Source organism: Pseudomonas sp. Marseille-QA0892 (assembly GCF_054950135.1).
Genome location: NZ_CM143104.1, coordinates 973,606 through 1,427,411 on the forward strand (window position 1 = coordinate 973,606; position 453,806 = coordinate 1,427,411).

At 59.5% G+C, this 453,806-nt stretch carries 432 protein-coding genes, 7 tRNA genes and 8 pseudogenes (2 of these 447 only partly in view); 262 read left to right on the forward strand and 185 right to left on the reverse strand.

All coding sequences use genetic code 11. From position 1 onward, the window contains the following. The 3 genes in view from ACY8D3_RS04365 to ACY8D3_RS04375 are tightly spaced (at most 59 nt apart) and all read right to left on the reverse strand, a layout consistent with a single transcriptional unit that may run on beyond the window. Positions 1-461, reverse strand: partial view of a hypothetical protein gene (locus ACY8D3_RS04365; protein WP_045633490.1) — the 5' portion only. It extends 214 nt beyond the left edge of the window; the window shows 461 of its 675 coding nt (coding positions 1-461); it begins with the start codon at positions 459-461; the stop codon falls past the left edge of the window. Beyond that, on the reverse strand, positions 458-4,213 hold the full coding sequence (locus ACY8D3_RS04370; protein ID WP_045633491.1) for an ATP-binding protein: 3,756 nt from the start codon (positions 4,211-4,213) through the stop codon (positions 458-460). The genes ACY8D3_RS04365 and ACY8D3_RS04370 overlap by 4 nt, the downstream gene beginning before the upstream one ends. Before the next feature lie 59 nt (positions 4,214-4,272). Next, positions 4,273-5,343 carry a helix-turn-helix transcriptional regulator gene (locus ACY8D3_RS04375; protein WP_462381951.1) on the reverse strand — a complete coding sequence of 357 codons (1,071 nt, stop codon included), beginning with the start codon at positions 5,341-5,343 and terminating at the stop codon, positions 4,273-4,275. A gap of 535 nt (positions 5,344-5,878) precedes the next feature. Here ACY8D3_RS04375 and mads1 point away from each other — a divergent pair. The 10 genes and pseudogenes from mads1 to brxL all read left to right on the forward strand — a co-directional run bounded on the left by mads1 (position 5,879) and on the right by brxL (position 23,042). Then, positions 5,879-6,076 (forward strand): methylation-associated defense system helix-turn-helix domain-containing protein MAD1, encoded by a 198-nt coding sequence (gene mads1 / locus ACY8D3_RS04380; protein ID WP_462381953.1) that lies wholly within the window; start codon positions 5,879-5,881, stop codon positions 6,074-6,076. Further along, complete coding sequence (locus tag ACY8D3_RS04385) at positions 6,073-6,687, forward strand: DUF1819 family protein (RefSeq protein ID WP_462381955.1); 615 nt, start codon at positions 6,073-6,075, stop codon at positions 6,685-6,687. The genes mads1 and ACY8D3_RS04385 overlap by 4 nt, the downstream gene beginning before the upstream one ends. Then, a complete protein-coding gene (locus ACY8D3_RS04390; protein WP_462381957.1) occupies positions 6,684-7,340 on the forward strand; it encodes a DUF1788 domain-containing protein in 657 nt (218 codons plus the stop codon). The genes ACY8D3_RS04385 and ACY8D3_RS04390 overlap by 4 nt, the downstream gene beginning before the upstream one ends. Positions 7,341-7,351: 11 nt before the next feature. Continuing rightward, positions 7,352-10,909, forward strand: a complete 3,558-nt coding sequence (gene brxC / locus ACY8D3_RS04395) for a BREX system P-loop protein BrxC (protein WP_462381959.1) — start codon at positions 7,352-7,354, stop codon at positions 10,907-10,909. A gap of 91 nt (positions 10,910-11,000) precedes the next feature. Continuing rightward, positions 11,001-14,507 carry a BREX-1 system adenine-specific DNA-methyltransferase PglX gene (gene pglX, locus ACY8D3_RS04400; RefSeq protein ID WP_462381960.1) on the forward strand — a complete coding sequence of 1,169 codons (3,507 nt, stop codon included), beginning with the start codon at positions 11,001-11,003 and terminating at the stop codon, positions 14,505-14,507. A gap of 1 nt (position 14,508) precedes the next feature. Next, a complete protein-coding gene (locus ACY8D3_RS04405; RefSeq protein WP_462381962.1) occupies positions 14,509-16,383 on the forward strand; it encodes a DUF262 domain-containing protein in 1,875 nt (624 codons plus the stop codon). Beyond that, on the forward strand, positions 16,380-18,887 hold the full coding sequence (pglZ, locus tag ACY8D3_RS04410) for a BREX-1 system phosphatase PglZ type A (RefSeq protein ID WP_462381964.1): 2,508 nt from the start codon (positions 16,380-16,382) through the stop codon (positions 18,885-18,887). The genes ACY8D3_RS04405 and pglZ overlap by 4 nt, the downstream gene beginning before the upstream one ends. Before the next feature lie 17 nt (positions 18,888-18,904). After that, positions 18,905-19,786, forward strand: coding sequence for a hypothetical protein (locus ACY8D3_RS04415; RefSeq protein ID WP_462381966.1), 882 nt, complete (start codon positions 18,905-18,907; stop codon positions 19,784-19,786). A gap of 65 nt (positions 19,787-19,851) precedes the next feature. Continuing rightward, positions 19,852-20,866 (forward strand): annotated as a pseudogene (locus ACY8D3_RS04420) (IS30 family transposase); the annotation flags it as partial. 76 nt (positions 20,867-20,942) lie between these two features. After that, the gene (gene brxL / locus ACY8D3_RS04425) at positions 20,943-23,042 is read left to right on the forward strand and encodes a BREX system Lon protease-like protein BrxL (RefSeq protein ID WP_462381968.1); all 2,100 of its coding nucleotides are present in this window, start codon (positions 20,943-20,945) and stop codon (positions 23,040-23,042) included. A 93-nt stretch (positions 23,043-23,135) separates the two neighbouring features. Here brxL and ACY8D3_RS04430 read toward each other — a convergent pair whose 3' ends face one another. The 6 genes from ACY8D3_RS04430 to ACY8D3_RS04455 all read right to left on the reverse strand — a co-directional run bounded on the left by ACY8D3_RS04430 (position 23,136) and on the right by ACY8D3_RS04455 (position 27,231). Then, on the reverse strand, positions 23,136-23,306 hold the full coding sequence (locus ACY8D3_RS04430; RefSeq protein ID WP_170934326.1) for a hypothetical protein: 171 nt from the start codon (positions 23,304-23,306) through the stop codon (positions 23,136-23,138). A gap of 9 nt (positions 23,307-23,315) precedes the next feature. After that, positions 23,316-23,813: a RadC family protein gene (gene radC, locus ACY8D3_RS04435; protein ID WP_045633501.1), complete on the reverse strand. Its 498-nt coding sequence runs from the start codon at positions 23,811-23,813 to the stop codon at positions 23,316-23,318. Continuing rightward, on the reverse strand, positions 23,788-24,723 hold the full coding sequence (locus tag ACY8D3_RS04440; RefSeq protein ID WP_045633502.1) for a recombination directionality factor: 936 nt from the start codon (positions 24,721-24,723) through the stop codon (positions 23,788-23,790). Before ACY8D3_RS04440 ends, radC begins: the two co-directional genes overlap by 26 nt. 91 nt (positions 24,724-24,814) lie before the next feature. Then, on the reverse strand, positions 24,815-25,819 hold the full coding sequence (locus ACY8D3_RS04445) for a YqaJ viral recombinase family nuclease (protein ID WP_462381971.1): 1,005 nt from the start codon (positions 25,817-25,819) through the stop codon (positions 24,815-24,817). 74 nt (positions 25,820-25,893) lie between these two features. Further along, complete coding sequence (locus ACY8D3_RS04450; protein WP_462381973.1) at positions 25,894-26,862, reverse strand: DUF932 domain-containing protein; 969 nt, start codon at positions 26,860-26,862, stop codon at positions 25,894-25,896. 96 nt (positions 26,863-26,958) lie between these two features. Continuing rightward, on the reverse strand, positions 26,959-27,231 hold the full coding sequence (locus tag ACY8D3_RS04455) for a hypothetical protein (protein ID WP_462381975.1): 273 nt from the start codon (positions 27,229-27,231) through the stop codon (positions 26,959-26,961). A 339-nt stretch (positions 27,232-27,570) separates the two neighbouring features. On the opposite strand from ACY8D3_RS04455, the gene ACY8D3_RS04460 reads away from it, so the two are divergent. The 3 genes from ACY8D3_RS04460 (at position 27,571) to ACY8D3_RS04470 (ending at position 31,121) form a co-directional block, all read left to right on the forward strand. Then, positions 27,571-29,445 (forward strand): SUMF1/EgtB/PvdO family nonheme iron enzyme, encoded by a 1,875-nt coding sequence (locus ACY8D3_RS04460; protein ID WP_126190102.1) that lies wholly within the window; start codon positions 27,571-27,573, stop codon positions 29,443-29,445. Between the two features lie 21 nt (positions 29,446-29,466). Then, a complete protein-coding gene (locus tag ACY8D3_RS04465; RefSeq protein WP_462381977.1) occupies positions 29,467-30,402 on the forward strand; it encodes a viperin family antiviral radical SAM protein in 936 nt (311 codons plus the stop codon). 431 nt (positions 30,403-30,833) lie between these two features. Further along, on the forward strand, positions 30,834-31,121 hold the full coding sequence (locus tag ACY8D3_RS04470; protein WP_126190104.1) for a hypothetical protein: 288 nt from the start codon (positions 30,834-30,836) through the stop codon (positions 31,119-31,121). On the opposite strand, the gene ACY8D3_RS04475 is transcribed toward ACY8D3_RS04470, so the two are convergent. From ACY8D3_RS04475 to ACY8D3_RS04515, 9 genes are all read right to left on the reverse strand, one after another. Beyond that, positions 31,118-32,362, reverse strand: coding sequence for a tyrosine-type recombinase/integrase (locus ACY8D3_RS04475; RefSeq protein ID WP_312965280.1), 1,245 nt, complete (start codon positions 32,360-32,362; stop codon positions 31,118-31,120). The genes ACY8D3_RS04470 and ACY8D3_RS04475 overlap by 4 nt on opposite strands. Positions 32,363-32,551: 189 nt before the next feature. Next, positions 32,552-33,652: a redox-regulated ATPase YchF gene (gene ychF, locus ACY8D3_RS04480; protein WP_462381980.1), complete on the reverse strand. Its 1,101-nt coding sequence runs from the start codon at positions 33,650-33,652 to the stop codon at positions 32,552-32,554. Between the two features lie 26 nt (positions 33,653-33,678). Next, complete coding sequence (gene pth / locus ACY8D3_RS04485) at positions 33,679-34,263, reverse strand: aminoacyl-tRNA hydrolase (RefSeq protein ID WP_462381982.1); 585 nt, start codon at positions 34,261-34,263, stop codon at positions 33,679-33,681. Positions 34,264-34,290: 27 nt separating this feature from the next. Next, positions 34,291-34,911, reverse strand: coding sequence for a 50S ribosomal protein L25/general stress protein Ctc (locus ACY8D3_RS04490; RefSeq protein WP_462381984.1), 621 nt, complete (start codon positions 34,909-34,911; stop codon positions 34,291-34,293). A gap of 108 nt (positions 34,912-35,019) precedes the next feature. Further along, entirely contained in the window at positions 35,020-35,961 is a 942-nt protein-coding gene (locus ACY8D3_RS04495) for a ribose-phosphate pyrophosphokinase (RefSeq protein ID WP_462381985.1), read from the reverse strand. Positions 35,962-36,056: 95 nt separating this feature from the next. Then, positions 36,057-36,131, reverse strand: a tRNA-Gln gene (locus tag ACY8D3_RS04500). Then, positions 36,130-36,993 (reverse strand): 4-(cytidine 5'-diphospho)-2-C-methyl-D-erythritol kinase, encoded by an 864-nt coding sequence (gene ispE, locus ACY8D3_RS04505; RefSeq protein ID WP_462381986.1) that lies wholly within the window; start codon positions 36,991-36,993, stop codon positions 36,130-36,132. The genes ACY8D3_RS04500 and ispE overlap by 2 nt, the downstream gene beginning before the upstream one ends. Continuing rightward, the gene (gene lolB / locus ACY8D3_RS04510; RefSeq protein WP_462381988.1) at positions 36,994-37,608 is read right to left on the reverse strand and encodes a lipoprotein insertase outer membrane protein LolB; all 615 of its coding nucleotides are present in this window, start codon (positions 37,606-37,608) and stop codon (positions 36,994-36,996) included. It lies immediately after the preceding gene. A 3-nt stretch (positions 37,609-37,611) separates the two neighbouring features. After that, positions 37,612-39,327, reverse strand: coding sequence for a tetratricopeptide repeat protein (locus tag ACY8D3_RS04515; protein WP_462381990.1), 1,716 nt, complete (start codon positions 39,325-39,327; stop codon positions 37,612-37,614). A gap of 275 nt (positions 39,328-39,602) precedes the next feature. On the opposite strand from ACY8D3_RS04515, the gene hemA reads away from it, so the two are divergent. The 8 genes from hemA (at position 39,603) to ACY8D3_RS04555 (ending at position 47,539) form a co-directional block, all read left to right on the forward strand. Continuing rightward, the gene (gene hemA / locus ACY8D3_RS04520; RefSeq protein WP_462381992.1) at positions 39,603-40,868 is read left to right on the forward strand and encodes a glutamyl-tRNA reductase; all 1,266 of its coding nucleotides are present in this window, start codon (positions 39,603-39,605) and stop codon (positions 40,866-40,868) included. Beyond that, the gene (prfA, locus tag ACY8D3_RS04525; RefSeq protein ID WP_462381994.1) at positions 40,868-41,950 is read left to right on the forward strand and encodes a peptide chain release factor 1; all 1,083 of its coding nucleotides are present in this window, start codon (positions 40,868-40,870) and stop codon (positions 41,948-41,950) included. Before hemA ends, prfA begins: the two co-directional genes overlap by 1 nt. 16 nt (positions 41,951-41,966) lie before the next feature. Then, entirely contained in the window at positions 41,967-42,794 is an 828-nt protein-coding gene (prmC, locus tag ACY8D3_RS04530) for a peptide chain release factor N(5)-glutamine methyltransferase (RefSeq protein ID WP_462381995.1), read from the forward strand. Between the two features lie 14 nt (positions 42,795-42,808). Beyond that, the gene (locus tag ACY8D3_RS04535; protein ID WP_462384243.1) at positions 42,809-43,558 is read left to right on the forward strand and encodes a molybdopterin-synthase adenylyltransferase MoeB; all 750 of its coding nucleotides are present in this window, start codon (positions 42,809-42,811) and stop codon (positions 43,556-43,558) included. Further along, positions 43,548-44,333, forward strand: a complete 786-nt coding sequence (murI, locus tag ACY8D3_RS04540) for a glutamate racemase (protein WP_462381997.1) — start codon at positions 43,548-43,550, stop codon at positions 44,331-44,333. Before ACY8D3_RS04535 ends, murI begins: the two co-directional genes overlap by 11 nt. An 87-nt stretch (positions 44,334-44,420) precedes the next feature. After that, positions 44,421-44,939, forward strand: coding sequence for an acyloxyacyl hydrolase (locus tag ACY8D3_RS04545; protein WP_462381999.1), 519 nt, complete (start codon positions 44,421-44,423; stop codon positions 44,937-44,939). A 317-nt stretch (positions 44,940-45,256) separates the two neighbouring features. Next, on the forward strand, positions 45,257-45,742 hold the full coding sequence (locus tag ACY8D3_RS04550; RefSeq protein WP_462382000.1) for an FKBP-type peptidyl-prolyl cis-trans isomerase: 486 nt from the start codon (positions 45,257-45,259) through the stop codon (positions 45,740-45,742). A 192-nt stretch (positions 45,743-45,934) separates the two neighbouring features. Next, entirely contained in the window at positions 45,935-47,539 is a 1,605-nt protein-coding gene (locus ACY8D3_RS04555) for an inorganic phosphate transporter (protein WP_462382002.1), read from the forward strand. A gap of 45 nt (positions 47,540-47,584) precedes the next feature. Here the strand turns inward: ACY8D3_RS04555 and cysZ are convergent, their stop codons facing one another. Continuing rightward, a complete protein-coding gene (gene cysZ, locus ACY8D3_RS04560; protein WP_462382004.1) occupies positions 47,585-48,346 on the reverse strand; it encodes a sulfate transporter CysZ in 762 nt (253 codons plus the stop codon). 141 nt (positions 48,347-48,487) lie between these two features. Here cysZ and ACY8D3_RS04565 point away from each other — a divergent pair, with 141 nt between their 5' ends. Next, positions 48,488-49,636: a DUF1615 domain-containing protein gene (locus ACY8D3_RS04565; RefSeq protein ID WP_462382006.1), complete on the forward strand. Its 1,149-nt coding sequence runs from the start codon at positions 48,488-48,490 to the stop codon at positions 49,634-49,636. Between the two features lie 146 nt (positions 49,637-49,782). Continuing rightward, entirely contained in the window at positions 49,783-50,388 is a 606-nt protein-coding gene (locus ACY8D3_RS04570) for a cysteine hydrolase family protein (RefSeq protein ID WP_462382008.1), read from the forward strand. Positions 50,389-50,479: 91 nt separating this feature from the next. Here the strand turns inward: ACY8D3_RS04570 and ACY8D3_RS04575 are convergent, their stop codons facing one another. Together ACY8D3_RS04575 and ACY8D3_RS04580 are read right to left on the reverse strand one after the other, a co-directional pair. After that, positions 50,480-51,529: an alkene reductase gene (locus tag ACY8D3_RS04575; protein WP_462382010.1), complete on the reverse strand. Its 1,050-nt coding sequence runs from the start codon at positions 51,527-51,529 to the stop codon at positions 50,480-50,482. A gap of 20 nt (positions 51,530-51,549) precedes the next feature. Next, positions 51,550-51,918: an ArsR/SmtB family transcription factor gene (locus ACY8D3_RS04580; protein WP_462382012.1), complete on the reverse strand. Its 369-nt coding sequence runs from the start codon at positions 51,916-51,918 to the stop codon at positions 51,550-51,552. A 110-nt stretch (positions 51,919-52,028) separates the two neighbouring features. Here ACY8D3_RS04580 and ACY8D3_RS04585 point away from each other — a divergent pair, with 110 nt between their 5' ends. Beyond that, positions 52,029-52,649: an acyl carrier protein phosphodiesterase gene (locus tag ACY8D3_RS04585; RefSeq protein WP_462382014.1), complete on the forward strand. Its 621-nt coding sequence runs from the start codon at positions 52,029-52,031 to the stop codon at positions 52,647-52,649. A gap of 134 nt (positions 52,650-52,783) precedes the next feature. Beyond that, positions 52,784-53,635, forward strand: a complete 852-nt coding sequence (locus ACY8D3_RS04590; protein WP_462382016.1) for a universal stress protein — start codon at positions 52,784-52,786, stop codon at positions 53,633-53,635. A gap of 4 nt (positions 53,636-53,639) precedes the next feature. Here ACY8D3_RS04590 and ACY8D3_RS04595 read toward each other — a convergent pair whose 3' ends face one another. Together ACY8D3_RS04595 and ACY8D3_RS04600 are read right to left on the reverse strand one after the other, a co-directional pair. After that, positions 53,640-54,407 (reverse strand): lysophospholipid acyltransferase family protein, encoded by a 768-nt coding sequence (locus ACY8D3_RS04595; RefSeq protein ID WP_462382018.1) that lies wholly within the window; start codon positions 54,405-54,407, stop codon positions 53,640-53,642. A gap of 105 nt (positions 54,408-54,512) precedes the next feature. Beyond that, positions 54,513-55,271 carry a GNAT family N-acetyltransferase gene (locus ACY8D3_RS04600; RefSeq protein ID WP_462382020.1) on the reverse strand — a complete coding sequence of 253 codons (759 nt, stop codon included), beginning with the start codon at positions 55,269-55,271 and terminating at the stop codon, positions 54,513-54,515. Positions 55,272-55,506: 235 nt separating this feature from the next. On the opposite strand from ACY8D3_RS04600, the gene ACY8D3_RS04605 reads away from it, so the two are divergent. The 8 genes from ACY8D3_RS04605 to ACY8D3_RS04640 all read left to right on the forward strand — a co-directional run bounded on the left by ACY8D3_RS04605 (position 55,507) and on the right by ACY8D3_RS04640 (position 62,809). Continuing rightward, positions 55,507-56,724: a phospholipase D-like domain-containing protein gene (locus tag ACY8D3_RS04605; RefSeq protein WP_462382022.1), complete on the forward strand. Its 1,218-nt coding sequence runs from the start codon at positions 55,507-55,509 to the stop codon at positions 56,722-56,724. 118 nt (positions 56,725-56,842) lie between these two features. Further along, positions 56,843-57,442 (forward strand): NAD(P)H:quinone oxidoreductase, encoded by a 600-nt coding sequence (gene wrbA / locus ACY8D3_RS04610; protein ID WP_462382024.1) that lies wholly within the window; start codon positions 56,843-56,845, stop codon positions 57,440-57,442. A 132-nt stretch (positions 57,443-57,574) separates the two neighbouring features. Next, entirely contained in the window at positions 57,575-57,646 is a 72-nt protein-coding gene (pqqA, locus tag ACY8D3_RS04615) for a pyrroloquinoline quinone precursor peptide PqqA (RefSeq protein WP_188982961.1), read from the forward strand. A gap of 78 nt (positions 57,647-57,724) precedes the next feature. Further along, the gene (gene pqqB / locus ACY8D3_RS04620; RefSeq protein WP_462382026.1) at positions 57,725-58,636 is read left to right on the forward strand and encodes a pyrroloquinoline quinone biosynthesis protein PqqB; all 912 of its coding nucleotides are present in this window, start codon (positions 57,725-57,727) and stop codon (positions 58,634-58,636) included. Positions 58,637-58,646: 10 nt separating this feature from the next. After that, the gene (pqqC, locus tag ACY8D3_RS04625; RefSeq protein WP_462382028.1) at positions 58,647-59,399 is read left to right on the forward strand and encodes a pyrroloquinoline-quinone synthase PqqC; all 753 of its coding nucleotides are present in this window, start codon (positions 58,647-58,649) and stop codon (positions 59,397-59,399) included. Further along, positions 59,396-59,671: a pyrroloquinoline quinone biosynthesis peptide chaperone PqqD gene (pqqD, locus tag ACY8D3_RS04630; protein ID WP_462382030.1), complete on the forward strand. Its 276-nt coding sequence runs from the start codon at positions 59,396-59,398 to the stop codon at positions 59,669-59,671. The genes pqqC and pqqD overlap by 4 nt, the downstream gene beginning before the upstream one ends. An 81-nt stretch (positions 59,672-59,752) precedes the next feature. Continuing rightward, positions 59,753-60,889 carry a pyrroloquinoline quinone biosynthesis protein PqqE gene (gene pqqE, locus ACY8D3_RS04635; protein WP_462382031.1) on the forward strand — a complete coding sequence of 379 codons (1,137 nt, stop codon included), beginning with the start codon at positions 59,753-59,755 and terminating at the stop codon, positions 60,887-60,889. A 75-nt stretch (positions 60,890-60,964) separates the two neighbouring features. After that, positions 60,965-62,809, forward strand: coding sequence for a S9 family peptidase (locus ACY8D3_RS04640; protein WP_462382033.1), 1,845 nt, complete (start codon positions 60,965-60,967; stop codon positions 62,807-62,809). A gap of 67 nt (positions 62,810-62,876) precedes the next feature. On the opposite strand, the gene ACY8D3_RS04645 is transcribed toward ACY8D3_RS04640, so the two are convergent. The 3 genes from ACY8D3_RS04645 to ACY8D3_RS04655 are packed head-to-tail and all read right to left on the reverse strand — an operon-like array spanning position 62,877 to position 65,553. Continuing rightward, complete coding sequence (locus ACY8D3_RS04645; RefSeq protein WP_462382035.1) at positions 62,877-63,449, reverse strand: cysteine hydrolase family protein; 573 nt, start codon at positions 63,447-63,449, stop codon at positions 62,877-62,879. Positions 63,450-63,505: 56 nt separating this feature from the next. Next, positions 63,506-64,402 carry a PhzF family phenazine biosynthesis protein gene (locus ACY8D3_RS04650; protein WP_462382037.1) on the reverse strand — a complete coding sequence of 299 codons (897 nt, stop codon included), beginning with the start codon at positions 64,400-64,402 and terminating at the stop codon, positions 63,506-63,508. Further along, positions 64,399-65,553 carry a metallophosphoesterase gene (locus ACY8D3_RS04655; RefSeq protein WP_462382039.1) on the reverse strand — a complete coding sequence of 385 codons (1,155 nt, stop codon included), beginning with the start codon at positions 65,551-65,553 and terminating at the stop codon, positions 64,399-64,401. The genes ACY8D3_RS04650 and ACY8D3_RS04655 overlap by 4 nt, the downstream gene beginning before the upstream one ends. A 161-nt stretch (positions 65,554-65,714) precedes the next feature. Here ACY8D3_RS04655 and ACY8D3_RS04660 point away from each other — a divergent pair, with 161 nt between their 5' ends. Continuing rightward, positions 65,715-66,185, forward strand: coding sequence for a bacteriohemerythrin (locus tag ACY8D3_RS04660; protein WP_462382041.1), 471 nt, complete (start codon positions 65,715-65,717; stop codon positions 66,183-66,185). Between the two features lie 24 nt (positions 66,186-66,209). Here ACY8D3_RS04660 and rlmF read toward each other — a convergent pair whose 3' ends face one another. The 11 genes from rlmF to ACY8D3_RS04715 form a co-directional block, all read right to left on the reverse strand. After that, positions 66,210-67,190 carry a 23S rRNA (adenine(1618)-N(6))-methyltransferase RlmF gene (rlmF, locus tag ACY8D3_RS04665; RefSeq protein WP_462382043.1) on the reverse strand — a complete coding sequence of 327 codons (981 nt, stop codon included), beginning with the start codon at positions 67,188-67,190 and terminating at the stop codon, positions 66,210-66,212. Between the two features lie 62 nt (positions 67,191-67,252). Further along, on the reverse strand, positions 67,253-68,170 hold the full coding sequence (locus ACY8D3_RS04670; RefSeq protein WP_462382045.1) for an alpha/beta hydrolase: 918 nt from the start codon (positions 68,168-68,170) through the stop codon (positions 67,253-67,255). Between the two features lie 118 nt (positions 68,171-68,288). After that, positions 68,289-70,115: an SLC13 family permease gene (locus tag ACY8D3_RS04675; protein ID WP_462382047.1), complete on the reverse strand. Its 1,827-nt coding sequence runs from the start codon at positions 70,113-70,115 to the stop codon at positions 68,289-68,291. 32 nt (positions 70,116-70,147) lie between these two features. Further along, on the reverse strand, positions 70,148-70,444 hold the full coding sequence (locus tag ACY8D3_RS04680) for a winged helix-turn-helix domain-containing protein (protein ID WP_462382049.1): 297 nt from the start codon (positions 70,442-70,444) through the stop codon (positions 70,148-70,150). A gap of 58 nt (positions 70,445-70,502) precedes the next feature. Then, positions 70,503-71,297, reverse strand: a complete 795-nt coding sequence (locus ACY8D3_RS04685) for an ABC transporter ATP-binding protein (protein WP_462382051.1) — start codon at positions 71,295-71,297, stop codon at positions 70,503-70,505. Continuing rightward, complete coding sequence (locus ACY8D3_RS04690; protein WP_462382053.1) at positions 71,297-72,187, reverse strand: ABC transporter permease; 891 nt, start codon at positions 72,185-72,187, stop codon at positions 71,297-71,299. Before ACY8D3_RS04690 ends, ACY8D3_RS04685 begins: the two co-directional genes overlap by 1 nt. A gap of 132 nt (positions 72,188-72,319) precedes the next feature. Further along, a complete protein-coding gene (locus ACY8D3_RS04695; RefSeq protein ID WP_462382054.1) occupies positions 72,320-73,291 on the reverse strand; it encodes an ABC transporter substrate-binding protein in 972 nt (323 codons plus the stop codon). Between the two features lie 403 nt (positions 73,292-73,694). Further along, positions 73,695-76,541 carry a valine--tRNA ligase gene (locus ACY8D3_RS04700; protein WP_462382056.1) on the reverse strand — a complete coding sequence of 949 codons (2,847 nt, stop codon included), beginning with the start codon at positions 76,539-76,541 and terminating at the stop codon, positions 73,695-73,697. A 90-nt stretch (positions 76,542-76,631) separates the two neighbouring features. Beyond that, the gene (locus tag ACY8D3_RS04705; protein ID WP_462382058.1) at positions 76,632-77,021 is read right to left on the reverse strand and encodes a DNA polymerase III subunit chi; all 390 of its coding nucleotides are present in this window, start codon (positions 77,019-77,021) and stop codon (positions 76,632-76,634) included. A gap of 8 nt (positions 77,022-77,029) precedes the next feature. Next, positions 77,030-77,458: a DNA polymerase III subunit chi gene (locus ACY8D3_RS04710; RefSeq protein ID WP_462382060.1), complete on the reverse strand. Its 429-nt coding sequence runs from the start codon at positions 77,456-77,458 to the stop codon at positions 77,030-77,032. Positions 77,459-77,514: 56 nt separating this feature from the next. Further along, positions 77,515-78,999, reverse strand: a complete 1,485-nt coding sequence (locus tag ACY8D3_RS04715) for a leucyl aminopeptidase (protein ID WP_462382062.1) — start codon at positions 78,997-78,999, stop codon at positions 77,515-77,517. Positions 79,000-79,320: 321 nt separating this feature from the next. On the opposite strand from ACY8D3_RS04715, the gene lptF reads away from it, so the two are divergent. Then, entirely contained in the window at positions 79,321-80,439 is a 1,119-nt protein-coding gene (gene lptF, locus ACY8D3_RS04720; protein WP_462382063.1) for an LPS export ABC transporter permease LptF, read from the forward strand. Next, positions 80,432-81,493, forward strand: coding sequence for an LPS export ABC transporter permease LptG (gene lptG / locus ACY8D3_RS04725; protein WP_462382065.1), 1,062 nt, complete (start codon positions 80,432-80,434; stop codon positions 81,491-81,493). Before lptF ends, lptG begins: the two co-directional genes overlap by 8 nt. Positions 81,494-81,609: 116 nt before the next feature. Here lptG and ACY8D3_RS04730 read toward each other — a convergent pair whose 3' ends face one another. From ACY8D3_RS04730 to ACY8D3_RS04745, 4 genes are all read right to left on the reverse strand, one after another. Next, positions 81,610-81,822 carry a cold-shock protein gene (locus ACY8D3_RS04730; RefSeq protein ID WP_017937312.1) on the reverse strand — a complete coding sequence of 71 codons (213 nt, stop codon included), beginning with the start codon at positions 81,820-81,822 and terminating at the stop codon, positions 81,610-81,612. 385 nt (positions 81,823-82,207) lie between these two features. Further along, positions 82,208-82,816 carry a hypothetical protein gene (locus ACY8D3_RS04735; protein WP_462382067.1) on the reverse strand — a complete coding sequence of 203 codons (609 nt, stop codon included), beginning with the start codon at positions 82,814-82,816 and terminating at the stop codon, positions 82,208-82,210. 123 nt (positions 82,817-82,939) lie between these two features. Then, positions 82,940-84,145, reverse strand: a complete 1,206-nt coding sequence (chrA, locus tag ACY8D3_RS04740) for a chromate efflux transporter (protein ID WP_462382069.1) — start codon at positions 84,143-84,145, stop codon at positions 82,940-82,942. Positions 84,146-84,491: 346 nt separating this feature from the next. After that, on the reverse strand, positions 84,492-84,665 hold the full coding sequence (locus tag ACY8D3_RS04745; protein WP_462382071.1) for a hypothetical protein: 174 nt from the start codon (positions 84,663-84,665) through the stop codon (positions 84,492-84,494). A gap of 263 nt (positions 84,666-84,928) precedes the next feature. Between ACY8D3_RS04745 and ACY8D3_RS04750 the strand changes: the two genes are divergently transcribed. Further along, entirely contained in the window at positions 84,929-86,146 is a 1,218-nt protein-coding gene (locus ACY8D3_RS04750; protein ID WP_462382073.1) for a PrpF domain-containing protein, read from the forward strand. Between the two features lie 249 nt (positions 86,147-86,395). Here ACY8D3_RS04750 and ACY8D3_RS04755 read toward each other — a convergent pair whose 3' ends face one another. From ACY8D3_RS04755 to ACY8D3_RS04770, 4 genes are all read right to left on the reverse strand, one after another. Continuing rightward, a complete protein-coding gene (locus ACY8D3_RS04755) occupies positions 86,396-87,064 on the reverse strand; it encodes an SOS response-associated peptidase (protein ID WP_462382074.1) in 669 nt (222 codons plus the stop codon). Positions 87,065-87,397: 333 nt separating this feature from the next. Further along, positions 87,398-87,787, reverse strand: a complete 390-nt coding sequence (locus ACY8D3_RS04760) for a hypothetical protein (RefSeq protein WP_462382076.1) — start codon at positions 87,785-87,787, stop codon at positions 87,398-87,400. 41 nt (positions 87,788-87,828) lie between these two features. Then, positions 87,829-88,158 (reverse strand): hypothetical protein, encoded by a 330-nt coding sequence (locus tag ACY8D3_RS04765; protein WP_462382078.1) that lies wholly within the window; start codon positions 88,156-88,158, stop codon positions 87,829-87,831. Positions 88,159-88,421: 263 nt separating this feature from the next. Further along, positions 88,422-88,508, reverse strand: a tRNA-Leu gene (locus ACY8D3_RS04770). Positions 88,509-88,619: 111 nt separating this feature from the next. Here ACY8D3_RS04770 and queA point away from each other — a divergent pair. The 6 genes from queA to ACY8D3_RS04800 all read left to right on the forward strand — a co-directional run bounded on the left by queA (position 88,620) and on the right by ACY8D3_RS04800 (position 94,675). Continuing rightward, positions 88,620-89,663 carry a tRNA preQ1(34) S-adenosylmethionine ribosyltransferase-isomerase QueA gene (queA, locus tag ACY8D3_RS04775; protein WP_462382080.1) on the forward strand — a complete coding sequence of 348 codons (1,044 nt, stop codon included), beginning with the start codon at positions 88,620-88,622 and terminating at the stop codon, positions 89,661-89,663. Between the two features lie 20 nt (positions 89,664-89,683). After that, positions 89,684-90,802 (forward strand): tRNA guanosine(34) transglycosylase Tgt, encoded by a 1,119-nt coding sequence (tgt, locus tag ACY8D3_RS04780; RefSeq protein WP_462384246.1) that lies wholly within the window; start codon positions 89,684-89,686, stop codon positions 90,800-90,802. Between the two features lie 34 nt (positions 90,803-90,836). Continuing rightward, a complete protein-coding gene (gene yajC / locus ACY8D3_RS04785; protein WP_462382082.1) occupies positions 90,837-91,169 on the forward strand; it encodes a preprotein translocase subunit YajC in 333 nt (110 codons plus the stop codon). A 64-nt stretch (positions 91,170-91,233) separates the two neighbouring features. Further along, positions 91,234-93,096, forward strand: a complete 1,863-nt coding sequence (secD, locus tag ACY8D3_RS04790) for a protein translocase subunit SecD (protein ID WP_462382084.1) — start codon at positions 91,234-91,236, stop codon at positions 93,094-93,096. Positions 93,097-93,103: 7 nt separating this feature from the next. Beyond that, positions 93,104-94,021, forward strand: a complete 918-nt coding sequence (gene secF / locus ACY8D3_RS04795) for a protein translocase subunit SecF (protein ID WP_462382085.1) — start codon at positions 93,104-93,106, stop codon at positions 94,019-94,021. Between the two features lie 96 nt (positions 94,022-94,117). Then, on the forward strand, positions 94,118-94,675 hold the full coding sequence (locus ACY8D3_RS04800; RefSeq protein WP_462382087.1) for a glycine zipper 2TM domain-containing protein: 558 nt from the start codon (positions 94,118-94,120) through the stop codon (positions 94,673-94,675). A gap of 187 nt (positions 94,676-94,862) precedes the next feature. Here the strand turns inward: ACY8D3_RS04800 and ACY8D3_RS04805 are convergent, their stop codons facing one another. From ACY8D3_RS04805 to ACY8D3_RS04815, 3 genes are all read right to left on the reverse strand, one after another. Next, positions 94,863-95,636, reverse strand: a complete 774-nt coding sequence (locus ACY8D3_RS04805) for an OmpA family protein (protein WP_462382089.1) — start codon at positions 95,634-95,636, stop codon at positions 94,863-94,865. A gap of 43 nt (positions 95,637-95,679) precedes the next feature. Next, entirely contained in the window at positions 95,680-96,078 is a 399-nt protein-coding gene (locus ACY8D3_RS04810) for a DUF4398 domain-containing protein (protein ID WP_462382091.1), read from the reverse strand. Positions 96,079-96,252: 174 nt separating this feature from the next. After that, the gene (locus ACY8D3_RS04815; protein ID WP_462382093.1) at positions 96,253-96,588 is read right to left on the reverse strand and encodes a pilin assembly protein; all 336 of its coding nucleotides are present in this window, start codon (positions 96,586-96,588) and stop codon (positions 96,253-96,255) included. A 386-nt stretch (positions 96,589-96,974) separates the two neighbouring features. Between ACY8D3_RS04815 and adk the strand changes: the two genes are divergently transcribed. The 5 genes from adk (at position 96,975) to ACY8D3_RS04840 (ending at position 100,569) form a co-directional block, all read left to right on the forward strand. Next, complete coding sequence (adk, locus tag ACY8D3_RS04820; protein WP_462382095.1) at positions 96,975-97,622, forward strand: adenylate kinase; 648 nt, start codon at positions 96,975-96,977, stop codon at positions 97,620-97,622. Positions 97,623-97,739: 117 nt separating this feature from the next. Next, entirely contained in the window at positions 97,740-98,414 is a 675-nt protein-coding gene (gene tsaB, locus ACY8D3_RS04825) for a tRNA (adenosine(37)-N6)-threonylcarbamoyltransferase complex dimerization subunit type 1 TsaB (RefSeq protein WP_462382097.1), read from the forward strand. A gap of 154 nt (positions 98,415-98,568) precedes the next feature. Next, positions 98,569-98,925, forward strand: coding sequence for a hypothetical protein (locus ACY8D3_RS04830; protein WP_462382099.1), 357 nt, complete (start codon positions 98,569-98,571; stop codon positions 98,923-98,925). A 30-nt stretch (positions 98,926-98,955) separates the two neighbouring features. Then, positions 98,956-99,810, forward strand: coding sequence for a DUF72 domain-containing protein (locus ACY8D3_RS04835; RefSeq protein WP_462382101.1), 855 nt, complete (start codon positions 98,956-98,958; stop codon positions 99,808-99,810). Positions 99,811-99,909: 99 nt separating this feature from the next. Continuing rightward, positions 99,910-100,569, forward strand: coding sequence for an extensin-like domain-containing protein (locus tag ACY8D3_RS04840; protein ID WP_462384247.1), 660 nt, complete (start codon positions 99,910-99,912; stop codon positions 100,567-100,569). Between the two features lie 24 nt (positions 100,570-100,593). Here the strand turns inward: ACY8D3_RS04840 and ACY8D3_RS04845 are convergent, their stop codons facing one another. Continuing rightward, positions 100,594-100,986, reverse strand: coding sequence for a hypothetical protein (locus tag ACY8D3_RS04845; RefSeq protein WP_462382103.1), 393 nt, complete (start codon positions 100,984-100,986; stop codon positions 100,594-100,596). 124 nt (positions 100,987-101,110) lie between these two features. Here ACY8D3_RS04845 and ACY8D3_RS04850 point away from each other — a divergent pair, with 124 nt between their 5' ends. Further along, positions 101,111-101,896, forward strand: coding sequence for a class I SAM-dependent methyltransferase (locus ACY8D3_RS04850; protein WP_462382105.1), 786 nt, complete (start codon positions 101,111-101,113; stop codon positions 101,894-101,896). Between the two features lie 31 nt (positions 101,897-101,927). Here the strand turns inward: ACY8D3_RS04850 and plsB are convergent, their stop codons facing one another. Further along, positions 101,928-104,447, reverse strand: a complete 2,520-nt coding sequence (gene plsB, locus ACY8D3_RS04855; RefSeq protein WP_462382107.1) for a glycerol-3-phosphate 1-O-acyltransferase PlsB — start codon at positions 104,445-104,447, stop codon at positions 101,928-101,930. Between the two features lie 485 nt (positions 104,448-104,932). Here plsB and ACY8D3_RS04860 point away from each other — a divergent pair, with 485 nt between their 5' ends. After that, a complete protein-coding gene (locus tag ACY8D3_RS04860) occupies positions 104,933-105,142 on the forward strand; it encodes a cold-shock protein (protein WP_462382109.1) in 210 nt (69 codons plus the stop codon). A 50-nt stretch (positions 105,143-105,192) separates the two neighbouring features. On the opposite strand, the gene ACY8D3_RS04865 is transcribed toward ACY8D3_RS04860, so the two are convergent. The 3 genes from ACY8D3_RS04865 to dapE are packed head-to-tail and all read right to left on the reverse strand — an operon-like array spanning position 105,193 to position 107,518. Then, on the reverse strand, positions 105,193-105,561 hold the full coding sequence (locus ACY8D3_RS04865) for a hypothetical protein (RefSeq protein WP_462382111.1): 369 nt from the start codon (positions 105,559-105,561) through the stop codon (positions 105,193-105,195). Positions 105,562-105,563: 2 nt separating this feature from the next. After that, entirely contained in the window at positions 105,564-106,373 is an 810-nt protein-coding gene (locus tag ACY8D3_RS04870; RefSeq protein WP_462382113.1) for a putative RNA methyltransferase, read from the reverse strand. 5 nt (positions 106,374-106,378) lie between these two features. Continuing rightward, positions 106,379-107,518, reverse strand: a complete 1,140-nt coding sequence (gene dapE, locus ACY8D3_RS04875) for a succinyl-diaminopimelate desuccinylase (RefSeq protein WP_462382114.1) — start codon at positions 107,516-107,518, stop codon at positions 106,379-106,381. Between the two features lie 122 nt (positions 107,519-107,640). Between dapE and tcdA the strand changes: the two genes are divergently transcribed. Continuing rightward, positions 107,641-108,459: a tRNA cyclic N6-threonylcarbamoyladenosine(37) synthase TcdA gene (gene tcdA / locus ACY8D3_RS04880; RefSeq protein ID WP_462382116.1), complete on the forward strand. Its 819-nt coding sequence runs from the start codon at positions 107,641-107,643 to the stop codon at positions 108,457-108,459. A gap of 156 nt (positions 108,460-108,615) precedes the next feature. Next, positions 108,616-109,143 carry a menaquinone-dependent protoporphyrinogen IX dehydrogenase gene (gene hemG / locus ACY8D3_RS04885; protein WP_462382118.1) on the forward strand — a complete coding sequence of 176 codons (528 nt, stop codon included), beginning with the start codon at positions 108,616-108,618 and terminating at the stop codon, positions 109,141-109,143. Between the two features lie 3 nt (positions 109,144-109,146). Here the strand turns inward: hemG and ACY8D3_RS04890 are convergent, their stop codons facing one another. The 7 genes from ACY8D3_RS04890 to map all read right to left on the reverse strand — a co-directional run bounded on the left by ACY8D3_RS04890 (position 109,147) and on the right by map (position 117,042). After that, positions 109,147-109,557 carry a SufE family protein gene (locus ACY8D3_RS04890; protein ID WP_462382120.1) on the reverse strand — a complete coding sequence of 137 codons (411 nt, stop codon included), beginning with the start codon at positions 109,555-109,557 and terminating at the stop codon, positions 109,147-109,149. Beyond that, on the reverse strand, positions 109,554-110,756 hold the full coding sequence (locus ACY8D3_RS04895; protein ID WP_462382122.1) for an aminotransferase class V-fold PLP-dependent enzyme: 1,203 nt from the start codon (positions 110,754-110,756) through the stop codon (positions 109,554-109,556). The genes ACY8D3_RS04890 and ACY8D3_RS04895 overlap by 4 nt, the downstream gene beginning before the upstream one ends. Before the next feature lie 45 nt (positions 110,757-110,801). Continuing rightward, positions 110,802-111,836, reverse strand: a complete 1,035-nt coding sequence (dapD, locus tag ACY8D3_RS04900; protein ID WP_462382124.1) for a 2,3,4,5-tetrahydropyridine-2,6-dicarboxylate N-succinyltransferase — start codon at positions 111,834-111,836, stop codon at positions 110,802-110,804. Positions 111,837-111,857: 21 nt separating this feature from the next. After that, positions 111,858-112,223 carry an ArsC family reductase gene (locus tag ACY8D3_RS04905; protein ID WP_462382126.1) on the reverse strand — a complete coding sequence of 122 codons (366 nt, stop codon included), beginning with the start codon at positions 112,221-112,223 and terminating at the stop codon, positions 111,858-111,860. Positions 112,224-112,292: 69 nt separating this feature from the next. After that, complete coding sequence (dapC, locus tag ACY8D3_RS04910; RefSeq protein WP_462382128.1) at positions 112,293-113,486, reverse strand: succinyldiaminopimelate transaminase; 1,194 nt, start codon at positions 113,484-113,486, stop codon at positions 112,293-112,295. 36 nt (positions 113,487-113,522) lie between these two features. Further along, the gene (locus tag ACY8D3_RS04915) at positions 113,523-116,216 is read right to left on the reverse strand and encodes a [protein-PII] uridylyltransferase (RefSeq protein ID WP_462382130.1); all 2,694 of its coding nucleotides are present in this window, start codon (positions 116,214-116,216) and stop codon (positions 113,523-113,525) included. Between the two features lie 25 nt (positions 116,217-116,241). Beyond that, complete coding sequence (gene map, locus ACY8D3_RS04920) at positions 116,242-117,042, reverse strand: type I methionyl aminopeptidase (RefSeq protein ID WP_462382131.1); 801 nt, start codon at positions 117,040-117,042, stop codon at positions 116,242-116,244. A 281-nt stretch (positions 117,043-117,323) separates the two neighbouring features. Between map and rpsB the strand changes: the two genes are divergently transcribed. From rpsB to ispD, 24 genes are all read left to right on the forward strand, one after another. Further along, the gene (rpsB, locus tag ACY8D3_RS04925; RefSeq protein WP_462382133.1) at positions 117,324-118,064 is read left to right on the forward strand and encodes a 30S ribosomal protein S2; all 741 of its coding nucleotides are present in this window, start codon (positions 117,324-117,326) and stop codon (positions 118,062-118,064) included. Positions 118,065-118,198: 134 nt separating this feature from the next. Beyond that, positions 118,199-119,068 carry a translation elongation factor Ts gene (gene tsf / locus ACY8D3_RS04930; RefSeq protein ID WP_462382135.1) on the forward strand — a complete coding sequence of 290 codons (870 nt, stop codon included), beginning with the start codon at positions 118,199-118,201 and terminating at the stop codon, positions 119,066-119,068. A 150-nt stretch (positions 119,069-119,218) separates the two neighbouring features. Then, entirely contained in the window at positions 119,219-119,962 is a 744-nt protein-coding gene (gene pyrH / locus ACY8D3_RS04935) for a UMP kinase (protein WP_462382137.1), read from the forward strand. Continuing rightward, on the forward strand, positions 119,959-120,516 hold the full coding sequence (gene frr / locus ACY8D3_RS04940) for a ribosome recycling factor (protein ID WP_462382140.1): 558 nt from the start codon (positions 119,959-119,961) through the stop codon (positions 120,514-120,516). Before pyrH ends, frr begins: the two co-directional genes overlap by 4 nt. Before the next feature lie 18 nt (positions 120,517-120,534). After that, a complete protein-coding gene (gene uppS, locus ACY8D3_RS04945; RefSeq protein WP_462382142.1) occupies positions 120,535-121,293 on the forward strand; it encodes a polyprenyl diphosphate synthase in 759 nt (252 codons plus the stop codon). A 187-nt stretch (positions 121,294-121,480) separates the two neighbouring features. Then, complete coding sequence (locus ACY8D3_RS04950) at positions 121,481-122,296, forward strand: phosphatidate cytidylyltransferase (RefSeq protein ID WP_462382144.1); 816 nt, start codon at positions 121,481-121,483, stop codon at positions 122,294-122,296. Continuing rightward, positions 122,293-123,483, forward strand: coding sequence for a 1-deoxy-D-xylulose-5-phosphate reductoisomerase (gene ispC / locus ACY8D3_RS04955; RefSeq protein WP_462382146.1), 1,191 nt, complete (start codon positions 122,293-122,295; stop codon positions 123,481-123,483). The genes ACY8D3_RS04950 and ispC overlap by 4 nt, the downstream gene beginning before the upstream one ends. 15 nt (positions 123,484-123,498) lie before the next feature. Continuing rightward, on the forward strand, positions 123,499-124,851 hold the full coding sequence (gene rseP, locus ACY8D3_RS04960) for an RIP metalloprotease RseP (RefSeq protein ID WP_462382148.1): 1,353 nt from the start codon (positions 123,499-123,501) through the stop codon (positions 124,849-124,851). A 74-nt stretch (positions 124,852-124,925) separates the two neighbouring features. Then, the gene (bamA, locus tag ACY8D3_RS04965; RefSeq protein ID WP_462382150.1) at positions 124,926-127,283 is read left to right on the forward strand and encodes an outer membrane protein assembly factor BamA; all 2,358 of its coding nucleotides are present in this window, start codon (positions 124,926-124,928) and stop codon (positions 127,281-127,283) included. Between the two features lie 43 nt (positions 127,284-127,326). Continuing rightward, complete coding sequence (locus tag ACY8D3_RS04970) at positions 127,327-127,830, forward strand: OmpH/Skp family outer membrane protein (protein WP_462382152.1); 504 nt, start codon at positions 127,327-127,329, stop codon at positions 127,828-127,830. A 1-nt stretch (position 127,831) separates the two neighbouring features. After that, positions 127,832-128,887, forward strand: coding sequence for a UDP-3-O-(3-hydroxymyristoyl)glucosamine N-acyltransferase (gene lpxD / locus ACY8D3_RS04975; protein WP_462382154.1), 1,056 nt, complete (start codon positions 127,832-127,834; stop codon positions 128,885-128,887). A gap of 45 nt (positions 128,888-128,932) precedes the next feature. Next, positions 128,933-129,373 (forward strand): 3-hydroxyacyl-ACP dehydratase FabZ, encoded by a 441-nt coding sequence (gene fabZ / locus ACY8D3_RS04980; protein ID WP_462382156.1) that lies wholly within the window; start codon positions 128,933-128,935, stop codon positions 129,371-129,373. Then, a complete protein-coding gene (lpxA, locus tag ACY8D3_RS04985; RefSeq protein WP_462382158.1) occupies positions 129,370-130,146 on the forward strand; it encodes an acyl-ACP--UDP-N-acetylglucosamine O-acyltransferase in 777 nt (258 codons plus the stop codon). The genes fabZ and lpxA overlap by 4 nt, the downstream gene beginning before the upstream one ends. Positions 130,147-130,148: 2 nt before the next feature. Beyond that, a complete protein-coding gene (lpxB, locus tag ACY8D3_RS04990; protein WP_462382160.1) occupies positions 130,149-131,279 on the forward strand; it encodes a lipid-A-disaccharide synthase in 1,131 nt (376 codons plus the stop codon). Continuing rightward, positions 131,279-131,926, forward strand: coding sequence for a ribonuclease HII (rnhB, locus tag ACY8D3_RS04995; protein WP_462382162.1), 648 nt, complete (start codon positions 131,279-131,281; stop codon positions 131,924-131,926). Before lpxB ends, rnhB begins: the two co-directional genes overlap by 1 nt. A gap of 144 nt (positions 131,927-132,070) precedes the next feature. Next, complete coding sequence (locus ACY8D3_RS05000) at positions 132,071-133,468, forward strand: alanine/glycine:cation symporter family protein (protein ID WP_462382164.1); 1,398 nt, start codon at positions 132,071-132,073, stop codon at positions 133,466-133,468. Positions 133,469-133,547: 79 nt separating this feature from the next. Then, the gene (dnaE, locus tag ACY8D3_RS05005; protein WP_462382166.1) at positions 133,548-137,069 is read left to right on the forward strand and encodes a DNA polymerase III subunit alpha; all 3,522 of its coding nucleotides are present in this window, start codon (positions 133,548-133,550) and stop codon (positions 137,067-137,069) included. Positions 137,070-137,195: 126 nt separating this feature from the next. Continuing rightward, entirely contained in the window at positions 137,196-138,146 is a 951-nt protein-coding gene (locus ACY8D3_RS05010) for an acetyl-CoA carboxylase carboxyltransferase subunit alpha (RefSeq protein WP_462382168.1), read from the forward strand. 121 nt (positions 138,147-138,267) lie between these two features. Continuing rightward, a complete protein-coding gene (gene tilS / locus ACY8D3_RS05015) occupies positions 138,268-139,617 on the forward strand; it encodes a tRNA lysidine(34) synthetase TilS (RefSeq protein WP_462382170.1) in 1,350 nt (449 codons plus the stop codon). A 150-nt stretch (positions 139,618-139,767) separates the two neighbouring features. Further along, positions 139,768-141,399 (forward strand): CTP synthase, encoded by a 1,632-nt coding sequence (locus tag ACY8D3_RS05020; protein ID WP_462382172.1) that lies wholly within the window; start codon positions 139,768-139,770, stop codon positions 141,397-141,399. Further along, positions 141,396-142,241, forward strand: coding sequence for a 3-deoxy-8-phosphooctulonate synthase (gene kdsA / locus ACY8D3_RS05025; RefSeq protein WP_462382174.1), 846 nt, complete (start codon positions 141,396-141,398; stop codon positions 142,239-142,241). Before ACY8D3_RS05020 ends, kdsA begins: the two co-directional genes overlap by 4 nt. 143 nt (positions 142,242-142,384) lie before the next feature. Continuing rightward, the gene (gene eno, locus ACY8D3_RS05030; protein ID WP_462382176.1) at positions 142,385-143,674 is read left to right on the forward strand and encodes a phosphopyruvate hydratase; all 1,290 of its coding nucleotides are present in this window, start codon (positions 142,385-142,387) and stop codon (positions 143,672-143,674) included. Between the two features lie 61 nt (positions 143,675-143,735). Next, positions 143,736-144,017, forward strand: a complete 282-nt coding sequence (ftsB, locus tag ACY8D3_RS05035) for a cell division protein FtsB (protein WP_462382178.1) — start codon at positions 143,736-143,738, stop codon at positions 144,015-144,017. 4 nt (positions 144,018-144,021) lie between these two features. Next, positions 144,022-144,726, forward strand: a complete 705-nt coding sequence (gene ispD, locus ACY8D3_RS05040) for a 2-C-methyl-D-erythritol 4-phosphate cytidylyltransferase (RefSeq protein ID WP_462382180.1) — start codon at positions 144,022-144,024, stop codon at positions 144,724-144,726. A 42-nt stretch (positions 144,727-144,768) separates the two neighbouring features. Here ispD and ACY8D3_RS05045 read toward each other — a convergent pair whose 3' ends face one another. The 3 genes from ACY8D3_RS05045 to ACY8D3_RS05055 all read right to left on the reverse strand — a co-directional run bounded on the left by ACY8D3_RS05045 (position 144,769) and on the right by ACY8D3_RS05055 (position 147,301). After that, positions 144,769-145,929: a baeRF3 domain-containing protein gene (locus ACY8D3_RS05045; RefSeq protein WP_462382182.1), complete on the reverse strand. Its 1,161-nt coding sequence runs from the start codon at positions 145,927-145,929 to the stop codon at positions 144,769-144,771. Between the two features lie 49 nt (positions 145,930-145,978). Further along, entirely contained in the window at positions 145,979-146,293 is a 315-nt protein-coding gene (locus ACY8D3_RS05050; protein ID WP_462382184.1) for an HPF/RaiA family ribosome-associated protein, read from the reverse strand. A 105-nt stretch (positions 146,294-146,398) separates the two neighbouring features. Next, complete coding sequence (locus tag ACY8D3_RS05055) at positions 146,399-147,301, reverse strand: LysR family transcriptional regulator (protein WP_462382186.1); 903 nt, start codon at positions 147,299-147,301, stop codon at positions 146,399-146,401. 99 nt (positions 147,302-147,400) lie between these two features. Between ACY8D3_RS05055 and ACY8D3_RS05060 the strand changes: the two genes are divergently transcribed. The 9 genes from ACY8D3_RS05060 (at position 147,401) to rpoS (ending at position 155,519) form a co-directional block, all read left to right on the forward strand. After that, positions 147,401-148,513, forward strand: coding sequence for an S-(hydroxymethyl)glutathione dehydrogenase/class III alcohol dehydrogenase (locus ACY8D3_RS05060; RefSeq protein ID WP_462382188.1), 1,113 nt, complete (start codon positions 147,401-147,403; stop codon positions 148,511-148,513). A 65-nt stretch (positions 148,514-148,578) separates the two neighbouring features. After that, on the forward strand, positions 148,579-149,418 hold the full coding sequence (fghA, locus tag ACY8D3_RS05065; RefSeq protein ID WP_462382190.1) for an S-formylglutathione hydrolase: 840 nt from the start codon (positions 148,579-148,581) through the stop codon (positions 149,416-149,418). A gap of 116 nt (positions 149,419-149,534) precedes the next feature. Then, positions 149,535-150,008 carry a 2-C-methyl-D-erythritol 2,4-cyclodiphosphate synthase gene (ispF, locus tag ACY8D3_RS05070; protein ID WP_462382192.1) on the forward strand — a complete coding sequence of 158 codons (474 nt, stop codon included), beginning with the start codon at positions 149,535-149,537 and terminating at the stop codon, positions 150,006-150,008. Then, positions 150,005-151,051 (forward strand): tRNA pseudouridine(13) synthase TruD, encoded by a 1,047-nt coding sequence (gene truD / locus ACY8D3_RS05075; protein WP_462382194.1) that lies wholly within the window; start codon positions 150,005-150,007, stop codon positions 151,049-151,051. The genes ispF and truD overlap by 4 nt, the downstream gene beginning before the upstream one ends. Further along, on the forward strand, positions 151,051-151,800 hold the full coding sequence (gene surE, locus ACY8D3_RS05080; RefSeq protein WP_462382196.1) for a 5'/3'-nucleotidase SurE: 750 nt from the start codon (positions 151,051-151,053) through the stop codon (positions 151,798-151,800). Before truD ends, surE begins: the two co-directional genes overlap by 1 nt. 41 nt (positions 151,801-151,841) lie before the next feature. Further along, positions 151,842-152,477 (forward strand): protein-L-isoaspartate(D-aspartate) O-methyltransferase, encoded by a 636-nt coding sequence (locus tag ACY8D3_RS05085; RefSeq protein WP_462384249.1) that lies wholly within the window; start codon positions 151,842-151,844, stop codon positions 152,475-152,477. A 74-nt stretch (positions 152,478-152,551) separates the two neighbouring features. Beyond that, positions 152,552-153,463 (forward strand): DUF368 domain-containing protein, encoded by a 912-nt coding sequence (locus ACY8D3_RS05090; protein WP_462382198.1) that lies wholly within the window; start codon positions 152,552-152,554, stop codon positions 153,461-153,463. Positions 153,464-153,583: 120 nt separating this feature from the next. Beyond that, positions 153,584-154,432, forward strand: a complete 849-nt coding sequence (locus tag ACY8D3_RS05095; protein WP_462384251.1) for a peptidoglycan DD-metalloendopeptidase family protein — start codon at positions 153,584-153,586, stop codon at positions 154,430-154,432. 103 nt (positions 154,433-154,535) lie between these two features. After that, positions 154,536-155,519, forward strand: a complete 984-nt coding sequence (gene rpoS / locus ACY8D3_RS05100; RefSeq protein WP_462382200.1) for an RNA polymerase sigma factor RpoS — start codon at positions 154,536-154,538, stop codon at positions 155,517-155,519. A 149-nt stretch (positions 155,520-155,668) separates the two neighbouring features. Here rpoS and fdxA read toward each other — a convergent pair whose 3' ends face one another. The 10 genes from fdxA to ACY8D3_RS05150 form a co-directional block, all read right to left on the reverse strand. Then, positions 155,669-155,992, reverse strand: a complete 324-nt coding sequence (fdxA, locus tag ACY8D3_RS05105; RefSeq protein ID WP_462382202.1) for a ferredoxin FdxA — start codon at positions 155,990-155,992, stop codon at positions 155,669-155,671. 132 nt (positions 155,993-156,124) lie between these two features. Then, positions 156,125-158,710 (reverse strand): DNA mismatch repair protein MutS, encoded by a 2,586-nt coding sequence (gene mutS, locus ACY8D3_RS05110; protein ID WP_462382204.1) that lies wholly within the window; start codon positions 158,708-158,710, stop codon positions 156,125-156,127. A gap of 32 nt (positions 158,711-158,742) precedes the next feature. Continuing rightward, entirely contained in the window at positions 158,743-159,720 is a 978-nt protein-coding gene (locus tag ACY8D3_RS05115; protein ID WP_462382206.1) for a tyrosine-type recombinase/integrase, read from the reverse strand. A gap of 12 nt (positions 159,721-159,732) precedes the next feature. After that, the gene (locus ACY8D3_RS05120; RefSeq protein ID WP_462382208.1) at positions 159,733-159,933 is read right to left on the reverse strand and encodes a DUF4224 domain-containing protein; all 201 of its coding nucleotides are present in this window, start codon (positions 159,931-159,933) and stop codon (positions 159,733-159,735) included. Positions 159,934-159,994: 61 nt separating this feature from the next. Beyond that, a complete protein-coding gene (locus ACY8D3_RS05125; RefSeq protein WP_462382210.1) occupies positions 159,995-160,294 on the reverse strand; it encodes a hypothetical protein in 300 nt (99 codons plus the stop codon). Then, on the reverse strand, positions 160,287-160,718 hold the full coding sequence (locus ACY8D3_RS05130) for a hypothetical protein (protein WP_462382212.1): 432 nt from the start codon (positions 160,716-160,718) through the stop codon (positions 160,287-160,289). Before ACY8D3_RS05130 ends, ACY8D3_RS05125 begins: the two co-directional genes overlap by 8 nt. Further along, the gene (locus ACY8D3_RS05135) at positions 160,715-161,215 is read right to left on the reverse strand and encodes a hypothetical protein (RefSeq protein WP_462382214.1); all 501 of its coding nucleotides are present in this window, start codon (positions 161,213-161,215) and stop codon (positions 160,715-160,717) included. The genes ACY8D3_RS05130 and ACY8D3_RS05135 overlap by 4 nt, the downstream gene beginning before the upstream one ends. Positions 161,216-161,309: 94 nt before the next feature. Next, positions 161,310-161,486: a hypothetical protein gene (locus ACY8D3_RS05140; RefSeq protein ID WP_462382216.1), complete on the reverse strand. Its 177-nt coding sequence runs from the start codon at positions 161,484-161,486 to the stop codon at positions 161,310-161,312. A gap of 35 nt (positions 161,487-161,521) precedes the next feature. Beyond that, the gene (locus tag ACY8D3_RS05145; RefSeq protein ID WP_462384252.1) at positions 161,522-162,016 is read right to left on the reverse strand and encodes a DNA N-6-adenine-methyltransferase; all 495 of its coding nucleotides are present in this window, start codon (positions 162,014-162,016) and stop codon (positions 161,522-161,524) included. 98 nt (positions 162,017-162,114) lie between these two features. Further along, the gene (locus ACY8D3_RS05150; RefSeq protein ID WP_462382218.1) at positions 162,115-162,636 is read right to left on the reverse strand and encodes an HNH endonuclease; all 522 of its coding nucleotides are present in this window, start codon (positions 162,634-162,636) and stop codon (positions 162,115-162,117) included. Positions 162,637-162,811: 175 nt separating this feature from the next. Here ACY8D3_RS05150 and ACY8D3_RS05155 point away from each other — a divergent pair, with 175 nt between their 5' ends. Next, positions 162,812-163,006, forward strand: coding sequence for a hypothetical protein (locus ACY8D3_RS05155; RefSeq protein WP_462382220.1), 195 nt, complete (start codon positions 162,812-162,814; stop codon positions 163,004-163,006). A 187-nt stretch (positions 163,007-163,193) separates the two neighbouring features. On the opposite strand, the gene ACY8D3_RS05160 is transcribed toward ACY8D3_RS05155, so the two are convergent. From ACY8D3_RS05160 to ACY8D3_RS05225, 14 genes are all read right to left on the reverse strand, one after another. Further along, positions 163,194-163,694, reverse strand: a complete 501-nt coding sequence (locus ACY8D3_RS05160; protein ID WP_462382222.1) for a siphovirus Gp157 family protein — start codon at positions 163,692-163,694, stop codon at positions 163,194-163,196. A gap of 43 nt (positions 163,695-163,737) precedes the next feature. Next, positions 163,738-164,448: a hypothetical protein gene (locus tag ACY8D3_RS05165; protein ID WP_462382224.1), complete on the reverse strand. Its 711-nt coding sequence runs from the start codon at positions 164,446-164,448 to the stop codon at positions 163,738-163,740. Next, complete coding sequence (locus ACY8D3_RS05170) at positions 164,408-165,016, reverse strand: hypothetical protein (RefSeq protein ID WP_462382226.1); 609 nt, start codon at positions 165,014-165,016, stop codon at positions 164,408-164,410. The genes ACY8D3_RS05165 and ACY8D3_RS05170 overlap by 41 nt, the downstream gene beginning before the upstream one ends. After that, positions 165,013-165,663 carry an ATP-binding protein gene (locus tag ACY8D3_RS05175; protein WP_462382228.1) on the reverse strand — a complete coding sequence of 217 codons (651 nt, stop codon included), beginning with the start codon at positions 165,661-165,663 and terminating at the stop codon, positions 165,013-165,015. Before ACY8D3_RS05175 ends, ACY8D3_RS05170 begins: the two co-directional genes overlap by 4 nt. Before the next feature lie 6 nt (positions 165,664-165,669). Continuing rightward, positions 165,670-165,813: a hypothetical protein gene (locus ACY8D3_RS05180; RefSeq protein ID WP_462382229.1), complete on the reverse strand. Its 144-nt coding sequence runs from the start codon at positions 165,811-165,813 to the stop codon at positions 165,670-165,672. Positions 165,814-165,846: 33 nt separating this feature from the next. Then, positions 165,847-166,026, reverse strand: coding sequence for a hypothetical protein (locus ACY8D3_RS05185; protein ID WP_462382230.1), 180 nt, complete (start codon positions 166,024-166,026; stop codon positions 165,847-165,849). Further along, positions 166,014-166,331, reverse strand: coding sequence for a DUF551 domain-containing protein (locus ACY8D3_RS05190; protein WP_462382232.1), 318 nt, complete (start codon positions 166,329-166,331; stop codon positions 166,014-166,016). The genes ACY8D3_RS05185 and ACY8D3_RS05190 overlap by 13 nt, the downstream gene beginning before the upstream one ends. After that, positions 166,328-166,462, reverse strand: coding sequence for a hypothetical protein (locus ACY8D3_RS05195; protein WP_462382234.1), 135 nt, complete (start codon positions 166,460-166,462; stop codon positions 166,328-166,330). Before ACY8D3_RS05195 ends, ACY8D3_RS05190 begins: the two co-directional genes overlap by 4 nt. Before the next feature lie 178 nt (positions 166,463-166,640). Then, positions 166,641-167,009, reverse strand: coding sequence for a hypothetical protein (locus ACY8D3_RS05200; protein WP_462382236.1), 369 nt, complete (start codon positions 167,007-167,009; stop codon positions 166,641-166,643). Between the two features lie 484 nt (positions 167,010-167,493). Beyond that, positions 167,494-167,769, reverse strand: a complete 276-nt coding sequence (locus ACY8D3_RS05205; RefSeq protein WP_462382238.1) for a hypothetical protein — start codon at positions 167,767-167,769, stop codon at positions 167,494-167,496. Positions 167,770-167,774: 5 nt separating this feature from the next. Beyond that, positions 167,775-167,963: a hypothetical protein gene (locus ACY8D3_RS05210; protein WP_462382239.1), complete on the reverse strand. Its 189-nt coding sequence runs from the start codon at positions 167,961-167,963 to the stop codon at positions 167,775-167,777. 641 nt (positions 167,964-168,604) lie between these two features. Next, positions 168,605-169,363 carry a DUF1828 domain-containing protein gene (locus ACY8D3_RS05215; protein ID WP_462382241.1) on the reverse strand — a complete coding sequence of 253 codons (759 nt, stop codon included), beginning with the start codon at positions 169,361-169,363 and terminating at the stop codon, positions 168,605-168,607. After that, complete coding sequence (locus ACY8D3_RS05220; RefSeq protein WP_462382243.1) at positions 169,360-169,863, reverse strand: hypothetical protein; 504 nt, start codon at positions 169,861-169,863, stop codon at positions 169,360-169,362. Before ACY8D3_RS05220 ends, ACY8D3_RS05215 begins: the two co-directional genes overlap by 4 nt. Before the next feature lie 63 nt (positions 169,864-169,926). Continuing rightward, positions 169,927-170,640 (reverse strand): XRE family transcriptional regulator, encoded by a 714-nt coding sequence (locus ACY8D3_RS05225; protein ID WP_462382245.1) that lies wholly within the window; start codon positions 170,638-170,640, stop codon positions 169,927-169,929. Positions 170,641-170,745: 105 nt separating this feature from the next. Between ACY8D3_RS05225 and ACY8D3_RS05230 the strand changes: the two genes are divergently transcribed. Both ACY8D3_RS05230 and ACY8D3_RS05235 read left to right on the forward strand, forming a co-directional pair. Next, complete coding sequence (locus tag ACY8D3_RS05230) at positions 170,746-170,970, forward strand: YdaS family helix-turn-helix protein (protein ID WP_462382247.1); 225 nt, start codon at positions 170,746-170,748, stop codon at positions 170,968-170,970. A 15-nt stretch (positions 170,971-170,985) separates the two neighbouring features. Beyond that, entirely contained in the window at positions 170,986-171,186 is a 201-nt protein-coding gene (locus ACY8D3_RS05235; protein ID WP_462382249.1) for a hypothetical protein, read from the forward strand. Positions 171,187-171,312: 126 nt separating this feature from the next. Here ACY8D3_RS05235 and ACY8D3_RS05240 read toward each other — a convergent pair whose 3' ends face one another. Next, positions 171,313-171,510 carry a hypothetical protein gene (locus ACY8D3_RS05240; RefSeq protein WP_462382251.1) on the reverse strand — a complete coding sequence of 66 codons (198 nt, stop codon included), beginning with the start codon at positions 171,508-171,510 and terminating at the stop codon, positions 171,313-171,315. Here ACY8D3_RS05240 and ACY8D3_RS05245 point away from each other — a divergent pair. The 28 genes from ACY8D3_RS05245 (at position 171,509) to ACY8D3_RS05380 (ending at position 188,178) form a co-directional block, all read left to right on the forward strand. Continuing rightward, positions 171,509-172,228, forward strand: coding sequence for a Rha family transcriptional regulator (locus tag ACY8D3_RS05245; RefSeq protein ID WP_462382253.1), 720 nt, complete (start codon positions 171,509-171,511; stop codon positions 172,226-172,228). The genes ACY8D3_RS05240 and ACY8D3_RS05245 overlap by 2 nt on opposite strands. Beyond that, the gene (locus ACY8D3_RS05250; RefSeq protein WP_462382255.1) at positions 172,228-172,941 is read left to right on the forward strand and encodes a hypothetical protein; all 714 of its coding nucleotides are present in this window, start codon (positions 172,228-172,230) and stop codon (positions 172,939-172,941) included. Before ACY8D3_RS05245 ends, ACY8D3_RS05250 begins: the two co-directional genes overlap by 1 nt. Continuing rightward, positions 172,931-173,716, forward strand: a complete 786-nt coding sequence (locus ACY8D3_RS05255; RefSeq protein WP_462382257.1) for an ATP-binding protein — start codon at positions 172,931-172,933, stop codon at positions 173,714-173,716. Before ACY8D3_RS05250 ends, ACY8D3_RS05255 begins: the two co-directional genes overlap by 11 nt. Next, positions 173,713-173,880, forward strand: a complete 168-nt coding sequence (locus tag ACY8D3_RS05260) for a hypothetical protein (protein ID WP_462382259.1) — start codon at positions 173,713-173,715, stop codon at positions 173,878-173,880. The genes ACY8D3_RS05255 and ACY8D3_RS05260 overlap by 4 nt, the downstream gene beginning before the upstream one ends. Further along, a complete protein-coding gene (locus ACY8D3_RS05265; RefSeq protein WP_462382261.1) occupies positions 173,877-174,077 on the forward strand; it encodes a hypothetical protein in 201 nt (66 codons plus the stop codon). Before ACY8D3_RS05260 ends, ACY8D3_RS05265 begins: the two co-directional genes overlap by 4 nt. Next, positions 174,074-174,268, forward strand: a complete 195-nt coding sequence (locus ACY8D3_RS05270) for a hypothetical protein (protein ID WP_462382263.1) — start codon at positions 174,074-174,076, stop codon at positions 174,266-174,268. Before ACY8D3_RS05265 ends, ACY8D3_RS05270 begins: the two co-directional genes overlap by 4 nt. Further along, positions 174,265-174,594 (forward strand): hypothetical protein, encoded by a 330-nt coding sequence (locus ACY8D3_RS05275; protein ID WP_462382264.1) that lies wholly within the window; start codon positions 174,265-174,267, stop codon positions 174,592-174,594. Before ACY8D3_RS05270 ends, ACY8D3_RS05275 begins: the two co-directional genes overlap by 4 nt. Beyond that, positions 174,591-175,166, forward strand: a complete 576-nt coding sequence (locus ACY8D3_RS05280) for an ead/Ea22-like family protein (protein WP_462382266.1) — start codon at positions 174,591-174,593, stop codon at positions 175,164-175,166. The genes ACY8D3_RS05275 and ACY8D3_RS05280 overlap by 4 nt, the downstream gene beginning before the upstream one ends. Then, a complete protein-coding gene (locus ACY8D3_RS05285) occupies positions 175,159-175,575 on the forward strand; it encodes a recombination protein NinB (RefSeq protein WP_462382267.1) in 417 nt (138 codons plus the stop codon). The genes ACY8D3_RS05280 and ACY8D3_RS05285 overlap by 8 nt, the downstream gene beginning before the upstream one ends. Further along, on the forward strand, positions 175,575-176,156 hold the full coding sequence (locus tag ACY8D3_RS05290; RefSeq protein ID WP_462382269.1) for an NUMOD4 domain-containing protein: 582 nt from the start codon (positions 175,575-175,577) through the stop codon (positions 176,154-176,156). Before ACY8D3_RS05285 ends, ACY8D3_RS05290 begins: the two co-directional genes overlap by 1 nt. After that, positions 176,153-176,401: a hypothetical protein gene (locus ACY8D3_RS05295; RefSeq protein ID WP_462382271.1), complete on the forward strand. Its 249-nt coding sequence runs from the start codon at positions 176,153-176,155 to the stop codon at positions 176,399-176,401. The genes ACY8D3_RS05290 and ACY8D3_RS05295 overlap by 4 nt, the downstream gene beginning before the upstream one ends. Further along, positions 176,394-176,981, forward strand: coding sequence for a recombination protein NinG (locus ACY8D3_RS05300; RefSeq protein WP_462382273.1), 588 nt, complete (start codon positions 176,394-176,396; stop codon positions 176,979-176,981). The genes ACY8D3_RS05295 and ACY8D3_RS05300 overlap by 8 nt, the downstream gene beginning before the upstream one ends. After that, the gene (locus ACY8D3_RS05305; RefSeq protein WP_462382275.1) at positions 176,978-177,508 is read left to right on the forward strand and encodes a hypothetical protein; all 531 of its coding nucleotides are present in this window, start codon (positions 176,978-176,980) and stop codon (positions 177,506-177,508) included. The genes ACY8D3_RS05300 and ACY8D3_RS05305 overlap by 4 nt, the downstream gene beginning before the upstream one ends. A 172-nt stretch (positions 177,509-177,680) precedes the next feature. Next, positions 177,681-177,980, forward strand: coding sequence for a hypothetical protein (locus ACY8D3_RS05310; RefSeq protein ID WP_462382277.1), 300 nt, complete (start codon positions 177,681-177,683; stop codon positions 177,978-177,980). Continuing rightward, the gene (locus ACY8D3_RS05315; protein WP_462382279.1) at positions 177,980-178,306 is read left to right on the forward strand and encodes a hypothetical protein; all 327 of its coding nucleotides are present in this window, start codon (positions 177,980-177,982) and stop codon (positions 178,304-178,306) included. Before ACY8D3_RS05310 ends, ACY8D3_RS05315 begins: the two co-directional genes overlap by 1 nt. Then, entirely contained in the window at positions 178,299-178,553 is a 255-nt protein-coding gene (locus ACY8D3_RS05320; RefSeq protein WP_462382281.1) for a hypothetical protein, read from the forward strand. The genes ACY8D3_RS05315 and ACY8D3_RS05320 overlap by 8 nt, the downstream gene beginning before the upstream one ends. Positions 178,554-178,697: 144 nt before the next feature. Beyond that, complete coding sequence (locus ACY8D3_RS05325) at positions 178,698-179,438, forward strand: hypothetical protein (RefSeq protein WP_462382282.1); 741 nt, start codon at positions 178,698-178,700, stop codon at positions 179,436-179,438. Between the two features lie 131 nt (positions 179,439-179,569). Beyond that, the gene (locus ACY8D3_RS05330; protein WP_462382284.1) at positions 179,570-180,097 is read left to right on the forward strand and encodes a terminase small subunit; all 528 of its coding nucleotides are present in this window, start codon (positions 179,570-179,572) and stop codon (positions 180,095-180,097) included. Continuing rightward, positions 180,072-181,964 carry a phage terminase large subunit family protein gene (locus ACY8D3_RS05335; protein WP_462382285.1) on the forward strand — a complete coding sequence of 631 codons (1,893 nt, stop codon included), beginning with the start codon at positions 180,072-180,074 and terminating at the stop codon, positions 181,962-181,964. Before ACY8D3_RS05330 ends, ACY8D3_RS05335 begins: the two co-directional genes overlap by 26 nt. Positions 181,965-181,972: 8 nt before the next feature. Beyond that, the gene (locus ACY8D3_RS05340; protein WP_462382287.1) at positions 181,973-182,197 is read left to right on the forward strand and encodes a hypothetical protein; all 225 of its coding nucleotides are present in this window, start codon (positions 181,973-181,975) and stop codon (positions 182,195-182,197) included. Between the two features lies 1 nt (position 182,198). Continuing rightward, positions 182,199-183,794 carry a phage portal protein gene (locus tag ACY8D3_RS05345; RefSeq protein WP_462382289.1) on the forward strand — a complete coding sequence of 532 codons (1,596 nt, stop codon included), beginning with the start codon at positions 182,199-182,201 and terminating at the stop codon, positions 183,792-183,794. Between the two features lie 2 nt (positions 183,795-183,796). Beyond that, positions 183,797-185,023, forward strand: a complete 1,227-nt coding sequence (locus tag ACY8D3_RS05350) for a S49 family peptidase (protein WP_462382290.1) — start codon at positions 183,797-183,799, stop codon at positions 185,021-185,023. Then, entirely contained in the window at positions 185,020-185,364 is a 345-nt protein-coding gene (locus ACY8D3_RS05355) for a head decoration protein (protein WP_462382292.1), read from the forward strand. Before ACY8D3_RS05350 ends, ACY8D3_RS05355 begins: the two co-directional genes overlap by 4 nt. Before the next feature lie 61 nt (positions 185,365-185,425). After that, positions 185,426-186,430: a major capsid protein gene (locus ACY8D3_RS05360; RefSeq protein WP_462382294.1), complete on the forward strand. Its 1,005-nt coding sequence runs from the start codon at positions 185,426-185,428 to the stop codon at positions 186,428-186,430. Next, complete coding sequence (locus tag ACY8D3_RS05365; RefSeq protein WP_462382296.1) at positions 186,430-186,747, forward strand: hypothetical protein; 318 nt, start codon at positions 186,430-186,432, stop codon at positions 186,745-186,747. Before ACY8D3_RS05360 ends, ACY8D3_RS05365 begins: the two co-directional genes overlap by 1 nt. A 2-nt stretch (positions 186,748-186,749) precedes the next feature. Then, complete coding sequence (locus ACY8D3_RS05370) at positions 186,750-187,211, forward strand: hypothetical protein (protein WP_462382298.1); 462 nt, start codon at positions 186,750-186,752, stop codon at positions 187,209-187,211. Continuing rightward, the gene (locus ACY8D3_RS05375; protein WP_462382300.1) at positions 187,208-187,408 is read left to right on the forward strand and encodes a DUF7210 family protein; all 201 of its coding nucleotides are present in this window, start codon (positions 187,208-187,210) and stop codon (positions 187,406-187,408) included. Before ACY8D3_RS05370 ends, ACY8D3_RS05375 begins: the two co-directional genes overlap by 4 nt. Further along, complete coding sequence (locus tag ACY8D3_RS05380) at positions 187,408-188,178, forward strand: phage tail tube protein (protein ID WP_462382301.1); 771 nt, start codon at positions 187,408-187,410, stop codon at positions 188,176-188,178. The genes ACY8D3_RS05375 and ACY8D3_RS05380 overlap by 1 nt, the downstream gene beginning before the upstream one ends. A gap of 69 nt (positions 188,179-188,247) precedes the next feature. Here ACY8D3_RS05380 and ACY8D3_RS05385 read toward each other — a convergent pair whose 3' ends face one another. Both ACY8D3_RS05385 and ACY8D3_RS05390 read right to left on the reverse strand, forming a co-directional pair. Then, the gene (locus ACY8D3_RS05385; RefSeq protein WP_462382303.1) at positions 188,248-188,553 is read right to left on the reverse strand and encodes a helix-turn-helix domain-containing protein; all 306 of its coding nucleotides are present in this window, start codon (positions 188,551-188,553) and stop codon (positions 188,248-188,250) included. After that, on the reverse strand, positions 188,550-188,945 hold the full coding sequence (locus tag ACY8D3_RS05390) for a type II toxin-antitoxin system RelE/ParE family toxin (RefSeq protein ID WP_462382305.1): 396 nt from the start codon (positions 188,943-188,945) through the stop codon (positions 188,550-188,552). Before ACY8D3_RS05390 ends, ACY8D3_RS05385 begins: the two co-directional genes overlap by 4 nt. A 181-nt stretch (positions 188,946-189,126) precedes the next feature. Here ACY8D3_RS05390 and ACY8D3_RS05395 point away from each other — a divergent pair, with 181 nt between their 5' ends. From ACY8D3_RS05395 to ACY8D3_RS05405, 3 genes are read left to right on the forward strand one after another with little or no spacing between them, the layout of a single operon-like run. Then, complete coding sequence (locus ACY8D3_RS05395) at positions 189,127-189,663, forward strand: DUF4124 domain-containing protein (protein ID WP_462382307.1); 537 nt, start codon at positions 189,127-189,129, stop codon at positions 189,661-189,663. After that, positions 189,663-190,043, forward strand: coding sequence for a hypothetical protein (locus ACY8D3_RS05400; protein ID WP_462382309.1), 381 nt, complete (start codon positions 189,663-189,665; stop codon positions 190,041-190,043). The genes ACY8D3_RS05395 and ACY8D3_RS05400 overlap by 1 nt, the downstream gene beginning before the upstream one ends. Positions 190,044-190,097: 54 nt before the next feature. Next, positions 190,098-190,400, forward strand: a complete 303-nt coding sequence (locus ACY8D3_RS05405; protein WP_462382311.1) for a hypothetical protein — start codon at positions 190,098-190,100, stop codon at positions 190,398-190,400. Positions 190,401-190,714: 314 nt separating this feature from the next. On the opposite strand, the gene ACY8D3_RS05410 is transcribed toward ACY8D3_RS05405, so the two are convergent. After that, positions 190,715-191,017, reverse strand: coding sequence for a hypothetical protein (locus ACY8D3_RS05410; RefSeq protein ID WP_462382313.1), 303 nt, complete (start codon positions 191,015-191,017; stop codon positions 190,715-190,717). Between the two features lie 96 nt (positions 191,018-191,113). Between ACY8D3_RS05410 and ACY8D3_RS05415 the strand changes: the two genes are divergently transcribed. The 13 genes from ACY8D3_RS05415 to ACY8D3_RS05475 all read left to right on the forward strand — a co-directional run bounded on the left by ACY8D3_RS05415 (position 191,114) and on the right by ACY8D3_RS05475 (position 205,210). Next, entirely contained in the window at positions 191,114-193,600 is a 2,487-nt protein-coding gene (locus tag ACY8D3_RS05415) for a tape measure protein (protein ID WP_462382315.1), read from the forward strand. A gap of 15 nt (positions 193,601-193,615) precedes the next feature. After that, a complete protein-coding gene (locus ACY8D3_RS05420) occupies positions 193,616-194,128 on the forward strand; it encodes a hypothetical protein (RefSeq protein ID WP_462382317.1) in 513 nt (170 codons plus the stop codon). After that, the gene (locus tag ACY8D3_RS05425; RefSeq protein ID WP_462382319.1) at positions 194,128-195,939 is read left to right on the forward strand and encodes a hypothetical protein; all 1,812 of its coding nucleotides are present in this window, start codon (positions 194,128-194,130) and stop codon (positions 195,937-195,939) included. Before ACY8D3_RS05420 ends, ACY8D3_RS05425 begins: the two co-directional genes overlap by 1 nt. Beyond that, complete coding sequence (locus ACY8D3_RS05430; protein ID WP_462382321.1) at positions 195,939-196,394, forward strand: hypothetical protein; 456 nt, start codon at positions 195,939-195,941, stop codon at positions 196,392-196,394. The genes ACY8D3_RS05425 and ACY8D3_RS05430 overlap by 1 nt, the downstream gene beginning before the upstream one ends. Next, a complete protein-coding gene (locus tag ACY8D3_RS05435) occupies positions 196,391-198,004 on the forward strand; it encodes a hypothetical protein (protein WP_462382323.1) in 1,614 nt (537 codons plus the stop codon). The genes ACY8D3_RS05430 and ACY8D3_RS05435 overlap by 4 nt, the downstream gene beginning before the upstream one ends. Positions 198,005-198,013: 9 nt before the next feature. Then, positions 198,014-198,859, forward strand: coding sequence for a hypothetical protein (locus ACY8D3_RS05440; RefSeq protein WP_462382325.1), 846 nt, complete (start codon positions 198,014-198,016; stop codon positions 198,857-198,859). Continuing rightward, positions 198,856-199,437, forward strand: a complete 582-nt coding sequence (locus tag ACY8D3_RS05445) for a hypothetical protein (RefSeq protein WP_462382327.1) — start codon at positions 198,856-198,858, stop codon at positions 199,435-199,437. The genes ACY8D3_RS05440 and ACY8D3_RS05445 overlap by 4 nt, the downstream gene beginning before the upstream one ends. Then, positions 199,427-199,909 (forward strand): hypothetical protein, encoded by a 483-nt coding sequence (locus ACY8D3_RS05450; protein ID WP_462382329.1) that lies wholly within the window; start codon positions 199,427-199,429, stop codon positions 199,907-199,909. The genes ACY8D3_RS05445 and ACY8D3_RS05450 overlap by 11 nt, the downstream gene beginning before the upstream one ends. 2 nt (positions 199,910-199,911) lie before the next feature. After that, the gene (locus tag ACY8D3_RS05455) at positions 199,912-200,439 is read left to right on the forward strand and encodes a hypothetical protein (RefSeq protein ID WP_462382331.1); all 528 of its coding nucleotides are present in this window, start codon (positions 199,912-199,914) and stop codon (positions 200,437-200,439) included. Positions 200,440-200,504: 65 nt separating this feature from the next. Continuing rightward, positions 200,505-202,643, forward strand: a complete 2,139-nt coding sequence (locus tag ACY8D3_RS05460) for an SGNH/GDSL hydrolase family protein (RefSeq protein ID WP_462382333.1) — start codon at positions 200,505-200,507, stop codon at positions 202,641-202,643. 184 nt (positions 202,644-202,827) lie between these two features. After that, the gene (locus ACY8D3_RS05465) at positions 202,828-203,259 is read left to right on the forward strand and encodes a lysozyme (protein ID WP_462382335.1); all 432 of its coding nucleotides are present in this window, start codon (positions 202,828-202,830) and stop codon (positions 203,257-203,259) included. Then, on the forward strand, positions 203,256-203,780 hold the full coding sequence (locus tag ACY8D3_RS05470; protein ID WP_462382337.1) for a DUF2514 family protein: 525 nt from the start codon (positions 203,256-203,258) through the stop codon (positions 203,778-203,780). Before ACY8D3_RS05465 ends, ACY8D3_RS05470 begins: the two co-directional genes overlap by 4 nt. Then, positions 203,777-205,210: a glycoside hydrolase family 5 protein gene (locus tag ACY8D3_RS05475; protein ID WP_462382338.1), complete on the forward strand. Its 1,434-nt coding sequence runs from the start codon at positions 203,777-203,779 to the stop codon at positions 205,208-205,210. Before ACY8D3_RS05470 ends, ACY8D3_RS05475 begins: the two co-directional genes overlap by 4 nt. Here the strand turns inward: ACY8D3_RS05475 and ACY8D3_RS05480 are convergent. Then, positions 205,207-205,374: a hypothetical protein gene (locus ACY8D3_RS05480; protein ID WP_462382339.1), complete on the reverse strand. Its 168-nt coding sequence runs from the start codon at positions 205,372-205,374 to the stop codon at positions 205,207-205,209. The two genes, ACY8D3_RS05475 and ACY8D3_RS05480, sit on opposite strands and share 4 nt — an antisense overlap. Positions 205,375-205,676: 302 nt before the next feature. On the opposite strand from ACY8D3_RS05480, the gene ACY8D3_RS05485 reads away from it, so the two are divergent. The 3 genes from ACY8D3_RS05485 to recX all read left to right on the forward strand — a co-directional run bounded on the left by ACY8D3_RS05485 (position 205,677) and on the right by recX (position 207,761). Further along, complete coding sequence (locus ACY8D3_RS05485) at positions 205,677-206,177, forward strand: CinA family protein (RefSeq protein WP_462382340.1); 501 nt, start codon at positions 205,677-205,679, stop codon at positions 206,175-206,177. An 83-nt stretch (positions 206,178-206,260) separates the two neighbouring features. Continuing rightward, positions 206,261-207,298, forward strand: a complete 1,038-nt coding sequence (gene recA, locus ACY8D3_RS05490; RefSeq protein ID WP_462382342.1) for a recombinase RecA — start codon at positions 206,261-206,263, stop codon at positions 207,296-207,298. Between the two features lies 1 nt (position 207,299). After that, positions 207,300-207,761 carry a recombination regulator RecX gene (gene recX / locus ACY8D3_RS05495; RefSeq protein WP_462382344.1) on the forward strand — a complete coding sequence of 154 codons (462 nt, stop codon included), beginning with the start codon at positions 207,300-207,302 and terminating at the stop codon, positions 207,759-207,761. Between the two features lie 3 nt (positions 207,762-207,764). Here recX and ACY8D3_RS05500 read toward each other — a convergent pair whose 3' ends face one another. Both ACY8D3_RS05500 and ACY8D3_RS05505 read right to left on the reverse strand, forming a co-directional pair. Further along, positions 207,765-208,826, reverse strand: coding sequence for an LOG family protein (locus tag ACY8D3_RS05500; RefSeq protein WP_462382346.1), 1,062 nt, complete (start codon positions 208,824-208,826; stop codon positions 207,765-207,767). A 32-nt stretch (positions 208,827-208,858) separates the two neighbouring features. After that, positions 208,859-209,266, reverse strand: a complete 408-nt coding sequence (locus tag ACY8D3_RS05505; protein WP_462382348.1) for a PA3611 family quorum-sensing-regulated virulence factor — start codon at positions 209,264-209,266, stop codon at positions 208,859-208,861. A 433-nt stretch (positions 209,267-209,699) separates the two neighbouring features. On the opposite strand from ACY8D3_RS05505, the gene ACY8D3_RS05510 reads away from it, so the two are divergent. Then, positions 209,700-210,431 carry a tRNA-uridine aminocarboxypropyltransferase gene (locus ACY8D3_RS05510; protein ID WP_462382350.1) on the forward strand — a complete coding sequence of 244 codons (732 nt, stop codon included), beginning with the start codon at positions 209,700-209,702 and terminating at the stop codon, positions 210,429-210,431. Here the strand turns inward: ACY8D3_RS05510 and ACY8D3_RS05515 are convergent. Beyond that, positions 210,398-211,306: a DMT family transporter gene (locus ACY8D3_RS05515; RefSeq protein WP_462382352.1), complete on the reverse strand. Its 909-nt coding sequence runs from the start codon at positions 211,304-211,306 to the stop codon at positions 210,398-210,400. The genes ACY8D3_RS05510 and ACY8D3_RS05515 overlap by 34 nt on opposite strands. 216 nt (positions 211,307-211,522) lie before the next feature. Here ACY8D3_RS05515 and erdR point away from each other — a divergent pair, with 216 nt between their 5' ends. Next, positions 211,523-212,173 (forward strand): response regulator transcription factor ErdR, encoded by a 651-nt coding sequence (gene erdR, locus ACY8D3_RS05520; protein WP_462382354.1) that lies wholly within the window; start codon positions 211,523-211,525, stop codon positions 212,171-212,173. Here the strand turns inward: erdR and ACY8D3_RS05525 are convergent, their stop codons facing one another. Further along, a complete protein-coding gene (locus ACY8D3_RS05525) occupies positions 212,174-213,100 on the reverse strand; it encodes a LysR family transcriptional regulator (protein ID WP_462382355.1) in 927 nt (308 codons plus the stop codon). It lies immediately after the preceding gene. A gap of 163 nt (positions 213,101-213,263) precedes the next feature. Here ACY8D3_RS05525 and fpr point away from each other — a divergent pair, with 163 nt between their 5' ends. Then, entirely contained in the window at positions 213,264-214,040 is a 777-nt protein-coding gene (fpr, locus tag ACY8D3_RS05530; protein ID WP_462382357.1) for a ferredoxin-NADP reductase, read from the forward strand. A gap of 45 nt (positions 214,041-214,085) precedes the next feature. Here fpr and tsaA read toward each other — a convergent pair whose 3' ends face one another. Both tsaA and dinB read right to left on the reverse strand, forming a co-directional pair. Beyond that, a complete protein-coding gene (gene tsaA / locus ACY8D3_RS05535) occupies positions 214,086-214,778 on the reverse strand; it encodes a tRNA (N6-threonylcarbamoyladenosine(37)-N6)-methyltransferase TrmO (protein WP_462382358.1) in 693 nt (230 codons plus the stop codon). Between the two features lie 46 nt (positions 214,779-214,824). Next, complete coding sequence (gene dinB, locus ACY8D3_RS05540; RefSeq protein WP_462384254.1) at positions 214,825-215,880, reverse strand: DNA polymerase IV; 1,056 nt, start codon at positions 215,878-215,880, stop codon at positions 214,825-214,827. A 189-nt stretch (positions 215,881-216,069) separates the two neighbouring features. Between dinB and ACY8D3_RS05545 the strand changes: the two genes are divergently transcribed. Then, positions 216,070-216,146: transfer RNA gene (locus ACY8D3_RS05545), tRNA-Met, on the forward strand. A gap of 302 nt (positions 216,147-216,448) precedes the next feature. Here ACY8D3_RS05545 and ACY8D3_RS05550 read toward each other — a convergent pair. Continuing rightward, positions 216,449-217,027 (reverse strand): CGNR zinc finger domain-containing protein, encoded by a 579-nt coding sequence (locus ACY8D3_RS05550; protein WP_462382360.1) that lies wholly within the window; start codon positions 217,025-217,027, stop codon positions 216,449-216,451. Between the two features lie 97 nt (positions 217,028-217,124). Between ACY8D3_RS05550 and ACY8D3_RS05555 the strand changes: the two genes are divergently transcribed. The 5 genes from ACY8D3_RS05555 to rimO all read left to right on the forward strand — a co-directional run bounded on the left by ACY8D3_RS05555 (position 217,125) and on the right by rimO (position 224,530). Next, positions 217,125-218,042, forward strand: coding sequence for an alpha/beta fold hydrolase (locus ACY8D3_RS05555; RefSeq protein ID WP_462382362.1), 918 nt, complete (start codon positions 217,125-217,127; stop codon positions 218,040-218,042). A 629-nt stretch (positions 218,043-218,671) separates the two neighbouring features. Beyond that, complete coding sequence (gene mprF, locus ACY8D3_RS05560) at positions 218,672-221,323, forward strand: bifunctional lysylphosphatidylglycerol flippase/synthetase MprF (RefSeq protein ID WP_462382364.1); 2,652 nt, start codon at positions 218,672-218,674, stop codon at positions 221,321-221,323. 7 nt (positions 221,324-221,330) lie between these two features. Next, positions 221,331-222,587 carry a virulence factor family protein gene (locus tag ACY8D3_RS05565; protein ID WP_462382365.1) on the forward strand — a complete coding sequence of 419 codons (1,257 nt, stop codon included), beginning with the start codon at positions 221,331-221,333 and terminating at the stop codon, positions 222,585-222,587. Positions 222,588-222,759: 172 nt separating this feature from the next. Continuing rightward, complete coding sequence (locus tag ACY8D3_RS05570; protein ID WP_462382367.1) at positions 222,760-223,062, forward strand: hypothetical protein; 303 nt, start codon at positions 222,760-222,762, stop codon at positions 223,060-223,062. A 142-nt stretch (positions 223,063-223,204) separates the two neighbouring features. Continuing rightward, the gene (gene rimO, locus ACY8D3_RS05575) at positions 223,205-224,530 is read left to right on the forward strand and encodes a 30S ribosomal protein S12 methylthiotransferase RimO (protein WP_462382369.1); all 1,326 of its coding nucleotides are present in this window, start codon (positions 223,205-223,207) and stop codon (positions 224,528-224,530) included. 27 nt (positions 224,531-224,557) lie between these two features. On the opposite strand, the gene ACY8D3_RS05580 is transcribed toward rimO, so the two are convergent. Next, complete coding sequence (locus ACY8D3_RS05580) at positions 224,558-224,797, reverse strand: DUF2061 domain-containing protein (protein ID WP_462382371.1); 240 nt, start codon at positions 224,795-224,797, stop codon at positions 224,558-224,560. Positions 224,798-225,034: 237 nt separating this feature from the next. Between ACY8D3_RS05580 and ACY8D3_RS05585 the strand changes: the two genes are divergently transcribed. Together ACY8D3_RS05585 and ACY8D3_RS05590 are read left to right on the forward strand one after the other, a co-directional pair. After that, on the forward strand, positions 225,035-226,174 hold the full coding sequence (locus ACY8D3_RS05585; protein WP_462384256.1) for an MFS transporter: 1,140 nt from the start codon (positions 225,035-225,037) through the stop codon (positions 226,172-226,174). 14 nt (positions 226,175-226,188) lie between these two features. Beyond that, positions 226,189-226,521: a YnfA family protein gene (locus ACY8D3_RS05590; protein ID WP_462382373.1), complete on the forward strand. Its 333-nt coding sequence runs from the start codon at positions 226,189-226,191 to the stop codon at positions 226,519-226,521. A gap of 6 nt (positions 226,522-226,527) precedes the next feature. Here the strand turns inward: ACY8D3_RS05590 and ACY8D3_RS05595 are convergent, their stop codons facing one another. From ACY8D3_RS05595 to ACY8D3_RS05610, 4 genes are all read right to left on the reverse strand, one after another. Further along, positions 226,528-226,758, reverse strand: a complete 231-nt coding sequence (locus tag ACY8D3_RS05595; protein ID WP_462382375.1) for a YheU family protein — start codon at positions 226,756-226,758, stop codon at positions 226,528-226,530. Positions 226,759-226,870: 112 nt separating this feature from the next. Then, the gene (locus ACY8D3_RS05600) at positions 226,871-228,073 is read right to left on the reverse strand and encodes an osmoprotectant NAGGN system M42 family peptidase (protein WP_462382376.1); all 1,203 of its coding nucleotides are present in this window, start codon (positions 228,071-228,073) and stop codon (positions 226,871-226,873) included. 73 nt (positions 228,074-228,146) lie between these two features. After that, a complete protein-coding gene (gene ngg / locus ACY8D3_RS05605) occupies positions 228,147-229,889 on the reverse strand; it encodes an N-acetylglutaminylglutamine synthetase (RefSeq protein WP_462382378.1) in 1,743 nt (580 codons plus the stop codon). A gap of 175 nt (positions 229,890-230,064) precedes the next feature. Continuing rightward, the gene (locus ACY8D3_RS05610; protein WP_462382380.1) at positions 230,065-231,837 is read right to left on the reverse strand and encodes an N-acetylglutaminylglutamine amidotransferase; all 1,773 of its coding nucleotides are present in this window, start codon (positions 231,835-231,837) and stop codon (positions 230,065-230,067) included. Between the two features lie 123 nt (positions 231,838-231,960). On the opposite strand from ACY8D3_RS05610, the gene ACY8D3_RS05615 reads away from it, so the two are divergent. Together ACY8D3_RS05615 and ACY8D3_RS05620 are read left to right on the forward strand one after the other, a co-directional pair. Beyond that, entirely contained in the window at positions 231,961-232,422 is a 462-nt protein-coding gene (locus ACY8D3_RS05615; RefSeq protein WP_462382382.1) for a MarR family winged helix-turn-helix transcriptional regulator, read from the forward strand. 57 nt (positions 232,423-232,479) lie between these two features. Continuing rightward, the gene (locus ACY8D3_RS05620) at positions 232,480-232,986 is read left to right on the forward strand and encodes an N-acetyltransferase family protein (RefSeq protein WP_462382384.1); all 507 of its coding nucleotides are present in this window, start codon (positions 232,480-232,482) and stop codon (positions 232,984-232,986) included. Between the two features lie 139 nt (positions 232,987-233,125). Here the strand turns inward: ACY8D3_RS05620 and gap are convergent, their stop codons facing one another. After that, positions 233,126-234,124 carry a type I glyceraldehyde-3-phosphate dehydrogenase gene (gap, locus tag ACY8D3_RS05625; RefSeq protein ID WP_462384258.1) on the reverse strand — a complete coding sequence of 333 codons (999 nt, stop codon included), beginning with the start codon at positions 234,122-234,124 and terminating at the stop codon, positions 233,126-233,128. Between the two features lie 255 nt (positions 234,125-234,379). Next, on the reverse strand, positions 234,380-234,823 hold the full coding sequence (locus tag ACY8D3_RS05630) for a hypothetical protein (protein WP_462382385.1): 444 nt from the start codon (positions 234,821-234,823) through the stop codon (positions 234,380-234,382). A gap of 87 nt (positions 234,824-234,910) precedes the next feature. Between ACY8D3_RS05630 and dinG the strand changes: the two genes are divergently transcribed. Beyond that, complete coding sequence (gene dinG, locus ACY8D3_RS05635; protein ID WP_462382387.1) at positions 234,911-237,055, forward strand: ATP-dependent DNA helicase DinG; 2,145 nt, start codon at positions 234,911-234,913, stop codon at positions 237,053-237,055. Between the two features lie 151 nt (positions 237,056-237,206). Here the strand turns inward: dinG and ACY8D3_RS05640 are convergent. Together ACY8D3_RS05640 and mobA are read right to left on the reverse strand one after the other, a co-directional pair. Then, a tRNA-Pro gene (locus tag ACY8D3_RS05640) sits at positions 237,207-237,283 on the reverse strand. A gap of 56 nt (positions 237,284-237,339) precedes the next feature. After that, positions 237,340-237,939: a molybdenum cofactor guanylyltransferase MobA gene (gene mobA, locus ACY8D3_RS05645; RefSeq protein ID WP_462382389.1), complete on the reverse strand. Its 600-nt coding sequence runs from the start codon at positions 237,937-237,939 to the stop codon at positions 237,340-237,342. Between the two features lie 65 nt (positions 237,940-238,004). Here mobA and moaB point away from each other — a divergent pair, with 65 nt between their 5' ends. From moaB to ACY8D3_RS05670, 5 genes are all read left to right on the forward strand, one after another. After that, positions 238,005-238,544, forward strand: a complete 540-nt coding sequence (gene moaB / locus ACY8D3_RS05650; protein ID WP_462382391.1) for a molybdenum cofactor biosynthesis protein B — start codon at positions 238,005-238,007, stop codon at positions 238,542-238,544. Further along, positions 238,544-239,746: a molybdopterin molybdotransferase MoeA gene (locus tag ACY8D3_RS05655; protein ID WP_462382392.1), complete on the forward strand. Its 1,203-nt coding sequence runs from the start codon at positions 238,544-238,546 to the stop codon at positions 239,744-239,746. The genes moaB and ACY8D3_RS05655 overlap by 1 nt, the downstream gene beginning before the upstream one ends. Positions 239,747-239,908: 162 nt before the next feature. Next, positions 239,909-240,829 (forward strand): lipid kinase YegS, encoded by a 921-nt coding sequence (gene yegS / locus ACY8D3_RS05660; protein WP_462382394.1) that lies wholly within the window; start codon positions 239,909-239,911, stop codon positions 240,827-240,829. A gap of 147 nt (positions 240,830-240,976) precedes the next feature. Continuing rightward, entirely contained in the window at positions 240,977-241,900 is a 924-nt protein-coding gene (locus ACY8D3_RS05665) for a chemotaxis protein CheV (protein ID WP_462382396.1), read from the forward strand. Between the two features lie 104 nt (positions 241,901-242,004). Further along, the gene (locus tag ACY8D3_RS05670) at positions 242,005-242,760 is read left to right on the forward strand and encodes an MOSC domain-containing protein (protein WP_462384260.1); all 756 of its coding nucleotides are present in this window, start codon (positions 242,005-242,007) and stop codon (positions 242,758-242,760) included. 32 nt (positions 242,761-242,792) lie between these two features. Here ACY8D3_RS05670 and ACY8D3_RS05675 read toward each other — a convergent pair whose 3' ends face one another. Further along, positions 242,793-244,721: a transglycosylase SLT domain-containing protein gene (locus ACY8D3_RS05675; protein ID WP_462382398.1), complete on the reverse strand. Its 1,929-nt coding sequence runs from the start codon at positions 244,719-244,721 to the stop codon at positions 242,793-242,795. Positions 244,722-244,997: 276 nt separating this feature from the next. Here ACY8D3_RS05675 and ACY8D3_RS05680 point away from each other — a divergent pair, with 276 nt between their 5' ends. Next, entirely contained in the window at positions 244,998-246,902 is a 1,905-nt protein-coding gene (locus tag ACY8D3_RS05680) for an ATP-binding cassette domain-containing protein (RefSeq protein ID WP_462382399.1), read from the forward strand. Between the two features lie 65 nt (positions 246,903-246,967). On the opposite strand, the gene ACY8D3_RS05685 is transcribed toward ACY8D3_RS05680, so the two are convergent. Next, positions 246,968-247,405, reverse strand: coding sequence for a universal stress protein (locus ACY8D3_RS05685; RefSeq protein WP_462382401.1), 438 nt, complete (start codon positions 247,403-247,405; stop codon positions 246,968-246,970). Positions 247,406-247,577: 172 nt separating this feature from the next. Between ACY8D3_RS05685 and ACY8D3_RS05690 the strand changes: the two genes are divergently transcribed. The 7 genes from ACY8D3_RS05690 to ACY8D3_RS05720 all read left to right on the forward strand — a co-directional run bounded on the left by ACY8D3_RS05690 (position 247,578) and on the right by ACY8D3_RS05720 (position 256,010). Beyond that, positions 247,578-248,015, forward strand: coding sequence for a hypothetical protein (locus tag ACY8D3_RS05690; protein WP_462382403.1), 438 nt, complete (start codon positions 247,578-247,580; stop codon positions 248,013-248,015). Between the two features lie 694 nt (positions 248,016-248,709). Continuing rightward, positions 248,710-250,857 carry a fatty acid oxidation complex subunit alpha FadB gene (fadB, locus tag ACY8D3_RS05695; protein ID WP_462382405.1) on the forward strand — a complete coding sequence of 716 codons (2,148 nt, stop codon included), beginning with the start codon at positions 248,710-248,712 and terminating at the stop codon, positions 250,855-250,857. Positions 250,858-250,869: 12 nt separating this feature from the next. Next, positions 250,870-252,048, forward strand: a complete 1,179-nt coding sequence (gene fadA, locus ACY8D3_RS05700; RefSeq protein ID WP_462382406.1) for an acetyl-CoA C-acyltransferase FadA — start codon at positions 250,870-250,872, stop codon at positions 252,046-252,048. A gap of 90 nt (positions 252,049-252,138) precedes the next feature. Continuing rightward, entirely contained in the window at positions 252,139-252,375 is a 237-nt protein-coding gene (locus ACY8D3_RS05705; RefSeq protein ID WP_462382408.1) for a DUF1653 domain-containing protein, read from the forward strand. A 114-nt stretch (positions 252,376-252,489) separates the two neighbouring features. Beyond that, positions 252,490-255,096, forward strand: coding sequence for a type I DNA topoisomerase (gene topA / locus ACY8D3_RS05710; RefSeq protein WP_462382410.1), 2,607 nt, complete (start codon positions 252,490-252,492; stop codon positions 255,094-255,096). A 92-nt stretch (positions 255,097-255,188) separates the two neighbouring features. Next, positions 255,189-255,713, forward strand: a complete 525-nt coding sequence (locus tag ACY8D3_RS05715; RefSeq protein WP_462382411.1) for a DUF6586 family protein — start codon at positions 255,189-255,191, stop codon at positions 255,711-255,713. A gap of 63 nt (positions 255,714-255,776) precedes the next feature. Beyond that, positions 255,777-256,010, forward strand: a complete 234-nt coding sequence (locus tag ACY8D3_RS05720; RefSeq protein WP_462382413.1) for a hypothetical protein — start codon at positions 255,777-255,779, stop codon at positions 256,008-256,010. A gap of 217 nt (positions 256,011-256,227) precedes the next feature. Here ACY8D3_RS05720 and sulA read toward each other — a convergent pair whose 3' ends face one another. Next, positions 256,228-256,686 (reverse strand): SOS-induced cell division inhibitor SulA, encoded by a 459-nt coding sequence (sulA, locus tag ACY8D3_RS05725; protein ID WP_462382414.1) that lies wholly within the window; start codon positions 256,684-256,686, stop codon positions 256,228-256,230. Positions 256,687-256,696: 10 nt separating this feature from the next. Further along, positions 256,697-257,305, reverse strand: coding sequence for a transcriptional repressor LexA (gene lexA, locus ACY8D3_RS05730; RefSeq protein ID WP_462382416.1), 609 nt, complete (start codon positions 257,303-257,305; stop codon positions 256,697-256,699). 186 nt (positions 257,306-257,491) lie between these two features. Here lexA and ACY8D3_RS05735 point away from each other — a divergent pair, with 186 nt between their 5' ends. From ACY8D3_RS05735 to ACY8D3_RS05745, 3 genes are all read left to right on the forward strand, one after another. Further along, on the forward strand, positions 257,492-258,190 hold the full coding sequence (locus ACY8D3_RS05735) for a TetR/AcrR family transcriptional regulator (RefSeq protein ID WP_462382418.1): 699 nt from the start codon (positions 257,492-257,494) through the stop codon (positions 258,188-258,190). 101 nt (positions 258,191-258,291) lie between these two features. Continuing rightward, complete coding sequence (gene nagZ, locus ACY8D3_RS05740; RefSeq protein WP_462382420.1) at positions 258,292-259,290, forward strand: beta-N-acetylhexosaminidase; 999 nt, start codon at positions 258,292-258,294, stop codon at positions 259,288-259,290. Between the two features lie 7 nt (positions 259,291-259,297). Then, positions 259,298-260,041 (forward strand): S-methyl-5'-thioinosine phosphorylase, encoded by a 744-nt coding sequence (locus ACY8D3_RS05745; RefSeq protein ID WP_462382422.1) that lies wholly within the window; start codon positions 259,298-259,300, stop codon positions 260,039-260,041. A gap of 12 nt (positions 260,042-260,053) precedes the next feature. Here the strand turns inward: ACY8D3_RS05745 and ACY8D3_RS05750 are convergent, their stop codons facing one another. Next, positions 260,054-263,353, reverse strand: coding sequence for a DEAD/DEAH box helicase (locus tag ACY8D3_RS05750; RefSeq protein ID WP_462382424.1), 3,300 nt, complete (start codon positions 263,351-263,353; stop codon positions 260,054-260,056). A 34-nt stretch (positions 263,354-263,387) separates the two neighbouring features. Continuing rightward, complete coding sequence (gene mfd, locus ACY8D3_RS05755; protein WP_462382426.1) at positions 263,388-266,825, reverse strand: transcription-repair coupling factor; 3,438 nt, start codon at positions 266,823-266,825, stop codon at positions 263,388-263,390. Positions 266,826-266,979: 154 nt separating this feature from the next. Here mfd and ACY8D3_RS05760 point away from each other — a divergent pair, with 154 nt between their 5' ends. Beyond that, positions 266,980-268,431, forward strand: coding sequence for a glyceraldehyde-3-phosphate dehydrogenase (locus tag ACY8D3_RS05760; RefSeq protein WP_462382427.1), 1,452 nt, complete (start codon positions 266,980-266,982; stop codon positions 268,429-268,431). A 294-nt stretch (positions 268,432-268,725) separates the two neighbouring features. Continuing rightward, entirely contained in the window at positions 268,726-270,120 is a 1,395-nt protein-coding gene (gene sthA, locus ACY8D3_RS05765) for a Si-specific NAD(P)(+) transhydrogenase (protein ID WP_462382429.1), read from the forward strand. A gap of 136 nt (positions 270,121-270,256) precedes the next feature. Here the strand turns inward: sthA and ACY8D3_RS05770 are convergent, their stop codons facing one another. The 3 genes from ACY8D3_RS05770 to ACY8D3_RS05780 are packed head-to-tail and all read right to left on the reverse strand — an operon-like array spanning position 270,257 to position 271,858. Next, positions 270,257-270,979 (reverse strand): glycerophosphodiester phosphodiesterase, encoded by a 723-nt coding sequence (locus ACY8D3_RS05770; RefSeq protein WP_462382431.1) that lies wholly within the window; start codon positions 270,977-270,979, stop codon positions 270,257-270,259. Position 270,980: 1 nt separating this feature from the next. Next, a complete protein-coding gene (locus ACY8D3_RS05775) occupies positions 270,981-271,277 on the reverse strand; it encodes a phosphodiesterase (protein ID WP_462382433.1) in 297 nt (98 codons plus the stop codon). Beyond that, the gene (locus tag ACY8D3_RS05780) at positions 271,277-271,858 is read right to left on the reverse strand and encodes a PilZ domain-containing protein (protein ID WP_462384261.1); all 582 of its coding nucleotides are present in this window, start codon (positions 271,856-271,858) and stop codon (positions 271,277-271,279) included. The genes ACY8D3_RS05775 and ACY8D3_RS05780 overlap by 1 nt, the downstream gene beginning before the upstream one ends. 181 nt (positions 271,859-272,039) lie before the next feature. On the opposite strand from ACY8D3_RS05780, the gene ACY8D3_RS05785 reads away from it, so the two are divergent. The 11 genes from ACY8D3_RS05785 (at position 272,040) to murB (ending at position 282,155) form a co-directional block, all read left to right on the forward strand. Next, positions 272,040-273,293 carry a lipoprotein-releasing ABC transporter permease subunit gene (locus ACY8D3_RS05785; protein ID WP_462382435.1) on the forward strand — a complete coding sequence of 418 codons (1,254 nt, stop codon included), beginning with the start codon at positions 272,040-272,042 and terminating at the stop codon, positions 273,291-273,293. Further along, positions 273,286-273,966 (forward strand): lipoprotein-releasing ABC transporter ATP-binding protein LolD, encoded by a 681-nt coding sequence (gene lolD, locus ACY8D3_RS05790; RefSeq protein WP_462382437.1) that lies wholly within the window; start codon positions 273,286-273,288, stop codon positions 273,964-273,966. Before ACY8D3_RS05785 ends, lolD begins: the two co-directional genes overlap by 8 nt. Positions 273,967-273,971: 5 nt before the next feature. Next, positions 273,972-275,216: a lipoprotein-releasing ABC transporter permease subunit gene (locus ACY8D3_RS05795; RefSeq protein ID WP_462382439.1), complete on the forward strand. Its 1,245-nt coding sequence runs from the start codon at positions 273,972-273,974 to the stop codon at positions 275,214-275,216. Between the two features lie 144 nt (positions 275,217-275,360). After that, complete coding sequence (locus tag ACY8D3_RS05800) at positions 275,361-277,577, forward strand: DNA internalization-related competence protein ComEC/Rec2 (RefSeq protein ID WP_462382441.1); 2,217 nt, start codon at positions 275,361-275,363, stop codon at positions 277,575-277,577. A gap of 75 nt (positions 277,578-277,652) precedes the next feature. Beyond that, positions 277,653-278,285: a MotA/TolQ/ExbB proton channel family protein gene (locus tag ACY8D3_RS05805; RefSeq protein WP_462382443.1), complete on the forward strand. Its 633-nt coding sequence runs from the start codon at positions 277,653-277,655 to the stop codon at positions 278,283-278,285. Next, positions 278,282-278,704, forward strand: coding sequence for an ExbD/TolR family protein (locus tag ACY8D3_RS05810; RefSeq protein ID WP_462382445.1), 423 nt, complete (start codon positions 278,282-278,284; stop codon positions 278,702-278,704). The genes ACY8D3_RS05805 and ACY8D3_RS05810 overlap by 4 nt, the downstream gene beginning before the upstream one ends. Beyond that, positions 278,701-279,705, forward strand: coding sequence for a tetraacyldisaccharide 4'-kinase (gene lpxK / locus ACY8D3_RS05815; protein WP_462382447.1), 1,005 nt, complete (start codon positions 278,701-278,703; stop codon positions 279,703-279,705). Before ACY8D3_RS05810 ends, lpxK begins: the two co-directional genes overlap by 4 nt. Positions 279,706-279,731: 26 nt before the next feature. Next, positions 279,732-279,917, forward strand: coding sequence for a Trm112 family protein (locus ACY8D3_RS05820; RefSeq protein WP_462382448.1), 186 nt, complete (start codon positions 279,732-279,734; stop codon positions 279,915-279,917). Continuing rightward, on the forward strand, positions 279,914-280,675 hold the full coding sequence (gene kdsB / locus ACY8D3_RS05825; RefSeq protein WP_462382450.1) for a 3-deoxy-manno-octulosonate cytidylyltransferase: 762 nt from the start codon (positions 279,914-279,916) through the stop codon (positions 280,673-280,675). The genes ACY8D3_RS05820 and kdsB overlap by 4 nt, the downstream gene beginning before the upstream one ends. Further along, on the forward strand, positions 280,672-281,139 hold the full coding sequence (locus tag ACY8D3_RS05830; RefSeq protein WP_462382452.1) for a low molecular weight protein-tyrosine-phosphatase: 468 nt from the start codon (positions 280,672-280,674) through the stop codon (positions 281,137-281,139). Before kdsB ends, ACY8D3_RS05830 begins: the two co-directional genes overlap by 4 nt. Beyond that, positions 281,136-282,155, forward strand: a complete 1,020-nt coding sequence (murB, locus tag ACY8D3_RS05835; RefSeq protein ID WP_462382454.1) for a UDP-N-acetylmuramate dehydrogenase — start codon at positions 281,136-281,138, stop codon at positions 282,153-282,155. The genes ACY8D3_RS05830 and murB overlap by 4 nt, the downstream gene beginning before the upstream one ends. Positions 282,156-282,207: 52 nt before the next feature. Here the strand turns inward: murB and ACY8D3_RS05840 are convergent, their stop codons facing one another. From ACY8D3_RS05840 to purM, 3 genes are read right to left on the reverse strand one after another with little or no spacing between them, the layout of a single operon-like run. Beyond that, on the reverse strand, positions 282,208-282,924 hold the full coding sequence (locus ACY8D3_RS05840) for a DUF3108 domain-containing protein (RefSeq protein WP_462382456.1): 717 nt from the start codon (positions 282,922-282,924) through the stop codon (positions 282,208-282,210). Then, on the reverse strand, positions 282,924-283,595 hold the full coding sequence (gene purN, locus ACY8D3_RS05845) for a phosphoribosylglycinamide formyltransferase (protein ID WP_462382458.1): 672 nt from the start codon (positions 283,593-283,595) through the stop codon (positions 282,924-282,926). Before purN ends, ACY8D3_RS05840 begins: the two co-directional genes overlap by 1 nt. Continuing rightward, on the reverse strand, positions 283,595-284,650 hold the full coding sequence (purM, locus tag ACY8D3_RS05850; RefSeq protein WP_462382459.1) for a phosphoribosylformylglycinamidine cyclo-ligase: 1,056 nt from the start codon (positions 284,648-284,650) through the stop codon (positions 283,595-283,597). Before purM ends, purN begins: the two co-directional genes overlap by 1 nt. Positions 284,651-284,814: 164 nt before the next feature. On the opposite strand from purM, the gene ACY8D3_RS05855 reads away from it, so the two are divergent. Both ACY8D3_RS05855 and hda read left to right on the forward strand, forming a co-directional pair. Continuing rightward, positions 284,815-285,849 carry a DUF2066 domain-containing protein gene (locus ACY8D3_RS05855; protein WP_462382461.1) on the forward strand — a complete coding sequence of 345 codons (1,035 nt, stop codon included), beginning with the start codon at positions 284,815-284,817 and terminating at the stop codon, positions 285,847-285,849. Positions 285,850-285,946: 97 nt separating this feature from the next. After that, positions 285,947-286,651 (forward strand): DnaA regulatory inactivator Hda, encoded by a 705-nt coding sequence (hda, locus tag ACY8D3_RS05860; protein WP_462382463.1) that lies wholly within the window; start codon positions 285,947-285,949, stop codon positions 286,649-286,651. Positions 286,652-286,665: 14 nt separating this feature from the next. Here the strand turns inward: hda and wrbA (ACY8D3_RS05865) are convergent, their stop codons facing one another. From wrbA (ACY8D3_RS05865) to ACY8D3_RS05875, 3 genes are all read right to left on the reverse strand, one after another. Beyond that, complete coding sequence (gene wrbA, locus ACY8D3_RS05865; RefSeq protein ID WP_462382465.1) at positions 286,666-287,265, reverse strand: NAD(P)H:quinone oxidoreductase; 600 nt, start codon at positions 287,263-287,265, stop codon at positions 286,666-286,668. Next, positions 287,258-287,614: an arsenate reductase (glutaredoxin) gene (gene arsC, locus ACY8D3_RS05870; RefSeq protein ID WP_462382467.1), complete on the reverse strand. Its 357-nt coding sequence runs from the start codon at positions 287,612-287,614 to the stop codon at positions 287,258-287,260. The genes wrbA (ACY8D3_RS05865) and arsC overlap by 8 nt, the downstream gene beginning before the upstream one ends. An 87-nt stretch (positions 287,615-287,701) precedes the next feature. After that, complete coding sequence (locus tag ACY8D3_RS05875) at positions 287,702-288,082, reverse strand: hypothetical protein (RefSeq protein WP_462382469.1); 381 nt, start codon at positions 288,080-288,082, stop codon at positions 287,702-287,704. 146 nt (positions 288,083-288,228) lie between these two features. Here ACY8D3_RS05875 and ACY8D3_RS05880 point away from each other — a divergent pair, with 146 nt between their 5' ends. After that, a complete protein-coding gene (locus ACY8D3_RS05880; protein ID WP_462382470.1) occupies positions 288,229-288,690 on the forward strand; it encodes a TlpA family protein disulfide reductase in 462 nt (153 codons plus the stop codon). 12 nt (positions 288,691-288,702) lie between these two features. On the opposite strand, the gene ACY8D3_RS05885 is transcribed toward ACY8D3_RS05880, so the two are convergent. The 3 genes from ACY8D3_RS05885 to ACY8D3_RS05895 all read right to left on the reverse strand — a co-directional run bounded on the left by ACY8D3_RS05885 (position 288,703) and on the right by ACY8D3_RS05895 (position 292,545). Continuing rightward, entirely contained in the window at positions 288,703-289,248 is a 546-nt protein-coding gene (locus ACY8D3_RS05885) for a lytic transglycosylase domain-containing protein (RefSeq protein ID WP_462384262.1), read from the reverse strand. A gap of 147 nt (positions 289,249-289,395) precedes the next feature. Continuing rightward, the gene (locus tag ACY8D3_RS05890) at positions 289,396-291,111 is read right to left on the reverse strand and encodes a proline--tRNA ligase (protein WP_462382472.1); all 1,716 of its coding nucleotides are present in this window, start codon (positions 291,109-291,111) and stop codon (positions 289,396-289,398) included. 171 nt (positions 291,112-291,282) lie between these two features. Further along, positions 291,283-292,545 carry an OprD family porin gene (locus ACY8D3_RS05895; RefSeq protein ID WP_462382474.1) on the reverse strand — a complete coding sequence of 421 codons (1,263 nt, stop codon included), beginning with the start codon at positions 292,543-292,545 and terminating at the stop codon, positions 291,283-291,285. 450 nt (positions 292,546-292,995) lie between these two features. Between ACY8D3_RS05895 and ACY8D3_RS05900 the strand changes: the two genes are divergently transcribed. Both ACY8D3_RS05900 and ACY8D3_RS05905 read left to right on the forward strand, forming a co-directional pair. After that, positions 292,996-293,427, forward strand: a complete 432-nt coding sequence (locus ACY8D3_RS05900) for an HIT domain-containing protein (RefSeq protein WP_462382476.1) — start codon at positions 292,996-292,998, stop codon at positions 293,425-293,427. Beyond that, positions 293,424-293,633, forward strand: coding sequence for a SlyX family protein (locus ACY8D3_RS05905; RefSeq protein ID WP_462382478.1), 210 nt, complete (start codon positions 293,424-293,426; stop codon positions 293,631-293,633). The genes ACY8D3_RS05900 and ACY8D3_RS05905 overlap by 4 nt, the downstream gene beginning before the upstream one ends. Before the next feature lie 83 nt (positions 293,634-293,716). On the opposite strand, the gene ACY8D3_RS05910 is transcribed toward ACY8D3_RS05905, so the two are convergent. From ACY8D3_RS05910 to ACY8D3_RS05920, 3 genes and pseudogenes are all read right to left on the reverse strand, one after another. After that, complete coding sequence (locus ACY8D3_RS05910; protein WP_462384264.1) at positions 293,717-293,938, reverse strand: cold-shock protein; 222 nt, start codon at positions 293,936-293,938, stop codon at positions 293,717-293,719. A gap of 111 nt (positions 293,939-294,049) precedes the next feature. After that, positions 294,050-294,319, reverse strand: a pseudogene (locus tag ACY8D3_RS05915) (cold shock domain-containing protein membrane protein); the annotation flags it as partial. Positions 294,320-294,520: 201 nt separating this feature from the next. Further along, complete coding sequence (locus ACY8D3_RS05920) at positions 294,521-294,991, reverse strand: Dps family protein (RefSeq protein WP_462382480.1); 471 nt, start codon at positions 294,989-294,991, stop codon at positions 294,521-294,523. 269 nt (positions 294,992-295,260) lie between these two features. On the opposite strand from ACY8D3_RS05920, the gene aspS reads away from it, so the two are divergent. The 12 genes from aspS to ybgF all read left to right on the forward strand — a co-directional run bounded on the left by aspS (position 295,261) and on the right by ybgF (position 305,540). Next, positions 295,261-297,036, forward strand: a complete 1,776-nt coding sequence (gene aspS, locus ACY8D3_RS05925) for an aspartate--tRNA ligase (RefSeq protein ID WP_462382481.1) — start codon at positions 295,261-295,263, stop codon at positions 297,034-297,036. Positions 297,037-297,090: 54 nt separating this feature from the next. Next, positions 297,091-297,837, forward strand: a complete 747-nt coding sequence (locus ACY8D3_RS05930) for a YebC/PmpR family DNA-binding transcriptional regulator (RefSeq protein WP_462382483.1) — start codon at positions 297,091-297,093, stop codon at positions 297,835-297,837. Between the two features lie 64 nt (positions 297,838-297,901). Beyond that, entirely contained in the window at positions 297,902-298,426 is a 525-nt protein-coding gene (gene ruvC / locus ACY8D3_RS05935; RefSeq protein ID WP_462382485.1) for a crossover junction endodeoxyribonuclease RuvC, read from the forward strand. Between the two features lie 11 nt (positions 298,427-298,437). Continuing rightward, positions 298,438-299,043, forward strand: a complete 606-nt coding sequence (gene ruvA / locus ACY8D3_RS05940) for a Holliday junction branch migration protein RuvA (protein WP_462382487.1) — start codon at positions 298,438-298,440, stop codon at positions 299,041-299,043. A gap of 4 nt (positions 299,044-299,047) precedes the next feature. After that, on the forward strand, positions 299,048-300,097 hold the full coding sequence (ruvB, locus tag ACY8D3_RS05945; RefSeq protein WP_462382489.1) for a Holliday junction branch migration DNA helicase RuvB: 1,050 nt from the start codon (positions 299,048-299,050) through the stop codon (positions 300,095-300,097). 59 nt (positions 300,098-300,156) lie between these two features. After that, positions 300,157-300,597, forward strand: coding sequence for a tol-pal system-associated acyl-CoA thioesterase (gene ybgC, locus ACY8D3_RS05950; RefSeq protein WP_462382491.1), 441 nt, complete (start codon positions 300,157-300,159; stop codon positions 300,595-300,597). A 2-nt stretch (positions 300,598-300,599) separates the two neighbouring features. Further along, entirely contained in the window at positions 300,600-301,301 is a 702-nt protein-coding gene (tolQ, locus tag ACY8D3_RS05955; RefSeq protein WP_462382493.1) for a protein TolQ, read from the forward strand. A gap of 13 nt (positions 301,302-301,314) precedes the next feature. Next, entirely contained in the window at positions 301,315-301,767 is a 453-nt protein-coding gene (gene tolR / locus ACY8D3_RS05960) for a protein TolR (RefSeq protein ID WP_462382495.1), read from the forward strand. Beyond that, positions 301,767-302,855 (forward strand): cell envelope integrity protein TolA, encoded by a 1,089-nt coding sequence (gene tolA / locus ACY8D3_RS05965; protein ID WP_462382497.1) that lies wholly within the window; start codon positions 301,767-301,769, stop codon positions 302,853-302,855. Before tolR ends, tolA begins: the two co-directional genes overlap by 1 nt. Further along, the gene (gene tolB, locus ACY8D3_RS05970) at positions 302,855-304,153 is read left to right on the forward strand and encodes a Tol-Pal system beta propeller repeat protein TolB (RefSeq protein ID WP_462382499.1); all 1,299 of its coding nucleotides are present in this window, start codon (positions 302,855-302,857) and stop codon (positions 304,151-304,153) included. The genes tolA and tolB overlap by 1 nt, the downstream gene beginning before the upstream one ends. A gap of 61 nt (positions 304,154-304,214) precedes the next feature. After that, positions 304,215-304,721 carry a peptidoglycan-associated lipoprotein Pal gene (gene pal / locus ACY8D3_RS05975; protein WP_462382501.1) on the forward strand — a complete coding sequence of 169 codons (507 nt, stop codon included), beginning with the start codon at positions 304,215-304,217 and terminating at the stop codon, positions 304,719-304,721. Positions 304,722-304,727: 6 nt separating this feature from the next. Next, on the forward strand, positions 304,728-305,540 hold the full coding sequence (gene ybgF, locus ACY8D3_RS05980) for a tol-pal system protein YbgF (RefSeq protein ID WP_462382503.1): 813 nt from the start codon (positions 304,728-304,730) through the stop codon (positions 305,538-305,540). Positions 305,541-305,993: 453 nt separating this feature from the next. On the opposite strand, the gene ACY8D3_RS05985 is transcribed toward ybgF, so the two are convergent. Beyond that, a complete protein-coding gene (locus ACY8D3_RS05985; RefSeq protein WP_462382505.1) occupies positions 305,994-307,061 on the reverse strand; it encodes an acyltransferase family protein in 1,068 nt (355 codons plus the stop codon). Positions 307,062-307,482: 421 nt separating this feature from the next. Between ACY8D3_RS05985 and queC the strand changes: the two genes are divergently transcribed. The 3 genes from queC (at position 307,483) to nadA (ending at position 309,477) form a co-directional block, all read left to right on the forward strand. Next, the gene (gene queC / locus ACY8D3_RS05990) at positions 307,483-308,154 is read left to right on the forward strand and encodes a 7-cyano-7-deazaguanine synthase QueC (RefSeq protein ID WP_462382506.1); all 672 of its coding nucleotides are present in this window, start codon (positions 307,483-307,485) and stop codon (positions 308,152-308,154) included. Positions 308,155-308,212: 58 nt separating this feature from the next. Next, positions 308,213-308,288: transfer RNA gene (locus ACY8D3_RS05995), tRNA-Lys, on the forward strand. Positions 308,289-308,418: 130 nt separating this feature from the next. Then, positions 308,419-309,477 (forward strand): quinolinate synthase NadA, encoded by a 1,059-nt coding sequence (gene nadA / locus ACY8D3_RS06000; RefSeq protein ID WP_462382507.1) that lies wholly within the window; start codon positions 308,419-308,421, stop codon positions 309,475-309,477. A 15-nt stretch (positions 309,478-309,492) separates the two neighbouring features. On the opposite strand, the gene ACY8D3_RS06005 is transcribed toward nadA, so the two are convergent. Then, on the reverse strand, positions 309,493-310,926 hold the full coding sequence (locus ACY8D3_RS06005; protein WP_462382508.1) for a M48 family metalloprotease: 1,434 nt from the start codon (positions 310,924-310,926) through the stop codon (positions 309,493-309,495). Between the two features lie 139 nt (positions 310,927-311,065). Between ACY8D3_RS06005 and ACY8D3_RS06010 the strand changes: the two genes are divergently transcribed. Then, a complete protein-coding gene (locus ACY8D3_RS06010) occupies positions 311,066-311,311 on the forward strand; it encodes a sulfurtransferase TusA family protein (protein WP_462382510.1) in 246 nt (81 codons plus the stop codon). Between the two features lie 3 nt (positions 311,312-311,314). On the opposite strand, the gene ACY8D3_RS06015 is transcribed toward ACY8D3_RS06010, so the two are convergent. Both ACY8D3_RS06015 and ACY8D3_RS06020 read right to left on the reverse strand, forming a co-directional pair. Beyond that, positions 311,315-311,788 carry a peroxiredoxin gene (locus ACY8D3_RS06015; RefSeq protein ID WP_462382512.1) on the reverse strand — a complete coding sequence of 158 codons (474 nt, stop codon included), beginning with the start codon at positions 311,786-311,788 and terminating at the stop codon, positions 311,315-311,317. Between the two features lie 12 nt (positions 311,789-311,800). After that, positions 311,801-312,358, reverse strand: a complete 558-nt coding sequence (locus ACY8D3_RS06020; RefSeq protein ID WP_462382514.1) for a glycine cleavage system transcriptional repressor — start codon at positions 312,356-312,358, stop codon at positions 311,801-311,803. A 162-nt stretch (positions 312,359-312,520) separates the two neighbouring features. On the opposite strand from ACY8D3_RS06020, the gene dapA reads away from it, so the two are divergent. From dapA to ACY8D3_RS06045, 5 genes are all read left to right on the forward strand, one after another. After that, positions 312,521-313,399: a 4-hydroxy-tetrahydrodipicolinate synthase gene (dapA, locus tag ACY8D3_RS06025; protein WP_462382516.1), complete on the forward strand. Its 879-nt coding sequence runs from the start codon at positions 312,521-312,523 to the stop codon at positions 313,397-313,399. A gap of 17 nt (positions 313,400-313,416) precedes the next feature. Then, complete coding sequence (gene bamC / locus ACY8D3_RS06030) at positions 313,417-314,535, forward strand: outer membrane protein assembly factor BamC (RefSeq protein WP_462382518.1); 1,119 nt, start codon at positions 313,417-313,419, stop codon at positions 314,533-314,535. Positions 314,536-314,629: 94 nt separating this feature from the next. Then, entirely contained in the window at positions 314,630-315,499 is an 870-nt protein-coding gene (locus ACY8D3_RS06035) for a phosphoribosylaminoimidazolesuccinocarboxamide synthase (RefSeq protein ID WP_462382520.1), read from the forward strand. An 83-nt stretch (positions 315,500-315,582) separates the two neighbouring features. Further along, positions 315,583-315,672: transfer RNA gene (locus tag ACY8D3_RS06040), tRNA-Ser, on the forward strand. A gap of 287 nt (positions 315,673-315,959) precedes the next feature. Beyond that, positions 315,960-316,292, forward strand: a complete 333-nt coding sequence (locus ACY8D3_RS06045; RefSeq protein ID WP_462382522.1) for a TM2 domain-containing protein — start codon at positions 315,960-315,962, stop codon at positions 316,290-316,292. 101 nt (positions 316,293-316,393) lie between these two features. On the opposite strand, the gene ACY8D3_RS06050 is transcribed toward ACY8D3_RS06045, so the two are convergent. The 6 genes from ACY8D3_RS06050 to ACY8D3_RS06075 all read right to left on the reverse strand — a co-directional run bounded on the left by ACY8D3_RS06050 (position 316,394) and on the right by ACY8D3_RS06075 (position 325,322). Continuing rightward, a complete protein-coding gene (locus tag ACY8D3_RS06050; RefSeq protein WP_462382524.1) occupies positions 316,394-317,359 on the reverse strand; it encodes an endonuclease in 966 nt (321 codons plus the stop codon). 536 nt (positions 317,360-317,895) lie between these two features. Continuing rightward, positions 317,896-319,335 carry an amidase gene (locus tag ACY8D3_RS06055; RefSeq protein WP_462382526.1) on the reverse strand — a complete coding sequence of 480 codons (1,440 nt, stop codon included), beginning with the start codon at positions 319,333-319,335 and terminating at the stop codon, positions 317,896-317,898. Positions 319,336-319,394: 59 nt separating this feature from the next. Further along, on the reverse strand, positions 319,395-320,621 hold the full coding sequence (locus ACY8D3_RS06060; RefSeq protein WP_462382527.1) for an MFS transporter: 1,227 nt from the start codon (positions 320,619-320,621) through the stop codon (positions 319,395-319,397). Between the two features lie 10 nt (positions 320,622-320,631). Next, the gene (locus ACY8D3_RS06065; RefSeq protein WP_462382528.1) at positions 320,632-321,558 is read right to left on the reverse strand and encodes a SphA family protein; all 927 of its coding nucleotides are present in this window, start codon (positions 321,556-321,558) and stop codon (positions 320,632-320,634) included. Positions 321,559-321,629: 71 nt separating this feature from the next. After that, on the reverse strand, positions 321,630-322,619 hold the full coding sequence (locus ACY8D3_RS06070; protein WP_462382530.1) for a helix-turn-helix domain-containing protein: 990 nt from the start codon (positions 322,617-322,619) through the stop codon (positions 321,630-321,632). A gap of 828 nt (positions 322,620-323,447) precedes the next feature. Continuing rightward, positions 323,448-325,322 carry a pyruvate kinase gene (locus ACY8D3_RS06075; RefSeq protein ID WP_462382531.1) on the reverse strand — a complete coding sequence of 625 codons (1,875 nt, stop codon included), beginning with the start codon at positions 325,320-325,322 and terminating at the stop codon, positions 323,448-323,450. Positions 325,323-325,771: 449 nt separating this feature from the next. Between ACY8D3_RS06075 and ACY8D3_RS06080 the strand changes: the two genes are divergently transcribed. The 3 genes and pseudogenes from ACY8D3_RS06080 to ACY8D3_RS06090 all read left to right on the forward strand — a co-directional run bounded on the left by ACY8D3_RS06080 (position 325,772) and on the right by ACY8D3_RS06090 (position 327,846). Then, positions 325,772-326,197 carry a DoxX family protein gene (locus ACY8D3_RS06080; protein ID WP_462382533.1) on the forward strand — a complete coding sequence of 142 codons (426 nt, stop codon included), beginning with the start codon at positions 325,772-325,774 and terminating at the stop codon, positions 326,195-326,197. Between the two features lie 27 nt (positions 326,198-326,224). Next, positions 326,225-327,146 (forward strand): annotated as a pseudogene (locus ACY8D3_RS06085) (NADP-dependent oxidoreductase). Positions 327,147-327,288: 142 nt separating this feature from the next. Next, complete coding sequence (locus ACY8D3_RS06090; RefSeq protein ID WP_462382535.1) at positions 327,289-327,846, forward strand: flavin reductase family protein; 558 nt, start codon at positions 327,289-327,291, stop codon at positions 327,844-327,846. Here ACY8D3_RS06090 and ACY8D3_RS06095 read toward each other — a convergent pair. From ACY8D3_RS06095 to ACY8D3_RS06110, 4 genes are all read right to left on the reverse strand, one after another. Further along, positions 327,843-328,721 (reverse strand): helix-turn-helix domain-containing protein, encoded by an 879-nt coding sequence (locus ACY8D3_RS06095; protein WP_462384266.1) that lies wholly within the window; start codon positions 328,719-328,721, stop codon positions 327,843-327,845. The genes ACY8D3_RS06090 and ACY8D3_RS06095 overlap by 4 nt on opposite strands. 218 nt (positions 328,722-328,939) lie before the next feature. Then, on the reverse strand, positions 328,940-329,359 hold the full coding sequence (locus ACY8D3_RS06100) for a nuclear transport factor 2 family protein (RefSeq protein ID WP_462382536.1): 420 nt from the start codon (positions 329,357-329,359) through the stop codon (positions 328,940-328,942). Between the two features lie 58 nt (positions 329,360-329,417). Then, a complete protein-coding gene (wrbA, locus tag ACY8D3_RS06105) occupies positions 329,418-330,017 on the reverse strand; it encodes an NAD(P)H:quinone oxidoreductase (protein ID WP_178079726.1) in 600 nt (199 codons plus the stop codon). Positions 330,018-330,137: 120 nt separating this feature from the next. Continuing rightward, positions 330,138-331,043 carry a LysR family transcriptional regulator gene (locus ACY8D3_RS06110; protein WP_462382538.1) on the reverse strand — a complete coding sequence of 302 codons (906 nt, stop codon included), beginning with the start codon at positions 331,041-331,043 and terminating at the stop codon, positions 330,138-330,140. Between the two features lie 104 nt (positions 331,044-331,147). Between ACY8D3_RS06110 and ACY8D3_RS06115 the strand changes: the two genes are divergently transcribed. Both ACY8D3_RS06115 and ACY8D3_RS06120 read left to right on the forward strand, forming a co-directional pair. Further along, positions 331,148-332,062 (forward strand): pirin family protein, encoded by a 915-nt coding sequence (locus tag ACY8D3_RS06115; RefSeq protein WP_462382540.1) that lies wholly within the window; start codon positions 331,148-331,150, stop codon positions 332,060-332,062. A gap of 165 nt (positions 332,063-332,227) precedes the next feature. Next, entirely contained in the window at positions 332,228-332,983 is a 756-nt protein-coding gene (locus ACY8D3_RS06120) for an SDR family NAD(P)-dependent oxidoreductase (RefSeq protein WP_462382541.1), read from the forward strand. A gap of 60 nt (positions 332,984-333,043) precedes the next feature. On the opposite strand, the gene ACY8D3_RS06125 is transcribed toward ACY8D3_RS06120, so the two are convergent. The 7 genes from ACY8D3_RS06125 to ACY8D3_RS06155 all read right to left on the reverse strand — a co-directional run bounded on the left by ACY8D3_RS06125 (position 333,044) and on the right by ACY8D3_RS06155 (position 340,541). Beyond that, positions 333,044-334,204, reverse strand: a complete 1,161-nt coding sequence (locus ACY8D3_RS06125; protein ID WP_462382543.1) for a TIGR03364 family FAD-dependent oxidoreductase — start codon at positions 334,202-334,204, stop codon at positions 333,044-333,046. A 74-nt stretch (positions 334,205-334,278) separates the two neighbouring features. Then, complete coding sequence (locus ACY8D3_RS06130; protein ID WP_462382545.1) at positions 334,279-335,295, reverse strand: putative 2-aminoethylphosphonate ABC transporter substrate-binding protein; 1,017 nt, start codon at positions 335,293-335,295, stop codon at positions 334,279-334,281. A 34-nt stretch (positions 335,296-335,329) separates the two neighbouring features. Further along, positions 335,330-336,157 (reverse strand): phosphonoacetaldehyde hydrolase, encoded by an 828-nt coding sequence (gene phnX, locus ACY8D3_RS06135; RefSeq protein ID WP_462382547.1) that lies wholly within the window; start codon positions 336,155-336,157, stop codon positions 335,330-335,332. 19 nt (positions 336,158-336,176) lie between these two features. Beyond that, positions 336,177-337,889, reverse strand: coding sequence for a putative 2-aminoethylphosphonate ABC transporter permease subunit (locus ACY8D3_RS06140; protein WP_462382549.1), 1,713 nt, complete (start codon positions 337,887-337,889; stop codon positions 336,177-336,179). 1 nt (position 337,890) lies between these two features. Beyond that, entirely contained in the window at positions 337,891-338,943 is a 1,053-nt protein-coding gene (locus tag ACY8D3_RS06145) for a putative 2-aminoethylphosphonate ABC transporter ATP-binding protein (RefSeq protein WP_462382551.1), read from the reverse strand. A 121-nt stretch (positions 338,944-339,064) separates the two neighbouring features. Further along, entirely contained in the window at positions 339,065-339,928 is an 864-nt protein-coding gene (locus ACY8D3_RS06150; RefSeq protein WP_462382552.1) for a LysR family transcriptional regulator, read from the reverse strand. A gap of 178 nt (positions 339,929-340,106) precedes the next feature. Further along, the gene (locus ACY8D3_RS06155) at positions 340,107-340,541 is read right to left on the reverse strand and encodes a CBS domain-containing protein (protein WP_462382554.1); all 435 of its coding nucleotides are present in this window, start codon (positions 340,539-340,541) and stop codon (positions 340,107-340,109) included. Positions 340,542-340,794: 253 nt separating this feature from the next. On the opposite strand from ACY8D3_RS06155, the gene ACY8D3_RS06160 reads away from it, so the two are divergent. Further along, positions 340,795-341,787 (forward strand): SLAC1 family transporter, encoded by a 993-nt coding sequence (locus ACY8D3_RS06160; protein ID WP_462382556.1) that lies wholly within the window; start codon positions 340,795-340,797, stop codon positions 341,785-341,787. Then, the gene (locus tag ACY8D3_RS06165; protein ID WP_462382558.1) at positions 341,784-342,773 is read left to right on the forward strand and encodes a GlxA family transcriptional regulator; all 990 of its coding nucleotides are present in this window, start codon (positions 341,784-341,786) and stop codon (positions 342,771-342,773) included. Before ACY8D3_RS06160 ends, ACY8D3_RS06165 begins: the two co-directional genes overlap by 4 nt. 73 nt (positions 342,774-342,846) lie before the next feature. Here the strand turns inward: ACY8D3_RS06165 and ACY8D3_RS06170 are convergent, their stop codons facing one another. Then, on the reverse strand, positions 342,847-343,308 hold the full coding sequence (locus ACY8D3_RS06170) for a hypothetical protein (RefSeq protein ID WP_462384501.1): 462 nt from the start codon (positions 343,306-343,308) through the stop codon (positions 342,847-342,849). A gap of 109 nt (positions 343,309-343,417) precedes the next feature. Further along, positions 343,418-347,227 carry a type III effector HrpK domain-containing protein gene (locus ACY8D3_RS06175; RefSeq protein ID WP_462382560.1) on the reverse strand — a complete coding sequence of 1,270 codons (3,810 nt, stop codon included), beginning with the start codon at positions 347,225-347,227 and terminating at the stop codon, positions 343,418-343,420. Positions 347,228-347,521: 294 nt separating this feature from the next. On the opposite strand from ACY8D3_RS06175, the gene ACY8D3_RS06180 reads away from it, so the two are divergent. Continuing rightward, the gene (locus ACY8D3_RS06180) at positions 347,522-348,619 is read left to right on the forward strand and encodes a hypothetical protein (protein ID WP_462382562.1); all 1,098 of its coding nucleotides are present in this window, start codon (positions 347,522-347,524) and stop codon (positions 348,617-348,619) included. A 79-nt stretch (positions 348,620-348,698) separates the two neighbouring features. Here ACY8D3_RS06180 and ACY8D3_RS06185 read toward each other — a convergent pair whose 3' ends face one another. After that, positions 348,699-349,094: a RidA family protein gene (locus ACY8D3_RS06185; protein WP_462382564.1), complete on the reverse strand. Its 396-nt coding sequence runs from the start codon at positions 349,092-349,094 to the stop codon at positions 348,699-348,701. A 138-nt stretch (positions 349,095-349,232) separates the two neighbouring features. Between ACY8D3_RS06185 and ACY8D3_RS06190 the strand changes: the two genes are divergently transcribed. Beyond that, complete coding sequence (locus tag ACY8D3_RS06190; RefSeq protein ID WP_462382566.1) at positions 349,233-350,150, forward strand: LysR family transcriptional regulator; 918 nt, start codon at positions 349,233-349,235, stop codon at positions 350,148-350,150. A gap of 916 nt (positions 350,151-351,066) precedes the next feature. Here ACY8D3_RS06190 and ACY8D3_RS06195 read toward each other — a convergent pair. Genes ACY8D3_RS06195 through ACY8D3_RS06210 form a run of 4 tightly spaced genes read right to left on the reverse strand, consistent with a single transcriptional unit; the run spans position 351,067 to position 356,376 of the window. Next, positions 351,067-352,854 (reverse strand): ABC transporter ATP-binding protein, encoded by a 1,788-nt coding sequence (locus ACY8D3_RS06195; protein ID WP_462382568.1) that lies wholly within the window; start codon positions 352,852-352,854, stop codon positions 351,067-351,069. Then, the gene (locus ACY8D3_RS06200; protein WP_462382570.1) at positions 352,851-353,993 is read right to left on the reverse strand and encodes a glycoside hydrolase family 1 protein; all 1,143 of its coding nucleotides are present in this window, start codon (positions 353,991-353,993) and stop codon (positions 352,851-352,853) included. Before ACY8D3_RS06200 ends, ACY8D3_RS06195 begins: the two co-directional genes overlap by 4 nt. A gap of 2 nt (positions 353,994-353,995) precedes the next feature. Further along, positions 353,996-355,174 carry a UDP-galactopyranose mutase gene (glf, locus tag ACY8D3_RS06205; protein ID WP_462382571.1) on the reverse strand — a complete coding sequence of 393 codons (1,179 nt, stop codon included), beginning with the start codon at positions 355,172-355,174 and terminating at the stop codon, positions 353,996-353,998. 17 nt (positions 355,175-355,191) lie between these two features. Further along, positions 355,192-356,376, reverse strand: a complete 1,185-nt coding sequence (locus ACY8D3_RS06210; RefSeq protein WP_462382573.1) for a glycosyltransferase family 1 protein — start codon at positions 356,374-356,376, stop codon at positions 355,192-355,194. A gap of 283 nt (positions 356,377-356,659) precedes the next feature. Between ACY8D3_RS06210 and galE the strand changes: the two genes are divergently transcribed. The 7 genes and pseudogenes from galE (at position 356,660) to ACY8D3_RS06245 (ending at position 365,228) form a co-directional block, all read left to right on the forward strand. Beyond that, the gene (galE, locus tag ACY8D3_RS06215; protein WP_462382575.1) at positions 356,660-357,703 is read left to right on the forward strand and encodes a UDP-glucose 4-epimerase GalE; all 1,044 of its coding nucleotides are present in this window, start codon (positions 356,660-356,662) and stop codon (positions 357,701-357,703) included. Positions 357,704-358,492: 789 nt separating this feature from the next. Further along, positions 358,493-360,319, forward strand: coding sequence for a glycosyl hydrolase family 28 protein (locus ACY8D3_RS06220; RefSeq protein ID WP_462382577.1), 1,827 nt, complete (start codon positions 358,493-358,495; stop codon positions 360,317-360,319). Positions 360,320-360,633: 314 nt separating this feature from the next. Continuing rightward, complete coding sequence (gene dkgB / locus ACY8D3_RS06225; RefSeq protein WP_462382578.1) at positions 360,634-361,437, forward strand: 2,5-didehydrogluconate reductase DkgB; 804 nt, start codon at positions 360,634-360,636, stop codon at positions 361,435-361,437. A 79-nt stretch (positions 361,438-361,516) separates the two neighbouring features. Further along, positions 361,517-362,683, forward strand: coding sequence for an MFS transporter (locus ACY8D3_RS06230; protein ID WP_462382580.1), 1,167 nt, complete (start codon positions 361,517-361,519; stop codon positions 362,681-362,683). A 100-nt stretch (positions 362,684-362,783) separates the two neighbouring features. Further along, complete coding sequence (locus ACY8D3_RS06235; protein ID WP_462382582.1) at positions 362,784-363,188, forward strand: SRPBCC family protein; 405 nt, start codon at positions 362,784-362,786, stop codon at positions 363,186-363,188. Between the two features lie 198 nt (positions 363,189-363,386). Next, positions 363,387-364,322: pseudogene (locus ACY8D3_RS06240) on the forward strand (cache domain-containing protein); the annotation flags it as partial. A 141-nt stretch (positions 364,323-364,463) separates the two neighbouring features. After that, positions 364,464-365,228 carry a methyl-accepting chemotaxis protein gene (locus tag ACY8D3_RS06245; RefSeq protein WP_462384268.1) on the forward strand — a complete coding sequence of 255 codons (765 nt, stop codon included), beginning with the start codon at positions 364,464-364,466 and terminating at the stop codon, positions 365,226-365,228. A 76-nt stretch (positions 365,229-365,304) separates the two neighbouring features. On the opposite strand, the gene ACY8D3_RS06250 is transcribed toward ACY8D3_RS06245, so the two are convergent. The 5 genes from ACY8D3_RS06250 to phnD form a co-directional block, all read right to left on the reverse strand. After that, a complete protein-coding gene (locus ACY8D3_RS06250; RefSeq protein ID WP_462382583.1) occupies positions 365,305-365,910 on the reverse strand; it encodes an inorganic diphosphatase in 606 nt (201 codons plus the stop codon). Positions 365,911-365,970: 60 nt separating this feature from the next. Continuing rightward, entirely contained in the window at positions 365,971-366,786 is an 816-nt protein-coding gene (gene phnE, locus ACY8D3_RS06255; RefSeq protein ID WP_462382585.1) for a phosphonate ABC transporter, permease protein PhnE, read from the reverse strand. A 10-nt stretch (positions 366,787-366,796) separates the two neighbouring features. Continuing rightward, entirely contained in the window at positions 366,797-367,618 is an 822-nt protein-coding gene (gene phnE / locus ACY8D3_RS06260) for a phosphonate ABC transporter, permease protein PhnE (RefSeq protein ID WP_462382586.1), read from the reverse strand. After that, positions 367,615-368,472 carry a phosphonate ABC transporter ATP-binding protein gene (phnC, locus tag ACY8D3_RS06265; RefSeq protein ID WP_462382587.1) on the reverse strand — a complete coding sequence of 286 codons (858 nt, stop codon included), beginning with the start codon at positions 368,470-368,472 and terminating at the stop codon, positions 367,615-367,617. The genes phnE (ACY8D3_RS06260) and phnC overlap by 4 nt, the downstream gene beginning before the upstream one ends. Positions 368,473-368,542: 70 nt before the next feature. After that, positions 368,543-369,502, reverse strand: coding sequence for a phosphate/phosphite/phosphonate ABC transporter substrate-binding protein (phnD, locus tag ACY8D3_RS06270; protein ID WP_462382588.1), 960 nt, complete (start codon positions 369,500-369,502; stop codon positions 368,543-368,545). A gap of 335 nt (positions 369,503-369,837) precedes the next feature. Between phnD and ACY8D3_RS06275 the strand changes: the two genes are divergently transcribed. Beyond that, positions 369,838-370,272, forward strand: coding sequence for an NUDIX hydrolase (locus ACY8D3_RS06275; RefSeq protein ID WP_462382590.1), 435 nt, complete (start codon positions 369,838-369,840; stop codon positions 370,270-370,272). A gap of 80 nt (positions 370,273-370,352) precedes the next feature. Here ACY8D3_RS06275 and ACY8D3_RS06280 read toward each other — a convergent pair whose 3' ends face one another. After that, a complete protein-coding gene (locus tag ACY8D3_RS06280) occupies positions 370,353-370,544 on the reverse strand; it encodes a hypothetical protein (protein ID WP_462382592.1) in 192 nt (63 codons plus the stop codon). A gap of 128 nt (positions 370,545-370,672) precedes the next feature. Further along, entirely contained in the window at positions 370,673-372,784 is a 2,112-nt protein-coding gene (locus tag ACY8D3_RS06285) for an ATP-binding protein (RefSeq protein WP_462382594.1), read from the reverse strand. Between the two features lie 438 nt (positions 372,785-373,222). Between ACY8D3_RS06285 and imuA the strand changes: the two genes are divergently transcribed. The 20 genes from imuA to ACY8D3_RS06385 all read left to right on the forward strand — a co-directional run bounded on the left by imuA (position 373,223) and on the right by ACY8D3_RS06385 (position 406,719). Next, entirely contained in the window at positions 373,223-373,840 is a 618-nt protein-coding gene (imuA, locus tag ACY8D3_RS06290; RefSeq protein WP_462382596.1) for a translesion DNA synthesis-associated protein ImuA, read from the forward strand. Positions 373,841-373,849: 9 nt separating this feature from the next. After that, entirely contained in the window at positions 373,850-375,265 is a 1,416-nt protein-coding gene (locus tag ACY8D3_RS06295; RefSeq protein ID WP_462382598.1) for a Y-family DNA polymerase, read from the forward strand. Further along, positions 375,262-378,342 carry an error-prone DNA polymerase gene (locus ACY8D3_RS06300; RefSeq protein WP_462382600.1) on the forward strand — a complete coding sequence of 1,027 codons (3,081 nt, stop codon included), beginning with the start codon at positions 375,262-375,264 and terminating at the stop codon, positions 378,340-378,342. Before ACY8D3_RS06295 ends, ACY8D3_RS06300 begins: the two co-directional genes overlap by 4 nt. A gap of 352 nt (positions 378,343-378,694) precedes the next feature. Beyond that, positions 378,695-380,926 carry a TonB-dependent siderophore receptor gene (locus ACY8D3_RS06305; RefSeq protein ID WP_462382602.1) on the forward strand — a complete coding sequence of 744 codons (2,232 nt, stop codon included), beginning with the start codon at positions 378,695-378,697 and terminating at the stop codon, positions 380,924-380,926. Positions 380,927-381,561: 635 nt separating this feature from the next. Next, the gene (locus tag ACY8D3_RS06310; RefSeq protein ID WP_462382604.1) at positions 381,562-382,590 is read left to right on the forward strand and encodes an acyltransferase family protein; all 1,029 of its coding nucleotides are present in this window, start codon (positions 381,562-381,564) and stop codon (positions 382,588-382,590) included. A gap of 594 nt (positions 382,591-383,184) precedes the next feature. Further along, complete coding sequence (thrS, locus tag ACY8D3_RS06315) at positions 383,185-385,107, forward strand: threonine--tRNA ligase (protein WP_462382606.1); 1,923 nt, start codon at positions 383,185-383,187, stop codon at positions 385,105-385,107. Between the two features lie 17 nt (positions 385,108-385,124). Further along, positions 385,125-385,658 (forward strand): translation initiation factor IF-3, encoded by a 534-nt coding sequence (gene infC, locus ACY8D3_RS06320; protein ID WP_462382608.1) that lies wholly within the window; start codon positions 385,125-385,127, stop codon positions 385,656-385,658. A gap of 61 nt (positions 385,659-385,719) precedes the next feature. After that, the gene (gene rpmI / locus ACY8D3_RS06325; protein ID WP_462382610.1) at positions 385,720-385,914 is read left to right on the forward strand and encodes a 50S ribosomal protein L35; all 195 of its coding nucleotides are present in this window, start codon (positions 385,720-385,722) and stop codon (positions 385,912-385,914) included. Positions 385,915-385,937: 23 nt separating this feature from the next. Continuing rightward, positions 385,938-386,294, forward strand: a complete 357-nt coding sequence (gene rplT, locus ACY8D3_RS06330; protein ID WP_462382612.1) for a 50S ribosomal protein L20 — start codon at positions 385,938-385,940, stop codon at positions 386,292-386,294. 131 nt (positions 386,295-386,425) lie between these two features. Then, on the forward strand, positions 386,426-387,442 hold the full coding sequence (gene pheS, locus ACY8D3_RS06335; protein WP_462382614.1) for a phenylalanine--tRNA ligase subunit alpha: 1,017 nt from the start codon (positions 386,426-386,428) through the stop codon (positions 387,440-387,442). A 40-nt stretch (positions 387,443-387,482) separates the two neighbouring features. Further along, a complete protein-coding gene (gene pheT / locus ACY8D3_RS06340) occupies positions 387,483-389,861 on the forward strand; it encodes a phenylalanine--tRNA ligase subunit beta (RefSeq protein WP_462382616.1) in 2,379 nt (792 codons plus the stop codon). Between the two features lie 3 nt (positions 389,862-389,864). Beyond that, on the forward strand, positions 389,865-390,167 hold the full coding sequence (gene ihfA, locus ACY8D3_RS06345) for an integration host factor subunit alpha (protein WP_003282572.1): 303 nt from the start codon (positions 389,865-389,867) through the stop codon (positions 390,165-390,167). Next, positions 390,148-390,504 carry a MerR family transcriptional regulator gene (locus ACY8D3_RS06350; RefSeq protein ID WP_462382619.1) on the forward strand — a complete coding sequence of 119 codons (357 nt, stop codon included), beginning with the start codon at positions 390,148-390,150 and terminating at the stop codon, positions 390,502-390,504. Before ihfA ends, ACY8D3_RS06350 begins: the two co-directional genes overlap by 20 nt. 77 nt (positions 390,505-390,581) lie before the next feature. After that, positions 390,582-390,658 (forward strand) — tRNA-Pro (locus ACY8D3_RS06355). 539 nt (positions 390,659-391,197) lie between these two features. Further along, positions 391,198-393,156, forward strand: coding sequence for a class I SAM-dependent DNA methyltransferase (locus ACY8D3_RS06360; RefSeq protein WP_462382621.1), 1,959 nt, complete (start codon positions 391,198-391,200; stop codon positions 393,154-393,156). Then, positions 393,146-394,387: a restriction endonuclease subunit S gene (locus ACY8D3_RS06365; protein ID WP_462382623.1), complete on the forward strand. Its 1,242-nt coding sequence runs from the start codon at positions 393,146-393,148 to the stop codon at positions 394,385-394,387. The genes ACY8D3_RS06360 and ACY8D3_RS06365 overlap by 11 nt, the downstream gene beginning before the upstream one ends. Before the next feature lie 968 nt (positions 394,388-395,355). Next, on the forward strand, positions 395,356-397,428 hold the full coding sequence (locus ACY8D3_RS06370) for an AAA family ATPase (protein ID WP_462384269.1): 2,073 nt from the start codon (positions 395,356-395,358) through the stop codon (positions 397,426-397,428). Further along, complete coding sequence (locus tag ACY8D3_RS06375) at positions 397,425-398,723, forward strand: McrC family protein (protein WP_462382625.1); 1,299 nt, start codon at positions 397,425-397,427, stop codon at positions 398,721-398,723. Before ACY8D3_RS06370 ends, ACY8D3_RS06375 begins: the two co-directional genes overlap by 4 nt. A gap of 28 nt (positions 398,724-398,751) precedes the next feature. Continuing rightward, complete coding sequence (locus ACY8D3_RS06380) at positions 398,752-403,524, forward strand: DUF3320 domain-containing protein (RefSeq protein WP_462382627.1); 4,773 nt, start codon at positions 398,752-398,754, stop codon at positions 403,522-403,524. 93 nt (positions 403,525-403,617) lie between these two features. After that, a complete protein-coding gene (locus ACY8D3_RS06385; RefSeq protein WP_462382629.1) occupies positions 403,618-406,719 on the forward strand; it encodes a type I restriction endonuclease subunit R in 3,102 nt (1,033 codons plus the stop codon). Between the two features lie 403 nt (positions 406,720-407,122). Here the strand turns inward: ACY8D3_RS06385 and ACY8D3_RS06390 are convergent, their stop codons facing one another. Both ACY8D3_RS06390 and ACY8D3_RS06395 read right to left on the reverse strand, forming a co-directional pair. Further along, entirely contained in the window at positions 407,123-407,878 is a 756-nt protein-coding gene (locus tag ACY8D3_RS06390; protein ID WP_462384271.1) for a methyl-accepting chemotaxis protein, read from the reverse strand. A 150-nt stretch (positions 407,879-408,028) separates the two neighbouring features. Next, positions 408,029-409,276 (reverse strand): annotated as a pseudogene (locus ACY8D3_RS06395) (PDC sensor domain-containing protein); the annotation flags it as partial. Positions 409,277-409,528: 252 nt separating this feature from the next. On the opposite strand from ACY8D3_RS06395, the gene ACY8D3_RS06400 reads away from it, so the two are divergent. Further along, positions 409,529-409,801 carry a hypothetical protein gene (locus ACY8D3_RS06400; RefSeq protein WP_462382631.1) on the forward strand — a complete coding sequence of 91 codons (273 nt, stop codon included), beginning with the start codon at positions 409,529-409,531 and terminating at the stop codon, positions 409,799-409,801. A 273-nt stretch (positions 409,802-410,074) separates the two neighbouring features. Here ACY8D3_RS06400 and ACY8D3_RS06405 read toward each other — a convergent pair whose 3' ends face one another. After that, positions 410,075-410,905, reverse strand: coding sequence for an oxidoreductase (locus ACY8D3_RS06405; RefSeq protein WP_462382633.1), 831 nt, complete (start codon positions 410,903-410,905; stop codon positions 410,075-410,077). Positions 410,906-411,323: 418 nt separating this feature from the next. Between ACY8D3_RS06405 and ACY8D3_RS06410 the strand changes: the two genes are divergently transcribed. The 4 genes from ACY8D3_RS06410 to ACY8D3_RS06425 are packed head-to-tail and all read left to right on the forward strand — an operon-like array spanning position 411,324 to position 418,637. Then, entirely contained in the window at positions 411,324-413,405 is a 2,082-nt protein-coding gene (locus ACY8D3_RS06410; protein WP_462382635.1) for a type VI secretion system Vgr family protein, read from the forward strand. Next, positions 413,390-414,250: a DUF4123 domain-containing protein gene (locus tag ACY8D3_RS06415; RefSeq protein WP_462382637.1), complete on the forward strand. Its 861-nt coding sequence runs from the start codon at positions 413,390-413,392 to the stop codon at positions 414,248-414,250. Before ACY8D3_RS06410 ends, ACY8D3_RS06415 begins: the two co-directional genes overlap by 16 nt. Before the next feature lie 31 nt (positions 414,251-414,281). Next, a complete protein-coding gene (locus ACY8D3_RS06420) occupies positions 414,282-417,653 on the forward strand; it encodes a LysM peptidoglycan-binding domain-containing protein (protein ID WP_462382639.1) in 3,372 nt (1,123 codons plus the stop codon). A 12-nt stretch (positions 417,654-417,665) separates the two neighbouring features. Further along, positions 417,666-418,637 (forward strand): tetratricopeptide repeat protein, encoded by a 972-nt coding sequence (locus ACY8D3_RS06425; protein WP_462382641.1) that lies wholly within the window; start codon positions 417,666-417,668, stop codon positions 418,635-418,637. Positions 418,638-418,900: 263 nt separating this feature from the next. Here the strand turns inward: ACY8D3_RS06425 and rbsD are convergent, their stop codons facing one another. From rbsD to ACY8D3_RS06445, 4 genes and pseudogenes are all read right to left on the reverse strand, one after another. Next, the gene (gene rbsD, locus ACY8D3_RS06430; protein WP_462382643.1) at positions 418,901-419,305 is read right to left on the reverse strand and encodes a D-ribose pyranase; all 405 of its coding nucleotides are present in this window, start codon (positions 419,303-419,305) and stop codon (positions 418,901-418,903) included. Further along, positions 419,302-420,210: a ribokinase gene (gene rbsK, locus ACY8D3_RS06435; RefSeq protein WP_462382645.1), complete on the reverse strand. Its 909-nt coding sequence runs from the start codon at positions 420,208-420,210 to the stop codon at positions 419,302-419,304. The genes rbsD and rbsK overlap by 4 nt, the downstream gene beginning before the upstream one ends. A gap of 49 nt (positions 420,211-420,259) precedes the next feature. Beyond that, positions 420,260-421,256: pseudogene (locus ACY8D3_RS06440) on the reverse strand (LacI family DNA-binding transcriptional regulator). A 6-nt stretch (positions 421,257-421,262) separates the two neighbouring features. Beyond that, a pseudogene (locus ACY8D3_RS06445) lies at positions 421,263-421,422 on the reverse strand (ABC transporter permease); the annotation flags it as partial. 49 nt (positions 421,423-421,471) lie between these two features. On the opposite strand from ACY8D3_RS06445, the gene ACY8D3_RS06450 reads away from it, so the two are divergent. The 9 genes and pseudogenes from ACY8D3_RS06450 to ACY8D3_RS06490 all read left to right on the forward strand — a co-directional run bounded on the left by ACY8D3_RS06450 (position 421,472) and on the right by ACY8D3_RS06490 (position 429,697). Further along, positions 421,472-422,077: a TetR/AcrR family transcriptional regulator gene (locus tag ACY8D3_RS06450; RefSeq protein ID WP_462382647.1), complete on the forward strand. Its 606-nt coding sequence runs from the start codon at positions 421,472-421,474 to the stop codon at positions 422,075-422,077. Positions 422,078-422,160: 83 nt separating this feature from the next. After that, positions 422,161-422,856, forward strand: a complete 696-nt coding sequence (locus ACY8D3_RS06455) for a type 1 glutamine amidotransferase domain-containing protein (protein ID WP_462382649.1) — start codon at positions 422,161-422,163, stop codon at positions 422,854-422,856. A gap of 243 nt (positions 422,857-423,099) precedes the next feature. Then, the gene (locus ACY8D3_RS06460) at positions 423,100-424,071 is read left to right on the forward strand and encodes a GAF domain-containing protein (protein WP_462382651.1); all 972 of its coding nucleotides are present in this window, start codon (positions 423,100-423,102) and stop codon (positions 424,069-424,071) included. Between the two features lie 116 nt (positions 424,072-424,187). Continuing rightward, a complete protein-coding gene (gene budC / locus ACY8D3_RS06465) occupies positions 424,188-424,952 on the forward strand; it encodes a meso-2,3-butanediol dehydrogenase (protein ID WP_462382653.1) in 765 nt (254 codons plus the stop codon). 248 nt (positions 424,953-425,200) lie between these two features. Beyond that, positions 425,201-426,028, forward strand: a complete 828-nt coding sequence (locus tag ACY8D3_RS06470) for an NYN domain-containing protein (protein WP_462382655.1) — start codon at positions 425,201-425,203, stop codon at positions 426,026-426,028. Positions 426,029-426,473: 445 nt separating this feature from the next. Beyond that, positions 426,474-427,409: pseudogene (locus ACY8D3_RS06475) on the forward strand (nitrate- and nitrite sensing domain-containing protein); the annotation flags it as partial. A gap of 201 nt (positions 427,410-427,610) precedes the next feature. Continuing rightward, the gene (locus tag ACY8D3_RS06480; RefSeq protein WP_462384273.1) at positions 427,611-428,318 is read left to right on the forward strand and encodes a methyl-accepting chemotaxis protein; all 708 of its coding nucleotides are present in this window, start codon (positions 427,611-427,613) and stop codon (positions 428,316-428,318) included. 103 nt (positions 428,319-428,421) lie between these two features. Continuing rightward, complete coding sequence (locus tag ACY8D3_RS06485) at positions 428,422-428,571, forward strand: hypothetical protein (protein WP_462382657.1); 150 nt, start codon at positions 428,422-428,424, stop codon at positions 428,569-428,571. A 307-nt stretch (positions 428,572-428,878) separates the two neighbouring features. Next, the gene (locus ACY8D3_RS06490; protein WP_462382659.1) at positions 428,879-429,697 is read left to right on the forward strand and encodes an SAM-dependent methyltransferase; all 819 of its coding nucleotides are present in this window, start codon (positions 428,879-428,881) and stop codon (positions 429,695-429,697) included. A gap of 43 nt (positions 429,698-429,740) precedes the next feature. Here ACY8D3_RS06490 and ACY8D3_RS06495 read toward each other — a convergent pair whose 3' ends face one another. Next, complete coding sequence (locus ACY8D3_RS06495; RefSeq protein ID WP_462382661.1) at positions 429,741-430,217, reverse strand: response regulator; 477 nt, start codon at positions 430,215-430,217, stop codon at positions 429,741-429,743. A gap of 252 nt (positions 430,218-430,469) precedes the next feature. Between ACY8D3_RS06495 and ACY8D3_RS06500 the strand changes: the two genes are divergently transcribed. Both ACY8D3_RS06500 and ACY8D3_RS06505 read left to right on the forward strand, forming a co-directional pair. After that, positions 430,470-431,390 carry a dihydrodipicolinate synthase family protein gene (locus tag ACY8D3_RS06500; RefSeq protein ID WP_462382663.1) on the forward strand — a complete coding sequence of 307 codons (921 nt, stop codon included), beginning with the start codon at positions 430,470-430,472 and terminating at the stop codon, positions 431,388-431,390. Between the two features lie 129 nt (positions 431,391-431,519). Continuing rightward, positions 431,520-431,999, forward strand: a complete 480-nt coding sequence (locus ACY8D3_RS06505) for a carboxymuconolactone decarboxylase family protein (protein ID WP_462382665.1) — start codon at positions 431,520-431,522, stop codon at positions 431,997-431,999. Positions 432,000-432,036: 37 nt separating this feature from the next. On the opposite strand, the gene ACY8D3_RS06510 is transcribed toward ACY8D3_RS06505, so the two are convergent. The 8 genes from ACY8D3_RS06510 to pdxR form a co-directional block, all read right to left on the reverse strand. Further along, positions 432,037-432,516 (reverse strand): hypothetical protein, encoded by a 480-nt coding sequence (locus tag ACY8D3_RS06510; protein WP_462382667.1) that lies wholly within the window; start codon positions 432,514-432,516, stop codon positions 432,037-432,039. Between the two features lie 302 nt (positions 432,517-432,818). Then, positions 432,819-434,429, reverse strand: a complete 1,611-nt coding sequence (locus ACY8D3_RS06515) for a gamma-glutamyltransferase family protein (RefSeq protein ID WP_462382669.1) — start codon at positions 434,427-434,429, stop codon at positions 432,819-432,821. Positions 434,430-434,438: 9 nt separating this feature from the next. Continuing rightward, positions 434,439-435,530 (reverse strand): polyamine ABC transporter substrate-binding protein, encoded by a 1,092-nt coding sequence (locus ACY8D3_RS06520; protein WP_462382671.1) that lies wholly within the window; start codon positions 435,528-435,530, stop codon positions 434,439-434,441. Between the two features lie 58 nt (positions 435,531-435,588). Beyond that, a complete protein-coding gene (locus ACY8D3_RS06525; RefSeq protein ID WP_462382673.1) occupies positions 435,589-436,290 on the reverse strand; it encodes a GntR family transcriptional regulator in 702 nt (233 codons plus the stop codon). Positions 436,291-436,478: 188 nt separating this feature from the next. Continuing rightward, positions 436,479-437,450 carry a methyltransferase gene (locus ACY8D3_RS06530; RefSeq protein ID WP_462382675.1) on the reverse strand — a complete coding sequence of 324 codons (972 nt, stop codon included), beginning with the start codon at positions 437,448-437,450 and terminating at the stop codon, positions 436,479-436,481. Next, positions 437,447-438,853 (reverse strand): iron-containing redox enzyme family protein, encoded by a 1,407-nt coding sequence (locus ACY8D3_RS06535; RefSeq protein WP_462382677.1) that lies wholly within the window; start codon positions 438,851-438,853, stop codon positions 437,447-437,449. Before ACY8D3_RS06535 ends, ACY8D3_RS06530 begins: the two co-directional genes overlap by 4 nt. A gap of 143 nt (positions 438,854-438,996) precedes the next feature. Further along, positions 438,997-441,357, reverse strand: coding sequence for a PAS domain S-box protein (locus tag ACY8D3_RS06540; RefSeq protein ID WP_462382679.1), 2,361 nt, complete (start codon positions 441,355-441,357; stop codon positions 438,997-438,999). Positions 441,358-441,468: 111 nt separating this feature from the next. Continuing rightward, positions 441,469-442,884, reverse strand: coding sequence for a MocR-like pyridoxine biosynthesis transcription factor PdxR (gene pdxR, locus ACY8D3_RS06545; protein ID WP_462382681.1), 1,416 nt, complete (start codon positions 442,882-442,884; stop codon positions 441,469-441,471). A 160-nt stretch (positions 442,885-443,044) separates the two neighbouring features. On the opposite strand from pdxR, the gene ACY8D3_RS06550 reads away from it, so the two are divergent. Beyond that, the gene (locus ACY8D3_RS06550) at positions 443,045-444,643 is read left to right on the forward strand and encodes a catalase (protein WP_462382683.1); all 1,599 of its coding nucleotides are present in this window, start codon (positions 443,045-443,047) and stop codon (positions 444,641-444,643) included. 151 nt (positions 444,644-444,794) lie between these two features. Continuing rightward, entirely contained in the window at positions 444,795-446,468 is a 1,674-nt protein-coding gene (gene ggt, locus ACY8D3_RS06555) for a gamma-glutamyltransferase (protein WP_462382685.1), read from the forward strand. Between the two features lie 133 nt (positions 446,469-446,601). On the opposite strand, the gene ACY8D3_RS06560 is transcribed toward ggt, so the two are convergent. From ACY8D3_RS06560 to ACY8D3_RS06580, 5 genes are all read right to left on the reverse strand, one after another. Next, entirely contained in the window at positions 446,602-447,180 is a 579-nt protein-coding gene (locus ACY8D3_RS06560; RefSeq protein WP_462382687.1) for an NADPH-dependent FMN reductase, read from the reverse strand. Between the two features lie 92 nt (positions 447,181-447,272). Next, positions 447,273-447,542 carry a type B 50S ribosomal protein L31 gene (locus ACY8D3_RS06565; protein WP_462382689.1) on the reverse strand — a complete coding sequence of 90 codons (270 nt, stop codon included), beginning with the start codon at positions 447,540-447,542 and terminating at the stop codon, positions 447,273-447,275. 186 nt (positions 447,543-447,728) lie between these two features. Beyond that, the gene (locus tag ACY8D3_RS06570) at positions 447,729-448,436 is read right to left on the reverse strand and encodes an anti-sigma factor (RefSeq protein ID WP_462382691.1); all 708 of its coding nucleotides are present in this window, start codon (positions 448,434-448,436) and stop codon (positions 447,729-447,731) included. Then, a complete protein-coding gene (locus tag ACY8D3_RS06575) occupies positions 448,433-448,963 on the reverse strand; it encodes a sigma-70 family RNA polymerase sigma factor (protein ID WP_462382693.1) in 531 nt (176 codons plus the stop codon). Before ACY8D3_RS06575 ends, ACY8D3_RS06570 begins: the two co-directional genes overlap by 4 nt. A gap of 94 nt (positions 448,964-449,057) precedes the next feature. Then, complete coding sequence (locus tag ACY8D3_RS06580) at positions 449,058-449,591, reverse strand: DUF3455 domain-containing protein (RefSeq protein ID WP_462382695.1); 534 nt, start codon at positions 449,589-449,591, stop codon at positions 449,058-449,060. 278 nt (positions 449,592-449,869) lie between these two features. Here ACY8D3_RS06580 and pgm point away from each other — a divergent pair, with 278 nt between their 5' ends. From pgm to ACY8D3_RS06595, 3 genes are all read left to right on the forward strand, one after another. Next, complete coding sequence (gene pgm, locus ACY8D3_RS06585) at positions 449,870-451,534, forward strand: phosphoglucomutase (alpha-D-glucose-1,6-bisphosphate-dependent) (protein ID WP_462382696.1); 1,665 nt, start codon at positions 449,870-449,872, stop codon at positions 451,532-451,534. 140 nt (positions 451,535-451,674) lie between these two features. Further along, a complete protein-coding gene (locus ACY8D3_RS06590; RefSeq protein ID WP_462382698.1) occupies positions 451,675-452,334 on the forward strand; it encodes a hypothetical protein in 660 nt (219 codons plus the stop codon). A 114-nt stretch (positions 452,335-452,448) separates the two neighbouring features. Further along, positions 452,449-453,806, forward strand: partial view of a bifunctional diguanylate cyclase/phosphodiesterase gene (locus ACY8D3_RS06595; protein WP_462382700.1) — the 5' portion only. Its footprint extends 1,234 nt past the window's final position; the window shows 1,358 of its 2,592 coding nt (coding positions 1-1,358); its start codon is at positions 452,449-452,451; its stop codon lies beyond the right edge, outside the window.

The window sequence follows — 453,806 nt, forward strand, 5'->3', positions numbered from 1 at the left end:
CCGTTGCGAGAAGCCGCGAAAAACTCGTGGCCGGCCAGGTCGCGCAGCTGGTCGCGGAAGGTGGGATTTTCTTCGATGGCATTGAGAAGCGCAGCGAACGACAGCTCCTCGCCCGGCGCCATGCATGAATCGTTACCACTGGCCTGATCCAGCAGGCGTATTAGGTCGATGCACGGGCGGATTTGGTCGCGGATCACCAGCAGCTGGGCGGTGGCCTGCTGTCGGTCGCGCGGGTCGTCGAGATCGACATAGCGGGCGAAGTACGCCTCAGGGGCCTCATCCTCTCCCAGCGCGCCCAGGTCGCGCCCGAGTGGCGCCAGGGCGGCGCGCACGGCATCGGCGAATCCCTCGGCGCGCATCTGCCGGTGCAGCTCGGGCTGGCTGTACGGACAGATGAAGCCACCGGCCAGCAGGATGAGCAGGGCGTCTTTCTTCAATTGCTCAGGGGGCAGGCCGCTCATGCCAGGGTCTCCATTTCTTCTGCCAGGGCGGCATTCAGGTCATCCAGAGGGTCAATTTCGTCGTTCAGGTACTCGCGCACCTCGATTCCCTTGCCGGTCGCCCGGCGTTTGAGGGTGTAGCAGTTCGGGAACTGCTTCAGCAGTTCTGGGGCGCCGCCGGGGAAGGCGGCCAGCATGGACACCCCGCGCTGGTTAAAAAGATCTACCAGGGCGATGTAGTTCTCCGGGGACAGCTCCAGCGCCTCGTCCAGCGGAATCACCATCTGGAAGTTGGCATCCTTGCGCAGCAGCTCGAACAGCGACACGAAGACCATCGAGACAATGATCTTGGTTAGGCCGTCGCTGCTGATGTTGACCAGATCCTGGTTGTTGTTGGCGACCTTCAGGTGGCCTTGATCCACGCAGGCTACGCTCACATCGAAGCACTTGGAGATATCGGTGCCGAAAGCCCCCTCGCGGATCTGCCGCTCGATACGGTGGACAGCATCCATGAACAGGGCGGTGGGCTCGAAGCCATCGCCCATTTCGTGCCAGCGACGGTACTGGGTCTCGAAGTTGGCGAGGTCGGCCCAGAACGAGAGGTTGTGAATGCGCGAGGTGACCCGAAATTCGAACTTCTGGATCGGCGGGAACGAGCCGAGGACCGCCTGCGCCCGGGCAGTTGCGTGGCGGCCCAGGGTTAGGATGGACTTGTGCAGGATATCGAGCTTGTCGCTGCTGTCGCAGAGTTTGATCGCCAGGCTTTGCGCCTGCATGATCATCTTGCCGCGCTGCTCATGGTGGAAGTTGTCCATGTGCTCGCGCAGCCCCTTGGAGGCGTGCAGCCAGGCCAGCTCGTAATCCTCGGCGGCCTGCCGTGCCTGCGCGGCAATCTGGTCAATCTCGCCCCCGTGGGGCGTCTGCTGCAGGCTGCCGCGACTGTAGCGGGTGGTCACCTCGTGATAGGTTGCACGGGCGCGCTTATGAATGCCCTCGCGCTCGGCGCGCAGCGCGGATACCTGGGCCTCGATGTCCTCGGCTTTCTGGTTCTGCAGGCGGCCGGCCTCCGGATTGGCATCGACGTTATTGAGCTGGCCGACGATCCTCTGGCTGATGGTCATTTGCTCGGCCAGCGCATTGCCTTCCTCGATCAGCGCCTTGCGGCGGATGTTGCGCTCGGCAATCACGGCCTGACGGGCGCGCTCGAACTCTTCAATCGCACGATTGATCCGGTCTCGCTCGCCCTCGCAGCGGATCAGCTCCGCCTGCCGGTTGCCCAGCTCGGGGAGCACGTTGGCCTTCCACAGGCGGTAGCTCTCGATGATCGAGCGATGGTCGGTCCAACGCTTGATCTCGCGCCCCAGGGCAGCGATTTCCGCCTCCAGCCGACGGTTTACGCTGTCATCGATGCCGGCCGCACGTAGCTGGGTAGCCTTGTCGGCCTCGAGCTGATCGAGTTCCTTCTTGAGCTGTTCGTCGATGCGCTGGATGGCCAGGCGAGACGACTCCAGCAGCTGCTCGTGCTCCTCGAGAATGTCCTTGCCAGCCAGTTCGCCTGTCGTCCTCAGCTCCAGCAGGTGGCGGCCATGGTCGCCCCTGAGGGTGTGGATCTCCTCCTCGATCTGCTTGAGGCGCTCGGCGGCTTCATTGGTCCGGCAGACCTGGATTTCCAGCTGCTCAAGGTATTGCGCGCGGGCACGCTCATGGATGCCGGTGAGCAGATCGCTGCGCGATGCCAGCTCGGCCTCAGCCTGCGAGAGTGCCTGGGTGGCCTTGGACTCGCGCTGGCGCAGCTGGCGCTTGCGATCCTCAAAGGCGGAGTGCTGCTTCTTGAGGCTGTCCAGCTCGATGTCGCAGGCCTGGATCTGATCGGTCAGGGACGCGATTTCAGCCTTGATGTCCTCGTCGCTGGCGAAGGAGGGCGCGCTCAGCGGGGAAAGGGTCAGTTCAACCCCGTAGAGCGTCAGATCCGCACCGGTGGAGTTGCCCTCGCCATTGACCAGGCTGGTGTGCAGCGACGGGTTAAGGTCAGTACGCATCAGCACGCGCGGCGGCACCAGGCGGGCGATGTTGTCCGTCCAGCTCGGGTGATTCTTGCGCAGGAACCCCAGCAGCGTGTCGTTGCTGGCGTTGAGCTGGGCGACCAGCTCGTCCTGGTTCTGCTTGAGGTTCTCTCGGCGACGTTCCGCGCCCTGATAGCTAGCGGCCAGAACGGCTTGCGCTTCATGCAGCTGTTTGTCCTCGACCTCCAGCGCCTTGCATGCGGCTTTGTGTTCGTCGCACACCGCCCGCTGCTCGGTGATTGCGGCCTGCGCGGCATTCAGCTCGGCCTGGGCATCGGGCAGTACGGTCAGCGACTGCAGCAGGCGCAGTTCAGCCTGCTGGCGCGAATGCTCAGCGACACCAGCCTGCTGGCGAGCCTGTACCTCATCCATCTCGATGCGCTGGTTGTCGCGCGTGTCTTCGATCAGCGCGCTGTAGTAGCGGTCATGGGCTTCCTTGCGAGCCAGCAGGGCACGGCTGTCGGCGTCAGTCCGGCTGCGCGTCTTCTCGCGCAGATCGGTGGCGCTGTCTTTTGCCGCCTGGGTGCGCTGCTCGTGCAGCAGGCGGATATCGATGCCTTGCTGGTTGAGCTGGCTGAGGTGCTGCTGCTTCTGGTCGCGCTGGGCCAGCAGCTCTTCCGAGCGGGCGTCCAGTTCGAGCAGGTCTTCCAGCCCATCGCGTTCATACTGCGCTCGCTGGTCTTCGATCCGCTTGACCTGCAGTTCGGCTTCCCTGAGGTCGGAAGCGATGGTGCCGCGCTCGGTGGCCAGAGCATCACGCTGCTTCAGCGTGGTCTCCTCGTATTCGGAGGCCTCCCGGGTGACGTCGGCGATGGCCTCGCTGTTGCGCTGCTGACCGCTGCGCAAGTCCTCGATCATCAGCAGGGCGCGCTGCTTGTGATTGGCCAGCTGGCGGGTGCCTGATTCGTATTGCTCGCGAAGCGTGTCCAGCTCGCTAATCCGGCCTTTCAGTTCGCGCTCGTAGATCTGGAGGCCGGCATGGTTGTCGATCAGCGAGCGGAAGGCGTGACCGCTGATGCTTTGCAGGGCCTGGCTGGGGTCATCGTTGTCCTGCTGAAGGATCTCGGTCATGGTCGACTTGATGCCTTCGAACGTGTGTCCGGATTCCAGCATCGCCATGGTCACGTTGTCGATCCCGCCGAAGTCCTTGCGCTTAGGCGCCAGCGAGAAGCTGGGGCGCAAGGTCTGGATCATTTTGCGACGGCTGAGGTCATCCACCCCATCCAGGTTGGCGTTGCCGGTGTTGTACTGAATGATTCGGCGATAGTGCATGGGCTGCAGCTCGGGCGAGCAGTCCACCCCGATACGCAGGATGTGCCCCTGAAGTTCGGCTGCCGACACGAGCAGGCCGGCGGCCGGATCGATGTAGAGCAGCTCGGGCTTCCAGGCGCTGGACACCAGCCGGTAGGAATAGCTTTCGCCGCTGCGGTGCATGACGGCGCAGCGTGGCTGTCCTTCCGAATTTGTGTACTCAAAAACAATGAAGCTCGAGGCGTTGGGCAAGTACCAGTTGGCGAAACTCTGCTTGTTGGCGCCAGCCCGGATCACCCGGCCGGGTGTCGCCCCGTAGAACACCGGGATCAGCTTGAGGAATGACGACTTGCCGATGCCATTAGTGCCGTTAAGGCTGGTATTTCCCGACATGACCAGTTCCGCCTTGGCACCGGCGCAGAGCGAGTCAATCAGGACGATCTTGAGAAGCTGGGACATGGGAGGGCCTTGAGGGTGAGGGGCTTTCAAGCTCTTTCAGGTGAACGCTCAATAATTGATCAGAAAGATGCCTGATCCAGCTTATTGACTGGCGTGGTGGGAGATATTGGCGCCATGAGGTTCCGGTACAGCTCAAGGCCTGCCTCCATTTGATGCAGCAGTTCTTTTTGCAACGTCAGCGGCTTAAGCACGGCAATAGCTCCTGTCTGTGAAAGCAGCCACCAACGGAGCTGCCAGGAGTCTTGAACTGTGGCAGTCAGTTGATACCCCTCGTCCTCTGGCTCCAACTGCATGTCAGTGGATAGCGGTGTTTCACTCAGTTGCCTAGCCAGGCTCTCACTGACCCAGGCGTGGAGGGCGATTTGTCCTGCACCGGGGCTGTTGAATTGCAGAGCGCCGCTGGCGATGTAATCGTCCAGTTGAAAGTCTTGGGGGCGGCGGCTGTAAGTGTCGAGGGTGGCGGCATCCTTGAAGCGGTGTATCGCGTAGAGGCGGACGTCTTCATAAGGCTCGGCAATTGCAGCCAGGTAGGTGATGTTGCCGCGCTGGATCAGGGCGAGTGGATTCAGCACCAGCTCACGGAGCTTATTGCTGTGTGCCGCGAAGTAGTTGCAGTGCAGTTGTTGGTCACCCAGCAGCGCTTGCTGGATCTGCTCCAACAGTACTTCGTCGATCACGGGGGCCAGCAGTGACAGCTCGGGAGGCACGCTGGCGATCTTGTTGATCCAGCGGGCAGCCGGTACTTCTGGTCCGAGGGCCTGCAGTTTCTGATGGGCCTGTGCGAATCGTGGCTCAAGGCTTTTGAGCATGAAGCCGGGCAGAAGAGGACGCAGGCTGTCTTCGACCATCCTCAAGGTCAATGCCTCACTTACGGTCAGGCCGGGAAGCTCTGCCGTCGCACCAGGCGTCCAGTACCAGCCATAAGGGGTGCCCTTGTCGTTGCACTGCAGAGGAAAGAGCTGAGATAGCTCGACCAGATCCCGCTCGATAGTGCGCTTGCTGACCCTGAAGCCTGCCTCATCGAGGCGCTTGGCCAGCAATTGAGCGGTCACTCCTGGCGGGCGGGCCGGAAGGGATTTCAGCAATTCCCATTGACGGCTGAGGGTGCTGCGTATGGATGAGGCAGGCATCGTTCGTCCTTGAATGGTCCAAGTCGGCAGGATACCAACCGATCTATCTGGTCGCCTAAACCGACCATTTCGCTAAAAGTGTGTCAGTTGAGTGCGACGTAATGTGTCGTACCCGGTCGCTAATCTGCAGCTCGATGCGGGCCTCTCCTCGGTTCCATCGCTCCATCGCTCCGACGCTATAGCGGCAGCGCTGGCTGGATCGCTTGCATCGCATTTATGCGATCAAGCGGCTCCTGGTATTTAGCCACGATCTTCTCAGCACTAATCTGGCAGACGAGCGTGCGGTTACCCAGGCGGTTGGCAGTACCATCCGGGCTGGCATGAGCATGGTTTGCCGGGTTCAGGCTGCCATCGGAGCGCTGAATACCGACGACATTGAGTCTTGAATCCAGGCCATGGATCGGGGGGCATCTATGGCGCTGGGAGAAGGAACAATGGCGATGGAGAGATATTTCCTTCAAATCGTGCCTAATCCTGGCTAATCAAGCTAAATCGGATAAAATATTTGTCCATTTTCTCCAGGGGGGTTAGCGCCATGAACGACCGTTGGCTCAATGTCGATGACATTGCGGAACACCTTGGTGTGAGCAAGGACACGGTCTACGCCTGGATCTCAAAGCGCAGCATGCCTGCCCACAAGGTGGGGCGCCTATGGAAGTTCCAGAAGGCCGACGTAGACGCCTGGGTCAAAGCTGGTGGGGCCAGCGACGATGCGCAGCGAGAGCCAGCATGAGTCCCGAGCGCTATCGTCTGTCGTTCACTACGGGGGGGCTGTTCCTGCAGGAGGCCCCGTTGGTTGCCGAACGCTACCTGACGCTGCGCGACTGGTCGCAGACTCGTACAGAGGTGCGCAGTGGCAACCTCCTGCAGGCGCGCACCGCCAGCGCCGCCAAACGCATCAGCATCGAGCTGTTCGGGCGCCTCGGGTTGCTCGATATCGAAGAACTGGAGCTGCTGGTCGAGGGTAACCTGCGCGAGCGTGGCTACCTGCTCTGGTCGGCAGTCTGCCGTCGGTATGCCTTCATCCGTGACTTTGCTGTCGAGGTGCTGCGTGAGTACTACCTCAGTCGGCGTCACCAGATCATGCCGGCTGACTACGAGGCCTTCTATAACGCCAAAGCGCTCTGGCATACGGAGCTGGACGAGATTGCCGTCTCCACGCAAAAGCGTCTGCGCCATGGCGTATTTCAGATGCTGCGCGAGGCTGATCTGCTCTCCGAGCAGGGGCAGATCCAGCCGGCGCTGCTGACCCCGTATCTGGCCCGGTTGATAGCCAAGCACGGCCACGAGAACCTGCTGGTTTTTCCAGCCACGGACAGCGAAATTCAAAGGTGGCTTCAATGAGCCGGAAAATCAGCCAGCAGCCGCTGGCAGCACGCTTCGAACATCTGCTGGGCGTCATCAGCAGCCAGCGCTTTCTAGAGATGAAAGGGCTGAACAACGACCTGCCGTTCTACATCTGCGAGTTCAAGGCCGCCGAGGCCTTCGAGATGCAGCGTATGCAACGGCAACTGGTCAATAGCCTGGCCAGCATGAGCATCGACTGTCTCCAAGGGCGTGGGGTACGCGTTCTGGAGGTCAACCTCTACGATCTGTCCATCGAGCTGCTCAAGGCCCGTGAAGGCAGTAGTGATGACAGCAGCCTCTGGGACGAGATCCTCACCGTCGAGCCAGAGGTAGAGAAAGATGCTCTGCTGGAACTGATGCAGAACGTCCTGGGTGTCGAGGAGTACCTGATCCCGGCGATTGGTGAGCGCCTTGCTGGGGCGGACTACGACGTCCTGTTTCTCTCCGGCATTGGCGAGGTGTTCCCCTACATCCGCTCGCACAACGTGCTCAACAACCTGCAGAGCACGGCCAAGGGCAAGCCAACCGTGATGTTCTTCCCTGGCGAGTACCGTCACTCACTGCAGCAGGGGGCTTCGCTGGAGCTGTTCGGCTTGCTGCACGACGACAAGTACTACCGCGCATTCAACATTTTCGAGATTCAGGTCTGAGGAAGCAGTAGATGGAACTCAACGGTATTTTCCTGAACCCCGTCAGTCGCTCCATCGAGGGGGTGATCAAGGCCGACGATGAAGCCAGCCTGTATGAAGAGCTGAGCGAGTACGTCCTTACCGACGAGGTTGCCAAGCGCCTGGAACACTTCCTCGACGCCTATACCGACTACCACGGTGCAAACGGGGTGTGGGTGTCCGGCTTCTTCGGCTCGGGTAAGTCGCACCTGTTGAAGATGCTGGCCCTGCTGCTGGAAAACCGCCGAGTCGACGGTTCATCTGCCCTGGACATCTTCCTGCCCAAGATCCACGAAGACGATGCGCTGCTGCGCAGCAAGCTCAAGCAGGCCGTTGCCATTCCGTCGAAGAGCATCCTGTTCAACATCGACCAGAAGGCCGACATCATCAGTAAGACCCAGATCGATGCCTTGCTGTCGGTGTTCGTCAAGGTCTTCAACGAGATGTGCGGCTACTTCGGCAAGCAGGGCTACATTGCCCAGTTCGAGCGCGATCTCGACAGCCGCGAGCAGTTCGAGGCCTTCAAGGACGCCTATCAGAGCATCGCCAAAAAGCCCTGGGAGCGCGGACGCGAACAGGCCCTGCTGGAGTCCGGCAACATCGCCAAGGCCTATGCGCAGATCACCGGCGAAGATCCGGCGCTGGCCAAGGGCATCCTCGACAAGTACCGCACCCAGTACAGCGTTTCCATCGAAGATTTTGGCAACCAGGTCAAGGCCTGGCTGGACAAGCAGCCGGCCAACTTCCGCCTGAATTTTTTTGTCGATGAGGTCGGCCAGTACATTGACGATAACACCAAGCTGATGACCAACCTGCAGACCGTCGCCGAGAGCCTGGCGACCAAGTGTCAGGGGCGAGCCTGGATCATCGTTACCGCGCAGGAGGACATGAGTTCGGTCCTCGGTGAGATGGGGACGAAGCAGAGCAACGACTTCACCAAGATCCAGGCACGCTTCGCCAACCGCCTCAAGCTGACCAGCGCCGACGTGGCCGAGGTGATCCAGAAGCGCCTGCTGACCAAAAATTCGGTGGGTGCCGATCTGCTGAAAAGCGTCTATGACCAGCAGGTCAACAACTTCAAGACGCTCTTCGAGTTCGCTGATGGCGGCCAGCACTACCAGAACTTCCGCGATCTTGAGCACTTCACCTACTGCTATCCGTTCGTGCCGTACCAGTTCCCGCTGTTCCAGTCGGCCATCCGCGGCATTTCCCTGCACAACGGCTTCGAGGGCAAGGCCAACTCGGTAGGTGAGCGCTCCATGCTTGGGGTCTTTCGCGAGGTGGCCATGGCTATCGACGACGAGCCAGTTGGCCAGCTGGCAACCTTCGACCGCATGTTCGAAGGCATTCGGGGGGCGCTGAAGAGCGCGATCCAGAGCGCGATCAATAACGCCGAACGTCACCTGGGCGACCCCTATGCCGTGCGTGTGCTCAAGGCCCTGTTCCTGGTCAAGTACGTCAAGGAGTTCAAGGCCACCCTGCGCAACCTCAGCGTGCTGATGCTGGAGCGTTTCGGCGAGGATGTACCGGCCCAGCGCAAGAAGCTCGAGACCGCACTCAACCTGCTGGAGCAGCAGACCTATATCCAGCGCAATGGCGATCTCTACGAGTACCTGACCGACGAAGAGAAGGACATCGAGGAAGAGATCAAGAACACCGAGGTCGAGTCGGCCGACGTGATCAAAGAGCTGGAGGGGCTGCTGTTCGAGGGCGTCATCAAGCAGCGCAAGATCCGCTACGAGAACGGCCAGGACTACCCCTACACCCGCAAGATGGATGACCGTGCCCTCAGCCGTGAGCATGAGCTGAGCATCCATGTCGTCACGCCGCTCAGCGACAACTTCGATAACCTCACTGTGCAGCGCATGCAGAGCATGGGGCGCGATGAGCTACGGGTCGTGCTGCCCGCCGATGCGCGTTTCATGCAAGACCTGACCATGTACAAGCGCACCGAGAAGTACATCCGGCAGAACAGCAACACCCAGCAGGAGGCGGTCAAGCGTATTCTCGATGCCAAGGGCTTCCAGAACACCGAGCGCCTTGCCGAGCTTCTGGAGCGTGCCAAGTACCTGCTCGGCCACGCGCAGCTGATCATCAACGCGGCAGACGTGGATGTATCCAGTAACGATGGCCAGACCCGCATCCTCAAGGGCTTCTTCCAGCTCATCGAAACCACCTATCCGAACCTGCGCATGCTGCGCGATGTGGCGTTCAGCGAGAACGACATCGGCAAGTACCTGCGCCAGGGGCAGGATGGGCTGCTCGGCAACGACGCCACCAGCCTGAGCGAGCCGGAGCAGGAGCTGCTGGCCTTCATCCAGACCAATGCGCGCAGTGGCGTGCGCACCACGGTGAAGAGCCTGCTGGAGCGCTTCGAGCGCAAGAGTTACGGCTGGTACTACGCCGCCATCCTCTGCAACCTCGCGCTGCTCTGCGCGCGCGGCAAGGTCGAGGTGCGTCAGGACAGCAACCCGCTGGAGGGGGACATCCTGGAGCGCAGCCTGCGTAATACCAACGCCCACCCCACCTTGGTGCTGGAGCCGCAGATCGAATTCACCGCTTCCCAGGTGCGGACGCTCAAGGACTTCTTTGCCGATTTCTTCGACCGGCCGGCCAGCAGCAACGAGGCCCGCGCCCTGGCCCGTGAAACCATCGATGCCATCAAGGATCTGGAGTTGGAGCTGGCCGAGCTGCACGGCCAGAAGGCGCAGTATCCCTTCCTGGTGGCTTTGGATGGAGTGCTGGCGACCCTCAAGGAAATCGCCGCGAAGAACCCCAGCTGGTTCCTGACTGACCTGTCTCGTGCGGAAGACGCGCTACTCGACACCAAGGAGCAGATCATCGACCCGCTGCAGCGCTTCATGCGCAGCCCGCAGCGGGAGATCTACGACCAGGCCCGCCAACTGGTGCAGGAGCAGCAGGACAACTTCACCTATGTGAACGTCGCCGAGGTTGAGGCTATCCGTGCCGTGCTGGCCGACAGCAAGCCCTGGCAGGGAAACCGTCTGCAGCAGGCCAGGCCGCAACTGGAGGCGCTCCAGCTGGCCATCGCCAACCAACTGGCCAGCGAGCAGCAGGCCAGCGAGCAACTGCTCGACGAATTGGAGCAGCGCCTGTGTGGTGCTGACGGCTATGCAGGGCTAAGTACGGAGCACAAGGCACAGCTGGCATCCCCCTTCAGTGCTGCTCGCCAGGCCCTGAAAGGGCAAAAGCTGATTGCAGTACTGCGTGATCAGCGCCGGCGCTTCGAGGATGAGCGATACCCGCAACTGTTGCTCACGCTCGAACAATTGGCCCGCCCGCAACCTGTAAAGCCCGAGCATCCCGAGCCGTCTCCGCAGCCCAACAAGGAGCTGACGGGAGGTGGCGATGTGCCGCCTGGCCAGCCGCCGTTGAAAGTAGCGGAGCCGCGCATCGTGCAGGCGCGTCAGATCAAGGTCGGGTATGGCAAGCCTTGGCTCACCAGCGAGGCCGAGCTGGACGACTACCTGCAGAAGCAGCGCGAGGCCTGGCTGAAGGAAATCCAGGCCGGTAACCGCGTACAGATCTGATTTTGTAACGAATTCAAGTGGCCTGCCTGCTGCGGGCCACTCCCAGGTTGAGACTGCCCGGTCGAGTGCCGGGAGCAGGAGAGTTGGATAGATGGAAACCGCCAAGCTGGAGAAGTTTGCTCAGGCCGCACGTACTGTTCTGCGAAAACAGGTCGCTAGCAAGCTAGAGCTGGTACGGGACACCAGTAGTGCTGCCCGCCGTGAGATCCCTCAGGCTGTTGCCCAGCTGGAACGGCAGATTCAGGAGACCAGCAAGGAGCAGGTGGTCGAGAAGGTCGCCTACACCTGGTTCAACCGCTTCTGCGCCCTGCGCTTCCTTGATGCGAATGGCTACACCAATCCCCGTGTGCTCACGCCCATGGAGGGCCAGATCACCCCGGAAATCCTCGCCGAGGCGAAGATGGGGCACCTGGACGAGGAGCTGGTCGCGGGCAAAACGCGGCAAAAGATCCTTGATCTGCTGGCCGGCAAGGCACCCAGTTCAGATCCTCAAGGCGAGGCCTATCGCCTGCTGCTGGTGTCGGCGTGCAACCACTGGTACCGGCACATGCCCTTCCTCTTCGAGCAGATCGACGACTACACCGAACTGCTGATGCCCGAGGACTTGCTGTCACAAGGTTCGATTCTCACCAGCCTGCGTGAAGTGATGACCGAGGAGGTCTGTAAGGACGTCGAGGTCATCGGCTGGCTCTACCAGTTCTATATCTCGAAAAAGAAGGATGAGGTCTTCGCCGGACTGAAGCAGAACATCAAGATCACGGCCGAGAACATCCCCGCCGCGACGCAGCTCTTCACCCCCCACTGGATCGTCCGCTATCTGGTCGAGAATTCGCTAGGCCGGCTGTGGCTGCTGAACCGTCCGCAGTCGAAATTGGCAGAGAAGATGGACTACTACATCGCGCCGGAGGAGCCCGAGACGGAATTCCCGCGCATCTCTAGTCCGGAAGAGATCCGCATCTGCGACCCGGCCTGTGGGTCGGGACATATGCTGACCTATGCGTTCGACCTGCTCTATGCGATCTACGAGGAAGAAGGGTACGACCCGACCGAGATCCCGGCGCTGATCCTGACCAATAATCTCTATGGCGTTGAGATCGACGACCGTGCCGGAGCGCTAGCTGCCTTTGCACTCGTGATGAAGGCTGCAGCTAGGCTGGGCCGGCGACGCTTCCTGCGCCTAGACGTACAGCCCAATATCTGTGTGCTGGAGAATGTAAACTTCACTCAGGATGAGTTGCACGACGTGGTTGCCATCATGGGCCGCGATCTGTTTTCAGACGAGTTGCGCGAGACTCTAATGCAGTTCGAGCAGGCCAAAAACTTTGGCTCGCTGATCATGCCAAAACTGCCTGATCCGGCAGAGGTAGCACGTCTACTGGCGACCAAGGACTTTGGCGGCGATCTGCTGCTAAAAGATGTGCAGGATCGTGTGCTGAAGGTGCTGCACATGGCTGAGTTTCTCTCTCCCCAATATCATGTGGTGGTGGCTAATCCACCGTATGCCGGTGTTAAGGGGCTTAATGCCAGACTAGCCGCTTGGCTTGAAGGCTATTTCCCTGAAAGTTGTTCCGACTTAATGACTGCATTCATGGATCGATGTCGTCTGCTTAGTCTGGAGCAAGGAATTTGGAGTATGATCAATATTCCATCTTGGATGTTCTTGAGTTCGTACAAAGACCTACGCGCTCGACTGCTTCAGAGTCAAACAATAAACTCGCTAATCCATCTTGGTCGCGGTGTATTTGGTTCTGACTTTGGTGCAGTTGCATTCTGTGTCAAAAACTCTGCACCAAACAATGAAGCCTGTATGCTCGCAAGACGGCTTTTTGAAAAGTTTTCTATTGTGCGGAGTAATGATCAGATTGAGGCTCTATTTAGGGATCGCGCATATGGTGTTTTTCGAGTAAAGCAAAACTCCCTGAGGAAGATACCTGGTGCGCCATTTGCCTACTGGTTGAGTGAGGACGCGATTTCAACATTCGAAAAGGGTACTTCGCTCTCTGAAATTGCTCCAGCCAAGCAAGGGATTAAAACTGGTGATAATGAGAGATTTCTTCGGTTTTGGCATGAGGTTGGAATTAGAGCCTCCGCGCTTAACGAACGCCTAAGCGTAGAGGAGCGAGATCAGCGGAAATGGTTTCCTTGTACGAAAGGTGGCCCTTTTAGACGGTGGTATGGGAATTTTGACTATGTCCTGAATTGGGGGGGTAATGGGGATGAGATTCGAAACTTTAAAGACGAAAAAGGTAAGCTAAAATCGAGGCCTCAGAATACTCAATACTTCTTTGTTGGAGGAGTGACGTGGTCAAGTCTTACCATTGGTTCTTTTTCGGCTAGGCTTCTTCCAAGGCATTTCGCCTTTGAAAGCAAAGGGTCGGCATCTCCAATTAAAGATAAATCCGAGGCGCTCAATGTGCTCGGTTTATTAAATACTGCTGTGGTTGATAGGTTGATTTCTGCTCTTTCGCCAACCGTGGATTATAGTGAAGGCGCTATTGGAAAACTCCCCATTATTCATGTTGATAGTTCCGCATTGTCGATTCCAGAGAAGGCGACCTCTACCGCCCGTGCCGACTGGGATGCCTATGAAACCTCTTGGGACTTCACCTCGCTTCCGCTGCTCTCGCCCGACTACCGAACCGAAACGCTGGAGGGTAGCTATGTCCGTCTGCGCTCCCATTGGCGGGGTATGACGGACGAGATGCAATGGCTGGAGAAGGAGAACAACCGGCTCTTCATCAACTCCTATGGCCTCGAGAACGAGCTCACACCTGAGGTGCCGCTCGAAGAGATCACCCTCACCTGCAACCCTGCCTATCGCTATGGCGTGAAGGTCTCCGAAGAGGACCGCGAAATCCGCCTGCGTGCCGATACCATGGCTGAGTTCCTGTCCTACGCCGTGGGCTGCATGTTCGGTCGCTACAGCCTCGACAAGCCGGGCCTAGTGCTGGCCAATCAGGGCGACACGCTGGCCGAATACCTGCATCAGGTACCCGAGCCCCTCTTCATGCCAGATGAAGACAACGTGATCCCGGTGCTGGATGGCGAATGGTTCGCCGATGATGTGACCGAGCGCTTCCGCCAGTTCCTGCGTGTGACCTTTGGCGAGGAGCACTACGAGGAAAACCTCGCCTTCATCGAAAAGGCGCTGGGCAAGGACGTGCGCAAGTACTACCTCAAAGATTTCTACGCCGACCACGTCAAGCGCTACAAAAAGCGTCCGATCTACTGGCTGTTCTCCAGCCCCAAGGGCACCTTCAACGCACTGATCTACTTACACCGTTACCGCCCGGACACCGTCAGCGTGGTGCTCCAGTACCTACGCGACTTCCGCAAGAAGCTCGCCGCGCGACTGGACTACCTGCAGCAGGTGGCGATCAGCACCTCGGCCAGCCAGGGCGAAAAGACCAAGGCCAACAAGGAAGCCGAAACCATCAAAAAGCAGCTTCTGGAGCTGGACGACTACGAGCGCGACACCCTCTATCCGCTGGCCACCGAGCAGGTACAGCTGGATCTGGATGATGGCGTCAAGGTCAACTACCTCAAGCTGGGAGCAGCCCTGAAGAAGATTCCGGGACTGGAAGTCAAGGAAGACTGATATGGCAGGCCGATTTGAAAAGGCGATCACGATTCGCCAGGCAATACGTAACATCGATGACCGGACGTTTCTGTTGCCGGCGATCCAGCGCAATTTCGTCTGGTCGACGCAGCAGATCTGCACGCTCTTTGACTCCCTGATGCGTGAGTACCCCATCAACACGTTCATGATGTGGGATGTGACGAGCCCGGAGATCAAGAATAAATACCGCTTCTACAGCTTCCTGACCGATTACTGCCAGCGCTTCAAGGAGTCCAACGACTACGTCCCGACCCAGGGGGACTTCAAGGACTTCAAGGCGGTCATCGACGGACAGCAGCGGCTGACCTCAATCTATATCGGCCTGAAAGGCACCTATGCCTACAAGCAGCCTCGACTCTGGTGGCCCAACACGCGCAACGATCAGGCTCTCCCGCCACGCAGGCTCTACCTCAATCTGAGCAAGGGCGTTGAAGGAGATGACAACGAGTCGATGGCCCAGTACGACTTCCGGTTCCTGACCGAGAAGCAGGTGGCGTCGTACAAGAGCGACAGCACCTCGTATTGGTTCGAGGTGGGCAAGGTCTTGCTCCTGCCCGATGTGCGCTCTGATGATGAGATCCTGATGGAGGTGGTACTGCCTTACTTGACGGAACAAGGGCTGGCTAGCAACCGGTTTGCAGTCAAGACCCTGAATCGTCTGTACCACCTGGTAAGGCGGGAAGAGGTCATCCACTACTACAACGAGGAAAGTCAGGACATCGACCATGTCCTTGATGTGTTCATTCGTACCAACAGTGGTGGAACGCCGCTGGCGTTCTCCGACCTGTTGATGTCCATCGCCATTGCCAACTGGCAGGGCGATGCCCGTAAGGACATCGACGAACTGGTCGCTGAGGTCAGGCAGAGCTCGGAGATGCAGTTCTCGATTGGTCGTGACTGGGTTCTGAAGACCTGTCTGATGCTGATCGGCGCCGATGTGCGGTTCAAGGTCAAGAATTTCGATGCTGATCAGGTCAGTGTCATCCAGGCGCAATGGCCGCAGATCCGATCCTGTATCGTCGCAACCTTCAAGCTGCTGCGGCTGTTCGGGCTGAATGACCATTCGCTGAGAGCAAAGAATGCCGTAATCCCGTTGGCCTTCTACCTGTACAAGCAGCTCTTCCAGGGCAAGCCCCTTTATCTGAGCATCAACAACATCAACCATTTGCGCGATGAGCGCCTGGCGCTATCGCGCTGGTTGCACATGGTGCTGCTGCGTGGGTTGTTTGGCGGTCAAGCCGATGGCGTGCTCACGAAAATGCAGCGCCTGCTGGCCAGGCACCTTGGCAAGAAGGCATTCCCTCTGGACGAAATCATCGAAGCATTCACTGCGACCAACAAGGATCTACGCTTCGACGAGGCCTATCTCAGAGGGCTACTCGACATCGAGCATGGGGACTCGCGGTGCCGTTCGGTGCTGAGCCTGTTGTTCCCCGAAATCAATGAAAATCTGCAGCTGGACATCAATCACCTGCATCCGCAGAGCGCCTTCACCAAGGCAGAGCTTTCCAAGCAAGGCTTCCTCAAGAATGATCCTGAGTTGATGGCGTTCTATCGGAACCCGCTCAACTGGAACTCGATTGCCAACCTGCACCTGCTGAATACCTCGCTGAACCGCTCGAAAAAGGATATGCCGCTGATCGAATGGCTGGCGGAAAAGGGGCGTGGCATCAAGCCAGCCGATCTGCTGCTGGACGAGAGTGACAGCCTGCGGTTTGAGGACTTTCAGGCTTTCTGCAATGCACGGCGTGAGGCACTTCTGCAGCGCTTGCGTTGCAATGTGGTGGTCAGTGGGCCACTGCCAGCATCTGAAGAGGTGCTGGATGAAGAGGAAGAAATCGAGGCTGTGGCATGAGCAACCCGAAGATCACCCAGGCGCTGGCCAACCTGTTCGAGAAGCAACGCATCGTCTTCTGGTACGACAATCGCCTGGAGTTTCGCGCTGACTTCGACGCGTTGGAGCTGCCGGGGGTCGAGAAGATCGAGCTGGCCAACAACGAGTTCGGGGTGAAGTACCGCATCCTGCGCGAGCAGCCGGAGCAGAAGTTTCTGCTCTACCGCGAGGGGGCCGAGCCGCCGCATCTGGAAAACTGGCTGCTCGATGTGCAGCTGGCCAGTGGCAACAGCTTCCGTACCGATCAGGTTGCCTTGTGGTTGGCTGAGCTGGAGTTGGGACCGGACTGCTATCCGCTGTTGGAGGAGCATGTTGCGTTCTTCGAGTCGGCCAAGCGTCGCGAGCAGCTGCGCAAACTGCTGCTGCAGGGCGACTCGGACAACAAGCTGCGCCTGAAGATGCTCGCGGTCTGCGCCGACACTGAGCCGCGTCTGGATGTGATCCTGGAGGAGCTGCTGGCCGAGCTGGCCAGCGCCGGCGATGCGCGAATCAAGCTGATCGAGAGCAGTGGCCTGAGCGGTTTCCTCTGGGAGCAGATGAAGCGTGCCTACGGCTATATCTCGGAACAGCCGGGCCTGCACGACTTCGTCATCGAGCTGTTCAAGGCTTGTTTCCTGATGGGCACCGATCCGGAGCACAAGGCACGCCTATCGGCCGAGTCGCTGGTGTTCCTCAAGCGCTGGAAGGACAGCCGCTCCCATGAGCAGAGCTTCGAGCTTCTCTCCGGGCAGTGTGCCGAAGTACTGCAGATTGGCGACCGGCTGCATGGGCTCGATTACCGCAAGCTGATGGAGCTGGATTACTTCGAGCTGGTCGACCGCAAGATCCTCAGCGAGCTGGTCCATGCAGTGGTGGCGAGAACGGTGACTGCGCAGGAGGTCGAGCAGTGGGTACGCCAGCGCCGGCAGAGCCACTGGTTTACCCACTTCGAGGATGTCTACCTGGCGGTCGACCATGCCGCGCAGTTCCTGCAGTTGCTGGATACGGCGCAGTTGGAGATGACGTCGCTGAGCGATGGCGTGGAGAAGTACGCGCAGAGCTGGTATCGGCTGGATCAGCTGTACCGCAAGTTCGTCTATCACTCCCGCGAATCGGGGCAGGCCTCGTTACTGGGGGAGCTCAACACTCAGGTCGAAAACCATTACACCAACAATTTCCTGGTGCGCCTCAATGACCGCTGGCAGCAGCACGTCGATGCTGCGCAGCGCTGGGAAGCCGCACCGATCATGCTGCAGCGGAATTTCTTTGGCCGCTGCGTGAAGCCATTCGTCGAGCGCAAGACCAAGGTCTGCGTGGTGATCTCCGATGCCTTCCGCTACGAGGTTGGCGAGGAGCTGCAAAGCCTGATTCGCCGCGAAGATCGCTTCGAGGCCGAGCTTGAGCCGGCACTGTCGATGCTGCCGAGCTACACCCAGCTGGGCATGGCAGCGCTGTTGCCCAACCAGGCACTGCAGCTGGCTGAAAACGACAGTGGCGATGCCATGGTGAACGGTCAGAGCGCTCAGGGGGCGGTCAATCGCGGCAAGATCCTCGCGGCAGCCGTGCCGAACTCTGCGGTGGTGCTGGCCAAGGATCTGCTAGCCATGAACCAGGCCGACTCCCGAGCGCTGCTACGCGATAACGATGTGGTCTACGTCTATCACAACCTGATCGACAAGACCGGCGATACCCGTGACACCGAGGAGCGAGTGTTTGCGGCGGCAGAGGAAACCCTGTCCGAGCTGGTCCGCCTGGTGAAGAAGCTGACCAATGCCAATGCCAGCAATCTGCTGATCACTGCGGACCACGGCTTCATCTACCAGAACCGTCCACTGGAGGAGAGCGACTTCCTCAGCAGCGAGCCGGATGGCGACGAGGTGCTGTATCGCGACCGGCGCTTTGTCCTGGGGCGTGGCCTGCGCAGCCAGGCTGCATTCAAGACCTTCAGCCCTGAGCAGTTGGGTCTGGAGGGGACTCTGGATGTGCAGATACCCAAGTCGATCAACCGCCTGCGCCTGAAGGGCTCCGGAAGCCGGTTCGTGCATGGCGGGGCGACGCTGCAGGAGGTGGTGATCCCGGTCGTCCGCATCAACAAGAAGCGCCAGAGCGATGTGGGGCGCGTGGAGGTCGAGTTCATCGGCGGCGGTGGCAAGACCATCACCACCGGACAGCTGGCCGTGGTGCTGTATCAGACCGAGGCAGTCACCGAGAAGAAGCAACCACGCCGACTGCGCGCAGGCCTGTATACCTTGGACGGTGAGCTGATCTCTGATACTCACGAGCTGACCTTCGATTTCGCGTCGCAAAATCCGCGTGAGCGCGAGCTGTCGGTACGCTTCATCCTCAGCCGCAAGGCCGATGAGGCGAACAACCAGCAGGTGGAGCTGCGGCTTGAGGAGCAGGTGGAAGGCACTTCGCATTTCACCCGGTACAAGGCTACTCGGTATACGATTCGTCGTTCGTTCACTAGCGAATTCGACTTTTAATGCAGGGGTGTAACTCTATGAAAATAATAATATTTTTTCTGTATGGATTGATGCTTCTCCCTTTTTTGGCTGTTTCTGGTGAGTCATTAAGGGTTGTTGAGGTTGAGCCGGCCCATACGAATAGCCCTGAGCGTTTTGAGCCGAAATGGGAGTATCGTAATATTGATTTTTCTGTCGGATTTTATTGCGGAACCACTAATGGTTTTTTGTCGTGGCCTGAATTCTATTGTCATGAGCCATACTTTTGGGTTGGTGGTATAAGTGTGCAGGCCTTAAATTTTCGCGAGGTCTTTGTTACGACTGAAGGTATTCGGCTTGATGCAGCAAGGACTCCGCTTGAGAAATCGACTAGTATGGGGAGGGAATTTTATTCTGAAATAGCTAAAAATAATGATCCAGTTTTTCACTTGAAAGTTGTTGGCTGGGACGACAGGAGTGACACATATGGGTCGTATGATGGGAGTATTAAGCTGGTCGATTTCAGAAAGCGCGTTGAATACTATATGTCTGCTCAAAGAAAGGCGGCGCATGAAGACTTTGAGGATGAAGTCAGAGATTGGTTTTTTGCTGCATTCTCATGGGGGCTAGGTGTTTTGGCAATTATTTTTTCTTGTTGGGGAGTGTGGCGCTGGATTTTACCATTTTTCACTGGATTCAAAGGTGGTTGCGCAGGTCTTTCAAGGCGTTTTCGTAGTGGTCTTTTTGATCGGAAAATCAGGCAGGTGGCAGTCGATGAGGCTGTACGCCAGGTCACTCGACAAAAAATTTCAGAGGTAGAGGAAGGAGATATAGATTTGTTGCTCAGGCGAATGCAGGATGCGCTTGAAAGGGATGATATTGATGCTGCCAAAGCGATCTCTTCGATTATTAAAAAAGACAAGCGAGAGACAGGTTGTTAATTTTATAATTGGCGGCGGCAAAAACTGAGTGCAACACCTGACCTCTTCGGTACGGTGCTGCCCCTATGTCTTATTCCGAGCTCAGCGTTGTAGAGCGCGCCACCATTCAACTCGGTCAAGTCCAAGGCTTCAGCCTGCGCGGGATTGCTCACCTGATCAACAGATCGCCCTCGACTATCAGCCGGGAGCTGCGCCGCAACCGGGATGCCTACGGCGGCTACTCGGCCCGTAGCGCCCAGTGGCGCATGAGATGCCGACGCCAGGTCTGCCGCCCCACGCGCAAGTTGATGCCAGGTACCAAGCGTTTCGAACTGGTGACTCACATGCTTCGTGAGAGTTTGTCTCCCGGGCAGATTGCCGGCAAGCTCCGCAGTATGAACATGCCCAGCCTCCGAGATGCCGACGTCTGTCGCGAGACGATCTACAACGCGATCTATGCCCTGCTGGTCGGTGAACTGCGCAAGGAGCTGATCATCTGTCTGCGCCAGGGCAAAACGGCTCGCCGACCGCGTTCCGGTGGTGTGGATCAGCGCGGTCAGATCCCAGAGATGGTCAGCATTCATGTGCGCCTGCCGGAGATCGAAGACCGGCTGATGCCGGGCATTGGAAGGCGACCTGATCAAGGGCAAGGCCAACGCCTCGTCTGTAGGCACGCTGGTAGAGCGCACCAGTGGCTACCTGATGTTAGTGAAGATGGACGACGCGACGGCGACCTCGGCGATGGAGGGCTTCAGTGCAGCACTTAATAACATGCCGTTGGCGATGCGTAAGAGCATGACCTACGACCAGGGCCGGGAAATGACGAGGCACGATGAAATCACCCAGAAGACCGGCGTGGCAATTTACTTCTGAGACCCGCACAGCCCTTGGCAACGCGGCAGCAACGAGAACATCAACGGCCTGATCCACCAGTACTTGCCCAAGGGCACAGACCTGTCGGTACACAGCCAGGAGGAACTGGATGCCATCTCGCTGCAACTGAATATGCGGCCGCGTAAACGTTTCGGCTTCAAATGTCCCATCAAAGTAATGGGTGAAGTGATGCAGAAGGCCATGGCTATTGCTCCAGCTTCAATTAAATGTCCGTGTTGCACTCGGCTCCTGCAGCCGCCATTTTTAGATTATTTTTTTGAATTGCATAGTGGGGCGTGGTGCTATGAGTCAGTTCGATGACAAGATCAACCAGCATTTCGCCGGGTTGGTCGTCCGCAAGGATCTGGTCAAGGCGGTTAAGGGCAACGCCATCGTGCCCTCCTATGTGCTGGAGTACCTGCTGGGGCAGTACTGCGCCACTAACGACGAGACCACGATCCAGGCCGGCATCGAGACGGTCAAGGAGATCCTGCGCAAGCACTACGTGCATCGCAACGAAGCTGGCCTAGTGCGCTCGATCATCAAGGAGAAGGGGCGGCACAAGGTCATCGACCGCGTCAGCGTCTCCCTGAACGACAAGGATGACGTCTACGAGGCGGAGTTTGCCAACCTCGGCATCAAGAAGGTGCTGATCGACTCCAGCACGGTGAAGGCTCACCAGAAGCTGCTGGTCGGCGGCGTGTGGTGCATCGCCGATCTGGAGTACGAGTACACCGAGGACAAGTCGGCTTCGCCCTGGGTTCTGGCGTCGCTCAAACCGATTCAGATCTCCCGCTTCGACTTCGAGGGCTATTTGGACGCCCGCAAGCAGTTCACCACCGATGAGTGGATTGACCTGCTGATCCAGAGTGTCGGCTTCAATCCGCAGATGTTCGGCAAGCGCAACAAGCTCCTGCAGCTGATCCGCCTGATACCGTTCTGCGAGCGCAACTACAACCTGATCGAGCTGGGGCCGAAGGGCACCGGCAAGTCGCATGTCTACTCGGAGTTCTCGCCTCACGGCATCCTGATCTCCGGTGGCGAGGTGACGGTGCCCAAGCTGTTCGTCCACAACGGCACGGGCAAGCTCGGCCTGGTGGGCTACTGGGATGTGGTGGCCTTCGACGAGTTCGCCGGCAAGCAGAAGCGCGTGGACAAGGCGCTGGTCGACATCATGAAGAACTACATGGCCAACAAGTCATTCTCCCGGGGGGTGGAGACCCTCGGAGCAGAGGCCAGCATGGTGTTCGTCGGCAACACCGACCACACCGTACCGTACATGCTCAAGCACAGCGACCTGTTCGACCCGCTGCCAGAGAAGTTCCACGATTCCGCCTTCCTCGACCGCCTGCATAGCTACATTCCGGGCTGGGAAGTGGACGTGATTCGTGGAGAGATGTTCTCCTGCGGCTATGGCTTTGTAGTCGATTATCTTGCTGAAATCCTTCGCTCACTGCGTAGCCATGATTTCTCGGACCGTTACAAAGGGATGTTTACGTTGTCGGATGACATCTCCACGCGCGACCGCGATGGCATCAACAAGACCTTCTCCGGGTTGATGAAGATCCTCTTCCCTCATGGCGAGGCGACTGGGTCTGAAGTCGAGGATGTGCTGCGCTGTGCCATCGAAGGGCGTAAGCGGGTCAAGGACCAGCTGCTGCGCATCGATACCACCTACCCAGCTGTTCGTTTTGCCTATCAAGGAAAAGATGGCGTCGAGAGGTTGGTCAGCACCCTGGAGGAAGGGGAGTACCCAAACCAGTACCACCGGCGAGTGGCGGGTGAAGTCTCGGAGGCAGATCTGTTCGATACGGCTAATGTCGCTCCTAGCGAGCCGGTTAGCGATGTGGTTAGTCCTCAGCCCATTCAACAGCCTGCTGTCTCGGTAAGCAAAGAGCCAGTACTGAAGCCTCAGCACTTGGTTATTCAGGAGAACCAGCGCGGTGTCACCTTCGATAGGCTGTTTGGACCTTATTTAAAAGGCGCCAAGCGGATTATCGTTATTGATCCGTACCTGCGGATGTTCCATCAACTTCGCAACCTCATGGAATTGATGGAAACGATCAGTAAACAGCTGGCTTCCGGTGAGGAAGTGGCTGTACATGTGGTCACCGTGGAAGATGAGTTCAATGGTGATCGCCAGACTGAAAGCCTGCAGAAAATTGCAGACGCTTGTGCGGGGGTGGGTATTCAGTTCAGTTGGGCGTATGACACCACTGGCACCAAGCACGACCGTGACATTACCACTGATACTGGCTGGAAAATTGTTCTTGGACGTGGGCTGGACATCTTCCAGCGCTTCGAACTGAACGACGCGTTTAATTTTTCGAACCGGTTGCAGCAACACCGCCAGTGTAAGGAGTTCAGCGCGACGTTCGTTAAGGTCGAGAATGCCTGCATGTGAAGGATCTAATTTTTGGTAACCAGGCAGAGCAAAAAATTAAGTAGATGGAAGAGGGGGGACTGCCTTTCGGCTTGTCCCCCCTTATGTTTCAATCTAACGTGCAGATTTCCGTAGTTGGCCAAACATCCAACAGGCTAGCAGTACAGCCACGAATAGTGGCGGAAAGCGCACCATTGCAACCACCAGCAGCAGCACCGTCATGCAGCCTGCGAATATGCCTGCAAACACCAGCATTGCTGCGAAGACGCGTAGCAGTAGCTTCATACCGCCTCCTTAAAGGTAGCCCTGTTCCGCCAGCGACACGCAGCCTTCATGGCCCACCACGATGTGATCGAGTGTTCGTACGCTGACTAGGTCCAGCGCTTCCTTCAGTTTGCAGGTCAGTGTGCGGTCAGCCTGGCTCGGTTCGGGATCACCAGAAGGGTGGTTGTGCACGAGGATCATGGCGGCGGCGTTGTGTTCCAGGGCGATCTTGACGACTTCCCTGGGGTACACGCTGGCGCCGTCCAGCGTCCCTCTAAACACTTCGTGAAACGCAAGCACGCGGTGGCGGCTGTCGAGCATCAGCAGCGCGAACACTTCATGCTCATAGTCGGCCAACAGCGTTTGCAAGTGGCTGAACACCTCGTGGGGTGACGTCAGCGCACGTCCCTTGCGCAGTCGTAGACTGGCAAGCTGTTTGGCCATCAGCAGGATGTCAGCCTCGGTGACGGGCGATTCGACCAGGTAGGTACCGCTCGGCTCGCTAGCCTTCAACTTGTGCAGGCGCATGGCGGCCTCCGTGGTCTGTGTTTTGACGGGCAGCTCGTGCGTCGAGCTTTTCGGCTAGGCTGGGTTTGGCGTTGCTGGGTTGTATCTGAAGCGGTACTACTGCGCCTTCCTCGGTGGGGTAGAACTCTTCGACGATTGCGCTGACGTCTTCCTCACTGTCCTCGAAGGCACCATTGCCGAAGCCACGCCGTGCTGCTTCGTCCAGTGCGGCTTGATCGAAACCCGCTGTTTTCCGCTGTTCATCCAGCTCGCCTGCTAAGCGCAGTGCCTCGGTCATGTCCATGCCGCTACGCACCGTCAGATCGGAGTAGAAGATCGGCGTGCCGTGGCTTTGGCGGGTGGACTTGCCACGCAGCCGCAATTCAAGTGGCAGGCAGGCCAGGCGGTTGCCGGAAATGGCCTGAAAGTAGTGAAGGCGAGCGGCGAGGGTGCGGATGCTGTTAAAACCAGTGGTGCGGAACACGAAGCTGCCCAGCAGATCCTCATCGCCGATCACCACGTTCAGTCGGCCATAAGGCTTACAGGCTCCGCCCTTGGCCAGCGAGCAGGCATCCGGCGAAGGGCAGGGCAGCGATTGCATACCGTCCTGGGTGACTCGCTTGCAGGTTTCGCCATTGCCGACGCAGACCGGGCGACCGGACTGGCGATCAAACAACGTGTAGTCGGCACGAAAATTCAGTTCTGGTTCGTTGAACAGCAGGCGCACCGGAATGCTGCGCAACTTGTCGTCCTTGCCTTGGCGCAGCTCATCGTTGAGCGGGTGTACCAACCAGCCATCGCGGCTCTGCACCTGGGAAGTGATAGTGAACTGGTCATCCTTCTCCGGCAGGCGTTTACCGTTTCTCTCGATAACCTTGCCGATGGAAATCCGCCCGAGTACCGGCGGTGTGATAGCCAAACCTTTAAGCATGGTGGTTCTCCTGTGAAACGAAAAAAGGCCAGCCACGCAGCGCGTACTGCATGGACTGACCAAAGGGGCGGAAGGGTGGGGAAGGTGAGATTTAGCCGATCAGGAAGCGTCGGGCACCGTGCTTGAGAAGCGAGTATTTTTCGCGCAGGTGAGGCCTGTCCTGGAGCAGCCGGGCCACATCGAAGCCGATGCTGTCCTTGGCTTTACGCCAACTGACGTAGCCGTTGGTGAACTCTGCTCGTGTGGCCTCGCCCATCGCTTGTTGCAGCATCTGCTTGAGCTGAGCCTCGCGTGCATGCTTTTTATCAATGAACTGGCGCAGGGCCTTGAGCTCGACGTAAGCAGCGGTCAGCGCCGGGTTGTCCCTGAAGTCCACCGTCTGGCCATCGTCCTCTGGATATAGGCAGCGCAATGCCGTTTCAGCCGAGGCCGTCCCATCTGCGGGTGGCGGCGTGTCGGTCTCGACGTATGTCCAGAACGTACGCTCCAGTTCGATTAGGCGGGCGATCATCGCTTCGTCGCGCTCAATGCGATGGATCTCCAAGTGCTGACCACCGAGCACAACCGCAACATCTGCCGCTTGCTTGCCAGTCACGGCGAGCTGGTGCATAACCTGCAGCTGCACATACTCGGGCACGCCCTCTTTCCAGAGGCGTGCCCCGTTTATGCCGGCTGTCTTGCATTCGAGGATCTGCACGTCGTCGGCACCGATCACCTCGCGATCGATGTTGGCAAGCATCCAAGGCAAGTCAGGATCGGGATGCTGCAGTACAGCGTTGACGCGGCGAACCTTGTTGCCGGTGCGCTTGCTGTAGTGCCAGGCCACAATGGGCTCCAGCACGTTGCCCCAGTACATCGCACTTTCTTCGTCATCGGGATCGGTTTTCGGCAAGCCGGTGTCGCGTCCGGTTTTCTCAAGCCACAGTTCCAGCTGGGACTTGTAGGGGTTCAGGCCAACGGCGGCCGCGGCATCCGAGCTGCCAATACCCTGTTTACGTACTTCCAGCCACTCTTCGCGGGGCAGCTCCTTGGTACTAATCAGGCGCAGGGCGGAGCGGGGTTTGCTGGTGTTGCGGTTCGATAAAGTTGCTGTCATGGCGTCACCTTGCAGGCGTAAAAAAGCCCGATCAGCACGAAGCTGACCGGGCGATACGAGTGATGGAGAGACGTTTAGGCTGCGAGCTGCAGAGCTGCATCCAGAGCGCGTTGCTTGATCTGCGCCCCTTGGCCGAACCAAGCGGAATCCAGCCGGTACTCGGTGCTGCGTGCACGACGTTCGTGATCGACATACTCCGTCACGGCATTGAGCAGCCCCCACGCAGTGCCCTTGGCTGATTCCAGTTGACTGCCCCGACCCCGACCTTCGTACAGCTCTTGGACTTTGCGTAGGGCGCGCTCGTTGGGCAGCTGTTCGGGTAGTTGGCCGGTTGGGCTGACTTCGCACATGACGTTCATGAAGAAGCCCATCGCTTCATGCCACTGCACCTTGCGTTCGGCCAAATGACGCATGCGGTACATGAAGTCGTCCCATTGCGAGACAGCAATCCCGAGCTGCTTCTTCACTAGATCGCCATCGAAACGGGTGTTGTGCGGCACCTTGATCGCCCGGCTGGTGCCGTCCAGGGCAATCGTCAGGGTGTTGTTACAGACCACGCGAATGGTGGTTGGTGTTGCTGTAGTGGCCAGGGTGCCGTCGCAGGAGGTGGCCAGCAGTAGATAGCCGTTCACCTGGTCGTTCCCCTTGATCGACGTGCCTTGGCCGGTCCGCGCCAGTGCCCAAAACTTGCGGCCACCTTTGAGCACGCCTGCCGTCTCCAGCTCGTAGCCGGAGACCTCGGTCAGGTCCCGGTAGAACTCCAGTACCTCGCGTGGCTGAACGGTGTGGTAACGCTTGGAGACCACAGACAGCGGGGCCTTGGTGTCCGAGCGGTACAGCACCTTCTGTTCCGGAAAGGAATGGATGGTGCCGAGATGGCCGATGGCGTCCGATTTGAAGTGAACGGGGCTTTCCTGGATCTGCCAGTCCATGCCGGCTTCCCGCTGCCAGACCTCGATGGGCTGCTTTTGCGGCAGGTTGTTGCCCAGCCCGTGCCACGGGGTAGCGCCGACATAGGCCATTTGTTCGATTTGATGAGCCATGACGAATTTCCTTTAGGTGCAAGCCGGCATAAAGCGCCGCGCGAAGCGCAGCACCGGCTGGTAGTGATAGAAGAGAAGGGAAGCAGAGCCGCCTGATCAGGTCGGCAGATTGAAGCGATGCCCGCACAGCAGGCAGAGGTTCTGAGCCAGAACATGGCGGTCGAGCTTGTCGCCGAGCTGAGCGCCGAGAGCGCAACCGCCGACGCCACCGGCCAGGCCGCCGAGGATGGCGCCCGAGACAGAGCCGATGGTGATGCCGACGGGACCTGCGACAGAACCAATGGCTGCGCCAGCCTTTCCACCAGCCATTGCAGCACTGACGCCACGTGCAGCACCGCCGACGGTGCCGACTGCGGCGGCAATCTTCATGGCGTGGTGGAAGGAAGCGACTTTGGGGGAGTGACAGCGAGGGCACTGCAATGACATGGGATGAACCTTCTTGGTAGTGATGTCATTGCAGTTATGTGTGGCTGAGATTTTTTCGAATCGAATCGCCAGCAACCGAGGTCTTGTATTCGGGCCATATTCGATAATATGATCGGCAAGACGCTTAAGTGCGTGTGGTGCCTGAGCAACCACGGCTGGGAAGTTGCCTCCTCAGTTGATCAGCTCAAAGGGTCTCGCCCTCTCTCTCCAAATCCCTGCTGACCATGACCTGTTGCCGAGGCAGCACGGTGATTTGTTGCCGTGGCTTTATTGGAGAGAGCTATGATTGTTCCTGATCTGTTGCGTGCACCGCGTGACGTCCATGTCCTGACTGAGAAGCCGAACACCGAGGGCGGGGGTTCTGATCGCTTCTGGTCCATGCGACTCGAAGGCCTTCATTACGACCACATCCGTGCTGCCGTAGACGAACTGCGCAGTCGTTGGTCGCGGCCCATACCCAAGCAGATTGCGCGCTCCGTAAAATCAGTTGCGCTACAGGACGCACTTGCCCGCACCCTCGGTGCGCGTTCCTATAGCCACTGGCGCGAGGTCGAGCAGCCTAAGATCGCCGACTTTCTACACGAACACGGCATGTCGGTGCCGACCGATCTTATCAAGTGGCCGTATTCGCCGAGAGGGGTGGGTTCTCTGACGGCTCGGCAGGTTGCGGATCGGTTGTTCAATTCCGGTCTGCCATTGCCCAAGCGGCTCTTTACCGGCGTCGGCTCCTGTCTGTTCGCTCCGCGTGCGTATGGTCGTCTGGATTTCGATCAGGCAGCTGGCTATGCATTCTGGACAGACCAGCAGCGATACGCATTCTGTGAGCAGCATGAGGAGGAGATCCTCTTGCGTGCGGAGTACATGCAGGACGGTTGTGGTCTTGATTATCTCGACATGACCGGGCGGATGTTGATGCTCAACGCGGTGAGTGAGTTCATCGGCTGCATGTACAACATGATGGGCAGCAACCTGATTGAACCGGCGTTGGGGGAGCCGGTGATGCGTAGCTACAACATGTCCGCCGAGGGCGAGGCGTTTGAGTTGCAGCTTTTCCGCTTGTTTCGCAAAGAGATCGAAGGCTCCGATGACGGCTGGGTAGAGGTTCTCCCTGTGCCTGGAAATGCCAACCTGATTTTCCTGAAAGGTGCCAATGGCGCTTTCGACTGGGTAGTACGCGATCAGCGCGACAAGGCATTTACCTCCAACCCGCTTTACCCGTTCTTCGACAAAGGCGAGATACCCAGGGCGATGGACCAAAGCAAGCTGGACGGGCACCTGTATTTTGCCACCGGTACCTGGGCGGAAAAGCTGGAGCACGACGCCGAGTCGCGCCATTACGTCGAAGGCGGAACGGCAGCCAATTGGCCAGGCTACGCGAAGCTGATCCAGCGTGAGCTCATTGCCAGCCTGGGCTATCGGTCTCCCCGCCCGGCAACCGGGGCCGTATCTGATCACTTTATCCCGCACCGGCTCGGCGAAAGCTGCTTGATGGTGTCTCCCCTCGTGACCATCGCGGACTTTTTCGATTTCTGCAGCAGGACGAACTGGGGGCAGATCAGACAGGAGAAAGCCTGCAAGACCCTCGACAAACGAATTGACGACCTAGGCGCTATCAACATGGATCCGAGCGATCTTCCGGTGAGCGTGACTTGGCTGGATGCGGTCGCCTATTGCCGTGACTATGAGGCGCGCACGGGACTTCCCGTTCGGCTGATGACGATTGATGAGTGGCGACAGCTCGCTCCGCCGCCGATGGACTTTAGCCATGTGCGCTCATCGCGCCTTCTTATAGTGAAAAAGGGAGAGATGCCTGACGACCCCATTTACGAGCAACTCGGGTGGGGCATTGTCGGTGGGGATGGCAAGCTGGGTGGCAACTCTGCCCATCGCCACCAGGCCGATGGCTCCATGCGCTACGGACCCAACCTGAAGTGGGTCGACAACGATGCAGGGCTGGCATTTGCCTCGGTACCTGGGTTTGGCGAATGGCTGTCTGATCATCGACATGGCTCTGCCCCGGCAGCCTGTGTCGCAACTGGTCGTTCTGTTGCTGGCGGAACAATTGAACGGGATCTTTGCCCCGTGCGCATGACGATGAGCTACAAGGGCGTCAAGGTCGGGTTTCGGCTTTGCTACGTCGCTCACCTCGACGCATAACCCTCTCCAGGAGCTAAAGAAATGTTGCATCTCCAAAGTGGGGAGGGAGCCGTTCGCCCTCACGTCGCCGAATTGGTCATCAACTGGCACATCACCGAAGCCTGTAACTACAAGTGCCGCTATTGCTACGCGAAATGGAACGGTGCTGGCAGGGAGCTGCTGCATGACTGGAGCCGCGTCCGCAATCTGCTGGATGAGCTACAAGCATTCTTTCATCCAGAGAACGCGGCTAATCCGCTTCGTCAGCACTTGTCCTGGTCCGGCATCCGTTTGAACCTGGCCGGCGGCGAACCGTTGCTGTATCAGGATGCCTCGCTTCGCGTGCTGGATTACGTGAGAAGCAGAGGGATGGCGGCCTCCATCATCACGAATGGTAGCCGGTTCACTGGCGACTTGATCGACCAACTCGCACCGCTGGTTTCCATGCTCGGACTGAGCCTGGATTCAGCAGACGTTGCCAGGAATAGAGAGATTGGCCGTGTCGACAGTCGTGGCTTGTTATTGGACGTCGATTCGACCTCGGAAAAATTGGTGCGTGCTAGGCGGCGTAATCCGGCTCTGCGCTTGAAGCTCAATACCGTGGTCAATGCGTTGAACCACCAGGAGGACATGTCGCCGATCATTCAGGCGCTCGCGCCCCAGCGTTGGAAGGTATTGCGCATGTTGCCGGTGGTGACCAGCGAGCTGGCTGTTTCGGCTGAGGCCTTTCGCGCCTTCGTTGCGCGACATCATGCATTGCGTGAGCTGATGTGCGTCGAGGGCAATGACAGCATGAGTGAGTCGTACATCATGCTCGACCCGCTGGGGCGCTTCTTTCAGAACGCGAGCAGCCAGCGGGGTTATCGCTACAGCGGTCCTGTTGATGTCGTTGGTGCTGAGCGGGCGTTCAGCGAGTGGCCTTTTTCGGTCGACGTCTATGCGTCGAGATACCGGGATGCTTTGGTGGTGGGGCGGTAATGAGAAGATATAGTTCATCCAAGGACATCAATCTGCTCATCAAGGCACTGCTCGCTGAGGGTTGGTCTTATAAGTCGGGGCGATCCCATGGCCGAATTTGCCCGCCCGAGGGAAGAGGGTTTGTCAGCGTGCCCTGCACTCCAAGCGATTACCGTGCATTTGATAACTTCTTACATGCTGTCAGGCGTCTGGTGCGTACTGCCCAGGCCGTGCCAGATGCTTAGCACCTTGGCGCATTCAATTGCCCGTCTCGAAAGGGGGCGGAAGCTGTGTGTCGACAATGTCTGCGACTACATATCCCTGCTTGTGCAGCAGGTTGCGCACGGCAGTGCTAGATATGATTTCGCTTTGAGTGCTGTAGTGGGCATTGACCCTAGGGTGTGTGAAAGCTGGCGCTCGTTTATAGTTCCTCTTTTTATCGAGGAGCTGCTATGCGTGTGAAGCCAATTGGTGAGCTCGTTTTCGAGAAGGACGGCCATAAACATCATATCGCAGCCAACCAACTGCTCCAGGGGGAGCTTAAAAAGGAGGCCGAAGGCCTACATGGAGAAAGTGAAGATTGGTCGGTAATCTTTACGGCAAATTCGGCGTTCGGGAATTTTGCCTGGTCCGTCAGCTATACCCTGGGTAATGAGGAGCTCGACGTTAGCGATTCAGAAAGGGTTAAAACGCCTGACGGCGTAAAGGTGATTAGGGACGTGTCATTCAAATCAGCCTAAGCGCTTTCTTTCTTCCAGCTGTCTAGCATGTCTGCCCACCGCTGCATCATGATGGCTCGATCGTTTAAGTACTCAGCATGGTTGTAAGTGCGTCTCACTGCATTCTGCTCGGTATGTGCGAGCTGTCTTTCGATCCAGTCAGCAGAAAAACCCATTTCATTCAGGCGAGTGCTGCCTGTCGTGCGTGTGGCGTGCGGGCTGTATTTCCCGGCCCAGCCGAGGACGTTGAGCATCTGGCGGAACGATGCAGAAACCATTGGTCGAGTACGTACGTCTCGGTGCGGGAATACATGCGTGTACTTGCCGGTAATGGCGTGTAGGCCGCGCAGCATTTCTACTGCCTGCTGGGGTAGCGGATTTGTATGATCCTTGCGTTTTTTCATGCGCACGGCTGGGATCTTCCACAGCGCCTTGTCCAAGTCGAACTCGGACCATTGAGCTTCTACGGCTTCGCTAGGGCGGCACAGCGTCATCCACATAAGGCGAAAAGCGCAGAGCGTTTCATGGCGCCCGCCGTGGGATTCGACATCTCGCAGCAGCTTTCCAATTTCTTCTGTGGAAAGTGGGCGCTTGTGCTGCGTCTTGTTGGCTGGTAGCGCTTTACGAACTGGGTGTACGGGGTCGCTTGTGGCGCGGAGAGTTGAGATTGCCAGTTCGAAAACCCCAGACATGCTCCGCTTTGCCTCAGCAGCAACGGACGGGCCATTGTTCTCAACTGCACCTTTGAGCACTTCAAGAATATGGACGGGATTGATGGCCTTGATCGGCAGATCACCGATTTTTGGAAAGACAACTCTCTCCAGCATGTTGAGCCGTTTGGATTTGGTGATCTCCTCCCAGTCCTTTAAGGCCAGCCACTCTTTAGCGACCGCTTCAAAGGTGATGGCCTTTTCGTAGTCGCGTTTAACTCGCTCTTGCTGGCGGTGGTGGGCTGGATTGATGCCTTGTACAACCAGAGAGCGCGCTTTAATGCGCTCTTCTCGGGCTTCCGACAGAGTGAATCGACGTCCTTTGCGACGTTCCTTGGCCTGCTCGGGCGTTTCTCCCTTTGGTGCAATCACATAATCCCCGATAGCGAACACGCTTTCCTTCTTGGTACGGCCGTCGCTTAGCTCGAACCGATAGCGCCATGCCTTGACCCCGTTGGGCTTCACCTCCAGGTAGAGGCCGCTTCCGTCCGTCAGTTTGTAGGGCTTTTCCTTGGGCTTTGCGGTGCGGCACGCAGTGTCGGTAAGCGGCATGGCTGCTCCTGTTTGGCTATACCCGGTTTTAGAGGCGGGCTCGTTTCCGCTGTACCCGGTAGCGTACCCGGTTCTTTGCCGGATCGTATAGCGTCCTGATAGATGTTGGTGGAAAAGAAAAACCCCTTGGGGCGGCATTCCTCAAGGGGTTTAGTGTCCATTAAGATCCGAGAGGATCTAAGTTTCTGTTCAGACGTTGAAGCGGAAGTGCATCACGTCGCCATCCTTGACGATGTATTCCTTGCCTTCCAGGCGCCATTTGCCGGCTTCCTTGGCGCCGTTTTCACCCTTGTACTGGACGAAGTCATCGTAGGCGACGACTTCGGCGCGGATGAAGCCCTTTTCGAAGTCAGTGTGAATCACTGCAGCAGCCTGAGGGGCCGTGGCGCCGATGCGCACGGTCCAGGCGCGAACTTCTTTTACGCCTGCGGTGAAGTAGGTCTGCAGATTCAGCAGTTCGTAGCCTGCACGGATGACACGGTTGAGGCCGGGCTCTTCCAGGCCCAGGGATTCGAGAAACATCTCTTTCTCTTCACCGTCCTCGAGCTCAGCGATCTCCGCTTCAATCTTGTTGCAGACCGGAACGACTACCGCACCTTCTTCAGCCGCGATCGCCTTGACCACGTCTAGGTGCGGGTTATTTTCGAATCCGTCTTCAGCAACGTTGGCGATGTACATCACCGGCTTGCTGGTCAGCAGATGGAAACTGCGGACCATACGTTTCTGATCCTCGTCCATGTCCTTCATCAGGCTTCGCGCAGGCTTGCCTGCTTCGAAGTGGGGGATCAACTTTTCCAGGATTGCCTTTTGGCCGAGCGCATCCTTGTCGCCACCTTTTGCATTACGGGCAACGCGCTGCAGTTGTTTTTCGCAGCTTTCCAGATCAGCAAAGATCAGTTCGAGATCGATGACTTCAATATCGCGCTTGGGGTCGACCGAGTTGGCGACGTGGATGACGTTTTCATCCTCGAAGCAACGCACGACGTGTGCAATCGCATCGGTCTCGCGGATATTCGCCAGAAACTTATTGCCGAGGCCTTCACCCTTCGAAGCACCCGCGACGAGGCCTGCGATGTCGACGAATTCCATTGTCGTGGGAATGACACGCTCAGGTTTTACGATCTCGGCCAGGGCGTTCAAACGTGGATCGGGCATCGGTACGATGCCGCTGTTCGGCTCGATGGTGCAGAACGGAAAGTTCTCCGCTGCGATACCGGATTGGGTGAGCGCGTTGAACAGGGTGGACTTGCCGACATTGGGCAGGCCGACGATGCCGCAATTGAATCCCATGGTGAGTGCCTCTGGCGGAAGTAGGGTCAGGCCTTTTGGCTGTGCAGCTGTTGCATCGCGCGGGTCCAGTTCCCGTCGAGGATGTCGGGCAGCACGCCGAGGGCGAAGTCGATGCTTTTATCGAGCAGGTCCTGCTCGCTGCGCGGCGCACGGCCGAGCACGTAATTTGAGACGAGACTGGCCTGGCCAGGGTGGCCAATGCCAAGTCTCAAGCGGTGGAATCCGTTCTGGTTGCCCAGGGACGCGATGATGTCGCGTAGACCGTTGTGTCCACCATGGCCGCCGCCGGTCTTGAGCTTGGCCACGCCGGGTGGCATATCGAGTTCGTCATGAGCTACTAGAATGGCGTCTGGCGAGATACGGAAGAAATTCGCCAGCGCGGCAACGGACTGGCCGCTGCGATTCATGTAGGTAGTGGGAATCAGGAGACGAACGTCGCGACCCTGATGGGAAAATTTGCCCACCAGGCCAAAATATTTCTTGTCGAGCGAGAGGGGAATTCGCTTGGCGTCAGCGATTCGCTCAACGAAAAGAGCCCCTGCGTTATGCCGGGTCTGGTCGTATTCAGGGCCTGGGTTTCCCAGGCCAACGATCAGTTGAACGGCTGTCACGTCAGGGGCTCTCGATGAGGTTATGCCTTACTCGGCAGAACCTTCACCTTCAGCTGCTTCAGGCGCCTGGATGCGTGGCTGGTGCACGCTGGCAACTGGCAGGTCGCTACCGTGCACGAGCTGGTTCAGGGCGACGCCGGCAGGCAGTTTCAGGTCGGTCATGTGAACGATCTGATTCAGTTCAACGTTGGCCATGTCGACCTCGATGAACTCAGGCAGGTCCTTCGGCAGGCAAACAACTTCAACTTCGTTCAGGCTGTGCAGGATCTCGCCGCCCTGCTGCTTAACGCCAACGCAGCTGTCCTGGTTGATGTAGTGCAGCGGAACGATGGCGGTCAGCTTCTGGCCAGCGACAACGCGCTGGAAGTCAGCGTGCAGAACGTAGCCTTTGGCTGGGTGACGCTGAAGCGCCTTGATCAGAACGCTTTCGGTCTGGCCGTCAACGTTCAGGCTCAGTACGTGGCTGAACGCAGCCTCGTTTTCCAGCAGCTTGGCGAAGTCCTTGGCGACCAGGCTGATCGACTGAGGCGCCTTTTCACCACCGTAGATTACGGCAGGGATCTGGCTGGCGTTACGACGCAGGCGGCGGCTCGCACCTTTCCCCAGGTCGGAACGCGCTTCGGCATTCACGGTGAATTCATTGCTCATTGCATTTCTCCAGATGAGCCGGGTCGGGTGTGTTTGCGACCAACACGATACCGATCCGGCAAAAAGTCCCGCTCAAGGCGGGACGGTAATAATCAGCGCCGGTTCCGCTTAGCGGAACATGGCGCTGATAGATTCTTCGTTGCTGATGCGGCGCATGGCCTCGGCAACGACAGGTGCGATGTCCAGCTGGCGAATGCGGGTGCAGGCTTGGCCAGCAGCGGACAGTGGCACTGTATTGGTAACGACGAGTTCGTCGAGCACCGAGTTTTCGATGTTCTCGATGGCACGTCCGGAAAGTACCGGGTGTGTGCAATACGCAAAGACTTTTGCAGCACCGTGGTCTTTCAACGCCTTGGCGGCGTGACACAGGGTACCGGCGGTATCGACCATGTCATCGACCAGTACGCAGGTACGGTCCTGGACATCACCGATGATATGCATGACTTCGGACTGGTTCGCCTTCGGACGACGCTTGTCGATGATCGCAAGGTCAACCCCAAGGGATTTGGCCACGGCACGGGCGCGAACGACACCGCCGATGTCTGGCGATACGATCATCAGGTTCTCGAAACGCTGATCTTCGATATCGTCCACGAGGACAGGGGAGCCGTAGATATTGTCGACCGGAATGTCGAAAAAGCCCTGAATCTGGTCGGCGTGCAGGTCAACCGTCAGGACGCGGTTAACGCCGACGACCGTCAGCATGTCCGCTACGACCTTGGCACTGATTGCCACTCGAGCTGAGCGCGGGCGGCGATCCTGGCGGGCATAACCGAAGTAGGGGATGACGGCGGTGATGCGAGTTGCCGAGGAGCGGCGGAACGCATCGGCCATCACGACCAATTCCATGAGATTGTCATTGGTCGGTGCACAGGTGGGCTGAATCAGGAAGACGTCCTTACCGCGAACGTTTTCATTGATCTCGACGCTGATTTCACCATCGGAGAACTTGCCGACCGAAACGTCGCCAAGTGGGATATGGAGCTGCCGAACGACTCGGCGAGCCAGGTCGGGGTTTGCGTTCCCCGTGAAGACCATCATCTTGGACACGCGCAGTTCCTGCCGACTTTGGGTAGATCTGATGAACAAAAAGCTGTTCAAAAGCGAGAGCTGAGGGCTTTCGTTCTGAACAGCTTCTTCGAATATGGCAGGGGCGGCTGGATTCGAACCAACGCATGGCAGGATCAAAACCTGCTGCCTTACCGCTTGGCGACGCCCCTATGGTGCTTCTCGAGTCAGTGCTCGAAGTTTCTGATGCAATGGTGAAACATTACATCCCTTCGCAACGAACCCTGGCAGGGTGGCTGGAAGTAGGGCCGAGACTTTATCAGCTTCGGCTTTGCTTGGGAAGGCCCCAAACACACATCCGCCGGTTCCGGTCAGTTTGGCATCGGTAAATTTATCGAGCCAATTCAGCGCGTTACGAACTGCTTCATAGCGCTGTGCTACGACCGGTTGACAGTCGTTTCGACCGCCCCGCTCAAGAACGGTGCGCACTTTAATGGCGGGGGTGTTGCGTGTCAACTCTGGCGCGGAAAAAATTTCCGCTGTACTTACAGATACTTGCGGCGCAATGACCAGATACCAAGGCTCATCGGGCTGGACGGGCTCGAGCCGTTCGCCGACGCCTTCAGCGAAGGCTGCGAAGCCGCGCACGAACACCGGGACGTCGGCGCCAAGCTTGAGTCCAAGCGCTGCGAGGTCATCGATGGAAACTTGCGTCTTCCAGAGGTGATTCAGGCCGAGCAGTGTCGTTGCGGCATCGGAACTCCCACCCCCGAGCCCACCTCCCATGGGGAGAATCTTGTCGAGCCAGATATCGGCGCCTTGAGTGCTGCCAGTGGCCGCCTGTAGGGCACGCGCCGCTTTGACAATGAGATTGTCGTCGTGGGCCACGTTCTCGATAGGTGTCTGTAGAACAACGCGGCCGTCTTGCCGAGGAGTCAGGCCTATCTGGTCAGCATGATCGAGAAACTGGAAGAGCGTCTGAAGCTCATGATACCCATCCGGGCGACGGCCCAGGATGTGTAGCATCAGGTTGAGCTTGGCCGGTGCTGGCAGGATGAGCGTGGCTTCTTGCATTTATTGACCCAGTACCCGGGGTTGCCATTCCTTGACAACGACAGTGACTTCGATGTCGCGCCCGGTGAGCGTGAGCCGTTCCGGCAATGCGTATCCGTTGAAGTCAGCATAGCGGGTGTAAGCCACTTTCCAGCCGTCCTGTTCAAGAGCGGCGAGATGGCTGTTGCCATCAAGTGTTACGCGGCTCTTCGAGTCGGGTGCAGGGAGTCCGCGAATCCACCACAGCAGGTTCGATACCGGAAGCTGCCACCCCACTTGACGTGCGAGCAGTTCCTCCGCCGAACCGGCCTCGAAACGACCTTCGCTTGAGTCCAGAACCACGGCACCTGGTCTGCCTGTCAAGCGAGCCGCGCCGCGCCCCAAGGGGCCAGATAGCCGAATATCGTAGTAATCCTGACGCTGTAGCCAGAAGAGGGTGCCGCTACCGGAGTCGCGTGGTGCGCGGATGCCAACCTTGCCATTGATCTGCCAGCCATCGAGTGCGGTTACTCTGGCCTTGTGGGCTGACCAACGTTTGGAGTCGCCCTGGCCTTCGACGGCTTCGTGCTGGCCAATTCCGGCACAGCCGCCCAGGAAGGCCAGCATGAGCGTGATGATGAGGGAGCGTGCGAGCATGAATTACGGAGTCTCCGAACCGGTTAGGCGTTTGATGGTGCCGCGCAGGATAGCGTTATCCGGGTCCGCGTCGAACGCTTCGCGCCAGACCTGGCGCGCATCGCGGCTGCGTCCTTGGGACCACAGCACTTCGCCAAGGTGAGCGGCGATTTCGCCGTCGGGATAACGTTCCAGGGCTTCGCGTAGGTAGCGCTCCGCCTCCCTGAAATTGCCCAGGTGGAAGTTGACCCAGCCGAGGCTGTCAAGTACGGCGGGGTCTTCCGGTGCGAGGCGGTGTGCAGCTTCTATCAGCTGACGCGCTTCTTCGTGACGGTTGGTGCGGTCGGTCAGTGTGTAGCCGAGTGCATTGAGTGCCATCGCATTGTCCGGCTCTCGCTCGAGTATCCGTCGTAGGTCCGACTCCAGCTTGCGCAGGTCGTCGTTCTTCTCGGCCAGCATCGCCCGGGTATAAAGCAGGCTACTGTCGTCAGGGAACTGAGTAAGCGCCCTCGTCAGGATCCGGTCAGCATCTGCGTAGCGCTCGCGTTCGCTGTAGGTCTCCGCCTCGATCAGAAATAGCTGGACGGCGAAGTCCGGTTGCTCCTGCCGCGCGGTTGCCAGCTCACGGACCGCATCCTGCTCCCGCCCTGTGTCGAAGAGAATCGAAGTCTTGCGCAGCTGCGCGGGCAGGTAATCGGCACCGGGTCCGACCTTCTCGTACGCGGTAAGGGCCTTGTCCGGCGTACCTTGTTCTTCGTATACGCGCCCAAGGTTGAAATGCACGGTATCGAGCTCGGTCCCCCGCTCGACCAGTTCTTCAAGGTAGGCCTGCGCCTCGTTCCAGGCGCCTGCCTCCATGCTGACAAGCGCCAGGGAAAAGCGCAGATCGTCGTCTGTGGGGAATTGCTGTACCAGGCTGGCGAATTCGGTCTTCGCTTCGTCCATCCGGTCGTTTTCGACGAGCAGGCGCGCGTAGGTCAAGCGAAGACGTTTGTCGTCCGGATGCAGGCGAATGCCATTACGAAGCAACGGCAGGGCTTCTTCGCTACGGTCGAGCTCTTGCAGCAATCGTGCACGCAGGAGTAGAGGCGGCACTTCAGTATTGTTGCCAAGCAGAGCCAGCGCTTCGTCCGACTTGCCGTCCTGTTGCAGAAGGACAGCCTTGCCGAACAGTAGCTGGCTATTGTTCGGGTACTTCTGCAGCAACCGGTCGAAGCTTGCCAGCAGCCCCGCGCGGGTGCCTGGGTCGGTTTCCGCTGCGGAAAGCGCAAGAAAGTCGAAATGCGTCTCGCCCTGTCGCTGCAGCACCCTTTCCATGTACACCATGGACTCATCATAACGCTCGGCACGAGCCAGCTGGATCGCGGCAGCGCGCTGTGCCTCGACGCTGTCAGGCGCCGCGTCGGACCAGATCAGTGCGCTGTCCAGCGCCGCCTGATCGGCGCCGAGGTATTCGGCAATGCGGAATGCGCGTTCGGCAACGCCGGGATCTCGCGTAGCGTTTGCTTGCTGGACGTAATTGCCAAGGGCAATGTCGAATCGGTTGCGCTGGCCTGCGAGTTCGGCTGTAAGCAGGGCATAGACCGTATCCGCACTGAAGGAACCGTACGCCTCGGGTTGCGCTGCCTCCGGGGCAGCTTCGCTTTCGGTCGGTGGCGTTTCATTTTGCTCGTGAGGAGCAAAACTCTGGCATCCGCCCAGTAGAAGAAAGGCGGTCAGCAATGCGGAAGATGTTTTCATAGAGATTGAAAAGACTGCGGCTTACCTGCGATTGAAGTCATCATGACACATGCCGTCTGGCAAGCACATGGGCGACACGTTTGGCGCTGTAGGCGCATGAAAGTGGTGGCAGGGCATTGGTGCGACCGTCCACATACACTGACCTAGGACCGATTGCCGTGTGGTTCGTGCGGTCTCTTGACCGCCTCGATCGACACGATCTATCGGCCGGAGGTTGTCGCCTGTTCGGCGAAGTAGGACAATTGCCGGCTCCGTAGTTCCTTCATCGATCCTGCATGGCCTTCCTCGCGCTCGGTATCAATCACAAGACCGCTTCGGTGGACGTCCGCGAGCGCGTGGCATTTACGCCCGAGCAGCTCGTGGAAGCGCTGCGCCAGCTATGCAGCGTGACCCCGAGCCGCGAAGCCGCGATATTATCGACGTGCAATCGAAGTGAACTCTATCTGGAGCAGGATAGTCTTGCGGCAGACGAGGTGCTGGCGTGGTTGGCCGAATACCATAAGCTCGATCTCGATGCGCTACGTGCGTGCACCTATATCCACGCAGAGGATGAAGCCGTACGCCACATGATGCGTGTCGCGGCGGGGCTCGACTCGATGGTGTTGGGTGAGCCGCAGATTCTGGGGCAAATGAAGTCGGCCTATGCCGTGGCGCGGGAGGCCGGAACGGTCGGGCCGCTGCTTGGGCGCCTGTTCCAGGCCACCTTCAGTACAGCCAAGACAGTGCGCACCGATACGGCGATTGGCGAGAACCCCGTTTCGGTAGCGTTCGCCGCTGTCAGCCTCGCTCGCCAGATATTCAGTGATCTCAACGACAGCCAGGCGCTGCTCATTGGCGCCGGAGAGACGATTACCCTGGTAGCGCGGCACCTGCATGAGCAAGGTGTCAAGCGCATCGTTGTCGCCAACCGCACACTCGAACGGGCCGGGACGCTCGCCGAACAATTTGGCGCACATGCGGTGCTGCTGGCCGATATCCCTGATCAGCTGCCTCACAGTGACATCGTGATCAGTTCTACGGCGAGCCAGCTGCCGATTCTCGGCAAGGGTGCGGTTGAGCGGGCCATCAAGGCGCGTCGACACAAGCCGATGTTCATGGTGGATATTGCGGTCCCTCGCGATATCGAGCCCGAGGTTGGCCAGCTCGAAGACGTGTACCTTTATACGGTCGACGACCTGCATGAGGTCGTGGCAGAAAACCTGAAGAACCGTCAGGGCGCCGCGATGGCGGCCGAAGAGCTGGTCAGTAGTGGCGCCGGCGAGTTCATGCTTCGCTTGCGCGAGTTGGCCGCCGTCGATGTTCTGAAGTCCTATCGCCAGCAGGCCGAACGCTTGCGGGACGAAGAGCTCGCCAAGGCGCAGCGCGCACTCGCCAATGGCGCGAGTCCGGAAGAAGCGATGGCGCAGTTGGCTCGTAGCCTCACTAATAAGTTGCTGCACGCGCCGAGCGTGCAGATGAAGAAATTCTCGGCTGCCGGGCGCTTCGAGGCGTTGGGCGTCGCTCAGGAACTCTTTGCCCTCGATGAGGGCGAGCACAAATGATGAAAGCTTCGCTGCTCAATAAACTCGATACCCTGCAGGACCGTTACGAAGAGCTGACGGCATTGTTGGGAGAGGCTGAGGTCATTGCTGACCAGAGCCGCTTCCGTGCGTATTCAAAAGAGTATGCCGAAGTCGAGCCGGTTATCTCGACCTTCCGCGAATTCCGTAAGGTCAGCTCTGATCTGGAAGGCGCACAGGCACTGCTTAAGGACAGCGATCCCGACCTTCGCGAAATGGCAGAGGAAGAAGTAAAGGAAGCCAAGGCACGCCTAACGGTGCTCGAGGAACAGTTGCAGCGCATGCTGTTGCCGAAGGACCCTAACGACGCCCGTAACGTATTCCTCGAGATTCGTGCCGGTACCGGCGGGGACGAAGCGGCAATCTTCTCGGGCGATCTGTTCCGCATGTACTCGCGCTACGCCGAGCGGCAGGGCTGGCGAGTCGAGATCCTGTCGGAAAGCCTGGGCGAGCATGGCGGATACAAGGAAGTCATCTCGCGAGTCGAGGGTGACAATGTCTACGCCAAATTGAAGTTCGAATCCGGTGCCCACCGGGTGCAGCGTGTACCGGAAACCGAGTCCCAGGGGCGCATCCATACGTCAGCATGTACCGTTGCCGTGCTGCCCGAGCCTGACGAGCAGGCCGCCATCGAGATCAACCCGGCCGACCTTCGCGTGGATACCTACCGCTCTTCCGGAGCGGGTGGTCAGCACGTCAACAAGACCGATTCGGCAATTCGCATTACACACATTCCGACCGGTATCGTCGTCGAGTGCCAGGAAGAGCGCTCGCAGCACAAGAACCGCGCCAAGGCCATGGCCTGGCTCGCGGCGAAGCTGCAGGATCAGCAGGACGCCGCGGCCCACAAGGAGATTACCGACACCCGTCGTTTGCTGGTGGGCTCAGGTGATCGATCGGAGCGGATTCGCACCTACAATTTCCCGCAGGGACGGGTGACGGACCACCGCATCAACCTGACGCTCTATTCGCTCAATGAAGTCGTCGGCGGCGCGGTCGAACAGGTCATCGAGCCGCTTCTACAGGAATATCAGGCCGACCAGCTCGCCGCGCTCGGCGACTGACTCTACGAGGCTCCGCATGCCGACCATCGCAGCACTGCTTGCCGAGGCGGTGCTCCCGGCATCGCCAACCGCCCGGCTTGACGCCGAACTCTTGCTGGCTCATGTGCTCGGCAAGCCCCGTACTTACCTGCGCACCTGGCCTGATCGGTCTCCAGATGTGGAGCAGGTAAGTCAATTCCATTGCTTGCTGAAGCGACGCCGCGCAGGCGAGCCGGTGGCCTATCTGCTAGGGCATCAGGGGTTCTGGAGCCTCGATCTGGAGGTTGCCCCCGACACCTTGATTCCACGTCCGGAAACCGAACTGCTCGTCGAGGCCGCGCTTTCGCTCGATGTGCATGAACACGCCAGTGCGCTTGATCTTGGTACCGGTACAGGCGCCATTGCGCTTGCGCTGGCTAGCGAGCGTCCGACATGGAGCCTTGTCGGTGTCGACCGCATGCCGGGCGCGGTAGCGTTGGCCGAACGCAATCGCCAACGCCTTGCCCTACCCAATGCACGGTTTCTGGAAAGCCACTGGTTCGCCGCACTGAAAGGCGAGCGCTTCGACGTCATCGTCAGCAATCCGCCTTACATCGCCGTCGACGACCAACACCTGACGCAGGGCGACGTTCGATTCGAGCCTCTGAGCGCGCTTGTCGCGGGTGTTGACGGGCTGGATGATCTCCGGCTCATCATCGAGCGTTCTCCTGACTACTTGGTCCCAGGCGGCTGGCTGCTGCTGGAGCATGGCTATGACCAAGCGGAGGCAGTCACGACATTGCTGGCGGCGCGAGGCTTTAAGGACATTTCAAATCGTCGCGACCTGGCGGGCCATATCCGCATTAGCCTTGGGAGGCATCCATGACATCCGAAGCCCTCATGCTCGACGACGACGCATTGCTGCGCTATAGCCGCCAGATACTGCTATCTCAGATTGACGTCGACGGGCAACTTCGGCTGCTTTCCAGTCGGGCATTGATCGTCGGGCTTGGGGGCCTTGGATCGCCTGTAGCCTTGTACCTGGCAGCTGCTGGCGTCGGGACGCTCGACCTGGCGGATTTTGATACTGTCGACGTGACCAATCTGCAGCGCCAGATCATCCATGACGTCGATTCGCTGGGGCAGCTGAAAGTGGATTCCGCGGCCCACCGACTCCGGCGCCTGGTTCCCGATATCAGACTGCACTGCCACAGGGCCGCGCTGGACGAAGATTCGCTTGCAACCGCAGTTCGCAATGTCGATGTAGTCCTCGACTGTTCGGACAATTTCACCACGCGTGAAGCGGTCAACCGTGCCTGCGTGAGGGCCGGCAGACCGCTGGTGAGTGGCGCAGCCATTCGCCTCGAAGGTCAATTGTCGGTGTTCGATCCGCGTGATGACGCTAGCCCCTGCTACCACTGCCTGTATGGCCACGGCAGCGAGGCGGAGCTTACCTGCAGCGAGGCGGGCGTCGTTGGGCCTCTGGTTGGGCTCGTGGGCAGCTTGCAGGCGTTGGAGGCGATGAAGGTCCTTGCCGGTTTTGGAGACCCTTTGGTAGGGCGCCTTTTGCTCGTGGATGCGTTCGGTGCGCGATTCCGCGAACTCAAGGTCCGCCGTGACCCGGGATGCGAGGTCTGTCGTGAGCGATGATCGCCCTATCGGCGTGTTCGACTCAGGAGTGGGAGGCATTTCCGTGCTGCGGGAGATTCGACAGCGCCTCCCCCTGGAGCCCCTTCTATATGTTGCCGACAGCGGACATGTCCCATACGGTGAGAAAACACCGGAGTACATACGCGAACGCTGCCGCGCCATCAGCGACTTTTTCATGAGCGCAAATGCCAAGGCACTCGTCGTGGCCTGCAACACCGCGACCGCGGCAGCTGCAGCCGATCTGCGGGACGCTTATCCGACCTTGCCGATTGTCGCAATGGAGCCTGCCGTCAAGCCAGCCGCGCTGGCTACACGGAACGGCATCATTGGCGTGCTCGCCACGTCCGGTACGCTCAAGAGCGCACGGTTTGCCGCGCTGCTGGACCGTTTCGCGTCCAATATTCGCGTGGTGACACAGCCATGCCCCGGCCTGGTCGAGCAGGTCGAAGCAGGGCAACTCGAGGATGCAAGCACGGAGGCGATGCTGCGTGGCTATGTACAGCCGCTATTAGAGGCCGGGTGCGATACTGTCATTCTTGGCTGCACGCACTATCCTTTCCTGAAGCCGCTGCTGGCGCGCATCCTTCCCGGACATATCCAGGTAGTGGACACCGGCGCTGCGGTTGCGCGTCAGGTTGAACGAATCCTGAACGAAAAAAGTCTGACTTCGGCAGGTCCCAGCAGCGTCTCGTTCAGGACATCGTCTGATCCTGATGGGCTTGCGAGACAGCTGCCCGTGTTATGGGGTTCCTATGCCCGGGTCGCAAGTTTGTGACTGCAGTGTTTCATTTTTAGAGCTGGATCACGTCCTGCTGCGGGGCGTAGATTCGCCCGTCGTTTCTACAAGAAAAGGATATTTCCAATGAAGAAGCTGTTTACCGTGACTGCAGCGGCAGTTATTGCGCTGAGCCAGGCATACGTTGCACACGCGGCGGACGTTTCGGTTTCGGTAGGGCGCACCGGCCAGTCATCCACGACTGCACGCCTGGGGTTGCAGTTCGATTTCAACCGTAGCTGGTTCCAGTCGGATGTCGGCCGTCTCACCGGTTATTGGGATGCGGGCTACACCTACTGGAACGGCGACAAGCGCTCCGACAACCACAGCATCTCCCTCGCACCGGTATTTGTATACGAATTCAACGGTGGCAATATCAAGCCCTACATCGAGGCAGGTATCGGTATCGCGGGCTTCAGTCGCACCCATGTCGAGGACAAGGACCTGGGCTCGAGCTTCCAGTTCGAAGACCGCATTGGTGCAGGCCTTCGCTTCGCCGGTGGTCACGAGGTCGGTATCCGTGCGATCCACTATTCCAATGCCGGTTTGAAGAATCCCAACGACGGTATTGAAAGCTACGCGCTTCATTACCGTATGGCATTCTGACGGTCGTCGAAACGCGCAAAAAAAGCGGCCCGGGCCGCTTTTTTTGTGCTCGCGATGGCCGTGCCGTGTCGCAGGCGCAGACGGCAGGAAGCCACTCCGGCATACGTAGCTCTGAGCGCTGGATGCGTGGTATCGGAACCCGAAGCTGCAATGACGCTCAATATGCGTACGGTTGGGTCGTCGGGTTGAAGGTTTTCAGCTCATTGTGCAGCGATAGCCGGCCAGGCGGGGCCAATTTATCTTGCGTCGATTCGCAATCGCGCGATTGGACGTTTAGACTTGGCTCTTCATTTATCTATACCAAAGGTCTTTGCCCCATGCTGATCGCCGCCAACAAGGCAGTCTCTATCGACTACACCCTGAAGAACGATGCTGGCGAGGTTCTCGACAGCTCCCAGGGTGGCGCTCCGCTGGTTTACCTCCACGGTGCCGGCAACATCATCGGCGGCCTGGAGAAGGCCCTCGAAGGCAAGTCCGTCGGTGACGAGCTGAACGTCTCCGTCGAGCCGGCCGACGCCTATGGTGAATACAGTGCCGAGCTGGTCGCCAATCTCAACCGCTCCATGTTCGAAGGCGTCGACGAGCTCGAAGTCGGCATGCAGTTCCACGCTTCCGGTCCCGACGGCAGTATGCAGATCGTCACCATTCGCGACATCGACGGGGATGACGTAACGGTCGACGGCAACCATCCGCTGGCTGGCCAGCGTTTGAACTTCGAAGTGAAGGTCGTCGACATTCGCGACGCCAGCGCTGAAGAAGTGGCTCATGGACACATTCACGGCGAAGGCGGTCATCACCACTAATCGCACGTGATGGAAAAGCGCCCTACGGGGCGCTTTTTTTTGCGTCCAGATTGACTTCGGTGGATATGAGATTGGCTTGTCACATTATGTAAATCTTTCTGTCACTTTCTGAAACATATGATGAAAGCCACAGCCGTCCCTCTGGCATTGGCGGCGCTCGTTACTTCGGAACATCTCCCAGCGAGGGCTTCCATGGCCAATCACTCGGCTTCGAGCGGTACAGCAGTGGCCGGCGCTTCCGGCATCTCCAAAACAAGTCTTTTTTTTGCAGCGCTCATGTTCGCCGTCGGGCTCTATTTCCTTTATTGGGGAATGGGCTACATCGAGGGTAACCACACGTTCCTGTTCGTGCTTGCCACCTTGTTCGGCCTGTTCATGGCCTTCAATATCGGCGGGAATGACGTCGCCAATTCCTTCGGCACGAGCGTAGGAGCCGGAACGCTCACGATCCGCCAGGCATTGCTGGTCGCGGCCGTGTTCGAAGTCAGCGGCGCGGTCATTGCCGGTGGTGAGGTAACCAGCACGATCCGGGGCGGCATCGTTGACCTTGGGACCATGGGTGTTGCACCCATGGATTTCGTCTTCATCATGATGTCAGCGCTGATCGCCGCCGCGTTCTGGCTGCTGTTCGCTACCCGAAAGGGTTACCCGGTATCGACAACCCACTCCATCGTCGGCGCGATTGTCGGCAGTTCGATTGCGCTGGGGATCATCATGAGCGGCGCCTCAACGGCGTTCGCTTTGGTGCAATGGGACAAGATCGGCCAGATCGCGATCTCGTGGGTGGTCTCGCCGCTGCTGGGCGGCGTCGTGGCGTATGTACTGTTCGGGCAGATCAAGAAGCACATCCTGAGCTACAACGATGACGCCGAGTCGCGTCTCAAGCAGATCAAGGAAGAGAAGCGCGCCCACAAGCGCAGGCACAAGGAAGCGTTCGAGCGATTGTCCGAGATCCAGAAGATTTCCTACACCCATATGATGGCGCGGGACGTCCAGGTGATTCAGGACCGAGACTTCCAGGCCGAAGATCTGGAATCCGACTACTACCGCGACATGTACAAGATCGACCAGAAACGCGGCGACGTTCACGCGCATCGCGCGCTTGAGGCCTGGGTACCGATCATCGCAGCGGTAGGCGCCATGATCATTTCATCGATGCTGCTCTTCAAGGGCCTGAAGAACATGCATCTCGGACTTACCACGCTGCATAACTACCTGATCATGGGCATGATCGGAGCTGCAGTCTGGATGGGCACGTTCATCTTTGCCCGCACACTCAAGAGCGAGTCGCTGGGCCGCGCCACGTTCCTGCTCTTTAGCTGGATGCAGGTCTTCACGGCCTCCGGTTTCGCCTTCAGCCATGGCTCGAACGACATCGCCAACGCCATTGGGCCATTCGTCGCGATCCTCGATGTCTTGCGCACGGGCGAGGTCGGCTCCGAAGCGGCGATCCCGCCGATTGCGATGATCGCCTTCGGTGTCGCGCTGATCGTTGGGCTGTGGTTCATCGGCAAGGAGGTCATCGCAACGGTGGGCCATAACCTGACGGCGATGCACCCGGCGTCCGGTTTTTCTGCCGAACTGGCGGCAGCAGCAGTCGTAATGCTCGCCTCGTTGCTCGGATTGCCCGTATCCAGTACGCACATTCTAATTGGCGCCGTGCTGGGAATCGGCATGGTCAACCACAGCACGAACTGGGCGCTGATGAGACCAATCGCCCTGGCCTGGGTGATCACCTTGCCCGCAGCTGCACTCCTCGCAGCTGGCGCGTTCGTGATCCTGCGCAGTCTGTTCTGATAGTCACCGCCATGAAAAAGGCGCCTAGGGCGCCTTTTTCATGGATCAGTGAATCAAGTCTCTTTCCGGCGGACGAGGCCCTCCCTCGCGCACCCAAAACAGCGCTGCGCCCGCCACTGCGGCCGGCATGAGCACGATATTCACGAACGGGATGAGCAGAACGAGGTAGACGCTCCCGCCGAAACTCAGGCTGCGCCAACGACGTTCGCGCAGCCAGGCCATCATGTCCTCCCAACCGAGTTTGTTGTTGTCGGCAGGGTAGTCGATGTATTGCACCGCCATCATCCAGACACTGAACAGAATCCAGAGCGGTGCCGCGATCAGGTTCACGACCGGTATGAAAGACAGCACAAGCAGCGCAAGCGCCCGTGGTAGGAAGTAACGCAGCTTGCGGAGCTCGCGGCCGATCGTGCGGGGCACCATCGCGAACAGCTCGCCCCAGCTGAAGGGCGGAAAGTGGTCATGGCCGCGCGCGACGACTTCCACCTTTTCCGCCAGAAAGCCGTTGAAGGGGGACGCAATGAATGTCGCGACCAGATTAAACGTGAAGTAGACGAGCGCCAGTACCAGCAGTACGAACAGTGGCCAAAGCACGTATTCAAGGAACTGCAGCGCCGACGGTAGCGTGGGCATGAACGTATTCACCCAGCTGTCGAACTGAGCGACTGCGAGCCAGAACAGGCCAATGAACACCAGTAAATTGATCGTGAGCGGAAGGATCACGAACATGCGAAGACCAGGGCTGAGCATGAGGCGAAGCCCTTCGCGCAGGTATTGGGGGCCAGACAGAACAGGTGGTAGAGGCATGGCAAACTCCAGGTAGATGCGTAGACGTTACCTGACTTTACGCGGCGCTCGAAAGCGGGGAGATCGCATCTGAACGCAACGGGGCTCTCGTTGTTGCACCAATCGGCACATGTGTTGCCAAAGAGGCTATCCCGACCTTGAATGGCCTACATGACGTCTCCTCTTCTTTATTGGGCGGTCGCCGTCCGCAGCGTTACAAGATGGCGCGGCGCGGGTGCGGTCTGCTTCTGCCTGGCGCTCGCTGGATGCGGTGTGAAGTCACCGGAAGGTGGCGTCGATCGCCCAGCCTCGGTGATCCGCTCCGACATCGTGCGGCTCCTGCCGTCGAAAACACCTGACAAGCAGGGGTGGGCAGAAGACATGGAACTGGCCTTTCGAATCCAGGGTATCGAGCCGACCGATGAGAACGTTTGTGCTGCGATCGCGGTAACGGAGCAGGAATCCACCTTCCGTGCCGACCCGCCCGTGCCTGGTCTGCCGAAAATCGCCCGCGCAGAGATTGATCGGCGCGCCTCGGCTCTGAAGGTGCCGACCTTTCTGGTCGACGCTGCGCTCAGGGTTCCATCGTCTGATGGTCGCAGCTACGCGGAGCGGCTCGGCAAGGTCCGCACTGAGGGCGAATTGAGCGCGGTTTTTGAAGATCTCATCAGTCGGGTGCCGCTGGGGCAGCTACTATTCGGGCGTTTCAATCCGGTCCGTACCGGTGGACCCATGCAGGTCAGCATCGCATTTGCCGAAGAAAACGCGCGCGGCTATCCGGTGCAGGGCGACAATACCATCCGGCGCGAAGTATTCACGCGGCGTGGCGGAATGTACTTCGGCATTGCGCATCTGCTGGGCTATCCAGCGAATTACGACCGCATGCTTTACCGCTTCGCCGATTTCAATGCCGGCCGTTATGCCAGTCGCAACGCGGCGTTCCAGGCAGCCGTCAGCCGTGCGACCGGTGTCAAGCTGGCGCTCGATGGCGACGTGATCATTCATGGCTCATCGAAGGCAGGAAGCACCGAAATGGCAGTGCGACGCCTTGGGCCTCGCTTCGGTATGAGCGAAGCGGAAATCCGCCGCGCCCTTGAGAGGGGCACCGAGGAGCGCTTCGAGACAACTGAGCTATACCGTCAGGTGTTCGCGCTGGCTGAAAGCAAGACAGGGAAGACGCTACCCCGTGCCGTATTACCCGGTATTCGGCTGGAGAGCCCAAAGATCACGCGTAACCTGACGACCGCCTGGTTCGCGGAGCGGGTCGACAGCCGTTGGAAGCGTTGCATGGCGCGGGCTGGCGGCAGTTGATCAGTAAACCTGGATGGTTGTATCGCGTTGCAGCGTCATCGGGTCGTCTTCAGCTGTCGGCTACGCTGAGGAGCCGCGCACACCACCTGGCCGGCCGGACCTACCCGGCCGGACCTGTCCGCCCACTGTCCATGTTGGAGGTAAGCATGAATCCTGAAACGACCGCCGTCTTGCTCATCGAGTACCAGAACGATTTCCTCAAGCCTGACGGCGCCCAGTACGGGGCCGTCAAGGATGTCGTCGAGAGTACCGGCATGGTTGCCAATAGCCTCGCCTTGGCGCGAGAAGCGCGGCAACTCGGTGCGACGATGATGCTGGCGCCGATCTCGTTTGCCGAGGGTTATCCGGAGCTTCCCCGTGAGCCCTACGGGATCCTCAAGGGGGTCGTCGATTCCGGTGCGTTCAAGAAAGGCTCATGGGGCGCTCAGATCATTGACGAGCTTGCGCCACAGCAAGGCGACATCATCATCGAAGGTAAGAAAGGGTTGGATTGTTTCATGTCCACCGATCTGGATTTCATCCTTCGCGCGCGCGGCATCACGGACCTTGCCATCGCCGGGTTGCTGACCAACTGCTGCGTGGAATCGACGATGCGCTCGGCTTATGAGCGCGGATACCGCGTCGTCACGCTGGTCGACTGCACGGCCACTGTCACTGAAGAAGAACAGCGTGTGGCGACCCAGCGGGACTTCGCCATGTTCTCTCGGCCCATGACCCACCGTGAATTTCTGGCTGAGCTCGAAGCCGGTTAGCGCTCGGGCTTTTGGTGGTTGCCCGAAAAAAAAGCCCGCCGGCTGCGGCATGAACGCAGCGGGCGGCGGGCGTTGATCAGCGCGGAGCCGATTACAGGCGAGGGTAGTCGATGTAACCGACCGGGCCTGAAGCATAGAAGGTGCTCGGATCCTGCTCATTGAGCGGTGCGTTCTGCTCAAGGCGTGCAGGTAGGTCCGGGTTGGCGATGAAGGTCTTGCCGAAGGCAACGGCGTCGGCCTTGCCAGCTGCCAGCCACGCATTGGCCTGATCCTTGGTGAAGCTCTCGTTTGCAATCACGATGCCGCCGAATGCTTCCTTAAGGGATGGGGTCAGGCTGTCATCGGCTTCATGTTCACGGGTGCAGATGAACGCGACGTTGCGCTTGCCGAGTTCGCGCGCCACGTAGCCAAACGTTTCGGCGCGGTTCGAGTCCCCCATGTCATGGGCATCGGCACGCGGCGAAAGGTGCACGCCGACACGGCCTGCGCCCCATACCGAAATTGCCGCATCGGTCACTTCAAGCATAAGGCGTGCACGGTTTTCCAGGGAGCCACCGTACGGGTCGGTGCGCGTATTGGTGCTGTCCTGGAGGAACTGGTCGAGCAGGTAGCCATTCGCGCCGTGGATCTCGACGCCATCAAAGCCAGCGGCCTTGGCGTTCTCGGCGCCCTTGCGATAGGCCTCAACGATGTCGGCGATTTCGTCAGTCTCCAGGGCACGAGGTGTCTCGTAGTCCTTCATCGGGCGAACGAGGCTGACGTGACCGGCCGGCTTGATGGCGCTGGGCGCGACTGGCAGTCCACCGTCCAGATAGACCGGGTCGGAAATACGACCTACGTGCCACAGCTGCAGTACGATCTTGCCACCATTGGCATGAACGGCACGTGTGATGTTGCGCCAGCCGGCAATCTGCTCTTCGGACCAGATCCCGGGCGTGTCCGGGTAGCCGACCCCCATGGGCGTGACCGATGTCGCTTCGCTCAGGATCAGGCCGGCAGAAGCGCGCTGGCTGTAATACTCGGCCATAAGTGCATTCGGTACGCGGCCTTCGTCGGCGCGGCATCGGGTGAGCGGGGCCATGATGATGCGGTTGGCCAGTTCCAGCTCGCCGATACGAATCGGGTCAAAAAGCGTGGGCATATCTAAGCTCCATCTGAGGGTCAGGATTGAATGGCGTCGACGTCATCCGGAAGCACGGTGGGATCGAGCTGAGCCTGCAGTGCGCCGAAAAACGCACGCAGGTTCGCTTCGTCCCGTTGAAAAAAGGTCCATTGACCAACGCGCCGGCCCGTAACGAGGCCGGCGCGTTGCAGCGTGGCAAGGTGCGCGGATACGGTGGATTGGGACAGGCCACAACGTTCGTCGAACTTGCCTGCGCACACGCCTACGTCGAAGGGGCGCTGCTGAGGTGAGAAATAGCGCTCGGGCTCTTTCATCCAGACCAGCATCTCCCGACGAAGTGGGTGAGCGAGGGCCTTGAGGATCGCATCAAGATCGACGGAGGCAGGCGTTAGGTCATGCTTTGACATGCCTGCACTGTATATCGAGATATCGCGATATGACGATCCCTGGAAATCGATGACTCCCATCGATGCAATCAATATGACTGAACGCGCGAAGAAGGGCCTAATCTGTCGCCATGAATTATCTTGCGCATCTCCTGCTCGGCGGGCCCAAGCCCGATCAGCTTCTGGGCAGCCTCTACGGCGACTTTGTCAAAGGCCCTTTGAATGGCGACTGGCCCGCGGAGGTAGAGCGCTCCATCCGCCTGCACCGCGCAATCGATGCGTTCACAGACGCTCACCCATGCGTCCGGCAGGGCAAGGCGCGGTTTCCAGCCGCGCGGCGTCGGTTCGCGGGCATTGTGGTGGACGTCTTTTTTGACCACTGCCTGGCGCGGGACTGGTCGCTACATTCTGATGTTCCGCTCGACCAGTTTACGGCCAGGGTCTATCAGGTCCTGGCTGACGAGCCTGCGTTGCCGGCCCGACTTGCGACCATTGCGCCACGTATGGCGGCGCAGGACTGGCTGGGTAGCTATCGGGATTTCGAAGTGCTGCGCGACGTCATCGCTGGCATGAGTCGGCGCCTTAGCCGTCCCGAATGGCTGGCCGGTGCGTATGAAGAGCTCGAAGCGTTGTACGAGCCCCTGAGCGCAGACTTCCAGGCATTCTTTCCTGAACTCATGGCATTCGCGGACCGCTACCCTGTGCTACCTGATGACGGCGGCGTTCTGCGCCGAAATAACCGTCCGGCTTGATGGTCGAACGCTTTGGGTCACGCAGCGATGCGGAGGCAACCGGTGGCGCCGGCGGCCCTGATCCACGTCAGTGTGTTCAGATGATTTCTGACGTTCAATGAACCTGCGACCCTCTCGTCAGCAAGGAGAACGGCATGATCAACATCCTCGTAGCAACCGACCTTTCCGAGCGATCCAACCCAGCCATTGACCGTGCTGCCCGGTTGGTACGCAGCCTTGGCGGGCGGTGGGCACTGGTGCACGTCGTGGACAACGATGCGCCGGCCGAACTGACCGCTCGGCACGTCGAGCATGCGAAAACCCTGTTGAAGGCATCGGCGGAACGTCTGGGCAGCCAGCATGGGACGGAGCCCGAGATAATCGTGATCAGCGGCGACGTCGAGCCAACCATCCTCAAGGCTGCGCATCAGTTCGGTGCGGATCTGCTGGTAGTCGGCGCACATCGCAAGTCCGCGCTTCGCGATTTCTTCCTGGGTACGACGGTAGAGCGGGTCATCCGTAGCAGTCGCTTGCCGGTGTTGCGTGTCGCACGCCCGGCATTGCAGGACTATGCGCGGTCGTTGGTAGCTATCGATCTGTCACCGGTGTCGCTCGATGCGCTGCGCACGGCCTGTCGGCTTGGGGTACTTCAGGAGCAGGAGTTCGACGTGGTTCATGCGGCAGAACTGGTGCCCATCGGCGCCATGGCAGAGGTCGTGCCCGACCCGCGCCTTGTCGACGAGATGCTTGCCGAAGCCAGGCGCAAAGCAAAAGCACAGTTGGCCCAGATCGAGCCAGCTGTTCCCGAACAGCGCCTCTATGTAAGGGAAGGCGAGCCCAGGCGCGTCATCGGTGATCAGCTGCAATTCACCAATGCTGACCTCCTGGTAGTCGGAACCCATGCACGCAGCGGCGTTCAGCGCCTGATGATCGGTAGCGTCGCAAGCTCCCTGCTTGCCAGCCTCGACTGCGACATCCTCACCGTACCACCTGCGGAACCGCACTGATTGCTCAGGCAGCATTCGCTGCCGACGTCTCAGGGAGGTCCAGTGCTTCATAAATTGCCCGCCGTGCCTGGCGGGCCAACTCGGTTCGGCCGAGCCCCTGGCTGCTCACAGGCGGCAGGAGGGTAATCACGACTTCGGCGCGCTCGGCACGCATCATCCGCAGAAGGTGGGTGGGCAGCGCATCGTCGCCGATAAAGGGCGCGATAGGGCAGGGCAGCCCGTTTCGGCGATAAGCGATGGCGACCGGTTGCAGCGGCACGCCGCGTTCGACCGCAGCAGTCAGGAGCCGACCGTGAAACGGCAGCAGCGACAGGCCATCGCTGGTGGTCCCTTCAGGGAACAGCACCACGGGGTGGCTACCATCCAGGTATTCCCCTATCTGACTGTTCAATGACTGTAGCTCCCCCGCACCGCGTCGAATGAACAGGGTGCCGCCATGACGAGCCAGCCAGCCCGCCAAGGGCCATTCGCGCACTTCGGCTTTCGACAGGAAGGATAATGGCGCCAGTTGGCCGATGAACGGAATATCCGTCCATGAAACATGGTTCGATATCCAGAGCATAGGTTCGTCTGGCAGGTGGCCTTCTACGCGTACCTTGAATGGCAGCGCCGCCGCGAGCGCCTTCATGAAATGGCTACAAAGGCGCTGACGTAGCGCAAGACGGCCGTGGGTGAACCGCTCCAGAATGCATGCCGCCAGGGCCAACATCACGCCGTACAGCAACACGCCTGTGAGGCGCACCAGCCGCAAATAGCTTAGTAAGGTCTTCATCCAGATCCGTTCCGGTAATGCTCGCCCTTCTTACCGACTTGGGGCGAATCCGGCAAGCGATCGCGGGCACGCGTTGGCGCCGCGTTCAGGTAGTGGGCCGGGCCGTCAGACGGCCGTCTTGAAGTGTCGAGCGTAGCGAGGGCACAAATCGTCCCGCTTGAGCAGCACGAAGACATCCGCCGTCTGAAACTCCCGATCCCAGCATGGTTCGCCGCATATCTTCGCACCCAGGCGCATATAGGCCTTGAGTAGAGGCGGCAACTCGGTCGTCACTTGCTCCGGCAACTGCAACGCCGGTAACGGTGTGCGCGGTATGGCAGTCAGGTGCTGATTGCACAGGTGAGCGGGTCGAAGCCGCCGCATGATGGCTTCCGCCTGGATTCCGCCATCTTTCATGGAAATGCTCGCGCAACCCATGAGATATCGGTAGTGGCCTTCATTCAAAACTTCAGACAGCTCGCTCCAGAGCACCGCGATCGTCCCTCCGTTACGATAGGCCGAGTCGACGCACGTGCGGCCAATCTCGAGGATTGGACCTTCCAGTTGGAGGAGCCCCTGCAAGGCGAATTCGCCTTCACTGTAGAAACGGCCCAGTCGTGCTGCGCTGCGATGGTCAAGCAGCCGAGTAGTGGCCACCAACGCGCCGGAGGCCAAGTCACGTACACCCAGATGCGTGCAATGGGCGTCAAAGTCGTCGATATCGAGCCCATTCGCTGATGGGCTGGCGTCCGCGAACGAGGCACCAAATTCAGAGCCGAAGACACGAAAGCGAAGTGCCTGGGCCTCGCGAAGGGCCGACGGTGAAGTCAGGCGCTCTGCTTGCAGGCGGCGAACGGGAAGGATGCGGCAGGCAGTCGAGGCCATGTCGAGACTCCAGAGAGGACCGAATGCAGCCTTACGCGACGCACCGCTTCTCCAAGCGATACGGCGCAGGCGGGGCCAGACTAGAAAAGCGCGGTGTCGTCACTGTGACGGGACCGTGATGAATCAGTGACACCCCGACCTGATCTGGAGGCAACGGAACTCCTACATGAGCACTTCGGCCTATAGTGGGCTGGCGAACCGGAGTGCGTGTCCGCCCATCCAAGGAATGGCCTTCATGTCCCCTTCGCTCGACCGCTTGACCACCCGAGCCACGCGAGCCCTCGTCGAGGATGAGGTCAGCCGAGTTTTCCCCTGGCGTGGTGGCAACCGCTTCGAACTTCTTATCGATGGCGAGCGCTTCTTTCCCCGAATGCTTGCGGCCATCGATGCCGCCAGGGAGCGAATCGAACTCGAGTTGTATCTGATTGAAGACGGCCGCTGTAGCGAGCGCCTAACGGACAGCCTCGTCGCTGCGGCCGGGAGAGGCGTAAACATTCGATGTCTCTTCGACGGCTTCGGGTCACTGAAGCTGGGCAACCAAACTCGGTCCCGTCTCACGGATGCCGGTATCGAAGTGGTGTACTACAACCCACTGCATATTCGCAGGGGTTGGGCCAACCTGTTTCGCGACCACCGCAAGCTGCTGCTGGTCGACGATACGGTGGGCTACGTGGGTGGCGCAGGCTCCACGGATGAATTCTGGCTGCCGGACCAGGAATCCCCATGGCATGACGTGATGGTGGAGATCAATGGACCGCTGCTTGTGGACTGGCGTGTACTCTTTGACCAAGTTTGGGCACATTGCAAGCGGCGTCGCTTTTGGTCGCCGAGGTTACCGCTTCGGCCATCGCGCCTGCCGCCGGTCCCGGCCGACGACGACCGGACCGGCTACGGACGGGTGGCGTATGCGGCCTCGCGCGAACATCGCGATATCCTTCGCGCCCTGGTGGGCAATCTCACGCGGGCCGAGCGCACCGTCTGGTTGGCCACCCCTTATTTCCTGCCAACCTGGCGCGTTCGGCGAGCGCTGATGAAAGCAGCGAGACGCGGCGTGGACGTGCGGCTACTGCTAACTAGTCGCAATACCGACCATCCTTCTGTCCGATTCGCTGGGCAACGCTACTATCCGCGTCTGCTACGCGCAGGTGTTCGAATCTTCGAGTATCGCCCACGGTTCACGCACATGAAGATGGTGCTGGTGGATGAGTGGGTCAGTGTCGGTTCGTGCAACTTCGACCACTGGAATCTACGCTGGAATCTCGAAAACAACCTCGAGTCCCTTGACCCTGCATTCATCGCGCAGGTTCGCGAATGCCTCGCCGCAGACTTTAAGGTCAGCCGCGAAATAAGCTTGGCCCAGTGGCGCGCGCGCCCGTTGCGTACACGTATCTACCAGCGGCTCTGGGGTTGGCTGGATCGCATCGTCATCCACGTACTCAGTCGGAAACGCTGATCCGAAGGTACGTCCGTTCAAGTCTTTCGATAGAACCGGTCGAGGATTTGCGCTGATCGTTCGGCTTTCCTATGACATTGTTGGTCTCAATCCTTCTATAACCGTCAGGAGAAACGTCATGGCTAAAGTGCTGGTGCTCTACTATTCGACCTATGGTCATATCGAAACGATGGCGAACGCCGTTGCAGAAGGCGCTCGTGCGGCAGGGGCCCAGGTCGACGTGAAGCGGGTGCCGGAAACCGCGCCGGCTGACGTGGCGAAAGCTGCGCATTTCAAGCTCGACCAGGCGGCACCGATTGCGACCGTGGCCGAACTGGCCGAGTACGATGCCATCATCATTGGCACGCCGACGCGATTCGGGCGCATCGCCAGTCAGATGGCCGCATTTCTTGACCAGGCCGGTGGGCTGTGGGCGAAGGGAGCGTTGAACGGGAAGGTGGGCGCCGCGTTCACGTCGACGGCTTCCCAGCATGGTGGCCAGGAAACCACGCTGTTCTCCATCATCACCAACCTGCTGCATTTCGGAATGGTCGTAGTTGGTCTGCCCTACAGTCACCAGGGCCAAATGACACTCGATGAAATCGTCGGCGGTTCACCCTACGGTGCAACCACGATCGCCGCAGGCGATGGCTCCCGTCAGCCCAGCGCAATTGAACTCGAAGGTGCGCGCCATCAGGGTGAGCTGGTGGCAAAGACGGCGGCCAAGCTGTTCGATTGAGTTACATTCCGAGCCGCACTTACGGTCCGTTGAAACGGTCTGTTGTAACGATGCCGCTCTGCAAACCGCATTGAGGCACGTACAATCGGCCGCGTTGAGTCATTTTCAACGTCATCAAGAGAGGTAATGATCATGTGGACCAAACCTGAATTCACCGATCTGCGCATCGGCTTCGAAGTTACGCTGTACTTCGCAAACCGCTAATTGCGTGTGATGCCCCGGTCGCCCGAGCGTTTCTGACGCTTCGAGCGTCGGGGCATTTTCTTTTTCAGGACCTTGTGAATGCATATCCACATTCTTGGCTCTGCAGCAGGCGGCGGCTTCCCTCAGTGGAATTGCAACTGCCCTAACTGCACGGGTCTTCGCGCCGGCACCCTCAACGCCCAGGCGCGTACGCAATCCTCGATCGCGTTGTCTGACAATGGCGTCGACTGGATTCTCTGCAACGCCTCGCCCGACATTCGTGCCCAGCTCGAGAGCTTCCCAACGCTCCAGCCGGCACGTGCGCTGAGAGATACGGCCATCCGCGGGATCGTGCTGATGGACAGCCAGATCGATCACACCACCGGGCTGCTCACCCTGCGCGAAGGATGCCCTCATGAGGTCTGGTGCACCGACATGGTCCATCAGGACCTGACGACTGGTTTCCCACTGTTCAATATGCTGGAGCATTGGAATGGCGGGTTGCGCTGGAATCGCATCGATCTCGACGCGAGGTTCACCATTCCGGCTTGCCCCGCCTTGCGATTCACGCCCATTCCATTGCGCAGCGCGGCGCCACCTTATTCGCCGCACCGCTTCGACCCGCATCCCGGCGACAACATCGGGCTGCTCGTAGAGGACACCGTGACCGGCGGAACGCTGTTTTACGCACCCGGGCTGGGCAAGGTCGATGATGGCTTGCTGGCCATGATGCGCGACGCCGATTGCGTCCTGGTTGACGGCACCCTCTGGACCGATGACGAGATGCAGACACGCGGTGTCGGCACCAAGACTGGCCAGGAAATGGGCCACCTGGCCCAGAGCGGCCCAGGTGGCATGATCGAAGTGCTGGACGGGCTGGAAAAGCCACGCAAGGTGCTTATCCATATCAACAACACCAATCCGATCCTCGACGAAGATTCGGCGGAGCGGAAGGTGCTTGCGGACCACGGCATCGAAGTGGCCTTTGACGGCATGGGGATCGAGTTGTGAGGACAGACCTATGACAGCGGCAGCGATGACGCCGGAAGCGTTCGAGCAGGCCCTGCGCGCCAAGGGCGACTATTACCATATCCACCACCCCTATCACGTGGCGATGTATGAAGGCCGCGCTACGCGCGAACAGATACAGGGGTGGGTCGCCAACCGCTTTTACTATCAGGTCAACATTCCGCTCAAGGACGCGGCGATTCTGGCGAACTGCCCGGACCGCGACATCCGACGGGAGTGGGTCCAACGCATTCTTGACCATGATGGTGCGCCAGGCGAGGAGGGCGGTATCGAAGCGTGGCTGCGCCTTGCCGAAGCGGTCGGGTTGGACCGCGACCAGGTGCTTTCCCAAGAGCTGGTGCTACCGGGTGTGCGCTTTGCGGTAGACGCGTACGTGACCTTCGCACGCCGGGCGACGTGGCAGGAAGCGGCAAGCAGTTCGCTGACTGAACTGTTTGCTCCACAGATTCACCAATCTCGCCTCGACAGTTGGCCCACTCACTATCCGTGGATCGACCCAGCCGGTTACGACTACTTCCGAAATCGCCTTGGGCAGGCGCGCCGGGATGTCGAACACGGCCTGCGCATTACACTCGAGCACTACACGACGCGCGACGCGCAGGCGCGAATGCTCGAGATCCTGCAGTTCAAGCTGGACATTCTATGGACGATGCTCGACGCCATGAGCATGGCCTACGAACTGAAGCGGCCGCCGTATCACACCGTCACCAATCAACGTGTCTGGCATCGAGGAATCGAGCTGTGAGTATCGAATCGACCCAGGTTCCCGCCTTTCGACGGGGCTATCGCTTCCAGTTCGAACCCGCCCAGGATGCACACGTACTGCTCTATCCCGAAGGCATGATCAAGCTGAACGGCAGTGCCGCCGAGATCCTCAAGCAGGTTGATGGGCAGCACGACGTTGCCGCCATCGTCGGGCTGCTGGAAGCGCAGTTCCCTGGCGTGTCGACCCTCAGGGACGACGTGATCGAATTTCTCGGGATTGCCCGTGACAAGCACTGGATCGAACTGCGCTAGCGCGCAGGCGTTCGCGGTGAGCAAACAGGCGCCGTCTATTCGGGCGGCCGCTTACCCGAAGCTCCGACACCACGAGATGCCATGACCGTTTCTCCAGATGTAAACGTAGGGCCGCCATTCTGGCTACTAGCGGAGCTGACGTACCGCTGTCCCTTGCAGTGTCCGTACTGTTCCAACCCCGTGGATTTCGCCAAGCAGGGCGCAGAGCTGTCGACCGAACAGTGGATCGAGGTGTTTCGGCAGGCTCGGGAGCTGGGCGCTGCACAGCTGGGATTTTCGGGTGGCGAGCCGCTGGTACGCCAGGATCTGGGGCAGCTGATCAAGGCAGCCCGAGACATGGGCTACTACACAAACCTGATCACATCCGGCATCGGGCTCACTGAGGCACGTATTGCCGAGTTCGCCGAAGCGGGCCTGGATCATATCCAGATCAGCTTCCAGGCAGCCGATGAGGAAGTGAACAACCTGCTTGCCGGTTCCCGCAAGGCATTTGCGCACAAGCTCGAGATGGCGCGTGCGGTGAAGGCGCATGGGTATCCCATGGTGCTGAACTTCGTGACCCATCGGCACAATATCGACAACATCGACCGCATCATCGAGCTGTGCATCGAGCTTGAAGCAGACTTCGTCGAGCTGGCCACCTGTCAATTCTATGGCTGGGCCGAGCTGAATCGCGCGGGTCTGCTGCCGACTAAGGCGCAACTAGAGCGTGCTGAACGCATCACCAATGAGTGGCGAGCGAAACTCGAAGCCCAGGGGCACCCGTGCAAGCTCATCTTCGTCACCCCTGACTACTACGAAGAGCGCCCGAAGGCGTGCATGAATGGCTGGGGCAATCTGTTCCTGGACATTACGCCCGACGGCACGGCCCTGCCATGTCACAGCGCACGCCAGCTGCCGGTGCAGTTTCCGAACATCAAGGACGCCAGCCTCAAGCACATCTGGTACGAATCGTTCGGCTTCAACCGTTTCCGCGGCTACGACTGGATGCCTGAACCGTGCCGGTCCTGCGACGAGAAAGAGCGGGACTTCGGTGGGTGCCGCTGCCAGGCCTTCATGCTGACCGGCAATGCTGAGAATGCAGATCCTGTCTGCAGCAAGTCCGAGCATCACGGCATCATTCTCGCCGCACGTGAAGAGGCCGAGCGGGCAGCGCTCGGCATGGACCGACTTCAATACCGAAACGAGAAGGCATCGCGCATCATCGCCAAGGCCTGACTGTCATGAATCGCAGGCGCCGTGAGCGCCGTGAAGCGCGGCCGGACAACCACATTCAACCTGCAGGGGATTCCCATGACCATTCCGTACGGCTTTTGGCCTAGTGACTGGACCGCCGAAAAAGCCGCTTCGGCCAGCGGCGATTTCGCTGAGCTGAGAGCGGGTCATGGCGGTGTGTTCTGGGTGGATTACCGTCCGCAGGATGGACGCTGCACCCTATGGTTCTGGCAGGCCGGGCAGGCGCGCTCACTCACGCCGGACGCGTTTTCGATCCGAAGTCGCGTCTATGAATATGGCGGCGGCGCGTTCTGCGTAACGCGTGATGGCGTTGCGTTCGTCAACGAGGCCGATCAGCAGGTCTATCTGCAGGCGCTCGATTCAACGGCCGCCCGGCGGCTTTCTTCACAGGATGCCTGCCGCTACGGCGACGTTCAGTTCGACGCGTTTGCTCATGCCATCCTGTGTATCGAAGAAACGGCCGGCACGCCGATACGCCATCGGCTGGTTGCGTTGTCAATCAGCGACGGCTCACGGACGCTGATTTCCGAAGGGGCTGACTTTTATGCGTCCCCCGCAATCAGCTCAGATGGCCAACGCCTGGCATGGATCGAATGGAACTGCCCCGAGCAACCCTGGACCTCTACAAAATTGTGTGTCGCGCATCGGTCCGGTGATGGCTGGGGAACGCCTGTCGTCGTCGCAGGTGGGGCGGGCAATGAGTCGCTCCAGCAGCCACGATTCGATGAATCCGGCGCACTTCACTGTCTCAGCGATCAAGAGGGTTGGTGGCAACCCTGGCGCGAGCAGGGCGACAACTGGGTGCGCGACGCTGCCGCAGGGAATTTTGACCACGCAGCGGCGCCATGGCAGCTGGGCGGCTCAAGCTATATACCGGTAAAAAGTGGGTACATTGCGTGCCGATTCGAACAAGGTGTTGGGCGGTTGGTTGAGTGGACAGAGACGAGCCACCGTGTGCTGGCCGACGCGTTTACGCGGTTTCGCGCGCTGTCATTTGATGCGTCCAGCTATTACGCCATCGCAGCAGGCCCTTCGTGCGGCCCTGCAGTAATCGCGGTCGATAAGGCAAGCGGTGAAGTGCGGACGCTGGCGGGCGGCCAGGTAGCGCTCGCGCCGGAAGATCTGTCCATGCCAGAAGCGTTCGACTTCCCGGCCGGCAATGCGCATGGCTTTGGCTTCTTTTATGCACCGACCTCCCGCGTTGCCTCAGCATCCGTCGACGATCGGCCGCCACTGGTGGTTTTCCTTCATGGCGGGCCGACCTCTGCTTCCTATCCTGTCTTCGACCCCCGCATTCAATTCTGGACACAGCGAGGCTTCGCAGTTGCTGACTTGAACTATCGCGGCAGCAGCGGCTACGGCCGTGCCTACCGGTTCGCGCTCAGGCAGCAATGGGGCGTATCCGACGTAGAGGATGCCGTAGCGGCGGTGGATGCCCTGTCGGCGCGTGGCCTTGTTGATGGGGAGCGCGCGTTTATCCGGGGTGGCAGCGCAGGCGGGTACACCGCTCTATGCGCGCTGGCGTTCTCGAATCGGTTCCGCGCGGGTGCCAGTTTGTACGGCGTAAGCGATCCCATCACGTTGGCAGGGGCCACGCATAAATTCGAGGGAGACTATCTGCAATGGCTCATTGGCGACCCGGATTTTGACCGTGATCGCTATGAGGCGCGCACTCCGCTGTTGCACGCCGACCAGATCCGCACACCGGTCATCTTTTTCCAGGGCGGCCGCGATGCGGTCGTCGTCCCAGAACAGACCGAGAGCATGGTTCGGGCGCTTCGCCAGAACGGGATACAGGTGGAATACCACCTGTATCCCGAAGAGCGGCACGGCTTCCGGCAAGCGGCCAATCTTGCCGATGTGATGGAAAAGGAACTCGCCTTTTACCAGCGATGCATGTGACGGGATCCGGTGGTGGGCTGAAGCCTGCCACCGGGCAAGCCATGACAGGCTGCAACGCCTTGACGCATTAGAGCTTTTCGAGTGCTTCCAACGTGACAACATCGGTCACGGTGCCAAGCGTGCGGATGGAGTCGCTATGGTCGGCCTCGTTCGCCGCTGCACAGGCTTCTTCGAGGATCAGGGTTTCATAATCACGGTCGTGTGCATCGCGCGCAGCACTTTGGACCGCCATCATGGTGCTGACACCGGCAATGACGACACGCGTTACGCCACGTGCGCGTAGGGCCGGATCGAGGTTGGTGCCGTAGAACGCGTTAACACGGGGCTTCACGATGACGAGGTCGGCCTTGTCTGCATCCAGGTCAGGGTGGAATTCCATCCCCGGGCTGCCTTCCTCCAGCACACCGTATTCGTGCGCCTTGCCGAACAGTTTGGAGTGCTTGGGCTGATCGGGATAGCCCTTGGCGAAGCCGACCTTGACCAGTACGGTAAGCCAGCCTTTCTCCTTCGCAATCGCCAACGCTCGGTTGGCCTTGGCGATGACGTCCCGATCGATGACCTGCTGGGCCGCGCCCGCCATCTTGCCGTCTGGGTGAGTGATATCGACGATGTAGTCGAGGCCAATAAAAGCGGTCGTCATGGAGTCCTCCAGGATGGGCGAGACGTGGGACGTCTCGCATTGAGACGGGGCATTGCTTACGCGCGCGGCCAGGCCGCCCCGGTCGAAAATGTGCCGTCAATGATCGTGACGCTATGCCCGCCGATCCATGGATCGCCGTCGCGGTAGATGACATTCACTCGACCGTCACGCTGCAGGCGTGTTCCCTGCCGGGCGCGATAGCCGTCGCGTGTGACAGCGGCATCCGGGAAGTCCAGATGCTGCAGCAGCCGCGCCAGGCAGGCGTTGGCCGAGCCAGTAACCGGATCTTCGACCAGTCGGCCATTTTCGGAAAGGAACGTTCTGATTTCGTAGTCGGCTATCAGGGTGTCTGGATGGGGGACATAGGTCGCCAGGCCTGTCGCCTGCGTCCGAGCGAGTAGCTCGGTCAGCGCGTCGAGGTCGGGCCGCGCGTCGAGGCAGTCCGCCAGCGAAGCCAGCCGCACGCATAGCCAGCGGATCCCAGCGTCCACTTTCATGGGTTCGAAGCCTGACGCCAGCGAGCTATGCGCGAGTGCGCGCTGCAGGATTTCACGTTCTGCTCCATCGAATGGCGCTACGGCAGCCATCGGCGCGCGGAAAGCCAGCGAGCGGTCTGTGTGGGTCTCCAGAGTAATCATGCCGGCCGCACATTCCTGGACCAGTCGTTCGGCTGAGTGCGGTCGCAGTCCGGCTTCCAGCAGGGCGTGCGCGGTGCCGAGCGTCGGGTGACCGGCGAATGGAAGCTCGACGTCCGGCGTGAAGATCCGCACGCGATAATCCGCCTCGCCGGTGGTCGGGGGCAGGACGAAGGTCGTTTCCGAGAGATTGGTCCAGCGAGCGATAGCGCGCATCTGCGCGTCGTCCAGACCTTCGGCCTCCATCACAACCGCAAGCGGATTGCCGCGAAACGGTACCTGGGTGAAAACATCTACCTGTTTGAAGCGCCGGTTCATCGGTTGTTTCCTTGTGTCGAAGGGCTGGTCGCGGAGCTGGCCCTTAGGCGAATGCGGGTAATTTCGGACGGCGCAGCGAAGCGGATCGGCGGGCCCCAGTAACCGGTACCGCGGCTGATGTAGACCGTCAGCCGGCCAAGGTGGTGGATGCCGGCGACCCATGGCTGCTGTAGCCGGACGAAGTGAATCCACGGCCAGAATTGCCCACCGTGCGTGTGGCCGGAAAGCTGGAGATCAAACCCGGCCTGTTCCGCGTCCTTCGCCGAGCGCGGCTGGTGGGCGAGCAGCACTTTGCACGCCTCAGCCGGTGCACCTCGTACCGCCGCTTGCGGGTCGCTGCGATGGGAAGGCTCGAACATGCCGGCCGAATAGTCCGTGATTCCGGCGATGACCAGTTGGGCGCCGTCGCGCTCTATCACTCGATGTTCGTTCATCAATACCGGCAGCCCCATGCGCCGCAGCTCCGCCACCCAGGCTGGGGCACCGGAGTAGTATTCGTGATTGCCGGTGACGACGCCTACGCCGCTTCGACCCCGTATATCGCCCAAAGGGGCGATGTGCGATGAAAGCTGCTGAACGCTTCCGTCTACAAGGTCGCCGGTAACGGCTACGTAATCGGCGTCGAGGCTGTTCACGCGATCGACGATGCGGCGAATGTAGGCATGTTTGATGGTCGGCCCTACATGGATGTCACTGATCTGGACGATCGTGAATCCGTCGAACGCGGGCGCCAGGTTGCCCAGCGGGATGTCGACTGTTTTCACCGGTGCCAGCCGGCGCGCGAAGAAGAGACCGAACACGGTTTCGATGGCGACGGCGACGAGCACCGCGACGGCCGAATATTCCGCCCACGGGCCGGCTATCGCGACGCCCGCCAACGCCGCGACGGCCAGAACGACACCACGCACGATCGAGAAGACCGCAAGGCTCGAGAATATTCCCATCGCCATGAGGCTGGCCCAGGCGAGGGCCTTGGAGTCGATGCCGCGCGAGCGAAATCCTATCGGTAGCAGAATGAACGAGGCGAGGAGTAGGAGCGCTGCCAATACCTTCATGGCCGGCGGCACAGGCAGGAAGGGAATCAACGAAACAGCGACCAGGAGGTGGAGCGCGCCCAGTATGGACAGCATGGTCAGGCGAGATCGGAACATACGGCGGTTACCTTTCGCTTTGGATCGACCAGCCTAGCGATGCCGTGAGCGCAACGGAAGCCTGGCAGCGTGTCGATATCGCGCTGTGGTGTTGATTCCGATCAATGCGCCCCGCGCGGGTCGTTCTTATGCTGGACCGACAACATGGAGGAGGGGACAACATGGCGTACCTCGCCTGGGAGCATGATCTTGACACCGGCATCGATGTCATCGATCAACAGCATCGCCGTATCATCGAGATGATCAACTGGCTCGAGGACGTACAGTCGGGTGTTAGTGGCCACACCACGGAGGACGTGGTCAACGAATTGCTCGACTACACGATCTCGCATTTCGCTTTTGAGGAAGCCTTGATGGAAGAGGCCGGCTACCGCTTCAGCCGTGCTCACAAGCGTGTCCATGAGGTATTCATCAAGCGTGTCGAGGGACTGAGGAGCCGTTTCAAGGACGGCGAGGACATCACCCTCGAATTACGTGAAACGCTCGGGCGCTGGCTCATCAGCCACATCCGCAATGACGATCGGAACTACGTCGAAGCGGTGAGCCGCAACCTCCAGCGCCTGACCACGGATAGCTCGCCTCAAGGCTGGCTGGCCCGCGCGGTCAAACGCTTCTTCCACCATGCCGCCTAGTAAAACCGGGTGGGAGCGAGAAGCTCAACGAGATGAAAGCCCGGCGAGCCACGTGCGTCTTTCTTTTGCGGACAGGTAGGTCCAGGCCAGAAAGCGGCTCTTCTTTTGTCCTTGCGCCATCTCCGTCACGTGAACGTCGGTGGCGCCAGCCCTCGCCAGCGCGTCACGCAGTGGTGCGATATTGCCGCCTTTGGATACGAGGCTGGTGAACCATAGCACCTGGGTGCGGACAGTTATGCTCTCCCGGATCATGCGCTTGAGGAAGCCGAGTTCGCCGCCTGGGCACCAAAGCTCATTGCTCTGGCCGCCGAAATTGAGCGCGGGCAGCGTGCGTCGCGGATCCAGCTTGCCGAGATTCTTCCATTTACGTCGGCTACCGGCGCTGGCTTCATCCGGGCTCGTGTGGAAAGGCGGATTGCAGAGCGTGACGGTGAAGCGCTCATCGGCGCCCACGATGCCGGTAAACAGGTGAGTGGAATCTGGCTGGTGCCTGAAGTCAATGGACGCATTCAGACGATTGGCTGCGACGATTGCACGTGCTGCCCCGATCGCGGTTGCATCGATGTCGGCCCCGGTGAATCGCCAGCCGTAGTCACCATGCCCGAGTAGCGGATAAATGCAGTTCGCACCGGTACCGATATCCAGCGCATGAACGCGCGCGCCTCGTGGAATCTCTCCTGCGTTGTCGAGCGCGAGCAGGTCCGCCACGCCATGCACGTAGTCGGCTCGGCCGGGTACAGGTGGGCAAAGGTAGCCTTCCGGGATGTCCCAATGCTCAATGCCATACAGCGCTTTGAGCAGTGCGCGATTCAGGACTCGAACGGCCTGGGGGTTGGCAAAATCGATGCTTCGTTTCCCGTACGGATTGAGGATCACGAACTGGCGAAGCTCAGGCGTACCGCGCATCAAGGCATCGAAGTCGTATTGGCCCTGATGGCGGTTGCGTGGGTGCAGGCCCGCCGCTTTCGCAGCAGGCTGGTGAAGAGGTGGGGCAGCAGGTTTCATGTCTTGGATCGGTCGGGTATGCGGCGCATAGTGTCCCATAGCATGGCCCGCCAAGCGACGTATCAACCGGCGCGTTTGTGCTCCGGCGCTTCAGGGGCCATCAAGCGATGCAGACCGTCCCGATAGGCGCGCGCTCCGACCCTCATGCTGTTGTTGTGCGTCCCGCCAGGCACGAGTAGCAGTTGCTTCGGCTCCCGTGCGGCTTCGTAGAGTTCTTCGCTAAAGCGGGGAGGAACGTAGCGGTCGTCGGTGCCATGCACGATGAGGACAGGCATGCCGACATCCTCGATCTTGCTGATCGAGTCGAACTTCTGCGACATGATCCAGCGGATCGGTAGCGAGGTGTCAGCAACGGCGGATGCCGCGTCGGCAAGATTCGTGAACGTGGACTCGATGATCAAGCCACGTGCAGCGACCGGTTCGTCAGCGCTTCTTGCCGCCTTGCCCAGCTCAGCGGCGAGGTCTACTGCGACGGCGCCACCGAGCGAATGTCCATAGATCACGCGCTTGGCAGGATCCGGCTGCAGGCTCAGCAGCTTGGCCCAGGCGGTCCGCGCATCCTCATTGACGCTGCGTTCAGAAGGTAGCGGCCCCTTGCTCTCGCCAAAGCCGCGGTAGTCCACGGCCAGAATAGAGAAGCCGAGCTCGCGCAACTGCTGGATACGAAACAGTTGGCCGGTCAGGTTCCAACGCGAGCCATGCAAGTAGAGCAGGGCGGGCGCATCAGGATTCTCGGAGGCCCACCACCAGGCATATAGGGTTTCACCGCTGGGAAAGGTGGAGTCGCTCAGGTCGAGTTCCTGTACGCCAGCGGGCAAACCGGTGTACCAGCTGGCAACACCTGGCTCAATGCGAAATACCAGCTCCCGCTCGGTCTGCTTCAGTTTGGCGCAGCCGACCGGTAAGCCGATGATCAGGGCCAGCAGGAGCGTCAGGCTCAGCCAGCGCGCCCGCAGGCGAGAAATGAGTGACCGGGACATCTGCGCTCCGTTCAGGACAGGTATCGCTATAGATGCCTGCAAGCGGTTTGCCATGCAAGGGCGCGAAGCGAAGAAGCCGTAACCGTCTATGTATCGGCGCAGCGCCTTGGGCCTGCCATCAAAGCGGGAACAGCAGCGGGACCATCACCACGGTCACGATCAGGACGAGCAGGGTGAATGGAACGCCGACCTTCACGAAATCCGAAAACCGGTATTGGCCCGGGCCCAGCACAAGTGTGTTGACGGGCGATGAAACGGGCGTCATGAACGCAGCAGAGGCGGCGACCGCGACCGTCATCGCGAATGGATAGGGGGAAACACCCAGCTGCTGGGCTGCGCTCAGGGCTACCGGTGCCATCAAGACTGCGGTTGCCGTATTGGAGATGAAGAGGCCGATCACGGCGGTCAAGATGAAGAGCGCTGCCAGCATGGCGTGTGGGCTTGCGTCGCCTACCAGCCTTATAAGGCCTTCGACGGCCAGGTCGATGCCGCCTGTACGCTGCAGGGCGAGGGCGAACGGCAGCATGCCGACGATGAGCAGCAGGCTCGGCCAGTGAATCGCGCGGTAGGCGCTGTCCATGTCAATGCAGCGAAACGCGCCCATGACCATGCAGCCGATGAGCGCAGCGACCACATTCGGTACCCAGCCGCCAACCATCAGCACCACCATCGTTGCCAGGCCTAGCAGTGCGTAGGGCGCCTTGCTGGCAGTTGGTGCGACTTCATCCACTTCGGCAGGGAGCGTCAGTACGATGAAATCACGGCTTTGGCCCTGCAGCTCACGGATGCGCCGCCATTTGCCTGCGACCAGCAGTGTGTCGCCCGCGCGAAGCTTTTCGTCTACCAGCAGCCCATCCAGTGCCTCCCGGTTACGCCGAAGGCCTACCACGTTGAGCTTGAACCGGCCGCGAAAGCCGAGCTCCTGAATGGTCTTGCCGATCAGGGTCGATTCCGGGGGAAGCGCCACTTCAACGAGGCCGAGCTCGTGGGAGTGGACGGCATAGTAGGAGCTCTTGAGCGGCATCGGCTCCAGGCCCAGCTCGTCATAGGCGCCGAGTAATGCGATGGCTGGACTGGCAAGGTCTGCCAGCAGAATATCGCCGGGCAACAGTTCCGTGCTGCCGGTCGCGACCAGCAACTGGGTACGGAAATTGCGCCGCCGCTCAACGCCGATTACGTTGATGCCGTATTGCTGCCGCAATTCGAGTTCATTGAGTGCCTGGTTGGCCAGCCGCGACGAGGGCAGCACGCGAAGGCGGCGTTCGCGCTGGGACAGGTGATAGGCCTGGGCGAGATCGGCCAACGTATGGCGGCGTTGAGTCTGTATGGCGGTTTCGTTGCGGCCAAGCCAACGCCGTGCGAACAGCATGTAGGCGATGCCAAGGCACAGAATGACCAGCCCGATCGGCGTGAATGCGAAGAAGCCGAAACCTGCCAGGCCCGTGCGCAGCAGCTCGCCATGGACCACCATGTTGGGTGGCGTGGCTACGAGCGTCATCATGCCACTCGTGAGTCCGGCGAAAGCGAGCGGCATCATCAGACGGCTGGCAGGTGTGTTCAGGCGTGCCGCGATACTCAGTACCACCGGAATGAAGATCGCAACGACGCCAGTCGAACTCATGACGGAGCCAAGCAGCGCCACGACCGCCATGAGCAGGATCAATAGGCGCGTTTCGCTGCTTCCGGCTCGTTTGACGAGCCAATCCCCCAGTCGATAGGCAATGCCCGTTCGAACCAGCCCCTCTCCGATGACGAACAGCGCCGCGATCAGGACCACACTAGGGTCGCTGAAGCCGGCGAGGGTTTCTTCGATGCTAAGAATGCCAAGTAGCGGCAGTGCAACCACGACCAGGAGGCCGACCACGTCCATGCGCGGTTTGTTGACGACGAAAAGCATGACGCACGTCAGCAGGAGCGCGAGGACGATAAGCAGGTCGGTATTCATGAGCACGTCCTGAGCATAGGGCGCACAGCCTGCTATGGATAGCCGAGTGTGGTCTTGATGTGCGTCAGGTTGCAGCCGACCCAGCTCGCGTCGATCGGGCCCCAGTTTTCAATGCGGTAGTGACCGGTGTTGTTGCGTGCGCCGTCGCCCTGTTCGAAGAGGCAGGTGATGTCCAGGTCTGCCAAGGCAAGAAGGGTGTCCTGTGCGGTTCGACGGGGCATGCCAGTCAACGCCATCAGCGCAGGTACGCTGGTTGCCGTGCCGCTGTCTATGAGCCAGGCCACATACAGCCGCCGATAGAAGCTCGTGCGGGTCTTGCTGGGTTCCATGGCAATCTCCCTAGGTCTCCTGCAGGTTGGCGAGTGCGCTACGGCACCCGCCTGTGGTTCAGCTCAGTAGCAACGCATCATCCGAGAGCTTCTCGCCACGCACCTTTTCGAACATGGCGAGCAGGTCGGGTACGTCCATGCCTTTGCGGTCATCGCCCGATACATCCAGCACCACCTGGCCCTGATGCAGCATGACGGTACGTTCACCAACATCCAGCGCCTGGCGCATGCTGTGGGTCACCATCATGGTCGTCAGGCCTTTTTCCGCCACGATACGGGCCGTAAGCTGCAGAACGAAGTCGGCGGTACGGGGATCCAGTGCCGCGGTATGCTCGTCGAGCAGTAGGATCCGCGATGGCTGAAGCGCGGCCATCAACAGGCTGACGGCCTGGCGTTGGCCGCCGGACAACAGACCAATCCGATCCGACAGACGATTTTCAAGGCCCAGGCCAAGCGTGGCGAGGCTTTCGCGGAACCCATCGCGCATCGAGGCCTTGACGGCCTTTCCAAGGCCGCGACGCCGTCCCCTCATTTGAGCCAGCGCCATGTTCTCTTCAATGGTGAGGTCCTCGCAGGTACCCGCCATCGGATCCTGGAAGACCCGAGCAACCCGTTGCGCGCGGTCCCAGACCGGCTGACGGGTAACGTCCACGTCGTCGATGATGATCTGGCCGCTGTCGATCGGCAGGTCACCCGATACAGCATTGAGGAAGGTCGATTTACCCGCACCGTTCGAGCCGATGACGGTCACGAACTGACCTTGCGGAATGTGCAAAGAGAGCCCGCGCAGGGCGCGCGTTTCGATGGGCGTACCGGCGTTAAAAGTGATCTTCAGGTCCTTGGCATTGAGCATTATGCGTTCCTCCGGCGTACTAGACGCTTCTTCGCCAGCGGAATGACCAGGCAGATCACGACGAGCACGGCTGTGATGAGGTTGAGGTCCTGGGCCTGAAGGCCAATGAATTCGCTGTTCAGGGCAAGAGCGATGAAGAAGCGATAGACGATCGCGCCGAGGATGACCGCAAGCGTGGCGAGCATCAGCTTGCGCGACGGCAGGATGCTTTCGCCGACGATAACGGCTGCAAGGCCGATGACGATCGTACCGATACCCATCGAGATGTCAGCGCCGCCCTGGCTCTGCGCGAATAGCGAGCCGGCCAGCGCTACGAGGCCGTTCGAGATGGCCATGCCAAGGATGACCATGGCGCCCGTATTGATACCCTGAGCGCGTGCCATCCGCGGATTGGAACCGGTGGCGCGAATCGCCAGGCCCTGTTGGGTCGAGAAGTACAGATCGAGCCCTATCTTCGCGGCAACCACCAGCGCAACCAGAATCAGCGGACGTGCAACATAGTCGACCAGCCATTCCGGTTGAAGAACGGTGAAGAGCGTCGGCTCCATGATCAGCGGGACGTTGGGACGCCCCATGATACGAAGGTTGATCGAGTAGAGCGCAATCATCATCAGGATGCTTGCCAGCAGATCCATGATCTTGAGGTGGACATTCAGGACCGCGGTGGCAACGCCGGCCAGCGCGCCAGCAGCTGTGGCGACGAGTGTGGCGGTAAACGGGTCCCAGCCGCTGGCAATCAGTACCGCGGCGACGGCGCCGCCCAGCGGGAAGCTGCCGTCGACAGTCAGGTCGGGGAAGCGAAGCAGGCGAAAGGAAATGAACACGCCGAGCGCGACCAGCGAAAAGATCAGGCCGATCTCAAGGGCGCCGAATAGGGAGAACAGAGACATGGGGTGGACCTGGTAAAGAGGGTGGGGCGCTATAGGTGATCTGCCGAGTAGAGCGAAGGCAAACGCCTCCGGGCGATGCGGCAAGCGCTCGCCTGGAGGTCGGTTGTGCGGCTGATCGTATGACCTATAGGCTTACTTGATGACTTCAGCCGCGGAGTCGAGCACGTCCTGGGACAGGGTGACGCCCTGGCGCTCGGCGGCTGTGGTGTTCACCCACAGGCTGAGGTTGCTGCTGGTTTCAGGCGTGATCTCGCCTGGCTTTTCCCCCTCAAGGATGCGAACCACCATTCGCCCAGTCTGCTCGCCAAGATCGCGGTAATCGATACCCAGCGCCGCGATGGCGCCGCGCTTGACGCTGTCGGTGTCGGACGCAACCAACGGCGTTTTGGTATCCATGCCCACCTTGACCAGCGACTCGTAGGCCGAAACCACGTTGTTATCGGTGTTGGTGTAGATCACGTCGACCTTGCCGGCGAGGCTGCGCGCTGCCGAGCCTACGTCAACGGAGCGCGGTGCTGCGGCTTCGACGAGTTCGAGACCCATGCTGGGCAGCAGCTCCTTGAGACGCTTTACGACCACGACGGAGTTGGCCTCGCCAGGGTTGTAAACCATGCCCACGCGCTTGGCATTCGGGACGATACGCTTCACCAGTTCCATCTGCTTGTCGAGTTCCAGCAGGTCGGAAACGCCGGTTACATTCGTACCTGACGCATCCCAGCTTGGCACAAGCTGCGCTTCGACCGGATCGGTCACGGCGGAAAAGACGAGTGGTACGCTGCGGCTGCCGGCTACGACGGCCTGCGCCGAAGGCGTGGCGATCGCGACGATGACATCAGGGCGGTCGCCGATGAACTTGCGTGCGATCTGGGCGGCGGTGCCCGTATTGCCCTGAGCGCTTTGGTACTGCCACTTCAGGTTCTCGCCACTGACGTAGCCAGCCTTCTCGAGCGCGTCCTTGACACCGTCGCGTACGGCATCCAGTGCCGGATGTTCGACAATTGCCGTGACGGCGACCGATTTCTGCTCGGCGGCAACGCTACCGAACGAGACTCCCATGGACAGAGCCAGCGCCGCGAAGGGCAACCATTTGTTCCGTGTCAGCATGCTCGTGTGTCTCCTGCGGCCTTTTGGGCCATCTCTTTGTGTACCGCGTCCTGTGGGACGGGCTGTTGGTGAAGCGGCAACCTTCCTGGTCTGGCTCGGCACGTAGGGTTCGTACCCGAGAACCTGTGTCTTGTTCTTATCTCTTCAGCAACCAGGCGACTCGTGGAATCGCCCTCCGGTCCGCGCTGACGTCAGGGCCATGCGCGGCACGCAAAACAGCGATGACAATTGCCGTCACCCAGCCGATCAACCTACGTTAGCACGAGATAGGCTGGCGGACAGGACCGCTCGCTATCGCGCTTGATATGGGGTGATATCAGGCCTGCTGATTGGACGCAAGTAAGAGATGCGGGCTTCGTTCGGTCGGTAGAGAAAAGGCGGGCCGAGGCCCGCCTGCCAGGTTTCAGAGGCTTGCGATCTTTTCGCGCTGCTCGGCCAGCTTGGCGACCGCCTGTTCGGCTTCGGCCAACTTGGCGCGCTCCTTTTCGATCACATCGGCAGGTGCCTTTGCAACGAAGCCCTCGTTGGACAGTTTGCCACCGACGCGCTTCACTTCGCCCTGCAGCCGCTGCAGTTCCTTGTCGAGACGAGCGAGCTCGGCTGCCTTGTCGATCAGCCCGGCCATCGGCACCAGAACCTGCATGTCGCCCACAAGCGCCGTCGCCGACATTGGGGCTTCCTCATTGGCCTCGAGCACGCGAACCGACTCCAGCTTGGCGAGCTTGGTAAGCAGGGGAAGGTTCTCATTCAGGCGGCGGCGATCTTCATCGTTGGCATTGGCCAGCATGACGTCGATGCGCTTGGCCATGGAGATGTTCATTTCACCACGGATCTGCCGGACGCCGAGCATCAATGTCTTGACCCACTCGATATCGCCTTCTGCCGCCGCATCAATACGTGCTTCGTTCGCTACTGGCCAGGGCTGAAGCATGAGCGTATCGCCGTTGACGCCGGCCTGTGCCTTGATGCGCTGCCAGATTTCTTCCGTTATGAACGGCATGAAGGGGTGAGCCAGCCGCAGGATCACTTCGAGCACACGGATAAGCGTCCGGCGAGTGCCGCGCTGACGTTCGATCGGTGCGTGCTCGTCCCAGAGGACAGGCTTGACCAATTCGAGGTACCAGGCGCAGTACTCGTCCCAGATGAATTCGTAGAGCGTTTGCGTAGCCAGGTCGAAGCGGAACGCATCGAGATGACGCGTCACGTCGGCCTCGGTGCGTTGCAGTTGGCTGATGATCCAGCGATCGACCGAGGACAACTCGACGGGAGCGTCAACTGCACCTTCGGCAGTTACGCCGGTGTCCTTGCCGTCGGTGTTCTCAATGACGAAATTGGCTGCGTTCCAGAGCTTGTTGCAGAAGTTTCGATAGCCTTCCACGCGGCCCATGTCGAACTTGATGTCCCGGCCAGTGGTAGCCAGCGAGCAGAATGTGAAGCGCAGGGCGTCGGTACCATAGCTCGCGATCCCTTCCGGGAATTCAGCCTTGGTCTGTTTGGCGATCTTCTCCGCAAGCTTGGGCTGCATCAGTCCGGTGGTGCGCTTAGCCAGCAGAGTATCCAGGTCGATGCCGTCGACGATGTCGAGCGGATCGAGCACGTTGCCTTTGGACTTGGACATCTTCTGGCCCTGGCCATCGCGGACCAGGCCATGCACGTACACGGTCTTGAATGGAATCTGACCGGTAAGGTGCGTGGACAACATGATCATCCGGGCAACCCAGAAGAAGATGATGTCGAAACCGGTGACCAGTACGTCCGTGGGGTGGAACGTCTTGAGCGCCTCGGTTTGCTCCGGCCAGCCAAGCGTGGAAAACGTCCACAAGCCTGAGCTGAACCAGGTGTCCAGGACGTCATCGTCCTGGTGCAGTGCCGTTTCTTCCAGACCGTGCTTGGCTCGAACTTCGGCCTCGTCGCGGCCTACATAGACGTTGCCCGCATCGTCATACCAGGCAGGGATGCGATGCCCCCACCAGAGCTGCCGGCTAATGCACCAGTCCTGGATGTCGCGCATCCAGCTGAAATACATGTTCTCGTACTGCTTGGGTACGAACTGGATTTCACCGCTTTCCACGGCGGCAATGGCCTTCTCGGCAAGCGGTTTGGTAGAAACGTACCACTGGTCTGTAAGCCAGGGCTCGATCACTGTGCCTGAGCGGTCGCCTTTCGGCACCTTGAGGGCGTGGTCCTCGATCTTCTCCAGCAACCCGAGCGCATCGAAGGCGGCAACGATCTGCTTGCGCGCCTCGAAACGATCCAGCCCCGCGTACTCGGAAGGCAGCGAGGTATCGACGTCGGTATTAAGGCTGCCGTCAATACTGAAGACCTGAGCCTTGGGAATTACCGCCGCATCCGCGTCGAAAATGTTGATCAGGGGGAGGCTGTGACGCTTACCGACTTCGTAGTCGTTGAAGTCGTGAGCCGGTGTGATCTTCACGCAGCCTGTGCCGAATTCCGGGTCGCAGTATTCGTCGGCAACGATCGGGATACGACGGCCAACCAGCGGCAACTCGATGAACTGGCCGATCAGGTGCTTGTAGCGCTCGTCTTCCGGATGGACGGCAACGGCGGAGTCGCCCAGCATGGTCTCGGGACGGGTCGTGGCGACGATCAGATAATCATTGCCCTCCGACGTCTTTGCGCCATCAGCGAGTGGATAGCGGAGGTTCCAAAGATGGCCTTTCTCGTCGTGGTTCTCGACCTCAAGATCGGAAATGGCGGTGTGCAGCTTGGTATCCCAGTTAACCAGGCGCTTTCCGCGGTAGATCAATCCATCTTCATAAAGCCGGACGAATGCTTCCTTCACAGCTTCCGACAGGCCGTCGTCCATCGTGAAGCGCTCACGGGACCAGTCCACGGACGAGCCCAGGCGACGGATCTGACGGGTGATGTTACCGCCGGATTCGGCCTTCCATTCCCATACTTTCTCGAGGAATTTCTCGCGTCCAAGATCATGGCGGGACAGGCCCTCGGCGCCGATCTTGCGCTCGACAAGCATCTGTGTGGCGATGCCGGCGTGGTCCGTGCCGGGCTGCCAGAGGGTATTGCGGCCCTGCATGCGACGGAAGCGAATGAGCGCATCCATGATCGCATTGTTGAATCCGTGGCCCATGTGCAGGCTGCCCGTGACATTGGGCGGCGGAATCATGATGGTGTAGGGCTCGCCTGTACCCTGTGGCGCAAAATAGTGGTTGGCTTCCCAGGTTTCATACCAGGAAGTCTCGATGGCGTGGGGCTGGTAGGTCTTGTCCATCAGGCGGGCTCTTCACAACAGGCTGCAGGAAACCCGCGAGTATAGCGCCGTTGAGGCGTACGGCCTAGGCAGCCAGGGCTGCCCGGGGCGTCAGAGCATGTCCTTCAAACGCGCTTGGAGGCGCTTGCGAAGCTCAGCCTCGATCTGCGGTACGAAGTCGTCGATGACATCTTGCAGGATCAGGTGCGCTGTCTTGCGTAGTTCGCTGTCGATACGCTGCGGTGTCGGTGCAGGCTTTGGTGCAGGTTGTGGAGTAACGGTCGAAGCCGTAGGTACTGTGACCTGGACCACTGGCGGCTCGGGTTTAACGTCCGGCGTCGGCTTCTGTTCGTTGTCGATGACTTCGGACAGCACAGGAATGTCATCGTCTGCGCTTTCGGTGAGGATCGGTGGCTCGAGCTGATATTTCTCCAACAGATCGCGGATGGATTTCAGATCATCGAGCAATTGGCCGGATTTGGGTTCGCGTGGTTTGTCCATTGTGACCGTCAGATGCGGGTTAGGCGGTGATCCTGCAAAGGATAGCCACGGTCCCTGTAGAAGCGGAAGCTCTGCCGTGCCGCTTGTCGGACTGTGGCATCCTCGACGACGATCTCCGCGACGCGTGCAAAACGTTCGAAGGTCGGCGGGATCCGTGTGGTTAGGTTGATCAGCAGGTCGTCCTGACCCTGTGGCGGTGTGTCGGTGCCGAGCACGACGGTCGCGTCTGGGTCGGCTTCGGCGTTGTCATGGGGAATGAAGGCCTCGCCCTTGAATTGCCAAAGTCGATCATCCAGCACCTCGCGCTGATCGCCATCCTCGCAATGAATGTAGACCCGATGCCCCAATCGCCAGGCTTTTTCGGCCAATCGACAGGCGAACGTCAGGCGAGCGTCCGTTTCGGCGGAGGGCAGAATGTAGAAGTCGATCTGTGGCATGGCCTTTTCCGGATAGAAACCGGGCGCTTTGTTGCGCCCGGTAGGTGCAGCGTGGATCAACCCTGGCTACGGTCGATCAGGTATTGCATCAGCAGCGGCACCGGGCGGCCGGAGGCGCCTTTGTCCTTTCCGCCGCTCACCCAGGCGGTGCCGGCGATATCCAGGTGCGCCCATGGGTATTGCTTGGTGAAGCGCGACAGGAAGCAGGCAGCCGTAATGGTGCCGGCCTTGGGGCCGCCAATGTTGGCGATGTCCGCGAAGGGGCTGTCCAGCTGCTCCTGGTACTCGTCGAACAGCGGCAATTGCCAGGCACGGTCGGCCGCGTGCTGGCCCGCATCGAGCAGCTGCTGGATCAGGGTGTCGTCGTTGCCCATGAGGCCTGATGTATTGGAGCCGAGTGCGACGATGCATGCGCCGGTCAACGTTGCGAGGTCTACCACGGCGCGTGGCTTGAAGCGCTCAGCGTAGGTGAGGGTGTCGCACAATACGAGACGGCCTTCTGCGTCGGTGTTGAGTATCTCGACGGTCTGGCCGCTCATGGTTGTCACGATGTCGCCCGGGCGGGTGGCGCGTCCGCTGGGCATGTTCTCGGCGCAGGCCAGCAGGCCGACGACATTGATCGGCAATTTCAGCTCCAGCAGCGCGCGAAACGCGCCGAGGACGCTGGCGGCGCCGCACATGTCGTATTTCATTTCGTCCATGTTCGCGGACGGCTTGATGCTGATGCCGCCCGTGTCGAACGTAATGCCCTTGCCGACCAGAACATAGGGTTGCTCGTCCTTGGCGCCGCCGTTGTACTGCATAACGATCATGCGGGGTGGCTGCTCGCTGCCCTGGGCGACAGCAAGGAACGCTCCGGCGCCAAGCGCCTTAAGCTTCTTCTCGTCGAGAATCTCAACCTTGAGGTCACGGAATTCCTTTGAAAGCGCCTTGGCTTCGTCGGCCAGATAGCTGGGGTGGCATACGTTCGGGGGTAGGTTACCCAGGTCCTTGGTGAAGGCCATGCCGTTGGCGATTGCCTGGGCGTGTGCAACGGCGCGCTCTGCGTCGGCTACCGAAAGCTTGTCGGTCAGCAGGGAGATCTTTTTGAGCGGGCGCGGATCGGCCTTCTTGCTCTTGAAACGATCGAATACATAGTTGGCATCGGCCAGAACTTCAACCATCAGGCGCAGTGAGCCGTACAGGTCGCGGCCTTGAACCTGAAGGCCGTCCGTTACGATAACGGCGTCTTTGCCACCAAGGTTCTTCAGGCCGCCGGCAATGGCGGATGCGACCTTGCGAAGGTTGCGCTCGACCAGGGCGTCTTTGCCCAGCCCGACGAGGAGTACGCGTTCGGCCTTGAGGCTGGCAGTCGTCAGAAGGAGGGTCTGGCCCAGCTTGCCGGAAAAATCACCGCGCTTCACGGCGGCAGTGATCAAACCGCCACCAAGCGTATCGACCGCGCCGACGGCCTCGTTCAGTGCTGCCCCTTCGGCCAGCATGACAACGAGCGTTGCGGTCTTTACGGTTTCCGGACGAGCGTTTTTGACGACGAATTCCATTGGCAGAGGTCCCCAGGGCTTCAAAGATGACGACTATACAACGACATCGCTTCGCTCGGGTGGCGCAGCGCGCGTGCCCTTGTTTCTGCTACAACGTGGCGATGTCGGCTTAGAAAGTGTTGACTACGATACGCCCCGAAGGTTTGGAACCACGTCATTGGCCATTGGCCGCACCGCTGCCTCAGTGACAGCGCGGTGTGATCACGGGATAATGACGCCCATTTTTTCAGTCGCTCGCACGGCACGCCCGTGCGACGCCCCCAGAATCCCAGTCATGTCAGTTCTCGTCATGGTTGGGTTTGCAAAGACCTGGAGTCCGGCGTGATCGTCTTTCGCTACCTGTCCCGAGAAGTACTGGTTACGTTGAGTGCCGTTACGGCCGTGCTGCTCGTGATCATCATGAGCGGCCGTTTCATCAAATACCTGGCCCAAGCTGCGCAGGGCGTACTCGACCCTGGTGTGTTGCTGCTCATCATGGCGTATCGCATGCCGAGCTTCCTGCAGTTGATCCTGCCGCTGGGTCTGTTCCTCGGGATCCTGCTTGCCTATGGTCGCCTTTACCTGGAAAGCGAAATGACCGTGCTCTCGGCAACAGGCATGAGTCAGCAAAAGCTGGTCGGCTATACGTTGTTGCCAGCCGCAATGATCGCGGCGTTCGTAGGTTGGTTGGCAATGGGGCTAACGCCGCAGGGCATCACCGCATTCGAGCGTATCCTGAACGAACAGGACGCACTCACCGAATTCGATACCCTCGTTCCTGGGCGCTTTCAGTCATTGCGAGGCGGCATGCGGGTGACGTACACGCAGCAGTTGTCTGAAGATCGAACCGAGCTTGGTAACGTCTTCATTTCCGAGAAGCGCGTATCCAGCAGCGGGCAGGGCGAGGGTATCGGCGTGCTGGTGGCGGAGAAGGGGCGGCAGGAGATCCGCCCTGATGGCAGCCGCTACCTGATTCTTGAAAATGGCTATCGGTATGACGGCCTCCCGGGCCAGGCCAATTATCGTGCCATTCAATACGACACCTATGGTGTTCTGCTGCCGAGGCCTGAAGTGGCTGTAGACGTCAGCGAGCGCGAGGCGAGCCGTACCGTGGATCTGTTCGGTACCGGCGATCCGCGTGACTGGGCGGAGCTTCAGTGGCGCTTTTCGCTGCCCATTCTCGTCATGGTCGTGACACTCCTGGCGGTACCGCTTTCCAGAGTGAATCCGCGGCAGGGCCGTTACCTGAAGCTGTTACCCGCCATCCTGCTTTACATGGTCTATCTTTCTCTGCTCATTGCCGCGCGGGGCTCCATGGATAAAGGGCGCTTGTCCCCTTCGATCGGCGTATGGCCGATCCACTTGGTCTTCTTACTCATCGGATTGGTGCTCCTTTACTGGGAGCCATTGAAGTTGCGCCTGGCTGCGCGCCGTGCGGCGGGGGATGTGCGTCATGTCTAAGCTCGACCGGTACATTGGCCGAAGCGTCTTTCTGGCAATTCTCTCCGTCCTTGGCGTCATTACGGCGCTGGCGCTGGTCTTCGCGTTCATCGACCAATTGGGCGACGTGCGCAACGACTACGGTTTGATCGAAGTTGTCTGGTACGTGTTGCTCACGGCGCCGCGCCGTATCTATGAAATGCTGCCAATGGCCGCCCTGATCGGCAGCATGATTGGTCTCGGTACGCTTGCTAGTAACAGTGAGCTCACGATCATGCGGGCGGCTGGCGTCTCGATCGGCCGTATCGTGTGGGCCGTCATGAAGCCCATGATGGTCTTGCTGATTGCGGGCGTGCTCGTGGGCGAATACGTCGCACCCTGGACAGAAAACAAGGCGCAGGGCGATCGCTCGCTGGCGCAGGGTGGCGGTGAGGCCCAGGGCTCGCGGTATGGCTACTGGCATCGTCAGGGCGATCAGTTCGTCCATATCAACTCCGTGCAGCCTAACGGCGTCCTCTACGGCATCACGCGCTATGAGTTCGATGGTGAGCGCAAGCTGCTCTGGTCGAGCTTCGCCAACCGTGCCACCTACCAGCAGGACCATTGGCAGCTCGAAGACATCGTGACGACGCGCTTCCATGGGCAATCGACCGAGGCGGTGCATGAGGCGACGGAAAATTGGGATCTGGCGCTCAATCCCGGATTGCTCGGCACGGTGATGATGGAGCCAGAAACGCTATCCATTTCGGGCCTTTGGGGGTATTCGGGCTACCTGACCGCGCAGGGGCTCAATAACGGCCAGTACATGCTCGCGTTCTGGACGAAACTGCTCCAGCCACTGGTGACCGCTGCATTGGTCCTGATGGCGATATCGTTCGTGTTTGGGCCACTGAGGTCGGTTACGCTGGGTCAGCGTATTTTCACTGGCGTGGTGGTCGGCTTCGTGTTCAGGATCACCCAGGACCTCCTTGGTCCCGCTAGCCTCGTATTCAATTTCTCTCCGCTGTTCGCTGTGTTGATTCCTGCGGGAGCCTGTGCGTTGGCGGGGTGCATTTTGCTACGCAGAGCGGGCTGACGCGGAGGGCGCCGTGCGGGCTGGCTCCGTGCGGCGTTAGGCTGAGGCGATTATTTCAAGCGCCATAAAAAAGCCCCTGACATGCGAACATGTCAGGGGCTTTTTAGGTGCGGCTATTAGCCCAGGATTTGAACCTGGTCTGCCTGCATGCCTTTCTGGCCCTGCACCGCAACGAAGCTGACCTTCTGGCCTTCTTTCAGGCTCTTGAAGCCGTTACCTTCGATGGCGCGGAAGTGCACGAACAGGTCCGGACCGCTTTCGGGGGTGATGAAGCCGTAGCCTTTCTCATCGTTGAACCACTTGACGGTGCCGTTTTGACGGTTGGACATACTTAATTCCTTGAAACTCTTTGGTGTTAGTGACTACCTCGCGCGCGCGCATCGAGGGTCTGGACTGGGTTTTGCAAGGAGTTAAGAGAAGTCGAGCGGGATGTAGCGGATCTGAAGATCTACTGCACCAGGTCACGATTCACAGCGACCCATGCAAACACAGTGTTCTGAACTCTACGCTAATTCTTTCTGGAAAGCCAACCCCTAAGTGGCGTGTTTTTAGTGGCTTTTGTCGAGCGGCGAAATGGGCATGAAAATGTTGCGAAAATGGGTCAATCGTATTGAATTTTCGCAACTGTCGACGGTCGGCGAAAGCGTCCCTGCTCATAGCCCAATATGTCGCTTGCTTAATCCACCAGCGGGCAGAAAAGTTTCGATCGCGGCGCTACCACCCGCAATTGGCACGGATCTCCCTGAAAGCAACACCCGCGCCTCGCAGGTCGAAGACCGCCTTGATTGGGCTGCCGCCGAAAGGCGTGACCTCAACGCTCCAGCTTGGCGAATTGGTCATGCGCATCAAGTAGGGTACCGCCGCGTCGGGGAAGAACGTTGCGCGCCCATCGGTGGAGTTGGTCCATACGCTTGTACGAGGGGGCTCGTTCTGCAATCGGAAGGTTACGTCCGCCTGGCTGCTGCCGAGAAAGTAATTCCAGTCGACGAACATTTCCATCTTCCCACCGTCGCAACGAACCCAGAGTTCAGCTGCCTGTCCCTCCGAAGAGCTTGATGCACCGGCTTTGAGTGTTGCGATGTAGGCCGTGCGGCCATCCTCGGGGTTGGTACTACGATACGACTTCCAGTCGCCCGGGTCGGGCGCCACCTGGCTGGTTTGGGATGCCGCGGGTGCCAGGCCGTGCTTGGCAGCCATATCGTCATAGCAGCTGAGACGCTCGACGAGGTTGGTCACAGCCGCGCAGGTTCTCACTTCCTGTTCGTCGATCGCCCACGCGGATAGCGGAAGCAGGGCGCCGAGCAGAATGGCATTTCTGAACATGCGTTGTTCTCGTGGATAGTTGGGCAAAGAGCAACGTACTGCAGTTTCGCTGCCCAAATCGGGGCTATGACCGACTTTGCGCCGGTCTGTTCGGTACGCATGGAAAAAAAGCGGACGCGTCCGTCAGATTGCGGTCGCGATACCGGCCACTGTCAGGGCTAATACTACTTTCCATGCGGCCCACTGCCAGCGCACCAACAGGAAGAACGCGATCGCCGCTAGTGCGAAATCAAGACCGCTTCCGACCGCGCTGGTCCACACCGGATCGTAGAGCGCTGCACCGAGAAGGCCGACCACTCCCGCGTTCATGCCTGCGATGGAAGCGTGTGCGCCGGGGAGGGTTTTCAATTTCGTCCAGAAGGGCAGTATGCCGATCAACAGGAGCATTCCTGGAAGGAAAATAGCTACCACGGCAATCGACGCGCCTAAAACGCCATTTGGTGCAGGTTCGACGAGTGCCCCCAGGTAGGCCGCAAACGTGAACAGGGGGCCGGGCACGGCTTGTGCCGCTGCGTAGCCCTCGAGGAACGTGGAGGCAGACATCCAGCCGCGTTCGACAACTTCTGCTTCAAGTAGCGGAAGCACAACGTGCCCGCCACCGAAGACCAGTGCCCCTGCGCGGTAGAACGCATCGGCCAGGGCGATGAATTGCGTCCCACTCACCCAGGCCAACAACGGGAGCCCAATTAGCAGCAGTACAAGCACGCTGAGTGACAGTATGCCGGCGCGTGGGCTCACGGCAGTGGCCAGCGGCGTCTCCGTCGCCGTTTGTGCTTTTCGGCAAAGTAATACGCCCAGCAGAGCACCAATGCCTATCGCCATGACCTGGCCCCAAGAGCCAGGCAATGTGATCGCTACTACCAGGGCCGCCAGTGCGATACCTGTCCGTTCGTTGTCAGGGCAAAGATTACGCGCCATGCCCCAGACCGCGTGGGCGACAACCGCGACCGCGGCAAGCTTCAGCCCATGTATCGCACCTGCAGCAAGCGGGCCGTCCAGAAAACTGGTCGCGGATGCGAAGAGCAGCAGGAGGATGACCGAAGGGAATGTGAAAGCAAGCCAGGCGAGCAGGGCGCCGATGTACCCGCCGCGCATCAGTCCCAATGCAAATCCTACCTGGCTGCTGGCAGGGCCTGGTAGAAACTGACACAGCGCTACGAGATCAGCGTACTCCGCCTCAGAGAGCCAGCGCCGGCGTGCGACGAACTCGTTTCGGAAGTAACCGAGATGCGCGATGGGACCTCCAAAAGAGGTCACTCCCAACAGGAGGAAAGCTCGAAGGATCTCAACTGGAGAGGAGCGGCGTTGCTCGGGAGGCGCTTCTGTCATTGGGGCGTCGACCGGGCCTGAGGAGGTCACAATGTTGCGGGAAAGGCTAATCGGCGTTCATGACGATGTCGTGACAGGTAGCCAGGCAGTGTCTGGCCAAATCGCAGGCAAAGAGAAGCCCGCACGAAGCGGGCTTGAAACTCACACACCATCGGAGCCGGATGGGGCCGGCGATTTGAAGGCTACGCAGGATGGCGTGAAAAGAATGTGGGGCGAATGTGAAAAAAACGTTTAGCTTCTATCTTTCTTCGATTGGACAGAGAAATTGCATCAACGCGGCCGGCAGAGAGTCGGCGCACGCTGTACCCCTCGTTTACGATGTGCAAGAGAATACGGGCAGAATAGGCTAGCGCCGTTCTTCGTCGCTCAGTTCGACCACCTTGGCCGCTGCTTCCTCTTCCGCTTCGAAAAAGTAGCGTTCGCCGTCAGGCGCCACGACTTCGAATAGCACATCCAGTCCCTCTGCCTGCCGATTGACCGGAATGTCTTCCCCGTAAAGCTGCTTGAGTGTGACCGCCATGCTGTGCCTCCGTCTGTAGGTCGACTCGCGTATTCATGTTCATGGGACAGCCAGGCCGCTGACGAAGTGCATCGTCGCGACACGGGTCCAACATTCGGTGCGACCAGCCGCAGCACAATGCCCTTGTCGGCATGGCGCGCTTTGACTGTGGTGTATCGTGACGTTTCGCCGAGAATTGTGGCGCTTAGAACGCGCCGATCAAGGAGCTGCTTCAGTGCGTTTGCCAGCAGGCGGAGGACAAAAAACGAATACAGGAGTCACCTATGTTTAGCTACAGCCCTCGCAAGGCCATCACGCAGGAAAGCGGCATCATCTGGTTTCCCGTCAGTTTCATGCGAGGTGGAACGTCCACGGGCCTCGTTATCGAAGAGGTGCATGCCCCCACCGAGGTTGCGCTTCAGGAAGAACTGCTGAGGTTATTGATGGGCGTTCCGCAGCGTGGCGAGCTGCCTGGCAATCGGCAGATCACCGGCTTGGGCCGCGGCCCTGCGACGAGCAACAAGGTGTTTTTCGTTGCAGTCGAGCCTGGTAGAGAGGGGCGGCCACGATTGGTAACGACGCTCGCCCAACTTGCGTCCAACCACGCGCGAATCGACTGGAGCGTCAACTGCGGAAACATGTCATCCGCATTGCCGCTTTGGGCCCTTCATGCAGGGCTGGCCGATGGTGTCTGCGGTGATTTCGAAATTGAACTGTTCAATACGAACACGGCTGTACTCACCACCGGGCGCGTGCTTCGCGATGGCGATAATCGGTTGGCCATGGTCGCGATTCCGGGAGTGCCTGGAAGCCATCCTGGCGTTGACCTGTTTCTACATGATCCAGTCGGTGCGAAAACGGGTGCACTCTTGCCGACCGGCAACGTGGCCGATGAGATCCTTGGTGTCGAAGTGTCCTGCGTCGATGTGGCTGTCCCTATGGTCATCATCGACGCTGCAGCCTTTGGAAAAACAGCGACAGAGTCCATCGCGGAACTCGAGGCAGATACCGGATTTCTTGAGGCGTTGAAGGCGGTCTGGGTAGAAGCTGGCGTGCGAATGCGACTTGTGAAACGTGATGGCGCTCTGATGAGCAAGGACGAAGTGAGCCTTAGTGAAACGGTGCCCAAGGTGTGCATCATCGGACCGCCTACGCAGGGTGGTGATCTATCCGTTCGCTACTTCACGCCGCAGACAGCCCATGCGTCGATGGCAGTGTCGGGTGGCTGTTGCCTAGCAGCTGCGACCTTGATACCCGGCACCGTTGCCTCGCGAATCGCTTCGACCGAAGCGGAAGCAGGCCCAGCGTTCAGAGAATTCACCATCAGTATGGAAAACCCTGCCGGCACGCTGGAGGCGATGGTCATGGCGCGCGAGGACAGTGGCCGTCTTGCCGTACAAACCGTGGCTTACCGGAGGAGTGCGCAAATGCTGCACCAAGGGCATGTGCCACTGTATAGCGCGTCCTCAGCTTTAATCGCTGCGTTGCAAGCGTTGAGGTAATCGAGCTGATTCCGAGTACGTGAGGGCTGTTGAATCACCCCGCCTGCTTCCTGCGCAGGCTATAACCCTTACGGGCTCGCCATATCAAGCTAAGCGATTCGCCCGAGACATGCTTCACCAGGAGCGCGGTCATCTGTCAGCGACCGCCCTTGGTATAACGGCAATTGAGCCTTTGGTCAGTACTTCCGCGAATCGATAACGTCATGGCAACGGCACATTGCGAACGCCTTGGCGTCCGGGACGGACGAATCACACGATCGGATCTCGTTCCTGTTCGATCAGGTGTTCGCCCTCGTTGCGTACGTTGCCGATTGCTTTCTGGATCGCATACCACTCGAAGGCGCTCGTGGGTACCGAGTGGTGAACGGCCAGGTCTTCGGCTAGGGGGGAGGGCAGGGCCGGGTCCAGCCACTCCTGCGCGGCGTCGCGATCCAATACGATAGGGCGTCGATCGTGGATATCGACCATGCCTTCGTCCGAGTTGGCAGTGACAATCACAAAGCCGTCGTTCTCTGCGCCAGTGAATTGTCCGATACCGGCAAAAAACATTGGCTCATCCGAACGTAGCCGAATCAGATACGGTTGCTTGGCGGTGCTATCTGGATCCCGCTTCCACTCGTACCAACTATCGGCGGGCACGAGGCATCGGCCCGTTTTCCAGATACCACGAAAATAGGGACGCGTTGCTGCGGTTTCTATCCGTGCATTGATCACAGGCGCGCGCTTGCTTGCCCAGTGCGGCGCGTAACCCCACGAGATCCGATCGAATCGGGCCTTGTCATCCATCGGGCGGATAACAACACATTTCGACCGAGGCGCCACGTTGAAGCGTGAGGTGGCGTCCATGGGTGGAATAGGCAGACCAAGCTGCTCTGCATAGCGATGGGGGGTTCTGTATTGTCCGAAGCGTCCGCACATGTGTCCTCCTGGTAAAAGGTAGACAACACGCCGGCGCAAAATGCCCGTATCGCATGCGGCGGCTGCGGACCGAGTTCCTGGGCTTGCTCGGATGTTCGCATTTCGGAGGCCGCGTACTGTTCCGCTACGCACGAAACGCTATGGTCACTATAAGCAGCTGCTGAGGCGTCATCGAAAGGGGCAGGAATATCGTTGAGAGCCGTTCGCGTATTCCAGCTGAGGCTAGCAGATCGACCTGTTCCTTGGTCGCTGTAACCGGCAGACGCATTTAATACTGGTCCGGGAAAGGTCAGTCACGCTGCGTGATGGGGAATGATGTCGGTCGGCGGGCTGTTAAGCCTCGTTGGAGGCGAGCGAAGCCGAAGATGTCGTTGAGTCAGCTTGAAGCATCAGACTACGAAGTTCCTCCTCCTTCCTCGCGATTTGTTCAACTAGCTGGGCATACAGCTTTCGATGCAAGCGCACTTCCCTCTCTTTTCGAAAGCCCACGTAGAGGGAAATTACTCCGATTGCGAAGGCTGATATCCCGAAAAGCGTGATGCCGATTGCAAGCATCGACGTCAAACCCGCCAAGCCTATGGATACGCCACAGATCATTCCGCCGACTGCGAATATATGCACTCGGGTCGCTCGGCCATAAGCGTGCTCGGAAGCTTCCACCCGACGCGCTTCCAGCCGAGCAATATCAGCCTCCAACGCTATCTGCCGTTCACTTGCATGCATGCCGTCAGCACCTTTGATAACACGTTTGTCTCTAGCAAATGTCACCAGCTACGGGGCCGTAGACCTTCCATGCATTCCTTTACGTCATCATCGATCACACTGCCTGGCTTGATGCACTCCTGCATTGTGCGTCTGGGCCCGCGGTTCTGCAGCCGCTCGTGATGGTCGAGCTGACTGAGCGCACGCGTTGCGCCATCGGCCATAGGGCCGCTACCGCCAGCCATCGTTTGCAGGAACGACTTCTGCGTGTAGATAGTGGCGGCCTCGATCGCTGGCCGGATGGCATTCGCGGTCTTTGCCAGCGCGGTGTCCTCTGCGCTCGCGGCTGATGTGAAGAAGACGGCAGACAACATGAAGAAGAAGTGGAGCATCGCTAATCCCTTTGCGTTTTACATCCAGCGGATATCTTCACATGGATTGCGTTGGTGTTCACCATCCACGCTGCTCTGATAGCGAGCCTGATTGCCGCAATGAATGTTCAGGCGATGTCGGGTGGATGTAGTTAGTGCGTACAAGGGCAAAGGATGCGGTCTGCCGCTGAAATGCAAAGCGGTGACAGGAGAAACGAAAAAGCCCGCACTAGGCGGGCTTTTCGGCGCTTCGACCGCTGCCTGAGCAGCGCGAAGTCATGTGATGGTGCCTCGGGAGAGACTCGAACTCTCACTCTGTCGCCAGAAACGGATTTTGAATCCGCCGCGTCTACCGATTCCGCCACCGAGGCAATGGCGGCGGAGTATAGGGATGTCATGACCGTCGGTCAATCGGGTTTCGTGGTCAGGATGGTGCATTTCCGGTAAGCTTCGGCCGCCTTTTGAACCGACCCTCCTTTTCTATGCGCGTCTCCGATTTCCATTTCGATCTCCCGGAAGATTTGATTGCTCGCCATCCGCTTGCCGAGCGGCGAGCCAGCCGTTTACTTGTGCTGGACGGACCGAGCGGCGAAATCGAACATCAGCGGTTTGCCGACCTGCTCTCACATGTCCGTCCGGGCGATCTCATGGTGTTCAACAACACGCGCGTGATTCCGGCGCGGTTGTGGGGGCAGAAAGCGTCCGGTGGGAAGATCGAAGTTCTTGTTGAACGGGTATTGGATACCCAACGCGTGCTGGCGCATGTCCGGGCGAGCAAGGCCCCGAAGCCGGGCACCGAGCTGCTGATTGAAGGCGGCGCCAGGGCGGTCATGCTTACCCGCCACGACGCGCTGTTCGAACTCGCCTTCGAGGAAGATGTACTGCCAATGCTTGAGCGCGTCGGCCATATGCCGTTGCCACCTTATATAGATCGCGCTGACGAGGCGGCCGATCGCGAGCGCTACCAGACGGTATACGCGCAGCGTTCCGGTGCCGTGGCGGCGCCGACCGCTGGCCTGCATTTCGATGATGAAATGCTGGCAGCTTTGGGTGAGGCCGGCGTGGAGACTGCGTTCGTTACCCTTCACGTCGGAGCGGGCACCTTCCAGCCCATGCGCGTCGAGCGGGTCGAAGACCATCACATGCACAGTGAGTGGCTCGAGGTAGACCAGGCGGTCGTTGATGCGGTTGCTCGCTGCAAGGCACGGGGCGGGCGCGTCATTGCGGTTGGTACGACCAGTGTCCGCTCGCTTGAGACGGCAGCGCGCAATGGCACGCTCGCGCCGTTTAGTGGGGATACCGACATCTTCATCTGGCCGGGCTACCGCTTCAACGTGGTCGATGCGCTCGTCACCAACTTCCACCTGCCAGAGTCCACGCTGCTGATGCTCGTGTCCGCGTTTGCCGGGTACCCGCAGACCATGGCGGCCTATCGCGCAGCAGTGGAGCAACGTTACCGATTCTTCAGTTACGGGGATGCCATGTTCATCACCCGTAACCCTGCGGCCGTCGGCCCCGAGGTTTGATCATGTCCCGTACCTGCCATATGTCTTTCGAACTACTGGCCACCGACGGTAATGCACGTCGTGGTCGCCTGACCTTTCCGCGCGGCGTTGTCGAAACGCCTGCTTTCATGCCCGTAGGCACGTATGGAACGGTGAAAGGCATGCTGCCTCGCGACATCGAAGATATCGGTGCGCAGATCATTCTGGGCAATACCTTCCACCTGTGGCTTCGGCCGGGTACAGAGGTCATCAGGAAGCATGGCGACCTGCATGATTTCATGCAGTGGAAGGGGCCAATCCTGACCGACTCAGGTGGATTCCAGGTGTTCAGCCTGGGCGCGTTGCGCAAGATCAAGGAGGAGGGGGTCTACTTCTCGTCTCCGGTGGATGGTGCAAAGGTGTTCATGGGCCCGGAAGAGTCCATGCAGGTGCAGCGTGACCTGGGATCAGACATCGTCATGATCTTCGACGAATGCACGCCATATCCTGCAGACGAAGATGTTGCGCGCCGGTCGATGGAGCTTTCACTGCGCTGGGCCGCACGTTCGAAAGCGGCTCACGCTGATAATCCAGCCGCGTTGTTCGGCATCGTACAAGGCGGCATGCATGAAGATTTGCGCATGCGGTCGCTTGACGGTCTGTGTGAGATCGGGTTCGACGGCCTCGCCATTGGCGGCCTGTCGGTCGGTGAGCCCAAGGAAGAGATGATTCGCGTGCTGGATTTCCTGCCACCCAGAATGCCAGCGGACAAGCCGCGCTATCTGATGGGTGTTGGCAAGCCAGAGGATCTCGTCGAAGGCGTGCGCCGCGGCGTCGACATGTTCGACTGTGTGATGCCCACCCGCAACGCGCGCAATGGTCATCTCTTCGTTGATACCGGCGTATTGAAAATTCGCAATGCGATACATCGTCACGACGACTCGCCGGTAGAGGAGGGCTGTGACTGTTACACCTGCAAACATTTCTCGCGCTCGTATTTACACCATTTGGACAAATGCGGCGAAATGCTCGGCAGCATGTTGAATACAATCCACAACCTGCGGCATTACCAGCGCCTGATGGCCGGTTTGCGCGGGGCTATCCAACAGGGTAAATTGGCCGACTTCGTCGATGCCTTCTATGCCCGCCGCGGCCTTCCGACGCCGCCGCTCAACGTATAAAAACCACACTATGACTTTGCAACAGGAGTGCTGAATGAGCTTTCTGATTCCCGCCGCCTATGCGGATGCCGCGGCGCCTGCCGGCCCGGCTGGTTCTGGCTTCGAGTGGATTTTTCTGGTCGGATTCCTCGTCATCTTCTATCTGATGATCTGGCGTCCTCAGGCCAAGCGCGCCAAAGAGCATAAGAATTTGCTGGGTGGCCTGCAGAAGGGTGACGAAGTCGTCACTTCCGGTGGCATCGCCGGACGCGTTTCGAAAGTCGCCGATGACTTCGTCGTCATCGAAGTCTCCGACAACGTCGAACTGAAGTTCCAGAAGGCGGCCATCGCGGCCACTTTGCCCAAGGGCACCCTGAAAGCCATTTGACTTTCAGGTTCTTCATAGCATCAACGGGGCGCTTATAGCGCCCCGCGTCATAACGGGCGGAGTCATGCTCAACAAATTCCCTCTCTGGAAGTACCTGCTGATCGTGGCAGTTCTTGCGATCGGCCTCGTCTATTCGGCGCCCAACCTGTATCCGAACGACCCGGCCATCCAGATCAGCGGCACCAGTACAGCCAGGAATATCACCGAGTCCGACGTAGACCGCGCAGCACAGGCGCTACGCGACGCGGGTATCGAAGTGAAGTCCGGTGCGATCGAACAGAACGCTGGCTTGATTCGCTTGACCGCCCTTGGCGATCAGTTGCCTGCCAAGGATGTCGTGTCTCGCACCTTGGGCGATGGCTTCGTCGTTGCGCTCAACCTGGCGCCGACAACACCTGATTGGCTTCGCTCGCTGCATGCGACGCCCATGAAGCTGGGCCTCGACCTCTCTGGCGGTGTTCACTTCCTGCTGGAAGTCGACATGGAGAAGGCTGTCGATACCCGGCTGAACGTCTACGAAAATGACGTCAAGACGCTCCTGCGCAAGGAGCGTATCCGCTACCGTAGCCTGCCGATCCAGAATGGCGCGATCCAGCTCGGATTCAACAGTGCCGAGGACCGTTCCCAGGCAGAGCGTCAGATCAGCGGCAACTTTAACGATTTCGACATCGCTGAGAGCGAGCAGGGCAACCTGCAGGTCCTGGGACTTGCGCTTACGGAAGCCAAGCTCACCGAGATCCGCAACTATGCGATCCAGCAGAACCTCACGACTGTGCGCAATCGCGTCAACGAGCTTGGTGTAGCCGAGCCGCTGGTACAGCGTCAGGGCGCGAACCGTATCGTTGTTGAGTTGCCAGGTGTACAGGATACGGCAGAAGCCAAGCGTATCCTCGGCAAGACAGCCAACCTCGAGTTCCGTCTGGCTGCTACGCCGGACGCACCGCGTGCGTCGACCGAGAGCTTTGAGTTCCGCGAGGCCGGGCGTCCGCCGGCTGATCTGGAGCGTTCATTGATCATCACGGGTGACCAGGTGACTGACGCCCAGGCCAGCTACGATGAGAATGGTCGTCCGCAGGTCAATATTCGCCTGGATGGGCACGGCGGTGATCTGATGAACCGCGCTACCCGGTCGAACGTTGGCCGCAGCATGGCGGTGATCTTCATCGAGCAGCGCCCTATAACCCGTACTGTCAAACAAGTTGTGGACGGTGTGGAGCAGCAGGTCGAGGTACCGGGTTTCGTCGAGGACAAGAAGATCATCAGCCTTGCGACCATCCAGTCTGCGTTGGGTAGCCAGTTCCGTATCACCGGCCTGAACGGGCAGGGCGAATCGTCCGAACTCGCACTGCTGCTACGCGCAGGCGGTCTGGCGGCTCCAATGTACTTCGCCGAAGAACGTACGATCGGCCCAAGCCTGGGCGCCGAGAACATCGCGAAGGGTATCGAATCCACCGAATGGGCGATGGTCTTCGTATCGCTGTTCGTGATCCTGATTTACCGCTTCTTCGGTCTGCTCGCTACCGTCGCGTTGGCATTCAACCTCGTATTGCTGGTTGGGCTGATGTCGATCATCGGTGCGACGCTCACGTTGCCTGGTATCGCGGGTATCGTGCTAACGCTAGGTATGGCGATCGACGCCAACGTGCTTATCTTCTCGCGGATACGTGAAGAAATTGCGCGTGGCCTTTCCGTGCAGCGCTCGATCCACGAAGGCTTCGACAAAGCGTTCAGTGCGATCATCGACAGTAACCTGACGACGCTGCTGGTTGGCGGGATTCTGTTCGCGCTGGGTACCGGTCCGGTGAAAGGCTTTGCCGTCACCATGTCGCTGGGTATCGTGACCTCGATGTTCACGGCAATCTTCTTCACCCGAGGTATGGTCAACCTGATCTTTGGTGGCCGTAACTTCAAGAAGCTCTGGATCTGAATCAGCCATGATCAAGTCAACCATTCGCTTCATGGCGGTTCGCAACATTGCGTTCGCCATTACTGTCGTTCTGTCTCTGATTGGTCTGGGCGCACTGTTCACGAAGGGCCTAAACTTTGGTCTCGACTTCACGGGTGGAACCCTGATCGAGCTCAAGTATGAACAGGCTGCCAATCTCGACCGGATCAAGACGGACCTTGGTCAGGCCGGTTACCCTGATGCGGTTGTGCAGAGCTTTGGTGCCACGACCGACGTATTGATCCGTCTGGCCGGGGAAGACCCACAGTTGGGCAATCGTGTAGCAACGGCGTTGCGCAACACGGACGCGTCGTCAGCTTTCCAGATAAGCCGGGTCGAGTTCGTAGGCCCACAAGTAGGTGAGGAGTTGCGTGACCAGGGTGGCCTGGCAATGCTGCTGGCCCTCGGCGGGATGCTGCTTTACCTGGCGTTCCGTTTTCAATGGAAGTTTGGTCTGGGTGCCCTTGCGTCACTGGCGCACGACACCATCATCACGCTCGGTCTACTGGCTTTCTTCCAGGTACCATTCGATCTGACCGTGCTCGCGGCAGTGCTGGCGATGGTGGGTTACTCCCTAAACGACACCATCATCATCTATGACCGAATTCGCGAGAATTTCCGCGTACTACGCAAAGCGTCCCTTATCGAGAATATTGACGTATCGATAACCCAGACGCTGCTGCGGACGTTCGCCACTTCCTTCTCAACCGCACTGGCATTGCTGGCGCTGTTGTTTTTCGGTGGCGATACGCTGGCGAACTTTGCACTGACGTTGCTGATCGGTGTGATTGTGGGTACGTATTCATCGATCTATATCGGCGCGACGGTACTGGTATGGCTGAAGCTCTCGGTTGAAGATCTTATTCCTCCAGCCGCCGATCCCAATGCGGTAGACGATCGCCCTTGACACAGCCGTACGGCGCCAAAGTTGAACTTTGGCGCCGTTTTAGCCTCCAAGGCTGGGCGTTGAGCGCCGTTTGCTCACGTCGCTACAGGAGGTTTTATGAACAAGTCGTTGCTCGTGGGTGCAGTCTTGGGTGCGGCCGGTATTACGGCTGGTGGTGCGCTGGCAACCTATGGTCTGAGTGACCGTAGTCCGCAGTACGCCGAAGTGCTAGCAGTACAATCCGTAAAGGAGTCCATCAAAACCCCGCGGCAAGAGTGCCGTGAAGTGGCGATCACGCGTCAGCGCCCGGTCCAGGATCAGCATCAGCTCATTGGTACAGCGGTAGGCGCGATTGCAGGCGGGCTGCTGGGGAATCAAGTCGGCGGTGGCAATGGCAAGAAGCTCGCTACGGTCGCAGGTGCGGTCGGTGGCGGATATGCCGGCAACAAGGTTCAGGAGGGGATGCAAACCCGTGATACCTACACCACGACCGAAACCCGCTGCAAAACGGTCAACGACGTGAGCGAGAAGATTGTCGGTTACGACGTAAAGTACGAGCTTGATGGCAAGGTCCGTCAGGTGCGTATGGATCGTGACCCTGGCGACCGCCTCCCGGTTCAGGATGGCCAGGTTGTTCTAGCCAACTCCAGCGAGCCAGCGACAACTTCGCGCTAACACGCTAAACAAAGAATGCTGTAACGAACCCGGCCCCTATAGCCGGGTTTTTTATGGCCGCTGGAAAGACGCAGGCCAACATAGCTGGCGAGCTGGATCATGTTTGCCGCGCAAAAAAAAACCTGGCTCGAAGCGAGCCAGGCAAGGAGCGTAGACGGCCGGCAGTCATATTGACTGCCGGATCTTATTAGCGACGTGGAGCCACGGGATTGGCGTCGTTTGAGATCGTCACTTCCACGCGGCGGTTCATAGCACGGCCGGACTGCGAATTGTTATCCGCAACCGGGTATTCCTTGCCGTAACCCTGGGTTGTCAGGCGGGAAGGCTCCACGCCCATGCGAACCAGTGCGCTCTTGACCGACATTGCGCGACGCTCGGACAACGATTGGTTATACGAGTCGGAACCGGTGCTATCGGTATAGCCTTCGATGATCACTTTGCGGTCCGGATTGTCGCGGAGGAACTGGGCGAGATTCTGTACATCACGCATGCCTGCCGGCTTCAGCTCGGAACGGTTCAGGTCGAACAGCACATCGCCAAATGTGACCACCGTGCCGCGGTCGGTCTGCTTGGCATTCATCTGCTCCTGAAGCTTTTTGATCTGAGCATCACGTGCATCCAGGCGAGCTTGGGCGCGCTCTGCGGATGCACCTTGCAGACGCTGCTCTGCGGAGCGCAGGGCAATTGTTTGCTTGGCGACTTCAGTACGTTGATTGGCGAGATAAGACAATTGGCTTACACGCTCACGGTTCTCGCCATCACGGAAAGCCTTTTCGGCCTTATCCAGCGCATCGCTCGCTTCTTTGGTTTCAAGCGCTGCAATCTGGCTAGCCTGGGGGTTGGTTTGCAACGATTCAAAGTTGCTGCGTGCAGTATCCAGTTCCGGATTTGGCTTAGTGGCACAAGCGGTCAGACCCATGGCAAGAGCAAGCATCGTGGGCAGGAAAATGGTCTTTTTCATGAACGAAATCCTTCATCCTCTATAAACGGCGGGCGCTAACCAATCACTGGGTAGAGCGCATGCTTTCGTCGCGCAGTTCACGGACGCCCTGTTCGGCGTCTTCAACGGCTTTCTGGGCTTTCGCTGCCATCGCTTTGCGTTCGGCAAGGCGAGCATCCCATTCAGCCTGTTCGGCCAGCTTCCGCGCTTCGTCGTACTTCTTGTCGTTCATGGCCATCTCGGCCTGCTTCCACTTGTCCTGCGCAGACTTCATCTCTACGGCCGCATACTGCGTGGCATCGGCGCTGACTGCGCGGTTCACGGCACTTTCGGTCAGTGCAAACTGTTCAGTCGGCGGATTGCCGGCACAGCCTGCAATCAGAAAGGCACTACCGATTGCCAGCGTCGTGAGTTTCAAGTTCCTTAGCACTGCGCCCGACCCGGGATGAATCATCGCTTTCATGGTGCGTTCTCCAGTTCTATCGAAAACCTGCCGGCATCTTCGACGCTTGTCATCGAGAAGTCTCGAAGTGACCAAGTGTTCTTGCCAGCTCTTTTTTGTGACCGAGACGGCAATTCAAAGGTTCAATTGTTTCAGGATCAATCTGACTACATGGTCAGATTCTATTGTTTACCCTCAAACGCTTTGCTGACTCTGAAGGCGATGCAGATGCTTGCGGGCGAGTTCAAGGAAGCGTGGGGTAGTGCCCACGTCCTGATATATCGGATCGCCAAGTTCATCCGTTGCCTGAATCATCTCGCCTTTAACGTACGGGAAGCTGGCCTCGAGTTCTTCAAGCGCGGCTCTTATAAGCTCCGATAGCAACTCTTCTTGAGTTCTCTTTGGATACATCTCCGCGAGTGCAGCGAGACGCGCGGCCGACTCGATATCCAGATGGACACCGTAAGCGCGCTCTGTAAGTTGCCCCTTGGCGGTTTGCTCCCAGTGTTCGGTAAGCTCGCGTAACTTCATTCGTACTACTCCTGCATGGTGTTTCGCAGTGCCAAGCGTCAACGCTTCAGGCACAACGACTATGCATACCGACCGACGTTTAGCTGCGCGAATTCCGTTTCGCTGTCTTTCTCGGTTTGTCACGACCAGGCGCGACGCATTGTCGCAGCCGGATGCGCGGCGCGAGCGGCAGCGCAGGGTTTTAGCAAGATCGGGTGGTGAGCGCCGGATGGTGCGACTTTAGGCGGCTTGTGCCCCCTAGGTGCGCTGTGTATCTTGATCAGCCGTTTGTCGCTTGGCGCCTGCATCTACGCGCACGGCGGCGGTGGGACCGATGAGAAGATTGGCCCAAACAGCTTGCTACGAGGCGAATCCCAAGTGGTAACAATAATGTGAGGAGCACAGAGATGCGCGTGATTCTGTTGGGGGCCCCAGGCGCGGGCAAAGGCACACAGGCGGGCTTCATCACTCGCAAATTCGGCATTCCGCAGATCTCGACCGGCGATATGTTGCGTGCCGCAGTCAAGGCAGGCACTCCGCTTGGCTTGAAGGTCAAGGATGTGATGGACAGCGGTGGCCTGGTTTCCGATGACATCATCATCGACCTGATCAAGGAGCGTATCACCCAGCCAGACTGCGCAACCGGTTTCCTGTTCGACGGTTTCCCGCGCACGATTCCGCAGGCTGAAGCGCTACGGGACGCAGGCGTCGGTATCGACCACGTCGTTGAGATCGCCGTCGAAGACGAAGAAATCGTCAGCCGTATCGGTGGCCGTCGCGTACATCCGGCCTCCGGCCGCGTTTACCACGTCGTCCATCAGCCGCCCAAGGTGGAAGGCAAGGACGATGAGACCGGGGAGGACCTGGTTCAGCGTGCCGACGACCACGAGGACACCGTCCGTCACCGCCTCTCCGTCTACCACTCCCAGACGCAACCGCTCGTTGCGTTCTACCGAGACATGGCAGCAAGTCATGGCACGCCGAAATATTCTCGTATTGAAGGCGTGGGCAGCGTAGAAGACATCACCGCAAAGGTCATCGCAGCATTGGACTGATGCCTCGTTGGGCTTTGCGAACGGCCCGCTTGCGGGCCGTTTTGCGTTGTATGGCAGTGGCAAAAATGGGCATAACCCGCTTTAATGCCGGCCCATTCATCCAAACCGCCTGTACCCATGACTGTCCTGCTGGCACTCGATACCGCTACTGAAGCCTGTTCCGTTGCATTGAAGAAGGGCGACCACGTCCTGAGCCGTTACGACGTCATCCCGCGAATGCACGCGCAGCGCTTGTTGCCAATGGTCCAGGAGCTATTGAGTGAGGCCGGACTGGTGGCGGCGGACATCGACGCCATCGCGTTCGGCCGCGGCCCCGGCGCCTTTACTGGCGTACGGATCGCGATCGGTATCGTCCAGGGATTAGCGTACGCACTTGATCGCCCTGTAGTGCCGATTTCGGATTTGGCGCTCATTGCGCAGCGTGCCTACCGGGAGAATGCGTGCGAACGGGTGGCCGTGGCCATCGATGCCCGCATGGATGAGGTCTATTGGGGCTGCTATGCAAACGTCGCCGGTGAAATGCAGTTGCAGGGAGCCGAAGCCGTACTGCCACCCGAACGTGTTGAGCTACCACGCGATTTTGCAGGCGCCTGGCACGGTGGAGGGACGGGCTGGGGGTATGGTGCACGCATTCCGCTCACGCCCGCCTCGGTGTTTCCAGACTTGCTTCCCCATGCGGAAGATCTCATTACCCTTGCGTCCTTTGCCCTAGCTCGCGGGGAAACGGTCAGCGCCGAGGCGGCGCAACCCATTTACCTGCGTGACAACGTCGCTACACCCAAAAAAACCTGAGTGCCGTTCGTGCCCTCGGCGGAACGCCGGCGCCAGGGGAATGATCGATAGGGTATTGCCGGAAAGCACCGCCATCTGTCAAACGACAGGCGTGACGGATTGCTAACGCCGGATCGACTCATTAGAGTGGCGCGACACTCCGAAGGGCTCATCGATGCGCATCGACGGTTACATCTCTTCCTACCCGCTGGACCGACCCGCTCGTACGAGCGCGGCTGGTGCTGCGTATCGAGAAGTGAGCCCGGTCGATGAAATCCAGAAGCGTTTGCCAGCTGAGGATGACCGAAAGGCTGAAGACGCCTTCACCTATGCCGAGGTCGAGGCATCCAGCGAAGCTGGAAATGTCCGCGCCGAGCATCTTCCGGCTCGCTATACCGACATTGCCGACCGTTACCAGCAGCCGCTGTCGGCCCGTGCTGCCCAGGCGCTGGCCAGCTACGGCAGCACGGCGAACATTATCCGCTACGACGATTCAGCCTCTCAGATCGTAGGCCTTGATCTATACGCATGACGCCCTCTGACAGATGAGATCGGAACGGCCTTGATCGATTTTCCCTATGTCATCGGCTGCCCCTCCTGGAACGAGCCTGGCTGGAGGGATCTGCTAGCGGGCGACCCGTCTGATGACCTGCTCTGTCGATACTGCGCAACCTTCAACGGGGTCGAAGGCAACACCACGTTCCACGCACGCCCCAGCCTCAGCACGGTCATGCGTTGGGCAGAGCGCATGCCGGCTACTTTCCGCTTCTGTGCGAAGTTCAACCGGGATATCAGCCACAACGGGGACCTGCGCGATCGCTTCGAAGAGACCCAGTCTTTTCTGGATTTGCTACGACCATTAGGCCAGCGGCTCAACCCATTATGGCTTCAACTGCCTGCCACTTTCGGACCGAACCGCCTTGCCGAACTGGAGGCATGGCTGGACGCGTTCGATCATCTGACCCTGGCCGTGGAAGTGCGGCATCTTGATTTCTATAGCAAAGGCGAGCCCGAGCGAGCGCTCAACCGCCTGTTGCGGGGGCGAGGTGTGGAGCGCATAGGCTTCGACACCCGGGCGGTGTTCCAAAGTCCTCTGACCGACGCGTATGTACGAGAGGCCCAGTCCCGCAAACCCCGGTTACCAGTCAGGGCTCCCGCGTTCACCAATGAGCCGCAGGTGCGTTTCGTGGGCAGCGGCGACCTTCTGTTCAATGACACCTTCCTCTCGCCATGGGTGACTAAAGTCGCCGACTGGATATGTGAAGGGCGGATGCCACATGTTTACTTGCATGCTCCGGATAACCGCCAGGCGGCGGCGCAGGCGTTTCGCTTTCATGAGCAACTGCAGGCCTTGGTTCCTGGATTGCCCGACCTTCCAACCCCAGTACCGCAGGCCGAACAACTCGGCCTGCTTTGAGCATCACGCGCGCTCGACACTTTGCCTCGGCTAGTGCGGTCTATCATGAAGGACGCTGAGGGGCCGTGAATGGGGCGTTTGATAGCCGTATTGTTGTTGATGATAATCGTGGGCGCCCCGTACGCGGTGTACCGTCAATGGCTTAGTGTGCCTCCCGAGTGGAACCCCTGGGCGCCGCTGGACATCAAGGCGGTGCCCAACCTGCTTACACCCCTGAAGGTTTGGCGTCTGCAAGACGACAGGGCGCTGTGTGATCAGGCCCTGGGCAGCTCTGACCTCAAATATTCGGGCGTGAAGGACAGTACCCCATCCCCAGGGTGTCCCATCGAGAACGCGGTGCGCATCACCGGTTCGGGCGTCTCGTTCAGCAGTAGCTTCGTTGCTACCTGTCCGTTGGCGACTGCATACGCGATGTTCGAGACCCATGATTTGCAAGCCATAGCGCAGTCAGTCTATGGGCAGCGTGTGGCGCGCATCGACCATTTTGGGAGCTTTTCCTGTCGCAACATCGCTAACAGTGCCCGGCGTAGCCAACATGCGACTGCCAACGCATTCGATATCGCAGGCTTCAGGCTCGAAAATGGCAAACGAATCACGCTCGCGCGAGACTGGAATGGCTCGGCAGATGATGCACGCTTTCTGCGTGAAGTGAAGCGCGCTGCGTGCAAGCGCTTCAATACCGTCCTTGGACCAGACTATAACCGCGCGCACCACGACCATTTCCACTTGGATATGGGACCGTACCGCATCTGTCGTTAAGGCAGCGATACCGCGCCAGATCGATCAGGCGATTCCGAGCAGGGCCAGGCGGTTACGGTGTTCGAACCAGGCATCCTCGGGTGGGGTTTCATCGAGGTACGGGGCGTTGAAGAGTTCTGGCATCGAGCTGATGAAGGAAGCGGCATCCCGTGGCTCGGAGCGTTCAATGGTGGTGACCGTAAAATCAAGCGGTACTGTGACCGGCAACTGGATGGGTGCGACGCTGCCGGTCTGCGGCTGTGCAAGCGTATCCGCCGTGGGGAGCGCCGAAGAGGGCGCAGTGGTCGCGGGACGAAGTTGCGCAAGTAGGTGCTCGAAGTCGAAGTAAGCCCGGACGCCGATATTTTCCGCCGGGCGCCCACGCTCGCCGTGGCTGACCACGGGTAAAGCGTTGGGTTGTTTGACGATTTCGACCATGGCTCTCGGTTCGCTCTGGCACAATGCCGTTCTTCCTTATCGGCCCACGAAGCGTCAGGTTTAGGGCTGCGCGAGGCAAACCAAAACCCCTTCGCAGCGGCCGTGAATTTGCAGTGAGGAGCAGATGACCGATTCGTTTAACCAACCAGCTCCCATCATTCGTGTGGAAAGCCTGTCGCCCATACGGAATGACGCCGCTTCGGCGCTTGCGCATCAGCTCGGATTTCCGACGGCGGGCGAGGCCTCATATGCGCTCCAGTTAACCGATACAGGCTTGCAGCTTGCCGACCTATCGCCCGGCGCCCCAGGTGCGATCCGCGTCGACTTCATCGAAGGGGCGGCCGCGCACCGTCGCCAATATGGGGGTGGCAGTGGGCAAATGATCGCCAAGGCAATCGGTATTCAGCCCGGTGTTCGCCCTCGGGTGCTGGACGCCACGGCAGGATTCGGCCGTGATGCGTTCGTACTTGCCTGCCTGGGATGCGACGTTATCCTGTGTGAACGGCATCCGGTTATTGCGGCGCTGCTGGCAGATGGGCTCGCCCGTGCACGACAGGACTTGGGCGTCGCGACTATCGTCGCCCACATGCGCTTGATCGAAGGGGACGCAATTGCACGGATGAGCCGTTGGGAGGAGGAGCCTCCGCAGGTCATCCACCTTGACCCGATGTTCCCTCATCGGGAAAAGAGTGCCCTGGTCAAGAAGGAAATGCGGCTGTTCCGCCCGCTGGTGGGGGATGATTCGGATGCGCCTGCCTTGCTCGAGGCAGCGCTGGAATTGGCCAGCCACCGGGTAGTCGTCAAGCGCCCGCGCAAGGCACCCTGCGTCGAAGGGCACAAACCGGGTTATAGCCTCGATGGCAAGTCGAGTCGTTATGACATCTATCCCAAGAAGCGCCTGGGCAGCTAGTGGCTCGCCCAGGTAAAACGCAGTTCAGCGGTTATCGCGTTGGGGTATCGGGCTTGGGCTTTGCAGGAGAGACGACGGCTTCCAGATCCTCAGAACGATCCAGTGCAACCTGCTGAATCGAGAGACGCAAGTCCGCCGGCAATACGCGCTTGGCAACGCCTTCAGCCAATTCGGAAAGCATCTCGTGGAAGCCGAGTTTTCCGCCTTCGTCCTTGAACAGGACGTTTTCATCAAGCAAGGTCTGGATGAAATGCCTGAACAGGGTCTTGTCGAAAAACTCGGGCGCGTTCAGGCCATGAAGGATGGAAACGCGTTGCGCCATCACGGTCGACAGGTATTCCAGCTCCTCCGCTGACAGGGCATGTTGGCCGGCATTGAGCAGCAGTGACGTCGCCATGTAGAAACGCTGGAGCGTCTGTACGATCGAGCGTGCCAACAGGCTTAGCTGTGCAAATTGGCGCGAACTCGGCGCCGGTCGCACGTAGACATCATTCTCCTGTTTGAGCAGGCCCTGCTCCACAAATGCCGCAAGCCACCGGTCCATGACCGTATCCAGTGCCTCGGGCTCATAGCGGATGAACAGCTCGGATTGCAGATAGGGATAGAGCGCTTGGCTGAATCGCAGGATCTGCTCGCGGCTCATCCGTCCACTCGAAAGGAAGAAGCTCGCAAGCAGCGCCGGCAGGGCGAATACATGCATGACGTTGTTACGGTAATACGTCATGAGCACGGCGTTTTGCTCGTCCAGGTAGAAGATGCACCCAAGTGCGTCCTTTTGTTCCGCAACGAGTCCGATTTGTGTCACATAGCGGATGAGACTCGCTCCGTCCCCGTCAGGGAGCGTGGTGTGTTCCGAGTAAGGCACCTTGCGTAGGAGTGCGAGATGAAGGTCCAGCGTTCGCGTCAACGTCTGTTCGTCGAGCGCCTGGCGGTGGCTGGACAGCAGCGCGACCGCGACAAGGTTGACGGGATTGATCGCCGCTGCCTCATTGAGGCGCCGAGCGATGGTCTCGGCCAGTCGATCGGTGGTACCGCTAAGCCAGTCAGGCCTGAATGCCGGCGCATGCTCTTCCTGGCGCCAGCCCGGTTGGTGCTGATCGAGGAACTGGGTCAGCCGAATGGGCTCGCCGAAGTTGACCCATACGCTTCCGAAGTTCTGCTTCAGCGCACCGAGCACTTTGAACAGGTCAAATATCGATTCTTTCTTCTTCGCCTTGCCCCGAAGCTCACCCAGATACGTTCGCCCCTCCAGCACGCGTTCGTAGCCGATATAGACCGGTACGAAAATGATCGGCGTGCGCGATGAGCGCAAGTAGCTGCGCAGGGTGATGGACAACATGCCAGTGCGTGGCTGCAACGTTCGACCGGTACGCGAGCGCCCGCCTTCAACGAAGTACTCGACCGGGAAGCCCCGGCTGAAGAGGGTATGCATGTACTCGTTGAACACGGCCGTGTAGAGCGGATTGCCCTTGAACGTGCGGCGCATGAAGAAGGCGCCGCCACGCCGTAGCAGGCTGCCGACCACCGGCATGTTTAGGTTGACCCCTGCGGCGACATGCGGCGGTGTCAGGCCCTGACGGAAAAGCACGGAGGACAGTAACAGGTAATCGATGTGGCTTCGGTGGCATGGCACATAGATAACCTCGTGGCCATGCGTGGCATCCTGAGTTCGCTCGAGGTTATGCACCTTGATGCCATCATAAATCTTGTTCCAGAACCAATAGAGGATTAGCTCGAAGAAGCGAACCACCGTGTAGGTGTAGTCGGATGCGATCTCATTGCCGTAGGCGAGCGCTTGGCGCTCGGCCTTTTCGACCGAAACCCGCTCTTGCGCTGCGTGGTCGGCAATAGCCTGGCGCACCTGCGCGGCACGGACCAGCCCCTTGACCACATTGCGGCGGTGCGAAATGTCCGGGCCGATCACGGCGGACTTGAGGTTACGGAAGTGTACCCTGAGGATGCGATGCGCCAACCGTTGCGTTCGCTGCTGGCCCTTGCCTTGCTCAACAAGGTCCCGTACATGAATCGGCGCGGAAAACTGCACCCGCGTCTTGCGGCCGAGCACCATGATCCTGACCAACTTTCGTAACCTGCCCGTTACGGCCCAGCTGTCCGCAAAGAGAAGCTTCCATGGGCTCGTTTCCCGGTCGGGCGACTGCCCCCAGAACACGCTGACCGGAATGATCTGTATGTCATCGACGACGTGCTGGCCGACGGCGTGGGTCAGCCGCAGCAGAAACGCAGGAGCCTTGCGTCTAGGGTTCTCGCCGAACCAGCCCGGGCCTGTCGTCAAGGGAAAGAATGCCGCTCGCTCCTGTTGATCACCGATCATGACGGGGAGGACAGGACGGGGCAAACCTAGCCGCATGCATTCATGATCGATGACAGCAAGGTCACTGGCCGAGCGCTCCTCAAGCACATAAAAGACAGGCTTGGCGCGGTCGAGCTTCAGGTTGACGGAAGGTTGGTTGATTGTTTCGGAGCGGACCCAGAAATAGAGCAACCGCCGAAGGCAGGCAAACGCAAGACGGTGTAGGGGAGAGCGGGTCATGGAGTCGATACGATTCGGGCCCTGGGGGCCGGGATGGAATTGTGCCGCAAACCCGAGACGCCAGCAAAAGTGACGTTGGCTCAGCTTCACATGGCTGCGTGTGCCTTAGGCGTTCGACTGTTGCGACGCTGGCCTGTTCGTCATGTCCGACGTTTTGCTGAATGTTTAGGTTCACAAGGGGCTGGCGGAATGAGCGGAATAGGTTCGCGCCCATAAATTCTTGCCAAATCAGGGACCTCCGTCGTGTTTCTAAAATGGCTCGGAAGCCACGCACCACGCGGCTTGGAAGGCTTTTCAAAAATCACTTTTCAGCGCTGTCGCTTTGTTTATACTGCCCGAGCGGTCGATTCGGGATTCGTTGTCTTACCGGTCCAGGCCATGCTGCAGACGGAACTGTGATATCGGGTAAAGGAAGCCCACGTGCCGTGGAGGCCCCCACCAATAATAAATGGGGGGCAATCAACAACAGAGTTGGAGATGTGGTAATGGCAGATCGTGAGTTCGGAACCGTCAAGTGGTTCAATGACGCCAAGGGATATGGGTTCATTCAACGTGACAGCGGTCCGGACGTGTTCGTGCACTACCGTGCCATCCGGGGTGAAGGCCATCGCTCTCTTGTTGAAGGCCAGAAGGTCGAGTTTTCCGTGATCCAGGGCCAAAAGGGCTTGCAGGCGGAAGACGTCGCCAAGGCGTGATTCCAGAGGAAAAAGCCCGTCGATAGGCGGGCTTTTTCATTTCCGAGCCGTCAGTCCGTCTTCCAGACGATTTCGCTCTCGCCTTCCTTGTCGACCCTTATCCAGCGGTCGTTCTCTTCGCTTTCCGATTCTTCCCAGCCGCCGGGTGCGCAACGAATCTGCACGCCCAGGGCATTGGACGCTGCCCGGGCGCAAGCCAGGTCTGTTTCCCACGGAAGCTCGGCACCTTCGATATAAAGGCTGTGCCAGCGACCAACCGCCTTGGGGAAGAATGTCACGCGCAGCGATCCTGCTGCACATTTGAATGTCTGTCCTGCGGCTTGCCAATCACTGCATGGCCCAAGCGCCTGGGCCAACCATTCGCTGACGGCATCGCGTTCAACGTCCTTGAGGTAGATTTCGATATCAGGCTGGCGCATGTTCAGGCTCGCGTTTTGGTTATCCAGTCGTAGCGCACGGCTACGGTGACCTCAAGCGGCTCGGAAACCACCCGGCTACGTTTCTCTGCGCTGGCCCGCCACCCGTGGGGTGTCATTGCCAGGAGATCAGCGCGGCTGGTCTCGTCCGTCAATTCGAGGGTGAAGGTGAGGGACTCACTATGAGCGAGTTCCATGCCGTCGGGAATCAGGCCCAGGTGCTTGGTATCGTCATAGGGACGGACTTCATCGTAGAGGCGTTCGCGCAGCTCAATCAGGTGCGACTCCAGGGGGCCGACACGCAGCAGCCCTCCATCAATCGCGAGAATCCGTCGCGTTTCCGACCAGTCGAGCGGGCTGAAAATGCTGGTAGCCATGCCGCAGCTTGCATTGGCAAGTGGAATGCGAGCCATACTGGCAACAAACCAGGTTGTTGCAGGCGAGCGTCGGCACGCAATGCGCACCGCGTCCCTGGAAATATCCAGGGCGTAGCCGGTATGCCCGGCGAGGCGATCAGAAACAGCGCCGGTGTAATAGCCTTCCCCACAGCCAATATCGACCCAGACGTCTGGGTTGAAGCGATGAGCCAGATCGGCCAGCCGCCCGGCGATCGGCTCGTAGTGCCCAGCTTGCAGGAAGCGGCGACGCGCTTCGACCATCGCAGCGTTGTCACCCGGCGCCCGGCTGTTCTTGTGTTGTACGGGCAGCAGGTTCAGATAGCCCTGTCGAGCCCGATCGAAGCGGTGGCCGGCATCGCATGCGACGCCATTGCCAGCGTCATGTAGCGCAGCCTGGCAAATAGGACAAATGAGCATCGTAGTTACGCCAACAGCCGGACGAGCGTCTGATAGTAGATATCCGTCAGCAGGTCCAGGTCGCTCGCCAGAATGCGTTCATCTACCTGATGAATCGTTGCGTTGACCGGCCCAAGCTCCACAACCTGAGTGCCCAGCGTCGCAATAAAGCGACCATCGGAAGTACCGCCGCTCGTGCTAGGCATGGTCGTCCTGCCGGTCACATCAGCGATGCTGGCAGACACGGCGTCCAGTAGCGCGCCCGGCTCGGTAAGGAAGGGCAGGCCCGAAAGGCTCCAGTCGATCGAGTAGTCGAGCCCATGGCGGTCCAGGATTTCGCAGGTGCGGGCCTGAAGCTGCTCCACCGTCGATTCCGTAGAGAAGCGGAAATTGAAGAGTGCCTTGAGTGTCCCGGGCACTACGTTGGTTGCGCCGGTGCCCGAATTCAGATTTGAGATCTGGAAGCTCGTCGGCGGAAAAAAGTCGTTACCCGCATCCCAGTGCTCCGCAGCGAGTTCCGCCAGTGCTGGCGCCGCCAGATGGATAGGGTTCTTAGCCAAATGGGGATAGGCGACATGACCCTGGATGCCCCGTACGGTGAGCGTGCCGCCCAGCGAGCCGCGTCGCCCATTCTTTACGACGTCGCCGAGCAATGTCGTGCTCGATGGCTCGCCGACAATGCACCAGTCCAGGCGCTGCTTGCGTTCAGCCAGGCGCTGCACCACGGCGCGTGTTCCATGATCTGCCGGGCCTTCTTCGTCACTGGTAATCAAAAACGCGATCGTGCCCTTGTGGTTCGGGTGGTCGGTAGTGAAGCGCTCTACGGCCACCACCATTGCAGCCAGGCTGCCCTTCATGTCCGCGGCGCCGCGCCCGCATAGCATGCCGTTTTCGTCGATCAATGCTTCGTAGGGGCCGTGCTGCCATTCGACCACGGGGCCAGTCGGAACGACGTCGGTATGGCCCGCAAAGCATAGGACTGGACCCTCATTGCCGTGGGTCGCCCAGAAGTTGTCCACGTCTTCGATCCGCATGGGTTCCAGCTTAAACCCGGCGTCGCCGAGTCGACGCATCATCAGCTCCTGGCAGCCCTCGTCCAAAGGCGTGACAGAGGGTCGACGGATCAGGTCGCAGGCGAGTTCGAGGGTAGGCGAGAGCGGACTCATGGGAGCTCCAAACAACGGTCGTGAAAATGGCGGCCATCTTAAAGCAAAACGGCCGCTCACGCGGCGCGGGCTGCGGTGCTTCGGCCATATCCCTATAATCGGCCTTCGATGTGGAGGCACGCATGCAATTCGATGAACAACGGTTCGGGGGTATCACCCGTCTCTACGGCATTCAGGGCGCCGAGCGCCTGGCCAAGGCGCACGTCGCAGTCGTGGGGATTGGTGGTGTAGGTTCGTGGGCGGCAGAAGCGCTGGTGCGATCCGGGGTAGGCGAGGTGTCTCTCTTCGACCTGGATGATGTATGCACGACCAATACGAATCGGCAGGTACACGCGATCGCCGGCATGATCGGGCGTCCCAAGGTCGACGTCATGAGTGAACGGTTGAAGGCAATCAATCCCAGCTGCAAGGTGCATGCAGTGTGCGACTTCGTCACGCGGGAAACGATGTCGGATTACATCACGCCCGACCTCGACGCGGTGATCGATTGCATCGACAGCGTTGCTTCCAAAGCCGCGCTGATTGCGTGGTGCAAGCGCCGAAAGATACAGATCGTAACCACAGGCGGCGCGGGTGGGCAGGTCGACCCGACTCAGATCCAAATCGCAGATCTCAACAAGACATTCAATGATCCCCTCGCGGCGAAAGTTCGGTCGGTGCTTAGAAAGGACTACAACTTCTCACGCACGCCAGGGCGCCACTACAGCGTGCCATGCGTGTTCTCCACTGAACAACTGCGTTATCCCAAGCCAGACGGTAGTGTCTGCCAGGCGAAGGGATTTGTCGGCGAGGGGGTACGTCTGGACTGTGCTGGCGGCTTCGGTGCCGTGATGATGGTTACAGCCAGCTTCGGAATGGCGGCTGCGGCGCGTACGGTCGACAAGCTGGTTGCCGGTGTGAGAAGGCCGTCAGAGCGCGATGTCACCAAAAACCAGGAGTAAGGCGCCTAAGCTGCCCTCGACCGCGGCTTTGACCCGCCATTCGGCACTGAGCTGCCATTCTTCTGTCGGCATCGCGCCAAAGGCTCTGGCCATGTCGGGTTTCCGCCGTCTTTCGACTCAGGCACTATGTGCCACCTTTGTAAGAGATGAGTGAAGATGGCTGCGATCCTGATCCTGTACTCCACCACCGACGGTCATACCGCAACGATTTGCCAGCGTTTGAAAGCTGTGCTCGAAGAGTGCGGGCATGGTGCGATGGTAATGTCCATCGATGACGAGGCCAACGTGGACCTGGCGCAGTTCGACAAGATCGTGGTCGGCGCCAGCATTCGCTACGGTCATCACTCCAAGCCGCTGTTTGCCTTCATTGAAAAGCATCACAAAGCGTTGGCTGCAGTGCCCAATGCCTTTTTCTCCGTTAATGCCGTTGCGCGAAAGCCGGAAAAGAGCACCCCCGAGACAAACCCCTACTTGGCGAAATTTCTGCCGACGATCCCTTGGAAGCCACAGGCGCTGGAGGTCTTCGCTGGCAAGATCAACTATCCGAAGTACGGTCCGTTGGACAAGATGATGATCCGCTTCATCATGTGGATGACAAAGGGCCCAACCGGACGCAACGATGTTGTCGATTTCACCGATTGGAACAAGGTCGAAGCATTCGGTCGGCGCATTGCCAGCCTCTGAGCTTCAACTCAGGGCTGCAGTCTTTATACGCTCCCATACGGCATTCATGCCGCTGGCACGAGACGGCGATAGCTGGCGCGCCAGACCAAGCTGCTCGAACCAGTCGGCGATGTCGATGGCGGCAATCGTATGTCGGTTGGCCCCTTCGACACGAGCAACCAATACGGCAAGTAGCCCCCGAATCAGGCGCGCATCGCTTGCGGCTCGAACAAAAAGCTGTTCGTCTTCAATCCGCGTTTCCAACCAGACCGCGCTGTCGCATCCATCGACGCGGTGCGCGTCGTCTCGCTGATCTTCCGGCAGCGTTTCCAGTTCCTGGTCTCCCCATGCCATCAGCAGACGAGTTCGGTTTTCCCAGCTGGATACTGCCGCGAAGGCCTGCAAGGCCTGTTCGGCTTTGGCAGGTAGGCTCATCGAAGCACCTCCAGAGCATTGTCCAGAGCACCGAAGAAGCGCTGCAGATCAGTGGAGTCGTTATAAAGTGCAAGGGAGACACGTATCGCACCGCTCTTGCCGAGGCTTTGGTAGAGCGGTGTTGCACAGTGGCTGCCTGCCCGGATGGCAATGCCTTGCTCGCCTAGTACATGGGCGAGGTCCGCCGCGTGGATGCCTTCTACGGTGAAGCACGCTAATGCGGCCTCAGGCGTACCCAGGATGTCCACGCCGGTTCGCTGGCCGAGCCCCATTGTCAGTTCCTGGAGCAGGCGTGTTTCATGCCCATGGACTTGTTGCAGATCCTGCCTGTGCAGGTAATCGATCGCAGCCCCGAGGCCGAGCACGGATGCAATTGCGGGCGTGCCTGCTTCAAAGCCCAACGGAGCCGGATTGAACGTCGCGGTGTGGTATTCGGCACGGGAGACCATCTCTCCCCCGAATTGCCAATGCCGAACTTGCTCCAGGGCGCGGGCGCGACCGTACAGGACGCCTGAGCCCTCGGGCGCGTATAGCTTGTGGCCGGTAAAGACATAGAAGTCGCAATCCATGGCCTGGACGTCAGGGCGCGTATGTACGGCGCCTTGTGCACCATCGATGACCACCGTCGCACCCCGTGCACGCGCCATGGCGGCTAGCGGGCCGATCGGTTGCCAGGTACCTAGAACGTTGGACAACTGGCTGATCGCAAGCAGGCGCGTGCGCTCGGAAAAGAGTGCGCTTGCCTGCTCCAGATCGACATGCCCGGAGTCAGTCAGGGGCAATACTTTGAGGCAGAGCTTGCGTCGAGCAGCCAACTGCTGCCACGGCAAAAGGTTTGCGTGATGTTCCAGCGCGCTGATGATGACTTCGTCGCCTTCCTGGAAGGTTTCCTCAAGTCCGTAGGCCAGTAGGTTGAAGGCTTCGGTGGCGTTACGCGTGAAGATGACCTGGCGGGTCGTCTCGGCGTTGAGCCAATCAGCGACCTTCTCCCGGGTGGCCTCGAACGCACGGGTAACCCTGTCGGCCAGCGCGTGCTGCGCACGGTGAACGTTGGCCGTGCCACCGCGGTAATAGCCGAGCAGCGAATCGATGACCAATTGCGGCTTTTGCGCGGTGGCTGCGCTGTCGAGGTAGGTCTGATTGGACGCTTCCAGTACGGAAAGCGCGGGGAAGTCTGGACGCCAGGGGGAACGCAGCATGGGCTTTACCTGAGGGCGGCGATTGGATCGCCGCCCTGGGTCAACTCAGTTATGCGCGTGCAGCGCTTCGTTGAGTTCGATAGCGGTCTTGTTCGTCTTGCATTCGACAGCGCCATTTTGCGAGTTGCGACGGAACAGGAGATCCGCCTGACCAGCCAGATCGCGCGCCTTTACGACCTTCACGACGTTGTTCTGGTCGTCGAGCAGCGTCACTTTCGTGCCCGCTGTGATGTAAAGGCCCGCTTCGACGATATTGCGGTCCCCCAGGGGGATACCAATACCCGCGTTGGCGCCGATGAGGCAGCCTTCGCCCACGCTGATGACGATGTTGCCGCCGCCGGACAGTGTGCCCATGGTCGAGCAGCCCCCACCCAGATCGGAACCCTTGCCAACGAATACCCCAGCCGAGACGCGGCCTTCGATCATGCCAGGCCCCTCGGTGCCGGCATTGAAGTTCACGAAGCCTTCATGCATCACGGTTGTACCCTCGCCGATATAGGCGCCCAGGCGAATGCGTGCGCTATCAGCGATACGTACGCCTGCCGGTACAACGTAGTCGGTCATTTTGGGGAATTTGTCGACCGAGAAGACTTCCAGAAGATGGCCTTTCAGGCGGGCTTCGAGCTGTCGCTGAGCGAGTTCGGCGAGGTCAACCGCGCCTTCATTCGTCCATGCAACGTTCGGCAGCAGCGGGAAGATGCCAGCGAGGTTCTGACCATGCGGCTTGACCAGGCGATGCGACAACAGGTGGAGCTTGAGGTAGGCCTCAGGGGTCGAGGTGAGTGCCTCGTCATTGGCCAGCAGTGTGGCTACCAAAGGACGATGGCTTTCGGCCAGGCGGGTCAGTAGGGCCGATTGGCTGGCGTCGATCGACTTCAGCGCGTGGGCGAGTTCACTGGCTTTTTGAGTGTTGATGGTAATGGCCTGATTGCCACCGTCGTAGCCCAGCAACGGGGCCACCGCGTCGACCAGCTGCGTCGAAGGCGAGCGCAAGGGGAGTGCGTAGAAAACTTCCAGCCACTGGCCCTGACGGTTTTGAGTGCCGACCCCGAAGGCCAGGCTGAAAAGAGTATTACTCATGAGAATTCCTTGGTCTTTACGTCACTCGCCGAGTTCGGCGGCGTAGTGTTCGGGTTTGAAGCCCACCAGCGTACGGTTGCCCAGGTCCAGAACGGGACGTTTGATCATGGACGGCTGGGCAAGCATGAGTTCGATGGCCTTGGCCTGATCCAGGTCACGCTTGGTATCGTCGTCCAGTTTGCGGAAGGTCGTACCTGCACGGTTGAGAATCTTTTCCCAACCGTGTTCGCCACACCACTGCTCCAGGCTTTCGCGGCCCAGACCCACGCTTTTGTAATCGTGGAAATGATAGGCCTTGCCATGATCATCCAGCCAGGTGCGGGCTTTTTTCATGGTGTCGCATGCCTTGATGCCATAGAGCGTTAGGGTAGGTGTGGAGTCAGGCATCGAGCCTCCAGGAAAACGTGCCGATAGGGGGAAGGGCAGATTATGCCACGTTCACCCATGCCGGCGGGGCTACAGGCTTTCCAGGAACGTCCTGATTCGTTCTGCACCGGTCACGCATTGCTCAAGCGGAGCGACCAGGGCGATGCGTACCCGGTTTGCACCTGGGTTCATTCCATCCACTTCTCGAGACAAGTACGAGCCTGGCACCACGGTCACGTGCTGGCGCTCAAACAGCTGACGGGCGAACTCGGCATCGTCGATGGGGGTGCGGGGCCACAGATAGAAGCTGCCGTCGGGACGCTTTACGTCCATTGCGGGCTGCAGGATGTTGAGTACGGCGTCGAACTTTTCTCGATACAGGGCACGGTTCGCCGCCACATGCGCTTCGTCGTCCCACGCAGCGATGCTGGCCAGTTGCGTCTGTACCGGCATCGCGCAGCCGTGATAGGTCCGGTAAAGCAGGAATCCTTTGAGAATGTCTGCATCGCCTGCGACGAAGCCGGACCGAAGGCCGGGCAGGTTGGAACGCTTCGAAAGGCTGTGGAATACGATGCACCGTTTGAAGTCGGCGCGACCCAGTTCGGCACAAGCGGTAAGCAAGCCGGGTGGCGGATTCTCTTCGTCGAAATACAGCTCGCTGTAGCATTCGTCTGCCGCGATGACGAAATCATGCTCATCGGCCAGCGAGATCAGCTTCTTTAGCGTATCGAGGGGGATCAAGGCCCCAGTCGGGTTGCCGGGGGAACACAGGAACAGGATCTGGCAGCGCTTCCAGACCTCCGCCGGAACAGCGTCGAAGTCGGGGTTGAGGCCGTGCGCGTCCAGGCAGGGCAGGTAATGGGGTTTCACGCCGGCAAGCAGCGCTGCGCCCTCATAGATTTGATAGAACGGGTTTGGACTCAGTACGAGGCCGTCCACGTTGCGCTTGGCGACCGCCTGGGTAAACGCGAACAGGGCTTCGCGGGTTCCGTTGACGGGCAGCACGTGACGCGCCGGGTCCAGCCAGTCGCTCGGCACGGAAAAGCGTCGGGCGCACCAGCGCGCGATGGATTCCCGTAGCTCCGGGATGCCCGCCGTGGTGGGATATACCGACAGCTTGCCGAGGTTGTCACTCAGTGCTTTGGCGACGAAATCGGGCGAGCGGTGCTTGGGCTCACCGATCGACAGTGCGATATGGGGCAGATCGACTGGTCTAGCGTTGGCGAGCAATGCGCGCAGCTTTTCGAACGGGTAGGGCTGCAAGAGATTTAGTGCGTCATTCATGTGGGGCTCTCGGGACGTCAGGGCATCGCCTGTCGTTCAAATGGAAATCTGTAGCGGCATCTCGGTATTTGCGGCTGAAAGCAATTTGACGATTGCTTCCTGGAGGCGCGCACACAATTGCGGGTCGGAAAGCGGCTGGTTGTTCGCATCGGTGATGAAGAAGACGTCTTCGACGCGTTCGCCAAGCGTGGCGATCTTCGCGTTCTGGAGGGATATGTCGAACTCCAGGAAGATACGGCCGATCTTCGCCAGCAGGCCCGGACGGTCGGGGGCGATGACCTCGAGGACGCTGACGTGACGCTGGGGGTCGTTATGCAATGTCACTTGCGGTGGAAAGGCGAAGTGCTTCAGTTGGCGTGGGACACGGCGCTGGATGATGGTCGGGTATTCATCCGGGTTACGCAGCGCTTCGATCAGCCCCTGACGAACCTGCTCGATACGGCCGGGCGTGGCCTCCAGCGAACCGCCGTCGGCGTCCAGCACGATATACGTATCGAGGGTGAACTGACTGGTCGAGGTCAGGATTCGGGCGTCATGGATGCTCAGGTTCAACTGGCTCATGGCAGCCACCGTCACGGCGAAGAAGTCGTGCTGGTCTGGCGCGTAGATGAAGATCTGGCTCGCGCCTTCAAAATTGCGTTGAGTCGTCTCGCGAATGAGTACGAGTGGGTCGCCGTCGGACGGATGCTTCAGGATGGCCTCGGTGTGCCATGCAACGTCACCTGGGGTATGGCGCAGAAAGTAGTCGTCACCCAGCTGCGCCCACAGCTGTTCCGCCTGATCCGGGTTGATTTCACGCGTCAAAAGTTCCAGCGCAGATGCCTGTGTCTGGCGAATCTGCTCTTCACGATGGAGCGGGTTTTCGAGCCCGCGGCTCAACGCGCGCTTTGTACTGGCGTAAAGCTGACGGAGCAGGCTGGCGCGCCAGGAGTTCCAGAGTGTCGGGTTGGTGGCGTTGATGTCGGCAACCGTAAGCACGTACAGGTAGTCGAGGTGCGTCTGGTCGCCAACTTCGTGCGCAAAGTCCGTGATGACCTGTGGGTCGGAAAGATCCTTGCGCTGTGCCGTCGTCGACATGATCAGATGATTGCGAACCAACCATACGATCAGTTTGCTATCCCAGGGCGGCAGCTGGTGCCGCGCACAAAACGCTTCGGCGTCAATTGCGCCGATCTCCGAATGGTCGCCTCCGCGCCCCTTGCCAATGTCATGGTAGAGGCCGGCCAGGTAGACCAGTTCCGGTTTGGGCAATTGGTCAATCAGCTCGCTGGCCAGCGGGAATTTCTCGGCAAGCTCGGGCCGGCGCAACTTGCGCAGGTGTTTGAGCAGATTGAGCGTGTGCGCATCGACCGTATAGATATGGTACAGGTCATGTTGCATCTGCCCAATGATGTGCCCGAATTCGGGAAGGTACCGACCCAGGATGCCGTAGCGGTTCATCCGGCGAAGGTTGCGGTGGATACCTTGAGATGACTTGAACAGTTCGATGAACAGGCTGGTGTTGCGAATATCCTGCCGGAACTCATCGTCGATCAGGTGCCGGTGGTCGCGCAGCAGTCGGATGGTGTCGGCGCGGACGCCCTTGATCTCGGGCGACTGAGCCATAAGGACAAAGACTTCCATGATCGCGAAAGGCGTTCGCTTGAACACGTTGTCATGGATCGCCTCGATATAGCCGTCTCTCAGCTGGAATCGGCTATTGATAGGCTGCACGTCCCTCTCTTCGCCGGCATGCAGGATCACATCTTCCAGATGCTGGTTGATCAGTTCGTTCAGCTCCGTGACGCTCATCACCACGCGGTAGTACTTCTGCATGAACCGTTCGATGGAGCGTTTGGGGTCGTCTTCTTGGTATCCAAGTAGCTCCGCCACCTGGCGCTGGTGATTGAAGAGCAACCGGTCTTCGGCGCGGCCTGCCAACATATGCAGCGCATAGCGGACACGCCAGAGAAAGTCCTGAGCCGACACAAGTAGTGCGTGCTCGCTTTCGATCAGGAAGCCTTCGCTAACGAGTGCGTGAAGGTTAAGCGTGCCGAAATGCCGACGCGCAATCCAAAGAATGGTCTGGATGTCGCGCAAGCCACCGGGCGAGCCCTTCACATTCGGCTCAAGGTTGTATTCGGTGTCGTTGTACTTGGCATGCCGCTTCAGCTGTTCGTCGCGCTTGGCAACGTAAAACGTGCGGCTTGGCCACATGTGGTAGACACTCGTTACCTCCAGCATCTGCTGCCGAAGTGTATCGGGCCCGGAAAGCGTCCGGCATTCCATGAGATTGGTGACAACCGTCAGGTCCGCGCGGGCTTCACTTTCGCACTCTTCAATGGAGCGAACGCTCTGTCCGACTTCCAGGCCGATGTCCCACAACAGGGTGAGAAAACCTTCAATCGACTCTCGGTAGGATTCATGTTCATCCGAGCCAAGCAGAATCAAGAGGTCGATGTCGGAGTAGGGGTGCAGCTCGCCGCGCCCATAACCACCGACTGCAAGCAGTGCTATGGGCCCCTTGCCCGACCATTCGAAGCGCTTCCACGCCTCCATGAGGATCTGGTCCACAAACCATGCACGGTCTTCGATCAGCCGCCGTATGTCGCGCCCTTTGAGGAAGCGTTGATCCAGTACCTCGCCTGCGCGGCGGATCGCCTTCTTGAAAGCAGCGATCGGACTGGACTTCAGGGCAAGCTCGGCCTGGAACTGACCACGGTCGAAAAGCTCAGGATCTACCTGGGGCATGGTGCGGACCTATTTGGTAGGTGGGTCAGGCCGAAGTGTGTGCGATGGTGTCGTCGCTACGAAGTGTAAGAATTTCGTAACCATCTGCCGTGACCAGAATGGTGTGTTCCCATTGGGCCGATAGCTTCCTGTCTTTCGTGATCGCGGTCCAGCCATCCCCCAGCAGGCGTGTTTCCGGACGCCCTTGGTTGATCATCGGCTCAATTGTGAAGGTCATGCCTTCCTTGAGTTCCAGTCCTGTTCCGGCACGGCCGTAATGAAGCACCTGCGGCTCTTCGTGGAACACTTTGCCGATACCATGGCCGCAATATTCGCGAACAACCGAGAATCCCTGTTTTTCAGCATGCTTCTGGATGACTGCGCCGATATCCCCCAGGCGCGCCCCTGGGCGGACCTGCTCGATACCCAGGTACATGCATTCCTGAGTGATACGCGAAAGCCGATCGGCCCACTCCGGCACATTACCAATCATGAACATGCGGCTGGTGTCACCGTAGTAACCATCCTTGATGACAGTGATGTCGATGTTCATCACGTCGCCATCCTTGAGTGGCTTGTCGTTCGGGATGCCATGGCAGACCACATGGTTGAGCGACGTGCAGATCGACTTTGGAAAAGGCATGCGCCCCGGTGCGCCACCATAATTGAGGGGGGCAGGTATGGCGCCCTGGACGTTCACGATGTGGTCGTGGCAGATGCGGTCCAGTTCTTCCGTTGTGACCCCCGGTTTGACGTGCTCCGCAATCATTTCCAGCACTTCGGCGGCCAAGCGGCCGGCGATGCGCATTTTTTCGATATCTTCGGGCGTCTTGATGGTGACGGTCATGAAAACTCCGGTGCACGGACAAATAGAGAAAGCGGCCTATGTTAGCAGCAGCGCGCTGCCGCCATAAGTCGTTACGGCCCCTGCCGCTGCGTGGGTGCGATGAGCAGGTAGCCTCGCCGAGAGTTGTGTGGTATAAAACGCGCCGCTTTTCCAGGGTGATCGTTCGGGCACTTTTGGGAAGGCATTTAATCCGCACACGTGTCGACACGGCTGCCTGGGTGCCCTAAGGGGTTGGCGGTCGGGATGCGTGGAGGCCTAACCCGACTTATCGAGGAATTGAAATGTCCCAAGTCAACATGCGCGACATGCTGAAGGCCGGTGTGCACTTCGGCCACCAGACCCGTTACTGGAATCCGAAGATGGGCAAGTACATCTTTGGTTCGCGCAACAAGATTCACATCATTAACCTGGAAAAGACCCTTCCGCTGTTCAACGATGCTCTGTCGTTCGTTGAAAAGCTGGCTGCTGGCAAGAACAAGATCATGTTCGTCGGCACCAAGCGCTCCGCTGGTCGTCTGGTCCGTGAAGAAGCATCCCGCTGCGGCATGCCGTACGTTGATCATCGCTGGTTGGGCGGTATGCTCACCAACTACAAGACGATCCGTGCGTCCATCAAGCGCCTGCGTGAGCTCGAAACCCAGGCTGAAGACGGCACTTTCACCAAGCTGACCAAGAAAGAAGCCCTGATGCGTACCCGCGATCTCGAAAAGCTGGATCGCAGCTTGGGTGGTATCAAGGATATGGGCGGCCTGCCAGACGCGCTGTTCGTCATCGACGTTGATCACGAGCGTATCGCGATCACCGAAGCCAACAAGCTCGGTATCCCGGTCATCGGTATTGTCGACACCAACAGCAGCCCAGAAGGCGTTGACTACGTCATCCCGGGCAACGATGACGCCATCCGCGCTGTCCAACTGTACCTTGCTGCGGTAGCCGACGCTGTCCTGCGTGGTCGTCAGAACGCCGCTGGCGGCGCTGACGAGTTCGTCGAAGAAGCCACTTCCGAAGCAGCCGAAGGCTGATCTTCCGGCGCTTCTTAGCGTTACCCGGTGCGCAAGAAGGGGGCTAGGCCCCCTTTTTGCCACTCACCGAATTTGAAATGCCTGGCCTTGGCCGGGTTACTGGTCGAATAACCGATTTCGAGAGGATCAAGAGCATGGCAGAGATCACTGCAGCCCTGGTTAAAGAACTGCGCGAGCGTACCGGCCTCGGCATGATGGATTGCAAGAAGGCGCTGACTGCCGCTGGCGGCGATATCGAAAAAGCGATCGACGACATGCGTGCCGCGGGCGCCATCAAAGCCGCCAAGAAGTCGGGCAATATTGCCGCTGAAGGCGCCATCGCCGTCAAAGTGGCTGACGACAACAAAGCTGCCGTCATCATCGAAGTCAACTCCCAGACCGACTTCCTTGCTTTGCAAGATGACTTCAAGGGCTTCGTTGCCAACGCTTTGGACAAGGCCTTCAACGAGAAGCTGACTGACGCCGCTCCGCTGGTAGAGTCGCAAGAAGAAGCGCGTCTGGCTCTGGTTGCCAAGACCGGCGAGAACGTCAACATCCGTCGTCTGGCTCGTGCCGAAGGCGACGTGGTGGGTGCCTATCTGCACGGTCACCGTATCGGTGTCGTTGTGACCCTCAACGGCGGTACGCCTGAGCTGGCCAAGGATATCGCGATGCACATCGCTGCAAGCAATCCTCAATTCCTGGATCCCTCACAGGTTTCCGAGGAGGCTGTCGCCAAGGAGAAGGAAATCTTCCTGGCGCTGAATGCTGACAAGATTGCTGGCAAGCCGGAAAACATCGTTGAGAACATGGTCAAGGGCCGTATCAACAAGTTCCTGGCCGAAGCGAGCCTGGTCGAGCAGCCGTTCGTCAAGGATCCGGAAGTCAAGGTTGGTGAACTTGCCAAGAAAGCCGGTGCCGAAGTGGTCGCTTTCGTTCGCTACGAAGTCGGCGAAGGCATCGAGAAGGCTGAAGTCGATTTCGCCGCCGAAGTTGCTGCTCAGGTCGCTGCGACCAAGCAATAAGGCAGTCGTTACCGATCGTATAAGAGGCTGCCCGCTCACGCGTGCGGCCTCTTTTTCGAACGGGCTAGGCGGTTCGTTATCCGATCGCCATTCTGCAATTCCAGGCGGTTCATACGCCTGTCAAACATCTACGCCGCAGGGAGAAAAGTAATGGCTCAGCAGGTGAGTGGTCGTCAACCTCGCTATAAACGCATTCTGCTCAAGCTTAGCGGCGAAGCGCTGATGGGGTCCGAGGACTTCGGCATCGATCCCAAAGTCCTGGACAGGATGGCGCTCGAAGTAGGCCAGTTGGTGGGAATCGGTGTGCAGGTGGGTCTGGTCATCGGTGGTGGTAACCTCTTCCGTGGCGCGGCGCTCAGCGCTGCAGGCATGGACCGGGTAACCGGGGATCACATGGGCATGCTTGCGACGGTGATGAATGCGCTGGCGATGCGCGACGCGCTCGAGCGCTCCAACATTCCGGCGCTCGTGATGTCTGCGATTTCCATGGTTGGCGTTACAGATCACTATGATCGCCGCAAGGCCATGCGCCATCTCAAGACGGGTGAGGTCGTGATCTTCTCCGCCGGCACCGGTAACCCCTTCTTCACGACGGACTCCGCGGCCTGTCTTCGCGCTATCGAAATCGATGCGGATGTGGTTCTCAAAGCCACTAAGGTAGACGGCGTGTACACTGCCGATCCGTTCAAAGATCCAAATGCCGAAAAATTCGAACGGCTTACGTACGACGAAGTCTTGGACCGCAAGTTGGGTGTGATGGACCTGACGGCGATTTGCCTGTGTCGCGACCACCGTATGCCTCTGCGGGTCTTCAACATGAACAAGCCGGGCGCGTTGCTGAATGTCGTGGTTGGCGGCGCCGAAGGAACCCTGATCGAGGAGACAGTTGCATGATCAACGAAATCAAGAAAGACGCACAGGACCGCATGAAGAAGAGCGTAGAGTCGCTTGACCATGCCTTCGCGAAGATCCGTACGGGTCGTGCGCATCCAAGTATTCTTGACGGAATTTCGGTGTCCTACTACGGATCCGATACACCCCTTCGTCAGGTCGCGAACGTTGTGGCAGAAGACGCGCGTACTCTGGCGCTGACTGTGTTCGACAAGAGCATGATCCAGGCGGTCGAGAAAGCGATCATGACGTCGGACCTGGGCTTGAATCCGGCTACAGCTGGCACCACGATCCGCGTCCCAATGCCCGCGCTGACCGAAGAAACCCGCAAGGGTTACACCAAGCAGGCGCGTCAGGAAGCTGAAAACGCGAAGGTTGCGATCCGAAATATTCGCCGTGATGCGCTGGCGCAGCTCAAGGACTTGGTCAAGGAGAAGGAGATCAGCGAAGACGAAGAACGTCGTGCTGCTGATGAAGTCCAGAAGATCACCGACAAGTTCGTCGCTGATGTGGACAAATCCCTCGAGGCTAAGGAAACCGACCTGATGGCCGTATAGGCCCATCGGAGCAGTGCCATGGAGAAGTTTGCGAAAGCTGCCCGTCCCGCTTCCGTGCCCCGGCACGTGGCGATCATCATGGATGGGAACAATCGGTGGGCTCGCAAGCGCCTGTTACCCGGTGTTGCCGGGCATAAGGCGGGTGTAGATGCCGTTCGCGCTGTTATTGAGGTATGTGCCGAGGCGGGCGTCGAGGTGCTGACGCTGTTCGCCTTCTCCAGCGAGAATTGGCAGCGCCCGGCAGATGAGGTCGGTGCGCTCATGGAGCTGTTCCTTTCGGCGCTACGCCGGGAAGCGCGTCGACTCGATGACAACGACATTCGTTTGCGAATCATCGGTGATCGCTCTCGCTTCCACCCTGAATTGCAGGCGGCCATGAAGGAAGCCGAGTCTCAAACCGCGGGGTGCCGCAAGTTCACGTTGCAGATCGCCGCGAATTATGGCGGCCAATGGGATATCACCCAAGCTGCGCAGCGGCTGGCTCGCCAAGTTCAGTTGGGGCACCTTCAGCCTGATGAGATCACGCCAGCAATGCTTGAAAGCTGCCTGGCGACCACGGAAAGCCCGCCTCCGGATTTATGTATCCGTACGGGGGGCGAGCGACGCATCAGTAACTTCCTTCTCTGGCAGTTGGCGTACGCGGAGCTTTATTTTTCCGATCTTCACTGGCCTGACTTCAAGCACGATGCCATGCGCGCAGCGCTTGCGGACTATTCGATGCGGCAGCGGCGTTTCGGAAGGACGAGCGAACAGGTCGCAGCGGATGCCAATGCCTGACCCTTTGGCGGTCAGGCCTGTCGCTATGCCTTCTCAGTATCGAGCTGTCCGGTGGCACGCCTGCGCGCTAGGCTGTCTATAAGTCATCCTTCGTGAGGGCGCAAGCACCGGAAGCTGCTATGTGCGCCTTCAGTCATTCATGAGTGCGCCGATATCCGAGCGGCGTGCGGTGTCAAGGCGAGGCTCCATGCTTAAACAACGTGTGCTGACGGCACTGGTTCTACTTCCTGTTGCGCTAGCAGGGTTCTTTTGGCTACAGGGCGGCGCGTTTGCGTTGTTCGTGGGCGTGGTCGTCGTGCTCGGTGCCTGGGAATGGGCGCGTCTCGCGGGTTGGATAGCGGCGTCCTCACGCATCGGGTATGCGGCACTGGTCGCGCTGCTGCTTCTAGTGCTGTACGGAGCGCCATTGCTGGCACCGGTGCTTCTGGTGGTAGGCGTGTTGTGGTGGGGTGCGTCCACGCTGCTCGTGTTGAGCTTTCCGGACAGCGCCCAATACTGGTCAGGGCGAATCACCCGGGCGGTCATCGGTTTACTAATCCTTCTTCCCGCCTGGCAAGGATTGGTCATGCTCAAACAGTGGCCGGAATCAACCTGGCTGATCATTGGCGTAATGGTTCTGGTGTGGGCCGCTGATATCGGTGCTTATTTCTTCGGCCGAGCGTTTGGTAAGCGCAAGCTGGCGCCGCGGGTCAGTCCCGGCAAGAGCTGGGAAGGCTTCATGGGCGGCATGCTTGTCAGCTTGGTGATTACGCTGGTGGTCGCCATCACACGAGACTGGACGGCTGGCCAGACCACGTTGGCGCTTCTTGGGGCAGCGCTGGTGGTTGCGATTTCAGTGGTGGGTGATCTCACCGAAAGCATGTTCAAGCGCCAAGCAGGCGTGAAGGACAGTAGCAATCTTTTGCCTGGCCACGGAGGTGTCATGGATCGCATCGATAGCCTGACAGCCGCCGTTCCGGTCTATGCAATGCTTCTGTGGGTTTCGGGGTGGGGTGCGCTGTGACGCAAAAACGTCGGATTGCCGTACTTGGTGCGACGGGCTCCATCGGCGTTAGCACGCTGGACGTCATCGGTCGTCATCCTGACCGCTACGAAGCCTTCGCTTTGTCGGGTTACAGCCGTATGGCGGAACTCGAGCAGCAGTGCTTGGTTCATCGGCCCAAGTATGCCGTGGTGGCAGATGCAGGCCAGGCGCACGCGTTGTCGGCCCGTCTTCGCGACGGCGGTCTTGCTACGGAGGTATTGTCGGGTAATGAGGGGCTTTGCGAAATCGCAGCCCATCCTGATGTCGATGCTGTCATGGCAGCGATCGTAGGCGCGGCGGGGCTTGAGCCGACTCTCGCTGCGGTGCGTGCAGGTAAGCGGGTCATGCTCGCCAACAAGGAAGCGTTGGTCATGTCCGGTGCGCTCTTCATGCGTGCGGTACGAGAGCACGGCGCGGAGCTTCTTCCCATTGATAGCGAGCACAATGCCATATTCCAGTGCCTTCCCGGGCACTATGGTGACGGACTGAGCCGCTGTGGGATACGCCGGATACTCTTGACCGCCTCGGGTGGGCCCTTTAGGAGCTCGCCAATCGAGACGCTGCGCGACGTTACACCCGAGCAGGCTTGCGCTCACCCCAACTGGTCCATGGGACGCAAGATTTCGGTGGATTCGGCGACCATGATGAACAAGGGCTTGGAGTTCATCGAAGCGTGCTGGCTATTCGATGCGCGTCCCGATCAGGTCGAGGTGCTCATTCATCCGCAAAGTGTCATCCATTCAATGGTGGATTACGTTGACGGGTCGGTGCTGGCTCAGCTGGGTAACCCTGACATGCGTACCCCGATAAGCCATGCGATGGCCTGGCCGGAGCGTATCGAATCGGGCGTATCGCCGCTCGACCTGTTTACGGTGGCGCGTCTGGATTTTCAGGCCCCCGATCTGGATCGGTTCCCCTGTTTGAGGTTGGCTATCGAAGCTGCGAAGGAGGGGAGAAGTGCGCCTGCAATGCTCAATGCGGCCAATGAAATAGCCGTGAGCGCATTCCTCGAACGGCGCATCCGCTTCACAGAAATCGCGAGTATCATCGGCCACGTCCTGGATCGGGTTGCGGTTGAGTCCGTGGATACCCTCGATGCAGTCTTGGCAGCCGACGCGCGCGCGCGTCGCATGGCGCTGTCATGGCTGGCCACCAACGGCCATTGATTTCGGAGGAAGAAAATGGGTGCGTTGTACATGGTCGTCGGCACGCTGATTGCGCTGGGCGTACTGGTGACCATCCATGAGTATGGTCATTTTTGGGTAGCCCGCCGTTGTGGCGTGAAAGTCCTGCGTTTTTCGGTTGGTTTCGGCAAACCGCTCGTTCGCTGGCATGATCGGCAAGGGACGGAGTTTGTCGTCGCCGCGATTCCATTGGGCGGTTACGTGAAAATGCTGGACGAGCGTGAGGGCGATGTACCGCCTGCCCTTGCCGAGAATGCCTTCAATCGCAAGACCGTGCGCCAGCGTATCGCTATCGTCGCCGCGGGGCCGGCCGCGAACTTCCTGCTCGCGCTGCTTTTCTTCTGGGTGTTGGCGATGATGGGAAGCCAGCAGGTCAGGCCCGTCATTGGTTCGCTTGCCCCTGATAGTCTCGCTGCCCAGTCCGGGCTGCAGGCTGGGCAGGAGATCGTTGCTGTTGACGGAGATCCAGTCCACGGTTGGGGCGGAGTCAATCTGAAACTGGTCGCCCGTCTTGGTGAAACGGGTCCGCTGAATGTAACGGTCTCGGAGCCAGGCTCGGCTGCGCAGCGCACCCATACGATAACGCTTGACGCCTGGTTGAAAGGCGCCGAAGAGCCGGATCCTATTGGTGCGCTTGGCATTACGCCCTGGCGCCCAGCGATCAAGCCGATCCTTTCAGAACTGGACCCAAGTGGTCCCGCCGCAAAGGGCGACCTCGAGAAGGGTGACCTTCTAGTCGCGCTAGACGGCGTAGACGTAGACGATTGGCAGAAGGCTGTGGACCTTATCAAAGCCCGGCCGGGACAGCCCGTCACCGTGATGTTTGAACGCGACGGTGCCTTATACGAGCGTTCGATTCTCCTGGGTGCTCGAGAGGGGTCAGGTATACGTACGGGCTATCTCGGTGCAGGTGTATCCGGTGTCGAATGGCCCGCCGAAATGCTGCGCGAAGTGAGCTATGGTCCGCTCGAGGCGGTTGCCGAAGGTGCCCGTCGTACGTGGACGATGAGCGTCCTGACGCTGGATTCACTACGCAAAATGCTGTTCGGTGAGCTCTCGGTAAAAAACTTGAGTGGGCCGATAACCATTGCTAAAGTGGCGGGCGCTTCGGCCCAGTCCGGCGTGGGAGACTTTCTGAACTTCCTTGCCTACCTGAGCATAAGCCTGGGGGTTCTCAACCTTCTGCCTATACCTGTCCTGGATGGCGGGCACCTGCTGTTCTATCTGGTCGAGTGGGCGCGTGGGCGTCCTTTGTCAGAGCGGGTGCAGGCGTGGGGCATGCAGATTGGTGTCAGTCTGGTCGTTGGGGTGATGTTGCTCGCCCTGGTCAACGATCTAGGTCGATTATGACACCGTATCGAATCATGAGACCTGCCGCGTATGCGGCAGTTTCTTTATTAGCCAGTTGAAACAAATAGGACTTCATGAAACGCCTGCTACCTGCTGTGCTCCTTGCACTCATGACCGCTGAAGTTCACGCCGAGTCCTTCACTATCTCCGATATCCGCGTCAACGGCCTCCAACGTGTGTCTGCAGGCAGCGTGTTTGGTGCGTTGCCATTGAACGTTGGCGACGCGGCTGACGACATCCGCCTTGTCGAAGCGACACGTTCGTTGTTCAAGACCGGCTTTTTCCAGGACATCCAGCTGGGCCGTGACGGGAACGTCCTGGTCATCGACGTCGTCGAGCGGCCATCCATTGCGAGCATCGAGATCGAAGGCAACAAGGCTATCTCGACCGACGACCTCATGAATGGGTTGCGGCAGTCAGGCCTTGCTGAGGGAGAAATTTTCCAGCAGGCAACGCTTGAGGGCGTTCGTAACGAGCTGCAGCGGCAATACGTCGCGCAGGGGCGTTATTCGGCGACCATCGAGACCGAAGTCGATACGCAGCCGCGTAATCGTGTCGGCCTGAAGATCAAGATCAACGAGGGTACGGTCGCTGCCATTCAGCACATCAATGTCGTCGGTAACTCGGTCTTCACCCAGAAAGAGCTGACGAACCTGTTCGAGCTGAAAACGACGAACTGGCTATCGTTTTTCCGTAACGATGACAAATACGCACGTGAAAAGCTGTCCGGCGACCTTGAGCGTCTGCGCTCTTACTACCTCGATCGCGGCTACATCAACATGGATATCGCCTCGACCCAGGTATCCATCACGCCAGACAAAAAACACGTCTACATTACGGTCAACGTCGAGGAGGGTGACAAGTACCGTATTCGCGACGTGAACCTATCAGGCGATCTTCGCGTTCCAGAGGACGATGTGCGGGCTCTAATGCTCGTAAAGCCGGGTCAGGTTTTTTCTCGAAAGGTACTTACGACAACGTCAGACCTGATCACCCGTCGCCTGGGTAACGAGGGCTACACCTTCGCCAACGTGAACGCCGTTCCGCAGGTGCATGAGGAAGACAAGACCGTCTCCATCATGTTTGCCGTGAACCCCGGCAAGCGCGCCTACGTCAATCGCATCAATTTCCGCGGCAACACCAAGACCGAAGACGAAGTGTTGCGTCGTGAGATGCGCCAGATGGAAGGTGGTTGGGCATCAACCTATCTGATCGATCAGTCCAAGGTTCGTCTTGAGCGCCTGGGGTTCTTCAAGGAAGTCAACGTCGAGACGCCGGCCGTGCCGGGAACGGACGACCAAGTCGACGTGAACTATACCGTCGAAGAGCAGCCGTCAGGTTCCATTACGGCCAGCGTTGGCTTCGCGCAGAGCGCGGGTCTCATTCTCGGCGGCTCCATTAGCCAGAACAACTTCCTGGGTACCGGTAACCGCGTAACTATTGGCCTGACGCGTAGCGAATATCAGACGCGGTATAACTTCGGCTATACCGACCCCTACTGGACCGAAGATGGGGTGAGTCTTGGCTACAACGCGTTCTACCGCACAACGGACTACGACAAGCTGGACGTCGACGTGTCGAGCTACTCGGTCGATAGCCTGGGTGCTGGGGTCAACTTTGGCTATCCCATTAGCGAGACGTCGCGTCTGAACTACGGTTTGACGGTTCAGCAGGATGAAATCAAGACCGGCCGCTATACCGTGGACGAGATCTTCGATTTCACGCGGCAGGAAGGTGACAAGTACCTCAACTTCAAGGCATCGGTTGGCTGGTCACAGTCGGCCTTGAACCGCGGTGTTCTTCCAACACGTGGTTATTCTCAGAGTGTGGTTGCCGAGACGACCATTCCTGGTAGTGACCTGTCGTTCTATAAGCTCGACTATCGTGGCCAGATTTTCGCGCCGCTGACCAATACCTACACCATGCGGTTCCATACCGAATTGGGGTACGGCGATGGGTTCGGCTCGACATCGCGCCTGCCGTTCTATGAGCACTACTATGCGGGTGGTTTCAACTCTGTCCGTGGCTTCAAGGACAGTACGCTTGGTCCACGCAGTACGCCCAGTCGGGGCAACAACCCCGGCACCATCCGCGACCCGGATCAAGATGCGTTGCCTTTTGGCGGTAATGTGCTTATCCAGGGTGGCGTGGAACTGCTGTTCCCGGCGCCTTTCGTTGAGGATCAGCGCACCTTGCGAACGTCTCTATTCTGGGATGTCGGCAACGTGTTCGACACCAATTGCAATTCCGCACAGAAGAGCCGCGGCGATACTTGCGATATCAGCTTCAGCAACATGGCGAGCTCTGTCGGTGTTGGCCTGACCTGGATTACCGCTCTCGGTCCGTTGAGCTTCAGCCTTGGTACTCCAATCAAGAAACCGGAGGGGTCCGATACCCAGATCTTCCAGTTCTCGCTTGGTCAGACGTTCTAAATTTTTTCACTGCATATACAGCGTTTTTACGCAGGAGCGCAGCGTGCGTAAGTTGACTCGATTCATCCTGATCACCGCAGCCATGATTGCCACACCGGCTTTTGCCGAAATGAAGATCGCGGTGCTCAATTATCAAATGGCCTTGCTCGAATCCGATGCGGCCAAGAAGTATGCCGTAGACGCTGAGAAGAAATTCGGCCCGCAGCTGAATAAGCTGAAAGCTCTCGAGGGCGATGCAAAGCGCATCCAGGACACCGTCGCCAAGGCCGGTGACAAAATGAAGGAAGCGGAGCGCGAGCGTCTTGAACTTGAGTTCAAGCAAAAGGCGCGTGATTTCCAATTCCAGTCCAAGGAGTTGAACGAGGCAAAGGCCGCGTCTGACCGTGACATGCTGAAGCAGCTGAAGCCGAAGCTCGATCAAGCGGTCGAAGAAGTCATCAAGAAAGGCAACTTCGACCTGGTCGTCGAGCGCGGTTCGGTGGTCGACGTGAAGCCACAGTTCGACATCACGCGCCAAGTCATCGAGCGCATGAACCAGCTGCGTTGATATGACTATCGAATTTACTCTGGGTGAGCTCGCGTCGCGCTTGGGTGCCGAGCTTCGTGGTGATGCCGATTGCAAGATTATCGGCATCGCCTCTTTGCTTGAGGCAGGTCCTCAGCAGCTGACCTTCGTCACAAGTGCGCAATACCGCAAGCACCTTCCCGAATCTCGGGCTGGTGCCGTGATGCTCAAGGCAGAGGATGCTGGAGGTTTTCAGGGTAATGTGATCGTCGTGGCCGATCCTTATCTGGCCTATGCCGAGCTGTCCCATCTTTTTGACCGCAAGCCCAGGCCACTGGCCGGTGTCCACTCAACCGCCGTTGTGGCTGCTGATGCCATCATCGATCCTGCTGCCAGCATCGGTCCCTTTGCTGTCATCGAGCAAGGTGTGCGTATCGCAGCCGGTGTCACTATTGGCGCTCATACTGTTGTTGGCGCTCGTTGTGTCATTGGTGAAAATAGTTGGCTTGCGCCCCGGGTTACCCTTTACCACGACGTCACGATAGGCAGGCGGGCCGTTATCCAGTCTGGCGCAGTCATTGGCGGTGAAGGCTTCGGGTTTGCCAATCACAAGGGCGAATGGAAAAAAATCGCTCAAGTTGGCGGTGTCATCCTTGGAGATGACGTGGAAATCGGTGCCAATACTACCGTTGACCGTGGCGCGCTCGCGGATACGGTGCTCGGAAATGGCGTGAAGCTTGATAACCAGATTATGATCGGCCACAACGTGCAGGTGGGCGATAATACGGCTATGGCGGCTTGCGTCGGCATTTCCGGCAGTACGCGTATTGGCAAGAATTGCATGATTGCCGGAGCGGTTGGCGTCGCCGGTCATCTTGATATCTGCGACAACGTGTTCGTCAGCGGAATGAGCATGATCACCGGTTCGATCACCGAGCCTGGTTCTTATTCATCGGGTACGGGGCTGCAGCCTTCCGGTGAATGGCGCAAGAGTGTCGCGCGCTTCCGTCAGCTCGACGACATGGCCCGTCGCCTCCGCAAGGTGGAAAAAACCGTCGCTACCGTGACCCCGGACGGAAATCCTTCATCAGAAGCCTGATTGGTCTTCCGCGCATCAACCTTTTGTTTACAGGCTTTCTGAAAAATGATGGATATCAACGAGATTCGTGAGCTTCTTCCGCATCGCTACCCGTTCCTGCTGGTGGACCGGGTCACGGAGCTGGACCTTGAAGCCAAGCGTATCCGTGGCTACAAGAACGTAAGTATCAACGAGCCGTTCTTCAATGGGCATTTCCCTCAGCATCCGATCATGCCGGGCGTGTTGATTATCGAAGCGATGGCGCAAGCCGCTGGCTTGTTGGGATTCAAGTTGATGTCGGCTACGCCAGCGGACGGCACGTTGTATTACTTCGTCGGTTCCGACAAGCTGCGCTTTCGCCAGCCTGTCCTTCCAGGCGATCAACTACGGCTCGATGCGCAGTTCCTCAGCGTCAAGCGCGGTATCTGGAAGTTCCAATGTGAAGCGACTGTTGATGACAAGCCTGTATGTTCGGGCGAAATCATCTGTGCGGAACGTAGACTATGAGTTTGATCGACTCCCGTGCCATCATCGACCCGAGTGCCCGGCTGGCCGACAACGTTGAAGTCGGTCCCTGGTCCATCATCGGGCCTGGCGTGGAAGTCGGTGAAGGCTCCGTCATTGGGCCCCATGTGATCATCAAAGGCCCAACGGTCATTGGTCGTCACAATCGCATCTACCAGTTTGCCTCGGTCGGTGAAGACACGCCTGACCTGAAGTACAAGGGTGAAGCGACACGACTGGTGATCGGCGCTCACAATGTCATCCGTGAAGGCGTCACTATCCACCGCGGCACCATCCAGGATCGTTCCGAGACCACAATTGGCGATCACAATCTTCTCATGGCCTATGTGCATATAGGGCATGACAGCGTCATCGGCAACCACTGTATCCTGGTCAACAACACGGCTTTGGCGGGCCATGTACATGTGGGCGACTGGGCGATACTCTCCGGTTATACACTGGTCCACCAGTATTGCCATATTGGCGCTTACAGTTTCTCCGGCATGGGCACCGCCATCGGCAAAGATGTGCCAGCGTTCGTGACTGTATTCGGCAACCCCGCAGAAGCACGCAGCATGAACTTCGAGGGCATGCGTCGTCGTGGGTTCAGCGTGGAAGTCATCCATGCCTTGCGTCGCGCCTACAAGATTGTGTACCGCCAAGGTCTCACGGTCGACGAGGCATGCGCGGAACTGGCGGAAAGCGCGGCAGCGCATCCCGAAGTTGCCATGTTCAGGGATTCAGTGCGCGCTTCCGAGCGTGGCATTACTCGCTGACCATGAAAAGCGTGCGTGTAGCCTTGGTAGCAGGTGAGGCATCTGGCGACTTGCTGGGTGCCGGCCTAATGCGTTCGATCAAGGCACGACACCCCCACGTCGAGTTCATAGGCGTTGGCGGGCCCCGGATGGAAGCTGAAGGGATGCGTTCCTATTTTCCGATGGAGCGCCTGGCCGTGATGGGGCTGGTTGAGGTGCTCGGGCGCCTCTTTGAATTGCTCAAGCGTCGTCGTCAACTCAAACACGACCTTTTGGAAGCCCGGCCGGACGTGTTCATTGGTATTGACGCTCCAGACTTCAATCTGGATCTGGAGTTGCAGCTACGGCGTGCAGGCATCAAGACGGTTCATTACGTAAGCCCTTCCGTGTGGGCATGGCGGCAAAAGCGCGTATTCAAGATTCGCGACGCATGTGACCTGATGCTTACGCTGTTCCCATTCGAGGCGCGCTTCTATGAAGAGCACCAGGTACCGGTGCGGTTCGTAGGCCACCCACTGGCAGACACTATTCCGCTCGACGCCGATCGAAATGTCGCGCGCAATAGTCTTGGGCTCGACGGGGCCGGCCCAGTCGTGGCCCTGCTGCCAGGCAGTCGGGGTGGGGAAGTCGGCCATCTCGGGCCACTTTTTCTCGATGCGGCGGCATTGATGGTCACGCTCCAGCCTGATGTCAGATTCGTGCTTCCCTGTGCCAATTCGAACAGGCGTGCCCAGATCGAACAGGTGCTTGACGGTCGGCCGCTGCCCTTGACGCTGCTTGACGGTCAATCGCATGAGGCGCTCGCCGCTTGCGATGCAGTAATGATCGCGTCCGGAACGGCGACCTTGGAAGCATTGCTCTACAAGCGCCCTATGGTCGTCGCGTACAAGGTGGCGCCACTGACTTACCGGATTTTGCGGCGGATGGTGAAAAGCCCCTACGTCTCGCTACCAAATCTTCTCGCGCAGCGCTTATTGGTGCCCGAGCTGCTTCAGGATGACGCGACGCCGGAAGCGTTGGTGGAGGCGCTTTTACCCTTGATCGCAGGGGGCAAAGAACAAACGGATGGATTCGACCAGATCCATCGCTCACTGCAACGCAATGCTTCCGAGGAGGCTGCGGACGCAGTGTTGAAACTTGTAGGGCAGGTGTGATGCAGCTTGGATTGGACTTTACATTGGTCGAGGATTTGGTTGCCGGCGTCGACGAGGTAGGTCGAGGTCCGCTGTGCGGGCCTGTCGTGACGGCGGCCGTCATTCTGGACCCGCTCAGGCCAATCGAAGGTTTGAACGATTCGAAGAAACTGACACACGCGCGCCGGGAAGCGCTCGCGTTGGAAATCCAGGAAAAGGCGCTGGCCTGGTGCGTCGCACGAGCCGATGTGCATGAAATCGACGACCTCAACATCTTGCACGCCACCATGCTAGCCATGCAGCGCGCAGTCGAGGGGCTTACCGTGACTCCGAAGCTTGCGCTGATCGACGGTAACCGTTGTCCGGTGTTGTCGGTGCCTTCAGCGCCGGTAATTCAAGGTGACGCTACGGTACCGGCGATTGCTGCTGCGTCCATTCTGGCCAAGGTGGCACGGGACCGTGAGATGCACGAAATGGAAGTGCATTACCCGGGCTACGGCTTCGCGTCTCACAAGGGATACTCCACACCCGTTCACCTCGAGGCGCTTTCGCGGCTCGGGCCTACCCCTATCCACCGGCGCTCCTTCGCGCCTGTACGGGCCGCATTGGAAGCGGTAGTTCTGGACGTCACGATCGCCACAAGCGAAGACGTCCTCTGTCTCGGCTAGTTCATCGAACCTTGGCCGTTCCGCTTGGGTCTTCACGCTAGCGGCTCATAACATCGGTCCTCGACCTGCCTTCGTGCGGCGCCTTCGGTTCATGCCGACCTGGGCGCCTTTCAATACGCCGCCGTCAGGTGGCTGGAGAGAACTATGGAAGCTGCAAACGCTTTCGCTGAGATGCTCAGCAACATTATCTGGGCATTCCTGCTGTGGTTTCTGGTTGGGTGTGGGATCTTCTTTACGCTACGTCTTCGGCTGATTCAGTTCGTCCGTTTCGGTCATATGTTCACGGTCCTCAAGGGTGGCGGTAAGTCGGATGATTCCGGTATCTCACCGGTGCAGGCACTCTGTACCACTTTGGCGGCACGGGTCGGTACCGGTAATGTCGCCGGTGTTGCAATTGCAGTGACCCTTGGTGGGCCGGGCGCGGTTTTCTGGATGTGGGTAATTGCGCTGGTGGGCATGTCGACCGGATTTGTCGAGGCCACGCTAGCCCAGCTGTTCAAAACCCGTGACGGCGAAGGGCAGTACCGTGGTGGGCCGGCCTACTACATGGAGCGCGGCCTTGGGCAGCGCTGGATGGGCGTGCTGTTCTCGTTTTTGCTGATCCTTGCATTTGGCTTCGTGTTCAATGCGGTCCAGGCGAACACCATTAGTGGCGCAATGGAGGGTGCGTTCGGCGCCCCTAACTGGATGACTGGTCTCCTCATGGTCGGCCTTACTTCATTAATCATCTTTGGTGGGCTGCGTTCGATCGCGCGCTTTTCCCAGCTTGCCGTGCCCGTCATGGCTGCTGCGTATCTGTTACTGGCCGTCTTCCTGATCATCCTCAATATTGACCAGATCCCTGGCATTCTGGCGATGATTGTTAAAAGCGCGTTTGGTTTGGAAGAAGCCGCGGCAGGCGGCATCGGTGCGGCGATCATGAATGGCTTCAAGCGTGGGCTGTTTTCGAACGAAGCGGGCATGGGCTCGTCGCCAAACGTCGCTGCTTCCGCTGTGCCCTACCCGAACCACCCGGCGTCGCAGGGTTTCGTGCAGATGGCCGGTGTCTTTTTCGACACGCTATTGATCTGTACGGCCTCGGCGGCAATCGTTCTCTTGGCTGGTCCTCAAGAAGGCGAGGGGATCATGCTGGTTCAGAATGCGCTAAATGCGCAGGTCGGTAATTGGGGCCGATATTTCCTTGCGATCATCGTGCTCTTCTTTGCCTTCACGTCAATCGTTGCCAATTACAGCTACGCCGAGAACTGCATGGTATTCCTGAGGCCCGCTGGCTCGTCCCGCCTGATCGTATTCAGGCTTGCCGTACTGGCCACTGTAATGTTCGGTGCGCTGGCATCATTGCCATTCGTCTGGACGCTGGCTGATATTTCCATGGGATTGATGGCGATCACCAACCTGACGGCACTTGTGCTGCTTTCGAAGCTGGCAGTGAAACTGGCGCGCGATTACGGTGAGCAGCGGCGCGCGGGTAAAGTGCCGAATTTCGACGCCAGCGCGTATCCAGAAATACAGAAGAAACTCGAGCCCGGCATCTGGGATTGAACCTCCCTGTCAAGCTGCTGTTTCAGCCCAAGGCCCGGTACAATCCGGGCCTCGTTTCATTCGCGTCAGTAGAGCTTTCATGGTCGCCAAGTTCGTTCACCTTCGTCTGCACACCGAGTATTCCCTAGTCGATGGCATCGTTCGCGTAAAGCCGCTGATCAAGGCGGTCGCCGGTACGGGCATGGCGGCTGTAGCCGTTACCGACCAGAGCAATATGTGTTCGTTGGTAAAGTTCTACAAGGCTGCGATGGGAGCCGGGGTAAAGCCGATATGTGGCGCTGATATCTGGCTCGCCAGCGAGGATGAGGATGGTCCGCTCACGCGTATGTCGCTGTTGGCGATGAACGGCAAGGGTTACCGCAACCTCACTGAACTCATTTCGCGCGGGTGGATGGACGGCCAGAGCAACGATCTGGTCATTATCCAGCGGCACTGGGTCAAGGAGGCCTCAGAAGGGCTCATAGCACTATCCGGCGCTCGCGAGGGCGAAGTCGGGCGTGCGTTGCTCGATGGTGAACCCGCCAAGGCCGAGCGCCTGCTCAGGGAATGGCTCGATGCATTCCCGGATCGCTTCTACCTCGAGGTCCAGCGCACGGCCCGGGTCGGAGACGAAGAACACGTTCATGCTGCCGTGGCGCTGGCGGACCGTTGTGGTGTGCCGCTGGTGGCCACGAATGATGTTCGCTTCCTCAAGCAGGACGATTTCGAAGCGCACGAGACGCGGGTCTGCATAGGCGAGGGCCGAGCGCTTGGCGATCCGCGACGCATCCGTCACTACTCGGACCAGCAATATCTCAAATCGCCAGAGGAAATGTGGGAGCTGTTCTCGGACCTCCCTGAAGCGCTCGAAAATACGGTCGAGATCGCCAAGCGATGCAATATTGAGGTTCAGCTAGGGAAGTACTTCCTGCCGAACTTCCCGATTCCGGAAGGCATGACGATCGACGACTATCTTCGTCAGGTGTCTTTCGAAGGGCTCGAAGAGCGCCTCGCCGTGCTGCTGCCCAAGGACACGCCAGATTACGAGGCGAAGAAACAGGTCTACATCGAACGCCTGAACTTCGAGCTCGATATCATCATTCAGATGGGGTTCCCGGGCTACTTCCTCATCGTGATGGACTTCATCAAATGGGCCAAGAATAACGATGTGCCCGTAGGGCCTGGTCGGGGTTCGGGCGCAGGGTCGCTGGTGGCCTATGTGCTTAAGATTACTGACCTGGACCCGCTTGCCTACGATTTGCTCTTCGAGCGCTTCCTCAATCCCGAACGTATCTCGATGCCGGACTTCGACGTCGACTTCTGCATGGATGGCCGCGACCGCGTGATCGAGTATGTGGCCGAGGCCTACGGGCGCAATGCGGTCAGCCAGATCATTACCTTCGGGACCATGGCGGCGAAAGCCGTGGTTCGCGACGTGGCGCGCGCGCAGGGCAAGTCTTACGGACTCGCCGATCGACTTTCAAAGATGATCCCGTTCGAAGTGGGGATGACCCTTGAAAAGGCCTATGAGCAGGAAGAGATACTTCGCGACTTTCTGAAGTCCGATGAGGAAGCCCAAGAAATCTGGGACATGTCCCTGAAGTTGGAGGGCATCACCCGCGGTACCGGCAAGCACGCTGGCGGCGTGGTCATTGCGCCTACCAAGCTGACCGACTTTTCGCCAATCGCGTGCGACGAGGGCGGTGGCGGTCTCGTGACCCAGTTCGACAAGGACGACGTCGAGCAGGCAGGACTGGTGAAGTTCGACTTCCTCGGTCTGCGTACCCTCACGATCATCAAGTGGGCGTTGGAGACCATCAATCGGAAGCGAGCGGAGCAGGGTGAGGACCCGCTCAACATCGACTTCATCCCCCTCGATGACAAGAAAACGTTCGACATGCTGCAGAAGGCCGAAACAACGGCCGTCTTCCAGCTCGAATCGCGCGGGATGAAGGAGCTGATCAAAAAGCTCAAGCCTGACTGTCTGGAAGACATGATCGCCCTCGTGGCGCTCTTCCGTCCGGGCCCGCTGCAATCCGGCATGGTGGACGACTTCATTAACCGGAAGCATGGCCGCGCAGAACTCTCCTATCCGCACCCGGACTACCAATACGCAGGCCTTGAGCCCGTGCTCAAGCCAACCTACGGCATCATCCTGTATCAGGAACAGGTGATGCAGATCGCACAGGTCATGGGCGGCTATACGCTGGGTCAGGCCGACATGCTTCGTCGCGCGATGGGCAAGAAGAAGCCCGAGGAGATGGCTAAGCAGCGGGGCGGCTTCATCGAAGGGTGTGCCAACAACGGAATCGACGCGGACCTGGCAGGCAACATTTTCGACCTGGTGGAAAAGTTTGCCGGTTACGGATTCAACAAGTCGCACTCGGCTGCGTACGGCCTGGTTTCCTACCAGACGGCTTGGCTAAAGGCACACTATCCTGCGCCATTCATGGCCGCGGTACTCTCGGCGGATATGCACAACACCGACAAGGTGGTGATCCTGATCGAGGAATGCCGGAACATGAAGCTGCGCATCGATGCGCCGGACGTCAACATGTCCGAATTCAAGTTCACGGTGAACGAAGATGGGCGGATCGTCTATGGCCTTGGCGCGATCAAGGGCGTGGGGGAGGGGCCTGTAGAGGAGATCGTGACGTGCCGCGCCGAAGGTGGGCCGTTCAAGGATCTGTTCGACTTCTGTAGTCGCATCGATCTCAAGCGTGTGAACAAACGTACACTCGAAGCCTTGATCCGATCCGGCGCACTGGATCGCCTCGGGCCCTGCTACAACGATGAGATGAAGGCCTACCAGGCGACTGTCGATCTTAACCGCGCGATCCTCCTGGCCTCCATGGAGGAAGCAATCCATGCGGCAGAGCAGACAGCACGAAGCCACGACAGTGGCCACATGGACCTGTTTGGCGGGGTCTTCGCCGAGGCAGAATCGGATGTCTACGCCAACCATCGCAAGGCAAAGGAGCTTTCGCTCAAGGAGCGCTTGCGCGGCGAGAAGGAGACGCTTGGCCTGTATCTTACTGGCCACCCCATCGACGAATATGAGGGGGAAATTCGTCGCTTTGCACGCCAGCGCATCGTAGAGCTCAAGCCGGCGCGCGGCGAGCAGACGGTGGCAGGGCTGATCGTCAACCTTCGTGTGATGAAGAACAAAAAGGGCGACAAGATGGGCTTCATCACCCTGGACGACCGGTCTGGGCGAATCGAAGCATCACTCTTCTCCGAAGCATTCCATGCCGCTCAGACGCTGCTGCAGACTGACGCACTGGTCGTCGTCGAAGGAGAAGTCAGCCAAGATGATTTTTCGGGCGGCTTGAGGTTGCGCGCCAAGCGGGTGATGGGCCTCGAGGACGCCCGTACTTCCCTTGCCGAGAGCTTGCGAGTCAAGGTTGACGCAGGTGCCCTTCAAGGGGATCGGTTGCGCTGGATGGCAGAGCTTTTCGGTCGTCATCGCGGAGGCTGCCCCATCACATTGGACTACAGCAGTCAGTCTGCGCGAGCGATGCTTCAGTTCGGCGATCAGTGGAAGATCGATCCGGCTGATAACTTGATTCAGGCGCTGCGTGACCAGTTCGGTCGTGACAACGTCTTCTTGAACTATCGTTGATATCGAAGCTTTTTCGATATCGATTCGACACTTGTGGTCGACCCAGGCACGCCGTATCACGTATCTTACGGCGTTTGACTGGATCAGCCGCCGGCCATCTTGGCCGCTGACGTATGACGGATGCCTATGAACCCAAACTATCTCGACTTCGAACAGCCGATTGCCGACCTGCAAGCCAAGATTGAGGAATTGCGACTGGTCGGTAACGACAACTCCTTGAACATTGGTGATGAGATCGCACGTCTCCAGGACAAGAGCCAGTCGTTGACCGAGAGCATCTTCAGCAGTTTGACTAGCTGGCAGATCGCACGCCTGGCCCGGCATCCGCAGCGGCCGTACACCCTGGATTACATCCAGCACATCTTTACCGAGTTCGATGAGCTCCATGGCGACCGCCACTTCTCCGATGATGCCGCGATCGTCGGTGGCGTGGCCCGTCTGGAAGACGAGCCCGTGATGATCATCGGCCACCAGAAAGGCCGCGAAGTGCGCGAGAAGGTACGCCGCAACTTTGGGATGCCTCGTCCTGAGGGCTATCGCAAGGCATGCCGCCTCATGGAAATGGCTGAACGCTTCAAGATGCCGATCCTGACCTTTATTGACACGCCCGGTGCCTACCCGGGTATCGATGCGGAAGAGCGTGGTCAGAGCGAGGCGATCGCCTGGAACCTGCGCGTGATGGCGCGGCTCAAGACGCCGATCATTTCGACTGTAATCGGGGAAGGCGGATCCGGCGGTGCGCTCGCCATCGGCGTCTGTGACCGGCTCAATATGCTTCAGTACTCAACCTATTCCGTGATTTCACCTGAGGGCTGCGCGTCAATCCTGTGGAAGACTGCCGAGAAAGCACCCGATGCAGCCGAGGCAATGGGCATCACTGCAGAGCGCCTGGCGGGCCTGGGGATTGTCGACAAGGTGATAGATGAGCCGCTGGGCGGTGCGCATCGCTCTCCAGTCGAGGCGGCACATGCTATTCGCGACCTGCTCGTCGAGCAGTTGGGTGAACTCAAGGTGCTGGACACTGCTGGGCTGCTCGAGCAGCGCTACGAGCGCCTGATGAGCTACGGCATCGCCTGATTGTTTTGGATGCCTCCCGCTCGGGAGGCATCCCTCTCCATCCGCTTTACGGATGCGCTCCACCCTGACAGCTGTGCCTCGGTGAGGCTACATCCCATTCCGGGGTTTCGCGAGCTACGACATGTCACCCAAGCGATCATTCTGCAGTAGAGCAGACCTTGAGTCCCATCTGCTGGAGTGCCTGAGCCCGTGGCGGGACGCCCATCGTGTGGTCGTTGCGCTGTCGGGTGGGCTCGACTCGATGCTGTTGCTTCATCTTCTGGCGGGCTTGCATACAAGGGGGCTTGTGCCACCCGTGCACGCCCACCATGTACACCATGGGCTGCAGGCAGCCGCTGATGTATGGGCCCAGCACTGCCAGCGTCAATGCGACTCGCTTGGCATCCCCCTGCAGGTTTCGCGTGTCCGGGTACCAGTCGGCGCGAGCCTGGAGGCCATGGCCCGTGAGGCTCGCTATCGTGCGCTTGGCGATGGCCTGGCGACGGGTGATGTACTTGTGTTCGGGCATCACCGGGATGACCAGATCGAAACGTTCATGTTTCGTCTATTCCGCGGTGCCGGTGTCCGTGGGCTAGCGGGCATGCCCGGGTCGCGTGCGCTGGGGCAGGGGTGCCTGGTGCGCCCGCTTCTCGATGTGGCACGTAACCAGTTGGCCTGTGTGGCAGGCGAGATGGAGCTGGAATGGGTCGACGACCCCTCGAACCGGGATATCGCCCTCGCCAGAAATTACCTTCGCAGTGAAGTTCTCCCCGTTATCAAGCGGCAGTGGCCTCGTGCAGGCGATAGCATTGCCCGCGCGGCGCGCCACCTTGGCGAAGCTCAGGCGCTACTTGAAGAGTTGGCCGATGATGACCTGGTTGGAGCCAACAAACCCAGCACCTGGCCCTGGCTGGCCATACCCTCCTTGGATTTCCAGGCACTGGTGCAGCTGTCTCCTGCACGGCAGCGAAACGTGCTGCGGCGTTGGTTGCAACCATTCGGTGAGCAGCCGGAGACGGAGCATTGGCATGGTTGGCGCGCACTGCGTGACGCGCAGACCGGTGCATCTCCCATATGGCGATTGCGACATGGGCTGCTTCAGCGTTCAGCAGGTCGGGTCTGGTGGTTGGCTGATCGCTGGGCGAATTTCGATGTGCCGGCCGCTGCGCAAACGTGGGCTGATCTATCGCGCCCGCTCGACCTGGCTGGCAACGGGACACTCACGCACTCCGGGCACGGGCTCACGGGCATCATCACCGTTGGCTATCGGGCTGGAGGCGAGCGGATCAGTATCCCGGGTCGAGGTCATCGCGATCTCAAGCGATTATTGAACGAAAGCATCGTGCCTACATTCGTGAGAGGACGCTTGCCTCTTATCTTCCAGAACGGCGTGCTGGTCGCTGTGGCCAATCTTCCGGGGCTCTCCTCTTTTGAGGCGCAGGGCGCGCGATTCGATTGGTCACCTCCGACGAACGACATGGGTTTGAGCTGATGACGGTTATCCAGTAGACTACGCTCCCGTCTTGATACAGCTTCCGCGAACGTCGTCCGACATTCGTGGCGGTTCGTTTTTTGTGTCGTCGACACGCTCCTTTTGCTTCCCCGCGGCCTTGCCGCTTTAACGCTGAAATCTAGGGTTTTTATGACGCGCTACATCTTCGTCACGGGCGGTGTTGTTTCTTCATTGGGGAAAGGCATCGCCTCGGCATCTTTGGCGGCTATCCTGGAGGCGCGGGGCCTGAAGGTCACCATGCTGAAGCTGGATCCCTATATCAACGTGGATCCCGGCACCATGAGCCCGTTCCAGCACGGTGAGGTGTTCGTCACCCACGACGGCGCCGAGACCGACCTCGACTTGGGCCACTACGAGCGCTTCATCCGCACGACGATGACCCAGAACAACAATTTCACGACCGGCCGCGTTTATGAAGACGTGCTGCGTCGTGAACGTCGTGGCGATTACCTGGGGGCGACCATCCAGGTGATTCCGCACATCACTGACGAAATCAAGCGCCGCATCATCAAGGGTGCTGGTGATGCAGACGTCGCACTTGTCGAGATCGGCGGTACCGTAGGGGACATCGAGTCCCAGCCTTTCCTCGAAGCGATTCGTCAGCTACGCGTCGAAGTGGGCGCCAAGCGTGCCATGCTGATGCATCTGACGCTCGTGCCCTACATTGCGACGGCGGGCGAGACCAAGACCAAGCCGACCCAGCACTCTGTCAAGGAGCTGCGTTCGATCGGCCTCCAGCCAGATGTGCTTATTTGCCGCTCCGACCACCCGGTGGACGTGTCCTCGCGTCGCAAGATTGCTCTGTTCACCAACGTTGAAGAGCGTGCAGTGATCAGCCTGCAGGACGTCGACACCATCTACAAGATTCCGGGCGTCCTGCACGCTCAGGGCCTGGATGACTTCGTGGTCGAACGGTTCGGCCTTACCTGCAATGGTGCGGATCTCTCCGAGTGGGATCGCGTCGTCGATGCGAAGCTCAATCCCGAGCGTGAAGTCACCATCGCCATGGTCGGCAAGTACATGGAACTGTTGGATGCGTACAAGTCGCTCATCGAAGCGCTGAGCCATGCAGGCATCCAGAACCGCACGAAGGTCAACGTCCGATACATCGATTCCGAAGACATCGAAACCAAGGGTACATCGCTGCTTGAAGGGGTGGATGCGATCCTGGTGCCGGGCGGGTTCGGCCTGCGCGGCGTCGAAGGGAAGATCGCGACCGTTCGCCATGCACGTGAGAACAAGATCCCGTATCTCGGTATCTGCCTCGGCATGCAGGTCGCTGTTATCGAGTTCGCTCGCAGCGTGTTGGGCTGGACAGACGCAAATTCCACGGAATTTGACCGTGCCAGCGGACACCCTGTAGTTGGCCTCATCACCGAATGGCAGGACTCGACCGGCGCGACTGAAATACGGACCGAAGCATCCGATCTCGGTGGCACGATGCGCCTGGGTGCGCAGGAATGCCAGCTTGAAGCCGGTACTCGCGTCCGTGAGGTTTACGGTAGCGACGTCATTGTGGAGCGGCATCGTCACCGCTATGAGGTGAACAATAACCTGCTGCCTCAATTGATCGAAGCCGGCCTGAAAGTCACCGGTCGCTCCGGTGACGGCGCGCTGGTGGAAGTGGTCGAGGCGCCAGATCATCCTTGGTTCGTGGCCTGCCAGTTCCACCCCGAGTTCACCTCGACGCCTCGTGATGGACATCCGCTGTTCAGCGGCTTCGTCAATGCGGCGTCCGCACACAAGGCGCGCAAGGCATGACGCAGAAAACGATCCGCGTTCGCGATATCGAGCTCGCGAACGACAAGCCGATGGTCTTGTTTGGCGGAATGAACGTACTCGAGTCGCGCGATTTGGCGCTGAAGATTTGCGAAGCCTATGTTGAGGTGACCAGCAAGCTCGGTATCCCGTACGTATTCAAGGCAAGCTTCGACAAGGCCAATCGCTCGTCGATCAACTCGTTCCGGGGCCCGGGCCTAGACGAGGGGCTGAAGATCTTCGAGGAGGTCAAGAAGACCTTTAACGTTCCGATCATCACTGATGTCCATGAGCCGTATCAGGCAGCGCCTGTGGCTGAAGTGTGCGACATCATCCAGCTTCCTGCCTTCCTGTCGCGCCAGACTGATCTGGTGGTGGCTATGGCCAAGACCGGCGCTGTCATCAATATCAAGAAAGCGCAGTTCCTGGCGCCTCAAGAAATGAAGCACATCCTCTCCAAATGTGAAGAGGCTGGGAACGATCAGTTGATCCTGTGCGAGCGTGGCACGTCCTTTGGGTACAACAACCTGGTCGTCGATATGCTCGGCTTCGGCATCATGAAGCAGTTCGAGTATCCGATCATGTTCGATGTGACTCACTCCTTGCAGATGCCGGGCGGGCGCTCGGATTCCGCCGGTGGTCGTAGGGCCCAGGTGACCGATTTGGCAAAGGCAGGCATGAGCCAGGGGCTTGCCGGGCTGTTCCTTGAAGCCCATCCGGATCCGGAAAATGCCAAGTGCGACGGCCCCTGTGCGCTCCGCCTCGACAAGCTCGAGCCGTTCCTGGCTCAGCTCAAGCAACTGGATACGCTCATCAAAGGATTTGCCCCAATCGAAACGGCCTGACGGCCGTTTCTTGGTTCTGATGCTGTGCCTTGGGTGAGGGCAGCCCGGCGGTCACTGGAACTGGCTCGCTTTTCAGCGGTCAGTCCCCGAGTCCTGCCGCATCTCGTGCAGCGATTATCTTCAAACCTGGAGTGCTGATAACAATGGCAAAAATCGTCGACATCAAAGGACGTGAAGTTCTCGACTCTCGCGGTAACCCCACCGTGGAAGCCGATGTGATTCTGGATAACGGCATCGTCGGTAGCGCTTGTGCACCGTCGGGAGCCTCGACCGGATCACGTGAAGCGCTGGAACTGCGCGACGGCGACAAGAGCCGGTACCTGGGCAAGGGCGTACTCAAGGCAGTCGCCAACATCAATGGCCCAATCCGTGACGCGCTCATGGGTAAGGACCCAGTCGACCAAAAGGCGCTCGACCGCACGATGATCGACCTCGACGGTACCGAGAACAAGGCCAATCTGGGCGCGAACGCTATTCTCGCTGTGTCTCTGGCTGCAGCCAAGGCCGCCGCTCAGGACCAGGACCTGCCCCTGTACGCCCATATTGCCAACCTGAACGGCACGCCAGGCCAGTACTCGATGCCAGTGCCAATGATGAACATCATCAACGGCGGCGAGCATGCGGATAACAACGTCGACATCCAGGAATTCATGGTGCAGCCGGTAGGTGCCAAGACCTTTGCCGACGCGCTGCGCATGGGTGCGGAAATTTTCCATCACCTCAAGGCTGTATTGAAGGCCCGCGGGTTGAACACAGCCGTGGGTGATGAGGGTGGCTTCGCGCCAAACCTGAGCTCCAACGAAGACGCGCTTGGTGCAATTGCCGAAGCCGTCGAAAAGGCGGGCTACACCCTCGGTACAGATATCACCCTTGCTCTGGACTGCGCTTCTAGCGAATTCTACAAGGACGGCAAATACGACCTGTCCGGCGAAGGGAAAGCGTTCGATGCTGCCGGCTTCGCTGATTACCTGGCCGGGCTGACTCAGCGCTATCCGATCATCTCGATCGAGGATGGCATGGACGAGTCCGACTGGGATGGCTGGAAAGGCCTGACCGACAAGATCGGTGCAAAGGTGCAGCTTGTCGGTGACGACCTGTTCGTGACCAACACCAAGATCCTGAAGGAAGGCATCGATAAGGGCATCGGCAATTCCATCCTGATCAAGTTCAACCAGATCGGATCGTTGACCGAAACGCTCGAAGCCATTCAGATGGCGAAAGCAGCCGGCTACACCGCGGTAATTTCGCACCGCTCCGGTGAAACAGAAGATTCGACCATTGCTGACCTCGCCGTAGGGACAGCAGCTGGCCAGATCAAGACGGGTTCGCTGTGCCGCTCGGATCGCGTTTCCAAGTACAACCAATTGCTGCGGATCGAAGAGCAGCTGGGCGGAAAGGCCCCTTACCGTGGCCGCACTGAGTTCCGCGGTTGATTCGGTAATGGTAAAAGGGGCGGCAAATGCCGCTCCTTTCACTTTTACCCGAAGTTCCTCCATGTCCAAAGCGTCTTACTGGCTGATTTTTTCCCTCGTATTGGTCCTGTTTGGGCTGCAGTACAGGCTATGGGTGGGCGAAGGAAGCCTGGCTCAGGTGACCGAACTCAAGCAGCAGATCTCGGAGCAGCGGGGCGAAAACGAGCGCCTCCAAGAACGCAATCGCGTGCTTGAAGCGGAAGTGATGGAGTTGAAGAAAGGTATGGAAACCGTCGAGGAACGTGCACGGCATGAGCTGGGCATGGTCAAGGAAGGTGAAACGCTGTACCAGCTGGCTGAGTAAGATCATGGGCCAGCCATCCCTTCCTTCCTTTTGGGCGGTGATACCGGCTGCCGGTATTGGCAGCCGTATGCGAGCTGATCGCCCCAAGCAGTACCTTCAGGTCTCAGGCCTGACAATTCTCGAGCACACGATTAATTGTTTTTCTGACCATCCGACATTGGAAGGCATCGTCGTAAGCGTCGCCGAAGAAGATCCTTACTGGCAGGGACTTGCCTGTGCCACGAGGCCAGACGTCATTCGTGCCAGTGGCGGCGCCGAGCGCGCGGTATCCGTTCTCAATGCGTTGCTTCTCTTGGCGGAGCGAGGCGCACATGAGGACGACTGGGTCCTGGTGCATGATGCGGCTCGGCCAAACCTTCAGCGGGAAGACCTTGACCGCTTGCTCGCTGCGGTCGGCAACGATGCGGTTGGTGGAATCCTCGCTGCGCCGGTGCGAGACACACTCAAGCGTGCCGGTGTCGACGGTCGAGTCGAGGCTACATTGGATCGCTCTCTGGTCTGGCAGGCATTCACACCGCAGATGTTTCGTCTTGGCCTCCTGCAAACTTCCATAGCGGAAGCCCTGGCCGCTGGGGTCAATGTCACCGATGAAGCATCAGCCCTTGAATGGGCGGGATACGCGCCACGCCTTGTGGAAGGGCGGGGGGACAATCTGAAGATCACCCGGCCGGACGATCTAGAGTGGCTGGAGCGTCACTGGGCGCACTGAGGGTAGGACCAGGCCACCGAAGAGGCCTGGTCCGGTACGCGATCAGAACCGATAGATCGCGGCTGCGCCGGTACGGCTGGGCATGCGGTCTGCAGGGACGACGACAACCTCTCCACCGTTTTCGATCACGCGAATCGACAGCTCTTCCAGTAGGTCCGGGGCATTGCTGCCTTGCTCCTTCGCGGGCATCAGCGAGCCGTCCTTCGTATCCATGAAAGCCGGAATGTCTCGATCCGCCTCTACAAGCAGTGTGGCGACACGGTTGCCGGTCGCGGAGGAGCCAATTTCTTCAAGCTGATCCGTAGCCAGCCCTTGGCCGTGGGAGACGCCGTAGCGATCCAGGAGACCATCCAGTCGCTTCAAGTACTGAGGCAACATCACTTCCCATGCTTTGGCCTTCACGACGTTGATATCAATATTTGAGGACGCCATTTCGATGCCATCGGCAAGCAGGAAGTCGTTATGGCTAAGACGACGAAAATGCGCCTGCTGCTCAGGTAGCGCCAGAAGTATCAGCGGCAATCGTGACTCGCGTGAGCACTGTTCGAGAATCGCTTTGTCGACGGCTCGGAAGTAGCGCTCTTCGTCCTTGTCCACTTCGTCCTGTTTGCCACCACCGCCTGCACTATGCTGCATCGCGTCGCCGCGCTCGCTTGCTCGCCCGAATCCTTGCGGGAACCCATGTTGACCGCGGGGTGTCTTTTCCTCGCCAAGCGCTTCCTCCAGTGTACGAACGCCTTCGGGTGGCTGGATCTCGTCGAGCGAGTAGCGATTGCCCTCGAACAGGCGGATTGAATCCCGGCTCAGGCAAAGCACCTGGTAGCGGTCGGCAGACTGGACAACGCGTAGCAGCGGTTTGACGTGCGGCCGGTCATTGACGATCGCCTGTTCCACGACGGTACGTTGGAGGCGGAAGATCTCGAAGTAATCCTGGCCCGCGAAGATCGCAAGACCGTCCTGGTTATGATTCCAGAAATCTGCATCCGCCTGGAGGGCATGGAACGGCTTGAGAATGTCGGTGCCCATTTCAGGGAACTGGGCCTTGAGCGACGACTCGAGTCGCTCGACCAGATGACGGAAGCGAATCGGATCCTGCTGGCGCTCCGGGAAGCTACGATGCGTCGGCTGGTACAGTGAAAGTGCTGGGGCTCCACGGCGGGCCATCAATTGGGTGATCGTATCCTGATTCAACGTCTGGATCATGAATCTCTCCTCGTGTTGGATAGCGCTCCTTCGCGGTAGTAAATCCGGTTCAGATGCGGCGCAGCTTGCCCATAGTGTGGTCGAGCGCGTGATTTAGCTTTGTGGCTGCGCCCTCGACGGCAAGGTCGAAAGAATCGGCCTTATGGGTGACGGAGACGGGCTCGTGAGACTTGACCCGGGCTTCGATCTGACAGCGTTTGTCCTGTGCGCCACTTTTGCCGCCGTTCTCGTCCGTGAGGTGCACTTCGATTCGGGTCAAGTGATCTTCGAAACGAGCGACTTCGGATTCGACGGTTGCGCGTATTCGGTCCTCATGATCGGCCGGGATTGACACGCTATGGTTGCTGTTCACCAGAATTTGCATAGATCGCTCCTCGTGACTGAAGCCGGTAGTGCCATTGGCTCTACCTAGAACTATCGACGAGGGCGCAGTCGGGTCGGTTCCCATTTCCCGGACAGCTGGCTGAAATCAAATAGTTGCAGTGTATTCCGACCGCTTCGCCAGTTCGGTCTTCAGCGCCGAGACCAACTGAGAGACCTTGGGCGAGACGAGACGTTGCTGCGGGTAGACGGCCCAAACTGCAGTATTCGGTGGCGCGTTGCCCGGCAATAGGGAGATGAGCTCGCCACTGCGCAGGGGGCCTTGAACGTAGTAGTCCGGTAACTGGCATAAGCCAAACCCCCGTAGCGCGGCGTCAAGCACGGCTTCACCACTGTTGCACCGCCAGTTGCCAGACGGGCGGAAGCTCTGTTCGCGGCCACCTTGCTGAAAGCTCCAGTGATCACTCGTTCCGATCAGACAATTATGATTGGAAAGCTCAGATAGGGTGTGGGGTCGACCGTAGTGCGCGAGGTAGGCAGGCGCTGCGCAGAGGTACAAGGCGCGTGGAGCGATACGGGTCGCGACCAGTCGGGATTCCTGCAATCGACCGAGGCGAATCGCCAGATCGTAGCCTTCCTGTACGATGTCGACCGTTCGGTTGGTCAACTCGATTTCCACCCTCAGCTGCGGGTGGCGGCTCATGAACGCGTTGACGATAGGTACGATAAACCGCTCGCCATATGCCACGGCTGCGGTCATTCGAAGTAGCCCTGTCGGCTCGCGGTGCATCTCGCCAAGTGCCGAGAAGGCGCGGTCTCGCTCATCAATCAGATGCTGACACCGGAGAAGAAAGGTTCGACCGGCCTCGGTCAGAGAAACCCGACGTGTCGTGCGGTACAGCAGTCGTGTCTGGACCCGCTCTTCCAGCCTTGCTATCTGTCGGCTCACGTGTGACGAAGAGACTCTCAGGCGCTGGGCCGCGCCTTGAAAGCTGCCTGCTTCTGCCACCGCCACGAATTCCTCAAGCCCGTCCCACCCGTACGACGACACGTATTATCCCTGCGCAGCAATGATGAATTTACGTTTTGCGGATTATCCCATCACGACGTTGAATTAAACTAACGTTTTGTCACTCACCGGGGATTAGCCGTGATCAAATCCAGAGCTGCTGTTGCGTTTGCTCCGAACGAGCCACTAAAGATCGTCGAGGTCGATGTCGAGCCGCCCAAAGCGGGCGAAGTGCTGATCCGCATCGTTGCGACCGGCGTGTGCCACACCGATGCCTACACGCTGTCCGGCGCCGACTCCGAAGGCGTCTTTCCGGCCATCCTGGGCCACGAGGGCGGCGGTATTGTCGAAGCGGTCGGAGACGGCGTGACATCCGTTCAAGTCGGTGACCACGTGATTCCGCTCTACACCGCCGAGTGCGGACAGTGCAAGTTCTGCAAATCCGGCAAAACCAACCTCTGCAGCTCGGTACGGGCCACTCAGGGTAAGGGCTTGATGCCGGACGGCACGAGCCGGTTCTCCTACAACGGCGAACCGATCTATCACTACATGGGTTGCTCGACCTTTTCCGAGTACACCGTTTTGCCGGAAGTCTCGGTCGCGAAGATTCCGAAGGAGGCTCCTCTAGAAAAGGTGTGCCTGCTCGGTTGTGGTGTGACGACCGGCATTGGCGCGGTGCTCAATACCGCCAAAGTGGAAGAAGGCGCGACCGTCGCCATCTTCGGTCTGGGTGGAATCGGTCTCGCAGCCATCATTGGGGCAAAGATGGCCAAGGCATCAAGGATCATCGCCATCGACATCAACCCGGCGAAGTTCGATATTGCGAAGGACCTGGGCGCCACCGATTTCGTAAACCCTAAAGAGCACGACAAGCCGATCCAGGACGTCATCATCGAGATGACGGATGGCGGCGTCGACTATAGCTTCGAGTGCGTGGGTAACGTTCAGTTGATGCGTGCCGCGCTCGAGTGCGCTCACAAGGGCTGGGGCGAATCGATCATCATCGGCGTCGCGGGCGCTGGACAGGAAATCAGCACGCGTCCATTCCAGTTGGTAACCGGCCGCGTCTGGCGTGGAAGTGCGTTCGGCGGCGTCAAGGGACGTACCGAGCTGCCAAGCTACGTCGAAAAATCGCAGAAGGGCGAGATTCCGCTCGATACGTTCATTACCCACACGATGGGATTGGACGACATCAACCATGCCTTCGAACTGATGCATGAAGGCAAGAGCATTCGCTCTGTCATTCACTATTGATTCAGTGGTAGCCGCGGTCTGGTCATTGGACCGGGCCGTGACGTGTCCGCTTGACAGGAGAGCCCATGGAAATCGTTTCCAGTAACAAGAGTTTTGGAGGGTGGCACAAACGCTACCGCCATCGCTCGACTTCGCTCAACTGCGACATGGTGTTTGCGGTATACCTGCCTCCGCAAGCTGAGCAGGGTGCCAAGCTGCCTGTGCTTTATTGGCTCAGCGGGCTGACCTGCACAGATGAGAACTTCATGCAGAAAGCGGGTGCTCAACGCATGGCGGCCGAACTGGGTCTTGTCATCGTTGCGCCCGATACCAGCCCCCGTGGCGAAGGTGTTCCTGACGATCCGGCCGGTGCGTACGATTTCGGCCTCGGCGCCGGCTTCTACGTCAACGCCACCCAGGAGCCGTGGTCCCGTTACTACCGTATGTACGACTATGTGGTGCAGGAGCTGCCAGCGCTGGTCGAAGCAAATTTCCCGGTCTCGGATGCCCGAGCCATCTCCGGCCATTCGATGGGTGGGCACGGTGCGCTGATCTGCGCGCTGAAGAACCCCGGTCGATACCGCTCCGTATCGGCATTTGCGCCGATCACCAATCCCGCTAATGTCCCCTGGGGTGAGAAAGCGTTGGGGCAATATCTGGGTGAGGAGCGAAGCCAGTGGAAGGAATGGGATGCGTGCTCGCTCATCGCCGACGCACAGGAAAGGCTGCCGATTCTGGTGGACCAGGGGGATCGAGATGATTTCCTGGAGGGACAGCTTAAGCCACAGGCTCTTGAAGCTGCGGCGAAGGCGGCTTCTCATCCTCTGACATTGCGAATGCAGCCAGGCTACGATCACAGCTACTACTTCATCGCATCCTTCATCGAGGATCACCTTCGCCACCATGCCGAAGCCCTGAGGGGCTGAGCCAGCCAAGCCGCCCGGTTACGCCGGGCGGCTCGCGGATGGCTACCCGGCGCGTCAGCGAGGCAGGCACGGTTTGGGCTATCATGCTGGCCGAACATTCGTAAGGCAGTCATAACATGCGTATCGGCCACGGCTTCGACGTCCATCGATTTGGTGAGGGCGAGTTCATCGTTCTGGGCGGGGTGCAAATCCCGCATTCGCAAGGGCTGGTTGCTCATTCCGACGGTGATGTCGCGCTCCACGCCCTAAGCGACGCGCTGCTCGGTGCAGCGGCTCTCGGCGACATCGGTCGTCACTTCCCCGATAACGATCCCGCCTACAAGGGTGCGGACAGCCGAGTCCTGCTGCGTCAGGTCGTGTCGCTCATTCACGAGAAGGGCTGGCGCGTCGGTAACGTGGATATCACCATCGCGGCGCAAGCGCCCCGTATGGCACCTCACATCGAGGCCATGCGTTCATGTATTGCCGAAGATCTGCAAAGTGATGTCGGTCAGGTGAACGTGAAAGCGACTACTACCGAGCGACTTGGGTTCGTCGGCCGCGAAGAGGGTATTGCCGTGCACGCTGTTGCGTTGTTGCTGGCCAGATGACCGAAGCAGAGTTGCTGGGGCCTCGCGCCCACGGGGCTGCGTGCGGTTCTGCTGTCCTCAAGGCTACGGCAGAGGATTTTCAGGTCGACGAGGTGTTGGACATTCCGTTGTCGGGCGAGGGCGAGCATCTTTGGCTCTGGGTCGAAAAGCGTGACCTCAATACTGAAGATGCAGCCAGAAAACTGGCCCGCGCTGCACGCTTGCCTCAGCGCGCCGTAAGCTACGCGGGCATCAAGGACAAGCATGCGCTGACGCGCCAATGGTTCAGTCTCCACCTGCCCGGTAAGGCCGACCCCGACCTGTCCGCAGCCGAAGACGACCACCTCAAGATTGCGCGCGTGGTGCGACATCAGCGGAAGCTGCACCGCGGCGCTCATGCGGCGAATGGCTTTACGCTCCGGTTGACTGGCCTGAGCGCCGATCGCGATATGTTGGAGCAGCGGCTTTCAACCATTCAGAATCACGGCGTCCCCAATTATTTCGGGCCGCAGCGTTTCGGCTTCGACGGCGGCAACGTTTCCACTGCGCTGCAGTTTGCGGCCAATGGCGAATTGCCCCATTCGCGCAACCTGCGCTCGCGTACGCTATCAGCGGGGAGAAGCTGGTTGTTCAACCGCGTCCTTGCCCAGCGTGTCGAGGCGCATAGCTGGAACCGAGCCTGTCCAGGCGACCTTCTCGCATTCACGGACAGCCGGAGCTTCTTCCCGGCGGGCGAAGCCGAATGTGCCGATCCCCGCCTGGAAGCACTGGATTTGCACCCAACCGGGCCACTATGGGGAGAGGGCGAGAGCCCCGCCACCCATGCTATACAGGCGCTCGAGCGGGCCGTCGCAGCCGGGCAGCCGGCATTGGCGAATTGGCTAGCGACCGCTGGTCTGACGCACGAACGGCGCATTCTGCGCCTCCCCATAAATCGCCTGGCGTGGCATTATCCCGCACCTGACATTCTGCAACTGGAATTCATCCTGCCATCCGGCTGCTTCGCGACGTCCGTCGTACGCGAACTCGTCGACCTCGTTCCGGCGGGACACATGGACACTTGATGCATATTCTGATCGCCAACGACGACGGGGTGTATGCACCCGGCCTCGCCGCGCTGTACGACGCGCTGGCGGACTATGCCGATTGCAGCGTCGTCGCTCCGATCCAGGACATGAGTGGCGCCAGCAGCGCACTCACGCTGGATCGACCGCTTCATCCCGTGACGATGCCCAATGGCTTCGTTGGGATCAACGGTTCGCCAACCGACTGCGTGCACCTCGGAATGAATGGCTTGCTGCCTCATACGCCCGACCTGGTGGTATCCGGTATCAATCTGGGCGCCAATCTAGGCGACGACGTCCTCTACTCGGGAACCGTAGCCGCAGCTATAGAAGGTCGTTTCTCGGGACGTCCCGCATTTGCGTTCTCATTGGTGTCACGAACACCCGATAACCTGCCTGCCGCTGCACGCATCGCTCGCATGTTGGTGGAAGGGCACGTGAAGCTCGATGTGCCACCTCGCACGGTGCTCAGCGTCAATATTCCAAATCTTCCGTTTGAGCATATCCGCGGGTTCAAACTGACCCGTCTTGGGCACCGCGCCCGCGCCAAGCCGCCGGTCCGAGAAGTAAACCCTCGCGGAAAGGCAGGCTATTGGATATCGGTATCCGGCGATGCCGAGGATGGTGGACCGGGTACCGATTTCCACGCTGTGATGCAGGGGTACGTGTCGATCACGCCGTTGCAGCTGGATCGTACGTTTCATGAGGCCTTCGCAGGCCTCGATAGCTGGCTGGAGGGGCTGTTGTGATGAGCCGTGAGCAAGAAGGGCGGCTTCGTAGCGGCTCAGGGATGACATCCCAGCGTGCCCGAGAGCGCCTGATTCAGCGTCTTACCGACGAAGGGCTTACCGATGCCCGGGTGCTCGATGTGATCCGGCGCACGCCGCGTCACCTGTTCGTCGATGAGGCGCTTTCCCATCGTGCCTATGAAGATTCGTCCCTCCCCATCGGGCACAACCAGACCATCTCCCAACCGTTCATGGTGGCTCGCATGAGCGAGCTACTATTAGCTGCTGGCCCGCTGGACAAGGTGTTGGAGATTGGCACAGGCTCGGGATACCAAACCGCTGTATTGGCTCAATTAGTGGAGCGAGTCTTCTCCGTTGAGCGCATCCAGGCGTTACAGGATCGTGCCAAGGAACGTTTAGTCGAGCTGAAGCTCAGAAACGTGGTGTTTCGGTGGGGCGACGGCTGGGAAGGCTGGCCTGCGCTTGCACCCTACAACGGCATCATCGTGACCGCTGCCGCGACTGAAGTGCCGCAAGCCTTGTTGGATCAACTCGCACCGGGTGGTCGCCTGGTCATTCCAGTTGGTACAGGCGATGTTCAGCACTTGCAGCTGATCATTCGCGAGGCGGATGGTTTTGCGCACTACATGCTCGATCCGGTTCGGTTCGTCCCGCTGCTCAATGGCCCGGTAATCTGATCGGGCCGGCCGTGGCGTAGCCCGCGGCCATTTATCCGATGCGTATCTCTCGGATCAGACGTAAAGGTTTCTGAATGAAAAAGCTCGTATTGCTCTTCGCGAAAGGCGTCGCCATGGGCGCAGCCGACGTGGTCCCTGGCGTGTCCGGCGGGACCATCGCGTTCGTGACCGGCATCTATGATGAATTGCTAAAGTCCATTGCCTCGCTGCCACGCGCCGGTATTGCTGTGCTCCGTGGACGTTTTGCGGAGGCATGGAAGGCAGCTAACGGCTGGTTCCTGCCAGTGCTATTAACCGGGATCCTCTGTAGTCTGGTTACGCTCGCCAAGCTCGTCACCTACCTCCTGGAGTCACATCCAATCCCGATGTGGTCCTTCATGTTTGGGCTTGTGCTCGTTTCGTGTCTTTTGGTGGTTCGTCAAATCACCGCCTGGCGCGCGACTACGGTGGCAGGGCTCGCCGCTGGCGCAATCTTGGGATGGTGGATTACGGTTGCGTCTCCGATCGAGTGGGGCACGGATTACCCAAGCCTGTTCTTCGCTGGGGCCATCGCCATTAGCGCTATGATCCTGCCGGGACTATCGGGTAGCTTCATATTACTGCTCCTAGGTCTTTACCCGTTCATTCTCGCTGCCATTCATACATTCCAGCTCGGTGTACTGGCAGTGTTTGCGTCAGGTTGCGCGTTCGGGTTGCTGGCTTTTGCGCATGTGCTTCGCTGGATGCTCGCTCGCTGGCGCAATGTTGCACTGGCGACGCTTACCGGGATTATGCTCGGTTCGCTAAATAAGGTCTGGCCCTGGAGTCTGCCCGTTGCTGGGTCCGACGTCGCCAGGACGAATGTGCTGCCGTGGACATACGCCGAAATCAGTGGGTATGAGGCGCAACTGCTGTCAGCGATCATCGCTGCGGTTTGTGGCTTCCTGATCGTGGTCATCATCGATCGCGTCGCAAATGCTCAGCCCCGACAAGAGCAGGTTGCCTAAGCCGCTGCTTAGCTTACGCGTAAGACTTCAAGTAAATTGCGAATGTTTACGGCCTTGCGCCGTCTATATGCCAGCACGATATGACAGGAGAGGCGAGTGATTCGCTATAGCGTCCAGCACATGGGAAGTATGGGGCGATGGCTGGGGTTGATCGCCACTGTATTACTTTGTGTTTCGCTGGCAGGGTGCGCAAGCTCATCGGGCGGCGTACAGGTCGTTGACCGCAATGGCCCCACGCGTGAGCCGGTCCGCAGCGGTCAGTACCGTGTCCAGCGGGGTGATACCCTCTATTCCATTGCCTTCCGCTTCGGGTGGGATTGGCGCGCTTTGGCTGCTCATAACAGGATCTCGCAGCCCTTCGTCATCTATCCTGGTCAGGTGATTCGGTTCGGCTCCAGCGCAGCGGCGACCGCCGCGAGTACACCTTCGACGAGCCGTCCTGCTATCTCGAACACGCCCGTAGTCGTGGCACGCCCAGCGCCATCGACTCAACCCGCGCAACCCTCGCGCCCCTCTTCCCCTATAACGCCGGCCCCTGCGCCAAGCCCTGCGCCTAACGTCCCAGCCAATACACCTGTTCAGAAAGTGGCGGTCTCTTCAGCAGGCTGGGGATGGCCTGCGAGCGGCCCCTTGATCGCTCGATTCTCTTCAAACGGGAGTTTGAATAAAGGAATTGATATAGCAGGTGAATTGGGACAGCCTGTCCTCGCTGCGGCTAATGGTACGGTTGTCTACGCGGGTAGCGGGCTCCGAGGCTATGGCGAGCTTCTGATCATCAAGCACAGCGATACATATGTAAGCGCCTATGGGCATAACCGGCGTCTGTTGGTTAAGGAGGGGCAGCAGGTCAAGGTAGGGCAAACCATCGCAGAGATGGGGTCGACAGGGGCCGATCGCGTCAAACTTCATTTCGAGATCCGCCGCCAGGGTAAACCCGTCGATCCATTGCAGTACTTGCCCAGTCGTTGATCCGCTGGCATTTCCTATTCGCGCATAGGGGCTATGGGGTTTCGGTGCCTCGTGGTCCGGGAGCATCGAGACTTGTTGTCGAACTCGGTAAGGGACAACAACAATGGCTCTCGAAGAAGAAGTGCCTAGTTTTGAGATCGACGATGATGTGTTTTTGCTTGAGCGTAACGGCGCTTCAGAGTCAAAATCTCGCTCATCTGCGCGTTCATCGGGCGTAGGGTCCAGCCAGTCGTCGCGCTATACCGATCACAATCGGGTGCTTGACGCTACTCAGCTCTATCTCAACGAGATCGGCTTCTCCCCGTTGCTTACGCCGGAGGAGGAGGTCCATTTTGCACGGCTTGCCCAGAAGGGTGATCCCGCCGGGCGAAAGCGGATGATCGAGAGCAACCTGCGGCTTGTCGTCAAGATCGCTCGCCGGTACGTCAACCGTGGCCTGTCTCTGCTCGATCTGATTGAAGAGGGCAATCTCGGCCTGATCAGGGCAGTCGAGAAATTCGATCCAGAACGCGGCTTCAGGTTCTCGACTTACGCAACCTGGTGGATTCGGCAGACTATCGAGCGCGCGATCATGAATCAGACGCGAACGATCCGCCTACCCATTCACGTTGTGAAAGAACTAAACGTCTATCTGCGTGCCGCACGGGAGTTGACGCAGAAGCTCGATCATGAGCCTTCGCCGGAAGAGATTGCCAATCTGTTAGACAAGCCTGTGAGCGAAGTCAAGCGGATGCTGGGTCTCAATGAGCGCGTCACCTCGGTCGATGTGTTCCTCGGGCCCGACTCGGACAAAACTCTTCTTGATACTCTCACTGATGATCGCCCGACAGATCCATGTGAGTTGCTTCAGGATGACGACCTCAGTCAAAGCATCGACCAGTGGCTTTCTGAATTAACGGAAAAGCAGCGCGAGGTCGTCGTGCGTAGGTTCGGCCTCCGTGGGCATGAGAGCAGTACGCTGGAGGAAGTAGGGCAGGAGATCAGCCTTACACGAGAGCGTGTCCGCCAGATCCAAGTGGAGGCACTCAAGCGCCTGCGTGAGATATTGGAGCGAAACGGACTTTCGAGCGACGCGCTGTTCCAATAAGCAGCCGCTGAAATGAAAAAGGGCGCCATTCGCGTCCTTTTCTTTGTTTAGAAAACCAAGCTGGCGCCTCGGTAGCACTGAATCGAACTGGAAACGAAGAAGGGCAGCCATTGGCTGCCCTTCTTCATGAACCGACAGATGTCGAACGATCAGCGCTCCAGGTGTTGGAGCTTATCCTTCTTACCGTCCCAGTCCGCCGCATCTGGCAGGGGGTCCTTGCGCTCGGTGATGTTCGGCCACACCTCAGCGAGTTCGGCATTCAGCTCGACGAAGTTCTGCATGCCATCAGGCACCTCGTCTTCCGAGAAGATGGCTTGAGCCGGGCACTCGGGTTCACACAGTGCACAGTCGATGCACTCGTCCGGATGGATCACCAGAAAGTTGGGGCCTTCGTAGAAACAGTCTACCGGGCAGACTTCCACGCAATCGGTGTATTTGCACTTGATGCAGTTGTCGGTGACGACGAAGGTCATTCAGATTCTCTCCTCAAGCGGTCGGTGGCCGTCTACGCAGCACATACGACCGGAAAACGATCGCGTCGGCTCAGGCTTTGTGACCGGCGATCCGTAAGCGCGCGGGATTCTAGCAGCTTGTTTCATACGATGTCAGATCCGCTGCTTCCATGCATATAACAAATCCATTGCTTGACGGGGTGTAAGGTCGTCCGGATCCAGACGCTCGAGTTCTTCGAGTACCGGATGTGGCAGGCTGGCGAACAGGTCGCTTTGCATCGGTGCCGCAGGTTGCCCTGGTTTTGCACGTGGCGTCTCGTGGGGCAGGCTTGTCGTTTCCAGCCTTGATAGGTGCTCACGTGCCCGGTCGATTACCGAGCCCGGGACACCCGCTAGCTGAGCAACCGCAAGCCCATAACTTTGGCTTGCTGGGCCTGGCAGAACGTGGTGAAGAAAGACGATTCGTTCGTTGTGCTCGGTTGCGTTCAAGTGCACGTTGGCGACTGTAGGCTGACTTTCAGGCAATACGGTGAGTTCGAAGTAGTGCGTAGCGAAGAGCGTCCAGGCGCGTAGCCGGGCCAGATGCTCGGCGGCGGACCAAGCGAGGGACAGGCCGTCGAAGGTACTCGTCCCTCGCCCCACTTCATCCATAAGCACCAGGCTACGGTCGGTGGCGTTGTTCAGGATGTTTGCAGTTTCGCTCATTTCAACCATGAACGTCGAACGACCACCGGCCAGGTCATCGGATGAGCCGATTCGTGTGAAGATCCTGTCTACCATAGACAGCTCGCATTTCGCAGCCGGTACAAAACTCCCGATGTGCGCCATGAGTGTGATCAGTGCTGTCTGACGCATGTACGTCGACTTGCCACCCATGTTCGGGCCAGTGATAACCAGCATCCGGGTGTTCTGATCGAGATGGACATCGTTTGCCACGAACGGCGTGTCGAGTACTTGTTCAACGACTGGGTGACGGCCCTGCTCAATAGTAAGGGACGGCTCCTCCACGAAACGTGGCCGGTTGAGGTCCAGGTTCAGGGCGCGCTCGGCAAGGTTGGATAGGACGTCGAGTTCCGCCAATGCGGCTGCTGTTTCCTGGAGTGGCGCCAGCTCCCCGATCAACGTCTCCAGCAGCTGTTCGTACAGCAGCTTTTCGCGGGCGAGCGCACGACTCTTCGCTGACAGCGCCTTGTCTTCGAATGCCTTGAGCTCTGGTGTAATGAAGCGCTCGGCGCCCTTCAGCGTCTGGCGGCGGATGTAATCGGCGGGCGCCTGCTCAGCCTGCACGCGTGGCAGCTCGATAAAATAGCCATGAATCCGGTTATAGCCGACTTTCAAGTTCGACAGGCCGGTCCGTGCGCGTTCCCGTGCTTCCAAGTCCATCAGGAACTGACCCGCGTTCTCACTGAGCGAAAGCAGCTCATCGAGCTCGGGATCGTAGCCGGCCTTCAATACGCCACCATCGCGAATGACCGCAGGGGGGGTGTCGACAATTGCTCTGGCCAAGAGGTCCGCAAGATGCGGGTACGTTCGGATGCTCGTCGCCAGCTCGCCCAGATGTGACGCAACCAGTTCCCGCATGTTTTCCTGCAGGTCGGGCAATACGGCGAGGCCGTCGCGCAGGCGTGCAAGGTCTCGAGGTCTTGCATTCCGCAGACCGATGCGCGCAAGCACACGCTCGACGTCGCCGATATCCTTCAGCTGAGGCTGCAGCTGTTCGAATCGATAGTGTTCGAGCAAGCAGGTTATGGAGTCTTGCCGAGCCTCCAGTATCGCTTTGTCCCGCAGCGGCCTGTTGAGCCAGCGCGTCAGTAGCCGGCTCCCCATGGCCGTCTGGCAGCGATCGATAACCGACTGCAGCGTGTTGTCGCGGCCGCCTGCCAGATTGGTGTCGAGCTCGAGGTTGCGACGGCTCGCAGCGTCCATGATGACCGTGTCATCCAGCCGCTCATGTCGCAGCCCGCGGAGGTGGGGCAGGGCGGTCCTCTGTGTTTCCTTCGCGTAAGCCAGCAGGCACCCCGCTGCGCCGATGGCGAGTTTGAGGCCTTCACAACCAAAGCCTTTGAGGTCCTGTGTTCCGAATTGCTGGCAGAGGCTCTTATGCGCGCTGTCGCGATCGAAGTCCCATGGGGCGCGACGTCGGGCGCCCCGGCGCTTTTCGGCCGGCAATCCCTGAGGCCAGTCGTCCGGGATCAGCAGTTCAGCTGGATTCAGACGTTCAAGCTCAGCTAGGAGGTTTTCCCAGCCTGCGATCTCCTGAACACTGAAGCGGCCGCTCGTAATGTCCAGGGCGGCCAGGCCGAAACGGCGCTCATCCCCAACGACGGCGGCCAGCAGGTTGTCACGTCGTTCATCGAGCAGCGCTTCATCGCTGACCGTACCGGGGGTAATGATGCGGACCACTTGCCGCTCGACTGGGCCCTTGTTGGTCGCCGGGTCGCCGATCTGCTCGCAGATGACGACGGACTCACCCAGCTTCACCAGTCGTGCCAGATAGCCTTCGGCGGAGTGAAACGGAATGCCCGCCATCGGGATGGAGGAACCGGCGGACTGCCCGCGGGCGGTGAGGGTGATATCTAGCAGGCGCGCTGCTTTCTTTGCGTCCTCATAGAACAACTCGTAGAAGTCGCCCATGCGATAGAACATCAACTGGTCGGGATACTGGTTCTTCAGCCGCCAATATTGCTGCATCATTGGCGTGTGGGCTGAGAGGTCGGAATTGCTGGGCTCTCTGGACATCTGTCTTTTTGAAATCTCGGAATTGTCTAATACTACACCGAACGTTTCGGCATATCAGGCGCTTGGGCTATGTCGATTTGGCGGTCACGGATGTAGCGCGCTGTCATCCGGGCGTCGGTGTGGCCTGCTAGTTTCTGCGCATCCTTACCTTGCTTTTTGGCGTCGGTCAGTGACTTCGCGCGCAGGTCATGGATTCGAACGTCCTCAATGCCTGCCGCCTTTCTGGCCTCAGCGAACGCATCCTTTACGGTTGAATAGGACGTTTGCCGGCCGCCGCCCCTTGTGCAGAACAACGTCAGCCCGCGCACCTTCCTCGGCAGTGCCTTGGTGCGGTCTATGACCTCCTGTATGTCAGGGGTCATTCCAACGATCAGGCGCGCCCCTGTCTTCTGCTGCTTGAACGCAATCCCTTCCTCGGTGATATCTGCCAGTCTGATGGCGAGCACATCGCCAACGCGCTGCCCGGTCAGGTAGCACATCTCAAATATGCATCGCATGTACTCGCTGCAATGACTCAAGATCGCCTGGAATTCAGCGTCGGTCATGTACCTGTCGCGTTTCGATTCCACGTGCCGACGAACACCAATGCAGGGGTTCGACTCCACCAGCTGCCACTCAAGCGCGTGCTGGAAGACTACTCGTAGGAAAGAGATCACCCGGTTCGCCATGCTCGGCGTCTTCGCCATGTCCATCTTGATCGCGGCGACATGCTTCGGCATCACTTGGTGCGGCTCAAACTCGGCGAAGATCTCCTTCAGCCGATCCGCGGCTTGCCGGTACTGGGTCACAGTGTTCGGCGCCCAGTTGGGTGTCATGTGCTCGAGCACCTTCTCGATCAGGCCGGGCATTCCTCCTTGCTCTGCCTGGCTTGTGATCCGGGCGTACGCCAGTAGGGCATCTTGATAATCCTTCCCCAGGGACTTCCATTTCCCCTTTTTCACGTAGTAATACGCGCCGTGCTTCATGTACATACACGCAGGAAGGTGCCGGTCCGTTTTCCTTGGTCTCATCGCGCTCACCTATCAGGAGCCGGTCAGTCTAAGCCTTGGCTCTTTTGCTGTCTTCATCCCGCCAAGTCGCGCGATAACGATTTCGCGCAACACCTTTGGCTTGCCATCACCGCCCACCGCGAAACCATACCGCTCGGCTTCGAGCCATTTGATTTGCGCGCTGGGCTTCGTGTAGCCGGTAAGGTCGGCCACCTCGTCTGCTGTCAGAAACATGCGTCAATCCTCCGCGCAGGTCAGCGCCTGCACGCTTGGTAGGGTTGGGGTAGGGGTGGGGTTACTTGGCGGCTAGGGCAGCGGCCAGGATTGATTCGTGCTGACGGACGGTCATGAGGTCTTCCGACTGCCAGCCATCACGCGGTTTTCTGGACAGCCTGACAAGGCTGATTTTCCGCCCGGTGCCTGAAGTTGTGGTGTACCGCGTACCAACCACCTCCACCTCTTCCACGGCGGGCTGGTCGGCGGCGAGTAGGGCTTGACCGCTAGCAAGCTCTCTCGACGAGCAGAGTCCGCTCTTCTCAGCCGCCCAGATCAAGGTACTAAACAACTCACGCGGCACGTTCACGGTGTCAGTCATTGCCTTCTCCTTTCGCCAGGGCGGCGTTCGCGATGTAAGCAGCCCAATTCATAGTGCCGGTGACCATGTCTGATGGCTTATAGATTTGCGCTTCAAGAACACGAACCATCGCTAAACGCTCATCCTGTCGATTAGCCTCGGCAGGCGCGGGAGGGGCGACATGCGAAAGTAACTCGCGAGCGGCCGCATACACATACGGCTTCAGGTCGGTCTGGCCTTCCTTGATCGTGAACCCGTTACGCATAAAAACTTCGCGGATCAGGTCATCCGGCACCGTCGCGGCCTGCTCCGTGCGGCGGTTCCACTCAGCGTGATCGGCAACAACCATCCAGCCGGGGCATTCTTCGTCCGGGCAACTGGCAAAAGATGGCTCGGAGCGAGCTGGTTCACCGCAAAACGGGCAGGACTTGAGTTGTTCAGTCACGACGCACCCCCTTCCTGCTGCACGGCGTTGAGTCGTTCAGCTTCGCAATCCGGAGAAGGGTAATCATCCGAATGGAAATACTGGTCCAGCGCATCGATCAGTGAGACCAGGGCTTTTTCCTTGGCATCATGAGTTTTAGCCTCAATCCACGCGGCAAATGGTGCATACGGCAGTCGCTCAGGCATCACGATCCGCGCAGGGGCGGCGGAGGCGTAGAGCGGAGCTAGGAGGCTGCCAGGGCTTGCCCACATCCATTCGCGTGCCAGCGGTCCAGCCTCGATACCCTCACGCCTCGCCTTATCGAAGTTCACGAACGCCTGCGGGTTGGCATACGCAACAGGGGCCTGGCTCTCATACGCTACGAGCTTTGCGCGTAGCTGCTCCAGCTCAGCGCTTTCCTGCGCCATCCGCTCCACCCATCCCGCCCTGGCGCTGGCCTTATCCAGCCCCTTCGTATCGTTCTCAAACCATTGCTCGAACTGTTCTTGTTCGCTCATTTGAAACTCCATAAAAAGTTATATAGGGGAGGGGTGGAGACGGCTATCAGGAACAGCGAGATGAGTAGGAGGCCCAGCAGGTCGCGAATCAGGTTCATGCCCGAATTCCTCTGTCCATCCGCTGCTGGCGATGAATCACCGCCCAGTTCGCACGACTGTCGTGGAACCCGGCCATCCAGGCGCAGCGCTTACCAATTTGCGTAACGGGGAACGGGCAGGAGGACTCTTCAGCAGCCCTCTTGCCCATTGCATATTCGTGGGCGTACTTCATGGGGTACTCCTGCGCCGGGGTGGCGCGAAGGCGAGTTAGGCGGCGTTTCGGCGCACAGCTACTACAGCGCCAAGGCCGGATCTTTCGAGGGCTGCTACGTTCGCGATGCCGTAGGCGATCAGGCAAATGGGGGCGCCTGAATTGAAGGGGGCGCGCGAACCATCAACACGATGGAAATGCGGTCGACCTTGAATGAACAGGATAGCGTCAGCGACACCCCAGACAGTCTCGTAGAACATGGCCGTCTCGGTTCGGGCTGGTATCAAAGCGATGCCGTTCCCGTGGGATGCCAGCTTGCGCATCCACTTCACTGCCTCTCGACCGAATGGAGGGTTCATCCAGACTCGTCCTAGCCATTCCTTGGCAAGACCATCGTCTTCAAGGCAATAGTGCTTGCCTGCAGTAGGCCAAGGTCTTCGAGACTCATGGGGTGAGCACGGATCAAGATCGAAACAGCCTAGCTTGGCCAAGATGTCAGGCGGTGTCAGCCATTCATCTGTACCCATATTGGGCGACTGGTGCCCGGACATACTCACAGGCGCCTCCCTGCCTTGCGGCACGAATTGAATTGATAGGGGTCTATGAGCGGTCCGGCTGGTTGACCAAGGATGATCCTGGCCGGGCTCTATCACCTTTTACCGTGGTTTTGGTGATAGCCGTATTTTGCCTCTGCTGCGATGCGCGCCTGTTTCGCCTCAAACTTGAGACGAAATGCGCCTAGCTGTACTAGCTTTCCGTCTACACCGATGCTTGCATGCCAGCGGCCGGTGTCTTTGTGGTATCGAACACCGTTCGCACCGCTTCGACTCCTGCTGCTCAGCTTCCTGTTTTTGGAGTTTTCCTGTGTGGTTACTTGCCGAAGATTTTCCCAGCAGTTGTTCGTTCTTTCGCCATTGATGTGGTCGACTTCATCGATGGGGTGCGATCCAGTCATGTAAAGAACAGCCAAGCGATGAAGCTGATAGCGCTTGCCAAGCAGCCAGACCTCTAAATATCCATTTGAATTTGGTCGACCAGCTACGTCACCCGTTTCAGCTTTGGGCGGGGCGATTATCCAGCGGAATTCGCCTATCTGCGGGTCGTAAGAGAGTCGTTCCTTGAGTTGAGATTGGGTAACTAGCCTTGATGGATCTCTTGTCTTCGCCACCATCTGTTTTCCTCCAAATTGGGTCTGGCTCGACGATTTCGTCGCCTGGATCTCGGCGTATCATCAGCAGGCTTTTCTCAATAAATTTGCGCTCCACGGATTTGCTTAACGCCGTAATGTGGAGTGCAGGCGGAGCAAAGTAGGGCGCCGATCCCTCGGGGCCCAGGGCGTGCAGGTGATGAAGCATCAACGTCATCGCCTCGCCCTGTTCCTCGATGCCGTGCCATCGCATCAGGTCTGCCAGGCATTGCCGGGTACCGGCCAGGGTACGCATCCGCAGCTCTTCTTCACCGCGGGCCTTGCGTCGGTCAGCGCAATCGGCGGATCGTTGCTGCTGGGTTTTAGCCATACACACCTCGACTTGCTCGAGTAGCCACCGACTTCGCATGCGCCTGAGCCTTTCGCTCAGGGCAGCTGATCCGGAACTTGTGCTTACGATCGCCGCCCATGATGGGTAGCGTCTGGATGGGGCCGCGTTTGGCCTCGAACTCCGCTGTCTTCGCGTCGATAAACGCTCGGCATTGCTGGCGGGCGTCAATGGCGGGCTGATCGATCATGTTTCACCCCAGCTTCAGCGCCGGTTTCGTCTCAAGGCGGGCGCCGGGCACCTCATGGCCTGCCTTGATCGCGTCGGCAATCGCCGTCTTGTTCGGCTCCTTCTTCCAGCGCACGAAGTCGCTGTCTTCGGGCAGCAAGGATTCATCGTCGATGACTACTGACGGTCGACCCTTCTGCAGCTTGGCCGTGAAGCTGCCATCCAGCGCCTTGATTTCGCTGATTCCGGCGCGCTCCATGTTGCTGCGCAGGTAGTCACGCAAACCTGCTTCACGCTTCTCCAGTGCCTTGCGGCGATCCGATATGCGTTTCTCGACGGCCTTGATGCTGTCGATCTCGGCAGACAGGTTCAGGGCGAACGCGGCTACTGCCTGACCCTTCTGGATGACTTCACCTTCAAGTGCTTCCAGGGTGTCGCGGACGACTTCTTCGGGGAGGTCGGCGTCGGCCAGGTGATCCAGCGCGCCGCGGTATTGTTCGGTCAGGTGGTAAAGACTCATGCTCATGATGACGCCTCCAAAGGAAAGGGCGCCGAAGCGCCCAAGATGGTCAATCGAAGGGAATATCATCCCAATCAGCAGGCGGGGCGGATTGGCTGTTTCCACTGTGACTTTCATAGCTATTCGACTGCTGACCCAGTGGGCGCCGGTCAACCAAAGGTTTGTTCATGACCTGCTGAACCATTTTTTCCAGCTTGGCTGCGGCAGGCTTCTTCGGGTCGAGGATTTCTGATGCGGTCTTCTCTGACTCAGCAGAGAAAGGCGCGAAGATCGTCGGGCGCGGGATGCCTTTTTCGCTCTTCTTCTCGATCTCCATCTGAATCAGCAGGCCGACTTCCTTGTTCATCAGCTCAGGGAAGCCATACACCGGAGTCTTAACGCGCTGGTTCAGCTCCTTGTCCCACTTCTCGACTTCAATTAATTGCGGTGCCCCTACGTTGCGTAGGGATAGGCAGGCCATCAGGGCATTGAGCAACTGGTGCCCACCGTCGTTCTTCGTGCCGTGCTGGTAGCTCAGGTTCAAGTAGAGCTGAGCCTCAGCGCCTTCGCGGCTTTTAAAGGTGAAGCCGATGCCGGTCGACCCGGTCTCTTGCTTCTCCATGTATTCGGCGCGAGTGAAGGCGCCAATGTACTTGCCGGCCTCATCAATGAACGCAGACTTGTTGTCTGCGGCGCGGGCAGCGTTTTGGTCTAGTGCAAACATGGTTTCTCCTTGGGGGTTAGGCGTGTGTCGCCAAGGCTTGCGCAACAGGCCAGCCAAGCGTGTAAATGCGGGTGCGAACAGTGCTAGGGTTCAGTCCTAGCCGTTCGCAGTGTTCGGGGATGGTTGCCGTAATGCCGTCATGCTCGAAGCTGGCCGTGTTGCGCTTGTTGCGGCCTTGCTGCTTCGCTGACTCCCAACGGCAATTGCCTGGCTCGTAGTTGCCGTCGTTATCCTTGCGGCCAAGCGTCGTTCCGGATGGTCTTTCGCCCATGTCCGCATAGAAGCCCTCGAATGACTTCCATGTCTCATGGACCGCGATCCCGCGACCCCCATAGTCAGCAAACTTGTGATTCGCCGGATTAATGCAGCGCGTGAGCATTGACGACCAAGACCTGTAGGTCGGCGTGCCGTGCATGGCGTGCCGCGTCTTGTTCTGAGCGGTGGCCACGGAGCGCTGGCAGCCGCAGCTTGTGGTATGGCCTCGCCGCAGGTTGCCGAGCAATGCTTTCGACTCGACTCCGCAGTCGCAACGGCAAAGCCATACGGCCTGACCCTTCAATCGGCTGTGTAGGGAAAGCGCGACGAGCATCCCGAAGCGATGCCCTGTGAGGTCGAGCGGCCTCACGCAACCTCCTCCAGTTCGTAGAAGCTCGTGATCGCCTCGTCAACGAGGGCCAAGTCATTGTCGATGTGGCGGTCTGCGAACATGCCGATTGGACTCTTGCAGCAGTCCTGCCCGTTAGTTTGCGTGCTGAAGTAGTACTGCGCATCACGCACTTCGGTGCGCAGCACGATGGTGAAATAGCCTTCCGGAACCAGAGTCTGGTCAACCATTTTGCCGACGGTCTTCATTCGCACGTTGCCGAAGTCATCCGTCTGCGTGTGAGCTAGGATGTATACGCGGCGATGATCGGCAAGGCCGCCAGCTGCAGTGAAGATATTCCAAGCGTTTTTGCCGATGTCTGAGAACTTGGTGAAGCCGGTTTCGGTGCTGCGGCCCATCAGCTCGTTGACCATCACGGCCTGGTAGTCATCGATCACGATAATTTCGTGGGGCGAGGCCCGCATGATCTTTTCGATCATCGCCGGGTTGTCCGTGCGGATCACATTGCCCTCATCCTTGAGGTCCTTGCGGGTCTTCCAGCCGGTAGCGCGGAACGGAAGCGGCTTCTTGATGCACTGGATAAGGAGGGTCTTGGCTGGGTCGAGGTTGCGCAAGCTGGTCGATTTTCCACTGCCTGAGCTCCCAAGGATCAACGTTGCAATGCTCATGGGGTGTTACCTCTCTTGGTTGTCCCACTGCCGCTGGATGCGGGCGGCTTCGGCTTCGTACTGTTCACGCTGGTCGCCGGTAAATTGCTCGGGGCGAAACTCGCCGGTCTGCATCCAGTCGAGCTGGGCAGCTAATACGGGAGAGTTCATGTCTATCTCCGCGCCAGAACGGCGCTGGTGGGGTTAGTACTGGTGACGATTCCGAACTTCCCAAGCCTGGGGGTTAGTGGGGTACGTCTGGCGCACCGGATGCAGGGAGTAAAGCGTTCCCATGTCTACAGCGGCTTGCTCAGCGCGCTGCTGTGTGCGCTCACGAAGGGCTTTGAGTTCGGTGTCGGTGAGGGGAGGGTTTAGGATTCGCATGCGTCCTCCGGGGGAGCGGGCAGTGGCATCCAATGAGTAATATCGCCTTCGCCAACCGAGAGATGTGTTAGCTCACCCCAATTGTCCACGCACTCATACCAGCCTGCGGGCCAGTAGCTTTGATCGGCTTCCTCGTCGTAGTCAGCGGGGCAATCACAATCCCAGCCGTCTTCGGCGGCCTTGGTTTTCGGCGCTATATACTCAGCCCGAATTCGCCGCCCCTTCCCATGGCTATTGGTGTAGTAGGCAAGCACTGTGCGCTCACTGACTGGTAATTGATCGTTCGCATTGATCCACTGGCTCATACCCTGAACTCCACCACCTTCGCCTGCCTGACCACCTTCATGTGTCCTGGCAGATCGCGGACATAAAAAAGGCCTTGCTGCTGCAAAGCCTTGATGAGGTCGTTTCGGCTATCAGCCTTGGGTTTGGTCATGCGACTTGCTCCGATGCCGCGTGCCGACAGGTGATATTGATTGGCTCGCCTTTCCACCCTTCTTGGCGCGCTGCCATTCGGGCTATGAATTTTGCTTCGGTCTGGCTCTGTGCTTCGACCTGTATCGCGTATGCAGGCTGGCGAGAGGACCGAGGCCACTCCATCTCAACGTCGTAAATCATGCTCGCCTCCGTGCGGCGTCCATTTCGTGATTGAATTCAGCCAGTGCTTGGCGCTGGCTTCGTATGTTTGCGGCTCGACGCTTGGCTTCCTCTTCCATGAACTCGGCACGGTGGTAGCTCACTACGTCAGCCAGACGGTCAAGGCCGTTGGCAAGCTCTGGCGATACGCGGGATATGGTTGCCATCAGCTGCGGCCACTGCTTGTGGTCGATCATCAGGTAGGCGTGGCAGAGGTCGAACCCTGCGCCAGAGTCGAGCCACTGGGCCGCGTGCTCGGCGTAGGCTTTACAGGTGTCCTCGTCGCGCTCATCGATCTGCGCGTGGACTACCTCTTCAAGCTTGTGCTGTAACTGGTCGAAGAACATGGCTTTCTCCAGGCATGGCAAACCCTTCCGTGATTGCTGGAATCCGGTAGGGTTCGGGGATAAGGGGGGGGTGATGTGGGCGGCCTGTACCGATCTCAGGCTTCATGGGCGGGAGTCGAACCCGCAACGCAGACGTTTTACCGCCCCGTTCTACCGGTGAACTACACATGCCACGATCCAGTTCACCCGGCCTAGGAACCCGGTCACCTGTTCGCTTCGCGTATCGGTCTACGCATTCACCCACATCGAAAAGCCACCTGCTTTCCGCAGGCCTCGCTATCTGTCCTCAAGCGGCTTTTCTGATGTCGGCTGGTTACGCCAGCCACTCGTTAGAACACAAACCGTTGAACCTGCCCGGCCCGCATCGGCACCGCTCGCCCATTTGCCGGACGACACGGCGCCTCCTGCCTTCTCACAGGCTGGCGATCAAGATGTAGCAGCATCACGACCGATACGATGGCTACCCATATCCAGTGCTTGTCGGTCATGGCTGCACTCCTTGCATGGCGGCGTCGATGGCATCGCGAACAGTCTTGTACGGGCCATCTATCATCCAGCGGTTACCCTCATGGATACCTTCGAAGCCATAAGCTTCGCTTTCGAGGTCCAGTCGATCCAGCCGCTCGGCATCCTTCTTCAGCGCATCCCGCTCAGCTAGAAGGGCGTCGTAGTCATCCGCGTCAACGAATGGGCCGTCTTTCATCTCAACGATGCCGGACTCAAATCCGCACATCCCGTACCGCTTCACCTGCTTGCTCATCTCACTCACCCAATAACCAATGCTTCATCAACTTTCCGCATGACCCTGAACTGAGCCATGCGACGTTCAACTGGGTCAGGCGCCGGCCAGGTCGTGCGGTCCTGCCAGTCATACGTGCGAAACATCGTGTTGATCACCACCCTGCCATCCTTGTCGACCAGACGTTGCAGTCGCTCTGCAAAAGAGTTCGCCATGTCCTTACCCTCTTGAAATTCCCAAAGCACCCTGTCGCCAAGGTGCTTCAGTGAATCGCTTATCTCCGCAGGCTTCGTGCGCTCAGCCCTCGATGCTGATGGCTGCTGTCCGCTACTGGCGGTAGGCAGCTGCTAGCCTGCTTCGCGTTGGTGGCATGTGCTCCAACGGCTGGTCATCACGTACCAGCTCGGGAGGGAATGTTTTGCTCCCATGTGTACCGGCTGACCGGGATTCCCTCGGGAGGATCTTGGCGGTTGTAAAGAGCGGTGGCTTTTCAGGGCCTGAAGCGTGTCTCGCTTCGATGGAGTGAACTCTACAACCCAAAATTGTAGCCTGCAAGTGAAAGTTGTAATTTTCTTCGAAGAAATTTCAATCCGCGCACCGAGGCACCGCCGAGGCCCTTTTGAGGGAATCAGGAATCAGGAATCAGGAATCAGGAATCAGGAATCAGGAATCAGGAATCAGGAATCAGGAATCAGGAATCAGGAATCAGGAATCAGGAATCAGGAATCAGCCCGGCTTGTAGGGTGCTAGGCCGGGCCTAGGCTCGTACATTGGCTGGAGGGCGCGGAATAGAGGGGTTAAGCGGATACAAAAAACCCCGCTTGGTGCGGGGCTTGGATTAGCTTCGCGAAGTCCGCTACGCGGCTTGCAATGCCTCTGTCAGGCGAGCAGGCGTGCTGAAGATAACGACCGATGCGCACTCAGCAAGTGCGGAAGCGGCCTTGGATATCTCGTTAGCCTGAGCCTGCTCGAGCACAACCGTCCTACGGATACCTGGTATTGCGTTTTTGATGTCGATCATCTTGCCCAGCGCCTGATAGACCGAAGGCCAGTGCGGTGCATCCGCTGTCGCGCTGATGGTCTGCACAACCTGGACATCGGCGGTATCTACACCCAGAGCAAATGGGAACTTGAGCTGATGCCCGCTCGCTCCGGTCAGGGTGAAGTTGCGCTTAACCTTTCCAGGGAACGCCTGCTTTAGTGCTGTTGAAACTATCCTTTCGAAACGGGATTCGCCGGCAGCCTGCCACTGCCCGCAGGCGTAACTGATGGCTGCAGCCGCATCGATCATCTGTGTTAGGTAGAAAGGCGCGTCCTGCTCATCGCAAGCAACAAAAAGCTCGCCATCGTCTGAGAGCTGCACATGGTTATCTGCGGCGATGGTGGCTAGGCGACGGCCCCGCGCGGCTGTTGGCTGAATACCAACGGTCATCGCATGAAAGAGCGTGTCGGCATTATCAGAAATTCGCACGCGCCCCCGCCCTATGTCTTCGACATAGGCGCCTATTAGGTTTCCGTCATAAGGTACTGTTACATGGCTTTCCATGTAGACCAGACCGTCATTAACCGGAACGCAGGTGAGAGCGAGTGCGTTCCCAAGCTCCACGCAATTCATATCAGCCTCAGCTGGCCGTCTTGGCCTATCTCATCAGGAAGATTTAGGTTGGGTGCGTCGAGAATATTGGCACGCTTAAGGAATAGCTGCCAGAGCTGCTCGGCGGGTTGACGATCCAGCGGCTCAGCATAGCCATATGAGGCCTCCAGCACCGGAACGTGCATATGCGGATGGCCGATCGTTTGTTGGTAGAAGGGCATTCCTCGGCCCACCTTATTGCGGTGGCGAGTGAACCCGCCGTCATCAACCGCGAAAGAGCGTGAGCTTTGCACGAATAGCCCAAAGTACAGCCGCTCGGGTGCTCCATCCAGCTTGCCCGCCTTGTACTCAAGCTGTGCAAACATTCCTTCGATTGTTCGCTCGCCAACTTGAAGCGCTGCGCGAAACTTATAGGTTGACGGCCAGCGATGCACCGAAGTCATCACCCATTCGATGCGGTCGGGCCCCAGCCAGCGCTTGCTCGCATCTATTCCTTCAATCGCCTCACTGTACGGGATCAACCAGTCGCTCCTTTGACCGCATCGGGTTCTAAACCCCTGACCTTCGGTGCCACCATGGCGCAGCTAGTCCCAGAGTACCGAAGACCAAAACACCTTGCCGACGACACTGATGCCCTTATCGATCATGTCCTGGACGGTGTAGTCCTCGTCGTCATGCTCGACTCGGTTGAAGCTGCGCAGGCGGAGGCCGTCGCCTGGCAGGCGGTAGAGCTGCTTAACGCGTAGCTCGCCGTCATGCTTGATGACGTACACCTTGCCGTCCTTGACTACGGTATTGCCCAGGTTGACGCCCACCGTGCTGCCCTCCGGTAGGGCAGGCTCCATGCTGTTCCCATGGACGGTCACGCACACCGCCTTGTCGAACTGAACGCCCTGGTTGCGGAGGGTGTACTTCCCCATTCGAATCTTCTTGCCGGAGTCGAAGTCCTCCGCAATTCGGCCAGTTCCTGCGGCCACTCTCACGTCCTTAAGCAGCGGAATCGCTACCTCGTCGTCATCCAGTTCGGTGTCGTCATCCCAGGCAGATATCGGGCCGAGCATTGAGGCTTCGGATTCCGGCATGAGATCAGGGATGGAGTCTTCCTCGCCCATCAAGTACCCGAGCGAAACCCCTAACGCAGATGCGATAGCGCGAAGCTTCGGATTTCGTGGAACGTTTTTGCCTGACTCCCACGCCTGTACGGACTGAGGAGTCACGCCAAGTGCGCGCGCCAGTTCGGATTGGTTGAGTCCCCGGGCCGTTCGCGCGCGGGCAATTCGCTTGTCAATTTCGCTCATTGAAAAAGGGTACAAGCAACCGTTGTAGCTGGCATTGCAATTCTCGCTTGTAATTTCCATTTGCTGGCTGTAACTTTGCGTTGTAACTAAGACCGAGGCCGTGCCATGAACGAAAACCCTGCAATCAAGGCTGCTAACGCAGCTGGCGGACAGTCCGCGCTTGCTCGTGCGCTTGGATGCACGCCGCAGGCTGTTCAGCGCATGTGCGCAACCGGAAGAATCCCGGCGGAGCGAGTTCTGCAGATTGAGTCTGCGAGCGGGATATCTCGCCACGAACTGCGCCCCGACCTGTACCCGGTCGAGCCATCACCAAAGACGAAAGCCGCTTAATCCGAGAAAACCATCATGTATGCAGACCCCAAACACATCCGTGACCACATCACTAAGGTTCGCCTTGATGAGGACACCGACGACCTTCTTCAGTGTCTGGCGAAGTTTCATCGCACGCAGAAAGCAGTCCTGGCCCGTGAGCTTCTGGAAGCCAGCCTGCGCGAAATGCTTAACCGTCTTGAGGGCGACGATACCGGTTCGATTGACGTGGCCTGAAGGCCCTAGCGGGGGACTTATGGCTGAAACAGATTTTGCGCTGGATGAGCACTACTTGCGTGCGCTCCATGAGTTGGCGAAGGAAACAGGCAAGTCGCCTGAGACTTTGATCAACGATTTGATAAATCAGAGGCTGCGAGAAATGACGATGCCGAGAGGTAACACCGGGAAGGTGCAGCCATTCAGGAGGAGGGCAGGGCCTGAAAAGGGGCTGAAAGACAGGCAATAAAAAACCCGGTGGGAAAGACCGGGCTTTTCAACAGCAAAAACATCTGAGGGCTCAATAATGCCTAATCTGATCAGCACTTTCAACATCTCGACCATGAGCAGTTTCGATTTACTCGAACTGGTCAATCAGGCGCGCATCCAATTTGGCGAAAGCGAAGTGCGCCGCGCTGATTTTACCGCCAGATGCCGTGATGAGCTGGACGGCGAATACTACGAAACTTTCGTAGTAAGGAATTCCCGCGGCCCAGCATCTGAAGGTCTGCGTTTGACCAAGGATCAATGCCTGCTGGTTTCGATGCGAGAATCGAAGTCGGTGCGCCGTTTGGTCGTAGCCAAGCTGAATGAGATGGATCAGCCGAAGCAGCTGTCGACAATCGAGATTCTGGAAATGGCCGTGGAGTCAGAGAAAGCCAGACTGGCTCTGTCGGCTCAAGTTGAAGAGCAGGCTGTGCGCATTGGCGCGCTTGAGAACCTGTTCAAGGAAGGAATGACCGTCCCGCAATTCTGCAAGGGCCTCAATGGGGTCAACGTCATGCAGGTCGCGAACTACCTTGAAGGCCGCAACTGGCTGTTCAACGAGAGTAAATCAGGCATCCGCTGGCGAGTCGCTGCATACGCCAGGGACAAGTACCTCACAGAACATCAGGTCGAGGTTACGCCGCACGGCAAAGAGCCCTTCATTTCCTTCACGCCGGTGCTACTGCAAAAGGGCGCTGCTCGCCTTCATGAGCTCTATCTCGCTGGGGACCTTCCAATGAAAAAGACCTGGGATGGGTTGTTCACCCACGACAAGGCATTCAAGGGGGTCGCATGATGGCCCGGTCACGGAATATCAAACCTGGGTTCTTCCAGAACGAAGACCTTGCCGAGCTCGACTTCGCAACTCGCCTGCTATTCATCGGCCTATGGACCGAGGCCGACCGCGAGGGGCGTCTCGAGGATCGTCCCAAGCGTCTCAAGATCGCGCTGTTTCCAGCTGATGACGTTGATATCGACTCGATGCTGGAGGCTCTGTGTGGCAAGGGATTTATCAGCCGCTACGAGCGCGGTGGCAAGTCGATCATTCAGGTTGTGAAGTGGGCCAAGCACCAGAACCCGCACAAGCGCGAGGGCGCATCCGTGTTGCCTGCGGAGGATGACGAGCCGGAAGAGCTTGGTCAGGACGAATCAGGGCCTCAAAAGGCTGATATTGAGGCCCTCTTCGAGACGTTCTGGAAGTGCTACCCGCGCAAGACTGCCAAGGACAACGCCAGGAAGTCGTTCGCCAAGGTCAATCCTTCGCCTGAGCTAATGGACAAGATCATGGAATCTCTGGCCCAGCAGCGCGCGTCCGCTGGATGGCTGAAGGATGACGGTCAATTCATCCCGCACGCAGCCACCTGGCTGAACCAGAAGCGCTGGAACGACGAGGTGAAGCCTGCCGGCAACGTCCATGCGTTCCCTGGGCAATCCCGCCATTCCGGTTTCGACCAGCGTGATTACTTCGATGGCCTCGTAGAGCGGGAGGACGGCACCTATGGCCTCTAACGCCCCCAAGCAACTGTCCGTCGCTGCCGAAGAGTACCGTGACACCTGCGAGATTCACGGCGAGTTCACTGGCCGAATCACGCGAATCCTTGGCCGTGAGTTCAAGTCTGGCTGCCAGCAGTGCGCCGAGATCCGGCAGCGTGAAGCCGAAGAGGCCAAGCGCGAAGCGGAAGTCCGTGAGCAGCGAGCCAAGCTGAGCCGGAAGCTGGGCAGCGCAATGATTCCGCCGCGCTTTGCCGAGAAGACCTTCGAGAACTACACCGCGAAGACTGACCGCCAGATCGCGGCTATGTCCCGTTGCAAGCAATACGCCGAAGGCTTCCGCGAGCACTACGACGCCGGTCGCTGCCTGATGCTGCTTGGCAGGCCGGGCACGGGGAAAACCCACCTTGCGGCCGCAATCGCCAACCACTTGCTGCACAACACGCCAGCGATGGCGGTGTATCGCACCCTGGGCGGCATTCTCCAACACATCAAGGGCAGCTATGACCGCGCAAGCGAGTACAGCGAGGCCGACGCGCTCGAATCGCTGACTTCGCCGCATCTGCTGATCATCGACGAGATTGGCGCCACGAAAACCACCGAGTTTGAGCAGGCGACTCTCTTCACGATCATCAACACCCGCTACGAGAACATGCTCCCGACTGTGATCGTTTCGAACCTCCCCCCGAAGGAGCTTCCGAACGCCATGGGCGAGCGCTGCGTGGATCGTATGCGCGAGGGCGGTGGGATCGTGGTCGGGTTCGACTGGGAATCGGCCAGGGGGCTCGTATGAACTGCCTGACCGAAGCTCAGCGCCTCACCGTCGAGCCGCTGAAAAAGACAGGGTTTGCCGTAGAAGGCCGTAGCGAGTCTGTCATCCGCATGAAGCGCGGCAATGACTACCGCCTGGTGCAGTTGAACGGGGCGCAGAAGCGCGCATACGGAGCGAAGCAATGAAGTGGCGTCAGGAAAACCCGTGGCTTGCTATCAGCGATGTTGGGTATCGGGTTGCCAAGTTTGTAGCGGGCGCCGAGGTGATGTATCGCGCCAGCATCCGCGGCGAGTTCATTGGCTCAGTGACTGACACGTTTGCCGAGGCGAAGGCTATCTGCGAGCGCCACTTCCAGATCATGGGCATGGAGGATGCGGCATGAAGACATTCACAGATGGCGAGCTGTTGGAGTTGCTCAGAAGCGCTCATGCGGTTGGCGCCAGCGATGCGGTGTATGAGATAGCAAGAGGGTTCGAGAAACCAGGCATCGACCGCCGACTTCTTGAATTGATCCACGCTGACACAGGCGGGTTCGATGGGAAGGGGCAGGCTGTAGGGGAGAAGAGCGAATGAAAGATCACACGGATCGCGCTGTGCCCAGGGTCGCAATCACCGCAATTTGCACCGCTCTATTCATCGTATTCGCCTGGGTGCCAACGATGACGCTTTGGATCAATCCTTGGTTATACGAAGGCGTCGTTTACCCGAGCCACGAGTGGAAGAAGGCCTGGGTGCTGAGTAGTTGGTTCGGATTTGCGCCGATCATGGTCGCCTTCGCTTACGCGTTCACGACCATGTACAGGGCGATGCGCCGCGATGAGCGCGAGCGAGAAGCCTCACGAGCTGCCCGTTCAGCCTGGTATCGGAACGAGACGCACGAAGCGCGGAGGCTGCCATGACCACCAAATGGGATGAGCTGGAATGTGTGGCCAAGAAAGCCACGCCGGGACCGTGGTGGGTCGACAGCCATGGCATGCATATGGTCTCGAAGCATAAGGGTTGGAAGCTGGTATTCACTGCTGACAACCGCATGGGGCCAGCTACTCGTCACCCTGAAACCGGAGGGCTGTCACACTGGCCGAACGACTGGGATGCCACCTTCATTGCACAGGCAAATCCAGCCGCCGTTCAGGAATTGATTGCGGAGGTGAAACACCTAACCGAAGAGAACGATCGCGTCCGTGCGGCAAACCTCGAAGGCGTTGACTGGGTGAATGCAGCTCGCGCTGACATTGACCAGCTAACCCAGCGCCTCAACGAAACGCTAGAGAAGCACCGCGCCACCTTCAGCCAGCTTGAGCAGAAGGGGCGGGAGTGCGAAGAGCTGCGGAAGGATGCTGGTCGTGGTCGATGGCTGCGCGACATGGCTACGACAGAATTCCTCGCGGATCTTCCCGAATATGCATGCGTCGATAACCGCAACAAGATGATCGACGCGGCCATGGCAAAGGAGGGCGCCTCCAATGGCTGACCTCATCATGCGCAATATGGAAGACCTGCCTCGCTTGCTCGGCGTGCTACATGCCCAGGACTTCGACAAGCCCAAGAAGATCGTGATCAAGGATCTGGACCGCAGCGGCGAGCAGAACAAGAAGCTGCACGCTGCGCTGGGCGACATCTCACGTCAGGTCGAGCACGCCGGAAAGAAGTGGGACATCCTCATCTGGAAGCGCCTGCTGACCGCCGCCTGGATGCGTGAGGCGGGCGATAACCCGCAGCTCATACCAGCCGTGGACGGAAACGGGTTCGACATCGTGTACGAACGCACAAGCAAGCTAACCGTCCGGCAATGCGCAAGTTTGCTTGAGTGGATTCAGGCATTCGGGGCTGAGCACAACGTGCGCTGGAGCCAGCGGGATTTGTGGAAGGGGCGTTACTGATGACCGAAATTTGGAAGGAAATACCAGGTTTCGCTGGTCGCTATTTGGCGTCAACTCATGGGCAGATAAAGGCTGCAGGTCAGGTCGTACGAAACTGTCCGAGAGGCGTTTGGTACGAGCGCGTTATTCCTGAGCGCGTGCTGAAGACCAACATTGGCCGAAATGGTTACAAGCGTACGACGCTCACTTATGAGGGAAAGCCACAGCTATGGCTCGTTCATAGACTGATAGCGATGACCTTTCTGCCTAATCCAGGGGGTCTTCCGTGCGTCAACCACATAGATGCGTGCAAGCTCAACAATCGGGTTGAAAATCTGGAATGGGTTACCCACGCCGAGAATATGGCACATGCGGCCCGGCTTGGCCTGATGCCGTCAATGTCTGGGCCAGGCATGGATAGCCCCGCTGCGAAGCTGACAGATGATTGCGTTCGAGCAATAAAGCATCGGCTAGCCGAAGGCGAGGGCCCGACTTCCATAGCAATGGACTACCCGGTTTCGCCGTCTGCGATTGGGGAGATTAAAGCAGGTCGTAGCTGGGCGCACATCAAGCGTGTCGGTTGTGAGGAAGTGCCAGCATGACCGGCTACATCATCAACAACTGCAAACCTTCGGCCGTGACCGTCGAGATCGGCAACGAGAAGACCACGCACGCGAACATCGATGCTGCCTGGAAATACGTCGACGGCAAGCGCGAGGAAGAGCAGCTGGACCTGTTCGGTCAGGAAGAGCCGCCGCTCCAGCTCAAGGCCGTGTATGGCGGGCAGGACGACTACGAGGGATTTGGCAAAGCGTGGCTGAGGGAAGCGGGGTTGCTCGATGACTAAGCAGCCACGCCCGAAGAAGTGCCGCCACTGCAAGGCTGAGTATGTGCCGGTTCGCCCGATGCAGGTTGCGTGCGGGCCGGTATGTGCCATCGCGCTGGTGAATGCGAAGAAGAGGAAGGAGCGCAAGGCCCTGGAGCTGGTGGAACGTCGCGAGATCAAGGTGCGCAAGCAGGCACTTAAGACCCGCGGCGACTACGTCAAGGAAGCGCAGAAAGCATTCAACGAATACATCCGGTGGCGCGACCGGGTTGCCGGCCATCCGTGTATCTCCAGCGGCCAGCCGTTGGATTGGTCCGGCAACCAAGTCGACGCTGGGCACTATAGGTCGACCGGGTCCGCCCCGCACCTTCGCTTTGACGAACGCAACTGCCACGCCCAGAGCAAGCAGGACAACCGCTATCTCTCTGGCAACGCCGTGGACTACCGAATTGGGCTCATTGCCCGTATCGGTCTGGAAGCAGTAGAGGCATTGGAAGCCGATCAAGAGCCCCGGAAATACACCATTCCTGAGCTCCAAGCCATCACCGCCAAATACCGCGCCCTGGTCCGCCAGCTGAAGAAAGAGGACGTAGCAGCATGACAGCCTACAACGACGCAGCACACGCAATCGCTCGAGCCATGTCGATCGAGACCAACGACGGCACAGCGAAGTCCGGCTGGCAGATGCGCTACCAGGCAGGATTCCCTGAGCCTCGCGGGAATGGTACAGGGTTGAGCCCGGATGAGCGCCTGACGCAGGACGCCATCACCCGCGCCATCCTGCACAAGTACCTGCCTGAAGCCGCCTGGCACGCCATCGTGGCGAAGTACAGCATCAACGATGTGGAGGTTAGGGATTCTGTTCTCTGGCTAATACGCCGCGTACAGAGCCCAGCGCACCATCTGTTCAAGACGAAGTGCGTGACGGCATGGGCTATCCCGCGTCGCCTCCCGGATGCGTTCTACGTCCTTCACAGCTGGGATGCGGACGGCACGCCGGAGCGGACACTGAGGGAATGGCGCAGCAAGACGCGCCGTTGGCTGGAGATGCAGGTCAACGTCGCATTTGAGTCGGCAACCTTAGTCCTCGAAGAAAAGGGGCTTATCGAGCAAAGAGATGCTGCGTGACGATACTAGCCTATTGACACACCCGCCGGCCCGCCGTAAAGTTTGCCAATCTGCGGTTTAGTCCATTCGGGTCAGATCGCAATCAAATTAAGAGCCTCGCCTAGTGCGGGGCTTTTTCATTTGCGCCTGCGCATGCCGGTATTTGGTTCCGGCGTTTTCTTCGGAGACTGACGTGGATGAGCTAAAACCCGTCATCGAGTGGATGCTCCCAGGCTTGCTGGGAATGCTCGGTGGACTGGTGAGCTACTTCTACCCACCCTCTACCGAGATGCGCTTCCACTTCTGGCTCTTCGTATCGAAGATCCTTCTGTCCTTCTTCGTTGGCAAGGTAGCTGGCGAATTCATCGCACTGGATAACACGTTCAGATCCGGCTACATCATGCTGCTGGGATTCTTCGCATACCCTGTGATGGGGATTGCGGAAGTGAAGCTGAAAGCCTGGGTCGAGAAGTTCTCACCTGGAGCACAGTGATGCTGATGATTTCCGTCGCCGCGGCGCTTGCCTATGGTCTCGTCATTGGTCGCTGTCTGCTGTTCGCCATCAACGGTGAGCGCTTCCGCCAGGACGACAGGGCAGAGGCTGCATTCATCTTCACGGGATCACTGATCTACGTGTTCGGCCATATCGCCGTATGGGTGTATGAGCCATGGAAGCTGATCAATAACACGGGTGGAGCTGCGATCATCGTTGGCTTCACTCTCTTCACCGCTGCTTACTTCTGGCACCGCATTGGTTCACTCATGATCGGCAGGGACCGCAGGGTTGCCCACCGCCGTACTCGGAGTGTCCATGGCTAAACGAATCAAGTATCTGGGTCGCTGGGTATTTGCCGCACTGATGGTCTTCATCGTGGGCAATGGCCTTGGGTACATGGGTAGGACATGGGAGTGTCGTGGTGACAGGCAGACGGTATACATCGCCCCGCCTGGCTACGAAGCCCACACAGGCATCCTTCCGCCGAAGCTGTACGAGGTGAGCGTGACCAAGTGCACGCTGCCTGAGCAGTGGGGTGGGGATCGCCCGGCACTTACCCGTTACCCGTAAAGAGACAAGCCCGGCGCCGTAGAAAGCAACCGGGCTCTAGCGTCCGCAACCCGGGAAGGAATAACCCGTGACGCATTGATGAATAATAAACGGCATGACTGAGCGGATCCGTGATCGGTGCCACGTCATGAGGCAGAGGCGCCAATGTTCCGCGTCGACACTACTGGCATCGACGAGCAGATCGCAGAGCTTACAGATCTTGAGCGAGAGCAACTGCCTTTCGCCGCAGCCCTAGCGCTCACGCGAACGGCTCAGGACGTAGAGCAGGCGCTCGTGTCTGAGATGCAGAATGTCTTCGATAGGCCAACCCGCTGGACACTGAACGGTCTTCGCGTCTTCCCCGCGACTAAGCAGAAGCTTGTTGCTCGGGTATGGATGAAGAACGAGTCGGATAAGGCAGCACCCGCAACCACCTGGCTAACACCAGAGGTATACGGTGGTCCTCGCCGTGATAAGCGCACCGAGTCGATGCTCAAAGCCAAAGGCATCCTGCCAGCTGATCGCTACGTCGCCCCGGGTGACGGCGCTGAGCTCGACCAGTTCGGAAACATGAAGCGCGGCCAGCTCACTCGGATGCTCTCAGGTGTGCGCGGATTCACCGAGACCGGGTACAGCGCTAACGCAACCGGCAGCGTCCGAAGTCGAAGGAAGGGCAACGCCAAGTCATTCTTCGTAATGCGTAAGGGGAAGGATCCAATCGGCATTGCTCAGCGGGTAGGCCGTAAGCGCGATGACGTGAAGATGATTGTCGCCTTCGTGCGTAAGCCCAACTACACCAAGCGGTATCGGTTCTTCGAAGTGGCGGATCAGGTTGCAGAGCAACGATTACCCGAGCGATTCAAGGAAGCGATGGCGCAGGCGATGCGTACACGTAGGCCGCGATAAAGGGGCGCACCACGCTGGTGCAATGGGTCCTCCCGGACCACCCCCGCCACCGAGGGTAATTCGAGCCTCGACCTTTCGCTTCATACGAGCATTTCCCTGTAGGGCTGTGTCCGCGTCCGGATTAGAAGTCAATGGCAACACAAGCAGAAGTAGCAGCTCATCTGGATATAGGTGATCGCCACCTGCGGCGCTTGATTGAAAAGGGCGTCCTTCCTAGCGGAAAGGGCTATGGCGGCATGGATATCGATGCCGCAAGGATCTCATACATCCGCTATCAGCGAGCCGTAATAGATGGCTCGGTAAAACCGGACATAGAGCTAGCTCCGGACGAGTCTGGAGAAGAACTTGAGCAGGAGCTGCTGAAGGAAAGATTGCGGCTCACTGCGGCGCAAGCCGAAGGCCAAGAGTTAAAAAACGACATCTCAAAGCGCAAATCGGTACCGACCGACTTCGCGATGTTCGCGCTTTCCCGACTGGCATCCGAAATTGGATCGATCCTCGACACGCTTCCGCTCACATTGAAGCGAAAGCACCCTGAATTAGAAGTCCGGCATATCGAGTCCGTACAGCGAGAGCTATCGAAGGCCCGCAATCGCGCCTCTAGCCTGGATGACCGCCTGATCGGACTGTTGAATGAATATCTCGAGCTTCCAGATTGAGGAATTTGCCTCTGCTGTGAAGGCGGGACTGATCGCTCTCGCTCGGCCGGCTCCACAGACCCCTGTCGAATGGGCGGACGAGCATTTCTACCTCTCGAGCGAGTCGTCGTATCAAGAGGGCGCTTGGGAGACCCTGCCGTTTCAGGTAGCGATCCTGAACGCCATGGGCAACGACGAAATTCGCACGGTGAACGTGCTGAAGTCGGCCCGCGTCGGTTACTCGAAGATGCTGCTCGCGGCAGCGGCGTACCAAACGCAGCACAAGCGCCGGAACATCCTCTTCCTGGTGCCCACTGACGGCAGCGCCGCGGGCTTCATGAAGTCTCAAATCGAGACGATGATCCGTGACGTACCTTCGGTGCGCGATCTGGCCCCCTGGTACGGATCTAAGCACCGGGACAATACGCTCGACACGAAGCGCTTCACTCACGGCAAGCAGCTGTGGTGCCGCGGCGGTGCGGCGGCGAAGAACTATCGCGAGCTTTCGGCGGATACGGTCATCTATGACGAGCTGGCGGCTTTCGAGCCGGACGTCGAAAAAGAAGGTTCGCCGACCTTCCTTGGTGACAAGCGCATTGAGGGGTCGACATTTCCGAAGTCGATCCGGGGGAGCACCCCAAAGATTAAGGGCACCTGCCAGATCGAGGCAGCTGCTGGCGAATCCCCGCATTTCTTCCGGCTTCACGTGCCATGCCCTCACTGCAGGGCAGAACAGAGCCTGAAGTGGGGCGGCAAGGACTGCGACTACGGCATCAAGTGGGATCCGGAAAAGCCGCAGGATGCCTGGTACATCTGCGAGGCCAACGGCTGCCGTGTAGTGCAGCACGAGATGCAGGCAGTACAGGCCGAAGGCCGTTGGATATGCGAGAAAACCGGCATCTGGACGAACGACGGCATCGATTTTCATGATTCCGAGGGAAACCCAAGGCCGGCGCCTGACTCGGTGACCTTTCACGTGTGGACGGCATACAGCCCGTTCACGACCTGGGGGCGCATCGTTCTGGACTTCCTGCTCGCCAAGACCGACCGGAACAAACTGAAGACCTTCGTTAACACCACGCTTGGCGAAACCTTCGAAGAAGACGAAGGCGAGAAGCTGGAGTGGGAACACCTCTACGCGCGCCGCGAAGTATGGCAAGCCTTCCCCGAGCGAGCCGTTCTACTCGTAGGGTTCATCGATACCCAGGACGACCGCTACGAGGGTCGAGTCTGGGCGTTTGGGCCGGGTGAGGAGAGCTGGTTGGTCGACCGCTGGATACTCTACGGCGACCCCGCCGGGGAAGAGCTCCGCCGCAAGGTCGGGGAACGCTTACACAACACCTACCGTAGAGCGGACGGCCAAGTCCTTCGCGTAGCGCTGTGGGGCTGGGACTCCGGTGGCCACTACACCGATGAGGTGTACGCCGAGAGCCGTAAGCACGGCATTCGTTGGGTGATCCCTACCAAGGGCCATTACCTGCCGGGCAAGCCGATCGCAGAATTTCCCCGCACCAAACACAAGTCGGGCACCTACCTGACGATGCTGGGTACCGACAACGCCAAAGAGCTGATTTACAGCAGGCTTCGCATTCAGCCTCAGCTTTGCGAGGCAGTACCTGGCTGCGTCCACCTTCCTGCGAATGACGACATCTGCGACGAGGCGGAGCTGAAGCAGCTCACGGCCGAAGTGAAGGTGCTCAAGATCGAGAAGGGCAAGCGGGTCCACAAGTGGGATGCCAAAGGGCGCCGGAACGAAGCACTGGACTGTTTTGTGGGTGCGGTAGCGATGGTTCGAATCGCTCAGCAGCACTTCGGGGTGGACTTGAGCGTCACCCAGCCAATCACGACATACCGGCCGACTCGCGGAGTACGCAGTTCGGTTCGATGAGGAAGGCCATGATCCGAAAAACAGACGCTCAGATCCGCCTCGAGCAAGTCCGAGCCGCGATTAGCAAAATCCTGACCGGCGCCCAGTCGGTGAGGTACGGCGATCGGCAGCTAACCCGGGCCGACCTCGGGACGCTGCGGGATCTTGAGAAGGAATACGCGCTTGAAGTGAGCGCCGAACAAGCCCGCCTGAAGGGGCGAAGTCGCAACCGAATCACCTACCTAGGAATCTGACATGGGCTTGTTCAACCGCACGCCGGAGGAAAAAGCGCTCCGCGAGGCGATCAAACTCGTCCAGAGTCAGCAGCCAAAGGCCCAGGGTGGGGGTGGTGGAAGCGAAACCCGCTGGCGGGGCGCGTCCCGCATGCTGCGAAGCATGGCCAGCTGGATACCGTACCTCGGTAGCCCGTCCAAAGACCTATCAGCGGTCGAGCGCAAGACCCTGGTCGCTCGTTCGCGCGATGCTATGCGGAACCACCTGCTGGGTCGGGCCGCGGTCGTCCGTGTTCGTACAAATGTTGTCGGCACTGGCCTTATCTGCCGACCACAGGTGGACTTCGAAGCACTCGGAATCACAGAGGAAGAGGGCGAGCAGCTAAACGCCCAGCTTGAACGGGAATGGACGCTGTATGCCGAAGACCCCCGTGAATGTGACGCCGAGGCAAGCAGCACGCATTACCAGCTCCAAGGTGTCGCGCTGATCTCAGCTTTGACTGGTGGCGATGTATTCGTCACCACTCCTGACATTGAGCGGGAAGGGACGGTCTTCAGCACCCGGCTCCAACTGATCGAGACGGATAGGGTCTGCAACCCGAACGGAACGCCTGACACTGACAGCCTGTGCGAAGGCATTGAGTTCGATAGTGCTGGCGCGCCGGTATACGTCCACGTCTGCAGCGGTTACCCGAACGAGAAACGCTTGAGCGCGCCACTGAAGTGGGAGCGGCTTGAGGTGTTCGGGTCCGAAACCGGTCGCCGTCGCGTGATGCAGATCTGGTGCGATAAGGAACGACCCGGCCAGAAGCGCGGGGCGCCCTACTTGGCGCCGGTGCTGGAGCCCTTGCAGAAGCTTGAACGCTACAGCAGCGCCGAGCTGATGGCTGCGGTCATCAGCGCCATGTTTACCGTCTTCCTCAAGAAGGGGGAGAACTTCAACCAAGGTAATTTGGGCCTCACTGCACTCTCGAATGAGGACCAGCAGGGCGGTCAGGCTGAGCTTCCACCGGTGCAACTCGGTGAAGGTGCGGTAGTGGACCTGGCGCCTGGCGAAGAGCCGATGGTGGCCAACCCGGCGCGCCCGAACGCCCAGTTCGATCCGTTCTTCACGGCAGTCGCCAAAGAGATCGGCGCCGCGCTGGAGATCCCACTCGACGAACTCATGCTGCACTACAGCAGCAGCTACAGCGCCGCCCGCGCAGCGATGCTGCAGGCCTGGCGCATGTACCTCACCCGCCGCTGGTGGCTGGTGTGTGACTTCTGCCAGCCGAGCTACGAGCTTCTGGTCGATGAAGCGGTGGCACGCGGGCGTATCCGCGCACCGGGGTACAGCGATCCGGCTCGCCGGCGCGCCTATACCCGCGCGGTGTGGATCGGCCCAGCCAAAGGCGCCATCGATGAGCTCAAGGAGGCAAATGCAGCCGGCAAGCGCATCGAGATAGGCGTCAGCAACGAAACAATCGAAGCCGCCGCCATGACCGGCGAGACCTGGCAGCAGATCTACCGGCAGCGCCGCCGTGAGATTCAGCAGCGAGAGAAGGACGGCGTTCGCAACCCTGCTCCTGCTTCGGCGAATGACCTGCCAGATGAAGATCCGGCTAACCGAGAGGAATAACGATGCCTAGTGCATTCGAAATGGCCGCTTCCCGGCCATGGCTCATGTTGCCTGACTCGCTCGATCAACTGATGGCGATTGCTGATCGGCAGGGCGATCCAGAGGCACTTGAGGCCCGATTGGGTCGGCCGCTGGAAAACACGCGAACCGTCACCGTGCGTGATGGAGTGGCAGTGATACCAGTGGTCGGTCCGATCATGCGGTACGCCAACATGTTCACGCGCATCAGCGGCGCCACGAGCACTCAGGAGCTCGCGACCGATTTCCAGGCGGCCCTGGATGATCCCAAGGTCAGGGCCATTGTTTTCAACATCGACAGCCCAGGCGGCGAAGCAAACGGGATCAACGCCTTGGGCGACATGATCTATGCAGCCCGAGGCAAGAAGCCAATCAAGGCCTTCGGTGGTGGAAGCGTTGCCAGTGGCGCCTATTGGGTTGCCAGTGCGGCCGACGAGCTTGTCGTCGACGACACGGCACTGGTGGGCAGCATTGGGGTGGTGGTTGAGGTCCTGACCCGCGAGGCCAAGGCCGGCGAGAAGCGCTACACCATCACCAGTAGCAATGCCCCAAACAAGCGGCCGGACATCGAAACCGATGCTGGCAAGGCTGAAATATCAAAAAGCATCGACGCGCTCGCCGGTGTCTTCGTGGCCAAGGTCGCGCGGAACCTGGGCGTCGATGAAAAGGAAGTCCCTGCCATGGGTGACCACGGCGGACTGCGCGTAGGGGCTGCGGCTGTTGAAGCCGGCCTCGCCCACAGACTGGGCTCACTCGAGGGCCTGATCAATGAGCTGGCCAAACCAGCAGCAAACACTCCCAGGAGTCGCACGATGAACGTAAGCAGCACCGAGGATCTGCGCGCAGCACTAGCCGCGGGCACCGATCCGAACACCATTCAGATCACCCAAGCGCAGCAGCCTGATGTTGCAGCAATCAAGGCAGAGGCAGCCGAAGAGGGCGCCAAGGCCGAGCGCGAGCGAATCCAAGGCATTCAGGCCCTTTCGCAGCCCGGCTTCGAGCAGGAAGTCAGCGCGGCTATCGAAAGCGGCATGACCGTCGAGGCGGCGGGCCTTTCGCTCTTCAAAGCGGCTAAAGACCGGGGCATCACCCTGGCTGCCATCAAGAACGACGCCACCAAAGCGGAAGGCACGACGCCACCCGCTGCAGAGGCGAAGCATCTCATCTCTACCAGCTCGATCTGGGCAAGCCGTAAAGGAGCGAAAGCATGACCATTCTCGAACAAGGCGCACGCGCCGGTGATTTCCTACTGAGCGAAGCCAAGGGCGAGCGCTCCCGCGAACAGGTCGACCTGCTTGCGCTGACCGAAGCTGCACCGGCCGGCACGATCATCATCTTGGATGGTGACGGTTACAAGCCCTACGAATCCCCGGAAACGCCCGCCGCGATCACAGCGCCGCTGGCCATTCTGTTCAACAACAAGCCCGCTAGCGAAGACGTGCAGTACGCTGCCGTTATCGTCCGCGATGCCGAGGTCGACGGTGATTTGCTCTTTGGTCTGGATGACGCGGCACTGACCGCACTCGCCAGCCAGGGCGTAATCGTCCGCTAACCACACAAAACCTTTCCAAAGCCCGCCATGAGCGGGTTTTCTCGTTTTTGGAGGCCAATAAATGGCATCGCTCGATATCTTCAATGACGACGCGTTCAGCGTCACCGGCCTGACCACGGCCATCAACATGCCCCAAGAAGGGCAGCAGCAAGCCACTCGCCTGGATTCGCTCTTCGAAGAAGAGGGCGTCACCAGCACGTCCGTGTACATCGAGCGCGAGCACGACACACTGACGCTGGTGCCGGCCAAGGATCGCAACGGCCCATCCGACCCAACGTCCGGTGATCGTCGCGACATGGTTCCGTTCAGCACCATCCACCTGCCGACTCGCGCCACGATCATGGCCGACGAAGTGCAGGGTGTGCGTGCATTCGGGTCCGAATCCGAGCTGGAAACCATTCAGGCTCGCGTTCAGAAGCGTCTGGACAAGATGCGTCGCCGTCTGGACGCAACGATCCGCTACCAGCGTGTCGGCGCTGTCACCGGTAAGGTGTACGACGCAGATGGCCAACGTGTACTGCTTGATTTGCACAAAGCCTTCGGCATCCAGGAAAACACCGTCGACCTGAAGTTGAGCGTTTCCGAGCAGAAACTGCTTCTGGCGATCAACGATGCAAAGCGCAAGTCCGAAGACGTAGTCGGCGGCAGCGGCATCATTACAGGTTGGCTGGGCCTGGCAGGTCGCGGCTTCTTCGATTCCCTGGTCACCCACCCGGTGGTGGAGAAGGCCTACGATCGTTGGAACGACGGCCAATTCCTGCGCGAAGGCGGCTGGAACGCGTTCCGCTACGGCGGTGTGGATTGGGAAGAGTTCTACGGCAAGGTCGGCGAAGTCACCTATGTCGATCCGAACGTTGCCTACCTGATCCCGCTGGGCATCGACGGCATGTTCCTCACCAAGTTTGCTCCGGCGAACTACATCGAAACGGTCAACACCGAAGGCCTGCCGTACTACGCCAGCCAAGAGTTGCTGCGTCACAACAAGGGCGTTGACCTCGAGGCGCAGAGCAACCCGCTCAGCCTGGTGACCATGCCGCGCGCCATCATCAAGCTGACCAAGTCGTAATGGCTTCCGAGTTCGATCGGCTGATGGCCGAGGCGGACGCGGAGCTGTTCGAGACTTTCGGGGAGGGTTGCCAGGCGCAGTACATCGCGCCCGGTAGCGCGCCAATACCGGTGACTATCGTCCTACAACGAAACGTCGGGGCGAGCGACGGCGCCGGGTTCGTTGCGGTGGAGCTGGCTGCGGACATACGGGTTTGCGAGGTTCGCGACCCGGTTCTCCGCAGCACGCTGATCGTTGGGAAAGACCGCTACCTGCTCGATGAGCACATGGGTACGGACGGTCTCGTAAACCGCTACTCGCTGATGCCTGTGAGGTGACCATGAACATTCTCACCGAAGGGCGTAAAGCGCTTGTGGCGCGACTCGAAACCATCACCCAGGCGAACGGCTACCGCACTAACGCTGGCCACACTGTGAAAAGTGGTTGGCTGAACGAGGCGCTGAAGGAAGAGCAGACGCCTTTCCCGTGCATCGTTGTCCAGCCGGCACGTGGCACCACTCCAGGGCGGGGCCCGAACGCCCTGATGCTCGGCAAGGGCTTCAGCGTGACAGGCGCCGTCAGCGTTGGCGTGGAGTACGAAGCGGCTCTCGAAGACCTCGAACTCGACATCCTCAAATGCCTCATCCCTGAAGTGGGCCGCTTTCCCAAGTGGCTACCTTTGGGCATCACCAATATCCAGATCGGCGCTCCGGACGCATTTCCTCCAGGCGAGGGCGTTGCCGCGGCCGCCATTCTTATTCCGGTGCACCTCAGCACCATCGTGGAAGGAGTTAGATCATGACTACCAAGGCCACCGAAACCACCGCCAAGGATGAAGCCAAGTCCGAGGTAAAGAAGGCGCCGCGCACTGAAGTGAAGCTGGCCAAGCCTCATCGCCACGAAGGCCAGGATCTGGCTGTCGGGTCCACCATCAAGGTCACTGCTCGCCAGCGTAAGTGGCTGCAAGAGCTCGAAGTGATCGAGCAGGAGAGCAAGTAATGACCAAGAAAGTCGAAACCGTCATCCTTGGCGGTCTTCTGAAGATGCGCCCGGCCGGTACGGGTTACCCGTTCCGGGACGTCGGCCTGGTCTCCACTGTTCAGCAGTCGACCGAAACCAGCGACATCACGCTGCCGAACACCCGCACCCCGGAAGGCGGCAACTACGACAAGTTGACTCGTATCAATGCGATGAACCTGTCGATCAACTTCCGCGAGTTCGACGCCGAGAACATCGCCGCCAACCTGTGGGCGACGGTCACCGACGTGCCGAGTGCTGCCGTTACTGGCGAGAAGCACATCGCCGAGGTCGGCAAGACCTGCGTTCTGGACCGCATGCCCACGAGCATCACGTCTGTCACCGGCGCAGGCGGTACGACCGAGTTCGAGGAAGACGAAGACTTCCGCATGACCGGCTCAGGTATCGAAGTCCTGGTCGGCAGCGCGCTCGCCCAGGCAATCGAAGGGGCTACTGGTAACTATGAGGTCGAGATCGACTACATGGGTGCTAGCTTCGACGAAATCGAGGCCCTGACCGACTCCGGCCAGGAGTGGGAAATCCTGCTCGAAGGCCAGAACGGCGCGGGTACCAAGAAGCGCATCAACCCGCGCTTCTGGCGCTGCAAGTTCGCGCCGGCCGAGACGCTGGACTGGATCGGCACCGACGATTTCATGGGAATGACTGTTGCGGCGGAAGTGCTGGCGGACCCGACTCGCGGTACCGGCAAGTCGGCGTACATGAAGGTGCAGAAGGAGAAGGCTGGCGTATAAAACGCCGGCCGGAGGTAGCAGGAGGCCAAGCCTTTATGTGCTTTGGGCCTCCTGTTGTCCTGCGAGTAATCAGGCGAACGCTTGCTCTGATTCTTCGGGGATGATGCGGATCTCAACCCGGTGGTGCATTGCCTGGGCTGCTCTAGCTAGGGTCGAAATAGTCAAGCCTGGGTCGCTCGCATCTAGCGCGCGATCAACAAGGGTGCGGCTCGTATGCATCCTTGCGGCAAGATCTTTCTTGCTCATCTTTTCTTTTTTGCGGGCTTCCTCAAGCTGCCACGCGATAACGCGTTTCAATGCAATCGCAGACGTCTCCTCAAGGATGCCTTGCTCTGCAAGGAAGTCGTCGAAGTTAGATCCAATGTGGTTGCTCATGGCTTGTTACCTTTGAGTCGTGCGAGGCGATCTTTAGCTATTTGAAGGTCCGACGCTGGCGTGCGCTGAGATTTTTTTATAAACCCATGTAGAAGAACCATTTCTGACTTCACCACGGTAAAGAAAACCCGAGCTATGCCATGGGCCAAGGTAGAGCGTACTTCCCATAGATCCGTCGCTATCTTCCGGACTAAGGGCATCCCGAGCGGCCAGCCTATCTGCACCGTCTTGATATCGGCACCGACGGCCTTGCGTAAGGTGAAATCTTCGCTCTGAAGCCACTCTCTAACTGGCTCAGTCCCCTGAGCAGACTGGTAAAACTTCACGGTCAGCTTGACTGGAACTGGTTCCACAGCGCGTCCTTCGTTGCGGCAAGTTGTACAGAGTGGCATGGAGTAGTGCGAAGTGTACCAAAATAGGTGCACTATTCAATGGATAGTGGACTAGCCCGACAGAAGGGCGCGCATTGCCGCCCGGTGCAGGTTGAACGGACGCTCGTCTCCCAACCTAGCTCTGCGCTGGGTTTTTGTGGTGGCGCTCTGCTACATTTCGCCTTAACAGGGAGGAAGTGTGATGCGGTTCGCCTTTATTTCTGCTGCCGTGTTGGCTTTTTTAGCCAATGCTCAGGCAGCGACTGTTTACAAATGCGTGGATGCGTCCGGGAAGGTCACATTCACACAGCATAATTGTCCTGATGCGGCGAAGCTCAACGACGTGGTGTCGGCACATAACGCGCGCCCTAGCGGCTCGGGCCAAAGCGCGGTTATGGCAACGCCTATACATTCGGCACCGGAGTATCGCTCCGCACCGGCTGCTCCGTCTGTGTCCGGTGGGGTGACGGTGGTTGGCGGCTCTCGGGCCAAGCCCCAATGCGATACCGGCCTCAACGACAGGGACCTACGCACTGCGAAGGTCAGGGGAGAGGTCGTCGAGGGGATGAGCCGTAAGGACGTGGAAAGCATGTACGGCAAGCCTAACCGCGACGGGCACGCGCAAGGGCGGGGTGCTAGCACCTACCGACGCGATAGGCGCTACGAAGTGACGCACGTTAATTATGGCCAGGGTGGTTGCGTGAGCTCGAGCTATCAGTCAGGGAGTGGCAGCCGCTAATGAAATGCAAAAATTGTGGGCATGAGCCTACATTCGGCGAGATGCAAAGCAGCCCTGAGGCGTGCCCCAAATGCGGCATGGGCTATCGAGAGTGGGAAGAGCGAACCCAGAAGCTAGTGGAAGAAAGGAAGCAGTGGCAGGCAATTAATGCGGCCAGGGCCAAACGTCCGGCGGCGCTGAAAGATGCAGAAGAGCGTTATCCCGGCGCGCAGCCCGTCGTGGTCGTGGACGTAAACATGAGCTTCACGTCCATGGTGCTATTCATGGTCAAGTGGGCGATCGCAGCCATTCCAGCGCTCATCATATTGGCTTTGGTTTTCACTGGACTGACGGCAGCGCTTGGGGTGTTTTCAACGATCCTAAGCCTAATGCTTCGTTGACGGATAGATTTCGATAAACCCGCTTCGGCGGGTTTTTTTATGCTTGGAGAATGTATGTCGGACCTTGGCAAAACCGTAGTCAAGAAGGTGGGTGGCCGCGAAGTCGTCTGCCGCGAGCTCACCGTTTCTAAGGTGAGGATGCTCCTGGAGCAGCCGGCTGCGCCCGATCTGATCGGAGAAGTGCTGTTTGAGGACCTTCGACTAATTGATCTCCCGATCTGGACAAACCTTAGCAGCGCTGAAGTGGATGAGATGCTTCCCAGCCAAATTGCTGAGGTAGTGTCTGGCTGCCGCGAGGCTAACCCGCATTTTTTCGAGATGCTGGCTCGTCTGAATCGCCCACAGGCGGGGCAGTGAGTCAGCTGGATCAAGGGATTTGCGCACTAATTCGGATAGGGCACCGCGACGTGCTCACCTACCCGTGGTCACTCTTTCTTCGCTCATTCAAGGCGTAGCACATGGCTGATGTAGAACTTCGACTGAGCGCTGATACCGGCGCCGCTGGTAAAGAAATCGCCGGGTTCCGAAAGCAGTATGCCGACCTCGTAAAAACCGTTCAGGCTCCGCTTCGCCAGATTGACGCATTGCGGTCAACTCAGGATGCAGCCAAGAAGACAGCGGCGGAGTTCTTCGCAGCCAAGCAACGAGTAGCGGAGCTGAAAACTGCGATATCAGCAGCCGGCCAGCCGGTTAAAAGCTTCGAACGAGAGCTGAATGCGGCAGAAAGAACGCTTGCTCGAGCAACACTTCAGTTCGAGCGTCAGCGAGACTCGTTGCGGCAACAAAGAGAGCAGTTGCGAGCGGCTGGCGTCGATACCCGCAACCTCGCGGCCGAACAGCAACGCCTTCAGGCAGCCATGGTTAAAGCGGTCGGAAGCGGCCGAAATGACCAAGCACTTCAGTCCGCTGCGGACAGCCTTGGCGTAAGCAAAGCGCGAGACCTCCAAGCGGAGCTCGTGCGCTTGAACAGTCAATATCAAACTCTTAGGAGCAGCGGCACCCTTACCTCCAGAGAGCTATCGCTTGCTCAGCGGACGTATACCCAAAGAGTTCGCGAGACTCAGCAGGCAATGCGCGAGCTTCATGGCGAACAAAGCCGCCTGCAGGGTATCGGAGCAGGAGCTGCCGGCTTCGTAGGGCAAGCCGCAGGCGCGTATGGATTGCTACGTAGCATTCAAGGTGTAGTCCGCATCTCGGATTCCTGGACCGAATTGAGTGACCGGATCAAACTCGCCGCGGGCAGCCAGGAGCAATACGAAGTAGGCATGGCCCGCCTGCGCGAGATCAGCGACCGCACCTTCACGAGCATGAGCGGTAACGCGGAATCCTTCATTAACGCCCTTGGGCCGCTACGCGACCGGGGTTTCAGCAACCCTGAGGTTTTGAAGTTCGTCGAATCTGTCGGGCTAGGAATGGTTGCGAGCGCGGCGAAGGGTGAGCGAGCGGTCTCGGTAATTAATCAGTTCAGCAATGCCTTGCAAGACGGAAAACTCCAGGGCGACGCGTTCCAGGCGATGGTTCGCAACACGCCTGCGCTGGCGAATGCTCTTTCGCAAGCCCTTGGCAAAACGCGTGAAGAGCTTGCGGCAATGGCGACCGTTGGCGAACTGACGACGGACGTTTGGGTCCCGGCGCTTATTTCCCAGACCGACGAGCTGGGCAAAGCCGTAGACGATATGAATATCGTTGTCGGCGACGCGCTGACTCGCCTGAACAATGCCTGGGAAAACGCTATCAGCCAGGCAGATCCAAAGCCTTTGGTGGAGGCTATACAAGAACTGACCAAGACAATTAGCGACCCACTGATTGTAGAAAACCTCGTAAAAATCGCTTCGGCGCTGGTGACATTGACCGGTGCCGCTATCAGTGCAGGCAGTGGCTTCGCAACGATGGGCGACAATATCGGCTACGCGGCCGCGCAGGCATCGGGCAACGTCGACAAGCTCACCAAGCTTGAGAAGACGTTAAAGGAGGTAAACAACGCGATCACCGGTGACAGCTTTATTGGCTCGAACACCACCGCTCAACTGCTGAAGTTCTTCGCTCCGGAAAGGCTCGAAGAATGGAAGAAAGAGCTGGAGCAGAGCATCGCTGACGTGAATGCCGAAATCTCTGGAATGACCGGCGAAGCGTACAAAGCGCAGCAGGCGGCCGCTGCCAAGGAACGCGCAGTAGAGGAAGCCGCCAAGAAAGAGCAGCAGCGTATTGAGGAAGAGAGGCTGGCAAGTAAGCGAGCATGGGTCACAGATACCAGTAAGCTCAGGGACGAAAATGTAATAAATGCGGCTCAAACGGCGAGAAAGCTAGCCTCCATCGAGCGCGAGTCTGCGAAGGAGATCGAAGCCGCCAAGAAAGCGCAGATTGATACCGAGAAACGCTATAGCGAGGCGCTGGGTAAGCTGCGGGGCGCAGGGCAGGGTGGCAGCTTTACCGATGCCAACCTGCTTAAGTCGCAAGCACGGCAAGCGCTGAGTTCAGGCGATCTTGAGGGCGCGAAGCGTATTGCCCAAAGCGCGCTGGACATGCTTTCCAGGCTGCAGGATGCAGGCGAAAACACCTACGGCTTCGAGGGCATCATCAATGAGCTGTATGGCATTGAGAAAGCGGCGGACCAGATCAAGCTTGATAACGCACAGAACAGCTTTGAAGCTGCGAAGAAAAGCGCTGTCGAGCTTAAGGAACTGCTAGACAAACTCAAGCAAGTCACCGTCACGGTCAAGATGGACGAAGCGGCTAAGGCGGCGCTGGAGAATGACCTGCGTCGCCTGTCTGAGTTAGCCGTCATAGCCGGTGACGGAAAGCAACTTGGCAGTTTGCCCGGCAACGTATCTAACGCCCAGGCGCGGACAGTAGGTGATACGCCGACTATCAAAGCCGAGGCCGAAATCACCGGTATACGCCAGGAAAGCTCGGGTGGTGAGGCATCACTGCCAGCTGTAGACGTTGAGGCCAGGATCAAGAATATCTGGAAAGATGGCGAGAACAGCTTTAGCCAGTTCCCCCCTGTAGACGTTACAACACAGGTGGATCAGTCAGCGGTTGCTAGTACGCAGGCCGAAATACAGGAGCTCTCTGCCCAGCTCGCGCAGCAGTTGACGATTCCAGTTCGCCCTGTAGTTCAAGGTGGCGGCTCTGCAGCTAGTCCGAGTGCTCCCGGCGAATTTGCCACCGGCGGCTGGACCGGTCCCGGATCGAAATACCAGCCGGCCGGCATCGTCCACGCGGATGAGCACGTACAGCCGAAGCGAGTTGTTAACGAGCCCGGCGCGCTGCCTTTCCTCGAGCGCGTCCGCCGTAATGGCTTCCAGAACACGATGAGCATGCTTCAGCAGCGCATCGCTTCTGGTATGCGGGGTTACGCGGAGGGTGGGCTAGTTAGCCGTACCGTTCCTGCTATCCCGCAAATGGATCCGGCTTTGATGGCTGGGCCTATGACCGGTCTGGAGGACTGGGGGCGGGTGACGATTAGTGAAAACGGTACGACCCACGAAGTTGCCATGTCACGCGCCTCCTACGAAGAGCTCATGCGCCGCCAAGCGCTGAAGTTCGGGCGCTAATTCAGGAAAAACTTGATGTCCCAACCCATGATCATGCTCGGCGGCGTGCCGATCGTGCTGCACGCTGGCGCGCCCGAAATGGCGTCGCAGCCACTGGAGGGTGCGACGGTCGTCCGTATGAGCAATGGCGCAGGCGTGAAGATGACGCACTGGGCAGGGAAGGCGGCCGGTTCCATCAGTGGTACAGGATGGATGCCGCCAGGCTTGGACGGTCTGGATTTCAGCCGGGCGCTTGAGCTGCACTGCACGAAGCAGGAAAGCGTTACTACCACAGCCACGTCAGTAGTCCTAAGCAGCACCCCGCGGCCAGATGTAGCGCCGTGGGCATTAGCGCTCGTACGTGGCCAGTGGGTCGATACACCTTGTGTCTATGCAGATGGGGCCGTGACCCTAACCCCCATACCTGACGCTGCGCTCTATTCGGTGGCTTGGATGCCGGTTTACTGGGTTTTCGCTACAAAGCCGCGCTCAACTTTGTCCGCCGGGAGTGCTTCCCACGGCTGGACACTGGACTGGGAAGAAGTCTGATGCTCATCAATGGTTACCCGCTCGGCAGCGTGCCGTTAGCTGGTCTGGCTGGTGAGGAATCGGTGGACCCGGTTCCGGTCATCCCAAACGCTTCATTCACTTGGAGGCCGGTTGTAACGGTTGCAGGTGTTGATTGGTCTACTCGCTTGGCCGGAATCGTTGAAGTCGATCGCGAGGAGGGCGCCGCAGGGGTGGCTTCCTTCGCGCTCTGCATGCCTCCTGGGCCTGTCACACCGACCGACTGGAAAGGTCGCGCGGTCACAATTGAGCTAGTCGCACAAGACCGGGATGGTCAGCGCGTTCAGCGCCTCTACACCGGTCGTATCGCTGACCCGTCGTGGGACCGCGCGACCCGGACACTTGCTTGCACATGCAGTGATCTACTGCAACAGAGGGTAAAGGCACTCGGGATCAATGAAATCGACGCTCTGACGCCTTCAGCACATTGGTCTCCGGACGTGTTCCAACCCGTCGAAGGCCGGTCCCGTTGGGACTACATGAACGAGCGCCTTGGTACACTGACCGCAAGCCTGGACAGTGACGTCTACGGCGGCATGAGAGTGACAAGTTGGTTCGCGAAAGGCTCGGCGGACTACGTGTTCGGTCCGGGCTCAACGGTGCACGCGTCACTCGACGTACAGCTGAGCGATATCGGCGCCGAAACGAACGTCGTCGAGATTGACAGCGACTATCGGTTCTCGCGCCTCCGCCAGCACAACGAGCGCTACTACTGGCAGCATCCGAATACCTTCGGGGTGGGTGGCGAGCAGGGTTTCTGTAACTGGATATCCGAGCGCGACGGTACCGAGCTGCCAGACATCCAGATGGTGAAGGATGCGGTCGGCGATACCGGGCAAACCCTGCTTAGTGCGGCCTCTTGGTATCGCCAACTGCCGACAGGCGTCTATTGCGGCGGCGAGGTGCCCTGGGCTAACGACTACCTTGATTTGCTGCTGGGCGCCTCCTTCAGCGGCGGGCGCCGGTGGGTGCAGACGGTGACCGAGCAGTACCGGCTTCGCGTGGTTGCCGAAACGAGCGTCGAGGCAGTGGGCGAAGTGGTTTCCCGCCAAAGTGCAAACGTCGAGATCGAGAACGAGCGCGCGGAAGAGTGGGGTTCGAAGCCTTTCGGCATCGACACGCAAGGAACACCAAAGCAGTCGAACGGCAACGGCATCCCAGTTATCGACGGCTGGCCGGGCAATAAGCCGGACGACGGCAAGACGGGCCACGAGGATCTGCGCGACGAAGAGCGGCGGCAGGCTCTGCTACGGACTCTGCTGGCCGAAGGTTACTCGCAGGTCATATCGGCCCATCGTGGCACCGCGCTGAGCTGGCAGGTGCCTACCGGCTGGATCGGTGAGCTGGATCTGATCCACACCATCGAGATCGATGACCAAGACGTTCGCGCCAAGGGCAAATGCGTTCGGCTGCAGCACGCACTGGACATGGCATCGGGCAGCGCACTGTCGACCGTCACCATGGCGGTTATGCGTGGTGGTGGCAGCGTCACCGATCCACTGGTGCCGCCGCCGTATCACGACGAGCCGCAGCCCGAGCCCGAGCCGGAAAGCCCGATTGCCACCAGCCTGCCTACACAGCTCGGCGGCAAGGTATCCAGCCCTGAGTACAACGAAAAGCTGCCTGGGTTCTCCGGTAACTACAGCGTGCCGGAAATCACCGATGCGGAGTTCCCGCGCCGATTCGATCTGGACTCCCGGGAGATCCCGGCCGAGCAGGCAGACGAACAGCAGATCGAGATTGCCCGGACCTACCGGGTCGCCATTCCCAATGACTTGCTTGAGATGACGTAATGAGCAGAGGCAGCGAGATGCAGGCCGAGCGCCGGGCGATCGGTCAGCGCAATGAGGCCGAGCGGCGCGCGGGTGGTCGAGCGATGGAGGAACGGCGCCGCGGTACGAAGGCAGTCGATGACCTCAACAGCCTGGTTGAACCTCCTCGACGCACGACAACCCTCAGTCCGGTGGCGCCCGTAGGCGGATTCCCGACTTCGAGAGGTCGGGGCGTCTGGAATGAGTCGCGCGCTCCGAGGGGTGGCGGTGGCATCGCCAGCCCCCTGAAGGAAGTCACGAAGGATGAAAACGGCACACAGGTGCCAGACCGTGAGCACTGGCCGAACATGATTATGACCAGTTCTGACGGGCTCTTCGTCTTCGAGGTCAAGCCAATCAAGACCTGGAAGTTCAAGGATGCCAACGGCGACGCCGTACAACTTCAAATTGCCCAACCCAAGAAGGACGAAGCGTGATCGATCTTCCATCTACCACGGATGAAACGGTGGCGATGGGCTGGCCCTGGCATGGAAGGATTGTCACGCGCCCGCGTGAAGAGGCCATTGTAGAGCTGCCCAATGGAAAGACCGTGCCAGTGGGATTCGACGCCAGCCGAAACACGTACCTGTTCGACATAGGCTACCCGGACATTCCTTCAGAAACGATAGAGGCGGCCGGTGGCAAATGGTGGGGCCGGGCAATTCTTCGGGGCGGCCCGCTTAATTTGAATTACGCAGAGCATGTTTCGTATTACGGGTCGGGTGTGAAGCTGGCGAACTCCACCAACGACTGGTTGCCAGGTGTGCCCCTTGTTTTCGATCCGGTAATAGAAGGTGGGCGACGGCGTATCGTCTTTGTATCTGCGGCGTTCATAGGGCAATCCGAACTCGAGTTGACACTGAACTACCAGGGCGCTGTAGACCGAAAGGTCCGCATACCCATCACGCTAGATCAGCTTGGTAATGGCGCTGGACAGCCGGAGTGCGTTACTCGGCAGCAATCCGCTGGACGCTATGAGAGTTACGGCCAGGTAAATGACCAATTTCTGCCAAATCCCGATTTGGAAATAGCGGACTTTCGGGCGAACAAGCTGCTTGTCGTTATAGCTGCAACCGCGCATGTCCGCGCGCCCAACGTGCCATATCCAATGGCCTACGAAAGCCGTTCCCCAAAACCTGCAACTGTCATCGGTTTATTGGAGATCGTGCTGCAGCCGGCCGTTCTGGACTCAACGGTTGATCCAAGGCCACACGTCCAGCTTCGACTCATCGAAGATAGGGCCAGCGCGCTGGGAAACCCTGTTTACGAGACCCACGACGAGACCGGCCCCCAGTTCCGGGACTACCTCGCCAAATGGACTCAACAGCTGGGATTGCTGAATGCTTGGTATGCCCCGGACGGTACTGTTCGGACGGCCCGATTCGATCGGATCCAGTCATCAGTACAGGAGCGGTGGCCGGCGTCTTCGGAAGGCCCGGCCGGGCAGCGGGACATCATTGAGACCACGATGCGGATTCGGACCGACAGCGGTACGGTCATAGACGAGATGGTCATGCGCGATACGCGGGAACGCTTCGATCACGGCGCTAACACAATTCAACTTATTCGCACCGTGGAAGTGACAGGGGAAGATCCTGACATCGCTGATTCTGGGCGCGTGACGGCTACGTTCGAGTACTTTGACCCGGCTCCGATTTTTCAGCCAGGCTTCCATGCGGACAGCATCGTCGCGTACATCTCAAGGGTGAGCGGCAGGAACATCATCCGGGAGCAGGATATCCGCATGCTCTGGCTGCTGCGCTGCAGCAATACGCTGTCTTGCCTCGGCTACACCCGTGAGCCGTTCGCGTACGCAGACGGCCAGGACACCATGCCGGTGAAGGTCCGAAGGGGGCCGCTCATCTCGCCGAAGGGATCGGTCATGGAAGTGGACACCCGAACGTTATTGCACAGCCGCAGCGCGAGTCCCGACTACGAATACTCGCGCAGTTTCTGGTGGTTCAACGGGCTGCGCTACGCAAGCTACAACCCCGTCACAGGCGAGATTGCCCGTAACGACGAAACGGCCTCCTATAGCTGGGTCTGAGGACAAAACATGAACTTCGTCAACAACTGGCGCCGGGATATCACCCTGGCAGCCGGAGCGGTTTCGGCTGCGCTGGATTTGCCGAATGGCACCTATCGACTGACCCTGGCTGACGCTGTGCCGCCAACGCGCTTCGAGATCATCGAGGCAGTTGTCGCCAATGGCAGCGCATCGCTGACGCGGGGCATAGAGGGCACGTCTGATCAGAACTGGCCTGCCGGAAGCACGGTCTTCGCGTCTGTCACGGCAGGAATTCTCCAATCGCTTGCGTCCAGCGGCGGTGGCGGTGGCGGTGCTGCGCCGATCATCTCGGACCAGCCTCCAATGCAGGCGCCCGATAGTATCGGGCAGCTTTATGTGTTCAACGAGTTCGAAACGAGACTGATCACCTATATCGCGTCTGGTACAGACTCGCCGGAAAATTGGGTTCCTGTGAGCGGTATCGAATCCGTCTGGACGTACGGCTATGCGGGTTCGTTCGAGGTCGAACGCTATCGCCGGAACATCGCTATATCCATTGAAGGCAGTGGCAGCGATCCGACCGCAATCCTCGTATTACCGCCATGGTCACTGGCTCCTGTCGGATTCAGCTGCAAGCTCGAGCAGAGCATGACGCTTGAGCTCGACTTCGGAGCGATGGGCCGGTCGCTAATGGCGCAGGTGCACGACCATGGAACTGAAACGACAATGGCTGTTTCGGGCGCTGTGCTCAGGCTTTCCGTGAATCAGCCGGTCGAGATTTCTATAACCGATTTGTCTCCCGAGTCAGAGATCAACCTGGGCGCCTGGGTTGCCTTGGCTATCACGCAGTATACGCCCGCTACTTTCAGGACTGTGGGAGGGGGACTTTCATGACGCCCTCCCGACTAGATCTCCCAATTACGCCAAGCGCTACCAACCGAAAGCCACTCTGGCTGATGCAGCCTGACTACGCCTATCGACACATTAGTGAGATCCGCCAAACCGCGCCGCTCACCCTCACCGTGCCCGAACATGGCCTGCCAGGCATGTGGCCAGTCTGGATCGACGGAACATCCTCGAGCCAGTTGAACCGATCGCCGGCGCGCGAGCCGTTCCGTATGGCAAAGGTCATCGATGCGGACACCATCGAATTCAACGACATCAACGGCGCGGCGCTCAAGGCCAACGGTGGGCAGCTGATCTATCAGAAGCCGGTCGACTTGACCGGCTGTACCGGGCGACTGCTTATCAGCGGCTCGGATGGCTCGACGCTCAAACTCACAACTGACAACGGCGGCCTTGCTATCGAAGGGCTCGGCCAGATGCTCATCGTGGTCACGGCGGAGCAGAGTGGGGCGCTGACGTTCGAGTGCGGCACGTATGACCTGGACCTGACCATGAGCAACGGGGACGTGATCCGCTGGCTGCAGGGTGATGTCACGACCCGGCCGGAGGGATGCCATGCCTGCTGACGTCATTGTCGCCGGCCAGCCGTTCGCGCTGGTCGTCGAGCCACGCGCGGCGCCCGCTGTAGTGGTGGCTGCTGGCAACCAAGGTCCAGCTGGCCCGCGCGGCGTTCCAGGCCCGTCCGGTGGCTCCGCTGTACAGCGCCAAGCAGGTAATACGCTGAGCGCGCTCCGCTTCGTGTACGAGCTCAACGGCGCCGTGCGGTATCTCGATTACAGCGATTCAGAAAACATGGATTTTGCCCTTGGCCTGACGCTGACGTCTGCGGCGGAAGGCCAGCAGATCGACATTCAGCTTTCGGGCAGCGTCGACGAACCATCGTGGTCTTGGATGCCTGGTCCAGTGTGGCTAGGGACAGAAGGCTTTCTTACCCAATCACCGCCACATGAAGGATTCCTACTTTATGTCGGCTCCGCCGTTTCACCAACCCGTCTCATCCTCAACATCGACCAGCCAATAGAGCTGGCACAGGAGTAATCATGGCTGCAAAATCCTTCATTCGTCTGGTAGGCGGCAAGCTCCGTCAGATCGCGGCGACTGTTGTCTCGACAGGCGCTGGCAACGGCGGCGACATTGTCGCGCTGGATGACACCGGCAAGCTCGACCCCAGCGTCATGCCGACCGGTATTGGCGCGAATACGAATGTCGGCACGGCCAGCGAGGCGCTGACCGCGGGCAGCTTCGTCCAGTTCTTCACCAACGCTGGTGCTCTTGGTGTCCGTAAGGCGGACAACAGCAACAACCGTCCGGCCGATGGCTACGTGACGGCCAACGTCGCCAACGGCTCACAGGCCACGGTCTATCCGCTTGACGGCACCAACTCGAACCTGACCGGCCTGACGCCTGGTGCCGACTACTGGTTGGGCACAGCTGGCGGTGTGATCGCTGTGCCGCTCGACGAGACCCTGCCGGCGAACCAAGGCACTAACAAGGTGAGCCAGTACCTCGGCAAGGCGCAGTCGGCGACCGCGTTGATCACCACCGACAGCGACGCTGTGGTGCTCTGATGGCCGCTCGGCGACCGCTGGTCCGAGCTGGCGGTAAGGTTCAGCAGCTACCCGCGGGCGACAAAATGTCCGCGGATAGCCTACCAAGCGCCGCCGATATGGGCGTCGAGCCAGCGATAGCGCCAGGTGCCAATGATCGCTACTGGCGAGGCGACAAGACGTGGCAGGTTCTTGCTTCAGCTGTCCGCGGCGTGGTCCTGACCGGCCTATCGACCTCGGTGAGTACGGCACTTGCAGCAACCGACACCGTGATTGACGCGCTCGGTAAGCTCCAAGCGCAGCTAGGCAATAAGGTCGACAAGGAGTCTGGCAAAGGGCTGTCCAGCAACGATTACACGTCCGCTGAAAAGACCAAGCTCGCGAACGCCTTCCTGGAAAAGGTCGGCGGGGAGATGACCGGCACGATAGTGTCTGCCGCGCTCAACTCGTTGATCCAGAAAGGTGGCGCCGGCAAGGGCATCATCCATCGGGTAGACAGCACCAATTATTACTTCCTGATCACCGATACCAACGACGGTACATTCAACTCGCTCCGGCCCCTGTTCATCAATCTGACCACGGGCATGGTGTACATGCGGCAAGGTCTGGATGTTGCGGGGGGTTTGAAGGCCAACACCTTCACCGGCAACGGTGCAGGGCTCACGGGGGTAAAGGCGGATGTGCTCGCTAACGCCCGAACCATCAACGGCATAGCGTTTGACGGCTCGACAGATGTGAATTTACCCGGTGTGTTCAAAGACATCACCAGCTACGGCGCGTCGACCTCGGCAACCGCAGCGATCAACCTGACCGCGGTGAATAACACCATTGCGAACGAGCGCAACGTAATCGTGCCTCCACAGGATTACCAGCTCAGCGCATTCCCGACGAACCCTTTGGGCAAGCAATACCAAGGCGAGGGCCGCCTGCTCAACGGTAAGCGCCTCGTAAACCCGACTACCGACATCAACCGGAACATCTTCGGTCAGGAGTACCTAAACCCGTTCTTCGAGAAGATTCTTGATAAGACCGCAAGTGTCAAAGTGGTCTTTTCCGGTGACTCCACTACCGAGAACTGGGGGCAGGGGAGTTATCAGATAGACAAGATTTTCACCCGAATTGCGGCTGACAAAGGTCATGCTGTACAGGCGTGGAACAAAGGCGTCGGCGGCGCTCACACGGAGGAATGGCGTACGCAGTACCTTTCGGCTGACCTGGCGCTCAACCCTGACCTTTACGTCGTGCGGTGGGGCCTTAACGACGTTACTAACAACCGAACAATTGAGCAGTATGCCCAGTCATTACGTGCTGGCCTACAAGCCATCCGGAGCCAACGGGAAGTGAAGTCTCTGGCGATTGTCCTGATGGCCCCGAACTCGACATCCGAGTATTCGGCGAATCGTGACGAGAGATGGGAAGAGCAAACCAGCAAGGTCTGCAAGCAGGCAGCTCGGGACTTCGGCTGTGCATTCATAGACACGTACGCGATTTGGGCGGACAGCCGGGCTGGGGCAGGCGTATGGCTCGACGGTGCGAATGGCGTAGGCGGGATTCATCCCAAGCCAGTCTTCAATATGACGATCGCGTCACTGCTTGCGGACGTCGTCTTTCCCTCTGGCCTTCGCGCACGGTCCCTACCAAGTTCGGTGAAGACTGTCACCGCGGCCACGTTGCCGTCCGAATACCCGATAGGTTACTCCCTGTTCGAGCTAACAGGGTATGACTACCCCGCAACGGCCGCGACCTTGCGTTCAATGGACGGGTACTGCTCTCAAACCATCTTCGGACACCCGCCTACTGATGGATGGACCCCGCAAGTGACCACGAGATTTGGGCGCTGCGATGGGACGAATAACTACTGGTACTCCAAGGCTTATGACAGAAACGGCGTTACGCTTTCTCTGGTCAACGGTTGGGCTCACCTGCCTGACGGAAGCGGGGGCAGAGTAGAGGCGCGAGCCAAGCTGGCAAGCGGTGTCGTCACACTAAACGGCATCATCACTGGCGGAACCAGAGGCGATGACACGTTGCTGACAACCCTACCTCCGGGGCTCCGCCCACGTAATCCCATCATTTGCGCACAAGCAGCAATGCAGACCACCGCCGGGATTGGAACCTGTTACCTGCACATTTCCAACTCCGGCGAGGTGACTATATGGCGTGGCGTGTCCGCTGGAAACGGGTGGGTCAGCCTGGACGGGATCAGTTTTGAGGTAGGTGCTTGATCTATCGGACGGCGTAATTCACGACGGCGCCCGACCAAGGCTCGGCGGGCTGACCTATACCGAGGCAGCTTTGAAAGCAGGCACTCTGCGGATAGTTGCCTGGCACACCATAAGGGAAACATCTGGCGCAACGCCCAACGATCACACCGGCACCTGCCGGTTTTTTTTATGCCTGGAGAAACGTATGCAGACTTCACAGCGAGGCATTGACCTCATCAAGCAGTTCGAGGGGCTTCGCCTGGAAGCCTATGACGACGGTGTAGGCGTTCAGACCGTCGGGTACGGACACACCAAAGGCGTCACCCGCGGAATGAAGATCACAGCCGCCCAGGCCGTCGACTTCCTCCGGCAAGACCTGCGTGACGCCGAGCTCGAGATTGAGCGATCCGTGAGCGTCGACCTTTGCCAGCACCAGTTCGACGCGCTGGCCTCCCTGATCTTCAACATCGGCGGCCGAGCATTCCGCGACTCGACCCTCCGGAAGAAGCTGAACGCTTGTGACCAGAAGGGCGCCGCTGCGGAGTTTGACCGGTGGGTGTATGCCGCAGGCAAGAAGCTTACTGGTCTTGTTCGCCGGCGCGCAGCTGAGCGGAAGCTGTTCGAGGACAAGCCATGACCTGGCTTCGCGCCACTCCGCTGTGGGCGTGGACGCTCGTGGGTGGCCTGTTGGTGGGTGGTGCCATTGGATGGTGGGTAAACGGTGCGCGGTGGGAGAACAAACTGTCCGTTGCGCAGAAGGAGTATGCCGAGGAACGGCAAGGGTTAGCGGAGCGAGCGCAGGAGGCAGAAGCCAAGCAGCGCCGCATCGAGAGAGAGCGTCAGCAAGCAGTCGACGAGGTCGAGCGTCATGCGTCAGAACAGATTGAGATGGCCCGTGCTGATGCTGCTCGGGCTGGCAGTGCACTTGACCGGCTGCAGCAGCGGTACGAAGCCGCAACAGCCAGTAGTCGAGCCTGCGGCAATTCCATCACTACCCAGCTCGGCCAGGCAGCCAACGACGCCGCCCGAGTGCATGCCGACGTGCTCGGCCGGGTTGGAAAGGCTGCTCAACTCTATGCTGACGTCGCCGACCGAAGGGGAATAGCGGGTTTGGCCTGCCAGACCGCTTTTGATTCACTAGAAGGAGGTAGCCGATGACGATCCAGACGAAAGACGCGTTTATCGAACTGGCCGGGCGCTTGTGGGATGAGGCGTTCCCTCAACAGCCTGAGCAGCCGAAGCCGGTCGAGGGTGCCAAACCGGTGGCAAGCCTCAACATTGGCGGAAGCACAGACGGCGAGTGGGTAAAGGGCTTCAGCAAAGACCGCAACATGATTGCGTTCGCTGCCACGCCCGACAATAAGAAACACCTGATCGTCGGCCGGACGATGAAGTTCTCCAACGGCGAGACCCGCAAGATCACCGGCAATGGCACATCAATGGGGAAGGTCTGGCTGGAGTATGACGGGGTCAAGCTTTCTCCTGTAGATGGCCCGGTCGAGATCTACGAGGGGCAGACCGTCCCAAAGCCTGAAGGGGCTCCGGAGTCGATCGCTTCGCCGGCGCCCCAGCCTGTAAAGGATGAGAGGAAGCTGGACTTCGATCTGTACCTGATGGGTGTGAACCTCGCCGGGGCTGAGTTCAACCGCGGCGTACTGCCTGGCACAGCGCCAACGAACTACCGACGAAATACGCGTGAGACTTTCCAGCGGGCGGCAGGGCATGGCTTGAAGACTATCCGCCTGCCGTTTGCATGGGAGCGATTACAGTCCACGCTGGGCGGTCCGCTGGACAAGTCGTTCCTTGCCTGGATGCACAACTGCTTTGCCTGGGCGAAGGAATTCGATCAGCGGATCATCCTGGACATGCACCAGTACTTCCGCCGCAACGTCAATGGCAAGGATGTGCTGATTGGTTCCGCCAGCGCGCCGCTGCAGCACTTCCTCGACATATGGAAGCTGATTGCCAAGGAGTTCATGGGCTATCCGAACCTCCTGGGTTACGAGCCGATGAACGAGCCCTATGCGACTGGTGGAACGTGGGGCCCGGCCGCTCAGAAGGTCGTCGATGCCATCCGCGAGGTGGACGCGAATACCCTTATCTTCGTGAATGGCGATGCCTACGCCAGCGCGCAGTATTGGATCAAGGAGCCGAACGGTAATAGGACAAACCCAATGTTCCCGCTGAGGGGCAAAGGGATCGTCTACACGGCCCACGCGTATCACGACCCCAATAGCTCGGGCATCAAGGCGAATCTAGCCGCGGACGTAGACATAAACGTCGGAGTCAACCGGTTCCGGGTCTTCGTGGAGTGGTGCAAGCAGAACGGGGTGATGGGGGCAGTGACCGAGACCGGCATTGATTACCGCCAGAACAAAACGGCGTATGACGCCCTTTACGCGACGCTTGATTACCTCACTAGCAATAACATCCTGGTCACCTACTACGCGGCCGGCGATGGCTGGACACCGACCAGCGATAATGCGCTCGAAATCAAGAAAGACGGTCAATACGTCTACTTGCCGCCGATTGATGTAATCAAGAAGTTCACCAATCGCAAGACCAGGGTCATCGGCCCTACCGCCTAACCCCTGAGCTCACGCTCAGTCCTGTCTATCTCGTTCTGCAACCTCAGCGCGTGCATCTGTACGACGGTGTCGCCTTTCTGTGGGCGGCATTTGTCGAGCTCGCGCTTGAGGTTACGCAGGCGGCGGTAGAGCAGGGTGCGGTTGTGGTCGCATATTTGGTCCATGGCATGCCCCTCTGTGGGGTTGCCAATAGGACAAATGGCGGCGAATCTCGTTCTGCTGAAGCGTCTAATACTGCCTGAATCGATGCCGTATCAACTGGCTTTCAAGAGGCCTATCTACCGCTTTCCAATTAGACAGATATACTCTGGAAGCCCCGGAAACACTGGGGAAAGAGACCTCAAACAACCATACTGCTGCATCATCGGAGTGTGTTGGCTGAGATCGCTTTGACTCATTTCCGGACCTTGCGCAAAAGGCGCTAGTGTACGGTATAGGCCCCTTACCATTAACCCCGGAGAACGACGTGGACGAGATCACACGGCTTTCAACTCAACTGGGCGAATCCCTACAGCGTTTAGGGGCACAGGTCACTACGGCCGAATCCTGCACGGGCGGCGGAATTGCAGAAGCCATCACGCGTGTCGCTGGAAGCTCTACCTGGTTCGAGGCGGGCTACGTGACCTATTCGAATGCACAAAAGGCGGCGCAACTGGATGTGCCCGAGCGGCTGTTCACATCCGTCGGCGCCGTGAGTCGCGAGGTCGTGGAAGCGATGGCCCGGGGTGCTCGGACGAAGGCCAATTCACGGTTCGCCGTAGCGGTCAGCGGTATTGCCGGGCCTGGCGGCGGTGCGCCAGAGAAGCCAGTGGGTACGGTCTGGCTCGCTTGGGCCGACGGCAGTCGCATCTACGCGCACCGCCATTTGTTCGAAGGTGATCGGGCCGCTGTACGCGGTCAGACTGTCGTCTGCGCGCTGCAAGGCTTGCTTCGTCTGTGCGCTGGAGAAATTCCCGGACAGGGGTAGGCGATTGACCCCGCTTGTGCTCTAATACTGTCTACTTATACAGTTATTGGCGGCCTCGGGCCGATTCGAGCGAGGATGTCCTGATGGATGAGAACAAGAAGCGCGCGTTATCCGCTGCGTTGGGTCAGATCGAGAAGCAGTTTGGCAAAGGCGCAGTGATGCGTATGGGTGACCATGATCGCCAGGCCATTCCTGCCATTTCGACCGGCTCGCTCGGCCTGGATATCGCGCTCGGTATCGGTGGTCTGCCAAAAGGGCGGATTGTCGAGATCTACGGTCCTGAGTCTTCCGGTAAAACCACGCTGACGCTCTCTGTTATCGCTGAGGCGCAAAAGCAAGGCGCCACGTGCGCGTTCGTCGATGCTGAGCATGCACTGGACCCTGACTACGCAGGCAAGCTGGGCGTGAATGTGGACGACCTGCTCGTATCGCAGCCCGATACCGGTGAGCAGGCGCTTGAAATCACCGACATGCTGGTGCGTTCGAACGCGGTTGACGTGATCATCGTCGACTCCGTTGCGGCCCTGGTGCCCAAGGCGGAAATCGAAGGTGAGATGGGCGATGCGCACGTAGGTCTGCAGGCGCGCTTGATGTCGCAGGCGCTGCGTAAGATCACCGGTAACATCAAGCACGCGAACTGCCTGGTTATCTTCATTAACCAGATCCGTATGAAAATTGGCGTGATGTTCGGCAACCCCGAAACCACTACCGGTGGTAACGCGCTGAAGTTCTATTCGTCCGTTCGCCTCGACATTCGTCGTACTGGCGCGGTGAAGGAAGGTGACGAAGTCGTGGGTAGCGAAACCCGCGTCAAGGTCGTCAAGAACAAGGTTGCGCCGCCGTTCCGTCAGGCAGAATTCCAGATCCTTTACGGCAAGGGCATCTACCGCCACGGTGAGGTTATCGACTTGGGTGTGCAGTTGGGCCTGCTTGAGAAGTCCGGTGCATGGTACAGCTATGAGGGCAACAAGATTGGTCAGGGCAAGGCGAATGCCGCGAAATACTTGGCCGAAAACCCGGAAGTTGGCAACACCGTCGAGAAGCTGATCCGCGACAAGCTGCTTGTCTCTAACAAGAAAGCGGATGTTGTTGCTGAAGACGCGGTAGACGCCGACCTCTGATATGCCCGTTGTGCTCGATACTCCTGTTGCTGTTCGACGCGCTGCGATGGATTTGCTGGCGCGCAGGGAGCACGGGCGTGTCGAGCTGAGCCGAAAGCTGCGCCAGCGGGGCGCAGCAGAGGCACTCATCGAAAGTGAGCTGGCCCGTCTGGCCGAAGAAGGCTTGCTGGATGAATCCCGCTACCTTGAAAGCTATATCGCGAGCCGCGCACGCTCCGGTCATGGTCCCTCGCGGATACGTGAAGAACTGGGACAGCGTGGCCTTTCCAGGGATGTCGTTCAGACTGCTATCGACCAAGCCGAAATCGATTGGAGCGAGCAGCTACGTGATATCTGGAAGCGGAAATTCGGTGTATTGCCTCGGGACGCCAAAGAGCAGGCACGCCAAGCGCGGTTTCTAGCCTATCGAGGCTATTCTCACGACCAAATCGGTCGTTTGCTGCGCGGACGTTTGGACGATTGATTTTCAACGAGCCCAATTGTCAGGGTCGTTGATATAACTGATCAGTTCTTTAAGGCGACCCTGATCCCGGCCTGTGAAGGTGAACGTGAGCGCTACTGCCTCGGTTGTGCGGGCGGTACGCGCGTCGTCTGCCGCTTCTAGCGCGTGCTGCTCGAATCCGCCACTAAGACACAAGGCCGTGTACTTCTCGTTCAGCCGAGCGATTGCCGCATCTGTCAGCAGATGGCGGTAGCGAACGGCGAATTGCGTTTTCATCCATCGCGTGGACTGGAAGTTTCGGTAGAACGCCGTGATGACGTTTGCCGCGTCCTGGACGCTATCCGTCAGATGCATCAGGTTCAGGTCTTTCGGGAGGATGTAACCGTTGGCACCGAGCTCTTCCCGGAAAAAGTCCAGGGCACGCTGCCAATAGGTTCCGCCTGGTTCGTCGAGCAGGACGATGGGGACCAGCGGGCTCTTGCCCGTTTGAATGAGCGTGAGTACTTCCATCGCTTCGTCGAGGGTCCCGAATCCTCCAGGACACAGCACCAGCGCATCCGCCTCCTTGATGAAGAACAGCTTGCGTACGAAGAAGAAGTGGAACGATAGCAGGTGCTCGCTGCCTTCGATCGTAGCATTGGCATGCTGCTCGAAGGGAAGTGTGATATTGAGACCAAGACTCTGGTCCAGGCCAGCACCTTCATGCGCTGCTGCCATGATGCCGCCGCCACCACCGGTTATGACCATAAGATCACGAGACGCGAGCGTTGCGCCCAGTTCACGTGCCTGCGCATACAGCGGATGCTCGCGTGGTGTCCGGGCGGAGCCAAACACCGTGACCTTGCGACGGTCCTTGAATTGCTCCAAAGCTCTGAACGCAGCAATCATCTCCCGAAGCGTCTGAGCAACGATCTTGCTCTCCCAGCGGCACCTGTCTTCCTGCGCCATCTGCAAGACGTGCACCAGCATCTCTCGGTACAGCGGTGCATTGCGACTTTCGCCTCGCATGACTTCCGTCAGTAGGTAGTCGACATGCTCATGCACTCGGCTCAGGCTGACGTCTAATCGCTCTGGTGAATCAGGCATGTGGGTATCTCACCACAGTCAAAGAGTGCAGGTCAGGCGCCACAGTCGGACCGGTCGAAACGCTCGGTCGCGATTGGGCTGTTCGTCTTGTACTCACTGAACTCATAGCGCAATTTGGCACCACGCTCCAGCAACTGGCGAAAGCCACGGTTGTTGCAAACGCTCTGCGTCAGCTGGTTACGCATGGCGCCCTTGTTTTCACGCATCTGTGCCGCATGTGCCGGCAGCACACTCAGGTGATTGACCAACTCCGTCCCGTCTACCGTGTAGCCGCGATCGAGGATGTTCTCGTTGATCGCTCTCGGAGTGCCAACGCTACTTTCCTTTGCAATCCGATTGAGCATGGATGAGAGCTCGTTCTCTTTGAGGGAGGCGGCGTGAACGAAAGGCGCCGAGATCGCAACGAGAAGGGCGGCGATAGTGATGCGACGGATGCGCATGAAGAAAACTCCGTGACTATGTAGCGAGAGAGATTCGACTCCCGGATCCTGCGGATGTTCTCACAAACAAGGGGGCGGGTTGTGGCCACCGAACGAACAGGCCCGCCAAAGAGTGGGTGTGTCGTTGACACAGCTGGCTGGAAAAGGATGCTCCAGGCAATGCGTAGCGATACCATGCCGCAACGGCTTTACCCGTGCGCCCATGCCGGCTGGGCGCGCATAATGCGGGGCCCGCATGTACGGCAAATCGACCTGGAGTTTGCATGTTTTATCCTGGCTTCCTTCCTGCTTCGGCCTTGCGGCCCGGCCTGGTCCATTCGGACCTGGCCTCAGGGGCAAATGGCTTTACGCGCTGGGCTGAAAACGGACGAGATTCGCGAGACCTTCGGTCCATCGAACACTGCGGAAGACGTGCAGGCCTGGGACTCTCTCGATGAATCATTCAGTGGCGCGGCTCCGAGCGGATCGGCTTGCAAGAGCGACCAAACCATTCAGGGCGCGAGGCTCCCGTACCGATCGCTGTCCGAATTGCCGCGTTCATCGCACCCATTGTTTCTGTGAGTGGAAACCACTGGTAGAGGGCCGTGCTGGCGTCTGCCTGATCATGCATGATGTGGAGCCACTCAAGCCCAGCAATACCGGCTGGTTAATCGCAGATCTGGTACCTGATACGTTCGCGTTCGGCTGGTCACGTACCGAGGTGGATCCGGCACTGCTGGCGCTGCTGGACGACCCTCAGTGGGACCCTTACGTGGTGTTTCCGGGTGAGTTCGTTCAAGCGGAGCGGGTGGTGGGAATGCCAGGTAAAAGCGATCGCCGTCCGCTGTTCATCCTGCTAGATGCGACCTGGACCGAAGCGCGGAAGATGTTTCGCAAAAGCCCATACTTGGACCGCTTCCCTGTCTTGAGTATCCAGCCGGATTCGCTCTCACGTTATCGTCTACGCCGCTCGAAACGAGACGATCACCTCTGCACGGCTGAGGTCGCTGCGCTTTGTCTTGAGCTTGCCGGCGACGAAACCGCCGCCTATGCGCTGGATGCCTATCTTGACCTGTTCAGCGAACGTTACCTGCAGGGCAAGCGCGGGTTGCCCGTCAATCTTCTAAGTGCTGCGCACGAATGCGTGAGGCCTTACCTCATGGGCGAGTCCGATTCCGGTGCGTGATACCCCGCTTCGCGGCGTGGCCAGAGTTGGGCCACCAGCATGCCCACCAGCATCAGGGCACAGCCAGCATAGCCGCGTCCATCCAGCGATTCGTTGAGCATAAGCGCGCCGGCGATCGCTGCGAATACGGCTTCGAGCGAAAATATGATGGCGGCATGCGAAGCGATGGCGTTGCGTTGAGCGACGAGCTGAAGCGTGTAGCCAATGGCGACGCCAATCAGGCCACCATACAGAACGGCTGGAAGGGCGGCCTTAATGGCCTGCCAGGCGATTGGTTCGAAGGCGACTGCAAGCCCGAGGCTTATCAAGCCACAAACGCCTAGCTGTTGCATGGCGAGGCGGAGTGGATCGCGCGTCGCTACCAGATGGCCGACGAGTATTACATGTACCGCCCAAAGTACTGCACCAATAAGCTGAAGCCAGTCTCCGGATGCCACGCTGAATCCCTCACCCACGCTCAGCATGAACATGCCTACAACTGCGAGCGCTGCACCACCCCAGGTGCCAAGGCCTGCGCGGTGGCCCAGCACGATGCCAATCAGCGGGACGATGATCACGTAGAGCCCTGTAATGAATCCCGCATTGGTGACTGTCGTGAAGAGCAGTCCTACCTGTTGCAGGTTGGCGGCCGTGGTCAGGACAACACCAAGGAGGAGGCCACCGAGCCAGTCGTTTCGCTGGGGTATGGCTCTTGGTTTGCGCGGCCAATAATGCAGCAGGGGCAGTAGGGCCAGGGTCGCGAGACAGAAACGAAGTCCGTTATAAAGAAAGGGGCCGATGTGGTCCATGCCGGCTCGCTGTGCCACGAAGGCGCTGCCCCAGATGATTGCTGTAACCAGCATGAGAAAGTCAGCATGCAGGGCGCGCGGATACATGAAGGCCTCCAGCCGTCAAATCGGCGAACTGTGCAGCAAACCACCGGCCTTGACCACCCCAGGCGGTCTCGTCATGCTTTGGCGTGTGTGCCGTCGCGATGACCAGTCCGTGTCCTGCCCATCCGAGGTGAGACGTTGGTCTGGCTGAGCGATGTCGAGCAGGAAGCCGAACCGTGGGCGTAGGCCTTCAAGAAGAACAATCAGGAACAGGTCCTAATGGCCGGATATAACATACTTATTGCGGACGACCACCCGCTGTTCAGAAGCGCAATGCGCCAGGCGCTGACGATGGGCCTGGGGGCGGAGATACGACTGGTAGAGGCCTCCAGCATTTCCGAGCTCGAGCAATGCCTCAATGAGAACAGCGACTGGGACCTCGTATTGCTCGATCTCAATATGCCAGGCGCCTACGGTTTCTCCGGGCTCGCGTTGCTGCGCGGTCAATATCCCCATGTTCCTGTGGTGATGGTGTCAGCCGAAGAGGAGCCCGCCGTCATGGCCCGCGCCCGCGAGTTTGGCGCGATGGGTTTCATACCGAAATCAAGTTCCCTCGAAGCGATCCAACACGCTGTCCAGGCGGTCCTGGACGGCGATACTTCCTGGCCAAGCCAAGCGCTTAGCGAGGTACAGGTCAGTGCCGAGGCCAGAGCAGCCAGTGAAGGCTTGGCCAGCCTGACCCCCCAACAGTTCCGCGTACTCACCATGGTGTGCGAAGGCCTGCTCAACAAGCAGATTGCATACGAGCTCAGCGTGTCCGAAGCGACCGTCAAGGCGCATGTCACCGCGATTTTCAGGAAACTCGGCGTGCGTACCCGAACGCAGGCGGCGCTTCTGCTTCAGCAGCTCGAATCCATCCCCAGCGGATAGTTAGGCGAATGGTGGAAGGTCAATCTCGTGGCTTCGCGCAATGCCCGCTGTCATGGCGCGGCATTGGTCCAGGAACTCTGCCATGGCGGCCGTCTGATACTTTTGGCGATGCCAGATAAAGGAGAAATGGCGACTCAGGTCGATCTCCGGCGTTTCGATGGCGACGAGGCTGCCTCTCGCAAGGGCATCCTTCAACGCGAGCCGGGAAATGCAGCCTATGCCGAGCCCGGACTCCACGGCCCTTGTAATGGCTTCGGTATGTTCAAGCTCAAGTCTGACATCGAGCCGGGTACGACAATGACGCATGGCCTGGTCGAAGGTCAGGCGTGTACCTGAGCCCTGTTCGCGAAGTATCCAGGCCTCGCGCGCAAGTTCATCAAGCGTCGCGTGCCGTTTCTCTGCCAATGCGTGGCGCGGTGAGCAGAACACGACGAGCTCGTCTTCAATCCAGTGCTGGACCTCAACTTCGTCGTGGTTGCAGTCACCTTCGATGAGGCCGAGGTCAAGCTCGTAATGAAGGATCTGCTGAACGATATGCGCCGTATTCTGAACCTGCAGTTTCACTTGGCATTCCGGATGGCGCTGCATGAATTCGCCGATCAATCGGGTCGCAAGGTAGTTGCCAATCGTCAGCGTCGCGCCAACGACGAGCGAGCCATAGCCACTTTTGCCGTTGAGCAGGTCCTCGATTTCCCGCGCCTGATCCAGCAGAGATACTGCTTTTGGCAATAGCTGCGCACCCAGTGCGTTGAGGCTCAAACGCTTGCCCGCGCGGTCAAAGAGCTGGCAGCCGCTCTGGCGCTCGAGTTCCGCCAGCGACGTACTGGCAGCAGATTGGGAAAGGGCGAGTGACTCGGCCGCGCGCGAGACACTTTCCTGTCGCGCGACCGCGGCGAAAACCTGAAGCTGACGTAAGGTAAATCTCATATCTATATAACCGATTAGCTATATCTTGATAATTCACTTAACAGATATTGTGGACGACCTTAGAATTCGCGGCAATCTCGCCTTATACCGGTGTTCACGCCGTTGGCGGCATCTTCCGGTCAGCAGCACGTGCTGTTGGGCCCCTATTTCTTGAGAGGAATCAATGAGCAATCTGAACGTTGAGCGCGTGCTCAGTGTGCATCACTGGAACGACACCCTGTTCAGCTTCAAAACGACCCGCAATCCCGGGCTGCGTTTTGAGAACGGGCAATTCGTCATGATCGGCCTGGAGGTCAACGGCCGCCCACTGATGCGCGCCTATTCGATTGCCAGTCCCAACTATGAAGAGCACCTCGAGTTCTTCAGCATCAAGGTGCCGGATGGCCCCCTGACTTCGCGCCTGCAGCATCTCAAGGAAGGTGACGAAATTATGGTTAGCCGCAAGCCTACCGGTACGCTGATCCTCGGCGACCTGCTTCCGGCCAAGCACCTCTATCTGCTGAGCACCGGAACGGGCCTCGCGCCGTTCATGAGCGTGATTCAGGACCCAGAAGCGTACGAGCGGTTCGAGAAGGTCATTCTCATCCATGGTGTTCGTTACGCCAATGAGGTTGCCTACGAGCAGTTCATCACCGAGCACCTGCCACAGAACGAATTCTTCGGCGAGGAAGTTCGTGAAAAGCTGATCTACTACCCGACGGTCACCCGTGAGCCATTCCGAAATCAGGGCCGTTTGACCGACCTGATGCGTAGCGGAAAACTGTTCAGCGACATCGGTCTGCCTCCGATCAATCCACAGGATGACCGCGCCATGATTTGCGGCAGCCCCAGCATGCTGGACGAGACGAGCGAAGTGCTGGATGGATTTGGCCTGAAGATCTCCCCACGCATGGGCGAGCCAGGCGACTACCTGATTGAGCGCGCCTTCGTCGAGAAGTAAGCGACGGCATAAAAAACCCGCTACTACGGCGGGTTTTTTTTGGCTTCAGGCCGGCGCGACATCAAGCACGCGGATAACGCCGGGTTCAGGGTAATGCCAGTGAACCTCGACGTCCCAGAAGCGGGTACCGTAACGGCGTTCAGGCGATGGTTGCTGGTAGGCCGGTCGCGGATCCTGCGCAAGGCATTGTTCGATCAGATCGTCGAGAGGCTCGTTCAGCCTATTCGAATGCGCTACTGCCTGCTGCCGCGCTGAAGAGTCCCAGGTCACCTTGATTGCCGCGGGTGCCGCGTCTGCGAGCAGGTTGTGCGCTGTATCTATGGCGTCTGCATACGGCACATAGGGCTTCACGTCCAACACGGGCGTGCCATCGAGTAGGTCGATTCCGGACAGCAACAGTCGTCCCGGTTCGGCGCGCTCAAGCCGAACCACGGACTGGCCTAGCCCATTCGGACGGTGGGTGGCCCGACTGGCGAAGACGCCGATGTACCGGTTGCCACCCAGACGAGGGGGGCGCACCTTGAGGCGGGGCTTATCCTCGAGCGCCTGGTGGAAGAGGAACAGCAACCAGACGTGGCTGACGTGCTCCAGGCCTTGAACTGCCTCGGCTCGATCAAAGGGAGGGTGCAATTCGAGCCAGCCCCGGGCGGCAGGCGCCAGCTGCGGTTGCCGTGGTATCGCGAACTTCTCCTTGAAGCAGGAGTGAAGGGTTCCGATCGGTGAAACGGTGTAAGACATTCTGTGCGTCCGTATGGCAAGCCGCAATGGTAGCCGAAGGGCCGCGCTACCTGGCAAACAGCTCGAGTTGCTCGCCACCCTTACGCAGGTCGGTGAGCCGTGCGCCAACGCCCAGCAGGCGAACCGGACGGTCGCCACGCGCGTAGGCGGCTGTCAAAAGGCGTGCATAACTCGTCGCATCGAAGCCCGCTCCCGCCTGCTCGAGCGTGGTCTGGGTGAAGTCGTGGAACTTGAGCTTCACGAACGGCTTTTCGAGACGATAACTACTGTCCAGTCGGGTCATGCGAGTGGTGAGTTCCTCCAGAAGCCCTGGAAGCTGTGCGAGGCATGCATCAAGGTCCGGCAGGTCTCGCTCGAACGTGTTTTCGACACTGAGCGACTGGCGTCGGCCATCTACCTGGACGGGGCGGTTGTCCTCGCCACGTGCCAAGTTGTAGAGGCGCTCCCCGAAGCTGCCGAATTCGCGGGCAAGCGTACGACGCTCCCATTGGCGCAGGTCTGAGCACGTCGTGATGCCCAAGCGAGCGAGTTTATCGGCCGTTACCTTACCAACGCCATGCAACCGGTTGACCGGCAATTCCGCAACGAACGCGTCGACCTGATGGGGCGCGATAACGAACAAACCATCCGGCTTGCGCCAGTCGCTTGCGATCTTTGCGAGGAACTTGTTTGGGGCCACCCCAGCCGAGACGGTGACCCTGACTTCCTCCCATGTCCGTCGCCGGATGTCCTGGGCGATACGCGTTGCGCTGCCCTCGAAGAATGGACTGTCGCTGACATCGAGGTATGCCTCATCCAGCGAAAGGGGTTCTATAAGGGGCGTGTAGTCACGGAAGATAGCCTGGATTTCCTTCGAGACAGCGCGGTACACCTCGAATCGAGGCTTCACGATGAGCAGATCCGGACACAGTTTCATGGCGTGGCGGGACGACATCGCCGATCGAACCCCATAGGCCCGCGCTTCGTAATTACAGGTCGCGATGACGCCCCTGCGCTCAGCCGAGCCGCCAACCGCCAGCGGGCGGTTGGCCAGCCTGGGGTCGTCGCGCATCTCGATAGCGGCGTAGAAGCAGTCGCAATCTATGTGAACGATTTTTCGCAGCGTCATGGTCTCGGATCACACGGAACGCGTCATTATGAAGCGTCCCGCGGCCAATGCCAGCCCGCGCCGGCGCTGCGCTTACGAGCGGCAGCATTCCGTAGGGCGCACGTAAGTATTTGCTGGTATGACACTTTTTTCGAAATGCCTGTTGACAGCATCGCGGATCCGAGTAGAATGGCCGACATCAGACGCGGGATGGAGCAGTCTGGTAGCTCGTCGGGCTCATAACCCGAAGGTCGTCGGTTCAAATCCGGCTCCCGCAACCAAATATAGCCGAAACCCCGATTGCGAAAGCAATCGGGGTTTTTGCTTTTCTGCGTTGCTGAACGGCATGTGCCGAATGCGTTGGCCTCCATGGCGGTGCTTCTTCACAGCTCTCGCAGCGCCGAATGCTTTAGCAGCAAGGTGGGTCGCCTATTCCTTCAAAACGGGATCGCTACGCTGCGCGGCGGCCCGTTCTGATTCTCGGCGCTTCTTCAGCGCCATTTGAGCGGTCTTTTGCGCTGCGTTTGAGAACAGCCATACCACTTAGGCTTTCCGTCGCATGCAGAGGCGCCATCCAGGCTGCTTACGCTTCCTTCTTCCTTGACCGGAACGCGGCAACCTTCATTCGCGTCCCGCACGTAGCCATGCTGCACCAGCGGCGGCGGCCGGATTTGGTGGTGTCAGTGAAAAGCAGCACGCAATCGTGTGCTTCGCATTCCTTCACGCGCGCGAGTCGATCACCCGTAAGCAGCGCCACCATTGCGGTGGCGACGGGGTAGAGAAGACTCTCTGGCTGTCCATTGCGGGGACGATCCGTCACGGTAAACGCGTTTGCTTGCTTATCCCATTCCACGACCCGATACGGGCAGCCCTTCTCCAGCACTTCATTGAGAACATTCGGCTCAGAAGTAGACGTGCCCGCCCGTGCAGCTTCCAGCAACCGCTTGCACTCTTCACGAAGACTGCGTGCAAGCGTGCATAGGCCTTCCGGGAGAGCAGGCAGGGCGCCGGCCGAAAATCCCGCAAGGCCCAGCCAGGTATGTACCGCCACATCATCGGTCAGACAGTCATGTTCGTTCGACCCCATGCCGTAACGCGTGTTGACGAAGTCGAGGGCCGGATCCCCTGCAACGAACTGAGGGAGCGGAATATCAGTAGGCATTGCTCGTCTCGATGTAACCAGTAAATCGTGTTTGACAGGTTACTAAATTGATGAGTAACCTTCAAATTGTCTTTTTACAGGTTACAAGGAGAAGGCTATGGCCCGCGCTGGTTCGATCACGTATCCATGCACGGCTGATCCTGATCACTCGGCAGTGCACCACAGGTATGAGCAGGTAGGAGCCGTGAACGTGTTCTATCGCGAGGCAGGTGAGCGGGGCAGGCCAGGCGTTTTGTTGCTTCATGGCTTCGCTGCGTCGTCTTACATGTACCGCGACGTTATCAGGGCGCTCGCGGACAGATACCATGTGGTCGCACCGGATCTGCCTGCCTTTGGCTTCACGGAAAGTCCCGCGCGTGGCGACTATGACTATTCGTTCGAGCAGCTCGCGAAAACGATGATCGGGTTCGTGGACGGGCTGGGTATCGACCGGTTCGCGATGGTTGTCCATGACTACGGCGCGCCTGTAGGTTGGCGTATTGCGGCGGCACATCCTGAACGCATCACGGCGATCGTTTCACAGAATGGCAATGCGTATGAGCAAGGTCTTGGCGAGGGGTGGGCGCCTATCCGGCGCTACTGGGCGGCGCCGACTGCCGAGAACCGCGCTGCCCTGCACGACTTTCCGACGCCAGCGTCCGTGAAGTGGCAGTACCTTGAGGGTGTGCCGGATCCCAGCCTAGTCGCGCCCGATGGCTATACGCTTGAAGGTCTTCAGGTATCTAAGCCAGGCAATGCAGACATTCAGCTCGACCTGGTACTGAACTACGCCACCAATGTTGCGAAGTATCCGGAGTTCCAGACGTATTTTCGTCGCTACCAGCCACCACTGCTTGCGGTGTGGGGAAGGAATGACCCGTTCTTTCTTCCGGCGGGCGCAGAAGCCTGGCGGCGCGATATTCCAGAGTCGGACATTCGTTTCTATGAAACGGGCCACTTCGCGCTGGAGACGCATGCGGACGAGATCATCCCTGTCATTCGCAACTTCCTCGACGCGCACCTCCAGCAAGATTGAGTCCTGTCAGTGGTTCGGCGGTGCAGGCGGGTGCGATGGGTGACAAACGCAATTGGGTCAGGAAACCCACCGACACGGCACTGTCATCTACGAAAGCTAACCTCCCGCGGGCGGCGGTTCGGGCGGCGCCGTAGCCTTCGCGGTGCCGCGGCAGGTTGCCCGAAGCGGTGCCCGGATCGTGCAGAGCAGGGCGTCTGGGATGGGCTATTTTGGCGCTATTCACGGTGTCCAGGTCTTCTGGCATGATGCCGCCGCCGGAGAGCGTTATTGCCCAGACCTGACAGTGACTCGTTCCCCTCGACGATCCCTGGAGAGGCCCCGTCCGCCGTGCGCAGACGGGGCCTTTCTTCATCTGAGGTTATTGGTACTACGCTAAAGCAGTAGGGATAACGCATGCCTGCGCTGGCTAACCGGCAGGGATCTATCGGAACGATTGTGCCGAGCATGGTCTCTGTAAGGTCGAACCCACCGAAACGGCATGTCGGCGACTGGCCTAGAAAGGGAGCCGCGGATAATCATCAACCCCGGCACACACACATTCCAGCGACAAACAGGCACTGTTTATATTTGCGTCGCATGCACGTCCGAGTGGAGGTGCTTAACCGCCGGCGCACCATTTTGAGGGTTTCATGAGCGCTACCGAGTCTGCTCCCGATCCAACGTCCTCTTCTAGTGTCAATCACAAGCCGGTTCCTCCACCTGCTTTGCCATGGCGCCTCCTCGAGCGCTTGACTGCCTACCGAAGGCCAATCGAGCTCGGCGCGACGCTGTTGTTGTTTGGCATTGCCCTTGTGGTATGCCATCGGCTGCTCTTGGAAATTGATCCCGGTACGCTGCATGAGGCGGTTCTGGCGATACCGCGAGGTGCCTTGGTTGGGGCCGTGCTGGCGACTGTTTTCGGTTACATCGTTCTTTTGGGGTATGAGTGGTCCGCATTGCGGTTCGCAGGCGCCACCCTACCTGCCAGGACGTGGCTATTAGGCGGTTTTACCGCGTTCGCGATTGGCAACACGGTGGGACTCGCCATGCTATCGGGCGGGTCAGTCCGATACCGGCTGTATTCGAGAGAGGGCCTTGGCGCGCTGCAGGTCGCGCGGATGACCGTTTTTGCCAGCCTTTCCCTTGGCCTGGCGCTGCCGCCCCTGGCAGCGATCGCCGCCCTAAGTGATCTGTCGGCGGCGCAAGGAGCCTTGAAAGTACCCTCACCGATAATCGCAGCGGTCTCGGTTGCGATCCTTGTCCTATACGTATTGGCCATGGTGATCGTCCGGTGGCGGCGGCTTGCGGAAAAACCGTCTCCGGAAAGCCTGTTGACCCGTGTTGGGCGCGTCACCCTGCGACTGCCAACCTTCCGGCTTGCCATGCTCCAGCTGCTCATCACTTTGCTGGATGTCTTGGCTGCCGCTGCCGTGCTGTACCTGCTGATTCCGGAATCGCCACCGTTTGGCACGTTCCTGCTTGTTTACCTGCTCGCATTGGCCGCTGGCGTACTTAGCCATGTGCCTGGCGGTGTGGGTGTTTTCGAGGCAGTCTTTCTGGCGGCGTTCGCGGGGCAGCTCGGCGCTGCTCCCCTGGCAGCCGGGCTGCTCGTCTACCGACTCATCTATTTATTGCTTCCGTTCGCCATCGGCTGTGTCGCCCTGTTGATCAATGAGGGGCGGCGTTTCCTGCCAACGCGGTCAGCGATTCGAATCGCCTCCGGGCTCGCGGCGCCCGTGCTTGCGATGCTCGTGTTTTTGGCCGGTGTAGTTCTGCTCTTCTCCGGTGTCACGCCTACGGCCGATAACCGACTCGATGTTCTTGATTTTGTGATACCGGTATCGCTGATCAGCCTCTCGCACTTTGGCGCCAGCCTGGTTGGGGTTCTCTGCCTGCTTTTGGCGCTCGGGCTTCGCCGTCGCCTTTCGGCGGCCTGGGCGTTGACGCTGTGCCTGCTTGTCGCCGGCGCCATTCTTTCGTTGCTCAAGGGCTTGGACTGGGAAGAAGCGAGCATCCTGATGCTGACGGCAGCGCTGCTCGTGGTTTTCCGCAACTCGTTTTATCGCCGGAGCCGACTGCTGGAGCTGCCATTTTCGCCCTTGTATGTCGTTGCGAGCCTATGCGTTATCGGCGCCTCGATCTGGCTGCTCTTCTTCGTCTATAAGGACGTATCGTACGAAAACCAGTTGTGGTGGCAGTTTGCGTTGGATGCCGATGCACCGAGAGGGCTTCGAGCGGCGCTGGGTAGCACTGTGCTGCTTTTGGTGCTTTCGCTGGGCTGGCTGTTGCGCGCCGCACCGCCGCCGATCCAGCGTCCCGATGAGGCGGCCCTCGCACGTGCATTAAATGTTGTGCGAGCGTCGGCGCAGCCCGATGGGGGGTTGGTCATGACGGGTGACAAGGCGCTGCTTTTTCACGACACCGAAGAAGCCTTCATCATGTACGGCCGCCGGGGGCGTAGCCTCATCGCGCTGTTCGATCCCATTGGCAAGGCGCAGGCCCGTGCGGAGCTCATCTGGAAATTCCGTGACCTGTGCGACCTGCACCACGCACGGCCCGTTTTCTATCAGGTGCGCGCGGAAAACCTGCCGTTCTACATGGACATCGGCCTCACTGCTCTGAAACTCGGCGAGGAGGCAAGGGTCGATCTGGCTGCTTTTGATCTGGACAGTAAAGGCAAGAAGGACCTTCGCTATACCTGGAACCGAGGTGGGCGTGATGGGCTTTGTGTCGAGTTCCACGAGCCAGGCGAAGCGCCCATGGAGGAGCTGAAGGAAATCTCGGATGTCTGGCTGAAGAGCAAGCACGTCCGAGAAAAAGGTTTCTCTCTTGGTCGCTTCGATGAGACCTACCTCAAACACTTCCGCATGGCTGTGGTGCGCTTTCAGGGCAAGGCTGTTGCATTCGCGAACCTGCTCGAAACCGAGCGGCAGGACCTTGCAAGCCTGGACCTCATGCGGGTGGCCGCCGATGCACCCAAGTTGACGATGGAGTTCCTGATGTTGGGGCTCATCCTGCATTACAAAGCCAAGGGCGTGGCGCGGTTCAGCCTGGGCATGGTTCCGCTCGCCGGGCTTCACCCGCGACGCGGTGCACCCATTACGCAGCGCCTTGGCGCAATGGTGTTCCGACGGGGGGAGCAGTTCTACAACTTCCAGGGGCTCCGCCGTTTCAAGGATAAGTTCGATCCAGAGTGGGAGCCGCGCTACATGGCGGTGCCTGCGGGGCTCGATCCGCTCGTGGCGTTCGCGGATACCGCGGCCCTCATCGCGGGTGGCTATACCGGTTTGGTGAAGCGTTGAGGTAAGCATGCGTAAAGTGCTGTTGTTTTTGGTGGTGATTGTGGCAGCTGCCTTTCTTTCCCTCCGGTGGTGGTCACAACGTTGGCCAACGGAGGCAAGCGTGCAAGAGCTGGACGGCGGTTCACTACTTGCACTGCCGGCAGGGGAGCCGCGCGCGCAGGTCCTCATCGCGGCGCCGGCGGGCGAAGCGCTAAGCGAATCGGAGCTGTTGGCGCTAGCACAGAAGACCGGTGCGCGATTCCTGCAATATGGAATCGCTCAAGCCCAAGACTGCATGGCACACCGTACGCAACTGAATGCGGCGATCGAGCAGCTCGGCGCTACGCCGGATTGGGTTGCCGGCATTGGTGCGGGTGGTGTGCAAGCGTGGCGCTGGCTCGCGGCTCAGAATGAAGACGGCCGAAACGCGCTGTCGGTCGGCAGCAAGATAGCGGAGCCCGATTGCGGCGACCCCTGGCCTGAGAAGGCCAAGGGGAAGTGGCACCTTGCCTGGAACGATAATCCTGGCGACGACACCGCGGTGTTCGTTCGGAACCAGCCCAACGCCGATACCACGATCAGCGACTACGACACCCCCTTGAAAACGGTACTTCAGGATCAGCTGCTACGCCAGCTTCAGGGTCGCCATAGCGACGTACCAACTATTGAGATCCGTCCCGAAAAGGAGGATGCGGCACAGGGTGATACCGTTACTATCTTTTACTCCGGTGACGGTGGTTGGCGAGATCTCGATCATGACTCCGCCGAGACGATGGCGAAGCACGGTTATCCGGTCGTTGGGGTCGACGCGCTTCGCTATTTCTGGGAGCACAAGTCGCCAGAGCGCATCGCGGCCGACCTTTCCAAGTTGATGCAGCATTACCGCGAGGTGTGGGCCGCCAAGCATTTCGTACTGGCCGGGTATTCTTTCGGGGCAGATATACTGCCTGCCGTCTATAACCGGCTTCCGGCTGAGGACCAGAATCAGGTGACGACAATGTTGCTGCTTGCCTTCGCGCGCAGCGGTGACTTCGAGATCCAGGTCACGGGTTGGCTGGGCAAGCCGGGCGACGAAGCGCAGACCGGGCCTGAAATGGTCAAGGTGCCGGCAAGCAAGATCTATTGCATCTATGGCGCGGAGGAGCGGGATGAGAGCGGATGTACCCAGCCGGGCGCTATCGGTGAAAGGCTGGAGCTCCCAGGAGGTCACCACTATGACGGCGACTATGACCGCTTGGCCCAATACATGATGAAAGCCATCGACGCGCGCACTCCGCGTCCTTGACGTTGCGCCGGGTATGGGATCTGACGCGCACCGCTTCGTTTGCCACGTGCCCGGGCGGTCGTACCATTGGTCAATTCCAGGTGGACGACGCGCAGGGGCGTACGGCATTCTGCCATGATTCGCGTTGACGCGCGGCCGGGTATCCAATGAGCGGCGAGCCCGGTTTCTCTACATGGACCTGCCGGTTCCACCGGCCGAGACGGTCCCCGACTTCATTGTGGTACCCATGACCGAGCGTGAGTTGTTGATGATCATATCCCGGGCTGTTCAGCACGAGGATGTTCCCGAGTTCTCCCCGGCACGCACCGGTGCGTTGCTCTTCGATACGATGATCGCGGAGTGGGAGCGGCTCAGCGTGGATGGCCGCAACAGCCTCACGCTTGTGCTTGGAATGATGGCCAAGGAACTCACTGCCGAGGCAAAGGCCGAGCGTACGACGGCCCAAATCATCGAGCGGATGCAGCGCGCGAACTGAGCCCTTCGGTTCGCTTCATCCCAGTTGCCGACCGGTTGCTAACAAATAGCGGCAGGCTCTTCTCAGATGTCCGACGCATCGCTAGAATTGCGCACTTTTTGATCAAGGGCGCCTCAGTGAGCGTCCGCTGAGGTTAGCCACCATGTCTATTTCCCCCACCCCGAAAGTTGGTTTCGTCAGCCTTGGCTGTCCGAAGGCCCTGGTCGATTCCGAGCGAATCCTCACGCAACTGCGTATGGAAGGCTACGAGGTCGTGCCGACCTATCAGGATGCCGATGTGGTCGTGGTCAATACCTGCGGCTTCATTGATAGCGCCAAGGCAGAGTCATTGGACGTCATCGGCGAGGCGATCGCAGAGAACGGCAAGGTCATCGTGACCGGGTGCATGGGGGTGGAAGAGGGCGCTATCCGCAATGTTCACCCTAATGTGCTGGCAGTCACCGGCCCACAGCAGTATGAGCAAGTCGTCAATGCGGTCCATGAAGTCATCCCTCCGAAGACCGAGCATAACCCCCTTATAGATCTCGTTCCGCCGCAGGGGGTCAAGTTGACGCCGCGGCACTACGCTTATCTCAAGATTTCAGAGGGCTGCAACCACAGCTGCAGCTTCTGCATCATTCCCTCCATGCGTGGCAAGCTGGTCAGCCGTCCCGTCGGTGATGTCCTGAACGAGGCCGAGCGATTGGTGAAGGCCGGTGTGAAGGAGATTCTGGTCATCTCCCAGGACACCAGTGCCTATGGGGTCGATCTCAAGTACAAGACCGATTTCTGGAACGGCCGCCCGGTCAAGACGCGGATGAAGGAGTTGTGCGAGGCGCTGTCGAGCTTGGGCGTTTGGGTCCGGCTGCATTACGTCTATCCCTATCCTAATGTCGATGAAATCATCCCGCTGATGGCGGAAGGGAAGGTGCTGCCTTACCTGGACATCCCATTCCAGCATGCCAGCCCGAAAGTCCTGAAGGCGATGAAGCGACCCGCGTTCGAGGACCGCACCCTTGCCCGTGTTAAGCAGTGGCGTGAGCAATGTCCTGAACTGATCATCCGCTCAACGTTCATTGTCGGTTTTCCGGGCGAAAGCGAGGAGGATTTCCAATACCTGCTGGATTGGCTCACGGAGGCTCAGCTGGATCGGGTGGGGTGTTTCCAGTACTCGCCAGTGGAAGGCGCGCCCGCCAACGAGCTTGGTCTGGACCCTGTTCCTGACGACGTGAAGCAGGATCGTTGGGATCGTTTCATGGCTCACCAGCAGGCAATCAGTGCGGCACGCTTGCAGCGCCGCATAGGCCAGGAGCTCGAAGTCTTGATCGACGAAGTCGACCATGAAGGGGCCGTGGCACGCTCCTATGCCGACGCGCCTGAAATCGATGGCAGCGTGTTCATTGCAGGAACGGACATGCAGCCCGGCGACCGCATCAAGGTGCGTATTGTCGACGCGGACGAATACGACATGTGGGCAGAGCCGGCCTAACCGCTTTCAGGAGAATGCCGCCACGGCTTAAAAGCTATGGCGGCAGCACAGCATGGCGGGCTTGCTGCACGGAGGCACGGTTACGGGATCCTCACGTCGCCCCTCAATGCGCTTCCATACCTTCTCGTGAAAGTAGAAGCCCACCGAGTTGCATAGCGGTTCGACCACAGCGACCAGTCCGCTGATTCCAATGCTGCCCGTCAAGAGATAAGCCACTGTAAAGGCGATGCAGAAGTGCATAATAGTGAACGTCAGTGTCTTCAGCATGATGCTTTCTCGATGAGAATGATTCCAGGCCAGGTTACGGTTCTCATCCGCTAGGCAAAAATAATCGATCCACATAGCTCTAATCGATTCCTTCAATCGCTGCTTCAGGGAACGGATTGTTCCGAATCTCTGTACCGCATCGCGTTGAACGCGGGTCCAAGCTCTCCTAAGGTAGGCGGCTGCCTTTCGTACGGATTGCCTGTGAAAACGCCGCTTCCTTTGCTCCCACTATTTGCCATGATTCTGGCAGCTATCAACCTACGCCCCGGAATCACGTCCCTTGCACCCTTGATCGAGCGGATAGCGGCGGACCTTTCGCTGGGGCGCGGCGTGATCAGCCTGACTACGGCTTTACCTGTGCTCTGCATGGGCCTATTGGCTCCGATGGCGCCACGGCTCGCCCTGCGATTTGGTCTCGAGCGCACGATCATGGGATGCCTTGCGCTGCTTGGATTTGCGCTCTCGCTCCGGCTCGGCGGGAAAAACAGCGCGCTGTTGATCATCAGCGCGGCGTTGCTTGGCATGGCGATCGCTGTCATCGGGCCGCTGCTTGCCGGGTTTATCAAACGGCATTTTCGTGAGCAGTCCGGGCGAGTGGTGGGCTGGTATTCGTTGAGCATGGCGATCGGTGGCAGTGCGGGCGCGGTGCTCACCACACCTGTCACACACGGGTTTGGCGACAGCTGGACGCTCGGCCTTGCGGTGTGGGCATTGCCAGGCATTATCGCCTTTGCACTCTGGTGTATCGTGGGCAATACGAATGACCCGGCCAGCGCAGGCGAAAGCACAGGCCTGCCGTGGCGGCACCGGCGCGCGTGGCTCATCACGATCTATTTTTCGCTGCAGGCGGGTACGTTCTACGCGCTGGCAACGTGGTTGGTCGCACGGTATGGAGAAGCCGGCTTGAGTCCATTGCGTAGCAATGCTCTGTTCAGCCTGTTCATGCTGGTGGGCCTTCCGGCTTCCTTCATCATTCCATGGCTGGCGCACCGCCTGGTGCCTCGGCACATCCTGCTGGTCGCATGTGGCAGCACGACTGCGGTATGTCTGGCAATGATCACCTTCTTTCCGCTTATCGTGCCTGAGCTGTGGGCCGTGCTGATGGGCATGTCCGCTACCGGTTCGTTTTCGCTCTCGCTCCTGCTGCCCATGCATGAGGCTGAGTCTCCGATGGCCGTGAGCCGTTGGACAGCCATGATGCTCGGCGCCGGCTATTGCATCGCGTGCTTTGCACCCGTACTGGCCGGATTTGGGCGGGATATCGCCGGCTCCTATGTACTGCCATTCGCCGTGCTGACCACCATGGCCACCGGCATGGCGATCCTGGCCACCCGTCTCGGGCATAATCGGGCGCCATCAAACGCCGACCGGGCTTGAGCCGGAGGAATGCCTTGCTTAATTACATCTGGTTTCTTTCCGCCGCGCTGTTCGAGATCGCAGGCTGCTACGCATTCTACCTCTGGCTTCGTCTGGGTAAGACCGCCTGGTGGGTAGTGCCCGGGCTTCTGAGCCTGATGCTTTTCGCGCTGCTGCTGACACGCGTAGAGGCTGCATACGCCGGGCGGGCGTATGCAGCGTATGGGGGAATCTACGTGGTTGCGTCTGTCGGCTGGTTGGCTGTCATTGAGAAGACGCGGCCGTTGGGGAGCGACCTGCTGGGCGCGGCGCTTTGCGTTATTGGTGCCAGTATCGTGCTATTCGGCCCGCGTTTCAGCCAAGGCTGACGCGGGCTATTCCTCTAGCCACTCCGGCGGTATGTCTCGGCGGTGGACCAATTGGCACTGCTGGCTGTCTGGGTCGAAGGCAATGAAAGCCTCCTTTCGCTTGAGAGCATGCATGACGCGCTGGACGCGTGTGGGCAGGTCCGTTTCGTCGCCGTTGTCGGTACCTTCGCGCGTCACGAAGTCCTCGATAAGGCGGGTGAGGGTTTCCGGATCCAGCATGTCGTAGGGGACGAGCATCGTATTACTCGGTTCGATCGGCGGCGAAGTATGCCTGACTTGCCGTGAGCCAGTTATCACTTCCGACGCATGAGAGCCCCGGCGGAACCAGTCCGCCGGGGCTGACCTATGGTCAGTTTTTCCGGTCGCCGTCGCTCTCTCCGCGGCCTACCAGTGTATCGACCGCCGGCACACGGGTATCGCTCTCCATCTGGGCATCGTGTTCGAGCTGATGGCTGAACGGTTCGAGCGATGCCTGGCACGTATGGGCGTCGCTGGCGAACACCGGCGGGCTCAGCATGTAGGCCGCAATAAGCCGGGTAAGGGCCACCAGGCTGTCGCGATGGGTACGTTCATAGCCGTGGGTCGCGTCGCAGCCGAAGGCGAGAAGTGCTGTGCGAATATCATGACCTGCTGCCACGGCGGACTGCGCATCGCTGTGGTAGTAGCGAAACAGATCGCGCCGGGTGGGGATGCTGAACTGTTCGCCTAGCTTCAGCAGATGGCGGGAAAGGTGGTAGTCATAAGGCCCGCCTGAATCCAGCATCGCGACGCTGACAGCGTGTTCGCTCGAGTGTTGGCCGGTTGCGACGGGTGCAATGTCGATGCCGACGAACTCGCTCACATCCCAGGGTAGCGCGGCAGCCGCACCGGACCCGACCTCTTCGGTGATGGTAAACAGGGGATGGCAATCAATATACGGCTCCTGGCCGCTGTCCTTAACCGCCTTCAATGCAGTGAGCAGGGCGGCAACTCCAGCTTTGTCGTCGAGGTGACGTGCGCTGATGTGCCCACTTTCGGTGAACTCCGGCAGCGGATCGAACGCGATGTAGTCACCGACCGCCACGCCCAGGCTCTCGCTGTCGGCGCGGCTCGCCGTGTAGGCATCGAGGCGTACCTCGATGTGCTCCCAACTGATGGGCATCGTGTCGACTTCGGTATTGAACGCATGACCGGATGCCAGCAGGGGCAACACGCTACCGCGAATGACGCCTTGGTCGGTAAACAGGCTTACACGGCTGCCTTCGGCGAAGCGGCTGGACCAGGTACCGATGGGCGCCAGTGTAAGGCGGCCGTTGTCCTTGATGCTGCGTACAACAGCGCCAATGGTATCGAGGTGCGCCGAAACAGCTCGGTCCGGTGAGTTGGTGCGGCCCTTGACCGTAGCGCGGATGGTGCCGCGTCGGGTCAACTCGTATTCGATGCCAAGTTCGTCCAGGCGCTCTGCGACGTATCGAACGATGGTGTCGGTAAAGCCGGTCGGGCTGGGAATGGCCAGCATCTCCAGCAGGGTCTGCTGCAGATAATTCAGATCGGGTTCGGGAAGGTTACTCATGCCACGTCTCCTTGGAAATGCGCGCCGGCTCGCCCGTGACGGGTGAGCCGGCAGGAGAAAGGGGAAGGGAAGATTATTGCGGTGCTTTGCTCAGAGGAAAGAGCAAGTCGACGAAGCGCTCCGCTGTCGGCTGGGGTTCGTGGTTCGCGAGCCCGGCGCGTTCGTTGGCTTCAATGAATACGTAGTCCGGTTGTTCCGCGTCCTTGACCAGCAAATCCAGGCCAACCATCGGGATCTCCAGCGCGCGTGCTGCACGCACTGCGGCGTCGACGAGTGTCGGGTGCAGTTTGTCGGTCACGTCTTCCAAGATACCGCCGGTGTGCAGGTTGGCCGTCCGGCGGACTGCCAGGTATTCGCCTTCGGAGAGCACCGTGTCGTAATCGTAACCTGCAGCCCGGAGCGTGCGCTCCGTTTCGCCGTCCATAGGAATACGGCTCTCGCCGCCTGTGGCGGCTTGGCGACGCCGGCTTTGGGTCTCGATGAGTTTGCGAATGGTATTGCGGCCATCGCCGATGACCGACGCAGGGCGCCGAATGGCAGCGGCGACCACTTCGAAACCGATCACCAGAATTCGCAAGTCGTTGCCTTCGTGGAAACTTTCCAGCAACACCCGGCTGTCGAACTGCCGTGCGTTCTCGATGGCTGCCTGCATTTCTTCTGGGGTGCTCAGGTCGACGGCAACGCCCTGTCCCTGTTCACCATCCACGGGCTTCACCACGACACGCTTGTGCGTCTCAAGGAATGCCAGGTTGTCTGCATCATCTCCAGCCAGCTGTTGAGCAGGCAGCATCAGGCCGGCGGCCTTCAGATAGCGGTGTGTCAGGCGCTTGTCCTGACATAACGTCATGCTGACCGAGCTCGTCAGGTCCGACAGGGACTCACGGCAGCGAATGCGACGTCCGCCATGAATCAGGGTGAAGAGCCCACCCTCGGCATCGTCCACTTGCACTTCAATGCCTCGGCGGCTTGCCTCATCGACGATGATGCGTGCGTAGGGGTTCAGTTCGGCCTTCGGCCCAGGCCCGATGAACAGGGACTGGTTGATCATGTTCTTGCGTTTGACGGTAAAGGTGGGCAGGTCGCGGAAGCCGAGCTTTGTATAAAGCGCCTTCGCCTGCCTGTTGTCATGCAATACGGAAAGGTCGAGATAGGCCAGCCCGCGGGACTGGTAATGCTCTATAAGGTGGCGAACCAGGGCTTCGCCAACACCCGGACGCTGGCACTGCGGATCGACCGCGAGGCACCACAGGCTAGATCCGTTCTCCGGGTCGTTGAAAGCTTCGTGATGATTCAGCCCCATCACGGTGCCAAGCGCATGTCCGCTGTCCACGTCTTCGGCTATCCAGTAGACCGGCCCGCCTTCTTCACGGGGCGTGATCTGCTTGGGATCGACCTGCATCATCCCACGCGTCTGGTAAAGCCGGTTAACGGACGCCCACTCGGTGTCGTTCTGAACGCGGCGAATGTGGAAGCCACGAAACGGACGGCGAGCCGGGCGGTAGTCGCTGAACCACAGGCGAAGCGTGTCGGACGGATCAAGAAAGAGTTGCTGGGGCGCATGCGCCAACACCTGTTGAGGCTGTGCGACATACAGCGCGATATCGCGCATGCCGGGATCTTCTTCAAGTAGGTCGGCCGCAAGGTCGGCAGGGTTCGGATACGTATGGCCGACCAGTAGCCGCCCCCATCCACAGTGCAGCGCCACTGGGGCGCCTGGGTCCTCGCCACCACCTTCGGCATAACGGGCCTGAAGGCGTTGATAGGACGGGGCCTGGCCACGCAGTAAACGTTGGCCATAGGCATGTGACTTTTGCATTCCACCCTCCTGATCCGCTCTCCGAGCGGTGACGGCTATCGATCGTGCGAATAGCCGTCTGGATTCAATCACGCGTTGCTGGCGCGTTACCCGCCATCACATGGCGAGGCATTCGACGTTACGCCGGGCGTCGTTACGCAGGCGTCGGACGCGGGGCGTCGGACGCCTGACCGGTTCAAAGGCCGTGTTCCTTCATCCATAAGTTGAGTGCTGCGAGTTGCCAAAGTTTCGAACCGCGTAGCGGGGTCAGCTGCCCGTCGGGATTGGCAATCAATGCATCGATCTGCTGACGATTGAACAGGCCACGGTCCTGGCTCGGGTCGAGAAGCAGGTCACGCACCCAGCTCAGTGTTGCACCTTGCAGGTGCTTCAGGCCGGGCACGGGGAAATAGCCTTTCGGGCGATCGATGACTTCCGCAGGAATCACGCGGCGCGCAGCTTCCTTCAGTACATACTTGCCGCCGTCGGGCAGCTTGAACTGGGCAGGAATGCGTGCAGAGAGTTCGGCAACGCGGTAGTCCAGGAATGGCGTGCGCGCCTCCAGGCCCCATGCCATCGTCATGTTGTCGACCCGCTTCACCGGGTCATCCACCAGCATCACGGTACTGTCGATCCGCAGCGCCTTGTCGACCGCGGCGTCAGCGCCGGCTTGCGCGAAGTGGTTGCGGACGAAGTCGCCGGAGTAGTCTTCGCTCACCCATTTCGACTGGACGGTACGCGCATACTCGTCGAAATCACGATCGCGGAAGGCGGACAGGTAGGCAGCAACCGGATCGGATGCGCCGTCGACCTGCGGATACCAGTGATAGCCTGCAAACAGCTCGTCGGCACCCTGGCCGCTCTGTACCACCTTGCAATGCTTGCTGACTTCGCGTGACAGCAGGTAGAACGCGATGCAGTCATGGCTGACCATCGGTTCGCTCATGGCACGGAAGGCTGCAGGCAGCTGTTCGAGAATCTCGTGCTCCTTGATACGGAGCTGGTGGTGGCGCGTCTGGTAGTGCTGTGCGATGAGGTCGGAATAGCGGAACTCGTCGCCGCGTTCGCCGCCTGCGTCTTCGAAGCCGATGGAGAAGGTCAGCAAATTGTCTGCAGCGCCCGCTTCGCGCAGCAAGCCTACCAGCAAGCTGGAATCTACCCCGCCAGAAAGCAATACCCCCACGTCTACAGCGGCGCGCTGACGGATCGCGACCGCCTCGCGCATCGTATCCAGTACCTGGGTTTGCCATTCATTGAAATCGTAGCCCTGCTCTTCGGGGCGGGGGCCGTAATCCAGAGTCCACCAGCACTTCTGCTCGGTACGACCCGAAGCATCGACACGCATCCAAGTCGCTGGCGGCAGCTTCTGGATGCCGGTGATGAGGGTATGTGGTGCAGGAACGACCGCATGGAAGCTCATGTAGTGGTTGAGCGCGATCGGGTTGATCGACTTGTCGATATCGCCGCCCGCCAGCAGGGCAGGAAGAGCAGAAGCGAAACGCAGGCGATCATTCGTCAGCGAGTAGTAGAGCGGCTTCACGCCGAGACGGTCGCGCGCGATGAACATCTGGCGGCGGTCCCGCTCCCAGATCGCGAAGGCGAACATGCCGTTTAGCTTGGGTAGCATCGCCTCGCCCCAGGCGTGGTAGGCCTTGAGCAGGACTTCGGTGTCGCCGCTCGAGAAGAATCGATAGCCCTTCGCCTCGAGCTCGGCGCGGATTTCGGGATAGTTGTAGATGGCGCCATTGAAGACCATCGACAAACCCAGCTCGGAATCGATCATGGGCTGGCCGGACGCGTCTTCCAGATCCATGATCTTCAGACGTCGATGACCGAAACTGAGCGGGCCGCTGCTATGGAAACCGCAGGCATCGGGCCCGCGCGATTCCAGTTGATGGGTGATGCGCTCGACCGCGGACAGGTCGCTCGGGCGCTGATCGAATCGAAGTTCTCCTGCTATGCCGCACATATCCTTACCGGTTCTCCGTTGGGGAAGTTTCTATATATACCTAAACAAACAAGACACTTTCAGGTCAAAGGAGTTCTCGGCAATCAATGCCGCTCGACAGGCTGTCCGCTTGTAATAAAGGTTATGACTGAAAGTATCGATGCGTTTTCCAAGACCGCTGAGCTGTCCATTTACCAGGCGCTGCGCCGGTTGCAGCAGTCACTGGAAGTGCACACCAAACAGTTGGCGAAGTATGGCGGTCTCACACCGCTTCAACTCCTCATTCTTCAGGTGCTGGCGGCAGAGGAACAACTCACCGCAAGCCAGTTGGCTGGGCTGGTGAGCCTCTCGCAAGCTTCGCTCTCGGGCGTGCTCGATCGCCTCGTGGCCCGCGGCATGATTTCTCGCGAGCGCGACGAGCGGGACCGGCGCAAGCAGTGGCTCTATCTGGCCGAGGAGGGAAGGACCGCACTTTCGGAAGCGCCACCGCTGCTGCCTCGCCACGGGCTGGAACGCTTCAAGGCCCTGCCTGATTGGGAGCGACATGCGTTGCTGGCTGCGCTGCTTCGTGCTGCGGACCTGTTCGGAGAGCCGGCGCTGGAGTGAGTAGTCGGCAGGCCGTTATGCTCAAGCGACCTGCAAATGGAGTCCCGAGGCCCACCCATGAATTTCACTTTCCGAATGGCCACTGTCCAAGATGTCGAAGTTCTTGCTGTGTGCCTCTTTGAACACGGCCCAAATCCGTGGAATTACCTGCCTGAAGCTCCCGTGCGCGCCCACTTGGCTGAAATCGGTAGTGGTCGCATCGAAGCGATGATTGCCGAAGCCGACGGTGGTGCCTTGGCAGGCTTCATCAGCTATCAGCCTGCGTCCAGTGAATTCACTCGCCACCAACCTCCGGGTCGGCCCGCACACGCCTATGTCTGCGAGGCTGTCGTGGACAGCGCGTTTGCCGGGAAAGGACTAGGCGCAGAGCTGCTGCGTGCGGTCGTGCAGGACATTCGCAAACGCGGCGTAGACGACATCTATATTGACCGCCATGCGGACAATGCCGCATCAGCCGGCATGATGAAGAAGGCCGGGTTCGTCGAGGTCGAAACCTACGATGACCCGGCCAAGCGTCCGAACGGCACACAGCGCACGACCGTGTGCCGCCTTTCGACGAACTAGCTTCTGCACGAGAAGTCGTCGAGCGAAGGTCAGGCGAGGCAAAAACGGGTGAGGAAGCGGTGTTTACGTGCTGTAAATGAGCATTCCGAACCCGTTTTTAACGAAGCATCACCGAGCGCAGGCACTTTTCGTACAGAGCCTAGGCTTTCGTCCAGGCGCGGACGACATCGAGCATGCGATTGGAGAATGCCCACTCGTTGTCATACCACGCCAGCACCTTCACCAGATCGCCATGGACACGCGTGTGGTTGAGATCAGCGACACAGGAAATCGGATAGCCATTGAAGTCGCTGGATACGAGCGGCAGCTCGTTGCACTCCATTACGCCCTTGGGCAGCTTCGCAGCGCCGGCGCGTAATGCCTCGTCGATGGCGTGCCGGTCACAGGGACGTTCGGCGTTGAAGCACAAGTCGACAAGCGAAACGTTTGGCGTGGGGACGCGGACTGCCATCCCATCCAGCCGACCACCCAGTTCCGGCAGAACCAGGCCGATCGTCTTCGCAGCGCCCGTCGTCGTCGGGATCATCGACAGTGCAGCCGCCCGGGAGCGGTAGGGGTCGCCATGGTCCTTGTCCAACAGGCTCTGGTCGTTGGTATAGGAATGGACGGTCGTCATCAGACCTTGGCGTATGCCCACGGATTCGTGAAGCACCTTGGCCAGCGGGGCCAGGCAGTTCGTTGTGCACGAGGCATTCGATACGATCTTCTGGTCGCCCAGTTGCTCGTGGTTAACCCCATAGACGACCGTCAGATCGGCAGTGTCCATGGGGTGCGCCAGCAGCACGCGCTTGGCACCCGCCGTGACATGCGCTTCGGCTTGCTCACGTTTCTTGAACCGGCCCGTGCATTCGAGAACGACGTCGATGCCCATGTCGCCCCATGGCAGTTCGCTGGGTTCCTTGTTGCTCAGCAGGCGAATCGGTTGGTCACGGACATAGAGCGTATCGCCATCGAGGCGGATATCGTTTGTGAAGCGGCCGAAGGTCGAGTCGAAGCGGGTCAGTTGCAGCAATGACTGCGGATTGCCGAGGTCGTTGATGGCTTCGATCCGAATGGAATCGTGTAGACCGCGTTCGAAGAACGTGCGCAGTATTGCACGGCCGATGCGACCGTAGCCATTGAGTGCGATGCGAAGTATGTAAGCCTCTCCTCTGGTCGTTGACTGTCTGATTTAGGAAACACCTTGCCGGTGGAGTTCGAGAAGACTGACCGGCGAGTCACCGGTTTGCTGAATCGCGGATTCTGCTTCCGCATCAGGGCGTAGGGTCCGTGGTGAATTCAGTAACCACTGTCGGTTCGATCATGAAGCGGCTGTCATCTGGCCACACGCTCCAACGCTGGCTCACGCCTCAGCGTAGACGTTCTGCAGCCTGCTCATGAGGTTTCCGACGTTTTAGCCACCGGGCATGTAGAGCACAGCGAAGAGGATGGCGAGGGAAAGCAGGGTTAGCGTCGTCGCGACCTGTGCGGTGCGGAGCGTGATCTGACGCACCAGCGGCCGATCATTTGCTTCGATAGCGCGTTGAAGCGCCGGGCGTTGCAGTAGACGAAGCCGAAGGCCGAGCGCAAGCGAAGCGATGTAAAGACCGATGGCGAACTGCACGTAGCGCGGTACGGTATCGATACTGCGGTAGAAGGTATTGAAAAGAAGGACGCCCGTGACGATGAGCAGGGCAGCGACCGGCAGGCCTTGAGCAAAAAAACGATCCAGCGCTGCACCAGGCTCAAGCGCGGTGCGCGATGCTCGCAAAAGACGCCAGCTGAGACCGCCAGTCAGTACTGACCAGCCGAGGAGCGCTGCGATGTGCGCCACGATAAGCAGGCTCAGGAAGGTCATTGGGCATTCTCCGCTGGCGGTCCGTGAATCGCGCGCTATCATAGCCGGCCATTCGCAGTACTGAAAATTTATCCAGGCTTTTCGCCCATGCTCAGCCCCGAATTAAAGACCCAGATCCAGGGCGCCTACTCGCGCTTTCTCGAAGCCAAGGGGCTCAAGCCACGCTACGGCCAGCGGCTGATGATCGCAGAAGTGGCCAAGGCGCTCGGCGGTATCAAGCACAACGACGAAGGGCAGCGCGATGGCGACCCGGCTGTGGTCGCGGTCGAAGCGGGCACCGGCACCGGCAAGACCGTCGCGTATGCCATGGCCACCATTCCCATCGCCAGGGCCGCCGAGAAGCGCCTGGTGATCGCAACGGCAACGGTGGCGTTGCAGGAACAGATCGTCAACAAGGACCTGCCAGACCTGATGCGCAACAGTGGTCTGAGCTTCAGCTTCGCGCTAGCCAAGGGCCGAGGTCGCTACCTTTGCCTGTCCAAGCTCGACATGCTTCTTCAGGAAGGTCAGGCGCAAAGTGCAACCGCCCAACTTTTCGAGGAAGAGGGCTTCCGCATCGATGTCGATGAGCGGAGCCAGAAGCTGTTCACTGACATGGTCGAGAAGCTCGCCGGCAATCGATGGGATGGTGACAGGGACAGCTGGCCGCAGGCGCTGGAAGACGCCGACTGGGCGCGATTGACGACTGACCATAGCCAGTGCACCACCCGGCATTGCCCCAATTTCCAGCAATGCGCGTTCTACCGCGCACGTGAAGGGATGACCAAGGTCGACGTGATCGTGACCAATCACGACATGGTGCTGGCGGACCTTGCCCTTGGCGGCGGCGCCGTATTGCCGGATCCGCGCGAAACCTTGTACGTGTTCGACGAGGGCCACCACCTTCCGGACAAGGCCATCGGACACTTCGCTCATTTCACCCGCCTGCGTTCAACGGCGGACTGGTTGGGACAGGTCGAGAAAAACCTGACCAAGCTGCTCGCCCAGCATCCGATGCCGGGTGAGCTTGGCCGCCTGGTCGAGGGCGTGCCGGAGTTGGCCCGGGATCTGCGTACCCAGACCCAGTTCATGTTCAATGCATGTGAACAGGTTGCCGATTTCCGCGCCGGCGAGGACATGGAAGGCCGTGAGCGGCCACGCCATCGTTTCGAGGGCGGCCTGGTGCCCGAGCACCTTCGCGAGCTGGGTATCGAACTCAAGAAAGGGTTCGCCAAGCTGGTGGACCTGTTCACCCGGTTGACCGAACTGTTGAAGGAAGCCATGGATGGCGAAGTCAGCGTGGGCATCGCCAGTCATCAGGCGGAGGAGTGGTATCCACTCTTTGGTAGTCTGCTGTCCCGGGCTAGCGGCAGCTGGGAGCTGTGGACTGCATTCACGGTGGAAGATCCCGAGGACAGCCCGCCCATGGCGCGCTGGATGACGCTTGCCGAAAGCGGCTCGCTTTACGACATCGAAGTCAATGCGAGCCCTATTCTCGCGGCAGAAACGCTGCGTCGTAATCTCTGGAACGTTGCTTACGGCGCCGTGGTGACGTCGGCCACGCTGACAGCGCTCAATAGTTTCGATCGGTTCCGCATGCGGGCAGGGCTGCCAAAGGCAACCGTTACCAATGTCGTACCCAGCCCATTCCATCATGCGGACGCCGGTGTATTACGGGTACCTAACCTGCAAGCCGACCCTCGCGATGCGGCGGCACATACAGCAGCTATCGTCCGTGAGCTTCCCAATCTGGTCCAGGGCGCGCGTGGCACGCTGGTGCTGTTCTCTTCGCGCCGCCAGATGCAGGATGTTTTCGACGGACTGGATCGGGACTGGCGCAAGCGAGTGCTGATTCAGGGCAACCTCTCGAAGCAGGAAACACTTAACAAGCACAAGTCCCGTGTCGATGATGGCCAGGAAAGCGTTTTGTTCGGCCTGGCGAGCTTTGCGGAAGGCGTCGATTTACCGGGCGCGTATTGCGAGCACGTCGTGATTGCCAAGATTCCGTTCGCCGTTCCAGACGACCCGGTCGAAGCAGCCCTGGCCGAATGGATCGAGGCCCGTGGCGGCAACCCATTCATGGAAATTGCGGTGCCGGACGCCTCGTTGCGCCTGGTCCAGGCCTGCGGGCGTTTGCTGCGAACTGAAGCAGATCGCGGGACAATTACCTTGCTGGATCGAAGAGTGGTCACACAGCGCTACGGCAAGGCCATTCTCAATGCATTGCCGCCGTTCCGGCGCGAGATAGGCTGATCGAGAATGTCGTCCTAGGGTGGCGGGCGGTAAGCAGCCACGCTGCCCAGCGAGGCAAGCCATGCGCTGTAGCGCAGTAGGATCAGAGCAGAAACGAAAAAACCGGCACGAGGCCGGTTTTTTCATGAAAGGTCATGGACCTTTCGGGATTTGGTCGGAGCGACTGGATTCGAACCAGCGACCTTCTCGTCCCGAACGAGACGCGCTACCAAGCTGCGCTACGCTCCGAAGATTGGGCGGCATTTTACTGAAAAACTTTTGTTGCACAAGCGGTTACTCGGAAATTAGCCGCTCTGCTCGTTACCGTCGGGCAATGCCAGCAGCTCGGGGCTGTTGAAATTGGCCAGACGTGGGTCGTCTTCCAGACAGTCCACGGGGATCGGGTCAAAATCGCGTAGCACCCGCTGTGGGCTGCGCTCACCCTGAGCCCATGCGCGGTTCATGGCATCCGTCAAAAGGGTTGGCAGGAGGCAGAACATCGGCTGCCAGTAGCCGGCCTGACGGATGATGACAGGGCGATCTCCCGTATGCGTCCGAAGCGCGCCGATCAGCGAGTCGTCAACCTTGGGGGCATCGCAGGGCAATACGAGCAGGTGCTTGTGACGTGCGGCCGCCAGCCCCGCGCGGATGCCTGCCATTGGGCCAGGGAAGTCAGGGGAATCGTCCCGCACGAGCGTGTCGGCATAGTCGGCATAACGGTCCGCGTTGCGGTTGCATGAAATGATCAGATCATCGGTCTGCGGCCGGACATGATCATGTATCCAGGCCACCAATGGACGGCCTTTCCATTCGACCAGCCCCTTGTCTCGTCCACCCATTCGCTGCCCGCGTCCGCCTGCCAGTATGAGCACGGAGCAGGGTGGGAAGGTGTTGTCTTGCATCATGATCTCCGCCGGAAGGCCTGTGGTATAACACCGGCCTTTCCCGATCAACAAGTGGGTTATCCAACATGAGTACCAAGCCAGACGCCGTCTTCGTGCCCTTGGCCATCGCTGTCCTGACCGTGAGCGATACCCGTACCACTGAGACTGATACATCTGGCCAGTTGCTGGTCGATCGCCTTGGTGAGGCCGGCCATATTCTGGCCGAGCGTGTTCTGCTCAAGGACGATCTGTACAAGATCCGCGCGCAGGTTGCGACCTGGATTGCCAGTGATGCCATTCAAGTCGTCCTGATCACGGGCGGGACCGGATTTACGGGCCGTGACAGCACGCCCGAAGCGGTTGCCTGCCTGCTCGACAAGACAGTCGATGGGTTCGGTGAACTGTTCCGTCAGATTTCGGTAGCCGACATCGGCACGTCTACTGTCCAGTCGCGCGCACTGGCGGGCCTTTCCAACGGAACGTTGGTGTGCTGCATGCCCGGCTCGACAAATGCGTGTCGTACGGCCTGGGATGGCATTCTTGCCGAGCAGCTCGACTCCCGTCATCGCCCCTGCAACTTCGTACCGCACCTCAAGAAGCTCGACGCTTGCGAGACGCGCGGCTGATGGCAAACGGACTGATCTCGCTGGAAGAAGCACTGGGACGGCTGTTGGATCTGGCGGCGGCATCGCCCCTGCTCGAGGAAGACATGGTCTCCCTGGCCGAGGCAGACGGGCGAGTACTGGCCGAGAGCCTGACAGCAGGGCTGGATCTTCCGCCGTGGGATAACAGCGCAATGGATGGCTATGCGGTACGGCTGGCTGATATCGGCGATACGCCGCTCCCTGTAAGCCAGCGGATCATGGCGGGCTCAGCGCCTGTGAAGCTCCAGCCAGGCACCTGCGCGCGTATCTTCACTGGCGCGCCGATACCTGAAGGCGCCGACGCTGTCGAGATGCAGGAGAACTGTATCGTGGAAGCGGACGGCTGCGTTCGTTTCCTGCAGGCTGTTCGCCCGCGTCAGAACATTCGCCCTCAGGGGCAGGAGACGCGGACTGGCGACCGGGTACTCGAGGCTGGCGCTCGGCTGGGGCCGGTCGAGATTGGACTGGTGGCTTCACTCGGCATCGCTTCGCTCAAGGTCATAAAACGGCCTCGGGTGGCCGTGGTGTCGACGGGTGATGAGCTGGTAGAGCCAGGCGCACAACTTGCTCCCGGACAGATATACAACAGCAACAGGCATCTACTTGGCGCATGGCTCAAGCGCTTGGGCTGCGAGGTGATCGATGCCGGGATTCTTCCGGACGACCTTGATCTGACGCGCAAGGCGCTCGCGGATCTGGGACAGGCCGATCTAATCCTGTCGACGGGCGGCGTATCGGTCGGCGAGGCTGACTTCCTCGGGCTGGCGCTGAGGGAGGCTGGCGAGCTGGCGTTCTGGAAGCTCGCGATAAAACCGGGCAAGCCGCTGACATGTGGACACTATCGAGGCACGCCGGTGATTGGCCTGCCCGGTAACCCTGCGTCCACGCTGGTGACCTTCGGTCTGTTGGCAAGGCCCTACCTGTTGCGTCGCTTGGGCTGCTCGCGCGTTGACCCGCTGGCATTCGAAGTGCCGGCGGGGTTCGATTGGCCCAAGGCAGGCGGCCGACGGGAGTTTCTGCGAGCGCGGTTGGAGAACGGCAAGGCGGTCCCTTACCAGAATCAGAGTTCCGGCGTGTTGCTTAGCGCGAGCTGGGCTGACGGGCTGGCTGAGGTCCGTGAAGGCACTGCGCCGAGGTCAGGGGAGCGCATTCGCTTTATCCCTTTCAGTGAGTTGATGAACTGATCGCAGCGTTTCGGATGCCCTCTGCATCGTTCTTCCAGCGGATATGACCGCTCCGCTGAATGTTTCATACCGTTTCGAAACTTTCGCCAAGGGAAGCGTTTCCAAGGCTGATGCATCCGGACCACGGGGCCGCGTGCCCCGACTCTCATCAGGACTTTGATCATGACCGAACGTCGAGCCTTCGTGATTCTGCATGGCAAGGAAGCGCAGAACGAAGAAGTGCGCGCCGCGATACTTGCGAAGCGCGAAGAGGGCTGGGACTTGGCCGTACGGCCGACCTGGGAGGCTGGCGATGCGCAGCGGCTCGTAAAGGAAGCGGTCGCTGCGGATTACCCTATCGTGGTGGCAGGTGGTGGCGACGGTACCCTTAGGGATGTTGCCGAAGCGCTGGTGGAAACCAACAGCGGCGCAAGCCTCGTTCTTCTGCCCCTGGGAACCGCAAACGATTTTGCGCATGCGGCCGGCGCCGGCCTGACGCCGGTCGAAGCGCTGTCAATGCTCGATGTCGAACCTACCTCGATCGATGTCGGCAACATGGATGGCCATTTGTTCATCAATATGGCCACCGGCGGATTCGGGTCCCGGGTAACGGCCAGCACGTCCGAGGATCTCAAAAAGATACTGGGCGCAGGGGCCTACCTGATCACGGGGCTGAGCCGCTTCTCTGAGTTGCGCTCTTCGTATGGACGCTTCAGGGGGCCTGACTTCGCCTGGGAGGGCGATTTCCTGGCGCTGGGTATCGGCAACGGCCGTACGGCCGGTGGCGGGCAGGCGCTTTGCCCCAACGCGGTGGTCAACGACGGGCAGTTCGACCTCTGCATCGTTCCCGCCGAGCAGGACGTGGTCGGAACATTCCGGACCCTTCTTTCGGGCGGAATCAATGGAGTGGATACGGTATCCGTGACAGCGAGGCTGCCATGGGTTGAGGTGGAAGCGGTCGAAGGCCTGGACCTCAATCTCGATGGTGAGCCACACCACGCATCCAAGGTTCACTTCGAAGTGCTGCCATCTGCACTCCGAGTGCATTTGCCCTCCGATTCGCCACTGCTTACAGGCCAGAGTCTCGTTCCCGGCACCCTGTAGGTGCCGGCCTGGGCCCGTGATCTGGCGCATGGCCCATACAAAAAGGCATGATGGCGAAAAGCCGGTCTTCAGTTTCCTGGTGACCGGCCGATAGCCCATGGACGAGGCCGTACGCCTCTTTCATTTGTCATGCCCCGAGGAAACAAGATGGCCGGCATTCTTGATACCGTTGACCAACGCACCCAGCTCGTGGGTGAGAATCGCCTGGAAATCCTGATGTTCCGGTTGCATGGGCGGCAGCTTTTTGCGATCAACGTGTTCAAGGTGCAAGAGGTGCTTCAGCTGCCCAAGCTGACGCTCATGCCTCAGCGGCACCGTTGCGTCGTGGGTGTGATCAACCTTCGTGGCCATACGTTGCCCGTCGTTGATCTGTCCCAGGCGATCGGCCTCCGCCCTCTGGTGCCGGACGAGAAAAGCACCATCATCGTCACCGAGTACAACCGTTCCGTTCAGGCCTTCCTGGTGGGCAGCGTAGACCGCATCATCAACCTGAACTGGGAGTCGATTCAGCCGCCGCCGGGCGGTGCGGGACGCCAGCATTACCTGACGGCGATCACCAAGGTCGACAGCCAGATCGTCGAAGTCATCGACGTTGAAAAGGTGCTGGCCGAGATCGTCCCGATGAATACCAAGGTGTCGGAAGAAAAGCTTGCCGACCCGTTGCTCGAGAAGGCGCGTGGTCGTGAAGTGCTGCTCGTCGACGACTCCAGCGTTGCAATCATGCAGCTACGCGAGACGATGGCGCAGCTGGGTATCAAGACTCACGTCGCCAGCGATGGATTGCGTGGGTTGAACATGCTGAAAAAGTGGGCCGATGCAGGCGAGGTACTTACCGATCGTCTGCTGATGGTCTTCACCGATGCGGAAATGCCCGAAATGGATGGGTACCGCCTTACGACTGAGATCCGTCAGGATCCACGCCTGAAGGATTTGTATATCGTCCTGCATACGTCGCTTTCAGGAAGCTTCAACGAGGCGATGGTCAAGAAGGTCGGCTGCGACAACTTCCTTTCGAAATTCCAGCCGGACAAACTTGTCGATGTGATTCGCGAGCGGCTGAGCCTGGGCTGACAGGTCTGTCGTAAGGGCAGCCCTATCGCGTATCCTTGCCAGCTTTGGCTGGAGGTTCTGCCGTGCGACTTTCCGGACTTTTTCGTTATCCGCTCAAGTCGGCAATGGTGGAGCCCCTAGAGGCGTCCGCCGTAGGCGCGCTGGGTCTCGATGGCGATAGACGCTGGCTGGTGGTCGATTCTGACACCGGCCGTTTCCTGACGCAGCGCTTGCTCCCTCGCATGACGCAGCTCAGGGCCCGGTCGATGCCTGGCGGTGCCATTGAATTGTCTGCACCGGGCGCCCCCGATCTTCTCGTCCCGCTGCCTTCAGACGATGCCTCGTATCGAGGCGCCATTGTCTGGAAAGACATCCTCCGTGTTCCGGATGCCGGCGAAGCTGCTGCCTTATGGTTGAGCGCTTTTCTCGAGCGGGCTTGTCGCCTGGTCTACATGCCCGACGACTGCATTCGACCCGTCAAGGATGGGCAAGTGACGGATCGGGTGTCATTCGCAGACGGTTATCCACTTCTCCTGATCGGCGAAGGATCGCTCGCGGACCTTCAGGTGCGTGTTGGTCGCCCGCTGGATATGCAGCGGTTTCGACCCAATCTGGTGGTAAGTGGCGCTGAGCCCTATGCCGAAGATGGCTGGGCGCGCATCCGCATTGGCTCACTGACCTTCCGTGTCGTCAAACCGTGCTCGCGATGCATCATCACGACGCTTGATCCCTTCACAGGTGAGCGGAATGGCGACCGCGAGCCGCTGGCAACGTTGAAAACCTACCGTGCTCGTGAGGGAAATGTGTATTTCGGGCAGAACCTGATCTGTGACGGAGAGGGCACGCTGGAAATCGGCATGCCAGTTCAGGTCCTCGCTTGAGGTGACTCCGCGCCGTCCCTGGCGCCTGCGAATCAGATATCGTCGAAGTAGCGCTCGTGCCAGTCCACGACTGGCTGCGGTGCGTTGAGCTTCTGCCCATAGATGACCGCATAAGAAAGCACGTTCTGGACGTACTGCCGGGTTTCGTCGAACGGAATATTCTCGACCCACACGTCGAACGCCAGGTGTCGAGCATCCTTGAGCCATTGCCTGACGCGCCCTGGGCCCGCGTTGTAGGCTGCCGACGCCAGCACCCGATTGCCATTGAACTGGCCGTGCACCTGACTCAGGTAGGCAGCACCAAGCTGGATATTGGTTTCCGGCAGTACCAGATTGTTCATGTTCGTGAGCGGGATGTTGTAGCGCCGTGCGGTTTCTTTCGCGGTTGCCGGCATCAACTGCATCAGGCCGGTCGCACCGACGCCGGACCGGGCATCGGCCATGAAGGCGCTTTCCTGGCGGGTGATGGCGAAGACCCAGCTCGAATGCAGGCCACGCGCCTTCGCTTCGCGCACCAGGGTGTCGCGATACGCCATGGGGAAACGGATATCCAGGTCATCCCAGTATTTGGCCTGGCTGATGGTTCGAATGGCTGGGAAATACCAGCCCATGTCGTACGCCATGCGGGCCTGGGCGACCATTTCGTCCCGGTTGAAGAATTTGCTGGCGTGGTACCACTCACGACGAGCATTGACGATTTCGCCTCGGGCATAGAACTCCATGGCGCGCGTAATGCCGGGCCACTCGCGAACCTTGCGTTCGGTTGCCTTTACAAGCACCAATGGCTGGTTGTTCAGGCTGTAGGGCGCCTGGATGCGGTCAGCTGACAGGAAGCCATAGAAGTCACGCTCTTCGGCAACGGGCTTGTAGAGTTTCAATGCATCAGGGCTATTCGGTCTGGTCAGCTCGAGGCTACGCGCTCGCCAATACCGCCAGCGGCTGGTTTCAGCGAGTGATGGCGGCATACGGCTGATCAGCTTGTTCGCTTCGTCCCAGCGGCCAAGCCGGAGCAACAATCGAGCGTGCCATTCGCTAACGGTGTCGTCCTTCAGATTCGGGTCATACTGGCTCATGATCGGCAAGGCCCGTGGATCGAAGCGGCGCGCGAGCGTCAGGCCGATTTCGCGCGCGATCGCCACCTTCTCACTGCTGGAAAAGGCCATCCGCGTGGCGTAGGTATCGAGCAGGCCGAGCGCCTTCTCCGGGTCCTGGCGTGCAAGCCGGCGTAGTCCGAGGCTCACCACGTCGGACATCGCGTCATCGTTTGGAGCGAATCGGGAAGGTTGTTCGAGCAATTGTGGCTTCTGCGCGACCTGGATCAGGAGGTCGGCTCGCGGCTTGAGAGAGGGCAGGGTGTTGCCGAGGTGAGTGGCGAGCCCGTATTCGCGGGCATCAGCGGCAAGTTTCACGCGCTCCCAGCGCTTTGCCTCGGTGAGTTGCCCCTTGGCCGCCCACATGTCGAATAGCGTATCGCAGGCGTTCGGCTGCGATTTTCCCACCAGCCAGAGGCGTTCCGCCGTCTTGTAGCCTTCGGCTTCCTGACGGTGCGTCAACTGGTACTGGCCGTATAGGCAATCCAGCTCAGTGAAGTTCATCGACGGGTCATAGTAGTCGACAAAGGTCTGCCATTCGCCACGCTCGGCGAGCCAGCGCAGCCAGCGCAGTTTCATCCAGTTGGCCTGCGGGAGGTCACCGTGGTTCGCAAGGAAGGTGCGGATCTCGCTGTTACTCGCCGTTTTCAGGCGGGCAGTGAGCTCGTCGTATGCCAGATAAGGTTCGAGTGGGTACCCGGCCAAAGCCTGCGCATAACGCCGATAGGGTTCGGCGTTTCCTTTTTCCAGAGCAGCCTTGGCTTCGTTGTAGTACTGGCGCTGTTGAGCCAGGGACGCGGCTTGAGCGGATTGAACGGAGAGAAGGGCAAAGCCGAGGACGCAGCAGAGACTGATCAGACGATCACGCATGACACTTCCGAAAAAGAAGGTGAGCTGATGGCGGCAAGATGCTACCGCCTGATTGGAGGGTAGCTTAGCCGTTGCTCTTCGGCCTTGAAAAGAACCGTTTGCCCCTCCCATCGGCTGAGGAAACAGCACGTTGCAAAGCGCGCCGTTTCAAGTGCGTCGGTGGCATGGTGCCCTTGTTCGTCGGGTCAATGCCGACTTGCTGGCATCGCGGCCATGCTCGGCTCGCGGTCGCTCGCCCAAGCGCCTACAATCGACGGCCGATTTCTGGAGAACCTCATGACGCTGCTCAAATTCACCGGTGTATCCCTTGCCCATGGCGCCATGCCGCTGCTCGATGGTGTGAGCTGGCAGATCGCGCGCGGGGAGCGTGTGTGTATCATTGGCCGCAATGGGACAGGCAAGTCGAGCATGCTGCGCCTGGTGAAGGGCGATAATTATCCTGACGACGGCGAGATCTGGCGAGCGCCCGCCTTGAAGATCGGTGAGCTGCCGCAGGAGCTACCTCGCGCCGACGAGCGCAGTGTCTTCGACGTCGTGGCAGAAGGCCTGGCCGGTGTCGGTGAGCTTCTCGCGCAATACCACAAGCTCAGCCTGACTGTGCAGACCGAGGACGACCTTACACAGCTTGCCCGTGTGCAGCAGGAACTGGAGGCTCGTGATGGCTGGCGGCTTCAGCAGCTGGTAGAGAGCACGCTGAGCCGGCTGCAGCTACCCGCGGACAAGACGCTAGCCGAGCTGTCCGGAGGCTGGCGCCGCCGGGTGTTGCTTGCTCAGGCGCTGGTGGCCGAGCCCGATCTTTTGCTGCTGGATGAGCCGACCAACCACCTGGATATCGGCGCAATTGCCTGGTTGGAAGAAGCCCTGCTGAGCTTCAATGGCGCGGTTATTTTCATTACCCACGACCGTGCGTTCCTGCAGAGCCTGGCCACCCGGATTCTGGAACTCGACCGCGGTCATCTCATCGACTGGAACGGCGACTACGCCAGCTTTCTCGTTCACAAGGAGCAGCAACTGGCGGCTGAAGAAGCAGCCAATGCGCTGTTCGACAAACGCCTTGCGCAGGAAGAAGTGTGGATTCGGCAGGGCATCAAGGCCCGTCGCACCCGAAACGAAGGACGCGTGCGCGCCCTCAAGGCGATGCGCATGGAGCGTAGTGAGCGGCGTGAACGTCAGGGCAAGGCAAACTTCCAGGTCGAGGTCGCGGACAAGTCCGGCAAGCAGGTGATCGTCGCCGAGCATGTGACGTACGGCCATCCTGGGCAGGCAGCGCTGGTCCGTGACTTCTCCATGGTCATCCAGCGCGGTGATCGGATTGGCTTGCTTGGTGCAAACGGAACGGGCAAGACGACATTGCTTCGCCTCCTTCTGGATGAGCTTCAGCCCAATTCAGGCACTGTCGAGGCAGGCACCAAACTTGAAGTCGCCTATTTCGACCAGCTGCGTCTTCAGCTTGACCCTGAGAAGACGGTAGTCGACAACGTTGCGGAAGGGCGCGACTTCATCACCATCAATGGGCAGAACCGCCACATATTGAGCTACCTCGGCGATTTCCTCTTCAGCCCGCAGCGCGCTCGGACGCCAGTCAAGGCGCTGTCGGGCGGAGAACGCGCCCGCTTGCTGCTCGCCAAGCTTTTCAGCAAACCAGCCAACATGCTGGTCCTCGACGAACCGACCAATGACCTGGACGTGGAAACCCTCGAATTGCTGGAGGAAATCCTGCTGGAATTCCAAGGTACCGTATTGATCGTGAGCCACGACCGTGCATTCCTCGATAACGTCGTTACCAGCACCCTGGTATTCGAAGGGCAGGGACGGGTCAGGGAATATGTCGGCGGGTATCAGGATTGGCTGCGTCAGGGCGGCTCACCCCGGCTGCTGGGTGTGGCCGAGCGGCCTATGGAGCAGGTAGAGAATGCACCGGAAACTTCGGCTGCGCCCCAGGTCCAGCCGGAACCCGCTGCGCGCAAGAAGCTCAGCTACAAGCTCCAGCGTGAGCTTGACTCGATTCCAGAGCAGATCGATGCTCTAGAGGCGAAACTGGCCGCGCTCAACGAGCAGGTTTCCGCTGCGGATTTCTACACGCGGCCCAGTGCGGAGACGACAGCGGTGCTGGCGGATATGGAGCGTGTCCAACAGGAACTCGATGCGCTTCTGGACCGATGGTCCGAGCTCGAGGGCTGATCATGCTCGGTGCAGCGTACTTCCTGTAGCTCAAGCGGGCCCGACGTATCGGGCCCGCTCTATTGTCAGCGTCGTTCGGTGAGTTTGACTGCCAGTACGTCGCACGGCGCGCCGTGAAGCACGTCGTTGGCTGTGGAGCCCAGCAGCAGTGCGAGGCCGTGGCGGCCATGGCTGCCCACGACGATCATGTCGCAGCCTTGCTCTTCGGCGAGGCGATGAATCTCCTGCCGCGGCTGCCCATAGGCAAGGTGTTTGTTTTCGGCGGGTACGTTGTGCTGAGCGGTGAACGCGTCCAATCGCTCCCGGGCTTGTTCGAATTGCTGCTGTTGCAGCATGGAGAGGTCCATTGGTACGTCGCCACCGAATGCCATGGCCATGGGTTCGACGATATGAATGAGGGAAAACTTGGCCTGGCAGGCTTCAGCCAGAGCCTGTGCGCGGCGAATGACAGGATGGCAGTCATCGGCCAGATCGATCGCAGCCAGAATGTGGCGGTAGGTCATGGCAGTCTCCTTGGATATCGAGCTGTTTTGCTGAAAGGTGAGCAGGTTTCCCGCCCGCCTGGCAGTTACGCATTGGCTTTGATGCAACGCTAGGAAGCGCCGCGCTTTTTATTCTCGCCTCTTCACCCTGGATGTTACGGCGAAGACGCAGCTTTTTTATTGGCACTGTCGTATGACCATCTGGATCGTTTTAATGCTCCTCCTCGCGGTACTGAGCCCCTTGGCTTGGCTCATGCCTTCTCGTCGCCAGCGCGGCAGTATGGATATGCGGCTGGCAGCACGCACGCAGGGTGTCGCCATGCAGCTTGCCGGACAACAGTGGCCACATTGGCAGCAGCCGGAGCCGCCGCAACGGTGTCCGCAATACTATGTCCCAAGACAGCGAAGCCGGGTAGATAGCTGGAGCTATTGGCAGCCAAGTCCGGGTGTATGGGTGAACCAATGGCGCGAGCCCTGCAACGATGTCCGCCTGGCACCCATCCTCGCGACGTTGCCAGCGGATGCCTACAAGGTCGAGGCGGGACCTCAACTGGTCTCCGTATTTTGGGGAGAGCGCGGTGGGCGGGAAGGGCTTTCGCGTATCACTGAAGCGCTCAAGACCCTTGCCTGATATCGCTCGGAATACTGTAGCGAAGCCGCGAGCCGCTGAAATTAAAACGCCCGATGCGAACACCGGGCGGGAGGCCTTCAGGCAGGCCGGAAATCGTGGCATGGAGCATGGTGTCAGCACAGGCTGCGAGAATGCCGTGCGTGTCCTTCGGCACCCGGCGCTCACCTGATATGGACCGGTAGCCAGCCGAGGTGTTCGCCGTGGCAATTTCGGCGGTCCGTGTGCCGTTGATTGGCGAGCGGATAACTTCATGGTCTGGCTTCGAATCTACGGATGCTTGTTCTTACGTCCTTGGTGCCGCGCTACTTTACTGATCGTCTGACGCGCTGCCTAGGACTCAGGATCGCGCTGCGTGAAAGGCACCATGCGCAGCGGTAACGCCGCATTAGAGCCAGATGAAACGGGATCGCACGGTGCCTCATGTCTACGCCTGTTTTCGCTCAATCGAGATGTAACCGGTCTCGGCTATGCTCGGACATGCGATGAAACGGCTTTCGTACACCTCGGCCTGGACGACGATTTGACAAAGCCTTCAATTTGGCTGAATGTGCGAAAACCCGAATCAAACGATCGTATGAATCAAGCGTTCTATCTCAGGATGCTTCGTTCATCGCTCATACGGCGCCAGCGGACAGGGTGAACTTCAGATAGTCCGTGCGCTCTCCATCAGTTTCGTTACCCTGGAGATCAGTTGATGATTTACGAAGGTAAAGCCATCACGGTTCAGTCGGTCGAAGACGGGATTGCGGTCCTTAAATTCGACCTCGACGGCGAATCGGTCAATAAATTCAATAGGCTCACCCTCGATGAACTGCGTCAGGCCGTCGATGCAATCAAGGCGGACAGCAGCGTCAAGGGCGTAATCGTCACCAGTGGCAAGGACGTGTTCATCGTCGGCGCCGACATCACTGAGTTCGTGGATTCTTTCCGCCTTCCGGATGAGGAATTGCTGGCGTGGGTGGGTCACGCCAACGCCATATTCAGCGACTTTGAGGACCTGCCTGTTCCCACCGTGGTCGCGATCAACGGCATCGCACTGGGTGGCGGTCTTGAAATGTGCCTGGCCGCCGACTTCCGTGTCGCCAGTGAGGCCGCCAAGGTGGGTCTGCCGGAAGTGAAGCTGGGCATCTACCCTGGATTCGGCGGTACTGTCCGCCTGCCGCGCGTGATCGGCACGGACAACGCGATTGAATGGATCGCGTCCGGTAAGGAAAACACGGCTCAGGAAGCCCTGAACGTTGGCGCGGTCGACGCGGTCGTTAAAGCCGAGCAGCTCGAGGCCGCCGCGCGTGACCTGTTGAAGCGCGCTATCTCCGGCGAGATCGATTACAAGGCGCGTCGTCAGCCGAAGCTCGAAAAGCTCAAGCTCAATCCGATCGAACAGATGATGGCGTTCGAATCGTCGAAGGGCTACGTAGCGGGTAAGGCGGGGCCGCACTATCCAGCGCCGGTCGATGCGATCAAGGCTATCCAGAAAGCGGCCGGCCATGGCCGGGACAAGGCGCTTGAAATCGAGGCTGCAGGTTTCGTCAAGCTGGCCAAGTCGTCCGTCTCCGCGAGTCTGGTTGGATTGTTCCTCAATGATCAGGCGCTGAAGAAGAAGGCCAAGCGTTATGACGCCATGGCCGCCGACGTCAAGCAGGCGGCGGTGCTCGGCGCAGGCATCATGGGTGGTGGTATTGCCTATCAATCGGCCCTCAAGGGTACGCCCATCCTCATGAAGGACATCCGTGAGGAAGCGATCCAGTTGGGTCTCTCCGAAGCATCCAAGCTGCTCGGCAAGCGTGTCGAGAAGGGCAAGCTGGACTCAGCCAAAATGGCCGTTGCGCTGAATGCCATCCGTCCGACACTGTCGTACGGCGATTTTGGTGGCGTGGATGTCGTGGTGGAAGCGGTCGTCGAAAACCCGAAGATCAAGCAGTCCGTTCTTGCCGAAGTGGAAGGGCAGGTGCGTGAAGACGCCGTGCTGGCGTCGAACACCTCGACCATTTCCATCAACGTGCTGGCGCAGGCACTGAAGCGGCCTGAGAATTTCTGTGGCATGCACTTCTTCAATCCGGTGCACATGATGCCGCTGGTGGAAGTCATCCGTGGCGAGAAGACGTCGGAGAAGACGATCGCCACGGTTGTCGCCTACGCCAAGAAGATGGGCAAGAGCCCGATCGTGGTCAATGACTGCCCAGGGTTTTTGGTCAACCGCGTGCTATTCCCTTACTTCGGTGGCTTCGCCAAGCTGGTTGGCGCGGGCGTCGATTTCGCTCGTATCGATAAGATCATGGAGCGTTTTGGTTGGCCGATGGGGCCGGCTTACCTCATGGATGTGGTCGGTATCGATACCGCACACCACGCCCGTGATGTCATGGCTGAAGGCTTCCCGGATCGCATGAAGGAAGAGGGCAAGACGGCTGTTGATGCACTGTACGAAGCCAATCGTCTCGGACAGAAGAACGGTAAGGGCTTCTATGTCTATGAAACCGACAAGCGCGGCAAGCCGAAGAAGGTCGTCGACCCGACCATCAATGACGTCCTCGCCCCGATCGTTGGCCAGGTACGTGAGGTAAGTGACGACGACATCCTCAACTGGATGATGATCCCGCTTTGCCTGGAAACCGTACGCTGCCTGGAAGACGGCATTGTCGAAACGGCAGCCGAGGCTGATATGGGCCTTATCTACGGCATCGGCTTCCCTCCCTTCCGTGGTGGCGCGCTGCGCTATATCGACGCAATCGGCGTGGCCGAATTCGTCGCGCTGGCAGACAACTACGCCGATCTGGGCCCGATGTATCACCCAACCGAAAAACTGCGCGAAATGGCCAAGAGCGGCCAGTCGTTCTTCGGTTAAGGAGTCGAGAGCATGAGCAAATTGAATCCGAGAGACGCGGTTATCGTCGACTTTGGCCGGACCCCGATGGGACGGTCAAAGGGCGGCATGCATCGCAACGTACGCGCTGAAACCATGTCAGCCGAGCTGATCACCAAGCTGTTGGCACGAAACGAGAAGGTGAATCCAGCAGAAGTCGAGGATGTGATCTGGGGCTGTGTGAACCAGACACTCGAGCAGGGTTGGAACATTGCGCGGATGGCGTCGCTGATGACGCCAATCCCTCATACGAGCGCGGCGCAGACGGTCAGCCGTCTTTGCGGCTCATCCATGAGCGCATTGCATACGGCGGTGCAAGCTATCCAGACGAACAATGGTGACGTCTTCGTCATCGGCGGCGTCGAGCACATGGGGCACGTGGGTATGATGCATGGCGTCGATCCGAACCCGCACCTTTCCCTGCACGCAGCCAAAGCGTCCGGCATGATGGGCCTGACTGCTGAAATGCTTGGCAAGATGCACGGTATCAGCCGCGAGGCGCAGGACAAGTTCGGCGAGCGCTCTCACCGCCTGGCGTGGAAAGCTACTCAGGACGGTTCGTTCAAGGATGAGATCATCCCCATGGAAGGCCACGACGAAAATGGTTTCCTGAAGGTGTTCGATTATGACGAAACCATTCGTCCTGATACGACCTACGAGGCCTTGTCCGAGCTCAAGCCGGCCTTCAATCCGAAAGGTGGTACGGTCACGGCCGGTACGTCGTCGCAGATCACCGATGGCGCGTCCTGCATGATCGTCATGTCGGCTCAGCGCGCGCAGGACCTCGGTATCCAGCCGATGGCGGTCGTGCGTTCGATGGCAGTCGCGGGTGTTGATCCAGCGATCATGGGCTACGGCCCTGTACCGGCAACCCAGAAGGCGCTGAAGCGTGCCGGACTGTCCATGGATGACATCGACTACCTGGAGCTGAACGAAGCCTTCGCTGCCCAGGCATTGCCGGTGTTGAAGGATCTGAAACTGTTAGACAAGATGGAGGAGAAGGTCAACCTGCATGGCGGCGCCATCGCGTTGGGCCATCCTTTCGGTTGCTCCGGTGCGCGCATATCTGGCACCCTGCTCAACATCATGAAACAGAACAACGGCGCGCTCGGCGTTGCGACCATGTGTATTGGTCTTGGCCAGGGGATCTCTACGGTCTTCGAGCGCGTTTGATCTATCGTGCCTTGCGGCTCCTGCAAGGCTTTGAAACACAGTGAGCCGGAGTGAAAACTCCGGCTTCCTTATTTGGAACAGGCGTTTCTTATGTCGCTTCAACCTGGTCTTTACCGCCATTACAAGGGTGCCGACTATCGTGTGCTCGGTACGGTGCGGCATTCCGAGACCGACGAGACGCTGGTTCTCTACCAAGCACTCTATGGTGAATTTGGGCTCTGGGTACGCCCCTTGAGCATGTTCACCGAAGGCGTTCAAGTCGATGGCGAGCAGGTTCCGCGTTTCGCCCTCATTCAAGCCGAAGAGCCCCTTACTTCGCGGTTGTGAGCCCAGCAGGCGGGCTCCGTCCGCTTGACCTTCGCTCTTTCGCCACTATATATAGCGGTGCCGCGCTGGCGGCAGCCTCGCTTTAATACACCGAATTCAGGAATCAACCGATCCATGGGCAAATCGCTGGTCATCGTGGAGTCTCCGGCCAAGGCCAAGACCATCAACAAGTATCTGGGCAACCAGTACGTGGTGAAGTCGAGCATCGGCCACATCCGCGACCTGCCTACGAGCGGCAGTGGCTCTGCATCCAAGGAGCCGGCCAAACGCGGCAAGACCGCGGGTGAAACACCCGCACTCTCGCCCAAGGAAAAAGCCAAACGGCAACTGTTCACCCGTATGGGCGTCGATCCCGAGCATGGCTGGAAGGCCAAGTACGAGATCCTTCCAGGCAAGGAAAAGGTGATCGATGAGTTGCGCCGTCTGGCCAAGGATGCCGACACCATCTATCTCGCGACCGACTTGGACCGTGAAGGGGAGGCGATCGCCTGGCACCTGCGCGAATCCATTGGCGGCGACGAAAGCCGGTACAAGCGGGTGGTGTTCAACGAGATCACCAAGAAGGCCATTCAAGACGCGTTCTCCAAACCCGGCGAACTCGATATCAATCGCGTCAACGCGCAGCAGGCTCGCCGCTTTCTTGATCGCGTAGTGGGCTACATGGTTTCGCCGCTGCTTTGGCAAAAGATTGCGCGAGGGTTGTCGGCCGGTCGTGTCCAGTCCGTTGCCGTGAAACTTGTAGTGGAGCGCGAGCGTGAAATCCGTGCATTCATCCCAGAGGAGTACTGGGAAGTCCATGCGGACCTTGCATCCGCGCGAAATGCCCAGGTCCGCTTCGAGGTGGTGCGAGAAAACGGCGAAGCATTCAAGCCGCTCAATGAAGAGCAGGCAATGTCTGCGCTCGAGCGTCTGAAAGCATCGAGCTATAGCGTTGCCAGGCGCGAAGACAAGCCAACCAGCAGCAAGCCTTCAGCGCCGTTCATCACATCAACGCTGCAACAGGCCGCGAGTACCCGTCTTGGCTTCGGTGTGAAGAAGACAATGATGATGGCCCAGCGTCTCTACGAGGCGGGCTACATCACTTATATGCGTACCGACTCCACCAATCTGTCGGCTGATGCAATTGGTATGGTGCGCGGTTTCATCGAACACGAATACGGCGACCGGTACCTCCCGTCCAAGCCGAATTTCTATTCGAGCAAGGAAGGCGCGCAAGAGGCCCACGAAGCGATCCGTCCTTCGGATGTCAACCTTCGTCCGACGCAGCTCTCCGGCATGGAGCGTGACGCCGAGCGTCTGTATGACCTGATTTGGCGCCAGTTCGTCGCTTGCCAGATGCCGCCGGCCGAGTACCTTTCCACGACTATCACCGTGGGCGCCGGCTCGTTCGAGTTGCGCGCCAAGGGTCGCATTCTGAAGTTCGACGGTTACACCCGGGCCATGCCCCAGCAGGGCAAGGCGGGCGAGGACGATGTCCTTCCGGAGATGAGCCAGGGCGAGTCGCTCCAGCTCATCAAGCTTGACCCTAGCCAGCATTTCACCAAGCCGCCGGCACGTTACTCTGAAGCGAGCCTGGTAAAGGAACTGGAGAAGCGCGGCATTGGTCGCCCATCGACGTACGCCGCGATCATCTCCACCATCCAGGATCGTGGTTATGTGACTGTCCACAATCGCCGGTTCTATGCGGAAAAGATGGGCGATATCGTCACCGATCGTTTATCCGAGAGTTTCTCCAATCTTATGGATTACGGCTTCACCGCCGGCATGGAAGAGAACCTCGATGACGTCGCGCATGGTGAGCGGGAGTGGAAGCATCTACTCGACGAGTTCTATGCCGACTTCAAGATGAAGCTTGAGAAAGCGGAAGTGTCGGACGCCGGCATGCGCGCCAACCAGCCGACGCTGACCGACATTCCTTGCAAGGAATGCGGCCGACCCATGATGATTCGGACGGCTTCCACAGGCGTATTCCTGGGATGCTCGGGTTATTCATTGCCGCCCAAGGAACGCTGCAAGGCGACGGTGAACCTGATTCCTGGTGATGAAATTGCCGCGGATGACGAGGGTGAATCCGAGTCGCGCGTACTTCGTAACAAGCGTCGCTGCGAGAAGTGCGGTACCGCCATGGACGCCTACCTGCTCGATGACAAGCACAAGCTGCATATCTGCGGTAATAACCCGGATTGCTCGGGTTACGAGATCGAGGAAGGGCAGTACCGTATCAAAGGTTACGAAGGCCCAAGCCTTGAGTGCGACAAGTGCGGGAGCGAGATGCAGCTCAAGACGGGCCGCTTCGGCAAGTTCTTCGGCTGTACGAATGCCGCCTGCAAGAACACCCGCAAGCTATTGAAGAATGGCGAGCCGGCGCCGCCGAAGATGGATGCCGTGCAAATGCCTGAATTGCGTTGCGAAAAAGTCGACGACCATTATGTACTGCGCGACGGGGCGTCCGGGTTGTTCCTGGCAGCAAGCGGCTTCCCAAAGAACCGAGAAACGCGGGCACCGCTGGTAGCTGAATTGCTGCCGCACAAGGACGAGATAGATCCAAAGTATCACTTCCTGCTCAAGGCGCCGCAGAAGGATCCCGACGGCCGGCCCGCCGTGATTCGCTTCAGCCGGAAGACCAAAGAGCAGTACGTCCAGTCCGAAGTCGATGGCAAGCCTACCGGCTGGAAGGCGTTCTTCGACGGTGGCAAATGGAAGGTCGAAGAAAAGCGCTGACAGCGCCCTACGACGAAGCGCGCTGATTGTTGCGATCAGCGCGTTATAGTCGTTTCATCTTGCTGCTAGCCACGCACAACCAGGAGCGCGCCATGAGTCATGAGCGGTATACACGCACCAACCAAAAGCTGTTCTATGCTGGCCTGGCTCTGGACACCTGGCGCGAGGCCGCCCAAAGCGGCGCATTCACGGCGCCTGCGAAAACCCAGGCTGCACGCGAGGAAGCCGTATTTCACCTGTATGGTGCGGTGCTTGGTCTTTGCCACGAAGTTGCGGGTTATTACCGTATGCCCGGCGATGCCGATCCGAGCATTGAACAGTTTCTTGATGCCGGTCGGCTGGCAGCGACACCGAGCCCCGAATTTGCCGAGCTGTTCGAACTCTCGAGAAATAGGGAAACCTGGCTCGGGCAACTGCTATCTGCCTATACAGGCCTATTCCAGCCCCCGATGCCGCCCAAGGCGACCAAGCAGGACCCTACCTTGCCGCTGATTCAGGCTGTTGCAGTCGGCGAGGAGACGGAAAACACCGGGCTTACGCCAGAAATGCTCGAGTCCTGGCGCCAGTCGATCAAGGCGTTGGCGTTGCGTTTTCGTGAAGGGCTCAGCGAAATCTGATTTCTTGCTAGAGTCCGCCAGCTTCGCTGCTACAATGGCGGGTCAACAACGCGAGAGCCCCTTATGTCGACGTCCTTCCTTGAAATTGTTGAACTGCCTGATGGGCGCATTGCCCTTCGTCGTGCCGAGGACGAGCAGATGTTAGTCGAGCTCAACTTCACCGAAGCCGCCAAGGCGTTCATGCAGGGACATCATGTCGAGGTGGCCAAGGCCATGCTCAGCGTAGGTGTGCAGATGGCCGGAGAGCTGGCTGAGAATGATTTTCAGCACGACGAGCCTGATCGCGTTCTTCACTAACCCGATACCGTGCCGATCTGTTCTGCCTACGTTCATCTCCGCGTAAGTAGGAACACGGCTCGCTGCGTAAACATCCCTTCCAAGGCCATGTGGGATACTGTCGCTGACTGCGCGTCCCGCGCGGCATCCCCTTTTGCATATCTACTGGGGTAGCGGTTTCTCACTCGGAATGCATCTGCGCTAAGTCACTATGAGTGGCTCTAGGCTAGCGAGTCCGTCAGTAATTCATCTTGATGTTCAAGCCCTGCGCGTTGCCCGCTAGGGCTGCGAGGCTCAGCTGACGCCGCTCGCTACGGGAAAGCTTGTCGAACCACGTAACCACGGTATGGCTGCGGCCCAGGCTCAGCGCATCACAGGCGAGCTGTAGAGCGGCCTGGTTACCGCTCGGTTGAAGCAGCAGGATGCGCTCTCGATTCAACCCAGCATCACGGAGCCATGTCCGTGAAAGGCTTGTAGGTGGAGCGATGAGTGTCAGCCAGCGCGCGTCGCTGTTCTCGCTCAGGTCTCGCAAAACCGGCGCTAGCAAATGCAGGCACAGGCCTGAGGCACCGGAAAGGGTGATTTCGCTCAGGGTCTCGGCGTCTGTAAAGCCAACTTCTGCCGGCACGACGAGCGTTTCAGGAACCAGTAGCCCCACAGGCGGAGGGGGAGAAGACAACGGCAACTGGAATTGCATGGTTCGCTCCTTACCTTCGGATCACGCCGACACTCAACCCTTCAATAGTCAGGCTCTGCTGCTCCAGGTCCACCTCGATCGGATCGAACTCAGGGTTTTCAGCGATCAGCCAAACCTTATTGCCTTCTCGTTTGAAGCGTTTCACGGTGACTTCGTCATCGAGGCGTGCGACGACAACCTGGCCATTGAGTGCATCCTGTGTGCGGTGCACAGCCAAAAGGTCGCCATCGTGAATGCCGATGTCCTTCATACTCATGCCGCGGACCTTCAACAGGTAGTCGGCCTTTGGTTTGAAGAAATCCGGATTGATCTTGCACGCGTCTTCAATATGTTCCTGCGCCAGGATTGGGGCGCCTGCGGCTACGCGGCCGATGATAGGTAGCCCTTCATCCTCCGTGCCCGGTTCGAAGCCGGGGACGCGAATCCCGCGGGAGGCACCGGGTGTCATCTCAATGGCGCCCTTGCGCGCGAGGGCCTTTAGATGCTCTTCCGCAGCGTTTGGCGACTTGAACCCCAACTTCGTGGCAATCTCTGCACGTGTCGGCGGGTAACCGTTGTCTTCGATGCAGCGTTTGATGAATGTCAGGATTTCGGACTGGCGAGGCGTGAGCTTCAGCATGATGGCTCTGGCTTTTTATACAGGTGCTGGAAGTATATACAGTGTGCGCTGTTTGGCAATGCTCCTGTTACGCTCTGTCTGAGCAGACTTGCGCCTATAGATAGGCTCATCGATGATTGGCTATGCTTGACACTACAACAAGGTGAAACGTATGTTTCAAACACTTGTTTGTCAGGCATTTTTCAAATGGCCCAGTCGGAAACGGTCGAGCGCATACTCGACGCGGCGGAACAGCTGTTCGCCGAGAAAGGATTTGCGGAGACATCGCTGCGGCTGATCACCAGCAAGGCAGGTGTCAACCTGGCCGCAGTGAACTACCACTTCGGTTCAAAGAAGTCGCTCATCCAGGCGGTCTTTTCACGCTTCCTTGGGCCCTTCTGCGTGAATCTCGAACGTGAGTTGGATCTGCATGAGTCATCAGGTGCTAGTGCACCTGGCCTCGAGGAGCTTCTGCAGCTGGTGGTCGAACAAATGATCATCATCAAGCCTCGCAACGGTAATGACCTCTCGATGTTCATGCGATTGCTAGGGCTCGCCTTCAGCGAAAGTCAGGGACATCTGCGCCGTTACCTGGAGGAGGTGTATGGACGCGTTTTTCGCCGATTCATGCATCTGGTCCATGATGCTGCTCCGGACATTCCGCCCATCGAACTGTTCTGGCGGGTTCACTTCATGCTGGGTTCCGTTGCCTTCACCATGTCCGGGATAAAGGCCCTCAGGGCGATGGCAGAGAATGACTTCGGTGTGCATATGTCTACTGAGCAGGTGCTCCGCCTGATGGTGCCGTTCGTTGCTGCCGGCATGCGTGCCGATTCCGCGGTGACCGATGCCTCGCTCGCAAACGCTCAGTACCATCGACCGGCACTGTCGAACCCCTCCAGCTGATCCGTTAAGCTACGCCATTCACTTCGTACCGGCCCTTACGGTCGGTTCGACGGTTCCCTATGGCGCGAACATGCGCGCCTGACATCCAGTAAGGATTCGTTATGAATGGCTCCCTGATGCTCGACGTCCAGGGCACCTGGCTGACGGCTGAAGACCGGCACCTGTTGCGTCAGCCCCAGGTGGGCGGCTTGATCCTCTTTGCACGTAACGTGGAAACGCCTGCCCAAGTACGGGAGCTGTGCCGTGCCATTCGTGCGGTCCGCCCCGACATCTTGCTGGCGATCGACCAGGAAGGAGGGCGAGTACAGCGTATCCGCGACGGCTTCGTTCGGTTGCCTGCGATGCGCGACTTCGAAGGCCGTTCGGATGCGATACAACTCGCTCGGCATTGTGGCTGGGTCATGGCGACAGAGGTGCTTTCGGTTGGCCTCGATTTCAGTTTTGCCCCGGTGCTCGATCTCGACCATGGTCGTAGCGGCGTGATTGGTAGCCGCGCCTTTGGCGCTGACCCCTTGCGCACGGTCCCGCTGGCCGAAAGCTTCCTGGCAGGCATGAACGATGCCGGCATGCAAGCGACGGGCAAGCACTTCCCCGGGCACGGTTGGGCGGAGGCCGATTCGCATGTCGCCATCCCCGTCGATGATCGAAGCCTGAAGACCATCCGCGCCTGCGACATGGTGCCATTTTCGCGTTTGAGCCATCGGCTCGCAGCCGTGATGCCGGCACATGTCATCTATCCTCAAGTTGATGAGCAGCCCGCAGGGTTTTCTAAGCGATGGCTACAGGACATCCTGCGCGGCGAGTTAGGTTTTGAGGGCGTGATTTTCAGTGATGATCTCTCCATGGCAGGTGCGCACGTAGCTGGGGATGCGGGAAGCCGGATCGAAGCGGCGCTCAGCGCGGGCTGTGATATGGGCCTCGTCTGCAACGATCGGGCAGCGGCTGAGTTGGCATTGAGCACCTTGCAGCGACTCGACGTGAAGCCGAGCCCTCGGCTGTCTCGCATGCAGGCGACCGGAATGAGCAGTGATGACTATCGGTCCTCGCCCCGCTGGCTCGAAGCGCTTCGCGCGTTACGCGCCGCATCTCTCGTCGCCTGAGGCCTATATGACGGTCCACGCAGTCATTGGCGGTACAGGGTTGACCCAGCTCGAAGGTCTTGTCCTTCGAGATGCGCTGACGGTTCAGACGCCTTTCGGCGTACCCTCAGCCGAGATCCTGCGTGGCGAGTTTGCTGGCGGTGACGTGCTCTTTTTGGCACGGCATGGCCATCCACACCGCATCCCGCCGCATCAGGTCAATTACCGAGCCAATCTATGGGCACTGAAGGAAGCCGGTGCGGACTCCGTTATCGCTGTCAATGCCGTAGGGGGTATTCACTCGGCAATGGGCAGCGGACATCTGTGTGTGCCGCATCAGATCATTGATTACACATGGGGTCGGGAGCACACTTTTTTCGAGGGTGTACTCCCACACGTCACTCACATCGATTTCAGTGAGCCGTACGACGCGGCGTTACGGGCTCGGTTGATCGATTCGCTTACGCGAACCGGTGTCGCTTTCAGTTCCCATGGTGTGTATGGCGCCACACAGGGGCCTCGATTGGAGACAGCAGCAGAGGTTCAGCGGTTGGAGCGGGACGGCTGCGACATCGTTGGCATGACGGGAATGCCGGAGGCGGCACTGGCACGGGAGATCGAGCTTCCCTACGCATGCCTGGCGCTGGTCGTAAACCCGGCGGCAGGCAAGTCCAGCGGGCCCATCACGATGTCGGAAATCGACCACGCATTGGCGGGTGGCATGGGTAAGGTTAAGGCAGTCCTGGCCGGCGTGCTCTCCACTCAGGCGTGACCGAGTGCCCTGTTACGGTAGCGGGGCGAAGAGTGCCTCGATGTCTTCACTTCCCATTCGCCATTCGCCTTCACCCGTGCTTTCAAGTAGGCCGTGGGCCAGGTCTGCCTTGCGCTGCTGTAGCTGCTGAATCCGCTCTTCGACGGTACCCCGGGTGATCATCTTGTAGACGAACACAGGCTTGTCCTGGCCTATGCGGTAGGCGCGGTCTGTTGCCTGATTCTCGACCGCCGGGTTCCACCATGGGTCGTAATGGATGACGGTGTCAGCAGCTGTGAGGTTGAGCCCGGTGCCCCCCGCTTTCAGGCTGATCAGGAACAGCGGCACCTCATTGTTCTGAAACCGCTGAACAGGGGTGCGGCGATCGGTTGTCTCGCCCGTAAGGAGCAGATAAGGCTGGTTCCGTTTGTCGAGCTCGTCTTCGATCAAACGAAGCATGGACGTGAATTGTGAGAACAACAAAACACGGTGTCCAGATGCGAGCAACTCGCCGAGCATATCCATGAGGCTGGTGAGTTTGCCCGAGTTGGCGGCCTGCTTACGGTCCGAACCGTCGTCGAGCAGGCGCAGGTCGCAGCAGACCTGGCGCAACTTCAGCAGGGCATCGAGAATCACAATCTGGCTGCGGGCGAGGCCGTTGCTCTGGATGGCATCGCGCACCTTCCGGTCCATGGCGAGGCGCACTGTTTCGTAGTGGTCGCGCTGGGCATCAGTCAATTCTACCCAGTGGACAAATTCGTTCTTGGCCGGCAGCTCCCGCGCGACCTGTTCCTTGCGACGGCGTAGCAGGAAGGGCTTGATCCTTGCGCGCAGATGCTCCATCCGCTGGGCATCGCCCTGACGCTCAATGGGGTTGCGGTAATCCTGGGTGAATCGTTTGCTGTCGCCAAGCCAGCCTGGCATTAGCAAGTCGAACAATGCCCAAAGCTCGCCCAGATGATTCTCGAGTGGCGTACCGCTAAGACACAGCCGCTGGCGAGCTTTCAGTTGGCGTGCGGCTTGGGCTGCCTTGCTGGATGGATTCTTCAGATTCTGTGCTTCGTCAAACACCACGACGTGCATCGGTTGCGCCCTGAGCCTGGCGATGTCTCGCGGCAGGAGCGAGTAAGTGGTCAGCAGCACGTCGTATTGGTCCAGGCGATCGAATTGGCGCTGCCGTTGCGGGCCATGCAACGCGAGCACGCGTAGATCTGGCGTGAATCGGGTCGCTTCGTCCTGCCAGTTTGGAATGAGACTGGTCGGCATCACGACGAGGCATGGGCGGTCCAGTCGGCCCGATTGCTTTTCAAGCAGCAAGTGGGCCAGGGTTTGCAAGGTTTTGCCCAGACCCATGTCGTCACCCAGGATGCCACCGACCTGCAGATAACGCAGCGTCTGCATCCAGGCAAGACCTTCGCGCTGATAGGGGCGCAGTTCAGCGCCCAGATCCTTGGGGGGCTCAACAACGCTGCCATCGAATGCCTTCAGGCGTTGGGCGAATTCGCGGACCCGTTCGCCACCTTGCCATTCGAGCGGTAGTCCTTCGAGCTCCGCCAGCCTTGCGGCGTCGGGCGCCTCCAGCCGTAGTTCGGCATTCGCACCCGCAGCATCACGCAGGACGATATCGGCAAGCAACGACAACAAGGGCTTAAGCCGCCCGAATGGCAGCATTACCTGGGTGGGTCGGCCTTCGGCATCCTTGCGAGCATCGATCTGTAGATGCACCTGCTCTTCGTCCGGGCGCTGTTCGAGTCGTTCGCTCGACAGCAAGCTGGGATTCCTGCGTATCAGTCCGAGTAAAACCGGAAGGAGGCTCACGCGCTGCCCGTCGATGACGATGCCGAGTTCGATATCGAACCATTCCTGGCTCGGCGATTCATCGACGTTCGCATACCAGCCATCAACCGGCGTCAGATCGAAATGGAAGCCAGGGCGAATGTCGACTTCCCAACCTTGCTTCCTGAGGGTGGGCAACCGTTCCTCGACGAAGGCGAGCCACGCCTTGTCATCGAGCAGTTCGAACATTTCAGCGGAATTCGCTGGCAACGCCTGGCTTTGCCGCAGCGCGACATGGAAGCCGGCTTCCAAAAGCATATTCCGGAAGCGCTGTTCGGCTTTGGTGTGCCGAGCGATGGACAGGTACTCATCGCCGGATCTGACCTGTACGCGGGTATCGCGCATGGGCTTGCCGTGCACGAGGGCGCCGGCGTACCTGAATGCGAGCCCTGCCCGGTGTTGTGCCTGGCTAACCATGCGGGCGCTGCGCGTGTCGTAAGTTGTGTGCAGATGGCTGCCAAGCGAGAGGTGGGGTATGGGAGCGATATCGTCAATGTCGCGTCTGGCGAGCGCTCGGGGTTGGGGGAGATCCGGCGCCAATGTCTTGAGCGCCTGCCCGAAGGCTTCCGCCTGTGCTTCCGGTATTGCCGGCATACGGCTGAGGTGGCTGGCCAGCTCAGGCGGATGGTTGCAATCCAGCAGGCCCACCTGGCCGCTATCCATATCGATGTAGTGCAACGGTAAAAGCTGTTTGAGTACCTGGACGTCGGTCTCACTTTCGACATCCCATTCCTGGCGAAAGGCACCCGCCTCGGTTTGCGCCCAGCGAAACGCGGCCTTCAGCGGCTCAGCCCAGCGAAGTGGGGCGGCATCATCAATGTCGAGATAGGCGCGCTCGGTTCCTACGATCAGCGGCAGCAGTTCCGCGCCCAGTTCACCTTCCAGCACAAGACGGTTTCCGTACCGATAGTCGCTGCCTCCTAGCGCGAGCCTCGCGATGCGCAGGTCGATAGGGAGCAGGAACCTCGGCTGCCGAGTGATCGCCTCGCGTAGCGCGTTATAGGGCTTCGTGTCGACGATGTCGCCGTCTGGACTGAGGCGGACCTTATAGAGCTGTACGCTGGTGTCCGGGGTGACTTCGTAATGCAGTCGTGACAGCTCTCCCTCTGGGTACGCGGAGCCGTCTGCCACCTTGGGCAATTTGTGAAGCCATTCCTGTAGGGGCTTGGACAGGCCTTGTGCCGGGCCGTGAGCCGCCGCATCGTCTCCCTGAGCCATTACGTGTTCGATAACGGCTACGGCGTGCTTGCAATTCAAACCGACTGGACAGTTGCAGGCGGCATGCAGCTGCTTGCCGCTCTTTCCGATGAAGATCGACTGACGATACGTCTGGTCTCCAGAGCCTTCGCACGTTGCGAGGATCCGTTCGTCTTCAAGCGTCAGCAGCCGTACACGCTTGTCACGGCCGTAGGCGCCACCGCGCTTGAGCGCCCCCACGTCGAATTGATCACGCCAGTCGTGCGTCTTCAGCCAGTCGATGATTCGCTTTGTCGGCAACTGCTATCCCTTCTGTTCATGGCGCGTCCATGCTTCACGCCGTCGGTTCCAATCGGTCCAGAAGCGCCTCGACCACATTGAATCGTTCTTCTGGCCGCTCCATCGGAACCTGAAAACGGAACAAGGTTGCGCCTTCGAACTTGTAGCGATTCGGCTGGCTCTGAATCAGCTTGATCAGTGTGAGTGGGTCCACCTTGGTATTGGCGGCGAATTCGACGCGTCCGCCCTGGGGGCCCGCATCGATCTTCACGATACCAAGCGCATCCGCTTTGAGTTTGAGCAGGGTCAGCCTGACGAGATGCTTGGTCTGCTCGGGCAGCAAGCCGAAGCGATCGATCATCTCGACCTGAAGCTCCTTCAAACCGTCTTCATCCGTGGCATTGGCGATGCGCTTGTAGAGGATGAGTCGGGCGTGAACGTCCGGCAGGTAATCTTCGGGGATGAGCGCGGGTACACGTAGATTGATTTCCGGGCCGCCGCCGAGAGGTTGCTCGAGGTTGGGCTGTTCGCCTTTCTGAATGGCTTTGACCGCCCGCTCGAGCATCTCCATGTACAGCGTGAAGCCTACCGCCTGGATCTGGCCGCTCTGGCCCTCGCCCAGCAGTTCACCCGCGCCACGAATCTCGAGATCATGCGTCGCCAATACGAACCCGGCGCCCAGATCCTGTGCATTGGCAATCGCTTCGAGACGCTTCTCTGCGTCCGGCGTCATGCCCTTGCGCGGCGGTGTGAGCAAATAGGCGTAGGCCTGGTGGTGACTACGGCCTACGCGACCTCGCAACTGGTGAAGTTGAGCCAGCCCGAACTTGTCCGCGCGCTCGATGATGATGGTATTCGCGCTTGGAACGTCGATACCGGTTTCGATGATCGTGGATGCCACGAGCACGTTGAAGCGCTTGTGGTAGAAGTCGCTCATGACACGCTCGAGTTCACGCTCGTTCATCTGGCCATGGCCGACCGCAATGCGGGCTTCCGGCACGAGCGCAGCGAGATCCGCTGCGCACTTCTCGATGGTCTTCACTTCGTTGTGCAGGTAGTACACCTGGCCGCCGCGCAGAAGCTCACGCAGCAGGGCTTCCTTGATGACCGCGTTCTGCTGCTCCATCACGAACGTTCGAACCGAGAGGCGCCGAGCAGGAGGCGTTGCGATGATCGACAGATCCCGCATGCCGGCAACGGCCATGTTCAGGGTGCGCGGGATGGGCGTTGCGGTCAGGGTCAGGATGTCGACTTCGCTGCGCAGCGCTTTTAGTTGCTCCTTTTGACGGACGCCGAAACGATGCTCTTCGTCGATGATCACCAGGCCCAGATTCTGGAATTTGATGTCGTCCTGGAGCAGCTTGTGGGTGCCAATGACGATGTCGACTTTTCCGTCAGCCAATTGCTGAACCGCGCCGTCCACTTCCTTCGCCGATTTGAATCGACTCATTACCTCGACCTTCACCGGCCAGTCGGCAAAACGGTCACGGAAGCTGTTGTAGTGCTGTTGGGCAAGCAGGGTGGTCGGTACGAGAACTGCGACCTGCTTGCCGCTGTGCACTGCGATGAATGCAGCCCGCATTGCCACTTCCGTCTTGCCGAAGCCAACGTCGCCGCAAACCAGGCGATCCATTGGACGGCCCGAAAGCATGTCGGCACGAACGGCTTCAATCGCGGATTGCTGGTCTGGTGTCTCTTCGAACGGAAAGCCGGCGCTGAACGTTTCGTAGTCGGTCTTCGGATCAGTGAAGGCATAGCCCTCACGCGCCGCGCGGCGGGCATAGATGTCCAGCAGCTCTGCCGCGACGTCACGTACCTGCTCGGCCGCCTTGCGCTTGGCTTTCTGCCAGGTTTCCGATCCAAGTCGGTGCAGCGGTGCAAGCGCATCATCCGTTCCGGTATAGCGCGCAATGAGATGCAGGCTCGAAACCGGCACGTATAGCTTCGCTTCGTCGGCGTACTGCAACGCCAGGAATTCGGCGGCCTGGCCCTCGATCTCTAGCGTAATCAATCCGAGGTAGCGGCCGACGCCATGGTCGATATGTACAACAGGGGCACCTTCACGCAGTTCGGTGAGGTTCTTGATGACGTTTTCACCGCCGTCCCGCGTTTTTTCTCGGCGGCGACGCTGCATCACGCGTTGACCGAATAGCGGGCTTTCGGCGATCAGGGCTATGTCGTCGAGGAGCAATCCATCATCGAGCGGGGCGATGGTGATCGCGAGTCGCTCGCTGGAGGTGGCAAAGTCCGGCCAGCTCTCCACCTCGACCGGTTTCAACTTCAGGCGTGCCAGCATTTCAAGCAGGACTTCGCGCCGCCCGGCTGACTCTGCCGTGAACAGGACCCTTCCGTCATAGCCATCAAGGAAACGCCGTAGCGCGCCCATGGGTTCTGCCGCCTTGGCTTCGATGGCAAGTTCTGGGAACCGGTGGCTGGAAAAGCGCTCTCTGCCCACGCCAGGCTCAAGGTCATCCGCGCCAGCAACGACGCGAGGCCAGTTCTTCAGCCTGGCGAAGCAATCCTCGACTGGCAGGAAGAGTTCACCGGGAGGCAGGAGAGGGCGTTCAGGATCGTAGCGGCGATCCTCGTAGCGGGTGCGGACGTCTGTCCAGAACTGCTCGGCGGCCTGTTCGATTCCCGGCAGGGAAAACACCTGTGCGTCACCGGGCAGGTAATCGAAGAGCGTGCCAGTTTCTTCAAAGAACAGCGGCAGGTAGTACTCGATACCGGCCGGTGTAATGCCTGTGGAAAGGTCCTGATAGATCGGGCAGCGGCGGAAATCGACATCGAAGCGCTCGCGGAAGCGTGCGCGGAAACCGGTCACGGCTTCCTTGCGCAAGGGGAATTCGCGCGCCGGGAGCAGGCGTATGGATTCAACCTTGTCTATCGAGCGCTGTGTTTCGGGGTCAAACGTGCGCAACGTTTCGATCTCGTCGTCGAACAGGTCGATACGAAACGGGAGGTTGCTTCCCATGGGAAAGAGATCGATCAACGCGCCACGGACGGCAAACTCGCCATGCTCGTATACGGTTTCAACGTAACGATACCCCGCGGCTTCCAGTCGCAACCTCATCTGCTCGACATCGAGCTTCTGGCCGACATCCAAGACCAGGCTCGAGCCGAGCAGAAAGCTCGTCGGCGCCAGCCGATGTAGGGCCGTAACGATAGGGACTACCAAAATGCCCCGGGTCAGCTCAGGCAGGCGGTAGAGCGTTGCAATGCGCTGAGACGTGATGTCCTGATGGGGCGAGAACACATCGTAAGGAAGTGTTTCCCAATCCGGAAAATGCAGAACCGGCAGGTCAGGCGCGAAAAACTTGAGCTCCTGCTCGAAACGCTCGGCGGTCTGGCTGTCCGCAGTCAGCAGCAGCGTAAATCGCTTGGCTGCACTGGCGGATTCGGCGATGGCAAGGGGAAGGGCGGCGCCCTGAAGATTCCCCCACTGTTGCTTGCCTGCCGCTGAGGGCAGATTCGGAAGGCGCAATACAGACACGTGCGATGGTGGCTCCGTTCAATTTCGAGCGCGGGAATTGTAACTATCTGGAAGAAGCGCTGTCAGTGTCATGACCGCTGCAGATTGCCGACGTTCGAACGCGTCGTCATAATGTAGCTCCTGTTTTCAGCCCCTACATATGGAAGGTATGACAGTGACTCAAAAGCCCGACCAGTGCCTTGGTGAATGGATTGATCGTGAAGCTCTGGCGGAGGCCATGATACCGCTGATCGGTCAGCTTTACCGGAACAACAATGTCGCCATCACGCTCTATGGCCGCAGCCTGATCAACCGCTCCGTCATCGACCTGCTCAAGGGACACCGCTTCACGCGCCACCGTCAGGCCGACGAAGTCGAACTGTCCGTACAGGATACCTTCCCTATCCTCAAAGCATTGAGCGAACTCAAGCTCGGCCCTGCGACCATCGACCTCGGCCGTCTGACGGTCAAGTTCAAGGAAGAAGGCAATGGCCGTAGCGTAGATGATTTCCTTCGCGAAGAACTTTCTGAAGTCATTGGCAAGCAAGGTACCGGCGACCGCAAGGGCCGTGACGTGGTGCTGTACGGCTTTGGTCGCATCGGCCGCCTGCTGGCGCGCATCATGGTCGAGAAGACGGGCGGCGGTGAAGGCCTGCGCCTGCGTGCCATCGTTGTGCGCAAGGGTGCTGACAACGACCTGGCCAAGCGCGCAAGCCTGCTGCGTCGCGACTCGGTACACGGCTCGTTCGATGGCACGATCATTGTCGATGAAGAGAACAGCTGCCTGATCATTAATGGCAACCTGGTTCATGTCATCTATTCGAACGACCCGTCGACCGTCGACTACACCAAGTACGGCATTCAGAATGCGCTGGTCGTGGACAATACGGGCAAGTGGCGTGATGCCGAAGGCCTTTCGCAGCACCTGAAGTGCGCAGGCGTCGATCGCGTCATCCTCACCGCGCCTGGCAAAGGCTCGCTGAAGAATATCGTCCACGGTATCAATCACGGGACGATCACTGACGAAGACAAGATCGTCACCGCTGCGTCATGCACGACCAACGCGATCGTTCCAGTGCTGAAAGCGCTCAACGACAAGTACGGTATCGTCAACGGCCACGTCGAAACGGTTCACTCGTACACCAACGACCAGAACCTGATCGACAACTTCCACAAGGGCAACCGCCGTGGACGTAGTGCTGCGCTCAACATGGTCATCACCGAGACCGGCGCCGCGAAGGCCGTCGCGAAGGCACTGCCTGAGCTGGCTGGCAAGCTGACCGGTAATGCGATCCGCGTTCCGACGCCGAACGTATCGATGGCCATCCTGAACCTGAATCTCGAGAAATCGACCGACAGGACCGAGGTGAATGAGTATCTGCGTCACATGGCGCTGTATTCCGATCTGCACGAGCAGATCGACTTCGTGAACTCGCCAGAGGTGGTTTCGAGCGATTTCGTTGGTTCGCGCTACGCAGGTGTCGTCGACGCCGAAGCGACCATCGTCAACGATAACCGCGTCGTCCTGTACGTTTGGTACGACAACGAGTTTGGCTATAGCTGCCAGGTGGTCCGCGTTCTTGAAGAGATGGCAGGGGTCAACCCGCCAGACTTCCCACGCGCGTAACGCTCGCGTAAGAAAAAGGAGCCTTCGGGCTCCTTTTTTTATTCGTTGTTTTTCCCCAGGCAGCGCGTAGGTCGATGCAGGCTAAGCTTGCAGGGCTGTAACGGCGCAATTGCGCGCGCCCGAAGGTCTGTTTGATAACCAATAGGCGCTCGAGGACACCGCCTGTCCTGCAAACGGGGCCGTTTTGAGCTACGATGCGCCCCGGCGCCGGTTCTGCGGCAAGAGGTCGCAGCGCTGCAATGATCCAGCTGAGACACCGCCGAGCGGCGGGCCAGCTTGCGAACAGGAGTAAACATGGCTGTCTACAACTACGATGTGGTGGTGCTGGGTTCGGGCCCGGCGGGTGAAGGCGCGGCGATGAACGCGGCGAAGGCCGGGCGCAAGGTGGCGGTGGTCGACGATCGCCCCCTGGTCGGCGGTAACTGCACCCACCTTGGCACGATCCCGTCCAAGGCGCTGCGACATTCGGTTCGGCAGATCATGCAGTTCAACAACAACCCGATGTTTCGCCAGATCGGTGAGCCCCGCTGGTTTTCCTTCCCGGACGTCCTGCGCAGTGCCGAGAAGGTCATTTCGAAGCAGGTGGCTTCGCGGACCAGCTATTACGCACGTAACCGGGTCGATACCTTTTTCGGCACGGCCAGCTTCGCGGATGACCAAAGCGTCCATGTGGTCTGTCTGAACGGCATGATGGAAACGCTCGTAGCGAAGCAGTTCATCGTTGCCACGGGCTCTCGTCCCTATCGCCCAGCCGACATCGACTTCACCCATCCGCGCGTCTATGACAGCGACACCATCCTCAGCCTTAGCCACACGCCTCGCCGTTTGGTGATCTATGGCGCTGGTGTCATTGGTTGCGAATATGCATCCATCTTCAGCGGGCTGGGTGTGCTGGTCGATCTTATCGATACGCGGGACCAGCTGTTGAGCTTCCTGGACGATGAGATTTCGGATGCGTTGGGCTACCACTTGCGGACGAACAATGTCGTGGTGCGGCACAACGAGGAGTACGAGCGCGTCGAAGGGCTCGACAATGGCGTGATCCTGCACCTGAAGTCCGGCAAGAAGATCAAGGCTGATGCCTTGTTGTGGTGTAACGGACGGACCGGTAACACCGACAAGCTGGGCCTTGAGAACGTCGGCGTAAGCGTGAACAGCCGTGGTCAGATTCAGGTCGATGAGTGCTATCGCACTGAGGTCAGTAACATCTATGGGGCAGGGGACGTCATCGGTTGGCCGAGCCTTGCCAGTGCGGCCTATGACCAAGGGCGGTCGGCGGCGGGCAGCATTGTGGAAAACGGCAGCTGGCGCGTGGTCGATGACATTCCCACCGGCATCTATACCATCCCTGAGATCAGTTCGCTGGGTAAGACCGAGCGTGAGTTGACGCAGGCCCAAATCCCCTACGAAGTGGGTAAGGCCTTCTTCAAGAGCATGGCGCGGGCACAGATCTCACATGAGCCCGTGGGCATGCTGAAGCTGCTCTTCCATCGCGAGACACTGGAAGTGCTGGGCGTGCATTGCTTCGGTTATCAAGCTTCGGAGATCGTTCACATCGGCCAGGCGATCATGAACCAGAAGGGCGAAGCGAATAGCATCAAGTATTTCGTCAACACTACGTTCAACTATCCAACGATGGCGGAAGCCTATCGCGTAGCTGCCTTCGACGGTCTGAACCGGCTTTTTTGATCGGCTCCGGTCGGCTGCCTGAGTCGGTCGGGGAACAAGGTTTCGACAAGTTTGGCGATTGGGCATGGCCCAATCGTGAGAGCTTTTGATCAGGCCCGCTGCGCGCCTTCCGGGGCGCCGCAGCGGCATCATATCTTCATTGGCGTTGCAGTGTCCGGACGGCAAGTCCAGGAAAGTCGGTGATGATGCTGTCTACGCCGAAGTCAGCCAGCCGGCGCATCAGGGCGGCCTCGTTCACCGTCCATACCGACACGTGCAATCCTTGTTTCTGAGCCTTGAGCAGGCGTTCGGGCGTGCATAACGTCCAATTCAGCGCAAGCATGTCGCAGCCGTAGGCCTTGGCCGCTTTCAATGGGTCGAGCCAGGCGTATTCAGCGACCAGTCCGCGTGATATCTCAGGTGCCAGCCGGGTCAATGCGCGCAACACCTCGCGAGAGCTGGAGGTCACCGTGATGCGATCCAGTACGCCGTGTTGTTCCGCAAGCTGCTTGATGGCCTGTACAGTCTTGGCTGCCCTGACTCGAGATGCGCTTTTCACTTCCAGCTGCCAATGCTCGAACGGACATTTCTCGAAGAGTTCATCCAGTGTCGGAATGGGCGCGGGATGAATATGCCCGGGTCCGCCCTGGCGCGCGTCAACCGTGACCAGCTCCGAAGCCGTGCGTTCGGCCACCTTGCCGCGTCGGCCCGTCGTGCGCCGCAGTGTCGGATCATGTATTACCATGAGCTCACCGTCGCGCGACAGGTGCAGGTCGAGCTCGCAGCGGCGGACGCCATGGTCGAGACAGGTCTGGAAACCTACGAGCGTGTTCTCAGGGGCCTCGCCCTTCGCGCCACGGTGTCCATAAATCAAGGTCACGTCATTCTTCCTTCTGCAATCGCTGATGATGGCGAACGCTGTTTATCACGCGGTCGTTCTCGAAATACACACTGAACGTGCGGTAATCCCAGCGTTGAATCGGTGGCTTGCCCACTGGCGCGTGTTCTTCGTCAGGAAGCCCGAACCCTTCGAGCACATTCATGCGCGTCTGGCCTGTCTGGGGCAATGGCCCGGATGTCGAGCCTTGTTCACCGACGGGTATGGCAATGGTTTGAGCGTTAGAGAATGTAGCCCAGGCACACAGCGCGGTGCTGATGGCTATGCTAGGAAAGCGCATCATGATTCTTCGGCCTGCTGTCGGGCGACTCGGCGGGCATGAGCCTGTCGCTGGAAGATATGCCGGGCAAGTAACTGCCGTTGCGAATCCTGTAGACCTTCGAATTCGGTGCCCAGGTCATACCCGCCGTCTTCGGCCGGCTGGCAATGCACGACACGGGCCTTGAGAAGCAGTCCCAGCGCCTGCGGGAGCAGAACGATGCGCATTGCAAGCGGGTCACCCAATGCGTAGGGGGTCTCGGTACGAAGACTTATTCCGCCTTCTGAGAGGATAACCCTACGAGCAGGCCCGATTTCCCGAAGTAGCTGCTGCGCGACGACCTGGCCAAGCAGATCGATACGCTTGCTCACTGTTTTGAGGTACCCAGCCGTAGCGCGATCACGTTCACCGATCTGGCGCAGCAGATGCTGGGATTCAAAGTCACTGGCATGAAGGTCAGCCAGCAGATTGAAGAGCGTGGAATCGTCATGTAGTGGCTCTGAATCGTGCGCCGCCTCCATGGATAGCGGCCTTATTTCCAGTGCGATGGAGTCCTCGATACGGTAGTATTCGCGGCGCTCGTCTGCGTCTCGTGTCGACATGGCGGTCCCATGGCTGCGTTGATTCATGGAGTGTATCAGGCCGCCGCAAGCGTCCAGCGTGCGGTTGTTCCTCTCGTCGCAACTGCCACTTACATTCGATGACGGCGCCGGTGGCACCTCCGTCCGGAACGTTAGTCCAAACTGCGCTCCGTGGCTCATCATTCCAGCGAATCGGCCTTACATGTTCAGACCGCTGTCTCTTTATATCGGCTCGCGCTATACCCGAGCCAAACGCCGTAATCACTTCGTTTCGTTCATTTCCCTCACGTCGATCATAGGGCTCGCGCTTGGCGTGCTCGTGATGATCGTCGTGCTTTCGGTCATGAACGGATTTGACCGGGAAATGCGTGAGCGGGTGCTTGGGCTGGTCCCGCATGCGAGCGTAGAGTCTTCCGAACCGATCGCGGACTGGCGCAAGCTGGCAGGCGAGGTAAGTCAGAATCCGCAGGTCGTCGCCATTGCGCCGTACACGCAGATGCAGGGTTTGCTGACAAGCACCGGTGAGGCGCAAAAGGTCCTGGTCAACGCAGTTGATCCAGAGTTGGAATCGCGCGTCTCGATCATCGATCGTTTCTTCCTTCCCGGTAAAGGCTCGCTTGATTCCCTCAAGCCGGGCGAGTTCGGCATCATCCTTGGCGATACCGCAGCCAAGCGGCTCGGCGTGGTGGTGGGCGACAAGGTGACCTTCGTCGCGCCGGAGGTCTCGGTGACACCTGCCGGCATGTTCCCGCGCATGAAGCGGTTCACCGTCGTCGGGCTATTCCATGTGGGTGCCGGTGAGATCGATGGTTACCTTGCCCTGACCCATTACAGCGATGCCGCCCGCCTCAAGCGATGGCCTGATTCGGATGTCCAGGGGCTCCGTCTGAAACTGCACGATCTCTTCCAGGCACCACAGACGGCGTGGGAGCTGTCCGATACGCTTGGCCAGTCGTTTTATACCCGTGACTGGACGCGCACCCATGGCAATCTCTACCAGGCCATTCGCATGGAGAAATCCATCATCGGGCTGCTGCTCTTGCTGATCGTGGCAGTTGCCGCCTTCAACATCATCTCCACCCTTGTCATGGTCGTGAACGACAAGCGCTCCGACATCGCTATCCTGCGTACGCTTGGCACAACTCCCGGCCAGATCATGCGCATTTTCATGGTGCAAGGCACCGTCATTGGCGTATTCGGTACGGCGATAGGCGGCGTCCTCGGCGTCCTGGCGGCACTTAACGTCAGTGCAGGCATCGCCCTGCTTGAGCGCTTACTGGGCCACAAATTCCTGAGTGCCGATGTGTATTTCATCGATTATCTGCCGTCCGAAGTGCTCGCCTCAGACGTGGTAACGATCTGCCTGGCTGCACTCGTGCTTGCTTTCCTCGCTACTCTCTATCCCGCCTGGCGTGCGGCGCGCACCCGGCCCGCGGAGGTTTTACGTCATGAATGATTCCGTCCTCAGTTGCCGTAATCTGGGCAAGCACTACGACGAGGGCCCGCAGACGGTTGAAGTACTGAGCGCGATCCAGCTCGAGCTGCGACCTGGCGAACGCGTCGCTATCGTAGGCAGCTCGGGGTCAGGCAAGAGCACGCTGCTGAACCTTCTGGGTGGATTGGATACACCGAGTACGGGCAGTGTATGGCTGGCGGGTGAGGAGCTTTCTGCGCTGAACGAGAAGGCAAGAGGCCAGCTGCGCAACAGGGCGCTGGGTTTCGTCTACCAATTTCACCACCTGCTGCCTGAGTTCACGGCGCTTGAGAATGTCTGCATGCCGCTGCTGATCGGCCGCACGGCAATACCTGACGCACGCAAGCGAGCCAGTGCGCTGCTTGAGCGAGTAGGGCTCGGCCATCGGCTTGACCATAAACCCAGCGAGCTCTCCGGTGGCGAGCGCCAGCGCGTTGCTATTGCTCGTGCACTGGTCAACCAGCCAGCACTCGTGTTACTCGACGAGCCAACCGGCAACCTCGACCAGCATACCGCACACGGGATTCAGGAACTGATGCAGGAGCTTAGCCAGGCGTCACGGACGACATTTCTCGTCGTGACGCACGACATGCAGCTCGCGCGTCAGATGGACCGGATCCTGCGATTGGACGATGGTCGGCTGGTGGAGGCTTAAGCGTCATGTTCAGGCCATTGCCGCTGTTCATCGGCGCGCGCTATACCCGGGCGAAGCGCCGAAATCACTTCATCTCGTTCATTTCGCTGACATCCATGATCGGTCTGGCGCTCGGTGTCATGGCCATGATCGTTGTGCTGTCGGTCATGAACGGTTTCCAACAGGAAATGAGCTCACGAATCCTGGGCATGGTGCCGCACGCGGTCATCGAGTCGCACCAGCCAATGCGGAATTGGCGTTCCGAGGCGGACCGACTTTCGGCAGATCCGAGGGTCGAGGCCGCGGTACCGTTCGCCGAACTGGACGGCATGCTGTCCTTTCATGGGTCGATGCAGCCCATTCAGATTCATGGTATCGACCCAGCCGAAGAAGCGAAGGTGTCGATTGTGGCGGATCACATAACGCAGGGCCGGCTCAGTGCGCTAGCGCCTGGTGAGTTCGGCGTGGTGATCGGCGAACTGGCGGCGCGGCGTTTTGGCTTGCGCATGGGCGATCGGGTGACACTGATCGTACCGGAGGTCAGTGCGACGTCCAGCGCAGTGACGCCCCGAATGCACCGTCTGACCATTGTCGGCATGTTCAAGGTCGGAGCGGAACTAGACGGATCGCTCGGGTTGATTCATATCGCCGACGCTTCGACCATCCAGCGCCATGATCCAGCTGACGTCATGGGGTTGAGACTGAAGCTTCAAGACCTCTATGCCGCGCCTCAGATTGCTGGCGGGCTGGCGCAGAAATTGGGTGACGGGTTCACGGCTGAGGACTGGACGCAGAGCCAGGGTAGCCTCTTTGCCGCGATGAAGATGGAAAAGACCATGATTGGCCTGTTGCTATTGCTCATCATCGCTGTTGCGGCGTTCAACATAATCGCCACCCTGATCATGGTGGTGGCGGACAAGCGGGCCGACATCGCTATCCTGCGAACGCTAGGGGCGACACCTGGGCAAATAATGGCGACGTTCATGGTTCAGGGCACCGTTATTGGTAGCGTCGGGACGGTCATCGGTGGGGTACTCGGCGTGGCGCTGGCCCTCAACGTAAGCGAAGTGGTTGCGTGGATCGAGCGTGTATCGGGCCAGCATGTCTTGAGCTCCGACATATACTTCGTGAACTCGCTGCCTTCGCAACTGCAGGGTGGCGATGTAGCGTTGATCTGCGGCGCCGGCTTCCTTCTGAGCTTTTTGGCAACCCTCTATCCGGCCCGCCGTGCCGCGCAAACCCAACCTGCCGAGGCCTTGCGGTACGAGTAACGCATTGGCGATCCCACCGGTACAGAGCGTGCACCAGTTCGCGGTGTCTTCCCGCTGAGTTGATATGGTGGCCGTTGCAACACGCGCGGCCACCGACTGGATGTCTTTCCGCGCACTCAATCGACCGCCGGAAAAGGACCTCCGATGCGCCTCGCGCTGCTTGCGCTTGCCGCGGGCTTACTCAGTCTCACGCTCGTCCCCTTACTGCCGAACATCAGTCTGCTTACCGCCGCTATCGTCGTGGCGGTGCTGCTGTGCTTGACGCGATTTTTCGTGGCAGGTTTTTTCCTGCTGGGCTTCTGCTGGGCGTGCCTGTCTGCCCACAACGCGCTTGATGATCGTCTCACGGCTGAGCTTGACGGCCGTACCCTCTGGGTCGAAGGGACAATCGCCGATTTGCCTTCAAGGACGGGTACCGCGGTCCGGTTCGAACTCCATGATGCGAAATCCAGGCATGGCGATTTGCCTCGCAGGATGCGGCTTTCATGGTATGGCGGCCCGGATGTGGGTGCGGGGGAGCGGTGGCGCCTCGCGGTCACGCTCAAACAGCCCTATGGCTTAGCCAACCCTGCCGGCTTCGATTATGAGGCGTGGTTGCTTGCCCAACGTGTAGGGGCCACCGGATCGGTCAAGGCTGGGGAGAAAGTCGCGGATGCGAGCGGATTGGATGCCTGGCGGGATCAGATCCGACGATCGGTGATTGAGCGTGATACAACGGGGCGTGGTGGGGCGCTGGCGGCGCTCATCGTCGGTGATGGATCCGCGCTTACGCCACGGGACTGGCAGGTGCTACAGGCTACCGGGACGGTCCATCTGATGGTTATCTCGGGTCATCACATTTCCATCGTTGCAGGGCTTATCTACGGCGGAGTTCTACTGCTCATGCGGCGCGGCATGTGGCCGGCATCTGTGCCTTGGCTCCCCGCCGCATGCGGCCTTGCCTTGCTCGGTGCGGTGGCATACGGCGCGCTGGCAGGATTTGGTATTCCGGTACAGCGCGCTTGCGTGATGACCGCCGCGGTTCTGCTATGGCGATGCTGGTTTCGGCAGATCAGCGTATGGACCGTTCTCCTGTTCGCGCTCGATCTTGTGCTGTTGTGGGAGCCGCTGGCTAGCCTTCAGCCAGGCTTCTGGCTGTCGTTCCTTGCCGTCGCAACGCTTGCCTTCGCCTTTGCCGGACGCTTGGGTCGCGACCGGGCTGGGCTTTTGGTCTGGCGTACGCAGTGGGTGGTAGCGGTTGGGTTATTGCCCTTAATGCTCCTCTTGAGTTTGCCCGTCAGTATCAGTGCCCCTATCGCGAATCTGGTAGCCGTGCCTGTGGTTGGCTTGGTGATTGTCCCAATGGCGCTACTGGGATGCCTGTTGCTGCCGCTTCCTTGGCTGGGTAGCACTTTGTTATGGCTTGCGGCGTTTGTGCTGAAGTGGTTGATCGCAGTTCTCGGTCTGCTTGCCGACGCCGTACCCGCCTGGATGCCGTTGCCGGTGCCTTGGTGGGGTTGGATCATGGCGCTGTTTGGCGCGGCTTGGCTGCTTACGCCACAGGGCACACCCGGCCGTCTGCTTGGTTTCCTGCTGTTGGTGCCCCTAGGGTGGGCGCCTGCTCAAGTCACACCCGATTCACGCGCCGATGTCGTCATGCTCGACGTGGGGCAGGGGCTTTCCGTAATCGTCCGAACGCGACACCACGCTTTGCTATATGACGCTGGTGCTCGGCTGGGTACATACGACATGGGCGAGCGCGCAGTTGTACCCACATTGCGCGCCATGGGCATTCACCAGCTCGACGAAATGTTGCTGAGTCATTCTGACAATGACCACTCTGGAGGCGCGCCATACGTGCGCTCCAAAATGCCTGTCACAAGGGTATCCAGCGGTGAGCCTTATGCGTTACCCCGCCGCCTGAACGCGCAGGTGTGTGGAGGTGAAGAATGGAAATGGGACGGTGTCGTTTTTAGTACGTGGAAACGTGAAGGCACCAGCGACAGCAATGCCTCGTCCTGCATCCTCCGGGTAGAAGCCAATGGAGAAGCCATATTGCTTACAGGCGATCTCGACGTGCCATCGGAGATGATCCTGCTTGATACGGCATACAACGTCGACGCACGATGGCTGCAGGTGGGACATCACGGAAGCCGTACATCCACTGGAGAGCCGTTTCTTGATGCAGTAGCGCCGAGGGAGGCTCTCATGTCGCGTGGCCGATACAACGGTTACGGACATCCTCATGTGGATGTCGTGGACCGACTCACCGAGCGAGGCATCAACATCCTGGATACGGCGGATCTGGGCGCGATTCGGTTCCGCCTGGGGGATCATGGCGATGCTATCAGTGTCAGGGACCAGCGACGGTTCTGGCGGTAAATGCGATCTCTGACCATCTTGCTGACTTCACCCCTATGCTAGAGTGCGCGCTTTCCATAGGGGGAGCGGCTAATCGTGTGGGAGCTGGTAAAGGCAGGTGGCTGGATGATGCTGCCAATCATTTTATGTTCCATCGCAGCGCTGGGAATCATCGCCGAACGGCTGTGGAGCTTGCGCGTTTCACGAGTCGCGCCGCCCCATTTGCTGGGCCAGGTGTGGCGATGGATCAAAGAGAAGAAGCTGGGCAACGACAAGCTCAAGGAGCTCCGTGCACAGGCACCCTTGGGCGAGATCCTCGCGGCGGGGCTTGCCAATTCGAAGCATGGTCGCGAGATCATGAAGGAGAGTATCGAAGAGGCCGCCGCACGGGTCATTCATGAGCTCGAGCGTTATCTGACGATCCTGGGTTCGATCGCCGCGATTGCGCCATTGCTCGGTCTGTTGGGTACGGTACTCGGGATGATCGAGATCTTCAGTGCTTTCATGGGCGCAGGGATGACCAACGCGGGCCAGCTTGCCGGCGGTATCGCAACCGCGCTCGTCACCACCGCCGCCGGCCTGATCGTTGCCATTCCAGCGCTGTTCTTCCATCGATACTTCGTGCGTCGTGTCGATGAGCTCGTCGTCAGTATGGAGCAGGAAGCCATCAAGCTCGTCGAGGTGGTGCAAGGCGATCGCGAGGTCGACATGAGCGAGGCCAACGCGTGAAGTTTCGCCGCCGGAGGGAGCGAGAAAACGTCGAGATCAATCTCGCCTCCTTGATTGATGTCGTATTCATTCTGTTGCTGTTCTTCGTCGTGACAACAACGTTCACGCGTGAAACACAACTGAAGGTGGATCTACCCGAAGCGGACAGCGGTGCGGTTGCTGAGCAGCAGTTGCTCGAGATCCTTATCTCGGCGGACGGTACCTACGCGTTGAATGGCAAGCCGCTGTTGCGCAACGATCTGCAGGGGCTACAAGGTGCGCTGAACGATGCGTCTGGTGGTGACACCCGTTTGCCAGTGACGATTAGCGCAGATGCCAACACGCCTCACCAGGCGGTGGTCACTGCGATGGACGCTGCCGGCAAGCTTGGGTTTGCGCACCTGAGGATTACCACTGTGCAGGCCGAAAGCAAGCCGTGAGCCTGTCGGATCGCCTGCTTGAAGCCTGGTACGAAGGGCACCCGGCACTCATCGTGCTGCGCCCGCTGGAGTGGGTTTATCGATGCATCGTGATCCGAAAGCGGAAGCGCTTCCTTCGAGGCGAAGGCGCCATATACCGCGCTCCGGTCCCCGTTATCGTGGTCGGCAACATTACCGTAGGTGGCACCGGCAAGACGCCCCTTATCGTCTGGTTGGCTGACTATTGTCACCGTCGGGGGCTGCGGGTAGGTGTGCTTAGTCGAGGGTATGGCGCTAACCCTTCCGAGCATCCCCATCGCGTGAGTCCGTGCGACAGTGCGGCTGAAGCGGGTGACGAGCCTTTGCTGATCGTTCAGCGCACGGGTGTGCCGATGATGATCGATCCGATCCGCTCCAGGGGGGCTCAGGCACTACTGGAGCAGGAACCCCTGGATCTCCTGCTCGCTGACGATGGGTTGCAGCATTATCGCCTGGCGCGTGACCTCGAATTTGTCCTGATTGACGCGGCCAGGGGGCTGGGGAACGAGCGTTGCTTGCCGGCAGGCCCATTGCGTGAGCCCGCTGAGCGTCTCGCTGAGGTGGATGCAGTCCTGTTCAATGGCGCTTCGACCGATTCCGCAGGCGGATTCGGTCTTACGCTGCAGCCAACGGGTCTGGTCAATGTGGCCTCGGGAGAGCGTGTAACGCTCGCCCATTTTCCAGCGGGCCAGGCCGTCCACGCCGTTGCAGGCATCGGCAACCCCGAGCGTTTCTTCGCTACGCTCGAGCGGTTAACATGGCAGCCGATCCGCCATCCTTTCGCCGATCACGCTACTTTCGATGTCGAAGCGCTTAGCTTCGAGCCATCGCTGCCAGTGATCATGACGGAGAAAGACGCAGTCAAGTGCCGCGCCTTCGCGCAGCCGCACTGGTGGTATCTGGAAATACAGGCTGAGCCGTCCGAGGCGTTTCGGGTCTGGTTCGACAGCCAACTGAACCGTTTGCTTCCCGGTACGCTTTGATGCCGGGCCAACCCCTGAGGTAATCCATGGATCCCAAGTTGCTCGACATCCTCGCGTGCCCCCTTTGCAAAGGCCCGCTCAAGCTGTCCGAGGACAAGACCGAGCTGATTTGCAAGGCGGATGGTCTGGCATATCCCATCCGCGAGGGTATTCCTGTCATGTTGGAGAGCGAGGCGCGTACCCTAAGCGTCGACGAGCGGCTTAATCCATGAGTCGGGAATTTACGGTCGTCATCCCGGCGCGCTACGCTTCGACGCGACTTCCAGGCAAGCCGCTGCAGGACATTGCGGGCAAACCGATGGTCCAGCACGTCTGGGAACAGGCCAATAAGAGCTCGGCCGCGAAAGTCGTTGTCGCTACCGACAACGAAGGCATTGTACGCGCATGTGAATCGTTCGGTGCTCATGTGCTTTTGACACGTGAGGATCACCAGTCTGGTACGGACCGGCTCGCGGAAGTGGTCAACCAGCTGGGCCTGGGTGACGACGAAATCGTGGTTAACGTCCAGGGTGACGAGCCAATGATTCCCCCCGCCATCATTGATCAGGTCGCTGCCAACCTGGCGCGATCCCAAGCCGCAATTGCAACGCTGGCTGAGCCCATCGAGCACGTCGAAGCGCTATTCAATTCTAATGTGGTCAAGGTTGTCTCAGATGCATCGGGTCTTGCGCTGACCTTCAGCCGCGCTGTCCTGCCTTGGGCCAGGGATGCCTTCGCATCACATCCCCATGCGATGCCTGAAGGCGTACCCTATCGACGCCATATCGGCATCTATGCTTACCGCGCAGGCTTCCTTCGTGACTTCGTATCGTGGGGGCCATGCTGGCTCGAGCGTTGTGAGGCGCTCGAGCAGCTCCGTGCGCTGTGGCATGGCGTAAGAATCCATGTGGATGACGCGCTTGAGGCGCTACCGGCCGGCGTGGATACGCCGGAAGACCTCGAACGCGTTCGACGACTTCTGGCCGTATGAAGCGCATCCTCTTCGTATGCCTGGGCAATATTTGTAGGTCACCGACCGCTGAAGGCGTCGTCAGGCAGAAGGCCCATCAGGCCGGGTTAGCGGGTGTGGTTGATTTCGACTCTGCTGGCACTGGGGATTGGCATATCGGCAAAGCGCCTGATCCCAGGACATGTGCGGCAGCCGTTAAGCGCGGCTACGACCTTTCGGGATTGCGGGCTCGGCAGTTCGATCCACGAGACTTCGATCGCTTCGATCTCATTCTCTGTATGGATCATACGAATCTTACGAACATTCGGAAGATGGCTAGCGGAGATGCCAAAGTAAAAACGGATCTCTTTCTTCGTCGTTATGACCTCATTCCTGGCGAAGTGCCAGATCCCTATTATGGGGGAGAGGAGGGCTTCGACAGGGTGCTTGATCTGATCGAGCATGCCGCGGATGCGCTGATTCAAGAGGTTCGTCTGTCGCTATGACGCTTGATGTACGTTGCGAAGTATCGCTCAAGGCGCTCAATACATTGGCCCTGGACGCCATTGCCGAACATTACGTGCGCGCAGAGAGCGAAGATGTGCTGCGCGAGGCCTTGGCGCTCGCCAAACACCGGAACTGGCCAATCACCGTGCTCGGTGGTGGCAGTAATGTTGTCCTTCAAAACACGGTGCCCGGGCTCGTCATACACATGGCCACCGCGGGTTTCATTGTGCTGGAGGACGATGACGCCGGGGTCGTCATCGAAGCTGCTGCCGGTGAGCCGTGGCATCCGTTCGTGGTGCGTACGCTTGAGATGGGCGCTTATGGGCTTGAAAATCTGAGCCTGATACCAGGCACGGTCGGCGCTGCCCCTGTTCAGAACATCGGTGCATACGGCGTCGAGCTCAAGGATGTATTTGCTGGGCTGACGGCCTACGATCGCTACGCGGGCCAGTTTGTCGAGATGGATGCGGAGCGGTGCGCCTTTGGCTACCGCGACAGTTGCTTCAAACATGACATCGATAGATGGGTAATTCTTCGGGTTCGTTTCCGGTTGAGTCGGGAGCCTTCGCTCCACTTGGAATACGGCCCTATTCGAGACCGGCTGAACACAATGGGTACGGTCAATCCAACGCCACTCGACGTGAGCAAGGCGGTGTGTGCCATCCGCCGTGAAAAACTGCCTGATCCAAGCGAATTGGCCAATGCCGGTAGTTTTTTCAAGAATCCCGTTATTACCGACACAGAAGCGCTGGCACTCAAGCAGCGCTACCCAGATCTCGTGAGCTACCCGCAGGCACAGGGGGTGAAAGTGGCGGCGGGCTGGCTGATCGACAAGGCGGGCTGGCGCGGGTTTCGACAGGGGGGCGTCGGTGTCCATCGCCATCAGGCGCTGGTGCTGGTGAACTATGGCGGTACAACTACGGGTGATGACGTGTTGTCGCTGGCAGGGCGGATTCAACAGGACATCCGCGATCGTTTCGGTATTGAGCTCGAGATGGAGCCCCGGATTATCTAACCGCAGCGTTCACCCCAAAAAGAAGCCGGTACGTTGACCGGCTTCTTCGTTCCTATCGGTTTTTTCCTTTGACGGGTTGTCCATTGACGGCACCATCCTTGAGCATGATCTGGTATTCCTTACCATCCTTCTCAACCTGGTTGAGCGCTACGAGCAGGTAATCCCAATCCTTGGCAAACCACAGTGTGGTCCGGCGGCTGGTTTGAGTAGGATCTCGGACCCGTTCGACCTTGATGGCATCGATCTGGCCGACCTTGGTCTCGACCATCTCTTCACCAAGCACGCGGAAATCATAGGTTTCGACTTCATCTGCGTCGAAAACCTGATAGCTCATGCTCTTCAGGCCATTTGCAACATCACGCTGAAGCGCGAGCTGATAGGTCGACTTGTCCAGTAAGCCCTTGTTGAGCGTCTGCTTGACCGCTTTGCCGTTGTTGTCGCCCGATAGCTGCTTGGCAGTCCAGTCGAACGTCTGCTCGACCTTCTTGCCGCTACCCAGTCCGCTACGCTCATAGTTGTAGCGTACGGGTAGCATGGTTTCGTCCCTGTAGGTGAACCGGCTTTCCTCGGTCAGGCCAGCGACGAGCATTGACGCCTTGAATACCAAGTGCCATTGATCGGCATCGCCTTTTTCCAGGCGGCGCTCGGCGCTACCGCTCACGGGCAGCTGTTTCCAGTCTGCTGTATAACTCGCTACGAAAGGCTTGATGTCGAATGCGTGAGCCTGCCCGCACAGCAAGGCGAGCGTGAACAGCAGGGTGCGGCGCATCAATGATCTCCTGAGATGGGGCGAACTGTGATTCCGGAGGCTGGCAATGGGTTGCCGTCCAGCATTGCGCCTTCCTGTGCGAGACGCAAGCGGCGTTCAGCAAACCAGCGCACGGCCAGAGGATATATCACATGCTCCTGCTCGAGTACGCGAGCAGCAAGCGTGTCGGACGTGTCCTGGGGCTGGATCGGGACCTCGGCTTGTAGAATAACCGGGCCGCCATCGAGCTGTTCCGTGACGAAGTGTACGCTGCAACCATGCACCAAATCCCCGGCTTCGATGGCCCGGGCGTGCGTGTCGAGTCCTTTGTGTCGAGGTAGCAGCGAAGGATGTATGTTGATTAGACGTCCCTGATAATGGCTTACGAAGCCGCCGCTTAGGATACGCATGAAGCCGGCCAGGACGACTAGATCAGGCGCATGCGTGTCGATGAGCCTGATCAGCTCGCGGTCGAACGATTCGCGGTCAGGAAAGGTTCGGTGGTTGAGCGTGTGCGTGTCGATGCCGGCCTGTCGGGCGCGCTCCAGACCGTAGGCATCTGCGACATTTGAGATTACGGCCTTGATGCGGCCCGGGTGACGATTGTCACTCGGGCCGATGTCATCCAGAAGAGCCTGCAGATTGCTTCCGCTACCTGAAAGCAGTACGACAATATTGCAGGGTTCGGTCATCAATTCTGCTTGAGGTTATTTAGCACGACGCGCTCGCCTTCGCCGGCCTGCTCGATGCTGCCGATAACCCAAGGCTGCTCACCCACTCCGCGCAATACGCTCAGCGCGTTGGCTACGTCATCGTGCGCTACGCAGATGACCATCCCGACCCCGCAGTTCAGCACGCGGTGCATTTCGTGCTCGTCCACGTTGCCGTTCGCTTGCAGCCAATCGAACACTGCTGGGCGCTGCCAGCTCGCGACATCGATGACCGCGCGGGTGTTGTCAGGCAGTACACGAGGAATGTTATCGAGCAGACCCCCGCCCGTGATGTGTGCCATGGCCTTGACGGCGCCGGTGCGCTTGATGAGTTCGAGCAACGGCTTGACATAGATGCGGGTCGGAGCCATGAGCAGATCCTGCAATGGCTTGCCATCCAACTCTACCGCAGTGATGTCGGCGCCGGACACTTCGATGATCTTCCGGATCAGGGAATAGCCATTCGAATGTGGGCCGGAGGAGGGCAGCGCAATCAAGGCGTCGCCCGCAGCCACGCGAGAGCCGTCGATGATTTCGCTTTTTTCCACCACACCAACACAAAAGCCAGCGAGGTCATAGTCTTCGCCTTCGTACATCCCGGGCATTTCTGCCGTCTCACCGCCAACCAGCGCACATCCTGCCAGCTCGCAGCCGGCGCCAATGCCTGTCACCACTTCGGCTGCAACGTCCACGTTCAACTTGCCCGTGGCGTAATAATCAAGGAAGAACAGCGGCTCCGCACCGCACACCACGAGGTCGTTGACGCACATTGCGACCAGGTCCTGGCCAATGCTGTCGTGCTTTTTCAGGTTAAGCGCCAGGCGAAGCTTTGTACCGACACCGTCCGTGCCTGATACGAGCACAGGCTGACGATAGCCAGCAGGAATCTCGCACAACGCGCCGAAGCCTCCGAGGCCCCCCATGACTTCAGGCCGGGCGGTACGCTTGGCTACGCCTTTGATGCGTTCGACCAGGGCTTCGCCTGCGTCGATATCGACGCCTGCGTCCTTGTAGCTGATGGAGGGTTGCTTGCTCATAGATGGGGCCTTTGCAGGGAACGGATCGGGACCGGCTCGCCGAGTGGTCCGGGAGGCGCGCGATTTTATCAGGCTTGGTAAAGGGCAGCCATCTTCGGGTTTGGCCGGTTCGCGCCCGGCTGCTAAGGTATGGGTCCGATTCAAGTCTGCCTGCGAGACGCCCTATGCGCTTCATTCCGAGCCTGTTATTGGCATGTGTTTCGATGTCGACGCTGCCACTTCACGCTGCGACGCTCGATGATCTCTACCAAGTTCGGGAGCCTGTGAGCTCCCAGCAACCCGATGCACGAAATCAGGCGCTGCAGGCAGCATTGGATACACTGGTCCTTCGACTGACAGGCCAGCCTGACGCGCTCAAGAACCCAACGATCGCCGGACTGCGCAACGACCCCCAGCAGATCGTCAGCCAGTATGGTTACGATAATGATCGATTGGTGGTCGATTTCGATCCGGTGAGTACTGACCGTAGCTTGCGTCAGGCGGGGCTTCCGCTCTGGGGGGCTAGTCGCCCTGCACTTGTGACCTGGTGGCTCGATCAGGCTGAAGATGGCACAAATAACCTGAGCGGTGACAATCAGGCCAGCGCTCAGGCCATACGGGCAGCCGCCCAGTACCGTGGGCTTCCGGTACGGATGCCGCTCGCAGATCTTGAGGAGCAACTCGTTGCGACGCCCGAAAACCTCGCTAGCGCAGCCTCTGGCCCGTTATCGGAGGCGTCGAACCGCTATGATGCTGATGGCGTTCTAGCGGTCCGCTCCGCTCAGCAAGATGGCCAGTGGAAGGGCGAGTGGCAGCTGTCCCTCGGTGATCTGCAGGACAAGGGTACGGCAGAGGCAGAGAGCCGCGAAGCGCTCGCTGATACCATCATGCGCACCGTGAGTGAACGGCTCGCGCCGCGCTTTGCCGTTGCGCCGGGTGCGTCGAGTGCGTTCGAAGTACAGATTTCCGGTGTCGATCTCAATCGGTACGCCGAACTCCAGAGAGTACTGGAGCCCTTTGATGGCCGAATGATTTCCGCTGACGAAGGTAGCGTTCGCTATCACGTCAACGCGAACGAGCAGCAGCTCAGAGCGCAGCTCGCCCTTATTCACGTTCAGGAGACGTCAGCGCCCGAAGAAGCGGCAGCCATAGGCGCCGAAGGCCAGCCGATGCCGCCGCAAAGCGCTCCCGCAAACCGAACGCTGTATTTCACATTCTGACGGGTGGGACGGTTCAGCTGCGGGAAGCGGTGGATTTGTATAGACTTTCCGGGCTCTTAATAAACAGATGGTCTGGAACGGCTCGCTGAACGCGCTCATGAATCCAATACAGCTGCCCCTGGGTGTGCGTCTGCGGGACGATGCCACCTTTGCCAACTTCTATCCTGGCGCCAACGCGGCAGCGCTGGGGTACGTTGAGCGCCTTTGCGAACCGGAGGCTGGTTGGTCCGACAGTCTCATCTACCTGTGGGGCAGCAAAGGCACTGGCCGCACCCACCTGCTGCAAGCCGCCTGCCTGCGGCTGCAGCAGCGAGGGGAGCTCGCCGTGTACCTGCCGATGGCGCAGTTGATCCAGGATGGTCCCTATCTTCTCGACGACCTCGAGCACTACGAACTCGTTTGTCTGGATGACATCGATTCAGCCGCTCGCAACGATCGGTGGGAGGAGGCGCTGTTTCACCTCTTCAATCGGCTCCGTGATACCGGACGCCGGCTTCTGCTCTCGGCGTCTACCGCGCCCCGCGAGTCGAAGATCAGGCTTCCTGACCTCAAGTCGCGGATGATGCTTGCGCTGGTATTTCAGATGCACCGACTATCGGACGAGGACAAGCTTCGCGCGCTTCAGTTGAGGGCCTCGCGGCGAGGACTTCATCTCAATGAAGAAGTCGGGCGGTTCATTCTCACTCGTGGTGTGCGCGATACAAGTGCATTGTTTGACTTGCTCGACAAACTGGATCACGCCTCGCTTCAGGCGCAGCGGAAGCTCACCATACCATTCCTGAAGGAAACCTTGGGCTGGTGAGCCATAGGGCGTGCTTAGCTCGCCAGTTTGCGTGCCGTAACAGCCAAACGTTTGCCGAGTGCGCGGCACAGCGCAACCTCATGCTCGTCCAATGAGCGCTTTCCATCCGCCTCGGCGTGATGGCTTGCGCCATACGGTGTGCCGCCGCCACGCGTATCGATGAGTGCAGATTCGCTATAGGGTAGGCCCAGTAAAAGCATGCCATGGTGGAGAAGTGGTAGCTGCATAGAGAGTAGGGTGCTCTCCTGTCCACCATGCAGGCTCGACGTCGAGGTGAATACCCCGGCTGGCTTGTCGACCAGTTCGCCTGTCAACCAGAGGCTGCTGGTTCCATCGAGGAAGTACTTCAATGGCGCTGCCATATTGCCGAAGCGGGTCGGGCTACCCAGTGCGAGCCCCGCGCATTGCTTCAGGTCATCGATTGAGGCGTAGATCGCACCCTCGGTGGGGATCGCCGGCTCCGTGGCTTCGCAATTGGTCGACACGGGGGGAACGGTGCGAAGACGCGCTTCGAAGCCGCCGGCCTCGACACCGCGTGCAATATGACGCGCCATTTCGGCCGTGGCGCCATGACGGCTGTAGTACAGGACCAGGATGTACGGATTCTCATTCATCACAAAGCTCCAGGACGCGCTCGGGTGGGCGACCAACCACCGCCTGGGTGTCAGTCTCGAGAATAGGTCGCTCAATGAGCTTTGGGTGCAGGGCCATTGCCTTGATGATCTGCTCTTCGGTTATATCGGCCGCCGCAAGACCAAGCGCCTGGTATTCCTCTTCGCCCTTTCGCAACAAGCTACGCGCGGATAGCCCGAGCTTTTTGATCAGCGATACCAGCCGATCTTCGCTAAGGGGCGTTTCCAGATAGCGCACCACGGCAGGATTCAATCCTCGGCTTTGCAGCAACTCCAGCGCGGCGCGGGATTTGGAGCAGCGAGGATTGTGGTAGAGAGTCATTTGTGTCATGCGTTTGTGCCGTTAACGTCGATCGAAATCGCATTCTAGCGGTTAACGGCGCGGCACGCCCGGTATCGCCAACTAGCGAACCTATCACTAGCCCAGCGTAGCAATCGTGAGGCTCAACGGCTTGACGTAAAGCGATTCAACCACCATGCCACGTGGCAACGCGGGTCCGTGAAGCACCACGTTGGCGGCCCTGGGTTTGCTGGCCATGGGCAGCTGCGCCACGCTGGCAAGCAGAATTCGGTGTGTCGAGTCGACTTCGCCTTGGTCTATCTGGATCTCTCTTTCTTCGCCGTTGACGTCATAGCTGACAGCCAGGCTTACCTGTTCACCAGCCAGCCCTGGCATCAATAGCCATGCTGCAATATCCAGCGCAACGTCTTCCGTTCCTGTCTGCTGGGCTAGCCTGAAGCTGCTTTCCAGAATGGATTCGGCGATCGTCCCGACGATATGTTCGCTTCCTGCGTTCATCCTGCCTCCCTTCGGTGCGTCATTTCGATAATTGTATGCGCGCCGCGCGTTGGTTAATGTGCCCTGATAGGTCTGCAGACGTGACGGCGTTCCCACTGTCGCGGCGTGAGTGAGTCGCGCCCTGCATTATGAAGAGGAGACTTGAGTTGCTTAAACGAATGGCCACATCCAGCCTGGCATGTGTATTCCTGTTGCTATCCGGCTGTTCCGACGACGGTGAGCCTGGCAAACAGTCGGCTGTCACCGATGCGCAAGGCGGAAGTTGGAGCGTGGTCAACTACTGGGCTGAATGGTGCGGACCTTGCCGGACAGAAGTACCTGAGTTGAACGCGTTGAATGACCGGCTGAAAGCTACGGGTGACCGTGTGGTAGGCATCAATTTCGACGAGTTGGAAGGCGAAGCGCTGGCGCGTTCTGCTCAGGTGCTGGGAATCACGTTTCCCTTGATGGAAGGCGATGATGTCGCTCGCCTGGGCCTGCCGCGCCCGCAAGTACTACCTACAACCTACCTGGTCGATTCGACTGGGGATGTTAGGAAAGCCTTGGTAGGAGAGCAAACGGCGGATGGTCTGGCAGCCGAACTGGACGCGCTGAAGCGCAAAAACTGAGGCGTCTAAAGATCATGGGCGGACGTACCAGTAGTCATGCCAAAACCCTATGACCTTGGAAGGGTAACGGTCCTGGCCAAGTGAACCGTTGTAACGCGCCAGCGCGCGTTTGAGATCGCCACGTTCCTTCTTGAGGTAGTAGCTCAGTATCGTGCAGCCATATCGCAGGTTCGTGGCATTGTCGGTGAGGTTATCCTGCGGTCGGCCGAGTTCGGCTTTCCAAAACGGCATTACTTGCATCATGCCCTGAGCCCCCACTGACGATATGGCGAACCGGTCAAATCTGCTTTCGGTATGAATGACTGCAATTACGACTTCGGGCGATAGTCCAGCTTTGCGCGCCTCACCGTGTATCAGCTTGAGTAGCTGCAGTCGCTCGCTACTGTCTGGAATGAAGCGGGAAAGTCGGGCGGACATGTCGACCAACCAGACTTCTGCATCGAATCGGTCCTTGAAGCTGTCCGATTCTTCGATCGTACGATGAAGTAGAGCGCGGAGCTCGGGCTCGGGCGCCTGAGGCAGCATACCGGCTTGGCCTGTAGACGTGCAGAGCAGCATCCATACGAACGTTATGCTGCCAACGAAGGCTCGAAACCAGGCGTGGCGTATCCAAAAAGCTATTGGATACGCCACGCTCATGAGCCGTGCAGCCATACCTACCCGTCCTGATCCCGGCTTGTGGCGTGTAGGGCAATACGTCTGGCCTTACTGGGCCAGGCGCTCTTTGACGAAGGGCAGGATGTCGCCGACTGCAACGTGCTGGGCTTCGGTATCCCGGCGCTGCTTGTACTCGACTGTACCTTCACCCAACCCACGGTCGCTGATGACAATTCGGTGGGGAATGCCGATAAGCTCCATATCCGCAAACTTCACCCCAGGGCTTGTTTTGCGGTCGCGATCATCAAGTAACACTTCGATGCCTGCAGCCGTAAGTTCACGGTAGAGACGGTCCGTCGTTTCGCGAACCGAGTCCGTCTCGTATTTCAGCGGTACGAGCGCCACCTGGAAGGGGCAGAGCGCGGCTGGCCAGATGATGCCTCGTTCGTCATGGTTCTGCTCAATGGCCGCTGCAACTACGCGTGAAACGCCGATGCCGTAACAGCCCATTGCAAGGGTGACCGGCTTGCCGTTCTCACCGAGGACCTGGCAGTTCATCGCGCGGCTGTATTTTTCGCCCAGCTGGAAGATGTGGCCAACCTCGATGCCGCGCTTGATCACAAGCGTGCCCTTGCCGTCCGGGCTTGGGTCCCCTGCAACGACGTTTCGAAGATCGGCGACTTTCGGCTGGGTCAGATCACGCTCCCAGTTAACGCCGAAATAGTGCTTGTCATCGATATTCGCGCCGACCGCGAAGTCGCTCATCAGTGCAACCGAGCGATCGATAATGCAGTCAATCGGCAGATTGATCGGGCCTAACGACCCTGGGCCAGCGCCGATAGCAGCACGGACTTCTGCTTCGGTAGCGAACGCTAGCGGTGCGGCAACCTCAGGCAAGTTGCTGGCCTTGATTTCGTTGAGTTCGTGGTCGCCGCGGATGATAAGCGCAACCAGTTTGCCTTCCTCGGCGCCCTTGACGATCAACGTCTTTATCGTCCGCTCGATAGCGACATCGAAGCGCTCGACGAGTGCAGCAATTGTTTTGGTATCCGGTGTATCGACTAGGCGCAGTTCTTCGGTCGGAGCTTTCCGCTCCGTCTCGCGTGGTACGGCTTCGGCTTTTTCGATATTGGCTGCGTAGTCGGAGCTGTCGCTGAATACGATGTCATCTTCACCAGAGGCCGCGAGCACGTGGAATTCGTGAGAGCCGCTGCCGCCAATGGAGCCGTTGTCCGCTTGAACCGGGCGGAAATCGAGCCCCATCCGCGTGAAGACTTTGCAGTATGCGTCGTACATCGCTTCGTAAGTCTCCTGAAGCGATGCTTGCGACAGGTGAAATGAATACGCGTCCTTCATGATGAATTCACGACCCCGCATCAATCCAAAGCGCGGACGGATCTCGTCGCGGAACTTGGTCTGGATCTGATAGAGGTTGATTGGCAGCTGCTTGTAGCTGTTCAGCTCATTGCGCATGAGGTCGGTGATTACCTCCTCATGGGTCGGACCGACGCAGAAATCACGCTGGTGGCGATCGCGGATCCGAAGGAGCTCCGGACCGTATTGTTCCCAGCGCCCGGACTCCTGCCAGAGTTCTGCAGGTTGCACCGCGGGCATCAGTACTTCCAATGCACCGGCCGCGTTCATTTCTTCGCGAACGATGGCGCTGGCTTTCTGCAAGACACGGAGGCCCATCGGAAGCCAGGTGTAGAGGCCGGATGCCAATTTGCGAATCATCCCTGCGCGGAGCATCAGCTGGTGGCTGATTACCACGGCGTCGGAGGGCGTTTCTTTCTGTGTGGCGAGCAGATACTGACTGGTGCGCATGGAAGGCCGTTCTTACCGAGGCTGATGGACGGTCTGGCATTGTACGGTGGGAGTCGGCAGGCGTATAGGCAGGGCGCCCGCCATTGGCGACGATCAGGAAACTGACTGATGAAAACGAGGAAAGCCCGGCAATGTCGGGCTTTCCTGTGTTGCTACGCTAGGCGCCTGTGATTACAGGATGCTCAGCGGGTACTCGACGATCAGGCGGAAGTCGTTCACGTCGCCACCGTAGCTGGTGTTAGTACGGTAGAAGGCCTGCCGCGCGCGGAAGGACAGATCCTTTGCAGGACCGTTCTGGATCACGTACTTGGCTTCGATGTCCCATTCGCGCTCGGTGGCATCACTCGCGTCGGCGATTTTGATATCCGTGCCGCGAACGTAGCGAGTCATGAAGCTCAGCCCTGGAACACCGTAACCTGCCATGTTCAGATCGTAGCGAACCTGCCATGACTTTTCGTCTTCGGCGTTGAAGTCGGAGTATTGGACGGAGTTGGCCAGGAAGATGGTAGCGTTGCCATCTTCATTATAGTAATACCCGGTACCATCGAAGCCGCCTTTGGAACGCTGATAGGCCAACGTGAAGGTATGGGCATCGATTGAATAGGCGGCCGAAAGGCTGCCAATCGTGTTGCGCTCGCTGCTGCCAGTGGTGGTGAAGTCACTGTCATATTTGGTGCGGTAGACGTTGAAGTCGAATGCCAGCGCCTGGCTATCAGATAGCGGCAGGGAGTAGTTAACGTTGCCGTACCACTTTTTGAACAGGTCATCCAGATCGGAATAGTAAACGCTAGCAGCCAGTCCGTCATTGAACTGGTAGGTGCCGCCCAGTACGTTGGCGCTCTTAAGTCCAATGCTATCGTGGTGGGTGAATCTTTGTGCATTGAGCGCAGTGAAATGGCCTGCGTTCAGCTCGAGACCTTCGATCTCGTTGCTGGTGATCAGGAAGCCTTCCGCGGACTCCGGCAGGAGTCGGCTGTCATCAGTCGCGAAGACTGGCAGGGATGTAAACTGCGTACCGTACTTCAGGACGGTGTTCGAAGCGCGCAGCTTTACTGCTGCCCCTGCTTTCGCATAGTCGTCTGGACCGCTGTCACCGAACTCGTTTGGGAACAGTCCATTGCCGGCACGGCCATTGCCGCTGTCCAATTTCAGGCCAACGAGGCCGTGAGCATCGACGCCAAAGCCGATTGTGCCTTGGGTGAAGCCGGATTCGAAGGTCGTGATCAGACCATGGCCCCATTCTTCGCGATAGCTTTGACCCCCATTGCCACCAGCGCTACGGAAGTCACGGTTCATATAGTAATTACGGTTAAGAACGTTCAGGCTGCTGTCGTCGACAAAGCCTTTCGACTCGGACTGTGCGCTAGCCATGGCCATTTGGGTGGTGCCCGCGGCGACTGCCAGGGCCATTACGCTCCACTTCATCACTTGCATCGTGATTTGCTCCTTTGGTTTTAAACGAGTCTTCGACCGTCCTGTCCTATTTCCAGTGGACGGTTCTTTCTTTTTGTATCGGCGCGAACTTATAGCATGCAGCCTTGTTCGACGATAGTTCATACCCGAACTATGGCGCGCTGTGTTACGTACTGTCGTAATTGAAGCGGTACTGTGTCGCAGTTTTGTACGAAGAGTATCTAGCACAGTTGACAGCCTTGTACGAAATGGCCAGCCGATATCATCGGACAGACGGCAAGCAAGAAGCGTGCGAGGTTTTTGAGCCGTGGCGAAAGAGTGGACGAGCCCGGCTAGTAAGGCCCGGTCGTGCGATGGGGCCTACGCAAAGGCAGAATTCGCCTTCACAATGCACACCGCTTGAGCCTTATGCACCAAGTCGGTGCTTTGCGCGCGGTTCATGCCTGGACATCTCAACAGCGAGGTATTTGCATGTTCGAACTGGACAATCGGTTGCAACAGGACACGCTACATATTGGTGACTTTGGCCTCAGTCGGCTCTTGCTCATGAATGACGCACGGTACCCATGGTTCATTCTCGTGCCTCGTCTAGAGGAGGTGACTGAAGTTTTCCAGCTTGATGAGGACAACCAGATACGGTTGTGGCGTGAAGCGACTGTTCTAGCCGAGCTGCTAAAAGATGTCTTCGGTGCCGACAAGATGAATATCGCGACGCTTGGCAACCAGGTTCCGCAGTTGCATGTTCATGTCATCGTAAGGAAGAAGGGCGACGACGCTTGGCCTGCACCTGTATGGGGGCGACATCCGGCAGTACCGTATGAGCCCGGTGCAGTGGATCAAGTGGTGGACCGATTGAAGCTTGTCCTGAGAGGTGACTTCCGCTTCGCAGGGGCAGAGGTATGAGTCTGGAGCAGCGGATGGACGATCTTGAAATGCGGCTTGCGTTTCAGGATGACGCGATGAACACCATGAGCGAAGAGTTGATTCAGCAACAACGAATCGTGGAGCGACTACAGGCTCAGGTGGCTGCGCTGGTCAAGCGTCAGGAAGAACTGATGACTCAAGTGGGGCAGGGAAGTGCCGAAGAGACGCCCCCACCCCATTACTGACTGCCCATACGTTTTCCGAGTGGCTGCAGCGCGAGGAGGCGGCGCGTAGATAGCCGGCACGGTGCGCGCCGGCTGCTTCGGTGTTACTGGCGAGCCGCGATGACGTCCTCTGCCTGAAGCCCTTTATCACGCTGCATGACGACGAACTCGACGCGCTGACCTTCCATTAGAACGCGGTGGCCTTCGCCTCTGATTGCTCGGAAGTGCACGAAAACGTCTTCACCTGAGTCGCGTGAGATGAAGCCGAAGCCCTTCGATGTGTTGAACCACTTCACCGTCCCGGTTTCGCGATCGGCATTGGCCAGTTCGGCGGGTGTTGCGCTGCGGCGACTGCGGCGTGGTCTCGAGAACTGCCCTGCAACATGAATGGCGACAGCCGCCAATGCAGGGATCAGGCTGAACATCACGGCCGGCTGGCCGGCAATTTCTTCGATTGGTACGAGCAGGATAGTTGCCTGAATGACAGCCGCTATTACCAGTAGCGCGCAGGCGACAGCCTGAAGGTTTGCAGGTACGGCTCGATAAACGGATTGGCTTGGAGTCAATTGAAGGTGGAGCAGACCAATCAGCGCCAGGTAAACGGCGTTCGGTTGATTCAGGTAGTGCGGGGTGCCGCCGCTGAGGCTTGGCACGAGCGATAAAGCAAGTGCGGCTACGCCCGACAGCGCGTGGACGATTTTGAGCATGACAAGAACTCGTGATGGCTAGAACAACGGTGACTTCGGGCCGGTCTTGTTTGATGGCCTCGTGCGGCGTGCATGGACTGCTTTTGCGCGGCGCTGCCGTATTTAACCCGAAAGGAGAGTTCCGCTCAAATCAAGCGCTTAGGCCGGTATGGCTGCGCCGATATAGTCAAAGCGCCGCCGGGGAGGCGGCGCATCGAACACTTACTTGCCGAGGAGGCTACGCAGCATCCAGGCTGTTTTCTCGTGAACCTGCATGCGCTGGGTCAGCAGGTCGGCGGTTGGCTCGTCACTGACTTTGTCCAGTAGCGGGAAAATACCGCGCGCCGTGCGTACGACAGACTCCTGACCCTGCACGAGCAGGCGGATCATGTCTTCTGCCTGGGGTACGCCTTCTTCTTCCTTTATGGATGAAAGCGAAGCGTATGCGGCATACGTGCCGGGCGCTGGGAAGCCAAGTGCACGGATACGTTCGGCAATCTGATCGACCGCCAGTGCCAGCTCAGTGTACTGCTCCTCGAACATCAGGTGCAGCGTGTTGAACATCGGGCCGGTAACGTTCCAATGGAAGTTATGGGTCTTGAGATACAGCGTATAAGTGTCGGCCAGCAGCCGCGACAGCCCTTCGGCAATGGCGGCGCGGTCCTGTTCAGCGATTCCGATGTTGATTTCCATGAAGGCTTCCTCGTGCGTGGTGCTGGTTCTATATGGCCGGGCTCAGTGCTCGGCAGCAGCGGTAGGTAGCCTAGCATAGGTATTGCGCTGGATTGATTGGGCTGCGTCAGGGTGGCAGCCGGCTGACCGGCTGATTCCAACTGATATATACTGCGCGACTTTATAAGCGGCGTGACGCCCGGGCATGACCCAGGGTGCCGGTCCGAAGCCTATTCGGCGAGCCGCGTTGCGTCCCCTTGAACCAAGACTTACGAGAAGCGAACCAGGACATGATGCGCAGCCACTATTGCGGCCAACTCAATGAACAGCTCGAAGGCCAGGAAATTACCCTCTGCGGCTGGGTGCATCGTCGTCGTGACCATGGCGGCGTGATCTTTCTCGATATCCGGGATCGTGAAGGCCTGGCACAGGTCGTGTTCGACCCCGATCGTGCCGACACCTTTGCGAAGGCCGACCGGGTGCGAAGCGAGTTCGTCGTGAAGGTGACCGGCAAGGTTCGTCTACGTCCCGCTGGCGCCGTGAACCCCAACATGGCTTCGGGTGCCATCGAAGTATTGGGTTATGAGCTCGAAGTGCTCAATCAGGCCGAGACGCCACCGTTTCCTTTGGATGAGTACTCCGATGTGGGCGAGGAGACGCGTCTGCGCTACCGCTTCATCGACCTTCGCCGCCCGGAAATGGCCGCGAAGCTCAAACTGCGTTCGCGCATTACCAGCAGTATCCGCCGCTACCTCGATGAAAACGGCTTCCTTGATGTCGAGACACCAATCCTGACGCGTGCGACGCCAGAGGGTGCGAGGGACTACCTGGTGCCGAGCCGCACCCATCCCGGCAGCTTCTTTGCGTTGCCGCAGTCGCCACAGTTGTTCAAGCAGCTGCTCATGGTGGCGGGCTTCGATCGCTACTACCAGATCGCAAAGTGCTTCCGTGACGAAGACCTGCGGGCAGATCGCCAGCCCGAGTTTACCCAGATCGACATCGAGACAAGCTTCCTGGACGAAGCCGACATCATGGGCCTGACGGAAAACATGGTGCGCAAGCTCTTCAAGGAAGTGCTGGACGTCGAGTTCGACGAGTTCCCGCATATGACGTTCGAAGAAGCGATGCGTCGCTACGGTTCGGACAAGCCTGATCTGCGCATTCCGCTGGAGTTGGTCGACGTCGAGGACCTGCTCAAGGATGTGGACTTCAAGGTTTTCGCGGGCCCTGCTAACGATCCGAAGTGCCGCGTCACTGCGCTTCGCGTTCCGGGCGCCGCCAGCATGCCGCGCAAGCAGATCGACGACTACACCAAATACGTCGGGATCTTCGGCGCGAAAGGGCTGGCCTATATCAAGGTCAATGCACGTGCGCAGGGCGTTGAGGGCCTGCAGTCGCCTATCGTCAAGAACATTGCTGAGGAAAACCTCAATGCGATCCTCGATCGCGTAGGTGCTCAAGATGGCGATATCGTGTTTTTCGGCGCGGACAAGGCCAAAGTCGTCAGCGATGCGCTGGGTGGGCTGCGTATAAAGCTGGGCCATGACTTCAAACTTCTGACACGGGAATGGGCGCCGCTTTGGGTCGTTGACTTCCCGATGTTCGAAGAGAATGACGACGGCAGCCTGTCGGCGCTCCATCACCCGTTCACTTCGCCAAAATGCTCGCCGGCCGAACTGGAATCCAGTCCAGCCGCGGCACTATCCCGCGCATACGACATGGTGCTCAACGGCACCGAGTTGGGCGGTGGTTCTATCCGTATCCATGACAAGGCCATGCAGCAGGCGGTCTTCCGTGTGCTTGGTATCGATGAAGCCGAGCAGCAGGAGAAGTTTGGCTTCCTGCTCGACGCGCTGAAGTACGGTGCGCCGCCGCACGGTGGCCTGGCCTTCGGCCTTGATCGTCTGGTCATGTTGATGACCGGCGCTTCGTCCATTCGGGAAGTCATCGCTTTCCCGAAAACGCAGAGCGCCGCAGACGTTATGACGCAAGCGCCGGGCGCGGTTGATGCCAAGGCATTGCGCGAGCTGCATATTCGCCTGCGCGAGCAGCCGAAGGCCGAGTAAAAGACTGATTGCCTTCGGGCAGACAACTGAACACGCAATACGACGGAGTGAGTTATGGCCGGTCATTCCAAATGGGCCAATATCAAGCATCGCAAGGGTCGTCAGGACGCCAAGCGTGGCAAGATCTTCACCAAGCTGATCCGTGAGTTGACGGTTGCCGCCCAGCAGGGCGGTGGCATCCCGGCGGACAACCCGCGTCTTCGCCTGGCTGTAGACAAGGCGCTGACTGCAAACATGACGCGCGATACCATCGACCGTGCGATCGCGCGGGGTGTGGGTGCAGATGGCGGCGAAAACGTCGAGGAACTCACGTACGAAGGCTACGCGCCAAGTGGGGTCGCCATCTTTGTCGAAGCAATGACTGACAACCGCAACCGTACCGCTGCTGAGGTGCGTCACGCCTTCAGCAAGTGTGGTGGTAACCTCGGTACCGATGGTTCGGTCGCCTATCTGTTCGAGCGCAAGGGGCAGATCAGCTTTGCCCCCGGCATCGATGAAGATGAGTTGATGGAAGCGGCACTTGAAGCCGGAGCGGACGATGTCGTCGCGAATGAAGACGGTTCCATCGACGTGTTCACTTCGTTCACGGACTTCATCTCCGTCAACGAAGCGCTGCAATCAGCCGGCTACAAGGCGGAGAACGCTGAAGTCGCCATGATTGCTTCCACTACCTCGACGCTCGACCTCGATACCGCGCAGAAGGTGCTGAAGCTCATCGACATGCTCGAAGACCTCGATGACGTACAGAACGTGTATTCCAACGCGGAGATACCGGACGACGTCATGGAGCAACTGGGCTGATTCGAACACCATTTACTGCCGCTTTCGCCAACGCTTCGATGGCGAAACGCGGCGGAGCAGGACCATGAGCATCATCCTTGGCATCGACCCGGGCTCTCGCATCACCGGGTTCGGTGTCGTAAGGGATACCGGGCGAGGCTGCGAGTACGTCGCGTCCGGGTGCATTCGCACCGGCGCCGGCGAGCTCGCAGAGCGTTTGCAGATTGTTTACCGGGGCGTGCGCGAGGTCATTCAAAGCTATCACCCGGTGATGCTCGGTATCGAGCAGGTCTTCATGGCAAAAAACGCGGACTCGGCACTGAAGCTGGGACAGGCGCGTGGTGCAGCCATCGTGGCGGCTGCCGAAGAGGGCCTGACGGTCAACGAGTACACGGCGACTCAAGTCAAACAGGCCATTGTCGGAACGGGGGCTGCTGACAAACAGCAGGTCCAGATGATGGTGATGCACCTTCTCAAACTGACCCAAAAACCCCAGATTGACGCCTCGGATGCGCTTGCGATCGCGTTGTGCCACGCCCATATGCGTCAAAGCCTGGTGCCTCATGGTCTGGCCGCCGCGAAGCGACGTGGCGGCCGTTTGCGCTTGTAGGAGAACGTCCCGTGATCGGACGCTTGCGCGGTACCCTTGCCGAGAAACAACCCCCACATCTCATCATCGACGTGAACGGTGTCGGCTATGAGGTCGAGGTTCCCATGACCACGCTCTATCGCCTTCCGTCGGTGAGCGAGCCAGTAACCCTCTTCACGCATCTGGTTGTGAGAGAAGATGCGCACCTGCTGTATGGCTTTTTTGAAAAGCGCGAACGTGAGTTCTTTCGTGAACTCATCCGCCTCAACGGCGTTGGTCCCAAGCTTGCCTTGGCATTGATGTCGGGCATGGAAGTGGACGAACTGGTGGCCTGCGTGCAAACACAGGACACGGCCGTCCTGGTCAAGATTCCGGGGGTTGGCAAAAAGACGGCTGAACGTTTGCTTGTCGAGCTCAAGGGGCGTTTCAAAGCCTGGGAAAACATGCCGGTCATCGCGCCGCTGGTTGCGGAACCGAATGCCAGAGCCGGCGTCTCAAGTGCCGAAAATGATGCACTTAGCGCCCTTGTTGCGCTGGGGTTCAAGCCACAGGAAGCGAGTCGTGCGATTGCGGCGGTGAAGGAGGATGGTCTGTCGAGCGAAGAAATGATCCGCCGTGCCTTGAAGGGGATGGTGTAACGAGATGATCGAAACAGACCGGCTTATCGCGGCCAGCCCGCGTGAGCGAGACGAACAGATCGATCGTGCGATCCGGCCCGCGAAGCTTGCGGATTACATTGGGCAAGCCAACGTTCGCGAGCAGATGGCGCTGTTCATCCAGGCGGCGCGAGGCCGGCAGGAAGCGCTGGATCACACCTTGATCTTTGGTCCGCCCGGTCTTGGCAAAACCACGCTCGCGAACATCATTGCCGAAGAAATGGGCGTCTCGATCAAGAGCACTTCGGGCCCCGTGCTGGAGCGCCCAGGTGACCTCGCTGCGCTTCTAACGAATCTTGAGTCCGGCGATGTCCTGTTCGTCGATGAAATCCATCGATTATCGCCAGTCGTTGAAGAAGTCCTCTATCCGGCCATGGAAGATTTTCAGCTGGATATCATGATCGGGGAGGGGCCTGCAGCGCGCTCGATCAAGCTGGACCTTCCACCTTTTACACTGGTTGGCGCCACGACGCGCGCGGGCATGCTGACCAATCCTTTGCGTGATCGCTTCGGAATTGTCCAGCGCCTCGAGTTTTACGGTAATGATGACCTTGCGACGATCGTGACGCGGTCGGCAGGCATCCTTGGGCTTGAGATCGAGGCCGAAGGCGCTTTCGAAATTGCCAGGCGCGCGCGTGGAACGCCGCGTATCGCCAACCGGCTCTTGCGTCGCGTGCGGGACTTCGCCGAGGTGCGCAGTTCCGGCCATATCACGCGGCTGGTGGCGGATCAGGCGTTGAATATGCTGGACATTGATGAACGCGGATTCGACCACCAGGACCGTCGCCTATTGCTGGCTATGATTGACAAGTTCGATGGCGGTCCTGTGGGCGTTGACAGCCTGGCTGCTGCCATCAGCGAAGAACGCCATACGATAGAAGATGTTCTCGAGCCTTATCTCATTCAGCAGGGCTATATCATGCGGACCCCGCGGGGTCGCGTGGTAACGCGCCATGCCTATCTTCATTTCGGTCTGAATCTGCCGCGCCACATGCGCGACGCGCCCATTCCTGATTTATTCGATACCGACAGCTGAGCCGGCAAAAAAAAATGTTACCTAACCCAATTGGCAACACCGAGAGCTGGCTCTAGAGTATGCCCGCGCAGTCACCGTCGTTCGTTTACCGTTGCCGTGTCTACTATGAGGACACCGATGCGGGCGGCATCGTCTACTACGTCAATTACCTCAAGTTCATGGAGCGGGCCCGTACCGAGCGTCTGCGTAGCCTGGGTTATGTCCAGTCCGCGCTGGTCGGTGAGGATCTGCTTTTTGTCGTGCATTCGGTCCAGGCTCGTTATTTATCACCGGCCCGGCTCGATGACGAACTCGAGGTGACCGCGGATGTGGAAGAATTGAAGAAAGCCAGCCTTCGATTCCGTCAGCAGGTAAGACGGGCCGCAGATGGCGTATTGCTTTGTGAAGGTCAGGTAACGGTCGCCAGCGTGCGTGCCAGCAGTTTGAAACCCCGGGCTATACCCGACGCGCTCCGTCATGAGCTCGCAAACGATCCGGGTCTATCCCCAGCAGGAGAGTAAGAGTGGAAGCCAACGTCGCCAATGTCGACCATATGTCCATGTGGAGTCTGATCAGCAACGCCAGTCTTGTGGTGCAGCTCGTCATGCTCATTCTGGTGGCCGCTTCGGTGGTTTCATGGGTCATGATTTTCCAGCGCAGCACGTCATTGCGCGCTGCAAAACGAGGTCTGGATTCTTTCGAAGAGCGTTTCTGGTCGGGTATCGATCTGTCCAAACTCTATCGCCAGGCCGGCAGCGATCCCGATCCTGATTCGGGTGTAGAGCAGGTCTTCCGAGCAGGCTTCAAGGAATTCTCCCGCCTTCGCCAGCAGCCAGGCGTCGACCCCGACGCCGTAATGGACGGTGTCGCACGTTCGATGCGCGTAGCGATTTCCCGAGAGGAAGAAAAGCTGGAGCAAAGCCTTCCGTTCCTCGCCACTGTCGGCTCCACGAGCCCATACATCGGCCTGTTTGGTACGGTATGGGGCATCATGAATTCGTTCCGCGGTCTGTCCCAGGTCCAGCAGGCAACCCTTGCGACCGTTGCGCCCGGTATCGCCGAGGCATTGATCGCGACTGCAATCGGCCTTTTCGCGGCCATCCCGGCCGTCATTGCCTACAACCGATTCGCAGCTCGCGGTGAGACGCTCATCAACCGTTACTACACCTTTGCCGACGAATTCCAGGCCATTCTGCATCGCAAGGTGCACACCAGCGACGATTGAGGTTCACCTAGTCATGGCTCGCATTCGCCAGAAACGTAAACCGGTCGCCGAAATGAACGTGGTGCCCTACATCGACGTGATGTTGGTGCTACTCGTGATCTTCATGGTGACCGCGCCGATGCTCAACCAGGGCATCAAGGTCGACCTGCCGCAGGTCAGCTCTGACGCCCTGCCGCAGGATAACAATTCCCAGGTACTGACGATTTCGATCAAGAAGGACAAGACCTACTACTGGAACATGGGTAGTGAAGTCGATACCGAAACCGTCCAGGACAAGGCGCTGACACTCGATCAGATGACCAAGGCCGTTACCGCAATCATGAACCAGGCGCGCGCCCAGGGTAAGCAGACCCAGGTGTTTATTCGTGGCGACAAGGCAGTCGATTACGGTGCGGTCATGCAAGCGATGGGTGGGTTGCAACAGGCGGGTATCGCCAACGTCGGTCTGATCACCGAGGCGCCTTGATGCAGCATCACGATGACCGCTCTCCGTCCGAGAGCTATTTCTGGCCAATCGTCTGGGCAGTAGGGCTTCATGTCCTGCTGTTCGGCCTGCTGTTCGTCAGTTTTTCAATGACGCCCGAGCTGCCGCCGTCACGGCCGATCATTCAGGCTACGCTGTATCAGGCAAAGTCGCAGAGCCAGGCGACCACTCAGACCAATCAGAAAATCGCAGGCGAAGCCGCCAAGACCTCAGCGAAGCAGTATGAGACCGAACAGCTCGAGCAGCGTCGCGAGGAAGCGCGCAAGCAGGAGCAGGCGAAGGTAGCGGCGGCGAAGGCGGCAGCGCAGAAAGAAGCGGAGGCAAAGGCGGCCGAACAGAAGGCTGCTGAGCAGAAAGCAGCGGAACAAAAGAAAGCCGAGGAAGCTCGAAAAGCGCAGGAAGCTGAAGCTGCGGCAAAGGCCGAAGCGGCAAAGGAAGCCGAGCAGAAGCGTCAAGCCGATATTGCAGCGAAGAAAAAGGCCGCTGAAGAAGCTGAAAAGCAGAAGGCAGCGGAAGAGGCCAAGCGCAAGGCTGCCGAAGAGGCAAAGAAGAAAGCCGAAGCGGAGGCTGAACGAAAGAAGGCCGCCGAAGAGGCGAAGAAAAAAGCAGCAGCGGCAGAGGAGGCCAAGAAAAAGGCCGCCGCTGCGGAAGCCGCGAAAAAGAAAGAGGCAGCGGCACGTAAGGCGGCTGAGGACAAGAAGGCGCAGGCGTTGGCTGAACTCCTATCGGAGGATACGCAGCGGCAACAGGCACTGGCAGATACCCAGGGTGACCAGGTGTCTGGCAATCTCGATGACCTGATCCGGCTGCGTGCGGCGGAAGGCTGGAGCCGGCCGCCGTCCGCTCGAAACAATATGAGTGTGTCGCTTCGGGTCAATATGTTGCCCGATGGCACTATTACCAATGTGAGCGTTGCACGCTCCAGTGGAGATGGCCCGTTTGATAATTCCGCGGTGTCGGCTGTACGCAATATTGGGCGGATCACCGAAATGCAGAGCCTGAGTGCCGCTGAATTCGCTCCGTATCGGTCGTTCCTGATCACCTTCACACCCGAGGACTTAGCGCTGTGATGAAAATGCTCCGAGGTTTCCTGGTCGTCATGTTCTGCATGGCAGGCCTGGCCTATGCTCAAGAACGAAACATTCTGGTTACGAGCGGTGCCGACCGCGCCATCCCGATTGCGGTCGTGCCGTTCGGCTGGCAAGGCGGAAACGTGCTGCCGGAGGACATGGCCGAGATCGTCGGCAATGACCTTCGCAACTCCGGCGTGTTTCAGCCGATACCCCGCCAGAACATGATCAGCCTGCCGGTTCAGGCCAGTGAAGTGATTTATCGCGATTGGAAGGCATTGGGGGCGCAGTACGTGCTGGTCGGGAACATCGTTCCGGCGGGCGGCCGTCTACAGGTTCAGTACGCGCTGTTCAACGTGGCAACCGAGCAGCAGGTTTTCAGCGGTAACGTCGGCGGTACGACCGACCAGTTGCGCGATATGGCTCACTATATCTCTGACCAATCTTTTGAGAAGCTCACCGGCGTCAAGGGAGCATTCTCGACGCGTCTGCTATACGTGACCGCAGAGCAGATGGGTGGCGGCAATACCCGTTACACGCTGCAGCGTTCCGACTACGACGGTGCACGCGCGACGACACTGTTGCAGTCGCGCGAACCGATCCTGTCGCCACGGTTCGCACCGGATGGTCGTCGTATCGCCTATGTCTCGTTCGAGCAGCGTCGCCCGCGCATCTTCCTTCAGAACATCGACACGGGTCGCCGCGAGCAGCTGACAAATTTCGAAGGCCTCAACGGCGCGCCAGCGTTCTCGCCCGACGGTAACCGCTTGGCTTTTGTACTGTCGAAGGACGGGAACCCCGAGATTTACGTCATGGACCTCGGTAGCCGTCAGATAACTCGCCTGACGAACCATTACGCCATCGATACAGAGCCGTTCTGGGGTAAAGATGGCCAGACCATCTATTTTACGTCGGACCGTGCCGGCAAGCCGCAAATCTACAAGCAGCGCATTGGAACCAACAATGCCGAGCGCGTAACTTTTGTTGGTAACTACAATGCCAACCCGAAATTGTCGGCAGACGAAAAAACGCTCGTCATGATCCATCGTCAAGACGGCTACACTAATTTCAAGGTTGCTGCGCAGGATCTTGACCGCGGTAATTTGCGCATCCTGTCCGACACAAATTTGGATGAGTCGCCTACTGTTGCACCCAATGGCACCATGCTAATCTACGCCACCCGCCAGCAGGGCCGGGGAGTCTTGATGCTTGTGTCAACAAATGGCCGAGTTAGGCTCCCACTTCCTACCGCTCAAGGCGAAGTCCGTGAGCCATCCTGGTCCCCTTACCTGAACTGATGCGGTAAAAAAGCGATCCACGTTTAAACACAACACCTGGGGTTCAAAAAGGAGTTTCACTATGGAAATGCTGAAGTTTGGTAAGTTCGCCGCGCTTACGCTGGCAATGGCTGTTGCTGTTGGTTGTTCTTCCCGTGGCGGCGACGCTTCCGGCGACGGCAGCACTGGCGCAGTTGACCCTAACGCGGGTTACGGTGCAAACACCGGCGCAGTGGACGGCAGCATGGGCGAAGAAGCCGCTCTGCGCGCTATCACCACGTTCTACTTTGAGTACGACAGCTCCGATCTGAAGCCAGAGGCCATGCGCTCCCTGGACGTTCACGCTCGCGACCTGAAGTCCAATGGCAACCGTGTTGTTCTGGAAGGCCACACTGACGAGCGCGGTACTCGCGAGTACAACATGGCTCTGGGCGAGCGTCGTTCCCAGGCCGTTCAGCGCTACCTGGTTCTGCAGGGCGTCTCTCCAGCTCAGCTGGAAGTCGTTTCCTACGGTGAAGAGCGTCCGGCTGTTACTGGCCACGACGAGCAAGCCTGGGCTCAGAACCGTCGCGTAGAACTGCGTAAGTAAGTTCGTATGCTCAAGTGCCGCCGTACCCTAGGATTCGTTGCACTGGCGCTGCCTCTGATGGCGGCAGCCCAAGTCCCCGTGGATGATGGGGGCTCCCGTAACAGCGGGGGCTATCAGCCATCCCAAACTTATGGTTCGAGCGGCACCTACGCCGGAGGCGGAGCTTCAACTCCCCCTTCGGCGCAGGGCCAATTGTTTACCCAGTTACAGCAAATGCAGGATGAGATTGCGCAACTCCGCGGCATGGTCGAGGAGCAGCAGAATCAGATCCAGCGGCTCAAGCAGGAAAGTCTGGAGCGTTATCAGGACATTGATAGCCGATTGTCCAGCAATGCATCAGGAGGCGGCGCAACCGCGCCTACCGATACTAATTCACAGGGCTCAGGCGCTAATGAAGGCGCAGGGGCGCAACAGCAGGCCGCCAGTAATGAGCCGGCAGACCCTGCTAAAGAAAAGCTTTACTACGACGCTGCTTTTGACCTGATCAAACAGAAAGACTTTGATAAAGCGTCTCAAGCGTTCAATGCATTTTTGCGCCGTTATCCGCAAAGCCAATACGCGGGCAATGCTCAATATTGGTTAGGCGAAGTAAATCTGGCGCAAGGCAACTTGCAGGGTGCGGGACAGGCTTTTGCCCGGGTTGCGCAGAATTATCCCAACCATAATAAGGTTCCGGATTCACTGTACAAGCTTGCCGATGTCGAGCGCCGTTTGGGAAATGGCGATAAAGCACGCGGAATACTGCAGCAGGTCGTTTCTCAATATCCCAGCAGTTCGGCTGCCCAGCTTGCGCAAAGCGATCTTCAGCGCGGGCGATAATGCCATCAAAGATTGAAAAGCCGCCCTTTTGGGCGGTTTTTTGTTTTCAGCGTTTCAGCGTTTCAGCTTGAGGGCGAATGTTCTCCAGTCGCTTCAAAGCAGGGTGATGATCGTTTTTTTGTCTCACCTGTTGCCTCGATGCTATGTCATGCCTTGTCATGCAGAGGCGACGCCGTACACCGAGCTTCCTAGGGCGGCTTATCGCGGTTTGGTCACCTGCGCCTGTTTAAGCGGCCGATGTATACGATCATACGTGGTCTGCCTGTAGCGATCGCCATGTCTCCTTTTCCTAGCCCAGCAACGGCTATCGATCGGTAGGGTACCTCTGTGGGCTTTTTCAGCGACGGCCTGAGTGGTGGGAGCGTGCTACGACGGGCGCCAGGCTACGCGCTGCTCTTGGAAGACAAGTGAAACACGATGCGCCATTGGCATGGCCAATGGCGCATCCTGGTCTCAGCGGGTGCTTTCCCGGGCTTTGAAGGTAGTGCGGGGCTGTCGGACAGTGCTTTTCCTCGCAGGCTTGGCCCCGAAAAGCATCAAGTCCGCGAGCGGGACACGCGCGGCAGCGAGCTTCACTGCGACCGGCAGTGCGAGGCCAACGAACAGGCAACCGAAGAAGATTACCGAATCGTTTTGGATGCCTAGCTTACCGAGGGCGATCCGGGTGCCGGCGGTACCGAAGACGTGCAGAAGATAGATTTCAAACGAATACCGGCCGAGCCAGGCTAGGGGGGCGAAGTAGAACCTGCGGACGATGAGGAGATAGATGGCTGCCAGCCCAAGCGCGGTGCCGACCAGCGCGATTTCGCCCTCGGACAAGTCGGCATGATCCCACAGGTAGGACTGGTTCATCGCAACGGTGACTATCAATACCGCAAGCATGACGAGCTGTATCGGCATTTGGGTGAGGTGGTCTCCGAATCGGTAGACGCTCAGTCCCAACAGGAAGAACGGCAGCAGGTGTATACCACTCTTGAAGCTGAAGAGGTCCGGGAAAGCTTCGTAGTTGAGCGAGGCGAGGGTTGCTAGCGCGATCCCGATGAGCGCTTTCGGTACCGTATTGAGGCACTCGAATTTATCGAGCAGGGAGATCATCAGGAAGATGCAAAAGATCGCCTGCAGGAACCAAAAGTGCGAATAGCCGTAAATGTAGATGTTGTACATCTCCGCCCATTCGGACTTCGTGTTTGCGCCGGGTGCAATCATCTGTGAGATGAAGAATAGTGTCGAAACCACGACCATGGGTAGCACGATCCGGCGTAGCTTCCCTTGCTGGAACCGCCAGAGCGCACTTTGCGGGCCGAGTGGGCGGAGCGCGTAGACGTAGCCCGAAATGGCAGTGAAAAGCGGCATCCGCACATAGACGAGTGAGTCGTAAAGGTAACGTAGAAAAGAGTCGTCGCTTACCTGCATACCCGCCGCGGCGGTATCACCAATGACATGCCCAGCGACCATCAGGAGGAGGGCAAGCCCTCTGATCGTTTCGATCCTGAGGTCTTTTTCAGGTGTATTTCTTTCCATGCGTCGTCTCCACACGCCGAAGCGCCGAAGCCAGCCACTAATGTCCAGGAAATCGTGATCTGGAGGCCGGCATGCCTTTGCGGCGCAACAGAAACAGGACGATAGAGAATTTGGCTTGGTTTATGTGTGCGGCGCCAGCAGGCGTTGCGGGCCGCGCGAAGTTGAGTCCGGACGGGACCGGTGATAATGCAGGCGTTCCGCTCGACTGAGCAGAAGCCAAATGCAGCGGATGTTTCCTTACGTTGTCCAGCTTTCACGCAACAATTTGTATCTGGTGTTGAGAATAACGAATGTTCGAGCGGCATTGCTGTCGTTGGTTCCCGCTGTTCGGCAGATCGCTTGAAGTGAGCGCGTCCGGGCGATGGGCGGGCCCGTTATAATTTCAACGTCGAGTGTTTCATTTCTGCGAGAGGGTTAACGAATGTCCGAAAGAGCCGTTGTTTTACTGTCTGGTGGCTTGGATTCTGCGACGGTTTTGGCGATGGTCAAGGCGCAGGGTTACGCGCTTTACACGATGAGTTTCGACTACGGTCAGCGACATCGGGCCGAGTTGCAGGCCGCCGAGCGGGTCGCTCACCAATTGGGCGTGATTGAACACAAGGTCATCGGGCTGGACTTGAAAGGTATCGGTGGATCCGCGCTGACAGATTCCAATATCGATGTGCCGGAAGCAGGCGGAAGCGGGATCCCGGTTACCTACGTGCCTGCACGCAATACTGTATTTCTGTCGCTGGCGTTGGGCTGGGCGGAAGTGCTCGGTGCGCATGATCTCTTTATCGGGGTGAATGCGATTGACTACTCCGGCTATCCCGATTGCCGCCCCGAGTTCATCGACGCCTTCGAAAAGCTGGCCAATCTTGCAACCAAAGCGGGCGTGGAAGGAAATGTGATGCGCATCAACTCGCCTTTGCAGTACATGAGCAAAGCGGACATCGTACGCAAGGGGACCGAGTTAGGTGTGGACTACGCGCTGACTGTGTCGTGTTACCGAGCCGACAATGACGGGCGTGCATGCGGACACTGTGACAGTTGCACGCTTCGTGCGGAAGGCTTCGCAGCGGCAGGCCTCCCGGACCCTACGCGGTATCTCTGATTTTTTTAGAGTGAAGTGTTGATTTCTCCTGAATAATCAGTATCATGCGCTCCGCGTTGGGTCGTTAGCTCAGTCGGTAGAGCAGTTGGCTTTTAACCAATTGGTCGTAGGTTCGAATCCTACACGACCCACCATATTCAGAGCCCGGTTCGCGAAAGCGACTCGGGCTTTTTCATATCCATGGTTTGCGCATGTGGCGGGCGCCATGCCAGGCAGTGGCGCGCTGATATACTCCGCGCCGCAGTGCGCATCGAGCAAGCGAACATGACGCCAATATCTGAACGTTTACTGGTACAAGCCCATCTGGCGGCCAAAGCGCCTCGTGAGCTTTCCACGGCGGAGCAGGTCCAGTTCAAGCGGGATATCGCGGCGGAGCTGAAGCGGCAGAATGCCGTGCTCGTCACGCATTACTATTGCGATCCGGTTCTACAGGCATTGGCCGAGGAAACGGGCGGGTGTGTTGCGGATTCGCTGGAAATGGCCCGTTTCGGTAGCCGTCACGACGCGCAGACAATCGTGGTCGCTGGCGTTCGCTTCATGGGCGAGACGGCGAAGATCCTGAGCCCGGAAAAACGGATCCTGATGCCCACTCTGGAGGCTACCTGCTCGTTGGACCTGGGCTGTCCCCTGGATGAGTTCTCTGCGTTCTGCGATCAGCACCCTGATCGTACCGTTGTCGTCTATGCCAATACCTCTGCAGCTGTCAAAGCGCGGGCCGACTGGGTCGTGACGTCCGGCTGTGCCCTTGAGATCGTCGAGAGTCTGATGGATAACGGCGAAAAGCTCATCTGGGCCCCAGACCAGCACCTGGGACGGTACATTCAGCGCGAAACCGGAGCGGACATGTTGCTGTGGGAGGGTGCGTGTATCGTCCACGAAGAGTTCAAGGCAAAGCAGCTGCAAGACATGAAGGCGCTGTACCCAGAAGCAGCTGTTCTGGTGCATCCCGAATCACCTGAGGCGGTGATTGCGCTGGCGGATGCGGTCGGCTCGACCAGCCAGTTGATCAAGGCCGCTGAGAAAATGCCCAACCGCACATTCATCGTGGCGACCGACCGCGGTATTTTCTACAAGATGCAGCAGCGCTGCCCGGGCAAGCTGTTCATCGAGGCGCCCACCGCTGGCAACGGCGCGACGTGCCGCAGCTGCGCGCACTGCCCTTGGATGGCCATGAATACACTTGAGCGCTTGTTGGTAGGGCTTCGTGAAGGGCGCGAAGAGGTGCACGTCGACCCCGCGCTGGTCCCCCGTGCCGTCAAGCCCCTGCGTCGGATGCTTGATTTCACGGCTGCGGCCCAGGCGCCCGTAACCGGCAACGCCTGAGTCGTTTCGTTCGGCTTATCCCAGCAAGTCTTTCACCATACGCTGTTCTTCCTTGAGTGCCTCGTAGCGCGCATCTATTTTCGCGGCGAGTGGGAAGTTATTCGCCGCGCGACGACGTGCAAAGTCCAGCTGCTGCAAGGCCTGCTCGTAGTCGCCAACCAAGGCAAAGTACTCAGCTCGCGCTTCGTGTACGCCGATGATATTGCCTGCCAGCCCTCGCACTTCTGCGACCTGATACCAAACATCCGGGTCCTTCGGTCGGTCCCTGCGAAGGTCGTCCAACAATGCCTCCGCTTGCTGAGGTTTGTTGCGTTTGAGCAGCAGATCGATTCGCGCCTGCTTTGCGGGATAGCTGCCAGGATAGAGCGAGGCGAGTCTATCTACCCGGGTCTGTGCCGCATCCAGACGATTCCGTGCTTCATCCGCCTCGATCTGAGCTAGGTTATAAGCCAGGTTATCGGGTGCGTTCTTGAGGAGCGGCGCAAGCAACTCAGTCGCCTCGTCCGGCTTTCCTGTTTTCGTCTGGGAGATCGCCAAGCCATAGCGAAGGGCATCATCATCCGGTTTTTCATTGAGCATGGCGCGAAACTGTTGAGAGGCGCTGCCCGGCGTCTGCTCGAATATCATGCGCGCGCGGGACCGCATCAGTTGGTACTCAAGTGAGTCGTCACGGCCGTCGCCTTGGGAATGCTCGGCCCTGTTACTTGTATCCGCAATCCGCGACTCGGTGATGGGGTGGGTCAGCAGGAACTCTGGCGGTCGGCTGTCATAGCGATATTGCCGTGCCAGGCGCGAAAACATTCTGGGCATTGCCTTGGGGTCGTAACCGGCACGCTCGAGGTTAATGAGGCCGATCCGGTCCGCTTCCTGTTCGTTCTGGCGAGAAAAGCGCCGCTGTTCCTGGATGGCAGCTGCCTGGCTCGATGCAATCGCTGCAATTCCCGCATCGCCTGCCCCGGCGGCGGCAGCGACGATGCCGGCCAGCATCGCTGCCATGATCGGTAGTTGCATGCGCTGCTGCGCAGCCATCCCGCGGGCAAAGTGGCGTTGCGAAAGGTGCGCAAGCTCGTGTGCCATCACCGATGCATATTCCGCCTCCGTCTCTGCGTAGAGAAAGATGCCGCCGTTGACGCCGACGATGCCGCCCGGGGCAGCAAACGCGTTCAGTTGATCGCTGCGCAGCAAAACGAACTCAAACCGGCGATCCTGGACCTGGCTGCTCTCAGCGAGCCGATACACGCTGCGTTCGACAAAATCCTTCATCAGCGGGTCGGAAAGCTGCGGAACCTGGCCGCGCAAAAGGCTCAGCCACGCACGCCCCAGCTGATATTCCTGGGTCGGCGAAACGGTGGCAGAGCTCGAATCGCCTAGAGACGGCAGATCATTCGCGGCCAGTGGAAGTGGCGTCAGAACGCAAGCAAGGGCGAGCAGTGTAGGGCGCAGATACATCGTGCACGGGCTCGTTGTGGGTGTACCGCTACTGTAGCAGCGTGCAGAGATATGCCGCCAACTTGTTCATGTCGCGGTTCGTGCGCTAGTGGGGGCTTGGCAGGTTCGTTATCCTGTCTCCTTTGTCCGGGAGAGCCGAATGACAGTGCCATGCGATATTCACATCGATGAAGAGCTCGATGCCAGCGGACTGAATTGCCCCTTACCGCTGCTCAAGGCAAAAGTAGCCCTCAATGGCCTGATCTCGGGACAAGTATTGAAGGTTACCGCTACCGATGCGGGATCCCAGCGCGATTTCAGGTCCTTTGCTCGGCTGTCGGGCCATGCCCTGGTGCACGAGGAGGTGGACGCAGGGCAGTTTCGTTACTGGCTGAAGAAAGCCTGAGGGCTATTTCGCGGCTAGCGCCTGGGCTGCTTCGAGCACGGCGTCGACGTGACCCGGTACCTTGACCCCACGCCATTCCTGGCGAACGATACCTTCGCGGTCGATAAGAAACGTGCTGCGATCGACCCCCAGGTACTCCTTGCCATATAGCTTCTTCTGCTTGATGACATCGAACAGCTTGCAAAGCTGCTCGTCCTTATCGCTGATCAGCTCGAATGGAAAGCCCTGCTTGGCCTTGAAATTCTCGTGCGTCCGCAAGCTGTCGCGAGAGATGCCGAATATGACCGTATCCGCCGCCTGGAACGCCTCGAACTGATCGCGGAAGCCTTGGCCCTGCGTAGTGCAGCCAGGGGTGTTGTCCTTCGGGTAGAAGTAGAGGACGGCCTGTTTGCCTTTCAAAGATTCGGGCGCGATCTTCACGCCGCTGGTGGCTTCAGCGGTGAACGCAGGCAAAGGCTGGCCGAGCGATACGGTCATGTGTGAATGTCCTCAAGGATTCTGTGGGCGCCAGGGTTCGATCAGTGCGTCCAGATTCAGCGCATCGGCAAAATCCAAGAACTGATCTCGCAGCCAGCTGATCTGGGTGCCAGCGGGCAGTATTACGGTGATTGTGGCGGTCAGCATGGTGCTGCCGGTGTGCGGGGCCTGATAGGTGTCGCAGGTGATGTTTTCGAGGTCGATCTTGTGATCGATGAAGAACTGGCAAAGCTCGTTAAGGATGTCCGGCCGATAGACCGCGTTCACGTACGCCACATAGGGCAGCGATTGCGGACGGGGCTCGAGCGGTGCGCTGCGGATGACGCTAATGGTGAAGTCGTTGCGTTTCGCGATTTGCGGCAGGCTCTGCTCTAGACGAGCCAGTGCATCCCAGCTTCCGGATACCTGAATGATGAAAGCGCTGTATTCACCATGTCGCGTCAGGCGGCTGCTGGTCACGGCGCAACGACTTTCATTGGCGGCACGGCAGAGCGTATTGGTGAGCTCCATCGGGCTGGCGCCTAGCGCGCTGATCAACAGAAATTGTTCACGAACGGGAGGGAGGGACATACAGCTTTCCTAGGGGATAGTGCGAGCGGAGAACTCGCTTTGCAAAGCCGGAAGGGTAGCGAAAACCGTTGGCTGTGGGAATGCTTGAACCCATTGGTTGGCTTGTGAAAGGCCGATGGCACCATTACCATTACGGCTCATTTTTCCGGCAGGAGCGATTGCATGATTTCAGGCAGCATGGTGGCGCTGGCCACCCCCATGGACGCACAAGGTCGTCTGGACTGGGATAGCCTGAGCAAGCTCGTCGACTTCCATCTGCAGGAAGGCACCAATGCCATCGTAGCGGTAGGGACGACAGGCGAATCGGCGACGCTCGATGTCAGCGAGCATATAGATGCCATCGGCCGGGTCGTCGAGCAGGTGAAAGGTCGCATTCCTGTTATTGCAGGAACGGGTGGCAATTCCACACGTGAGTCCGTTGAGCTGACGCGCGAGGCCAAGAATGTTGGTGCCGACGCGTGCCTCCTGGTCACCCCGTATTACAACAAGCCGACGCAGGAAGGCCTTTACCGCCATTTTCGCGAGATTGCCGAGTCGGTTGATATCGCACAGATCCTCTACAACGTACCCGGTCGCACGGCATGCGACATGCTGCCCGATACCGTGGTCCGATTGGCCGATGTAGCGAACATCATTGGTATCAAGGAGGCCACCGGTGATCTGGCACGTGCCAAGACCCTCATCGAGCGAGTGCCAAGCGACTTCCTGGTCTACTCCGGTGACGATGGCACCGCAGTAGAGCTCATGCTACTGGGCGGAAAAGGCAATATCTCCGTGACTGCCAACGTCGCGCCGCGTCTGATGAGCGAGCTCTGCGCGGCGGCCATCGCCGGTGATGCTGACACGGCACGTGCGTTGAATGAGCGACTGATGCCACTCAACAAGGCACTCTTCATCGAATCGAACCCGATTCCCGTCAAGTTTGCGCTGCATGAAATGGGGTTGATCCCTGAGGGCATTCGCCTGCCATTGACTTGGCTGAGCGACGCGTGCCAGGAGCCTGTTCGCCAGGCGATGCGTCAATCTGGCCTGCTGGCTTAATCCGAGGAACTATGCGCATGAAGCGTTTTGCCGGGCTTTCCGTGCTTGCTGTCGTCATCACCAGCACCAGTGGGTGCGGTTGGCTTTGGGGTGAACACGGGTATTTCCGTGATCGTGGAAGCGATTACCTGGAGGCGCGGCAGACCCCGCCCATGCAGGTTCCTGCCGACGTACAAGCCAAGCGTCTGGATCCTTTGCTGCCTATTCCAGCAAGCATTCCATCGACGAATGTGTCTCGCACCGACTACGAAGTCCCACGTCCGCAACCCATCGACGTGACGAGCGACATGACCGAGTTCAGCCTCCAGGAGAGCAGCGATCAACGCTGGATCCTGGCGCAGCGTGATCCTTCGCAAGTGTGGTCGGTCGTACGCCAGTTCTTCGAGGCAAACGGCTTCCGTGTCGCTGAGGAGCGTCCACGCACCGGTGAGTTCGTCACGGCGTGGCAACCCGTGGACCAACTGTCTTCGGACATGTCTCGACGATTGAGCGCACGCGGCGAGGACATGGGCGGCAAGGAAGTGCGTCTACGTGTCCGGATCGAGCCCGGTGTGGCACGCAATAGCAGTGAAATTTACATTGCCAGCGCCAGTCGTCCAGCCGGCAGCAGTACCAATGTCGACTTCCCTTCACGTTCGGGCAAGCCCGCTGTCGAGGCTGTCCTGCTGGATGATTTGCTGGCCATGTTGACTGGCGGTGGCGATCAGGGTGGCTCGGTATCGCTGGTAGCCAACAACAGCTATGGCGCACCCAGCCTTGCAAATCTCACCCAGGATGGCAGCGGCAACCCGGTCCTCAGCCTCGGGACGGATTTCGACCGCGCTTGGTCGAGCGTCGGTCGTGCATTGCAGAGTGGCGACGTTCGCGTCGATGACCTCAACCGCAGCAATGGGCTGTACTACATCAACCTTGCTGAAGGTGCACGCAATCCTGAGGAGAAGCGCGGCTTCTTCTCGCGCCTATTCGGACGCGAGCGTAGCCAGGCCGAGATCGATGCGCGAGCCGAACGTTACCAGGTTCGCCTGAGCACCGTTGGCGACAGTGTTCAGGTGACAGTAGAGCAGGGCATCGACAAGGTGGCGCCAGCAGAAGTCTCGCGTCGTATCCTGACGCTGATTCAGAATAATCTGGGTTGATGAACCAAAGTGGCCGTTCGCTTGACGGACGGCCAGATCGATACGGCAGGCGAAACCTTGGTTTCGCCTGTTTTATTTCACAGGGCGGTAAACCATGAGCACACCTTCTTCGCTTGGCCTCACGAAAATCTACTCCGGTAAGGTGCGTGATCTCTACGAGATCGATGACAAGCGCATGCTCATGGTCGCGACCGATCGTCTGTCCGCGTTCGACGTCATCCTTGAGCAGCCGATCCCAGAGAAGGGCAAGATTCTCACTGCCATTTCCAATTTTTGGTTCGATAAACTCAAGGCCATCGTACCTAACCACTTCACGGGCGACCGCGTCGAAGATGTGGTAGCAGCCGAAGCGTTGCCGCTCGTGGATGGCCGTGCGGTCGTTGCAAAACGGCTGAAGCCCATTCCCGTCGAAGCGATCGTCCGCGGTTACCTGGCAGGCTCGGGATGGAAGGAGTACAAGGCGCAGGGTACGGTCTGCGGGATAGAATTGCCGGCCGGCCTGAAGGAAGCCAGCAAGTTGCCCGCTCCTATCTTCACGCCTTCCACCAAGGCAGCGGTAGGTGACCACGACGAGAACATCTCCTTCGCGCAGTGTGAATCGGTCATCGGGGAAGCGATGGCAGCAAAGGTGCGTGATACCGCCATAGCGCTGTACACAGCGGCGGCCGAATACGCGGCAAGGCGAGGCATCATCATCGCCGATACCAAGTTCGAATTCGGGCTGGATGAAAATGGCACACTGACGCTAATGGATGAAGCGCTTACGCCGGATTCCAGCCGCTTCTGGCCAGCCGATAGCTACGCCGAAGGTGCAAACCCGCCAAGCTTTGACAAGCAGTACGTGCGGGACTGGCTGGAATCCACCGGTTGGAACAAGGAGCCGCCTGCGCCTGCGGTACCCGATGACGTCGCATTGAAGACGGCCGAGAAATACCGCGAAGCGCTGACTCGCTTGACGCAATGAGCGCAACCACCTGAGCGAAAACAAAAAAAATCGCGCAGAGGGTTCGACAAGTCGCGATAAATTGGTATCATGCGCGCCGCTTCGGGGAGATGCCGGAGTGGTCGAACGGGACGGATTCGAAATCCGTTGTGTCCTCACGGGCACCTAGGGTTCAAATCCCTATCTCCCCGCCATATAGAAAAGCCCCGGGCTCAGTGAGCTCGGGGCTTTTTCGTTTTTGATGACTATGAAAGGTTCTCTGACGCCGCTCTGGCTTGATCCTCCGAGCTAAACGCGAGGGCAGGACCGCGACCGCGGCGGGGGCATGGCTAAAATGCTACATGCCCAAGAAAGGCTTACACGTGTGATGCTCCGCACATTTCTGACGGCGACGTGGCCTGGCTGTTCCATGGAGTGTGAGGGCTCTAGAGATATCTGGCATCATTTCGCCTTTATTTGAAGTCCCAGGGAGGGAGAGCACATGTCATCAATCCAGCAGGAAATGCTGATCGAACAAAAAGTAGCCAACGCGCGTAAATCGACCGGCGTTGCCTATCTGCTATGGTTTCTTTTCGGAGGCCTCGGTGGGCACCGGTTTTATCTCGGCAAGACCGGCACTGCTATCGCCATCCTCCTCATCACCTTGGTGGGCTGCTTCACGTTCTTTCCATTGATCATTACCGGCATTTGGCTCCTCGTTGACCTTTTCCTCATTCCGGGAATTATCAAGGACCACTCGGAGCAGGTGCGCCGTGACGCCCGGCTCGAGGTCGGAGCCATGGCCGGTGCCGCGCCAACGGCAGGCGTTGTCTGATAGGGCAACATCTGAGGGCTCTACAAAAAAAATCCCCGAATCCATAGGAGTCGGGGATTTTTTTGTTTCTGATAAGCCGACTCAGCGGTTCGCTTTGGGATTCAAGTGCTGCAGTTTCGTGCCTTCCTATAACCCGCTGCCGTCGCTTCCTTCTCGCTTTCGAACATGACGCGATTCTTGGGCGCCACATCGTTGTAGCTCGGACAACCGCTTGGCAAGTGATAGATATGGCTGTTCCGATTGCCAACAATCTTGCCGGAGCCCGTCGACGCCGCTTTAGGCGCTTTGGGCTGTGTTTCCCGTTGGGCGCGATTGGGGATCGGGCTAACCACACCGTCGCCTACGGGCTTGTATCCAAGGCTCCACTTCCGTTCGCCGGTCACAAACGGGTTATGGTGCCCCATGATGGCAGCGATTCGACCGTCGCGCTGCCGCTCCCAAGCGGTGACCGGGAATTGCTTGTCCCATGCCATCAACAGCTGTTGCTGTTGCCTGGACATATTGAGTCCGTAGCGATCGAACATGTAGAACGTCACGCGCGCCACGAGGCCTTTGACTTCATCGCGGGGTTCAGCGGTGCGCGCCTTGAAGTCAACCTTGGTCCGGCACTGGCCATACTCGGACGCACCCGCGACGACACCATAGTTGAAATTGCTTCGGTCGCCGTTCACCTCGCCAACGGATGGGTAAAGGTTGAAGAGGTTCGCCTCCATGACCCGGAACACTGGATCGTCTGCGATACAGTTCTTCCGGCCTCCTTTCTGCCAGCATTGCCGCTGCTGGCCAAAGGTCTGAGCGGGCACGATGTGCTCCCACTCGATCCGCTCGGCGCGGTTCTGCTGTTTGCGCGTCTGGTAGCCGCATGACCCGAAATCGATACGGCCGCCCGACTTGCCGGCCCAGCGCCAGTTGCAACCGCAATACAGCTCGCCAGAGCGACCCGATGCCTGATCGAAGTAGACTTTTTCTTTGGCGATGACCTTGGCTTGAGGAAAGGTGGAGGGCGGGTCGGCGAACGCGACGGACAGGGACAGAAGCAGGGTGACAGCAACAACGAGACGTTTCATCAATAGGTATGCATGACAGCTAGGAAAAGGGAGGCGGCAGGGTCCGCCGACGACGTGACGAGCCCGGCCTCAGACTATCAGAGGTGTGATTTGCTCCCGAAGAATTGTGCGAAATTTCACAGTAGGCGGACGGCGGCAGCGGCCTGTGCGCGCAGAGCGGTCATTAAGAACGGGAACACCGAGTCAGTCCCGCAAGCCCGTGATTCACGGTTTTGTCCTATAGAAGCCATCGGCGTTATGGACAGGCCGCGCAGTGCAGCGCTCAGAACAAATGCAGGACGACTCGTTAAGGTAAGGATCTACGCTCGCAGCGCGGCCGTTCCGTACCGTTTGTACCTGCCGGGCGCGGAGTTATATGCTCGCCGGCAGGAGGCGCAAGGTTTGAAAGGGGATCTCCAGCCCCTAGGCATTCGTCTCAATGCCTGTGGTTCTCAGCCTGGTGACTGGGTTGTGACAGCAACCCCCGTTGATCGGGCACGTATCGTTTCGTTGCGCTAGCTCGTGGGCATCAGCCAAGTGGTGAGCCCGCATTACCTTTATCGGCGGGTCGCACTGACAGGCGGAATTCTCCCGGCCCACGGCTGCGCGCGCTCGAGTTGTGCCGCCAGCGACAACAACGTGCCTTCGCCGGCGAAGCGAGCCGCAAAATGAGATCCGATCGGGAGCCCGTCCTCGGTCCAATAAAGCGGCACCGACATCGCAGGCTGGCCGCTGGCATTGAAAAGCGCTGTGAACGGCGAATAACTGTGGAAATGCTGAATCATCGTGGCGAGATCCAGGCTATCGTCGAATGCGTCGAGCGTACCGATAACCGGCGGCTCTCGGGTTAGCGTGGGTGTCAGGATGAGGTCAAAGTCCATCATGAAGTGAGCCAGGCGTCGCCCCAGCCCATGAATACCCGCAACCGCATCGGCATACCGCGCACCGCTCGTATCGCCTTTCTCACGGAGGATGATGCGGGTGCGGGGTTCGAGCTCGTCGAGCTGCACCGGTTTGCCGCGCATCTGCCCGAGCAGGTCAACGTAACTGCGAGTGCTGGCGCCAATGATGTCGAATATCTGATCGAGCAGGGGCAGCGGATCCACCGGTAGCTCGGCCGGAACGACGTGGTGGCCCAGCGATTGGCACAGCTTTGCGGTATGCCGGACGGCAGCTAGCGCCTCCGGGCTGGTCGGCCAGGGCGCCAGTTGCTCAACCAATGCGATACGCAGGGGCCGGTGTGGCCTATACAGACTATCCACGAAGGGTTCGTCCTGCCACGGCGCAGCGTAGGGGGCGCCAAGATCGGCACCGGCGGTGATATCCAGAAGCGCCGCGCTGTCGCGCACCGAGACGGTGATGGCGTGGGGTGTTCCCATGCCCGCCCATCCTTCGCCCACGAGCGGACCGCTGGGCATCCGGCCACGGCTGGGTTTGAGTCCGAATACACCACAGCAGGACGCCGGCACGCGTAATGAACCACCGCCATCGTTGCCATGGGCGAACGGCACCACGCGTGCCGCGACCAGTGCCGCGGCTCCACCGCTCGAGCCCCCCGCGCTGCGCTCGGTATTCCAGGGGTTACGCGTTGCGCCGAATCGAGTCGACTCGGTGGTGTAGGACGTCCCGAATTCCGGTGAGGTCGTCGTGCCGATGAATTGGCAACCGGCGCCGCGCAGGCGTTCGACAACGGCATCATCGAGCCCCGGATGCGTGTCGCCCAGCGCGATGGAACCATTGGTCATCCGGGCTTCAGCCAGCGGTGAAAAGAGGTCCTTTACCAGCGTCGGTACGCCTGAGAAGGGACCCGCTACTGGCCGCGCAAGACGGGCACTGTCGTACAGCTTCTCGGCAACGGCGTTGAGGTCCGGTTCGACCCGTTCGAGTCGGGCAATACTGGCTTCGAGCAGTTCCTGTCGGCTGATCTCACGTCGTTCGATCAATCCGGCCAGGCCGGTGGCGTCGTGTTGATCCATCAGTGATTCGATGTTGTGCATGGTGAACCTCGGATTGCAGGCGAGCGGGCTCAATGCCGAGCCCAAAAGGGAAGGGGACGTCAGGCGTGCGGCACGGTTTCTGCGCGCCGCGGTAGCAGCACGGCGCCGAGTAGCCAGGCGCAGGCGGCGACGAGGCTTGCCGTCGCAAGCCAGCCAATGGCACCGCGCAGGTCGTAGCCGAACGCGGATAGCAGAGCGACTATCAGGGGGCTGACAAATTGGCCGATGTAAAGAAAGCCAGTGAATGCGCCAAGCCCTCGGCCGCGGGTATTGGGGGTCAACGCGTTCATCACGGGCGCCATGGCATTGGGTACCAACAAGCCGGCGCCCAGGCCATGGACACACACGGCAGCGAGTACCTGGCGATAGTCTTCCGCGTTGATGAGTAGCCAGAGGCCAACTGCCATGAGCGTCAATAACAGTGCGTTGCAACCGGCAATGCCGATGGCACGGCGCAGGAAGCCCCAGGAGAGCGAGCCCCCGAGCGTTGCCAGTAGGCCAACGCCGACACAGGCGCCAATCAGTGTGCTGGAAGTGACGCCCAGGCCGGCCAGTAACAGCGGTGCCTGGACCGGGACCACGAAGCTCACGATCATGCCGCCTAAGATCAACAGGTAACCGAGCACAAGCGTAGGTACGCTGACATGGCTTCGATCGTTGACGGTATGAACGACAGCACGACGTTGTGGCTCCCACAGGACCTTGAGCATGGCCGGCACGAGCAACAGGGGAAGCAGGTAGAGGTAGAACGGCAGGCGCCACGAATGCTCGCCCAGGATGCCGCCGAGTAGAAAGAAGAGCGATCCGACCAGGCCGATGGTGATCACCTGGAGGTTGACGTAGCGCATCCGCTCCTCGCCCTGCCAATAGTCCGCAATGAGGGCTGCGCAGCAGGTCATGATGGCCGCTTCGGTACAGCCGAACAGCAAGCGAGCGCCGACGATACTGGTAAGGTCGGCCAGTTGGGTGGGCAGGGCGCCAAGTATGGCGTAGAGCAACGTGGCGATTACCAGCAGCGCCTTCCGACCGATACGGTCCGATAGCCAGCCGGCGACCGGTGCGACGATGGCGATCGCCAGCGCCGGGCCGGTTACCAGCAACGGAATGAGCACGTCCGCCCGAGGGTCGACCGGGCCGAACTCAGCGCCCAGTTTGGGCAGGATTGGAGCAACCATCACGGCGCCCATGATTGTCAGGCTGCTGGCCAGCATCAGGACCAGGCCTTCACGTTTTCCGGTGGCCCGGCGCGAAGCGCCCTCCGGGTGAGCGGTTTGTTCAGTCGACATGATGCGGTCCTCAGAAGCTGTGCGAGATACGCAGGGCTACGGTCTGGCCTTCGGTGCGGTTACGCGCGCCAAATTCCTTGTAGAGGTGGAACCAGACAGGGGGCAGTCCGGGCTTGAAAAAGCTAATGGCCGGGCCTAGCGCAAGGACTCGCGCACGGTTGCCGGTCTCCAGGTTGGGCGCATCGTCATCGCTGAGCTGACGGTAGTAGTAGCCGCCCAGGCCGAGCGTGAACGGACCTATGTGCTGGCCCACAGCGAACTCATGGCGGTACTCGACGCCGTTCTTGTAGTCGGTGGCGTGGTTGCGGGTATTGAAGTCGAGCTGAAAGCTGGACGACACCTCGAACCCTGTGTCCGTGATGTAGGTGGCGTTCAAAGCCGGCGAGATGGTCCAGTGGTTGAGGCCCGGCGAGACCAGCCGATCCTTGTCGTAGTCACCGGTTGGCGCCTGGATCTGCAACTGGGTGTTCACGGCGAGGTTGGGCGAGACGTCCCACTGCAGGATCAAGGGAATAACCTGGGCATCCGCTTGGCGTGTGACCGTTTCGGAAAAGCGAAGCGGGCCGAACGGGGTCGGGACTTTTAGACGGGCATCCATTTGAAAGAATGGCAGTACGGCGCCAAAACCATATCGCGCACCGAACAGGTGAGTATCGGTCATACGTATGTAGGCCAGGCCGACCGAGAGCACATCCAGAGAGAATGCGTTGTTGACGTTCTTGCCGCTGCCATCCTTCTGCTCATTGGCCCAGTAGTAGGCGGTACGCATGCCGATGGTGCCGAATGGTGTGGGCGGCGGGGTGTTCCCTGCGCCGAAGTCATAGACACCGAATGGCGTTGTCGGCGCGCCGTTTTCCGTCGCGTGCACCGCGCTGTGAAACAATGTCGTACATACTGCAGCAGATATGGCGAGTGATGAACGCCGAAAAAGACCCATAGCAGCAACCCCTGTTGTTTTTTGTTATGGGGCGAGCCTAGGAGTGCGTGGGTGTGCGTCGTTATCCGAAATCAGCACACTCTTCGTGCGCGGCGCAACGTGTCGGAGGGGCGCTCGCCGAAGAGCTGACGGTAATCGGTCGCGAAGCGGCTAAGGTGCCAAAAACCCCATTCCGCCGCGACCGTCTGCACAGAGTCATTTCCGTTTGGGTGAAGAAGCTGACGATGTACAGCGTTTAGGCGCAGCGCACGCAGGTAGGCGACTGGGTTGGTGCCCAGGGTCTCCTGAAAGCAATACTGCAATTTGCGTCGGCTGGCACCGATCTGGTTGCACACATCCAAGATGCTGATGGGGCGGTCGCAGTTCGCAAGTGCGTATTCACGCGCGCGGTCGACCATCCGCTTGCGTGCGCTTGGTGGAAGCGTGTGGCCTTCGTCGCTGTCGATGAGTTCCAGCAGGTGCATGATGATGGCATCGCGCAGCGCGCCGCGAATCGAGGCGTGCCCCAGAAGCGCCGGGCCTGTCGCCTGATGATCCAGCACGTCACGAAAGAGGCGAATGAGTTCCAGCTGGCTCGGGAGGCTCAGCAACTGATAGCAGCGCGGTAGGTGATTGAGATCCAGCTCCCGACCCTGACGGGTTATTGCGTCGTTGAGGACAGCCTGATCGACGGCCACGCATACGAGGTCCAGATCCGCGCCCACGCGCAGCTCCGGGAGCTGTTCGGCGCGGGCGATGAGCAGGCTCGGCTTTTCAATCGAATGGCCGATGCAATGAAAGCGTGGATCTGGGCAGTCGAGCGGCATGCTGAACGTGATCGCGCCGTCCCAGCTTTGGCCCTTTTTAGTCATCGCCTGGTTGGATCGGTCACGAATGAGCTGCATGCCGCCCAGCTCCATGTGGATGAGCTCCCCGCTGAATATGCCTGGGCTTAGCTGGTCGTATCGCAACTGCCAGCCCTTCAAGGCTTGCGCATGTTCCTCGATGTCACGTGTGCATCGGTATTGAATGGGGGAACCCTTTAGCTGTGAACGCTCTGCTACGACGGCTTGGCTGTGCATTTTCGAAACCCTTTTCGCAGAAACGGTTTGAACCAGGCTCTTCGACGCAAATATCGTTCCCCTGGCGGCTTTGTGAACGCCGATAAGCTGCTTTTTGCCGAAATCGGATAGGCCGGCTTCGTCGGTGGCATTCAGTGCCAAGCATGTCGGCAGCCAGAGGCAAGCAATGCGCAGCGGCAGATGGCTTTAGCGCGGATACATCTCACACAAAGTCGCGAGCATTGACGCATTACCCGCGCGCCGCTTTTCTGATGCACCATCAGTGTCCAAGGTAGGGTCACCTGCCCAGTCGAGTGTTACTGATTGCGGCGACAGGTCAGCAGCGAGTGAAGCGATGCCGTCGCGACGCGTGAGGTCTATCTCGATGACATCGTCTGCAGAGCCGTGATTGCTGGAAACAGGGCTTGATGTTACGGCGGCCACCCTGTCGATAAGGCTGCTCGGCAGGTTTCCAGCGCGACACACCCCAGGTCTCGATGTGATTGGCTGGCGGTTCTACTTGAGTCCCTCCGGCTGATCGGCTCGAAGCAGGGTAGGTGGTGGGTGTCGTGGCAAGGGCGCTGAAAGGGATGTTTACGCAGGCGGCACTGCTTAGGAACGCGGGACGTCGTCGGACGGTTCAGCTCAGCCATCGCTCCGTTAGCCGGGTGCTGTTCGTTCCCCTCTGTCGCTTGGGTTCCCGCAGCCCGCATACCACTGCGCCCTCGGTCTGCCGGTCATGGTGCCAACGCACGTCGCTTGGGCTTTTGCAGAGCATCTGGTGGCCTGCGGCGTAGGGTATCTGGGCCGGCTATAGCCTGGCGTTGACATTGAGCTGCCGAGAAACACCTACGCGCCGTCACGCCGTTCATTAAGCTGGCACGCGATTGCGAGCGGCCCCAGCATCTGCCGCTTCTTGCGGTGATGTTGCTGCATGCGGGCCAGGAGTTCGCTGAGCGTAGTGACCGCCTTCAGCACGTGCGCGCCTTTGTTCAGCATTACGCACTCAGCGCGAATGCCAGTTGCCGCATCGGTGATTTCAGCGCGGGATGGGGCGCCCTTCTTGGCCAGGCTTTCCAAGACCTGCGTCGCCCAGATCACAGGGACGTGCGCCGCTTCGCAGAGACAAAGGATGTCCTCCTGCAATTCGGCCATGCGTTCGAAGCCGCCTTCCACGGCCAGGTCGCCTCGGGCGATCATCACCCCGAACCGACGGCGTTTCATGCCAGCCAGGAGCAGCGCGGGAAGGTGCTCGAAGCCGCGCTGGGTTTCGATTTTCAGGACGATGCCCAGATCGGTCGCCTTCAGCCGCGCCAGTGCGTCCAGCAGTGTTTCGACGTCCTCTGCGACATTCACGAACGACATTTCTACGACATCCGCGTGGCGAGCTGCGAAGGCCAGGGCTTCGAGATCATCCGCACTCAGCGCGGGTGCATTCAAGCGGGTCTGGGGCAGGTTGATGCCCTTGTCGCTTTTCAGCGTTGCACCACCCGGTGCGTGGGTGATGCGGACATGGATCTGACCATCATTGATTGACTGGATTACGCCACCGATCTTGCCGTCGTCGAACCAGATCTGTTCGCCCGAGCGTGCATCGTCGAACACGGTCGGCAGCGTGCAGGGTATGCGAGCGGGCGTCAGTAGCGCGCCCGATGCATCGTAAGTCGCTGAGTGTCCAATCGTGTCTGGCCCGGTCACGAGCAGGATCTCACCTTCCTCAAGGTGAATTTTCTGCTCGGCTGCGGGGAAGGGGGCGACACGTGTCTTGCGGCGTTTGCGCGACGTACGCAGGACCTGATCCGGCGCGAAATAGGCGGTCTTCCAGAGTTCGGCCCAACAGCCACGCTTTGTGCATTCCACGATCATCAACAGGCGCTTTGCATCTCGCGCATCGCGAAAGGTGACGACCTCGTTCTCTGCCAACTTAGCCAACCAGTCACCCGCGACGTGGATAGTGGCATCTGCAGGCGAGGGCGGATCGAAAGGACGCTCGCTTGAAGCAAGCCAGATGCGAGCAGGCGCTATTGGATGGCCATACGCATCTCGCCGGGGCTTGGCTTTCAAGACGGCGGGGCCCGACGCGATGCGCCCGGTCCGTAGTTTAGGGCCGGCGAGGTCCATCATGACGGTACATGGCCGCCGCATTTCCTTTTCAGCGTTGCGGATATGCTCGATCATCTTTGCCCATTCGATGGGACCGTCATGGGCACAATTGATCCGGGCGCAGTCCATGCCACTTGCAAGCAGGTCGTGGATGAGGGTGTAGTCCTCGGCGGCCTCGCTGGGCAGTGTCACCATGATCCGCACATCGCGCCCCTGAGGGGGAGTGCCGAAGAGCGCGTCCGCATGTTCGACAAGGCGGTCGTGGCCCGCGGTCAGTGTGCAATCGGGTGCAGCCGTATTCGACGCCGGCTCACCTTCCAGACGTTGAAGGATTGAAATGACCGCATCGACCGCTGACACGATATGACCTTCCGAGCGCCCTAGCGAGGACAGCCCGATATCTGCCAATGCCAATTGCAGCGGACGAATGTCGTGGCATCGCAGCGCGAGGTAGGCAAGCAGATTGCGCGCGCTCTGCTGATAGCCCGGGTCACAGCGTGCAATGCGCGCTTCGCCATCCCGCATGGCTTCGGCGAGCTGTTGCCGCAACTGCTGAAGCTGCCTGAGTAGCGCTTGCGCATCATAAGTAACATCGGCAGCTGGCTGGTTCGAACGTTTCAAGATGAGTCGCTCAAAATGGCGCCCCGCGCGGGCTTCAGGTATCCGACCGCGGTCGGCGCTCAAGCATAGGTGAGCGATCGTTACAAAACGTGAATCGCAGAGACCATCTTGGTATTGCTGCGCTGTCGCGTCAGATAGCAGGGACGGGGGAATGGTAGTGCTTGAGTACTGACCCCGATCTCGATCACGCTGAGGTCGTTGCCGAGCAGCAACTTGCGGGCGAGGCCTATGCCCAGAGGTATGCAGCATGTTTAGCCGATACGTCGGTACTCGCTGGCTGCACAGAGGCATCCTGGGCGCCCGACCGCAGTCGATGGCACAGGCTAGGCTCGTTCTATTTAATAGAACCTAATTGTCGATAAGAGACGGCTATTTAGTTAAGTCGGCAGCGCGCATCATTTCCTCATTGCGGCTCACCACAGGGGTGGCCCAGTCCAGAGGAATACGTCATGTCACAGTCGATCGCTAATGCCACCACCAACACTTCCGTCAACTTCTCCGCCTCGGCGGCCCTCGCGGGGCGCGTCTTCCTGAGCGCCATTTTCATTCTCTCGGGCGTCTCGAAACTCACGGCACCGGCCGGCATGATCGGTTACATCGAGTCGGTCGGCCTGCCATTCCCAACACTGGCGCTCGCACTTGCCATCCTGGTTGAGCTGGCCGGCGGCGTTGCGCTGATACTCGGCTACCGGACTCGCCTTGTGGCCGCGGGCCTTGCTGCCTTCACCGTTGTCACGGCGCTCGCGTTCCATAACCAGTTGGGCGACCAGAACCAGTTCATCCACTTCTTCAAGAACATCGCCATGGCCGGTGGGCTGTTGCAGGTCGTCGCCTTCGGCGCTGGGCGTTTCAGCCTGGATGCGCGTCGCGGTTAACCACTTCAAGGGACTGAGGAAGAAATCATGAAAGCGATTCGCGTAGCGCAATACGGTCAGCCTGAAGGCATCACCCTGCAAGAGCGTCCGGCGCTGGTCCCAGGCCGCAATGAAGTCCTTATCGATGTAGCCGGCAGCGGCGTGAACCCGATCGATTGGAAAATTCTGTCGGGCTCCATGAGAAGCTTCATTCCGCTGGAGTTGCCCTATACGCCCGGCGTCGAAGTGGCCGGCCGCGTAGCGGCGGTGGGCGAAGGGGTGCAAGGTTTCGCCATCGGAGACGAGGTGTTTGGTTTCATCGGGATCGTCGGCGGCTATGCGACCCAGGTGGTCGCCAGCGCTGATCGACTGGCGCACCGTCCCTCCAGGTTGTCTGCGCTCCAGGCCAGCGGCGTGCCGGCTGCGGCGCTCACCGCCTGGCAGGCCTTGCATGAGCATGGGCGCATCAAACCTGGGCAGACGGTTCTGATTCACGGGGCAGCAGGCGGGGTAGGCAGCATGGCGGTGCAGATGGCGCGCTTGGCGGGTGCCACCGTTATCGCCACGGCGTCGGCGCGTAATCATGAGTATCTGAAGTCGCTGGGCGCCGATCAGGTGATCGACTACACCCAGACGCCGTTCGAGACCCAGGTTGATAAGGTCGATGTGGTGCTGGATCTTGTGGGCGGCGACACCCAGACGCGGTCCTGGTTGGTGATCAAGGCCGGTGGCGTGCTGGTCTCTCCTGTAAGCCCGCCGGATGCCGCAGCGGCGCAGGCGGCAGGCGCGACGGGCAAGAATTTCGCCACCCGCTCCGATGGCTGCCAACTTGCCGAGATCGCGGCACTGTTCGAGGCAGGCAAGCTCGTGATCGATGTCGAGGTGCTCCCCCTGTCACAGGCCGAAGGGGCGTTGCGCAAGAGTTGGGCGACACACCCGGGGCAAGCTGGTGCTCGATGCCAGCCGATGAACAACCGTTGCAAGAAGAGCCGGGCATAGCCCGGCTTTTTTGTGCGCGCAAATCCACGACAGCGGAGGCAGAGGCGCAACAGCAACCTTTCTGGAATCCGGCGAGCCTTGGGTTGTCTTCAACCTGGAACAGGAGATGCCTTATGGCTCGCTACATGAAAACCGACTTTCCCTTGCACGACGTCCGGCGCCACCTTGAGACCGGCCCGATCGTGTTGGTGAGCTCCGCCTGGCAAGGCGAAACAGACATCATGACCATGGGCTGGCACATGATGCTGCAGTTCACGCCCGCGTTGTTCGGCTGCTACTTTTGGGAAGGGAACCACAGCTACGAGCTGATCCGCCGCAGCCGCGAATGCGTGATCAACGTGCCGACGGCAGACCTGGCCGATACGGTCGTCAATGTCGGCAACAGCACGGGCACGGAGCTGGACAAGCTCGAAGCCTTTGGGCTGACCGCCGCGCCAGCCGAGTACGTGGCTGCGCCCCTGATCGATGAATGCTATGCCAACTTCGAGTGTCGCCTGGCGGATGACCGGCAGATCGACGAGTACGGGTTGTTCATCTGGGAGATCGTCAAAGCCCACGTGGCGCCGGCCGTGACCGAACCGGAAACCCTGCATTACCGCGGGCAAGGGCAGTTCATGGTTGCCGGGCGTGTGCTCGATTACAGCGATCGGTTCAAGCCCCAAAATCTCTAGCCGCGCTCAGGGCTGCGATAGGCGCTTGGCGTCACGCCTACTTCGCGGCGGAACACCTGGGAGAAATGGCTGGGGCTCGAATAGCCGACCTCCAGGCCGATGTCGATCACGCTGAGGTCGGTCTCGAGCAGCAACTCGCGCGCGCGGGCCATGCGCAGGCGGATGAAGTATTGCGAGGGCGATACGCCGGTGGCCCGCTTGAACAGGCGGCTGAAGTGGTACTCGCTCAGTTGCGCCGCCTCTGCCAGCTCCGCCAGGGAGAATTCGTCCGCCAGACGCTCGTGCATCAACGCCACGACCCGGCGCAGCTTGTAGGCTTGCAGCGCATTGGTGCGCCGGGTGGTGGAGGCCGGGTCACGGTAAGTACGAATCAAGTGGACCGTGAGCGCCTGCGCGAGGCTGTGCACATACAGCGGACTGGGCTCGCGCCGCTCGATGAGTTCGAGGCGCAGCTGTTCGAGCAGCATGCGCACCAGTGCATCCTGGCCTCCGGAAATATCGAGGAAGTTGACCGGCTCGCCCTGACTGCCCAGCAGATCCCGCGCGGCCTGGTCGACCAGCGAATGGGCGAGATACAGATGCATCACCTCGAAGGTGTCGCATCCTCGGGTTTGCCAGCGCATCTCGTAGGGCAGGGCAGAGTTGGTCAGATAAAAGTCCCCCACTTGGACGTCGACCGCTTCCCACTCACCGCCCAGGGTGCGTTCTTCGACCCTGGCGGCACCCGCCAGCACCATGACCAGCAGTGGCTCGGCTACCGCCGGCACCAGGATGGGCTCGGTGATGCTGCGATGGGTGAACAGCTGCAGCACCACATCCTTGAAGCCTGGCTGCTGTGGCAACGCCAGGTGTTCGCTTGGCATGTACTGCAGCATGGATTCGGCGTGAATTCGCTCCGCGTGAATTCGTCGGGCGGCGTTTCGCTCGGCGTGAATGCGCTGCGCGGCACTCCGCTGGACGGCACTCCGCTCGGCTACCGCAGGGTGATCGGCTGGGTCGGATTGATTCACAAGGGACCATCATCGACAAAGCCCTCGGGCGAGGGCGGCGGTCGATAGGGTAGCGCAGCGGTGTGACGCTGCAAGGGCTGGGATCAGCTGGCCAGAGAGGGGATCTGAGCGTCGAGCGCGATGGCCGCGCGCACCGGGTCGAAGTACTCGCGAATGAACGCGAGCTTGCCGTTTTCCACACGCACGAACAGCACGTAGTCCTGCTCGTAACGGCGGCCGGTCGGCTTGATCACGCCTTCGGCCTTGACCTCGGCGCTGGATTCGGAAGGGTTGGCGCCGGGGTGGATCTTCAGATCGAAGAAGCGGAAGTTTTCCACGGCGCCAACGAACCAGCCGACATGGCCCAGCACCTGATCGCGCCCCACCAACCGGGCGGGATGCCCCAGTGTAGGCGCGAAAGGCAGCTCCCAGATCAGGTCGTCGGCAATCAACGTCTTCCAATGCTCGTGGTCGTCAACGAAGGTCGCAAAATGCAGCTCAAGCAGTTCGGCGGCGGTGGTCATGGCCTGCGCTCCTGTACGAATCGGATAACGAAGGGGCCCGGTCTTGGGCCCCTTAAGATCAACCAAACAGCTTGGTGGCGGTACGGGCGATGAGTTCGCCCTGGTGACGTGCCCCGGCCAGCTCGGTCTCGCTTGGCTGGCGCGAGCCGTCGCCGCCAGTGATGGTGGTCGCACCGTATGGCGCGCCGCCGACCACTTCCGAAACACCCATCTGCCCCTGGTGGCTGTAAGGCAAACCGACGATGGTCATGCCGAAGTGCAGCAGGTTGGTGATGATCGAGAACAGCGTGGTTTCCTGGCCGCCGTGCTGTGTGGCTGATGCCGTGAAGGCGCCGCCAACCTTGCCATTCAGGGCGCCGCGAGCCCAGAGGCCGCCCGCCTGGTCGAGGAACGCCGCCATCTGGCTGCTGATGCGACCGAAGCGAGTACCAGTGCCGACGATGATGGCGTCGTAGTGTTCGAGCTCGGCGACGGTGGCCACCGGAGCGGATTGGTCGAGCTTGAAGTAGGCGTTGCGGGCAACCTCTTCAGGCACCGTTTCAGGAACGCGCTTGACGTCGACCTGCGCACCAGCAGCACGTGCGCCCTCGGCCACAGCGTGGGCCATCGTTTCCAGGTGACCGTAGGACGAGTAGTAAAGAACCAGAACCTTTGCCATGAGATGTCTCCTTAACGTTGTGGCTGACAGTGTGTCGCCGCGATGGAGAGCACTTTCTCATGGGGTTAGGTTCGGCAAAAGCCGGCTAATGTCGAGCGTTACGTTCGATTTTATCGAACATCAGGCAGCCTGGGATTGCTCCTTGAAGCGCTCAATCAGCCAGCGCGCGGCCGGGCCGGGTGGCGTGTCGGTACGGTAGATGACGTCGAACAGGTAGTCGCCGCCGGCGCAGTCCGGTAGGTCCAGGCACACGAGCCGTCCATTGGCCAGATCGTCGCGAATCATCGGTTCGGGCATGTTTCCCCAGCCGATGCCCTCGCGAAGCAGCATGTGTTTGGCGCCCAGATCCGCCAACCGCCAGGTCCGCGTCCCGACCACCGCAAATTCCTGGTCTCCCGTCAGCTTGGAGCGGTCAGTGAGCACCAGCTGCACGTGTTCCCGCCCGGCGCCCGGCTCATGGGGTCCGGCAGCGGCCAGTGGATGGGTCGGCGCGGCCACCGGGATCAACGCGACCTTGCCTGCACCGATGCGCTCGATCCCGTCGATGCTCATGGTGAGTGGACCGCTGACGCCCAGCGTCGCGCCCCGATCGAGCACCCGCTGCGTCACCGCACCCAGCGCCTCCATATGCAGGTGCAGGGAGACGGTGGGGAATTGCTCCCGGAAGGCCTTGAGCGCGTCCACCACCCTCTCGCTCGGCAGCATCACATCCAGCACCAGATGCACTTCGGCCTCGAGCCCGTGCAGCAGGCCGCGGACCTTGGCTCGCAACCCGTCGATGCCGTTATAGATGGTCCGGGCCTCGGCCAGTACAGTGCGCCCGGCATCGGTCAGCTGCGGTTTGCGAGTGGTCTTGCGGTCGAACAGGCTGACGCCCAGCTGCAATTCCAGGTTGGCGATCGAATAGCTCACCACCGACGTGGCGCGATGCAGCTTTCGCGCGGCTCCGGCAAAGCTGCCTACCTCCACGACCGTCAGAAACACGCGCAGCTGGTCCAGCGTAGGGGTGCCGGGATCGGAGATCATTTCTAATTCCTCGAACGATTTGGCGCATATTATCCGGGTTTTGCTGAAAAGCTAGCGAGCCTAGAGTGGCTCCCCATCCATCAGCCGCTCAGCGAGATTCCGCCATGACGCTTCATACCTCAGCCTCCTCGATCGAACAGATCATTCTGCCCAACGTACGCGACATCGGTGGGTTCGATGTACGCCGCGCGCTGCCCTCGGCGCAGCGGCGCATGGTGGGACCTTTCGTCTTCCTCGACAGCTTCGGGCCGGTGGTTTTCGGCGCCGGGGAGGGCGTGGACACTCGCCCGCATCCCCATATCGGCCTGGCAACGATCAGCTACCTGCTCCAGGGTGAAATGCTGCACCGCGACAGCGCTGGCCATATCCAGCAGCTGCAGGCCGGTGAGGTGAACCTGATGGTTGCAGGCCGCGGCATCGTCCACTCCGAGCGGTCCAGCGACCCGGTACGCGCCATCGGCAGCACGCTCATGGGCCTACAGGCCTGGGTGGCGCTGCCAGATGCGCATGAAGAGACCGATCCAGGCTTCCAGCACCTCGCTACGCCCTCACTTCCGACGGTAGAGGGCGACGGCATAACGTTGCGGCTGCTGGCAGGCTCGCTCGAAGGCCAGCGCGCCTCGACCTGCACGTTTTCAGACTTGTTCTACGCCGACCTGCAACTGCAAGCCGGGGCGCGATATCACCTTTCTGCCGAGCATATCGAGCGCGCCCTCTATGTGGTCAGCGGCGAGGTTGAAGTGGTCGGCCAGGCCGGGCGTTTCGGTGCGGACCAGCTCGTTGTACTTCGGCCCGGCAGTGACGTCGTCATTCAAGCACTTCAGGGCGCGAGGCTCATGGTGCTAGGCGGCGAGCCGCTCGAAGGGCCTCGCCACATCTACTGGAATTTCGTTTCCAGCCGCCAGGAGCGGATTCTTCAGGCCGCCGAAGATTGGCGATCGGGCCGCTTTCCCGATGTGCCAGGCGACAACGACTACATCCCACTGCCTGAAACCGGCACGCGCTGGCGCTTCAAATAACCTCCAACCCCGCGCAGCTTGGCACAAAACTCCGACAGTCCGGGCAAGCCCGCAAAGGCCGCCATGGCCTGCCTGCGAGACAGTAGAGCCGTCATCAACGACGGCACCTAATCAAGGTGCAGGCCGGCGAATGTCTCGCTTGGCCTCGACTCTGGAGGAATCACCATGGCTGACACCGTCCCGCAAGAAGTCGAAGGCAAGGTCGCACTGGTTACTGGCGCGGCCAGTGGCATCGGTAAAGCCATCGCACTCATGCTGCATGCACGTGGCGCGAAGGTTATCGCCGAAGATTTGAACCCCGCTGTGGAAGAGCTGGCTCGGCCTGGGCTGGTGCCGCTGGTGGCTGACATCAGCGAAGACGGCGCCGCCGAGCGCGCGGTTGGGCTGGCGGTCGAGCAGTTCGGCCGGCTCGACATCCTGGTCAACAACGCCGGGATCATCATCAACAAGCTGGTCGTGGACATGACCCGCGAGGACTGGGAGCGCATCCAGGCAGTCAACGCGACCACGGCGTTTCTGCACTGCCGCGAAGCGGTCAAGGCGATGATGCCGAACAAGTCCGGCGCCATCGTGAACATCGCGTCGTACGCCTCGTATTTCGCCTTCCCGACCATCGCGGCGTACACCGCGTCCAAGGGCGCGCTGGCCCAGCTGACACGCACGCTGGCGCTCGAAGCCATCGAACATGGCATTCGCGTCAACGCCATCGGCGTGGGCGATGTGGTCACGAACATCCTCAACGATGTGGTTGAGGACGGCCCAGGCTTCCTGGCCCAGCACGGCGAAGCCGCGCCTATCGGGCGCGCTGCCCAGCCGGAGGAGATCGCTGAGGTGGTCGCCTTCCTGGCCTCGGAGCGTGCGAGCTTCATGGTTGGCGCCGTGGTCATGGCCGATGGTGGCATGACCGTTACCGCAGGCTGACCCGCCAATCGAAGGCCGCCGACCTCTTCTGGTGGCGGCCTTCGATTGGCCGATACCGCTTCAGGCCACTCTCGCCACTGGCCAGTCGCTTTCGCCCAAAAGTGCAGCCACGGTGCGCTCCCCGAGGGCGAGCCCGACGCTCATGCCGAGCCCGGTATGCATCAGCACTGCCGTGACGCCGTCCGCGGCCTTGACCACACTGAACGGCCCGGGGCCTCGGGCGCCGTAGACGCCTTGCCAGCGTTCGACAACATTGAGTCTGGCGCCAAGTGTGTGCTCGGCGAGATCAATGAGCAGTCGATCCACCGGCTCGGCATTGAAGGGTGAGGCATCGGCGCCGTAGGCGTGGGAATCTCCGATGATCAACTCGCCGTATGGCGTGGGGCTGATCAGCAGGTGAATGCCGTGCGATTCCAGTTCCGGTTGCGTCTCGCGGATCTGCTCGCGGATGGCATCCGCTTCCGGCAAGTCCGCGAACGCGCCGTAGTGGACGCAACTCAGGCCGGTCAGTACGGCATGCTTGAGCTCGAAGGGCGTGTCCAGGCGCGCACGCAGCATCTGCAGGCGGCAAACCTGAGGCTTCAGTTCGGCCATTTCGGCGGCCAGCAGCGTCTGGTAATCGTGACCCGAGCACACCAGGATCTGGGGTGCCTTGAATACGCCCGCTGTCGTGATGGCGCGACCTGGCTCCACATCGCGTACCAGGGTCGAGAAATGAAACTCGACGCCAAGCTCATCGGCCAGGTACGCGACGATCTGCGGCAAGGCCTCCCGCGAATACAGCTGCTGATCATCGAGGCTATGAAGCGCGGCGCGGTGGTGCGCGAAGCGGCCGCCATAGATCATTGCCAGTCGTTCACCATCGAGCAGCTCCGTCCGGTAACCCTCCGTTTTGCCACGGCCTGCGCGAAACGCATGGAGCAGGGCCTCTTCGGCTTCGGTTCGGGCGAAGAGCAGCGAGCCTTGCTGGTGTATCGACAAGCCGGCCGCTATTCCCAGATCTGCCCAAAGCGACCGAGCCTGGCGAGCCAGATCCAACATGGGGCCGGGCGCCTGGCCACCGACCAGCGCCTGGCCGAAGTTTCGGATCGATGCGCCAAGCGGCGTGTGGGTACGCTCGAAGACTTTTACCTTCAGACCGCGTTTGGCGGCGGCCCAGGCATGGGCAAGCCCCAGAATGCCGGCGCCTACGACCGCGAGGTCGCAATCGTGCTGTGACATGGTGTTCCTCATTGAATGGATACGTTCAGCGTGCGGGCCCGATCGCGCCCGATGTATTGGCCATCAACAACGATTTACTGCGCCCGCGGCTCGGACTTGCCGTCGTAGCGCTTGCGCCATTCGGCCAATACCGCGTCGCGGTTCTCCGAGGCCCAGGCAAAATCGTTGGTGATGAGGCGCTGCTCGTAATCGGCGGGCAGTTCCTCGATTTGCCCGGCAACGCCCGGCTGCGCGAGTACGGCGAAGTTCGCCTTGTAGAGGTTCATCGCGCCAGGACTGGCCGAGAAATCCGCGAGCTTTCTGGCGGCATCCAGGTGTGGCGTACCCTTGATGATGGCGGTGGCTTCGATCTCCCAACCAAGACCCTCTTCGGGCAGCACGATGTCGAGTGGCGCGCCCTTGCGCTTGAGCTGGATGGCGGGGTACTCGAACGAGATGCCGATGGGAAACTCGCCGGCGGCTGCCTGCTTGCAGGGTTTTGAGCCGGAATGGGTGTACTGCCCGATGTTGCTGTGGAGCTTATCCATGTAGGCCCAGCCACGCTGCTCGCCGAACATCTGCAACCATGCGCTGACGTCGAGATATCCCGTGCCGGACGAAGCAGGATTCGGCATGACGATCTTGCCCCTATAGACCGGGTTGGTGAGGTCTTCCCACTTCGTGGGTTTGGGCAACCCCTGTTTCTCCGCTTCCACGGTATTGAAGCAAATGGCCGCTGCCCAGACGTCCATGCCGACCCAGGTCGGCGGTGTGGCGCCGTCCCGGTAATTGGCACTGATGCTCCCAAGGTTGGCCGGGCTGTAGGGCTCGAGCATGCCCTGCTTATCGAGGATGGCGAGGCTCGATCCTGCCAGCCCCCAAACCACGTCTGCCTGGGGGCGATCCTTCTCGGCCATCAGCTTTGCCGTGACGATGCCGGTCGAGTCGCGTACCCACTTTATGCTGATATCCGGGTGCTGTTTTTCGAATGCTTCCTTGTAGGTGCGCAGTTGCTCGACCTCCAGCGCGGTATAAACCGTCAGCTCGGTCGCGGCATGGGCAGACAGGGTCGTGGCGGCCAAAAGGCAGGCCAGGGCGATGCGTGTGAACATGGGGGATGCTCCGGTAGGTGTGAGAAGGCAGCGTTCAGGTGTTCTGTGGCAAACGGCCGAGGGCCAGATCGGCGTTGATTGCATCGACGACGGCCGGCAGATCGACAATGGTGTCGATCAGGTAGTGCGGGCGGCTTTCTGCAAACAGCGCATCGATACGCTGGCGCTCGGCGGCGAGGCGATCCGCCGATAACGTCTGGTAGGCCTCCCAGCTCATTCCCAGAAAGTTGCCGGAGAAGCGCAGCGCAACGGTCCACATCCCGGCGTGACGGCCCTCCAGGATGCCCGGCACGGTATCGTCGACCTTGACGCACGCGGCGACGTCATCGATGCCTAGCGCGATGACATTGGCCAGCGCCTGTGCAGGGCTCGGGCGACCCTTGGGCACGTCATCTGTCGCGACGACATGGTCGGGTACGTAGCCGTTGCGGGCGGCGAGTTCGGCGACCTTTTCCATGACGACCCGGGGATAACCCGAGCAGGTGCCGATCTTCAACTCGCGCTCACGTAGCGCTGCCACGCACTCGAGTGCGCCGGGGATCAGGTCGGAAAACTCCGCGACCTTGGCAATCTGAAGCGGCATGAAGCGCTCGTAGAGGGCCGTGACGTCCGCATCGCTGGGCAGGCGATCGAAGCGCCGCCTGAAACGATCCGCGATGGCTGGCTGGTTGCACAGCGTGCGGATGTGGTCCCACTTGCCCATACCCATGGGGCCGCGCGCCTCATCCAGGCTGATCTCGATGTCGAAGGTGGCGAATGCTTCGACGAAAATCTGCGTGGGTGCGAAGGAGCCGAAGTCAACCACGGTGCCTGCCCAATCGAGGATGGCCGCTTGCAGGCAAGTCGGTGTTTGATGATGCATGATCTTTACCTGTGTCGTGTCAGGGGTGAGGAATAGGCTGGCGCCACGCCATGGAGCGGCGGAGCAGCCCGCGCGAAGCCGTGGCGAGCAGTACTGAAACGAAGCCGGAGGTCAGCAGGATCAGCGTCGACATGGCGGCCGCACCGCCTACGTTGCCGGCATCGTCCATGTTGAGAACGGCGACGGCGGCGAGAACGCTGTCGGGGCTGTAGAGGAAGATCGCGGCCGAGACCGTCGTCATCGCGGAGACGAACAGATAGCGGGTGATATCGAGCAGCGCGGGAAGGCACATGGGCACTGTCACGCGGAAAAAGTGCAGAACTAGCGGGACCTTGAGCGATCGCGCCGCCGCTTCGAATTCACCATCGAGTTGGCGCAACGCAGTGGAGGCGGTCATGTGCGCCGTCGTCAGGAAGTGCGCAATGGTGCAGATGACCAGTAGCGTCAGGCTGCCATAGAGACCTGATAGTGGATTGCCGGCGGCGTTGAAAAAGAACACGTATCCAAGCCCCAGTACGAGGCCCGGCACGGCCATCGGTACGAAGCAGAACAGCCGAAGTGCCTGCGTCAGCAGGGTCTGGCGCGTCTTCTCGATGAGGTAGGTGCCGGCAAATATCAGCAGGCTACCGAACAGGGCTGTGAACAGGGCGAGCGTCACACTGTTGCGGTACGCCAACCAGCCGCCCGGAAGCTCCGAAAATGCATAGTGCTGCAGGGAAAGCGAAAGGTTATAGGGCCAGAAAGCAACCAGGGATGAGTAGATGGCCATCCCGAAAACAACCAGCAGCACGAGGCAGATCGCCAGGGTAAGCCCCAGGAAGCAGCCATCCCGGCGCGCTGACGGCGCAGGCCGGTAGACCTGGGCCCGGCTCGCCAGCGCGTCGCGTTGATGTCGGCGCAGCCAGACATCTACCCCGAAGCTCAGGACTGCTGGTGCCAAGAGGACCAGGCCAATGAGCGCGCCACGCCCAAACTGTTGCTGGCCGACCACCGCCTTGTACGCTTCCAATGCCAGTGTCTGGTAATCACCGCCGACCACGACCGGCACGCCAAAGTCGGTGATACATAGCGTGAAGACCAGGCAAAAGGCCGCGAAAAAGCCCTGGCGGCTGCTCGGCCAGGTGATGGTTCTGAACGCGCGCCACGATGAGGTATTCAGGCTCGCTGCTGCATCGAACAGCCGGGCATCGGCAAGCGCAAGTGCCGACATCAGCACCATGAGCGCATGGGGAAAGGTGTAGATGGCCTGCCCAAGCACGATGCCCCAGAACCCGTAGATATTTTCATCCACCAGATCGCGCAGCAGGCCCTGATTGCCAAACAGGTAGATGAGGGCGATACCCGGCAACATCGAAGGCGCTAACAGCGGCAGCAGTGAGATGCCACGCCAGAGTCCCTTGGCTGGGATGCAGGTACGTTGCAGGGCGTAGGCAAAAAGGTAGGCCAGCGGCACGACCAGCGCGGCGACGGTAAGCGATGTCCGGAGGCTGTTGCCTAGTAACCAGCGAAAGTTGTCGCTCGCGAACAGGGCCAAAGCCGCAGTTAAGCCGCCGCCCTGTCCGGCATCACCGATCAATCCGCGCCATAGCATGGCCAGGACCGGTAGGAGCACGGCCAGAAGGAGCAGGGCCAGCAGGAGCGATTGGCCACCGACAACGAACAGGCGGTCGGCGACATCAGGAGAGAGCGGCCGGCGCGCGCGGCGGGCTTCGAGTAGGAGTGCACGTTCCATATCAGGCAAACACCTGCAGGCTATCTGAAGGCAGTGCGACCCGTAACGACCTGCCGGCAAGGCGCGGGACAGCATCCGGGGAAAGCTCGGCGAACATCGCATGCCCGGGCATTGCATCCAGTTCGAAATGCACTCGGCACCGATTTCCAAGGAACGTCAGCTCGTGCATGTGCGCCGAAAACGTGTTCTCGGTTGTGCCCGGGGGATTGAGCTGGATCGCTTCGGGCCGGCAGAAAAGGCGGCCGTTCCTCGCGGCGTTCATGCAGGCAACGCGCACTTCAAGCGCACCTACGCGAGCAACGCCGTTCGTGTGTTCCGAGAACGGCAGCCAATTGCCCTGGCCGATGAACTGGGCCACGAAGGCGGTGGCGGGAGTACGGTAAAGATCGCGCGGCGTGGCGTACTGCTCGACCCGACCCTGGTTGATGACGGCGATGCGGTCCGCCATCAGCAGGGCTTCTTCCTGGTTATGGGTGACCATTACGGTCGTGGTGCCGAGTCTTTTCTGCAGTGCGCGCAGTTCGGTGCAGAGATGCTCTCGTACTTGCGCATCCAGTGCCGACATCGGCTCGTCCAGTAGCAACAGCGAGGGGGCAGGTGCCAACGCGCGTGCCAGTGCTACGCGCTGTTGCTGGCCGCCGGAAAGCTGGTTCGGATATTTGCGTTCAATACCTTGCAGGCCAACCAGGTCGAGCATCTCGGCAACACGCGTGCGGACCTCGCTTCGGGTCTTTATGGACAGCCCGTATCCAATGTTCTGCTCGACCGTCAGATTGGGGAAAAGCGCGTAGGACTGAAAGAGGATGCCGTAGTCCCGCGCTTGCGGCGGTAGCATCGAGACGTCTTTCGAGCCGAGCACAACGGTGCCGCGGTCCTGATGTTCGAGGCCCGCGATGCAACGAAGGAGGGTGGTTTTACCGCAGCCCGAGGGGCCCAGCAGGCAGGCCAGTTCACCCGGCTCGACATCGAGAGATACGCCATCCAGTGCGGTGTAGGTGCCAAAGGCCTTGCAGATGTCGCGCACCTGCAGGCCGATTGAATGTGGCTTGGCCATGTGGGATACCTCGTTGGGAGCCGATAGCTCGAACGAGGATCATGCTAAGCAGGCACTACTAAGCCTTCGTGGCATTTGCCGCAAACCTGCCGATAGTGTCATCAGCGATTTTGCGTAGCGGTCACCGATTGGCGGCAGCGCGCGCCAGCGACAGGAACGCGGCCGGCAGGCGCGCCTGGCGTCGCTCCTTCAGGCAATACAGGTATTCGCCTATGTAAGGCGCGCCTTCGAGCTCAATGACTTTGAGCTGTGGCGCATCAGGCACTTCATGTCGCGCGATGATGCTGATGCCGATATTGCGCAGCACCGCTTCGCGTATGGACTCGCGGCTGCCGATTTCCAACAGGGGGCCGGCGGCCCGCCCGGCGTCTTGCAGGAGCGCCTCGGTCAAAACTCGGGTCGTGGACCCGGCTTCTCGCATGAGAAGACAATGCCCGCCAAGGGCACTCAGAGGGACACGATCGTGCGCGGCGAGCGGATGGTGACGATGCACCGCGAGCACCAGCGGATCTTCACCCAGCAACAGGCAGGTCAGGCGGGTATCGGCGATTTTCTGGGAGGAGGCGCAGACGTCCACCCGATACTCTTCCAGGGCTTCGATCACCTGCTGGGAGTTGCCGATCTCCAGCGTCACGTCGCAGCGAGGGAATTGCTCGCGGAACCGCTTGACTAGATCCAGCACGTAATAGGGCGCCGTAGCACCGATGCGCAGTGACCCTTCCACCTGGCCGCTGTTGCGCAGGAAGAATTCGATATCGGCTTCCTGTTGAAGCAGCTGCTGGACCATTGGAAGCAGCTGTATCCCCTCATCGCTCAACGCCAGGCGACGTCCGCCGCGGTGGAAAAGCTCGACCCCGTATTGCCCTTCCAGGTTTCGAATCTGAGTGGTCACGGTCGGCTGGCTCAGCCCAAGCTTCTTCGCGGCCTGAGTGACGCTCCCAAGCCGGGCGACCATGTAAAACGCTTTGAGCTCGGCAGACAGCATGCGTAGATCCGTTCCCTGAAAGATCGAAGGGCGGGCATCGCCGTGCCCGTGCGGATGCTACTCCGAATCACGCATAGCTGGCATGAGGTTGTTCGACCGGCTGCCCATGCCATCGCGCCAGCCCATGCGATACGACCCATCGAGCGCTACTGCACGCAGCGCGGGGTTGCTCTCGGCATCATTCGCCGCGGATGTACTGTTCCAGATGCCGGATTGTCGAAGCCTGCTCCTGGACGGTTTCCTTCACCAGGTCACCAATGGACAGCAGCCCGACGAGGCGGCCGTTACCCATGACCGGCAAGTGGCGCAGGTGGTGCTCAGTCATCAGCGACATGCACTCGCTTACGGTCTGCTGCGGCAGCACGATGATCACGGCCTCGGTCATGATCTCGCTGACGGGTGTAGCGAATGAGGAGCGGCCCTGCAGTACGACTTTGCGCGCATAGTCGCGCTCGCTGATGATGCCGACCAGCTCGCCATCTCGCAGAACGGGAAGGGCGCCAACGTTCTTGTCGGCCATCAGGCGTAGCGCGTCCAGAACGGTGGCATCCGGACTGATGGTGTGGACGTCCTGCATGGCCTTGGCGGCGATCAACTGGCCTGCGTTTCTCATGTCGTATTGCTCCCTACGATGCGCTTTGGTTGGCGGTAACGGCAGTGTGATCCAAGCCAGACGCGGCCTCCAGCCACGGTGCGCAATGGGAACGATTGATGACGTTAATGGATAGGTGCCAGGCCGCCGGTCAATGGCGCTATGTCCGGAAAGCGCGCCACGATGTCCGGATTCGATGCGTCTGTTCGATTGAGGCCGCTTGGTGGCGATTCGACAATAGATCGTCCAACGCCATCACCTTACCGAGACATCCATGAACCGAGCTGCCGCACCCCGTATACCCCTGATACCTGCGTCCTTTTTTGCCATGACACTTGGCCTCGCCGAGACGGGGAACGCGTGGCGTTTCGCCTCGGACTGCTGGGGGTTGCCCCGCGAGGCCGGGGAGATGCTGGAGGGTCTTGCGATCCTGTCGTTCGTTGTCTGGCTGGGCCTTTACGTCTACAAATGGTGTATGGCGCGGGAGGCTGCTCTGGCTGAATGGCGCGACCCGGTCCAATCCGCTTTCATTGCACTCATTCCGGAGTCGGTCATTTTGATCGCACTGGCCGTGCAGCCGTACCAGCACGGTTTGGCCGTAGGGCTGTTCTGGCTGGGCTCCGTTGCGAACCTGGCCTACGGCGCGCTCCGAATGGCCGCAACCTGGCAAGTACAGCGTGAACCGGTTCAGATCGTACCGCCGCTACTGCTGACCTACAGCGCAAGCGTACTGGTCAACGCACTGGCCGCGGGCGCTTTTGGCTATGTCACCTATGGCTGGATGCTCTTTGGCATTGGAGCCGTTTCCTGGTTTGTGCTGGATTCGGTGCTGACGCAGCAGTTGATGTCAGGTGGCTTGGCCGCCCGCACCCGCAACTTCATGGGAATCTACATGGCGCCTTGCGTCGTCGCGCTCGTGGCGTATCAGATGCTCAGCGGGGCGCAGGCACATTTGCCTGTGACGCTGGCGCTTTCCGGATATGCCGTGTTCGTGGCAGCTGCATTGTTCGTTTCGCTTGGCTGGCTCCGAGAGCAGCCGTTCGCGGCGGGTTACTGGGCCTACACCTTCGGCGTGGCAACACTGGCGCAAGGCCTGATCCTCGCCGTGGAGCGGCACCCTCACGCCGGGCTTGAAACAGTCGCCATCATTGGCTTCTGCGCCGCTATCATCGTCACTGGTTGCGTGGCGGTCGGCACGCTCAGGCTTTGGCTCAGGGGCGGCTATTTCCCGGCTGCACCCGTGTCAGGAGGAATGCCCGCGAAATGAAACGCGTCGCGATGCTGGTGTTTGACCGGGTCCAGTCGCTGGACGTCGCCGGCCCGCTGGATGTATTTGCCGAGGCCAATGGTTTCGTTTCGCCCGGGGCTGGCTACGAGGTTGTCCTGGTCGGAGCGGACGGGCGCCCGCTACGTGCTTCCAATGGCATGAAGATCGATGCGGATCGTGCCGTGAGTGCAGGCCCGGTCGGGGCGGATCTGTTGCTCGTGCCAGGCGGGCCAGACCTTCCAACAGCTGCGACTGACCCGGTCATCAGCGCATGGTTGGCGAAAGAAGCGCAGTGTACGCCCCGGTTTGGCTCGATCTGCACGGGTGCGTTCCTGTTGGGGCGTGCTGGCCTGCTGGAGGGTGCAATTGCAACCACCCATTGGCAGCATGCGCAGCGCTTGCGCGAGCAGTTTCCCAAAGCCGAAGTGGAAGTGGATCGCATCTATGTCCGGCATGGCCGGATGGTTACGTCCGCGGGCGTGACGGCGGGGATCGACCTCGCACTGGCCTTGGTCGCAGAAGATCACGGGGCAGGCGTGGCACTCGCCGTGGCGAAGCGCTTGCTGGTTGTCACGCAGCGGCAGGGTGGGCAGTCGCAGTTCAGCCCGTTTCTCCCTGACACGATTGATCCGGACCCGACCGTGGAGCGCGTGCAACGCCATGTGATGGAGCACCTCGCGGATTCGCTGACGATAGAAACGTTAGCCGGTGTGGTCGCGATGAGCCCGAGGCATCTCGCCAGGGTATTTACCCGTGAACTCGGCTTCACGCCAGGCGAGTTTGTCCAACGGGCCCGTATCGACCGGGCGCGACAGTTGCTCGAAGGTACGCTGCTTCCGCTAAAGACCGTTGCCTATCGATGTGGGTTTGGCAGCGCGGCGCGAATGCGGCTTGTCTTCGGCCAGCGGCTCGGCATTACGCCCGCCCAATATCGAGACCGGTTCAGCCATCAGCGCGACAAGACGGGCGGCGCGCAAGGCGCTTGAACGGTGTTTGCCTACAGCCTGTAATGGGCGAGTAGGGCGCAGGCCCCCGCGGGACACGCGAGGGCCTTTTACATCAGTTGCTCGGGCGTTGCTTGGTCGCGTCGAGTTCGGTCTTTTTTCCAGTGGTGATTTCGGTGATCTTCGCGGATTGGCCGATGGCCCGGTCGAAGGCATCCTGCATGGCGGCAATGGCTTCCACCGCGGTGCCCTCGAGTCCGCCCTTCGCGGCCCAATCGAAATTCCAGACACCGGACAGGCCGTCTGCGCCCGGTACATCGTGAGTTTCGATCGCGGTGTAGACGTCTGGATGGGCCACCATGTAGGCCGCCGCCGCCGAGACGTCCGCCGGTACGGAGCCCTTGGCGTTTTCGGCCAGCTGGCTTAGCTGGCTTGCGTGGATCGCCGACTTGCCTTCCTGTCGCAGGTAATCGGCAATGATCTTGCTCGACCGCGCGATGTTCAGCTTCTGGTCGAAGAGGGCTGCGTTGCTCTGCGCGGGTGGCGTTACGCCTGTCGATGGAACGGTCGTGGACATCGGTGTCTCTCCTTGGCTTATGAATGTCACAGCTATCCGGACGCCGACCCGTTCAATTTGATACAGGCCGGACGCCGTTCAAATGGCATGCCGAGCAGTTAAAGGCCCGTTACGCGATGGAGCTCGTGTCCTCCGGCCAGGCGTCCTCCGGTACGTCGAAGTAATCGCCGTTTTCTACGCCATCGATTTCATACTTCGTCAGGTGGTCGCTCAGCAGGTCCGCGAATTTGCCGACGCGGTTTTCCTGCTTCACTTCGTTGACGATAGCGGGGACGACGGCGGCAATGATGCCGACGCCTGCGGCCACGAAGCCAAGGCCTCCTGCGACGGCTGGCAGACGCGCAGCGATTGCGGCGACGCGTGCACTGGAGCTGCTCGCAAGGCCGGTCAACGACGCGCCGGCCTCGGCAGTCGTGGCAAGGCCTGCCATGAGACCAAAGGAGCTTGCCGTGATGCCCATGCCACCCGTGAGCTTTTCGCCCTTGCGAATGGCCTGTACGCCGTCGAAGATCCCATAGGCGCCCATGGCGATGCCGGCCATGCCGCCCAGGCCCTTGGCGGAGTCTTCGAAGGTCTTGGCGACGTTGGTCAGGGACTTCTGCAGATCTGTCGTTGAAGACAGGGTCATCTTCAGTGCTCGCTGGACGGCGCCGTCTCCAGGCCGTGCACGGGCCGCCGCTTCAAGTTTTGGTCCTGCGTCCTTGAGGTATTTCTGGAAGGCCTTTGAGCCGCCTTCAGTCAGCAATGTGGCTGCCTGTACCGAGCCGTTCGTGATATCCACGATCTGCTTGTCCGTCAGGTTGCCCTTGGCTTCGGCGCCTCTCGCAATCGTCAGGCCCGCCATGAATACGCCGCTGACGCCGTGCATGACGCCCCTGTCCGACGTATTCTTGAGGAAGCCGTCAAGCTTTGCGGTCTTATCGAAAAGGTTGAGCTTGTCGAGGGTCTTGGTCCCTTGGCGCAGGAGATCCCAGTAGCCGCGGACACTTGCCAGTACCGTCTGACCCGTGGCGACCGTACCGTCCTGGTTGACCAGTAGCTCTGGGTTGCTGGACCGAACCTCCTCGATCAGCGCCTCGACTTTCTCTTCATCGAGTTCGTCGCCACCATCGACGCCAAAGGCTTTCTTCAGGTCTTCGAAGCTGGCGTCCTTGAAGGCATTTTCCTGAGCAATCTTCGTGAAGTTCTCTTCGAGCTTGGCGTCGTGCTTGGCGGTAAGGTTGGGGTCGAGCATCGCGTTGTACAGCGCCACTTCCATGCTGAAGGCGCTGGTCGCTTCTTCCACGGAGCTGCTGCCCAGCAACTGGGTCATCCGGTCCCCTGAAACCAGCCAGTCCTTATAGAAGTCTTCCAGCTCACCGTTGTGATCCGAGTTCTTCACGGCTTCCTGCAATTCGGCTGGTTTCTCGATCCCCAACGCCCGTTGGAATTGGCTGGCCGTGCCGGCGAATTCAGCGAGCACTTCCTGCTGCTTGACGTCACCGTCCTTTTCCTTTTCGCTCCAAAGGTCGTCCAGCGCCTTGCCTGACTTGATCTCGGACGTGTAGGTGTCCTCGAGCGCTGCCTTCAACGTGTCGTTGCCGTTGACGACGTCCTGCAGTTCCTTCGTGCCGCGCTCGTCCAGGTATTTGGCTACGTCCTGATCGGCCTGCAGAATGGCGATGTTCTTGTTGACATCCTCGAGCAGCTTCTCTGGGTCCGGATGGGTACGAACCCTGTTGGCGATGGTCACCTTGGATTTGTCGTCACGCCACATGCCCGCGCTGCCACCCTCGATGATCAGCGACTGTGCATTCATCAGCTCATAGAGAACCGCGGCCTTGTCCTCGGCCGAATACTTGTCCGGGTTCTCCAGGATGTCCTTGTCGAACTTGCCAGTGTCGATTTTGGACAACAGATTGCGGTCTGCGACCTCCGAAAGCATACCCATCAGGGACGGTGCATCCTTGGGCGCCGAATCTTTCATCCAGGCCTGGATATCGCCCTTGCTAACGTCACCGTCGGGCTTTTGAGCCAGGGAATGCTTGGCGGTGTCGAGCATCTCGAATGCGCCGGGTTGAGACCAGAAATCCAACGCATCCTTGACCTCGTCGCTGAGGTGGGTGTTCTTTTCCTTGTATTCCTGCAGCGCATCAGCAGTAAGGTATTTGCCTGCCTCGGTCTTGCCTACGATCGCGTCGTAGTTTTCCAATAGGATGGCTGAATACTTGGTGACCAGTTTCGATGCGTCGTCGGCATCCGGGTTGGCCTTCAGGTAGTCCTTGTAGCTGCTGATGTCGTCGGTCTTCTTCAGGCCTGGCAGGACGGAAAAACCCTCCTTGCCGAAATCCTGCAGGCGTCCGGCCTCTGTGCCATGTATGGCTTCGCCGCTCTTGGTGAAGCCATCGATACGGTCGTTGAAGGCGTCCTTTCCGCTGAGTGCCTTGCCGTTTTCGTCGAACATCGTGACGCGGTCCAGAACCTGCACTGCGCGAAATGCCGCGTCCGCGTCGGTTTCATAATCACCGACGCGATCCTTGAGCATGTCCTTTACGCCGCTCTGATTCCCGAGATTGGCCAGCAGCGGATGGTCATCGAGAATGTCCTTGGCCGAGCGCTTGTCATCCTCCGGGCGCTCCCAGACGATCCCGGCTTTCTCGGCCGCTTCCCGAGCCTGCTTGTCGCTGCCAACGCTGGACTGGTCCACAAGTTTGCCCTTGAGTGCCGAGAAGCCCTCCTTGCCGAAATCCTGCAGGCGTCCGGCCTCGGTGTTGGGTTTGGCTTCCTTGCCCTTGGTGAAGCCGTCGATCCGATCGTTGCCAATGTCCTTGCTGGCTATCCGGTTGCCATTCCCGTCGAGTTGTTCGACATGCTGTAGAACCTGAACCGCTCGGAAGGCAGCGTCGGCGTCCTTCTCGAAGTCGCCAACACGGTCCTTGAGCATGTCCTTCACGCCGCTCTGGTTGCCCAGGTTCTCGAGCAGCGGATTCTCTTTGAGGATGTCCTTGGCCGAGCGATCATCACCTTCGGGGCGTTCCCACTGGATGCCCAGCGCTTCGGCCTGCTCGCGTGCCTTTTTGTCGTCGGCCGCGGAGGTGTGTTGCCCCAGGTCGCCCTTGAGGTTTTCAAAGCCATGTTTGCCGAAATCCTGCAGGCGACCGGCTTCGGTGTTTGGCTTCGCTTCGCCGCTCTTGGTGAAACCGTTGATCTTGCCATCGTCAACCGTATTGCCTGCGACGCGGTTGCCATCCTTGTCGAAGCGTTCGATATGGCGGAGCACCTGGCTGGCGCGGTGGGCGGCGTTCGCATCCTTTTCGAAATCACCGACACGCTCCTTGAGCATCTTCTTCACGTCGCTCTGGTTGCCGAGGTTCTTCAGCAGAGGATCGTCGTCGAGGATGTCCTGCGCGGAGCGTTTATCGCCTTCAGGCAGTTCCCACTGGATTCCGACCGATTCGGCTGCCTCGCGGGCTTTCTTGTCATTACCCACCGACGCTTCCGGGTTCAGTACCCCCTTGAGGTTGGAGAAACCGTCCTTGCCGAAGTCCTTTAGGCGACCCGCTTCGGTACCGTGTTTGGCGTGGCTCTGGCTGGTATAGCCATCGATCCGCCCGTTGCGCACATCCTTCCCGGCCTGGCGATCGCCGTTGGCGTTGAAGGTCTCAATGTGTTCGAGGACCTGTGACGCGCGGTAGGCAGCGTCCGCGTCCTTCGTGAAATCGCCGACTTGCTCCTTGAGCATGTCCCGCGCCTTTTCGCGGTTATCCAGATTCTTCAGCACTGGGTCATCGTTGATGATGTCCTTGGCCGAACGGTCATCACCTTCGGGTCGCTCCCAGCGAATTCCCACCCGCTCGGCTTCCTCGACGGCGGAGCCCCAGTCTTTTTCGGAAGAGTCGTTCTTGTTGTTCGTCCTGTTGTTCAGCGCGCCGACGGTCATTGTCTTTCCTTCTGTGTGGACCAGAAAAAACAGTGACTACCGGAGCGATCACGCAAACGTATCGCTCGCTACTGACTGGACTGGTGATGGGTGGGCACTGGACGCGACAAGCATCCGGTACGTAGCTCCATCAAAACGCGTTGCGATGAAAATACGATGACATTGGCCGCTGCACTTTTGGGCAGGCCTACCGGTGCTGTTGAGAGAAACTTGTGATCGTCTTGAAAAGACTGAGTTTGTTTCATGTTGGCGTTCCGCCCGACAATGACACCATTGAGAATCAAGGAGTAGGCAATGGCATTGGCGCATGGGTTGGGCATCTGGGGTTTGGGTAGCGGGCGTGCGCTGGAGCGCGCAATCGACGCCTATCGGCACGGGCAGCTGGATGAGCAGCGACTACAGGCTATCGGAGACGCCATCCGTACACGCCATTGGAAGGCGCAATATGATGCTGGCCATGCGTTCGTGACCGTGGGTGACTTTACTTGGCGAGACCCGGTCCTGGCCCATTCCGCGCTGGTGGGTGCGCTGCCTTCCGCTGGCCGAGTCGTTGAGGAAGAATGCCCACTCGCCACGTTGCTTGAGGTTCATGCGAACGCGGCCAAGCGTGGGGCACTGGGCCGTTGGTTCAACACCGCGATGGAACTGGTCCCGCCGCTGCTTACGGCGGACGCGCAATTCGGATTGAAGCCGGCTGCGCTGTTGCAGGAGGTCGAACAGGCTCGAGCGTTAGGCTACGCCGTGAAGCCGGTGGTGCTCGGGCCGCTTACCTATCTCTGGCTTGGCCAGGCGTGCAGCAGTCAGGACGATGTGCTTGGATTGCTGGATCGACTGCTGCCGGTCTATGGGACGCTGTTTACACGTTTTGCGGAGCAGGGCGTGGAGTGGGTACAGATCGATGAGCCACTGCTGACCCAGGATTTGCCGCCGGCCTGGACGTCTGCCTATGAGCGCGCCTACAACCTTCTGCAGAAAGAGCCATTGAAGAAGCTGGTTGCCTGTGGATTCGGCAAGCTCGATGCGAACCTGGGACTTGCAGCGAGCCTGCCCGTCGACGGGCTGCACGTGGATATCGAAGGGGATTATTCACGTCTGGTCCGGGTGCTGGACAGGATCCACGGCTACAAGGTGTTGTCACTGGGCCTGGTGAGCGGGGCAAACTCGGATTCGGATAGTGAGCACGCCAAGGCACTTGCCCGGGAAGCGCATGAGCGGATTGGCGACCGGCTCTGGGTGTCCGCCGTATCTGCGGTCTATGCGGATGAGCCGGATAATGCTGACAGCGCCGGACCAAGAGGCGGGATCGCCACCTTCGCGAAAGCCAGTGCGCTCGCCGCGCAGATCGCCGCGAGCGCGTCGGATGGCTTTGGACGCTCAAGTGAGGCCGCGTAGCGAAGCAGGGGAACCATCGGCGGCTGCCACATGATTACGAGTCCGTGAGCGTCTATCCTAGCACTCACGCGTCCCTCATTCACGGCAGCTGGGGCACCTTCGCAACCACCTTGATCTCGAACTGGAAGCCGTACAGCCAGGTGACGCCCACGCACGTTATGTTGGGGAAGGGCGCTTCGCCCCAGTATCCAGGTACCACCTGCCATACCCGTTCGAATATGGACTCTGGGTCGACGAGAAACACGGTCACGTCGACGACATCATCGAACGTACAGCTGGCGGCGTTCAGGACGTTGTTCAGATTCTCGAACGCCAGGCGCACCTGGTCCTCGAGGATGGGCTCGGGTGAGCCATCTTCGCGGCTGCCTACCTGGCCGGACACGAACAGGAAACCATTCGAGCGTACGGCGGGTGAGTAGCGGTTGCGTTCATAGAGTGCCTGACGGCCAGTGGGAAACACGACATCGCGTGCCATGGAAAACCTCCTGATGCGCGGGGCGCACGTTGCGTTATAAGGAGGTCAAGCTAAGGCGCGCCGTGGCGAGAATAAATCGAGAAGGGCGGACAACATTGTTTGTAGTATCCAAACAATTCAACCCTTCAGGAGTGCGTCATGGATCGCATCGCTGCCATGCAGGCCTTTGCGCGTGTGGTCGAAGCGGGGAGCTTCACGCGGGCTGCCGAAACGCTACAGTTGAACCGTGCGAGCGTGACGCAGCTCATCCAGCAGCTTGAAAGCCGACTGCGGGTCAAACTCCTGCACCGCACCACACGGCAAGTCCGAGTTACCGAGGACGGTGCCGCGTATTACGAGCGGGTCATCCGGCTGCTGGCGGATCTGGACGATGCCGAAACAGGTCTCTCGGCAAGCGCGCATGAGCCGCGCGGGCGCCTGCGCATTGATGTTCCGAGCCCCTTTGCCAGCCGGATCCTGATGCCTGCGCTGCCAGCTTTTCAGGCGCGTTATCCAGAGTTGCACCTGCATATTGGCGCGAGCGACAGGCTCGTCGACATGGTCGTGGACAACGTCGATTGCGTTGTGCGCGGTGGTGTGCCGACGCATCCTTCGCTGGTGGCAAGGCAGGTCGGCGATCTGCCGCTTGGCGTCTATGCGGCGCCAGGTTATCTGGCCCGTGTGGGCATACCGCATCATCCGAGTGAGCTGGCCGACGATCATCATCGGATCGTGGGTTACTACTGGGCCCGCACCGGCAAGATCATGTCCTACGAACTGCATCGAGGCGATGAGCGCTTCACCGTGGCGAGTCGCTGCAGCCTGACGGTCGACGAGGGAAATGCGTACCTGGCGGCGGGCGTGGCGGGGCTGGGGGTTATCTGGTTGCCGACTTACATGAGCCAGGTACACGTCGAGCGCGGTGAGCTTGTGCCGTTGTTCGAGGATTGGCACGTCGAGCCGATGCCGCTTTATGTGGCGTACCCACCCAACCGGCATGTGAGTCGCAAGCTGCGGGTGTTCATTGATTGGATGGCGGAATTGATCGCTGAGATCGCACCGGTTCGGGCTCGGTAGTCAGTTCGAATAAGCCTGCCAGCGGAAGCTCTCTGACTACCTGTTTATTGGGGTGGAATGCTGCAGTGTTCGTAGGGTGGAATCCCACAGGGCTTCCACCGTTTACCTCGGCTGGCACGATACGCGGTGTCGGGTCGATAGAGGTAAAGTGCGCGCCCCTGCGGGCAGTGTCCAGCCCACATGACGACAGCGTCGGTGCCGGCCATTTGGTGGGTTACGCTTCGCTAACCCACCCTACACTGCTAAATTTGGATCGAACGGCATGCAGGATTTGAGTACGCCGTAAGCGATGGTTAGCAGTTTGCGCATGGCGGCGCAGACGATCTGCTTGCCTTTCTAGGCTCGACTTTTCATTCGTTCAGCAAGCGCTCTGACCGCAGGGCGGGTGCAACCCGCCGCTTCAGTCTTGAGACGGGTAAGGGTCTATCCATCACCGCGTTGTTTGGACGTTTGGGTTTCGGCCCTTAAGGCCGAGTTACCTTTTCTTGCATGGCCAAGAAAACGTAACCCAAAAGAAGGCCACCCCTGCATACGGCCCGGCACTACGCGCTGCTTCGTTTCGGGTTCCCTCGCTCCATCGCCGCTCCGAGGGCCCCCGACGACGGGCCCTCCCTGGCCCGGCGTCGCTTTCGCGGCATCCATGCCGCTCAATCCTCTACGCAACGATTCCGCTCGGCCTTCTGAAGGGGCCCGTCATGCGGCGTCTGCACGGGCCCGGTCCGTGGTACAAGAAGCCGGGTAGGGTGGAATCCCGCAGGGCTTCCACCGTTTACCTCGACCGGCACGGTCCGCGGTCTATTGGCTCGATACAGGAAACGCGCCCCGGCGGGTGGTGTCCAGCCCACATGACGACAGCGTCAATGCCGGCCATTCGGTGGGTTACGCTTTGCTAACCCACCCTACGGTGCTACGTCGCTCACGCAGTCGGCGCGGTCTTGATCCCTTCGAGCTGGATCTGCCACAGGCGCTCGAAGATACCGCCCTGTTTACGAAGCCGATCGGGCGGGCCGTCCTCGACGATACGGCCATTTTCGAGCACGACGATCCGGTCGAACGACGCCAGGGTCGACAGGCGATGAGCGACTGCCAGCACGGTTCGTCCCTGCATCAGGTTGTCCAGGGCGGCCTGGATTTCGGCTTCGGATTGAGTGTCTAGGGCTGACGTCGCTTCGTCGAGAATCAGGATCGGTGCATCCTTCAGGAAGGCGCGTGCAATGCCCAGGCGCTGGCGCTGGCCGCCGGAGAGCATCACGCCGCGCTCACCCACGAGCGTGTCATAACCCTGCGGAAGTTCGCGGATGAAGCCGTCGCAGAATGCGTGCCGCGCCGCTGCCTCGACTTCGGCGTCCGTCGCGTCCGGTCGACCATAGCGGATGTTCTCTCGGATGCTCCGATTGAACAGGGCTGCTTCCTGGGGGACCACCGCCATGCGCGCTCGGAGGCTGTCCTGGCTGACTTCGCTGATGTTCTGGCCGTCGATGAGAATGGCGCCCTGATCCACATCGTCCAGCCGCTGGATCAGGCTGATGAGCGTGGACTTGCCAGCACCCGACTGGCCGACGATTCCCACTTTCTGCCCCAGCGGCACGTGCAGGTCGAAGTTCTCGAATACCCGGCGGCCGTCGGGATAGGCGAAGCCCACGCCCTTGAATTGGATGTCGCCACGGGACAACGCGAGTGGCGGCTCGGGATCGTCCAGACCGTGCGGCTGGATGATGATCCCCAGGGTTTCCTCGATGGCGCTTAGCTGCTGCACGGCGTCCACCAGCGCGAGCGCGAGGTCTCGCGAGCCATGAAGGATGCGGAATGTAAGCGCGCTTACCATGACGACGTCACCGGCTGTCAGCGTGCCCGCGATCCAAAGCTGGATGGCCCAGATCAGCATGCCGCCGGCCATGATCGACAGGCATATGTCGTGGATGACACGGGCTTTTTCCAGATACAGCCAGCTGCGGCGCTGGGCCTGCGCCTCGATTCCAATTTCCTGGGCAAGCCGCTGGCTTTCCCGGTGTCGTGCCGAGAAGGCTTTGATTGTCCAGACATTGGAGACGACATCGACCAGCTCGCCGCCTACACGCGCTGACTGTGCCGCAAACCGTTGGTGCTTGGCACGGCCGCGAATGCCGAACAGGGTAATGATCGCCGCAACCACGGCAACGAACGCGATCAGCGCCCATGCCATCTGCCAGTGCACCGCAAACAGCACGATGACGGCGCCGAGAAAGTCCACGCAAGGCGGCATGATTTTCCATACAAGCCCACCATAAAGCGCGCCGGCAGCGCCGCCTGCAGCCGAGATCCGATTGCCCAGCGAGCCCGCGAAATGCTCGGTGAAGTACCGCATCGGGTGCCCGGTAAGGTACTTGAAAAGGTCTACGCGCAAATCAACGCAGCTTGCCACGACCGTCCTGCAGCCCAGCCAGCCACCGAGACGCCAAAAGATGTTCTCGGCTACGATCAAGCCCATGAACAGCCCTAGTGGCATCCATACCGCCGCGCGTGCGCGGTCGGGTTCGGCCATGGCATCGACCAGCAGTTTCATGCCGTATTGCACCGCGACAGCGCAGCTGGCAGCGCCAATAACGAGCAGGAACATACCGCCGAAATGCCAGGGGCGTCGGCGGACGTAGTACATGAGAAACGCTATCGGCCGCCGTGGCAGTTCCACTGCGCCGTCTGACGACCGTGCCGTTTCGTTACTCATAGTGTCATCGCCAGGGTATCGTTCAGACCATCGAAGCGCTGACGTTGGCGCTGCAGTGCTTCTGCCAATGGGCCATGGGCAGGGCGTTGACCAAGCGCGTCGGGGTAACCCAGGAGCCCTGTTTCGCAATGGCGGTCATTCTCCCAGCCGGGATAGTCGAGCACCGGATACAGGCAGATTCCTTCGATTGGAATTCCACGCTGCAACGCGAGGTGCACTTCGTTTGCGACATAGTCAAACCAGTCCGCGCGCGCGTCGCCTTCGGCACCGGTTTCGGCAATCAGCAGGGGGCGGCGATAGCGACGGTAGAGTTCAGCGAGGATGCCGCTGAACGGACGATAGTTGGGATCACCGCGCCAGATTGTGTCGCCTCCCAGAAACCACTGGTTATCGGAGTAGTAATTCAAGCCGAGGATGTCGAGGTATTCCGGCCGGCCGCCGAGGCCGGGCCATTGGTTGCCGCAAAGCATGTCCCACGCCTCGTACTGCGATAGTCGGAAGCGCTCGGCCTCGCCCTGGACTTCGGGGCGGTTGTTGCTCGGTATCACGTTGATGACCGGATCGGTCTGCACGAACCGTGATCGCGAATCGACTTCACGGATTGCCTCAATGGCAGCAATGCTGGCTCGCACCAGTTGATGCTTGAGTTCGAACCCGCGCCCGCGACCGAGCGGACTGAAGTGGCCAACGTCTCCGCCGGCCCAGGACCAGAACGAGATTTCGTTGATCGGCGAATAGAACGCCGGCCGGTCCGTTTCCTCCACAATGACCCGAGCCGCTTCCCGAGCGAAGCGGGCAAAGCGCTCAACGAACGCCGGCCGCCAGATGTCGATGTCGTCGGGCCAGCCGTAGTGGCACAGGTCCCAGATCACCTGTACACCGGCCTGATTCGCCGCGCGAAGCTGCGGCAGGAAGCTCGACCAGTCGTACTGGCCGGGCGTGGTTTCGATCAAATGCCAGCGCAGCCCGTCCCTTACGCTTCGAAGGCCGTGTTCGGCAAGGGTGACGTAATCACTACTCGCCCAACGGTCATGCGCCGTAGCGGCGATGAGATCAAGCCGCCGCCCGTCGCCGCGTCGATGGGTCGAGCATTCGAAGCCGCCCATGAAGAAGCTGTCGAAAACGTAAGGCAGGTGCATGGTCAGGGTGCCTGCTCGGCCAGGCTCTTGCTGTGTTCGGCACTCTCGCCCGGCGCCGGCCCTCGCTCGGCTTCCTCGATGCGCTTGTATGCCGCAAGCGCCTGCCCGACGACCTGGTCCATGTTGTAGTACTTGTAGGTGCCGAGGCGGCCGAGAAAGATCACGTTGGGTGTGTCCTTCGCCAGCGCCTCGTACTGCTTGTAGCGCTCGGCATTTTCCGGCCGCGGGATGGGGTAGTAGGGGTCGCCTTCGTCGGCCGGAAATTCGTACGTGATGCTGGTCTTCTCGTGTTCCTGTCCGGTGAGGTGCTTGTACTCGCTGATGCGGGTGTAGGGCACCTCTTCGGATGGGTAATTGACCGTGCCGGTCGGCTGGAAACGCGACTGCTCAAGTGTCTCGTGGCGGAAGCGGAGGGAGCGGTACGGAAGCTTGCCGAAGCGGTAATCAAAGTATTCATCGATCGGCCCGCAGTAGACGAGGTGGTCGTACTGCACCTCTTCGCGTATTTCGCGATAGTCAGTGTTGATCATCACCTTGATGTTCGGGTGATCCAGCATGCGTTCGAACATCCGCGTGTAGCCATGAAGCGGCATCTGCTGGAAGGTGTCGATGAAGTAGCGATCATCAGTATTGGTGCGGGTAGGGACGCGCGAGGTGACTGACTTGTCGAGCTGGGAAGGATCCAGCGCCCACTGCTTGCGGGTGTAACCGCGAAAGAACTTCTCGTACAGCTCGCGTCCAATCTGATTGACGACTACGTCTTCACTGGTGCGGATGGTTTCCACCGGCTCCGCCCGGGAGGCCAGGTATTCCGCTGCTTCCTCATCGGTTTGAAGCGATAGCCCGTAGAGTGCATTGAGCGTCGTGCGGTTGATCGGGATAGGCACCTGTTTCCCGTCGACCACGGCCAGAACGCGATGCTCGTAGGGGTGCCATTCAGTGAAGCGCGAGAGGTATTCGACGATGCGCTCCGAATTGGTGTGGAAAATGTGCGGGCCATAGCGGTGTACGAGTACGCCGGCATCGTCGTAATGGTCGTAGGCATTGCCACCGATGTGGGGGCGGCGGTCCACGACAAGCACGCGCTTGCCCAGGCCGGCGGCAAGCCGTTCTGCGAGTACGCTGCCGGCAAAACCGGCACCTACGATGAGGTAGTCAAAGCCGCGACGTGAAGATGTCATTCCGTTTTCTTCCCTGTTCAGCGTAGACATTTTTCGATCACCTCGTTCATGCGCGCTTGAGTCTGATCCCAGGACATATCGCCCAGGGTGCGGTCGGCTTCTGCCAGGAACTGCTCACGATCGGCTGCCTTGTCCATCATTTCGGCACAGGCGTCGACGAAGCTTTGGGCACTGTCCACGATGCGCACCACACCGCTTTCGCCGTAAGTACGGACGACATCGGTGATGGCAGTGGAAACGGCCGGGCAACCCCCTGCGAGGTATTCGGGTGTCTTGGTGGGGCTTATGAACCGTGTGGATTCGTTCAGCGCAAATGGCATGAGCGCCACGTCCCAGCCGCCCAGATAGCGGGGCAGGTCGTCATAGGTTTTGCCGCCGAGGTAGTGGATGTTCGGCTGGCGCGGCAGCGATGCCGGATCGATCTTTACGACCGGGCCGATCATCACGAATTGCCATTCAGGGCGCAGTGTTGCGGCCTCACTTAGCAAGTCGATGTCGAAACGCTCGTCAATGACGCCATAGAAACCCAGGCGGGGATGCGGGATGGCGGCCTGGTCCGGTGGATCCGCCGGATGCTGCCGGGCGGCGGCGAAGTGTGCGATGTCGACACTGCTCGGAAACGCGTGGGCATTGTCGTGCAACTGCCGCTTGGCCTCCCAGATGCTGACACCCCCGGTAAAGACCACGTCTGCCTGGGCCAGCAATTCGCGCTCCCGCTCTACCAGTGCGGGCGGTGCGCCGCGGAACGCCGAAAGCTCGTCCATGCAGTCGTAGATCGTGACCCGGCGCGGCAGATGAGCGCTAAAGCTTAGGCTCATGGGCGTGTAGTACCACAATAGCGGCTCGGTCACGCCGAGGCTGGCGAGGTACTCATCCAGCAGCATCCGCAAGGCGTTATCTGTCGCCTCGCTCGTGATCCCGGCCGGCAGATGCGGGACGAGCACCTGGACGCCGTCTTCGTCAGGGCGCACCTCAAGATGCGGTTCATCCCCCGCGTCTGGAATCGGCTCTTCGAAAAACAGTACGTTGTAATGCCGCGCAAAGCGCGCCATCAGATGCTGCGGGCGCTGGTACACGAAGCTCCAGCGCAGGTGGGAAAGGCAAAGCAAGGTAGGGCGTTGCGGGTCATAAGTGACCGTCACATCCGGCCGCGGGTGCGCGGACTTCCCGATTGCATCTTGATGAGGTCCAGCCCAGCTCATGGGTTCTTCTCCTGATCCTTGAATACAGCGTAAACCCGCGCCACACGGGCCGCTTCGCTTGAACCTACGAGGCGTTTCATGGCTCGCACAAATGGACGGTATCGATCGTGTGGCAGTTCCACGGCTCGGCTGAAAGGTGACATCGCGCTCATCTCATCGGTTGAACTCCACGCCGACTCGGTTCGTCGTTATTCCACGGGTCGGTAACCCCGACACAGCATCCTGCCGCCGTACCGCAGGAGCGAATAGCCAGAGGCGACGGTAACGCTCGACGGAGGTATGCATGATTCTTGTGACAGGAGGGGCCGGCTATATTGGGTCCCATGCGGTGCTCGAGCTTCTCTCGGCAGGCCATGAGGTCGTCGTGCTCGACAACCTTTGCAATGCTTCGAGTGCATCGCTGCAGCGGGTAGCGCAGATCACCGGTCATGAACCGGTTTTCATCGAGGGCGACATCCGAGATCGCGCTTTGCTGGATGAGGTATTCGCACGCCACCCCATTGACGCAGTGCTGCACTTCGCAGGGCTCAAAGCGGTCGGCGAAAGCGTCCGCGAGCCACTGCGGTACTACGAAACCAATGTCGCGGGGACCATCGCGCTTTGCCAGGCCATGGCGGACGCGGGCGTGTTCCGATTGGTGTTCAGTTCATCCGCTACGGTGTACGGGGAATCGGTAAGCATGCCGATCCGTGAGGACTGCCCGACGGGGATTCCGACCAATCCCTATGGCCAATCCAAGCTGATGGCCGAAAACGTGCTGAAGGCCTTGGCCACGTCTGATCCACGTTGGTCGATCGGCATCCTGCGGTATTTCAATCCTATCGGTGCGCATCCGTCCGGCCTTATCGGCGAGGACCCGCACGGCATACCGAACAATCTGCTGCCCTACATGCTTCAGGTAGCAGTGGGTCGGCTTCCGCGGCTATCTGTCTTCGGCAATGACTACGCCACGCACGACGGCACGGGCGTTCGGGATTACATCCACGTGGTCGATCTGGCCAAGGGGCATCTCGGTGCGCTCGAACGGCTCTCCAACGTACCAGGCGTTTCGGTCTGGAACCTGGGTACGGGGCAGGGCTATTCCGTTCTGGACATGGTGCGAACCTTCGAGCACGTGACGGGCCAGACGTTGCCAATCCGTATGGCGCCGCGGCGCGCGGGGGACATTGCTCAATGTTGGGCAGACCCCGGGAAAGCCGAGCGCGAGCTGGGCTGGCGCGCCAAACATGGGCTGGCAGAAATGATCGCCGATGCCTGGCGGTGGCAACAGGGTAATCCCGAGGGATATCGCACCGCCTCGGAACGCGCGCGCGCGCTGGCGAGTTGAGATGTACTGGTCCGCACGGTGATGCGTAAAACGAAACATAATTCGGCCGTAAGGCCGCAGACCCAGCTGCACTGACACGGCCGGAGTGGAGGTGAATCAGCTGCCGGAAACGCCAGCGGCCGTGCGCGTCGACCCAGGGGTTCACTGCACGAAAGGGTGGGCCTTTGCGGTTAAACCCACCCAAGCGTGTAGCCCGGCTTAAAAGGATACGCGGGTTTCACCGCCCTACGGACCAGGCGGGCTGATGCTAACCCTTCAGCAGCGACGCGTTCCTACGGGCGACGCGTAAGGGCCCCGCCAGCAGGCCGAGTGGAACCGTGCATAGGGGGTGAGTGGCAGGGAAGCCGCGACAGTGGCGAGAACCATGGATGGCGCTTCGTCGGGGGCCGCCCTGGTCCTGCCCTCGGAGTGACGATGGAGCGAGGCACCCCGTAACGAAGCAATGCGCAGCGCAGGCTCAATCCTGGCGAGGCCGCGCCGTAGGGAAACCCCCACCCGACGCACCGACCGGGCGCCTCCTGCGCCAAGGGTGGCCTTCGAGCTGCTGCCCTGCCGAAGCCAATAGCCGGGCTGACTACGATACGCGACTTTTACCGGCTCACCGCCATTCTGTCCCGTCGTGCCTTGACGCTCATTTCGCATTCTGAACGCGCTCTGCGGTATGACCACTTGATAAGTTGTCATACCGCAAAATGTGAGCTAGGCTGCGTTTCAGGTGAGCGGTTGGGTTGCTGGGAGTCGACTCGGGCGCTCGTTAGTCGCGGTGTTTAAAATAAAGATAAGAAAATCATGCCCATTCAAATGTTTAAAAAAACCCTCAAGCGGCCCTTCAGGGTGCGATCATCTCGGTACGTCGTCATACCGCTCACGTTGCTTTGGGCAACGACGTCGTTGGCCCTGGAAGCACCGCCGAAGGTGCTCGTTCCCACACTGGCCTATGACCACAGCCAGATCATGCTGGTATGGGAAAAGCCTGAGAACACCGACGGCGTCGTCGATTACCGCGTGTATATGGATGGCAAACCACTCGGCAGCGCGAACGCGAACAACGATCGCCATTCGCCTGCCAAGCCCTATATCGACGCGTTCTACAAGGCGGACGCTGCCAACTTCCACCACCGCATCGCTATTCACAACTTCACAGTCGATGGCCTCAGGCCCGAAACCGAATATCGCTTCACAGTACGTTCGGTTGATGCCCAAGGGCGAGAATCGGAAGACAGCCCCGCGGTTGTACAGCGAACCACTGCGATTCCCGAACTCTTCAATATCGAGCGATACGGCGCGAAGGGTGACGGCCAGACGCTGAACACGGAAGCCATCCAGAAAGCCATCGATGCCTGCACGATGAACTGCAAGGTGCTGATCCCTGCTGGTGTGTTCAAGACAGGCGCGCTGTACCTGAAAAGCAACATGACCCTCGAAGTGGCCGAGGGCGCGACGTTGCTTGGCTCGGAACGCAGCGAGGACTACCCGCTCGACGGTTACATTCAGTACCCCTATTCGACGATGGTACGCCCGGCATCACTCATCAACGCCTTGCCGCGCGACCCGCGCCAGCATCAGTCGTTCGAGAACATCCGCATCGTTGGGAAAGGCACCATCGACGGCAACGGCTGGAAGCGCAACGAAGATACCCGTGACGAATTAGGGAATCCGCTCCCGTTCTATCGGGCCAGCGACAACACCCGGTACATGGAAGACGGCATCCTGGCCAAGGATCAGGTGGAGAAGGCCGTCGCGCGCGGCATCATCGTCAAGGACGCCTACGGCCAGATGCGTTCCTCGCTCATGACGCTGCGCAACGTGAAGAACGTGTTCTACGGTGGCTTTACCGTACTGAATCCTGCGTACCACGGGATCATGAATCTCGAGACCGAGAACGTGGTGATGGCCAATACGGTGCACAAGACCTACGACGCGAACAACGGCGATGGTATCGAGTTCGCAAATAGCAAGGGCGCCATGGTCTTCAACAACTTCTTCGACACAGGCGATGACTGCGTCAATTTCGCCTCAGGCACCGGCGCGGATGCGACGAAGCAGCCGCCCCAGGAAGATGCGTGGATCTTCAACAATTACTTCCGCCGCGGTCACGGCATGGTCGTCGCGGGTAGCCACACCGGCGGCTGGATCCAAAACATACTGGCCGAAGACAACGTATCGGACGGCACCGATGCCGGGCTGCGCATGAAAAGCACCAACTTCATGGGCGGCGGGGCCCGCAATGTGACGTTCCGCGATTCGGCCATCCGCAACGCAGTCAAGCAAGGCGTCATCATGACGCTGGATTATCACGACCCCAACGCGATCCTCGACTACAAGCGCTCGACGGTCCCGGGACAGTTTCGCGACATCCACGTAGCCAATGTGACGATAGAAGATGCCGCTGGGGCCGCGATACAGGTCAAGGGGGACAGCGCCCACGATGCGTTTCACGAAAACGTTGCATTCGAGAATGTCCGCTTCAAGGGCAAGGCCGGTGCAAAGATCGATGGGCTGCGCAACGCGCGCTTCACTGATGTGAGCTTTTCGGACGCGGACGGTGATCCATGGGCTATCACCGGTAGTGAAGGGCTGGATTTCGAGCGAGTTGAGCCTCAACCGAATATTTGAATGCGCAAATGAGCGGGATCTTCTGAGTGGTGTTTCTTTGGTAGGTGCGTTTGATGCCCCGCTTCGGCGGGGCTTTTTTTGCCTTCGATTCGGCGGGATGTCTGAGCACATCGAGCGCTATCGCGTGTTGGTAATGACCTCGCGCCCGGAGTCCGGGAGGCGATAAGGTCGCCATTGTTTACCCTAACGCAAAAATGTTTGGCCGAATGACGACTTAATCTGCAAGCAACATCCCGTCACACTGGCCCCACATTCATGAGATAGCGCCTTTCGCTCGCCAGCGAGTGATGGAGGCGCGCTGATTTGGAGCTGTTATGACTCTTCCTGTATTCGGCGTCGGTACGTTCCGACTGACTGGCCAGACTGCCATCGATTCTGTTCGCAACGCACTGGAAGTGGGTTACCGCGCCATCGATACCGCGCAGATCTACAACAACGAGGCCGAGGTAGGGGAGGCGATTGCGCAAAGCGGCGTTGCACGCGAGTCCCTCTACATCACCACGAAGATCTGGGTCGACAATTTCTCCAGGGAGAAGCTGATCCCAAGCCTCCACGAAAGCCTGGACAAACTGCGTACGGACAAGGTCGACCTGACCCTGATCCATTGGCCGGCCCCGAGCAAAGGCGTAGACCTCAGCGAGTACGTGACGGCACTCGCCGAGGCCAAGGCGCAGGGGTTAACCCGCGAAATCGGCGTATCCAACTTCAACATCGCGCTGACACGGCAGGCGATCGACGTAGTGGGCCGTGGGGAAATCGCCACCAACCAGATCGAATTGAGCCCCTACCTGCAGAACCGCGCCCTCACGGCGTACCTGAAGGAGGAAGGCATCGCGGTTACGTCTTACATGACGCTGGCTTACGGCAAGGTGCTGAAGGACCCGGTCCTCATCGCAATTGCCGAGAAGCACCGTGCCACGCCTGCGCAGGTGGCGCTGGCCTGGGCGTTGAAGTGCGGCTATGCCGTGATTCCGTCCTCGACCAAGCGGGAAAACCTGGCGAGCAACCTGTTGGCGCAGGGCCTGCCGCTGGACGACGAGGACATGGCCCGGATTGCCACGCTCGAGCGCAATGGTCGCGAAGTCAGCCCGGAAGGGTTGGCGCCTGAGTGGGATTGATCGGCCCGCACCTTCCCCCCTGATTTCGATTCGGGTGCGAGGCGTGATCACCTCGCACCTCCCTTTATTGGAGATTCCCATGAAATCAACCTGGGCACTGCTTGCCCTGGCTGTCGGCGCGTTTGGCATCGGCACCACCGAGTTTTCCCCGATGGGCCTGTTGCCGGTGATTTCGACCGGCATCGGTGTTTCCATCCCAACCGCCGGCATGCTGATCACCGCCTATGCACTGGGCGTCATGATCGGTGCGCCGCTCATGACGCTTGCGTTGAGCCGCTATCCAATGAAGCGCTCGCTGATGTTGCTGATGGGCATCTTCGTGATCGGCAACCTGCTGTCGGCAGTCTCTATCGGTTACTGGACGCTGCTTATCGCACGCGTACTGACCAGCATGTCGCATGGCGCCTTTTTCGGCCTGGGTTCGGTACTGGCTGCGAGCTTGGTGCCCAAGGAGAAGCGCGCCAGTGCGGTTGCCACCATGTTCATGGGCCTGACAATAGCCAACATCGGCGGCGTGCCTGTGGCCACGTGGATTGGCCAGCAGATCGGCTGGCGCATGGCGTTCGCCGGTACGGCGGTCCTGGGTGTACTGGCGATTGCTGCCCTGGCGGTGACGCTGCCCAAGGGCGAAGCCGGCGAGCGGCCAAACGTACGTCGCGAGCTCGCCGTGCTGACGCGCCCGACCGTACTGATGGCCATGGCCACGACGGTGATGGGCTCGGGCGCCATGTTCACGCTGTATACCTATGTGGCGCCGGTATTGGGTACGTTGACCGGTGCGTCCGGCAGCTTCGTCACGCTGTGCCTGGTGTTGATCGGGCTGGGCTTCACCATTGGCAATACGGTTGGCGGCAAGCTTGCGGATTGGTCGCTGGACGGCAGCGCCAAGCTGTTTTTGGCATTGCTCGCCGCGACGATGATGGCGCTGCCGTTCATGCTCGGTAGCCACGTCGGCGCCGCGCTCGGAATGCTGCTGTGGGGCGTGGTGACGTTCGCGATTGTGCCGCCCGTGCAGATACGCGTGATGCAGGCCGCTGCGGATGCGCCGGGCCTTGCGTCCTCCGTTAACGTTGGAGCCTTCAACCTCGGCAACGCGATAGGTGCAGCCGTGGGCGGCGGCGTGCTGGCTGCCGGCTGGGGCTATGCCGTGGTCCCTGTGGCAGGCGGGCTGTTGGCACTGGCAGGGCTGTTGCTCGTACTGGCGAACAGGCCGCAACAACAGCCTGTCGTTCAACCCGCGGCCTGACGTATCGCCTGTTGTCAAAGCGTCCGACGCGATAACAACGCGCTGGGTCAGCGTCACGGTGCCTGACTCAGCGTCACATCTTTTCCATCAGAGGTTAATCATGACGTACGCCTATGCATCCATCGAAATCGACCGCAACGCCGATACCCTCTGGCATCGGATTGGCGGCTTCGGCGCATTGCCTGAATGGCTGCCGCCGATTGCACGCAGCGAGGCCAGTGAAGGCGGCCGTATCCGAACACTGACGGACGTCGACGGTAATACCATCGTCGAGCGGTTGCTGGCGTACAGCGATGAAGAGCGCAGCTACCGCTACACGATCGTGCAGGGCCCGGCGCCGGTTCGTGACTATGTGGCCACGCTGCGGGTCGCGCCCATTTCTGCAAGCCGGTCACGCGTGGAGTGGTTCAGCGAGTTCACACCCGAAGGTATCGCTGAAGATGAAGCGGCTGCGATGTTCAATGGGCTGTATGCAAAGGGACTCGAAGCACTGCTGGACAATTGATTCCTTCGAGATGAGCCGACACTTCTGCAGCGCGGGAGTCTTTTGAGGCGTTTCTCTCGCGCCGCTTAAAGAAGCGGCAAGGCAAGCCGATAGGGAGAAGGCAGCTGCGCCGTTTAACGCAGCTTCCTTTCCCGACCTGGATGTCTCGCCGTGTTCTCACACCTGAAATTCCAACAGAAGATTCTTCTCGCTGCGGCGGTGATCGTCACGATCGCGCTCGCCGCGTTCGCTGCATTCAACGCCTACCTGCAACGCCAGGCGATTGACCAGAGCCTGCGCGCATCGCTCACCGAAACCGGACGGATCACCGCGGGCAACGTCGCGTATTGGCTCGATGCACGCGTAAAGCTGATCCAGACACAGGCACAGATGTTGGCGCGTGACGATTCGCGCGATGGTCTGGTTGGTTTGCTCGAGGAAAAGATCTACACCGAAAATTTCGTTTCCACCTATCTGGGTGAAACGGATGGCACCTATACCGCAAGGCCCGTACAGCCGCTCCCGGCGGACTACGATCCACGCAAGCGTCCCTGGTACAACACGGCCACCTCCACAGGCGGCATGATCATTACTCCGCCGTATGTGTTCGCCTCCTCGGGCGAGTTGGGCGTCACCATCGCGACGCCACTGATGCGCCGTGGGCAACTGCAGGGTGTGGTGGCGGGCGACCTGAACCTGTCCACCCTCGTCAAGATCATCACATCACTCGACGCAGGCGGGCTGGGCGAAGCGTTTCTTGTCGACAGCGAGGGCAAGGTACTGGTGAGCGGCAATACTGACCACGTGCTGAAGAACCTCAAGGATGTCTTCCCGACCCATACACCGTCGGTTTCGCCTGGCTTCAGCTGGACGGAGCAGGGCGGTGTCGAGCGCCTGGTGAGCTTCACGCCAGTCGAGGGGCTTCCCTCCGTGAAGTGGTACCTGGGGCTTTCGATTGACGGAGACAAGGCCTATGCGCCGGTCTCCAAGGCGCGAAACCTTGCAATCATCGCCACGATTGTCGCGGTGATTGCGATTCTCCTCCTGCTGGGCGTGTTGATCCGCACCCTGTTGCGCCCACTTAACGAGCTGACGCGCACCATGGACAACATTGCCGAGGGCGAGGGCGATCTGACGCGTCGGCTGCCGGTCAAGTCGAAGGATGAATTTGGCGCGTTGGCGGATGCCTTTAATCGCTTCGTTGCGCGTATTCACGCGTCCATTCGTGACGTATCCCAGAGCACCGAGGCGCTCAACAGCGTGACACGCAACGTGTTGAGTTCCTCGCAAGCAACGATGGCGCAATCGGGCAATCAGAGCCAGCGAACGGAAAGCGTTGCAGCAGCGATCAATCAGCTGGGGGCGGCCGCACAGGAAATCGCGGGTAATGCCGCGCATGCGTCTACCCAGGCGAGTACGGCGCGAACGGAAGGCGAAGAGGGGCGTGAAGTCCTGAAGGAAGCGCTTGAATCCATGCAGGCGCTTTCCCGCAAGATCGGCACCAGCTGCGAACATATCGAGGCGCTGAACACCAAGGCGGCCAACATCGGGCAGATTCTGGATGTGATCCGCGGGATTTCCGAGCAGACCAACCTGCTGGCATTGAACGCGGCCATTGAGGCAGCGCGTGCCGGCGAGGCCGGCCGTGGCTTTGCCGTGGTAGCCGACGAGGTTCGTTCGCTGGCCAGCCGCACACAGAGCTCGGCGCAGCAGATACAGCAGATGATCGAAGAGCTGCAGAGTGGCTCGCTCGATGCGGTCGAACTGATGAAGGAAAGCCAGCGGCAGAGCCTGCACAGCGTGCAGGTCGCTGAGCAGGCCGGCGTGACCATGAGCAATGTGACCGAGCGCATCGGCGAGATCGATGGGCAGAACCAGTCGGTTGCGGCCGCCACGGAAGAGCAGACCGCCGTGGTCGATACCATCAACATGGATATCAGCGAGATCAACCTGATCAACCAGCGCAGCGTCGACAACCTGCAAGCAACGCTGGAGGCCTGCAGTGCGCTGGAGCAGGAAGCCGACCGGCTACACCGCCTGGTGGGTGGCTTCCGGATCTGACGCTGGCGGCGTTTCCCTCCGGTAACGAAAAGGCCGAGTCTTTACGGACTCGGCCTTTCTTGCATCTGAAGCTCGGTTACTTGGGCTCGACGTAGTTGTCCAGCGACGTCTTGATGAGCGCCTTGGCTTCGGCAGCGTTGCCGAAACCGCTCAGCTCGACCTTCTTGCGGCCTGCGGGGAGCTGCTTGTAGACGTTGAAGAAGGCTTCGATGCGCTGGCGTTCGATCTCAGGCAGATCGTTGATGTCCTGGATGGCATCGTAGGTCGGATCGATCTTGGTGGCGGGCACGGCGATGATTTTCTCGTCGGCTTCACCGTCGTCCATCATTTTCAGATAGCCGATTGGCCGGACCTTGATCAGCACGCCTGGCGGCAGTGGCTCGCGGGTAAACACCATGGCATCGAGCGGGTCATTGTCCCCGGCAAGGCTACGGGTGATCGAACCATAGTTGGCGGGATACACCACGGGCATCGACTGGAACCGATCGACATAGACCAGGCCTTCTTCGTTGATCTCGTACTTGGTGAAACTGCCGGCCGGGATCTCGACCACCATGTTGATTTCGTCCGGCGCATTCTTGGTCTGCGCCGCCGCGTAGGGCTGGACGATGGTGGGTGCAGCCATGGCGAACGGGGCAGCCAACAGCAGCGCGCATCCAAGCACGCACAAGCGATTTCTCATTGTGACTCCTTCGAACGTGGTGAGGGTAAGCGCCTGCACCGGACGGTGCAGGCGTAGGCTTCAGGTGAGCTTCCGGCGCAGGCGCGCCGAGAGCCATTCCGAGGCGATAACGGTGGCGAAGATGAGCACGAAAATAATGCTCACCCGGTCCCAGGCCAGGTAGTTGATGGCGGCGTCCAGTTGCAATCCGATGCCACCGGCCCCCACGAGACCCAGTACGGTTGATTCACGAATGTTGATGTCCCAGCGGTACAGCGTAGTGCCCACGAAGCTCGGCATGATCTGTGGAATGACGCCAAACTGAAGGACCTGGAGGCGTCCCGCGCCTGTGGTGCCGATGGCTTCGACCGGGGATGGATCGATCTCCTCGATGGCCTCGTACAGCAACTTGCCGACGAACCCGATCGAGCGCAGGGCGATGGCGATGATGCCGGCGAGTACGCCCGGGCCAAGCATGGCGACCAGCAGCATCGCCCAGATCAGCGAGTTGATGGAGCGCGACGAGACGATCACCAGCAGGGCAAACGCGCGGACTACGGGGGAGGGCGTTGTGTTTTGTGCCGCGAGAAAGGCCAGCGGGAACGCCAGCACCACCCCAAGGGCAGTGCCGAGCGTGGCGATGTTGAGCGTATCCCAAAGGGGCTGCAGCAGTGCCGGGGTGTAGTCCCACTGCGGTGGAATCATCCGGGCGATCAGGTTTGCACCCTGGTTGCCCGCATCGCTGACGAACTCCCAAAGGGTGTTCTCGGAGATGAAGCGCGCGCTGAAGACGATCAGGATCGCCAGGGCGAACCAGCCGAGCCAGTGAGCCCATTCCTGCCGGGTCGTGCGGCGTCGCCAGATGGGCTCGTTGGAAGCGGTATGAGTTACAGGCATTGAAGAAGTCTCACTGGGTCCAGCGGCGAACGTGGCCAGACAGGTATTCGGCTGCGAGGACGATGCCGATGATGATCAGCAGGATGGCGGCCGCCGTGTCGTATTCGTAGCGATCCATGGCCGTACCCAGCGTGGCGCCGATACCGCCGGCACCGACGATGCCGATGACGGCTGATTCGCGGAAGTTGATATCCAGCCGGTACAGGGAAAGCCCGATCAGCCGCGGCATCACCTGCGGTTGCACCGCCTGGTTGAGCACCTGCCACCAGCCAGCCCCTGTAGCGCGAATACCTTCGACCGGCCGCGGATCGATGTCCTCGATGTCTTCGGCCAGCAGCTTGGCCATGAAGCCGATCGTGGCGAACGCGAGCGTGGCGACGCCGGCCAGTGGGCCGAAACCGAACATAACAACGAACAGGATGGCGATGATCACTTCCTGGAACGTCCGTGACACCATGATCACGCCGCGGCAGAACAGGTAGATCGGCAATGGCGCCAGATTGCGGGCCGCCCCCAGGCCGACCGGAATGGCCAGCAGGATGCCAAGTGCCGTGGCGACCAGCGTCATCGTGAGGCTTTCCAGCAGGCCTTCGAGGATATCGCCGCCGCGGCTGGTGAAGTCGGGGTGGATGAAACCAGCTGCGAAGGCAAGTCCTCGGGTCCAGCCTTCGGAGATGCGATTCCAGTCGAGGTGGATGCTGTTGCCGGCCAGGACCAGATACAGCAGTACCAGTCCATAGATCACCCAGCGTTGGGTCTGGCTGGAAAAGGCCGACGGCGGGTTCCAGTGACCGTCGCGAGCGAGATCAATGCGCGAGGTGGAAACCGTCATCGTGCGAGCGCCTGTTGCGGTGCGTAGACATGGGCGCGTTGAGGCGTGGAAACGGGCTCGTCCTCACTCGTTTCATCGTCGGTCGCGGCGCTGTCGTAGGCGTTGTCCCAGTCTTCCTCGCCGTAGATGCGCGTCAGAGTCTCGGCATCGAGTGCGGTGGGCGGGCCGTCGAAAACGATACGGCCTGCGTGCAGCCCGACGATCCGGTCCGAGAAACGTCGTGCCAGGTCTACGTCATGAATGTTGATGATGGCGGTCAACCCGCGCTCCTCGCAGAGCTCGCGGATCAGACGCATGATCTGTCGGGAGGTCTTGGGGTCGAGACTGGCGGTGGGTTCGTCGATCAGCATCAGTTCCGGATTTTGCAGCAGGGCGCGTGCGATGCCGACCCGCTGACGCTGGCCTCCGGAGAGTTCATCGGCGCGCTTGTCGATGGCGTGTGCCAGGCCCACGCGCTCGAGCAGGCGAAACGCTTCACGCACGTCTTCTCTTGGATAGCGCCGCCAGAAGCTGCGCCAGAAGCCCACATAGCCCAAGCGGCCAGACAGGACGTTCTCCATCACGGTCAGGCGATCGACGAGGGCGTGGTCCTGGAAGATCATGCCCATCCGGCGGCGCGCCTTGCGCAGCGACCCGGCGCGCAGCCCGGTCAAGGCGAGCCCATCGAGGCGAATCTCACCATCGGTAGGTTCGACCAGCCGGTTGATGCAGCGGATCAGGGTGCTCTTGCCCGCGCCGGACGGCCCGATCAGGGCCATGACCTGGCCCTTGGGCAGCGACAGGCGAATATCGGTCAACGCCTGGTCGCCGCTGGCATAGCGCTTGTTGAGGCGTTCGATTTCGAGCAGGGTCATGTCGGCCTCCTCAAGGCACTCATCAGGGCGGTGGTGGAAGCCGGCGAACCGGCTTCGGAGCGGCTGGAAATCACTTCTCGCACTGGTAGCTCACGTCCATGGCCTGGTCGATCTTGCGGACGACTTCCCAGTGCTGCTTGTAGGTGATCGGGATGAATTGAGCCTGCCCGGAGTTCTTGAATTCCGCTTCGAGTGCGGAACCTTTCCATTCGAAAGTCTCGAACCCTTCACGCACTTTCTCGGCCAGTTCCGGCTTGAGGTTGTAGACGTAGCCGTAGGCGGTAGTCGGGAAGGTCTGGGAGGTGTAGAGGGACTTGTACTGGTCTTCCTTCACCACGCCGCGGGCCTGCATCTGATTCAGGACGGAGTTGGCAATGGCCGCGGCGTCGTAGTCGTGGTTGACCACGCCCATGATCGAGTTGTCATGCTTGCCAGAGAAGGCTGTCTTGAAGTCCTTGTCGGCTTCGAGGTTGAACTCGGACTTGAGCAGGGCCGATGGCGCCTTGAAACCTGAGTTGGAAGTGGGGGAGGTGAAGGCCAGGGTATGGCCTTTCAAGCCCTCGACATTGTCGATGCCGCTACCTGGATAGGTGATGATTTCCATCTGGTAGCCGTAGTCGCCATTTTCGTCCGCCATCATGGTGAACGGTACGAAGCCGGCGCAGTTGACGGCCAGTGGAACCGAACCGGTGTTGAAGCCGGCGATGTGCAGGCGGCCGGCGCGCATGGCTTCAAGCTGGGCGGCGTTGGACTGCACCGGGAAGAACTTCACCTTCTTGCCCGTGACCTTTTCCATGTGCTGAAGGAACTCGTCCCAGACCTTGGCGTAAACAGCCGGGTCTTCGACCGGGGTGTAGGCGAAGATCAGGGTGTTTGGATCAACCCAGGCCTTGGGATCGGTAGGCGCATCCGCGACCATGTCGCCGGCTGTATCGGTGTAGCGTGCCGCCAGGTCGGCCGCATGGGTAACGCTTGCCAGAGGGGCGAGCAGGGTGCACAGCAGACTGAGGTGCAGACGTTTTTTCAGCATGACGACTTCCTTGAGGGCATCCATTGAATGCGGCCACGATAAGTCGCTTGTTTGACGTTTTTCCTGCAGTGCGATGACAGAAATGTTGCAGTGCGGTTTTAGCCTCATGCGCTGTGCGTGCGATGAGGCTGAACCGTGTCAAAACCGGCGTGCTTTCTGGGGCTGAAACCGGTTCACATCCCTAATGCTTAACTGAACGTAAGCTGAACAAGTTGTCAGCAAAGGCTTCCGTTTCAGGGTTTGTCATCTTCGCGCCGGATGATTGTCGCTTGGGTTGAACCTTTGCCGAGTGATGCCTCTCTTTGAAAGGTAGGTTTGAAAAGGAGCGTATGCGTATGCTGGAGAGCGAAGCGGTAGCCACCGTTTACCCGCCCGCGGTCATTTGCCAAGATTTCTCGACTGCAGACACCTCAAGTGCACCCCTCAAACACCGTGCGACCGTACTTTGCCGTCGAGGCGATGAAATTTTGCTCGTGCGCAAGGCACGTTCCAAATGGTCATTGCCAGGCGGCAAGATCGAGCGCGAAGAAACGCCAGAGGAAGCCGCATTGCGCGAGCTGGCGGAGGAAACCGGGCTGGAAGGCCAGCGTGCCGAATTCCTTACCTCAGTGGAGTGGAAAAATACGCGCCATTACCTGTTCGCGGTCGATATCCCGGACGATCGTTCCCCGTGTGCCGCCAACGAAATCAAGGCGTGCTGCTGGATGAAGGCCGGTGAGATGGCGACGCGCCGCGTCCGCCGCTCGGCGCGCTGGCTGGTAGGCATCTAAAAAGGTTGGGTTCGGCACGAGCGTGCCATAAGAAGGGTCGACGAGAGCCGTACGACAGACTCGGCTCTCGGCGGTGTCGCTTAACGAGCCGGTTCGCCTGCGAACATGTGTTCGGTAGGCAAATCATGCGGAGCATCGAGACGCTCCTGCAGTGTGCTCGCGTAGCTCTGAGCCTCGTCTGCGGTATAGAACCGCATCTCAAGGCCGCCTACGTGTACCTTCCAGGCCGGTGGACTGGCCAGTTCATCCAAGACAACCGAAACGGTCTGCATCAGAATCTCCTGTCGCTTGACCAGAGGAGGTGCCACCTTGGCGGGACCGAAGGCGGCTGTCAAGCCCGGGGTTTCAGAGCGCGCATGTCGTGCGTCGTTTCGCTTCGAGCGGTCCAGAATTTGACCGGTCAGTCTTCTGTACAGAGCACAGGGTTTTCAGCATCGAAGCGGGCGTTGCGCAATATGTCATCCACGGTGCGCAGCAGTAGATCGGGCGTGAATGGCTTGGTGATCAATTGCATTCTCGCGCCCAGGAACTGGTCACGATTGGTGGCGCCCTCGGCATAGCCCGTCACAAATAGCACGGGTAGACGAGGGCGCAGTTGCTGCATTACTTCGGCCAGCTGCCGGCCGTTCATGCCCGGCAATCCAACGTCAGTCACCAATAAATCCAGGGCCGGCAGGCTATCCAGTATGTCGAGTGCCTGCTGGCCGTTACTCACGGTATGCACTTGATAACCATGTTCGGACAGAACGTCCCGGTTTATGACCCGTACAGAATCATCATCTTCGACGACTAGAATGTGCTGGCCGGTACCGATGGCGCCCTGGCTGACCGTTTGCGGGTTGACGACAGCTGGTGTAGAGGCAATGGGAAGGCAGATCGTGGCGAGCGTGCCGCGGCCCACTTCACTTGAAAGGAACAGGCGCCCCCGACTCTGCCGGGCAAACCCATAGACCATCGAAAGGCCAAGCCCGGTGCCTTGCCCCTGCGGTTTGGTGGTGAAGAAGGGGTCACAGACCTTGTCCAGCAAGGAGGGCGGAATGCCCGTTCCAGTATCCTGGACATCGAGGCAGATATAGTCGCCTGGTGTCATGTGATGAATGGAAGCCTGCTCGGCATCCAGATGGAAAGGACGAGTGCGGATGTGAATGGTACCGCCATCCGGCATGGCATCCCGGGCATTGATGACCAGGTTAAGCAGCGCATTCTCGAGCTGGTTGCTGTCGGCGAGTACGCTACCGACGGTTGAATCCAGCTCGAATTCGATCCTGATTTGCTCAGTCACCGTCCGGCGTAGCAACTCGCTAAGCGACATGACCAATTCGTCGATTGCCATGGCGCGTGATTCCAGCGACTGGCGCCTTGAAAAGGCCAGCAGACGCTGTGTCAGCGCAGCAGCCCGGCTGGCCGACGCCTGGGCAATGTCGAGGTAACGCGGAAGGCTGTCGAAATCGGATTTGGCCAGGCGCAACCGCATGAGATCCAGCGATCCAAGTACGCCGGTCAGCATGTTGTTGAAGTCGTGGGCGATGCCGCCCGTCAACTGGCCCACCGCTTCCATCTTCAATGAATGGCGCAACTGCTCCTCGGCCTGCGAGCGTACGGCTGTCTCGTCACGAAGCTTGGCCAAAGTGGATTCAAGGTCCTGGGTGCGGGCCTTGACCTTGGCCTCCAGCTCTTCATTGAAACGCCGGAGCGCAAGCTGTGCGTGCTTCTCTTCGTTGATGTCGACGATCATGCTGGCCGCACCGATGAGCTCGCCCTGTTCGTCGTACAGAGGGGCGGCGCTGACGCGCGTCCAGAACTCTCGCGCTTCGGTCCGGAAGCAGAAATCCATTCCGGTGACGGTCTCTCCTCGCAAGGCGCGGGCCCCTGCGAACTGGTCGGGTTCAATGATGCGCCCGTTTTCATCAAGCCCAATCCAGCGGTTCGTCTGCCCCCGGTCACGCGACGGAATCACATCGTTGGGCACGAAGCTGCGATAGAGCGTATTGCTGATCAGCGAACGCCCATCCTTGTTCATGAAGCTCACGCCGACCGGCAGGTTTTCAAGCAGCGTGGTCAGCCGCGAACGCTCTTCGGCCAACTCCGAAAGGCGGTCTCGCATATCGAACTGACGTAGCCGTGAGCGCAGGGCGCTGTTCACGATGCTGACCAGCGAAACCAGGCTCACCTCGGTTTCGAGGATGGCGAAGTTGGTAACGGTCGGAAAAGCACCGGCCACGCGCATTTCGATAGCTTCCGGGCTGCTACCCATGACTATCAGGGGTATGGCGGACCAGTCGGGCTGGTGACTCAGCGCATCGTTCAAGCTGGACAGGTCCTGATCCAGCATCGATTCAGTCAGCAGAATCAAACCGGTGCAGGAATCCAGTCTCGACGCGAGCATGGAGATGTCGTCGCATCGTTCGACGCTGTTGCGCTCGGCCAGCGACGCGACCAGGCGGTCCTGATCCGGGCCAGGCTCGGCGCAGACGAAGAGCTTTAGTACGGAAAGAGAATTATCGGTGTTCACACGCCAACTCGTCGGAAGAGTGCAAGCAGATTCAGGTAATGCGAGACGGCGCCGTGCGCCGATCGGATCTGCCAGGTTAGCGGCGCAATCCCTGAGTTCTTGATGACCGTTCCGCGGTTGACCTCGAAACGAAGCGGCTGTTCATCGGGGCTGAGCTGAAAGGGGCGCGATTGAACGCGGGTTGCTGCCGATTTGCAATGGCCTGATTGCCTCAGGCTCATGCGATGGACGGCGCTGTGCCAGCCAAAGCGCCGTCGTATAGCGGTTGGTGAGCGTCCGTTGAATTTTCGATTCAACACAGCCGCTTCGATTCGACGGATTCCGCATTGCCAATAAAGGGGTCTTCAAATACTGTATATGCAAACAGTATTCATGCCCCTGGGGCAGGTTAGGAGAGGGTAAAGACATGTACGTGACCGATTCCTGGAGGGCGTTCTGATGGGCTCGGTCGTTGCACTGGATACCCTGTTCGACCAGCGTCGGGTATGGAAAGGGAAGGTCGCGCGGCCGCAACCGAGTGCCCAGCCCACCGGTATCGCTGAGCTCGATGCGGTACTACCCAGCGGCGGTTGGCCCGAGTCCGCCCTGAGTGAGGTGCTGTTGCCGGCCGAAGGCTGTGGAGAGCTGCAGTTGCTTTGGCCTACCGTGGCTCGCTTGACCCAACAGGCAGAGCGGGTGGTGCTGGTTGCACCGCCCCATGTTCCCTATCCCCACGCCTGGCTCGCGGCGGGTGTCGACTTGCGCTGGCTGACGATCATCGAGGCCAATACGAAGGAGGCGCTCTGGGCCGCAGAACAATGCCTGCGCTCGGGCAGTTGCGGCGCTGTGTTGAGTTGGCCTGTCCAGGCTGATGACCGTGCGCTTCGGCGCTTGCAAGTCGCCGCCGAAACCGGGCAAACGCTGGCCTTTGCCATGCGCCCACTACGTGAGGCGGCCAATCCGTCCCCAGCGGCATTGCGCCTGTGCGTGGAAACCCGGCCAAACCGGGTGAGCGTCTTGAAGTGCCGGGGCGGGCTCGCGCCGGATGTGGCCATTCCCTTGGCGGTCAGCCATTGAGAGGCCGTCATGCGCTGGGCTTGCATCCTGTTTCCTCAATTGGCACTGGACGGTGTCCTCCGTCACCGTGAAAACCCTTCAGACCCCCTTGCGCTGATAAGCGGTACGCCAGGGCGACGTATTGTTCAGACGCTCAATCCCGCTGCCCGGGAGTTGGGGTTGAAGCCAGGGATGACGCTGACGGCCGCCCAGGCCATAAGCCGATCCTTCGACACCGCTGAATACGACGAAGACGCCATTGAGCGCTGGCAGACATTTCTTGCCGCATGGGCCTATGGGTTCAGTTCGCAGGTCAGCCTGTACTACCCCCGTGCGCTGGTCATGGAAGTCGAATCCAGCCTCGGACTTTTTGGGCCATGGCCACGCTTCGAGTCACGCCTGCGAGAGGAGCTGGCTTCACTGGGATTTCGCCATCGCATCACAGTGGCGCCGAACCCCGTGGCGGCCCGGATGCTTGCCAATGCACACGACGGTATCGCGGTAGCCGATAACAGCGAGCTGCGCAGGGTGCTGGGGAAGATGCCGGTCGATCGGCTCGGGTTGAAACCTGAAGCCAGTACGGCCTTTTCACGGATGGGGGTTCGCACGCTTCGGCAGATGCTGGAATTGCCTCGCGACACCCTGGCGCGACGCTTCCCGGCTGATCTTCTGCGCCATCTGGATACGCTCCTAGGCGCCCGTGGTATAGCGCTGGAGTGCTACCTGCCGCCCGATTCGTTCGATACGCGGCTTGAGCTCAACTTTGAAGTCGAATCGAATCAGGCGCTCTTGTTCCCGTTGCGCCGACTTACCGCCGATTTGGCCGCGTTCCTGGCTGGTCGGGACAGTGGGGTCCAGCGCTTCTTCATTTATCTGGAGCATCGCAACCTGCCGGATACGGAGTTGCCTATTGGCCTGCTCAGCGCCGAGCGCGAAGCCAATGTGCTTTTCGAACTGGCCAAAGGGCGGCTCGAGCAACTCACGGTTCCTGCGCCAGTGCTGGCCATGCGGCTATTGGCGCAGGACCTTCCGGAGTTTCTGCCCGAACGCCGTGAACTCTTTGACGAACGTCCTCAGCAGAACCTCAGCTGGGAGCGCCTGCGGGAGCGGTTGAGGGCGCGCTTGGGTGATGAAGCCGTCGGTGCGATCGTACCGGTGGCCGACTACCGTCCCGAATGTGCGTGGCGGATCGACGAGCCTTCGAAACGCAGCGCGGCCTTCGAATCCAGGCTGAGGCCGGGGTGGCTGCTGCGCGACCCCGAACCCTTCGCTGAACCGGTCTATCGCATCCTGGCCGGGCCCGAACGAATCGAATCGGGCTGGTGGGATCATCGGGACCGCTGCCGCTACTACTATTGGATCGAAACGCCCGATGGCCGCCGTGCCTGGGTATTTCGCTCGCTGAAGGAGGGCGGTGCTTTCCAGCTACAAGGGTGGCTTTCATGACCCGGTACGCCGAGTTGCACTGCCTCTCCAATTTCAGTTTCCAGCGGGGTGCCTCTACCGCTCAGGAGCTTTTCGAGCGTGCTGCTCGGGAAGGCTATGAGGCGTTGGCAATCACGGATGAGTGCACGCTGGCCGGCATCGTTCGCGCCTGGCAGGCCTCGAAGAAAACGCAGTTGGCCCTCATCGTCGGCAGCGAAATGAGCCTGGATAAAGGGCCGAAGATGGTGCTGCTCGCCGAATCACTGCAGGGCTACCAGACCCTTTGCCGCGTGATCAGCCAAGCCCGAGGGCGGGCCGAGAAGGGCAGCTATCAACTGGTGCACGACGACTTTCGGCACGGTACCGACGGCCTGCTCGCACTCTGGATTCCCGATGAGGCTTGCACGCTGGCACATGGGCACTGGTTGAGATCCATTTTTGGTGACCGGCTGTGGCTGGGTGTGGAATTGCACCAGGGCCCGGATGACAAAGCGCGCCTCACCCAGCTCACACAGGCGGCGGCTCTGCTCGAAATACCCATGGTGGCTGCGGGTGACGTGCACATGCATGCCCGCGGACGCCGCGCCCTGCAGGACACCATGACTGCCATCAGGCACCACTGCACGGTGGCGGAGGCCGGTTTCCGGTTGTTTCCCAATGGTGAGCGTCACCTGCGTTCGCGCGAACTCCTGGCCGATCGCTACCCTGCCGAGCTGTTGGCAGAAACGGTCCGCCTCTCACAGCGCTGCCGCTTTAGCCTCGATCAACTCAAATACGAGTATCCGCACGAGGTAGTCGGCAAGGGGCACACGCCGGCCTCATGGCTGCGTCACCTGACCGAGGTTGGCATTCGTCATCGCTGGCCCGAAGGCATCGGGCCGAGCGCACGTGCTCAGATCGAGAAAGAACTCAAACTCATCTCGGAGTTGAAGTACGAAAGTTACTTCCTCACGGTGCACGACATCGTCGCATTTGCCCGCCGCCAGGGCATTCTTTGTCAGGGGCGCGGTTCGGCTGCGAACTCGGCTGTATGCTTCGCGCTCGGCATCACGGAGCTCGATCCCGGGCGGGTGAACCTGCTGTTCGAGCGTTTCATTTCGAAGGAGCGCAATGAGCCGCCCGATATCGATGTGGACTTCGAGCATGAACGCCGGGAAGAGGTTATCCAGTACGTCTTCCAGCGCTACGGACGTCGCCGCGCGGCGATCACCGCCGTAGCAAGCACCTATCATGGCGCCGGCGCTGTTCGGGACGTTGCCAAGGCGCTTGGCCTGCCGCCCGATCAGGTGAATGCCCTGGCCAACTGCTGTGGTCGCTGGAGTGATCAGATTCCGCCGCCCGAGCGGCTGCGCGAAGAGGGCTTCGATCCCGACAGCCCCGTCATTCATCAGGTGATGGTGCTGACAGAAGAACTGATCGGCTTCCCCCGGCATCTGTCCCAGCACCCCGGCGGCTTCGTGATTTCCGAGCAACCCCTCGACACGCTCGTCCCTGTCGAGAACGCCAGCATGCCAGGCCGGACCGTGATTCAGTGGGACAAGGACGATCTGGACCTGCTCGGGTTGCTCAAGGTCGATATCCTCGCGCTGGGCATGTTGACGGCGCTCAAGCGCTGCTTCGACCTTGTCGCTCGGTATCGTCAGCGGTCGCCTTTAACCATTGCGACCATTCCGGCTGAAGACCCGGCCACCTACGAGATGATCAGCCGCGCCGACACCATGGGCGTGTTCCAGATCGAGTCGCGAGCCCAGATGTCGATGTTGCCCAGGCTTAAACCCAGAACCTTCTACGATCTGGTCATCGAGGTGGCTATCGTACGGCCTGGCCCCATCGTGGGTGACATGGTGCATCCCTATCTGCGCAGGCGTAACGGCCTGGAACCGGTCGTGTATCCCAACGATAAGCTGCGCAAGGTGTTCGAGCGCACCCTGGGTGTGCCGCTGTTCCAGGAACAGGTGATGGAGCTGGCAATCGTGGCGGCCGACTATTCGCCCGGTGAAGCCGACCAGCTACGGCGCTCGATGGCGGCCTGGAAGCGTCATGGTGGGCTGGAGCCGCACCAGAAGCGGCTCATGGAACGCATGAATGCCAATGGCTACACACAGGAATTCGCCGAGCGCATCTTCGAGCAGATCAAGGGCTTCGGCAGCTATGGGTTTCCCGAATCGCACGCGGCAAGCTTTGCGCTCATTACCTATGCCAGCTGCTGGTTGAAATGCCATGAGCCGGCTGCCTTTACCGCAGCGCTGATCAACAGCTGGCCCATGGGTTTTTATAGCCCCGATCAGCTGCTTCAGCATGCACGCCGGCAGGGCATCAAGACGCTGCCTGTCGATGTGCGCTACAGCGATTGGGATTGCACCCTCGAAGGAGAAGGGCGGGGCGGCCAGCCCGGAATCCGTCTCGGCATGCGCATGATTCGCGGGTTCAGAGAGAACGACGCCAGGCAGATCATGCAGGCCCGCTCTCTGGCGAATTTCACGACTGTCGATGATCTGGTACGCCGCGCCGGGCTCGAACGCCATGCGTCTGAGCGGCTCGCGGATGCGGGGGCACTGCGAAGCCTGGCCGGGCATCGGCACAAGGCGCGCTGGGCGGTGGCAGGCGTCGAAGTGCAGCGGCCGCTGTTCGAAGACCAACCTGCGACGTTGGAGGCCCAGGTCAGCCTGCCGCTGCCTTCGGTGGGTGAGGACGTGCGCGCCGATTACGACACCGTCGGTACAACGCTGAACCATCATCCCATCAAGTTGCTGCGCGGTGCGTTAAGAGCGCAGCGCTGCAGGGCTTCACGCGACTTGAAGGCCATTGAGCATGGGCGGTTCATCTCCATTGCAGGCCTGGTCGTTGGCCGGCAGCGGCCGGGCACAGCAGGAGGGACGGTCTTCGTGACCCTTGAAGACGAGTTCGGCATGGTCAATATCGTCGTCTGGAAAGACCTCGCCGAACGGCAGCGCCGCGCATTGCTGGAGTCGAGATTGATGAAGGTGGAAGGGCGACTCGAATCGGAAGGTGGCGTCATTCATGTCATTGCCCGCCGGATGATCGACCTCACGTCACTGCTCACCGGGCTTGATGTGCGTAGCCGGGATTTCCAATAGTCCCGCTTCAGGTCGGGATCGAGCCACGTCAGTACGGCTGGCCCTGATCGCTTTTTCAGATTTCCAGCACAGCATTAAAGGGCTATTCACTCGTGCAGCCTCCGGCTGAACTCGTGCCAATACAATCCATTACATTTCACTGACAAAGCAAAACATACCGCCTGACACGTCTCCCTATAATCCCGTCCGCTCGTATCGATAATGCTAATACTTATCATTAATAAGGGATGTGATGATGCGTCGGACGGTTGGTAATCTGCACGTAAGCCGTAAATTTCCTCGCTTCAATAGGTCGCCAATAGCGGTGGCTGTCGCAGCAGGATTCGGCTCTTACTTGGCGTGTACACCGCTCATGGCACAAGTTGCAGAGCCAGCGGACCCAGCGCAAATTCAGAGTGGCCTGGAGTTGGGGCCGGTCAATATCGAAGACAGCTTCACGACTGAATCGCCAGAGAGCTACACCGTCCGCGAAACCCGTAGCTCAACGGGCCTCAACTTGTCCCCTCGCGAAACGCCACAGTCCGTGACCAGTATCACCCGTCAGCAACTCGATGACCGTGACATTCGTACCATCGACGAAGCCCTTACCAGTTCAGCGGGCATCACGGTCAATTCCCTGGACGTAGGGATGCGCAACACCTACCGCGCACGTGGTTATGACATTCGCAACTACCGGATCGATGGCCTGCTGACGCACGGGCAGAGCGACATCAGCGGTAACGGTGCCGGCATCAACATGGACCTCTACGAGCGCGTCGATATCGTGCGCGGCGCCAATGGCCTGCTCGGCGGCACGGGCGATCCCTCTGCCGCTATCGACTTGCAGCGCAAACGCCCTACCTACGATTTCGGCGGTTCGGCTTCATTCACTTACGGCAGCTGGGACCGCCGTCGTGTGATGGGTGACATCAACCTCCCGCTTACCGCCGACGGCCGCCTGCGTTCACGCCTCGTGGTCACGCAGGAAGAGGGCGGCGGCTTCCGCGACCATGAGTCGGGCCGAAGCAATGGCGCATTGCTCAACTTCGAGCTCGATCTGAATGAGGCCACCACCCTGGGTGCGGGTGTTCAGTATGAGTACAACAAGTTCATCGGCGCCACCTGGGGTGCAAATGCTCCTATCTGGTTTGACGACGGCAGCAAGGCGAAGGTCTCCCGCAAGACCAATGTGGTTGCCGACTGGAGCAATCGTGAGGTTGAAACGAGAACCGTATTCGCATCTCTGGACCATCGCTTCGCGAACGACTGGCAGGCTGAACTCAAGGTGGCCCGCGCCGACAGCGATGTGACCAATGATATGGCGATTGCCAAGGTGAACCAGATTGCCGGCAATAACTACGGCGGCTATTGGAATGCAAACGGCACCGGGGCCTACCTCAATGGCTTCTACAGCGAGCCGGAAACCCTGAGCGAATCGGTCGACATGCGCCTGTCTGGCCCATTCGACTTGTTCGGCCGCACGCACGAAGCCATGGTCGGCTACAACAGCACCTGGACCACGCTTACCGAGCCTCAGGTGAATTGCAGCTTCGCCGGTGTGACGCGCAGCGGAACCACCTGTACCTACCGAGTCGTACCCAATTCTGGCCTGCTGGTACCGAACTGGCGTAACTGGAATGGCGAGGTCGACAAGATCGCAACCAGCAAGACCGGCTACGACACCACGACCAAGACGCAGCTGCGCGGTACCTGGGCAGCCACACGCCTGAGCATAACCGACCCGTTGTCCGTCATTCTCGGTGCACGCATGAGCACCTATCGCACCTACAAGGAAACCGAAGGCCAGACCGGTACTGCACGCAGCGCGCAACAACGGGTAAGTGATGAGATCACACCCTATGCGGGTGTGGTGTACGACCTGAACGACAACTACTCGGTCTATGCGAGCTATACCGACATTTTCACGCCGCAAACCCGCGAGACAAGTGATGGCAGTTATGTCGAGCCCGTCGTCGGCCAAAGCTACGAAACGGGGATCAAGGGCGAATGGTTCGACGGCAGCCTGAATGGCTCGCTGGCATTCTTCAAGACCAAGCAGGACAACCTGGCCGTTCAGGACGTAGGTGTGCTCACGCCCGATGGTGAAGACGCATACAAGTCCGGTTCCGGCGTCACGACCCAGGGCTTCGAGATTAAAATGGCCGGCGCGATAACGCCGAACTGGACAGTCTACGGCGGCTACACCTACATGGATTTCAAACCGGTCGACAGCACCGAGACGACGCGTGATGACCCCCGCCACGTGATCCGTCTTTACACGCGCTATCAACTGCCAGGCATGCTGGACCGCGTAACAGTGGGCGGCGGGATGACGGCGCAAAGCAGCAAGCGCGTCCGCTCGACGCCGGCTGGCGAGCCGACGCGTACCGACGGCACCAGTTTGCGAAATGCCACCGAACTGACCCAAAGCGGCTACGCCCTGTTCGACCTCATGGGGCGCTACCAGATTACCGACAACACCAGCGCCACGCTCAACGTGAACAACCTGTTCGACAAGACCTACTACCGCAACTACGGCTTCTACGCCGGCAAGATCTACGGCGAACCGCGCAGCGTGAGCCTGACGCTACGTACGGACTTCTGAACGGCAGTGTTTTTTCAAAGGGGCAAACCTCTGCGGTTTGCCCTTTACCTTGTATTGCTCTCGTGCATTCACCAGCGCACCGGCCAACACTTAGACTCCCCCGCATCAATCCTGCACCCTACCGCCCGAACGCCTCCCGAGTCAGGCGACCCCTGTCTGCTACCACGCGCAAATACATGATCGGGTCATAACCGCGGGGCGGATTAGCCGCAGGCGTAATCCGCCGTTCACCGCGTCTGAGCTAATGCCGCGGTCTAGGATCATCCAGCTGAGCTATTTGATCGCTCGCCGGCTCCACCTAGCCCGGCCAGCTCCTACAAAACACCCGGCAACCTAAACCCTGCGCAATCCCCTGGATGCCCATCGAGTGCCTTATGTTCGCCTCATGCTCGATCGCAGGCCGCCCTCGTAAGGCCCAAACAGCCACCCCGCGCGCTGTCATTCCAACAACCACTCGGTCAATCCAACCCAAAAAATTCTGATCATTTCGGAATTTCTCCTGTCGGACCCAGCAGCAAGGGTTTGCCGTTTCGTTTGTCGAAATGCACGGTAGACCCGCTATTCAAGGCGTCGCCGCGACGGGACGTCTGCCACTCGCCCCATTTACCAGCTTTAGGGAGGACGGGTTCGCCGGTATGCTTTTTTCAGTGCAGGCGCTTCGTGCATTTGCGGCCTGGTTGGTCGTTTTCCATCACTTCATGCAGATATTCTACGACTTCAAGTCGGATAACCCGCTCGGGCAATTTCTCTCCGAGCGCGGTGCGGTCGGGGTCGACGTTTTCTTCGTCATCAGCGGCCTCGTCATCTACCTTTCGACCCAGGGCCGAGATCAGCCCACCCACAAATTCCTCATCAATCGCTTCGTGCGGATCGCGCCTGCCTACTGGCTCTATAGCCTGATCGCCGCCGCCATTATTCTTTTCGCGCACCGCGTCATGCCGATCCAGGTGTTCGACTGGGGCCACCTGATGCGCTCACTGTTCTTCATTCCGGCACAGAACCCGGCGGGATACGGCTTCTATCCCACGCTACCCGTGGGCTGGACGCTGAACTACGAGATGTTTTTCTACACCGTCTTCGGCCTTCTGTTCCTCGTCCGCGAACGCTGGCGGGTGCCGCTACTGGTCGTGACGCTGCTGCTGGTGCAACTCGTCCTTGCACGCCAACCCTGGTTCAGTGACTTCTACCGCAACAGCATCATCTTCGAATTCCTGCTGGGCGTTTTCATCGGCATGCTCTACCGCCATGGCTGGCTGCTGCGTGGTTCCTGGCTGCCAGCCATCATCCTGGTCGCCGCCGCCTCGACGATCTACACGTTCGACAGCTCCAATCGACTCCTGCATTGGGGGCTGCCGAGTGCCGCGATCGTCTTTGCCTTCCTTTCGCTCGAGCCCTGGTTCGAAGGGCGGCAATGGCTCAAGCGCCTGGGGGATCGGTCCTATTCGGTGTACCTGATCCACGTCATCCTGCTGTCACTCGGCTGGTACATCCAGCAGCGCCTGGACCTCAATGCAGAGCTCGTCCTGCTGGCCTGTATCCCGTTCATCCATATTGCATCGGCGTTCAGCTACGAATGGGTAGAGAAGCGCCTCGGCCATTGGATGAAGCGCCGCCTGCTCAATGAGTCGAGCCGCAGCAAACCGGCAGCCGCGCCCGCTGCTTAAGGAAGTAGGGCGGGTGTAACCCGCGCCTGGCACATACGCTTGCGCGGGTTTCACCCGCCCTACGAAAGTCTCTTCTTATCTTTAGGGTGGATAGCCGAAGCGATCCACCGCGCAATGGCCCTGCCTACGCAGCCCGACCCTCGCCGATAGAACGCAACGTACCCCATCGCACCGCATAGTAGGGCGGGTATAACCCGCGCCTGGCCCATACGTTTGCGCGGGTTTCACCCGCCCTACGAAAGTCTCTTCTTATCTGTAGGGTGGATAGCCGAAGCTATCCACCGCGCAATGGCTCTGCCTACGCAGCCCAGCCCCACGTTATAACGCAATGCATCTACACCGCACCCCGGCACGCAAATACCCTTCATCCGACACCTCGTCAGATTCCGCACAATCCAGTACCATGTTCGGCCGTTTCTTGCGCGCGAGGCATTCCGCCCCGTGCGCCATCCAGTGATCCCGTTCGTGTGCGAAAGCGCAGGGTGCCGAGAGGCGCTGCCACAGTGAGGCAGGCATACCCAGCGAACGACGCTTACTGGCTAATCCCAACCCACGTGGCCTTTGGTAGGGGTCACCACTAGGAGAGGAGGCGCCATGCCCATCATCACCCTTCCTGACGGCAGCCAACGTCAATTCGACAACCCCGTCAGTGTCCTCGACGTCGCACAGTCCATCGGTGCCGGTCTGGCCAAGGCCACTGTGGCCGGTAAGGTCGACGGTAAGCTCGTTGATGCCTGCGACATCATCGATCGCGACGCGACGCTGCAAATCATCACGCCGAAGGATGAAGAAGGGCTGGAGATCATCCGCCACTCCTGCGCGCACCTTGTTGGCCATGCGGTCAAGCAGCTGTACCCGACCGCGAAGATGGTCATCGGCCCGGTCATCGAAGAAGGTTTCTATTACGACATCGCCTTCGAGCGCCCCTTTACGCCGGATGACGTTGCCGCCATTGAAGCGCGCATGAAGCAACTGATCGACAAGGACTACGACGTCATCAAGAAGATGACGCCGCGCGCCGAGGTGATCGATGTCTTCGCATCCCGTGGCGAGGACTACAAGCTGCGCCTGATCGAGGACATGCCTGATGAACAGGCGATGGGCCTCTACTACCACGAAGAATACGTGGACATGTGCCGCGGCCCGCACGTGCCCAACACCCGTTTCCTCAAGGCATTCAAGCTGACCAAGCTGTCCGGCGCGTACTGGCGTGGCGACTCGAAGAACGAGCAGCTGCAGCGCGTCTACGGCACCGCCTGGGCGGACAAGAAGCAGCTGGCGGCCTACATCCAGCGTATCGAAGAAGCCGAGAAGCGCGACCACCGTCGCATTGGCAAGCAGTTGGATCTCTTCCACCTACAGGAAGAAGCGCCAGGCATGGTCTTCTGGCACCCGAATGGCTGGACGGTCTATCAGGTGCTCGAGCAGTACATGCGCCAGGTCCAGCGCGAGCATGGCTACCAGGAGGTCAAGACGCCCCAGGTCGTCGACCGTGTTCTGTGGGAGCGCTCGGGCCATTGGTCCAACTATGCCGAGAACATGTTCACAACCGCATCGGAAAGCCGCGACTTTGCCGTGAAGCCGATGAACTGCCCGTGCCACGTGCAGGTGTTCAACCAGGGCTTGAAGTCCTACCGTGACCTGCCATTGCGCATGGCCGAGTTCGGCGCCTGCCACCGTAACGAGCCGTCCGGCGCGCTGCACGGCATCATGCGTGTACGCGGTTTCACCCAGGACGACGCCCACATCTTCTGTACCGAAGAGCAGGTACAGAAGGAAGCGGCCGACTTCATCAAGCTGACGCTGCAGGTCTATGCGGACTTCGGCTTCAATGACGTGATCATGAAGCTGTCCACTCGTCCGGCAAAACGCGTAGGTTCCGAAGAAATGTGGGACCGTGCCGAGAAAGCCTTGGCCGACGCACTCGACAGCTCCGGCCTCGAGTGGGAATACCAGCCGGGCGAGGGCGCGTTCTACGGGCCGAAGATCGAGTTCACCCTGAAGGACTGCCTTGGCCGTAGCTGGCAGTGCGGCACGCTCCAGTACGATCCGAACCTCCCGGAACGCCTGGATGCGAGCTATATTTCCGAAGACAACTCGCGTGAGCGTCCGGTGATGTTGCACCGAGCGATCCTCGGGTCGTTCGAACGTTTCATCGGCATGCTGATCGAACATTACGCCGGTCTGTTCCCGGCCTGGCTTGCCCCGACGCAAGCGGTGATCATGAACATCACCGACAAACAGGCTGATTTCGCGAAGGAAGTCGAACGCGAACTCAACACAAGCGGCTTCCGTGCCAAATGTGACTTGAGAAACGAGAAGATCGGATTTAAAATCCGCGAGCATACTTTGCTCAAGGTTCCCTATCTCCTCGTTATCGGAGACCGGGAAGTTGAGACACGATCCGTTGCTGTACGCACGCGCGACGGTGTCGACCTGGGGTCGATGCCGCTCGGAGAATTCCGCGACGTGCTTGCGCAAGCGGTTTCCCGGCGTGGTCGCCAAATTACGGAGTAAACACTATCAAGCGTGATATGAGACAAGATCGAAGAGCTGCACCTAAGGCCCCGATTAACGAGAATATCTCGGCTCGAGAGGTGCGATTGATTGGTGCAGACGGCCAGCAAGTTGGCATCGTCTCTATTGATGAAGCGCTTCGCGCTGCTGAAGAAGCCAAGCTGGACCTGGTGGAGATTTCCGCCGACGCGCTGCCGCCTGTATGCCGCATCATGGATTACGGCAAACATCTCTTCGAGAAGAAGAAGCAGGCTGCGGCTGCGCGCAAGAACCAGCACCAGCAGCAGATTAAAGAAATCAAGTTTCGTCCAGGGACGGAAGAAGGGGATTACCAGGTAAAACTACGCAACCTGGTACGTTTCCTAAATGAAGGGGACAAGGCCAAGATCTCTCTGAGATTCCGTGGTCGTGAGATGGCCCACCAGGAGCTGGGGATGGAATTGCTCAAGCGCGTCGAGGCTGACCTCGCCGAGCTGGGTACCGTCGAACAGCATCCTAAGATGGAAGGACGCCAGCTAATGATGGTCATCGCCCCCAAAAAGCGAAAGTAACCTCCAGGGCATAGGCAGGCCTTGCGGTTATGTTTATTGATTGAATGCGGAGTATCCGAACATGCCAAAGATGAAGACCAAAAGTGGCGCTGCGAAGCGCTTCAAGAAGACTGCGGGTGGCCTCAAGCACAAGCACGCCTTCAAGAGCCACATCCTCACCAAGATGACCACCAAGCGTAAGCGTCAACTGCGCGGCACTGCGATGCTCGCTCCGTCTGACGTCGCCCGTGTAGAACGCTCGCTGCGTCTGCGCTGATCATTTAAAGAGAGGATTGATAAATGGCTCGTGTTAAGCGTGGCGTTATTGCCCGTGCTCGTCACAAAAAGATTCTGAAACTCGCCAAAGGCTACTACGGTGCGCGTTCGCGCGTGTTCCGCGTTGCCAAGCAGGCGGTAATCAAGGCTGGCCAATATGCCTACCGTGACCGCCGTCAGCGCAAGCGTCAGTTCCGCGCTCTGTGGATCGCTCGTATCAACGCTGGTGCTCGTCAGAACGGTCTGTCCTACAGCCGCCTGATCGCTGGCCTGAAGAAAGCGTCCATCGAGATCGACCGTAAGGTTCTGGCCGATCTGGCAGTGAACGAAAAAGCGGCGTTTACCGCGATTGTCGAGAAAGCGAAGGCCTCTTTGGCTTAAGTCCCCGACAATCACCGGGCTTGCCCGGTGAGAACGAGCTCAAGGTCACTGACATTGGATCGTTCTGAACGTCATCGATAGGGGAAGAGCCCTCAAAAGCTCTTCCCCTATTTCGTATCTGGAGTCCCTGAATGGAAAACCTGGATGCGCTGGTCTCTCAAGCGCTCGAGTCCGTGCAACACACCGAAGACGTCAACGCCCTGGAGCAACTCCGGGTCCAATACCTCGGCAAGAAGGGCGAGCTGACGCAGGTCATGAAGACCTTGGGCAATATGCCCGCAGAAGAACGTCCGAAGGTCGGCGCCTTGATCAATACGGCCAAGGAGCGCGTTCAGGACGCCCTCAACGCTCGCAAGCAGGCGCTCGAAAGCGCGGCGCTCGCGGCGAAGCTGGCTGCCGAAAAGATCGATGTGACGTTGCCCGGCCGCGGCCAGGTTTCCGGCGGACTGCACCCCGTTACCCGCACCCTCGAGCGCATCGAGCAGATCTTCACGCGTATCGGCTTCGACGTGGCAGAAGGCCCCGAGATCGAAGACGACTACCACAACTTCGAAGCGCTCAACATTCCGGGCCACCACCCGGCGCGTGCCATGCACGACACCTTCTATTTCGATGCGCGCATGCTGCTGCGTACCCATACGTCCCCGGTTCAGGTGCGGACGATGGAAACGCAAACCCCGCCGATTCGCATCGTTTGCCCGGGCCGCGTCTATCGCTGCGACTCGGATATCACCCATTCGCCGATGTTCCACCAGGTCGAAGGCCTGCTGATCGACGAAGGCGTGAGCTTCGCCGACCTCAAGGGCACCATCGAGGAGTTCCTCCGCGTGTTCTTCGAGAAAGACCTCGGCGTGCGTTTCCGCCCTTCGTTCTTCCCCTTCACCGAACCCTCGGCCGAAGTCGACATGCAGTGCGTCATGTGTTCGGGCAAGGGCTGCCGCGTCTGCAAGCAGACGGGCTGGCTGGAAGTCATGGGCTGCGGCATGGTCCACCCGAACGTGCTGCGCATGTCCGGCATCGATCCGGAGCGTTACCAGGGCTTTGCCTTCGGTATGGGCGGCGAGCGCCTGGCCATGCTGCGTTACGGCGTCAATGACCTGCGCCTGTTCTTCGACAACGACCTGCGCTTCCTCGGGCAATTCCGGTAGCCAGCATTTGGGTCACGAACAGGTTTGGGAGAAGAGATAAATGAAATTCAGTGAACAGTGGCTCCGTAGCCTCGTCAATCCGCCGGTCTCGCGGGACGAACTGGTTGCGCGCCTTTCCATGTCGGGCCTTGAAGTCGATGCCGTGACGCCCGTTGCCGGCGCCTTCAGCGGTGTGGTCGTGGGCGAAGTGCTGAGCGTCGAGCAGCACCCGGACGCCGACAAGCTGCGCGTCTGCCAGGTCAGCGATGGCCAGTCCACGCTGCAGGTGGTATGCGGTGCGCCTAATGTCCGTCAGGGTTTGAAGATTCCGTTCGCCACTATTGGCGCGGTGCTGCCGGGCGACTTCAAGATCAAGAAAGCCAAGCTGCGTGGCGTTGAATCCAACGGCATGCTGTGCTCGGCGTCCGAGTTGCAGATCAGCGAAGAAAACGACGGCCTCATGGAGCTGGCAGGCGATGCGCCCGTCGGCCAGAGCCTGCGCGACTACCTCATGCTCGATGACGCCAGCATCGAGATCGGCCTGACGCCGAACCGCGGCGACTGCCTGTCCCTGACCGGGCTTGCACGGGAAGTCGGCGCCATCTACGCCGTTCCGTATACCCCTGTAGACGTGCCAGCCGTTCAACCGACCCACGACGAAACCCGTCCGGTTGAACTGCTCGCACCGCAGGCATGCCCGCGTTACCTCGGCCGTGTCATCCGTGGCGTAGATCTGAGCCGCCCGACGCCGCTGTGGATGGTCGAGCGCCTGCGTCGTTCGGATATCCGCAGCATCGACGCCGCCGTCGACATCACTAACTACGTGATGCTCGAGCTGGGCCAGCCAATGCACGCATTCGATCTTGCTCAGATTGAAGGCGGCATCCGCGTCCGTATGGCGGAGGAGGGCGAGAAGCTCGTTCTGCTCGATGGTCAGGAAGTCGCCCTGCGCAGCAATACGCTGGTGATTGCCGACCACGCCAAACCGCTCGCTATCGCGGGCGTCATGGGCGGTGAGCACAGCGGCGTCAGCGCCGGTGCCCGCGACCTGTTCCTGGAAAGCGCCTTCTTCGACACCATCGCCCTGGCCGGTACCGCTCGCTCCTATGGCCTGCACACCGATGCCTCGCATCGCTACGAGCGCGGCGTGGATTTCCAACTGGCCCGTCGCGCCATCGAGCGTGCAACGCAGCTGCTGATCGACATCGTCGGTGGCGAAGCCGGCCCGATTGTGGAAGCCACCAGCGAGCCGGATCTGCCAAAGGTAGAGCCCATCACGCTGCGCGCCGAGCGCGTCAGCCGCATGCTGGGCCTGGACGTCGAAGCCACTGAAATCGAGCGTATGCTGACCTCGCTCGAACTGGGTGTAAAAGCCGTCGAAGCGGGTGTCTGGCACGTCGCCGTCCCAAGCCACCGTTTCGACTTGAGCCTGGAAGTGGACCTGATCGAAGAGATCGGCCGCCTCTACGGGTACAACCGTCTCCCGGTTCGTTATCCGCAGGCGCGTCTTGCACCGACGGCGCGTGCCGAAGCCCGCTCCGAGCTGCCCGCGCTCAAGCGCCTGCTGGTTGCGCGTGGGTATCAGGAAGCGATCACCTACACCTTCATCGACCAGAAGCTGTTCGAGCTCTTCGCGCCGGATACCCAGCCACTCAAGCTGGCCAACCCGATCTCGGCCGAACTGTCGATCATGCGGACTTCGCTGTGGCCGAGCCTGGTGAAGGCGTTGATGCACAACCTCAATCGTCAGCAGCACCGTGTGCGTCTGTTCGAGAGCGGCCTGCGCTTCGTAGGCCAGCTGGAGAACCTCAAGCAGGACATGATGCTCGCCGGCCTCATTAGTGGTAGCCGCCTGCCAGAAGGCTGGACGGCAGGCCGCGAGTCCGTCGACTTCTACGACCTCAAGGCAGACGTCGAAGCGATTCTCGCCAACGCCGGTGCCGCAGGTGATTTCCACTTCGAACCCGCTTCGCACCATGCGCTGCACCCCGGCCAGACCGCAGCGGTCATGCGTGGCGAGCAATGCGTCGGCTACATCGGTGCGCTGCACCCGGAACTCGCGCGTGAACTGGGTATCGAGCAGGCGGTCTATCTGTTCGAGCTTGAGTTGGCGCATGTGGCGCCCGGTACGCTGCCAGCCTTCCGCGAGCTGTCCCGCTTCCCGGAAGTGCGCCGCGACTTGGCACTGGTGGTAGAGAAGGGCGTTGCCGCCGAGTCTCTGTTGAGCGACATGCGGGCGCAGGCCGGCGAGTTCCTGACTGATCTCAAGCTCTTTGACGTTTATGAAGGGAAAGGTATTGATCCTGATAGGAAAAGCCTGGCAGTTGGCTTGACCTGGCAGCATCCATCGCGCACTCTTACGGACGAAGAAGTCAACACGACGATGCAGCGCATCCTCACCTCGCTCGAACAAAGGTTCAACGCAACGTTAAGGAAGTAACGTATGGGGGCCCTGACGAAAGCCGAGATGGCCGAACGCTTGTACGAAGAGCTCGGTCTCAACAAACGGGAAGCCAAGGAATTGGTGGAACTGTTTTTCGAAGAAATTCGTCAGGCGCTGGAGCATAACGAACAGGTGAAGTTGTCGGGGTTCGGCAACTTCGACCTGCGCGACAAGCGTCAGCGACCCGGCCGAAATCCGAAGACCGGCGAGGAGATTCCGATCACCGCTCGCCGCGTCGTCACCTTTCGGCCAGGCCAAAAACTAAAAGCCAGAGTCGAAGCCTATGCTGGAACCAAGTCATAACGACGAGCTGCCCCCCATTCCGGGCAAACGCTACTTCACCATCGGCGAAGTCAGCGAACTCTGCGCCGTAAAACCCCACGTACTTCGCTACTGGGAGCAGGAATTCCCCCAGCTCAGTCCCGTCAAGCGCCGCGGCAACCGCCGCTATTACCAGCGCCACGACGTCCTCATGATCCGCCAGATCCGGGGCCTCTTGTACGAGCAAGGCTTCACCATCGGCGGCGCCCGCCAACGCCTTTCCGGTGACGACGCCAAAGAAGACAGCACTCAATACAAGCTCTTCCTGCGCCAGATGGTCTCCGAACTCGAAGACGTACTGACCGTTCTGCGTCGCTAAGAATTTGCAGAAAAACCTTTCCACATTCAGATGCTTACGGTATAGTTTCGGCCGTTTCCAGCAATTGGAAACACTGTCGGGGCGTAGCGCAGCCTGGTAGCGCACTTGCATGGGGTGCAAGGGGTCGAGTGTTCGAATCACTCCGTCCCGACCAAATCGAACATCAAAGCCTGATCAGAAATGGTCGGGCTTTTTTGTGTGCGCTCATAGCGTAGCTAATGAACCTCTGTGCAGGCCAGGTAGTAGTGAACATGCACCTCGATAGCTCGAGCGAACCCCGTTCGCGGCACAAATGGTTTCCGCGATAGACCAAGGTCCAGTTGAGTAACGGCAATAGGCCATCGTATTCTGTTGTGGTGGCAATCGCTTCAGGTTTGGTTGTCCGTGTTCTATAGATTCTGCACTCGAGCAAGTATCTGTGTCGGCTTCGCGCGAGCATATTATTTAGCTATCCCTAGTTCCGCCAATTCAGCGGATGTAATGCGTCGGGCGAAATCGCAAACCGGAGCTTCACTTACCTGAGTCGAGTATTTAAGGTGAGGCTCGCCATAGAGCGAAATCAGCTTACTAAACGATCTTCCAAGTTCTTGTCCGGCCATTGCGCTCTGGATGTGCGCGCGTCTGGAGTAGGCGCCATATTTCGTTATCAACTATTCGAGTCGTCAGTTTCTGTCGTCGTATAAGGAGTTAGGCATGCCAGATATGGCTTCGTTAACACAGGCTTTGTTCGAGGCCGTTCCCGTAGATGGCGCCAGTATCGGTAACCAAACGCTGCTATCACGCCTTCAAAGCCAGTTCGGAGAATTGGGTGATGAACAGTTCCGCGCCGCTCGTGATGAGCTGATAGCGCAGGGTGTATTGCTCAAAGGTCGCGGGCGCGGCGGTTCTGTGTCCCGTGCCTCGGTCACTGGGATTAGCCTTGCGGACCAGGCTCTGAGCAAAGCACGTGAACGTCGCGAGCCAGGCGTCGCGGAGATGCCGGCCAGCTATCTGGTGCAGGCGGCAACCAAGGCCAAATCCGCCAAGCTGCAGCCGGCCACCAGCCTAGCGATGATGGAAAAGACCCTCTGGGCCACCGCCGACAAGCTGCGCGCCAACATGGACGCCGCCGAGTACAAGCACATCGTGCTCGGGCTGATCTTCCTCAAGTACATCTCCGACAGCTTCGCCGGGCGCCGCGCCGAGCTGGAAGCCAAGTTTGCTGACCAGAACGACGACTACTACCTAGGCGACGATGATCCCGAGCTGCTCGCTGCCGAGCTGGAAGACCGCGACTATTACCGCGAAGTAAACGTGTTCTGGGTGCCGGAAGTTGCGCGCTGGGAAGTGATCCGCGCAGCCGCGAAGCAGGTGGATATCGGCAAGAAAATCGACGATGCTTTGGCCGCCATCGAGGCGGAAAACCCCAAGCTCAAAAACATCCTCGACAAGCGTTACGCCCGCGCCCAATTGCCGGACGGCAAGCTCGGCGAGCTGGTGGACCTGATTTCCACCATCGGCTTCGGTGACGACGCCAACAAAGCGCGCGATTTGCTCGGCCAGGTCTACGAATACTTCCTCGGCCAGTTCGCCAGCGCCGAAGGCAAGAAGGGCGGCCAGTTCTACACCCCGGCCAGCATCGTCAAGACCCTGGTGGCGGTGCTCAACCCGCACCACGGCAAGGTGTATGACCCGTGCTGCGGTAGCGGCGGCATGTTCGTACAGTCAGAGAAATTTATCGAAGCCCACGGCGGCAAGCTGGGCGATGTGTCCATTTATGGTCAGGAATCCAACCCCACCACCTGGCGCCTGGCGGCGATGAACTTGGCCATTCGTGGCATCGACTTCAATCTCGGCAAGGAGCCGGCGGACACCTTTATCCGCAACCAGCACAGCGACCTGCGTGCAGACTTCGTACTGGCCAACCCGCCGTTCAACGTCAGCGACTGGTGGCACGGCAGCCTGGAAGGCGACCCGCGCTGGGTCTACGGCACCCCGCCGCAAGGCAACGCGAACTACGCCTGGCTGCAGCACATGCTCCACCACCTCAAACCCAACGGCCGCGCCGGCATCGTGCTGGCCAACGGCTCGATGAGCTCCAGCCAGAACAGCGAAGGGGATATCCGCCGCGCCATGGTGGAAGCCGATGTGGTGGAAGTGATGGTCGCGCTGCCTGGCCAGCTGTTCTTCAACACCCAGATCCCCGCCTGCCTGTGGTTTCTCGCCAAAGACAAATCGCTCCCCTCTACCTCTGGGAGAGGGGCTGGAGGTGAGGGGCGCTCCCGCAAAGGCGAAGTGCTGTTTATCGACGCCCGCAAGCTCGGCACCAGCGTCAGCCGCGTGCAGATCGAGCTGACCGACGCCGATATCGAACGCATCGCACAAACCGTGGCCAACTGGCGCGGCGAGCCGCTGGATGTGGGTGGTGAGATCGGTGAATACATCGACATTCCTGGCTTCTGCCGCAGCGTAAAGCTCACAGAAATCGCCGAACATGGCCACGTGCTTACGCCGGGTCGCTATGTCGGTGCCGAAGAGGTCGAGGATGACGACGAAGCCTTTGCCGAGAAGATGCAGCGGCTGACTACACAGCTTGGCGAGCAGATGCAGAAGGGCGCAGAACTCGATCAGTTGATCCGGCAGAAGCTGGGAGGGCTGGGGTATGAGTTCTGAGTGGGTACCTTTTACAGAAGTTCTTTCAGCAATCGTCGACAACAGGGGTCGAACTTGCCCTGTTGGGGATAGTGGCCTGCCGCTTATTGCTACCAATTGCATTGACTCCAGCAGCCTCCATCCCCGATATGAGACGAATCGCTACGTCGCAGATGACATTTACCACACTTGGTTTCGTGGTCATCCGAAGCCCGGTGACATACTTTTCGTGTGTAAGGGAAGTCCGGGCAGAACTAATTGGGTGCCGGAACCAGTAAATTTCTGTATTGCTCAGGATATGGTCGCAGTCCGAGCAGACCCTACCAAAATTTACCCCAAATACTTGTTCGCGGCTTTGCGTTCTCCAATGGTCCTGTCCCAGATTGACAATATGCATGTTGGGACAATGATTCCTCACTTCAAAAAAGGGGACTTTGGAAAATTAAGAATTCCAATGCTGGAGCCGGACGATCAGCAGGTAATAGGTGATTTTTACTTCACAGTCTCCGAGCGCATCACCCTGCTACGCGAAACCAACGCCACCCTGGAAGCCATCGCCCAGGCGCTGTTCAAATCCTGGTTCGTCGATTTCGACCCCGTGCGCGCCAAGGCCGAAGGCCGCCAGCCCGAAGGCATGGACGCCACCACCGCCGCCCTGTTCCCCGATAGCTTCGAAGAGTCCGAACTGGGCTTGGTGCCGAAGGGGTGGGAAATTGGTGCCCTGCAAGATTTGCTGGTTCTTCAGCGTGGGTTTGATCTCCCGGCTTCGGAGCGTACCGTGGGGCAGTATCCGCTCATTGCTGCAAGCGGACCCAATGGTACTCATGACATCGCGATGGCCCATGGGCCGGGAGTGGTAACCGGACGTTCGGGTGTTCTCGGAAGGGTATTTTTGACGCTTGAAGACTACTGGCCACTGAATACAACGCTTTGGGTGAAAGAATTCAAACGAGCCACGGCGTGCTACGCGTTTGAGTTACTGAAGCTTTTGGACTTCACATCTTTCAATGCTGGGTCAGCAGTACCAACGCTGAACCGAAATCACGTTCATTCGTTGAGGTATGTGCTGCCGCCTATTGAGCTTGTAAAGGCTTATGAAGGTACTGCCTTGTCGATTCATCAGCGAGTCTTGGAAAACAACCGTCAGTCCCAAACCCTAACCCAACTTCGCGACACCCTCTTACCCCGCCTGATCTCCGGCCAGTTACGCCTGCCGGAAGCTGAAGCTCAGGTAATGGGTGCTGAGGCATGAGCGATCTTCGTGAAGAGCAGTGGAATCACTATCTCACCCAGTGGGATATTCCAGCACTTCAACGACTGACTCTTGAGCAGTATTGCGCGCTTGAATCCAAACAGACGCTGTCCCATTGGCTGCTCGAAGAGACAGCGGCTTTAGGAGACTTCAAGGAAGGCCCGCTCAGCATGGGCATCCGTCCTCATGGCCATGGGCAGGCGAAGTCCGGTAACGCTTACAACAGCTACGACGACCAGTACGTTTGGTTAAACATGCTTGGCTCTAGCGCAGAAGAGGCGTTTGCCAGCTTAAAAAGCGGGTTGCTCGAAGCAGCGGAAGCAGGGCGCACCGGCCAGCTTGAGCGGTTAGATGCGCTTACCCGACAACCCGGCGCCTTGATGCGTAAGGTCGCGTTTCTTTATCAAGATCGTGAAAACCCCTGTTTGCTGCCGATTTACTCCAAGGAGGTGCTCCGCGCTGCGGCGGGGGAAACGGCCTTACGAAGCACCTCGGCGCTCAACCGAGACCTGATGGCGCAGCGTGGTGAGCGGTCACTTTGGGCCTTTGCAGATGAGCTGATGCAGCTCGCGGCGCAGCGTTGGTCAGGCCAGCGAATCAAGGAGCTGTTGGACGCATCCGAGTACGTCAGCCCGGTTAAACCGGCCACGGCGAGGATGGCGGGCTTTCAGGCCCTTGACGGACGTCAGCTAGCCGTCGAACCAGGACCTAAACCCGCGCTCTTTCTGGAGCCTGGGGACTGGTTGGCCGACGCCGAACCCTTCTTGAAGGCTATTGAGCACTACACCTCAGAGCGTACTCGCCACAGCGGCCTGCAGGCTAACGCGCCTCGCCTGTGGTTAGGTCGCCCTGCTGTTTACGTAACCGTGCCGGACGAAGATGCTCTTCACTCGTTGCTTAGCCTGTATGTGGGCAGTGGTTCCACTGAACAACCCACTCAATCCGAAACCCAAACCGGAACCCCACCGATGCCCAGTGCGCCGCTTAATCAAATCCTTTTTGGTCCGCCGGGTACCGGTAAAACCTACGCCACCGTTGAGGCTGCGCTGGAGGTCCTCGATGGCAGCTACCTGCAAACACATCGACTAGATCGTACAGCTTTGAAGCTTCGCTTCGACGAGCTCGTGCAGCAGGAGCGCATTCGCTTCGTCACCTTTCACCAGAGCTTCAGCTACGAGGACTTCGTTGAGGGGCTGCGGGCCGAGAGTGACGGCGATAGCGGGCAGTTGCGTTACGAGGTAGTCGATGGTGTTTTCAAAAGTCTTTGTGAGGCTGCTGCGGCTAAAGTTACGCAGCAGGCAGAAGCGCCTGTAGATCTCGGGAAACGCAAAATCTGGAAGATGTCGCTAGGCAACACCCAGGGGAGCGACGCCGGGATTTATGAAGAGTGTGTTCAGGGCGGCTATATGCTGCTGGGTTACGGTGGCGGTATCGATTTCACTGGTTGTAAAAATCGTGGCGACGTTCAGCGACGCTTCATCGATGCTGGCGTGAACCCGGATGGCCCTTACGACTACAGCGTCACTAGCGTTACTGCGTTCGTTACCAAAATGAAACCGGGTGACCTGGTGGTGGTGAGTGACGGCAATTTTAAGTTCCGCGCGATAGGCGAGGTCGTCGGCGAATATGCGTTCAAAATCCATCCCGAGTACGACCCGCATTATTCGCAAATGCGGCCGGTTAAATGGCTGCGTCAATACAGCCCGTCTTTGCCCCATAGTGAGTTATTGAACGGACAGTTCAGCCAGATGACCCTCTATGAGTTGCGCAGCCCGACCCTGAACCGCGAGAAGCTGCAGGGGCTGCTGGGGTCGCAAAAGGTTGAAGATGGGGCGTTGTTTCACGTCGGACAGCGTTTTGGTCAGGGCTATGTGGTGCGTGCGATAAGCCTCGAGGTGGTTGAATTAGATAAACCTAAGGGCGGTGTTTTGCCGTTGCCGCTGAGTTTGGTTCGGCAGTTATTGGCCTATGTGCAGGGCGGCCAGCTTGATGTCGAAGATATCCGTCAGGGCCGTATCTTCCAGAAGGTGGCAGAGGCCGAGCTCGAGAAGTACATCGTCAATGGCTATCAAAGCCTGTTTGCGGCGATGGTCGAGCAACTGTTGAAGCCGCACCATAAGACCACAACAGCCAATGCGCGCGTGCTCATCATCGACGAGATCAACCGCGGCAATATCTCGCGCATCTTCGGAGAGCTCATTACGCTTATTGAGCCATCTAAGCGAGCCGGGGCCGACGAGGCTCTATCTGTGGTGCTGCCGTATTCCAAACAGTCGTTCAGTGTTCCGAAGAATGTCTACCTGATCGGTACGATGAACACCGCCGACCGCTCACTGGCCGGGCTGGATATCGCGCTGCGGCGCCGTTTCACTTTTCGCGAAATGCCGCCGAAGCCGGAGCTGCTAGATAACGTTCGCGTGCAAGGGCTTAGCATCGGCCAACTGTTGCGCGTGGTGAACCAGCGCATCGAGGTGCTTCTGGATCGCGATCACTGCCTTGGTCATGCCTACTTCATGCCTTTGGAAGATGACAGCTCGCTTGAGCGCCTTGAGGGCATCTTCCGCAATCAGATACTGCCGCTTTTGCAGGAATACTTTTTTGAAGATTGGGAGCACATACAATGGGTGCTCAATGATCACCGTAAGCCGTTAGCTAATCAGTTCGTTAACCGGAAAGCGGGCAACGTCGAGCTGTTGTTCGGTCAGGATGTTGGCCAAAGCTTGGAGCGGAATACCTGGTGCCTGAATGACGACGCATTCGAGCGGTTGGAGTCGTACATAGGGATCGTCGATCATCAGCTTCAAAGCGTAGATGTGGTGGAAAAGCGCAAAGCATCCCATGGCGATTTGCTCTTGCGCGAACTCTCGACGGGATCAATAGAGGTCTGGCGTGGAGAGGTGTTGCAGCAGCCCTCTAAGCCACTGCTGCGTGATCTGGCGGGTAAGCTCGGCGTTAACACGTTTAACGATAGTGGTCGCCCGCTTAACACTCGTGCCCTAGGTCGGCGTTTGATCGATCAGCTTGGGAGCGGCAATGCGTGAAAACGCTCGTCACCATCCGCGAGTACGCTCAGCTGACTACCAAGGCGGTCGAGCCGTCGCTGGATATGGCGCAGGTCCCAGCCAGTGCTTTTGATTGGCTCTGTGAGTTAAGCGCCGGCTTCAATCGAAGCGGCGCCACGCTGCTGCAGGTGGAAGGGCGCCAGTCGTTGAAATGGGACAGTTACGTTGGCGTGCTAGAGACCCCTTGCGGCACGCGCCTGGAAATCTTGCCCAAGCACGTTGAGGACGGCGATTGCTTCAAGCAGAGCCGTGCGTTGCTGCGCAAGATGATTCAAGCAGCGCTGTCATTGAAGCCTAGGCAGGTGTCAGTGACGGGGTTGGAGCTGTTTGATGCGCCGCTGACCGAGTGGGTGATGGAACAGTTCTTAGGCGAGCTGGATTTGCTGGTCAAACGCGGCGTGCGTTTTGACTACCAGCGCGTCGAGGAAGAGCAGCGGTTTCTTCGCGGCCAACTAAATGTGGTCGCGCAGATGCGCCAACCGCCAGGCCGTCAGCATCACTTCCAGATCCGCCATGACGTATTTCTGCCCAATCGTGCGGAGAACCGTTTGCTGAGACTGGCGCTGGAGCATGTAGCCAAGACAACTCAGGACGCGGCCAACTGGCGTTTAGCCAATGAGCTGCGCTCGCTACTGGCGGAGGTGCCCTGCAGCCGCCACGTGGATGCAGACCTGCGTGTGTGGAGCCGTGATCGTTTGATGGCTCACTACCAGGCCGTGAAGCCATGGTGCGAGCTGATCCTCAAGCAGCAGATGCCTATTGCCGTTGCCGGACATGCCCGTGGTATGAGCATGCTGTTTCCCATGGAGAAGCTGTTCGAACGCTATGTTGAGAGTTGGCTGCGGCAGAAGCTTATGCCTGGTGCCTCCCTCACGGCTCAAGCTGCTAGAGAATATTTATGCAGTCATGGAAAAGGGCGCATGTTTAGGCTAGAGCCGGACATGTTGGTTGAGCAAGGCGCTATGGCTTGGGTGCTTGATACAAAATGGAAGCGCTTAAATACTGCAGCGCGAGAAAAGAATTACAACATCAGCCAAAGCGATTTTTATCAGCTTTTCGCCTACGGTAAGAAATACTTGTCCACGATGGTTCAAGCCGAGATGGTATTGATCTACCCGCGGCACAGTACATTTGAGTTCCCCCTCGAATCGTTCGTGTTAGATGACAACTTGCGTCTTTGGGTTTTGCCGTTTGATTTGAGTGCGGACTGCTTAGTGGGCGCGGATAACACCTCCCTGCCTTTGAGCAGCGTTTCATTCGCTCGCGCTAGCTAAGCGCATTTTCAGGAATCGAAAAGACTTTATGAGCACAGGGATCAGCCAGAAGCTACAGAGCAGCCGTAAAGAGTTGCTGGACATCGGGCTTCGCAACAACATGCTCAACTTCCGCAAGACAGCCAAGACCCTCATGGTGGTAGATGAGCTGTCCGAGGAGGTATTCAACATCCTCTATCGCCAAGAAAAAGCCATGACCTTCGCGCCGATGGCGCGCAAGAAGCTGGCCGAGCTGGCAAAAGCCGGCAAGCCAGCTGAGGCTGATGATGAAGTCGCCAGCGACGAGCAGTTGCTGCATGAGCTGGATAGCCTGGACTGGTCTAGTGTCGCTGACGAGGCTGATGAAGATGGGACTGGCAAGGCCCGTCGCCATCTGGACACCCGTTTGCAAACTGCGGTTGATGACGAGCGCCTATTTCTTCAGTTATTGAGGATACACACCGAGGCTAAAGGCTTCATTGAAGAGCAGGGTGTGAACACGCTGTTCCTAGCCCTAGGCTTTCTGCATTGGTACGAGGCGGACAGTTCCGAGAACCTTCGCAAGGCTCCCTTGCTGTTGCTGCCGGTCAGCTTAGAGCGCAGCGGCGCCAAGGATGCGTTCAAGCTGAAGTACTCGGGTGACGAGCTGATAGCGAATCTTTCGCTAGTTGCCAAGCTTAAAACCGATTTTGGTTTGGATATGACCTCCTGCGCTTTTGACGAGGAAGGTTTCTCTACCGATGAAAGCAGCCTGGGCCGCTTCTACGGCGATGTTGCTGATGTGATCAGCAAGCAGGGCCGCTGGAAGGTCGCGAGCAACGAGATTGCGCTTGGCTTCTTCTCTTTCGGCAAGTTTTTGATGTTCAAGGACCTTGATCCGAAGAGCTGGCCGGAAGACAAACAACCTGATGCCAATGGGGTAATGAAACGCCTGCTTGGCTCAGGATTCGGTGATATGCGGGCGGCGTATCCAGAAGATGTGAATATTGACTCGGTGATCAAACCGGGCGATGTACGATTTGTGAAGGACGCGGACAGCAGCCAGACAGAAGCGATCCTGGAGGTGCGTGACGGCTCCAACCTGGTCATTCAGGGGCCACCGGGTACGGGTAAGTCGCAGACGATCACAAACATCATCGCGGAATTGATCGGCCAAAAGAAAACGGTGCTGTTCGTTGCTGAGAAAATGGCGGCGCTTGAAGTGGTAAAGCGCCGTCTAGATGAAAGTCATTTGGGGGATGCGGTTCTCGAGCTGCATAGCCACAAGTCCACCAAGCAGTCTGTACTAAAAGAGCTAGGGCGGACGCTGGACCAGGGGCGACCACTAACAAAAGACGGTGCGGAAGATCTTGCGAGTCTTAAAGCGCTACAAGACGGCCTTAATCAATATTGTGAAGCTGTCAGTTCTTCCGCAGGTGCGAGCGGTTTGCCTTTTGTCGAGGTACTTGGTCGTTACCTCAAGCTAAAACGTTCTTACGCCGGTTTGCCGGTCATTCCTTTTGCCCCAATGGCTGCCTGGAGCCACGCCGATCAGCGGAAACGGCGCGAGCTTGTTGATGAGTTGGTTCTGCATCTACAGGAGATGGGTCGTCCTGACCGGAGCGTCTTCTGGGGAAGCGAGCGGACGTTCTTTTCGCCGATCGAACACAGTAGTGCTAACGATGCACTGCAGTTGGCAGGCTCGCATCTCAATGCGCTGCAATCGGCGGCTGGTGCACTTTCTGAACGATTAATGTTGACTCAGCCGGCCACCCTGGCAGACGTAGACGTGGTGTGCCGTGCTGCACGGCGCGCGGCTGAAGCTCCGCGGCTCGAGGGGGTGCAGCTTTCGACAGGCGAGTGGCAGTCAAGGCGCGATGCCATTCGTGAGCTTTTGGATGCTGGAGAGCGTATGACTGCTTGCCACTCCAAGCATGAGAAGCAATTGATCGACGCTGCTTGGGAGCAAGACCTTCTTGAGGTCCGGCAGAGTCTCATCGCTTACGGCGACAAGTGGTGGAAGGTGTTTTCAGGACGCTTCCGCGCGGCGCGTGCCCGTCTGCAGGGGCTAGCCCGTGATACGTTGCCCAAGACCAATGCAGGCATGTTGGAGCTGGTTGACTCTGTCTTAACCTATCAGCAGAACAAAACGGTGTATGACCAGCACGAGGCGCTCGGTAGCGCGCTTTTTGGTGCCCAGTGGCAACGTCAGAAGACCGATTGGGCGGTGCTAGAGCGGTTAAGCGCTTGGGTGATCAAGCTGCATGACGATCTAGGTAACGGACAAATTCCACAGGGCATCATTGCCTTTTTAGCTGGGCATACCGATGCCAGCGGGTTAGGGGATGCGGTAGCTGGAATTGAGGAGCATGTGGTTGGGCTAGACAAAGCGTTACGCAGTGCAATTGAGGTGACAGGCATGCAGGCGGAAAACGCTAAGGCCGATGTCAGGAAGCTTGGCTTGGCTGAGCTGGACGTACGTTTGCATCAGTGGCAGGACAATCTGACTGCGCTTTACCAAATGGCACGATTCAACGTGCTGGCGGAACAGCTTCGCAACGTCAAATTGGACGACTTGCTGAAGATCGCCATCAGCTGTGATGAGCCTAAAAAGCTCACTGCAATTTTGGACTTTTCTTGGTATTCAGGGCTGGTGCAGCGGGTCTATGCAGAAAAACCGGCGCTGCAGCAGTTCGATCGCATTAAACATGAGCACCAGATAGCACGCTTTAAGTCGCTTGATCTGGCCTCGCTCAACCACGCGCAGACGCATCTGGCCAAGCAGGTCTGGGAGGGAATGCCCAATATCAATCAGCCAGGCGAAATGGCTGTACTTCGGGCAGAACTAAACAAGAAGCGCCGGCACATTCCGATCCGGCAGCTAATTGAGAAGGCTGGTCGGGCGATCCAACAAATCAAGCCTGTCTTTATGATGAGCCCAATGTCGATCGCAAACTTCCTGCCTCCAGGAAAGGTCGAGTTCGATGTGGTGGTATTCGACGAAGCTTCTCAAGTGAAAGCCGTCGATGCGTTTGGCGCCATTATGCGCGGTAAGCAGGTAGTAGTGGTCGGTGATACGCGGCAGATGCCGCCTACTGACTTCTTCAGCCGCGACGTTGAATTGGATGACGAGGATGCAGCGACGGCTGACATTGAAAGCATCCTTAGTATGTTTAAGGCGGCTGGTAGCCAAGAGAGATACCTTCGTTGGCACTACAGAAGCCGGCATGAGTCGCTGATCGCGGTTTCCAATGTCGAGTTCTATGACAACAAACTGGTTGTGTTTCCCTCCGCGGGCCAGCATCCGCATGCAACTGGAGTGAGTTTTGACTATCTGCCAGATGCGCTTTACGACAGGGGACGCACCCGTACCAACAAAGGGGAGGCTAAGGCCGTTGCGCAAGCAGTCATGCAGCATGCTATTCGAACGCCTGAGCTCTCGCTTGGGGTTGCCGCATTCAGTGTGGCGCAGCGCGATCTGATTCAGGTCGAAATCGAATTGCTGCGTAGGCAGACGCCGGACGCCGAGGCGTTCTTTACCGGGCAGGGCAGTGAGCCTTTCTTCGTCAAAAACCTTGAAAACATTCAGGGCGATGAGCGCGACAAGATCTTTATCAGCATCGGCTATGGGCGTAATGAATCCGGACGAATAGCTAAAGAATTTGGCCCGCTGAACCGTGAAGGCGGGCACCGCCGCCTAAACGTTCTGATTACTCGAGCCAAATTGGCAATGCGGGTGTTCTGCAACTTCAGAGCTGACGAACTAGAGATCGACGCAGGCGCTACTCTTGGCGTTAGGGCCCTAAAAAACTTTCTCAAATATGCCGAGACGGGTGAGCTTGAGGTAGCTAGAGAGACGGGTAAGGCTGCCGACTCGCCATTTGAGTTAGAGGTGATAGAAGCGCTTCGGGACAGAAACTATGAGGTGGAACCACAGGTAGGTACCGCTGGGTATTTCATCGACATTGCCGTTAAGGATCCTGAGTATCCGGGGCGCTATGTGCTAGCCATCGAGTGTGATGGCGCTGCATACCACAGCTCTCGATCTGCGCGTGATCGTGATCGCCTACGTCAGGGGGTATTAGAGGGCTTGGGTTGGAACTTCCACCGGATCTGGAGCACGGATTGGTTCCGTAATCCTCAGCAGGAAATCATCCGCGCCGTAGAGGCTATTGAGGCGGCTAGAGCCAAGATTGCCACGGGTCGACATGCGATCCCAGTGGCGGCATCAGAACCGAGGCATGAGATTGTCCGAGGAGCTGCCGCTGCGGAACCGTTGCCTACTTTAAGCAAACCTTATGTAAAGGCTCGCCTAACTCCAGTGACACCGCCGGCCGAACTACATCAAGCGAAGCCGGAACACTTGATGCAAATGATTAAAACTGTCGTTGAGGAGGAAGCTCCTGTGCATACCAGCGAAGTCACTCGGCGCCTGATGGAGGCGTTCGGTGTGACTCGGGCTGGGTCGAGGATTACTACCGCAGTAGAGGAGGCAATTCGCCTTGGCGTGCGGCTAAGGTTGTTTCAGGGACGTGGTGGATTTCTGTATTCCGCTGAGAATCTCCCAGTCCGTATTCGCAGTCGCGCTCACTGGGAGTCGGCCGAGCGTAAATTCGAATGGGTCGCGCCCGAGGAGCTAGATCAGGCATTAGTCGAAACGGTGACCCTAGGTTTTTCGATGAGTCGCGAGGATGCTATTTCTGGTGCCTTAGTGCTACTGGGTTTTGGGCGTGCAACCTCGAAAATTACAGGCATGCTTGAAGGCAGAATTGACACCCTTGCCGCTGAAGGGCGGCTGCAGGTGGTTGATGGCGTTGTCACTCCGGTAGCCGCTTTCGATTGAGCGTGACTGCAGGTACGGCAACAAAGTAATAACCAAACAAACGACTTAGTAGAGCCTGTATAGATCGCACGATAAGGCTTATTAGGGAAGAAAATGAGCGAAGACCAACTGGAACAGGAAGCCATCGGCTGGCTCAGTGAGTTGGGTTATACGTACCTATATGGGCCGGACATCGCCCATGACGGCAGCGACCCCGAGCGTGAGAGCTATCGCGATGTGATCTTGACCATGCGCCTGCGCACGACCATCGCCCGACTCAACCCGCAGATCCCCCTGTTGGCACGTGAGGACGCCTTACGCCAGGTGCTGGAGCTGGGCGTGCCGGTGCAGCTGTCGGCCAATCGGCTGTTCCATCGTCTGCTGGTCAGCGGTGTGCCAGTGCAATACCAGAAGGACGGCGAGACCCGTGGCGACTTCGTGCGGTTGATCCATTGGGCCGATGTGCGGGCTAACGAGTGGCTGGCTATCAACCAGTTCAGCATCCAGGGACCGAAACATACCCGCCGGCCGGACATCATCCTGTTCGTCAACGGTCTGCCGCTAGTGCTGTTGGAACTGAAGAACTCGGCTGACGTGAATGCAGACTTGTGTAAAGCCTTCAATCAACTGGAGACCTACAAGGAGCAGATCCCGGACGTCTTCCAATACAACGAGATTCTGGTGATCAGCGATGGCAGCGAGGCGCGCATGGGCTCGCTGTCGGCGGATATCGAACGTTTTGCCCGTTGGCGGACGATCGACGGGGTGATGGTAGATCCTCTGGGTGAGTTCAACGAGCTGGAGACTCTGGTGCGCGGGGTGCTGCAGCCGTCGGCACTGTTGGATTATCTGCGCTACTTCGTGCTATTCGAGGATGACGGTCGGCTGGTGAAGAAGATTGCCGGCTATCACCAGTTCCATGCCGTGCGTGCGGCGATCCAGCAAGTAGTTAACGCCTCGCGTCCGGGCGGTACACACAAGGGCGGAGTGGTCTGGCATACCCAGGGCTCGGGCAAAAGCATCACCATGACCTGCTTCGCCGCCCGGGTGATGCAGGAGGCGGCGATGGAGAATCCGACCATCGTGGTGATCACCGACCGCAACGACCTGGACGGCCAGCTGTTCGGAGTCTTCTCGCTGTCGCGGGATCTGCTGCGAGAACAGCCAGTCCAGGCGCTGACCCGGGGTGACCTGCGGGAGAAGCTGGCCAACCGCGCTAGTGGCGGCATTGTCTTCGCCACCATCCAGAAGTTCATGCCGGGCGAGGATGAAGACAGCTTCCCGGTATTGTCCACGCGCTCGAATATTGTGGTTGTGGCCGACGAGGCGCACCGTACCCAATATGGCTTCAGTGCTTCGCTGAAGGTGCCGGAGCTTAAGGTGGCCGAGGCCAGTGCACGCTACCAGGTGGGTTATGCCCAACATCTGCGCGACGCTCTGCCCAACGCTACCTTCGTGGCTTTTACCGGAACGCCGGTGTTCAGCGAAGACCGCGACACCCGTGCGGTATTCGGCGACTACATCCACGTCTACGACATGCAACAGGCCAAGGAAGATGGCGCCACAGTGGCCATTTACTACGAGTCGCGGCTGGCCAAGTTGTCGCTCAAAGACTCGGAGCTGACGCATATCGACGACGAGGTTGACGAGCTGGCCGAGGATGAGGAAGAGGATCAGCAGTCACGCTTGAAGTCGCGCTGGGCTGCGTTAGAAAAAGTCGTGGGGGCCGAGCCGCGTATCAGGAGCGTGGCGGCAGATCTTGTAGCGCACTTCGAAGAGCGTAACCAGGCACAAAGCGGAAAGGCCATGGTGGTGGCCATGAGTCGCGAGATCTGCGTGCACCTGTACAACGAGATCATCGCCCTGCGCCCCGAATGGCACGATGAGGATCCTGAGAAGGGCGCGGTGAAGATCGTCATGACCGGTAGCGCATCGGACAAGGCACTGCTGCGCCCGCACATCTACCCCGGCCAGGTGAAGAAGCGCCTAGAGAAGCGTTTCAAGGATCCTGCCGATCCGCTGCGATTGGTAATAGTCCGCGACATGTGGCTGACCGGTTTCGATGCGCCCTGCGTGCATACCTTGTACGTCGACAAGCCGATGAAGGGCCACAATCTGATGCAGGCCATCGCCCGGGTGAACCGGGTGTTCAAGGACAAGCAGGGTGGCCTGGTGGTGGATTACATCGGCATCGCCAATGAGCTGAAGGCGGCGCTCAAGGAGTACACCGCCAGCAAAGGGCGGGGGCGGCCTACAGTCGATGCTCAGGAAGCGTATGCGGTGCTCGAGGAGAAGCTCGATGTGCTGCGTAGCCTGTTGCATGGTTTCGATTACAGTGATTTTCTGTCTGGCGGACATAAGCTGTTGGCCGGTGCGGCCAACCACGTCCTGGGGCTGGAGGATGGCAAGAAGCGTTTCGCCGATAATGCGCTGGCCATGAGTAAAGCCTTCACCCTCTGCTGCACGCTGGATGAGGCCAAGGCGGTACGAGAGGAAGTGGCATTCCTACAGGCTATTAAGGTGCTGCTGACCAAGCGCGAGATCAGCACCAAGAAGAAAACAAATGAGGAGCGCGAGCTCGCCATCCGCCAGATCATCGGCAATGCTGTGGTCTCCGGGGAGGTGGTCGATGTTTTCGCGGCGGTGGGGTTGGACAAGCCCAACATCGGCCTACTGGACGAAGACTTCCTAGCCGAGGTGCGAAACCTACCAGAGAAGAACTTGGCGGTTGAGTTGCTAGAGCGGCTTCTGGAAGGTGAGATCAGGAGCAAGTTCGCCAGCAATCTATCTCAGGAGAAAAAGTTCTCCGAGCTTCTGGATAGCGTGATTAAGCGCTACCAGAATCGCTCCATCGAGACGGCCCAGGTCATCGAAGAGCTGATTGAGATGGCTAAGAAGTTCGCTGCCGCCAGCAAACGTGGTGATCAGCTGGGGCTGAATGACGACGAGCTGGCCTTCTACGATGCGCTAGCCAACAATGAGTCATCTGTACGCGAATTGGGTGACGAAACGCTGGCTAAGATCGCGCACGAGCTTACTGCAAGCCTGCGGCAGAACGTGACGGTGGACTGGAATAACCGTGACAGCGTGCGCGCGAAGCTACGTTTGCTGGTCAAGCGAATTCTGCGGAAATACAAGTATCCACCGGACCGGCAAGAGGAGGCGGCTCAGGTAGTGCTGGCGCAGGCAGAGATATTGTGTGAGGCGTGGATGTAAATGCTCACATTAACCAAGATGATTGTGGGGTAAAAGCTTTGCTTGCTCTTCATCGTGAAAAGAGGACAGATTTATTTTCTGGATCGGCCTCGCGATAGCTCAAGCTAGGCTCAGTTTAGGTATCTCGGATCCATTCATTAGCTAGTTATGCGTTCAGCACGACCTGAACGCGAAAGAAAGGTCCTGGGTGCCCCCCGTTTTCGCGCAGCCTTGGGTTGTCAAGCCGACGCTACGCTATGCCGGTTTGGTTCACATAAGCGAATCGTGTATTTCTCATTAAGGCCCTCGCCGGGTCCGAAGCGGTCAGTACGCTGCTGGACACGGCGCAACGCAAACTCGCCAACATTGGTCCGGGAAACACACGGTGTTCCCGTTGCGCTATCTGCTTCTGCTCTTGAATGCATCAAACCCTAAACTGATCCATCAACCCCTGCTGATGGTTCGCCAGGGTATTCAACGACCGGCTCACCTGCGCTGACTCATCTGCCTGTTCAGCAAGCGACTCGGTCACGTCCCGAATACCTGCCACGTTACGGTTGATCTCTTCGGCGACGGCGCTTTGTTCTTCGGCGGCGCTGGCAATTTGGAGGTTCATGCTGGTGATGACGGAGACGGCGTCGCCGATGCGTTGTAGGGCGGTGACGGCGAGGGCGACGTGGCTGACGTTGTCTTGCGCCTGGAGGTGGCCATCGCGCATGGATTCCACGACATCGCGTGTGCCTTGTTGCAGGCGTTCGATGACTTGGCGGATCTCTTCGATCGATTCCTGGGTGCGATTGGCAAGGCTGCGCACTTCATCGGCGACGACGGCGAAGCCACGGCCGGTTTCACCGGCGCGTGCGGCTTCGATCGCCGCGTTCAGGGCGAGCAGGTTGGTCTGTTCGGCAATGCTGCGAATGGCTTCGAGCACCGAGCCAATCTGTTCGCTGCTCGTGGCGAGGCCTTCGACGTCGCGCATCGCTGTGCCGAGGTCGTTGGCCAGGCGATCGATGCGCTGGGTGGTCTGGTCGACGACCTGCAAACCTTCTTTGGTGGCTTCGTCTGCCGTGCGGGCAGCCGCGGCGGCTTCGGATGCGTTTTGCGCCACGGCCTGGGCGGTTGCGCTCATTTCGTTGGAGGCGGTGGCCACCTGTTCCACTTCGCTGAGCTGTGCCTGCATGCCTTGGCTGGTGCGCGTCGCGATGCCGGCTGACTGGTCAGCCGTGTGGCGGGCGGACTGCACCGACTCCTTCACTTTCGCCACGATGGGCTGAAGCTTGTCCAGGAAGTGATTGAAGCCGTTGGCCAGGCGGCCGAGCTCGTCCTGACGCGGGTAGTCCAGACGGCGAGTCAGGTCGCCTTCGCCGCTGGCGATGTCGTCGAGCATGTCGGCCACGGTCAGGATCGGACGGGTCACGCGACGCGCCATGATGTTCATGAGGAGTAGGCCGAGGGCGATTGCGCCAAGCCCCACTAGCCAGGAGATCAAGCTGTCCCGGGCGCGTTGCGCCTCCAGGGTGTCCGCAAGCGCCAAGGCGCGGGTCATCACGACAGATTTCGGTGCCTGGATCAGGATGCCCCATGGGTTCGCGCCCGGGATGGGCTGCACCGGCTCGAGCACGCCGATGGTGTGCTCGCCGGATACGATCGAGGCCTGCCCGGACTGCAGCGCTTGTTTCAAGGTAGAGGCTTGCGCCGGGTAGGCATTGTCCAGCGACTTGCCCAATGCCGTCGCGTCGCGCGTGTAGGCCGCCAGAAGCCCGGCCGGGCTAATGATGCTGATGTCGCCCTGGCCTTCGTACAAGTTGCGGTTCGCGGATTCGGCCATTGCCTGGAGGGAGGTGAGGCTGATGTCGATACCGATCACGCCGATTACGTTGCCGCCGTCGCGCAGCGGTAGCGCCACGCTCGTCATAAGCATGGGCTGGTCATTCACGTCGTCGACGTAAGGGTCGAGCAGGCACGCCGAGCCAGTCTTCAGGGGGCAGGTGTACCAGGCGTTGTATGCCGTGCCGCTGGCGCCGGGGGTCGTGTCGGCCAGCTCTTGTTCAGTCATCACCTCGGATTCGAACGTGCCGGGTTTGCTCTGGGACCAGTAAAGGGCGAAGCGACCGCTTCCATTGCTGCTCGCGGCTTCGTCATCCAGGAACTCAGCATCCCGGCCATCAAGTGCGTTACGCTCGAAGGCCATGTAGATACCGAGGGATTGGGGGCGCGCTTTCAAGGCATCGCCAAGGACGTTCGTCAGCGCTTCGCGCAGTTCCTGCGCGCTCAGTATCCCGCCGTTCTGCTGGCTGCGGAGCAGGTTGACCTGTTTCGCAAGCCCGGTGCCATACAGGTAAACCTCGAGAAATTCGCTGCGGATGCTTTGCGCCTGAGCATCAGCGCGCGCCTGAAGTCGCAGCTGGGCGGACTCCCCGAGCATGTTGAAGCTGGTGTCCTTGACGACGGCGCTGCTGCGCGCCGCGTAGAACTGCGAGACGAGCACGAGCAAGGACACGACGATGAGCAGGCACAGGCCGGCAAGGGCGGTCAGCTTGAACTGGATGGAGAGCCGATTGAACATGAGTACAGCCATGTAAGGGGGAATCACAGGCTATCGGCCGATGTTTGGATTTCTTCAGCGCTGTTCGATGCCGCCAATCTCTCAAAGCCTGGAAAAAAGGATGACATCTGGTCTGCTTCGGATCCGCCCTTGCCGCCCGGGATCGGTAGTCCTCCCAGAGAGCTGCTGCGCAAATGGATGAGCGGCTCCCGATTTCCGTACGGCAGAAGGGAGCGGGGGGTCTATGCTTTGATCCAGGCACTTCGCCGCCTCGGGAGAACGTCGATGCATTCCGTCTCTAGACCGACCTCAATTGACTACACGGATCCACAGCACGGCGTCCATTTCGTCCTCGCCTTCAAGTGGGGTTCATCGCAGATACCCGAACCGGAGGCCGTCGTGTTGCTCTGTAAGCTTGAGGGCCAGGACAGCTTCTTCGTGGCGGATATTGTTCGCGGATCCTGGCTATCCTTCGAGGAGTCGGTGACCGAGGGGAAGGAGGCTGCCCTTCGTTTCCTCAAGCGCTATGGCGCCGAGGGGCTGACGAAAGCGGGGTGAGCCGGTCTCATCGCGTGTCGTACGCGATTCAGCGCCTGGCCACAGAATTGTCTGCGGGTGGTGCAGGTGTTGATGCGTATGGTCCGCTTGGTGGCACAGCCAATGCGCGTTGCCGCTTGAGCGTAGCCTTTCACACTCGCACGCTGAAGGTGGTGGTAGAACGCCTGCGAGGTCACGATTCAAACGGTGCTTGGCATTGAGTAAAGCGTGCCCGGGGTTGGCAGGAGCCTCTGTGATGCGCCCGACGCTATTGTTTTATGATTCGGATGCGGCCTAGCCATCGGTTGACCGGGATACGGTTTCCCATTCATCGATCTCGGCCAGCAATGCCGATGCTTTGGCTCGAGCTCGCCCTATCGCATCGCTACCTAGGAAGAGATGCGCCGGAGGATTTTCGGAATCGATGAGCGACAGAATGGCGAGCGCGGCTTTTCGCGGGTCGCCGGGTTGCCCGCCGTCTCGTTCTTTGCGGCCTTTGCGGATGGGATCGAAAATCGAATCGTAGTCGGCGATGGAGCGTGGCGTCCTCACCATCGAACGGCCCGCCCAGTCCGTTCGAAAAGAGCCCGGCGCTACGGCTGTCACGGCGATACCGAGTGGTTTCAACTCCTTGCCGAGGGCTTCTGAAATGCCCTCGAGCGCAAACTTGCTTCCGCAGTAGTAAGCGATACCCGGGGATGCGACATGCCCGCCGATCGAGGTGACGTTCACGATGTGGCCCCGCTTGCGTTGGCGCATGTACGGCAAGACCGCTTTTATCATCGCGACTGCGCCGAAGACGTTCACATCGAATTGCCGCTGCATCTCCGCGAGGGGTGATTCTTCCAGGACGCCTTCATGGCCGTAGCCGGCGTTGTTCACCAGCACATCAATGGCGCCGATGCTCGTCTCGACCGCTTCAACCAGGCCGTCCATGGCGGCGAAGTCGGTCACATCGAGTATGCGGCCATGCGCGCGTGACGACAGGGACTCGAGGGTCTCTTTGTTCTGATGGGTTCTGACCGTGCCAACGACGGTATGCCCGGCTGCTAGCGCTTCCTGGGCCAAGGCGCGGCCGAACCCACTGCTGACGCCGGTGATAAGCAAGGTTTTGCGGGTGGCCATCGATAATTCTCCGATTCTGGAGCTTGAATGGGTGCCGCCAGCTCGCGGCTTTTGCTGGCATGCTGCGTCGTCTGGTCGGACTTTCTTGGTCAGTTTCGTTTTATACGACTGCCGTTTCCGGTTGGGTGCGGCCTTCGGTTCTTGGAGCGTTCGGCGCTGTAATCATTCAGCGCCGCCGTTCGCATCCTGCGTGGTATCTGCCGATTGAGTTGAGATGACGGTCTGGGTCGTCGCCAATTTTGCAAGACGCCAATCACCTCGGGATTTGGGAAGTTGGATGCATTTCGCGTTCTCGTTCGATCGGCTGGGCTGAATGCCAACGAGCGCGTGAAGCGGGTCAAGGGCTAGCCCCCGCCGGGTTGATCTGCTCTCTATCCGCGGTCAGGCTTCGCGGGGCTTGCACCAGGGAAGATCACGTATGTACATGGACGCCAATACGCCAAGGATGGCGCTTGCCATCGAGGGTGTGTCCACCGACCTCCAGGTCCTTGAGTTTCAGGGTCGGGAGGCGTTGAACCAGCCTTATCGCTTCGATATAGAACTCATCAGCACGCGGCCGGATCTGGACCTCGATTCGCTGATGAATCAACCGGCCTATCTCAGCTTCGGCCCTGCTCAAGCGGGCGTGCACGGGGTCATCGACCGCGTGTTGCAGGGCGATGCGGGTGCGCGGCTGACACGGTATGGCGTCAGCCTGCGTCCGCGCCTGAGTTACCTGAAGCATCGTCATAATCAGCGCATCTTCCAGCACCTTACCGTGCCCCAGATTATCGCGCGGGTACTGGAAGACCACGGCATCTTGCCGGGCGACTATCGGTTCGACCTTGGGGCTTACGTCTATCCCGCGCGCGATTACTGCGTGCAGTATGGCGAGAGCGATTTGCACTTCGTCCAACGGCTGTGTGAGGAAGAAGGGCTGTCGTATTTCTTCGAACACAGCTCGCATAGCCATGTGCTGGTGTTCGGCGACAATCAGAGCGCCTTTCCGAAGCTTCCTCCGCTCACGTATCAGCAGGGTAGTGGCCTGGCGGCGGCGCATGAGGTGGTAAGCGCGTTCGGGGTGCGCCTGGAAACACGTAGCAACAAGGCCAGTTTCCGCGATTACGACTTCGAGAAGCCCAAGGTGAGGCTGGCGGCGGACGCCACGAACGCTACCTTTCCTGCACTGGAGGTATACGACTATCCGGGGCGCTTTACCGAGCGTATGCGTGGCAAGCATCTGGCCAAACAGGCGCTCGAGCGGGTGCGCAGCGATTACGCTCTGGCCGAAGGGCAAAGCGACGCCAATCTCGTCAGCGGCCATTTCCTGGCACTGTTAGGGCATCCTCGTGCGGAGTGGAACGACCTGTGGCTGATCCAGGAAGTGCATCACGAAGGCAAGCAGCCGCAGGTGCTCGAAGAATGGGTAACCAGCGATGTAGGGCCAGCCGACGGCTTCCAGCAGGCCTATCGCAATCGCTTCGTCGCCACGCCATGGGACATTCCCTACCGGCCGCCCTTGGCACACCCTAAGCCCACGCTATTGGGCAGTCAGACCGCGGTTGTCACGGGGCCACCAGGCGAAGAAATTCACTGCGATGAATATGGTCGGGTCAAGGTCCAGTTCCACTGGGACCGCGACGGAGCGGCTGATGACAAGACCAGTTGCTGGCTGCGCGTGGCGTCCAATTGGGCCGGCGATGGCTACGGTGGAGTCGCTGTTCCTCGCGTGGGCACGGAGGTGCTGGTGACGTTCCTCGAAGGCGACCCCGATCAGCCATTGATCACCGGCTGCCTTTATCACAAGGAGCATGCCGCACCTTATGAGCTACCCGCCAACAAGACGCGGAGCGTATTCAAGACCCTGAGCAGCCCGGGCGGCGAGGGATACAACGAACTGCGCATCGAGGACCGCAAGGGGCAGGAGCAGATCTACATTCACGCCGAGCGCGATTGGGACGAGAACGTCGAGCACGACCAGAAGATCCGCGTCGGCCATGAGCGCCACGATACGGTCGAGGCCAACAGCTATACCGAATACCAGGCCGAAGAACATCGAACCACCTACGGTGACCGCAAGACCGAAGTACGGAGCGACGACCACCTCACGGTCGCGGTCACCCAGCACATCAGAATAGGCCAAGGCTTATTCATAGAAAGCGGGGAAGAGCTGCACTACTACGCCGGCAGTAAGGTCGTGATCGACGCCGGAATGGAGCTTACCGCTGCGGCGGGCGGAAGCTGGCTCAAGCTCGATCCTAGCGGCGTCACCCTCAACGGCGCGCGGATCAACATGAACTCCGGGGGTGCGCCAGGGCAAGGAACGGGCATCGGCATTTTGGGGCCCCTGATACCGTGGGCGGCGGACCGGGCCAAGGCAGGCGCATTGCTCGGTGCCGCATTGGCGAATACATCACCCTTAGCAATCCCCAGCGGCCTTATGAACGGGCTGGCGCCGGTGTGTGGGAAGCAAGCCAGCGGTGTCTGCAGGCGGGAGGACTGCCCATGCTTGAGGGGCTAAAGGAATTCGAGTCGCTCCCGTGCGCTACGACTGCAGAGATTGTAATGGGCGAGGAGAACCAGCTGCTTTTCATCCTCGATGCGAAGCGTCAACCCAACGCCATCGTGCGTTTGTACCAGCTCGGAGAGGACCTGAATCTTGGTTACCTCTACGCGGACACCGAGCTGGCCTCGGTCGCGCAAAAGGGGCCGATCTGGTTCAGCGCGCACAGGGACAGTGAATTGGCCCGCTTAGGGATGCAGCTGTGTCTCGAGCGCCACGCAGGGATCATCATCGCTGCCGAGGATGAGCGTACGGCGCTCGCTCACGCCCGCCGGTTGATACGTGTGAAGGATTTATCAGGCGGCGAAAGTCTCATAGCGTTCCATTTGCCCTCGTTTTGGGCGGCTCTGGCACTTACGCTTTCGAGCGATGAGGCACTCTTTGGACCGTGGCGGACCGTTTATTCGCCTGCACCGCAACGGCTCGACGCATCCGAAGGTTGGCACTCCTGGACCTCGCCGGGAGCTGCCAGTAGCGCTGACAGTCGGAAGGATCGCTTGAGCATTGCCTCCACGACGCCAGCCTATATGCGCACCTTGCGCTGGGTGTACTGGATCGATGAAGAGCGAGAAGCTTTCGGCAACCCGACTGTGGAGCAGCTCCCTGGCCTCATCGCCAACCTCGAGACATTCGTCGACCATCGCGTCTACGAAGGGCGGCACCTTCTGAAGGTTGTCGAGTTGATTGCCGGGCCACCGGTCGCAGAGCAGCCGCACGTCATGTCGATCTTACGGACCGCAGAAGAGGCCTTTCTCAAGATCGAAAAACTACAGGCGCTCAGTCTTACCGAAGACCAAGCCTGACGGCGTCAGCCGCGCTAAACGGATTGAAAAAATGGAATTTACTAGCTACACGGTCAAGGACGGCGACACGCTCGCGAAGATCGCCTACGACCACAAAACAGACGTCACAAGCCTCAGAAGGCTGAACCCCTTCATTCGCAACGCGGACCACATCCAGGCAGGGTGGAGCCTAAGCGTGCCGCAGTCGGAAGAGCCTTCCGATCCCTCTTCCGAGCATGCCTTACCGGTCAGTGCCGCGCAGACATGCGAGGTCGCAGAAGCGCTGCCCGTGCTCACGCTCGCTCCCGAGTCCCTTCCGAATTGCTCGTCTGATGAATGTTTCGCGCCAGAACAAGCACCCGCATGCTCCAAGCGCTACGCGAACATCATATATGCGACTCACGAGCAAGAGTTCTGGCTACTGCCTGAGCGTGCAGCGAGCGCTATAAAGGAGGCGGAGCACCTGCTGAATCAGCAAATATCGCCGTCCAAGGCTGCGGATGATCGAAAACGTGGCTTGGATGAGAGCGGTTTACTCGAATATTTCCTTGAGCCTGATCCGGTTAATTTCCTTGAGGGCGAGCAGCGTGAAGAGATACTGCAACTCCAAAGGGAGGCACCAGCATTAGCTAATAATAGAATCTCGAAGCGCGGCTTCATCTTAGGCCACGTCAGCAATCGCGAGGTAATCTCGCCCGAAGAATATCAGCGTTTAGAGAATATCTATGATCGGAGGAAGATGCTTCATGACGCGGCGGTTTCCAAGGCTCAGGCACAAGGTTACGCCTACGAAAACGGCATGCTGTTTTCGCCCGAAGCTGTAGCAGCGCGAAAGGCGATAGAGCGTTACAACGCTGCTCGGGACAAACTGCTGGAAACGGGCGTGAACTTGCCAGACAGCTATCAAGAGGATTTCGCGAAATTTGTGGCCGACAGTGCCCGGCGCTTCACCGATGCAGTCGACTGCCGCATCAACTGTGGCGCCCAATTTAAGGATTACTATCGCTGGCGAAAGGAGACCAAACGCGCGTTCGCGGACCAACGAGCGTATCTCGATAGCATCATCGACGCAGCGCAGTACGGAATCGCGCTACCTGAGTTCGCCTTGGTAAGCGGCAGTGCCGACGCCGCTGATCGAACAGATGTCAGCGAAGGGGTGCGTAAGTTCAAGGAATATCTAAGGCTGGAAAAACTGCAGCGGCACCTGCTTGCCACCATGCAGGAAAAGTACAGTCGATGGTTGAAGGCCACAGGGGAGAACGCATCGGCACCCACCAGCCTGGTAACGGCTGAAAAAAATATTTGGGACGGGATCCAGAAGGAGAAAGAAGCCCTGCGGCTACAAGCCGAGCAGAACGTTGCGGAAATGCATCCACGCCGCCATTTGCTATGGCATCCCGAAGAGTTCAAGCCTAGGCCAGTGGAACGCTTGGTGAAGACGAACTTTCCGCTTCGGGAAGTCAGTTTTGCTGATGGCAAAGGCCCGTTGAGCCATTTCAGTCTCAAGGACATGAACATGGCCCTTCCGGAGAGCGCCAGCAAGGTTTTTACCGCGTCCAATGTGGAGTTGAAACTTCCTGGCAACTCGGTCGCGGCGTCTGCCAGTACGGACTTTCGCAACTGGCTTGTTGAGCAGGGCGCTTTTGTCATCAAAGATCAGGCCGGCGACTGGTTCGATAGCCAAGGGTGGTTTGATGTTGACGGCTTTCACGAGTACCTGGATAGCAACGGGTTATGGGTCGCGACACTTGAAGACCCTTCTGCTCGGCATGCATGGGGTGAACGCTTAAGGCAGATGCTCTTCAAGGATTCCGTACGGAATATGCTGCGGCTGATCGATACCAGCCCCCAAGCGCAGCTTGTGCGTTGCCTCACGCCGCCGCAGGAAAGCATCCATAAAGGGGTTTCCATAGATGCGCCCACCTTGAATGTCGCAGATGGCCTTTCAACTGGCGTCACGGCCAGCTTGGATATTGACCTCGCGCGAGGGGAGGTGGAGCTTTTCAATATCGATCTTCCAGAAAGGGCGAAGGCGAGGGAGGTTGCGCTCGAGTACGACGACTATAACGGGAACCGCCGTTCAATGGCCGTCGGGCGATTCTCTACGAACATCAGAGCAAGAGCATGGGGCTATGCAGGGGCATCACTGATGCTCGCTGGAAGCTTGCGGCTTAGCCCTGACAAGGCATCCCACGACGTGACACTTGGGTCTGAGCAGCCTGCGCAGCGCGAACCGGGAATCTATAGCCGTACCGCTGTCAGCCAAACGAGGTTACCCGGCCGCGCAGCTGACGCGCGCCTGGACGATGGTCTTCGAGCGCAGTTCAACCTGTTCGCCGGCGTACAAGCCGGGATCAAAATAGATGGCGCGTTGAATTGGGCGCCGCCAAAAGAACTGGCGATGCTGCGCGCCGCGCCCATCTCCAATAATGCTAGCGAAAAGACCGCAGAGGCCGAAGCGGCGACCCATGAATGGTTGGCTTTGGCACGACTCAGCGTCAGCCTGACTGCAGCCGCCGGCGTAGGGTTCAGCGGCGATATTTCAATTTCGCTCTCGCAAGGTCGGTTTGTACTGAGGCTGAAAGCAGCACTGATCGCAGGTCCCGGCGCCGACGGCTCTTTTGCATTCGAAGTAGGCTATGAAGGCGTCGAGCAGCTCATCAACCTGTTCCGTCGCGAGCTCCATCGAAACCAGGGCAAGCCATTAAAATGGGTAGAGCCAGACGCCGCGTCATACATGTCGAAATTCAATGTGTTCGGCAGTGTTGGCTTCGACGTTCGAATGCTTTATCTGATGGGTATAAATACGGTAATGAACCTGTACGAGAATCTTACCAGCGTCGGCAAGGGCGGACACATTGCTTATATAATTATGACTGACAAAAAGCCGGTGGAGCTAAAGCGGTGGATTATAGAAGCTCCTCCAGAAGCATTAGGTCCCCTGCTAATGACATTGATAAGCGGTCCTTCTAGCTTCTATGTTTCGGAGCCTTCGCCTAGAGCCAGTAAGAACTCAAAACAAGGGGTGGTGGAGAAATCTGCTGCGGAAAGCCGTATTTATCAGCAACAGGCAATTGAGTTGATTCTCGCTTGGCTTGTTGAAAACGCATTCGCGCAAGGCTCGCTTGCTGATGCTCAGAAGCAGTTTGAGGAAGCATGCACACGTATGACTCGGTTTGGAACGAAGCCTTGTGATGCTGGAAGCGTTTATTGCGAGAATCGCCTTCGGATGGACAATTTCATGGAGGTCCAAGTGGTTTTGGAAGGTAGTTCCGGGGGTGCAGAATCCCGCATGCGAGAGCGGTACAGAAGCCACGTGGCCACATTGGGCGAGATGTCGGACAAGTTCTGTCGCCGCAGTAGCTATTATGGTCGGACTTTTATTCCGGGGGGGCATGCCCGACATATCGGCGAGAAACGGTAAGGAATCAGTTTCATGTTCAGATTTTTGACCGTTCTGGTCTTTATTTTTTTGAACGCTTCCCAGTCCGCGCACGCGGAGTTGACTTCTATAGCGCAGCAGGCGAAGCAGAGAGGGATTGCTTTATTCAATCAATATAAGGTGGCTGAGCCGGAACTCCGGGTTGCAGCTGAAGAAGGTGACAGTGAAGCGCAATATTATTTAGGTGAGGAGCTACGGCAGACAAATCGATTCATAACCTCCGAGGCATACAGATGGTACGAAGCGGCGGCTAAGCAAGGCCACTACTACGCGATGATCCGTCTTGGACGAAGCGGAGACGACTTTTGTGCGGCCTTGGGTAACTGCCCAAAAGGGCGTAAAACTCCTGCCGAGTGGCTACAGCACGCATCCGATCTAGCCAAGCCGATGGCTGAGCAGAGCGATTCGGAGGCAATGTATGTGATGTATCACATCACGGGGGACATGGATTGGCTCGAAAGGGCGGCCGAGGCCGGCCACTCCATCGCGCAATACTGGATGGCGGTGTTTACGAGAGAGGGACACGGATTCTTCTGGCTCCCTTGGGAGCGCAGCAAGGTTGTAGAGAAGTGGGCAAAGGCGTCCGCAGACGGTGGCTACCCTCGCGGCATGATGGTCTACGTATCAGTGCTATTTGAGAAAGGGGATATGAACGGCGCCCGCCATTGGACGGAAAAGGCTGCTGAGGCAGGCTATCAGAGCGCAGTCGGTGAGTATGGTGCATACCTGAGTCACGAGCCGAACCAGATCGGTTATCCGCTCGATCTTGTGAAAGGCTATGCCATGATTTTGCAGCTCAAGCCACTTGATGGTGGAGGCAATATACAGGCTTATGTGGACGACATGCTCCCGCTCATATCTGCGAAAATGAAGCCTGAACAGATTGAAGAAGCTAACCGGGTCGCAGAAGAATGGAAGGCAACTCACCCGCCAATTTCTTTCTTTCCACATGACTTGGTTTGGTAGGCGCATATACACAACGCTGGAGGTGTGCTCAAGCTCTCCCTGTTTTGTGCGCCTGCATTGGGGATGAATTTGGGCGCGGCTAAAGACGGAGCTATCTGGGTGAGTATTCATCTTTTCGCGTGACTTCGACCCTCAAGATCGTTCCGATCAAGAGTTCGGCGGGTCTCGACGTTCAATAGCGTTAGCTTGTGGGTATCAGCGGTCGGGCCCGCTTGTTCATTGAAGCCAGTCCGCCTCCTTGAGTGTTCTCCCAAGTCGGCCAATCAAAACGTCACACCCGCGACCAACGCAATGTTGCTATAGGGCTGGCATTCACCGGTCCTGATTTGAACGCGTGCGTCCTTGCACATGGCCTTGAGCGCCGAGTGGCTCACGGTGCGGCGTTCCCCCAGGGCGCCAGTAGCATTTAGTTCTTCAATGGCGGCAAGGCCGGGTGGGGCACCGTCGAAGGTTTCTTCGGCAATGACGTGAGATTCCACCTTCATCTCGGCCAGAACGACGCGCACGGTCGTGGCGAAGTCGGGGACGCCCTGAGTAAGCGCCAGGTCAATGCAGGGTGTGCCGGGTGGAATAGGCATGCCGGCGTCGCCGATGACGATGACGTCACCGTGGCCGAGGCGGGCAATTGCAGCGGATAGTGCAGCGTTGAGCAGCGGTGTCTTTTTCATACGGTCAGCTCGTGACGATAGGGAATTGAGGGCTGTGCACCCGGGCGCGTCACGGCAAGCGCGGCGGCCTGCTGGCCAAGCGAAATGGCGCTCTGCAGTGTCTCTCCATTTGCCAGAGCGGCAGCGAAGCCCCCGACGAATGTGTCGCCTGCCGCGGTAGTGTCGATCGCATTCACGGGTTGTACGGGGTAATGCGCGTGCCCGGCCTGATCAGCATAGAGTACGCCTTGGTGCCCTAGCGTAATCAGCACACGTTTGACACCCGCCTCGAGCAGCCGCTTCGCGGCAACGAGCGCCGTTTCGGGCGAGTTGACCGTAACGCCTGTCAGCAATGCCGCCTCGCTCTCGTTTGGGATGATGAAATCGATAAGGCGGTACCAGGCACTTGGCAGCGGGCCGGTCGCAGGAGCAGGGTTGAGAATGACGGTTCGGCCATGCTCATGCGCGCGTGCGAGGGTCGCTTCCACCGTAGGGGGCGGGACCTCCAATTGAGCAATGACGACGCTCGCCGACGCCAGCAGTTCATCATGGGCTTCCAACCGGTCCGGGCTCATTTCACCGTTGGCCCCGGCTGCAATGACTATGGCGTTCTGGCCATCGTCGTCCACCAGGATCGATGCGATGCCGGTCGATACGCCGGCAACTGTGGTTACTGCCGAGCAATCGATTCCCTCAGCCACGAGGCCCTGACGTAGTGCGGCGCCGTAGGCGTCGTCACCCACGCATCCGATCATGGCGGCCCGCGCACCCAGCCGTGCAACGGCGACGGCCTGGTTGGCACCTTTGCCACCGGGTGCTGTGCTGAAGCCATGGCCCGCGAGCGTCTCGCCACCAAACGGCAGGCGAGGGGTACGCACGATCAGATCCATGTTCAAGCTGCCTACAATCACGACATCGGCGTGCATCGTTCTACTTCCTTCGTCTCGCTCGGAACGCTAATGGTCCCGAAGGTGTTCATCCCGGGGGTGCGCTGGATTCACGCAGTACCAGGGCAGGTTCGACCCGCTGGTGTTCGGCACCAAGCGCCGGGTTTCGAATTCGTTCCAGCAATCGCCTTGCCGCACGCTCGCCCAGTTGGCCGACGGATTGGCCTACCGTGGTGAGCGCTGGGTAGAGATAACGGCTGACTTCGATGTCGTCGAAACCGACGACGGATAGCTCATCGGGTACCCGAATGCCATGTTCGAAGGCGGCACGCAGAACACCTAGCGCGATCATGTCGTTGCCCGCAAAGATGGCTGTCGGAACGTCGTCACCTTCCAGTAATACGCGTGCGGCTGCATGACCGGCAGGGCTGGTAAACGCGCAGTCCGCGACGGGCATGGGCATGACCTGCGCCTCATCCAGCGCGCGATGGTAGCCAGCAGCGCGCAGCTGCGCGACCTACGTGTTTGAGGGCCCTCCGATGCACGCTATACGTCGGTGCCCCAAGCCAAGCAAATGCCGAGTGGCCAAGTAGCCGCCCCTGTTCGTGGCCCACCTGTACACAGTCGGCTCGTACGCCGTCCAAAGCGCGGTCGACGAACATGAGGGGGACTCGGACCGCTGCCAATGCGCGCGCGAACGCTGCATCGCTGTCCACAGTGGCGACGATCAGTCCATCGATCCGGCGCTCCAGCAACACACGCAGATAGTGCAGTTGCTTGTCCGTATCGTCGTCCGAATTGCACAGGATCACGCTGTAGCCGTTGCGTTCGGCGTGGTCTTCAATGCCACGCGCTAGTTCAGCGAAGTACGGGTTGCTGGCATTCGGGACTAGCAGCCCGAGAGTGCCAGTGGAGCGCGCCTTGAGGGAACGTGCGACGCCGCTGGGCACGTAGCCCAGCTCGGCGATAGCCGCCTCGACCGTGCTTCGCACGGCCTCGCTGACAGGGCGCGTCCCATTAACCACGTGGGACACCGTGGTATAGGAGATACCCGCGCGGGCGGCGACGTCCTTGATAGTGGCCATGAGCGGTCAGGCTTGCCGCTTGGCGCGGTAGCTACGGTATGTATCGAGGATTACGGCCACGACAATCACGGCGCCCGTGATGATGCGCTTGGTCGGCTCGCTTGCACCGATTTGCGCAAGCCCTGCCGCCAGCACCGAGATGATCAACACGCCGAAAGAGCGTCGAATGGATCGTCGCTCGACGGGCGCAAAAGGCGGTGATAATTTGCACCGCCATGAAAATGCCCGCATCGCCCAAACCCAACGACGTCCGCGCTCATATCCTGCTGATTGGCCAGCAAATCATGGCGCGCAAAGGCTTTTCGGCCGTCGGCTTGAGCGAAATCCTGACCGCCGCTGGCGTGCCCAAGGTGTCGTTCTACCACTATTTTGGATCGAAGGACGCCTTCGGCGAGGCGATGCTCAGGGCCTACTTCGAGGCTTACTTTGCCGACACCGATACGATCCTGGCGACGCCGGGGTTGACCATGGCTGAGCGGCTGATGCGTTATTGGCAGAGTTGGCGGGAGAATCAGTCCTACTCCGAATGCCAAGGGAAATGCCTGGCCGTCAAGCTCGGCGCGGAAGTCGCTGATTTGTCCGAGGCGATGCGCCTGGCCCTGGATGACGGGGCCGCTGGGGTCATCGGGCGTTTGGCCCGTGCCATCGAGGCCGGTGTGGCGGAAGGGTCGCTTGCTATCAATGGACAGCCGACCGACATTGCACAGTCGCTTTATCAGCTGTGGCTCGGGGCAAGTGTCATGGCCAAGATCATGCGTAGCATGCAGCCGTTCGATACGGCCCTCGTCGTTACCCGCCAGACGCTTCATATCTCTGCATAAAACGCATTCCACCGAACCACGGGTTTTTGATCTTTTCGCAAGACGACCGGTCTAGTTCTGGTAACCCTTGCTCTGGAGATAGCATGAAAGTCCTCATGGTTCTGACCTCGCACGCTCAACTTGGTACTACAGGACGCAAGACCGGTTTCTGGCTCGAGGAGCTTGCTGCGCCTTATTACGTCTTCAAGGATGCCGGTGCCGATATCGTCCTTGCCTCGCCGCAGGGCGGCCAGCCGCCCCTTGATCCAGCCAGTAGCGCCGACGATGCACAGACTGAACACACCCGCCGGTTCGAGGGCGATGCCAAGGCGATGGCCCAGTTGGCTACCACAGAGCGCCTGGACAGCGTGTCGGCGAGTGATTTCGATACCGTCTTCTATCCGGGCGGGCATGGGCCGCTGTGGGATCTGGCAGAAGATGACCACTCGATCGCTTTGCTTGAATCGTTCGTAGCGGCGGGCAAGCCGGTCGCGCTCGTATGCCACGCGCCAGGTGTCTTGCGCCGTGTGAAACGTGCAGATGGGCGCTCACTGGTCGAAGGCAAGCGCGTCACCGGTTTCAGTAATTCAGAAGAAGCGGGCGTCGGCCTTATCGAAGTGGTTCCGTTCCTGGTCGAGGATGAGCTCAAGGCGCTCGGTGGCGACTACAGCAAAGGTAGCGATTGGAAATCGTACGTTGTGACCGACGGCTTGTTGATCACCGGACAGAATCCGGCGTCCTCTGCAGAAACGGCTGAAGTGCTACTGGCCCATGTTGGAGCGTCAAAACGCAAGGGCTAAGCTGTCAGTCTGCCAGGCACGATCGAGTATCGACCTCTCGATGACATGACGTCTGCCGAAGCGCTGAAGCGTCCAGCGAATGGACGTCAGTGCGGCTCGCCCGCTAGGACAGTGGCCATTCGCACCTCTTCGTGGCCTTGCCGACCGCGATGCGGCGATGCCGCGGTCGGTTTGAACGTTTAATCCGTGTAGCAATGGCATACTCTCAGCCCACCCCGCACCGTTTCAGGGAGAAAACGGGAAATGATCCCCGCTGCACTGCATCCAGAAGAACGCCGTCGGCTCAAGTCGCTCGAGCGTTCGCACCTGCTCGACACGCCAGCAGACCCTTATCTCGATACGCTTGTCGACATGGCAAAACGCCTCTTCGATGTCGAAACGGTACTGATCAGCCTAGTAGACAAGGATCGACAATGGTTCAAGTCGCGGGTTGGTTTGGACGCGTGCGAAACGCCTCGCAGCGCGTCCTTCTGCGCGCACGCCATCCTTCAGTCGGACACGCTGGTAATCGCCGACACCGGTGCGGACCCACGCTTTGTCGATAACCCCTTGGTCATCGGGCCACCGGGGATCCGCTTCTATGCCGGGCACCCCATTTGCCACGCGGGCGCGCCGATCGGGACACTTTGTCTCATCGACCCGCGACCTCGTGAGCTCGATGAACGCGACCGCGCAACCCTGAAAGACCTGGCGAAACTAGCCGAAGGTTACATTCAGATCAGCGCTCGCAGCCAGCCGGTGAAGGCCGAGCACAAGGCCCTGGTTGGGACCGATCGCCGGGGTCTTTTGGACCCGGTCCTACAGATATGGAACCGCGCCGGAATCGAGCGGTTGTACGAGAGCCTACGTAATCGCGGACCCAGCCGCAGCCCACTAGGTCTCGTGTATCTCGCTGCGACCGGACATTCTGGCAGGCTGGCTGCGATCCCTGACGATGAACTACGTGACGCGGCGAAGCGCCTGCGGGGTGCGATTCGCGACGGCGACGTGCTGGGCCGTGTCGGTCCGACCGCTTTCGCGGTTCTCGCACGCACCCGAGCGGCGAGCGAATTGGGAGAGCTTGCCGGGCGTTTGTGGAAGGCCATCGAGCCGGCGCTTCCAAAGCCAGTCGATCACAAGACCGGCGGTGTAGGCGCGTCGCTCGTTGGCGAAGGCGAATCCTTCGATGCTGTGCTTCATGCGGCTAAGGAGCAGTTCATCGCGGGCCGCCGCTGAGTCGAGTACAGGGCGGAGCATCGACTGCCCGATTGGCGGTGAGGTCAATCGATTCAGGAACTTCGCCTTTCAGCATTCCTTCTACTGAAGCGATCACTTCGTACAGTGGAGGAAACATGAGTCGATTCGCGGATAAAGTCGTACTGGTAACAGGTGCGGGTTCTGGTATTGGTGCTGCAACGGCCAAGCGCTTCGCGTCCGAAGGGGCGAACGTGGTTCTGGTAGGCCGAACCGAAGAGAAACTGCAGCGCGTGGCTGAGGCTTTGCCGGCTGATCGCGTATACGTCAGGCCAGCCGACGTCTCCGACCCTGAGGCCGTTGAGCGCCTCGTCGCCGACGTCGTCGCCAAGTATGGCCGCCTTGATGTACTGGTGAACAACGCAGGGACCGTCAGCGAAGGCAAGATCACTGAAGTGGATCTTGCCGATTGGCAGAAGGTCATGTCGACCGATCTGGATGGCGTCTTCTACTGCAGCCGCAGCGCGCTCCCCGAATTGATCAAGCGGAAAGGGTCGATTGTGAATGTCTCATCCGTCTCGGGTCTGGGCGGCGACTGGGGCATGAGCATCTATAACGCAGCGAAAGGCGCAGTCACGAATTTCACCCGCGCGCTGGCAATGGATTTCGGTGAGGAGGGAGTACGTGTCAACGCGGTATGCCCGAGCGTTACGCGCAGCGAGCTGACTGAAGACATGCTGGGCAATGACGAGTTGATGGCGCAGTTTCGCGAACGCATTCCACTGGGGCGTGCGGCGGAAGCTGAAGAAGTGGCGGACGTCATTGCATTCCTCGCGAGCAACGATGCGCGCTTCGTCAACGGCGTGAACCTGCCGGTGGACGGCGGCCTCTCCGCGTCGAATGGTCAGCCGCGACAGGCGTAGGTTGGGGGCGGTGGGGGCACCAGGCGATCCGCACGTCGTTGTGCTCTGACGCTTGAAAAAGCCACCGATGCAAGCCGGGCAGCGGACTGCGGACAAAGTCCATTGCGCAGGGCTCTGCTCGTAAGGGTGAAGTGCCCTGCCTTGTCCTAATAGAAGCGCCCACACCCACTTTCACCGAAATGTGCGTGCTGGATGATCTGGCTTCGTATATATACGAAGCCAGTCGTATTCCACGGACGGAATCAGTCATGGACGCAGTGCAAACAGCGGTGAACGAGCAAAAGGTCGCGGTTCTGGTCGACTGCGACAACGTAACCCCTGAAGTGCTTGAGCATGCCCTCAAGGTGGTAGCCCAGTTTGGGCGTGTCGTTTTGCGAAGGGGCTACGGCAACCACGCGACATTGGCCAACAAGTGGCAGGAGGCCCTGGTCGACCTGGCCTTTACACCGTGCCTCCAGTACCAGTACGCCGCCGGCAAGAATACGGCCGACATTGCGCTGGCGCTGGATGCGCTCGAGGCCTTGTTCGATCAACGTGCCGATATCTTCTGCCTGGTCACCAGTGATTCAGACTTCGCTTACCTCTGCCGAAAGCTCCGCGAGCGTGGGGCGACCGTCTATATCGTTGGAGAAGAAAAAACGCCGGCGGCGCTGCGCAATGCCAGTGATCATTTCTTTATGTGGAAGCAGAGGCCTGCACTGGGCGGTTCTTCGCCTGTCGCTATCGAGGCCGCCGCGTTAAGGTCAACAAACACCGATCGAGTTATGGCCCTCAAGCAAGAGGCAGCCCGGCCGCTCCAGGCCAACCCTTCCGCAACTGCCAAACGTCGCCCTCTTCTCATCGTGGATGCCGTTACGCTTCTTGCAGCAGAGACGTCTGACGGAAAGGTGCACTTGGGAATGCTGGGCCAATATCTCAAGCGAACCGATCCGGCTTTCTCCCCCAAGAGCTATGGGCACTCCGGCTTGCTGGACATGATCAGAAGCTACGACCTGCTACAGGTCAGCCAGGACGCAAGCGTCTGGTCCGTCTGGCTGGCACCAGGCGAGGCGGTCATGGCACGCGGAGGCAAGTGATGCGCATGCACGCTCATCCCGCGCTGAATGAACGCTGCTGCGTCAGCGATTGAGCATCACGTCACGCCCGGTCAGTAGATGGCTGACCCGGCTTACCGCCCGTTGCCCACCGTGACCACGCAGTCGCTTTTTTCGCACCAACGGTGTGCACGGTCTCTAAAGCTTTCCGACATCTTCCCGACATATATAACGAACTCTCTTCAGACCTTCGCGTGCCGCAGTCCGAATGCGCCCCGCCCGTAAGCGTGCGTCTCCACAACAAGCACGCCACCGGGTACCCCATTGATTGTCTCGTACGGAAACGAGGCAGATCCGAAAGGTGAATACCGTGCTCAGAAACATCCCATTGAGCTACAAGCTCATGCTCATCCTGGCGTGCCCGTTGTTGGGCTTCCTCTGGATGGCGGCGATTCAGGTCGTCGAAAGTTACCAGACTCTCCAGCAGATGGATCGCACGGTCCAGGCGAGTTCCAACGCCCAGGCCATCAGCCGTTTGATCACCACGGCGCAGCGCGAGCGCGGGGCGAGTGGCGTATTTCTGGGTAGCCAAGGCAAGTCGATGCGCGATGTGCTGGGCAATATGCGCAGTCAAACGGACCAGGCGATAGCGGCCGTCCGTGCGCTGCCGAGCGACGGTTCTGCAGGGCTGGGTAAGGCCAAAGCCGCGCTGGACAGCCTGCCGGCAACGCGTCAACAGATCGATGCGCTCAGCATCAACAACCGTGAGTCCGGTGCGCGTTACACGGCGCTGATCCAGACGCTGATCGGCTATACGTATGAGCTGGAACGCAGTGTCGACAACCCCTCGCTGTCACGCAGTCTGGGCGCGCTCAACCAGTTCATCGAAATGAAGGAACGCGCTGGCCGCGAACGTGCGTTGCTGGGCGTCGTTTTCAACCAAGACCGCTTCGACGCGCCGCTCTTGTCGCAGTTCAGCCGTAATCTGGGTGAATTCACAGGTTACTCCGACGGGTTTCGCCGCAACGGTGACGAGGCAATCGTTCGCCATCTCGACGAGAAGATGCAGCAGCCGAGCGCTCTGGAAGTCGCTCGCCTGCAGAAGCTGGCATTCGAAACCAAGCTCGGCGATTCGTTGGGCGTGAAGGGTGAAGACTGGTTCAAGGTCGCAACGGACCGGATCGACCTTATGGGCGAGGTCGAGGAGGAACTGGGCAATTACGTCAGCGAACTTGCCCGTGATGCACGTGGATCTGCAAGTGTATCGCTGTGGAGCACAATTGCCGTTGTGGTGCTGGCGCTGGGTGCGGTGGTGATCCTCTCCTATCTGATCATCCGCAATATCAATGTGGCCGTGCGCGAAGTAAACGTGGCGCTGGCGTCGCTTTCCGCGCGCGACCTGACCGCCAAGGCGCAGTACGAGGGCAGCGACGAATTCGGCAAGATCTCGCACAACCTTAACAACATGGCGCGCGAGTTGAAGGACATCGTTCGCGAGATCGGTATGGCCACGACGCAGGTCGCCACCGCCGCTGAAGAATCGTCAGCCGTCACCAATGAGACAAGTCAGGGTATCGAGCGGCAGCGTCAGGGTACCGAGTTGGTTGTGACGGCCATCAACGAAATGAGCGCGACCGTGAAGGAAGTGGCTCAGAGCACCAGCGCAGCAGCTGAAATGTCCCAGCGCGTGAACGAGAACGCGAGCCAAGGGCGTCAGGAAGTGCAGAGCACCATCGACGTGATCCGCGCGCTGTCCGGTCAGGCCGAGCAGACCGCAGCCATCATCAGCGAGCTGAAGCGTGAAAGCGACTCGATCTCGACCGTCCTTGATGTGATTCGCGGGATCGCCGAGCAGACCAACCTGCTTGCCCTGAACGCGGCGATCGAGGCAGCGCGGGCAGGCGACCATGGGCGCGGCTTCGCTGTGGTGGCGTCCGAGGTCCGCACGCTTGCGCAGAAGACACAGGAGTCCACCGGCAGCATCCAGGACATGATCACCAAGCTTCAGGCAGGTTCCGAACGGGCGGCGAAGTCAATGCAGGATACGCTCGACAAGGCGCAGGCCGGGGCAGCCAATATCGGCCGTGCGGGCGACCTTCTGGCTGAGATCGCAGAAGGGGTGGCGGGTATCAATGACCGCAACATCCAAATCGCGACGGCGGCGGAAGAGCAGAGCGCCGTGGCCGAGGACATCAACCGCAACGTCGTGCAGATCAATGACGTCGCGATCCAGTTGAGTGCCGGCGCCGAGCAGACTGCGACCACCAGCCTTGAATTGGCGCGACTGGCCGAGCATCAGCAAAAACTCGTCGGGCGCTTCAGGGTCGATTGAAGGTTGCGCGACGGCAGCTGACGGTTGGCGGGGCCGCGCGGAACGCGGCCCCATATTGAAGCCTCTCATGTAGACCAGAGCGCTACATGAGTAGGTGAAACATATGAATCAGACGCCAGGCAACACACCGCAAATGCCGAAAGACGCGGATCTCAAGGACGATGATCAGACCCAGGACTGGGGCCATTCACCCGTCAAGCCGGACAATCCGACGAACAAGGATGACGGCGAAGGCGTCGATTCATTGGAATGATAACGTTGCGCCGTGACTGACCGAGCCTGATCGAGCCGCCGAGCATTTCCGCGGCTCGATCGGTGAAGCACTTAATCACTGAAACACGAGAAGATCGGGCTGTAGAACATTCGCGAAAGCTCCCACCGGCTATAGCGGGCATCAGACCTGATTGCCATCCTGCTTTACCCCAGCCGCAGCGCGCGGCGAGCAGCGTTAAATCCCCTTACATTTCTCGAACCTGCATTGCAGAGCGATCCGCAACTTCTGGTAGCGCCACGTGATCCACCCAAACGCCGATCACATCCAGATACGAGGGAGCCGCCCGATGGCCATGACGATTGCAGGTAGATCCGTGTTTGCCGCTTCACTTCTCGCTTTATCCACCACCTTTGCGTGGGCTCAGTCGGGTACCGAGTACACGCCGAAGGTAGGACAGGTCGGGAAGGATGTTGTCTGGGTGCCTACGTCCCAGAGCGTTGTCGACACGATGCTCGACATGGCCAAGCTGACCAAGGAAGACGTTCTTGTCGATCTGGGCTCCGGCGACGGCCGGACGGTAATCACCGCAGCGAAGCGCGGGGCAACTGCGCGCGGCATTGAGTACAACCCGGAGCTGGTTGAATTGTCTCGACGCAACGCGGAGAAGGAAGGGGTGCAGGATCGTGCGACATTCGAGGAAGCGGATATCTTCGAAACGGACTTTTCCGAAGCCAATGTCCTTACCCTGTTTCTTCTACCAGAGCTGAACGTACGGCTGCGCCCCACCATACTGGGCATGCAGCCTGGTACGCGCGTGGTGGCAAACTCTTTCACGATGGATAACTGGCAGCCGGATGAGACCACGCAGGTTACCAAGGACTGCTCATCCTACTGCCATGTGTACATGTGGATCGTCCCGGCCAGGGTCGAGGGAAGCTGGACGATGGGCGATCGCCATCTGGTTCTGAACCAGGAGTTCCAGAATCTTACTGGCAGCCTTCATGAAGACGACAGCCAGACCCCGATAAGCGAGGGGCAGTTGTCAGGTAAGCAAATCAGCTTCACCGTAGACGGCACACGTTATGAAGGTGAGGTCGAGGGCAATACGATGCGCGGCACGTCAAATGGCGGTCAGGCGTGGACGGCAATGCTCAAGGAAAGCTGATCTATCGATAGAAGCGACGGTTACGCTGACTCTGCGCATCGACTCAGCGAGCCGAGCGCCGTGGCCAAAGCATGCGTTTCACTCGGCTGAACAGGGTTGGCCTTGCCAAGGCCACGGGGCTGGATGCCGATATATCTGTTGCCACGATGGCTGGAATCGGGGCAATTTGCCTTACGAGCTCGGTGAATTGCTTCAACGTCCAAGGCTTGGCGAGGAAGTGCGCTCCGTCAGGAACAAGACTCTTCATGTTCGCGTAGCCGGATGTCATGACTACCGGCAGCCCCGGCCATTGATCGAGTGCACGCCTCGCCAGCTCGATTCCAGTCAGTTTGCCGGGCATTGTCACGTTGAAAACAGCCAGCGCAGGTGCATCTGTGGCGGCCGTCAGAAAGCGGTAGCTGTCATCAGCGGTCTGAAACCGCTTCACCCGAAAGCCTTCACCCTCGAGCACATCCGCCAGCAGACGACAGAGCGAGGGTTCATCCTCGACAAGAAGGGCCTGTAGGGCAAATTCCGACATGACGTAAGTGCTATCAGCATGGGGGAGCGAGATGATAGCACTAGGACATTAGTCTATTTTTATGGATTTTGACGGACATCACATCCCTTCGTCGGATCCGACGTTCCGAGGCGGCGCCGGCTGTCCGGGGCCTACCGGTAGAGCACGCCGAAGGCTGTCGTGGACAGCCTGTAGCCGGTAGAGTCGATTTCGCTCGACATTCCTACAACAAGAGCCGCGCGCCTACACGCCGGCAAACAATAGAGGTCAGTCATGGGGCATTTCACGGGGCGAGTCTGGTCACCTGTCATTACGCCATTCACCCCTCGCGGTGATACCGACATCGAACGCTTTCTCAGGCACGCGCGCTGGCTTGTCGATAACGGTCTCGGGTTAGCTGTGTTCGGAACGAACTCTGAAGCCAATTCACTTTCGGTCGATGAGAAAAAGCAGTCACTCGATGCGCTCGTCGAAGGCGGCATTCCACCCTCACGGCTCATGCCTGGAACCGGCGCCTGTGCGCTTCCTGATGTCATCGAGCAGACGCGGCATGCCGTTGGATACGATGTCGCCGGTGTCCTCATGTTGCCACCGTTCTACTACAAGGGCGTCTCGGACGAGGGCCTGTTCCGCTATTACGCCCAGGTGATCGAAGCGGTAGCCGATCCAAGACTGCGGATTTATATCTATCACATCCCTGCTGTTTCTCAGACGCCGCTATCCCTGGCACTGATCGAACGGCTGATTGCGGCCTATCCCGGGCACATCGTCGGCGTCAAAGACAGCTCAGGCGACTGGAGCAATACCCAGGCGATGATCGATCGTTTTGGGTCAGGCGGTTTCCAGGTATACGCCGGAAGCGACACCTTCCTGCTCGACACGCTTCGAGCGGGCGGCGCGGGATGTATCAGTGCCACAGCGAACGTGAACCCCGGTCCTATTGCGCACCTCGCCGCGCATTGGGAGGGCGCGGATGCTGACGATCAACAGGCTGCGCTTGTCCGCGTCCGCCAGGTGTTCGAGGGTTACCCGATGATCCCGGCGCTGAAGGCCGTTGCTGCGCGCTACAGCGGACATGGTGGCTGGGCTTCGCTCCGGCCGCCGCTGGTCGAGCTTGATGAAACCCGTCGTGCAGCGTTGTTCAGTCAGTTGGACGCGCTTGGTTTCGAGATGCCGGGTCTAATACATGACTGAGCGCTTAAGCCAGGCATGACCCAGTCCGAAATCCATTTTTTGGCCCTACGTCCTGGGTCATGAGTTGCCTACAGTGCTCTTCGACGCGGCACCAATGCGGTGCCGTATAAATAGCGAGGAGCCTCTAGCATGTCCCAGCGTTTGGATTACTACACCCTGGCGGCGGACGCCGCGAACAAATACATCGAGCTCAGCACGCTGCTTCATCGCAAGCCGTTCCTGGCCGAGGTTGGTCATCTGGTAACGCTGCGTGCATCACAGATGAACGGCTGTGCCTTCTGTGTCGACATGCACGTGAAAGAGGCGAAGATCCGTGGCGAGCGCGAGTTGCGTCTCCATCACGTGACTGTGTGGAGGGAATCGACGCTCTTCTCGCCGCGCGAAAGAGCGGCGCTCGAGTGGACCGAAGCGCTCACTCGGCTCGATCCGCACGGAGTGCCAGATGCGCTGTTCGAGCGAGTCCGTGCGCAGCTTAGTGATCACGAAATTGCCGAGCTGTCCTTTCTGATCATCACCATCAACGGCTGGAACAGGCTGAGCGTGGCGTTTCAGGTAGTGCCGGGCTCAGCGGACAAGCTGTATGGCCTCGACAAAGCGGACCTACATTGAAGCCGCAGCAGGCGCTTGTAGCGCCTGCTGCGGTTGGCTAGCCAACTTTCACGATGGGGTCGTGGGGGGGGGCAGCGCTGGCGGCAGGGGTACGGCAGCTCGCAAGTGGCCGATCGATCAAATCCAACACCCAGTCACGTACGATGCCCGGCGATGCGGGGTTGCCGTCCGGCCCGAACAGGGACTGGGCAGTTTCGAGATCGAGATCAAAATAGGTGCACACGGCGTCCCAGCCCCGTACATAGCGTCGGGTAAATCGACCAGGGCGAGGCGGGGTGAGCGTGCAGGGTTCCATATTGTCGAGCCGCAGGCCTTCGAACCGCGAGTCGAGGCAGGCATAGCCGATGGCACAGGCGGCGGACCCTAACGGCTCATTCAAGCCGGTGATCCAGACGTCGGGGAGGAAGGAGGGGATGCGCGCATCTTGCCGCGCAAATCCAATGCGGGATACACGCCATGTGCCACGTGCAATTTCATCGAGCATTTCTGCCATCAAGGCCAGGCGTTTTCTGTTCATAGCGACTTCTGTTCCGCAAATCCGCAAACACTGCTGAGCCACATTCAGACTTGGCGACTTGTGAAAGGTTTCACACAAGCGTTTCCGGTAGATGAAAGGCTTTTGGTTCAGCCGTGGAGCGCGTGGCAAGCGATGTTCTCGTGCGTGCCAAACGTAGGTGAGCCGCTGTCTTCGCAGCTGGAGCGGTAGCGTTATGTAACCCGTGTAGCGGCGTGGACGGCTTCAGCCATCCACGCCAACGGTCGTATGCAAAAGACCAGGCGAGCTCTCCAGGATCCGCCGGCATGGAACGCTCGACGGGTTCAGCAGACGGCGATGTGCGAATCCGCCCGCGGCTCGGTGCCGCCACACAGTACACCGGTCTCTGGATCTCGGATGATGATCTGGCCTCGGCCGAAATGCGTCGAGTCATGAGCGATTTCGATTTGATGACCGCGGCGGCTCAGGGCGGCGGCGAGGTCACGTGAAGCCGCCTGCTCGATGCCGACCTTCATCTCACCCAGCCATTGCCAGCGCGGCGCATCAAGCGCGGCTTGCGGATTGAGACCGAAATCGATCAGGTTCATGACCATCTGCACATGGCCCTGCGGCTGCATGTAGCCGCCCATCACGCCGAAGGGCCCAATCGGATTTCCATCCTTGCTGATGAATCCTGGAATGATTGTGTGGAAAGTCTTCTTGCCAGGCTTGAGGCAGTTGGAATGGTCAGGATCGAGGCTGAACTCGGAGCCACGGTTCTGCAACCCGATTCCAGTACCGGGCACAACTACGCCGGAGCCGAAGCCGTGATACGCGCTCTGGATGAAGGACACCATGTTTCCTTCACTGTCGGCGGTAGCAAGGTAGACCGTGCCGGTGGCGTGCGGATCGCCATGCAAGGGTACCTGGGCGAGATCCGTGATCTGGCCGCGCCGGTAAGCGCCGTAACGTTCGGATAGCAGGTCCTGCGCAGCGATGCGCATGTGATCTGGGTCCGTGATGTAGTGAAAGCCATCGGCGTACGCCTGCTTCATGGCCTCGAGCTGACGATGCCACGTGAGTTGGCTGTCGCGATGGTCGAAGTCGAAGCCTTGAAGGATATTCAGCGTCATCAGGGCAATCAGCCCCTGGCCGCTGGGCGGTATCTCCCAGACGTCGTAGCCGCGATAGTTGAGCTTGATCGGGTTCACCCATTTGGGACGGTAACCTGCGAGATCTGCGGGGCACAGGTAGCCGCCGGTGGCCTCGGAATGGCTGGCGATGCGCCCGGCCAAGGCGCCTCGGTAGAAGCTCTCGCAACGCGTAGTGGCCAATTCTTCAAAGGTGCGCGCCTGGTCAGGGTTGCGAAACAGCTGGCCTGCTGTGGGGGCTTTTCCGTTAACAAGGAAGGTGTCGAACCAGGCCGCCAATTCGGGTTTGCGGTTGGCTTCGTAGTCCGTTTGCGCTTCCCGCCATTGGTGCGCCACGACGGGCGAAACCGGGAACCCCTCGCGGGCGAGTGCGATTGCAGGCTCGAAGAGCTCGCTGAAAGGTAGCTTGCCGAAGCGTTCTGAAAGGGCCGCCCAGGCCGAAGGGCAGCCTGGAACCGTCACGGGCGCCCAGCCGTATTCCGGCATGCGCTCATGGCCGGCGGCTTTCATCGTGTCGATGGATAGCGCCTGTGGGGCATGACCGCTCGCGTCCAATCCATGCAGGGTGCCGTTCACCCAGACCAGCGCAAAGGCGTCACCGCCGATGGCGCAGCCTGTCGGCTCGACCACCGTCAGCGCGATGGCCGTGGCAATGGCTGCATCGATAGCGTTGCCCCCGCTGCGTAGCATGGCGATGCCCGCTTCAGCGGCCAGTGGCTGTGAGGCGGCGACCATGCCGTTTCGGGCGAACACGCTTTGGCGCTGTGAGGGGTAGGGATACTCGTGGGCAGAAAAACGAATCATCTAAAAGCCTCAGTTGCCGCTTTTGATACGGGTCCACTCGCGTGTGATGACGCGCTGGATCTTGGCCGGCAGATCGGCCGAGACGAACAGGTTGGTCAGTACGTCGTCGCTCGGGTAGATGCCCGGATTTTCACGCACGGACGCATCCATAAGCGCGGTGGCGTCCTTGTTGGGATTGGCATAGCCGACATAGTCGCTGATCCGAGCAACCACGTCAGGGCGCAGCAGATAGTCGATGAACGCATGCGCGCCGTCCGGGTTCGACGCATCGCGCGGGATGGCGAGCATATCGAACCAGAGGTTCGCCCCTTCCCGAGGTATGGAGTAACGGATATCAACTGCCTTGCCCGCATCGTTCGCCCGGCTTTGAGCCTGCATGATGTCGCCGGAGTAGCCGATCGCCACGCAGATATCACCATTGGCGAGATCCGAGGTATAGCGGGACGAGTGGAAGTAGGTGACGGAAGAACTCAGCGTTTGGAGAAGCGCCGACGCCTTTTCGTAATCCTGAGGGTTGGTGCTGTTCGGGTCCAGGCCGAGGTACTGAAGGGCTTGGGGAATGATCTTGACCGGAGCATCTAGAAAGGCAACGCCGCAGCCGTGCAGCTTGGCGAGATTTTCAGGCTTGAAGACCAGATCCCACGAGTCGACTGGAGCATTCTCGCCCAGCGCCGCTCGGACTTTTTCGACGTTGTAGCCGATACCAACGGTTCCCCACATGTAAGGCACTGCGTAACGGTTACCGGGATCAGCCGCCTCAAGGCGCTCCATGAGGCGGGCGTCGAGATGTTTCCAATGCGGAAGCTTCTCGCGCTGCAGCGGCTGATAGGTCCGGGCCTGGATCTGCTTCGTCAGGAACTGGCTGGACGGCACGACGACGTCATAGCCGGAGCGGCCCGAGAGGAGTTTGGCCTCGAGCATTTCATTGGTATCGAACACGTCATAAGCGACCTTCAAACCACTGGCCTTCTGAAAGTCAGCCAAGGTCGTGGGGCCGATGTAATCGGACCAGTTATATACGTGCACTACGCCTGTTTCGGCTTGAGCCATCGAGGTGAAGGCGACTCCAACAACGGCAAGGCTGGCAATGCGTGTGAACATGAGGTGAACCTTCCAAAGCGTGAGTGAGGGTGGAGCGGATACGCTGGCTAGTAGCCCTTCATTCGAAGGGACGGTGCTGCGCCAGAGGCTCGGTTCGAAGGTTCGCTTCGATGAATTTGAACAGCTCAGGGACGGTACCCCCGATGTGTTCCTGCAGTTCCGATTCGGCGGCAACGGGGTCGCCTGCACGTAAGGCGTCCAGGATCAGGCGGTGCTCATCGCGGGCTGAGCTGGGCGGGGCCGCACGCGTCAGCCAGAGCCGCATGTACGGTTCGATTAGTGCGTACAGGCCGCTGATCTGGCCTAGAAGCCGCGGACGGTTCGCCAGGCTGCATAGATACTCATGAAACGCGCGATGTTGGGTCACCCACTCCGCCGGGTTGCCCTGGGACTCATCCAGTTCGTCCAGCAAACGTTCGAGGCGGTTCAGGGCACGGGGCGTCATCTGAGGCGTGGCAAGACGGATTGCAAGCCCCTCCAGCGCGCTGCGCATCTCGAACACCTCCTGCATGTCAGCGAGATCGAGTCCCTTCACGATAGCGCCGCGATTGGGTCTCAACGTTACAAGACCTTCGGCGGCTAATCGCTGGAAGGCACTGCGCACGGGCATCCGGCTGACGCCGACGTGGCTGGCGATGTCATCAGCGATCAGGCGATCACCAGGCGCGTACTGGCCACTGCGCAGCGCGTCGAGCACGTAACGGTAGGCCTCGTCCTCGGCGGAAGATGGTTTGGTATCGTGATGAAATGCGCCTTGCATAGCTCACCTGGCTTTTTGTATCCAATTAGCCAGAAGCGAAGCATGATCGATGCCAGAGCGAGGCGCTGGCGGTTTTCGGGCCTTGAGCCCGCGCCGCCCATTCCGATCGGGTAGTGAGGTGACAAACTTGCACCATGCCAGCGCAACGTTTTGTAGCGCATGCACGGTGCAGATTTCAGCTGCGACTGCTATTGGAGGGCGCGCGTGACCGTCAACAGCACCACTGCGATGCGCTCGACATGGGCACTGGCGTAGGCCGGTTCCAGGAGGTCCTCACCGAACACGTCCGGATCGAGTTCGGCATAGGTGTAGGTTACAGACGCGGCTTGCAATACAGAGTCGAGGCCAGCACGGAAAGTATCCCGGCCGCCAACGATCGCCGTGCCGGTATAGAGGAGCAGGGTGCCTCCGGGGGCCAGACGCTCGATCGCCTCTTTTGCGATGCGAACGGAAAGGCTCGCACCTAGGTCATCCCCGCCATCGCGGTAGGCTCGATTGCCAACGTCGGCCATGTACGGTGGGTTTGCAGTGATCAGGTCGAACGTGCCCTCAAGTGCCTTCAGCACATCGCTTTCTTGACGATGCACCCGGGTGAGGCCCGCCACTTCGGCATTGGCGGCCATGAATAACAGGGCGTTCTGGCTCAGGTCCGTTCCCCATACTTCCGCATCTGGAAGCGCGCCTGCAAGCACGAACGCACCCGCGCCAGTGCCCGAGCAGATATCGACGACACGACGTGGTTTGGAGGTATCGATGCTGTCCAAATGGCGCTGTATCGCTGCAACGAACCGGTAGGTGTCGGGGCCAAAGAAGACAGCGTCCTTGGCATCGGTCGGAAAGCCCGAGTGCACCAGAAGGTTATCGCCGAGTGAGGAAAACCGGATACGTGATCGGTAGCGTCCATCTGCCTCGGTCGTAATGAAACCCAGCTCCCAGAGTGGATCAGATAACGACGCCGGTATCAGCGAGCTGTCAAATGGGCGATTCCAGCCGAAGGCGTCCCTGAGGTCGCGGGACAGATGGAAGTCTCTGTCGAGGTTGCGCTGGTGGGTCAGCGGGGTAGGGGTGACGAAATGGTAGCCCTGTTCTTTTAGATAGCGTCCAAGCGCTGCCAGGCTGGCGGAGGCATCGATTGGCGCGGTAGGCAATTGTGTCGTCAACGTACGCCCCCGCGTGCCGGTTCGCTGGCAAACGCCTTGGCGAAGGTGCGTGTCGCATGCAGCCCTACGGGCGAAGCGTGTAGATGGGGCGCAAGCAACGGTGCGAGTGCCTCAAGTGGCGAACCGTTCGATTCGCTCATGGCCTGCTGAATCAATGCGCCGTCTTCCGGGGTGATTGTCTCATCGCCACACAGGGACGACGCGAGTGGATGATGACGGAAATTCAGGCGGAACGGATTCGGCTTTCGGTCCGCGTCGGGCTGTCCAGCCGTAATCCAGTCTTCAAGAAGCTGCTTCTCATATTCACTGAACACACCAAACATCGCGGCGCCTTCACCTTCGATCAGGCGCCAGAAGCGGCTCTGGTCTGCCGCCTCGCCACGCTTGACCCAGCCCCGTCGCTCCAGCGTCTCTAGAAAGGCGGGCATCTGCCCGGGCTCGGACAGCCACTCGTTCACCGTGCGACCGTCGAGTTTGCAATAGTCGGAATGCATATGCTGGCCGAAGGTACGTTTACGTTCGAGCATGTCGACCACTTCCTGATGGAGGTCGAACGCAGCGATCACGGCGTTGCTGCCCTTACCCAGTTCGTTCAACTGGTAACCTGCACGAATACGTTCGAGGAATGCATCGCCGCCCAAGGCAGGTAGCAGATCTCGCACTGCCTTGACCGCTTTCTGGGCGTGACCGGTGCTGGCATTGTCGATCGTAACGTGCAGGGTGAAGTAGTAGGGATCAATACCGAGCTCGTTCAGTTCGAACGACGAGATCAGCAGGTGTAACGGAAGCTGTTCATAACCCAGATTGAACCCAATGACTTCGGCATTGAATTCGTCGCCCAGGTGAGCCAGGGCCAATTGAATGGCACCTTGTACGTAGTGCTCGTCGGTCAAGGTATCGGCCGGGTCACAGCCCAGGTCTGCAATCAGCTTCTGGTAGAGCACTACATGGTTCTGTGAAGGCTCACCATCGCCAAGCTCTTCGAGGTATGTGCGGATCAGTCCGTGGTACCGCCAGTCACTGGTACGCTTCAACGTGCTGTAAAGCCAAGCGCCATCGACGAGTTTCGTCGGTGCCACTGACCGAATGAAATACAGCGCGTGGGCACGGTTGCTAAAGAATCGTCGCGGCCCACCCGCGCGTCGCTCTTCCAGATAGCGTGCGTAGGCATCAGCCACCTGTGAGGCGTTAGCCGCTACCCAGTCATCGAGTTCTGCCGCAGTTTCAGGCATGCCACCTGGCAGCGTCCGGGCTGCGTCGAGTTGCTCGTTGAGGTAGATACGCGCGGCCTCCAGGCTGGCGGCGTCCGGTTCGCACATCAGCGCACGGTAGAGCGATTTGGCGCGATCTCCTTCCAAGTCGCTCTTGTGAAGAGATTCGGCTTTAGGGGGCATGGCAGTCATAGAGAACTCGTTGTTTTCTTCTATGACTCATCCGAGCGCAGCGGGTAGCAGGAAATTCCCTTGATCCGACGACGCGACTGCGAGGGCCAGGAAAAGTCACCGAGCCTGGGCCGCGCAAACCCGCTAATGATGGGCCCGACGGTCTACTGCTCAAGCAACGCGGTAACTTTTGCCGTGAGTGTGCCCAAGACGAACGGTTTTGTGAGGATATGCATACCCGTCGTCATCGAGGCCTGACCAAACAACGCTTGCTCCGCATAGCCGGTGATGAACAATACCGGCAGGTCCTTTCGAAGGCTTCGTCCAGCGTCAGCGAGCTGGCGACCGTTCAGGCCGCCCGGCAGCCCGACATCGGTGAGCAGCAGATCGATACGCATGTCACTTTGCAGCATCACGAGTGCCGCAGGACCATCGCCTGCCTGCAGGACCGTGTAGCCCTGGTCTTCCAAGGCTTCGGCCGCCATGATCCGGATGGACGCTTCATCATCCACGAGCAGCACCACGGCGCCGGCACGGGCCCCGATATCTTCTGGCTCTATCGCCGCTGCACTGGGAGCGAGTGGGGATTGAGTGTCGCGCGGCAGTAGCAGCGACACGGTCGTGCCGGCGCCCTCCACAGAGCGAATCCAGGCGCGACCACCCGATTGCCGTACGAAGCCATAGATCATTGACAGGCCCAGGCCAGTCCCCTGGCCAAGCGGTTTGGTCGTGAAAAACGGGTCGAATGCTTTCGCCTGAACCTCTGGTGGCATACCAACACCCGTATCGGCCACGCTCAGCACCACATAGTCGCCTGGCGCGACTCGATGCTGTCCGGCAGCCTCGCTGTTCAGTGTCTGGTTGGCGATCTGAATGACCATACGCCCGCCATTCGGCATAGCGTCCCGTGCATTGAGACACAGGTTCAGCAGCGCATTTTCAAGCTGAGACGGGTCAAGGCGGACCTGCCACGCTTCGTCCGGCACTACGTATTCCACTGAAATCGAGGGACCCACGGTGCGCTGGATGAGATCCAGCATGCTGCGGATCAGCGAACCGACTTCCAAATGCTTGGGCGCGAGCGTTTGCCGACGTGAGAAGGCAAGCAGCCGATGGGTGAGGGCGGCCGCCCGTTTGGCAGCGCCCTGGGCAGTATCGACGTAGCGATTCAGATCAGAGGTACGGCCCTGGGCCAGCCGCATTTTCATCAGGTCCAGGGCCCCAGAAATGCCCGCCAGAAGATTGTTGAAGTCGTGTGCGAGCCCGCCGGTAAGCTGGCCGACAGCTTCCATTTTCTGGGATTGCCGAAGCGCGTCTTCCGTTATCTTCAGCGCCTCCTGCTGCTCTTCGAACGCCGTGTCGTCGCGGCCGACCACGTACACGAGCCCTTCAGCCGTAACACATGTCCAGGACAAATAGGCCGTGCTTCCGTCCTGCGTGATGAGGCGGTTGGAGAACGTGCCACTCTGTTGCGAATCCGAGCATGCCCGGATGTGCCGCGTGAAGCTGCCGAGGTCGTCCGGATGTTCCAACCGTTCGACTCGAAGGCCTTCGATGTCGCCCGTATCCCTGCCCAGCAATGCACTCCAGGCGGGATTGATGCTGCGCAGCGTTCCGTCTGGAGAAACCACCGCAAGCAGATCTCGGCTCACTTGCCATGTCCGTTCACGCTCGGCGAGCTGTTCGTTCAATTGGGTGGCCAGTTCCCGATTCTGCTTGGCGAGCGAGGCGGCCGCCTTCTTTTGCTCACTGATATCGACGACAGAGCCGACGTAACCCATGAATTCGCCGTCTGGACTGAAGCGCGGGCTGGCAGCGTCAATGGCCCACCGATAATTGCCGTCCGCGTGCCGGAGGCGGTACTCGATGCTGAAGCCTTCGCGTCGGTCGTTGGCGCGCCGGAATATCGCTTCGGATCGCTCACGATCATCGGGGTGCGTAGCACTCAGCCATCCGAACCCCAGCGCGTCGTCCTCGGTTTGCCCGGTATAGCGGTACCAGGCCTTGTTCAGATAAATACACACCCCGCTGGGGTCGGTGACCCACATCATCACGGGTGCATGATCGGCCATATTCCTGAAGCGGCCTTCGCTTTCACGTAAAGCAGCTTCCATACCCTTGCGACCGGAAATATCGAAGCAGACCGCAATCGCAACGGGCTCATTCCCTTGAGTGATGGACGTACAGATGCGAATCCAGACGACACCGCCGTCGCCATGAAGCAGCCGTTGTTCGAGTTCGACGCTGCCGTGAGCGAGGAGGGCCGCCTGGACGCGCGCCGCATTGGCGGCCCAATCTTCCGGATGAGTGATGTGGCGGATATGCATGCCATGCAACGCGCCTGACGACCGACCGACCATCGTGGAAAACCGATCGTTGGTGTAGGTGATCAGCCCATCATTGCTGATCACGGCTATCCCTGCCGATGAGCGAGAAAGCGCTTCGACGAGGGCGTCCTGGCTGTTCGGCGTGGCGGATGCGCCGCGCGTGGGTTCAGCAGGCGTGAGCCATGAAAGTCGGGTCATCGATACGACTCGGAGTGGGGTGCGATCTTGGCGCCGCTCACGAAAAAGATTTCGGTCTGATGCCATCTTGACTGACTGAGTCGGAATAGCAAGGCCAGCAAGTCATGGCACTTAAAGGCCGAGAGCCCCGAAAGCGGCACGCAGTCGGCTTGCCAGGGCGCGAGCCTCCGAGCTGTCGCGGACATTGGTGAAGTTCATCATCAGACCTTGCTGGACGGATTGACCAAGGTGCCAGCGCGAAAGCGGCTGGATAGCCAGCCCGTGATGTAATGCGTAGTTAGCAATTGCCACGTCGTCGGAATGTCCGTCGAGTTTTGCCAATATATGCATGCCACCGGCGCTGAGCGGCAACTGCAGTCGATCGTTGAAAACCTCGCGCAGCGCTTCGACCAGAAGGTGTCGCCGTTGTGCGTACAGGTTGCGCATCTTTCGGATGTGGCGGCCGAAGTGGCCGGCTGACATGAAGTCCGCCGCGGTAGCCTGAAGCCAGTAGGGGCAATGATGCTGAAGATTATGGGCCATACGAGAAAATGAAGCGATCTGGTCAGGTGGAACGACCAGGTAAGCAAGGCGAAGGCCTGGCACGAGGACTTTGCTGAAGGTGCCCGTATAAAGGACGCGGCCGTTGGCGTCGAGGCTCTTCAAGGCTGGAAGCGGCCTGCCAACGTAGCGAAACTCGCTATCGTAGTCATCCTCGACGATCCACGCTTCGCTCGCGTCGGCCCAGGCCAGGAGGGCCTGGCGGCGGGACAGGCTTAGCGAGACGCCCATGGGGCTCTGATGGGAAGGTGTGACAACCGCAAATCGAGCGTCAGGCGCCTGCAGGATGCCTGCGGATATATCCATTCCATCATCATCCACTGGGACTGGCATCAGGTCGAAACCGGCATCCATCAGGTAATGGCGCGCGATGAAGTAGCCCGGCTCCTCGAACCATCCGCGGTCACCGGGACGCAGGAGCGTTCGTGTAACGAGTTCCAGGCAGGCCCGGTAGCCAGCGCAGATGAATACCTGGTCCGGATGGCAAGCGATTCCGCGCGCGATACCCAGATAGCTCGAAAGGGCCTGCCGCAACCCGGGATGACCCTGCGGATCAGGATAGGCCAGCGCCTCGGTCCCGCCGTGCCTCAATGAACGGCCTGCGAGGCGTGCCCAAAGCTTACGCGGGAAAGCATCCAGCGCTGGCAATCCCATTTGCAGCGGCAGGGGGGTGCCTCGACCGTCTGGCGTGTCGGGGTCGCAGGTCAGCCTGGCCGCTGTGGCCGCTGGTACCCGGACGCTGCGCAAGTCAGGCGACACGATGGTGCCTGCCGGACCGCGTGTCTGCAGGTAACCCTCTCCAATGAGCAGACTATAGGCAGCCTCCACCGTGCCGCGCGCCAGATTGAGTTCGGCAGCCAGCGCACGCACCGAAGGTACGCGATCACCGGGGCGCAGACGGCCCTGGACGATCGCGTCCCGATAGCGTCCGTAGATCTGACGATAGGTGGGCTCATCGACAATGTGGTGGTGGCTCGAGTTGTCCATGCGGTCCTGTCGTCTCCTTGTGCCCTTTATCGAAAGCTCCACAGGCGAAGCGGCCAGACCAAGGGGCTCGACTGACGAACGTCATCCGTCAGCAAAAGGGAAAGTCTTCATAAACATGGCGGTCAGGATGGAAGTAACCGGCTTAACCTGGGAGATCCAAATGAGCGAGTCCAAAAGCACCCTGACCACCCGACAGGGCCACCCCGTCCGCGATAACCAAAGCCTGCGGAGTGTAGGTGAACGCGGCCCGGCTACCCTGGAAAATTATCAGTTCATCGAGAAGATCACCCACTTCGACCGCGAACGAATTCCAGAACGTGTCGTCCATGCGCGGGGGACAGCGGCTCATGGCTGGTTCGAGCCCTATGGGAAGATCGGCGACGAGCCTGCCAGCAAATATACCTGCGCCAAGGTGCTTACCAAGACGGGTGTGCGGACTCCCGTGTTCCTGCGTTTCTCGACCGTCATTGGCGCGAAGGAATCCCCCGAGACCGCGCGTGACCCTCGCGGCTTCGCGATCAAGTTCTACACCGAGGATGGCAACTGGGATCTTGTGGGCAACAACCTCAAGGTGTTCTTCATTCGGGATGCCATAAAGTTCCCCGACATGATCCATGCGTTCAAGCCGGACCCGATCACGAACCGTCAGGAGCCATGGCGCTTTTACGATTTCGTCCAGCATCACCCCGAAGCACTGCACATGGTTACGTGGGTCAAGAGCCCCTGGGGCATCCCGGCGAACTACCGGCATATGCAGGGTTCGAGTGTGAACACGTACAAGTTGGTCAACGATCAGGGCGTGGCGGTGTTGTGCAAGTTCTCCTTCGAGCCCAAGCAAGGGGTGAAGAACCTGACGTCTTCGGAAGCCGCCGAAATCCAGAAGAATGACGTGGGCCATGCGACGCGTGACCTGTATGACGCGATCGATCGGGGCGAGTATCCCGAATGGGAAATGTGCGTGCAGATCATGTCGGACGAGGCGCATGAAGAGCTTTCCTTCGATCCGCTCGACGATACCAAGCGCTGGCCGGAGGACCAGTTCCCTTTGCTGCCGGTAGGTCGCCTGGTGCTTGATCGTAACCCATCGAACGTCTTTGCCGAGACTGAGCAATCCGCGTTCGGTACCGGTGTGCTCGTCGAAGGGATCGACTTCTCCGATGACAAGATGCTGCAGGGCCGGACGCTATCCTACTCCGATACCCAGCGCTATCGTGTTGGTGCGAATTACCTGCAGCTACCGATCAACGCGCCCAAGACCGCATTCGCAACCAACCAGCGTGACGGGCAGATGGCCTACAACGTCGATCCGGGTGGTAGCAACCCGCACGTGAATTACGAGCCGAGCTCCCAGGGCGGTGTGCGTGAGGCTGAACGGCCATCGCACGAGTACCGCCAGTGGGTCGAAGGGCATGTAGGACGCTATCAGACGCGCAAGACCGCGGCCGATTACCAGCAGGCGGGTGATCGTTATCGCACCTTTGAGGATTGGGAACGCGAGGATCTGATAGCAAACCTCGTCGATGACATGAAGCAGTGCCCCGAAGACATCGCGTTGCGTATGGTCTGGCACTTCTGGCATTGCGATCCCGATTACGGCACGCGAGTAGCCCAAGGTGCCGGCATCGACCTGGAGAAGGCCAAGGCCTTGCCGAATCTAGAAGGCCGCCCCGGACCGAACGAGGATGCGCCGCATCCTGCCTATGCCGGTGGCGAGCCGGAAGGCAGCAGCAAGGAGAGCCCGACTCAGCCGGTGAAATAATCGTTAAGGCAATCTGCTCGGCATAAGCGGCGGCACCTCGGGTGCCGCCGTTTTCGTTTTTGCGCCCTTAGCCGTGCAGCAAATAGGCATCTATCGTGTCTATCGATCACGGCTTCTCACGGCCGGACGACAATAAAAAGGAATCGATACGATGCGCGCGTTTTCTCTTTCCAGACTCACCCTCGGTATTGCCATTGCAGCAGCATGCCCTCTGGTGCTCGCAGCTGAACTCGAAGGCGGTGCCGTAGCCGCGCCAGACGAGTACAGCGCCAGGGTCGCGGAGCGAATCCTCAAGGCGGGTGGGAATGCGGTCGACGCGGCAGTGGCGACCGCATTCACCTTGGCAGTCACGTATCCCGAGGCCGGCAATATCGGAGGTGGCGGATTCATGACAATCTTCGTCGACGGAAAGGCGTATTTCCTCGACTACCGCGAGACGGCGCCGAAAGCTGCAACCAAGACCATGTACCTCGACGAGAAGGGTGAAGTCGTCGAGAACCTCAGCCTGGTCGGCGCGAAGGCAGCCGGCGTTCCCGGCACGGTGCTCGGGATGTGGGAGGCGCACAAGCGTTTTGGCAAGTTGCCCTGGAGCGAATTGATCACACCTGCCGTGGCATATGCACGTGACGGCTTCAAGGTGGCCGAACAGCAGTATCAGTATCGCGAAGACGCCATAGGGCTGTTCAACGGGACGACCAACTTCGAAGACTACTTCGGCGCCATGCGACCAGGGACCACCTTCAAGCAACCGGAGCTGGCTCAGACGCTGGAGCGAATAGCCGATAAGGGCCCCGACGAATTCTACCGTGGCAGAACGGCAGAGCTTCTCATGGCCCAGATGAAGCAGGATGGCGGACTCATTACGGCGGAAGACCTAGATGACTACGCGGTGAAGTGGCGCGAGCCAATGCGCGTCGATTGGCGTGGCAACAGCCTCTATACCGCGCCATTGCCCAGCTCGGGTGGTATTGCGCTTGCCCAGTTGATCGGCATCAAGGAACAGCGCGCCGCTGACTTCAAGGATGTGCCGCTCAACTCCGCACGCTACATCCACCTGCTGGCCGAAATCGAGAAGCGTGTGTTCGCCGACCGTGGTGACTATCTGGGTGACCCCGACTTCTCGGATGTCCCGGTCGACAAGCTGGTATCAGCGGACTACCTGAAGAAGCGCGCGGACGAGATTAATCCCACTGCGATTTCGCCGACCGAGAAGGTGCGCCCCGGCCTTGAACCACACCAGACGACGCACTTCTCGATCGTCGATGCAGACGGCAATGCAGTCAGCAACACCTACACGCTCAACTGGGACTTTGGCAGCGGCGTGGTGGTGAAGGGCGCCGGCTTCCTGCTCAACGATGAGATGGACGATTTCAGCGCCAAGCCGGGCGTTGCCAATGCCTTCGGCGTCATCGGCAGTGATGCGAACGCGATCGAGCCGGGCAAGCGCATGCTGTCTTCGATGAGCCCGAGCATCGTTACGCGCGACGGTAAGGTCAGCCTTGTCCTGGGCACGCCCGGCGGCTCGCGGATATTTACCTCTATCTTCCAGGTGCTCAACAACGTCTATGACTTCGGGATGCCGCTCAAGGACGCCGTATCGGCACAGCGTGTACACCATCAGCTCTTGCCGAAGGACACGATTTACTACGATGCCTATGCACCGTTGACCGGAGAGGCCGCCGAAGCGTTAGAGGCGATGGGCTACACACTTGAAGACCAGGGCTGGTCAATGGGCGATATTCAGGCGATACGCGTTGTTAACGGGTCGCTCGAGACGGCGTCGGACCCCCGCGGTCGTGGCATGGGCTTGGTCGTCAAACCGTAGGAGCGGATTCACGTTTCGATGGCACTGCCCAAGCAGGCTTGCGTGCGTGTCGCCCGCGAGCCTGCTTGGCAGCAATGAAAACGGGCCGTGCGATGCGCCTCATCGGCCCAAATAGCCGTTTGCGATGCCGGTATCAGGTTTCCTGACGAATGACGGCGGCGTTGTGTTCGATGTTACGCAGCAGGTCATCGACGCCAGCCTTGAGGTAGCTGAGTGTGGTGTCGTCGGTCAGCGCGTTGTCCTGAACCTTCTCGTGTGCAGCGGCAATGACGGTCTGCGGACGCAGAACGAGCTGCGCGGCGATCGCCGTGAGCGTTTCGTTAAGCTGAGCCTGTGCGCGGGCGCCACCGGTAAAGGCTGGCGAAGAGCTGAACGTCAGCACTGGCTTGGCGGTGAGGCAGGATTTGCCATACGGGCGCGACGCCCAGTCGAGTGCATTCTTCAGTACCCCAGGAATGCCGTAGTTGTACTCAGGCGTGCCAATGATGACGCCATCCGCTTCCGCGATGGCCTGGCGCAAGGCGGCCACGCCTGCTGGGGCGGGATCGGTATCGATGTCGCCGTCATACAGCGGAACCTCATTGAGGGGGAAGACAACGAGATCGGCGCGATCGGCAATCGAGGCAGCGAGGGTCCTGAGAATGGCCGTATTGAACGAGCCTTTGCGCAGGCTGCCGGAGAGGCCAATAAGGCGGGGTTTCGTTGCGGACATGTAGGCACCTTCGTTGTGGCGAGTGGAGCGCTACTGTATCGGATTTTGGCCAGGAAGCGCTGGCCCTGCATGAGCCAGCGCAGCGCCAGGCATTATTCCTGGCTGGTCTTGCTTCCGGCGAAGCCGGCGAAACGCTTGTTGAAGCCGGCAATGCGGCCTTCCATCTTGGTCTGGCGCTGCTGGCCGGTGTAGACCGGGTGAGACGCACTCGAGACATCGAGAACGACATAAGGGTAGGTCTGGCCGTCGGTGTGGGTGTGCGTACGATCAGTCTGAACGGTCGAGCCGATCACAAAGTACGCATCGCCAGTGGTGTCGTGGAAAAGGACAGGGCGGTATTCGGGATGGATGCCGGGTTTCATGGCGAACTCCTGGACAAATGGGCAATGGGATTTGTAGTTATGTTATAACAACTGTTGCTTGGTCGCCAGTGCTGACGAGCAATGACGGGGTGCGAATTGGAGTTCGGCAAGACCCAGGCGTAGACGTTCCTCTCGGATGACCGATAGGTATGCGGAAACTCGACGTTCGGTGCCGGCTAGCTGGCGTCAAATCACCTTGACAGCGCGGCCGATGAATTGGATGGGGCCGGTGGGCTTGCCGGTCGGCGATCCTTCCTTGCCCTCCAAGGTCAACTCGAAGAGCTGGTTCTGCTCGAGGGGTGGGAGCTTGTCGAGGGAGATGCGAAGCGTCCCGCCGGGCTCGACGAGCCCAAGCGACACCGGGCCTTGCCAGTCATCGGCCTTCGTCCAGAACTCCAGTGCCTTGTCAGCGGGCACGGTGACCGCGCCAAGCGGGATCAATTGGACCTCCCGCGGAGAGCTGGCTTGCACGACCCAGCCAGGCGCCCGGTCCTGCGGCGCAACGAGGACGACCATGTATTCGGGCTTCGCGGGTGGCTGTACGGCCAGCAGTGTCGCCAGGATCACGCTGGCGGCAAGACCGGTAGCGGCCAGGCCGCGCCATAAGGGAAGCCGGTTCCACCAGCGGACCTGCAGCGATGCAGAGTTGCCGTTTGCCGAATCCTCCAGGCTGCGCTCGATGCGCATCCAGAGCAGGTCGCTGGGCTGAGTGGGCGCGGTGCGGTCGTTCAAGGGGCGCAGCCGGACTTCCCAGCGCTCGACCGCGTCGCGCAGACCTGGCTCATGGGGCAGGCGTCGCTCGACGTCCGCGCGTGCGTCTGCGTCCAGCGTTCCAAGTACATACTCGCCGGCTAGTAGATCGGGGGCATCCGGGTCATGGTCTGGCTGATTCATCCCATGCACTCCCGCAAGGCTTTGAGACTTCGTGTGATCCAGGCTTTGACGGTCCCGAGGGGCGCATCAAGGCGTTTCGCAATTTCGGTTTGCGAGTAACCGTCCACGTATGCATGAAGAATGCAGGCGCGACGTTGCGGTTCCAACTTGGCAAGACAGCGTTCTAGCCTTGAAGCGTCGCCCTGCCAATCCGGAGACTGTTCTGCCAGTGCGGAATCGTCATCCCATTCCGGCAGTGGCACATCGCGGTTACGGCGGCGCAGCGTATCCAGCGCGAGATGGCGAGCAATGCTGAACATCCATCCGCGTGCGTCGCCACGGCTTGCATCGAAACTGCCAGCACCCTTCCAGATGCGAATGAAGGCGTCGTGAACGATATCCTCTGCCATTGCCCGGTCCCGGACCAGTCGGTAGACCATCCCGAGCAGGCGTGGCGCCTCGGCTTCATAGAGGCGGCGCAGGGCAGGGCGCTCCCCACGTGCACAGGCGTGTAGGTCGAGGAGCGGGTCGTAAGGCTGGTCGGGCACGGCGTCCTGCTGTGTAAGGCCGAAGTAAAGTGAAGTGAGCGTAGCCGATCCAAGGCGAGGCGTCGCTAGCGACGCTTCGCTTGGGGTCGATGGGTCAGGCCTTTTTCCAGAACAGGTAGTCGGCCTGGTAGGGCACGGTCACGCGCTCGCCCTTGTTGCCACTCATGCAGCCCTTGGTAGGCGCAACGCCACCCTTGAGCGCAACACGTTGAATGTAGCGCGTGCCTTCGAGCATGCCCTTGCCTTCGGCAGGGCTTGCTTCGACCAGTTGGTAGGGCAGATTGCCGTCGCCGGCAGGTGCGACTGCCAGTTGCTTGCCCGTGACTTTCGAGCCATCCGAAAGTGCCCACGACGCAGGCGGGCCCCAATACTCGCCTACCTGCTTGCCATCGCGATCATTGAGCGCCGCTTTCGGACCCACGAAAACCCACTCCATCTGCTCGGACGTGTCGGCCTTCGCACGGCACTCATAAGTGATTTCGCCGACGCCGACTGTTTCAAGCGCAACGGTGTGCCCATCGGGTACGCGAATGTTTTCGGGGATGTCGGCGCTGGCAAACAATGGAGTCGCAAGGCCCAGTGCTATCGTGCAGGTCAATGTCAGGTTCCGTGGAGTGCTCTTGTTCATGCAGGTATCTCCTGATCGGTAGGGATGGCCGGATGGTCGGCTCATGGGTACTACCTTTCAGGTGAGCGATCGGATGCACATGCGAAAAATTTTTTTTTGAGCGCATGTGGCGGCTGCGTTCGTGGCTGGATGCATTTCGATGGACCCTCGTGCGTTCGGTGCGGTCCAAGCGCACATTGCGCGGCGCCGACAGGGTCGCTGCACATCTTCGGACTGCCTCTGTAACAGCCGCCATGGTTTACTTGAGGCATTGATCTCTACCCGCAAAGGATCCACCCATGAGCATTGCCCCCAACGCAGGACGCCTCCCAGACGAACACACGCTAGTCAACTTGCCGCGGCTCGTGTCGCGCTATTACAGCGACCGCCCCGATCCTGAGGATCCGGCGCAGCAGGTTTCGTTCGGCACATCCGGGCACCGCGGGTCTTCGCTCAAGGGCAGTTTCAACGAATGGCATATCCTCGCCACTACGCAGGCGATTTGTGATTACCGTCGGGAACAGGGCGTTGACGGCCCGCTGTTCATGGGTATGGATACGCACGCGCTGTCCGAGCCCGCCTTCGTGTCAGCGCTTGAAGTGCTAGCCGCCAATGGCGTAGAGGCGCGCATCGATGCCGGCTGCAGCGAAACCAATGGCGATCCCGGCTATACACCCACGCCCGCCATCTCCAATGCCATTCTGGAATACAACCACGGCCGCGATCGCGGTCTGGCAGACGGTATCGTCATTACGCCATCCCACAACCCGCCCGCTGACGGTGGTTTCAAATACAACCCCACCAATGGCGGGCCGGCGGATACGAACGTCACCAAGTGGATCCAGGAACGCGCCAATGCACTTCTCGCGGCAGGCCTGGATGGCGTCAAGCGAATGGATTATTCCAACGCGCTGAAGGCTCCGACGACGCAGCGCTTCGACTTCATCGACAGCTATGTGGGTGGCCTGAGTCAGGTCATCGATCTGGATGCCATTGCCGGCAGTGGCCTGAAGTTCGGCGTCGATCCCCTTGGCGGGGCGGGCGTTCATTACTGGACTCGAATCGCCGAACGCTACGGCTTGCCGTTGGAGGTGCTGTCCACCCGCATTGACCAGACCTTCCGCTTCATGCGGCTGGATTGGGACGGCAAGATCCGCATGGACTGTAGCTCGCCGCATGCGATGGCCGGCCTGATCGAGAACAAGGACCGCTTCGACGTTTCCTTCGCCTGCGACACCGACCATGACCGGCACGGCATCGTTGCCCGCTCGGTGGGGCTGCTCAATCCCAACCACTACCTTGCTGTGGCCATCGAATATCTCTTCACCCATCGTCCGGAGTGGAACGCAGAGGCTGCTATCGGCAAAACGCTGGTGTCGTCCTCCATGATCGATCGCGTGGCCCAGGGTATCGGCCGTCGCGTCGTCGAAGTACCAGTGGGCTTCAAATGGTTCGTCGATGGGCTGATGGATGGCAGTCTCGGCTTCGGTGGCGAAGAATCGGCCGGTGCATCGTTCCTGCGCAAGCAAGGCGGCGCCTGGTCTACGGACAAGGATGGCCTGATTCTTGGGCTTCTCGCTGCAGAAATCACGGCCGTTACGGGCAAGGATCCGGGCGAACGCTATCAGGCACTCACCGAGCGGTTCGGTGCACCGGTTTACCAGCGCATCGACGCCGCGGCGGACCGCGAGCAGAAGGCGCGCCTTGGCAAGCTGTCGGCTTCGCAAGTGACGGCCTCGGAACTGGCCGGGCAGCCGATTACCCAAATCCTGACCGAAGCGCCGGGCAACGGTGCGGCGATCGGCGGCCTGAAAGTCGTTACGGATAATGGCTGGTTCGCGGCGCGTCCTTCCGGTACCGAAGACGTCTACAAGATCTATGCGGAAAGCTTCGAAGGCGAGGCGCATCTCAAGCGCATTCAGGACGAAGCCAAGGCGCTCGTTGATAGCGTGCTGAAGGGCTGATCGCCTCTGCGCACAGGTCGAAAGGTCTGTGCGCGCCAACAGGCAGCGTCCACCCAATGTGTGTCCGACTGCCGCAGGCAGCAGTAGCGCAGGGCGTTATGCGGTAGCCTTGCACTCTGTTTTCATGCGGAGGTGAGGTCTTGAGTCACAAGAGCAAGATGATCATGTGGGCGAGCATCTGCGGCCTGTTGCTGCTGACTCTCGTCGGACTGCGTTTCTTTACCGTCTGGGCCACCACGTTGCCGCTGGATGTGCCGATCCGGCTCGACCAGCATGAGGTGGTCGACCGACCGATCACCGTACGTACCCCGGAGTTCGACGTGCTCGCAGTCGTATTTTCGACGTCGGAGCATCCGTTGTTCACGGTCCGCAAGCTTTCTGGCGGGCCGATCTGGGAGAACGAGAAGTGGGTGGAATACCCGCCCTTGCCAATGACGCTCGGATACCGGGTAACGACGCCTGAGGGCGAGCTGGTCACCGAAGGGCAGGGGACGATCAATAAGGAGTTGACCAGCTATGGAAGTGACGAGATCACGCGCGCCGTAGCATCTGTTCCCCTCGAACCGGGTGATTACCGCTTGCGCCTCGAAGTGCTCACCCCCGACGCCCGTTTTGCCGAAAACGCGACGCGTGCCGTGTTCGTCGCCGAAGGCAAGGGCCGCACATGGCAATCCAGTGTGGCTTACTGGGGCGCGCTGTTTTCTGGGCTGGTCCTCATTCCGCTGGCTTTCATTTGCCTATTGATCACACTATTTCATTTCAGCCGCTGGCGTTATGGGCCCTCACGCCCTGACCGGTAAGCTGAACGTGCGCCCCCAGTGGGCGCCGTTCGCGTTCGTCGCTTTTCCGCAGGTACTATCATGCACCGCCCCGGCAGGCCGATAATGCTTTATCAGGTCCCGTAGAAGTGCAGCATGCGCCCCAAATCTCCTCCTCTGCCAACTGATTCCCTCGATACGTCCAGAACGCTGAGCACGGCGACTCAACTTGCTTCGACGGGTTTCATCGCGCTTATCGTTACGGTTTTTGCCCTGGTCTGTACCGCGCTCGTGTATTTCTGCCTGGAAATCAACGAGCGCCAGCTCGTCCATTCCAAGGGCGATGCGACCAATGCGATCGAGGCGCGGAGTGACAAGATCGGCACGGCGGTCAAGGACTACGCGTTCTGGGCCGACGCGTACGACCGTACCACTGGGCGTATTGACCTGCAGTGGGCTTATGCTGGCGACAACATTGGCGCGTCGCTGTACGAGACGTACCTGCTCGACGGCGTATTCATCGTCGGCCCGCATGGTGCAACTCGTTACGCTGTGGTGCGCGGCGAGCTCAGCAATGAGACGGCAACGCAGTGGCTCGGGCCGGAGCTCGATGCCCTGCTGGCCGCTGCGTGGGAAGAGTCCGTCAACGACGAACCGGTCCAGGGCTTTTTCTCGGTAAACGGGATACCGGCCATTGTCTCAGCAGCGGTAATCCGACCAAGCCCCGAATATGCTGATTTCCAGCGGCTCTCGGTGTTGATCTATGTGGATCTTCTGAATGCGAATGGCTTGTCTGCTATTGCTCAAGCATTTGACTTACCGGGGTTACAGGCCACGCTTGGTGCGCAGGATATGGCCGGGCAGCCCTCGATCGTGGTGCAGACGGCGCTCGGGGAACCGGTGACATTCGTGTGGCAAGTCCGGGCGATGGGGACCGATCTCTTGTATCGAATCCTACCCATGCTTGTTGTGCTTGGCCTGGCTGCCGCACTGGTCGTCTGGTACTTGCGCGACCATGTCCAGCGCGCTGCGCAGGCAGTGGATAGGGCGCAGCGTGCCCTGCTGGCGAGCGAGCAGCGCTTCCGAGGCGTGTCGGAAGCATCCTCGGACTGGATATGGGAGACTGATCTCGAACATCGCCTGACCTATCTTTCGGAACGATTTGTCGATGCGACGGGTTTCCCGATGGCGGATTGGCTTGGTAGACCGCTTCACGAACTGCTTGGGTACGATCCGCGCACGTTCGATACGGTCGCCGCAGAGTCCGCTGCAGCCGCGAATGGCCGTCGCCATATTCGTTGTGAGCTGTTCAATCATGCGAATGCCCGACGGTATTGCCAGCTCGCGACCCGGCCGATAACGGATGGCGAGCGGGTCATCGGCTATCGCGGCACCGTTTGTGACGTGACCGACGAGATCGAGGCCAAGGCGAGGATCGAGCACCTCAGTCAGCATGATGCCCTGACCGGTCTGGCGAATCGGCATCAGCTCGGGCGCTACCTGAGTCATCGCCT

Coding starts and splice junctions, on each gene's coding strand:
- ACY8D3_RS04370 (WP_045633491.1), bottom strand. CDS start 4,213: ATGTCCCAGCTTCTCAAGATCGTCCTGATTGACTCGCTCTGCGCCGGT.
- ACY8D3_RS04375 (WP_462381951.1), bottom strand. CDS start 5,343: ATGCCTGCCTCATCCATACGCAGCACCCTCAGCCGTCAATGGGAATTG.
- mads1 (WP_462381953.1), top strand. CDS start 5,879: ATGAACGACCGTTGGCTCAATGTCGATGACATTGCGGAACACCTTGGT.
- ACY8D3_RS04385 (WP_462381955.1), top strand. CDS start 6,073: ATGAGTCCCGAGCGCTATCGTCTGTCGTTCACTACGGGGGGGCTGTTC.
- ACY8D3_RS04390 (WP_462381957.1), top strand. CDS start 6,684: ATGAGCCGGAAAATCAGCCAGCAGCCGCTGGCAGCACGCTTCGAACAT.
- brxC (WP_462381959.1), top strand. CDS start 7,352: ATGGAACTCAACGGTATTTTCCTGAACCCCGTCAGTCGCTCCATCGAG.
- pglX (WP_462381960.1), top strand. CDS start 11,001: ATGGAAACCGCCAAGCTGGAGAAGTTTGCTCAGGCCGCACGTACTGTT.
- ACY8D3_RS04405 (WP_462381962.1), top strand. CDS start 14,509: ATGGCAGGCCGATTTGAAAAGGCGATCACGATTCGCCAGGCAATACGT.
- pglZ (WP_462381964.1), top strand. CDS start 16,380: ATGAGCAACCCGAAGATCACCCAGGCGCTGGCCAACCTGTTCGAGAAG.
- ACY8D3_RS04415 (WP_462381966.1), top strand. CDS start 18,905: ATGAAAATAATAATATTTTTTCTGTATGGATTGATGCTTCTCCCTTTT.
- brxL (WP_462381968.1), top strand. CDS start 20,943: ATGAGTCAGTTCGATGACAAGATCAACCAGCATTTCGCCGGGTTGGTC.
- ACY8D3_RS04430 (WP_170934326.1), bottom strand. CDS start 23,306: ATGAAGCTACTGCTACGCGTCTTCGCAGCAATGCTGGTGTTTGCAGGC.
- radC (WP_045633501.1), bottom strand. CDS start 23,813: ATGCGCCTGCACAAGTTGAAGGCTAGCGAGCCGAGCGGTACCTACCTG.
- ACY8D3_RS04440 (WP_045633502.1), bottom strand. CDS start 24,723: ATGCTTAAAGGTTTGGCTATCACACCGCCGGTACTCGGGCGGATTTCC.
- ACY8D3_RS04445 (WP_462381971.1), bottom strand. CDS start 25,819: ATGACAGCAACTTTATCGAACCGCAACACCAGCAAACCCCGCTCCGCC.
- ACY8D3_RS04450 (WP_462381973.1), bottom strand. CDS start 26,862: ATGGCTCATCAAATCGAACAAATGGCCTATGTCGGCGCTACCCCGTGG.
- ACY8D3_RS04455 (WP_462381975.1), bottom strand. CDS start 27,231: ATGAAGATTGCCGCCGCAGTCGGCACCGTCGGCGGTGCTGCACGTGGC.
- ACY8D3_RS04460 (WP_126190102.1), top strand. CDS start 27,571: ATGATTGTTCCTGATCTGTTGCGTGCACCGCGTGACGTCCATGTCCTG.
- ACY8D3_RS04465 (WP_462381977.1), top strand. CDS start 29,467: ATGTTGCATCTCCAAAGTGGGGAGGGAGCCGTTCGCCCTCACGTCGCC.
- ACY8D3_RS04470 (WP_126190104.1), top strand. CDS start 30,834: ATGCGTGTGAAGCCAATTGGTGAGCTCGTTTTCGAGAAGGACGGCCAT.
- ACY8D3_RS04475 (WP_312965280.1), bottom strand. CDS start 32,362: ATGCCGCTTACCGACACTGCGTGCCGCACCGCAAAGCCCAAGGAAAAG.
- ychF (WP_462381980.1), bottom strand. CDS start 33,652: ATGGGATTCAATTGCGGCATCGTCGGCCTGCCCAATGTCGGCAAGTCC.
- ACY8D3_RS04490 (WP_462381984.1), bottom strand. CDS start 34,911: ATGAGCAATGAATTCACCGTGAATGCCGAAGCGCGTTCCGACCTGGGG.
- ispE (WP_462381986.1), bottom strand. CDS start 36,993: ATGCAAGAAGCCACGCTCATCCTGCCAGCACCGGCCAAGCTCAACCTG.
- lolB (WP_462381988.1), bottom strand. CDS start 37,608: ATGCTCGCACGCTCCCTCATCATCACGCTCATGCTGGCCTTCCTGGGC.
- ACY8D3_RS04515 (WP_462381990.1), bottom strand. CDS start 39,327: ATGAAAACATCTTCCGCATTGCTGACCGCCTTTCTTCTACTGGGCGGA.
- hemA (WP_462381992.1), top strand. CDS start 39,603: ATGGCCTTCCTCGCGCTCGGTATCAATCACAAGACCGCTTCGGTGGAC.
- prfA (WP_462381994.1), top strand. CDS start 40,868: ATGAAAGCTTCGCTGCTCAATAAACTCGATACCCTGCAGGACCGTTAC.
- prmC (WP_462381995.1), top strand. CDS start 41,967: ATGCCGACCATCGCAGCACTGCTTGCCGAGGCGGTGCTCCCGGCATCG.
- ACY8D3_RS04535 (WP_462384243.1), top strand. CDS start 42,809: ATGCTCGACGACGACGCATTGCTGCGCTATAGCCGCCAGATACTGCTA.
- ACY8D3_RS04545 (WP_462381999.1), top strand. CDS start 44,421: ATGAAGAAGCTGTTTACCGTGACTGCAGCGGCAGTTATTGCGCTGAGC.
- ACY8D3_RS04550 (WP_462382000.1), top strand. CDS start 45,257: ATGCTGATCGCCGCCAACAAGGCAGTCTCTATCGACTACACCCTGAAG.
- ACY8D3_RS04555 (WP_462382002.1), top strand. CDS start 45,935: ATGGCCAATCACTCGGCTTCGAGCGGTACAGCAGTGGCCGGCGCTTCC.
- cysZ (WP_462382004.1), bottom strand. CDS start 48,346: ATGCCTCTACCACCTGTTCTGTCTGGCCCCCAATACCTGCGCGAAGGG.
- ACY8D3_RS04565 (WP_462382006.1), top strand. CDS start 48,488: ATGGCCTACATGACGTCTCCTCTTCTTTATTGGGCGGTCGCCGTCCGC.
- ACY8D3_RS04570 (WP_462382008.1), top strand. CDS start 49,783: ATGAATCCTGAAACGACCGCCGTCTTGCTCATCGAGTACCAGAACGAT.
- ACY8D3_RS04575 (WP_462382010.1), bottom strand. CDS start 51,529: ATGCCCACGCTTTTTGACCCGATTCGTATCGGCGAGCTGGAACTGGCC.
- ACY8D3_RS04580 (WP_462382012.1), bottom strand. CDS start 51,918: ATGTCAAAGCATGACCTAACGCCTGCCTCCGTCGATCTTGATGCGATC.
- ACY8D3_RS04585 (WP_462382014.1), top strand. CDS start 52,029: ATGAATTATCTTGCGCATCTCCTGCTCGGCGGGCCCAAGCCCGATCAG.
- ACY8D3_RS04590 (WP_462382016.1), top strand. CDS start 52,784: ATGATCAACATCCTCGTAGCAACCGACCTTTCCGAGCGATCCAACCCA.
- ACY8D3_RS04595 (WP_462382018.1), bottom strand. CDS start 54,407: ATGAAGACCTTACTAAGCTATTTGCGGCTGGTGCGCCTCACAGGCGTG.
- ACY8D3_RS04600 (WP_462382020.1), bottom strand. CDS start 55,271: ATGGCCTCGACTGCCTGCCGCATCCTTCCCGTTCGCCGCCTGCAAGCA.
- ACY8D3_RS04605 (WP_462382022.1), top strand. CDS start 55,507: ATGTCCCCTTCGCTCGACCGCTTGACCACCCGAGCCACGCGAGCCCTC.
- wrbA (WP_462382024.1), top strand. CDS start 56,843: ATGGCTAAAGTGCTGGTGCTCTACTATTCGACCTATGGTCATATCGAA.
- pqqB (WP_462382026.1), top strand. CDS start 57,725: ATGCATATCCACATTCTTGGCTCTGCAGCAGGCGGCGGCTTCCCTCAG.
- pqqC (WP_462382028.1), top strand. CDS start 58,647: ATGACAGCGGCAGCGATGACGCCGGAAGCGTTCGAGCAGGCCCTGCGC.
- pqqE (WP_462382031.1), top strand. CDS start 59,753: ATGACCGTTTCTCCAGATGTAAACGTAGGGCCGCCATTCTGGCTACTA.
- ACY8D3_RS04640 (WP_462382033.1), top strand. CDS start 60,965: ATGACCATTCCGTACGGCTTTTGGCCTAGTGACTGGACCGCCGAAAAA.
- ACY8D3_RS04645 (WP_462382035.1), bottom strand. CDS start 63,449: ATGACGACCGCTTTTATTGGCCTCGACTACATCGTCGATATCACTCAC.
- ACY8D3_RS04650 (WP_462382037.1), bottom strand. CDS start 64,402: ATGAACCGGCGCTTCAAACAGGTAGATGTTTTCACCCAGGTACCGTTT.
- ACY8D3_RS04655 (WP_462382039.1), bottom strand. CDS start 65,553: ATGTTCCGATCTCGCCTGACCATGCTGTCCATACTGGGCGCGCTCCAC.
- ACY8D3_RS04660 (WP_462382041.1), top strand. CDS start 65,715: ATGGCGTACCTCGCCTGGGAGCATGATCTTGACACCGGCATCGATGTC.
- rlmF (WP_462382043.1), bottom strand. CDS start 67,190: ATGAAACCTGCTGCCCCACCTCTTCACCAGCCTGCTGCGAAAGCGGCG.
- ACY8D3_RS04670 (WP_462382045.1), bottom strand. CDS start 68,170: ATGTCCCGGTCACTCATTTCTCGCCTGCGGGCGCGCTGGCTGAGCCTG.
- ACY8D3_RS04675 (WP_462382047.1), bottom strand. CDS start 70,115: ATGAATACCGACCTGCTTATCGTCCTCGCGCTCCTGCTGACGTGCGTC.
- ACY8D3_RS04680 (WP_462382049.1), bottom strand. CDS start 70,444: ATGGAACCCAGCAAGACCCGCACGAGCTTCTATCGGCGGCTGTATGTG.
- ACY8D3_RS04685 (WP_462382051.1), bottom strand. CDS start 71,297: ATGCTCAATGCCAAGGACCTGAAGATCACTTTTAACGCCGGTACGCCC.
- ACY8D3_RS04690 (WP_462382053.1), bottom strand. CDS start 72,187: ATGTCTCTGTTCTCCCTATTCGGCGCCCTTGAGATCGGCCTGATCTTT.
- ACY8D3_RS04695 (WP_462382054.1), bottom strand. CDS start 73,291: ATGCTGACACGGAACAAATGGTTGCCCTTCGCGGCGCTGGCTCTGTCC.
- ACY8D3_RS04700 (WP_462382056.1), bottom strand. CDS start 76,541: ATGGACAAGACCTACCAGCCCCACGCCATCGAGACTTCCTGGTATGAA.
- ACY8D3_RS04705 (WP_462382058.1), bottom strand. CDS start 77,021: ATGGACAAACCACGCGAACCCAAATCCGGCCAATTGCTCGATGATCTG.
- ACY8D3_RS04710 (WP_462382060.1), bottom strand. CDS start 77,458: ATGCCACAGATCGACTTCTACATTCTGCCCTCCGCCGAAACGGACGCT.
- ACY8D3_RS04715 (WP_462382062.1), bottom strand. CDS start 78,999: ATGGAATTCGTCGTCAAAAACGCTCGTCCGGAAACCGTAAAGACCGCA.
- lptG (WP_462382065.1), top strand. CDS start 80,432: ATGTCTAAGCTCGACCGGTACATTGGCCGAAGCGTCTTTCTGGCAATT.
- ACY8D3_RS04730 (WP_017937312.1), bottom strand. CDS start 81,822: ATGTCCAACCGTCAAAACGGCACCGTCAAGTGGTTCAACGATGAGAAA.
- ACY8D3_RS04735 (WP_462382067.1), bottom strand. CDS start 82,816: ATGTTCAGAAATGCCATTCTGCTCGGCGCCCTGCTTCCGCTATCCGCG.
- chrA (WP_462382069.1), bottom strand. CDS start 84,145: ATGACAGAAGCGCCTCCCGAGCAACGCCGCTCCTCTCCAGTTGAGATC.
- ACY8D3_RS04745 (WP_462382071.1), bottom strand. CDS start 84,665: ATGGCGGTCACACTCAAGCAGCTTTACGGGGAAGACATTCCGGTCAAT.
- ACY8D3_RS04750 (WP_462382073.1), top strand. CDS start 84,929: ATGTTTAGCTACAGCCCTCGCAAGGCCATCACGCAGGAAAGCGGCATC.
- ACY8D3_RS04755 (WP_462382074.1), bottom strand. CDS start 87,064: ATGTGCGGACGCTTCGGACAATACAGAACCCCCCATCGCTATGCAGAG.
- ACY8D3_RS04760 (WP_462382076.1), bottom strand. CDS start 87,787: ATGCATGCAAGTGAACGGCAGATAGCGTTGGAGGCTGATATTGCTCGG.
- ACY8D3_RS04765 (WP_462382078.1), bottom strand. CDS start 88,158: ATGCTCCACTTCTTCTTCATGTTGTCTGCCGTCTTCTTCACATCAGCC.
- queA (WP_462382080.1), top strand. CDS start 88,620: ATGCGCGTCTCCGATTTCCATTTCGATCTCCCGGAAGATTTGATTGCT.
- tgt (WP_462384246.1), top strand. CDS start 89,684: ATGTCTTTCGAACTACTGGCCACCGACGGTAATGCACGTCGTGGTCGC.
- yajC (WP_462382082.1), top strand. CDS start 90,837: ATGAGCTTTCTGATTCCCGCCGCCTATGCGGATGCCGCGGCGCCTGCC.
- secD (WP_462382084.1), top strand. CDS start 91,234: ATGCTCAACAAATTCCCTCTCTGGAAGTACCTGCTGATCGTGGCAGTT.
- secF (WP_462382085.1), top strand. CDS start 93,104: ATGATCAAGTCAACCATTCGCTTCATGGCGGTTCGCAACATTGCGTTC.
- ACY8D3_RS04800 (WP_462382087.1), top strand. CDS start 94,118: ATGAACAAGTCGTTGCTCGTGGGTGCAGTCTTGGGTGCGGCCGGTATT.
- ACY8D3_RS04805 (WP_462382089.1), bottom strand. CDS start 95,636: ATGAAAAAGACCATTTTCCTGCCCACGATGCTTGCTCTTGCCATGGGT.
- ACY8D3_RS04810 (WP_462382091.1), bottom strand. CDS start 96,078: ATGAAAGCGATGATTCATCCCGGGTCGGGCGCAGTGCTAAGGAACTTG.
- ACY8D3_RS04815 (WP_462382093.1), bottom strand. CDS start 96,588: ATGAAGTTACGCGAGCTTACCGAACACTGGGAGCAAACCGCCAAGGGG.
- adk (WP_462382095.1), top strand. CDS start 96,975: ATGCGCGTGATTCTGTTGGGGGCCCCAGGCGCGGGCAAAGGCACACAG.
- tsaB (WP_462382097.1), top strand. CDS start 97,740: ATGACTGTCCTGCTGGCACTCGATACCGCTACTGAAGCCTGTTCCGTT.
- ACY8D3_RS04830 (WP_462382099.1), top strand. CDS start 98,569: ATGCGCATCGACGGTTACATCTCTTCCTACCCGCTGGACCGACCCGCT.
- ACY8D3_RS04840 (WP_462384247.1), top strand. CDS start 99,910: ATGATAATCGTGGGCGCCCCGTACGCGGTGTACCGTCAATGGCTTAGT.
- ACY8D3_RS04845 (WP_462382103.1), bottom strand. CDS start 100,986: ATGGTCGAAATCGTCAAACAACCCAACGCTTTACCCGTGGTCAGCCAC.
- ACY8D3_RS04850 (WP_462382105.1), top strand. CDS start 101,111: ATGACCGATTCGTTTAACCAACCAGCTCCCATCATTCGTGTGGAAAGC.
- plsB (WP_462382107.1), bottom strand. CDS start 104,447: ATGACCCGCTCTCCCCTACACCGTCTTGCGTTTGCCTGCCTTCGGCGG.
- ACY8D3_RS04860 (WP_462382109.1), top strand. CDS start 104,933: ATGGCAGATCGTGAGTTCGGAACCGTCAAGTGGTTCAATGACGCCAAG.
- ACY8D3_RS04865 (WP_462382111.1), bottom strand. CDS start 105,561: ATGCGCCAGCCTGATATCGAAATCTACCTCAAGGACGTTGAACGCGAT.
- ACY8D3_RS04870 (WP_462382113.1), bottom strand. CDS start 106,373: ATGCTCATTTGTCCTATTTGCCAGGCTGCGCTACATGACGCTGGCAAT.
- dapE (WP_462382114.1), bottom strand. CDS start 107,518: ATGAGTCCGCTCTCGCCTACCCTCGAACTCGCCTGCGACCTGATCCGT.
- tcdA (WP_462382116.1), top strand. CDS start 107,641: ATGCAATTCGATGAACAACGGTTCGGGGGTATCACCCGTCTCTACGGC.
- hemG (WP_462382118.1), top strand. CDS start 108,616: ATGGCTGCGATCCTGATCCTGTACTCCACCACCGACGGTCATACCGCA.
- ACY8D3_RS04890 (WP_462382120.1), bottom strand. CDS start 109,557: ATGAGCCTACCTGCCAAAGCCGAACAGGCCTTGCAGGCCTTCGCGGCA.
- ACY8D3_RS04895 (WP_462382122.1), bottom strand. CDS start 110,756: ATGCTGCGTTCCCCCTGGCGTCCAGACTTCCCCGCGCTTTCCGTACTG.
- dapD (WP_462382124.1), bottom strand. CDS start 111,836: ATGAGTAATACTCTTTTCAGCCTGGCCTTCGGGGTCGGCACTCAAAAC.
- ACY8D3_RS04905 (WP_462382126.1), bottom strand. CDS start 112,223: ATGCCTGACTCCACACCTACCCTAACGCTCTATGGCATCAAGGCATGC.
- dapC (WP_462382128.1), bottom strand. CDS start 113,486: ATGAATGACGCACTAAATCTCTTGCAGCCCTACCCGTTCGAAAAGCTG.
- ACY8D3_RS04915 (WP_462382130.1), bottom strand. CDS start 116,216: ATGCCCCAGGTAGATCCTGAGCTTTTCGACCGTGGTCAGTTCCAGGCC.
- map (WP_462382131.1), bottom strand. CDS start 117,042: ATGACCGTCACCATCAAGACGCCCGAAGATATCGAAAAAATGCGCATC.
- rpsB (WP_462382133.1), top strand. CDS start 117,324: ATGTCCCAAGTCAACATGCGCGACATGCTGAAGGCCGGTGTGCACTTC.
- tsf (WP_462382135.1), top strand. CDS start 118,199: ATGGCAGAGATCACTGCAGCCCTGGTTAAAGAACTGCGCGAGCGTACC.
- pyrH (WP_462382137.1), top strand. CDS start 119,219: ATGGCTCAGCAGGTGAGTGGTCGTCAACCTCGCTATAAACGCATTCTG.
- frr (WP_462382140.1), top strand. CDS start 119,959: ATGATCAACGAAATCAAGAAAGACGCACAGGACCGCATGAAGAAGAGC.
- uppS (WP_462382142.1), top strand. CDS start 120,535: ATGGAGAAGTTTGCGAAAGCTGCCCGTCCCGCTTCCGTGCCCCGGCAC.
- ACY8D3_RS04950 (WP_462382144.1), top strand. CDS start 121,481: ATGCTTAAACAACGTGTGCTGACGGCACTGGTTCTACTTCCTGTTGCG.
- rseP (WP_462382148.1), top strand. CDS start 123,499: ATGGGTGCGTTGTACATGGTCGTCGGCACGCTGATTGCGCTGGGCGTA.
- bamA (WP_462382150.1), top strand. CDS start 124,926: ATGAAACGCCTGCTACCTGCTGTGCTCCTTGCACTCATGACCGCTGAA.
- lpxD (WP_462382154.1), top strand. CDS start 127,832: ATGACTATCGAATTTACTCTGGGTGAGCTCGCGTCGCGCTTGGGTGCC.
- fabZ (WP_462382156.1), top strand. CDS start 128,933: ATGATGGATATCAACGAGATTCGTGAGCTTCTTCCGCATCGCTACCCG.
- lpxA (WP_462382158.1), top strand. CDS start 129,370: ATGAGTTTGATCGACTCCCGTGCCATCATCGACCCGAGTGCCCGGCTG.
- lpxB (WP_462382160.1), top strand. CDS start 130,149: ATGAAAAGCGTGCGTGTAGCCTTGGTAGCAGGTGAGGCATCTGGCGAC.
- rnhB (WP_462382162.1), top strand. CDS start 131,279: ATGCAGCTTGGATTGGACTTTACATTGGTCGAGGATTTGGTTGCCGGC.
- ACY8D3_RS05000 (WP_462382164.1), top strand. CDS start 132,071: ATGGAAGCTGCAAACGCTTTCGCTGAGATGCTCAGCAACATTATCTGG.
- dnaE (WP_462382166.1), top strand. CDS start 133,548: ATGGTCGCCAAGTTCGTTCACCTTCGTCTGCACACCGAGTATTCCCTA.
- ACY8D3_RS05010 (WP_462382168.1), top strand. CDS start 137,196: ATGAACCCAAACTATCTCGACTTCGAACAGCCGATTGCCGACCTGCAA.
- tilS (WP_462382170.1), top strand. CDS start 138,268: ATGTCACCCAAGCGATCATTCTGCAGTAGAGCAGACCTTGAGTCCCAT.
- ACY8D3_RS05020 (WP_462382172.1), top strand. CDS start 139,768: ATGACGCGCTACATCTTCGTCACGGGCGGTGTTGTTTCTTCATTGGGG.
- kdsA (WP_462382174.1), top strand. CDS start 141,396: ATGACGCAGAAAACGATCCGCGTTCGCGATATCGAGCTCGCGAACGAC.
- eno (WP_462382176.1), top strand. CDS start 142,385: ATGGCAAAAATCGTCGACATCAAAGGACGTGAAGTTCTCGACTCTCGC.
- ftsB (WP_462382178.1), top strand. CDS start 143,736: ATGTCCAAAGCGTCTTACTGGCTGATTTTTTCCCTCGTATTGGTCCTG.
- ispD (WP_462382180.1), top strand. CDS start 144,022: ATGGGCCAGCCATCCCTTCCTTCCTTTTGGGCGGTGATACCGGCTGCC.
- ACY8D3_RS05045 (WP_462382182.1), bottom strand. CDS start 145,929: ATGATCCAGACGTTGAATCAGGATACGATCACCCAATTGATGGCCCGC.
- ACY8D3_RS05050 (WP_462382184.1), bottom strand. CDS start 146,293: ATGCAAATTCTGGTGAACAGCAACCATAGCGTGTCAATCCCGGCCGAT.
- fghA (WP_462382190.1), top strand. CDS start 148,579: ATGGAAATCGTTTCCAGTAACAAGAGTTTTGGAGGGTGGCACAAACGC.
- ispF (WP_462382192.1), top strand. CDS start 149,535: ATGCGTATCGGCCACGGCTTCGACGTCCATCGATTTGGTGAGGGCGAG.
- truD (WP_462382194.1), top strand. CDS start 150,005: ATGACCGAAGCAGAGTTGCTGGGGCCTCGCGCCCACGGGGCTGCGTGC.
- surE (WP_462382196.1), top strand. CDS start 151,051: ATGCATATTCTGATCGCCAACGACGACGGGGTGTATGCACCCGGCCTC.
- ACY8D3_RS05085 (WP_462384249.1), top strand. CDS start 151,842: ATGACATCCCAGCGTGCCCGAGAGCGCCTGATTCAGCGTCTTACCGAC.
- ACY8D3_RS05090 (WP_462382198.1), top strand. CDS start 152,552: ATGAAAAAGCTCGTATTGCTCTTCGCGAAAGGCGTCGCCATGGGCGCA.
- ACY8D3_RS05095 (WP_462384251.1), top strand. CDS start 153,584: ATGGGAAGTATGGGGCGATGGCTGGGGTTGATCGCCACTGTATTACTT.
- rpoS (WP_462382200.1), top strand. CDS start 154,536: ATGGCTCTCGAAGAAGAAGTGCCTAGTTTTGAGATCGACGATGATGTG.
- fdxA (WP_462382202.1), bottom strand. CDS start 155,992: ATGACCTTCGTCGTCACCGACAACTGCATCAAGTGCAAATACACCGAT.
- mutS (WP_462382204.1), bottom strand. CDS start 158,710: ATGTCCAGAGAGCCCAGCAATTCCGACCTCTCAGCCCACACGCCAATG.
- ACY8D3_RS05115 (WP_462382206.1), bottom strand. CDS start 159,720: ATGAGACCAAGGAAAACGGACCGGCACCTTCCTGCGTGTATGTACATG.
- ACY8D3_RS05120 (WP_462382208.1), bottom strand. CDS start 159,933: ATGTTTCTGACAGCAGACGAGGTGGCCGACCTTACCGGCTACACGAAG.
- ACY8D3_RS05125 (WP_462382210.1), bottom strand. CDS start 160,294: ATGACTGACACCGTGAACGTGCCGCGTGAGTTGTTTAGTACCTTGATC.
- ACY8D3_RS05135 (WP_462382214.1), bottom strand. CDS start 161,215: ATGAGCGAACAAGAACAGTTCGAGCAATGGTTTGAGAACGATACGAAG.
- ACY8D3_RS05140 (WP_462382216.1), bottom strand. CDS start 161,486: ATGAAGTACGCCCACGAATATGCAATGGGCAAGAGGGCTGCTGAAGAG.
- ACY8D3_RS05145 (WP_462384252.1), bottom strand. CDS start 162,016: ATGTCCGGGCACCAGTCGCCCAATATGGGTACAGATGAATGGCTGACA.
- ACY8D3_RS05150 (WP_462382218.1), bottom strand. CDS start 162,636: ATGGTGGCGAAGACAAGAGATCCATCAAGGCTAGTTACCCAATCTCAA.
- ACY8D3_RS05155 (WP_462382220.1), top strand. CDS start 162,812: ATGAAGCATCAACGTCATCGCCTCGCCCTGTTCCTCGATGCCGTGCCA.
- ACY8D3_RS05160 (WP_462382222.1), bottom strand. CDS start 163,694: ATGAGCATGAGTCTTTACCACCTGACCGAACAATACCGCGGCGCGCTG.
- ACY8D3_RS05175 (WP_462382228.1), bottom strand. CDS start 165,663: ATGAGCATTGCAACGTTGATCCTTGGGAGCTCAGGCAGTGGAAAATCG.
- ACY8D3_RS05180 (WP_462382229.1), bottom strand. CDS start 165,813: ATGAACTCTCCCGTATTAGCTGCCCAGCTCGACTGGATGCAGACCGGC.
- ACY8D3_RS05185 (WP_462382230.1), bottom strand. CDS start 166,026: ATGCGAATCCTAAACCCTCCCCTCACCGACACCGAACTCAAAGCCCTT.
- ACY8D3_RS05190 (WP_462382232.1), bottom strand. CDS start 166,331: ATGAGCCAGTGGATCAATGCGAACGATCAATTACCAGTCAGTGAGCGC.
- ACY8D3_RS05195 (WP_462382234.1), bottom strand. CDS start 166,462: ATGACCAAACCCAAGGCTGATAGCCGAAACGACCTCATCAAGGCTTTG.
- ACY8D3_RS05200 (WP_462382236.1), bottom strand. CDS start 167,009: ATGTTCTTCGACCAGTTACAGCACAAGCTTGAAGAGGTAGTCCACGCG.
- ACY8D3_RS05205 (WP_462382238.1), bottom strand. CDS start 167,769: ATGAGCAAGCAGGTGAAGCGGTACGGGATGTGCGGATTTGAGTCCGGC.
- ACY8D3_RS05210 (WP_462382239.1), bottom strand. CDS start 167,963: ATGGCGAACTCTTTTGCAGAGCGACTGCAACGTCTGGTCGACAAGGAT.
- ACY8D3_RS05215 (WP_462382241.1), bottom strand. CDS start 169,363: ATGAATTGCGTGGAGCTTGGGAACGCACTCGCTCTCACCTGCGTTCCG.
- ACY8D3_RS05225 (WP_462382245.1), bottom strand. CDS start 170,640: ATGAGCGAAATTGACAAGCGAATTGCCCGCGCGCGAACGGCCCGGGGA.
- ACY8D3_RS05230 (WP_462382247.1), top strand. CDS start 170,746: ATGAACGAAAACCCTGCAATCAAGGCTGCTAACGCAGCTGGCGGACAG.
- ACY8D3_RS05235 (WP_462382249.1), top strand. CDS start 170,986: ATGTATGCAGACCCCAAACACATCCGTGACCACATCACTAAGGTTCGC.
- ACY8D3_RS05245 (WP_462382253.1), top strand. CDS start 171,509: ATGAGCAGTTTCGATTTACTCGAACTGGTCAATCAGGCGCGCATCCAA.
- ACY8D3_RS05240 (WP_462382251.1), bottom strand. CDS start 171,510: ATGGTCGAGATGTTGAAAGTGCTGATCAGATTAGGCATTATTGAGCCC.
- ACY8D3_RS05250 (WP_462382255.1), top strand. CDS start 172,228: ATGGCCCGGTCACGGAATATCAAACCTGGGTTCTTCCAGAACGAAGAC.
- ACY8D3_RS05255 (WP_462382257.1), top strand. CDS start 172,931: ATGGCCTCTAACGCCCCCAAGCAACTGTCCGTCGCTGCCGAAGAGTAC.
- ACY8D3_RS05260 (WP_462382259.1), top strand. CDS start 173,713: ATGAACTGCCTGACCGAAGCTCAGCGCCTCACCGTCGAGCCGCTGAAA.
- ACY8D3_RS05265 (WP_462382261.1), top strand. CDS start 173,877: ATGAAGTGGCGTCAGGAAAACCCGTGGCTTGCTATCAGCGATGTTGGG.
- ACY8D3_RS05270 (WP_462382263.1), top strand. CDS start 174,074: ATGAAGACATTCACAGATGGCGAGCTGTTGGAGTTGCTCAGAAGCGCT.
- ACY8D3_RS05275 (WP_462382264.1), top strand. CDS start 174,265: ATGAAAGATCACACGGATCGCGCTGTGCCCAGGGTCGCAATCACCGCA.
- ACY8D3_RS05280 (WP_462382266.1), top strand. CDS start 174,591: ATGACCACCAAATGGGATGAGCTGGAATGTGTGGCCAAGAAAGCCACG.
- ACY8D3_RS05285 (WP_462382267.1), top strand. CDS start 175,159: ATGGCTGACCTCATCATGCGCAATATGGAAGACCTGCCTCGCTTGCTC.
- ACY8D3_RS05290 (WP_462382269.1), top strand. CDS start 175,575: ATGACCGAAATTTGGAAGGAAATACCAGGTTTCGCTGGTCGCTATTTG.
- ACY8D3_RS05295 (WP_462382271.1), top strand. CDS start 176,153: ATGACCGGCTACATCATCAACAACTGCAAACCTTCGGCCGTGACCGTC.
- ACY8D3_RS05300 (WP_462382273.1), top strand. CDS start 176,394: ATGACTAAGCAGCCACGCCCGAAGAAGTGCCGCCACTGCAAGGCTGAG.
- ACY8D3_RS05305 (WP_462382275.1), top strand. CDS start 176,978: ATGACAGCCTACAACGACGCAGCACACGCAATCGCTCGAGCCATGTCG.
- ACY8D3_RS05315 (WP_462382279.1), top strand. CDS start 177,980: ATGCTGATGATTTCCGTCGCCGCGGCGCTTGCCTATGGTCTCGTCATT.
- ACY8D3_RS05320 (WP_462382281.1), top strand. CDS start 178,299: ATGGCTAAACGAATCAAGTATCTGGGTCGCTGGGTATTTGCCGCACTG.
- ACY8D3_RS05325 (WP_462382282.1), top strand. CDS start 178,698: ATGTTCCGCGTCGACACTACTGGCATCGACGAGCAGATCGCAGAGCTT.
- ACY8D3_RS05330 (WP_462382284.1), top strand. CDS start 179,570: ATGGCAACACAAGCAGAAGTAGCAGCTCATCTGGATATAGGTGATCGC.
- ACY8D3_RS05335 (WP_462382285.1), top strand. CDS start 180,072: ATGAATATCTCGAGCTTCCAGATTGAGGAATTTGCCTCTGCTGTGAAG.
- ACY8D3_RS05340 (WP_462382287.1), top strand. CDS start 181,973: ATGATCCGAAAAACAGACGCTCAGATCCGCCTCGAGCAAGTCCGAGCC.
- ACY8D3_RS05345 (WP_462382289.1), top strand. CDS start 182,199: ATGGGCTTGTTCAACCGCACGCCGGAGGAAAAAGCGCTCCGCGAGGCG.
- ACY8D3_RS05350 (WP_462382290.1), top strand. CDS start 183,797: ATGCCTAGTGCATTCGAAATGGCCGCTTCCCGGCCATGGCTCATGTTG.
- ACY8D3_RS05355 (WP_462382292.1), top strand. CDS start 185,020: ATGACCATTCTCGAACAAGGCGCACGCGCCGGTGATTTCCTACTGAGC.
- ACY8D3_RS05360 (WP_462382294.1), top strand. CDS start 185,426: ATGGCATCGCTCGATATCTTCAATGACGACGCGTTCAGCGTCACCGGC.
- ACY8D3_RS05365 (WP_462382296.1), top strand. CDS start 186,430: ATGGCTTCCGAGTTCGATCGGCTGATGGCCGAGGCGGACGCGGAGCTG.
- ACY8D3_RS05370 (WP_462382298.1), top strand. CDS start 186,750: ATGAACATTCTCACCGAAGGGCGTAAAGCGCTTGTGGCGCGACTCGAA.
- ACY8D3_RS05375 (WP_462382300.1), top strand. CDS start 187,208: ATGACTACCAAGGCCACCGAAACCACCGCCAAGGATGAAGCCAAGTCC.
- ACY8D3_RS05380 (WP_462382301.1), top strand. CDS start 187,408: ATGACCAAGAAAGTCGAAACCGTCATCCTTGGCGGTCTTCTGAAGATG.
- ACY8D3_RS05385 (WP_462382303.1), bottom strand. CDS start 188,553: ATGAGCAACCACATTGGATCTAACTTCGACGACTTCCTTGCAGAGCAA.
- ACY8D3_RS05390 (WP_462382305.1), bottom strand. CDS start 188,945: ATGCCACTCTGTACAACTTGCCGCAACGAAGGACGCGCTGTGGAACCA.
- ACY8D3_RS05395 (WP_462382307.1), top strand. CDS start 189,127: ATGCGGTTCGCCTTTATTTCTGCTGCCGTGTTGGCTTTTTTAGCCAAT.
- ACY8D3_RS05400 (WP_462382309.1), top strand. CDS start 189,663: ATGAAATGCAAAAATTGTGGGCATGAGCCTACATTCGGCGAGATGCAA.
- ACY8D3_RS05405 (WP_462382311.1), top strand. CDS start 190,098: ATGTCGGACCTTGGCAAAACCGTAGTCAAGAAGGTGGGTGGCCGCGAA.
- ACY8D3_RS05415 (WP_462382315.1), top strand. CDS start 191,114: ATGCGCGAGCTTCATGGCGAACAAAGCCGCCTGCAGGGTATCGGAGCA.
- ACY8D3_RS05420 (WP_462382317.1), top strand. CDS start 193,616: ATGTCCCAACCCATGATCATGCTCGGCGGCGTGCCGATCGTGCTGCAC.
- ACY8D3_RS05425 (WP_462382319.1), top strand. CDS start 194,128: ATGCTCATCAATGGTTACCCGCTCGGCAGCGTGCCGTTAGCTGGTCTG.
- ACY8D3_RS05430 (WP_462382321.1), top strand. CDS start 195,939: ATGAGCAGAGGCAGCGAGATGCAGGCCGAGCGCCGGGCGATCGGTCAG.
- ACY8D3_RS05440 (WP_462382325.1), top strand. CDS start 198,014: ATGAACTTCGTCAACAACTGGCGCCGGGATATCACCCTGGCAGCCGGA.
- ACY8D3_RS05445 (WP_462382327.1), top strand. CDS start 198,856: ATGACGCCCTCCCGACTAGATCTCCCAATTACGCCAAGCGCTACCAAC.
- ACY8D3_RS05450 (WP_462382329.1), top strand. CDS start 199,427: ATGCCTGCTGACGTCATTGTCGCCGGCCAGCCGTTCGCGCTGGTCGTC.
- ACY8D3_RS05455 (WP_462382331.1), top strand. CDS start 199,912: ATGGCTGCAAAATCCTTCATTCGTCTGGTAGGCGGCAAGCTCCGTCAG.
- ACY8D3_RS05460 (WP_462382333.1), top strand. CDS start 200,505: ATGTCCGCGGATAGCCTACCAAGCGCCGCCGATATGGGCGTCGAGCCA.
- ACY8D3_RS05465 (WP_462382335.1), top strand. CDS start 202,828: ATGCAGACTTCACAGCGAGGCATTGACCTCATCAAGCAGTTCGAGGGG.
- ACY8D3_RS05470 (WP_462382337.1), top strand. CDS start 203,256: ATGACCTGGCTTCGCGCCACTCCGCTGTGGGCGTGGACGCTCGTGGGT.
- ACY8D3_RS05475 (WP_462382338.1), top strand. CDS start 203,777: ATGACGATCCAGACGAAAGACGCGTTTATCGAACTGGCCGGGCGCTTG.
- ACY8D3_RS05480 (WP_462382339.1), bottom strand. CDS start 205,374: ATGGACCAAATATGCGACCACAACCGCACCCTGCTCTACCGCCGCCTG.
- recA (WP_462382342.1), top strand. CDS start 206,261: ATGGATGAGAACAAGAAGCGCGCGTTATCCGCTGCGTTGGGTCAGATC.
- recX (WP_462382344.1), top strand. CDS start 207,300: ATGCCCGTTGTGCTCGATACTCCTGTTGCTGTTCGACGCGCTGCGATG.
- ACY8D3_RS05500 (WP_462382346.1), bottom strand. CDS start 208,826: ATGCCTGATTCACCAGAGCGATTAGACGTCAGCCTGAGCCGAGTGCAT.
- ACY8D3_RS05505 (WP_462382348.1), bottom strand. CDS start 209,266: ATGCGCATCCGTCGCATCACTATCGCCGCCCTTCTCGTTGCGATCTCG.
- ACY8D3_RS05510 (WP_462382350.1), top strand. CDS start 209,700: ATGAATCATTCAGTGGCGCGGCTCCGAGCGGATCGGCTTGCAAGAGCG.
- ACY8D3_RS05515 (WP_462382352.1), bottom strand. CDS start 211,306: ATGTATCCGCGCGCCCTGCATGCTGACTTTCTCATGCTGGTTACAGCA.
- erdR (WP_462382354.1), top strand. CDS start 211,523: ATGGCCGGATATAACATACTTATTGCGGACGACCACCCGCTGTTCAGA.
- ACY8D3_RS05525 (WP_462382355.1), bottom strand. CDS start 213,100: ATGAGATTTACCTTACGTCAGCTTCAGGTTTTCGCCGCGGTCGCGCGA.
- fpr (WP_462382357.1), top strand. CDS start 213,264: ATGAGCAATCTGAACGTTGAGCGCGTGCTCAGTGTGCATCACTGGAAC.
- tsaA (WP_462382358.1), bottom strand. CDS start 214,778: ATGTCTTACACCGTTTCACCGATCGGAACCCTTCACTCCTGCTTCAAG.
- ACY8D3_RS05550 (WP_462382360.1), bottom strand. CDS start 217,027: ATGCCTACTGATATTCCGCTCCCTCAGTTCGTTGCAGGGGATCCGGCC.
- ACY8D3_RS05555 (WP_462382362.1), top strand. CDS start 217,125: ATGGCCCGCGCTGGTTCGATCACGTATCCATGCACGGCTGATCCTGAT.
- mprF (WP_462382364.1), top strand. CDS start 218,672: ATGAGCGCTACCGAGTCTGCTCCCGATCCAACGTCCTCTTCTAGTGTC.
- ACY8D3_RS05565 (WP_462382365.1), top strand. CDS start 221,331: ATGCGTAAAGTGCTGTTGTTTTTGGTGGTGATTGTGGCAGCTGCCTTT.
- ACY8D3_RS05570 (WP_462382367.1), top strand. CDS start 222,760: ATGGACCTGCCGGTTCCACCGGCCGAGACGGTCCCCGACTTCATTGTG.
- rimO (WP_462382369.1), top strand. CDS start 223,205: ATGTCTATTTCCCCCACCCCGAAAGTTGGTTTCGTCAGCCTTGGCTGT.
- ACY8D3_RS05580 (WP_462382371.1), bottom strand. CDS start 224,797: ATGCTGAAGACACTGACGTTCACTATTATGCACTTCTGCATCGCCTTT.
- ACY8D3_RS05585 (WP_462384256.1), top strand. CDS start 225,035: ATGATTCTGGCAGCTATCAACCTACGCCCCGGAATCACGTCCCTTGCA.
- ACY8D3_RS05595 (WP_462382375.1), bottom strand. CDS start 226,758: ATGCTCGTCCCCTACGACATGCTGGATCCGGAAACCCTCACCCGCCTT.
- ACY8D3_RS05600 (WP_462382376.1), bottom strand. CDS start 228,073: ATGAGTAACCTTCCCGAACCCGATCTGAATTATCTGCAGCAGACCCTG.
- ngg (WP_462382378.1), bottom strand. CDS start 229,889: ATGCAAAAGTCACATGCCTATGGCCAACGTTTACTGCGTGGCCAGGCC.
- ACY8D3_RS05610 (WP_462382380.1), bottom strand. CDS start 231,837: ATGTGCGGCATAGCAGGAGAACTTCGATTCGATCAGCGCCCGAGCGAC.
- ACY8D3_RS05615 (WP_462382382.1), top strand. CDS start 231,961: ATGACTGAAAGTATCGATGCGTTTTCCAAGACCGCTGAGCTGTCCATT.
- ACY8D3_RS05620 (WP_462382384.1), top strand. CDS start 232,480: ATGAATTTCACTTTCCGAATGGCCACTGTCCAAGATGTCGAAGTTCTT.
- ACY8D3_RS05630 (WP_462382385.1), bottom strand. CDS start 234,823: ATGACCTTCCTGAGCCTGCTTATCGTGGCGCACATCGCAGCGCTCCTC.
- dinG (WP_462382387.1), top strand. CDS start 234,911: ATGCTCAGCCCCGAATTAAAGACCCAGATCCAGGGCGCCTACTCGCGC.
- mobA (WP_462382389.1), bottom strand. CDS start 237,939: ATGATGCAAGACAACACCTTCCCACCCTGCTCCGTGCTCATACTGGCA.
- moaB (WP_462382391.1), top strand. CDS start 238,005: ATGAGTACCAAGCCAGACGCCGTCTTCGTGCCCTTGGCCATCGCTGTC.
- ACY8D3_RS05655 (WP_462382392.1), top strand. CDS start 238,544: ATGGCAAACGGACTGATCTCGCTGGAAGAAGCACTGGGACGGCTGTTG.
- yegS (WP_462382394.1), top strand. CDS start 239,909: ATGACCGAACGTCGAGCCTTCGTGATTCTGCATGGCAAGGAAGCGCAG.
- ACY8D3_RS05665 (WP_462382396.1), top strand. CDS start 240,977: ATGGCCGGCATTCTTGATACCGTTGACCAACGCACCCAGCTCGTGGGT.
- ACY8D3_RS05670 (WP_462384260.1), top strand. CDS start 242,005: ATGGTGGAGCCCCTAGAGGCGTCCGCCGTAGGCGCGCTGGGTCTCGAT.
- ACY8D3_RS05675 (WP_462382398.1), bottom strand. CDS start 244,721: ATGCGTGATCGTCTGATCAGTCTCTGCTGCGTCCTCGGCTTTGCCCTT.
- ACY8D3_RS05680 (WP_462382399.1), top strand. CDS start 244,998: ATGACGCTGCTCAAATTCACCGGTGTATCCCTTGCCCATGGCGCCATG.
- ACY8D3_RS05685 (WP_462382401.1), bottom strand. CDS start 247,405: ATGACCTACCGCCACATTCTGGCTGCGATCGATCTGGCCGATGACTGC.
- ACY8D3_RS05690 (WP_462382403.1), top strand. CDS start 247,578: ATGACCATCTGGATCGTTTTAATGCTCCTCCTCGCGGTACTGAGCCCC.
- fadB (WP_462382405.1), top strand. CDS start 248,710: ATGATTTACGAAGGTAAAGCCATCACGGTTCAGTCGGTCGAAGACGGG.
- fadA (WP_462382406.1), top strand. CDS start 250,870: ATGAGCAAATTGAATCCGAGAGACGCGGTTATCGTCGACTTTGGCCGG.
- ACY8D3_RS05705 (WP_462382408.1), top strand. CDS start 252,139: ATGTCGCTTCAACCTGGTCTTTACCGCCATTACAAGGGTGCCGACTAT.
- topA (WP_462382410.1), top strand. CDS start 252,490: ATGGGCAAATCGCTGGTCATCGTGGAGTCTCCGGCCAAGGCCAAGACC.
- ACY8D3_RS05715 (WP_462382411.1), top strand. CDS start 255,189: ATGAGTCATGAGCGGTATACACGCACCAACCAAAAGCTGTTCTATGCT.
- ACY8D3_RS05720 (WP_462382413.1), top strand. CDS start 255,777: ATGTCGACGTCCTTCCTTGAAATTGTTGAACTGCCTGATGGGCGCATT.
- sulA (WP_462382414.1), bottom strand. CDS start 256,686: ATGCAATTCCAGTTGCCGTTGTCTTCTCCCCCTCCGCCTGTGGGGCTA.
- lexA (WP_462382416.1), bottom strand. CDS start 257,305: ATGCTGAAGCTCACGCCTCGCCAGTCCGAAATCCTGACATTCATCAAA.
- ACY8D3_RS05735 (WP_462382418.1), top strand. CDS start 257,492: ATGGCCCAGTCGGAAACGGTCGAGCGCATACTCGACGCGGCGGAACAG.
- nagZ (WP_462382420.1), top strand. CDS start 258,292: ATGAATGGCTCCCTGATGCTCGACGTCCAGGGCACCTGGCTGACGGCT.
- ACY8D3_RS05745 (WP_462382422.1), top strand. CDS start 259,298: ATGACGGTCCACGCAGTCATTGGCGGTACAGGGTTGACCCAGCTCGAA.
- sthA (WP_462382429.1), top strand. CDS start 268,726: ATGGCTGTCTACAACTACGATGTGGTGGTGCTGGGTTCGGGCCCGGCG.
- ACY8D3_RS05775 (WP_462382433.1), bottom strand. CDS start 271,277: ATGCGCTTTCCTAGCATAGCCATCAGCACCGCGCTGTGTGCCTGGGCT.
- ACY8D3_RS05780 (WP_462384261.1), bottom strand. CDS start 271,858: ATGTCGACACGAGACGCAGACGAGCGCCGCGAATACTACCGTATCGAG.
- ACY8D3_RS05785 (WP_462382435.1), top strand. CDS start 272,040: ATGTTCAGACCGCTGTCTCTTTATATCGGCTCGCGCTATACCCGAGCC.
- lolD (WP_462382437.1), top strand. CDS start 273,286: ATGAATGATTCCGTCCTCAGTTGCCGTAATCTGGGCAAGCACTACGAC.
- ACY8D3_RS05795 (WP_462382439.1), top strand. CDS start 273,972: ATGTTCAGGCCATTGCCGCTGTTCATCGGCGCGCGCTATACCCGGGCG.
- ACY8D3_RS05800 (WP_462382441.1), top strand. CDS start 275,361: ATGCGCCTCGCGCTGCTTGCGCTTGCCGCGGGCTTACTCAGTCTCACG.
- ACY8D3_RS05820 (WP_462382448.1), top strand. CDS start 279,732: ATGGATCCCAAGTTGCTCGACATCCTCGCGTGCCCCCTTTGCAAAGGC.
- kdsB (WP_462382450.1), top strand. CDS start 279,914: ATGAGTCGGGAATTTACGGTCGTCATCCCGGCGCGCTACGCTTCGACG.
- ACY8D3_RS05830 (WP_462382452.1), top strand. CDS start 280,672: ATGAAGCGCATCCTCTTCGTATGCCTGGGCAATATTTGTAGGTCACCG.
- murB (WP_462382454.1), top strand. CDS start 281,136: ATGACGCTTGATGTACGTTGCGAAGTATCGCTCAAGGCGCTCAATACA.
- ACY8D3_RS05840 (WP_462382456.1), bottom strand. CDS start 282,924: ATGCGCCGCACCCTGCTGTTCACGCTCGCCTTGCTGTGCGGGCAGGCT.
- purN (WP_462382458.1), bottom strand. CDS start 283,595: ATGACCGAACCCTGCAATATTGTCGTACTGCTTTCAGGTAGCGGAAGC.
- purM (WP_462382459.1), bottom strand. CDS start 284,650: ATGAGCAAGCAACCCTCCATCAGCTACAAGGACGCAGGCGTCGATATC.
- ACY8D3_RS05855 (WP_462382461.1), top strand. CDS start 284,815: ATGCGCTTCATTCCGAGCCTGTTATTGGCATGTGTTTCGATGTCGACG.
- hda (WP_462382463.1), top strand. CDS start 285,947: ATGAATCCAATACAGCTGCCCCTGGGTGTGCGTCTGCGGGACGATGCC.
- wrbA (WP_462382465.1), bottom strand. CDS start 287,265: ATGAATGAGAATCCGTACATCCTGGTCCTGTACTACAGCCGTCATGGC.
- arsC (WP_462382467.1), bottom strand. CDS start 287,614: ATGACACAAATGACTCTCTACCACAATCCTCGCTGCTCCAAATCCCGC.
- ACY8D3_RS05875 (WP_462382469.1), bottom strand. CDS start 288,082: ATGAACGCAGGAAGCGAACATATCGTCGGGACGATCGCCGAATCCATT.
- ACY8D3_RS05885 (WP_462384262.1), bottom strand. CDS start 289,248: ATGCTGCTCTGCACGTCTACAGGCCAAGCCGGTATGCTGCCTCAGGCG.
- ACY8D3_RS05890 (WP_462382472.1), bottom strand. CDS start 291,111: ATGCGCACCAGTCAGTATCTGCTCGCCACACAGAAAGAAACGCCCTCC.
- ACY8D3_RS05895 (WP_462382474.1), bottom strand. CDS start 292,545: ATGCAAGTGATGAAGTGGAGCGTAATGGCCCTGGCAGTCGCCGCGGGC.
- ACY8D3_RS05900 (WP_462382476.1), top strand. CDS start 292,996: ATGTTCGAACTGGACAATCGGTTGCAACAGGACACGCTACATATTGGT.
- ACY8D3_RS05905 (WP_462382478.1), top strand. CDS start 293,424: ATGAGTCTGGAGCAGCGGATGGACGATCTTGAAATGCGGCTTGCGTTT.
- ACY8D3_RS05920 (WP_462382480.1), bottom strand. CDS start 294,991: ATGGAAATCAACATCGGAATCGCTGAACAGGACCGCGCCGCCATTGCC.
- aspS (WP_462382481.1), top strand. CDS start 295,261: ATGATGCGCAGCCACTATTGCGGCCAACTCAATGAACAGCTCGAAGGC.
- ACY8D3_RS05930 (WP_462382483.1), top strand. CDS start 297,091: ATGGCCGGTCATTCCAAATGGGCCAATATCAAGCATCGCAAGGGTCGT.
- ruvC (WP_462382485.1), top strand. CDS start 297,902: ATGAGCATCATCCTTGGCATCGACCCGGGCTCTCGCATCACCGGGTTC.
- ruvB (WP_462382489.1), top strand. CDS start 299,048: ATGATCGAAACAGACCGGCTTATCGCGGCCAGCCCGCGTGAGCGAGAC.
- ybgC (WP_462382491.1), top strand. CDS start 300,157: ATGCCCGCGCAGTCACCGTCGTTCGTTTACCGTTGCCGTGTCTACTAT.
- tolR (WP_462382495.1), top strand. CDS start 301,315: ATGGCTCGCATTCGCCAGAAACGTAAACCGGTCGCCGAAATGAACGTG.
- tolA (WP_462382497.1), top strand. CDS start 301,767: ATGCAGCATCACGATGACCGCTCTCCGTCCGAGAGCTATTTCTGGCCA.
- tolB (WP_462382499.1), top strand. CDS start 302,855: ATGAAAATGCTCCGAGGTTTCCTGGTCGTCATGTTCTGCATGGCAGGC.
- pal (WP_462382501.1), top strand. CDS start 304,215: ATGGAAATGCTGAAGTTTGGTAAGTTCGCCGCGCTTACGCTGGCAATG.
- ybgF (WP_462382503.1), top strand. CDS start 304,728: ATGCTCAAGTGCCGCCGTACCCTAGGATTCGTTGCACTGGCGCTGCCT.
- ACY8D3_RS05985 (WP_462382505.1), bottom strand. CDS start 307,061: ATGGAAAGAAATACACCTGAAAAAGACCTCAGGATCGAAACGATCAGA.
- queC (WP_462382506.1), top strand. CDS start 307,483: ATGTCCGAAAGAGCCGTTGTTTTACTGTCTGGTGGCTTGGATTCTGCG.
- nadA (WP_462382507.1), top strand. CDS start 308,419: ATGACGCCAATATCTGAACGTTTACTGGTACAAGCCCATCTGGCGGCC.
- ACY8D3_RS06005 (WP_462382508.1), bottom strand. CDS start 310,926: ATGTATCTGCGCCCTACACTGCTCGCCCTTGCTTGCGTTCTGACGCCA.
- ACY8D3_RS06010 (WP_462382510.1), top strand. CDS start 311,066: ATGACAGTGCCATGCGATATTCACATCGATGAAGAGCTCGATGCCAGC.
- ACY8D3_RS06015 (WP_462382512.1), bottom strand. CDS start 311,788: ATGACCGTATCGCTCGGCCAGCCTTTGCCTGCGTTCACCGCTGAAGCC.
- ACY8D3_RS06020 (WP_462382514.1), bottom strand. CDS start 312,358: ATGTCCCTCCCTCCCGTTCGTGAACAATTTCTGTTGATCAGCGCGCTA.
- dapA (WP_462382516.1), top strand. CDS start 312,521: ATGATTTCAGGCAGCATGGTGGCGCTGGCCACCCCCATGGACGCACAA.
- bamC (WP_462382518.1), top strand. CDS start 313,417: ATGAAGCGTTTTGCCGGGCTTTCCGTGCTTGCTGTCGTCATCACCAGC.
- ACY8D3_RS06035 (WP_462382520.1), top strand. CDS start 314,630: ATGAGCACACCTTCTTCGCTTGGCCTCACGAAAATCTACTCCGGTAAG.
- ACY8D3_RS06045 (WP_462382522.1), top strand. CDS start 315,960: ATGTCATCAATCCAGCAGGAAATGCTGATCGAACAAAAAGTAGCCAAC.
- ACY8D3_RS06050 (WP_462382524.1), bottom strand. CDS start 317,359: ATGAAACGTCTCGTTGTTGCTGTCACCCTGCTTCTGTCCCTGTCCGTC.
- ACY8D3_RS06055 (WP_462382526.1), bottom strand. CDS start 319,335: ATGCACAACATCGAATCACTGATGGATCAACACGACGCCACCGGCCTG.
- ACY8D3_RS06060 (WP_462382527.1), bottom strand. CDS start 320,621: ATGTCGACTGAACAAACCGCTCACCCGGAGGGCGCTTCGCGCCGGGCC.
- ACY8D3_RS06065 (WP_462382528.1), bottom strand. CDS start 321,558: ATGGGTCTTTTTCGGCGTTCATCACTCGCCATATCTGCTGCAGTATGT.
- ACY8D3_RS06070 (WP_462382530.1), bottom strand. CDS start 322,619: ATGCACAGCCAAGCCGTCGTAGCAGAGCGTTCACAGCTAAAGGGTTCC.
- ACY8D3_RS06080 (WP_462382533.1), top strand. CDS start 325,772: ATGTCACAGTCGATCGCTAATGCCACCACCAACACTTCCGTCAACTTC.
- ACY8D3_RS06090 (WP_462382535.1), top strand. CDS start 327,289: ATGGCTCGCTACATGAAAACCGACTTTCCCTTGCACGACGTCCGGCGC.
- ACY8D3_RS06095 (WP_462384266.1), bottom strand. CDS start 328,721: ATGCTGCAGTACATGCCAAGCGAACACCTGGCGTTGCCACAGCAGCCA.
- ACY8D3_RS06100 (WP_462382536.1), bottom strand. CDS start 329,359: ATGACCACCGCCGCCGAACTGCTTGAGCTGCATTTTGCGACCTTCGTT.
- wrbA (WP_178079726.1), bottom strand. CDS start 330,017: ATGGCAAAGGTTCTGGTTCTTTACTACTCGTCCTACGGTCACCTGGAA.
- ACY8D3_RS06110 (WP_462382538.1), bottom strand. CDS start 331,043: ATGATCTCCGATCCCGGCACCCCTACGCTGGACCAGCTGCGCGTGTTT.
- ACY8D3_RS06115 (WP_462382540.1), top strand. CDS start 331,148: ATGACGCTTCATACCTCAGCCTCCTCGATCGAACAGATCATTCTGCCC.
- ACY8D3_RS06120 (WP_462382541.1), top strand. CDS start 332,228: ATGGCTGACACCGTCCCGCAAGAAGTCGAAGGCAAGGTCGCACTGGTT.
- ACY8D3_RS06125 (WP_462382543.1), bottom strand. CDS start 334,204: ATGTCACAGCACGATTGCGACCTCGCGGTCGTAGGCGCCGGCATTCTG.
- ACY8D3_RS06130 (WP_462382545.1), bottom strand. CDS start 335,295: ATGTTCACACGCATCGCCCTGGCCTGCCTTTTGGCCGCCACGACCCTG.
- phnX (WP_462382547.1), bottom strand. CDS start 336,157: ATGCATCATCAAACACCGACTTGCCTGCAAGCGGCCATCCTCGATTGG.
- ACY8D3_RS06140 (WP_462382549.1), bottom strand. CDS start 337,889: ATGGAACGTGCACTCCTACTCGAAGCCCGCCGCGCGCGCCGGCCGCTC.
- ACY8D3_RS06145 (WP_462382551.1), bottom strand. CDS start 338,943: ATGGCCAAGCCACATTCAATCGGCCTGCAGGTGCGCGACATCTGCAAG.
- ACY8D3_RS06150 (WP_462382552.1), bottom strand. CDS start 339,928: ATGCTGTCTGCCGAGCTCAAAGCGTTTTACATGGTCGCCCGGCTTGGG.
- ACY8D3_RS06155 (WP_462382554.1), bottom strand. CDS start 340,541: ATGAGAAACGCAGGCCAGTTGATCGCCGCCAAGGCCATGCAGGACGTC.
- ACY8D3_RS06160 (WP_462382556.1), top strand. CDS start 340,795: ATGAACCGAGCTGCCGCACCCCGTATACCCCTGATACCTGCGTCCTTT.
- ACY8D3_RS06165 (WP_462382558.1), top strand. CDS start 341,784: ATGAAACGCGTCGCGATGCTGGTGTTTGACCGGGTCCAGTCGCTGGAC.
- ACY8D3_RS06170 (WP_462384501.1), bottom strand. CDS start 343,308: ATGTCCACGACCGTTCCATCGACAGGCGTAACGCCACCCGCGCAGAGC.
- ACY8D3_RS06175 (WP_462382560.1), bottom strand. CDS start 347,227: ATGACCGTCGGCGCGCTGAACAACAGGACGAACAACAAGAACGACTCT.
- ACY8D3_RS06180 (WP_462382562.1), top strand. CDS start 347,522: ATGGCATTGGCGCATGGGTTGGGCATCTGGGGTTTGGGTAGCGGGCGT.
- ACY8D3_RS06185 (WP_462382564.1), bottom strand. CDS start 349,094: ATGGCACGCGATGTCGTGTTTCCCACTGGCCGTCAGGCACTCTATGAA.
- ACY8D3_RS06190 (WP_462382566.1), top strand. CDS start 349,233: ATGGATCGCATCGCTGCCATGCAGGCCTTTGCGCGTGTGGTCGAAGCG.
- ACY8D3_RS06195 (WP_462382568.1), bottom strand. CDS start 352,854: ATGAGTAACGAAACGGCACGGTCGTCAGACGGCGCAGTGGAACTGCCA.
- ACY8D3_RS06200 (WP_462382570.1), bottom strand. CDS start 353,993: ATGCACCTGCCTTACGTTTTCGACAGCTTCTTCATGGGCGGCTTCGAA.
- glf (WP_462382571.1), bottom strand. CDS start 355,174: ATGACATCTTCACGTCGCGGCTTTGACTACCTCATCGTAGGTGCCGGT.
- ACY8D3_RS06210 (WP_462382573.1), bottom strand. CDS start 356,376: ATGAGCTGGGCTGGACCTCATCAAGATGCAATCGGGAAGTCCGCGCAC.
- galE (WP_462382575.1), top strand. CDS start 356,660: ATGATTCTTGTGACAGGAGGGGCCGGCTATATTGGGTCCCATGCGGTG.
- ACY8D3_RS06220 (WP_462382577.1), top strand. CDS start 358,493: ATGCCCATTCAAATGTTTAAAAAAACCCTCAAGCGGCCCTTCAGGGTG.
- dkgB (WP_462382578.1), top strand. CDS start 360,634: ATGACTCTTCCTGTATTCGGCGTCGGTACGTTCCGACTGACTGGCCAG.
- ACY8D3_RS06230 (WP_462382580.1), top strand. CDS start 361,517: ATGAAATCAACCTGGGCACTGCTTGCCCTGGCTGTCGGCGCGTTTGGC.
- ACY8D3_RS06235 (WP_462382582.1), top strand. CDS start 362,784: ATGACGTACGCCTATGCATCCATCGAAATCGACCGCAACGCCGATACC.
- ACY8D3_RS06245 (WP_462384268.1), top strand. CDS start 364,464: ATGGCGCAATCGGGCAATCAGAGCCAGCGAACGGAAAGCGTTGCAGCA.
- ACY8D3_RS06250 (WP_462382583.1), bottom strand. CDS start 365,910: ATGAGAAATCGCTTGTGCGTGCTTGGATGCGCGCTGCTGTTGGCTGCC.
- phnE (WP_462382585.1), bottom strand. CDS start 366,786: ATGCCTGTAACTCATACCGCTTCCAACGAGCCCATCTGGCGACGCCGC.
- phnE (WP_462382586.1), bottom strand. CDS start 367,618: ATGACGGTTTCCACCTCGCGCATTGATCTCGCTCGCGACGGTCACTGG.
- phnC (WP_462382587.1), bottom strand. CDS start 368,472: ATGACCCTGCTCGAAATCGAACGCCTCAACAAGCGCTATGCCAGCGGC.
- phnD (WP_462382588.1), bottom strand. CDS start 369,502: ATGCTGAAAAAACGTCTGCACCTCAGTCTGCTGTGCACCCTGCTCGCC.
- ACY8D3_RS06275 (WP_462382590.1), top strand. CDS start 369,838: ATGCTGGAGAGCGAAGCGGTAGCCACCGTTTACCCGCCCGCGGTCATT.
- ACY8D3_RS06280 (WP_462382592.1), bottom strand. CDS start 370,544: ATGCAGACCGTTTCGGTTGTCTTGGATGAACTGGCCAGTCCACCGGCC.
- imuA (WP_462382596.1), top strand. CDS start 373,223: ATGGGCTCGGTCGTTGCACTGGATACCCTGTTCGACCAGCGTCGGGTA.
- ACY8D3_RS06295 (WP_462382598.1), top strand. CDS start 373,850: ATGCGCTGGGCTTGCATCCTGTTTCCTCAATTGGCACTGGACGGTGTC.
- ACY8D3_RS06300 (WP_462382600.1), top strand. CDS start 375,262: ATGACCCGGTACGCCGAGTTGCACTGCCTCTCCAATTTCAGTTTCCAG.
- ACY8D3_RS06305 (WP_462382602.1), top strand. CDS start 378,695: ATGGCACAAGTTGCAGAGCCAGCGGACCCAGCGCAAATTCAGAGTGGC.
- ACY8D3_RS06310 (WP_462382604.1), top strand. CDS start 381,562: ATGCTTTTTTCAGTGCAGGCGCTTCGTGCATTTGCGGCCTGGTTGGTC.
- thrS (WP_462382606.1), top strand. CDS start 383,185: ATGCCCATCATCACCCTTCCTGACGGCAGCCAACGTCAATTCGACAAC.
- infC (WP_462382608.1), top strand. CDS start 385,125: ATGAGACAAGATCGAAGAGCTGCACCTAAGGCCCCGATTAACGAGAAT.
- rpmI (WP_462382610.1), top strand. CDS start 385,720: ATGCCAAAGATGAAGACCAAAAGTGGCGCTGCGAAGCGCTTCAAGAAG.
- rplT (WP_462382612.1), top strand. CDS start 385,938: ATGGCTCGTGTTAAGCGTGGCGTTATTGCCCGTGCTCGTCACAAAAAG.
- pheS (WP_462382614.1), top strand. CDS start 386,426: ATGGAAAACCTGGATGCGCTGGTCTCTCAAGCGCTCGAGTCCGTGCAA.
- pheT (WP_462382616.1), top strand. CDS start 387,483: ATGAAATTCAGTGAACAGTGGCTCCGTAGCCTCGTCAATCCGCCGGTC.
- ihfA (WP_003282572.1), top strand. CDS start 389,865: ATGGGGGCCCTGACGAAAGCCGAGATGGCCGAACGCTTGTACGAAGAG.
- ACY8D3_RS06350 (WP_462382619.1), top strand. CDS start 390,148: ATGCTGGAACCAAGTCATAACGACGAGCTGCCCCCCATTCCGGGCAAA.
- ACY8D3_RS06360 (WP_462382621.1), top strand. CDS start 391,198: ATGCCAGATATGGCTTCGTTAACACAGGCTTTGTTCGAGGCCGTTCCC.
- ACY8D3_RS06365 (WP_462382623.1), top strand. CDS start 393,146: ATGAGTTCTGAGTGGGTACCTTTTACAGAAGTTCTTTCAGCAATCGTC.
- ACY8D3_RS06370 (WP_462384269.1), top strand. CDS start 395,356: ATGCCCAGTGCGCCGCTTAATCAAATCCTTTTTGGTCCGCCGGGTACC.
- ACY8D3_RS06380 (WP_462382627.1), top strand. CDS start 398,752: ATGAGCACAGGGATCAGCCAGAAGCTACAGAGCAGCCGTAAAGAGTTG.
- ACY8D3_RS06385 (WP_462382629.1), top strand. CDS start 403,618: ATGAGCGAAGACCAACTGGAACAGGAAGCCATCGGCTGGCTCAGTGAG.
- ACY8D3_RS06390 (WP_462384271.1), bottom strand. CDS start 407,878: ATGCAGGCACAGCTCAGCGAAGTGGAACAGGTGGCCACCGCCTCCAAC.
- ACY8D3_RS06400 (WP_462382631.1), top strand. CDS start 409,529: ATGCATTCCGTCTCTAGACCGACCTCAATTGACTACACGGATCCACAG.
- ACY8D3_RS06405 (WP_462382633.1), bottom strand. CDS start 410,905: ATGGCCACCCGCAAAACCTTGCTTATCACCGGCGTCAGCAGTGGGTTC.
- ACY8D3_RS06410 (WP_462382635.1), top strand. CDS start 411,324: ATGTACATGGACGCCAATACGCCAAGGATGGCGCTTGCCATCGAGGGT.
- ACY8D3_RS06415 (WP_462382637.1), top strand. CDS start 413,390: ATGCTTGAGGGGCTAAAGGAATTCGAGTCGCTCCCGTGCGCTACGACT.
- ACY8D3_RS06420 (WP_462382639.1), top strand. CDS start 414,282: ATGGAATTTACTAGCTACACGGTCAAGGACGGCGACACGCTCGCGAAG.
- ACY8D3_RS06425 (WP_462382641.1), top strand. CDS start 417,666: ATGTTCAGATTTTTGACCGTTCTGGTCTTTATTTTTTTGAACGCTTCC.
- rbsD (WP_462382643.1), bottom strand. CDS start 419,305: ATGAAAAAGACACCGCTGCTCAACGCTGCACTATCCGCTGCAATTGCC.
- rbsK (WP_462382645.1), bottom strand. CDS start 420,210: ATGCACGCCGATGTCGTGATTGTAGGCAGCTTGAACATGGATCTGATC.
- ACY8D3_RS06450 (WP_462382647.1), top strand. CDS start 421,472: ATGAAAATGCCCGCATCGCCCAAACCCAACGACGTCCGCGCTCATATC.
- ACY8D3_RS06455 (WP_462382649.1), top strand. CDS start 422,161: ATGAAAGTCCTCATGGTTCTGACCTCGCACGCTCAACTTGGTACTACA.
- ACY8D3_RS06460 (WP_462382651.1), top strand. CDS start 423,100: ATGATCCCCGCTGCACTGCATCCAGAAGAACGCCGTCGGCTCAAGTCG.
- budC (WP_462382653.1), top strand. CDS start 424,188: ATGAGTCGATTCGCGGATAAAGTCGTACTGGTAACAGGTGCGGGTTCT.
- ACY8D3_RS06470 (WP_462382655.1), top strand. CDS start 425,201: ATGGACGCAGTGCAAACAGCGGTGAACGAGCAAAAGGTCGCGGTTCTG.
- ACY8D3_RS06480 (WP_462384273.1), top strand. CDS start 427,611: ATGAGCGCGACCGTGAAGGAAGTGGCTCAGAGCACCAGCGCAGCAGCT.
- ACY8D3_RS06485 (WP_462382657.1), top strand. CDS start 428,422: ATGAATCAGACGCCAGGCAACACACCGCAAATGCCGAAAGACGCGGAT.
- ACY8D3_RS06490 (WP_462382659.1), top strand. CDS start 428,879: ATGGCCATGACGATTGCAGGTAGATCCGTGTTTGCCGCTTCACTTCTC.
- ACY8D3_RS06495 (WP_462382661.1), bottom strand. CDS start 430,217: ATGTCGGAATTTGCCCTACAGGCCCTTCTTGTCGAGGATGAACCCTCG.
- ACY8D3_RS06500 (WP_462382663.1), top strand. CDS start 430,470: ATGGGGCATTTCACGGGGCGAGTCTGGTCACCTGTCATTACGCCATTC.
- ACY8D3_RS06505 (WP_462382665.1), top strand. CDS start 431,520: ATGTCCCAGCGTTTGGATTACTACACCCTGGCGGCGGACGCCGCGAAC.
- ACY8D3_RS06510 (WP_462382667.1), bottom strand. CDS start 432,516: ATGAACAGAAAACGCCTGGCCTTGATGGCAGAAATGCTCGATGAAATT.
- ACY8D3_RS06515 (WP_462382669.1), bottom strand. CDS start 434,429: ATGATTCGTTTTTCTGCCCACGAGTATCCCTACCCCTCACAGCGCCAA.
- ACY8D3_RS06520 (WP_462382671.1), bottom strand. CDS start 435,530: ATGTTCACACGCATTGCCAGCCTTGCCGTTGTTGGAGTCGCCTTCACC.
- ACY8D3_RS06525 (WP_462382673.1), bottom strand. CDS start 436,290: ATGCAAGGCGCATTTCATCACGATACCAAACCATCTTCCGCCGAGGAC.
- ACY8D3_RS06535 (WP_462382677.1), bottom strand. CDS start 438,853: ATGACTGCCATGCCCCCTAAAGCCGAATCTCTTCACAAGAGCGACTTG.
- ACY8D3_RS06540 (WP_462382679.1), bottom strand. CDS start 441,357: ATGACCCGACTTTCATGGCTCACGCCTGCTGAACCCACGCGCGGCGCA.
- pdxR (WP_462382681.1), bottom strand. CDS start 442,884: ATGGACAACTCGAGCCACCACCACATTGTCGATGAGCCCACCTATCGT.
- ACY8D3_RS06550 (WP_462382683.1), top strand. CDS start 443,045: ATGAGCGAGTCCAAAAGCACCCTGACCACCCGACAGGGCCACCCCGTC.
- ggt (WP_462382685.1), top strand. CDS start 444,795: ATGCGCGCGTTTTCTCTTTCCAGACTCACCCTCGGTATTGCCATTGCA.
- ACY8D3_RS06560 (WP_462382687.1), bottom strand. CDS start 447,180: ATGTCCGCAACGAAACCCCGCCTTATTGGCCTCTCCGGCAGCCTGCGC.
- ACY8D3_RS06565 (WP_462382689.1), bottom strand. CDS start 447,542: ATGAAACCCGGCATCCATCCCGAATACCGCCCTGTCCTTTTCCACGAC.
- ACY8D3_RS06570 (WP_462382691.1), bottom strand. CDS start 448,436: ATGAATCAGCCAGACCATGACCCGGATGCCCCCGATCTACTAGCCGGC.
- ACY8D3_RS06580 (WP_462382695.1), bottom strand. CDS start 449,591: ATGAACAAGAGCACTCCACGGAACCTGACATTGACCTGCACGATAGCA.
- pgm (WP_462382696.1), top strand. CDS start 449,870: ATGAGCATTGCCCCCAACGCAGGACGCCTCCCAGACGAACACACGCTA.